General features: G+C 42.9%; 414 protein-coding genes, 1 tRNA gene, 1 pseudogene and 4 other annotated features (2 of these 420 cut by a window edge). Of the genes and pseudogenes, 306 read left to right on the top strand and 110 right to left on the bottom strand.

The window, feature by feature from the left end; translation table 11 throughout:
* The 4 genes from IGI77_RS15635 to IGI77_RS15620 form a co-directional block, all read right to left on the bottom strand.
* On the bottom strand, positions 1-189 hold the 5' end (the start) of the coding sequence (locus IGI77_RS15635) for an alpha-glucoside-specific PTS transporter subunit IIBC (RefSeq protein ID WP_438770325.1). Its footprint begins 1,404 nt before the window's first position; the window shows 189 of its 1,593 coding nt (coding positions 1-189); it begins with the start codon at positions 187-189; its stop codon lies beyond the left edge, outside the window.
* 187 nt (positions 190-376) lie between these two features.
* Complete coding sequence (locus IGI77_RS15630) at positions 377-1,048, bottom strand: type 1 glutamine amidotransferase (protein WP_005227859.1); 672 nt, start codon at positions 1,046-1,048, stop codon at positions 377-379.
* Positions 1,041-2,390 carry a MurT ligase domain-containing protein gene (locus IGI77_RS15625; RefSeq protein ID WP_438770324.1) on the bottom strand — a complete coding sequence of 450 codons (1,350 nt, stop codon included), beginning with the start codon at positions 2,388-2,390 and terminating at the stop codon, positions 1,041-1,043. Before IGI77_RS15625 ends, IGI77_RS15630 begins: the two co-directional genes overlap by 8 nt.
* A 198-nt stretch (positions 2,391-2,588) precedes the next feature.
* Positions 2,589-4,046 (bottom strand): TrkH family potassium uptake protein, encoded by a 1,458-nt coding sequence (locus IGI77_RS15620; RefSeq protein WP_223597487.1) that lies wholly within the window; start codon positions 4,044-4,046, stop codon positions 2,589-2,591.
* 312 nt (positions 4,047-4,358) lie between these two features.
* On the opposite strand from IGI77_RS15620, the gene IGI77_RS15615 reads away from it, so the two are divergent.
* Positions 4,359-5,153, top strand: coding sequence for an HAD family hydrolase (locus IGI77_RS15615; protein ID WP_438770323.1), 795 nt, complete (start codon positions 4,359-4,361; stop codon positions 5,151-5,153).
* 148 nt (positions 5,154-5,301) lie between these two features.
* On the opposite strand, the gene IGI77_RS15610 is transcribed toward IGI77_RS15615, so the two are convergent.
* Positions 5,302-6,366 (bottom strand): iron-containing alcohol dehydrogenase family protein, encoded by a 1,065-nt coding sequence (locus tag IGI77_RS15610; protein WP_016609917.1) that lies wholly within the window; start codon positions 6,364-6,366, stop codon positions 5,302-5,304.
* A gap of 162 nt (positions 6,367-6,528) precedes the next feature.
* Entirely contained in the window at positions 6,529-7,047 is a 519-nt protein-coding gene (gene msrA / locus IGI77_RS15605; RefSeq protein ID WP_438770322.1) for a peptide-methionine (S)-S-oxide reductase MsrA, read from the bottom strand.
* Positions 7,048-7,139: 92 nt separating this feature from the next.
* On the opposite strand from msrA, the gene IGI77_RS15600 reads away from it, so the two are divergent.
* The 9 genes from IGI77_RS15600 (at position 7,140) to upp (ending at position 14,791) form a co-directional block, all read left to right on the top strand.
* Positions 7,140-7,661 carry an AAA family ATPase gene (locus IGI77_RS15600; RefSeq protein WP_438770321.1) on the top strand — a complete coding sequence of 174 codons (522 nt, stop codon included), beginning with the start codon at positions 7,140-7,142 and terminating at the stop codon, positions 7,659-7,661.
* A gap of 2 nt (positions 7,662-7,663) precedes the next feature.
* On the top strand, positions 7,664-8,053 hold the full coding sequence (locus tag IGI77_RS15595) for a GNAT family N-acetyltransferase (RefSeq protein WP_428206781.1): 390 nt from the start codon (positions 7,664-7,666) through the stop codon (positions 8,051-8,053).
* A gap of 100 nt (positions 8,054-8,153) precedes the next feature.
* Positions 8,154-8,735, top strand: a complete 582-nt coding sequence (locus IGI77_RS15590) for a GNAT family N-acetyltransferase (RefSeq protein WP_142968506.1) — start codon at positions 8,154-8,156, stop codon at positions 8,733-8,735.
* 135 nt (positions 8,736-8,870) lie between these two features.
* Entirely contained in the window at positions 8,871-9,455 is a 585-nt protein-coding gene (locus tag IGI77_RS15585) for a thymidine kinase (RefSeq protein WP_005227882.1), read from the top strand.
* A gap of 3 nt (positions 9,456-9,458) precedes the next feature.
* Entirely contained in the window at positions 9,459-10,532 is a 1,074-nt protein-coding gene (gene prfA, locus IGI77_RS15580; RefSeq protein ID WP_005227884.1) for a peptide chain release factor 1, read from the top strand.
* Positions 10,525-11,382: a peptide chain release factor N(5)-glutamine methyltransferase gene (gene prmC, locus IGI77_RS15575; RefSeq protein ID WP_060791560.1), complete on the top strand. Its 858-nt coding sequence runs from the start codon at positions 10,525-10,527 to the stop codon at positions 11,380-11,382. Before prfA ends, prmC begins: the two co-directional genes overlap by 8 nt.
* A 176-nt stretch (positions 11,383-11,558) precedes the next feature.
* Positions 11,559-12,587 carry an L-threonylcarbamoyladenylate synthase gene (locus tag IGI77_RS15570; RefSeq protein WP_016609911.1) on the top strand — a complete coding sequence of 343 codons (1,029 nt, stop codon included), beginning with the start codon at positions 11,559-11,561 and terminating at the stop codon, positions 12,585-12,587.
* An 81-nt stretch (positions 12,588-12,668) separates the two neighbouring features.
* Positions 12,669-13,913 (top strand): serine hydroxymethyltransferase, encoded by a 1,245-nt coding sequence (gene glyA / locus IGI77_RS15565; RefSeq protein WP_005227890.1) that lies wholly within the window; start codon positions 12,669-12,671, stop codon positions 13,911-13,913.
* Positions 13,914-14,161: 248 nt separating this feature from the next.
* On the top strand, positions 14,162-14,791 hold the full coding sequence (upp, locus tag IGI77_RS15560; RefSeq protein WP_005227894.1) for a uracil phosphoribosyltransferase: 630 nt from the start codon (positions 14,162-14,164) through the stop codon (positions 14,789-14,791).
* Positions 14,792-14,965: 174 nt separating this feature from the next.
* On the opposite strand, the gene IGI77_RS15555 is transcribed toward upp, so the two are convergent.
* On the bottom strand, positions 14,966-15,202 hold the full coding sequence (locus IGI77_RS15555) for a hypothetical protein (RefSeq protein WP_005227896.1): 237 nt from the start codon (positions 15,200-15,202) through the stop codon (positions 14,966-14,968).
* Between the two features lie 126 nt (positions 15,203-15,328).
* Here IGI77_RS15555 and IGI77_RS15550 point away from each other — a divergent pair.
* Positions 15,329-15,401, top strand: a tRNA-Thr gene (locus tag IGI77_RS15550).
* Between the two features lie 102 nt (positions 15,402-15,503).
* Here the strand turns inward: IGI77_RS15550 and IGI77_RS15545 are convergent.
* The 7 genes from IGI77_RS15545 to IGI77_RS15515 are packed head-to-tail and all read right to left on the bottom strand — an operon-like array spanning position 15,504 to position 21,631.
* Positions 15,504-16,019 carry a YjbQ family protein gene (locus tag IGI77_RS15545; RefSeq protein ID WP_005227898.1) on the bottom strand — a complete coding sequence of 172 codons (516 nt, stop codon included), beginning with the start codon at positions 16,017-16,019 and terminating at the stop codon, positions 15,504-15,506.
* A 4-nt stretch (positions 16,020-16,023) separates the two neighbouring features.
* Positions 16,024-16,716, bottom strand: a complete 693-nt coding sequence (locus IGI77_RS15540; RefSeq protein WP_438770320.1) for a triose-phosphate isomerase — start codon at positions 16,714-16,716, stop codon at positions 16,024-16,026.
* Entirely contained in the window at positions 16,716-17,564 is an 849-nt protein-coding gene (locus tag IGI77_RS15535; RefSeq protein WP_413129421.1) for a class II fructose-bisphosphate aldolase, read from the bottom strand. The genes IGI77_RS15540 and IGI77_RS15535 overlap by 1 nt, the downstream gene beginning before the upstream one ends.
* Positions 17,565-17,576: 12 nt before the next feature.
* Complete coding sequence (locus IGI77_RS15530; RefSeq protein WP_015510443.1) at positions 17,577-17,861, bottom strand: PTS sugar transporter subunit IIB; 285 nt, start codon at positions 17,859-17,861, stop codon at positions 17,577-17,579.
* Positions 17,862-17,876: 15 nt separating this feature from the next.
* Positions 17,877-19,214 carry a PTS galactitol transporter subunit IIC gene (locus tag IGI77_RS15525; RefSeq protein WP_074536139.1) on the bottom strand — a complete coding sequence of 446 codons (1,338 nt, stop codon included), beginning with the start codon at positions 19,212-19,214 and terminating at the stop codon, positions 17,877-17,879.
* 15 nt (positions 19,215-19,229) lie between these two features.
* On the bottom strand, positions 19,230-19,685 hold the full coding sequence (locus IGI77_RS15520) for a PTS sugar transporter subunit IIA (protein ID WP_005233600.1): 456 nt from the start codon (positions 19,683-19,685) through the stop codon (positions 19,230-19,232).
* A 2-nt stretch (positions 19,686-19,687) separates the two neighbouring features.
* On the bottom strand, positions 19,688-21,631 hold the full coding sequence (locus IGI77_RS15515; protein ID WP_438770319.1) for a BglG family transcription antiterminator: 1,944 nt from the start codon (positions 21,629-21,631) through the stop codon (positions 19,688-19,690).
* Between the two features lie 453 nt (positions 21,632-22,084).
* On the opposite strand from IGI77_RS15515, the gene IGI77_RS15510 reads away from it, so the two are divergent.
* From IGI77_RS15510 to IGI77_RS15485, 6 genes are all read left to right on the top strand, one after another.
* Positions 22,085-23,269, top strand: a complete 1,185-nt coding sequence (locus tag IGI77_RS15510) for an FtsW/RodA/SpoVE family cell cycle protein (protein WP_010749084.1) — start codon at positions 22,085-22,087, stop codon at positions 23,267-23,269.
* A gap of 9 nt (positions 23,270-23,278) precedes the next feature.
* Positions 23,279-23,656, top strand: coding sequence for an arsenate reductase family protein (locus IGI77_RS15505; protein ID WP_010749085.1), 378 nt, complete (start codon positions 23,279-23,281; stop codon positions 23,654-23,656).
* Complete coding sequence (locus tag IGI77_RS15500; RefSeq protein WP_010749086.1) at positions 23,638-23,976, top strand: glycine cleavage system protein H; 339 nt, start codon at positions 23,638-23,640, stop codon at positions 23,974-23,976. Before IGI77_RS15505 ends, IGI77_RS15500 begins: the two co-directional genes overlap by 19 nt.
* A gap of 77 nt (positions 23,977-24,053) precedes the next feature.
* Positions 24,054-24,303: a binding site (T-box leader), on the top strand.
* A gap of 71 nt (positions 24,304-24,374) precedes the next feature.
* Entirely contained in the window at positions 24,375-25,409 is a 1,035-nt protein-coding gene (locus tag IGI77_RS15495; RefSeq protein WP_005227918.1) for a methionine ABC transporter ATP-binding protein, read from the top strand.
* The gene (locus tag IGI77_RS15490; protein ID WP_005227919.1) at positions 25,402-26,088 is read left to right on the top strand and encodes a methionine ABC transporter permease; all 687 of its coding nucleotides are present in this window, start codon (positions 25,402-25,404) and stop codon (positions 26,086-26,088) included. Before IGI77_RS15495 ends, IGI77_RS15490 begins: the two co-directional genes overlap by 8 nt.
* Before the next feature lie 44 nt (positions 26,089-26,132).
* Positions 26,133-26,987, top strand: a complete 855-nt coding sequence (locus IGI77_RS15485; protein ID WP_010749087.1) for a MetQ/NlpA family ABC transporter substrate-binding protein — start codon at positions 26,133-26,135, stop codon at positions 26,985-26,987.
* Between the two features lie 38 nt (positions 26,988-27,025).
* Here IGI77_RS15485 and IGI77_RS15480 read toward each other — a convergent pair whose 3' ends face one another.
* From IGI77_RS15480 to IGI77_RS15470, 3 genes are all read right to left on the bottom strand, one after another.
* Complete coding sequence (locus IGI77_RS15480; RefSeq protein ID WP_438770318.1) at positions 27,026-28,072, bottom strand: helix-turn-helix domain-containing protein; 1,047 nt, start codon at positions 28,070-28,072, stop codon at positions 27,026-27,028.
* Positions 28,073-28,320: 248 nt separating this feature from the next.
* Positions 28,321-28,638, bottom strand: a complete 318-nt coding sequence (locus IGI77_RS15475) for a DUF960 domain-containing protein (protein WP_005227922.1) — start codon at positions 28,636-28,638, stop codon at positions 28,321-28,323.
* 316 nt (positions 28,639-28,954) lie between these two features.
* A complete protein-coding gene (locus IGI77_RS15470) occupies positions 28,955-29,569 on the bottom strand; it encodes a 50S ribosomal protein L25/general stress protein Ctc (RefSeq protein WP_015510436.1) in 615 nt (204 codons plus the stop codon).
* A 300-nt stretch (positions 29,570-29,869) separates the two neighbouring features.
* Here IGI77_RS15470 and IGI77_RS15465 point away from each other — a divergent pair, with 300 nt between their 5' ends.
* The 3 genes from IGI77_RS15465 to udk all read left to right on the top strand — a co-directional run bounded on the left by IGI77_RS15465 (position 29,870) and on the right by udk (position 31,991).
* Positions 29,870-30,586 carry a 16S rRNA pseudouridine(516) synthase gene (locus IGI77_RS15465; RefSeq protein WP_438770317.1) on the top strand — a complete coding sequence of 239 codons (717 nt, stop codon included), beginning with the start codon at positions 29,870-29,872 and terminating at the stop codon, positions 30,584-30,586.
* A 14-nt stretch (positions 30,587-30,600) separates the two neighbouring features.
* Positions 30,601-31,284: a YjjG family noncanonical pyrimidine nucleotidase gene (locus tag IGI77_RS15460; protein ID WP_438770316.1), complete on the top strand. Its 684-nt coding sequence runs from the start codon at positions 30,601-30,603 to the stop codon at positions 31,282-31,284.
* 83 nt (positions 31,285-31,367) lie between these two features.
* Positions 31,368-31,991, top strand: a complete 624-nt coding sequence (gene udk, locus IGI77_RS15455; RefSeq protein WP_005227927.1) for a uridine kinase — start codon at positions 31,368-31,370, stop codon at positions 31,989-31,991.
* A 348-nt stretch (positions 31,992-32,339) separates the two neighbouring features.
* Here udk and IGI77_RS15450 read toward each other — a convergent pair whose 3' ends face one another.
* The 3 genes from IGI77_RS15450 to IGI77_RS15440 are packed head-to-tail and all read right to left on the bottom strand — an operon-like array spanning position 32,340 to position 34,821.
* Positions 32,340-32,813, bottom strand: coding sequence for a GNAT family N-acetyltransferase (locus IGI77_RS15450; protein ID WP_005227930.1), 474 nt, complete (start codon positions 32,811-32,813; stop codon positions 32,340-32,342).
* 13 nt (positions 32,814-32,826) lie between these two features.
* Entirely contained in the window at positions 32,827-34,143 is a 1,317-nt protein-coding gene (locus tag IGI77_RS15445; protein WP_438770315.1) for a sensor histidine kinase, read from the bottom strand.
* Between the two features lie 3 nt (positions 34,144-34,146).
* Positions 34,147-34,821: a response regulator transcription factor gene (locus IGI77_RS15440; RefSeq protein WP_438770314.1), complete on the bottom strand. Its 675-nt coding sequence runs from the start codon at positions 34,819-34,821 to the stop codon at positions 34,147-34,149.
* A 131-nt stretch (positions 34,822-34,952) separates the two neighbouring features.
* Here IGI77_RS15440 and IGI77_RS15435 point away from each other — a divergent pair, with 131 nt between their 5' ends.
* From IGI77_RS15435 to IGI77_RS15410, 6 genes and pseudogenes are all read left to right on the top strand, one after another.
* Positions 34,953-35,675 (top strand): polyphosphate polymerase domain-containing protein, encoded by a 723-nt coding sequence (locus tag IGI77_RS15435; RefSeq protein WP_121260667.1) that lies wholly within the window; start codon positions 34,953-34,955, stop codon positions 35,673-35,675.
* A complete protein-coding gene (locus IGI77_RS15430; protein WP_005227945.1) occupies positions 35,665-36,342 on the top strand; it encodes a DUF4956 domain-containing protein in 678 nt (225 codons plus the stop codon). Before IGI77_RS15435 ends, IGI77_RS15430 begins: the two co-directional genes overlap by 11 nt.
* A gap of 15 nt (positions 36,343-36,357) precedes the next feature.
* Positions 36,358-38,214 (top strand): annotated as a pseudogene (locus tag IGI77_RS15425) (carbohydrate-binding domain-containing protein).
* Between the two features lie 170 nt (positions 38,215-38,384).
* Complete coding sequence (locus IGI77_RS15420; protein WP_438770313.1) at positions 38,385-39,869, top strand: ABC transporter permease; 1,485 nt, start codon at positions 38,385-38,387, stop codon at positions 39,867-39,869.
* Between the two features lie 10 nt (positions 39,870-39,879).
* Entirely contained in the window at positions 39,880-40,545 is a 666-nt protein-coding gene (locus IGI77_RS15415; RefSeq protein WP_121260673.1) for an ABC transporter ATP-binding protein, read from the top strand.
* A gap of 167 nt (positions 40,546-40,712) precedes the next feature.
* The gene (locus IGI77_RS15410) at positions 40,713-41,165 is read left to right on the top strand and encodes a YaiI/YqxD family protein (protein WP_015510428.1); all 453 of its coding nucleotides are present in this window, start codon (positions 40,713-40,715) and stop codon (positions 41,163-41,165) included.
* 52 nt (positions 41,166-41,217) lie between these two features.
* Here IGI77_RS15410 and IGI77_RS15405 read toward each other — a convergent pair whose 3' ends face one another.
* Positions 41,218-42,960 (bottom strand): ABC1 kinase family protein, encoded by a 1,743-nt coding sequence (locus IGI77_RS15405; RefSeq protein ID WP_015510427.1) that lies wholly within the window; start codon positions 42,958-42,960, stop codon positions 41,218-41,220.
* 182 nt (positions 42,961-43,142) lie between these two features.
* Here IGI77_RS15405 and IGI77_RS15400 point away from each other — a divergent pair, with 182 nt between their 5' ends.
* From IGI77_RS15400 to IGI77_RS15300, 21 genes are all read left to right on the top strand, one after another.
* Positions 43,143-44,219, top strand: a complete 1,077-nt coding sequence (locus tag IGI77_RS15400; protein WP_096741775.1) for a D-alanine--D-alanine ligase — start codon at positions 43,143-43,145, stop codon at positions 44,217-44,219.
* A gap of 86 nt (positions 44,220-44,305) precedes the next feature.
* Positions 44,306-45,655 carry a UDP-N-acetylmuramoyl-tripeptide--D-alanyl-D-alanine ligase gene (locus IGI77_RS15395; RefSeq protein WP_438770312.1) on the top strand — a complete coding sequence of 450 codons (1,350 nt, stop codon included), beginning with the start codon at positions 44,306-44,308 and terminating at the stop codon, positions 45,653-45,655.
* A gap of 290 nt (positions 45,656-45,945) precedes the next feature.
* Complete coding sequence (cshA, locus tag IGI77_RS15390) at positions 45,946-47,469, top strand: degradosome RNA helicase CshA (protein WP_284590738.1); 1,524 nt, start codon at positions 45,946-45,948, stop codon at positions 47,467-47,469.
* A 260-nt stretch (positions 47,470-47,729) separates the two neighbouring features.
* On the top strand, positions 47,730-49,073 hold the full coding sequence (locus IGI77_RS15385) for a PTS transporter subunit EIIC (protein ID WP_438770311.1): 1,344 nt from the start codon (positions 47,730-47,732) through the stop codon (positions 49,071-49,073).
* A 26-nt stretch (positions 49,074-49,099) separates the two neighbouring features.
* On the top strand, positions 49,100-50,119 hold the full coding sequence (locus tag IGI77_RS15380) for an ADP-ribosylglycohydrolase family protein (protein ID WP_413129435.1): 1,020 nt from the start codon (positions 49,100-49,102) through the stop codon (positions 50,117-50,119).
* A gap of 18 nt (positions 50,120-50,137) precedes the next feature.
* Positions 50,138-50,851, top strand: a complete 714-nt coding sequence (locus IGI77_RS15375; RefSeq protein WP_096741770.1) for a GntR family transcriptional regulator — start codon at positions 50,138-50,140, stop codon at positions 50,849-50,851.
* A 400-nt stretch (positions 50,852-51,251) separates the two neighbouring features.
* Complete coding sequence (gene acpS, locus IGI77_RS15370; RefSeq protein ID WP_015510424.1) at positions 51,252-51,617, top strand: holo-ACP synthase; 366 nt, start codon at positions 51,252-51,254, stop codon at positions 51,615-51,617.
* Positions 51,618-51,739: 122 nt separating this feature from the next.
* Positions 51,740-52,861 carry an alanine racemase gene (alr, locus tag IGI77_RS15365; RefSeq protein WP_015510423.1) on the top strand — a complete coding sequence of 374 codons (1,122 nt, stop codon included), beginning with the start codon at positions 51,740-51,742 and terminating at the stop codon, positions 52,859-52,861.
* A gap of 9 nt (positions 52,862-52,870) precedes the next feature.
* The gene (locus tag IGI77_RS15360) at positions 52,871-53,242 is read left to right on the top strand and encodes a type II toxin-antitoxin system PemK/MazF family toxin (protein ID WP_005227961.1); all 372 of its coding nucleotides are present in this window, start codon (positions 52,871-52,873) and stop codon (positions 53,240-53,242) included.
* An 8-nt stretch (positions 53,243-53,250) separates the two neighbouring features.
* Complete coding sequence (locus IGI77_RS15355; RefSeq protein ID WP_413129436.1) at positions 53,251-53,544, top strand: hypothetical protein; 294 nt, start codon at positions 53,251-53,253, stop codon at positions 53,542-53,544.
* A gap of 260 nt (positions 53,545-53,804) precedes the next feature.
* Complete coding sequence (locus IGI77_RS15350) at positions 53,805-55,106, top strand: ABC transporter substrate-binding protein (protein WP_413129437.1); 1,302 nt, start codon at positions 53,805-53,807, stop codon at positions 55,104-55,106.
* Between the two features lie 58 nt (positions 55,107-55,164).
* Positions 55,165-56,049, top strand: coding sequence for a carbohydrate ABC transporter permease (locus IGI77_RS15345; RefSeq protein ID WP_413129439.1), 885 nt, complete (start codon positions 55,165-55,167; stop codon positions 56,047-56,049).
* A gap of 1 nt (position 56,050) precedes the next feature.
* A complete protein-coding gene (locus IGI77_RS15340) occupies positions 56,051-56,911 on the top strand; it encodes a carbohydrate ABC transporter permease (protein WP_413129440.1) in 861 nt (286 codons plus the stop codon).
* A complete protein-coding gene (locus tag IGI77_RS15335; RefSeq protein ID WP_438770310.1) occupies positions 56,898-58,586 on the top strand; it encodes a sensor histidine kinase in 1,689 nt (562 codons plus the stop codon). The genes IGI77_RS15340 and IGI77_RS15335 overlap by 14 nt, the downstream gene beginning before the upstream one ends.
* A gap of 1 nt (position 58,587) precedes the next feature.
* A complete protein-coding gene (locus IGI77_RS15330; RefSeq protein WP_413129443.1) occupies positions 58,588-59,316 on the top strand; it encodes a response regulator transcription factor in 729 nt (242 codons plus the stop codon).
* A 4-nt stretch (positions 59,317-59,320) separates the two neighbouring features.
* Complete coding sequence (locus IGI77_RS15325; RefSeq protein ID WP_438770309.1) at positions 59,321-60,976, top strand: family 43 glycosylhydrolase; 1,656 nt, start codon at positions 59,321-59,323, stop codon at positions 60,974-60,976.
* Between the two features lie 271 nt (positions 60,977-61,247).
* Positions 61,248-62,315: a 23S rRNA (adenine(2503)-C(2))-methyltransferase RlmN gene (gene rlmN, locus IGI77_RS15320; RefSeq protein WP_231435901.1), complete on the top strand. Its 1,068-nt coding sequence runs from the start codon at positions 61,248-61,250 to the stop codon at positions 62,313-62,315.
* A gap of 194 nt (positions 62,316-62,509) precedes the next feature.
* Positions 62,510-63,193 carry a DUF969 domain-containing protein gene (locus tag IGI77_RS15315; RefSeq protein ID WP_010749105.1) on the top strand — a complete coding sequence of 228 codons (684 nt, stop codon included), beginning with the start codon at positions 62,510-62,512 and terminating at the stop codon, positions 63,191-63,193.
* Positions 63,194-64,114, top strand: a complete 921-nt coding sequence (locus tag IGI77_RS15310) for a DUF979 domain-containing protein (protein ID WP_005227977.1) — start codon at positions 63,194-63,196, stop codon at positions 64,112-64,114.
* 30 nt (positions 64,115-64,144) lie between these two features.
* Positions 64,145-64,792, top strand: coding sequence for a pyroglutamyl-peptidase I (pcp, locus tag IGI77_RS15305; protein ID WP_005227979.1), 648 nt, complete (start codon positions 64,145-64,147; stop codon positions 64,790-64,792).
* A 443-nt stretch (positions 64,793-65,235) separates the two neighbouring features.
* Positions 65,236-66,897, top strand: a complete 1,662-nt coding sequence (locus IGI77_RS15300) for a peptide ABC transporter substrate-binding protein (RefSeq protein WP_005227982.1) — start codon at positions 65,236-65,238, stop codon at positions 66,895-66,897.
* 100 nt (positions 66,898-66,997) lie between these two features.
* Here the strand turns inward: IGI77_RS15300 and IGI77_RS15295 are convergent, their stop codons facing one another.
* A complete protein-coding gene (locus IGI77_RS15295; RefSeq protein WP_005227990.1) occupies positions 66,998-67,333 on the bottom strand; it encodes a DUF3899 domain-containing protein in 336 nt (111 codons plus the stop codon).
* Between the two features lie 84 nt (positions 67,334-67,417).
* Between IGI77_RS15295 and opp3b the strand changes: the two genes are divergently transcribed.
* From opp3b to IGI77_RS15270, 5 genes are read left to right on the top strand one after another with little or no spacing between them, the layout of a single operon-like run.
* Complete coding sequence (gene opp3b, locus IGI77_RS15290; protein ID WP_005227991.1) at positions 67,418-68,359, top strand: oligopeptide ABC transporter permease; 942 nt, start codon at positions 67,418-67,420, stop codon at positions 68,357-68,359.
* On the top strand, positions 68,359-69,402 hold the full coding sequence (locus tag IGI77_RS15285; RefSeq protein WP_005227994.1) for an ABC transporter permease: 1,044 nt from the start codon (positions 68,359-68,361) through the stop codon (positions 69,400-69,402). The genes opp3b and IGI77_RS15285 overlap by 1 nt, the downstream gene beginning before the upstream one ends.
* Positions 69,402-70,454 carry an ABC transporter ATP-binding protein gene (locus IGI77_RS15280; RefSeq protein WP_216593164.1) on the top strand — a complete coding sequence of 351 codons (1,053 nt, stop codon included), beginning with the start codon at positions 69,402-69,404 and terminating at the stop codon, positions 70,452-70,454. Before IGI77_RS15285 ends, IGI77_RS15280 begins: the two co-directional genes overlap by 1 nt.
* A 14-nt stretch (positions 70,455-70,468) precedes the next feature.
* Positions 70,469-71,407: an ABC transporter ATP-binding protein gene (locus tag IGI77_RS15275; protein WP_438770308.1), complete on the top strand. Its 939-nt coding sequence runs from the start codon at positions 70,469-70,471 to the stop codon at positions 71,405-71,407.
* Between the two features lie 30 nt (positions 71,408-71,437).
* The gene (locus IGI77_RS15270) at positions 71,438-72,436 is read left to right on the top strand and encodes an RNA-guided endonuclease TnpB family protein (RefSeq protein WP_010749109.1); all 999 of its coding nucleotides are present in this window, start codon (positions 71,438-71,440) and stop codon (positions 72,434-72,436) included.
* A 145-nt stretch (positions 72,437-72,581) separates the two neighbouring features.
* On the opposite strand, the gene IGI77_RS15265 is transcribed toward IGI77_RS15270, so the two are convergent.
* Together IGI77_RS15265 and IGI77_RS15260 are read right to left on the bottom strand one after the other, a co-directional pair.
* Positions 72,582-73,412, bottom strand: coding sequence for an NUDIX domain-containing protein (locus tag IGI77_RS15265; RefSeq protein WP_005228002.1), 831 nt, complete (start codon positions 73,410-73,412; stop codon positions 72,582-72,584).
* A gap of 50 nt (positions 73,413-73,462) precedes the next feature.
* Complete coding sequence (locus tag IGI77_RS15260) at positions 73,463-73,738, bottom strand: hypothetical protein (RefSeq protein WP_005228003.1); 276 nt, start codon at positions 73,736-73,738, stop codon at positions 73,463-73,465.
* A 356-nt stretch (positions 73,739-74,094) separates the two neighbouring features.
* On the opposite strand from IGI77_RS15260, the gene metG reads away from it, so the two are divergent.
* The 10 genes from metG (at position 74,095) to IGI77_RS15210 (ending at position 89,184) form a co-directional block, all read left to right on the top strand.
* Entirely contained in the window at positions 74,095-76,101 is a 2,007-nt protein-coding gene (metG, locus tag IGI77_RS15255) for a methionine--tRNA ligase (RefSeq protein WP_438770307.1), read from the top strand.
* Positions 76,102-76,363: 262 nt separating this feature from the next.
* Positions 76,364-79,042, top strand: coding sequence for a cation-translocating P-type ATPase (locus tag IGI77_RS15250; protein ID WP_438770306.1), 2,679 nt, complete (start codon positions 76,364-76,366; stop codon positions 79,040-79,042).
* Between the two features lie 171 nt (positions 79,043-79,213).
* Entirely contained in the window at positions 79,214-79,642 is a 429-nt protein-coding gene (locus tag IGI77_RS15245) for a hypothetical protein (RefSeq protein ID WP_005228008.1), read from the top strand.
* Positions 79,643-80,137: 495 nt separating this feature from the next.
* Positions 80,138-81,631, top strand: a complete 1,494-nt coding sequence (gene abc-f / locus IGI77_RS15240) for a ribosomal protection-like ABC-F family protein (protein ID WP_074934082.1) — start codon at positions 80,138-80,140, stop codon at positions 81,629-81,631.
* A 475-nt stretch (positions 81,632-82,106) separates the two neighbouring features.
* Positions 82,107-83,180 (top strand): ABC transporter ATP-binding protein, encoded by a 1,074-nt coding sequence (locus IGI77_RS15235; RefSeq protein ID WP_413156890.1) that lies wholly within the window; start codon positions 82,107-82,109, stop codon positions 83,178-83,180.
* Positions 83,180-84,061 carry a carbohydrate ABC transporter permease gene (locus tag IGI77_RS15230; RefSeq protein ID WP_005228014.1) on the top strand — a complete coding sequence of 294 codons (882 nt, stop codon included), beginning with the start codon at positions 83,180-83,182 and terminating at the stop codon, positions 84,059-84,061. Before IGI77_RS15235 ends, IGI77_RS15230 begins: the two co-directional genes overlap by 1 nt.
* Positions 84,062-84,065: 4 nt before the next feature.
* Positions 84,066-84,884, top strand: a complete 819-nt coding sequence (locus IGI77_RS15225) for a carbohydrate ABC transporter permease (RefSeq protein WP_005228015.1) — start codon at positions 84,066-84,068, stop codon at positions 84,882-84,884.
* Complete coding sequence (locus IGI77_RS15220) at positions 84,868-86,160, top strand: MBL fold metallo-hydrolase (protein WP_438770305.1); 1,293 nt, start codon at positions 84,868-84,870, stop codon at positions 86,158-86,160. The genes IGI77_RS15225 and IGI77_RS15220 overlap by 17 nt, the downstream gene beginning before the upstream one ends.
* Before the next feature lie 16 nt (positions 86,161-86,176).
* Positions 86,177-87,460 carry an ABC transporter substrate-binding protein gene (locus IGI77_RS15215; protein WP_005228017.1) on the top strand — a complete coding sequence of 428 codons (1,284 nt, stop codon included), beginning with the start codon at positions 86,177-86,179 and terminating at the stop codon, positions 87,458-87,460.
* Positions 87,461-87,636: 176 nt separating this feature from the next.
* Entirely contained in the window at positions 87,637-89,184 is a 1,548-nt protein-coding gene (locus IGI77_RS15210; RefSeq protein WP_438770304.1) for a bifunctional metallophosphatase/5'-nucleotidase, read from the top strand.
* Between the two features lie 43 nt (positions 89,185-89,227).
* Here IGI77_RS15210 and IGI77_RS15205 read toward each other — a convergent pair whose 3' ends face one another.
* From IGI77_RS15205 to IGI77_RS15195, 3 genes are read right to left on the bottom strand one after another with little or no spacing between them, the layout of a single operon-like run.
* Positions 89,228-89,389: a hypothetical protein gene (locus tag IGI77_RS15205; RefSeq protein ID WP_005228019.1), complete on the bottom strand. Its 162-nt coding sequence runs from the start codon at positions 89,387-89,389 to the stop codon at positions 89,228-89,230.
* A gap of 33 nt (positions 89,390-89,422) precedes the next feature.
* Complete coding sequence (locus IGI77_RS15200) at positions 89,423-89,773, bottom strand: hypothetical protein (RefSeq protein ID WP_005233740.1); 351 nt, start codon at positions 89,771-89,773, stop codon at positions 89,423-89,425.
* A gap of 19 nt (positions 89,774-89,792) precedes the next feature.
* The gene (locus IGI77_RS15195) at positions 89,793-90,815 is read right to left on the bottom strand and encodes a lactonase family protein (RefSeq protein WP_438770303.1); all 1,023 of its coding nucleotides are present in this window, start codon (positions 90,813-90,815) and stop codon (positions 89,793-89,795) included.
* Between the two features lie 118 nt (positions 90,816-90,933).
* Between IGI77_RS15195 and IGI77_RS15190 the strand changes: the two genes are divergently transcribed.
* From IGI77_RS15190 to IGI77_RS15155, 8 genes are all read left to right on the top strand, one after another.
* Complete coding sequence (locus IGI77_RS15190; protein ID WP_434236573.1) at positions 90,934-91,287, top strand: PTS glucitol/sorbitol transporter subunit IIA; 354 nt, start codon at positions 90,934-90,936, stop codon at positions 91,285-91,287.
* Between the two features lie 15 nt (positions 91,288-91,302).
* Positions 91,303-92,484: an AI-2E family transporter gene (locus IGI77_RS15185; RefSeq protein WP_015510413.1), complete on the top strand. Its 1,182-nt coding sequence runs from the start codon at positions 91,303-91,305 to the stop codon at positions 92,482-92,484.
* A 281-nt stretch (positions 92,485-92,765) separates the two neighbouring features.
* The gene (locus tag IGI77_RS15180; protein WP_284590751.1) at positions 92,766-93,335 is read left to right on the top strand and encodes a TetR/AcrR family transcriptional regulator; all 570 of its coding nucleotides are present in this window, start codon (positions 92,766-92,768) and stop codon (positions 93,333-93,335) included.
* A gap of 33 nt (positions 93,336-93,368) precedes the next feature.
* Complete coding sequence (locus tag IGI77_RS15175; RefSeq protein WP_060791537.1) at positions 93,369-93,905, top strand: flavodoxin domain-containing protein; 537 nt, start codon at positions 93,369-93,371, stop codon at positions 93,903-93,905.
* Between the two features lie 531 nt (positions 93,906-94,436).
* Positions 94,437-95,363 (top strand): ROK family protein, encoded by a 927-nt coding sequence (locus IGI77_RS15170; protein WP_438770302.1) that lies wholly within the window; start codon positions 94,437-94,439, stop codon positions 95,361-95,363.
* A 129-nt stretch (positions 95,364-95,492) separates the two neighbouring features.
* Entirely contained in the window at positions 95,493-97,760 is a 2,268-nt protein-coding gene (locus tag IGI77_RS15165; protein ID WP_074934089.1) for a helix-turn-helix domain-containing protein, read from the top strand.
* A 33-nt stretch (positions 97,761-97,793) separates the two neighbouring features.
* Positions 97,794-99,095 carry a family 20 glycosylhydrolase gene (locus tag IGI77_RS15160; RefSeq protein ID WP_015510408.1) on the top strand — a complete coding sequence of 434 codons (1,302 nt, stop codon included), beginning with the start codon at positions 97,794-97,796 and terminating at the stop codon, positions 99,093-99,095.
* Positions 99,096-99,246: 151 nt separating this feature from the next.
* Positions 99,247-99,747, top strand: a complete 501-nt coding sequence (locus IGI77_RS15155; protein ID WP_195961323.1) for a GNAT family N-acetyltransferase — start codon at positions 99,247-99,249, stop codon at positions 99,745-99,747.
* A gap of 239 nt (positions 99,748-99,986) precedes the next feature.
* On the opposite strand, the gene IGI77_RS15150 is transcribed toward IGI77_RS15155, so the two are convergent.
* The 4 genes from IGI77_RS15150 to IGI77_RS15135 are packed head-to-tail and all read right to left on the bottom strand — an operon-like array spanning position 99,987 to position 104,336.
* Entirely contained in the window at positions 99,987-101,291 is a 1,305-nt protein-coding gene (locus tag IGI77_RS15150; RefSeq protein ID WP_074536702.1) for an alpha-L-fucosidase, read from the bottom strand.
* Between the two features lie 25 nt (positions 101,292-101,316).
* On the bottom strand, positions 101,317-101,814 hold the full coding sequence (locus tag IGI77_RS15145; RefSeq protein ID WP_438770301.1) for a hypothetical protein: 498 nt from the start codon (positions 101,812-101,814) through the stop codon (positions 101,317-101,319).
* 18 nt (positions 101,815-101,832) lie between these two features.
* Positions 101,833-103,704 (bottom strand): beta-N-acetylhexosaminidase, encoded by a 1,872-nt coding sequence (locus tag IGI77_RS15140; protein ID WP_438770300.1) that lies wholly within the window; start codon positions 103,702-103,704, stop codon positions 101,833-101,835.
* The gene (locus IGI77_RS15135) at positions 103,704-104,336 is read right to left on the bottom strand and encodes a DUF624 domain-containing protein (protein WP_015510403.1); all 633 of its coding nucleotides are present in this window, start codon (positions 104,334-104,336) and stop codon (positions 103,704-103,706) included. Before IGI77_RS15135 ends, IGI77_RS15140 begins: the two co-directional genes overlap by 1 nt.
* Positions 104,337-104,636: 300 nt before the next feature.
* Between IGI77_RS15135 and IGI77_RS15130 the strand changes: the two genes are divergently transcribed.
* From IGI77_RS15130 to IGI77_RS15100, 7 genes are all read left to right on the top strand, one after another.
* Positions 104,637-105,995 (top strand): alpha-L-fucosidase, encoded by a 1,359-nt coding sequence (locus IGI77_RS15130; protein WP_438770299.1) that lies wholly within the window; start codon positions 104,637-104,639, stop codon positions 105,993-105,995.
* 55 nt (positions 105,996-106,050) lie between these two features.
* The gene (locus IGI77_RS15125) at positions 106,051-107,004 is read left to right on the top strand and encodes an ABC transporter permease (RefSeq protein WP_005228058.1); all 954 of its coding nucleotides are present in this window, start codon (positions 106,051-106,053) and stop codon (positions 107,002-107,004) included.
* Between the two features lie 15 nt (positions 107,005-107,019).
* Entirely contained in the window at positions 107,020-107,934 is a 915-nt protein-coding gene (locus IGI77_RS15120; protein WP_015510401.1) for a carbohydrate ABC transporter permease, read from the top strand.
* 21 nt (positions 107,935-107,955) lie between these two features.
* Entirely contained in the window at positions 107,956-109,608 is a 1,653-nt protein-coding gene (locus IGI77_RS15115) for an extracellular solute-binding protein (RefSeq protein ID WP_015510400.1), read from the top strand.
* Positions 109,609-109,692: 84 nt separating this feature from the next.
* Complete coding sequence (locus IGI77_RS15110; RefSeq protein ID WP_275853975.1) at positions 109,693-112,740, top strand: alpha-mannosidase; 3,048 nt, start codon at positions 109,693-109,695, stop codon at positions 112,738-112,740.
* A gap of 18 nt (positions 112,741-112,758) precedes the next feature.
* Complete coding sequence (locus tag IGI77_RS15105) at positions 112,759-115,002, top strand: glycoside hydrolase family 3 N-terminal domain-containing protein (protein WP_275853976.1); 2,244 nt, start codon at positions 112,759-112,761, stop codon at positions 115,000-115,002.
* Positions 114,999-116,384, top strand: coding sequence for a glycoside hydrolase family 1 protein (locus IGI77_RS15100; protein WP_275853977.1), 1,386 nt, complete (start codon positions 114,999-115,001; stop codon positions 116,382-116,384). The genes IGI77_RS15105 and IGI77_RS15100 overlap by 4 nt, the downstream gene beginning before the upstream one ends.
* 72 nt (positions 116,385-116,456) lie before the next feature.
* Here IGI77_RS15100 and IGI77_RS15095 read toward each other — a convergent pair whose 3' ends face one another.
* A complete protein-coding gene (locus IGI77_RS15095) occupies positions 116,457-117,317 on the bottom strand; it encodes a MurR/RpiR family transcriptional regulator (protein ID WP_005228070.1) in 861 nt (286 codons plus the stop codon).
* 216 nt (positions 117,318-117,533) lie between these two features.
* Here IGI77_RS15095 and rpsO point away from each other — a divergent pair, with 216 nt between their 5' ends.
* The 4 genes from rpsO (at position 117,534) to celB (ending at position 123,433) form a co-directional block, all read left to right on the top strand.
* Positions 117,534-117,803, top strand: coding sequence for a 30S ribosomal protein S15 (gene rpsO, locus IGI77_RS15090; protein WP_005228072.1), 270 nt, complete (start codon positions 117,534-117,536; stop codon positions 117,801-117,803).
* Positions 117,804-118,361: 558 nt separating this feature from the next.
* Positions 118,362-120,479: a polyribonucleotide nucleotidyltransferase gene (gene pnp / locus IGI77_RS15085; RefSeq protein ID WP_005231801.1), complete on the top strand. Its 2,118-nt coding sequence runs from the start codon at positions 118,362-118,364 to the stop codon at positions 120,477-120,479.
* Positions 120,480-120,689: 210 nt separating this feature from the next.
* On the top strand, positions 120,690-122,090 hold the full coding sequence (locus IGI77_RS15080) for a glycoside hydrolase family 1 protein (protein WP_438770298.1): 1,401 nt from the start codon (positions 120,690-120,692) through the stop codon (positions 122,088-122,090).
* 2 nt (positions 122,091-122,092) lie between these two features.
* Complete coding sequence (gene celB, locus IGI77_RS15075; protein ID WP_005228080.1) at positions 122,093-123,433, top strand: PTS cellobiose transporter subunit IIC; 1,341 nt, start codon at positions 122,093-122,095, stop codon at positions 123,431-123,433.
* An 81-nt stretch (positions 123,434-123,514) separates the two neighbouring features.
* Here celB and IGI77_RS15070 read toward each other — a convergent pair whose 3' ends face one another.
* The 5 genes from IGI77_RS15070 to mvk all read right to left on the bottom strand — a co-directional run bounded on the left by IGI77_RS15070 (position 123,515) and on the right by mvk (position 129,811).
* Positions 123,515-125,437, bottom strand: a complete 1,923-nt coding sequence (locus tag IGI77_RS15070; RefSeq protein ID WP_438770297.1) for a heavy metal translocating P-type ATPase — start codon at positions 125,435-125,437, stop codon at positions 123,515-123,517.
* A gap of 294 nt (positions 125,438-125,731) precedes the next feature.
* Entirely contained in the window at positions 125,732-126,772 is a 1,041-nt protein-coding gene (fni, locus tag IGI77_RS15065; protein ID WP_332282459.1) for a type 2 isopentenyl-diphosphate Delta-isomerase, read from the bottom strand.
* Positions 126,769-127,851: a phosphomevalonate kinase gene (locus IGI77_RS15060; RefSeq protein WP_438770296.1), complete on the bottom strand. Its 1,083-nt coding sequence runs from the start codon at positions 127,849-127,851 to the stop codon at positions 126,769-126,771. Before IGI77_RS15060 ends, fni begins: the two co-directional genes overlap by 4 nt.
* 36 nt (positions 127,852-127,887) lie before the next feature.
* Positions 127,888-128,886, bottom strand: coding sequence for a diphosphomevalonate decarboxylase (gene mvaD, locus IGI77_RS15055; RefSeq protein ID WP_438770295.1), 999 nt, complete (start codon positions 128,884-128,886; stop codon positions 127,888-127,890).
* On the bottom strand, positions 128,879-129,811 hold the full coding sequence (gene mvk / locus IGI77_RS15050) for a mevalonate kinase (protein ID WP_015510390.1): 933 nt from the start codon (positions 129,809-129,811) through the stop codon (positions 128,879-128,881). The genes mvaD and mvk overlap by 8 nt, the downstream gene beginning before the upstream one ends.
* A 305-nt stretch (positions 129,812-130,116) precedes the next feature.
* Between mvk and IGI77_RS15045 the strand changes: the two genes are divergently transcribed.
* Positions 130,117-130,761 carry a deoxynucleoside kinase gene (locus tag IGI77_RS15045; RefSeq protein ID WP_010749130.1) on the top strand — a complete coding sequence of 215 codons (645 nt, stop codon included), beginning with the start codon at positions 130,117-130,119 and terminating at the stop codon, positions 130,759-130,761.
* A gap of 89 nt (positions 130,762-130,850) precedes the next feature.
* A complete protein-coding gene (locus IGI77_RS15040) occupies positions 130,851-131,756 on the top strand; it encodes a magnesium transporter CorA family protein (protein ID WP_060791518.1) in 906 nt (301 codons plus the stop codon).
* On the opposite strand, the gene IGI77_RS15035 is transcribed toward IGI77_RS15040, so the two are convergent.
* Positions 131,753-132,388: a pentapeptide repeat-containing protein gene (locus tag IGI77_RS15035; protein WP_438770294.1), complete on the bottom strand. Its 636-nt coding sequence runs from the start codon at positions 132,386-132,388 to the stop codon at positions 131,753-131,755. The genes IGI77_RS15040 and IGI77_RS15035 overlap by 4 nt on opposite strands.
* Positions 132,389-132,721: 333 nt before the next feature.
* On the opposite strand from IGI77_RS15035, the gene nox reads away from it, so the two are divergent.
* The 11 genes from nox to IGI77_RS14980 all read left to right on the top strand — a co-directional run bounded on the left by nox (position 132,722) and on the right by IGI77_RS14980 (position 142,904).
* Complete coding sequence (nox, locus tag IGI77_RS15030; RefSeq protein ID WP_005228102.1) at positions 132,722-134,056, top strand: H2O-forming NADH oxidase; 1,335 nt, start codon at positions 132,722-132,724, stop codon at positions 134,054-134,056.
* Between the two features lie 99 nt (positions 134,057-134,155).
* Positions 134,156-134,279: a sequence feature (ribosomal protein L20 leader region), on the top strand.
* Positions 134,280-134,326: 47 nt separating this feature from the next.
* Positions 134,327-134,848, top strand: a complete 522-nt coding sequence (gene infC / locus IGI77_RS15025; protein WP_005228103.1) for a translation initiation factor IF-3 — start codon at positions 134,327-134,329, stop codon at positions 134,846-134,848.
* Positions 134,849-134,908: 60 nt separating this feature from the next.
* On the top strand, positions 134,909-135,109 hold the full coding sequence (gene rpmI, locus IGI77_RS15020; protein WP_003128650.1) for a 50S ribosomal protein L35: 201 nt from the start codon (positions 134,909-134,911) through the stop codon (positions 135,107-135,109).
* Positions 135,110-135,172: 63 nt separating this feature from the next.
* Complete coding sequence (gene rplT / locus IGI77_RS15015; RefSeq protein WP_003128653.1) at positions 135,173-135,532, top strand: 50S ribosomal protein L20; 360 nt, start codon at positions 135,173-135,175, stop codon at positions 135,530-135,532.
* 247 nt (positions 135,533-135,779) lie between these two features.
* Positions 135,780-138,218: a sigma 54-interacting transcriptional regulator gene (locus tag IGI77_RS15010; protein ID WP_438770293.1), complete on the top strand. Its 2,439-nt coding sequence runs from the start codon at positions 135,780-135,782 to the stop codon at positions 138,216-138,218.
* A gap of 156 nt (positions 138,219-138,374) precedes the next feature.
* Complete coding sequence (locus tag IGI77_RS15005; protein WP_428213449.1) at positions 138,375-138,842, top strand: PTS sugar transporter subunit IIA; 468 nt, start codon at positions 138,375-138,377, stop codon at positions 138,840-138,842.
* On the top strand, positions 138,842-139,315 hold the full coding sequence (locus tag IGI77_RS15000) for a PTS sugar transporter subunit IIB (RefSeq protein ID WP_428206729.1): 474 nt from the start codon (positions 138,842-138,844) through the stop codon (positions 139,313-139,315). Before IGI77_RS15005 ends, IGI77_RS15000 begins: the two co-directional genes overlap by 1 nt.
* Before the next feature lie 15 nt (positions 139,316-139,330).
* Positions 139,331-140,089, top strand: coding sequence for a PTS mannose/fructose/sorbose/N-acetylgalactosamine transporter subunit IIC (locus IGI77_RS14995; RefSeq protein ID WP_428206727.1), 759 nt, complete (start codon positions 139,331-139,333; stop codon positions 140,087-140,089).
* Between the two features lie 16 nt (positions 140,090-140,105).
* On the top strand, positions 140,106-140,930 hold the full coding sequence (locus tag IGI77_RS14990) for a PTS system mannose/fructose/sorbose family transporter subunit IID (RefSeq protein ID WP_438770292.1): 825 nt from the start codon (positions 140,106-140,108) through the stop codon (positions 140,928-140,930).
* A gap of 123 nt (positions 140,931-141,053) precedes the next feature.
* The gene (locus tag IGI77_RS14985) at positions 141,054-141,725 is read left to right on the top strand and encodes a ribulose-phosphate 3-epimerase (protein ID WP_428206724.1); all 672 of its coding nucleotides are present in this window, start codon (positions 141,054-141,056) and stop codon (positions 141,723-141,725) included.
* Between the two features lie 21 nt (positions 141,726-141,746).
* The gene (locus IGI77_RS14980; RefSeq protein ID WP_438770291.1) at positions 141,747-142,904 is read left to right on the top strand and encodes a mannitol dehydrogenase; all 1,158 of its coding nucleotides are present in this window, start codon (positions 141,747-141,749) and stop codon (positions 142,902-142,904) included.
* Between the two features lie 187 nt (positions 142,905-143,091).
* Here IGI77_RS14980 and IGI77_RS14975 read toward each other — a convergent pair whose 3' ends face one another.
* Complete coding sequence (locus tag IGI77_RS14975) at positions 143,092-143,355, bottom strand: hypothetical protein (RefSeq protein WP_438770290.1); 264 nt, start codon at positions 143,353-143,355, stop codon at positions 143,092-143,094.
* Positions 143,356-143,550: 195 nt separating this feature from the next.
* Here IGI77_RS14975 and IGI77_RS14970 point away from each other — a divergent pair, with 195 nt between their 5' ends.
* From IGI77_RS14970 to IGI77_RS14930, 9 genes are all read left to right on the top strand, one after another.
* Positions 143,551-145,281 (top strand): SpaH/EbpB family LPXTG-anchored major pilin, encoded by a 1,731-nt coding sequence (locus IGI77_RS14970; RefSeq protein ID WP_438770289.1) that lies wholly within the window; start codon positions 143,551-143,553, stop codon positions 145,279-145,281.
* 37 nt (positions 145,282-145,318) lie between these two features.
* The gene (locus IGI77_RS14965) at positions 145,319-149,479 is read left to right on the top strand and encodes a SpaA isopeptide-forming pilin-related protein (RefSeq protein WP_438770288.1); all 4,161 of its coding nucleotides are present in this window, start codon (positions 145,319-145,321) and stop codon (positions 149,477-149,479) included.
* A gap of 4 nt (positions 149,480-149,483) precedes the next feature.
* A complete protein-coding gene (locus IGI77_RS14960) occupies positions 149,484-150,158 on the top strand; it encodes a pilin N-terminal domain-containing protein (protein ID WP_156236563.1) in 675 nt (224 codons plus the stop codon).
* 133 nt (positions 150,159-150,291) lie between these two features.
* Complete coding sequence (locus IGI77_RS14955) at positions 150,292-152,046, top strand: sortase family protein (RefSeq protein ID WP_128431682.1); 1,755 nt, start codon at positions 150,292-150,294, stop codon at positions 152,044-152,046.
* An 82-nt stretch (positions 152,047-152,128) separates the two neighbouring features.
* Positions 152,129-154,276: a glucosaminidase domain-containing protein gene (locus IGI77_RS14950; RefSeq protein WP_438770287.1), complete on the top strand. Its 2,148-nt coding sequence runs from the start codon at positions 152,129-152,131 to the stop codon at positions 154,274-154,276.
* Positions 154,260-155,582, top strand: coding sequence for a signal peptidase I (lepB, locus tag IGI77_RS14945; protein WP_438770286.1), 1,323 nt, complete (start codon positions 154,260-154,262; stop codon positions 155,580-155,582). The genes IGI77_RS14950 and lepB overlap by 17 nt, the downstream gene beginning before the upstream one ends.
* A 2-nt stretch (positions 155,583-155,584) precedes the next feature.
* Complete coding sequence (locus IGI77_RS14940; RefSeq protein WP_438770285.1) at positions 155,585-157,009, top strand: hypothetical protein; 1,425 nt, start codon at positions 155,585-155,587, stop codon at positions 157,007-157,009.
* A 192-nt stretch (positions 157,010-157,201) separates the two neighbouring features.
* Positions 157,202-157,582: a DUF7006 family protein gene (locus tag IGI77_RS14935; RefSeq protein WP_128487591.1), complete on the top strand. Its 381-nt coding sequence runs from the start codon at positions 157,202-157,204 to the stop codon at positions 157,580-157,582.
* Positions 157,583-158,017: 435 nt separating this feature from the next.
* Entirely contained in the window at positions 158,018-159,526 is a 1,509-nt protein-coding gene (locus IGI77_RS14930; protein WP_438770284.1) for a helix-turn-helix domain-containing protein, read from the top strand.
* A 226-nt stretch (positions 159,527-159,752) separates the two neighbouring features.
* Here the strand turns inward: IGI77_RS14930 and IGI77_RS14925 are convergent, their stop codons facing one another.
* On the bottom strand, positions 159,753-160,328 hold the full coding sequence (locus IGI77_RS14925; protein WP_010750013.1) for a helix-turn-helix transcriptional regulator: 576 nt from the start codon (positions 160,326-160,328) through the stop codon (positions 159,753-159,755).
* Between the two features lie 551 nt (positions 160,329-160,879).
* Between IGI77_RS14925 and IGI77_RS14920 the strand changes: the two genes are divergently transcribed.
* The 6 genes from IGI77_RS14920 (at position 160,880) to IGI77_RS14895 (ending at position 166,553) form a co-directional block, all read left to right on the top strand.
* Positions 160,880-161,479 (top strand): MptD family putative ECF transporter S component, encoded by a 600-nt coding sequence (locus tag IGI77_RS14920; RefSeq protein ID WP_010750012.1) that lies wholly within the window; start codon positions 160,880-160,882, stop codon positions 161,477-161,479.
* A complete protein-coding gene (locus IGI77_RS14915; protein ID WP_142964538.1) occupies positions 161,476-162,177 on the top strand; it encodes an energy-coupling factor transporter transmembrane component T in 702 nt (233 codons plus the stop codon). The genes IGI77_RS14920 and IGI77_RS14915 overlap by 4 nt, the downstream gene beginning before the upstream one ends.
* The gene (locus IGI77_RS14910) at positions 162,174-163,610 is read left to right on the top strand and encodes an ABC transporter ATP-binding protein (protein WP_128487601.1); all 1,437 of its coding nucleotides are present in this window, start codon (positions 162,174-162,176) and stop codon (positions 163,608-163,610) included. Before IGI77_RS14915 ends, IGI77_RS14910 begins: the two co-directional genes overlap by 4 nt.
* 141 nt (positions 163,611-163,751) lie before the next feature.
* A complete protein-coding gene (locus IGI77_RS14905) occupies positions 163,752-164,459 on the top strand; it encodes a response regulator transcription factor (RefSeq protein WP_008379528.1) in 708 nt (235 codons plus the stop codon).
* A complete protein-coding gene (locus IGI77_RS14900; RefSeq protein ID WP_438770283.1) occupies positions 164,449-165,807 on the top strand; it encodes a sensor histidine kinase in 1,359 nt (452 codons plus the stop codon). The genes IGI77_RS14905 and IGI77_RS14900 overlap by 11 nt, the downstream gene beginning before the upstream one ends.
* Positions 165,808-165,914: 107 nt before the next feature.
* Positions 165,915-166,553: a PepSY domain-containing protein gene (locus tag IGI77_RS14895; protein ID WP_010750007.1), complete on the top strand. Its 639-nt coding sequence runs from the start codon at positions 165,915-165,917 to the stop codon at positions 166,551-166,553.
* 68 nt (positions 166,554-166,621) lie between these two features.
* Here the strand turns inward: IGI77_RS14895 and IGI77_RS14890 are convergent, their stop codons facing one another.
* From IGI77_RS14890 to IGI77_RS14880, 3 genes are all read right to left on the bottom strand, one after another.
* Positions 166,622-166,792, bottom strand: a complete 171-nt coding sequence (locus tag IGI77_RS14890; RefSeq protein ID WP_008379536.1) for a hypothetical protein — start codon at positions 166,790-166,792, stop codon at positions 166,622-166,624.
* A 90-nt stretch (positions 166,793-166,882) separates the two neighbouring features.
* Positions 166,883-167,317, bottom strand: a complete 435-nt coding sequence (locus tag IGI77_RS14885) for an acyl-CoA thioesterase (RefSeq protein WP_008379539.1) — start codon at positions 167,315-167,317, stop codon at positions 166,883-166,885.
* A 189-nt stretch (positions 167,318-167,506) separates the two neighbouring features.
* Positions 167,507-167,714, top strand: a binding site (T-box leader).
* A gap of 80 nt (positions 167,715-167,794) precedes the next feature.
* Positions 167,795-167,968, bottom strand: a complete 174-nt coding sequence (locus IGI77_RS14880; protein ID WP_438770282.1) for a hypothetical protein — start codon at positions 167,966-167,968, stop codon at positions 167,795-167,797.
* 109 nt (positions 167,969-168,077) lie between these two features.
* On the opposite strand from IGI77_RS14880, the gene hisS reads away from it, so the two are divergent.
* From hisS to IGI77_RS14860, 4 genes are all read left to right on the top strand, one after another.
* A complete protein-coding gene (gene hisS, locus IGI77_RS14875) occupies positions 168,078-169,376 on the top strand; it encodes a histidine--tRNA ligase (protein WP_438770281.1) in 1,299 nt (432 codons plus the stop codon).
* Between the two features lie 11 nt (positions 169,377-169,387).
* Positions 169,388-171,163: an aspartate--tRNA ligase gene (gene aspS / locus IGI77_RS14870; RefSeq protein WP_438770280.1), complete on the top strand. Its 1,776-nt coding sequence runs from the start codon at positions 169,388-169,390 to the stop codon at positions 171,161-171,163.
* A gap of 155 nt (positions 171,164-171,318) precedes the next feature.
* Positions 171,319-172,194, top strand: coding sequence for a YitT family protein (locus tag IGI77_RS14865; RefSeq protein ID WP_010750004.1), 876 nt, complete (start codon positions 171,319-171,321; stop codon positions 172,192-172,194).
* Between the two features lie 198 nt (positions 172,195-172,392).
* The gene (locus tag IGI77_RS14860) at positions 172,393-174,261 is read left to right on the top strand and encodes an acyltransferase family protein (RefSeq protein ID WP_008379546.1); all 1,869 of its coding nucleotides are present in this window, start codon (positions 172,393-172,395) and stop codon (positions 174,259-174,261) included.
* 77 nt (positions 174,262-174,338) lie between these two features.
* Here the strand turns inward: IGI77_RS14860 and dhaL are convergent, their stop codons facing one another.
* From dhaL to IGI77_RS14840, 4 genes are all read right to left on the bottom strand, one after another.
* Positions 174,339-174,944 carry a dihydroxyacetone kinase subunit DhaL gene (gene dhaL, locus IGI77_RS14855; protein ID WP_016609484.1) on the bottom strand — a complete coding sequence of 202 codons (606 nt, stop codon included), beginning with the start codon at positions 174,942-174,944 and terminating at the stop codon, positions 174,339-174,341.
* A gap of 14 nt (positions 174,945-174,958) precedes the next feature.
* Complete coding sequence (gene dhaK, locus IGI77_RS14850; protein WP_010750002.1) at positions 174,959-175,942, bottom strand: dihydroxyacetone kinase subunit DhaK; 984 nt, start codon at positions 175,940-175,942, stop codon at positions 174,959-174,961.
* Positions 175,939-176,343, bottom strand: a complete 405-nt coding sequence (dhaM, locus tag IGI77_RS14845) for a dihydroxyacetone kinase phosphoryl donor subunit DhaM (protein WP_005228160.1) — start codon at positions 176,341-176,343, stop codon at positions 175,939-175,941. Before dhaM ends, dhaK begins: the two co-directional genes overlap by 4 nt.
* A 204-nt stretch (positions 176,344-176,547) precedes the next feature.
* The gene (locus IGI77_RS14840) at positions 176,548-178,872 is read right to left on the bottom strand and encodes an HAD-IC family P-type ATPase (protein ID WP_061053300.1); all 2,325 of its coding nucleotides are present in this window, start codon (positions 178,870-178,872) and stop codon (positions 176,548-176,550) included.
* Between the two features lie 259 nt (positions 178,873-179,131).
* On the opposite strand from IGI77_RS14840, the gene queG reads away from it, so the two are divergent.
* Positions 179,132-180,307, top strand: a complete 1,176-nt coding sequence (gene queG, locus IGI77_RS14835; RefSeq protein WP_005228165.1) for a tRNA epoxyqueuosine(34) reductase QueG — start codon at positions 179,132-179,134, stop codon at positions 180,305-180,307.
* Positions 180,308-180,346: 39 nt separating this feature from the next.
* On the opposite strand, the gene IGI77_RS14830 is transcribed toward queG, so the two are convergent.
* Positions 180,347-180,703, bottom strand: a complete 357-nt coding sequence (locus IGI77_RS14830; RefSeq protein WP_005228172.1) for a hypothetical protein — start codon at positions 180,701-180,703, stop codon at positions 180,347-180,349.
* Positions 180,704-180,868: 165 nt separating this feature from the next.
* On the opposite strand from IGI77_RS14830, the gene IGI77_RS14825 reads away from it, so the two are divergent.
* The 6 genes from IGI77_RS14825 to IGI77_RS14800 all read left to right on the top strand — a co-directional run bounded on the left by IGI77_RS14825 (position 180,869) and on the right by IGI77_RS14800 (position 186,273).
* Positions 180,869-181,744 (top strand): SPFH domain-containing protein, encoded by an 876-nt coding sequence (locus tag IGI77_RS14825; RefSeq protein ID WP_010750000.1) that lies wholly within the window; start codon positions 180,869-180,871, stop codon positions 181,742-181,744.
* Positions 181,745-181,747: 3 nt separating this feature from the next.
* Complete coding sequence (locus IGI77_RS14820) at positions 181,748-182,245, top strand: LURP-one-related/scramblase family protein (protein ID WP_438770279.1); 498 nt, start codon at positions 181,748-181,750, stop codon at positions 182,243-182,245.
* 19 nt (positions 182,246-182,264) lie between these two features.
* Positions 182,265-183,137, top strand: coding sequence for a fructokinase ScrK (gene scrK / locus IGI77_RS14815; protein ID WP_010749999.1), 873 nt, complete (start codon positions 182,265-182,267; stop codon positions 183,135-183,137).
* Between the two features lie 99 nt (positions 183,138-183,236).
* Positions 183,237-183,986, top strand: coding sequence for an alpha/beta fold hydrolase (locus tag IGI77_RS14810; protein WP_438770278.1), 750 nt, complete (start codon positions 183,237-183,239; stop codon positions 183,984-183,986).
* Between the two features lie 119 nt (positions 183,987-184,105).
* Positions 184,106-185,068, top strand: coding sequence for an oxygen-dependent tRNA uridine(34) hydroxylase TrhO (gene trhO / locus IGI77_RS14805; protein ID WP_010749997.1), 963 nt, complete (start codon positions 184,106-184,108; stop codon positions 185,066-185,068).
* 266 nt (positions 185,069-185,334) lie between these two features.
* Positions 185,335-186,273: a 2-dehydropantoate 2-reductase gene (locus tag IGI77_RS14800; protein WP_005228196.1), complete on the top strand. Its 939-nt coding sequence runs from the start codon at positions 185,335-185,337 to the stop codon at positions 186,271-186,273.
* Between the two features lie 111 nt (positions 186,274-186,384).
* Here IGI77_RS14800 and IGI77_RS14795 read toward each other — a convergent pair whose 3' ends face one another.
* On the bottom strand, positions 186,385-187,173 hold the full coding sequence (locus tag IGI77_RS14795) for a PHP domain-containing protein (protein WP_438770277.1): 789 nt from the start codon (positions 187,171-187,173) through the stop codon (positions 186,385-186,387).
* A gap of 132 nt (positions 187,174-187,305) precedes the next feature.
* Between IGI77_RS14795 and IGI77_RS14790 the strand changes: the two genes are divergently transcribed.
* From IGI77_RS14790 to IGI77_RS14765, 6 genes are all read left to right on the top strand, one after another.
* Entirely contained in the window at positions 187,306-188,172 is an 867-nt protein-coding gene (locus tag IGI77_RS14790; RefSeq protein ID WP_060791484.1) for an AraC family transcriptional regulator, read from the top strand.
* 234 nt (positions 188,173-188,406) lie between these two features.
* On the top strand, positions 188,407-189,480 hold the full coding sequence (locus tag IGI77_RS14785) for a Gfo/Idh/MocA family protein (protein ID WP_005228203.1): 1,074 nt from the start codon (positions 188,407-188,409) through the stop codon (positions 189,478-189,480).
* A 30-nt stretch (positions 189,481-189,510) separates the two neighbouring features.
* On the top strand, positions 189,511-190,263 hold the full coding sequence (locus IGI77_RS14780; protein ID WP_438770276.1) for a sugar phosphate isomerase/epimerase family protein: 753 nt from the start codon (positions 189,511-189,513) through the stop codon (positions 190,261-190,263).
* The gene (locus IGI77_RS14775; RefSeq protein WP_005228207.1) at positions 190,260-190,979 is read left to right on the top strand and encodes a ThuA domain-containing protein; all 720 of its coding nucleotides are present in this window, start codon (positions 190,260-190,262) and stop codon (positions 190,977-190,979) included. Before IGI77_RS14780 ends, IGI77_RS14775 begins: the two co-directional genes overlap by 4 nt.
* Positions 190,976-191,944: a sugar phosphate isomerase/epimerase family protein gene (locus IGI77_RS14770; RefSeq protein ID WP_438770275.1), complete on the top strand. Its 969-nt coding sequence runs from the start codon at positions 190,976-190,978 to the stop codon at positions 191,942-191,944. Before IGI77_RS14775 ends, IGI77_RS14770 begins: the two co-directional genes overlap by 4 nt.
* Before the next feature lie 24 nt (positions 191,945-191,968).
* A complete protein-coding gene (locus IGI77_RS14765; protein ID WP_010749991.1) occupies positions 191,969-192,997 on the top strand; it encodes a Gfo/Idh/MocA family protein in 1,029 nt (342 codons plus the stop codon).
* A gap of 59 nt (positions 192,998-193,056) precedes the next feature.
* Here the strand turns inward: IGI77_RS14765 and IGI77_RS14760 are convergent, their stop codons facing one another.
* The gene (locus IGI77_RS14760; protein WP_438770274.1) at positions 193,057-193,965 is read right to left on the bottom strand and encodes an ArsR/SmtB family transcription factor; all 909 of its coding nucleotides are present in this window, start codon (positions 193,963-193,965) and stop codon (positions 193,057-193,059) included.
* A 353-nt stretch (positions 193,966-194,318) separates the two neighbouring features.
* On the opposite strand from IGI77_RS14760, the gene IGI77_RS14755 reads away from it, so the two are divergent.
* From IGI77_RS14755 to IGI77_RS14735, 5 genes are all read left to right on the top strand, one after another.
* A complete protein-coding gene (locus IGI77_RS14755) occupies positions 194,319-196,112 on the top strand; it encodes a glycoside hydrolase family 2 protein (RefSeq protein WP_213336305.1) in 1,794 nt (597 codons plus the stop codon).
* Between the two features lie 252 nt (positions 196,113-196,364).
* Complete coding sequence (locus tag IGI77_RS14750; protein ID WP_086337885.1) at positions 196,365-197,291, top strand: alpha/beta fold hydrolase; 927 nt, start codon at positions 196,365-196,367, stop codon at positions 197,289-197,291.
* Between the two features lie 125 nt (positions 197,292-197,416).
* Complete coding sequence (gene serC, locus IGI77_RS14745; RefSeq protein ID WP_438770273.1) at positions 197,417-198,496, top strand: 3-phosphoserine/phosphohydroxythreonine transaminase; 1,080 nt, start codon at positions 197,417-197,419, stop codon at positions 198,494-198,496.
* A complete protein-coding gene (locus IGI77_RS14740; protein ID WP_016609459.1) occupies positions 198,497-199,681 on the top strand; it encodes a phosphoglycerate dehydrogenase in 1,185 nt (394 codons plus the stop codon). It begins immediately after the preceding gene.
* Entirely contained in the window at positions 199,681-200,904 is a 1,224-nt protein-coding gene (locus IGI77_RS14735) for a DUF1015 domain-containing protein (RefSeq protein ID WP_115232785.1), read from the top strand. Before IGI77_RS14740 ends, IGI77_RS14735 begins: the two co-directional genes overlap by 1 nt.
* A 42-nt stretch (positions 200,905-200,946) precedes the next feature.
* On the opposite strand, the gene IGI77_RS14730 is transcribed toward IGI77_RS14735, so the two are convergent.
* The gene (locus IGI77_RS14730; protein ID WP_270289764.1) at positions 200,947-202,296 is read right to left on the bottom strand and encodes an Nramp family divalent metal transporter; all 1,350 of its coding nucleotides are present in this window, start codon (positions 202,294-202,296) and stop codon (positions 200,947-200,949) included.
* Positions 202,297-202,452: 156 nt separating this feature from the next.
* On the bottom strand, positions 202,453-204,795 hold the full coding sequence (locus IGI77_RS14725; protein WP_081117862.1) for an ABC transporter ATP-binding protein/permease: 2,343 nt from the start codon (positions 204,793-204,795) through the stop codon (positions 202,453-202,455).
* A gap of 138 nt (positions 204,796-204,933) precedes the next feature.
* On the opposite strand from IGI77_RS14725, the gene IGI77_RS14720 reads away from it, so the two are divergent.
* The 8 genes from IGI77_RS14720 (at position 204,934) to IGI77_RS14685 (ending at position 215,470) form a co-directional block, all read left to right on the top strand.
* Positions 204,934-205,419: a MarR family winged helix-turn-helix transcriptional regulator gene (locus IGI77_RS14720; protein WP_010749984.1), complete on the top strand. Its 486-nt coding sequence runs from the start codon at positions 204,934-204,936 to the stop codon at positions 205,417-205,419.
* A 160-nt stretch (positions 205,420-205,579) separates the two neighbouring features.
* Positions 205,580-207,367 carry a glycoside hydrolase family 13 protein gene (locus IGI77_RS14715; RefSeq protein ID WP_005228237.1) on the top strand — a complete coding sequence of 596 codons (1,788 nt, stop codon included), beginning with the start codon at positions 205,580-205,582 and terminating at the stop codon, positions 207,365-207,367.
* Positions 207,368-207,671: 304 nt separating this feature from the next.
* Entirely contained in the window at positions 207,672-208,724 is a 1,053-nt protein-coding gene (locus tag IGI77_RS14710; RefSeq protein WP_010749982.1) for an aspartate-semialdehyde dehydrogenase, read from the top strand.
* Between the two features lie 122 nt (positions 208,725-208,846).
* Positions 208,847-210,529 (top strand): ribonuclease J, encoded by a 1,683-nt coding sequence (locus IGI77_RS14705; RefSeq protein WP_010749981.1) that lies wholly within the window; start codon positions 208,847-208,849, stop codon positions 210,527-210,529.
* Positions 210,530-210,771: 242 nt separating this feature from the next.
* Entirely contained in the window at positions 210,772-212,211 is a 1,440-nt protein-coding gene (locus IGI77_RS14700; protein WP_015510327.1) for an MFS transporter, read from the top strand.
* Between the two features lie 198 nt (positions 212,212-212,409).
* Positions 212,410-213,093, top strand: coding sequence for a metal-dependent hydrolase (locus IGI77_RS14695; RefSeq protein ID WP_332282425.1), 684 nt, complete (start codon positions 212,410-212,412; stop codon positions 213,091-213,093).
* Between the two features lie 37 nt (positions 213,094-213,130).
* Entirely contained in the window at positions 213,131-214,462 is a 1,332-nt protein-coding gene (locus IGI77_RS14690; RefSeq protein ID WP_005228249.1) for a DRTGG domain-containing protein, read from the top strand.
* 54 nt (positions 214,463-214,516) lie between these two features.
* Positions 214,517-215,470: a DHH family phosphoesterase gene (locus IGI77_RS14685; protein WP_016609391.1), complete on the top strand. Its 954-nt coding sequence runs from the start codon at positions 214,517-214,519 to the stop codon at positions 215,468-215,470.
* Between the two features lie 140 nt (positions 215,471-215,610).
* Here IGI77_RS14685 and dapD read toward each other — a convergent pair whose 3' ends face one another.
* The 3 genes from dapD to dapA are packed head-to-tail and all read right to left on the bottom strand — an operon-like array spanning position 215,611 to position 217,987.
* The gene (gene dapD, locus IGI77_RS14680; RefSeq protein WP_005228253.1) at positions 215,611-216,324 is read right to left on the bottom strand and encodes a 2,3,4,5-tetrahydropyridine-2,6-dicarboxylate N-acetyltransferase; all 714 of its coding nucleotides are present in this window, start codon (positions 216,322-216,324) and stop codon (positions 215,611-215,613) included.
* 12 nt (positions 216,325-216,336) lie between these two features.
* Positions 216,337-217,092, bottom strand: coding sequence for a 4-hydroxy-tetrahydrodipicolinate reductase (gene dapB, locus IGI77_RS14675; RefSeq protein WP_015510324.1), 756 nt, complete (start codon positions 217,090-217,092; stop codon positions 216,337-216,339).
* Between the two features lie 13 nt (positions 217,093-217,105).
* Positions 217,106-217,987 (bottom strand): 4-hydroxy-tetrahydrodipicolinate synthase, encoded by an 882-nt coding sequence (dapA, locus tag IGI77_RS14670; RefSeq protein WP_008380503.1) that lies wholly within the window; start codon positions 217,985-217,987, stop codon positions 217,106-217,108.
* A 222-nt stretch (positions 217,988-218,209) separates the two neighbouring features.
* On the opposite strand from dapA, the gene IGI77_RS14665 reads away from it, so the two are divergent.
* The 8 genes from IGI77_RS14665 to IGI77_RS14630 all read left to right on the top strand — a co-directional run bounded on the left by IGI77_RS14665 (position 218,210) and on the right by IGI77_RS14630 (position 225,802).
* The gene (locus IGI77_RS14665) at positions 218,210-219,379 is read left to right on the top strand and encodes a M20 metallopeptidase family protein (RefSeq protein ID WP_438770272.1); all 1,170 of its coding nucleotides are present in this window, start codon (positions 218,210-218,212) and stop codon (positions 219,377-219,379) included.
* A 4-nt stretch (positions 219,380-219,383) separates the two neighbouring features.
* Positions 219,384-220,700, top strand: a complete 1,317-nt coding sequence (lysA, locus tag IGI77_RS14660; protein ID WP_010749977.1) for a diaminopimelate decarboxylase — start codon at positions 219,384-219,386, stop codon at positions 220,698-220,700.
* Between the two features lie 23 nt (positions 220,701-220,723).
* Complete coding sequence (dapF, locus tag IGI77_RS14655; RefSeq protein ID WP_005228261.1) at positions 220,724-221,557, top strand: diaminopimelate epimerase; 834 nt, start codon at positions 220,724-220,726, stop codon at positions 221,555-221,557.
* 92 nt (positions 221,558-221,649) lie between these two features.
* Positions 221,650-221,884, top strand: a binding site (T-box leader).
* A 50-nt stretch (positions 221,885-221,934) separates the two neighbouring features.
* Positions 221,935-222,792, top strand: a complete 858-nt coding sequence (locus IGI77_RS14650) for a MetQ/NlpA family ABC transporter substrate-binding protein (protein WP_016609385.1) — start codon at positions 221,935-221,937, stop codon at positions 222,790-222,792.
* A 14-nt stretch (positions 222,793-222,806) separates the two neighbouring features.
* Positions 222,807-223,832, top strand: coding sequence for a methionine ABC transporter ATP-binding protein (locus IGI77_RS14645; protein ID WP_060791469.1), 1,026 nt, complete (start codon positions 222,807-222,809; stop codon positions 223,830-223,832).
* On the top strand, positions 223,825-224,484 hold the full coding sequence (locus IGI77_RS14640) for a methionine ABC transporter permease (protein ID WP_016609383.1): 660 nt from the start codon (positions 223,825-223,827) through the stop codon (positions 224,482-224,484). Before IGI77_RS14645 ends, IGI77_RS14640 begins: the two co-directional genes overlap by 8 nt.
* Before the next feature lie 183 nt (positions 224,485-224,667).
* Positions 224,668-225,000 carry a zinc ribbon domain-containing protein YjdM gene (locus IGI77_RS14635; protein ID WP_005228268.1) on the top strand — a complete coding sequence of 111 codons (333 nt, stop codon included), beginning with the start codon at positions 224,668-224,670 and terminating at the stop codon, positions 224,998-225,000.
* Positions 225,001-225,094: 94 nt separating this feature from the next.
* Complete coding sequence (locus IGI77_RS14630; protein ID WP_005228270.1) at positions 225,095-225,802, top strand: zinc metallopeptidase; 708 nt, start codon at positions 225,095-225,097, stop codon at positions 225,800-225,802.
* Positions 225,803-225,874: 72 nt separating this feature from the next.
* Here IGI77_RS14630 and IGI77_RS14625 read toward each other — a convergent pair whose 3' ends face one another.
* Both IGI77_RS14625 and IGI77_RS14620 read right to left on the bottom strand, forming a co-directional pair.
* Positions 225,875-226,567: an HAD family hydrolase gene (locus tag IGI77_RS14625; protein ID WP_159160706.1), complete on the bottom strand. Its 693-nt coding sequence runs from the start codon at positions 226,565-226,567 to the stop codon at positions 225,875-225,877.
* Positions 226,568-226,569: 2 nt separating this feature from the next.
* A complete protein-coding gene (locus IGI77_RS14620) occupies positions 226,570-227,355 on the bottom strand; it encodes a DeoR/GlpR family DNA-binding transcription regulator (protein ID WP_015510319.1) in 786 nt (261 codons plus the stop codon).
* Between the two features lie 237 nt (positions 227,356-227,592).
* On the opposite strand from IGI77_RS14620, the gene lacG reads away from it, so the two are divergent.
* The 5 genes from lacG to IGI77_RS14595 all read left to right on the top strand — a co-directional run bounded on the left by lacG (position 227,593) and on the right by IGI77_RS14595 (position 234,801).
* Entirely contained in the window at positions 227,593-228,993 is a 1,401-nt protein-coding gene (lacG, locus tag IGI77_RS14615; protein WP_438770271.1) for a 6-phospho-beta-galactosidase, read from the top strand.
* A gap of 24 nt (positions 228,994-229,017) precedes the next feature.
* Positions 229,018-229,335, top strand: a complete 318-nt coding sequence (locus IGI77_RS14610) for a PTS lactose/cellobiose transporter subunit IIA (protein ID WP_010749967.1) — start codon at positions 229,018-229,020, stop codon at positions 229,333-229,335.
* Between the two features lie 12 nt (positions 229,336-229,347).
* Entirely contained in the window at positions 229,348-231,021 is a 1,674-nt protein-coding gene (locus IGI77_RS14605) for a PTS lactose transporter subunit IIBC (RefSeq protein ID WP_016608434.1), read from the top strand.
* Between the two features lie 15 nt (positions 231,022-231,036).
* A complete protein-coding gene (locus IGI77_RS14600; protein WP_438770270.1) occupies positions 231,037-232,668 on the top strand; it encodes a glycoside hydrolase family 53 protein in 1,632 nt (543 codons plus the stop codon).
* Positions 232,669-233,193: 525 nt separating this feature from the next.
* Complete coding sequence (locus tag IGI77_RS14595) at positions 233,194-234,801, top strand: CTP synthase (RefSeq protein ID WP_005228290.1); 1,608 nt, start codon at positions 233,194-233,196, stop codon at positions 234,799-234,801.
* Positions 234,802-235,065: 264 nt separating this feature from the next.
* On the opposite strand, the gene IGI77_RS14590 is transcribed toward IGI77_RS14595, so the two are convergent.
* Positions 235,066-235,521, bottom strand: coding sequence for a YehR family lipoprotein (locus tag IGI77_RS14590; RefSeq protein WP_005233973.1), 456 nt, complete (start codon positions 235,519-235,521; stop codon positions 235,066-235,068).
* Positions 235,522-235,889: 368 nt separating this feature from the next.
* Here IGI77_RS14590 and IGI77_RS14585 point away from each other — a divergent pair, with 368 nt between their 5' ends.
* From IGI77_RS14585 to IGI77_RS14565, 5 genes are all read left to right on the top strand, one after another.
* Positions 235,890-236,759, top strand: coding sequence for a class II fructose-bisphosphate aldolase (locus IGI77_RS14585; protein ID WP_005228297.1), 870 nt, complete (start codon positions 235,890-235,892; stop codon positions 236,757-236,759).
* Between the two features lie 173 nt (positions 236,760-236,932).
* Entirely contained in the window at positions 236,933-238,192 is a 1,260-nt protein-coding gene (locus IGI77_RS14580; protein ID WP_074536819.1) for a UDP-N-acetylglucosamine 1-carboxyvinyltransferase, read from the top strand.
* A 2-nt stretch (positions 238,193-238,194) separates the two neighbouring features.
* Complete coding sequence (gene rho, locus IGI77_RS14575; protein ID WP_005228301.1) at positions 238,195-239,490, top strand: transcription termination factor Rho; 1,296 nt, start codon at positions 238,195-238,197, stop codon at positions 239,488-239,490.
* A 99-nt stretch (positions 239,491-239,589) separates the two neighbouring features.
* Positions 239,590-239,853: a type B 50S ribosomal protein L31 gene (locus IGI77_RS14570; RefSeq protein ID WP_005233979.1), complete on the top strand. Its 264-nt coding sequence runs from the start codon at positions 239,590-239,592 to the stop codon at positions 239,851-239,853.
* Between the two features lie 491 nt (positions 239,854-240,344).
* The gene (locus IGI77_RS14565) at positions 240,345-240,971 is read left to right on the top strand and encodes a restriction endonuclease (RefSeq protein WP_269923985.1); all 627 of its coding nucleotides are present in this window, start codon (positions 240,345-240,347) and stop codon (positions 240,969-240,971) included.
* A 140-nt stretch (positions 240,972-241,111) separates the two neighbouring features.
* Here the strand turns inward: IGI77_RS14565 and IGI77_RS14560 are convergent, their stop codons facing one another.
* Positions 241,112-242,011: a LysR family transcriptional regulator gene (locus IGI77_RS14560; RefSeq protein WP_015510314.1), complete on the bottom strand. Its 900-nt coding sequence runs from the start codon at positions 242,009-242,011 to the stop codon at positions 241,112-241,114.
* A 235-nt stretch (positions 242,012-242,246) separates the two neighbouring features.
* On the opposite strand from IGI77_RS14560, the gene IGI77_RS14555 reads away from it, so the two are divergent.
* The 8 genes from IGI77_RS14555 (at position 242,247) to IGI77_RS14520 (ending at position 253,595) form a co-directional block, all read left to right on the top strand.
* Entirely contained in the window at positions 242,247-243,098 is an 852-nt protein-coding gene (locus IGI77_RS14555; protein ID WP_438770269.1) for a sugar phosphate isomerase/epimerase family protein, read from the top strand.
* 29 nt (positions 243,099-243,127) lie between these two features.
* Entirely contained in the window at positions 243,128-243,976 is an 849-nt protein-coding gene (aroE, locus tag IGI77_RS14550; RefSeq protein WP_438770268.1) for a shikimate dehydrogenase, read from the top strand.
* Between the two features lie 87 nt (positions 243,977-244,063).
* The gene (locus IGI77_RS14545; protein ID WP_438754695.1) at positions 244,064-245,347 is read left to right on the top strand and encodes an MFS transporter; all 1,284 of its coding nucleotides are present in this window, start codon (positions 244,064-244,066) and stop codon (positions 245,345-245,347) included.
* 115 nt (positions 245,348-245,462) lie between these two features.
* Positions 245,463-246,791, top strand: a complete 1,329-nt coding sequence (locus IGI77_RS14540) for a citrate transporter (RefSeq protein WP_438770267.1) — start codon at positions 245,463-245,465, stop codon at positions 246,789-246,791.
* Between the two features lie 17 nt (positions 246,792-246,808).
* Positions 246,809-248,929 carry a hydantoinase/oxoprolinase family protein gene (locus tag IGI77_RS14535; protein WP_438770266.1) on the top strand — a complete coding sequence of 707 codons (2,121 nt, stop codon included), beginning with the start codon at positions 246,809-246,811 and terminating at the stop codon, positions 248,927-248,929.
* 24 nt (positions 248,930-248,953) lie between these two features.
* Positions 248,954-249,613, top strand: a complete 660-nt coding sequence (locus IGI77_RS14530; RefSeq protein WP_015510308.1) for a hypothetical protein — start codon at positions 248,954-248,956, stop codon at positions 249,611-249,613.
* 87 nt (positions 249,614-249,700) lie between these two features.
* On the top strand, positions 249,701-250,540 hold the full coding sequence (locus tag IGI77_RS14525) for an SDR family NAD(P)-dependent oxidoreductase (RefSeq protein ID WP_438770265.1): 840 nt from the start codon (positions 249,701-249,703) through the stop codon (positions 250,538-250,540).
* 139 nt (positions 250,541-250,679) lie between these two features.
* The gene (locus tag IGI77_RS14520) at positions 250,680-253,595 is read left to right on the top strand and encodes an FAD-dependent oxidoreductase (protein ID WP_438770264.1); all 2,916 of its coding nucleotides are present in this window, start codon (positions 250,680-250,682) and stop codon (positions 253,593-253,595) included.
* Positions 253,596-254,132: 537 nt separating this feature from the next.
* On the opposite strand, the gene IGI77_RS14515 is transcribed toward IGI77_RS14520, so the two are convergent.
* From IGI77_RS14515 to IGI77_RS14500, 4 genes are all read right to left on the bottom strand, one after another.
* On the bottom strand, positions 254,133-254,300 hold the full coding sequence (locus IGI77_RS14515) for a hypothetical protein (RefSeq protein WP_005234033.1): 168 nt from the start codon (positions 254,298-254,300) through the stop codon (positions 254,133-254,135).
* 220 nt (positions 254,301-254,520) lie between these two features.
* Entirely contained in the window at positions 254,521-255,294 is a 774-nt protein-coding gene (locus IGI77_RS14510; RefSeq protein ID WP_005228413.1) for an ABC transporter permease, read from the bottom strand.
* Between the two features lie 5 nt (positions 255,295-255,299).
* Positions 255,300-256,103, bottom strand: coding sequence for an ABC transporter permease (locus tag IGI77_RS14505; RefSeq protein WP_010749956.1), 804 nt, complete (start codon positions 256,101-256,103; stop codon positions 255,300-255,302).
* A complete protein-coding gene (locus tag IGI77_RS14500) occupies positions 256,100-257,074 on the bottom strand; it encodes an ABC transporter ATP-binding protein (RefSeq protein ID WP_142968676.1) in 975 nt (324 codons plus the stop codon). The genes IGI77_RS14505 and IGI77_RS14500 overlap by 4 nt, the downstream gene beginning before the upstream one ends.
* Before the next feature lie 397 nt (positions 257,075-257,471).
* Here IGI77_RS14500 and IGI77_RS14495 point away from each other — a divergent pair, with 397 nt between their 5' ends.
* The gene (locus IGI77_RS14495) at positions 257,472-258,140 is read left to right on the top strand and encodes a CPBP family intramembrane glutamic endopeptidase (RefSeq protein ID WP_060791459.1); all 669 of its coding nucleotides are present in this window, start codon (positions 257,472-257,474) and stop codon (positions 258,138-258,140) included.
* A gap of 48 nt (positions 258,141-258,188) precedes the next feature.
* Here the strand turns inward: IGI77_RS14495 and IGI77_RS14490 are convergent, their stop codons facing one another.
* Entirely contained in the window at positions 258,189-258,980 is a 792-nt protein-coding gene (locus tag IGI77_RS14490) for a helix-turn-helix domain-containing protein (RefSeq protein ID WP_015510303.1), read from the bottom strand.
* A 233-nt stretch (positions 258,981-259,213) separates the two neighbouring features.
* On the opposite strand from IGI77_RS14490, the gene IGI77_RS14485 reads away from it, so the two are divergent.
* The 3 genes from IGI77_RS14485 to IGI77_RS14475 all read left to right on the top strand — a co-directional run bounded on the left by IGI77_RS14485 (position 259,214) and on the right by IGI77_RS14475 (position 262,004).
* Positions 259,214-260,227, top strand: coding sequence for an acyltransferase family protein (locus IGI77_RS14485; RefSeq protein ID WP_438770263.1), 1,014 nt, complete (start codon positions 259,214-259,216; stop codon positions 260,225-260,227).
* Between the two features lie 178 nt (positions 260,228-260,405).
* On the top strand, positions 260,406-261,470 hold the full coding sequence (locus IGI77_RS14480; protein WP_015510302.1) for a DUF1002 domain-containing protein: 1,065 nt from the start codon (positions 260,406-260,408) through the stop codon (positions 261,468-261,470).
* A gap of 162 nt (positions 261,471-261,632) precedes the next feature.
* A complete protein-coding gene (locus tag IGI77_RS14475; protein WP_010749951.1) occupies positions 261,633-262,004 on the top strand; it encodes a YccF domain-containing protein in 372 nt (123 codons plus the stop codon).
* A 101-nt stretch (positions 262,005-262,105) separates the two neighbouring features.
* Here the strand turns inward: IGI77_RS14475 and IGI77_RS14470 are convergent, their stop codons facing one another.
* Positions 262,106-262,900, bottom strand: a complete 795-nt coding sequence (locus tag IGI77_RS14470) for a helix-turn-helix transcriptional regulator (RefSeq protein WP_005228440.1) — start codon at positions 262,898-262,900, stop codon at positions 262,106-262,108.
* Between the two features lie 266 nt (positions 262,901-263,166).
* Here IGI77_RS14470 and IGI77_RS14465 point away from each other — a divergent pair, with 266 nt between their 5' ends.
* From IGI77_RS14465 to IGI77_RS14450, 4 genes are all read left to right on the top strand, one after another.
* Positions 263,167-264,783 carry a glycoside hydrolase family 43 protein gene (locus IGI77_RS14465; RefSeq protein ID WP_438770262.1) on the top strand — a complete coding sequence of 539 codons (1,617 nt, stop codon included), beginning with the start codon at positions 263,167-263,169 and terminating at the stop codon, positions 264,781-264,783.
* Positions 264,780-266,105 (top strand): ABC transporter substrate-binding protein, encoded by a 1,326-nt coding sequence (locus tag IGI77_RS14460; protein ID WP_213336025.1) that lies wholly within the window; start codon positions 264,780-264,782, stop codon positions 266,103-266,105. Before IGI77_RS14465 ends, IGI77_RS14460 begins: the two co-directional genes overlap by 4 nt.
* A gap of 128 nt (positions 266,106-266,233) precedes the next feature.
* On the top strand, positions 266,234-267,145 hold the full coding sequence (locus IGI77_RS14455) for a carbohydrate ABC transporter permease (protein ID WP_034858631.1): 912 nt from the start codon (positions 266,234-266,236) through the stop codon (positions 267,143-267,145).
* Entirely contained in the window at positions 267,146-267,979 is an 834-nt protein-coding gene (locus tag IGI77_RS14450) for a carbohydrate ABC transporter permease (RefSeq protein ID WP_005228444.1), read from the top strand.
* A 55-nt stretch (positions 267,980-268,034) separates the two neighbouring features.
* Here the strand turns inward: IGI77_RS14450 and IGI77_RS14445 are convergent, their stop codons facing one another.
* On the bottom strand, positions 268,035-269,213 hold the full coding sequence (locus IGI77_RS14445; protein WP_213336027.1) for an ROK family transcriptional regulator: 1,179 nt from the start codon (positions 269,211-269,213) through the stop codon (positions 268,035-268,037).
* 250 nt (positions 269,214-269,463) lie between these two features.
* Here IGI77_RS14445 and xylB point away from each other — a divergent pair, with 250 nt between their 5' ends.
* The 7 genes from xylB (at position 269,464) to IGI77_RS14410 (ending at position 280,207) form a co-directional block, all read left to right on the top strand.
* Positions 269,464-270,960 (top strand): xylulokinase, encoded by a 1,497-nt coding sequence (gene xylB / locus IGI77_RS14440; RefSeq protein WP_167821468.1) that lies wholly within the window; start codon positions 269,464-269,466, stop codon positions 270,958-270,960.
* 117 nt (positions 270,961-271,077) lie between these two features.
* Positions 271,078-272,385, top strand: a complete 1,308-nt coding sequence (xylA, locus tag IGI77_RS14435) for a xylose isomerase (RefSeq protein WP_008380597.1) — start codon at positions 271,078-271,080, stop codon at positions 272,383-272,385.
* A 141-nt stretch (positions 272,386-272,526) separates the two neighbouring features.
* On the top strand, positions 272,527-273,993 hold the full coding sequence (locus tag IGI77_RS14430) for a glycoside hydrolase family 1 protein (RefSeq protein ID WP_142968685.1): 1,467 nt from the start codon (positions 272,527-272,529) through the stop codon (positions 273,991-273,993).
* Between the two features lie 36 nt (positions 273,994-274,029).
* Positions 274,030-275,439: a response regulator transcription factor gene (locus IGI77_RS14425; RefSeq protein WP_438770261.1), complete on the top strand. Its 1,410-nt coding sequence runs from the start codon at positions 274,030-274,032 to the stop codon at positions 275,437-275,439.
* 137 nt (positions 275,440-275,576) lie between these two features.
* A complete protein-coding gene (locus IGI77_RS14420) occupies positions 275,577-276,476 on the top strand; it encodes an ROK family protein (RefSeq protein ID WP_005228453.1) in 900 nt (299 codons plus the stop codon).
* Positions 276,473-278,743: an alpha-xylosidase gene (gene yicI / locus IGI77_RS14415; protein ID WP_213336039.1), complete on the top strand. Its 2,271-nt coding sequence runs from the start codon at positions 276,473-276,475 to the stop codon at positions 278,741-278,743. The genes IGI77_RS14420 and yicI overlap by 4 nt, the downstream gene beginning before the upstream one ends.
* On the top strand, positions 278,744-280,207 hold the full coding sequence (locus IGI77_RS14410) for a family 43 glycosylhydrolase (RefSeq protein WP_438770260.1): 1,464 nt from the start codon (positions 278,744-278,746) through the stop codon (positions 280,205-280,207).
* A 58-nt stretch (positions 280,208-280,265) separates the two neighbouring features.
* Here the strand turns inward: IGI77_RS14410 and IGI77_RS14405 are convergent, their stop codons facing one another.
* Both IGI77_RS14405 and IGI77_RS14400 read right to left on the bottom strand, forming a co-directional pair.
* The gene (locus tag IGI77_RS14405) at positions 280,266-282,050 is read right to left on the bottom strand and encodes a sensor histidine kinase (protein WP_438770259.1); all 1,785 of its coding nucleotides are present in this window, start codon (positions 282,048-282,050) and stop codon (positions 280,266-280,268) included.
* Between the two features lie 10 nt (positions 282,051-282,060).
* Complete coding sequence (locus IGI77_RS14400; protein ID WP_438770258.1) at positions 282,061-282,666, bottom strand: YesL family protein; 606 nt, start codon at positions 282,664-282,666, stop codon at positions 282,061-282,063.
* A gap of 234 nt (positions 282,667-282,900) precedes the next feature.
* On the opposite strand from IGI77_RS14400, the gene IGI77_RS14395 reads away from it, so the two are divergent.
* The 10 genes from IGI77_RS14395 (at position 282,901) to rbsK (ending at position 294,064) form a co-directional block, all read left to right on the top strand.
* Positions 282,901-283,842, top strand: coding sequence for an ABC transporter permease (locus IGI77_RS14395; RefSeq protein WP_015510289.1), 942 nt, complete (start codon positions 282,901-282,903; stop codon positions 283,840-283,842).
* A gap of 12 nt (positions 283,843-283,854) precedes the next feature.
* Positions 283,855-284,802: a carbohydrate ABC transporter permease gene (locus IGI77_RS14390; protein ID WP_086337921.1), complete on the top strand. Its 948-nt coding sequence runs from the start codon at positions 283,855-283,857 to the stop codon at positions 284,800-284,802.
* Between the two features lie 30 nt (positions 284,803-284,832).
* Positions 284,833-286,569 (top strand): ABC transporter substrate-binding protein, encoded by a 1,737-nt coding sequence (locus IGI77_RS14385; RefSeq protein WP_438770257.1) that lies wholly within the window; start codon positions 284,833-284,835, stop codon positions 286,567-286,569.
* A gap of 173 nt (positions 286,570-286,742) precedes the next feature.
* Positions 286,743-288,209, top strand: a complete 1,467-nt coding sequence (locus IGI77_RS14380) for an alpha-L-fucosidase (RefSeq protein ID WP_438770256.1) — start codon at positions 286,743-286,745, stop codon at positions 288,207-288,209.
* Between the two features lie 10 nt (positions 288,210-288,219).
* Complete coding sequence (locus IGI77_RS14375; protein ID WP_438770255.1) at positions 288,220-289,029, top strand: alpha/beta hydrolase; 810 nt, start codon at positions 288,220-288,222, stop codon at positions 289,027-289,029.
* Between the two features lie 151 nt (positions 289,030-289,180).
* Positions 289,181-290,197, top strand: a complete 1,017-nt coding sequence (locus IGI77_RS14370) for a LacI family DNA-binding transcriptional regulator (RefSeq protein ID WP_015510284.1) — start codon at positions 289,181-289,183, stop codon at positions 290,195-290,197.
* Positions 290,198-290,333: 136 nt separating this feature from the next.
* On the top strand, positions 290,334-291,254 hold the full coding sequence (gene rihC / locus IGI77_RS14365; RefSeq protein WP_438770254.1) for a ribonucleoside hydrolase RihC: 921 nt from the start codon (positions 290,334-290,336) through the stop codon (positions 291,252-291,254).
* A 12-nt stretch (positions 291,255-291,266) separates the two neighbouring features.
* Complete coding sequence (gene dcuC, locus IGI77_RS14360) at positions 291,267-292,637, top strand: C4-dicarboxylate transporter DcuC (RefSeq protein ID WP_015510282.1); 1,371 nt, start codon at positions 291,267-291,269, stop codon at positions 292,635-292,637.
* Between the two features lie 79 nt (positions 292,638-292,716).
* Positions 292,717-293,136: a GNAT family N-acetyltransferase gene (locus tag IGI77_RS14355; RefSeq protein WP_249686509.1), complete on the top strand. Its 420-nt coding sequence runs from the start codon at positions 292,717-292,719 to the stop codon at positions 293,134-293,136.
* A 4-nt stretch (positions 293,137-293,140) separates the two neighbouring features.
* A complete protein-coding gene (gene rbsK, locus IGI77_RS14350; protein WP_128488481.1) occupies positions 293,141-294,064 on the top strand; it encodes a ribokinase in 924 nt (307 codons plus the stop codon).
* A gap of 48 nt (positions 294,065-294,112) precedes the next feature.
* Here rbsK and IGI77_RS14345 read toward each other — a convergent pair whose 3' ends face one another.
* The gene (locus IGI77_RS14345) at positions 294,113-295,210 is read right to left on the bottom strand and encodes a GntR family transcriptional regulator (protein ID WP_438770253.1); all 1,098 of its coding nucleotides are present in this window, start codon (positions 295,208-295,210) and stop codon (positions 294,113-294,115) included.
* A gap of 195 nt (positions 295,211-295,405) precedes the next feature.
* Between IGI77_RS14345 and IGI77_RS14340 the strand changes: the two genes are divergently transcribed.
* Genes IGI77_RS14340 through IGI77_RS14320 form a run of 5 tightly spaced genes read left to right on the top strand, consistent with a single transcriptional unit; the run spans position 295,406 to position 300,831 of the window.
* The gene (locus IGI77_RS14340; RefSeq protein ID WP_438770252.1) at positions 295,406-296,296 is read left to right on the top strand and encodes a carbohydrate ABC transporter permease; all 891 of its coding nucleotides are present in this window, start codon (positions 295,406-295,408) and stop codon (positions 296,294-296,296) included.
* Positions 296,297-296,308: 12 nt separating this feature from the next.
* Positions 296,309-297,175, top strand: coding sequence for a carbohydrate ABC transporter permease (locus tag IGI77_RS14335; RefSeq protein WP_015510277.1), 867 nt, complete (start codon positions 296,309-296,311; stop codon positions 297,173-297,175).
* An 18-nt stretch (positions 297,176-297,193) separates the two neighbouring features.
* Positions 297,194-298,450 carry an ABC transporter substrate-binding protein gene (locus IGI77_RS14330; protein ID WP_413126211.1) on the top strand — a complete coding sequence of 419 codons (1,257 nt, stop codon included), beginning with the start codon at positions 297,194-297,196 and terminating at the stop codon, positions 298,448-298,450.
* Positions 298,447-299,499 carry a glycoside hydrolase family 76 protein gene (locus tag IGI77_RS14325; protein WP_015510275.1) on the top strand — a complete coding sequence of 351 codons (1,053 nt, stop codon included), beginning with the start codon at positions 298,447-298,449 and terminating at the stop codon, positions 299,497-299,499. The genes IGI77_RS14330 and IGI77_RS14325 overlap by 4 nt, the downstream gene beginning before the upstream one ends.
* Before the next feature lie 42 nt (positions 299,500-299,541).
* A complete protein-coding gene (locus IGI77_RS14320; protein ID WP_413126213.1) occupies positions 299,542-300,831 on the top strand; it encodes a glycoside hydrolase family 125 protein in 1,290 nt (429 codons plus the stop codon).
* 780 nt (positions 300,832-301,611) lie between these two features.
* Here IGI77_RS14320 and IGI77_RS14315 read toward each other — a convergent pair.
* Positions 301,612-302,826, bottom strand: coding sequence for an amidohydrolase family protein (locus IGI77_RS14315; protein ID WP_438770251.1), 1,215 nt, complete (start codon positions 302,824-302,826; stop codon positions 301,612-301,614).
* Positions 302,827-303,001: 175 nt separating this feature from the next.
* On the opposite strand from IGI77_RS14315, the gene IGI77_RS14310 reads away from it, so the two are divergent.
* The 13 genes from IGI77_RS14310 to IGI77_RS14250 all read left to right on the top strand — a co-directional run bounded on the left by IGI77_RS14310 (position 303,002) and on the right by IGI77_RS14250 (position 319,685).
* The gene (locus IGI77_RS14310; RefSeq protein ID WP_438770250.1) at positions 303,002-305,152 is read left to right on the top strand and encodes a glycoside hydrolase family 65 protein; all 2,151 of its coding nucleotides are present in this window, start codon (positions 303,002-303,004) and stop codon (positions 305,150-305,152) included.
* 163 nt (positions 305,153-305,315) lie between these two features.
* Positions 305,316-307,196 carry a BglG family transcription antiterminator gene (locus IGI77_RS14305; RefSeq protein ID WP_438770249.1) on the top strand — a complete coding sequence of 627 codons (1,881 nt, stop codon included), beginning with the start codon at positions 305,316-305,318 and terminating at the stop codon, positions 307,194-307,196.
* A 3-nt stretch (positions 307,197-307,199) separates the two neighbouring features.
* On the top strand, positions 307,200-307,985 hold the full coding sequence (locus IGI77_RS14300; RefSeq protein ID WP_438770248.1) for a tyrosine-protein phosphatase: 786 nt from the start codon (positions 307,200-307,202) through the stop codon (positions 307,983-307,985).
* Positions 307,986-308,000: 15 nt separating this feature from the next.
* A complete protein-coding gene (locus tag IGI77_RS14295) occupies positions 308,001-309,266 on the top strand; it encodes a PTS sugar transporter subunit IIC (protein ID WP_010749923.1) in 1,266 nt (421 codons plus the stop codon).
* Positions 309,267-309,294: 28 nt separating this feature from the next.
* Positions 309,295-309,594, top strand: coding sequence for a PTS sugar transporter subunit IIB (locus IGI77_RS14290; RefSeq protein WP_438770247.1), 300 nt, complete (start codon positions 309,295-309,297; stop codon positions 309,592-309,594).
* Position 309,595: 1 nt separating this feature from the next.
* Positions 309,596-309,937 carry a PTS lactose/cellobiose transporter subunit IIA gene (locus IGI77_RS14285; RefSeq protein ID WP_010749921.1) on the top strand — a complete coding sequence of 114 codons (342 nt, stop codon included), beginning with the start codon at positions 309,596-309,598 and terminating at the stop codon, positions 309,935-309,937.
* 156 nt (positions 309,938-310,093) lie between these two features.
* Positions 310,094-311,434, top strand: a complete 1,341-nt coding sequence (locus IGI77_RS14280) for a hypothetical protein (protein WP_438770246.1) — start codon at positions 310,094-310,096, stop codon at positions 311,432-311,434.
* 217 nt (positions 311,435-311,651) lie between these two features.
* Positions 311,652-313,007, top strand: a complete 1,356-nt coding sequence (gene guaD / locus IGI77_RS14275; RefSeq protein WP_284590880.1) for a guanine deaminase — start codon at positions 311,652-311,654, stop codon at positions 313,005-313,007.
* Positions 313,008-313,056: 49 nt separating this feature from the next.
* Positions 313,057-314,340: a uracil-xanthine permease family protein gene (locus IGI77_RS14270; RefSeq protein WP_060791579.1), complete on the top strand. Its 1,284-nt coding sequence runs from the start codon at positions 313,057-313,059 to the stop codon at positions 314,338-314,340.
* Positions 314,341-314,668: 328 nt separating this feature from the next.
* Positions 314,669-315,283, top strand: coding sequence for a LysM peptidoglycan-binding domain-containing protein (locus tag IGI77_RS14265; protein WP_005228480.1), 615 nt, complete (start codon positions 314,669-314,671; stop codon positions 315,281-315,283).
* 289 nt (positions 315,284-315,572) lie between these two features.
* Positions 315,573-315,974 carry an MmcQ/YjbR family DNA-binding protein gene (locus IGI77_RS14260; protein WP_010749917.1) on the top strand — a complete coding sequence of 134 codons (402 nt, stop codon included), beginning with the start codon at positions 315,573-315,575 and terminating at the stop codon, positions 315,972-315,974.
* Between the two features lie 229 nt (positions 315,975-316,203).
* A complete protein-coding gene (locus IGI77_RS14255; protein ID WP_060791424.1) occupies positions 316,204-317,913 on the top strand; it encodes an ABC transporter ATP-binding protein in 1,710 nt (569 codons plus the stop codon).
* Positions 317,914-317,915: 2 nt separating this feature from the next.
* The gene (locus tag IGI77_RS14250; RefSeq protein WP_438770245.1) at positions 317,916-319,685 is read left to right on the top strand and encodes an ABC transporter ATP-binding protein; all 1,770 of its coding nucleotides are present in this window, start codon (positions 317,916-317,918) and stop codon (positions 319,683-319,685) included.
* A 208-nt stretch (positions 319,686-319,893) separates the two neighbouring features.
* Here the strand turns inward: IGI77_RS14250 and IGI77_RS14245 are convergent, their stop codons facing one another.
* Entirely contained in the window at positions 319,894-320,211 is a 318-nt protein-coding gene (locus tag IGI77_RS14245; RefSeq protein ID WP_170927546.1) for an RNHCP domain-containing protein, read from the bottom strand.
* Between the two features lie 515 nt (positions 320,212-320,726).
* On the opposite strand from IGI77_RS14245, the gene IGI77_RS14240 reads away from it, so the two are divergent.
* Positions 320,727-321,044 carry a hypothetical protein gene (locus IGI77_RS14240; protein WP_194193385.1) on the top strand — a complete coding sequence of 106 codons (318 nt, stop codon included), beginning with the start codon at positions 320,727-320,729 and terminating at the stop codon, positions 321,042-321,044.
* Positions 321,045-321,150: 106 nt separating this feature from the next.
* Here IGI77_RS14240 and IGI77_RS14235 read toward each other — a convergent pair whose 3' ends face one another.
* Positions 321,151-321,942, bottom strand: coding sequence for an L-threonylcarbamoyladenylate synthase (locus IGI77_RS14235; protein WP_275854040.1), 792 nt, complete (start codon positions 321,940-321,942; stop codon positions 321,151-321,153).
* A 322-nt stretch (positions 321,943-322,264) separates the two neighbouring features.
* On the opposite strand from IGI77_RS14235, the gene IGI77_RS14230 reads away from it, so the two are divergent.
* Together IGI77_RS14230 and IGI77_RS14225 are read left to right on the top strand one after the other, a co-directional pair.
* On the top strand, positions 322,265-323,185 hold the full coding sequence (locus tag IGI77_RS14230; RefSeq protein ID WP_194193383.1) for a cation transporter: 921 nt from the start codon (positions 322,265-322,267) through the stop codon (positions 323,183-323,185).
* A gap of 58 nt (positions 323,186-323,243) precedes the next feature.
* A complete protein-coding gene (locus tag IGI77_RS14225; RefSeq protein WP_005234105.1) occupies positions 323,244-324,080 on the top strand; it encodes a YitT family protein in 837 nt (278 codons plus the stop codon).
* A 97-nt stretch (positions 324,081-324,177) separates the two neighbouring features.
* On the opposite strand, the gene IGI77_RS14220 is transcribed toward IGI77_RS14225, so the two are convergent.
* The gene (locus IGI77_RS14220) at positions 324,178-324,846 is read right to left on the bottom strand and encodes a GntR family transcriptional regulator (RefSeq protein ID WP_151195146.1); all 669 of its coding nucleotides are present in this window, start codon (positions 324,844-324,846) and stop codon (positions 324,178-324,180) included.
* A gap of 188 nt (positions 324,847-325,034) precedes the next feature.
* On the opposite strand from IGI77_RS14220, the gene IGI77_RS14215 reads away from it, so the two are divergent.
* From IGI77_RS14215 to IGI77_RS14195, 5 genes are all read left to right on the top strand, one after another.
* Positions 325,035-326,630 (top strand): mannitol dehydrogenase family protein, encoded by a 1,596-nt coding sequence (locus IGI77_RS14215; RefSeq protein WP_438770244.1) that lies wholly within the window; start codon positions 325,035-325,037, stop codon positions 326,628-326,630.
* A gap of 3 nt (positions 326,631-326,633) precedes the next feature.
* Positions 326,634-327,710 (top strand): mannonate dehydratase, encoded by a 1,077-nt coding sequence (gene uxuA, locus IGI77_RS14210; protein ID WP_438770243.1) that lies wholly within the window; start codon positions 326,634-326,636, stop codon positions 327,708-327,710.
* A gap of 16 nt (positions 327,711-327,726) precedes the next feature.
* Positions 327,727-329,115 carry a glucuronate isomerase gene (gene uxaC / locus IGI77_RS14205; protein WP_438770242.1) on the top strand — a complete coding sequence of 463 codons (1,389 nt, stop codon included), beginning with the start codon at positions 327,727-327,729 and terminating at the stop codon, positions 329,113-329,115.
* Between the two features lie 139 nt (positions 329,116-329,254).
* Positions 329,255-329,581 carry an MGMT family protein gene (locus tag IGI77_RS14200; protein ID WP_008380664.1) on the top strand — a complete coding sequence of 109 codons (327 nt, stop codon included), beginning with the start codon at positions 329,255-329,257 and terminating at the stop codon, positions 329,579-329,581.
* Positions 329,578-330,285 carry a GntR family transcriptional regulator gene (locus IGI77_RS14195; RefSeq protein WP_005234110.1) on the top strand — a complete coding sequence of 236 codons (708 nt, stop codon included), beginning with the start codon at positions 329,578-329,580 and terminating at the stop codon, positions 330,283-330,285. Before IGI77_RS14200 ends, IGI77_RS14195 begins: the two co-directional genes overlap by 4 nt.
* Positions 330,286-330,380: 95 nt before the next feature.
* Here IGI77_RS14195 and IGI77_RS14190 read toward each other — a convergent pair whose 3' ends face one another.
* Complete coding sequence (locus tag IGI77_RS14190) at positions 330,381-331,580, bottom strand: enolase C-terminal domain-like protein (protein ID WP_010749903.1); 1,200 nt, start codon at positions 331,578-331,580, stop codon at positions 330,381-330,383.
* 290 nt (positions 331,581-331,870) lie between these two features.
* On the opposite strand from IGI77_RS14190, the gene IGI77_RS14185 reads away from it, so the two are divergent.
* Positions 331,871-333,700, top strand: a complete 1,830-nt coding sequence (locus tag IGI77_RS14185; protein WP_438770241.1) for a glucose PTS transporter subunit IIA — start codon at positions 331,871-331,873, stop codon at positions 333,698-333,700.
* A 53-nt stretch (positions 333,701-333,753) separates the two neighbouring features.
* On the opposite strand, the gene IGI77_RS14180 is transcribed toward IGI77_RS14185, so the two are convergent.
* The 3 genes from IGI77_RS14180 to IGI77_RS14170 all read right to left on the bottom strand — a co-directional run bounded on the left by IGI77_RS14180 (position 333,754) and on the right by IGI77_RS14170 (position 335,877).
* The gene (locus IGI77_RS14180; protein ID WP_005228499.1) at positions 333,754-334,524 is read right to left on the bottom strand and encodes an ABC transporter permease; all 771 of its coding nucleotides are present in this window, start codon (positions 334,522-334,524) and stop codon (positions 333,754-333,756) included.
* Positions 334,517-335,452, bottom strand: a complete 936-nt coding sequence (locus IGI77_RS14175; protein WP_005228500.1) for an ABC transporter ATP-binding protein — start codon at positions 335,450-335,452, stop codon at positions 334,517-334,519. Before IGI77_RS14175 ends, IGI77_RS14180 begins: the two co-directional genes overlap by 8 nt.
* A gap of 176 nt (positions 335,453-335,628) precedes the next feature.
* The gene (locus IGI77_RS14170) at positions 335,629-335,877 is read right to left on the bottom strand and encodes a helix-turn-helix domain-containing protein (protein ID WP_005234115.1); all 249 of its coding nucleotides are present in this window, start codon (positions 335,875-335,877) and stop codon (positions 335,629-335,631) included.
* A 192-nt stretch (positions 335,878-336,069) separates the two neighbouring features.
* On the opposite strand from IGI77_RS14170, the gene IGI77_RS14165 reads away from it, so the two are divergent.
* Together IGI77_RS14165 and IGI77_RS14160 are read left to right on the top strand one after the other, a co-directional pair.
* Entirely contained in the window at positions 336,070-336,333 is a 264-nt protein-coding gene (locus IGI77_RS14165; RefSeq protein WP_005228502.1) for a hypothetical protein, read from the top strand.
* A 13-nt stretch (positions 336,334-336,346) separates the two neighbouring features.
* A complete protein-coding gene (locus IGI77_RS14160) occupies positions 336,347-337,264 on the top strand; it encodes a LacI family DNA-binding transcriptional regulator (protein ID WP_010749901.1) in 918 nt (305 codons plus the stop codon).
* A gap of 61 nt (positions 337,265-337,325) precedes the next feature.
* Here the strand turns inward: IGI77_RS14160 and IGI77_RS14155 are convergent, their stop codons facing one another.
* The gene (locus IGI77_RS14155; RefSeq protein ID WP_074535470.1) at positions 337,326-338,099 is read right to left on the bottom strand and encodes a MerR family transcriptional regulator; all 774 of its coding nucleotides are present in this window, start codon (positions 338,097-338,099) and stop codon (positions 337,326-337,328) included.
* Positions 338,100-338,213: 114 nt separating this feature from the next.
* On the opposite strand from IGI77_RS14155, the gene IGI77_RS14150 reads away from it, so the two are divergent.
* The 5 genes from IGI77_RS14150 (at position 338,214) to IGI77_RS14130 (ending at position 344,051) form a co-directional block, all read left to right on the top strand.
* The gene (locus IGI77_RS14150; RefSeq protein WP_156235368.1) at positions 338,214-339,095 is read left to right on the top strand and encodes an HAD-IIB family hydrolase; all 882 of its coding nucleotides are present in this window, start codon (positions 338,214-338,216) and stop codon (positions 339,093-339,095) included.
* Positions 339,082-339,435: a DUF1827 family protein gene (locus IGI77_RS14145; protein WP_010749898.1), complete on the top strand. Its 354-nt coding sequence runs from the start codon at positions 339,082-339,084 to the stop codon at positions 339,433-339,435. Before IGI77_RS14150 ends, IGI77_RS14145 begins: the two co-directional genes overlap by 14 nt.
* A gap of 249 nt (positions 339,436-339,684) precedes the next feature.
* Positions 339,685-341,151 carry a nicotinate phosphoribosyltransferase gene (locus IGI77_RS14140; RefSeq protein WP_005228507.1) on the top strand — a complete coding sequence of 489 codons (1,467 nt, stop codon included), beginning with the start codon at positions 339,685-339,687 and terminating at the stop codon, positions 341,149-341,151.
* 62 nt (positions 341,152-341,213) lie between these two features.
* Entirely contained in the window at positions 341,214-342,038 is an 825-nt protein-coding gene (gene nadE, locus IGI77_RS14135; RefSeq protein ID WP_010749896.1) for an ammonia-dependent NAD(+) synthetase, read from the top strand.
* 192 nt (positions 342,039-342,230) lie between these two features.
* On the top strand, positions 342,231-344,051 hold the full coding sequence (locus IGI77_RS14130) for an LTA synthase family protein (protein WP_438770240.1): 1,821 nt from the start codon (positions 342,231-342,233) through the stop codon (positions 344,049-344,051).
* A 67-nt stretch (positions 344,052-344,118) separates the two neighbouring features.
* Here IGI77_RS14130 and IGI77_RS14125 read toward each other — a convergent pair whose 3' ends face one another.
* Positions 344,119-345,768 carry a MutS-related protein gene (locus IGI77_RS14125; protein WP_034869126.1) on the bottom strand — a complete coding sequence of 550 codons (1,650 nt, stop codon included), beginning with the start codon at positions 345,766-345,768 and terminating at the stop codon, positions 344,119-344,121.
* Positions 345,769-345,809: 41 nt separating this feature from the next.
* The gene (gene nrdI / locus IGI77_RS14120) at positions 345,810-346,259 is read right to left on the bottom strand and encodes a class Ib ribonucleoside-diphosphate reductase assembly flavoprotein NrdI (protein ID WP_438770239.1); all 450 of its coding nucleotides are present in this window, start codon (positions 346,257-346,259) and stop codon (positions 345,810-345,812) included.
* Positions 346,260-346,394: 135 nt separating this feature from the next.
* Here nrdI and gloA2 point away from each other — a divergent pair, with 135 nt between their 5' ends.
* Together gloA2 and IGI77_RS14110 are read left to right on the top strand one after the other, a co-directional pair.
* Positions 346,395-346,772 (top strand): SMU1112c/YaeR family gloxylase I-like metalloprotein, encoded by a 378-nt coding sequence (gene gloA2 / locus IGI77_RS14115; protein ID WP_005228512.1) that lies wholly within the window; start codon positions 346,395-346,397, stop codon positions 346,770-346,772.
* Positions 346,773-346,865: 93 nt separating this feature from the next.
* Positions 346,866-347,432, top strand: coding sequence for a GNAT family N-acetyltransferase (locus IGI77_RS14110; protein ID WP_005228513.1), 567 nt, complete (start codon positions 346,866-346,868; stop codon positions 347,430-347,432).
* A 4-nt stretch (positions 347,433-347,436) separates the two neighbouring features.
* Here the strand turns inward: IGI77_RS14110 and IGI77_RS14105 are convergent, their stop codons facing one another.
* Positions 347,437-347,958 carry an LURP-one-related/scramblase family protein gene (locus IGI77_RS14105; RefSeq protein WP_005228514.1) on the bottom strand — a complete coding sequence of 174 codons (522 nt, stop codon included), beginning with the start codon at positions 347,956-347,958 and terminating at the stop codon, positions 347,437-347,439.
* 39 nt (positions 347,959-347,997) lie between these two features.
* Entirely contained in the window at positions 347,998-348,867 is an 870-nt protein-coding gene (locus IGI77_RS14100) for a Cof-type HAD-IIB family hydrolase (protein WP_438770238.1), read from the bottom strand.
* Between the two features lie 132 nt (positions 348,868-348,999).
* Between IGI77_RS14100 and IGI77_RS14095 the strand changes: the two genes are divergently transcribed.
* The 5 genes from IGI77_RS14095 (at position 349,000) to IGI77_RS14075 (ending at position 352,552) form a co-directional block, all read left to right on the top strand.
* Positions 349,000-349,689: a uracil-DNA glycosylase gene (locus IGI77_RS14095; protein ID WP_016608882.1), complete on the top strand. Its 690-nt coding sequence runs from the start codon at positions 349,000-349,002 to the stop codon at positions 349,687-349,689.
* Between the two features lie 141 nt (positions 349,690-349,830).
* On the top strand, positions 349,831-350,814 hold the full coding sequence (gene pta, locus IGI77_RS14090; RefSeq protein ID WP_005228517.1) for a phosphate acetyltransferase: 984 nt from the start codon (positions 349,831-349,833) through the stop codon (positions 350,812-350,814).
* Between the two features lie 215 nt (positions 350,815-351,029).
* A complete protein-coding gene (gene tsaE, locus IGI77_RS14085) occupies positions 351,030-351,503 on the top strand; it encodes a tRNA (adenosine(37)-N6)-threonylcarbamoyltransferase complex ATPase subunit type 1 TsaE (RefSeq protein WP_438770237.1) in 474 nt (157 codons plus the stop codon).
* A complete protein-coding gene (locus tag IGI77_RS14080) occupies positions 351,496-352,020 on the top strand; it encodes a GNAT family N-acetyltransferase (protein WP_438770236.1) in 525 nt (174 codons plus the stop codon). Before tsaE ends, IGI77_RS14080 begins: the two co-directional genes overlap by 8 nt.
* A gap of 16 nt (positions 352,021-352,036) precedes the next feature.
* A complete protein-coding gene (locus tag IGI77_RS14075) occupies positions 352,037-352,552 on the top strand; it encodes a GNAT family N-acetyltransferase (RefSeq protein WP_010749887.1) in 516 nt (171 codons plus the stop codon).
* Positions 352,553-352,627: 75 nt separating this feature from the next.
* Here the strand turns inward: IGI77_RS14075 and IGI77_RS14070 are convergent, their stop codons facing one another.
* Both IGI77_RS14070 and IGI77_RS14065 read right to left on the bottom strand, forming a co-directional pair.
* Positions 352,628-353,161 carry a 3'-5' exonuclease gene (locus IGI77_RS14070; protein ID WP_010749886.1) on the bottom strand — a complete coding sequence of 178 codons (534 nt, stop codon included), beginning with the start codon at positions 353,159-353,161 and terminating at the stop codon, positions 352,628-352,630.
* Positions 353,162-353,245: 84 nt separating this feature from the next.
* Positions 353,246-353,998, bottom strand: a complete 753-nt coding sequence (locus IGI77_RS14065; RefSeq protein WP_005234144.1) for an exodeoxyribonuclease III — start codon at positions 353,996-353,998, stop codon at positions 353,246-353,248.
* Between the two features lie 213 nt (positions 353,999-354,211).
* Between IGI77_RS14065 and IGI77_RS14060 the strand changes: the two genes are divergently transcribed.
* The 4 genes from IGI77_RS14060 (at position 354,212) to IGI77_RS14045 (ending at position 357,188) form a co-directional block, all read left to right on the top strand.
* Positions 354,212-354,487 (top strand): AbrB/MazE/SpoVT family DNA-binding domain-containing protein, encoded by a 276-nt coding sequence (locus IGI77_RS14060; RefSeq protein WP_005228523.1) that lies wholly within the window; start codon positions 354,212-354,214, stop codon positions 354,485-354,487.
* 49 nt (positions 354,488-354,536) lie between these two features.
* On the top strand, positions 354,537-354,704 hold the full coding sequence (locus IGI77_RS14055; RefSeq protein WP_438770539.1) for a type II toxin-antitoxin system PemK/MazF family toxin: 168 nt from the start codon (positions 354,537-354,539) through the stop codon (positions 354,702-354,704).
* A gap of 264 nt (positions 354,705-354,968) precedes the next feature.
* Positions 354,969-355,853, top strand: coding sequence for a UDP-N-acetylmuramate dehydrogenase (gene murB, locus IGI77_RS14050; RefSeq protein WP_438770538.1), 885 nt, complete (start codon positions 354,969-354,971; stop codon positions 355,851-355,853).
* Between the two features lie 117 nt (positions 355,854-355,970).
* A complete protein-coding gene (locus IGI77_RS14045; protein ID WP_438770235.1) occupies positions 355,971-357,188 on the top strand; it encodes a hypothetical protein in 1,218 nt (405 codons plus the stop codon).
* Positions 357,189-357,254: 66 nt separating this feature from the next.
* Here the strand turns inward: IGI77_RS14045 and IGI77_RS14040 are convergent, their stop codons facing one another.
* The 4 genes from IGI77_RS14040 to IGI77_RS14025 are packed head-to-tail and all read right to left on the bottom strand — an operon-like array spanning position 357,255 to position 360,226.
* Positions 357,255-357,899, bottom strand: a complete 645-nt coding sequence (locus tag IGI77_RS14040) for an ECF transporter S component (protein ID WP_005228527.1) — start codon at positions 357,897-357,899, stop codon at positions 357,255-357,257.
* Positions 357,900-357,901: 2 nt separating this feature from the next.
* Positions 357,902-358,459 carry a phosphopantothenoylcysteine decarboxylase gene (gene coaC, locus IGI77_RS14035; RefSeq protein WP_005228528.1) on the bottom strand — a complete coding sequence of 186 codons (558 nt, stop codon included), beginning with the start codon at positions 358,457-358,459 and terminating at the stop codon, positions 357,902-357,904.
* A 31-nt stretch (positions 358,460-358,490) separates the two neighbouring features.
* Positions 358,491-359,240: a phosphopantothenate--cysteine ligase gene (gene coaB / locus IGI77_RS14030; protein WP_074535480.1), complete on the bottom strand. Its 750-nt coding sequence runs from the start codon at positions 359,238-359,240 to the stop codon at positions 358,491-358,493.
* Entirely contained in the window at positions 359,237-360,226 is a 990-nt protein-coding gene (locus IGI77_RS14025) for an acrylyl-CoA reductase family protein (RefSeq protein WP_438770234.1), read from the bottom strand. The genes coaB and IGI77_RS14025 overlap by 4 nt, the downstream gene beginning before the upstream one ends.
* A 386-nt stretch (positions 360,227-360,612) precedes the next feature.
* On the opposite strand from IGI77_RS14025, the gene IGI77_RS14020 reads away from it, so the two are divergent.
* The 17 genes from IGI77_RS14020 (at position 360,613) to IGI77_RS13940 (ending at position 379,417) form a co-directional block, all read left to right on the top strand.
* Positions 360,613-361,155 (top strand): helix-turn-helix domain-containing protein, encoded by a 543-nt coding sequence (locus IGI77_RS14020; RefSeq protein WP_015510239.1) that lies wholly within the window; start codon positions 360,613-360,615, stop codon positions 361,153-361,155.
* Positions 361,156-361,171: 16 nt separating this feature from the next.
* Positions 361,172-362,260, top strand: coding sequence for an ABC transporter ATP-binding protein (locus tag IGI77_RS14015; RefSeq protein ID WP_005228533.1), 1,089 nt, complete (start codon positions 361,172-361,174; stop codon positions 362,258-362,260).
* A 12-nt stretch (positions 362,261-362,272) separates the two neighbouring features.
* Positions 362,273-363,082, top strand: a complete 810-nt coding sequence (locus IGI77_RS14010; protein ID WP_010749878.1) for an ABC transporter permease — start codon at positions 362,273-362,275, stop codon at positions 363,080-363,082.
* Entirely contained in the window at positions 363,079-363,915 is an 837-nt protein-coding gene (locus tag IGI77_RS14005; RefSeq protein WP_005228535.1) for an ABC transporter permease, read from the top strand. The genes IGI77_RS14010 and IGI77_RS14005 overlap by 4 nt, the downstream gene beginning before the upstream one ends.
* A complete protein-coding gene (locus IGI77_RS14000; protein WP_438770233.1) occupies positions 363,912-364,985 on the top strand; it encodes an ABC transporter substrate-binding protein in 1,074 nt (357 codons plus the stop codon). The genes IGI77_RS14005 and IGI77_RS14000 overlap by 4 nt, the downstream gene beginning before the upstream one ends.
* A 476-nt stretch (positions 364,986-365,461) precedes the next feature.
* Positions 365,462-367,390, top strand: coding sequence for a BglG family transcription antiterminator (locus tag IGI77_RS13995; RefSeq protein WP_289229914.1), 1,929 nt, complete (start codon positions 365,462-365,464; stop codon positions 367,388-367,390).
* Entirely contained in the window at positions 367,356-367,865 is a 510-nt protein-coding gene (locus tag IGI77_RS13990) for a PTS sugar transporter subunit IIA (RefSeq protein ID WP_077451911.1), read from the top strand. The genes IGI77_RS13995 and IGI77_RS13990 overlap by 35 nt, the downstream gene beginning before the upstream one ends.
* Positions 367,866-367,878: 13 nt before the next feature.
* Entirely contained in the window at positions 367,879-368,193 is a 315-nt protein-coding gene (locus tag IGI77_RS13985; protein ID WP_142968583.1) for a PTS fructose transporter subunit IIB, read from the top strand.
* A gap of 18 nt (positions 368,194-368,211) precedes the next feature.
* A complete protein-coding gene (locus IGI77_RS13980) occupies positions 368,212-369,303 on the top strand; it encodes a PTS fructose transporter subunit IIC (protein ID WP_142968582.1) in 1,092 nt (363 codons plus the stop codon).
* Between the two features lie 594 nt (positions 369,304-369,897).
* Positions 369,898-371,175: a class II D-tagatose-bisphosphate aldolase non-catalytic subunit gene (locus tag IGI77_RS13975; protein WP_289229912.1), complete on the top strand. Its 1,278-nt coding sequence runs from the start codon at positions 369,898-369,900 to the stop codon at positions 371,173-371,175.
* Between the two features lie 21 nt (positions 371,176-371,196).
* Positions 371,197-371,841 carry a fructose-6-phosphate aldolase gene (fsa, locus tag IGI77_RS13970; protein ID WP_289229911.1) on the top strand — a complete coding sequence of 215 codons (645 nt, stop codon included), beginning with the start codon at positions 371,197-371,199 and terminating at the stop codon, positions 371,839-371,841.
* Positions 371,842-371,900: 59 nt separating this feature from the next.
* Positions 371,901-373,901 carry a transketolase gene (tkt, locus tag IGI77_RS13965; protein ID WP_416135710.1) on the top strand — a complete coding sequence of 667 codons (2,001 nt, stop codon included), beginning with the start codon at positions 371,901-371,903 and terminating at the stop codon, positions 373,899-373,901.
* A gap of 72 nt (positions 373,902-373,973) precedes the next feature.
* Positions 373,974-374,693, top strand: coding sequence for an HAD family hydrolase (locus IGI77_RS13960; RefSeq protein WP_438770232.1), 720 nt, complete (start codon positions 373,974-373,976; stop codon positions 374,691-374,693).
* 236 nt (positions 374,694-374,929) lie between these two features.
* A complete protein-coding gene (locus IGI77_RS13955) occupies positions 374,930-375,604 on the top strand; it encodes a zeta toxin family protein (protein WP_438770231.1) in 675 nt (224 codons plus the stop codon).
* Positions 375,597-375,764, top strand: coding sequence for a hypothetical protein (locus IGI77_RS13950; protein WP_005234163.1), 168 nt, complete (start codon positions 375,597-375,599; stop codon positions 375,762-375,764). The genes IGI77_RS13955 and IGI77_RS13950 overlap by 8 nt, the downstream gene beginning before the upstream one ends.
* A gap of 408 nt (positions 375,765-376,172) precedes the next feature.
* Positions 376,173-377,930, top strand: a complete 1,758-nt coding sequence (locus IGI77_RS13945) for a 1-deoxy-D-xylulose-5-phosphate synthase (protein WP_438770230.1) — start codon at positions 376,173-376,175, stop codon at positions 377,928-377,930.
* A 290-nt stretch (positions 377,931-378,220) separates the two neighbouring features.
* Complete coding sequence (locus IGI77_RS13940) at positions 378,221-379,417, top strand: MFS transporter (RefSeq protein ID WP_438770229.1); 1,197 nt, start codon at positions 378,221-378,223, stop codon at positions 379,415-379,417.
* 87 nt (positions 379,418-379,504) lie between these two features.
* Here IGI77_RS13940 and IGI77_RS13935 read toward each other — a convergent pair whose 3' ends face one another.
* Positions 379,505-380,389, bottom strand: coding sequence for a helix-turn-helix domain-containing protein (locus IGI77_RS13935; protein ID WP_438770228.1), 885 nt, complete (start codon positions 380,387-380,389; stop codon positions 379,505-379,507).
* 132 nt (positions 380,390-380,521) lie between these two features.
* Here IGI77_RS13935 and bglB point away from each other — a divergent pair, with 132 nt between their 5' ends.
* Together bglB and rhaM are read left to right on the top strand one after the other, a co-directional pair.
* Complete coding sequence (bglB, locus tag IGI77_RS13930) at positions 380,522-381,628, top strand: beta-galactosidase BglB (RefSeq protein ID WP_074535485.1); 1,107 nt, start codon at positions 380,522-380,524, stop codon at positions 381,626-381,628.
* Between the two features lie 39 nt (positions 381,629-381,667).
* Entirely contained in the window at positions 381,668-381,979 is a 312-nt protein-coding gene (gene rhaM / locus IGI77_RS13925; RefSeq protein ID WP_060791390.1) for an L-rhamnose mutarotase, read from the top strand.
* A gap of 156 nt (positions 381,980-382,135) precedes the next feature.
* Here the strand turns inward: rhaM and IGI77_RS13920 are convergent, their stop codons facing one another.
* Genes IGI77_RS13920 through IGI77_RS13910 form a run of 3 tightly spaced genes read right to left on the bottom strand, consistent with a single transcriptional unit; the run spans position 382,136 to position 385,978 of the window.
* Entirely contained in the window at positions 382,136-383,587 is a 1,452-nt protein-coding gene (locus tag IGI77_RS13920) for a response regulator (protein WP_005234181.1), read from the bottom strand.
* The gene (locus IGI77_RS13915) at positions 383,584-385,353 is read right to left on the bottom strand and encodes a sensor histidine kinase (protein WP_142965484.1); all 1,770 of its coding nucleotides are present in this window, start codon (positions 385,351-385,353) and stop codon (positions 383,584-383,586) included. The genes IGI77_RS13920 and IGI77_RS13915 overlap by 4 nt, the downstream gene beginning before the upstream one ends.
* Positions 385,322-385,978, bottom strand: coding sequence for a DUF624 domain-containing protein (locus IGI77_RS13910; RefSeq protein ID WP_010749870.1), 657 nt, complete (start codon positions 385,976-385,978; stop codon positions 385,322-385,324). The genes IGI77_RS13915 and IGI77_RS13910 overlap by 32 nt, the downstream gene beginning before the upstream one ends.
* A 264-nt stretch (positions 385,979-386,242) precedes the next feature.
* On the opposite strand from IGI77_RS13910, the gene IGI77_RS13905 reads away from it, so the two are divergent.
* The 15 genes from IGI77_RS13905 (at position 386,243) to IGI77_RS13835 (ending at position 408,254) form a co-directional block, all read left to right on the top strand.
* The gene (locus IGI77_RS13905; RefSeq protein ID WP_438770227.1) at positions 386,243-387,553 is read left to right on the top strand and encodes an ABC transporter substrate-binding protein; all 1,311 of its coding nucleotides are present in this window, start codon (positions 386,243-386,245) and stop codon (positions 387,551-387,553) included.
* Between the two features lie 188 nt (positions 387,554-387,741).
* Entirely contained in the window at positions 387,742-388,701 is a 960-nt protein-coding gene (locus tag IGI77_RS13900; RefSeq protein ID WP_016608843.1) for a carbohydrate ABC transporter permease, read from the top strand.
* Positions 388,702-388,704: 3 nt separating this feature from the next.
* A complete protein-coding gene (locus IGI77_RS13895; protein ID WP_266167225.1) occupies positions 388,705-389,538 on the top strand; it encodes a carbohydrate ABC transporter permease in 834 nt (277 codons plus the stop codon).
* Positions 389,539-389,613: 75 nt separating this feature from the next.
* Positions 389,614-391,227, top strand: coding sequence for a glycosyl hydrolase family 28 protein (locus tag IGI77_RS13890; protein ID WP_438770226.1), 1,614 nt, complete (start codon positions 389,614-389,616; stop codon positions 391,225-391,227).
* A 421-nt stretch (positions 391,228-391,648) separates the two neighbouring features.
* The gene (locus tag IGI77_RS13885; RefSeq protein ID WP_438770225.1) at positions 391,649-392,902 is read left to right on the top strand and encodes a glycoside hydrolase family 28 protein; all 1,254 of its coding nucleotides are present in this window, start codon (positions 391,649-391,651) and stop codon (positions 392,900-392,902) included.
* A 51-nt stretch (positions 392,903-392,953) separates the two neighbouring features.
* Positions 392,954-394,471: an MGH1-like glycoside hydrolase domain-containing protein gene (locus IGI77_RS13880; RefSeq protein WP_438770224.1), complete on the top strand. Its 1,518-nt coding sequence runs from the start codon at positions 392,954-392,956 to the stop codon at positions 394,469-394,471.
* A gap of 374 nt (positions 394,472-394,845) precedes the next feature.
* Positions 394,846-396,360, top strand: a complete 1,515-nt coding sequence (locus IGI77_RS13875; protein WP_010749864.1) for an extracellular solute-binding protein — start codon at positions 394,846-394,848, stop codon at positions 396,358-396,360.
* Between the two features lie 267 nt (positions 396,361-396,627).
* Entirely contained in the window at positions 396,628-397,296 is a 669-nt protein-coding gene (locus IGI77_RS13870) for a DUF1961 family protein (protein ID WP_438770223.1), read from the top strand.
* On the top strand, positions 397,296-397,970 hold the full coding sequence (locus IGI77_RS13865; protein WP_142973354.1) for a YesL family protein: 675 nt from the start codon (positions 397,296-397,298) through the stop codon (positions 397,968-397,970). The genes IGI77_RS13870 and IGI77_RS13865 overlap by 1 nt, the downstream gene beginning before the upstream one ends.
* On the top strand, positions 397,945-400,458 hold the full coding sequence (locus tag IGI77_RS13860; RefSeq protein WP_438770222.1) for a hypothetical protein: 2,514 nt from the start codon (positions 397,945-397,947) through the stop codon (positions 400,456-400,458). Before IGI77_RS13865 ends, IGI77_RS13860 begins: the two co-directional genes overlap by 26 nt.
* Positions 400,443-401,390, top strand: coding sequence for an ABC transporter permease (locus IGI77_RS13855; RefSeq protein ID WP_005234199.1), 948 nt, complete (start codon positions 400,443-400,445; stop codon positions 401,388-401,390). The genes IGI77_RS13860 and IGI77_RS13855 overlap by 16 nt, the downstream gene beginning before the upstream one ends.
* 11 nt (positions 401,391-401,401) lie before the next feature.
* Positions 401,402-402,280 (top strand): carbohydrate ABC transporter permease, encoded by an 879-nt coding sequence (locus IGI77_RS13850; RefSeq protein WP_005234200.1) that lies wholly within the window; start codon positions 401,402-401,404, stop codon positions 402,278-402,280.
* 86 nt (positions 402,281-402,366) lie between these two features.
* Complete coding sequence (locus IGI77_RS13845) at positions 402,367-404,577, top strand: helix-turn-helix transcriptional regulator (RefSeq protein ID WP_438770221.1); 2,211 nt, start codon at positions 402,367-402,369, stop codon at positions 404,575-404,577.
* A gap of 193 nt (positions 404,578-404,770) precedes the next feature.
* Positions 404,771-407,443, top strand: coding sequence for a beta-galactosidase (locus IGI77_RS13840; RefSeq protein WP_438770220.1), 2,673 nt, complete (start codon positions 404,771-404,773; stop codon positions 407,441-407,443).
* A complete protein-coding gene (locus IGI77_RS13835) occupies positions 407,415-408,254 on the top strand; it encodes a sugar phosphate isomerase/epimerase family protein (RefSeq protein ID WP_010749858.1) in 840 nt (279 codons plus the stop codon). The genes IGI77_RS13840 and IGI77_RS13835 overlap by 29 nt, the downstream gene beginning before the upstream one ends.
* A 279-nt stretch (positions 408,255-408,533) precedes the next feature.
* Here IGI77_RS13835 and add read toward each other — a convergent pair whose 3' ends face one another.
* The 4 genes from add to IGI77_RS13815 all read right to left on the bottom strand — a co-directional run bounded on the left by add (position 408,534) and on the right by IGI77_RS13815 (position 413,711).
* Positions 408,534-409,550, bottom strand: coding sequence for an adenosine deaminase (gene add, locus IGI77_RS13830; protein WP_438770219.1), 1,017 nt, complete (start codon positions 409,548-409,550; stop codon positions 408,534-408,536).
* Positions 409,551-409,701: 151 nt separating this feature from the next.
* Positions 409,702-410,808 carry an alanine dehydrogenase gene (gene ald / locus IGI77_RS13825; protein ID WP_081116086.1) on the bottom strand — a complete coding sequence of 369 codons (1,107 nt, stop codon included), beginning with the start codon at positions 410,806-410,808 and terminating at the stop codon, positions 409,702-409,704.
* Between the two features lie 148 nt (positions 410,809-410,956).
* The gene (locus IGI77_RS13820) at positions 410,957-411,679 is read right to left on the bottom strand and encodes a C39 family peptidase (protein ID WP_438770218.1); all 723 of its coding nucleotides are present in this window, start codon (positions 411,677-411,679) and stop codon (positions 410,957-410,959) included.
* 100 nt (positions 411,680-411,779) lie between these two features.
* The gene (locus IGI77_RS13815; RefSeq protein WP_438770217.1) at positions 411,780-413,711 is read right to left on the bottom strand and encodes an ABC-F family ATP-binding cassette domain-containing protein; all 1,932 of its coding nucleotides are present in this window, start codon (positions 413,709-413,711) and stop codon (positions 411,780-411,782) included.
* 217 nt (positions 413,712-413,928) lie between these two features.
* Between IGI77_RS13815 and IGI77_RS13810 the strand changes: the two genes are divergently transcribed.
* Positions 413,929-414,603 carry a redox-sensing transcriptional repressor Rex gene (locus IGI77_RS13810; protein ID WP_005228549.1) on the top strand — a complete coding sequence of 225 codons (675 nt, stop codon included), beginning with the start codon at positions 413,929-413,931 and terminating at the stop codon, positions 414,601-414,603.
* Positions 414,604-414,695: 92 nt separating this feature from the next.
* On the opposite strand, the gene IGI77_RS13805 is transcribed toward IGI77_RS13810, so the two are convergent.
* Positions 414,696-415,058, bottom strand: a complete 363-nt coding sequence (locus IGI77_RS13805; protein WP_015510225.1) for a thioredoxin family protein — start codon at positions 415,056-415,058, stop codon at positions 414,696-414,698.
* Positions 415,059-415,278: 220 nt separating this feature from the next.
* Between IGI77_RS13805 and IGI77_RS13800 the strand changes: the two genes are divergently transcribed.
* The 15 genes from IGI77_RS13800 (at position 415,279) to IGI77_RS13730 (ending at position 427,521) form a co-directional block, all read left to right on the top strand.
* Entirely contained in the window at positions 415,279-416,226 is a 948-nt protein-coding gene (locus tag IGI77_RS13800) for a permease (RefSeq protein ID WP_438770216.1), read from the top strand.
* 3 nt (positions 416,227-416,229) lie between these two features.
* Entirely contained in the window at positions 416,230-417,060 is an 831-nt protein-coding gene (locus tag IGI77_RS13795; protein ID WP_438770215.1) for a TIGR03943 family putative permease subunit, read from the top strand.
* A gap of 145 nt (positions 417,061-417,205) precedes the next feature.
* Positions 417,206-417,472, top strand: coding sequence for an IreB family regulatory phosphoprotein (locus tag IGI77_RS13790; protein ID WP_005228556.1), 267 nt, complete (start codon positions 417,206-417,208; stop codon positions 417,470-417,472).
* Positions 417,472-417,903, top strand: a complete 432-nt coding sequence (ruvX, locus tag IGI77_RS13785; RefSeq protein WP_005234242.1) for a Holliday junction resolvase RuvX — start codon at positions 417,472-417,474, stop codon at positions 417,901-417,903. Before IGI77_RS13790 ends, ruvX begins: the two co-directional genes overlap by 1 nt.
* Before the next feature lie 22 nt (positions 417,904-417,925).
* A complete protein-coding gene (locus tag IGI77_RS13780; RefSeq protein ID WP_005228559.1) occupies positions 417,926-418,243 on the top strand; it encodes a DUF1292 domain-containing protein in 318 nt (105 codons plus the stop codon).
* Between the two features lie 104 nt (positions 418,244-418,347).
* On the top strand, positions 418,348-418,764 hold the full coding sequence (locus IGI77_RS13775) for an NUDIX hydrolase (protein ID WP_074535507.1): 417 nt from the start codon (positions 418,348-418,350) through the stop codon (positions 418,762-418,764).
* 151 nt (positions 418,765-418,915) lie between these two features.
* Entirely contained in the window at positions 418,916-420,019 is a 1,104-nt protein-coding gene (locus IGI77_RS13770; RefSeq protein WP_438770214.1) for an alpha-hydroxy-acid oxidizing protein, read from the top strand.
* Between the two features lie 177 nt (positions 420,020-420,196).
* Complete coding sequence (locus tag IGI77_RS13765; RefSeq protein WP_010749841.1) at positions 420,197-420,823, top strand: glycosyltransferase family 32 protein; 627 nt, start codon at positions 420,197-420,199, stop codon at positions 420,821-420,823.
* Positions 420,824-420,936: 113 nt separating this feature from the next.
* Complete coding sequence (locus tag IGI77_RS13760; RefSeq protein ID WP_015510214.1) at positions 420,937-421,446, top strand: GNAT family N-acetyltransferase; 510 nt, start codon at positions 420,937-420,939, stop codon at positions 421,444-421,446.
* Positions 421,447-421,568: 122 nt separating this feature from the next.
* Positions 421,569-422,411, top strand: a complete 843-nt coding sequence (locus IGI77_RS13755) for a DUF368 domain-containing protein (protein WP_015510213.1) — start codon at positions 421,569-421,571, stop codon at positions 422,409-422,411.
* Positions 422,412-422,669: 258 nt separating this feature from the next.
* Positions 422,670-424,121: an amidase gene (locus tag IGI77_RS13750; RefSeq protein ID WP_438770213.1), complete on the top strand. Its 1,452-nt coding sequence runs from the start codon at positions 422,670-422,672 to the stop codon at positions 424,119-424,121.
* A gap of 12 nt (positions 424,122-424,133) precedes the next feature.
* Entirely contained in the window at positions 424,134-424,985 is an 852-nt protein-coding gene (locus IGI77_RS13745) for a transporter substrate-binding domain-containing protein (RefSeq protein WP_015510211.1), read from the top strand.
* Positions 424,985-425,665, top strand: coding sequence for an amino acid ABC transporter permease (locus IGI77_RS13740; RefSeq protein WP_060792812.1), 681 nt, complete (start codon positions 424,985-424,987; stop codon positions 425,663-425,665). The genes IGI77_RS13745 and IGI77_RS13740 overlap by 1 nt, the downstream gene beginning before the upstream one ends.
* Before the next feature lie 276 nt (positions 425,666-425,941).
* Positions 425,942-426,580: a GyrI-like domain-containing protein gene (locus tag IGI77_RS13735; RefSeq protein WP_438770212.1), complete on the top strand. Its 639-nt coding sequence runs from the start codon at positions 425,942-425,944 to the stop codon at positions 426,578-426,580.
* Positions 426,577-427,521 carry an ROK family protein gene (locus IGI77_RS13730; RefSeq protein ID WP_438770211.1) on the top strand — a complete coding sequence of 315 codons (945 nt, stop codon included), beginning with the start codon at positions 426,577-426,579 and terminating at the stop codon, positions 427,519-427,521. Before IGI77_RS13735 ends, IGI77_RS13730 begins: the two co-directional genes overlap by 4 nt.
* Before the next feature lie 43 nt (positions 427,522-427,564).
* Here IGI77_RS13730 and IGI77_RS13725 read toward each other — a convergent pair whose 3' ends face one another.
* Positions 427,565-428,764, bottom strand: coding sequence for an AI-2E family transporter (locus tag IGI77_RS13725; RefSeq protein ID WP_010749831.1), 1,200 nt, complete (start codon positions 428,762-428,764; stop codon positions 427,565-427,567).
* 202 nt (positions 428,765-428,966) lie between these two features.
* Positions 428,967-429,335, bottom strand: coding sequence for a PaaI family thioesterase (locus tag IGI77_RS13720; RefSeq protein WP_005228593.1), 369 nt, complete (start codon positions 429,333-429,335; stop codon positions 428,967-428,969).
* Between the two features lie 188 nt (positions 429,336-429,523).
* On the opposite strand from IGI77_RS13720, the gene menB reads away from it, so the two are divergent.
* The 6 genes from menB to menC are packed head-to-tail and all read left to right on the top strand — an operon-like array spanning position 429,524 to position 436,864.
* Complete coding sequence (menB, locus tag IGI77_RS13715) at positions 429,524-430,339, top strand: 1,4-dihydroxy-2-naphthoyl-CoA synthase (protein WP_005228595.1); 816 nt, start codon at positions 429,524-429,526, stop codon at positions 430,337-430,339.
* Entirely contained in the window at positions 430,339-431,838 is a 1,500-nt protein-coding gene (gene menE / locus IGI77_RS13710; RefSeq protein ID WP_438770210.1) for an o-succinylbenzoate--CoA ligase, read from the top strand. Before menB ends, menE begins: the two co-directional genes overlap by 1 nt.
* On the top strand, positions 431,816-433,180 hold the full coding sequence (locus IGI77_RS13705; RefSeq protein ID WP_438770209.1) for an isochorismate synthase: 1,365 nt from the start codon (positions 431,816-431,818) through the stop codon (positions 433,178-433,180). Before menE ends, IGI77_RS13705 begins: the two co-directional genes overlap by 23 nt.
* Positions 433,173-434,885: a 2-succinyl-5-enolpyruvyl-6-hydroxy-3-cyclohexene-1-carboxylic-acid synthase gene (menD, locus tag IGI77_RS13700; RefSeq protein WP_428211436.1), complete on the top strand. Its 1,713-nt coding sequence runs from the start codon at positions 433,173-433,175 to the stop codon at positions 434,883-434,885. The genes IGI77_RS13705 and menD overlap by 8 nt, the downstream gene beginning before the upstream one ends.
* Positions 434,882-435,721 (top strand): 2-succinyl-6-hydroxy-2,4-cyclohexadiene-1-carboxylate synthase, encoded by an 840-nt coding sequence (gene menH / locus IGI77_RS13695; RefSeq protein ID WP_074535516.1) that lies wholly within the window; start codon positions 434,882-434,884, stop codon positions 435,719-435,721. Before menD ends, menH begins: the two co-directional genes overlap by 4 nt.
* A gap of 15 nt (positions 435,722-435,736) precedes the next feature.
* Entirely contained in the window at positions 435,737-436,864 is a 1,128-nt protein-coding gene (menC, locus tag IGI77_RS13690) for an o-succinylbenzoate synthase (protein WP_438770208.1), read from the top strand.
* A 72-nt stretch (positions 436,865-436,936) separates the two neighbouring features.
* Here menC and IGI77_RS13685 read toward each other — a convergent pair whose 3' ends face one another.
* On the bottom strand, positions 436,937-438,475 hold the full coding sequence (locus tag IGI77_RS13685) for an AMP-binding protein (RefSeq protein WP_074535517.1): 1,539 nt from the start codon (positions 438,473-438,475) through the stop codon (positions 436,937-436,939).
* Positions 438,476-438,669: 194 nt separating this feature from the next.
* Positions 438,670-439,293 carry a DapH/DapD/GlmU-related protein gene (locus IGI77_RS13680; protein WP_015510201.1) on the bottom strand — a complete coding sequence of 208 codons (624 nt, stop codon included), beginning with the start codon at positions 439,291-439,293 and terminating at the stop codon, positions 438,670-438,672.
* A 94-nt stretch (positions 439,294-439,387) separates the two neighbouring features.
* Here IGI77_RS13680 and IGI77_RS13675 point away from each other — a divergent pair, with 94 nt between their 5' ends.
* From IGI77_RS13675 to IGI77_RS13660, 4 genes are all read left to right on the top strand, one after another.
* The gene (locus IGI77_RS13675; protein WP_115232672.1) at positions 439,388-440,581 is read left to right on the top strand and encodes an NAD(P)-dependent oxidoreductase; all 1,194 of its coding nucleotides are present in this window, start codon (positions 439,388-439,390) and stop codon (positions 440,579-440,581) included.
* Between the two features lie 54 nt (positions 440,582-440,635).
* Complete coding sequence (locus IGI77_RS13670) at positions 440,636-441,289, top strand: GntR family transcriptional regulator (RefSeq protein ID WP_005228608.1); 654 nt, start codon at positions 440,636-440,638, stop codon at positions 441,287-441,289.
* A 135-nt stretch (positions 441,290-441,424) separates the two neighbouring features.
* Positions 441,425-442,639 carry a quaternary amine ABC transporter ATP-binding protein gene (locus IGI77_RS13665; protein ID WP_005228609.1) on the top strand — a complete coding sequence of 405 codons (1,215 nt, stop codon included), beginning with the start codon at positions 441,425-441,427 and terminating at the stop codon, positions 442,637-442,639.
* Positions 442,632-444,356, top strand: coding sequence for an ABC transporter permease/substrate binding protein (locus tag IGI77_RS13660; protein WP_142973379.1), 1,725 nt, complete (start codon positions 442,632-442,634; stop codon positions 444,354-444,356). The genes IGI77_RS13665 and IGI77_RS13660 overlap by 8 nt, the downstream gene beginning before the upstream one ends.
* Positions 444,357-444,475: 119 nt before the next feature.
* Here the strand turns inward: IGI77_RS13660 and IGI77_RS13655 are convergent, their stop codons facing one another.
* Genes IGI77_RS13655 through IGI77_RS13645 form a run of 3 tightly spaced genes read right to left on the bottom strand, consistent with a single transcriptional unit; the run spans position 444,476 to position 446,379 of the window.
* Entirely contained in the window at positions 444,476-445,312 is an 837-nt protein-coding gene (locus IGI77_RS13655) for a histidinol-phosphatase HisJ family protein (protein ID WP_438770207.1), read from the bottom strand.
* Between the two features lie 19 nt (positions 445,313-445,331).
* Positions 445,332-445,973 carry a sugar O-acetyltransferase gene (locus IGI77_RS13650; RefSeq protein WP_060792826.1) on the bottom strand — a complete coding sequence of 214 codons (642 nt, stop codon included), beginning with the start codon at positions 445,971-445,973 and terminating at the stop codon, positions 445,332-445,334.
* 13 nt (positions 445,974-445,986) lie between these two features.
* A complete protein-coding gene (locus tag IGI77_RS13645; RefSeq protein WP_008380837.1) occupies positions 445,987-446,379 on the bottom strand; it encodes a VOC family protein in 393 nt (130 codons plus the stop codon).
* Between the two features lie 159 nt (positions 446,380-446,538).
* On the opposite strand from IGI77_RS13645, the gene IGI77_RS13640 reads away from it, so the two are divergent.
* Positions 446,539-447,519: an ROK family protein gene (locus IGI77_RS13640; RefSeq protein WP_060792827.1), complete on the top strand. Its 981-nt coding sequence runs from the start codon at positions 446,539-446,541 to the stop codon at positions 447,517-447,519.
* A gap of 89 nt (positions 447,520-447,608) precedes the next feature.
* Here the strand turns inward: IGI77_RS13640 and rnhC are convergent, their stop codons facing one another.
* Complete coding sequence (gene rnhC, locus IGI77_RS13635) at positions 447,609-448,535, bottom strand: ribonuclease HIII (RefSeq protein ID WP_074535529.1); 927 nt, start codon at positions 448,533-448,535, stop codon at positions 447,609-447,611.
* A gap of 216 nt (positions 448,536-448,751) precedes the next feature.
* Here rnhC and zapA point away from each other — a divergent pair, with 216 nt between their 5' ends.
* From zapA to IGI77_RS13595, 8 genes are all read left to right on the top strand, one after another.
* On the top strand, positions 448,752-449,192 hold the full coding sequence (gene zapA / locus IGI77_RS13630; RefSeq protein ID WP_005228634.1) for a cell division protein ZapA: 441 nt from the start codon (positions 448,752-448,754) through the stop codon (positions 449,190-449,192).
* A gap of 23 nt (positions 449,193-449,215) precedes the next feature.
* Positions 449,216-449,770, top strand: a complete 555-nt coding sequence (locus IGI77_RS13625) for a CvpA family protein (RefSeq protein WP_005234314.1) — start codon at positions 449,216-449,218, stop codon at positions 449,768-449,770.
* Positions 449,771-449,848: 78 nt separating this feature from the next.
* Positions 449,849-452,212 carry an endonuclease MutS2 gene (locus tag IGI77_RS13620; protein WP_060792829.1) on the top strand — a complete coding sequence of 788 codons (2,364 nt, stop codon included), beginning with the start codon at positions 449,849-449,851 and terminating at the stop codon, positions 452,210-452,212.
* Positions 452,213-452,308: 96 nt separating this feature from the next.
* Positions 452,309-452,623, top strand: coding sequence for a thioredoxin (gene trxA, locus IGI77_RS13615; protein ID WP_005228645.1), 315 nt, complete (start codon positions 452,309-452,311; stop codon positions 452,621-452,623).
* 282 nt (positions 452,624-452,905) lie between these two features.
* Positions 452,906-453,232 carry a PadR family transcriptional regulator gene (locus IGI77_RS13610; RefSeq protein ID WP_015510192.1) on the top strand — a complete coding sequence of 109 codons (327 nt, stop codon included), beginning with the start codon at positions 452,906-452,908 and terminating at the stop codon, positions 453,230-453,232.
* A complete protein-coding gene (locus IGI77_RS13605) occupies positions 453,219-453,899 on the top strand; it encodes a DUF2812 domain-containing protein (protein WP_060792830.1) in 681 nt (226 codons plus the stop codon). The genes IGI77_RS13610 and IGI77_RS13605 overlap by 14 nt, the downstream gene beginning before the upstream one ends.
* 17 nt (positions 453,900-453,916) lie before the next feature.
* Entirely contained in the window at positions 453,917-454,816 is a 900-nt protein-coding gene (locus IGI77_RS13600) for an ABC transporter ATP-binding protein (protein ID WP_060792831.1), read from the top strand.
* The gene (locus IGI77_RS13595) at positions 454,809-456,062 is read left to right on the top strand and encodes an ABC transporter permease (protein ID WP_005228656.1); all 1,254 of its coding nucleotides are present in this window, start codon (positions 454,809-454,811) and stop codon (positions 456,060-456,062) included. The genes IGI77_RS13600 and IGI77_RS13595 overlap by 8 nt, the downstream gene beginning before the upstream one ends.
* Before the next feature lie 71 nt (positions 456,063-456,133).
* On the opposite strand, the gene IGI77_RS13590 is transcribed toward IGI77_RS13595, so the two are convergent.
* Both IGI77_RS13590 and gloA read right to left on the bottom strand, forming a co-directional pair.
* Complete coding sequence (locus IGI77_RS13590; RefSeq protein WP_015510190.1) at positions 456,134-456,847, bottom strand: gamma-glutamyl-gamma-aminobutyrate hydrolase family protein; 714 nt, start codon at positions 456,845-456,847, stop codon at positions 456,134-456,136.
* 77 nt (positions 456,848-456,924) lie between these two features.
* Positions 456,925-457,299 (bottom strand): lactoylglutathione lyase, encoded by a 375-nt coding sequence (gloA, locus tag IGI77_RS13585; RefSeq protein ID WP_005228659.1) that lies wholly within the window; start codon positions 457,297-457,299, stop codon positions 456,925-456,927.
* A 147-nt stretch (positions 457,300-457,446) separates the two neighbouring features.
* On the opposite strand from gloA, the gene IGI77_RS13580 reads away from it, so the two are divergent.
* Entirely contained in the window at positions 457,447-457,890 is a 444-nt protein-coding gene (locus IGI77_RS13580; protein WP_005228661.1) for an NUDIX hydrolase, read from the top strand.
* 44 nt (positions 457,891-457,934) lie between these two features.
* Here the strand turns inward: IGI77_RS13580 and yidA are convergent, their stop codons facing one another.
* The 3 genes from yidA to IGI77_RS13565 are packed head-to-tail and all read right to left on the bottom strand — an operon-like array spanning position 457,935 to position 460,938.
* Complete coding sequence (gene yidA / locus IGI77_RS13575; protein ID WP_005228663.1) at positions 457,935-458,753, bottom strand: sugar-phosphatase; 819 nt, start codon at positions 458,751-458,753, stop codon at positions 457,935-457,937.
* Positions 458,754-458,762: 9 nt separating this feature from the next.
* Positions 458,763-460,133 carry an HD domain-containing protein gene (locus IGI77_RS13570; RefSeq protein WP_010749809.1) on the bottom strand — a complete coding sequence of 457 codons (1,371 nt, stop codon included), beginning with the start codon at positions 460,131-460,133 and terminating at the stop codon, positions 458,763-458,765.
* On the bottom strand, positions 460,117-460,938 hold the full coding sequence (locus tag IGI77_RS13565; RefSeq protein ID WP_413130786.1) for a lipoate--protein ligase family protein: 822 nt from the start codon (positions 460,936-460,938) through the stop codon (positions 460,117-460,119). The genes IGI77_RS13570 and IGI77_RS13565 overlap by 17 nt, the downstream gene beginning before the upstream one ends.
* 223 nt (positions 460,939-461,161) lie before the next feature.
* On the opposite strand from IGI77_RS13565, the gene IGI77_RS13560 reads away from it, so the two are divergent.
* Positions 461,162-461,373, top strand: partial view of a DUF1934 domain-containing protein gene (locus IGI77_RS13560; RefSeq protein WP_005228669.1) — the start only. 226 nt of this gene lie beyond the right edge of the window; 212 of the gene's 438 nt are visible here — the first part of the coding sequence; the start codon lies at positions 461,162-461,164; the stop codon falls past the right edge of the window.

The following is a 461,373-nucleotide window of genomic DNA, read 5'->3' as shown; positions in this document are numbered from 1 at the left end:
GAAGACCGTCCACGCTCCGTTTTCAATGATCGTCCAAATGTTGTACCAAGTAGAGCCTTCAGTGGCGATGCTCCCCACAAGCATCGGATTTTTAAAAATAATACACAGCGCGACCATGATCCCTGAAAAGGAAAACAAGAGGACCGGGGTAAACATCGCACCGCCAAACCGCTGAACTTTTTCCATCATAATTTCTTAACATCTCCTTTCAATTTTTACTACAACCTCAGTATAGAAAAGAAAGATAGCGGTTACAACAAAGCGAGGAAGCATAGGAACGTAGAAGCAAACAAAGAGAAAAAGTGGCAACTGCGGGGAAATTTCCCATAAAAAAACAAACCTGCGAAAAACAGGTTTGTTTGCTACGTACGTGTATTTAAATTTCGACGTTGCCATAACGATTGGCAAGGGCGGTGCGGATCAAGCGCTCTGCCAAATGCTCATTTCTTGCAAGGAGCGGTCCGTGGAAGTAAGAGCCGAACACATTGCGGTAAACCACGCCTTCGGTTTGGTCTTCGCCATTATTTCCTTGTCCTTGGATGACTTTCCCCAATGGTTTTTCCCCTTTACCTAAAAAAGTACGGCCATTATGGTTTTCAAAGCCATAATAGGTCTCATCGAATTCTTCATTGTGGATCACGATGTCACCGATGAATCGGTTGTTTTCTTGGCTTAAGGTGTAATGATCCAAGGCGCCGATCCCATTGATTTTCTCACCGTTGGCACCGATGTAGTAATGACCCAGCAATTGATAGCCGCCGCAGATCGCCAGCATGACGCCATCATTTTCGATATAGCTGGTCAGGGCTTCTTTTTTTGATTGGATATCTTGTGAAACGATCACTTGTTCAAAATCTTGTCCGCCACCGAAGAAGACGAGATCATATTTTTCAGGATCGAAGGGCTCGTGAATGCTGACGACTTCTGCGTTGAAGGTCACGCCTAGTTTTTCGGCCACGTAGCGCAGCATCAAGAGATTGCCGTTGTCGCCATAAGTATTCAAAAGATTTCCATACAAGTGGGCAACATTCAGTTGATACTTAGTCACGACTCATTCCTCCTTTGATATAGCCTTTTTCCGCAAGCTTTTTGCGTAGCTGCAAGACTGCAGTGTAAGTCGCTAAAATATAGACTTTTTCTGTTGGTAAGTCTACGATTTGCTTGATGACGTCATCAAGTTCAGGGGTTTCAATGATTTTTTCTTCAGGGATCCCCGCAACTTTTAGCCGCAACGCCATATCTTTGTGACGATCACCACCAGCGATCACTTGAGGAATCCCCATATCGGCAAACGCTTCATGGTCGCCATCCCAAATCCAGCTGACGTCGATCCCATCTGCGTAGTTGGCATTCAACAAGCTGACTAGCGAGAAAGGATAGGGCGACAGGCCGATCATATCGATGACTTGGTTCAAACCAACAGGGTTTTTAACTAAGACTAACGTACATTCTTTGTCCCCAATGCGGATCACTTCTTGACGACCAAAGACTTTTTCGTCATAGGCCAAACCAGATTTGATTTTTGCAGGTGCTACGCCATAATATTCCGCAACCGCAGTTGCCGCCAGCGCATTGTAGACATTGTACATCCCACCAACTTCGATGCGATAGTCATTGCCATCGATCACAAAATCAGCAGAGGTGTTGTCCATTGCGGTCATTTCCGTCAGTTTATAATCCAATTCTGGTCGATGGAAACCGCAATTTGGGCAGTAGTATTTTCCAAGATTGGCATAGGTGATCATTTTATAGTGTAAAATGTGATGACACTCAGGACACAACACGCCATCCGTATTGTAATGGGCCATCTGCTCTTCATCTGGCAAATGATCAAATCCATAGTATTTCCGCGGATTGACAGTTGCTACCGAATTGAACAGTGGCGAATCCCCATTGCAGAGGATCGTAGCTTCTGGTGAGTTTGCGGCACCTTCAACGATCATTTTATAGGTCGTATAGATCTCGCCATAACGGTCCATTTGATCGCGGAAAATATTGGTGAAAACGAACAATTCCGGTTTGATGTACTTCGTTACTTTGCTGAGACTGGCTTCATCGATTTCTAAAACCGCAAATTTTTTGCCTTTTTTAGGGCGTGCCGATAGAAAGGTTGAAACGATCCCTTGGACCATATTGGCGCCGGTGGGGTTCGTCAATACTTCATCAAATTCTTGGCGCAAAATATTGACAGTCAAGGCAGTCGTCAATGTTTTGCCGTTGGTGCCTGTGATCACGACGACTTGGTAATCTTTCGCCAAATGATCTAATATATGTGGATCAACTTTTAATGCTAATTTACCAGGCAGGCTTGAGCCGCCTTTGAAAAAGTTCTTTAATACCCATTGAGAGGTCTTACCGACTGAAACAGCCAGATGACTTCGTATTCCCATAATGTAACCCTCCATTAGAGCGAATGCTTTCATTGTGCAAATTCAATTTATCATACCATATACCAAGAAAAAGGTTAAATTGCTTTTGCGATTCTTTAAATTTCTGCAAAGACCATTCTGATAAATGGCTCTTTTACTTGCGATGGTCAAAGGCTTGAAAAGCAAAACAGCAAACCTGGCAGAAGGTTTGCTGCTGCTTTAACCGATAATGATTTTTTCCGTTGGGTACTCGTAGCCTAAGTCACGTGTTTCTTTTGGTACGAATAACATCAAGGTGTACAGCATACCGACACGGCCGATAAACATCAAAAGAGCAATCACGAGTTTGCCGATGGTTGATAAATCGCCCGTGATTCCTAAAGAAAGCCCTGTGGTTCCAAATGCCGAGGAAACTTCAACAATGATGGCGATCAAAGGGATATCCTCGATGGCGGTCAAGAATAAGACACAAAAGAAGCACATGCCCATCGAAAGCATGAAGACTACCACTGATTTGCGGACGTCATCTTGATCGATGCGGCGACCGAAGATATTGATATTGTCCTCACTTTTCAAGAAGGCATAGAGGTACAGCCCAATGATGGCAATGGTCGTCGTCCGAATCCCCCCGCCAACAGAGCTGGGACTACAACCAATAAACATCAGCAAGGAGAAAACGATCAACGTCGTGGTTTGAAAGTTGCCTAAGTCATGGATCTGCAGGCCAGCATTCCGCGTTGTCATGGAATAAAACATGCTGTTCATCCACATACCGCTAAAGCTGTAATCTTTGAACAAATAATCTTTCTCAAGGAAAAAGATCGCTAATGTACCGCCGACAAAGAGGATCACGAAAGCCAAAACAGCAATTTTTGTGAATAATGAAAAGCGAAACGGCAAGCGGCGGCGTTGTTTTTTCATTTTAAAAAGGACCCATTCCCGAAAGTCCATAATTACTGGAAATCCGATCCCCCCGATAAAAATCAAAATCATGATACACGTCAGGAAGAAATAATCATGAGAAAACGGCAAGATGGAATTGCCCGTCACATCAAACCCTGAGTTGGTCACAGCAGAGATCGCTTGATAAAATCCATAAAAGATCGCATCTCGCCAATTGTCATAATAGCCGTAAAGATGAAAATAAACAGCAAAGATCGTGCCTGCTACCACCTGACAAAGCAAGATGATTGTAAACGTCGTTCGAATCATCCGAACGATCCCACTAAGCTTTGGCTGATTCATATCCGTCATGATCAACTGGCGCTGCTTTAAACTGATTTTGCGCCGTGAGACGATCGCAAAAAAGGTCGAGATCATCATGATCCCTAAACCGCCGACTTGAAAGAGGACTTCCAATAAGATGACCCCGTGGTCGTTAAACACGTCATTGATCGGAAAAGTAGTCAGCCCAGTGACACTGACCGTGCTGACCGCCATAAAGAACAGATCGATAAACGCGACATGAGAGCCGGGTTCTCGAAAGAAGGGGAGTGAAAAAAGCCCCAAAGAGACCACCGTCATCACGATATAATAAAAAACAATCACTTGGATTGAAGACACGTTCTGGGAAATAAACGTCTTGCTCCTGCGCTGCGTCAAGCGGGCAAAGCGGGTAAAGTTCATTACAAAAAACCCCTCACTAAATAAACTATCCCCAGTATACCAAAGAACCAAGTAGATTTGAAAGAAAGCAGGATAGAATTCATGAGCAGCAGAAATTGTGCAAGGAAAAGCTTTTGGAAAGTGTCGTTGGGTTAGAGGACACGATCAGGCTGTGGTTCTTGCGGCAGCTTGATTGCTTAAGAAACTTAAAAACTCGAAGCAAATCAGTAAGGATTTCACGATTTCAGAAGAAAACGCTGGCAATTTATGAGAAGATAAAAGAAGTAAAAGATAGCAGCGACGATCCGCACGGAACAATAGCGAGAAAGCGGACAAAAAAGCGCATCAAATTTTTTGAAAATCGAGACGGAAATGGGGAGTATCATGAAAGACGTAAAAATTATTTTTTTCGATGTTGATGGCACACTAATCGATATGAGCAAAAAGCAAATCTCTGAAAGAATGTTAGCCACATTAAAAGCCTTGAAGAAGCAAGGGATCCTGTTGTGCATTGCGACTGGCAGAAGTCCCATCGCGTTGCCGCAATTTGAAGGCGTGACCTTCGATGCGTTTTTGACCTTTAACGGGTCGTATTGTTTTAATCAAGCCGAGGGGATCCACCAAAACCCCATTCCTAAAAAAGATGTTCAGCAAATCATTGAAAATGCGACGGCACTCAAGCGTCCAGTAGCGATCGCTACGAAGGACCGAACGGTTGCCAATGGCAAAGATGCTGATTTAGTTGAGTATTTTTCCTTTGCCCACCAAGAAGTGATCGTGGCAGAAGATTTTGATGAGGTGATCCAACAGCAAGACATTTTTCAAGTGATGCTAGGCTCAGGGAAAGAAGACTACGCCAAAGTGATGGCAAATACCACGGAGGCGAAAATCACCGCCTGGTGGGATCGCGCAGTCGATATTATTCCATCCAGCAGTGGGAAAGGAAGCGGCATTGCCAAAATGCTGGCTTACTATGGCTTGGATAAATCTGAAGCCATTGCCTTTGGCGATGGCAACAATGACATTGAGATGCTGGAGGCAGTCGGCTGGGGTCTCGCAATGGACAATGCTTCGGATGAGTTAAAAGCAATCGCCGATGAAGTGATCGGTCACGTAGCCGAGGAAGGCATATATCATTACTGCTTAGAAAACGGGCTGCTGGGTGAAGTCGTGCAGTGATGGGCAATGCTTCAGTTGCTGTTGCCCGTTAAGAACATGGGCAGCCAGGATCGCTACTGCGTGTCTGTTTGATCAAATAAAAAAACTGTTTCCGAAGTGCATTAGAGAAACAGTTTTTTTTATATAGTTGTTTAGCAATGTGTAAGGTTTACAGCGCCTCCACCGCTTCGATCGCCTGATAGACTTTTTCGGGTGTGATCGCAGGATCGATCAAAATAAAGGTTTCTTCTTCTTTGACAGCATAGGTCAGAACCGAGGCGAAGTAATCCCGATCAAGGCGTGTCACGTGGAGATCCTTCAGCTTCATTGGCAAGTGCAAAGCTTCGTAAAATGGCCGTAATTCTTCAATCACATCAAAATCATTGGTATAGGCAAGCTGGACCCAAATGCAGTAGGCGACTTTGTTGCCGTGCAAGACGCTATGGGTCTCACTCAAATAAGACAAGCCGTCATGCAGCGCATGCGCACCAGACGTGCGGCCAAATTCGACTGCAAAACCACCAACTTCGCCTGCCAAAGCAATGATCGCATCGGTGATGCGGGCAAAGGCGGGGGTCAGCTGCCCGACTTCTAGGTCTTTGACGGCTTGGATCGCATCGGCAATCAACAAGTTTTTGATCAAAAGAGCGCTTTGGAAACCTAGCCGTACTAAGGCAGTCTTGTCGTCTTCTGCCATGTTGCGGACGATGGCTTCCATTTCATAATATTTGGCTAACGTATCAGCGATCCCAGCGATAAAGTAATCAACGGGTGTGGCTAGTAAAAAACGGGTGTCGACGATCGTCATGTAGGCACCTTTTTTGGCATAGTCGATTTTACAAATCGTATGATCAGGGTAATAGGCGACGATCACCGGGGTGAAGGGTGCACAGTTGGAAACCAATGTAGGGATCACGATCAATTCTGCGCCAAGGGTTTGGGCGGTGATTTTTGCTGTATCAGCGACCTTGCCGCCGCCGATTGCCACTACGGCATCCGCTTGCTGGATCGCTTCAGCTAAGGCTTGCGCATTTTCATAACTCGATGATCCATCGTAGCGGTAGATCGGGTAGTCAAATGAATGGGGGTAATAGGCTGAAAATACATCGAATGACTGCTCCCCAGTGATCACAGCAACTTCTTGGAACTCACTTAAATACTCTGGCAAATCAGCTAAGACCCCATCGCCAGTAATATACCGATTAGGACCTGGACGGACTTCATTGGCTAACATCAAACAAACACTCCTTTATAATCGTCAGAATTTTCTAATCAGTGTATCGCGAAAATGCCCTGACTGTCAATTTCCTTTTGGCAAAAGAAACAGAAAACAGCCGATCTGCCTTGAGAGCAAATCGGCTGTTAATGATGAATCGGGAGGCATACTCCAAAAATGTTAGGCCCAGTTTTGGCGAATAAAGCCAGCTCGACCGGAGCCTTCGCTATAAGCATTGTAATGGGCTGCATTTTTTTTGTAAAAATCTTGATGGTAGTCTTCTGCAGGATAAAAAGGTTCTGCTGGTTCGATCTTCGTTACGATCGGACGGTCAAAGCGGCCGCTAGCTCGCAACTGCGCCTTTGATTTTTCCGCAACCGCTTTTTGTTCTTCACTATTGTAAAAAATCACTGGACGATAGGAATCACCACGGTCGGCAAACTGACCAAACGCATCCGTGGGGTCTGTCTGCTGCCAATAGATGGCAACCAATTCTTCATAAGAGATGACCTCAGGATCAAAGGTGATCTCAACTGCTTCGGTGTGACCGGTGGTTCCTGTCGTTACTTGTTGGTAGGTTGGGTTAGGCACATGGCCGCCAGTAAAGCCAGAAACCACTTTGAGGATGCCTGGCTGCGAGTCAAAAGGTTTCACCATGCACCAAAAACAACCGCCAGCAAAAATTGCCGTATCTTTCATAGGTATTCCTCCTTTGCTTCTATGGTATGCTTCTAGTAGAGAAAAACAAGAGATATGCTTAGAAAACAGGGCAATGAAGAAAGGAAGTTTGCATGGAAAGTATTTTGATTTTACTTCGAGGTAATTCTGGCAGCGGCAAAACCACTATTGCCAGAGCTGTTCAACACATTTTCGGTGAGAAAGCAGTGTTGATTTCACAAGATGTTTTTCGCAGAGAAATTTTTTGTGTCAAAGATAGCCCCAATAATTTAGCAATCGGTTTGATGAAAGAAGCCGTCTTGTATGCGAAGGGGAAAGTGCCATTGGTACTTGTTGAAGGAATTTATTCTCGTGAAAAATACCAAGACTTTCTCGACTTTCTGATTCAACTCTTTCCCGAAAGTAATCTCGTTTATTATTTTGATCTTTCTTTTGAGGAAACGGTCAAAAGACATCAGACCCGAATGCAGCGAGACCATTTTTCCGAGGAGAACATGCGTGAATGGTGGCTTGAGCGTGACTTGCTTTTCCCGCAGGAGTCTTTAAAGGAAAGTCTGATTAAAGAAGGGCAAACGATAGCAGAAACGGTCAATCAGATCATGGCTGACTATGAAGAAATAAGAAGGCGGGATTGACTGTGGCGCTAGTCATTGAACAAGGAAACGAGCAAGAATTGGCTGCTTTAGAATCAGCGTTAACAGCGTATACAAAGCACCAAAAACCATTTACGCAAACAGAAACCTATCAGAGCTTCAGTTGTGTAATCAAAAAAGAGGGGATGGTGATTGCTGGTGGCATTGGCTATGCCTCGATGTATCACATCGGTTATCTTGACATCCTGTGGGTCAAAGCATCCGAGCGGGGGAAAGGGTATGGTAAGCAGATTCTTACTGCTCTTGAACAGCAGTTGAAAGCATTAGCTGTGAAAATTGTCAGACGGCAACCTTTGATTTTCAAGCGCCTGATTTTTATCAGCGATTGGGCTATGATGAAATTGGGAGAATCGCCCATACGCAAAATCAGCTAACAGAAATTTTTCTAGTAAAGAAATTACATGATTGATTCCAAATTGATTCTCAAATAAACCTTTGAACAAGGAAAAAACCAATGAAAGAGAGGCACAACCAATGTTAGATAAATCAATTCCATATGCAGAAATCTGGATGAAACGAGCGCACAAAAGCACACCGATCCAGCCTGTTCAATCCGATAACTATTCATTACGCAGCTACCAAGCAGGAGACGAAAGGCACTGGGCACGGATTGAAACATCCGTCGGAGAGTTTGACAATGAGGCCGAGGCATTGGCGTATTTTGAAAAGGAATTTATGCCCGAGCAAGCACAGCTAGGCCAACGAATGTTTTTTGCCCTTGATCAATCAGGTACACCGGTCGGTACGGCTACCGCTTGGAAAAAAGCCAAGCAAGACGGCACACCGGTTCCACTAGTCCATTGGGTAGCAGTAATGCCGCAAGCTCAACGTCAAGGAATCGCTCGCGGCTTGGTCACGCAAGTCGTTTCTGTCTTGGAGGCAGCCAACGAGCCGATGTATCTTCATACGCAAACCTGGAGCCATGCAGCAATCACGCTGTATCAGCAGCTCGGATTTGTGATCATTGCAACGGATATCAATGGGAATGAAAATCCAGAATATCCGCTGGCTTGTCAAGTATTGGCAGAAGTTGCTCAAAAAGCCAGAAACGAGTAAGAGATGGCGGCGGCAAAAATCCGTTAATTTTTCGTAAAACTCTTGCGTAAAAGGCGGCAGGTGTCGAATTTAAGTCTGTAAAAATTCTCCTTTTTCAAGTATAATACCAAAGGAGTATGAGGAAGGATGGGCGAGATGGCACAGCTTTTTTTTAAATATGGCGCAATGAATAGTGGGAAAACGATCGAGATATTGAAAGTTGCTCACAACTATGAAGAACAAGACAAACCAGTCGTGATCATGACAAGTGGATTGGACACGAGAAGCGGTGTGGGAAATGTTTCAAGTCGCATCGGCTTAGAACGAGACGCGATCCCGATTTTTGATGAAACGGATCTGTTCCATTTGATCAAAGACCTCGGTTACAAACCTTATTGTATTTTGATCGACGAAGCACAGTTCCTAAAGAAGCATCATGTGCTGGCTTTCACCAAAATCGTGGACGAGTTAGGTATCCCTGTGATGGCCTTTGGTTTGAAAAATGATTTCCGCAATGAATTATTTGAAGGCTCAAAATACTTGTTGCTTTACGCAGATAAAATCGAAGAGATGAAAACCATCTGCTGGTTCTGTCATAAAAAAGCAACCATGAACTTGCACTATATCGACGGAAAACCCGTTTACGAGGGCGACCAAGTACAAATCGGCGGTAACGAAGCGTATTATCCTGTTTGCCGCAAACATTACTTTCACCCGGGAATGAAAAAAGAAGGAGAATAATCAATGTACGATCAGTTACAAGCAATCGAAGACCGTTACGAAGAATTAGGCGAATTACTTAGTGATCCAGCCGTGATCTCTGACACCAAACGCTTCATGCAGCTTTCAAAAGAAGAAGCTAATACACGGGAAACGGTGGAAGTCTACCGTCGTTACAAAGAAGTCGTTGAGGGAATCAAGGATACCGAAGAAATGCTTGGGGAAAACCTTGATGCGGAAATGGCAGAGATGGCCAAAGAAGAACTCTCTGACTTGAAAAAAGAAAAAGACGTTTTAGAAGAACGCATCAAAATCTTGTTATTGCCAAAAGATCCGAATGATGACAAAAACATCATCATGGAGATCCGTGGTGCAGCAGGCGGCGATGAAGCAGCCTTATTTGCTGGCGATCTTTTCAATATGTATCAAAAATATGCGGAAAACCAAGGCTGGAAAGTCGAAGTCATGGATGCCAACGTCACTGGGATCGGTGGGTACAAAGAAGTCATCATGATGATCACTGGCGACAACGTCTTTTCAAAATTGAAATACGAGAGCGGCGCCCACCGAGTGCAGCGGGTACCGTCTACCGAATCACAAGGCCGAATCCATACGTCTACGGCAACGGTCGTGGTTATGCCCGAAGCTGAAGAAGTCGAAATCGATATCGCAGACAAAGATATTCGGACCGATATTTACCATGCCTCTGGTGCTGGTGGTCAGCACGTCAACAAAACAGCTTCTGCTGTTCGTCTGACGCACTTGCCAACAGGGATCGCTGTTGCGATGCAAGATGAGCGTTCACAGCTGAAAAACCGTGAGAAAGCGATGAAAGTCTTGCGGGCACGGGTCTATGACCAAATGCAGCAAGAAGCACAAAGTGAATACGATGCAAACCGTAAATCAGCAGTGGGTACCGGCGATCGTTCTGAACGGATTCGCACCTATAACTTCCCGCAAAACCGCGTAACAGATCACCGTATCGGGTTGACTATTCAAAAATTGGATCAAATTTTAGCTGGAAAACTCGATGAAATTGTTGATGCACTGATCGTTTACGATCAAACATCAAAATTAGATGAGATGCAAAATGGCTAAAACCTATCGAGAAGTCCTTTCACGGGCTTCTTCTTTTTTAGAAACGAAAGGGCTGGACGGGTATGCGATCCAATACCTGTTTTTACAGCGAAAAAACTGGCAGCAACTCGATTGGCTGCTGCAGATGGACCAACCCATCTTAAGGGAAGATGAGGCACAGATCGCAGCAGATCTTGAACAGCTGTTGCAGCATGAACCACCGCAATATTTATTAGGGTATGAAGAATTTTATGGGCATCGCTTAAAAGTGACCCCTGCAACCTTGATCCCGCGTCCAGAAACCGAAGAGCTGGTGGAAAAGTGTTTGGCAAAATTACCAGCAGATCAGCCGCTGCGAGTCGTAGACATCGGCACAGGTACTGGAGCGATCGCCATTGCCTTGAAATTAGCACGTCCCCAGTGGGCCGTGAGTGCCGTGGATCTTTCAGCAGAGGCATTAGCCGTTGCTAAAGAAAATGCGGCAGCCTTAGGCGCGGAGATTCGCTTTTTCCAAGGAGATACCTTAGAGCCCGTGGCAGATCAGCAATGGGATCTGATCGTTTCCAACCCACCGTATATCAGCGCTGAAGAGTGGCCGCTGATGGATATCAGCGTAAGAGAAAAAGAGCCTAAAATGGCGCTTTTTGCACAAGAACAAGGATTGGCGATCTATAAGCAATTGGCACAGCAAGCACCGAATTGTTTGGCGCCTAACGGGCAAATGGCGCTAGAAATCGGCTTTCAGCAAGGATTAGCTGTTCAACAGCTTTTTGCAGCCGCTTTTCCCAACAAAGAAGTCACCGTAGTAAAAGATCTTGCGGGTCAAGACCGGATGGTGTTCGTCAGTCATCCACAAGATGTGGATAAATAAATTTTTTTTGCTACAGAAAAATTGCAAAAACCTTATGAAATGAACGACTTCTAAATAAACCGAGTTATAAACAGGGTTATCCACACTTGACAAACGACTTATCCACAAAATGTGGAAAAGAAACGAGAAAATGTTGATAAGTGTGGAAACTTCTCAAAAAAGGATGTGGATAAATTGTGGAAACAAAAATTTTTGATCAAACACAGTTGAACGAAGCCGCAGCTATTTTAGCTGAGGGGGGATTGGTGGCGTTCCCGACGGAAACCGTCTATGGACTAGGGGCTAGCGCGCTTTTGCCCACGGCTGTTGCGCAAGTATATCAAGTCAAAGGGCGACCTAGTGACAACCCTTTGATCGTTCATATTGCCGAACCAGAGCAGTTGGAACCGTTTGTGGATAACAAGCATCCTTTTGCTGATAAATTGATGGAAACTTTCTGGCCTGGGCCCTTAACCTTGATCTTTTCGATCAAAAAAGACAGTTTACCTAGCATTGTTACTGGCGGCTTATCCACAGCGGCTTTTCGGATGCCAAACAACACCAAGACGTTAGCGTTGATCAAACAAGCCCAACAGCCATTGGTTGGCCCTAGCGCGAATACTTCTGGTAAACCAAGCCCAACATCAGCTGCGCATGTTCAGCATGACCTGGCAGGAAAAATCGCTGGCATCTTGGATGATGGGGTGACGCAGATCGGTGTCGAATCAACGGTCTTAGATTTGAGTGACCCAACGGCGCCGCCGATCATCTTACGTCCTGGTGCGATCTCTAAAGAACAGCTTGAAGCAGTTTTACAAACAAAAGTCCTCGTCGATCAGCACTTAGTAACAGAAAGTGAAGCACCCAAAGCGCCGGGCATGAAATACAAGCACTATGCACCGAATACCAACGTCATGATGGTCAATGACCAAGATTGGCCGGCAGCCATGGCTTGGGCAAAAGAACAGCAGTTTAAGGTAGGGGTTTTAGCTGGACCAACGATCGCCGAGCAAGTCCGCTTTGAAGCTGCAGCCATCTATTTATTTTTTGATGACAGTGTGGAAGCCGCGACAAAAGGGCTGTTTGCTGGTTTACGGGCGTTAGATGAATCGATTGCTGAGTTAGATGTCTTATTTGCACCCACGTTTCCAGAAAGCGGCTTAGGGGCTGCTTATATGAATCGGTTGAAAAAAGCTGCAAATCAAAGTTTCTTTCAAGAAAATTAGCAAAAAACCAGAATTCATTATAGGTAGCTTATGAAGAAATGTGATACAATGCTACCATTAAGGTAAAGGGGTGTTGTAAGCATGGATTATCAAACGTTTGATCCCGAATTGTGGCAAGCGATCGAAAAAGAAACGAATCGTCAACAAAACAATTTGGAATTGATTGCGTCTGAAAATATCGTTTCAGAAGGTGTAATGGCTGCGCAAGGTAGTATTTTGACAAATAAATACGCTGAGGGTTATCCAGGTCGTCGTTACTATGGCGGTTGTGAATTTGTTGATGTGGTAGAAAACTTAGCAATTGAACGGGCGAAAAGTATTTTCGGTGCGGCATATGCCAATGTTCAACCGCATTCTGGTTCTCAAGCCAACACAGCAGCTTATTTAGCGTTGATCGAAACAGGCGATACAGTATTAGGGATGGATCTTTCCGCAGGCGGTCATTTGACTCATGGCTCACCAGTGAATTTCAGCGGCAAGACCTATAATTTTGTTAGTTATGGTGTTGATCCTGCAACAGAAGTCATCGACTACAATGTCGTTCGTATTTTGGCGCGTAAGCATCAACCGAAACTGATCGTTGCTGGTGCCAGTGCTTACTCACGTACGATCGATTTTGCGAAGTTCCGTGAAATCGCTGATGAAGTTGGCGCAAAATTGATGGTGGATATGGCGCATATCGCTGGTTTAGTAGCGGCTGGTCTTCATCCAAACCCAGTTCCTTATGCGGACATCACGACTTCTACGACCCATAAAACATTACGCGGCCCTCGAGGCGGCTTGATTTTAACAAATGATGAAGACTTAGCGAAAAAAATCAATAGTGCCGTTTTCCCTGGTATCCAAGGCGGCCCATTAGAGCACGTGATCGCAGCGAAAGCTGTTGCTTTTAAAGAAGCACAAGATGAGTCGTTCAAAGAGTACTCTGAGCAAGTCATCCGCAATGCACAAGCAATGGCGAAAGTCTTCAACCAAGCACCACAAGCCCGCTTGGTCTCTGGTGCAACAGACAATCACCTATTATTGATCGATGTGCGCGGCTTTGATTTGAACGGCAAAGAAGCAGAAGCTTTGCTGGATCAAGTCAATATCACCGTCAATAAAAACTCGATTCCTTTCGAATCACTAAGTCCTTTCAAAACGAGTGGGATTCGCGTGGGGACACCAGCGATCACTAGTCGTGGCTTTAAAGAAGAAGATTGTGTCGAAGTGGCGAAATTGATCGTCAAAGTTTTAGAAAAACCAAATGATGAAGCCGTTTTGGCAGAAGTCACGGCGCAAGTCAAAGAATTGACGGACAACTATCCACTTTATAAAAATAAATAAAAGGGGACTGTGACAGAAGTTAAGGTCAGACAAGACGTCTCACGCGTTTTTCCTGCGCTATAGCTCTTTGATCACCGAAAGTGAAAAAGGGGCTAGAATGAACGCAGAGGCGCTTCTCATGCCGTCTTGTCTCCTTCCTTCTAACGCAATCCTTTTTTTGAGGAAAAGCAGTATTGCCTGTGGCAGATGGTTGTAACAAGAGCCGATTTGCTTTAAAATAAGAGAAAAACCAAAGGAGATTTTTTTAAATGGGTAAATTTCAAGTAATCGATCACCCGCTGATCCAACACAAATTAACAATGATCCGCGACAAGAACTGTGGAACAAAGGTTTTCCGTGAAGTTGTTAATGAAATCGCAATGTTGATGGCGTATGAAGTGTCTCGCGACATGCCGCTTGAAGATCTAGTGATTGAAACACCAATTGAAGAATCAACACAAAAAACACTATCTGGTAAAAAGGTAGCGATCATTCCGATCCTGCGCGCAGGTCTAGGCATGGTTGATGGTATCCTTGAATTGATCCCAGCCGCAAAAGTTGGTCATATCGGGATGTACCGTGATGAAGAAACGCTAGAACCACACGAATACTTCGTAAAATTACCTGAAGACATCGATGAACGTCAATTATTTATCGTTGACCCAATGTTAGCTACGGGCGGTTCAGCGATCATGGCGATCGACGCACTGAAAAAACGCGGCGCTTCAAACATGAAATTCGTCTGCTTAGTTGCTGCACCAGAAGGCGTGAAAGCATTGCAAGATGCCCATCCAGATGTTGACATCTATACTGCAAATCTTGATGAACGCCTAAATGAACACGGCTATATCGTTCCTGGTTTGGGCGATGCCGGTGACCGTCTATTCGGTACAAAATAAATCAATACAAATAAGACAAAGGCAACTGAAGTTTTGCCTCGTCAATGATGCCATGGAAGAAGATCGACAGCCAAAACGGTTCGATCGGTTATCCATGGCTTTTTTTAGCTTTTCATAAAATCAGACAATGAAAAAAGGAGAAAATCAACTGATTTTCTCCTTGCATTAAACGGGTTATAGTTTGGTTAATTGTTTGTAATTGATGATCAATACACCATTACTTTGCGAAACTAATTTCTGGTTTTCTGGGGTTTCGTTCAGCTCGACCACCGCAGAGTTTTTCAACTGCTTTGTGATGGTACCAGTTTGTTTCTTCCCATGGAACGTGAACATGACAGGAGTAGCGACCTCAAACGTTGAACCTTCTTGTGACGGGACAATTGTTGTTTCGAATTTACCAAATGTTGCCATGTAAAAACCTCCTTGATACTTCTATTATATCACAATTTTCGGAAAATTTCAGTAAGTAGATTTTTTTCAGCAGACCTCTTTACAAAACAACCGTTTTTGCATATAATTTTCTTTGTGCCATACAACGCCAGCTTAGCTCAGTTGGTAGAGCAACGCACTCGTAACGCGTAGGTCACAGGTTCGAATCCTGCAGCTGGCATAAGAAATGAAAAACCATGAATCTTCTTTTAGAGGATTCATGGTTTTTCTTTTGCATGCGATAAGTAATCTCAATTTTTCCTGGTTTACCCGGTAACTGTTTTTATTCGCCCATTAGCATTACATGGCATGTCCTATTTCGCACACGATTTTGATCGAAATCAACAAAATAGATATAGCCTACTGAACCGATCTCTAGCTTGCCGTTACTTAAAATAAAGCTTTCGCTTGCACCGAAAAAACTCGAGCGAATATGTGCATCGCCGTTTAAAATCGTTGCTGGATCTGTTGGGTAGTTTGGATCGTCCAGACTCATCAAAAATTCTAAATGCTTTGGTCCAGGATAACGGTAATCGGTATTTTCTGATAACTCACGAGGAATAATCTTATCGAGAATTCGGTTTAAATCAACTTGAAGAAATTCATCTCCGTTAAAGTCTGTATCATGCATGTATTCTTCAAAGATAACCGAACAGGTCGTATGAGGAGACTGTACGAGACAGATTCCATTTGAAATTCCACTTTTTTCAACCATCGTTTTCACTTCTTCTGTGATGTTGTGGTAAGACACTCGATTCCCGTTAGAAGTTAACGTCAGTTGCTCTTTTAAAAATTTCACAGTGTTAATCCTCCTTTTTATACTTCACCGCTTGTTTGATCATTTCTGTAAGGGTTTGAACTGGATCTTCTGCTTGCACAATGCCGCTTGTCCCACCAGTGCCATCAGCCCCTGACGACAAAGCTTTTTCAACATCGACAGCACTAGATATACCAGCTGCCTGCAGAATTAGGATTTCTGGATCAATTTCACGAACAACACGATTTGTTTCCGTCATGTATTGAAGATCACTGGTTTGTCCTGTTCCAATTAGTTCTGTTGGCTCGCAAACCATCACATCGGGTTTTAGGGAAGCTGCGGCTCTTGCTTCAGTCAATGAATTCGCACAAACAATTGTTAAAAGACCCAATTCATTTGAGCGTTGCATCGCTTTAGTCAGTTCTTGCAATGTCATGGGGTGTTCAGCATGGTTTAAAAAGGTAGCTTCAGCACCGGCTTCTGCCACTGCTTCGGGTAAAACATAACCCATTCCTCGACCGATTTCGATTCCGTCTAAATGTTGAACAGTGATGAATAAATGTGTTGTTGCTTGTTTAATTAGAGAAACGTCTGCTTGCTGCACAGTAAATAGAATGTCGATGTCATATAAAGACGACAACTCATCAGCAGCTTTTGCCAATGCCAATGCTTGTTTTCCATAAAGATAGGCTTTGGGATTGACGACAAAGAATGGTGTTCTTAAAGTTCTTTTTTTCATTAGCTTTCTCCTTCACGATAAGGTTTGGTATGAAAGACTTTAAAATAGTGCTCGAGTGTCTTGGACATTCCATTGCTTGCTGAGTGAAGTAGATCGAAATAGTCATTTGGTTGATTTTTGTGAATTTCATTCATAGCAGCAGTGACGAAGTCCGTAAAAATATTTATTTTACGGATACCTTCTAAGGCACATTTTTCAAGGTTTTCATCGCCAGAAGAGGATCCGCCATGCAGAACAAGAGGAACATTGACGGCATGGTGTATTTCATTTAAAACGTCAAAATTTATTTTGGGTATCCCTTGATAATGTCCGTGAGAGGTGCCAATAGAAACTGCCAACGAATCAACACCGGTTAATTTGGCAAATGCAACAGCCTCAGAAGGTTCTGTGTAAATAGATTGACTATTTAGGGCTGATTCCAGACTGTTTTCCGACCCAACGTGCCCGATTTCCGCTTCAACAACGACACCATTTTTATGAGCGTAATCGGCGATCTCCTTTGACCGACGGACATTTTCTTCGAATGACTCCTCAGAAGCGTCGATCATTACGGAAGTAAAACCTAAATGAATGGCTCTTTTGATGACCTCTTCATCGGTACCGTGATCTAGGTGCAGAGCGATAGGTGTAGTGCTTTTTTTTGCTAAAAATTTTCCAATCATGGCAGCCTCTTCTAAAGTCAATATGTTCATATGGGATTGAGCGAAGGCCAATATCAAAGGTTTGTTCAAACTTTCAGCAGTTTCCGCGTATGTTCTTGCACTAGTTAAGTCGAAAAAATTTGCTGCGGGTAATGCATAGTTGTGTTTTTCTGCATGTGCGAATAGTTCTTTTGTTGTGACCAACATAGGGCATTCTCCTTACTCTTTGATTTTCTTTTCGATTTCCGCGTACATCTCTTCTGTACCAATCCCTGTTAAGAGCGGTAGCCCCATAATTACACGATCTTTGATTGAGTCTGGAACAACCGTTGTACTCACCACGATGTCATAGTTATCAATTTTATTCATCTCATCTGCCACTTTGGATTGATACAGTTTCACTTGATCAGTTAATCCTTTTTCTTTCAGCCATTCTTTTACCTTATTTGTTACAATTGTTGAAGTTGCAACACCTGTACCACACATAATCAGTAATTTTTTCATTATCATTTCCTCCTATTATTTCGATGTTTGTTTCTTGGGACGAATTTTATTTACATAAATCAATCCAAACAAAACAGAGATGCCAATTATGGCTAAACCGCCCCAGCTTAATATTTTGGTTAAGCCGACATAAAGGAATGTGGTCCATAAACCACCTTCAGCCATAGCAGTGATCATAGAGTTTCCTTGTAGATCAAAGTTTGCGGATCGAGCAGCAGTAGTGACAAGCGGTGCTGCCCACGAAGTAATATATAGAATGCTTACCATATAAATCGTTCCAGCAATTACTGTTCGAATGATGTTTCCTCCAAAAACAGCAGCCATCAAGCAAATCAGAAAGGGAATAGTTGCTAAATCACCAAAAGGCAAGGTCGTATTGCCAGGTAGAACTACGGCTAACAAAATAGTGATCGGAACTAAAAGCAATGAGGAAGATAGAACAGCTGGATGACCAACCGATAATGCTGCATCCATACCGATGTAAAGCTCTCTTCCAGGAAACCGTTTTTTGACGAATTCATTTGCAGATTCAGAAATAGGCGTTAGACCTTCCATCAGTAAAGCCACCATTTTGGGCATCAAAACCATCACAGCGCCTGTTTGGACGGCTAATTGGCCGACACCTGCTGTGTCATATCCGGCAAGTATTCCCATGATAAGACCAATCAAAAAGCCCATAACAGTAGAGTCGCCAAAGACACCAAATTTTTTCTGAATGGTTTCTGGATCTGCTTTCCAATCTTTTAGTCCTGGAATACGATCAAAGAGCCAATTCATAGGTAGTGCAAAGATGAATCCTGGTGCGGCGGTACCATGAGGAAAAGTAATATTAGGAAATCCGTAGAACTTATTAATGATCGGACCTAAAATATCTCCCATTAAAAGAATCATCATCAAATAGATGACGGTCGCTGCGATTCCCATTGCAAAATCTCCAGTGAGGGCATAAATCAGAGAAGAGATGAAGGCTGCGTGCCAAATATTCCAAATATCTACATTCAATACTTTAGTCAGCCCTAAAATGATGAGTAGAACATTTAGAACCACACCAATCGGAATCGCAAGACTTCCTAAAATCGTCCCGTAAGAAATTGCCGCTGCGGCAGGCCATCCGACATCAATCGTTGTCAAATTTAATCCTAAACGTTCAACCATATGCTGTGCTGCGGGACCCAAACTGCTGCTTAGAAGGTCAATCACCAAATTCAATCCAACAAACCCAACACCAACAGTTAAGGCTGAAGTAAAGGCTTTGCTAGGTTTTGTCCCCAAAATTATTCCAAAAATAAAAATTAAAATCGGCAAAACAACGATTGAACCTAGATCAACGAACCACTGTAATGCATTTAACATAATTGTTCCTCCTTTTTATTGCAGTCCATTTTTTTCAATAATCGAAAGATACGCTTCTTTAGTCGTTACTGAGGATAGGGCTTCCAAAACCCCGGGTGTTTGAAACATAGAGATAAGATTTTGCAGCATACCCAATTGCTCATGTGGTTCCTTCAGTGCAAGCATGAACAACAGGGATACATCGATTTTCTTTTCTTGTGAACCCATTTCAATAAATGAAAGGGGAGAGGCAAGTGACATAAAAGCGACTTGGGATCGTAAAACAAATTTGCTGTCCGTGTGTGGGATCGCTACCCCAATGCCGTTAATTTTTAAACCTGTAGGAAAGGTTTCTTCTCGCTGTACGATATTTTGATAGAACTGATCATTTACACAATGAGTTTTGATGAGTTCGTCTGCTAATAGTCGAAAAGCTTCCTCTTTGGTTTTAGAATCTTTTTCAAGTAACACGATTTGGTGATCAAAAAACATGATCAATTTCCTCCTCTTAACAATCTTTGATACAGTTCTTCTTGCGTTTGACTATTAACGATCCATTGAATTTCTTCGGCTGAGTTAAACAATCCGTAAATCGAAGCGATCAACTCTTTTGCCTCGATCATGTTTTCTTCAGCAATCGCAAGCAAAACAATTAGTTGGATTTTTGTGTCTCCCCAAGTAATTGGCGCTTCGAGGGTGAGAAAAGCAAGTTTTGTTTCTTTCACTGTATGTGGATCAGCATGTGGAATGGCTACTCCCGTCTTTAAGCCAGTGCTTCCTAGTTCCTCTCGTTCAAATAGAGAATGCTTAAATTTTGTTGTAACAAGCTTTTTTTTCAGATAATCATCTGCTAAAAAATCTAGTACATCTTTTTTTGTTCGAAACTTTTTTTTGACAAAAAGGAAAGTAGGATCTAAATATTTTTGTAATAAAGTCGTTTTCTGGTATTTTTTTGAGTAAAAATTTTTCTCATTCTCATTAAGATTAGATATCTTTGCAGAGATTCTTCCTATTTCTTCGGTAGTAGGAAGCGGCGAAATATAAATAACTGGCGGTGCTGTAATGTCCAATGGAATAGTTGATATGATCAGATCAACAGTCTCAAGAGATGTACTGGCCAGTTTACTTAAAGGAATGATCTCCAATACGGTATCAGCAGCGATCGTCTGTTTGATACGGTTAAAAATCAACTCCGATGTAGCAAAACCTGATTGGCAAACAATTAGTATATGGTTAGTAATTTTTATCTTTTCAAAGGCTAACTGAAAATGGATCGTCAGAAAAGAAACTTCGTCTTCTGTTAATAAGATTTGAAATCGCTCCTCTAAATCTCCAATTGCATATTTGGTCAATGTATACATTGTTGAGTATTGTTTTTTGATACTTTTTATCAGTGGGTTTTTCAATAAAATGCCTGTCTTTGATCGATGGATCATGGGAACGATATGAGCCAATAATGTTTGCAGTAATAATTTATCTTGTGTCAGATCTGCGTTTAACATATGTGACATTTTTTGAATAATTTGTTTCGTACAATTTGTGATAGTAGATTCGTGAGGCTCATCCATTTGTCCAAAAGGTTCGATACCGTGTGCTAATAACAGGGAACATACATATTGAATATCTGTATCACTAAATTGAACAGGTAGTTGCTGTTGGATCATTTCAGAAAAATCAACCGCGATCATATAGAATTTCATTCGTCTAAGTTCGTCAAATACTAGATGCTCTTGTTTTTCAATGTGTTTATCTATAAGAAGTCTTGAAAGAAAAATTCGCAATGAAAGCTTCAAGGATTCAATAGAATAATTATTGACTGGATGGCCGATTGTTTGAGTCATATCTGAGACAAATTTCTTCGTTAAATCGAGTACCTTAGAGTCAAAGAGATTGTTGACCAAAAGATTTTCACTGGCTTTGGCGTCGGTATACTTCTCTAAAAAAGATTTGAATACGTTTTGAGTAGCAGATTCAACTGAGGTTAGTTTGAGTCCGCTTGTAGTCATTTTTGTAGATACGTGATGGAATCGACAGAAAGCAACGATTTCATCAACATCTTTCTTTATTGACTGGTTGCTAATATAAAAATATTCAGAGAATTCCTGATAGTGCATTGGCTTTGCTGAAAACAGATAGTTAGCGAAAATAAAGATTTTACGATAATTAGGTGAAAATAGTTCGAGTTTAGTCTCTTTTTTTGCTAACAATCGATATCCATTCTGTTTCGCTGATTCAGAACCAGATAAAAAGATTCCTTTTCTTGGTACTTTTTTGATAGCTAGTCCCGAATCTTTTAGTTTCTTTTCTAAAGTCGTTAAATTGTTATAAACTGTTTTTTGGGATACATTTAACTGCTTTTGAAAAAAAGAGGCAGGGCGAAACTCCTTTTGTTCTAATAGCAATTGCAACAGTAGCTGTTCTCGATTACTTAAAATCATTGGTTCACCTCCGGAAGCGCTTCCTTAATTGTATTCTAGTGAAATTATATGGTGGCGTAAATAACATTTCATTACCACATTAATGTGGTAAATACGATTGTCGTATATCAATTTATATTTTGTAAAAAGTAGTCATTTGTTGCTATTTATTTGAAACGGAAACTAGGCGGGGATCTATCATGGAGTTAAAGTTGCTTTATTCTGTTACATAGAGCAAAGATTTATCAAAAATAAAAAAGAATACATAGAATAAGGTATTTGATTAATAAGAAGAATGGACGAATTCAGCGATTATTTCGTTGTAATTCTAAACAATTTTGGATTGTTTTTAACCCTCTTTTCCCGAAAATCATTAAAGTTTCTAAATTTTTTGTGAATGCTCATGGACAATCCTTTCTTTTCTCCTCAATTATCACTATAATGGATAAAGATTCTACAGAAGAGAGTGTGGACATGGAAAATTCACGAATAAAAACGAACGATAATCGAATTGACTACGGTGTGATTCTACCCGTATTTTTATTATGTCTGATTGGTTTGGCGTCCCTGTATGTGGCGCTGACACACGATCCGAATAATCCGAATATGCTGCGAATGTTAGGGTTTCAAGCTTTATGGTATGTGTTAGGCGTTGTTGCCGTGATCATTATCATGCAGATCAAATCAAAATGGCTCTGGAAATTGACGCCCTATATTTATGGGGCTGGGCTAGCCGTTATGCTGGCGCTGCTGAAATTTTACAACCGGACGATGGCTGCCTCGACAGGGTCGAAAAACTGGTTTAGTTTTGGTCCCTTTACCTTGCAACCTTCAGAATTGATGAAGATCGCCTATATCATGATGTTGGCGTTAGTCGTCACGCAGCACAATGTCAAGCATCGGGAACGGGATCTGAAAACAGATGGGTTACTGATTGCAAAAATGTTGGCCGTCACGATCCCAGTCCTGATCCTGATCACCTTACAAAATGACTTTGGTACGATGTTGGTCTTTCTAGCGATTTTCGGTGGGGTCTTCTTGATGTCAGGAATCTCATGGCGAATCATCGTGCCAGTGATTGCGGCATTTGTGATTCTCGGCGGTGGAACGATTTTCTTAGTGACTACCGATGTTGGTCGCGAGTTTCTGTACAATACAGGAATCTTTAAAGAATACCAATTCGCCCGTATCGATTCGTGGCTAGATCCTTTTCATGATACCCAAGGGCAATCCTTCCAATTGGCGTATGCTCTGATGGCGATCGCCTCTGGCGGGATGTTCGGGAAAGGATTTAATGTCAGCGATGTGTATGTACCAGTCCGAGAATCCGATATGATTTTTTCGGTGATCGGTGAGAATTTTGGGTTTATTGGCAGCGCGTTTGTCATTTTATTGTATTTTATTTTGATCTATCGAATGATCCGCGTATGTTTCGATACCAACAATGAATTTTATGCCTACTTGGCAACTGGGATCATTATGATGATTCTCTTCCATGTGTTTGAAAACATTGGCGCAAACATCGGTCTCTTACCGTTGACGGGGATTCCACTGCCGTTTATCAGCCAAGGAGGATCTGCCCTATTAAGCAATATGATTGGGATCGGTTTGATTTTATCGATGCGCTATCAAGCTGAGACCGCACCAAAAACACTTTAAGGAGTTCACATGATTACATTTTATTGGTACCCAAAATGCAGTACATGCCGAAATGCGAAGCGTTGGTTAGAAGAGCACGAGATTCCCTTTGAAGCGATCGATATGGTAGCTACACCGCCTCAACCGGAACAATTGCTGGCTTGGATCCAATCAAGCGAAGCACCGTTAACCCGTTTCTTTAACACAAGCGGCATGAAATACCGTGAATTGCAATTAAAAGAAAAAGTGCCGACCATGACTGCCCAAGACGCAGCCGATGTGCTGGCAACCGATGGTATGTTGATCAAGCGCCCACTGCTGGTTAGCGGCGACCGCTTTTTGATTAATGGATTTAAAGAAAATGAATATGAAGGAGTCTTACTAGAATCATGGAAAAGAAATGCTTAAGAAAAAAAGATAATTTGTGGGTTTTGTTTAACGGGAAAGAATATTGTGTCGGTTTAACAAAAGAAGCGCAAGAAGAACTTGGTGCGGTCACGTTTGCTTCGATTCAAAAAGCAGGAACTGCTTTAAAACAAGGAGAGACCCTTGTTGAGCTGGAAGCGGAAAAAGCAGTCAGTGAATTTCCAAGTCCATTGACGGGCGTGATTTCTTCCGTAAATGAAAAAATTGATCAATCGATTGATACCTTAAATGATGAAGACGAAATGAACGCTTGGCTGGTCAGCTTCAAAGAGGTTGACCCAAGTCAATTTGAAGCCTTGTAAGTCAAAGCTGTAAAAACGACTATTTTTTCAAAAAGAATTGACAGTCGGATAAGACGTTGCTATAATTTGCTCAATAAATGAATGCTTTGAAAAGAAGAGTACATGTTCTTAACGTACACAGAGAGCCCTGTTTGGTGCAAATGGGCAACGGAGAGAGGATGGAAGATGGTCTTTGAGCATGATAGGTGAGTGGAAACAAGCCTATCACGGGAGGCACCCGTTACAGTGCAGCAGTATGCGAAGCAATTCAAGTACTGAGCGAGGCTGTTGATGCGAATCGACAGTAAATCAAGGTGGTAACGCGGAAGTTGTGCTTTCGTCCTTTGTAACAGTATAATGTACAGAGGATGAAAGCTTTTTTTGTGTTTAACCAACCAAAGAGGAAAGATGGGAATAACATGGCATTAATCGAATTGTCGCATGTAAAAAAGTCATTCGGCAAAAAGCAAACGGCTGTCCACGCCGTCAATGATGTTTCACTGCAAGTGGAAAAAGGCGATATCTACGGAATCGTCGGTTACTCTGGTGCTGGGAAAAGTACATTAGTACGTTTGTTGAACGGCTTAGAATTGCCGACAGCAGGAGATGTAGTCATTAACGGTCAAAACATTTTGGCATTGAAAAACAAAGAATTGAGAAACTTCCGCAAAAAAATCGGCATGATTTTTCAGCACTTTAATCTCTTATGGTCTCGAACGGTGGCGGAAAACATTGAATTGCCATTGGAGTTGGCTGGCGTTGAAAAAGCAAAACGCCGTCAACGAGCGCAAGAGCTGATTAAATTAGTTGGGTTGGAAGGACGGGAGAATGCCTATCCGGCACAATTGTCTGGCGGACAAAAGCAAAGAGTCGGGATTGCTCGTGCATTAGCGAATGAACCAGAAATTTTGCTGTGTGATGAAGCAACGAGTGCGTTAGATCCACAAACAACAGAAGAAGTGTTGGATCTCTTGCTTTCCATCAATAAAAAATTGCATTTGACAATCGTCCTGATTACCCATGAAATGAACGTCATTCGCAAAATCTGTAATAAGGTCGCGGTGATGGAGCATGGGCAGATCGTGGAAGAAGGGTCAGTACAATCGGTTTTCCGTAACCCACAGCAGGAAGTGACAAAACGTTTTGTTCAGCAAGATTTGGAGCCAGAAGAAGATGCTGAAGAATTACGGCAAGCCTTCCTACGAGAAAATCCGCAAGGGCATTTAGTGACTTTAACATTCACACAAGACAACGCCAATGAACCAGTGATTTCACAAGCAATCCGTCGCTTCCAGATCGATGTCAATGTCGTTTACGGAAAGATCCAACAAACCAATGAGGGATCCTTTGGCGGCTTGACGGTTTTATTGACAGGTGAAGCAAGTGAGATCGAAAAAGCGATCGCCTTTTTCAAAGAGCAGCAAGTAGGCGTGGAGGTGATTGAACGTGGATAAGTCATTTGTAGAAACCTATTTTAATTTTGAAAAGGTCGACTGGGCCAATATGCAGCAAGCAACCCTAGACACCTTGTTTATGACTTTCTTCTCCATGGTTTTAGTGGTTGTGATCGGTTTACTTCTAGGATTGGCGCTTTATTCACTAGGTCGTAAACAAACAGCGGGAGCCAACATTTTCTATAACGTGGTTTCCATCATCAGTAACGCCTTTCGTTCAACGCCATTCATGATTTTGATGGTCTTGATCATTCCGTTTACAACATTATTAGTCGGTTCATTCCTAGGGGCAAAAGCAGCGATCCCAGCATTAGTTTTATCGGCGGCACCGTTTTATGCTCGGATGGTGGAAATTGCTTTTCGTGAAGTCAATCCTGGTGTGATTGAAGCAGCGGAAGCGATGGGTGCTAGTTACTGGGAGATCATCTACAAGATCGTGATTCCCGAAAGTGTTCCAGCATTGATTTCAGGACTGACGGTCACAACGATCTCAATGATTGGTTATACGGCCATGGCAGGCGCGATCGGTGCCGGCGGGCTAGGCGCTTTGGCTTGGCAAGAAGGATTTCAACGTGGAAATTACACTGTTACGCTTGTTGCAACAGTGATTATTTTAATTATCGTTTTCATTATCCAAGGAATCGGCGATTTCCTTGCGAAAGCCACCGATAAACGGTAAATGAAACGAAGAACAAAAAGTGGAAAATATGGGAGGAAATGGATATGAAAAAGATTTTTGGTATTGCAACAACCTTATTGTTAACTGCCGCTTTAGCAGCTTGTGGGACAGGCTCAAATTCAGGAAGCTCTGACTCATCTGCGGCTGAGGGAGAATCAACAAAATTAGTGATCGGTGCATCAGTTACGCCTCATGCGGAAATTTTAGAACAAGCCAAACCTTTACTAGCAGAAGAAGGCATTGATCTTGAAATCAAAACCTTCGATGATTATGTGTTGCCAAACAAAGCATTGGAAAATGGCGATATCGATGCCAATTACTTCCAACACATTCCTTACTTGAACAAACAAATCGCAGACAATGGCTATGATTTTGTCAATGCTGGTGCGATCCATATCGAGCCAATGGGGCTTTACTCAAAACGAATCTCTGATATTTCAGAACTAGAAGATGGTGCAACGGTTCTTACTTCCACTTCTGAATCTGACTGGGGTCGTATCCTAACGATTTTACAAGATGCTGACTTGATCACTTTAAAAGACGGCGTTGATACAGAAACGGCAACCTTTGATGATATTGCTGAAAATCCGAAAAACTTAGAATTTAAACATGACGTCGATCCATCTCTTTTGGCGACTGCTTATCAAAACGACGAAGCAGACCTAATTGCCATCAATGCGAACTTCGCATTCGGGATCGATTTGAACCCAGCGGATGATTCTGTTTTATTAGAAGCGGATAATTCGCCTTATGTCAACGTGATCGCTGTCCGCAGTGGTGACGAAGATAGCGACAAAATCAAGAAATTGATCGAAGTGCTGCATTCAGACGAAATCAAAGACTTTGTGGAAGAACAATGGCAAGGTTCAGTGAAAATCGTTGATGCTGACGCAAAATAATTCACTACCAACTAAATGAACTTCAAAAGAGCGTGTCGCTACTGAAGCGGACGCTCTTTTTTTTGCGGAAAGGCAATGATCGGTTGGAAAAAAGAGAGCTCTTGCCAAATGCATTCATAGAGTAAGGGCAACTCGGGATGCTTTTTTAAGAGTTTTTCGTAATGGGGAAGCTGAGTCAAAAAAGCCTGGACCAAGCGTTGGGAACGTTCAGATAGGCAAGGATTTAGTGGCGGATAGACAAATAAATTGCCTTCCAGTAAGGCGCTCAAAAGATGGGCTTGAAAAATTTTCGACAAAAGCACTTCTAATGGCTGCTGGAGCGGATGCTCCGACAAAATCGGCGTGATGATTCGTCGCAAAAGGAAGGCTTCTTCTGTTGGCACATAAAAAGGCTCCAGTGTTAGCAGCTGTTGCCACAAAAATAAATAGCTGCGTTCACCAACTAAATAAAAACGCGGCACAAAACATGTTGGATAAACTTGCTGAGTAAACGTGGCGGGGGTGTTGGGATAAAAAGCGTTTGCCCGCAACTGATGAATCTGCTTCAGTTCTTGAAACGCTTGATTAGAAGAAAGCGTCGGGCTTGCTAAGAGGGTGAGTCGAAAAATCACATAGCGCAGTTGCCGTTCATTGCCAGTAATCAAAGGAAAACTGCGACGGTCGATCCTTAGATGATAAGGTGCCAAAAAAAAGGAAAAGGACAAAAAGCGCCGATGCAAACTGGAGGGGCTCAGGTAATACCGCTTGTGGAGGTCTGCAAAGGAAATGGTCGGCATTTTTAACAGTAACAAGAGCAACTGATAGTTTGTACTTTTATTAAACAATGCAGCAAGCATTTCTGTATGGGGGAAGTTTTCGCTGGCTAGGGGCTGCTGCAAATCATGAAAGGCACGAATGTGTCCTTGCTGCACATCATAATGGAAGGAAGGGTCCTCGTTTAAACAACTGGACAGTAGCCGACGGATCGTTTTGACGGAAAGATTTTGATCGGCAGCAGCTTTATTCAAAGGAAGGGGATTTTCGCTCAAGAGCATCGTGGACAGACGCAGCATTTGCATAATATCTTTTTCAAGGATATTTTTCAAAACCAGGCACCTCTTTCAGCTGAATTTTGCAACTGTCCTTATTATAAGGGAACTTCACACGTTATTTTAACACACAAAAAATAGTCAATAAAACGTAATAAAAAACGGGGGATTCATTGGTTGCTTCCTCGAACCCTGTATAATATAGAATTAAATGAGAGGAAGGAATCAAAAAAAACCACCTTTTAAAATAAAAAGGGTGGTTTTTTATGTAAGTAACGTTATAAAAAGAGAAACACGAAGCGCTGTTAACGAGTCTCGCTAGGCAATAAAATCGTTTGCCGCTGCCCATCGTCATACACATAGACTTTTTGGGGATAGAGGTCGGAATAACGGTAAGGCAGATCAACGCCGAGTTCGATTTGACTTTGTGCTTGAGAAAAAAGCAGTGTGACACGACCGTGATTGTTTTGGACTTCAAAGGTGAGCAGATTTGTCAACGGAATAAACCCTTTTAAATCGAGATCGATGATTAACCAAATACTATCGATCAGTTCGCCAGGCAGTGTTTGAACAATCCCGCCAGAAGCGTAGCGGCTGCGGTGATCATCAAATGTTTCAAACATAAAAACCCCTCCTTCAAGTAGGCTTGCCAATAACATCAAATTTGTCTATTTATCATAATGAAGAACCGTCAAAAATGCAACTACTTCTGCTTTTCTTTTTGGTCAGCGACGCATTTTAACTATTTTCTTAAAAATTTGATGGGTTGGCTGGACCAAGCTTTCCCATGACGTCTTTTAGTGGAAAATAGTCAGTTGCAGCTCACCAGCCCTTCGTAAGAATGAAAAAGACTCTTAAAGGAAAAGCCCTTCAAGAGTCTTGCATTTCTTAGAAGTGTCTGTTGATTGAAGACGCGATCTTAAGAACGATGTTCTATGATTATTCTTCGTCTTCACCGATAACTGCTGGTTCAGCAGCTTCGCCAGCTTCTTCATCTTCAGTGATTTCTTGTGGTTCAGTAACCGCAACGATTTGTTCTTCTGGATCGGTCACGATCGTGTACTCGTCGTTCTTAGGCAGATCAGCCACTGTTAATGAATCGCCGATCTCTAATGACGTTACATCGATCTCAACACGTTCAGGCAATTTGTCTGGTGTTGCTGATACAACGACTGTATACAAGTTTTGTGCTAGAACACCACCAGCTTTGACACCAGCAGATTCGCCAATTAAGGTTACTTCTGCTTCTACTTCTGTTTCTTCATTCATATCGACAGATAGGAATTCAACGTGGGTTAAATTGCGTGTGAAGGTATCTGATTGATACTCTTTGATCAGTGTATTGACTTTTTTGCCTTCTAAACTGATCGTGATTACGGTATTCAATCCATTTTCACGCAAGATTTTTTCTAATTCTGCTGCATTGACAGCAATCGGTGTGCTTTCTACTTTGTACCCATTGACAATTGCAGGTACTTTTCCTTCGTGGCGCAACTTGTTCCGTAAAGAACGTGGGCGAACTTCTCTTTTCGTAACTTCTAATGATACTGACATAACTCAATTCCTCCTAAAATTTTCTCGTTAATAACGAGATTTTTTAAGCAAATTTTGTTAACTCTGCACATTAAGTGGTACGTGAGTGAAAACACGCAAAAGGGCAGTTGTGTACACAACTGCCCCAGAAAGTTTTGGTTCAACTTTTCTCCACCAGGTCATAACGCTGTGTATGAGAAACTATATTTACTTTACTCTTTAACCTTACGCAAAAAGACAAAGAAAGTCAAATCATTTGAAATCCTGGCAGTTTCCTTTCGCTAGATCCTGAGCTATAATAGCCACTATGGAGAAAAATTTATGCGTTTAGATAAAGTGATCGAGCAACAATTGAATACTTCTCGTAAAGAGATGAAACGGTTGTTTCAGCAAGGAAAAGTCCTCGTGGATCAAAGGATTGAAGGGCGACCTGAGCGCAATGTCGATAGCGCCATCCATCAAATCATGGTTGCGGGTCGTCAGTTGGAGACGCAGGAACGCTATTATATCGTCAACAAGCCCAATGGTGTCGTTACAGCGAATGTTGATCAACAGCACCAGACAGTGATCGATTTGATTGCACCAAAGGACCAGCACCCAGATCTTTATGCCGTCGGTCGATTGGATCGGGACACGGAAGGGTTGGTATTAGTTACGACGAATGGTCAGTTAGGCTATGACTTGCTGCATCCTACGAAAAAGGTGACCAAGCGATATGAAGTGGTGGTCAATGACTTGGTGACTCCTGAAGATGTGGCGGCATTTGCCACAAGGATCACCTTTCATGGTGGTGTCACTTGCAAACCAGCTGCCCTAACGATCATCGATGCCCGAGCGGCTCGTTCCTTTGTTTCGTTAGAAATTGCTGAAGGCAAGTTCCATCAAGTGAAAAAGATGTTTTTAGCCCGAGGGAAAAAAGTCATTCAGCTGAAACGAACAGCGATGGGTTCGCTGGTTCTACCAGATGATTTAGCAGTGGGGAGTTATCGCTCGCTGACGCAAGAAGAATTAAAAGGACTGGCGGCGCATTTCCGCTGAGAAAGAGGGAGAAAATGAAGTATAAAACATTATTATTTGATGTCGATGACACGATCCTCGATTTTCAAGATACCGAAGATCAAGCCTTAAAAGCACTATTTGAAGCTCATGGCTTGGAAATGACCCCAGAGCGCAAACAAAGCTATCAAACGATCAATCATGATTTGTGGCAGCAGTTTGAGCAAGGGAAAATCACGAGAGACCAAGTCATCAATGAGCGTTTCGGTTTGTTTTTTGAAACGCAAGGCATTCAGGTCGATAGTCCATCAGTTGAATTGGCCTATCGGGAATTTCTAAATGAAGGACATAAACTGTTAGACAACAGTGATGAGATCTTAGCGGAGTTGGCGCAGCATTTTGACCTATACGTGGTGACGAACGGGGTTTCTGAAACCCAATATCGCCGCTTGGAAGATGCCAAATTAAAGCCGTATTTCCGTGATATTTTTGTTTCAGAAGATACAGGGTATCAAAAACCAATGAAAGAATATTTTGACTATGTGTTTGCTCGCATACCAAACGTTAAAAAACAAGAAACAGTCATCATTGGCGATTCACTGACTTCAGATATCTTAGGCGGACAACTGGCAGGGATCGATACGATTTGGTTCAATCCAAAGAAAAAAAACAGTGGTGAGATTCAGCCTACTTATGAGATCGAACGTTTGCAGCAATTACTTCCTTTATTGCAGCACTGATTCTACAGAAACAGTAGTAATTTGCCGAATTTTCGCTATAATAGAACCAGTGTGAATTTTTTAAGATGAAAGAGGTTAATTGAATGACGAATGGCAAGCCCATTATTATTGGTGTGACAGGTGGATCAGGTAGTGGAAAAACAAGCGTGAGTCGGGCGATCTTTAATCATTTCCCCAATCATTCTATTATGATGCTTGAACAAGACTCCTACTATAAAGACCAAAGTGATCTGAGCTTTGAAGAACGGTTGAACACCAACTATGACCATCCTTTTGCATTTGATACTGATTTGTTGATCGATCACTTGCAACAGCTGCTTGCATATCAAACGATCGAAAAACCCGTCTATGATTATGTCGCGCATACCCGCAGCGAAGCAACGATCATTCAAGAACCCAAAGAAGTCATTATCTTGGAAGGGATCTTGATTCTAGAAGATGAGCGATTGCGTAATTTAATGGATATTAAACTTTATGTTGATACAGACGATGATATTCGAATCATTCGCCGAATCAAACGTGACATGGAAGAACGTGGCCGGACATTGGATTCTGTGATCGAACAATACTTGACGGTGGTAAAACCGATGTATCATCAATTCATCGAACCGACCAAACGGTATGCCGATGTCATCGTACCAGAAGGCGGCGAAAACCACGTAGCCATCGATTTGATTACGACCAAAGTAGCGACCTTCTTATCCTAAGTTTTTTTATCCATCAATTGGAATGTTTCTATTTGAAAAGTAACAATTGATTCATGAAAAACTGCTGATAGGCACTCTTTCTTGAGAAATGCTTATCAGCAGTTTTAATTTTATAAAAAACAGTAGTATTCCGACTAGTTTTATGGTAAAGTAATCCTCATGCGACGAGTCGAGAAGGTCTAGCATTAGCTGACCAGATTGATAGCAGAGGCACACCGCGTAAGCAACCTACCGGATTTGTAGGGTGTCGGAATATTCCTTTTGTGGAGATAGGGTATTCTACTAGCAATAGTACTGTGAGTGAAGAAAGCTGTGAACATTTTTGTTCACAGCTTTTTTTTTGTTCATTTAGGTGAGAGAACAGCGATAGATGGTGGAAGACTCTCCCCAAGGATGGTAGCCTGTTCCGATCGGTTCAAAAGCAAATTTCTCATAAAAAGTAGAAAGATCCGTACATAGATACAGAGAATCAAAACCAGCTCCAGCAGCACGTTGCTTGGCTGTTTCGATCAAAAGGCGGGCACCGCCTTGGCCACGCCACAAAGGGTCCACATACAAGGCGCAAAGCCAAGGGGTTAAATCCATCCGACTGATGAAGTCGTTGGGGATCAAGCCACCGCAGCCGATGATTTGATAACGTCCGTCTGCTGCGATTTCTTCGTTGACCAGCAGCAGCCATTGCGGCAAAGGATTTGCTGAAAAACTATGGGTCAGGCTATCCTCATAAACCATGAGGGAGTCGGGACCAGCCCACTGTTTTTGGAAGTAACGAATGGCTTCTGCTAAGTAGTCAGGGTGTTCTTTAAGGGTGATGACCTGCATTTGTTTTTCTCCTTTATCCTTCTTTAGGTAAACGAATTTGAAAAATAACCCCTCGTGGCTGCAAATCTTTGACCTGGATTTGTCCCTTGTGCTCTTCAACGATTTGCTTGGCGATCGCTAAGCCTAAACCATAGCCGCCGGTCTCTTTGGAGCGGGAACGATCCTCGCGGTAGAAGCGGTCAAAGATATGGGCTTTTTCTTCATCGGAAATGGCTGGTCCTGTGTTTTTGACCTCGATCAGCCATTGCTTGTTAGAAATCTCCGATAAGAGGGTGATTTTATCACCACTGCTGGTATATTTTAAGGCATTATCTAGGAGGATCACGAGGACTTGATGGATTTTCTTTTGGTCAAAGCAAGCGGTCGTTTTGGCAAAGTTTTCGACAACAAAGTGTTTTTGATCCAATTCGGCAATTTCTTTGAAAGGTTTGACTAAGTCATCGATAAAAGGAGCTAGCTCGATGGTTTCTTTTGTCAAAAGCAATTGATTGGAATCACTGCGGGCGATCGTCAGCAAATCCGCCGTTAATCCAGTCAGTCGCCGAGTTTCCGCTAACGCTTGGGCGATGCTTTCAGATTCTTCAATGATCGTATGATTGGGCTTGGTAAACAGGCGTTCCAGACTGTTTTGAATGATCGTCAATGGTGTGCGCAGCTCATGGGATGCATTTTCGACAAATTCCTGCTGTTTTTTCCAGGAGGCTAAAATGGGGCGCATGTTCAAGCTGGAAAGCAAATAGCTGATCCCGATCGAAAGAATCCAGAAAAAGATCATCGATAAAATCAAAATCGTTTGGAAATTGTTCATCGCATTTTTGATTTGGTTAGTGTTCGCCAAGACTTGGATATAGCCGACACCAGCATCATTTGTTGGTGCTTTGGTGGTGATCGAACGAAACAAAAGGGTCTCTTCTTCCTCTGACAAGGACTGATCCACCACTGAAAAAGATGTGATACTGTCTAAGTGGCTTGTATCTAAAGATAAACTTGCCAGTTGTGAAAAGCGGCCGCCCAAGGTCTGCTTGTTTAATATCTCACCGTCTTCAGACCAGAGAATCAACTGGGTATTGAAGCGATTGGTCCCAGGGATCTTTGGCATGGCACTATCTGGTGGCAATACCTCTAGATTGGATTGCGAAGCGCTGATCTCTGCTTGGATCAAGCGGGTATCTTTGACTGCTTGTTCCAAAGAAATGTCGGTTTGCCGATAAGCCGATTGGTTGAACAATTGGAGGACGATGGTTCCTAAAAGTAAGAAAACCAACGCAAAGGCACTGACATTTAGGAGAAAGGAGTGCAGCCGTTGTCTCTTAGAGCGTTCTTTATTCATAGACTAGGCTCCTTGCATAATATAGCCGACATTTCGCAACGTACGGATCTCTTTGTCGATCCCTGTCTGGCGCAAGTGTTTCCGCAGATTGCTCATATAGACTTCGACGACAGTCAAGGTCGTTTCTGAATCAAATCCCCAGATGCGATCAAAAATCTGTTCCTTAGTCAAAATAATGTTTCTATTTTGTAGAAAATAAAGCAGCAGCTCAAATTCTTTCCCTTGGATCGGCAAAAGCTGCCCTTGGTAACTGACCTCATTGGTGCCAAGGTTGCACAGCAATCCGTTATATTCCAGTGTATTTTCATTGAACAAACCTAAGGAGCGTTTTAGCAACGCTTTGATCCGCATCAATAATTCTTCCCGATAAAAAGGCTTGGTCAAATAATCATCTGCCCCTTTTTGAAAACCAGTCACTTTGTCTTCTAAGCCGTCTTTGGCTGTTAAAATCAGGACGGGTGTTTGGAGTCCTTTTTTTCTTAGGGTAGAAAGCACCTCATAACCGTTCATCTCTGGCATCATCAAGTCGAGAATAATCAAATCATAGATCCCCGTTTCTGCCTCGTATAAGCCTTCGCTGCCATCATAGGCTTGTGTGACGTCACCGATCTCGCTGACGATTTCTTTCATATTATCAGATAATGTTTTGTCATCTTCGATCACTAATAGTTTAATCATGTTCCCACCTCTTTAAGGATAAGAATAGCACGAATAGCATAAAAAATGCTTAAAAAACTGTTTTGCCTTAAGCTGCATTTAAGATAGCTGCCGTAAATTCAGTGCATGGATTTCAAGGGAGGAACATTTTTATGAAATTGAAAAAAGTCTTTCAAAGAAAAGAGACAAAATATTTAATAGCCAAGGAGCAATTTCCTGCATTTCTTGCTGAGCTTCAGCAAAGAATGGCGATCGATGAATATGGGCAGCACACGATTATGTCCTTGTATTACGATACCCACGATTACCGCTTTATTCGTCATTCGATGGACAAACCGAAATACAAAGAAAAATTTCGGGTCCGCAGCTATGGCATACCGACAGAGCAGCAGTTGATTTTTTTAGAGATCAAAAAGAAAGTCAATGGCGTGGTCTACAAACGCCGAATCCCGCTGCCCTATGCTGACTATTGTCGCTGGTTGCAAACAGGGGTCTTGCCGTCAATGGCAGAAGCACCGCAAATCGCTGCAGAGATTCACTGGCTATTTAAGCAAAACCCAGACTTGCTGCCGAAAGTGTTGATTGCCTATGATCGCTTGTCGCTGTTTATTGATGATGATAGTGAATTTCGCGTGACATTCGACCAAAACATTCGCTTTCGCACCTATGATCTTATGTTCGGTTCTGGCAGTGAGGGAGCGCTGGTAGCACCTGAAATCGGGGTGTTGATGGAAGTGAAAGCCCTCGGCGCTTATCCATTATGGTTTGTGGAGCTGTTGAACAAATACAGCGTGCGCAAAGGTAGCTTTTCAAAATATGCCCAAACGTATCAACGGCATTTGTTCAAGAAGGAGGAATGGTTACATGTTATCTAGTCTGTTTTCTGGCGATACGAGCACCTTGGAATGGCGTAGCTTATTGATCTGTATCGCCGCCTCATTGCTTTTAGGAATATTGGTAGCTGCGATCCATATGATCCGCAATGTCTACACAAAAAACTTCGTTATTACCTTGGCGGTCTTACCGATCCTCGTTCAATCCGTGATCATGCTAGTCAACGGCAATCTTGGCACAGGTGTGGCGATCTTAGGCGCCTTCAGTTTGATTCGTTTCCGCTCGGTTCCAGGAGGGTCTAGAGAGATCACCAGCGTCTTTTGGTCGATGGGGATCGGTCTGGCAACTGGGATGGGCTACGTCGGCTATGTCGTGATTTTTTCCATCATCGTGGCGCTTTTCTTGACCCTTTTATACACGGTACCCTTTGGCGATCGACAAGCCACGAGTGAACGAGAACTGAAAGTCACGATTCCAGAAGATTTGGATTATCCGCAACTATTCGATGATCTCTTTGAAAAATATACGCATTCTGCCAAACTGACATCGGTTCGAACGACCACGATGGGGAGCTTATATGAGTTGCGTTATCAGTTGCTGTTAAAAGACCAAGCGCAAGAAAAACAAATCATTGATGAAGTTCGGGTTCGTAATGGCAATTTACCCGTTGTTTTAGGCAAGCTCACCGCTAACCGCGATGAGCTGTAGAAGGAGGAACCTCTTATGAAAAAACTCATTTATCCGCTCTTACTCTCATCGCTGCTCCTAGGCGCTTGTGGGCAAACCGATAGTAGTAGCACGAGCAGCAGCTCCAGTTCTGCAGCGGCTGTTTCAGGTTCTGCCGCAGTGACCAACGTTGCAACGACTCTTGATGATGCTACGGACTATTATGGCAGTTACGAAGAAGAAGACGTGGATGCCTCCTACGATGAGGCGACCGCCACGCAACTTGAATTGAATGACGGCGATACGACGGCTGTTGATGGCGTTGCAGTGGAAGACCAAACGGTGACGATCACGCAAGCTGGTACCTATGTCGTCAGCGGTTCCTTAAGTAATGGTCAACTGGTTGTCAACGTCAATAAAGAAGAAAAAGTCCATCTGATCTTTGCGGGTGTCACGATCACCAATGAAGACGGGGCGGCAGTCGTCATCGAACAAGCAGAAAAAGTCATCACGACCTTAGCCAGTGATACGACAAATACTCTGATAGATGGCAGCAGCTACACCTTGGCGGAAGGTGAGACGGAACCAGATGCCGCTTTTTATAGTAAAGAAGATTTGTCCATCAACGGTGATGGAACGTTGGTGATCACAGGAAATTACAGCAACGGGCTGCGCAGCAAAGATGATTTGGTTTTAGCTGGTGGCACGATTGAGATCACAGCGAAAAACAATGCCATCAAAGGAAAAGATTCCGTGTCGATCTTGGCAGGGAACTACACACTGAACACCACTGAAGGAGATGGCATCCAAGCGAATAATTCGGAAGATGCGGAAAAAGGCTACGTTGCGATCGATGGCGGTACCTTTACGATCCAAAGTGGGCGTGATGGCATCCAAGCAGAAACAAATTTAGGCATCCAATCAGCCGATCTCACAATCAAAACGGCTGACGGGGCACAAAGTCAGTCGCTAGTGACGGATGAAAGCTACAAAGGATTGAAAGCTGGCGGTGTGATGACCATCAGCAGCGGTACCTTTGCGATCGATAGTGCAGATGATAGCCTGCATGCCAACGATACCATCAACATCACAGGTGGTACGATCACTGCCAACAGTGGTGACGACGGCATACATGCGGACAATGAATTGACGATCTCCGATGGGACGATTGCTATCGAAGAATCCTATGAAGGACTAGAAGCAAGTGTGATCACGATTGCTGGTGGTACGACACACGTCGTGGCTAGCGATGACGGGATCAATGCCGGTGGCGGCAGTGATACAGAGGAAACCACTGGCCAATTTGGGCAAGACAGCTTTGGTGGCGGTCCTGTCGGTGGCGATACCGCAGATGACAGCAAACAAATCACAATCACTGGTGGGACGTTGGTGGTCGATGCCGAAGGGGATGGCCTGGACAGTAACGGCAATGTCACTATGAGTGATGGAGTCGTCATCGTAAATGGTCCAACGACCGGTGGCAATGGCGCTTTGGATTATAACGGGACGTTTGAAATCACTGGCGGTGTCTTGTTAGCTGCTGGTACGACCGATATGGCCATGAATGTCAGTGGGGGAAGTCAACAGTCGATCGGGATCAGTTTCGAACAAACCCAAGCAGCAGAGACCCTTGTGACCTTAAAGGATAGTCAAGGACAGACGATCTTGTCCTATGCACCAAGTAAAAGCTACTAACATGTGGTTCTTTCTAGCCCAGATTTGACGGATAGCAGCTATACATTGGTCAGTGGGGGAACGAATGATGCGCAAGCTGTTTCTGGTTATTATGCTGGTGGGACCCTTAGTGATGGGACGGAATTAGGAACGTTGCCCGTCACGGAAACGATCGCCAACTTGACCCAATCAGGAGCGACAGCGACAACCAATCAAATGGGCGGCGGCTTTGGCCGTTAGTTGAAGGTTCCTCGATCATTCCCTGGGGGTCATCAATAAAACGTGCAGATCGCAGAAGACAGCTGCGGTCTGTTCCAACGTTTTGAAAAATCAGGGGAAGATTTAAGTTCAATTTAAGCTAAGGTTCTTATAGTCGAAATACAATAATTTGCCATTCAGGAGGAACAAAGATGAATTTTTTGAAACGAGGGCTCCAAAGTTTATGGGCGAAAAAAGGCCGGAGTCTGCTGCTGATCGCCGTATTTTCTGCAATCTTGATTTTTGTATTGGCGGGTTTGACGATTCGCAGTGCAGCGCTAGTAGCGACTGAAAATGCTCAGAAAAGTGTCGGCGCAACCGTGACGTTGCAAGCCAACCGTGAGCAGGCTTTTCAGCAAAGAAGTTCTTCATCTGACAGCGATGACCAGAGCACACGTCCAGATCCAGGGAGTTTTCAATCGACACCTGTAGCGATCACAGATGCCCAAGCAATCGCTGATTTAGACGGGGTTGCTTCATATAGTTTTGAAGTCAGTACCTCGGCTGATGCCGTCAGCGGGATCGAACCGATCTCTAGCAGTGACTCCTCGACAGAGTCAGAAGCAACCGATAGCAGCGAGTCGGGGCAAATGGGGGGTATGCCAGGAGGTATGCCTGGTGGGAGTATGAGTACAGGTGATTTCCAAATCACTGGCTTATCAACCAGTGCGGCGTATACGACTTTTTCGGAAGGAACAGCGACGATCACGGATGGAGAAGGAATTACTTCTGAGGACGAAGGCACAAACCAAGTCTTGATTGAATCCTCACTAGCTGAAGCGAATGATTTAGCGGTCGGAGATACGTTTTCAATCACTGATGCAGAGGACAATGAAGTAGAAGTGACGGTCAAAGGAATCTATGAAACGAGTGAAGTTGGCAACAGCATGAGCCAAATGTTTAACTTTCTCAACCCAGCCAACACGCTCATTGCCTCTTATACCCTTGCCAATACGTTGAGCGGCAATGAGGACACCATTGATTCAGCAACCTATACCTTGAGTGATCCGTCTGAAATGACGGCATTCGTGGAAGAAGCAGAAGGATTGATCGATACAGAAACCTATAGCATCCAAACCAATGATCAGATGTATCAATCGATGCTGACACCGTTGAATAATGTCGCGAGCTTTGCCAAAAATATTATTGTGTTAGTTGCTGCTGCCGGTATCATTATTTTGACGTTGATCGTGATGATGTCGATTCGGGAACGTCGCTATGAGATTGGCGTATTGCTCTCTTTAGGCGAGTCACGAGCCAAAGTGATCCTACAGTTTTTCACAGAGATTTTTGTCTGTATGGTATTTGCTTTAGGGATCGCGGCCGCTAGCGGTAATCTAGTCGGTAATGCCGTCGGAGAGCAATTATTGGCACAGCAAACCGAAACGACGACGGATCAGGCAGCTGCTGAAAACGCTGGACCTGGAGGCGGAGAAATGCCGCAAATGGGCGGCAACCGTGGCGGTTCTTTCCCATCCTTCACCCAATCAGCAGAAGTGGAGTCCTTAGAGATTACCGTTTCCCCTCAACAAATTGGTCTATTGGCATTACTCGGTCTAGGGATCAGCTTTGGCTCGATCTTACTCTCGTCGGCGGGCATTTTGCGGCTGAACCCGAAAAAAATCTTGGTTTCTTAGGAGGAACGACATGACATTACGAACAGAACAATTAGGCTATTGGTATCAAAGCGAAGCAGAAGCCCTGTTTCGTGGCGTTGACTTGACCTTCGAGCCTGGCAAGATGTATGCGATCTTAGGTTCCAGCGGATCGGGGAAAACGACCTTCCTGTCGCTGATCACAGGCCTAGATACCCCGAAAGAAGGAAAGATTTTCTACAACGAAGAAACGTTAGCAAAAATCGGGCTGCGGGAGTACCGCCGCAAAGATGTGTCCATCGTGTTCCAAGCCTATAATCTATTGCCTTATCTGTCGGCATTGGACAATGTGGTGACAGCGATGGCGATCGCGAAGTCGCAGCAAGCCGATAAAAAGGCCTACGCTTTAGCAAACTTAGCCAAAGTTGGCATCACGGAAGAGCTGGCACTGAAAAAAGTGACCCAATTATCGGGTGGGCAGCAGCAGCGGGTGGCGATCGTTCGCGCATTGTGCTGTGAGCATGAGCTGATCGTAGCGGATGAACCGACTGGAAACTTGGATGAAACGACGTCCAAAGAGATCGTCAAACTGTTTCAAGAAATTGCTCATGAGCAAAAAAAATGTATTATCTTAGTGACCCATGAGCAAGAAGTAGCCAAGGCTTGCGATGTCGTTTATGAGCTAAAAGAGCGAGCCTTTGCTAAAGTTGAAGGATAAGCTTTGCTTAGGGTAGCTGCTAGTTATTAGGGCGGAGGCAGTTGCTCTTCTTGAGGCTTTACATACATCCTCAAGGAAACGGCTGTAAAGTCTGCTTGCATCTTCGCCTTGCTCCTCTTACAATAGAAGTAATTGTAAACGAAGAAACTTGTGAGGGGAGTGTGGAGATGCGACTTTTTATTGACGGCGATGGATCGCCAGTGAAAAACGAAGTGATCGAGCTGGCTCAGCAATATCAGCTGCCGGTGGTGATCGTCACCAGTGTCGATCATTACACGACCAAAGATTATCCTGCCCATGTTCACTTTGTCTATGTCGACAAAGGCTCGGATCGTGCGGATTATGAAATCGTGAAGGAAATAGAGCCGGGTGATTTTCTCGTTACCCAAGATTATGGGTTAGCCTCTTTGGTCTTGCCGAAAAAAGCGCGGGTTTTTCACCATAACGGCACAGAGTATTTGCCAGAAACGATCGATTTTTTACTTGGACAACGCTACTTAGGTGCGCAGATGCGTAAAGCAGGCAAGCGTACAAAAGGACCGAAGCCCTTTACGAAAGAGGATCGGGAAGCCTTCAAACGAATCTTTGAAAACGAATTGCGACAGACCCTTGCAAAATAAGCACCCTCAAGACCCAGCTTCTGCATGAACCACGGGAATTGAAGGTGCTTATTTATTTCTTGCGAAAACGATCATAGAAGTATTTGCTGACTAAAGCCACGATCGCGAAAAATGCTAAGGTATATCCGAAGATCCCCATCTGATGGACGAAGGCTCCTTGTTGCGGGCTGGCGACCACCAATAAGGAAGAGCCAAGGATGACCGCAGCTAGAATAATACCGATCACCAGTCGATTGACCATCTGATCAAAGCGGTCCAATAGCTGTTTTTGTTCGCGGATCTCTAGATTCAATCGGTGTTTACCAGTCGCAAAAGTGTCTAAGACAGCCAAGGTCCGATCGGGAAGATGGCTAAGTGCCCGCAAGCTTTTTGCGGTTGCCAAGGCGCTTTTTTTCACCTCGTCTTCAATACTCAGCTGCTGCAGGAAATATTTTTGTGCAAAAGGCTGAGTGACTTCCATCATTGATAATTCGGGGTCTAAGGCTTTGATCACACCTTCCAAGGTACCAAAAGCCTTGATCAGCAAGGTGATGTCTCGATGCATCTGCAGTTGGTTATCATGGCAGATCGTGATGACTTCCGCCATCACTTTTTGCAAGTCGATATCCTTTAGCGGCATATTATAGTAGTTTTCAACAAATTTTTGCAGGTCTTGGTAGAAGGCGACTTCGTCAAAGGAACTGCCGCTGCTGTTGCACAACCGCAAGACGGCTTTGCCGACTTCTTGGGTGTCTTGGGTATAAAGAGCAATCAACGCATCGGCTAAACGGCTGCGTAAAGACTGGTCCAAATGACCCATCATCCCAAAGTCCAAGAAAATCACTTGGTAAGGCGGCATGACAGCTTCTTCTTGCCATTTCAACGAATAATCGACCCCGCCGAGGACACCGACGCGCTGCTTGACTTGAAATGGTTGTGGGCGGTTGGCTTGATCCGTGAAGACATGCAAGAAAAGATTGCCAGGATGTGGATCAGCGTGAAAGAAGCCATCTTCAAAGACTTGTTTCATAAAGTTTTCGACTAATAGCGTCCCCACTTGTTTTTTCACGGCTTTCACGGACTGATTGTCATAAACGATGTCTTGATTTTTGCGGGTCAGTAAGCAATTCAAGCTTTCACCTGCCATGTAATCCATGACTAATACTTTTTGGGTACACCATTCGGGATAAACTTTTGGCAATGCCAACTGCGGGTCTTGGTGATTGTTGCGGTAGAATTCCTGTGCATTTTTCATCTCTTGCAAAAAATTCGTTTCATTGGCAAGTGATCGTCGGACTTCGCTTAGCACGCTTTTTAAATCCACCACATTGGCTTCTGGAATTGCGCGAACCAACGGCAGGGCTTTTTCAAAAAGATCGAGATCCACTTGAATTGCCGCAATGATCCCTGGATGCTGTACTTTGACGATCACTTCTTTGCCGCTGAGCAAGTTTGCTCGATGAGCTTGTCCGATGGAAGCTGAGGCGACTGGAATTTCATCAAAAGCGGAAAAAACTTCCGTTAGCGGTTGCTGCAGTTCTGCTTCCAGCAGTGCTTTGACCTTGGGAAATGGATCACTTTTGACATTGTCCTGCAGCTGCTTGAATTCATCGACAAAGGTGCTGGAAAGCAGATCATTGCGGACCGAAAGCATCTGCCCGATTTTGATAAATGTTGGTCCTAATTCTTCAAACGCTTGACGCACCATTTCGGGGTGCTGCTGTTTGCTGATATTTTGAACGACTTTGTATTTCAAAAAGACTTGAACGATTTGTTTTAATCGTCCTTTTCTAGAAGGAGCGGTTTGTTCTGTCATAGGTCCCACCTCTTTAAACGTGCCGTGATATATTCATAGTACTGACAAAATGAAAAACATTCAACTAACGACTGTGTAAGCTTAAAGAAATTTCTGCAAGATTTAATGCCGGTTGGTCGATTTTGTGCTAAAATGTGGAAGACTTAGTTTGGTAGAATCAATGAATACAGGAGGAAATTCTTTTGAAAATCATTTTATTATACGGGGGACGCAGTGCAGAACATGAGGTATCACTGTTATCCGCTTTTTCAGTTGTTAATGCTGTATATTATAATTACTACCAAGTTCAATTAGTAATGATCACCAAAGAAGGACGCTGGTTAAAAGGCCCATTATTGACTGAGGCGCCAACGTCTCCAGATACTTTGGCATTGACCAATGAAGAAACCAAAGGGGAAGAAATTTCACCTGGGGCAATCTACGAAGAAGACGCGATCGTCTTTCCTTTACTTCACGGACCAAATGGTGAAGACGGCACGATCCAAGGGTTTTTAGAAACCATCGGAATGCCTTATGTCGGAGCCGGTGTCTTGACTAGTGCCTGTGGGATGGACAAAATCATGACCAAGTATATCTTGCAAGCTGCGGGGATTCCGCAAGTTCCCTATGTACCAGTCTTGAAAAATGCGTGGAAAGAAAATCCGAAAAAGATTTTCGATCAATGTGAAGGCAGTCTGCTTTATCCAATGTTTGTCAAACCTGCCAACATGGGCTCAAGTGTCGGTATCTCGAAAGCCGAGAACCGTGAAGAACTGCAAAATGCGCTACAAGAAGCGTATCGCTACGATACCCGAGCGATCGTTGAACAAGGAATCGAAGCCCGTGAGATCGAAGTAGCCGTTCTTGGAAACGAAGACGTTCGGACCACAATGCCGGGAGAAATCGTAAAAGATGTTGCCTTTTATGATTACAATTCCAAATACATTGACAACCGAATCGAGATGCAGATTCCTGCACAAATTCCAGAAGAAACACAAGCCAAAGCTCAAGAGTTTGCGAAAAAAGCTTATACGATGTTAGGCGGCAGCGGATTGAGCCGTTGTGATTTCTTTTTGACCAATAAAAATGAGCTCTTTTTAAATGAGCTGAACACGATGCCAGGGTTCACTGAATTCAGCATGTACCCACTGCTATGGGAGAAGACCGGCTTGCCTTATGGGGATTTGATCGAAGAATTGATCCAATTAGGGATGAATCGTTTCAATCAAAGACGTTCGTTCTTGACCAATGTAGAAGCAACAGAAAACGAAGCAGAATAAATAGCAGGAAGAAAGCCAGCTCAACTCAAGGAAAATACTTGAAGCGATCTTGTGCTTTCTTTTTTTAGGAAAAAGGAGCGAACCTGATGAATTTTACTGTAAAAGAAGCCGCTGCCGTATTTGGTCAGCAAATTGAAAATGAAACGCCACTTGCCTCTGTGGAATTCGACAGCCGTCTGATCAAAGAAAACAGTCTCTTTGTTCCCTTAGCGGGGACCCGTGACGGCCATGAATTTGCCCAACAAGCCAAAGACAATGGTGCGATCGCCACACTGTGGAGCCACCCTACGATCGAACCGCCGCAAGACATCCTTGTGATTCCTGTCACGGATACCGTCAAAGCGTTCCAACAATTGGCACGAGCGTATAAAGAAAAGCTTGCACCGAAAATCATCGGTATTACTGGAAGTAACGGGAAAACGACCACCAAAGATATGGTGGAAGCGGTCATGGCCCAAAAGTACCAGACCTATAAAACCCAAGGCAACCACAACAATGAACTAGGCGTGCCTTTGACTATCTTGCATGCGCCAGAAGATACCCAAGTGTTGATTTTAGAAATGGGAATGGATCATGCAGGTGAAATCGAAGTCCTTTCGCGCTTAGCAGAACCTGATGCTGCCGCTATCACGTTGATTGGCGAAGCCCACATTGAAAACTTAGGGTCCAGAGAAGGGATCGCCAAAGCCAAAATGGAGATCACCGCAGGATTGAAAAAAGACGGCTTCTTTATGCTGCCAGCTGATGAACCATTGTTAGAGCCCTTTGTTCCCAATTTAACGCAGACCATTGAAACTTTTGGCTTAACTGAGGGAGATCTACAAGGAGACATCGTGGAGGAATCGCAAGATCAGACGATTTTTACGGTTGCAGGTACCACCTTTACCTTACCGGTCTTAGGCGGCTATAATGTCAAAAATGCCTTGATCGCGATTGGGATAGGACGTCATTTTGGTGTAGCAGATGAAGCGATCAAGGAAGGCTTGGCGCATTTTCAATTGACGAAAAATCGGACCCAATGGGTGACTGCTGGTAATGGGGCAGCGATTTTGAGCGATATTTACAATGCCAATCCGACGGCCATGGGTCTGGTATTGGATAGCTTCCGCAAATTGCCTTTAGCAGGACGACGGATCGCCGTATTGGCAGATATGCTTGAATTAGGACCAGATTCTCCACAAATGCATGAGCAGATGGCCGCACACTTAGATGACTCGTTCCAGCTAGTTTTCCTTTATGGCAAAGAAATGCAGGCATTGCAAAAACGACTAGCGAACACTGCCCTTGCTGACAAGGTGCGCTATTTTGCGATCGATGAAAAACCACAGCTGATCGCCTCCTTAATAGAAACTTTAGAACCTTCCGATAGCCTAGTGATCAAAGGCAGCAATGGCATGGGCCTGAGTGAAGTCGTTGATGTACTAAAAGGAATGTAAAAGGGAGTTGAAATCTTGCTGAAATTTTCAAAGCGTGTTATACTTATCTAACGCCGAAAGATGAAGCACAGAATGATTACTGTAAAAAACATTGACGTTTTGAGATAAAATGATGGCTGAGACAAACAACACTTGTTTTAGCCTTTTATAATGCCTTCGTGAAGCGGTTTTTCGGTACCGAGAGAAAGATAAGAGTAAATGGGACTACTCTTGTGTTTCTGAAGAACTAACCTACGCTTCGATGATAGAAAAACAGGCATCGAAAAGATGACCAGCCTAGGAGGATCCATTTGAAATTTAAAGATCTAGAATTATCCAACGAATTATTGACTTCTGTTGAGCGTGCCGGCTTTGAAGAAGCAACACCCATCCAAGAAGCAACGATTCCATTAGCCTTAGCAGGCAAAGACGTGATCGGTCAAGCACAGACCGGTACTGGTAAAACCGCCGCATTTGGTTTGCCAATGTTAGAAAAAATTGACCCAACGAACCATCAACTACAAGGATTAGTGATTGCCCCAACCCGTGAATTAGCGATCCAAACCCAAGAAGAATTGTACCGTCTTGGTAAAGACAAAAAAATTCGTGTACAAGCAGTATACGGTGGAGCCGATATCGGCCGTCAAATCCGTCAACTAAAAGATCGTCCCCACATCGTAGTTGGTACACCAGGTCGTATGTTAGACCATATCAACCGCCACACCTTGAAATTAGGCACCGTTGAAACGCTTGTATTAGATGAAGCGGATGAAATGTTGAACATGGGCTTCTTGGAAGATATTGAAAAAATCATCAGCCAAGTACCAGATGTTCGTCAAACATTGCTATTTTCAGCAACAATGCCGCCAGCAATCAAAAACATTGGCGTGAAATTCATGAAAGAGCCTGAACATGTACAGATAAAAGCCAAAGAAATGACCGCTGATTTGATCGATCAATACTATGTTCGTTCAAAAGACTACGAAAAATTTGATATCATGACTCGCTTATTGGATGTGCAAACGCCAGAATTGACCATCGTTTTCGGTCGTACGAAACGTCGTGTCGATGAATTGGCGCGCGGCTTAGAAGCCCGCGGCTATAAAGCAGAAGGCATTCATGGAGACCTTTCTCAACAAAAACGAATGAGCGTTTTGCGTTCATTCAAGAGTGGTCAACTAGATATCTTAGTTGCCACAGACGTTGCAGCTCGTGGATTAGATATCTCTGGTGTTACACACGTTTACAACTACGATATCCCTCAAGACCCTGAAAGCTATGTTCACCGGATCGGACGTACTGGCCGTGCTGGAAAAGGCGGAATGTCTGTGACTTTCGTTACACCAAACGAAATGAGCTATCTGCACGTCATTGAAAACTTAACGAAAAAACGGATGACACCAATGCGCCCACCGACCGAAAAAGAAGCGTTCAAAGGTCAATTAGGTGCCGCAATCGAATCTGTTGAAACCAAATTGGATGAAAATGGCTTAGATAAATACTTGCAAGCAGCCGACGATCTATTAGAACGTTATTCTGCACAAGATTTAGCAGCATTGCTTCTAAAAACTATGGCAAAAGATCCTGCTGATTTAGCACCAGTGAAGATCACACCAGAGCGTCCATTGCCTCAAGGGAAAAAATCATTCAACAAAAATGGTCGTCGCAACAACAATAGCAACGGCAATCGTAACCGCAAAGAAAACGGCGGGAACCGTGGCGGCGGCAACGGCAATAAAGCCCGCGGCAACTATTCAAAAGATGGTGCCCGTAAAAACAATCGCCGCAGCAACGACAAAAAACGCGGTTTCGTAATCAGAAATAACCAAGACTAATTGCTTTTTTGAATTACAATAAGAATGAGCTTTTTATTAAAAGAACATGAATGGCGAGCTTCGCTCACTTCATGTTCTTTTTTTTGTTAAAAATTACAAGGTTTCTATTAATAGAAATATAGATAAAATAGATAGTTTTTATTTATATTTTTATGTTTGTTTCGTTGATAAAATAGTTGTTGACATAATTATGAAAGCGTTATATATTGTCTTTAATGATATGACGTCATAACATTTAAAAAATTCTTGGAGGAAAACAGATGGATGAATTGGGGATTATGCTTTTAGAGTTGATGGGTGGTTCTGATAATATTTCTAGTCTGACTCATTGTGCCACAAGATTAAGACCAACATTCAAAGATAGAAGTAAAGTTGGTGCTGAGGGAATCAAGAATTTAGCTGAAGTCATAGGGATCGTAGACAACGATAAAAGTTTTCAAATTATTATAGGAACAAATGTAGGGGAAGTTTATGAAGCAGTACGAGCACATATGAGTGATCATTCAGAATTGGAAAGTGGAGAAACAGGGAATGAAAGTTTGATCAACCGATTTGTTTCGTTAGTAGTCAGCATTTTTTCTCCGTTATTGCCACTTCTCGCTGGTGCGGGTCTTTTAAGAGGATTTACTATCTTAGCAAATGAACTGGGAATATTGAGTGTAGAGAGTGACACGAATACTTTGCTAACTCTAGCTGCAACATCTGTATTTTATTTTTTCCCATTGCTAGTAGCTATCACTTCTGCTAAGAAATTCAAAACCAGTGCATATATCGCTATTGCTGTTTTAGGGGTGCTGATTATGCCAGATTTTGTAGCGATGATGAATGATCAACCAGGAACAATCATCCAATTCATGGGTATGCCGATTCGATTATTTAGCTATACAGGACAAGTGATTCCATCAATTATTCTTGTTTGGCTTCAATCAAAAATGGAGTTCTTTCTAAAGAAAGTAATTCCTCAAAGTTTGCATATGGTTGTTATACCGACCATACTTTTGTTTTTATTAGTGCCGATTGCAGCCGGTGTTATTGGACCAATTGGAAATTATGCTAGTCTATTTATTGCCGATGTTGTTGGGAGACTAACAGCGATAAACAGCATTGTTACTGGAGCAATTATTGGAGGCATTTGGAATATTTTGATTATGTTTGGATTTCATTGGGCACCTAATACGATGATCATTATTCCTGAAATTGCTGCGACAGGTACTTCTGCTCTTATTGCTTATGGCGCCAACGCAAATTTTGGGATGGCAGGTGCTGCGTTAGCTATTTTTCTTATGACTAAGAATAAAGATTTAAAGAATTTTTCTGTGTCGGCTATTACTTCTGTTTTTCTATCTGGAATAGTCGAACCAGCAATCTATGGTATTGGAGTGAAGTATAAGACACCATTAGTGGCAGGATGTATCGGTGCAGCGATTGGTGGTGCTTTTATGGGTGCTTTTGATGTTATTGGGAATGCATTTGTATTTGGGGGACTGACAACGATCCCTGCATTTGCTGGACCTACCTTATGGGCATACTTAGTTGGTTTACTGCTATCGTTTATTGGTGGACTTGTCTTAACTTTTGTATTTGGGGTCAAAGGACTTGAATAAGTAAAATGGATGGGAGAATTGATTACATGATTGAGAGAATTTTAGGATCTTTAACAATGGCAGCAATTGGTGACGCAATGGGGGCTGCGACAGAAAATCTGCCTTTCGATGAAATTCGGTTAAAATTTGCTGGACCATTGGAAAAACTAGTTGAACCTGGTAAAACAGCATTCGCATATGGAAACAAGGCAGGTGAAGTCACTGATGATTTTTCCCAAATATATTTAATCTGTCAAAATATTCTTAAGAACCAAGGAATGATTGACCGAGATATTATAAAGAAAAGTATTATTGAATGGTCTGATATTCCACATTATTTTAATCGTTTTGCTGGACCTACAACAAGAAGTGCGATTGAAATGTACAAAAATAATTTATCGGAAATAAAAGCACTTCCTGGGGCAGTAACAGTAGATTATGCTTCTAAAGCTACAAATGGTTCCGCAATGAAGATTTCTCCGGCGGGACTATTTCACCCAGGTGACTATGAAAAGGCTTTAGAAGATGCTATTATAATTACAAAAGTCACCCATGATAATTCATTGTCGATCTCAGGTGCTTGTGCGGTTGCTCTAAGTGTGTCGGAATCATTGAAGGAAAGTGCTACAATGGATAGTGTGATTGAAGCTGGCTTATTAGGCGCAAAACTCGGAGAAGAACAAGGAAAAAAATATTCTAAGCATGTTCCAGGACCAAGTGTTTATCGAAGAATACAGCTTGCTTTAGATATAGCGAATGGCAGTGGTGAAAAAATTGATAAGTTGTTGAAACTTTATGAGGTTGTTGGAAGTGGACTTCATGTTTCAGAAGCGGTTCCCTGTGCGTATGGAATCGTAGCTCTAAATAAAGAAACGCCCTATCAAGCAACGATCGATGCTGTAAATATCGGCTATGACACCGATACGATTGCTACAATCGTCGGTTCTATGACAGGTGCGCTTGTATCAGTAGATGAGACGGTCAAGAGTAAATTATCATTGATAGAAAAAGCGAATGAAATGGACATAAGAGGGTTAGCCTCTAATATTGCAGAAATAGTGAAATGAGAGTAGGTCAGGGATAATTTGAGTAATAATAGTAATTCTAAATATTATCAAATCTATGAAGAATTGAAAAAAAGCATTATTGCAAAGAAATATGTGGAAAATGATTTTTTTCCAACTGAAGTTGATTTGCAAAAAAAATATGGTGTCAGCAGAATAACGATTCGTTCCGCACTGCAACTGTTAGAATCGGATGGATATATCAAAAAGGTTCCTGGATTGGGAACAATCGTCAACAGCAATAAGCGAACATTACAATTGAATCGCTTGATAAGTTTTAATGATGAGCATAGTGAGCATATTACTTCATCTAAGCTAGTTGATTTTAGAAGAGAACCTGCACCTGAAAAAGTAAGGTTGCAGTTAAAATTATCTCCAATGGAAGAAGTTTATGTGAATGAACGGATACGAATCATTGATGATGAGAATATCGGTTTTCAGCGTGTATATGTGCCGAAAAATTATATAGAGTTGAATGAAGAGGACTTTAATTCTCCAGAAGCTTCACTCTATAAAATTTTTGAAGATAAATCTATTCTGATCGAAAGTGCTACCGAAATTATTGAGTCTATCGTAGCAGATGATGTATTGGCTGATCATTTAAAGATCAAAACGGGAGAACCATTGTTGTATATAACTAGAAATACAATCGATGATAAAAATAGAAATATCGAATATGCGGAAATTTATTATCGGGCTGATAGATATAGATATGAAATTCAATTGAATAGATAGAGTAATATTTATAATATGAATGCTTAGCATTATCCCCGTCTTTCTTTTCTATGATTTTATTTTGAAAATAGAGAACGAATGATTAGGCCCAATTCAATCAAATGTTCCATTTGATTGAATTGGCTTTTTTGAGTTCTTTTAGCTAAAGCAACTTAATTAAATAGTAGTAGAAGGGATAATAATGCGGTAAGGATTTTTTTAATGTTCATTTATTACAAAGATTTTCGAATCGTCGTAAAATATGATTTAACTGAATCTTTCTTTTTTTAAATCTTAATCTCCGTATAAACTCGTCAGATTTGAATGGTAATTCGCCATTTTTTTGGTAGAATGGTAACTAGCTGAACAAGGGGTATTTCCAATTTGGAAAACCCTATCTTAGGTGAAGGTAGAGAAAAGAATGATCAAAGGAATCGGGATCGATGCAGTCGAGCTGCCTCGAATGAAAGAATTAATTGAAAAAAAACCTCAGTTTATAACGCGTATTTTAACAGAGAAGGAAGCAAAATTATTTGCACGCTTGCCGCTGAAACGTCAGGTAGAGTTCCTTGGCGGGCGCTATGCCTGCAAAGAAGCGTTCTCGAAAGCTTGGGGGACAGGGATCGGCAAAGTTTCTTTTCATGATATTGAAGTCTTGACCAATGAATTCGGTGCCCCGATCGTTACTAAAGCACCGCATCCTTTAGAAAAAACGTTTGTCAGTATCACCCATACAAATGATACTGCTTTTGCACAAATTATTTTAGAAGTACTAGATAGTGAATAAACCAAGTTGAAGTAGTCTGTCAGTCAAGAAGACTTTGATACTTCATGGACGAACAGCCGACTACATAAAACCAACTTAATTTGTTCGTCTGATCAAGCACTAGTAGAAAGAAGGAACTGGAAATGGTGGTTGCTTACCATAGACCAACGAAAGCGATAATTGATACAACTGCGATTACCGAAAACATCAAACATGAGATTGCTCACTTACCAAGCGAGACATTTCTTTTTGCGGTGGTCAAAGCGAATGGTTACGGACACGGAGCGGTTCAAACCGCTCTTGCAGCCAAAGAAGGCGGCGCAGATGGTTTTTGCGTTGCGACGATCGATGAAGCGATCGAATTGAGAGAAGCAGGGATTACTGACCCGATTTTGATCTTAGGTGTCGTGAATGTGTGTGATATTGCCTTGCTGACGACCTATGATTTGTCATTTCCAGTCGCTTCGATGGACTGGCTGATAGAAGCAGGCGCTTATTTAGAGGAGAACCCTCTAAATAAGCCGCTTAAAGTGCATATCAAGGTGGATACTGGTATGGGGAGAATCGGCTTTTTGACTGTCGAAGAAGTGCGCCAAGCCGTTCTTTGGTTAGAAGATCACCCCTCTTTTGAGTGGGAAGGGATCTTTACCCATTTCTCCACAGCGGATCAAGCAGACACGAGCTATTGGGAAACCCAGCACCAACGTTTTAAAGAAGTCTTAACTGTTTTGCCCTATTTGCCGACATATATACATACAGGCAATAGCGCAACCTCTTTATGGCACAAAGAAGCAGTAGGAAATATGGTCCGTTTTGGGATCGCAATGTATGGGTTGAACCCATCAGGTCATGCGCTGAGCGAACCATTTTCCTTAAAACCTGCGCTTTCGCTCGTTTCTGAACTGATACAAGTGAAATTACTTGAAAAAGGAGCGGGGATTGGCTATGGTGAAACATATATCACTCCACGTCAGGAATGGATCGGCACCGTGCCTATCGGTTATGCTGACGGCTGGTTACGAAAAATGCAAGGCTTCTCGATCTTAGTAGAAGGCGAGCGTTGTGAGATCGTCGGTCGAGTGTGTATGGATCAATTGATGATTCGTTTGCCGCGGGCATTTGCTGTCGGTACACCAGTCACCTTGATCGGTGAGAATCATGGGGAACAAATTACGATGCAGGATGTTGCAGACCAGTTAGAAACGATTCACTATGAAGTAGCGTGTACCCTTTCAGCAAGGGTTCCGCGAGAATATAAAAGTTAGGGTGGTCCTATGGTAAAAAGGGGAGATATTTATTTTGCCGATCTTTCACCAGTGGTTGGATCGGAGCAAGGCGGGATACGTCCGGTCTTGATCATTCAAAATGACTTGGGGAATCACTTCAGTCCCACTGTGATCATTGCGGCGATCACGGCAAAAATGGCGAAGCCGAAATTACCAACGCATATTGGGATTTCCGCTTCTTGCACAGGGATTGGCAAAGACTCCGTCATTTTGATGGAACAGATTCGCACGATCGACAAAAGCCGTTTGAAAGAAAAGGTTTGTCACTTAGATGATAAAGTGATGTGTGAAGTCGATGCTGCCTTGATGATCAGTATTGGTGTTGAGCCGACTTTTGCTACATCAACGATCGAGGTGTAAATCTGTCAATGGGGTATGTAGTATTAATAGCAGTTGTCATTTTATTGAGTTTCTTTACGTATAAACATATTCGCCGTTTTCTTTCAGAAACAAAAAAGCGCAACGAAACCATGGAACAAGGATATTATCTTGTGAGTCATACATATGAAGAAAAGCGGGAACAGACACATTATTACGGCGTTTTTCAGCAGGGAGACAAAGAGCTGATACTAGAAATGTCGCTACAACTTTATTTGCAACTGCAGCCGCCGCAACGGGGCATGTTGACCGCCAAAGAAGGAAATGTCATCGAATTTCTATGATACAAGAAACTGTATAAGATAATAAAATTTTATATTGTGCAGTAGATGAGTGAAGTGTTTGATGTGCAATTTGTTAATAGGCATCATTTAAACCATTATTTCTCCCTGTGGAGTATAATGGTTTTTTTGTGGTTTTTAACCAAAAAAAATAAAAAAAATTAAATTATGTTAGAAATGTACAAAACTATGTCATGAATTCACATTATAAAGTAAGCGTTTTTTTGATAATGTTTGGATAGAATAATAAAGGAGGAATTAAAATGAAAAACAAATGGCTATATTTATTGACTGGATTAACGCTCTTATTGTTAGGTGCCTGCGGTACATCACCAAATGAATCAGGGAACCGCGAAGCCAACCCAATTGAACTCAAGCTGTTTTCTAATGTTCCTGATCGAAACACTGGCAGAGGGAAAATCGAAGAGGATTTGATTCGGAAATTTGAAGAAGAAAATCCAAATGTTAAAATTGTTGTAGAAGCATTGCCTGACGAACAATACAAACAAAAGTTGAGTGCCTATGCAAATTCTTCAGAAATGCCTGATATAATGAATCATTGGAGTACACACCCGGCATATGAAGTTATGGCTCAAAATGGGCAATTAGCAGAATTGAATGAGAGCGATTACAACGATCATGAATATTTCGCTGGTGCGCTGAAAAGTTTCGAGGTTGATGATAAGCTCTATGGTTTACCTTATACCAATGATTATATGGTTCTTTACTATAATGCAGAAATTTTTTCTGAGAATAACATCGATATTCCCACAAACTATAAAGAATTTTCAGATGCTGTCACACTTTTTAGAGAAAACGGTGTAGCTCCTGTCGCAGTCTCTGGTTTATCGCCATATCTCTTTGCAATGTTTTACAATGAACTTTACTTAAAAAATGGCGGAACACAAGAAACACTTTACCAAGTTCTCAATGGCGAGCGTCTTGTACAAGAGGACCAGCATGCGATTGATGCTGCAGTCAAAATGAAGGATTTGACTGATTTAGGTATCTTCCAAGATGGTTTTTTATCTGCTGAATATGGTGCAGCACAAAACTTATTTATTCAAGGTCAAACAGCTATGTACTACACAGGATCTTGGGACGCTTCAATGGACGGCGAGTCGTCCGATGCATCAGATGAATTTAAAGAAAATGTCCATGCGCTTTCACTTCCTGTAGGAGATAGCGGTGATCAAAGCTATCTGACAGGCTGGTATGGTGGCGGTTATGTTGTTAACAATGATTCTGAGAACAGAGAAATGGCATTAGAATTTTTGAACTTCATGATGAAACCTGAAAACTATACAAAATTAGCATGGGAAAGCAATTCGTTTATACCAGCTATGGCATATGAACAGTACTTTACTGGGAATGAAACAAATCTGCAAAAAGATTTGACGACTATTTTGTCAGAGGCTTCAGATATCAGCGGCACGCCAGTAAACGATTATCTATCTTCTAAGTTTAAGGATAGTTTTGAAACACTTGCGCAAAATTTTGTGAGCGGGAACATGGCTGTAGATGATTTTTTAGAGCAATTTCAGCGAGCAATCGACGAACAATAAGAAACAGGTATTTATATAATAGATGATTTACTACTATTTTATCTGAAGGGTGACGTAAATGGAAAAAATGAGAAAAGACAAACGAATCATCAGTCTTTTGATATTCCCTGGTTTCTGCGTTTTTATGATTGCAGTATTTGTCCCGATTATTTTGAGCCTTTATTTTGGAACAACTGAATGGGATGGAATATCAGCACCGGTATTTATTGGAATAGAAAATTTTCGCAGAATTTTATTTGAGGACAGTCTTTTTTGGAAATCACTTGGCAATTCATTATTCATTTCAGCCTGTCTGATTGTCTTACAGCATCCCATTTGTATGGTAACTGCATTATTTATCGATAAAGTCGGAGGAAAAGCGGAAAAAATATTTCGAGCAATTTTTTTCTTGCCCGCCATCATTTCAATCATGGTGACTTCAAAAATGTGGGTAAATATTTTGGATCCTAATCATGGTATGTTAAATAAAGTCTTGCACAGCGTCGGATTGGGGCAATATGCTCTTTCTTGGTTGAGTGATCCGCGGTTTTCATTGATTGCTATTACACTAATTGTGATGTGGCAAGGATTTGGATGGGGAATGCTGATTTATTATACAGGAATCAAAAATCTTCCAGAAGATGTATTCGAAGCAGCGAAAATTGATGGAGCAAACAAAGTACAGCAGTTTTTGAAAGTAACCTTGCCATTATTAAAGCCGGTAATTAAAGTGAATGTTACATTGGCACTCATTTCCGGTTTGAAGCAAATGGAAACAGTTTATTTAACGACGAATGGAGGACCAATGGATTCAAGCCAGGTTATTGCAAACTATCTTTATAGACAGGCGTTTTCTGCTTTTCAGTATGGCTATTCCAATGCAATATCGATTCTATTCGTTATTGCCTGTTTAATTGCTACGGTTGCTGTCCAAACGATATTTAAAGAGGAAGAGGTGAGATGATATGGAAAATGTGTATACGATAAAAGAAAAGTTTTTTACTGCAGAAAGAGTCAAGCGCGCGTTCTTCTTACTTCCTGGGATCGTTTTTGCTTTGTTTCAACTATTTCCTTTGATCTGGTTGTTTAATTTTTCTCTGGTTAGCAGTTCGGAACTGTTTGGTTCATCGATATTGGTTTGGCCTAGTGAATTCAGATGGGAGAACTATCAAATTGCATGGGTAGATGGAAAAATAATACAGTATTTGATGAACAGTTTAATTGTAAATATTGTAACAGTGCTTTTAACGATCTTTCTGAGTTTTATGATGGCTTATGCATTTACTCGTATGAAGTGGAAATTAAAAAATAAATTTCTGCTGTTTATCATGTTAGGTATCATGATTCCGATTCATGCGACATTAGTGCCTAATTTTATTTCTTTTGATTATTTAGGGATTAAAGATTCATATTTGGCTTTGATTTTACCATACACTGCCTTTTCTATTCCGCAAGCAGTTTTCATTTATACAGGTTACCTTTCATCAGTCCCCTTAGCTTTGGAAGAAGCAGCTGTTTTAGATGGCTGTTCATTGCCCCAGGCGATTTTTAGAATTGTTTTCCCGATAGTCAAAGCACCAACAATGACTGTTGCTATCATGACGTTCTTGAGTACTTGGAATGAATATATTATGGCAGCTACGTACCTTTCTAGTGATAGCTACCGGACACTTCCGTTTTCTGTTCAAAATTTTGTTGGGCAATATTCATCGAATTATTCTGCGCAGTTTGCAGTAATGTTCTTGTCCTCATTGCCTGCAATCATTGTTTATATTGTGTTAAACGATAAAATTACAAAAGGAGCTGCGATGGGTGCGGTTAAATAGAAGCAAAGAAAAAGAACAGGAATTAAAACAACTGCTGACAAGAGAGTATCTGCATTTATTTGGTGGTTTCTTTCTTGTTCTCTTTCTAGGTTTCTTTTTTACGATTTTACTTTATTTGGATTTTGATTTTCACAATCGCTCGGAACGAATGGCAGAAAATTACCAAGAACTCTTACAAGAAAAAACGACTGTTTTTGAAACAAGTTCATTAAATTTCTTATATCCTATCTCTCATACAAGGGTGATTGATACGTTTGCTGATCCTGCTTCATTTGAGATGCTGGAGGTAAGAGAGGTAATGGATGCATTAAAAGCAATCGCGGGACCTTTCATTCAATATGCGAACATTTCTATCTATAATTTGGACGGAAGGCAGATATCAGTTGGAAAATACAACGGTCTGATTGATAACAACTTTATTGAAGACCCGCAACTCAGTAGTGGTTTTCAGAAAGAACGAGAATCAACGATTTTTTTTAATCAAGAGGCAAAAAATGTTGTCTACTTAAGACCCTATTACACGAACTTTAAGAAAACTGGTCTAGTTTCAATAGAAATGGATGCAGAGGTTTTCTTTCAAGACTTTTTAACTGATGAAAATACAATCAAGATGGTGATTTATGATGGAATGGATAATGTTATTTTTGAGAACGAAACAGCATTCAAAAGCAAATTTATCTGGGAAAGAACCATTAAAGAAGATAGGCTGAATGAATGGAAAATTGCGTATTCTGTTAATAGGTTTCAATTATTACCAGTCCTGATTCATGTAACATTATTCTGCTTTTTGCTTTTCATTTTCTTTTTTGGGGTTCTCTACCGTTTGACAGATAATCTTTCAAAGAGGGTATCCTTTCCGATTAAACAAGTTAGTGAATTATTGGAAACAAGCAACTTTAAAAATCCAAAGGAAATCGAGCTTGTATCTTTTACTAAAAAACATCAAGTAAAAGAACTTGATCTTTTGAATGAGTCCGTTGTTACAATGATAAATCAGTTGGCAATCAATTTAGAAGAACTTCTTATCGCTAAAGAGGTCGAAAAGAAAGTCAGCATTTCCAACATAACTTCTCAAACAAATCCTCATTTTTTATACAACATTTTAACAAATATCGTTTCTCTTTCAGAATTAGAGATGACAGAAGAAATCATACAGTTGGCAGAGAGTTCTGCAGAGATTTTGCGCTATTCCAGCAAAGGATACGATGAGATCGTTTCTTTACAAAAAGAAATTGAAGTCTTAGAAAATTATACGAAAATGATGGTGATACGTTACGGCGAACGAGTAAATGTGAACTATGAGATTCCTGAAAAGATGCGTCAAATTAAAGTTCCTAAGATGATTCTACTTTCAATTCTAGAAAATGCATTTAAACACGGCGCAGATGAAGAGGGGAACTGGATAGTAGCAATTACCGGAATATACTATCATGATACATCATGGGAGATTAGAATAAGTGATCAAGGAAAAGGAATGTCATTGCAACAGATTGAAACATTCAACAGCTATAGTCAATATACCTTTTCTGACGTTTATGAATTGTTTAGAAATATGGAACATACAGGTATGCTGAATGCGTATTTGCGAGTCCGGTATTACTTCGAAGAAAAAGCGCTGCTTTTTTTACTGCCTGCTGAGAAAGGAACTACGATCATTTTTAATAGGTGGGATTAGAATGAAAAAGATGATTATTTTGGAAGACGAACGATTTATCAGAAAAAATATTGTTGCGAAGTTTCAGCGTTTAACCGATTACGAGATTGTGTTAGAAACCGACAATGGAAAAGCAGTTGTTGAATATGCACAAAAGCATCTTGCAGATCTTCTTATTACAGATATCAATATGCCTATTATGAATGGATTTGATGTGATTGAAAACGTACGTAAGTTCTCACCTAAGACAAAGATCGTTATTATTACTGGATATGATGACTTTTACTACGTTCAGCGCGGTTTGCGTCTAGCAATCGAAGATTATTTGTTAAAACCAATCAAAGAGACAGATATTAAGCATTTGATGACAAGAATCGATAAAGGTGTAAATGCTGGAGTATCAGAGCAGATTGGGGAACAGATTGATTTATTTATTCAGAAGTATTACTTAGAAAATATCACTGTTGAATCATTGGCAGAGGCACTTGGATACAGCAAAGAATATCTTTCTCGTAAATATAAAGAAAGTTTTGGGGGTTCAATCTATCAAAAAATCGTTTCTTTACGAATTAACAAAGCAAAAGAATTATTAATTGAACAACCTGCTTTAGATATTCAAAAAGTTGGAGAAAAAGTCGGTTATCATGATCGATATCATTTTAGTAAATTGTTCAAACAAAAGACAATGGTTACACCATCAGAGTATCGAGCAGAAATTATAAAAAAACAACAATCTTCAAAGGAGGAGTAACTCAATGAGTGAAATCACCAACCCTGTAATTCCTGGAATGGCACCTGATCCTTCAATCATACGAGTAAAAAACAAATATTATATTGCAACATCGACGTTTCATTGGCATCCGGCGATTCAACTTTTTGAATCTGATGATTTAGTAAATTGGAAGCTGATTGGCTCCCCATTAAAAAATGAAGCAATCACCTTGAGAGGAACCAACACTCCCGCAGGGGTTTGGGCTCCGCATCTTTCTTTTGATGATGCATCTAAGACTTATTGGCTTGTTTATTCTCATATGAAGAATATGGCAGGTCGTGAATTCAACGCAGATTCTTATGCTATATGGGCTGAAGATATTCGCGGACCATGGTCCAATCCTGTTTATATGACATCGATCGGATTTGATCCAGCACTTTTTCATGATGATGACGGGAAGCATTATTTAACCATTCTTGAATGGGAAACTCGGGAAGGATATCAAACACCTGGACATATCGTCATTGCAGAATATGACTTGATCGTTGGGGAAGTCATTGGTTCGTGGCATAGAGTGACGCAAGGTTTTACGACACGAGGTTGTGCAGAAGCACCACAAATTTATAAACACAATGAGTATTATTATCTGCTGATTGCTTCTGGCGGCACTGGTTATGCCCATGGGGTAGAAATTGGCAGGGCGAGAAGTATTTATGGACCTTATGAGCCTCATCCTTCAAAAGAGCCGATCGTTACTTCATCTCCGCGTCATTTATTCTCTTTAGGCAATCCAGATGCAGGACAATTTCAGATGTTTAATCCACTTTCAGTTATTCAAAAAGCAGGACATGGATCACTTGTACATACACATACAGATGAATGGTATTTGGCACATTTAATGTCACGACCGCTTACTGGGAGATTGCAGAATCCATTAGGACGCGAAACTGGGTTTCAAAAGATGACGTGGACAAAAGAAGGCTGGCTAGAGATGGAAGAAGGAACGAATATAGCGCAAGCATCTTTTACTGGTTTAGAAGGAGTATCTTCCGTTCAATTACAGCAAGATCTCTATGATGACTTTACTAAAGTAGATTACCTATTAGATTTTTCTACTCCTTATCAAGCACAGTGTGACGAATGGGTCAATACTGCAGATAATCCGGGACATCTTAGAATTTATGGGCAAAATTCACTGTTTTCACAATGGGCACCAGCTATAATGGCAACCAGAGCGGTGTCCTTCAACCATACAGTTCAGACGAAGGTGATTTTTAAACCCAAACACTATTCAGAAACAGCTGGGATTGGATTGTATTATGATTCCAATAATTGGCTCTACTTGCATTTAACTTACTCAGAAGAAAAAGATGATACGATTTTGACTATTTTACAAGCTAAGTTAGGAGAGAGAATCGAGTTTCCATATCACCGAGTTGATGCAAAAGGGGACGAAGCCGAGCTCAAGGTTCTCTATCGAAATGGCTTTGCCTCACTTTATTATCGGTTTGATGCGGAGAATGATTGGGAGAAGTTTTTAGAGGAGCTTGACGTTTGTTATCTTTCTGATGAAGGCGTAAACGGTGAGTCCGGAGAAATTGGCGGATTTTCGGGTCTGTTTGATTTTATAGGTGCCGTTGATTCACACCAGCATAAATCATATGCTGATTTTGTATATTATCAGGTTCAAAATCTCTAAGGAGTCAGACATTGAGTTCTGAAGCCATTATCAACCAATTAGAAAAGAGATAAGCCAAGGAGATGAATCTGGCTTGTCTCTTTAAATTTTTTATTTTAAGAAAAAGATAAGGAAGCAAGCAACACAATAAGAACGTTATTGCTTTCATTCTAAATGACAATGAGAAAAAATAAAAACCATGAGCATTATTTTGTGAATGCTAAAACATGATTGATTTTGAAAAAGAATTCAGTTATAGTATGTAGCGACTAGTTTGAAAAGAGGGAAAAAAGTGAACCCATCGATTTATGGACTTACCAAATCAGATCTATCTTTGTGGATAACTGAACAAAAAGAAAAGAAATTCCGTGCCAACCAAGTGTGGGAGTGGCTCTATGAAAAACGAGTAACCAGCTTTGAAGAAATGACCAACCTACCGAAACCTTTGATTGAGAAACTGTCGGCAGCCTTTGTGATCAATCCCCTGAAACAGATGGTGGTACAAGAAGCCAGTGACGGAACCGTCAAGTATTTATTCCAATTGCCAGACAATCACATGATTGAAACGGTCTTGATGCGTCAAGAATATGGCATGTCCGTTTGTGTGACGACCCAAGTCGGCTGCAACATCGGCTGTACGTTTTGTGCCAGTGGGTTATTAAAGAAGCAACGAGACTTAACGGCAGGCGAGATCGTGGCTCAAATCATGTTAGTACAACACTATTTTGATGAACGCAATGAGGGGGAACGAGTCTCTCACGTGGTGGTCATGGGGATCGGCGAACCCTTTGATAACTATGACAATGTGATGCATTTCTTACAGATCATCAATGACCCGAAAGGCTTAGCGATCGGCGCGCGGCATATTACTGTGTCAACCAGCGGCTTAGCGCATAAAATTAGAGAGTTTGCGGAGAACGGCTTGCAAGTGAACCTAGCGATTTCGCTGCATGCCCCAAATAACGAAGTCAGAACCTCCATGATGCGGATCAATCGGAGTTTCCCGATTGAAAAGCTGATGGCAGCGGTCGACTATTATTTAGAAAAAACCAATCGTCGGATCACATTTGAGTACATCATGCTGGATCATGTCAATGACCGGCCAGAACATGCCCGTCAGTTGGCAGCTTTATTGAAGGATAAAAAGAAATTGTCATACGTCAACTTGATCCCATATAACCCAGTGAGTGAGCATGACCAATACGCTCGAAGTAAAAAAGCCGATGTGCTAGCCTTTTATGACATTTTAAAGAAAAACGGCATCAATTGCGTGATCCGTAAAGAACACGGGACAGATATCGACGCAGCTTGCGGACAGCTGCGAAGCAAACAAATGAAAAAAGAAGCCTCCGCTTCTTAAACGTAAAAAGCAAAAGAAGGACTGCACAAGCGCAGTTCTTCTTTTTTTATTTACTATCAAAGTAATTAAAAAACACATTAAAGAAAGCGTATTCCTCGAAAGAAAATTCAAAAAACATTGTTTTACAAGAAAAAAATAGATTATACTAAAAGCTGGTATCCATTAAAAATAACTTATCGTGAAAGGATGATTTGATGGAATGGATTAAATTAATTGGTATTCTAGTTATTTTAGTCGGCTTTTTGCTGAAGCTAGATACTATTGCTGTCGTAATCGTTGCTGGTTTTGTCACCGCGCTTGTGTCGGGGATTTCTGTTGTTGATTTTTTAACAATGTTAGGAGAAGCGTTTGTCAATAATCGACTCGTTACGCTGTTCTTACTGACACTACCGATGGTCGGATTGTCAGAACGTTTTGGCTTGAAGCAGCAGGCAGTCATATTGATTGAAAAGATCAAAGGCTTAACACCAGGGAAGTTCTTGAGCTTGTACTTGTTTATTCGAGAACTTGCTGGCTTTTTCTCTATTCGGATCCAAGGACATACACAATTTATCCGCCCGATCGTTAACCCGATGGCGCAAGCTGCTGGGGAAAACAAATTTGGGGAACTGGATGAAAAAGATCAGGAAAAAATCAAAGCTCGGGCTGCCGCTAACGAAAACTTCGGGAATTTCTTTGCCCAAAATACCTTTGTGGCTGCTTCTGGTGTGCTATTGATCGTAGGAACATTGCAATCTCTTGGCTACGATGTGGCAGCTAGTTCGATCGCGCAAGCCTCATTGCCGATCGCATTGATCGTCTTAGTCATTGCTACGTTGTCGAACTTGCTCTTTGATCGTAAATTAGCAAAAAAATATGGCAAGAAGGAGGACAAATAGATGGAAGGAATCGTTAACGGATTACTGGAATTCTTTTATATCTTGATCGGATTGCTGTCGATCATGACGGCTGTACGGGTTTTTCGCGAAGCGGATCATCCCACCCGATTAGGCACCTCTGCTTTTTGGTTACTGCTAGGGATCGTCTTTGCTTTCGGGAATTTCTTGCCGTATCTTGTGGACGGGATTTTGATCGTTTTGATGGGCTGTTTGACCTTCTTCAAACAAGTGCAGATTGGTAAAATCGTGGACGTGGATGATGAAAAAGCAGAAGCATCGGCTAAACGGATCGGTAGTACGATCTTCGTGCCATGTATCAGCTTAGCATTGATCGCTGTGGTGATTTCTTATACACCATTAGGAGGCCAAGTTGGAATCGGGATCGCATCGATCTTAGCGCTCTTGTTGGCAGTCGTGTTGACTTCCGCTAAACCGAAAACAGTGCTGGACGATTCCGACCGGATGCTTCGTCAAGTCGGAACTGCCGGTATCTTGCCGCAGTTATTAGCAGCACTAGGTGTCATTTTTAACGCTGCTGGTGTCGGTGATGTGATTTCTCAAGGAATCTCTGGTGTCGTGCCAGAAGGCAATCGTTTTATCGGTGTCGTGGCTTACTGTTTAGGAATGATGATCTTTACTATGATCATGGGAAATGGCTTTGCGGCATTTACCGTTATTACCGCAGGCATCGGTGTACCTTTTGTGATGGCGCAAGGCGGCGACCCAGTCGTTGCTGGTGCGTTGGCAATGACCGCTGGTTTTTGTGGCACATTGCTGACTCCGATGGCAGCCAATTTCAATGCACTGCCAGTGGCCTTGTTAGAGATGAAAGACCCCAATGGCGTCATTAAAGCACAAGCCCCAATTGCTTTATTATTGTTAGTGATCCACATCGCTTTAATGTACTTTTGGGCATTTTAGTGGTAAAACAAAGAGGGAAGGATGATGGAAATGAAACTACTAATTACCGGATTTGATCCATTTGGCGGAGAAGCAATCAATCCTGCCTTAGAAGCAGTGAAATTGTTGCCAGATACAATTCATGGTGCACAGATCGTGAAAGCAGAGATCCCCACTGTATTTGGGAAATCAGCAGCGATCGTCGCAGAGAAAATTGAAGAGATCCACCCAGATGTCGTTTTAAACATTGGCCAAGCGGGTGGACGGTTTGCCATCTCACCAGAACGAGTGGCGATCAATGTGGATGATGCCCGGATTCCTGATAACGAAGGCAATCAACCCGTCGATGAAGCGATCCAAACAGAAGGGAAGCCTGCTTACTTCACACAACTGCCGATCAAAGCAATGGTAGAAAACATGAAAAAAGCAGGAATACCTGCAGCCGTTTCTAATACTGCTGGAACCTTCGTCTGCAACCACATCATGTATCAAGTACAATACATGATCGATACAAAATACCCTGAAATGAAGGGCGGTTTTATCCACGTGCCGTTTATTCCTCAGCAAGTCGTCGATAAAGCAGGACAGCCTGCAATGAGCATCGAAGACATCGCCAAAGGATTGACTGCAGCGGTGGAAGCCATCGTTGATTATGCCGACAAAGAAGATCTAAAAGCAATTGGCGGCGCGATCCATTAATCATTAAAGAGGACATCCTTTCGGGGATGAAACAAATGTCTTTAAGGCGAGAAGACCTGATCAGCAAGCATGCGATCAGGTCTTTTTTTGGACTATTTTGATAAAAATCATTGGCGATTTCTGTATGTTTACCCTTCTATCAGACATTTCTCATTTTGACGGATCAAATGAAAAAGAAAGACGGAAAACGAATGTAAGTTACATTTAACCATGTTTTTTTATTATTTTTTTTGCTTTATTTCTTATAAATAAAGAAAGGAAAAATAGCATTTAACGAATGTTTGATGAGAGTAAGGTAAGTAAATACCAAGAAAACTTTCTGTCAGAGGTGTTTTTTATCGAAAAAAGGATTGCTTTTTTAATAATTATTAATTAAAATCTTATCTAACTTCAGAAATCGCATGATTATTCTGAAAATTAATTCAATTAAGGGGTAGGACAGGATGAAGAATAAATGGGCCTATGGTTTAGTGGCTGTGTGTGGCGTGGCGTTAGCCGGTTGTACAACGGGCGGAACAAATAGTTCAAGCAATGACACAGCAGCAAGCGGCGACAGCAGTGCAGAACAAGTGTTTAACGTAGTGGTTTCACAAGAAATGCCAAGTGCGGATCTCTCATTAGCAACCGATACGATCAGCTTCAGTGCATTGAACAATGTATATGAAGGACTTTATCGTTTGGATGCTGACAGTACACCACAACCTGCTGGTGCAGCTGAAGCAGCTGAAGTCAGCGAGGATGGACTGACTTACAAGATCAAATTACGTGAAGATGCGAAATGGTCAAATGGTGACCCTGTTACAGCAGCAGATTACGTCTATGGTTGGCAACGGACAGTCAAACCTGAAACAGCATCAGAATACGCGTATCTATTTTCACCAGTTAAGAACGCAGATGCCATCACAGCAGGCGATACGGATCCATCAGAGCTAGGCATCAAAGCAGTGGGGGATTATGAATTAGAAATCACCCTAGCAAAAGCAACACCTTACTTTGATTACTTATTAGCATTCCCATCCTTCTTCCCACAAAATCAAAAAGTGGTAGAAGAAAATGGCGATCAATATGCGTCAACTAGCGACAATGCTGTCTATAATGGACCGTTTGTCTTGACTGGGTTTGATGGACCAGGAACGGATACGGAATGGGCTTATGAAAAGAACGACCAATATTGGGACAAAGATACTGTTAAATTACAAACGATCAACGTAAGCGTCGTGAAGGAATCCTCAACTGCCTTGAACCTTTTCCAAGATGGACAAGCAGATGATGTCATCCTAACAGGTGAATTAGCGCAACAAATGGCTAACGATGAAGCCTTCGTTTCTCAACCAGAAGCAACGACTTCTTACCTAGAATTGAACCAACGTGATGAAGATTCACCTTTCCGTAACGAAAACTTACGTAAAGCGATCTCTTATGCGATCGATCGTGATGCCTTAGTGACATCGATCTTAGGGGATGGTTCGATTGCTTCAACTGGGTTGGTACCAGAAGGTATGACCTTCAGCCCTGGCGATCATACGGACTTCACGGAAGCAGCTGGCAGCGTCATTGAATACAATGAAGAGCAAGCCAAAGAACATTGGGAAAAAGCCAAAGAAGAATTAGGGATCGATTCATTAGAATTTGATATCTTAGCTTCTGATACAGACTCAACGAAGAAAATCATTGAGTACTTGCAAGATACGATCGAAAAAACATTGGACGGTGTGAAAGTCACGTTAAGTCCAGTACCATTCTCTGTTCGTTTGGATCGTTCAAACGCTGGTGATTTTGATACAGTAATGGGCGGTTGGGGTGCTGACTATGCCGATGCAAGTAGCTTTACTGACTTGTTTACGACAGGCAACTCATACAACCGTGGACAATGGAGCAACGAAGAATACGATGCAGCCGTTGAAGCAGCGGGTACAACCAATGCCAATGACCCTGACAAACGTTGGGAAGACCTAGTCAATGCAGAAAAAATCATTATGAATGAACAAGGTGTCATTCCAGTTTATCAAAAAGCGGAAGCACACTTACGTGCAACAAAAGTCAAAGGTGTTGTTGCTCACGCAGCGGGCGCACAATACGACTACAAGTGGACATCAATCGAATAATCACGAGTAGTTGACTTGAAATGCCGAAGAAAAGGCTGGGACAATTTCTTGTCTCAGCCTTTTGCTTCTCATTTCAATGAGTAAAACTATAAGAATGAAATTAACTAGTAGCAATCATTAAAAAGAGCAATGAAAGGAATAACAAGAAGACACCAGGCCATAACCAAAAGGCGTAGCTCTGTTTGCCGACTTGGGATAATTTCAGATAATCTGTTTTATTTTTGGAAAAAGCTTTCTTCATAGAGTATTGAAAATGGTCAAAGAAACCAGAAGCAAATACCCATAAAAAACCGCCAATGATCAAAAAGAACAGCGCCCACAAGAAAAGGGCATCTGAAAGAGCTGCTATGGAAAATTCATTTTTTATGGCTAACCATCCGCCAGAAATTGCGAGGCATAGGAGGGGTATGAGCCCACTACTTTTTTTTATTTTCATGATCTGACTCCTTTTTAATGATTCGTACTATGTTAATTTACATAATTATTGAATAGAAGTCAAAATACTTAAGGGGGAAACTGCGTGAACAGCTTTTTGAAATATTTATTGAAACGAGTGTTCTACATGGTCTTAACATTATGGCTGATTGCCACGATCACCTTTTTCTTGATGCAATTTTTGCCAGGAACACCATATACGAATGCTGAAAAATTAAGTCCAGAACAAATTGCCTTGCTAAATGAGCAAGCAGGATTGGACAAACCGATCATTACCCAATATTGGCTTTATTTGACCAATTTACTAAAAGGTGACTTTGGGATCTCTTTCCAATTTAAAAACCAGCCAGTAGCGAATTTATTATCAGGAAGAATCGGACCTTCACTGCAACTAGGGCTACAAGCGATCATCTTTGGTACGTTCTTTGGGATCATTTTAGGAACGATCTCTGCGATGAAACAAAATACTTGGATCGATACAACGTCTACCTTAGTGGCGATCTTAGGACGTTCGATCCCTAACTTTGTCTTTGCCGTGTTGCTGCAATACATTTTTGCCATCAAACTAGGGATCTTACCGATTGCTAAGTGGGAGACTTTTGCCAGCACGATCCTACCGACCGTCGCCTTGGCGATGTCGCCATTAGCGGATTCCGCCAGGTTTATTCGAACCGAGATGGTGGAAGTGCTGCATAGTGATTATGTCGAGTTGGCACGAGCAAAAGGGTTAAGCCGCTGGGAAATTGCCTTCAAGCATGGTTTGCGGAATAGTTTGATTCCGTTATTGACGCTGTTAGGACCGCTAGCTGTCGGTTTGATGACGGGTTCTCTTGTCGTAGAAAATATTTTTGCGATCCCAGGTATCGGTGAACAGTTCGTAAAATCAATCATGACCAATGACTATCCAACGATCATGGCGGTAACAATTCTTTATTCCGCGATGTTGGTCTTTGTTATTCTTGTTGTTGATATTTTATATGGAATCGTTGATCCGCGGATCCGAGTTTCAGAAGGGAGTCGTGGCTAATGGCAGAGAAACCTTACACAGCAAATGATGTTGCTGCCATCGATGCAGCCAAATTTCAACCGTTACAAAAAAATACCAATGAAGAGCGTGAAGCGATCGCAACCCCTTCATTAACGTTTTTCCAAGATTCATGGCGTCGTCTGAAAAAGAACAAAGCCGCGGTCTTCTCAATCATTTTGCTGCTGATCATTATCGCGATCTCAATCATTACGATTTTTGTCTCGCCACATGATCCAACTGCACAAAATGTGACCTTTACAAATCTGCCGCCGAAAATTCCTGGTATCAACATCAATGGCTTAAACGGCTATGCGATGGTGGGAGGCGAGCTAGTAGATAAGTATGCAGCTGCCAATGTTCCTGACGGGACGTATTTCCTTTTAGGAACGGATGGCTTGGGTCGTGACCTATTGAGTCGTCTATTTGTAGGGACACGTATTTCCTTGTTGATCGCGTTTATCGCGGCAATGCTTGACATCATCTTTGGTGTAACCTATGGCCTGATCTCTGGTCTTTTAGGTGGACGGATCGATAATGTGATGCAACGTTTTCTAGAAATCTTATCTGGTATTCCCAACTTAGTGGTAATGATCTTGATGTTGGTGGTTTTTGAACCTGGGATCTTCTCGATCGTGGCAGCAATGGCGATCACTAACTGGATTCCAATGGCGCGGATCGTACGGGCCCAAACGATGAAACTAAAAGATCAAGAATTCGTTTTAGCCGCAACGACGCTGGGGGAAAGTCGCCTCAAGATTGCGATGAAACACGTATTACCGAATATTTCCAGCGTGATCATCGTACAAATGATGTTCAGTATCCCCTCGGCGATTTTCTTCGAGGCCTTCCTAAGCTTTATTGGGCTAGGATTAAAACCACCTTCAGCATCTTTAGGGATGTTACTAAGCGATGGCTACAAAACCTTCTTGTTCCTGCCTTACCAAATGTGGGTACCAGCTGTGACCTTGTCTGTGATTATGATTGGGTTCAACTTGCTGGCAGACGGTTTGCGTGATGCCTTTGATCCGAAAATGAAAGAGTGATTGCTATGAAAAAAGTCTTAGAAGTGAAAAACTTAGAAATTTCTTTTGACACCTTTGCTGGGAAAGTCCAAGCGATCCGCGATGTCAGTTTCGATCTATACAAAGGAGAAACCTTGGCGATCGTGGGCGAATCTGGGAGCGGCAAGTCCGTGACGACCCGCAGTATCATGGGGTTGTTAGCCAGCAATGCCAATGTCGATAATGGCCAGATCCTCTTCAATGGGACGGACATTTTGAAAAAATCCGAAAAAGAACTGCAAAAAATCCGTGGCAAGGAAATCGCCATGATTTTCCAAGATCCAATGACTTCATTGGACCCAACGATGCCGATTGGCAAGCAAGTGGCAGAATCATTGATGAAGCACAACAAAATCAGTAAAAAAGAAGGCTTGCGACAAGCGTTGGAACTATTGAACCTTGTCGGCATCCCGAATGCTGAGAAACGCTTGAAAAATTATCCGCATCAATTTTCTGGTGGTCAGCGGCAGCGGATCGTCATTGCGATCGCGTTGATCTGTTACCCGCAGATCTTGATTGCAGATGAACCAACGACTGCATTGGATGTAACGATCCAAGCACAAATCTTAGAGTTATTAAAAGATATCCAGAAGAAAATCAATTCGTCCATCGTCTTCATTACCCATGACTTAGGGGTCGTTGCCAATGTGGCGGATCGGGTGGCCGTGATGTACGGTGGGAAAATCGTCGAAGTGGGGACCGCAGAAGAGATCTTCTATAACCCACAACATCCATACACTTGGGGCTTGTTAGGTTCGATGCCGACGTTAGAAGGAACAGGCGATCGCTTGTACGCGATTCCTGGTTCACCTCCAGATTTGTTAGATCCGCCAACAGGTGATGCTTTTTATCCACGGAACGAGTTTGCCTTGCAGATCGATGCTGAACAGCAACCGCCATTCTTTGACGTCTCACCGACGCACAAAGCGGCCACTTGGCTGTTAGCGCCACAAGCACCGAAAGTGACTCCGCCGGATGAGATCTTGATTCGCTGGAAAAAATTCCAAGAAAAAAATACTCAGGCATCTGTCTAAAGGAGGAGAAACGGTTGGAAAAAGTTTTACTTGAAGTAAAGAATCTCAAACAATATTTTAACGTTAGCCGCAAAGACGAAGTCAAAGCCGTCGATGATATCTCCTTCCAAATCTATGAAGGAGAAACCTTTGGTCTAGTCGGTGAATCCGGAAGCGGAAAATCGACGACTGGACGGACAGTGATTCGTTTGAATAACCCTACCGGAGGCGAAGTTCTTTTTGATGGACAAGATGTTATGAAAATCAAAGGCAAGAAACCACTGGCTGATTTTCGTCGAGAAGTTCAAATGGTCTTCCAAGATCCTTATGCTTCCTTGAATCCACGGATGAAAGTTCGGGACATTATTGCCGAAGGGATCGATATCAACGGATTAGCCAAAAATGAAAAAGAACGCAATGATCGGGTGGATGAACTTTTGCGAACCGTCGGACTAAACCCAAGTCACGGGACCCGTTATCCTCATGAATTTTCAGGTGGACAACGTCAGCGTATCGGGATCGCCCGCGCGTTAGCCGTCGATCCAAAATTCATCATCTGTGATGAACCAATCTCGGCATTGGATGTTTCGATCCAAGCCCAAGTCGTCAACTTGCTGCAAGATCTGCAAGAAGAACATAAATTGACGTACTTGTTTATCGCCCATGATTTATCGATGGTCAAACACATCAGCGATCGGATCGGCGTGATGCACAACGGCAAACTGCTAGAAGTAGGCACCAGCGATGAAATCTATCATTACGGGGTCCATCCGTATACTGAAAGTCTTTTATCAGCGATTCCGCTGCCAGATCCTGACCATGAGCGTCAACGCAAACGGATCAAATACGTCAGCGAACCAAACGATAACCAAGAACGAGCAATGGAAGAGATCGCACCAGGACATTTCGTTTATGCCACGAAAAAAGAAGCCAAGATCTATCAAGAAAAGTTAGCACAAAAAAAGGGGAACTAGCGTCAAAGGTATAGGGAGTGTTAGGAGGAGATGAAACTGGGTGTTTTAAAAGCATACAAATTTCGGATCTATCCTAATGGACAGCAAAAACAGTTTTTCATCGAAACCTTCGGCTGTGTACGTTTTACGTACAATCAACTGCTGGAGGCAAAGATGGAGGAGCTGGCCAACAATGAAGCAAAGCAAGGGTTGACGCCAGCCAAACTAAAAAAAGAGTATCCTTTTTTGAAGGAGACCGATAGTTTGGCATTGGCGAATGCACAACGGAATCTGGACCGAGCGTTTCGAAATTACTTTCAAAAGCGGGCTGGCTTTCCAAAAATGAAAACCAAAAAAAGTATCTGGCAATCGTATACCACCAATAATCAGCAGCACACCATTTATTTTGAAGACGATCAAATCAAGCTGCCAAAGCTTAAAACATTGGTTCCCGTAAAAAAGCATCGGGCGATCAAAGGGAAGATCAAATCGGCAACGATCTCAGCAAAAAACAACGAAGAGTTTTACATCTCGATCCTTTGTTTGGAAGAGATCCCGCCATTGCCGAAGCAGCAAGCCTCTGTCGCTGTTGTTTATGATCCGCAGCAGTTGGTCAAAGCCAACCAGCCGATACCCATCACCTGTGAGCATGCCATCCAAACGAAGCAAAAGCTGACGCGAGCAGAACGCAAACTTCAGGTAAAAGCGACGGCGGTCAAACGGAAGAAAATCCTTTTGACCCAGGCGCGAAATTATCAGAAGCTAAAAGGAAAGGTCGCTCGCCTTTATCGTTTTCACTGCTGTCAAAAGCGGGAATTCATCGATCAAGTCAGCTACCATCTCGTAAAACAGTACGATACGATCTATTTGGAACAAATCGCAGAAGATACGGTTTTAAAAGCTGGTCATTACAGCATCAGTGATTGGCATCAATTCGTTCGCAAAATCCAGTACAAAGCGCAGTGGTACGGCAAAGAACTGCGTTTTGTCACGTTGGATACGCAGGACCAACAGAAGCTAGAACGGCTCTCAGGCGAAATGAGCAGCTGAGCCGCTTGAACTGGAAGGAACGCCAGGGATCGCCTAGGGTATAGAAAAAATCTTTCTGATTTTTGTTTCTAGGAACCACGTTCACTAATTATGATTAACCAGCAACCCCCTGCCAAACTACGGTCTGACAGGGGGTTGTATTTTTTTACATTTTGTCACCTAAAAATGCGTCATTTAAGCGATAGATCTTTGAGGGACGCCCGATGCCGACGGGCTTTTCGCCAACTTCCGTAAAATATTGGAGCATGGATTTTTTGAAGTTGGAATGATCGATCATTTTAAAATCGATCCCTAAAAACTTGGCGAATACTTTACGGGCTTCCGTGATCGTAAAGTCTTTGCCTAACACGAGCAGCACTTGTGGCTCGTGTTCCATCTTGTTGGCAACCCGTTTGAAAGCTTTGAGGATGATCGCGCTGTGGTCAAAAGCCAACGTATCTTTTCCAACAGAGGCGCCAGTCACTAGGTCAAGAATGATCTCGATCTCGCCGCTGGTCAAATAAATTTGATTGGCTTTTCTTTCTAAAGAGAACCAGCGTACTTGGTTCGCATCGTCACCGGCACTTAAGGGTTCTTCACCGATAAAAGCCAAATAGCTGACGGTGATCACCCAACCGCGAGGATCGCGATCTGGGGTGCTGAAGGTATGCAGCTGTTCGATGTTTTGCTTGGAGATGGTGACCCCGATCTCTTCTTGCGTCTCACGGATCACACTTTGCCCCGTCGATTCATTGGGATTGACGAAGCCTCCCGGCAATGCCCAAGAATTACGGAAAGGGTGGCCTTTTCTTTGGATCAGCGCAATTTTTAATTGTTCTTCTTCTTTGTTGTAACACATCAAAACCATATCGACGGTTACGGAAGGTTTCTCGTATTTCGGCTGATCTTGCGCCTGATACCATGTAAGAAACTCTGCTTCTGACGCTTCTTTTTCATAGTAGTGTTTTTCAGCTGATTTTGAGGTAAATTCTTTCATTGGTTTCTCCTGCCTTAGATAAAGTAAGTAGCTGAACGCGACGGTTTTCCTTAACGGAAAAAATAAGGAACGATCAAATTAAGGAAAAATAATGCGAGATAAAGCCAAGAAGACGGCGGGTGTTCTTTGAGTGCTGAATAGCCCCAAAGAGCGATCCAGAGCAAAAAAAGCACACGGAGGACTGCCATCGCTGTTGCAAAGAGCGCAGCATAATCATGGCTATTGAAGTACGCAAACAAAAAGGGGTAACTTGTGGTTGAAAAAAGCAAGTGTCCCACAGAAAGCACAGTTAAAAGCAAAAAATGCTGTTTGTTTTTTCGAGTCATAGCGTTCCTTTCTATAAGTGAAGTCTTCCTCATTATAGCAAAAGAAGCACCCGTTAATCAAAGAGAGATAAAACACCTTTATTTCCTAAGAGATTCGTTGTCAGGATCAGATTCTTCCCCTAGAACATTGAAGTGAACGGCTATCTGCGCTATGATAACTAGTAGAAAAGAAATGCTCAAATCTGCTGGTTTATTTGCTGCGTGTTAAGGACCAAAACGATTCCTTTGTTCCTTGTAGACCATGGAAAAAGGTCTTAGGTTATCCGCTTTTTTGATTAAAATTATAGCATTTTTGGGTTGCGAACTGTATACTACCTAAGTATACACTTTACTAGTGAAAAGGAGGACTTGCGTCCATGGCTGAAAAAGAAACATTCTATATTACGACGCCAATTTATTATCCAAGCGGCAAGCTGCATATCGGGAATTCTTACACGACGATCGCTTGTGATGCGGTAGCACGATACAAACGATTGATGGGCTTTGATGTCTTTTATTTGACGGGTGTCGATGAGCACGGTCAAAAAATCGAGAAAAAAGCAGAAGAACTTGGCGTAGATTCGCAAGAATACGTCGACAAAATGGCAGCTGACGTCAAGAAACTATGGAACACACTAGACATCAGTTACGATAAATTTATCCGCACAACGGATGATTACCATAAAAAAGCCGTTCAAAAAATCTTCCAGCAATTGCTTGATCAAGGAGATATCTATCTGGGTGAATATGAAGGGTGGTATTCCGTTTCTGATGAAGAATACTTTACTGAAACGCAATTAGCAGAAGTTTACCGAGATGAAGAGGGCAAAGTCATCGGCGGTAAAGCGCCAAGCGGTCATGAGGTAGAATTGGTGAAGGAATCTTCTTATTTCTTCCGCATGAGCAAATATGCCGATCGTTTGGTTGAATACTATGATGAGCACCCAGAGTTCATTCAACCAGAATCACGTAAAAATGAAATGCTGAATAATTTCATCAAACCAGGGTTAGAAGACCTGGCTGTTTCCAGAACGACCTTTAAATGGGGCATCCCAGTCACTGCTAGCCCTGAACACGTGGTGTATGTGTGGATCGATGCGTTATCCAACTATATTACGGCATTGGGCTATGGCTCAGACGACGATTCCTTGTTCCAAAAATACTGGCCAGCTGACGTGCATATGGTTGGGAAAGAAATCGTGCGTTTCCATACGATCTATTGGCCAATCATGCTGATGGCATTAGACTTGCCATTACCGAAAAAAATCTTTGGTCATGGCTGGTTGATGATGAAAGACGGCAAGATGTCGAAATCTAAAGGCAATGTCGTTTATCCAGAAATGTTAGTGGAGCGCTACAGCTTAGATGCGTTGCGTTATTACCTCTTACGGGCGGTTCCTTTTGGCAGCGATGGTGTATTTACACCAGAAGATTTCGTTTCTCGTTTGAACTACGATCTAGCCAATGACTTAGGCAACCTGTTGAATCGGACGATCGCTATGATCAATAAATATTGTGATGGCTTAGTCCCAGATTATGCCTCAAAAGTGACGCCTTTTGATAGCGAGCTGTCAACGACTGCTGCCAATGTGGTTGGTCGTTACCATGAAGCCATGGATAAAATGGAATTCAGTACGGCATTGTCAGAAGTATGGACGTTGATCTCCCGTGCCAACAAATACATTGACGAAACTCAACCATGGGTATTAGCCAAAGAAGAAGAAAAGCGTGCTGAATTAAACAGTGTAATGGTTCATTTAGCGGAAAGCTTACGCATCGTTGCGATCTTATTGCAACCGGTGATGACAGAAACACCAGCCAATATTTTCCAACAATTAGGACTGGCTTCTGTTGCCATGGATCTGAAAGATTTACGCTTTGGTGAATTTCCAAGCGGCACGAAAGTCGTTGCCAAAGGCACACCGATTTTCCCTCGTTTGGAACTTGAAACAGAAGTAGCCTACATCCAAAAGAAAATGGCTGAAGGGACGCAAAGTCCAGAAGAAACAGTCAAATGGAATCCAGAAGAAACCACATTGCAATCCGAAAAAGCCGAGATCAAATACGAAGACTTCGACAAGATCGAATTAAAAGTGGCAGAAGTCGTTGACTGTCAAAAAGTCAAAGGCGCCGACAAGTTGCTGCAATTCCGCTTAGCTGCGGGAGATGATCAAGATCGTCAAATTTTATCGGGGATCGCTGAATTTTATCCAGAACCGCAAGATTTGATCGGTAAAAAAGTCGTGATCGTTGCTAACTTGAAACCGCGGAAAATGCGGGGACAAGTCAGCCAAGGAATGATCCTTTCAGCAGAAGACAATGACGGTCGTCTGCAAATCGTGGAAGCACCAAAAGGCATGCCAAACGGCTCGATCATCGCCTGATTCTTAGGAGAAATCCTTCTGCTAGTTTCAGCAAAAATAAAATTGCCAGACCTGAAAAGTTTTTGTATAATGTAGGTTATTGACATGAACATGAGGGAGTAATTGGCGGATTTCATCTGCGGCAGTATCACCATCCTGAAAGAAATTTCTGGTGCTGTCTTAAACAGTGAGACTTATGTATGCTTAGACAGTGCATACATAAGTCTATTTTTTTTCATATCATGTACAATAAAGGAAGAGTAAATATAAAAGGAGGAGAAACATGTCAGAAGAAAACAAAAAGGAACAGCTATCGCAGGCGTTTTATGCGCAAGAAGCGCAGCGTGTTCTGGAAGAAATGCAAACAGATGCCAATGGATTAACGAACGATGAAGCACAAAAACGCTTATCTGAGTACGGTCCCAACGAATTAGAAGAAGGCAAAAAGAAATCGATGGTACAAAAATTCTTTGAACAATTCAAAGATTTAATGATCATCGTTTTGCTAGCGGCGGCGATTATCTCAGCAGTCGTTTCCCATGAAGTCGTGGACTCAATTATTATTTTAGCAGTTGTCATTATCAACGCGATCATGGGTGTCGTTCAAGAGGCGAAGGCGGAGCAGGCGATCGAAGCACTAAGAGAAATGTCTACACCAAATGCCAATGTGTTGCGTAATGGTCATACCGTCACCATCAAGAGCGATGAATTGGTTCCAGGGGATATTGTTCTATTAGAAGCTGGCGATGTCGTACCAGCAGATTTACGCCTTTTAGAAGCAAGCTCGTTAAAAATTGAAGAAGCTGCTTTGACAGGTGAGTCCGTACCAGTCGAAAAAGAATTGACCGTCATCGAAGGGACGGATGTCGGGATCGGCGATCGCGTCAATATGGCGTATTCAAACAGTAATGTGACCTATGGCCGCGGCAAAGGGGTCGTGGTCAATACAGGGATGGGAACTGAAGTTGGGAAAATCGCTGGCATGCTGGCTAGCGCCCAAGAAACCGAAACACCGTTGAAGCGTAACTTAAATGAACTAGGAAAATTCCTGACGATCGCCATCATTATCATTGCAGTGATCATGTTCTTTGTTGGAACGATCTTTAACAATACGTCATGGGTCGACATGCTATTGACTTCGATCTCATTAGCAGTAGCGGCGATCCCAGAAGGGCTGCCAGCGATCGTAACGATCATCTTAGCCTTAGGTACGCAAGTAATGGCGAAACGAAATGCAGTGATCCGTAAATTGCCAGCGGTTGAAACCCTTGGGGCAACCGATATTATCGCTTCTGATAAAACTGGTACGTTGACGTTGAATCAAATGACCGTGGAAAAATTGTATGTCAATGATAAGCAACATGCTGCTTCAGAAGATATTCCGTTAGACAACATGGCATTAAAAGTCATGAACTTTGCCAATGATACAAAATTTGGTGAAGAAGGCAACTTGATCGGTGATCCGACCGAGACCGCATTGGTGCAATTCGGGATGGATCAAGGATTCCATGTGCGGGATCTTGTCAATCAAGAACCGCGGGTAGCAGATCTGCCATTTGATTCTGACCGAAAACTTATGAGTACGATCCACCAACAAGAAGACGGTCGCTATTTAGTTGCTGTCAAAGGCGCACCCGATGTCTTGCTAGGCAGAACCTCAAAAGTATTATTGGACGGCCAAGAGCTGCCGATGACCAATGAAGAAAAAGAAAAAATCTTATTCAACAATACCGATATGGCAAAACAAGCACTGCGGGTATTGGGGATGGCCTACAAATATGTAGACCAAGTACCAGAAAACTTAGAATCAGAAATCGTCGAAAATGATTTGGTCTTTGCTGGCTTAGTCGGAATGATCGACCCAGAACGGGCAGAAGCAGCCGATGCGGTACGTTTAGCCAAAGAAGCTGGGATTCGTCCAATCATGATCACCGGAGACCACCGCGATACAGCTGAAGCCATTGCGGGACGTTTAGGGATCATCAAACCGGGCGATGATGATGCCGTCTTGACTGGCGCTGAACTCAATAAAATGAGCGAAGAAGAGTTTGCCCAAAAGGTAGCGAACTACTCAGTCTATGCACGGGTATCACCTGAACATAAAGTTCGGATCGTCAAAGCTTGGCAACAAGAAGGCAAAGTCGTTGCCATGACTGGTGACGGGGTCAACGATGCTCCGTCACTGAAGCAAGCCGATATTGGTGTCGGCATGGGGATCACAGGTACCGAAGTTTCTAAAGGTGCTTCCGATATGGTCCTAGCAGATGACAACTTCGCTACGATCGTCGTAGCAGTGGAAGAAGGACGAAAAGTCTTCTCCAATATTCAAAAAGCGATTCAATACTTGCTAGCCGCTAACCTAGGGGAAGTTTTGACCTTGTTCTTAGCAACCTTGTGGGGTTGGGACTCGCTATTGCCGATCCACTTGCTTTGGATCAACCTAGTAACGGATACCTTCCCAGCAATTGCTTTAGGAATGGAGCCTGCTGAAAAAGATCTAATGAAACATGCACCGCGGGGACGCAGTTCCAACTTCTTCTCTGGTGGTGTGATGAGCAGTATCATCTACCAAGGGATCTTAGAAGCGGCAACCGTGCTGTTCGTTTATTGGTCAGCGATCCAATGGCCCGTTCACAATACGTACGATGCGATCCATGCCGATGCCTTAACGATGGCGTTTGCCACGTTAGGATTGATGCAGTTGTTCCATGCCTTCAACGTCAAATCGATCCATCAGTCGCTCTTTAAAGTAGGGGCATTTAGAAACAAAGCCTTCAACTGGGCGATCCTGTTGTCCTTTGCGTTGATGCTGGTGATCTTCATCGTGCCAGGATTAAATGATATCTTCCGTGTTGCACACCTTGACTTGTATCAATGGGGCATCGTTTTAGGGGCCTCCTTTGCGATCATTCCAGTCGTTGAGATCGTCAAAGCGATCCAACGAGCAATGGGACGCAAATAAGCCAAAATTAAACGGAAAAACAATCAATGGTCTGCTGTCCTTCTCCCTGGGCAGCAGGTCTTTTTTTGCTGGCTTATTTTCGATAAACCCTACGGCTGTTACTTGACCTTTTCATTTGCAGTAAGAAACGGTAAAATAGGAGATAATAACAAAGAAAGTAGGGGACCCACTGTGCGACCAAACTTAGGTTTTTATGTACAAACAATCAACGATCTTGTCAAAGAAACAGAAGCGATCGGGGAGAAAATGAATCCCAATTATGAAGAGATCCGCAAAGCGATCGACGAGAAGAAAGAAGCCGAGGTAACACCTGAGCGGCTAGCTGAGATTACTAGAATTTTTAAAGAAGGCACGGACAAATACCGCTTGATGCTGGAAAAAATCAGCAAATTGCGTCCCCCAGCGAATGTGATGGGGATCCATAAAAAATTCGAACGGGCGTATATGAAATATGTTGCTGGCTGTGATGAGATGATTTTGAGTCTCGATAACAAAATCGACCAAGAAGCCTTTGATGCGGCAGAAGCCAAGCAAGATGAAGCAACCGACGAAATTTCTTTTGCCATTCAACGGATGACGGCTTTATTGTTAAAAAAATGATAAACATTCAAGTTAAACAAGAGTTATTTAATTTAACTGTTATGTTTTTCACATGTAAAGTTTTTTTATCGGAGGTATAATGAATTCACAACCAACAACCTTTTTATTTTTCATTTTACTCCTTTTGCCATCAGGACTAACCAACCTGATGGTTTTTTTGTGTTTCAAGTGTTTTTTAATGAAACGTTTCTAGCAATAACGGGTTTAGTTTGTGAATAAAATATAAAGATAAAGCAGCAGGGGGTACTGAACTTGCGCTTTTTTGCCGATCAATGCTATACTTAGGGCACTATTAAACGAAATGAGGGATCCTCCATTGAAAAATTAACCAATTTGTTGAAAGCTGCATGAAACTGTTCCTCCAAGGGGATAGTCTGCAGATTTTCAGGATTGGTTGACTTTTTCGATGGGGGATCTTTTTGTGTACCTCTAAAAACTGATTCTGAAAATAGCTTTAGGTCTACTCTATTCCGTGAATAGAGACGAGGTATATTTATGTCGAATATCAGTATTAATCATTTAACTTTTGGCTTTGACAGCCAAGAACGGTTGCTTTTTGAGGATGCCAACTTGAACCTTGATACACAATGGAAATTAGGGTTGATTGGCAGAAATGGTCGCGGCAAAACGACCTTGCTGCGTCTGCTGCTCAATGAATTGCCTTATAGCGGCTCGATCACCCATGAGCAGCAATTCGTTTATTTTCCCTTACCCGTCGCTGACGATCAGCAACTGACGCTTTTTGTTTTACAAGAATCTGGCGAATTTGAGCAGTGGCGTTTGGAACGGGAATTGAACCTGCTGCAGCTTGATCCAGAAGTTCTTTGGCGGCCCTTTGCCACTTTATCTGGCGGCGAGCAAACGAAAGTCCTGTTGGCGCGGTTGTTCGTTGATGAAGAGAATTTTCCTTTGATCGATGAACCAACCAACCATTTGGATGTGACCGCTCGCGAACATGTTGCCCGCTATTTGCAGCAAAAAACCGGGTTTATCGTTGTGAGCCATGATCGACAGTTTGTCGATGACGTCGTCGATCATGTATTGGCGATCGAAAAAAGCCGCTTGGTGCTGTACAAAGGGAATTATTCAGTCTATGAGCTGCAAAAGCAGCAAAAAGATGCGTATGAGCAAGAACAAAACAGCAAGTTGAAAAAAGAAATCGGTCGTTTGAAGCAGACGGCAGCCGAGAAAGCGGAGTGGTCCCGAGGACGCGAACGGGACAAATTAGGGTCGCCGACCAAAAAAGGCAGCGGGGCAATCTATGATACGGGGGCGATCGGTGCCCGAGCGGCACGGACCATGAAGCGCTCGAAAGCGATCGTTAAACGGATGGAAGATCAAATTCAAGACAAGTCTGCGTTGTTAAAAGACATTGAGTGGATTGATCCTCTGAAAATGACGCCGCTTGTTAGCCATCATGATGTGTTGCTGGAAGCAGAGCATTTTCAGCTCGGCTATGAGCAGCCTTTGTTTAAACCGCTGACGTTTGCGATCCGGCAAAAAGAGCGCTTGGGGATTCAAGGGGCCAACGGATCTGGCAAGTCCAGTTTGATTGCGAGTATTTTAGGTACTTTCGATGGACAGCAGACAGGGACGATCAAAACAGCCCATGGGATCACCATCAGTTATGTCCGACAAAACTACGAGGACAACTGTGGGATGCTGACAGAATTTGCCCAAGAGCATGGCTTGAATTATCAAGATCTGCTAAATAATTTAAAAAAGCTTGGCTTGGAAAGAGCTGTCTTTCAAACGCCGATCCAGCAAATGAGCATGGGGCAACGTAAACGCGTGGAACTAGCCAAATCATTAGCGACACCAGCAGAATTGTTTATCTGGGATGAACCGCTAAATTATTTGGACGTCTTCAATCAGAAGCAATTAGAGGAAGTGATCCATTTGGTGGAGCCTTCTATGCTGATCATTGAACACGACCGTTATTTTCTTGAGCAAGTCTCTACGAAATTGCTGACGTTGACGGGTGACTGAGGCGAAGGATAGAATGAAAAAAGGACGATTGTTTTTTTAATAATCATCCTTTTTTTGTTATTTTAAAAGAAGAAATACTGATGGTCTTAGTAAACAATTACTAAAGGCGCTTTTGGTCAAAAAGCCGCGTAAAAATAGTGTTAACATCAATGGATACTAAAGGATTGATAATTTTTACCCGTTTTTCATGAAAATTTTCTAAAAACGTTAAAATGTTCGTGTTTACTGGCTAGAAACTGCGTTGTTTGGCTCATTGTTTTCTCATTAAAAGGTAAATTAATTAAAAATTCTTTCATAATTCCCAATGATTTTTACAAAACATTTACAATAATGGTATCGAATAAAAACATTCGTTTGTTATGATTAAAATCGAATTTCTTTGAGCGTTTGACCGAAACATCAAGAGTTCGTTTTTTTTGTGACTTGAAATGCCAGTCAACTATTCGGAGGAAAAAGAGAAAATGGAGGGGCAGTTTTGATAGAAGTAGTCGGGTTGAAGAAGGTTTTCGATAATAAGTTTGAAGCCTTGAAAGCAGTAGATTTTACAATAGAAAAAGGCGATTTGGTTTGTTTGTTGGGACCAAGTGGTTGTGGGAAATCGACGATATTGAATTTGATCGCGGGGTTGTTGAGTCCCACCGATGGCGATATCCGCTTTAACGGTTCTTCCGTTGTTAAGACCGAGCCAAAAGACCGCAATATCGGGTTTGTTTTTCAGAATTATGCCCTTTATCCCCATATGACTGTTTTAGAAAATGTCATGTTTCCACTGACAGTCGGAGAGAAAAAGATCAAGAAAAACGAAGCACAGAAAATTGCTGAAAAGTTCATGAAACTGACCAATATTGAAGAGTTAAGTCAGAAAAAACCAGGAACCCTTTCTGGCGGACAGCAGCAACGGGTAGCGATCACGCGTGCCTTGGTGCAAAGTCCAGAAGTCTTACTACTGGATGAACCATTAAGTAACTTAGATGCCCGTTTGCGCTTGAAGATCCGTGAAGAGATCCGTCGGTTAGTCAAAGAAGTGGGCATCACCACGATCTTCGTGACCCATGACCAAGAAGAAGCTCTTTCTATCAGTGATAAGATCATCTTGATGAACGAGGGGATCATTCAACAAAATGATGATCCGCAAAACCTTTACTTAGAACCAAACAATCTTTTCGTAGCGAAATTTATTGGTAATCCAATCATCAACATCTTGCCAGTAGAAGTCAAAGAGGGCCAAATGATCCATCCTGCCTTCACTGTACCAGTTGACCGTTTTACCGACCTTCGCTTCAAGAAACCATTAACAGACGGCCAATACACGTTAGGCATTCGTCCAGAAGATGTGCTGACCACCTTGCAAGCAGGTTTGTTCCAAGCGGAAGTCAAGAGTGTGGAGCTGATCGGACGAGAACGAATCTTGAACTTTGATCTGGCTGACAAACATATGAAATCGATCGTTAGTATTGAAGAAATCATTGAAGAAGGCGCGCAAGTGTCATTTGATTTTCATTACAAAAAAGCCTTTATCTTTGATGAAAAAGGAGAGCGGGTCTACTAATGTTCAAAAAAAATTATAACCCTGAGAACCAACCGAAAGCATGGCTGTTTTTACTGCCTTCATTGGTCATTATTTTCTTATTCAGTGTATATCCGCTGTTTCGTTCCTTCATCATGAGTTTCCAAAAAGGAACCTTGATTAACCAACAGTATGCTGGGCTTGAGAACTATCAAAGGGTTTTAACGGACCCAGTCTTCTTTCGAGCACTGCAAAATACGGCGCTCTTTGCTTTTGCGGTCGTACCGATCGCGTTGATCCTTTCTTTAGCGATTGCGTGGATCATTTTTGAAAAAGTCAAATACAAAAGTTTTTTTGAAACGATCTTCTTTATGCCTTATGTCACGAGTACGATTGCCATCGGGATCGTGTTTCGCTACTTTTTCAATGGCTCTTACGGGATCATCAACTATTTGTTGAGTCTTGTCGGCATTCCACCAGTCAACTGGCTGGATAATGTCAATATGAGTATGACGACCTTGATCATCTTTGGTGTTTGGACGAGCCTCGCCTTCAACATTATTATCTTGTTGGCAGGAATGCGCAACATCGACAAAGAACACTACAAAATCGCAAAAATGTTTGGCGCCACCGATGGCGAGATTTTTCGGAAAATCACCTTTCCGCAGTTGATCCCGACTTTTGCCTTCTTGTTAACGGTCAATCTGATCAGTGCCTTTAAAGTCTATACTCAAGTATATGCCTTGTTTGGCGGACAGCCAGGGATCGCCCGCAGTGCAACCACGGCAGTCTTTTATATTTATGACAAATTCCATATCGCCGGACGTCCGGGGATTGCAATGGCGGCAACCGTGATCTTGTTCATCATTATTTTGCTCGTCACCTTTATCCAAAATAAACTTTTGAAGAAAGTGGGCGAATAAACGAATGAAAAAAATTGTCACGATTGTTTCGATGCTGTTTTTAGCAATTTTAGCAGTGATCACGCTGTTTCCCTTTGTCTATATGATTTTAGCTGGTCTAATGACCTACAGTGAAGCAACCAGTATTCCACCGACGATCATGCCAGAGTCTTTCCAGTGGAGCAACTACGGGGAAGTCTTTACCCGAGCACCGTTTTTACGCTACTTCTTTAATACGGTCTTCGTTTCCGCGGTGACGACTATCGCGACGCTGATCACTGCGATTCTAGCTGCCTTTGCATTGACTAGTCTTGAATTCAAATACAAACGGTTAGTTATCGGATTGATGATCTCGTTATTGATGGTTCCTTATGAATCGATCATTTTCACCAATTACAATACGATTGCGCGAATGGGCTTATTGAATACGTATAGTGCGTTGATCATTCCCTTTCTGACCAGTATTTTTTACATCTATTATTTAAACGGTTATTTACAAAGTATTTCTAATACCTTTTATAAGGCAGCCAAAATTGACGGAGCCAGCGACCTAGCTTATATCCGCCGAATTTTGATCCCCATGTCTAAACCAGCCTTGGTGACAGTCGGGATTCTGACGTTCATCTCTAGCTGGAATTCTTTCTTATGGCCGTTGTTAGTGACGAATGAGAAAAAATACCGTCTCTTAAATAATGGATTGGCTGCCTTTACCACAGAAAGCGGCAGTGACGTTCATTTACAGATGGCGGCAGCGACCTTGACCGTCATTCCAATTCTGATCATTTACTTGATCTTTAGAAAAGAAATTATCAAAGGAGTGGCTAAAGATGGCATCAAAGGATAAAACGACGATCACCTTTCATAGCGGGATCTTAACGATTGGAGGGACCGTCATCGAAGTTGCGTACAAAGATGCCCATATCTTTTTTGATTTCGGTTCGGAGTATCATCCAGAAACACCCTTACCAGATGAAGAATTACAAACGTTAGTTGCGCATCGCTGGATACCAGAACTGAAAAATGTCTACGATCCACGCTTAGACTACACGTACCAAGGAAGCGAAACGAAAGAATACCAAGAAACAGCAGTTTTTCTTTCCCACGCCCATCTGGATCATTCCAAGATGATCAACTTTTTAGACCCAAATATTCCTATGTACACCTTGAAGGAAACCAAAGCGATCCTCGAAGTGTTGAATCAAAAAGGGGACTTCTTGCTGCCCGTTCCTCATGAAGAAAAAAGATTTGTCCGTGAATTGATCGGCTTAGAACCTCATGATGTGATTCGGGTCGGGGAAATCGAAGTCGAGATCATTCCAGTCGATCATGATGCGTACGGTGCGGCAGCTTTGTTGATTCGCACGCCAGATCATTTTATCGCTTATACCGGTGATTTGCGTTTGCATGGCTATCATCCAGAGCGTACCAAAGAATTCTGTCAGTTAGCCAAACACACGGATCTATTGATGATGGAAGGGGTCAGCATCAGCTTTCCAGAAAGAGAACCGGACCCCAAAGCGATCACAGTGGAAAGTGAAACAGAATTGATCGAGACCTTCGTGCGTTTGGTCAAAGAAAATCCCCAACGACAAATTACTTTCAATGGCTATCCAGCCAATGTCGAGCGCTTTATGGCGCTTGTTGAAGCCGCGCCGCGGACGGTTGTTTTAGAGGCGACGCAAGCTGCTTTGTTGAAAGAAATTTTCAATAAAGATGTACCGTTCTATACGATCGATGATCAAGTACCAGCGACTCTCGATCCAGCCTTCGCCATTTCTTATCAGGCATTATGTGCCGACACGAGCCAGTACCTTTGGCAAGCAGTCGCGCATTTTGAAAACTTGCAGACGGGTGGTTTGTATATTCACAGTGATGCGCAGCCGTTAGGCGATTTTGATCCAGCTTATCAAGTCTTTTTGGATCAATTGGCAGCACTGGAGATCGAATTTGTCCGTTTGCCAAACTCGGGACATGCGAAACCAGCTGATTTAGATCAGATCATTGCATGGATCGAGCCCCAACGATTGGTTCCAATCCATACGCTGAAACCAGAAAATCTGGTGAATCCGTATGGTGAAAGAATATTGCCGCAACGCGGTGAAAAAATTATTTTAGAGTGATAGAGGAGAGGAAAAAATGAAAACAAAGAAACTTGCATTTGCAGCAGCTGCAGCCGCGACATTGGTATTAGGGGCTTGTGGAAACAACAACGATTCATCTGGTTCTACGGAAAGTGATGAAATCGTTACAGAACTAAGCGAAGATACGACTGTCACCTTTTGGCATGCAATGAATGGTGCGCAAGAAGAATCATTGACGAAATTGACCGAGCAATTCATGGACGAAAATCCAAACATCAAGATCGAATTGCAAAATCAATCAAGCTACTCTGATCTGCAAGCAAAGGTAAATTCAACCTTGCCTTCACCAAAAGATCTGCCAACTATCACCCAAGCATATCCTGGTTGGTTATGGAATGCTGCCCAAGATGACATGCTAGTTGACCTTGGCGAATACATCAACGATGATACTATCGGTTGGGGTGACCAAGAAGAGATCCGCAGTGCCCTTTTAGATGGTGCACAAATCGACGGCGTGCAATACGGGATTCCTTTCAACAAATCTACAGAAATGCTGTTTTACAATGCAGACATGTTAGACGAGTATGGTATTGACGTACCAACAAATCTGGAAGAATTAAAAGAAGCTTCTCAAGAAATCTATGAAAAATCAAACGGTGAAGTCGTAGGTGCTGGTTTTGACTCATTAAACAACTACTATGCCATCGCAATGAAAAATCAAGGCGTTGATTTTGACAAAGACTTGCAATTAGACAGCGATGAATCAAAAGAAGTCATCAACTACTACCTAGATGGTGTTAAAGACGGCTACTTCCGAATCGCTGGTTCTGACAAATACTTGTCTGGTCCATTTGCCAATGAGCAAATCGCAATGTATGTCGGCTCAATCGCAGGGGAAGGCTTTGTTAAAAAAGATACCGAAGGCAAATTTGAATATGACGTAGCAGCTCGTCCAGAACCAATCAACTTGCAACAAGGAACTGACTTGTATATGTTCAACAGCGCAACACCAGAGCAACGCACCGCTGCTTTTGAATACATGAAATACTTAACTTCGCCAGAAGCGCAAAAAACATGGGCGATCGATACCGGCTACATGCCAGTTGTTGAATCTGTTTTGGAAAGCGATGAATACAAAAACAATCCTGAAACAAAAGTGGCTGCCAAATTAGAAGATGCGACCAAAGAATTGTTCTCGATCCCAGTGATTGAAAATGCTGATCCTGCTTACAATGAAATGCGTTCAATCATGGAAAACATTTTGTCTAATACAGATCAAGATGTCGATCAATTGATTGAAAACGCAAAACCACAATTAGAAGATGCTTGGAACCAATAATTCTGAATTTCTTCGTCAAAATAGGGTATAATCAGGGAAACACCTGAGAATGAAAGACAAAAGGGTTTGTGCCATAAGGTTTGAAGACACAAGGAAGCAGAAAATGCTGGCTTTCGAGGGTTTTCGACTTATGCGCATGCCCTTTTGGTCTATTGAGGGGAAAAGGAGTCTTTTGAATGAAAATCACGTTTTTAGAAACGAGCGATATGCATGGCTATGTCTATCCAACCAATTTTGCCGATGACACGGAACAAGGATTCGGCGTGGCAAAAATTGCTACCAAAATGAAAGAGCTACGTCAAGCAGCCACCGGACCGGTCGTAACGATCGAAAATGGCGACTTTATCCAAGGCTCGCCCTTAAGCTATTACATCGCCAAAAGCCAGCACTCCGTTGCCGCATTGACCGCTGTCGTCAACCACCTAGACGTTGATGTCCATGTCTTAGGCAATCATGAGTTCAACTACGGTCTGCCTTATTTGCAAGAAGCGATCGCCAGCTACCAAACACCAGTACTCGCAGCGAATATTTTAAATGAAGCGGGAGAACCATTCTTTGGCCAAGCTTACACCATCATTGAAAAAGAAGGGGTAAAGATCGCGATCTTAGGAATGGTGACGCCATATATTCCTCATTGGGAACAGCCTGCGACGATTCGCGGGATGCAGTTTGTCAGCATCGTTGAGACAGCGAAAAACTATGTGCCTTACTTAAGAGAACAAGCCGATATCGTTGTCGTCAGCTACCATGGCGGCTTCGAGCGTGATTTAGTCACTGGAGGACCGACCGAATTATTGACTGGTGAAAATGAGGGCTATCAATTATTGCAGGAAGTCTCAGGAATCGATGCGTTCTTCACAGGACACCAGCACCGTGAGATCGCCACAAAAATCAATGGTGTCCCCGTTGTACAGCCCGGTTATCGTGGAAGCTTTATCGGCGCCATCGAATTGACGGTTGAAAAAAATCAGACAGGGGTTCATGTCACAAACAGTACGGCTGCGTTGATCCCTGTTGCAGATGCTGTCCCAGATCAAGAGACGTTGGCTTTGTTAGCACCCATCGAAGAAGAATTACAAACCTGGCTAGATCAGCCGTTAGGCAAAGTCAGTGGGGATATGCGAATCACCGATCCGATGGGGGCACGCTTGAAAGAGCATCCTTATATTGAATTCATCAATCGTGTTCAGATGGCTGCCAGCGGCGCCAAAATTTCTGGTACTGCTCTTTTCAACAATGAGGGCAAAGGCTTTGGCGCAACCATCACGATGCGAGATGTGATCACTAATTATATTTACCCAAATACGTTAGCCGTAGTCAAAATAACAGGTGCCGAATTAAAAGCCGCTTTAGAACAAACGGCGGATTATTTAGCCGTTGTTGACGGTCAGATCGTCTTCAATCCTGCTTTTATTGAGCCAAAACCGCAATATTATAACTACGATATGTATGAAGGCATCGAGTATACGATCGATCTTAGTCAACCCGTCGGTCAGCGAATCACCCGCTTGGACTTTGAAGAAAAAGCCATTGCGATGGATCAAGAATTAGAGATCGTCATTAACCAATACCGTGCAGTAGGTGGCGGCAACTACGCCATGTTTTCTGCCGAAAAAATCGTTCGTGAGATTCAAGTCGATATGACGGAACTGATTGCTGACTATTTAAAACAGCATCCTCAAATCGAAGCTACGACGAATCAAAACTTTCTAGTGACGTTATAACAGTAAAACAGCCTGCGATGAAGGAATCATCGCAGGCTGTTTCTTAATTTTCTACATTGCGTACATAGTCATCAAAGTATTTTACCAAATCCGCTTTGACTTGTTGATAGTCTTCTTCGGAATACTCTTTGTCTTCTAGTTTTGCTTCGAAAAACGGCATGGCCAATTCTTCTCGTAAACGATCCAACACTTGTTCTTGATTCATAACGTCACCTTTTTCACATTTGATTTGATTTCATCATAACAAATGAAATGAGGCTGTCAATGCTTCGTAAGTGTCTTTCATTTTTTCTAAACGATTTTTTAAAGAAACAAAATCATCGTCATCATGAAAAAGGACTTGTTTTAATTCAAAATAATAGATCTCAAAAGCATCAAAGAAAGCAATGACTTCCGCTGTTTGCAGCTCTTTGGCAGTATCGCAGCGAATATAGGCTTTTTCAGCGATCGCATACGTTTCTGCAGTCGTTAATAGGACCAATGATTCATTGTATTTGCGGCTCGTCACTAGTTCAAAGGTTGATTGACATTTATTGTAGATATTAGAAAAATCTTTGAGCACAAGTTCCTTTGGTGTTTTATCAAACATGGGGGAATCCTCCAAAACTTTATTTTTTGAATAAGACGCAGACACATTCTGGTGCGTAGATGTCTTTTTCTAAGACAGTCAATTTGCCAGTGGCTTCATCGCGTTTGTATAACGTTAGGTTATCAGAATTTTGGTTGGCACAAACGAGATAAACGTTTGTCGGGTCCAAATCGAAATCGCGAGGGAAGTCGCCTTCAGTCGAGATTGATTGAACAAAAGTCAGGCCAGCGCCTTCATCGGTTACTTCAAAAACAGCGATTGAATTATGGCCGCGATTTGAGCTGTAAACAAAACGGCCATCGTTCGAGATACGTACCGCAGCGCCACTGTTGAAATCCGTAAAGTCCGCAGGGATCGTTGGCACCTTTTGGATTTTCTCAAAACTGCCATCTGCTTCATTGTAGCGTAAAACAGTCAATGAGCTGTCTAATTCGCCCACTAAGTAAGCGTATTGGTTATTTGGATGGAAGACCAAATGACGTGGACCAGTTCCGTCTTCTGCCACGTAAACGGAAACTTCTGTCAGTTTGCCATCTTCTGAAATATCATAAGTATATACCCGGTCTGTTCCAAGGTCACAAACTGCTAAACGTTGGTCTGGTGTTAAGTCAGTATAGTGGACATGAGGTTTGTCTTGGTTTTCATGAGAGCCGACGGGTTCATCATGGTAGATGCTGTCCGTTGCTTCGATGCTGCCATCCTCTAGAATTTTATAAACATTCACTTCACCTTTATGGTAGTTGGCACCATATAAAAGCTGACGGGTTTCATCAACTGCTACATAGCAAAGTGGTGCGCCTTCTTCCGTTGCGGTATTCAGCAAGGTAAAGTCTGGGGTATAAGCAGCTGCGCCGCCGTTGCCATCTACTTCTGTGACGCTGTAAACTGCTTCTTTTTTACTGCGGGCAAGATAAGTCGGACTTTTTTCTTCCGCGCATAAGGTCAAATCGGTCAGTGTTCCTTTTTCCGTATCTAAAGCGATCGAATAGATCCCTTTACTTTCGCGACGAGTGTACGTACCTAAATAAATCGTTTGCAACATAAAAAAACCTCCTAATAGTTTCATTCCTATTTAATTCTACCATAGAATGCGGTTTTGGGCGGGTAGAAAAACTCTTTATGTTATAATAAACAAGAAGATAGAAAGGGGAGTTTGTCATATGAAAAAAGGGACGATCAAAGGAATCGGTCCACAAGCGATCGATTCGCAAGAAAGAATGATCATCTTTTTTGGGGAAGAAGCGACCGACACACTGCGAGAATATTCAGTCATTCAAACGATTCCTGATTCGCAAGCGTTAGTCGTCACAAAAGGGGACCAGATCACTTTTGGTGATCAGACCTATCAAGTCCAATATGTAGGGACGGTCGTAAACCAAATCCTGCAAACGATCCAGCATGTGACCTTTGTCTTTGACGAAGTGCCGGCTGAAGATCAGCTTTCAAGTGCGATTTATTTAACGCCAACTGTTCTGCCGAAACTAGAAGTCGGCATGCAGGTGACGTACGACTAGGAGGCAAAGAATGTCATGAAAGAAACGCAGAAAAAGCCGCATTCCTGGTTTTGGAAATGGTTTTTAAACAATCAAGCAGTGACCAGCTTGCTGGTCATTTTATTGATTCTCTTGATTTTGCTGCTCTTTACGAAAGTGTCGTATTTGTTTGAACCCGTCTGGCAATTTTTAGCCATCGTCGGATTGCCAATCATTTTGGCGGGGATCTTGTATTACTTGATGAACCCCACCGTCGACTACTTAGAACGCAAGGGAATCAAACGAATCTACAGTATTTTTGGTCTCTTTATTTTAGTGGTTGGTCTGATCGTCTGGGGTGTGGTGGTGATCATCCCTAAGATCCAAGAGCAATCCATGAGCTTTGCGGATAATTTGCCAAGCTACTTGACGATCATCGAGAATAAGGTGAATGAGATTCTCTCTGATCCAATCTTCTCGCAAGTCCAAGAGCAGATCGAAGCCTCCAATGAGAAGCTGATTTCTTCTTTGACGGATATCGTCCAAAACCTTTCCCGCAGCACGATTCAAAATCTAGGCAGTTTCTTCGGCGCCGTTGCAACGATCGTTTTAGCGGTCATTACCATGCCATTTATTTTGTTCTACCTACTGAAAGATGGCCGTAAACTAGCCCCTTATTTTGTTAAATTTCTGCCAACCAAAATGCGCCAGCCATCACTGGTCGTCTTAAAAGAGATGAACGATCAAGTATCCTCCTATATTCGGGGACAACTGACGGTGGCGTTTGCGGTCGCAGTGATGTTTATGATCGGGTTTAGTATCATTGGCTTAGATTATGCCATCACACTGGGGATTGCAGCGGGATTTCTAAATTTGATCCCTTACTTAGGATCTTTTTTGGCCATGATCCCTGCGGTCTTTTTAGGAATCGTCGGTGGACCCGTGTTACTGATCCAAGTGCTGATCGTCTTTGTCATTGAGCAGACCATTGAAGGCCGCTTGATTTCTCCATTAGTTCTAGGAAACGAGTTGTCGATTCATCCTGTCACGATCCTGTTAGTCCTCTTGACTTCAGGAAAACTGTTTGGCCTTGTTGGGGTCATTTTAGGGATTCCTGTGTATGCGGCAGCTAAAGTGGTCATTACCCATGTGTTTGAATGGTATACGCGGGTTTCCTCCTTGTATGAAGAGGAAGAACCGATCCCCGAAGCGCCACCAGAGGACACCCCAGAAGTGTAGCAGCTTCGAGTGTAAAAGAGTCCATACGTATTATCTACGGTACAGCCTTTTTCTGTGGGCTGTACCTTTTTTGTGCGGATAAAAGAGCCAGCAATCATTGGAAAGTAACGGAAGATTTACAACCTATGAACGATGATTTTTGAGAAATAGACAACCCTTTATTCAATAGAAAGAGCGAGGGATAGTGGCCTGGACCCAATTGACTTCGAAGGAGTAAAAGAATATAATCGATTTATATAAAGAGTTTATATAACGCAACTTGTGCTTAGGGAGGGCAATGAATGCCGAAACAACGAATAACAAAGGAAATGGTGGTTGATGCCGCCTTTGAGATTGCACGAAAAGGCGGTATGGAGCAAGTGATCGTCAAGAACATTGCCGAGAAGTTAGGCTGTTCAGTCCAGCCCATTTATAGTTACTGCACCAATATGGAGGGCCTGCGAACAGAGGTAGAGCAGAAAGCACGGCAATTTTTACAAGCGTATCTAGAAGCCCATAGCGACCCCCAGGATCTGTTTCGCAGTACCGGACACGCGTATTTGCAATTGGCGAAAGAAGAACCCCATATTTTGAGTATTTTTGTCTTACAAAAAAGAGCGAATGTTTCGTCATTAGAAGATCTGTATCAGTTGGAGACGAATCCTGAAGTAGCCCAAAGGATTGCCGCCGATTTGACTATCAGTATAGAAACCGCCAAACAGCTACACATGCATATGCTCATTTACACGATCGGAATCGGTACGATTTTCTCAGTAACGACACCTGGTATTCCACTAGATGAAATCTATGCACAACAGGAAAAAGCGTACGAAACGTTTTTAGAACAAGCAATAGCTGGAACAAAACCATAAGGTGCAGTCCTAACTGCAGAGAGGAGTTCCCCCATGAAAAACGGCATGATTGTTTATCAATCGAAATACGGCGCTGTCAAAAAGTATGTCCACTGGCTTCAAGATGCAACAGGTTTTTCCAGCCTAGAAACCCCAAAAGCGAAAATAGCTGAAGTAATGGATTATGACACAATTATCTTCTGTGGGGGAATCTATGCATCGGGTATTGCTGGACTGTCCTTTTTAAAAAAGAATACCAACCAGCTAAAAGACAAAGAGATACTTATCTTTTGTGTGGGAGCCTCTGCTCCTGAAGAAGATGTTGTGAAAAAACTCAGAGAACAGAATCTCACGGGTCCAATAAAGGACATCCCCCTTTTTTACGGCAGAGGACAATGGCAGGAAAGCAAAATGAATTTCTTTGATCGAAACTTAGTGAAAATGTTAAGAAAAGCTGCGGCTAAGAAAGCGCCGCACACCTATGACCCACAGACGAAGGCACTCATGGAAGCCAACGGACAAGATTGTGATTGGACAGATAAAAAGTACTTGGGTCCGTTGGTGGATTATTTGGAGCAGGGACTGTATTGAACGAGCACAAGCGTTTATTGAGGTTTTATGACTCAAATGAGCAATGAGTGACCAGAGTGTAAGAACAGAACAAAGTTAGTTTATTGCTAATAGATTTTCTGTTGTGACACCCAGAGTCAGCAACTAAGTTCTAAAAAATCGTTCGATCTATTTCTAAAAAGCAATGACTAAGTAGAATGCCGATCACGCATGAGAGGATGTCTTATGCGTGACGGTTTTTTGTTTTATAAACTAGATAGCTTATCTCAAAAAAAGGGTAGCTGTTTCCTTTGCTGACAAAATTCTCAGGCACCGTATCTAATGGATTTCTTTTTTGCTTTGCAGGATGAACAGTTTTGTGAAGCTGAGCGTTAAACCTGATCTTTTTAGTGTTTTAAAAATAAGCAGATAAGCTATCACTTTCTGTACAACGTATATTCTTTCTAAATGCAAGATATCTTTCGTTGCGGGGTTTTTTATGGCTTGGGCGGATTTGACACACTGTTGCAAGAAATACATATGGTCGCCGAAAACATTGGTTGCGTATACTAAATGCAAGATAAAAGAAAGCCTTGTGAGGTTAAGAAAATGTGGATTTTAGCAATTGATATTGGCGGTACTGCTATTAAATGTGGGTTAGTGAATAGTCAAGGGGAACGCAGACAATTGACTCAATTTCCTATGAACAAGGAATATGCCACAGTCACGCAACGCATATGTCGACACATCGATGCATTCTATGCTGCAACATTTGATGGTATTGCTATTAGCTCAACGGGACTGGTTGATCCACGAAGCCAAGAAATCGGGATGACATCACCTTTGTATGAAGAATTTGGCAAAAGACTGGTTAGGCATTTGCGAAGCACATACCAATGTCCAGTGGCTGCCGAAAATGATGGCAACTGTGCGTTATTGGCAGAAAAGTGGTTAGGTCACGCTCAAAATTGTGCGTCCTTTGCGACAATTGTCCTAGGTACATCCGTTGGCGGTGGCTTAATGATTAACCATCAATTGGTTCGCGGCAAACACTTACTAGCAGGAGAGTTTGGCTATATGCTTTTTCCGACCGAAACGAAGGATTGGGAACTTTGGAGCATCGCAGGGTCAACCAGAACTCTTGTGGAAGAAACAGCAGAGCGTATCGGAGATCCCACAATCAATGGGCAGCGCATTGATACACTGGTTCAAGAACAAGATCCGCGATGTCTGCCAATGGTCGCTGATTTTGTCGATAAGCTGGCGGCAGCTTGCTATAGCCTACAGTACATGATTGATCCGGAAATTATCTTGATTGGTGGTGGAATCAGTGCTAGCCGTTTCTTGATCCCTCAAGTAAACGCACGATTGGCTGTGATTGCTGAACAGATTCCAAGTACTGTTATCGTGCCAAACATTTGTGCCTGTCGTTTTGGCAATGAATCAAATTTATTAGGCGCTTGTTATAACTGGTTAAGAAAATACAAGCCTGATAGCTAACTTGTAAAAAAGCATTGTTTTTTATTAAAATAAAGCGTATTTTATTAGAGTATCATACATTCTTTTCTCCTAAATAAGTACCGATAAATGAAAGCGTTTTTGAGCTTTTGAAATAACAGAGAATAGGTGATGCAAGTGAGAAAGTACACGGAACAGAATCGTCAAAAACTATTTAGGGGAATCATTCGTGCCATCAGCTCTTATTTAATCGTGTTTTTAGTGCCTTTTTTAGCCGTGTCATGGATTTGGTATGATACCTCTGTCAAAAGTATCAATGAACAAGTACTGCTGACGGCCAGAAATCAATTGATCCAATTGAAATATTCATTAGAAAATACATTTATTCAATTGAATTATCTGACTCAAAAAATGACCAATGATCATGTTGTTTCATTGAAATACCTACAGCATCCTTACTTGACTAAAGAAGCAAAAGAAGCGATGCAGACATATAAAATCACTAACGATCTAGTCGAAGAAGTCTATTTATATTATAAAGAAGCTCCGGCGACCCTTTATTCAACCGTTGGCTCACTGTCAGTCGACACATTCTTGAATAAGGTACTGCCAAAAAACGATATGGACCAAGTTCAATTGGTCGCACAATTGGACTCTCCAGCGCCGACGTTACTGACATTGGAAGGTGCTGGTGGAGAACAGCGATATTCGCGTTTCTTTTATATCGTTCCAATTCAAAGTGAAGAAATGACCGTTTACGGCGCAGCAATCTACGAAATTAAAGAAAACAATTTGAAGAGAATCCTTGATTTAAGCAATAGTGATGGGCTCAGCAATACCTATATCATCAATGATGAGTATCAGTTATTAGCCAGTACCACCAATGATGAGTTAGCACGCTTTTTAAATCATCCTGAGCGAATGAAAAAAGGCATTCAAACAGGACGAATGCGGTTTGAACAATCGACGTATTTTGTTCAAGCAATTGCCAACAAAGAATTGAATATTTCGGTCGTAGCTGTCGCCAATCCGAATCAAGCATTGGCTTCAGTCAACCGTGTGCAAGAACAGTTCGTCCTAGTATTTATCGCCATATTGTTTACGGGTATCACCGCAGTCGTGATGCTTGGTTTACGCAGTTATCGGCCGATTCGCAAAATAGAAAATCTGGTTCAGGAGTTTCATCGTGATCCAAAAATGACTCTTCATTCGATGGATGATGTCCATAATACGCTAGCGGCATTTTTGGTAGAGCACCAAGAACTGCATCAGGAAGTTCGTTTACAAACACCCCATGCGAGAGAACAAGTATTGCGCAAATTAATGAGTGGACGTTTCCGTTCAGAACAAGAATTGGCTCTGCTTTTGGAAGCTGTCCATGTTTGTTTTCCTAAGTCGAATTATTTTGTGATCGCCATTGATACGAAAACTGTTGATACCAAAGCCAAGCAAGGGGATAAGAAATTTTTAATTGATTATATCGAAGAAATCAAAGAAGCTGATTATACGGCATATGCCACTGAAATTTTGTCCACAGAAATGCTGGCATTGACCGTTGGCTTTGTTGATGGCAAAGAACAAAAAGAAATTGTAGATGCTATCGCGGAAAAAATTACCCAAGCGATCTCCCTAACACCCGCAATGGGTGTCGGGATGACGGTGGATCAACTAACGGCTATTAATGAATCGTATATCGAAGGATTGGCGGCACTGGAAAATCAAGGAAGTCAAGGGAAGCAAATCAGCTACTATGCGGAGCTTTCCCAAGAGACCAAACATTTACCGATCAATTATCCAGACAATCAAAAATTAAAATTGATCCAAGCCTTGAATCAAGGAAATATTGAAATTGCCAGTGAAACGATCCAACGTTTGATTGAAGAAGGCGAGAGCAAACAGACTTCTCCTCGTGTCCAAAAAATGTACGGCTACTACTTGTTGAATACGATCGCGCAAGTCGGCGGTGAATTGGTGGGGGCAGAGGTACTGCATACTGCTTCTGAAAGTGCCGATTTCAACAGCTTGAACCAATTGCAGACGGCCTTGTTAACGATTGCCCAGCAGATTTGTACAAAGGTGCAGAAACAGCCGCTGGATGACGAGTCGGAAATGAATGAGAAAATCTTCAGTTTTATTCAAGAAAATTATCATTCCTCTCAGCTATCGCTAGAATCGGTGGCAGAGGAAGTAGGTGTATCTGTCTCTTATGTCAGCCGTTTTGTAAAAAAAGAAAGTGGCAAAACCTTCTCCAAATATATTCAAGAATTACGGCTGAAAAAAATCAAAGAAGAACTGATTGAAACAGATTTGCCGATCAAAGAAATTATTCGTAACAATGGGTATTATGATGTTTCCAACTATACGAGAAAGTTCCGAAAAATAGTGGGTGTGACTCCAGGGCAATACCGTGAAATGAACCAAAAAATGAGAAATTATTGAAAGTAAATTATTGAAAGTAAGAGGAAGAATGAGATGAATAAACCAGTTGATTTGAAAGAAGCTCAGCAACGAGCTGCCGTCTTTTTTGAGGAGATAGGTTGGCAGTCGGCGAAGGAACCGCTCCCGCAAATAGTGGTCGATCCGCAGCTGGATGCTGATTTTCGATTTGAAACCCAAACAATCAGTGTGTCCTCGCCAGAACACGTCTTTTACGCGTTAACCAAATATGGCCGAGATCAAGCGACAGGTCAATTAGCACAGAAAAGCTATCTAGCAGCGCTTAAAGAACGCTGTCTGATGATCGATATCGGGCGTAAATTTTATTCTCTAACTGATTTGAAAGCAATCGTCCGCAGTATGGCTTGCTTCCAATTTACGCATCTGCAGCTTCATTTTTCGGAAAACGAAGGCTTTCGGATTGAATCCCAGCAATTTCCAGAAATCGTTTCGGAAGAATATTTGACCAAGCAGGAAATTCGTGAATTGATTGCGTATGCTCAAAACCATTCAATTGCCATTATCCCTGATTTTGATTCTCCTGGTCATTTGCGGCAAGTATTGGCTCAAAAGCCCGAGTGGCAATTACCGACAGCCGATGGCACGCGTGATGAACGAGCACTGAACATTTTGGATTCAGAAGCGGTAGCTTTTATTCAGGAAGTTTATCGGGAATATGCGCAACTGTTTGAAGACAGCACCTATTTTCATATTGGTGCCGATGAGTTTATTGATTTTGATCATTTAGAAAACTTTCCGCAAATGATCGAAGCAGCCCGCGAGCGCTATGGGGAAAAAGCTAGCGGAATCGAAGTCTTTATTGATTACGTCAATGAGCTGGCGGCCTTTGTTGAAAGTCTCGGCTTTGTTGTGCGGGTCTGGAATGATGGGTTTTACCGCTTGAATCGCCAAGAGCAGACAACGTTGACGGAGAATTGCCAAATCTCCTATTGGACCCGTTGGAACCAGAATATGGCGCCGGCAGATGTCTTTTTTGAAAAAGGCTATACCATGATCAATCACAATGATAATTTTTTCTATTATGTCTTAGGAGAAGCGGCAGGCTATACTTATCCAACCTACGAAAAAATCAGCAATGAATTCCAGTTGACGACGTTTGCCAATGGACAACAAGTTGCACAGGAACAGCTTGCCCAAACACAGGCGATCGCTTTATCCGTCTGGGCGGATGTACCTGAGGCCCAGACCAGTCGTGAAGTGATCCAAGCGATTTTTTGGCTCCAAGCGGCCATTAGCCAAAAAGTTTATAATGAACCCAATCGGCCAAAAGAGACAGTTCAAAAGCTCTATGATGGGTGGGAAGCGACATTCAGCTGATTGCTAGAGGAATTGGGTGAAGCAGCAATCCCTGATAATCCCTATTATTTTTTTATGATGAATAAGTTTAACGATAAGGCAAATCAATGCCAGCGGCACACTGTATAGAATGAACATAGCCCCGAGTGAGGGGGAGAAAGGGAGCAAATAAGTGGTCTTAGACATTCAACCGTTGAAGAGAAAAGATATCCTTGAAATGGATCAAATGTTTTTAAAGCAAGGGTGGCCTTCTCGCCAGCAGCTCTTGATTGATTATTTAAACGAGCAAGAAGCGGGGGAGAGATGCGTTTTGCTTGCCAAAATAAACAACAAAACTGCCGGGTATTTGACCTTGGTCCCTCTAGCAAAGCACGGACCATTTAAAGGCTTGTATCCAGAAATTGTGGATTTTAATATTTTTGAATCCTATCAAAATCAAGGGGTAGGCAGTCAGCTTTTAAAAGCAGCCGAAGAAAAGGCACGAGAAATAGCTGCCGTGGTGACATTGGGGGTAGGCCTGCATAATGGTTATGGATCGGCCCAGAGACTGTATGTAAAACAAGGCTATATTCCAGATGGATCTGGTGTTTGGTTCAATAATCAGAATTGTGCGATGAATGCGCCTTGCTGCAACAATGACGATCTTGTTCTTTATTTGTCTAAGGAACTTTGAACCTCCTGTGGTAAGTACCGTTAAGGATGGATTAAGCACTCAACTCGTCTGCATGTTCTCATCACCTGTTCAACAAGCTGGTTGGCTACTTTCGTATAGGCAAATTTGCGGGAGTTCTTGAACAAATAGCCATAAAAAATGACTAAAAGCGATCCGCTTCTAGTCATTTTTTTGTAAAGAAAGTAAGGGCAACGTCTTCATATAAATAAATTCTTCATTTAGGACAGTGCAACGGGTGCTTACATTTCTCTTAAAGTGATCTCGACCACTGGTACCAACACATCTGGTGGGCAGACGGGTAAGCTGAGAACAAGGTCCTCTTTGTTGATGATGGCTTCCGTTGAAGTGAGAACTTCCTCGGGATCAAATCCTCGATAAAACAATTCGGAGCCATCATGTAAGAAACGGATATGCTTTACGCGTCCTGCAAGCCCTGGAAGATGCAAGGATTTGTATGGATAAGAAAAGAGGTGCAAGTAAAGTTTGTTCCCGTTTTGGGTGTAACGACTGTCAATAGGCGGTTGAAAAGAGCTGGCACCACAGCCGATAATCGCTTGTTGATGATAATGCATCCATGAACCGATGGCTTCTAAATGGCTGCGAGTTGGTAAGCTGATTTCTCCACGAGCATTTGGGCCGATATTTAAAAGAAAGTTCCCATCTTTTGCCACTGTGTCAATCAGCATTTTGGTCATCATTTCACTGGATTTCCAGTGCTGAGCATCACGATCATAGCCCCACGTTTCGTACATCGTTTGGCACGCTTCCCATATCAAAGGCAATCCATCCGCTTCTAATGGTTTGTCTGGTTGGAATTGCTCAGGGGTGGTAATCCCTCGGCCCAAATCCAGACGGTCATTCAGCAGCATGTTCGGCTGCAGGTTTCGACAAATTTCTTCGATCCGCTTACTATCCCAATCGGCGGCACCTTTGCCTTTAGACCATCCCCAATCTCGATGACTATATGGAAAATCAAACCACATATAATCGATGGTTCCATAGTTAGTCAGTAGTTCAGTGACTTGACCAGCTAAAAAATCTTGATAGCGGCGCATGTCACGCTGGTTATTCGTCTGACGGGCTTGAATAGTCTCTCGTTGCGGATGCAGGCCGTCGAGCGTGAAATCTGGATGATACCAATCGATCAGCGAATGATACAGCCCAATCTTAATGCCGACCTTACGAAATGCCGGCAGCAGTTCTGCTAAGAGGTCACGCTTGAAGGGGGTATTGGTCACTTTGTATTCGCTGAGAGCGGTATCCCAAAGGGCAAAGCCTTCATGATGTTTCGTCGTGAAGACCATGTATTGAAAACCGGCCTTCTTTGCGGTTTGAGCCCATTCCTCTGCATTGAAAAGATCAGGATCAAACTGAGAAAAATAGTTCTCGCGATAGGTGGTGGGTTCAATTTTTTCTGTCGTCATAAACCATTCGTGTCGAGCGCCAATACTGAATAGGCCGAAATGGATGAATAAGCCAAACCGATCATGGAGGAACCAGTTTGGGTCAGGGTAGTCGGCAGGCCAATTTTTATACGTTCTCATTAAAAATAACTCCTTTTTCAATCACTTAAAGAAATTCTGTATTCGCCATGACTGTTTCTTGAATTTTCCAGCCATCTGCTTCCTTGACAAAGGTATGGTAAGCCTCTGTGATGTGGTCACGGTAAGAAGAGTCTTTTGGGCTGATCGTTTTCTGTTGAGCCGCGACCAGCATGGATCCTGTCTCTTGTTTAACGACTTCAAAAGAAAGCAGCGTGTGCTGCAGCTGTTCTTCTGCAAAAAAGTCAGCTAATTCTTGGGTCGTCTCTGCTCGCGCTGCTGCCACTAGCGTTGCGGCATAGGCTGTCGCGTCTTGGTCAGAGGCTGCTTGTAAATTTTCTTTCAGCACTGCCAAACACGCCTTCGCCGCTGCTTGATTTGTAATATTACCTGTCATCTCCAGTTTTTCTGAAGGTTGGGCATGAACTGGAGCAGAAGAACCGGTTGTTAGAAAATAGAGAAAGAATAGGCTAACAATAGTCAGCAGACTCACGATGACGGTTCGGCGCAGCAAGGATGTTTTCATAAGTTCTCACTCCTTCTTTTAAACATCAGAAATTTTCCCCGCACTATAGATTCCATGAAATAAATTGCGACCCACAGAAGTACTGCCGCTGAAAGGGGTCACCATTGGTAAGGACGGTTGAGTCAATTCTTCCAACGTATCGAGCTCCCCGTCCAAGAAGGCAGTAAGCCGCCAGAGTGTCGTATCGCAGCGCATCAGCAAGGCGCCGTATCGCAGATCGATAATTTCAAAACCGAAAGGTCGATTCCAGTCAAACCAGACTTGACGATGGGCTTCATAAAGGGATTGCAAGGCGGATTTATAGACACTGATCGCATCTACTGCTTGGTGCAGTCCGGTGCGATCCTTGCTTTTATAGGCACTGGTGATCTGGTTGGTAATACAGGCTTTTTGTGCCAAAACATCAGCCAGCTGCTGATAAAAGGCAAACATCGTTTGTGTGTCCCGTGTTGCTTTCACAGCAGCCAACTCTTGAGCCAATGTTTGATAGTGGGATGCTAAAGAAAGATCAGTTAAATTTTCTTGATACAAGCCATACAGCAAGTCTTGGTAGAGCAACAGCTTGCTGGGGTTTTCTCCGTGAGGATTGTTTTTTTGCACACCTGCAGTTTGATCAAAGCGATCAAGCAGTAAAAAGTCGTTGGCTATTGACTGGTGAAAAAGCTGAAATTTTTTAGTTAAATTCTCTAACGAAAGGTCGTTTCCAAACTGCGCTTCACTGAAATATTGCAAACCTAGTAGCGCAGCAATCACTGGTGTTTCAGCTCCGTCGTCGCCCCAAAGTGTGGCATAGACTTCTTGGACATCGTTTTCTTTGGCGGCTTGCAAGGCGTGACGCATAGTGGCGAAACTTTTGCCGTAGTTCGGCGCCAAACCGTTCCACGTCCAGATACCTCCAGCAAAGACGATCGGCTGTTTTAATTCCCGGTGTTTCGCAAACATTCGCTGATAAGAGGCATGATCATGATGATAATAATCCCAGTAAACCATTTTGACCGCAGGGAGGTCAGCAAATAATTCTGTCGGAAAACACACGTCTGAATCGTAGTAATCACCCGTAGGCGCACCGATTCTAAAAAACATATCGCTCCACATCATCGGCTCAAAACCTATGTTTTGACAAAGCGCAGCTACCTGCTTTAGGTGTGCGGCCATAATCGTGAACCGGTCTTGTAACCCGTTTATTTCTAAATACTTTCCTTTCCCCAATTGGTGTGCTTCATCCATACCGATGTGCAGTTGATCAGTTGCAAAACACGAACGGATCGAACGGATCGCTGCTTCCAAAAAAGTATACGTTTCTTCTTCTCCCACCAGTAGAATATCTTCTGTGTCCCGAATACTTCCAGCGAACTGCCACTTTAAAGGATTCGTCAAATGTGCCAATGTTTGAATCGCTGGAATCAAAGTTACTCCTACGGCTTGGGCATAGGTATCTAGAGCCTTTAATTCTACTTGGGTATAACGACCGCGCAAATGTCCGAAATAAGGGTACTCAGGAATTTCATAAGTATCTTCCATATAGAGCATGAGGCGATTGAGGCCCATCTTACTTGTTAATAAAATGAACCGTTCCAGCTTTTTGACGGTCATCACCGCATTGCGGGACAGATCGATCATTGGTCCAATTGCTTCAAAATGCGGCTGTTCTTCTAAGACATAGACTGGGCGATCTTCATGCACCCATAAAGTTAATGCCCGAAACAAATGCGCTTTTTCTTGATAGTAAATGATCGTTTCTAGTGGGCCGTGGCAAATTTTCAGGGAACCGGGTCGATGAATCAAGCGCAAGGGATGACCATTCGGCGTTTCCCTCAATTCTAGTTCTTGCAGTGCGTGACTAAAAAAATCATCGAGGTTTTCATTACTTTGGATAAAAATGTCCTTCATCACGAGCGTCCTTCTTTCATCAGTGATTCCGAGCGCTGAATCGCTTGAAAAGAGAACCAGCTACTGGGGAATAGGAAAAAGGGAACAAAGCCGATGACTAATAAGATTGGCAAAAAAGTCAAAATGATAGTAGTCACTAAGATTCCCAAAATCATCGCAATTGTTTGGGGAACACTGATAACCATTAGTAATATTGCTTGTTTAAAATAGTGAAGAAGCGTCAAATCATAACGCAAATAGACCGGCAGAAGGTACAAGCTTATCAAAAGGGCACTGATAAATAGCAGCAGCAAAAAAAAGTGAATCAAGCTATTTTGGATAAAAGTACTAGAGATACGTAATTCCAACCATAAGAACAACAACAAACCCGCTTGCATGGCGCCTAATTGATTGGCACGACGGAAATTTTTTTTCACGATAGTTTTGAACCAAGTCTTCAAAGACGCTGGTCGTTCCTTTTTTTGGAAGCTATCGAAAAAAGCTTGGATAATCGTAGCGGTGGCAGGAAAAATACCTAAAAATATCCCGTATCGAAATACCCAATAAAACCAAAGTAACTGCAACTTCAGGCAATGAAGTAACCAATCGCCGACTTGATAGGAAACATGATAAATACCATTCGTTTGTTTCATAAGCCCCTCACTTTCTTACGGATACAAGTTTTGTTGTATCCGCTTTATTTGTTGTTCTAATCGTATCATTGATATATAGCCAGTGGGAGTAAATGGAAAAATCACACATCGAAAACAAGAAAAACACAGCAAATGTATTTGAAACGCTACATTTCTCCAAAAACGTTCATCGAGATCAAGCTTTATTCCTTGCACCTTTTATAGACGAAGTTGTTCGTTTTAACATAGCGAAAAAACTTACATATTGTTATAGGACATTTTTTTCGCTTACATTTAGAACAAAGAAAGGAGTGCAAATGAATGACAAATATTCGCGGTGATATTGAAGAAGCCAAAGGGAACATTCAAGAAGAACTAGTCCCAGAAACAGAAATGCTCAAGCAACGTCTGGAATGGTTTCAAGACTTGAAATTCGGAGTGATCTTCCATTATGGGCTGTATGCCGAAGCGGGGATCGTTGAGTCTTGGCAATTATCTGAAAAAGATGAATGGGCTAGAGAAAACCACCCTTATCGAGAAACCATCGAAGCACTGCGTTTGGATTATTGGCAGTTGATCAATCGGTTTGAACCGAAGAAGCTGGATACCCGCAAATGGGCAAAAATCTGTAAGGATGCAGGGTTTAAGTACTGTTTATTCACAACAAAGCATCATGATGGGTTTTCGATGTTCAATACAATGGAATCAGAGTTTAAAATCGGCGGGAAATTAAGTCCCTTTAAACGCGACATATTGCAAGAAGTGTTTACGGCATTTCGAGAAGCAGGGATCGCCACAGGAGCCTATTATTCTAAAGCTGACTGGTATTCTCCTTTTTACTGGTTGGATGATGATACCGTCAAAGGCCGTCATGCCAGTTACGATACCCATCTTCATCCAGAAATTTGGGCACGCTATGTGTCGTTTGTGCATCGCCAGATTGCGGAGATTACCTCCAATTACGGAAAAGTCGATTTTCTTTGGTTAGATGCCGGTTGGTGCGGACAAGGCAAAGAAGACCTACAAATGGATCGTTTAGCTGAGATTGCGCGTGAGAAACAGCCGGAATTGATCATCGTTGATCGGATGATGGGGGGCCGTCATGAAAATTATGTGACACCAGAACGCAAAATTCCTGCATTAGCAGAAATTCCTAAAAAAGTTTGGGAAAGCAATATCCCGATTGGAAATGATTGGGGCTATGTGCCGAATGATACTTTTAAGAGCAGCCAAGAACTGCTGGAAACCTTGATTGATGTAGTCAGTAAAGGGGGGAATTTGATTTTAGGCGTCGGACCAACACCTGATGGCGAATTTACATTCGAAGAGACCCAACGCTTAGAAGAAATCGGCCATTGGTTGGCGCTATATGGTGAAGGCATCTATGAAACGCGGGCAAGACCAACAGCTTGGAAAAATGAATGGTATTTGACCTATCAAAAAGACGGCAAGGCTCATTTTGCATTTCGCAGTATCGCTGCAGTCGCTTGCGAACAGATTCCTTTAACAGAGATCGGAGCAACTGAAGAAGACGAGCTAATTGATCTAGCCACTAAAAAACCGTTACCAGTCTATAAAAATGCGGATGAACCGTATCTCTTATGGTCGGATATCAGTCACCCGAACGTTGGGGCAGTTGGGATTCGCGTTTCGACACATAGGGAAAAAAATACACATTGATTTGAAAGCGAATACAATTCATGATAAGGCTAACACCAAGCAAGGAGGAGGAAGAATGGAAACAGCGCCAATCAGACAAACCGTTTCAGTACCTAAAACAAAGAAACAAGATATAAAAATGAAGATCAAGAAAAATCGGCAATTGTACTTGTTTGTGTTGCCAGCGTTTTTGATTATTTTGATTTTCTCGTATGGACCGATGTATGGAATCATTATTGCATTCAAGGATTATATGCCTTCATTAGGGATTATGGGCAGTCCTTGGGTTGGGTTTAAACATTTTCAACGTTTCTTCGATTCCTATTATTTTTGGGAACTCATCAAAAATACTTTAGGAATCAGTATCTATTCATTGGTTGTCGGTTTTCCGCTGCCGATCATCCTGGCATTGGCTTTGAATGAGATCAAAGACGGCCCGTTTAAAAAAATTACCCAAACAGTCACGTATGCTCCAAACTTTATTGCTGTGGTGGTCATGGTTGGTATGGTCATTGCTTTTTTATCTCCCTCAACAGGGATCATCAATCACCTATTAGAATTTTTGGGTTTCGAGCGGATCAGCTTTATGACCAATCCCCGCTGGTTTAAAACGATTTATGTACTGTCGGGCGTTTGGCAAGGAACGGGATGGGGGTCTGTGATTTATCTGGCAGCCCTATCTGGAGTTGATACGCAACTGCACGAAGCGGCAACGATCGATGGCGCTTCTCGTCTGCAACGCGTTTGGTATATCAATATTCCAACGATCATGCCCACGATGGTGATCTTATTGATCATGAGCTTCGGCAGCTTGATGTCAGTTGGGTTTGAAAAAATCATCTTGATGCAGAATCCTTTGAATATGCAATCCTCGAATGTGATTGCGACCTTTGTTTACCAGCAAGGGCTGTTAGATGCGCAGTACAGTTTTGCTGCGGCAGTCGGCTTATTTAACTCATTGATCAATTCAGTCTTGTTGATCGTAGTCAATCATATCGCCAAACGTTTAAGCAACTCTAGTTTATTGTAGAAGGGAGGACCAAAAGTGAAAACAACGTCTTTAATAAAAGATACCCGTGCTGATAAAATCTTTTTGATCTTTGTTTATGTGTTTTTAGCAATTTCTTTGCTGATCGTTTTGTATCCACTGATTTATATCATCAGTGCTTCAATCTCAAATCCGCATCTGGTAAACTCTGGTGAAATGTGGCTTTTGCCAAAAGGGATCACCTTTGAAGGCTATCGAACACTACTAGGCAATAGCAGTATCTGGCGTGGCTATTTGAACACGATTTATTATACGGTTTTAGGGACATCGATCAATCTCTTAGTGACCTTACCTTGCGCCTACGCCTTATCACGAGAGGATTTTTATGGGCGACGCGCCTTCACTAATTTTATGCTGGTCACCATGTTCTTGTCCGGTGGCTTGATTCCCAGCTACTTGTTGATTCGCAGCTTAGGCATGCTGAATACTGTCTGGGCACTAGTGATTCCAGGAGCCGTCTCGGTTTACAATGTTGTTGTCACGCGAACATTTTTTCAATCCACGATTCCACGGGAGATGGAAGAAGCAGCAATTGTGGATGGTTGTTCTGATTTTCGGCTATTCATGCAGATCGTTTTACCACTATCAACGCCGATCATTGCGGTAATGGCTTTGTTCTATGGCGTCGGACATTGGAACAGCTTTTTTAGCGCATTGATCTATCTTTCTGATCGATCAATGTATCCGTTACAAATGATTTTAAGAGAAATATTGATTCTTCAAGATATGTCATCAAATACCGTCAATAATGTGACTTCAGAAATGGCGAATATGCTATATAGCAAACAACAACTTGCTCAAGTCATCAAGTACGGTGTCATGATCGTTTCTTCATTACCGGTAATTATCGTCTATCCGTTCTTACAAAAGTATTTTGTCAAGGGCATGATGGTTGGTTCAATTAAAGGATAAAAAACTTAAAGGAGGAAGAAAATGAGAGTAAAAAAGAAACTTTTAGGAATAGCAGGTGTTGCTTTGTGCAGTATGCTCGTCTTAGGTGCGTGCGGTAATTCTTCAGATGAAGGTACTGGGGAAAAGAAAGAAGTGGCCATCAATCATGACAGTCAGTTTCCGATCATCAAAGAAGGGGAAGAACTGACACTGAATATCATGGCACCTGGTGTAGGGTTGGCGGAATGGGAAGACATGCCGACATTACAGGATTATCAGGAAAAAACTGGCATCAAACTGACCTATACGACACCGCCATCCGCTGACTTTAGTACGAAACTGAACTTAGCCTTTGCTTCTGGAGATTTACCGGATATCGTTTACGGTGCTGGTTCGCAAGCATTGACTGCTTCGATGGAGATCGATTACGGTTCACAAGGGATCTTGCTTCCCTTAGAGGAGTATATCACGCCGGAAATCATGCCAAACCTGTATGCACTGACGCAAGAAGATCCCTCAATCTTGAAGTCGATCACAACGCCGGATGGGCACATCTACTCTCTGCCGATGATCTCACGGAATGCGACATCGATTTGGTGGCAAGGTCCGATGTGGTACAACGGCACGTGGCTCGATAATTTAGGTGTATCTGAACTGCCAAAAACCACAGACGAATTGCAAGAGCTTCTGACACGTTTTAAAAACGAAGACCCTAACGGCAATGGTCAAGCAGACGAGATCCCATTGACGGATGTTGATATGAACTCGACAAGAGTTTGGTTGATGGCTGCCTTTGGCTTACGGACCCGCGGCATCCAAGTGGATGATGATGTGGTCTCCTACACACCGACTTCAGAAAACTACAAAGCATTCTTGGAATATATGAATACATTGTACGATGAAGGCTTGCTGGATAAAGAAGTTTATGGACAGTCAGATGAACAGAAAAAAGCGAAGGGTGAAAACAATCAACTTGGGCTTTTTGCCGACTATTTCAGCTTCTTTACTACTGGTCGCAGTGAGGAAGAGGCTATGAATGATCCAATGTTCCAACCAGTGACTTCTGAATGGGCTCCAGAAGCTAAGATTCCCGGTAGTCCAAGAATTTCACGAGGGACCTTTGCTTTGACCAATGTCAATCCTTCTCCAGAAGCTTCTATGCGCTGGGTGGATTACTTCTATTCAGAAGAAGGCTCAAAATATATCGAACAAGGACCAGAAGGGTTTTTATGGGAGTACCAAGAAAATGCGGACGGTGAAAAAGTTCGTGTCTATGCAGACGGCATCGATACCAACAATACCGAAGACGAACGTGGCAAGATCACACCAGCATACGGATTGACAACGCCAAACCTTGTTATCGATACAACCGGCGAATACCATATCCGTAAAACGGCGAATGAAGAACCGGATACTCGTTTCAACGATTGGGTTGCCAAAGAAACAGCTGAGAAGATGGAAGACATCGCTGAAGTACCATTTCCGCTACTGTATTTAACGATTGAAGAAAACGATAAGGTAGCAGCAACTGCCACTGATTTGACAACTTATGTAGAACAAATGGAAGCCAAGTTTATCACAGGTGTCGAACCGTTAGATAATTGGGACGACTATGTGAAAACGATCGAAGCAATGGGCATTGACGAATACGTCGAAGTCTACCAAGCGGCTTATGACCGTTGGAAAGCAAACTAAATAAAGTGATAAGTGGAAAACGGGCCGAGATGATCAATCTCAACCCGTTTTTTTCAAAAATCTTCTAGAGGAGTCCAAAGAAAAATGAGAGTTATGCAGCCTTATGAGTTTGAACGCATTCGAAAAATTTTATACAAATTAAAACAATACCGCGTACGCCATCAGCAACCGGTAGCCCCACTTTTTTTAAAACGAGAGACTTGGGTACCGTATGAGCAAGGGACCTATTTTGGAGAAAAAAATTCCTATTACCAATTGCAAGGTAGCCTTCAAGTTCCCGCTGACTGGGTGGAAAATCTTTGTGTCCTGCAAGTGTACTCAAGCCTTTCAGAGTGGGACAACACCACCAATCCCCAAATAAAAATCTATTTGGACGATACCTATGTCCAAGCCATCGATGTCAATCATCGAGAAATTACATTGACAAAACAATTTCTACAAAAAGAAGTCAAACTGAAGATCGATTTGTTCTCCGGCCGATCTGACAAACCATTCCCGCTGCAGGTCAATTTATTGGCGTTGGATCCTGCAGTTAATGATGTCTGGTATGATTTTTATACGCTGTTTGATAGTTGGCGTGCCATTCGTGCGTTTGGCGGTGACGAAGCATTTTATCAACAAGTCCTTGGTCAAGTCGCCAATGTCTTGGATTTTCGTACCCCCTACTCAACGGCATTCTATGAAAGTCTCACAAAAGCAAAGCAGCTGCTTTCATCGTGTTACTTACCAGCGCATACACCAAAACAAAAGGTGACGGCTGTCGGCCATACCCACATCGATCTGGCGTGGCTTTGGACGGCGCAGCAAGCAATTGAAAAAGGCGAGCGCAGTTTCCAGACGGTCTTGAAATTGATGGAGGAGTATCCAGATTACACGTTTTTTCAAAGCCAACCACAACTGTATCTCTCCATGAAAACCCATTATCCTGAACTTTACGCTGCAATCAAAGAAAAAGTTCGAGAAGGAAGATGGGAAGTTGACGGGGCGATGTGGGTGGAAGCCGATTGCAATTTGACTTCAGGAGAATCACTGGTTCGTCAGATCCTTTATGGCAAACGGTTTATGAAAGAGGAATTTCAAGTCGATAGCCGCATCTTATGGCTACCGGATGTCTTCGGTTATTCAGCCGCCTTGCCGCAAATTTTACGCAAAACAAATACGCCATACTTTATGACGACGAAGCTGTCATGGAACCAGTTTAATCAAATTCCTTATGATTCCTTCTATTGGCAAGGAATTGATGGAAGCCGCGTTTTGACGCATTTTATTACAACCATCAGTGAAGGATACAGTCCAAGAGATTATTATACGACGTATAATGGATTGCTAGATCCTTATACGATCAAGGGGAGTTTTGAACGTTATCAGCAAAAAGATCAGCACGACGAAATTTTGATTGCCTATGGGTATGGTGACGGTGGCGGAGGCCCGACGAAAGAGATGTTGGAAGTTCAAAAACGGCTGCAAAAGACATTGCCAGATATGCCGACGATCACTGGCAATCATGTGGGGGGCTTTTTTGATCGACTGGCAAATTCTTTTGCTGAAAAACCAGGACCGGTCTGGTACGGCGAATTGTACTTTGAATACCATCGTGGGACCCTGACTTCCATCGGAAAAAACAAAAAGGCCAATCGTCAAGGAGAATTCTTCTTACAGACGATCGAAAAACTTTATAGTATCTGTGGGATGAATCGCTATCCACAAGCTGAATTAGAACAACTTTGGAAACAGCTGCTGTTCAATCAATTCCACGATATTCTGCCGGGAAGCTCGATCAAAGAAGTCTATGATCAGACGGATCAAGAGTATCGGCAGCTCTTTGATAAAGGCTGCGAACTGATCCACGCTTTGCTTCCAGAAACACAAGCACCCAAAGCTACTACTTGCCATGTCTTTAATCCGCTAGGGCAAGAGCGGACGGGTCTGGTCTATTTAGACGATCAGACAGGGGTCAAAGAAGCTTACTCGACTCAGCGGACCCATGATGACCGGCTATTAGTCAAAATTCCTGCCATGGCTGGCTTGAGCTGCAAAACATTGACCCCTGTCTCAGCTGTGCCTCAATCAAAGCAAGTGGCAATGCGGCTGGAGGAATCGTTTGAAACGGCGGATTTTAAAGTGATTTTTGACGAACACTTTGACATCATCTCTTTAATTGACAAACGGCATCAACGAGAGATCGTACCAAAAGGCGAGCGGTTGAATCAGTTAGTGGCTTATGAAGATCTGCCGATGGATTATGATGCGTGGGATATTGATATTTATTACCAGAAGAAGCCTTATCCTGTGAAGCAAGTTCTCTCAGCTGAGGTCGTTGAGCAAGGTGAGATTCGTGATACCTTGAAAATCAAACGTCAGTTTGAAGATTCTTTTATTACCCAATGGCTACATTTTTATCATGGCACCGGAAGAATCGATTTTGAAACAGCGGTTGATTGGCAGCAACATCAATTGCTGCTGAAGGCATTGCTGCCGATTGATGTCAACACATTGGAAGCGACATTTGATATTCAGTTTGGGCAGGTAAAACGACCTGTGCATCAAAATACGACATGGGACCAAGCGCGTTTTGAGAGCTGTGGTCAAAAATGGGTTGATCTCTCAGAAGGAAATTATGGGGTTAGTATTTTGACAGATTCGAAATATGGGTTCAATACGGATTATCAAAAGATCGGGCTTTCTTTGATCAAATCGCCGATCGATCCGTATCCAGAAGCGGATCAAGGCTTTCATGAGTTTACCTACTCCTTGTACGCCCACGAAGGGACTTGGCAAGACGCGCAAACGATGGAAGAAGCTTTGGCATTGAATGTTCCCGTTCTAACCGTTCCAGGTGTGCCGCAACTATCAGCAGAAGCTTTTCTAGCAGTCGATCAAAAGAATGTCTTGCTGGATACGGTGAAAAAAGCCGAAGATGAAGAGGCACTGATCGTGCGGTTGTATGAATATCACAATCAAACAACCGCCTGTCAATTGCGTTGCCAAAAAAGAATCAAAAAAGCGGTTTTAACGAATCTTTTGGAAGAAACCGTCGCTGAACTGCCGATCGAGCCGCTGGATGCCCAAAGCATCACAATCCATTTCCAGCCATTTGAAATCCAGACCATCATGCTTTATTTAGAAGACTAAATAGAAATGGAGAAGCATATGATTGAGACACTTTTACGGCAAATGACGTTGAAAGAAAAAATCGGCCAGCTGAATCAGCGTCTGTATGGTTGGGAAGTCTATGAAAAAACTAACGGAAAAATTATGTTGACTGAAACCTTTAAAAAAGAAGTAGCTCGTTTTGGCAGTCTTGGCTGGATCTACGGCGTGTTTCGGGCTGATCCTTGGTCAGGGAGAAATCAGCAAACTGGCCTGACGACCGCGGAGTCCTATGAGCTATCCCTTATGATTCAAACTTATTTGCAGGAGCACACTCGGTTGGGGATTCCAGCCTTTCTCAGTGAAGAGTGTCCCCACGGGCACCAAGGTTTGGAAGCCACGACATTTCCGGTCAATTTTAGTGTCGGTTCTAGTTGGAATCCCGACCTGTATCAAGCGGCCCAAACTATCACTGCTCAAGAGATTCGAGCAAAAGGGGCCCATGTCGGCTTAGTTTCCGCATTGGACATTGCTAGAGATCCGCGTTGGGGACGAACTGAAGAATGTTTCAGTGAAGATCCATTTTTAACCAGCAGCTTTACCAAAGCGGCCGTCAGAGGATTGCAAGGATCAAAAACAACGATAGAAAAACAGAACGTTTTAGCGGTGTTGAAACATTTTGCTGCCCAAGGTGCAGGAATGGGGGGGCACAATGCAGGACCAGTGGCGATCGGTGATCGGGAATTCCGTGAAATTCATCTGCCACCAATGAAAGCGGGGATTGCTGCTGGGGCTTTGGGGTGTATGGCTGCATACAATGATCTAGATGGCGTTCCTTGCCATGCCAATACGTATTTGCTGCAAGAGGTTTTAAGAGAAGAAAGTGGCTTTGCGGGAATCGTTATGGCTGATGGGTGTGGGTTGGATCGGATTGCTGACTGGCTGGGAAGTCGCTCGCAAGCAGCCGCCAAATCCTTGACCAGCGGTGTAGATGTTAGTTTATGGGACGAAGTTTTCCCTGTATTGGAAGAAGCTGTCCTTGACGGATTGATTGCGGAAACGGTTATCGACGAGGCGGTCCGGCGTGTGCTTCTTTTGAAAGAAAAACTTGGCTTGTTTAAAGAAGCAACGCCCCACGTTTCATTGCCAGACCAAGAAAAGGCCCGACAAGCTTCCTTAAAATTAGCAGAAGAATCCGTCGTCTTACTAGAAAACAATGGCATTTTGCCTTTGAAGAAAACGCGACAAAAAATTGCTGTCATTGGTCCTCACGTTAAACAGCTGTATCATCAGCTGGGGGATTATACCCCATTTAAGGAGGAAGCAATGTGTATGACTCTTTGGGAAGGGTTGACCAAATTAAATACGCATCAAGTGGATTTCGCCTACGAAAAAGGCTGCGAAATCGCCAATGGAACAACGGCGCAACGACGGCGGGCTTGTCAGATCGCAGAAGACGCTGATGTCATCTTAGTGACGATTGGTGGCTCCAGTGCCCGTGATTTCACAACGGATTTTGACAAGAACGGCGCCGCCTTAAGGGGATCTCAGGAAATGACCAGCGGAGAAAACATCGACTTAGCTACCCTCGATTTGCCGCAATGCCAGTTGGATTTACTGTTTGCGTTGAAGAAGAGGAAAAAGCCGCTGATTGGGATCGTGATTTCTGGTCGACCGCATTGCTTAGCCCCTTTGAAAGAAGTATTCGATGGACTGCTTTACGCTGGCTATCCCGGCCAATATGGAGGGGAAGCGATTGCTCGGATTCTTTTTGGCGAAACGGTTCCTAGTGGGAAATTAGCAGTTTCTATTCCTGATACGGTTGGACAGCTGCCAGTCTGTTATAATTATCGCAACACAGCGTTTCAAAAAGACTACCTCGATCAAAACGGCACACCAGTATATTCTTTTGGTTATGGTCTTAGTTATGCCTCTTTTACTTGCAGCGCGGTTTCGGCTGAATATGCAGGTGAAGGCATTATCGTTAGCGGCACACTCGAAAATCATTCTGCAGTTTCTGGCAAAGAAGTCATTCAATGTTATCTAAAAGAGTACACGAAAGCATATGTGCCGAGAAAAAAAGTCCTGTGTGGCTTTCAAAAAGTATGGGTGCCTAATCAAGGGCAAGTAGCTTTTCAACTCGTGATCGATGAAGCATCATTGCAGCAGCTGGCAATTTCTTTGAAAGATACTGCATCGTTTTGTCTGGAAGTCGAAACAGCAGGTCAGCAGTATCGATTTTTATTTCAACGATCCAACCCTGACCGTACGTGGCAGGTAACTCAGAAAGGAGCAAAAGAATGATTCACTTTCCAAAAAACTTTTTATGGGGAGCGGCCGCGTCAGCACCGCAAACCGAGGGGGCTGCGGCTGTTGACGGCAAAAGTCCCTCTACATGGGACAAATGGTTTGAGTTAGAGCCGTCACGCTTTTACGATGGTGTCGGACCAAGCGACACTTCAAATACCTACTATCAATACCGTGAAGACGTGGCAAACATGAAGGCCATGAACTTAAATTCCTATCGGACATCGATTGCATGGACCCGCTTATTACCAGACGGAAAAACATTGAATCAGACGGCAGTAAAGTTTTATCGGGCATATTTTCAGGAAATGCTGGATCAAGGCATCGAACCGATCATTAATTTGTTTCATTTTGACATGCCTTGGTGGCTGATGGAGAAAGGAGGCTGGGAAGCCAGGGAATCCGTTGACCATTTTGCATTTTATGCAAAAACTGCTTTTGAACAATTCGGCGATTTAGTGAAAAAATGGGCGACCTTTAATGAACCATTGGTGCATATTGAATGTGGGTATTACGGAGATGCTCATTGGCCGCAAGTGCGTGATTTCAAGCGGGCGATCCAAGTGGGTTATCATACTTTGCTAGCTCATGCGAAGGCGGTTGCTGAGTTTCGTAAACTCGCACTTCCTGATGGAGAAATCTGTATCATCTTGAATTTGTCACCTGTTTATCCAAAAAGCCAAGAAGCGGCTGATCGAGAAGCCGCTGAATGGGCGGACCTCTTGTATATTCGCAGTTTTTTGGACTGTGTCGTTTATGGACAATTTCCTGAAAAACTAACGAGCTTGTTCAAGGAGCATCAATTGACCCCTGAATATGAGGCAGCAGATGCGGAAATTTTTCGTGAAAATACCGTAGATTTTATCGGTTGCAATTATTATCAACCGTTGCGGATCCAAGCGCCCCTTCCGCAGAATGGAGCATCCAATCTCTTTGAGCCGCGTCAGTTGTTTCGTGGGTACGATTGGCCAGAGAAAAAAATCAATCCTCATCGTGGCTGGGAAATCTATCCAGAAGGGATCTACGATATTGCGATGCGTCTGAAGAATGACTATCAAAACATGCCATGGTTTATTTCCGAAAATGGCATGGGGGTGTCAGAGGAAGAACGGTTCATGGATGCCACGGGGCAAGTCAATGATACGTATCGGATTACCTTTGTTGAAGACCATTTGTGTCAGCTGCATCGCGCGATCGAAGATGGGTCACCTTGTTTCGGCTACCATATGTGGACCTTTATGGATTGCTGGAGCTGGTTGAACGCTTATAAAAACCGCTATGGTTTTTATCGAGTAGATTTGAAGAATAACTTCGAGCGTTATCCTAAAGCGTCCAGTTTTTGGTTGGCAGAAGTAGCTGCTAGAAATGCCATTGATTGATCAAAGTGTCCGATTAGAAGCAAAAATACCGCAGGAACATATTCCTGCGGATTTCTTTTGGGTATGAACATTTTACAAATACTTCTCACGAAAATCAGCGATGGCTTGGCGTGACGCGTAGATATTGCGTGCCAGCTTTTCATTTTTACTTAAAAAGACATAGAAAAGGACATCGACCGCTAATAGGTGGGCGATGATTGAATTGGTAGCGGCACTCCGCTGGTTGGCTTCTTTGGAACGGGACACTTGCAGGGGAACATCCGCCAACTTCGTCAACGGATTGCTACCAAAGCGGGTGAGCGACAGGATCGGAACGCCAAGATTTTTAGCGATTTCGGCTAAGTGAACCATCTCAGGCGTGTGTCCACTGTTGGAAATGACCCAGACCAGACTTTTTTTCTCGTTTTTGACAAGTTGCGGCAACAAGAGATTGTAGTCATTTTCAAACACGACGATCTTGCCTAAACGAGTCCATTTTTGTTGGATATCTTGTGCGATCAATGAGGAAGCACCGATTCCGCAGACAAAAATGCGTTCACGAGTCGCGATCAGTTCAGCGGCAGCCAACATCAGCTGTTCTTCTAATAATTGGGCCGTCTCATTCATGGTCACCTGGGCATTGTGGCTCAATTTTGAGGTGATGGCATGAAAGGGCTCGTTTAATTCAACATCGGCATAGCCTAAATGCTCATTGGCATTGTGGCGCAAGCCGGATTCGGCAGATAATTGTATTTTTAAATCTGTCAAACTAGCAAAGCCGGTTTTTTTCGCAAAACGTACAACGGTTGGTGCACTGATCCCAGTGGCTTCTGCTAATTGACTCGCAGTCATCGACGGCACTTTTTCAGGATTGGCCTCCATGAATGCGAAGAGTTTCTTCTCAGAAAGCGATAATTCATTTTTCATGCTCTCGATTCGGGAAAGAACGCTCATCCTTACACTTCCTTTAGATAGAGTAGTATCCTAAGTATAACATAAGTTTTGGAGGAGCTTTCAAAAGAAACGAAAAGAATAGGTAGATAAACTTGCTTTTTTACTTAGAATCAAGTAAAGTAATTACGTGTGAAAAGCACAGTACCTGTTACTTGGTTTAACGAATCACCAACGTTTTACTCAGTCGCAGGGGAAAAAGAAAAAGAGGTGAAAAACATGGCAATTTCAAAAGAACGCAAAAACGAAATCATCAACAAATTTGCACGTCATGAAGGAGATACTGGTTCTCCAGAAGTTCAAATCGCTGTTTTAACAGAAGAAATCAACCATTTGAACGAACATGCACGTATGCACAAAAAAGACCACCATTCATACCGTGGGTTGATGAAAAAAGTTGGACATCGTCGTAACTTATTAGCTTACCTACGTCAAAAAGACGTACAACGTTACCGCGAATTAATCCAAGCTTTAGGATTACGTCGTTAATCAAACAAAGAAAAGTGAGGTTCAACCCGAATCTCACTTTTTTGCTATGAATCACTGCGACTGGGCGGCGCAAGCCGCACAGAGCAGATGATGAATAGTACTAGGCGAGAGCAGCGAGCGTAGTGACCAAGCAGCGGAATCACTGCGACTGGGCGGCGCAAGCCGCACAGAGCAGATGATGAATAGTACTAGGCGAGAGCAACGAGCGTAGTGACCAAGCAGTGGAATCACTGCGACTGGGCGGCGCAAGCCGCACAGAGCAGATGATGAAACCTACTAGGCGAGAGCAGCGAGGGTAGTAACCAAGCAGCGGAATCACTGCGACTGCATTGTCGGCTAAAACAGCTGATGCTGTCTGACAGGTAAGCTCGAGCCATCTAAAAAGTGAAACACCGAAATAGCGGCCTTTTGACTGGTGAATCAAAAAGCGCAGCCAAAAAGAATTTTGGGTCCTTGTAAGCAGCATCCTACTAACCAAATGAAAGCAGCGGAACGACATTCCGATTTTTTCATTTGTTTAGTAGTGACTTGCTGGGATCCGATGAAAAGGAGCAAAACATGACAGAAAAACAAGTATTCAAAACAACTTGGGGCGGCCGCCCATTAGAAGTAGAAGTTGGCCAATTAGCCAAGCAAGCAAACGGAGCTGTATTGGTTCGTTATGGCGATACGGTTGTCCTAAGTGCAGCGGTTGCATCTAAGGAAGCAAAAGATACCGACTTTTTCCCATTAACGATCAATTACGAAGAAAAAATGTATGCCGTAGGGAAAGTACCTGGTGGCTTTATCAAACGTGAAGGACGTCCAAGTACGGAAGCAACCTTGACTGCCCGTTTGATCGACCGTCCGATCCGTCCAATGTTTGCGGAAGGCTTCCGTAACGAAGTACAAGTTACAAACATCGTAATGAGTGTTGAACAAGATTGTACGCCAGCAATGGCGGCAATGTTAGGTTCTTCTTTAGCGTTATCTATTTCAGATATCCCGTTTGACGGACCGATCGCTGGTGTCGATGTCGGTCGGGTCAATGGCGAATACGTCTTGAATCCAACAGTAGAACAAGCAGAACAAACCGATATCGAATTGACAGTAGCTGGAACGAAAAAAGCCATCAACATGGTTGAATCAGGAGCGAAAGAAGTTTCTGAAGAAGACATGTTAGGTGCGTTATTATTCGGTTTTGATGCTATCAAAGAATTGGTTGCCTTCCAAGAAGAAGTTGTCGCAGCTGTGGGCAAACCAAAAATGGAAGTCAAATTGTTACAAGTAGATGCTGACTTGAAAAAAGAAATTTTCGACGGCTACTACCAAACAATGAAAACTGCTGTTATGACGGAAGAAAAATTGGCTCGTGAAGACGAGATCGATAAAGTCAAAGACACAGTGAAAGAAGTATATGCAGAAAAATTTGCTGGACATGAAGAGGAAGCACAATTCTTGAAAGAAGTGAAACAAATCGCAGAAGATCTTGAAAAAGATGTGGTTCGCGAATTGATCACCATCGACAAGATTCGTCCGGATGGCCGTCAATTAGACGAAATCCGTCCATTGGCATCAGAAGTTGGCTTATTGCCACGTGTTCATGGTTCTGGTCTATTTACTCGGGGACAAACTCAAGCATTGTCTGCTTGTACGTTAGCACCTTTAGGTGAACACCAAATCATTGATGGATTAGGGGTTGAAGAATCAAAACGATTCATCCACCATTACAACTTCCCTCAATTTTCTGTTGGTTCGACTGGTCGTGCTGGCTCACCAGGACGTCGTGAAATCGGTCATGGTGCATTAGGCGAACGTGCTTTAGCACAAGTGATTCCTGATGAAACAGACTTCCCTTACACAATCCGTCTAGTTGCAGAAGTATTAGAATCAAATGGTTCTTCTTCTCAAGCAAGTATTTGTGCAGGAACCTTAGCGTTGATGGATGCAGGGGTGCCAATCAAAGCACCAGTTGCAGGTATCGCAATGGGACTTGTATCTGATGGTGAAAACTACACGATCTTAACGGATATCCAAGGCTTAGAAGATCACCTTGGCGATATGGACTTTAAAGTTGCTGGAACCAAAGATGGGATCACTGCGTTACAAATGGATATCAAGATCCAAGGAATCACTGAACAAATCTTGACAGAAGCATTAGATCAAGCGAAAAAAGCGCGGATGGAAATCTTAAATGAATTGACATCAACATTGGCTGCTCCTCGTGAAGAGTTAAGCCAATACGCACCGAAGATCGAAATGATCCAAATCGATCCTGCGAAGATCAAAGATGTAATCGGTAAAGGCGGCGACACCATCAATGGCATCATTGATGAAACTGGCGTGAAAATCGATATCGATCAAGACGGAAAAGTTTCGATTGCTTCTGCTGATGCAGAAATGATCCAAAAAGCCATCAAGATCATTGAAGAATTGACGAAAGAAGTAAAAGTTGGCGAAGTGTACCTTGGGAAAGTTGTCCGTATTGAAAAATTCGGTGCGTTTGTCAACTTGATCAAAGGCAAAGACGGCTTAGTTCATATTTCACAACTTGCGAACGAACGGGTCAACAAAGTGGAAGACGTTGTCAAAGAAGGCGACGAAATCTTAGTGAAGGTTACAGAAATCGACAAACAAGGTCGTGTGAACCTTTCAAGAAAAGCACTATTGAACGAAGACAAAGCAGAGAAAAAATAAGCTGCTACTTCTAAATCATAAGCAAAGTCTAGGAAACTGGACTTTGCTTTTTTTGTGTCTAAGTAGCAGCTCTTCAAGAGGGTCTTACTTGACAGGAGTTATTTTTTGCGTTACCGCGAAAAATAAGAGATAATTCAGAATATTGTCTTTGCCATGCAAGCAATAATTCTAAGATGTCAAACGCATCTTATTTAGGATAAGGAGTACGATATGAAACAAACATTTCCAACCGATTTTTTGTGGGGAGCATCGATTTCCGCGCACCAAACCGAAGGGGCGTATCAAACCGACGGTAAGGGGCTGAGTGTCCAAGATACTCGTCCAAGAGACAACCATGAGATCGCAGATTTTACAGTGGCTGTCGACCATTACCACCAGTACAAAGAGGATATCGCCTTGTTAGCAGAAATGGGGATCAAAATTTTCCGCTTTTCGATCGCTTGGTCGCGAATTTTTCCAGAAGGGCGCGGTACCGTCAATCAAAAAGGATTGGATCATTACAGCGATGTCATTGATGAATTGCTGAAACACGGGATTCAGCCCTTTGTGACGTTGAACCATTTTGACTTGCCGCAAGCATTGGAAGACGAAGGCGGCTGGACAAAACGCAGCACCGTTGAGGCATTTGCCGCATATGCCAAAACGCTGTTTACCGCCTATGGGGATCGAGTGACGCACTGGCTGACGATCAATGAACCAAATATCATGCTGCTGGTGGATCAAAAAATATTAGGGAAAAAGATTCCATTATCAGAAAAATACCAGCAATTTCATCACCTGATGATCGCTGAAAAATATGCCTTCGAAGCGTGTCATGAAATCGTTCCAAATGGCAAAATCGGACCGGTGCCGAATATTTCGTTGGTCTATGCGGCGACTAGTCGACCAGAAGACAACCAAGCAGCGTTGTACTTCAACAGTGTCCGGAACTGGGCTTACCTTGATTTTGCCTGCTTCGGTCGTTACAACACGGTCTTTCAAGATTATTTGAACCAAAATGGGCTCACGATTGACTTTGGGCCTGAGGATGAGGCGTTGATGAAACGGGCTCTGCCTGACTTTGTCGCGATGAACTTCTACACCACAGTGACAGTGGAGCAGCCAACGGAAGCTGGGGATATGAAAAACGGTATCAGCGATCAGCAAAGTGAAGACATTATGGAGCGTGGTTTTTACAAAGGGTTCACCAATACGTTCTTGAAGAAAAATGCCTTCAATTGGACCATCGATCCCTTGGGGCTGAAAACGACGTTGCAGACTCTTTATGATCGTTACCACTTGCCGATCATCATTACCGAAAACGGCTTAGGGGCAGAAGATCATCTAGAAGCAGATGGCACGGTTCATGATCCGTACCGTATCGATTATTTGTCGCAGCATATCAGCCAATGCTTAGCCGCGATCAATGCTGGGGTGGATCTGATCGGATACAGTCCGTGGTCTGCCATTGATTTGATCAGTGTACATGAGGGGATTCGAAAACGGTATGGCTTCATTTACGTGGATCGCAATGATGCACAGGAAAAAGAACAAAAACGAGTGAGAAAAGACAGCTTTTATTGGTATCAAAAGCTGATTGAAGTAGGGGCGATCCCTTCGTTGGAGGAGTAACGATGACAAGTGTTTTTACCTTTTTAGAAACGCGTTTGATGCCGCCTTTGAATAAGTTGGCGAATTTACGCTTTATTCGCGCAATCATGCAAGCAGGGATCATTACGGTCCCTTTTACGATCGTCGGATCGATCTTTTTGATCATCAATAATTTACCGCAGATCATTCCACCACTGGCTGGCTTTTTCGAACAAACGATTTTACGATTTTCACCGCTCTATAGTGTCGTGACCACGATGTCTGTCGGCTCGATTGCTGTTTTTTATTGTTTAGCAACAGGGTATTATTTAACTGAGATTTATCATAAAGAAGATCATTTGACTATGAGCAGTTTTGTAGGGGCGTTATTAAGTTTGTTTGCCTTTTTAATGACGATCATTCAAGTCGACATTACCGATGGGGCAGCTCAATTGCTGCAGTCAGAAAGCGAAACTGCCATTGTTTACAATGGGATCGCCATAGGCGGTTGGATCACACGCTTTAGCGGGGTAGGCATCTTTATTGGGATCATCACCGCAGTGCTTGCTACGTCGGTCTATCGTTTTTGTGTAAGAAGAAAGATTACCATCCAGATGCCTGAAGGAGTTCCTGATGGAGTCAGCAAAGCATTTGCGTCATTGATCCCAGCGATTTTGATCGCCTTTTTGATGGTGGCGATCAACGGGGTACTGGCGGTTTTCCACACGGATCTTCACGGATTGCTGTCCAAACCATTTGAATTCGTGAAAGAGTTGACGGGTTCTTGGTTAGGAATCATCGTGATTATGCTCCTTATCCATCTCTTATGGGCAGTGGGGGTTCATGGGACGGCTGTTATTAAAAATAGTTTCATCAATCCCATCCTTTTGGTGGCTCTAACGGAAAATATCGATGGTGCCAATAATATTTTTGCTGGGGATTTCGTGAACATGTATATTTTTATGGGCGGCGCAGGCAGTACGCTTGGTTTGGTTTTATTGATGCTGTTTGTGGCAAAATCACAACAGCTCAAAGTCTTAGGAAAAGCAGCGATCTTACCAGGGCTTTTTAATATCAATGAACCAGTGATCTTCGGGGCACCGATCGTCTACAATCCGTATTTGATCATCCCCTTTATCATAACCCCTTTGATCAACGTCACGATTGCTTACTTTGCTAGCTCATTTGGCTTTGTCGATAAAGTCATTACTGGCATTCCCTGGATCTCGCCAGTCGGAATTGGGGCGTTTTTAGGAACCGGTGGTGATTTCCGAGCCATCCTGATCGCTTTGATCAACTTAGGGGTTTCCATTCTCTGCTATTATCCATTCTTTAAAATGTACGATGGCAAACTCTACACGGAACAACTTGCCAATCACGCATAAATAGGAAAAAACAGCAAAACGCCCGTTGATGGACTTCTAGTGAAGTGCCAACAACGGGCGTTTTTCTAATGCAAGTAGTGATCACGTATGCAAAGACTGTTGATACAAGACGCAATCATCACAATCTTTGCGAGTTGGTTTGGCTTGATGGGGTGTTTCTTTGTGTAATGGCAAAAGCATACGCAACCCGTTTAAGATAACTAAGATCGTGCTTCCTTCATGACCCACGACCCCTAGAGGCAGCGTGAGAAATTCAAGGAAGTTTGAAGCAATCAGCAACAAGATGACACTGATAGAAAAGACGATGTTTTGTTTGATGATCCGCTGTAATTTTTTAGCCAAACGGTGACTGTCGACCAAGCGCAGCAAATCATTTTTCATCAAGACGATGTCCGCCACATCCATTGCGACGTCGGTTCCTTCGCCCATCGCGATCCCCACACTTGCGGTCGCTAAGGCGGGGGCATCATTGATCCCATCACCGACCATCGCATTGATTTTGTAGGTTTCTTTCATTTCTTTGATCCGAGTGGTTTTCTCGTCAGGCAGGCAATCACTTTCATAGTCAGACAAGCCGATTTCTGCTGCGATCACTTTAGCAGTACCTAAATGATCACCCGTCAGCATCGTCGTGTGAATCCCCTGCTCATTGAAGTAGGCAAGACTTTCACGAGCTTCAGGACGGGGCTGATCCAATAGTGCTAAATATCCTGCTAATACACGGTCACGATTGATATAAATCAAGGTTTTTCCAGCTGCTTTCAATTCGTGGATGCGGGTTTGCTCATTGGCAGCAACAGAGGTTAAATCGACTTCTTTTCCAATCGTCCAATGGGCAGCTTGGTAAGCGGCGGCTAGACCGACCCCCGCTTGTTCTTCCACGGCTAATTCCAATGGCTTTTCATCGTGAAAATACGCCAAGATCGCTTCAGCCAATGGGTGATTTGATTGTTTTTCCATCCCGACGATCAGTTGGGGAATAAAGGGTTCATCCAGCAACAGTTGGACATCAGTGACAGCAGGTTTGCCACGAGTCAGCGTTCCGGTTTTGTCAAAAGCGATCGCTTTGACATTGGCAAAGGCATCCAAGGCTTGTCCGCCTTTGCATAAAACGCCCAAACGAGCAGCGTGAGAAATGGCTGCTAAGGTCGCAGGAGTAGCAGAGGCGACTAAGGCACAAGGAGATGCCACCACCAGTAAGACCATGCCGCGATAAAAGCTTTCTTGGAACCCCCAATTCGTGAAAAACGTACACAAAACGATCATTAGCGGGACGGCGATCAAGACGATCGGCACATAGATCCGTTCGATTTTTTCAATCAGGGTCGCCGTTTGACTTGGCATTTGCTGTGCTTCTTCCACCAATTGAATGATTTTTGCAAAGCGGGTGTTTTCACTCGTTTGAGTAACTTCAATGTACAATGGCTGCCCGAGGTTGATGGTTCCGCCAAAGACTTCACTGCCTAAACGTTTCTCGACAGGAATGGATTCGCCACTGATGGCCGCCTCATCAACGCTGCTGTTTCCTTGGATCACGATACCGTCGATCGGGATCGCACTGCCTTTTGCCACCATAATCGTATCTTTTAACTGAAGGGCTTCCACTGGTACTTCGACGAGCTCGCCACTTTCAATCATTTTTAAGGCAGTCGTTGGTTGCAGTGCCATTAATGAACTAATTTCTCGCGTACTTTTGTTGGTCGTATATTCCTCAAGGGCACCGCTCAAACAAAAGATAAAGGTCAGCATCGCCCCTTCAAACCAATGACCAATGATACAGGCACCAATGGCGGCTAATGCCATCAATAGATCGACGTTCAACCGTTTGTCGTGCACCAATTCTTGCGTGCCTTCCCAGGTTTGTTTCCAACCACCAGCAAGAATCGCTAACAGATAAGGGACAAAGCTATAAGGAATGGAAAAAGATGCCATAAGAAAGCCAGTTGCCATCAATAGCAAACAAGCGATCGTTGAAAAAACAGCCGACGATTCTGATTTACTCATAAGAAACGCCTCCTTTTGAATGTAGTCTAGGAATGAAAAACCGATCCTTTTCTCAAGAAATAATCGATTGTTCCTCCCTCAACTTGAGCATAGCATATTCGAAAACAAGATGGTAAAAAAACAACGTACCTGATAATGAAAGTGATTATCAAGTAGCGATTAAATAACATTAATATCCAAATGATAAATGGAAAATTACTATTATAGAAAAAAGAACACAAAAAAAAGCAGTACAATAAAAAACGAATTATACTGCTTTTACTTATTTGATGTGGTAGTCAGCGATTGGATCGCTTAACGCAAACTATACTTTGCTAAGGGAATCTGACGTGCTTCACACCACTCTTTGACAGCACCAGAAAAAATCAGCTGAACCTTGGTAAGGTCTTTGGTGCTTGTCTGTCCTGCCATTGTGTAGAGCAGCTGCAGCTGTTCCTTCCATGATTGTAAGGTGGCGATGGTTTCTTCTTTGCCTTTTGACAAAAGCAGCACGAGGATCGTGGCGGATAGTCCTACGCTATCGGCACCAAGGCAAAGTGCTTTGAAGATATCGTAAGCATCCCGAACTCCGCCTGAAGCGATGCGGGTAAAGGGCTGTTGGAGCTCATTTGCTTCCAGCAAGGAAATCACGGTGGATTGACCAAAGGTGTCTAAATACGCCAATTCACGTTTTTTTCGACGAGCATTTTCGATTTGCGTAAAACTTGTGCCGCCGCTGCCCGCAACATCAATCGTTTGTACGCCAATCGCCAGTAACTGCTGGATCGTTTCACGGGACATCCCAAAGCCGACCTCTTTTACGACAACCGGAACGGCAACAGAAGCCATCGTTTTTTCCAATAAGGACAGCCATTGGCTGAATTGACGATCGCCTTCTGGCATCACTAATTCTTGCGGTGCATTCAGATGGATCTGCAAGGCATCGGCACCAAAGAGCTCCACTGCCCGTTGTGCATTTTCAATGGGACTGCCCGCGCCAATATTGGCTAATAAGAAGCCGTCAGGATTGGCTTTGCGGACGATACGGAAAGAATCGGCGACACCTGGGTCTTTTAAGGCAGCCGAAACGGAGCCGGTTGCCATCATCAACTCACAGGCTTGTGCGATCTCTGCTAACTCTTGATTGATTTTTAAGGTTTTTTCACTGCCGCCGGTCATGGCATTGATGAAAAAAGGGCTGGAAAATGAGCGGTCAAAGACAGTCGTCGCAATTGACACATCAGCCACGTCAATTTGTGGAAACGACTGGTGAACCAAGCGAACTGCATCAAAATCGTTGCTGTGTTCTTTATGGAACGCTTTTGCTAAGGAAACATGTTCATCTTTTCGATTCATGATAGGTCCTCCCGGTAATGGTAAACATGCAGCGGCAAGGGGGTGATCTCGGCTTTTTCCCACGCACTCATCAATGGTAAAATACCGGTTTTCTGGTCAACGATCACGATGCCGCAATCGCCGCCGCCGGCACCGGAAGATTTGGCTGCACCACAATAATTTTCTGCTAGATCACAAAGCTTTTTAAGTGCTGGAGTTTCAATCGGCACACCAGTCAGTGCGGACAACTCCCGCAGGAGCTTTCGATTTTCCGTGATCATTTTTTTGATCGTGCGACTGTCTTCATTTAAGAAGCCGTCGATCAATCGATTGACGCAGTCTTTGCTGGCTGCTAAAAAGGCCGCATAGGCGTTTTCTTTTTCTTCTTTGGATTGATAGACTTGATCCACTAAATCAGAAGTAGAGGCAGGAGAGCCTGTCCAGCCAATCAGCAGTCGAAGAGATTTCGGAACCGTCAAGGGACGGATCGATAATCCTGGCCAATCGAAAGCGATCAATTCTGTTAAGGTATGGTCTTTTTGTTTGGCTAAGACCCAGTCGTGATCGAAGGTTGAAAAAGCGATCCAGCCGCCATAGCAAGAGGCCGCAATATCACCGCACGACCCATTGCCTTGAACAGCGAGATGGGCAAGAGCCGCAATTTTGAATTGGGTCAACCGATTCATTTCCATTTGATAGTACAGATTCAATGCTTTGACCGTGGCAACAGTCACGGCACCGCTGGAACCGAGGCCGTATTTGCGACCATTCGAGTTATCCAGTTCACTGGTCACTTTTAAATCGTAAAAGGAAAGGGGGATGCCTTTTTCTTGGGCATATTTTTCCGTCAGACGAATGGCTGCCAAAATATAGTGGAACGGGTTATCCCGGTGGTCTAAGACTAATTCGCCTTTGCGACGCGTCCAGCGAATCGGCAGGTCGCTGTATTGGGCAGACTGGATGCTGCCGTTTTTACGGGCCTCTTCAACAGTGACCGTGATAAATTGGTCAACGGCAACGATGATTGCAGGATGACCTGGTTCGACAACGGCGTATTCACCAGCAATAAATAGTTTTCCAGGAACGGATAGTTCAATCATTTCGACACTCCTAATCGATGGCTTCTTAATGGCTTCTTAGTTGATGGGGGAAGATTCTTCCACCGGTAAAAAGGCTAATCCTTTGCCCGCATGAGCAGTTACTAATTGATCTGAGGCAAAGTGAGCACTTAATTCACGTAAAATCGTTTGTTCTTCTTGTTTTTGGCATAAAACTTTGACATTGGGACCAGCATCCATCGTGAAATAGCAAGCCAATCCTTTTTTTCGCAGCATTCGGACACATTCCATAGCTCGCAAAGATTCAGAAGACCAATAAGTAAAAGGTGGTTCGGCGGCTAAGGTCGTTCCATGCATTTTCAAGGCGTTGGCCTCGGTCGTTTCACCTAAAGCAGTAAAGTCTTTTTCGGCAATCGCTTGTTTCATTTTCACGAGATCGGTGGCAGTGGCAGAAAGCCAGCCTGGATAAAAGCTCGAGGTTTCAACGGTTCGGCGCATCCCCTCACGACTGGAGACTTCTTTGGCTTGTGCGTTGATCAAAATAAAGATCATACTTAATTCTTCTTCCCAGCCATTCGACGGCACTTGGGTGGCAAAAGAAGTCTCATCGGTGCCTTGATGCCATTCAGCAAAGCCACCGTAGATACTCCGACAAGCCGAACCAGAACCGCGACGGGCCAAACGGGATAACTCTTGCTCCGACAAGTTTAAGTCCAGTGCTTCACTACAGGCACCCGCCAATGCCGCTAATCCGCTGGCAGAAGAGGCAAGTCCAGCAGCGGTTGGGACGAAGTTTTGACTTTCCACCGTGGCATACCACGGGCAGTCCGCTTTTTTTCGTACCAGATCCAAAAAGTCCGCAACTTTTTTTGTGGCAGCGTCTGTTTGCACCACGCCATCCAATGTAAAGCGATCCTGTGTAAAATCGGGTGAAAAAGCCACCGTTGTTTCTGTGTAAAAAGCATCGAGGGTCAGGGACAAACTATTGTTCATCGGTAAAATGAAGGTTTCGTCTTGTTTTCCCCAATACTTGATCAATGCGATATTCGTGTAGGCACGAGCCTTTCCCTTATACATGTTCATAAACTCCTAATCCTTGTATCCATGCCGCACGAGCGCCATCGGACAATAAAATACGGCTGATATTCTCAGCCTGTTCCTTCGTTTTGGTTAGTGCGATCATACAGCCGCCTCGGCCCCCGCCGGTCAGCTTCGCCCCATAAGCCCCGTGTGCCAATGCTGAGGAAACCAACTGATCCAGTTGCTGATTGCTGACCCCTAACTGCTGCAGTGCCTGATGGGCATTGTTCATGCTTTCGCCTAATATTTCTAATTGATTGGCTATAATTGCCTCTTTGGCTCTTTTGGTTTCGATCCCTAAACGCTGGATCGCTTGACTAGCCAGCTGCTTGCTGGTTTCAAAAAGATGGGCGACACTTTTGACAGCTTCTCTCGTTTGCCCTTTGATACCAGTATCAGCGACGAGCAAATAACCGTCGATCGTGAGGGGAAACGAAGTGATGGGATGCCCTTTGATAAAGTAAATGGCATCCGTCCCACTAGCTGCTGCAGCATCGATCCCGCTAGGATTACCGTGAGCGATTTTTTCAGAAAAGTTGACATAGGTCATCAATTCTTCTTTTGTAAAATCTTTTTTGATCCAATCAAAAAAAGCGCGAGTCAATGCAACAGCGACCGCCGCGCTAGAACCCATTCCCCGTTCAGAAGGGATGGTGCTGACGATGGAGGTTGCAAAAGGACCCGTGTGGAAATCTTGTTGCAGACGATGCAGCAAGTCTTTGACATTTTTTAAGTGGCTGGGGACTTCTTCAAGCAGACCGTGATAGTAACTTGAAATCAAGGTGTTTGTTTCATTTGCTGTGATCTCGACTTGTACTTTTGCTCCCGCAAAAGGGAAAGCAATTGCTGGTTCACCGTAAACAACTGAATGTTCACCCATTAAGATGATTTTTCCTGTAGCTATGCCAGTACCAATTGACATTATTTTCCTCATTTCTCTAGGGAGCTTACCCCACATGATTCATTTATCGTTTGTCAGTCAATTGTAACTATCTCCTGACAAAAACACAATTTAATTAAAGATCCTTTCCTATTTTACTAGAAGAAGGCTCTTTCGTTAAGCATTCCGTATGAGATTTCAAAAAAAAGCAAAAATCTTTAAACTTTTATTGAAAAACTTCTTGATCTGTGCTTCAAAAGTTTCAGTTGACGGCACAAGATATAGTATTGTATAGTTGGTATCGCAAATGCAACATACAATATTTAGTGATGAGTGAGTTGGGGGATATGAGCGTGATCGTATTAGCAGGAACGATTGGTGCCGGTAAATCAAGTTTGACCGCATTGATCGCCAATCATTTTGGCAGTCAAGCCTTTTATGAATCGATCGATGACAATGAAGTGTTACCATTATTTTATGCAGATCCAAATAAATATGCGTTTTTACTGCAAATCTATTTCTTAAATAAACGATTTGAAAGTATCAAGCAAGCTATGAAAGACGACAATAACGTCTTGGACCGTTCCATTTATGAGGATTCACTGTTGTTCCATTTAAATGCGGACCTTGGGCGAGCAACCGATACCGAAGTCAAAGTCTATGATGAATTGTTAGCCAATATGTTGGAAGAGCTGCCGTATGCAGCCCACAAAAAGCATCCAGATCTTTTGGTGCATATTCGCGTTTCTTTTGAAACGATGCTAGAGCGTATTGAAAAACGTGGGCGGGAATATGAGCAGTTGACCTTTGATCCTTCGTTATACGACTACTACAAAGAGTTGAACAAACGCTACGATCAATGGTACGAAGAATACAATGAGAGTCCAAAGATCCAGATCGATGGCGATCAATTCAATTTTGTCGAAGACCCGCAAGCGGCACAGGCCGTTTTAACAATGGTGGAAGATGCTTTGAAAGACGCCCGTAAATAGCAATAGCCGATACAGCCAGAAAAGTCCTTTGATTGGGCTTCTGGCTGTTTTCTTTTATAATAGAAGAAAGCAAGAGTGGAGGATGGACTGTGGAAAACAAACATGTCTTTTATGATGGAAACTATGAATGGATTCAAGTCGACCAGCAAGACGCAAAAAGCGTGATGGCACTACAAAAACAATATCATCTGTCGGATGAGATGCTTACGTATTCTCTAGATAAAAACGAACGCGCACGAGTCGAATACGATGCCGAAGAAGAAGCATTGCTGCTGGTTTTCAACGTACCTCAGCAAGAAAAGCGAGACAATCATTTTGAGACCAGCCCAATGACGTTTATTTTAAAAAAGAAGCAGATCTTTACTTTTGCCTCCCATGATACCCGTTATGTGATTCCGATGATGGAGCGCTTGATCCTGCAAAAGCCGCAGCAAACACCGCTGCACTTTTTGTTTCAAAGCTTATTCTTGATTTCAGGCACGTTTTTTCCGCTAGTCGAAGAAGTCAATAGTGAACGGATTCGCTTGAATCAGCGACTACGGGAAAAAACCACCAATAAAAACCTGCTGCAAATGTCCGATTTGGAAGTCGGTTTAGTCTTTTTAGTGTCTGCTACGAAACAAAATGCGGTCCTCTTGGAGCAGATCAAAGCGTTATCCATTTATCGCTTGATGGATGATGACGAGCGGGAACAGCTGGATGATGCCCTGATCGAAGCCAAACAGGCAGTGGAAATGACGTTGCTGGCTTTTCAAATTTTAGAGCAACTATCTGGAACCTACAATAATCTGTTAAACAATAACTTGAATGATACCATGAAGTTTTTGACCGTTTGGTCCCTCTTATTGACTGTGCCTTCCATCGTCACCAGTTTCTTTGGCATGAATGTTCCACTGCCTTTTACCAATAGTATTTTCGGTTGGGGGATTGCCTTATTGATCAGTTTAGTGTTATCCATCTGGATGTTGATTGCTTTATGGCGCAGAATTCGTTAATCGATCACCAAACCTAGACCGGCGGCGATGACCAAGGCTTGTTCTTGATCGACCGTTAGCCCCCGCAATTGTTCAAAGGACAACGCGATCTTTTGAAATTGATTGGTCCGAAAATCTAAAGTTGCTAATTTTGTGTGAAACCAGTTGCTATTGTTCAACTGGTTTTCTTGTAGCGTCAAGTGTTTCCAATCCATTTCATAAAACTCACTGTCGTTTAGTTGGCACTGACGAAACAGCATCGTCCGTAAATTGGTGTTGCTAAAAGAAGCAAAGTTCGCCACGCAATCTTCAAAGGTGCAGTCACGGAAATAGCTTTCCGCAAAATTGGTGCCAGTCAATTTGCATTGTTTAAAGTGAACCCGATGAAAGCTGGCGCCAAAACATTCCAGATTAGAAAAATCGCAATTCTCAAAAAGAATGTTTTGGCATTCCCATTGACTCAAGCGTGTTTTTTGCATCGTCACTTTCTTGAAATGACATTGCTTCAAGATGAGATTTTTGCAAGCATCATAGCTATAGTCACCGCCTTCGAAGAAAGCACCTTCGAAAAGCAGTTCTTCTTCTAAATAAAAATCCTGTGGCTCTAATGCCGACAATAAGGGCGGTAGTGGCAATACGATTTTTTTCTTCATCAAGATCCCATCCTATCTGTTTTTCTCTTCAGTATAACACGGCGAATCGCTGCCGCAATAGGTACGAAAAAGCGGTAGAATATTGTGAAATTTATTCAATCGGTTTGCAGAATGCTTTTATAACAAGGAAAATCCTTAGGTTTAAATACATAATTTTTCACAATCTTTTTACTTGCAAGACGAAAATAATTTTGATATAGAAACTTAACCCGCTGAAAGTGACGTATATCAACGAAAAACTGTCATAAATTTTTAAAATCGCGAAAAAGTTGATAGTTTTCAAATTCACAAGCAAGCTATAATGACAATGTAAACAAAAGGAGGAAATTTTCCATGACAAAAACAGTTATTATCGGTGCAAACCACGCGGGGATTGCTGCTGCCAATACACTATTAGATAACTACAAAGACCAAGAGGTCGTAATGATCGACCGTAATACAAACTTAAGCTACCTAGGTTGTGGGACTGCTTTATGGGTTGGACGTCAAATCGATTCATACGAAGGCTTGTTCTATACAAAACGTGAAGATTTTGAAGCAAAAGGTGCAAAAATCCATATGGAAACAGTGGTTGACCATATCGATTTTGAGAAAAAAGAAGTGCACGCTGTAACCAATGACGGTGAAACGATCGTTGAATCTTATGATAAAGTTGTCATCGCAACTGGTTCTGTACCGATTTCACCAAAAGTACCTGGACGTGACTTGAAAAACATCCATTTCTTGAAAAAATTCCAAGACGGACAAACGGTTGATAAAGAGTTAGCATCAGAAGACGTGAAAAACGTTGCCGTTATCGGTGCTGGTTACATCGGTGTTGAAATTGCTGAAGCAGCAAAACGCCGTGGCAAAAATGTGTTGCTTTTTGATGCAGCGACACGGGCATTGCCAAACTACTACGACAAATGGTTTACAGAAGATATGGACAAAAACTTAGCTGACAATGGCATTGAATTGCATTTCGGTGAATTAGCACGTGAATACAAAGGAACAGAGAAAGTAGAAGCAGTTGTAACAGACAACGGCGAATACCCAGTTGATCTAGTGATCAACGCGATCGGTTTCTTACCAAACAACGAGCTAGGCAAAGATCATTTGGAGTTGTTTGCTAACGGCGCGTACTTAGTGGATCGCCATCAACGGACAAGCGATGCAGATGTTTACGCAGTCGGTGACTGTGCAACGGTGTACTCAAATGCTTTGCAACAAACAACGTATATCGCATTAGCAACGAATGCCGTACGTTCAGGGATCGTCGCTGCCCATAATATCGGCGGAACGTCTCTAGAATCAACAGGTGTTCAAGGATCAAACGGGATTTCGATCTTCGGCTACAACATGGTTTCAACTGGCTTGTCAGTCGAAGCTGCCGAACGTAATGGCATGAAAGTGAAATACTCTGATTACGAAGATACCCAAAAACCAGGCTTCATGAAAGAAAATGCGACAGTTAAGATCCGCATCGTCTATGAAGAAGAAACACGCCGCATCGTTGGTGCACAAATGGCGTCACGTACATCTGAAATCGCAATGGGCATCCACATGTTCTCACTAGCGATCGAAGAAGGCGTAACGATCGACAAGATGAAGCTATTAGATATCTTCTTCTTGCCTCACTTCAACCAACCATACAACTACATCACGATGGCTGCATTGAAAGCAGAATAAGCAACACGAAAGTCGGAGCGTATGCTCCGGCTTTTTTTTGAAACAATCATGAAAACTGTTGACAATAAGAGAAAAAAGCAGTATACTATAAAAGTTGAGAAATAAAAGCAGAAGCACCCGCTTCTCGCCTGAGTGAAGATATCGCTGGGCAGAATAGGATTCCTACCATTTATTTGTGTGGAGTACGTGCGGGTTCGTGAAGAACTCGTTTTTTTATTGTCTGATTTCGAATCGACAAGCTTTTCTTTCTCTCAAAAAACTCGGAGGTGAATGACCATAGCAAAGGATATGATGGTAAACGACGGCATTCGTGCACGTGAATTGCGTTTGATTGATCAAAACGGCGAACAACTTGGTGTAAAGAGTAAAGCTGAAGCATTGCAAATTGCAGAACGAGCAAACCTTGATGTGGTATTGGTGGCACCAAATGCGAAGCCGCCAGTAGCAAGAATTATGGATTACGGGAAATTCCGCTTTGAGCAACAGAAAAAAGACCGTGAAGCTCGTAAGAAACAAAAAGTAATCAACATTAAAGAGGTTCGTTTAAGTCCAACGATCGACGTCAATGATTTCAACACAAAATTGCGTAATGCACGTAAATTCCTTGAAAAAGGGGACAAAGTGAAAGCTTCGATCCGTTTCAAAGGCCGTGCCATTACCCATAAAGAAATTGGTCAGAAAGTGTTAGATCGTTTGGCGGAAGAAACTGCTGATTTGGCAACTGTTGAGCAAAAGCCAAAAATGGATGGCCGCAGTATGTTCTTAGTATTAGCACCAAAAAACGATAAATAATGACTCACTGAGTTTCAGTTTAAAGTCAGATAACGAAAGATTTTGAGGAGGAAATTAGTTATGCCAAAACAAAAAACACACCGCGGATTAGCAAAACGCGTAAAACGCACTGGCGGCGGCGGATTGAAACGCTTCCGTGCCTTTACCAGTCACCGTTTCCACGGCAAAACAAAAAAACAACGTCGTCAATTGCGTAAAGCTTCAATGGTTTCAGCTGGCGATTACAAACGTATCCGTCAACAACTAGCACGCATGAAATAATTGCGTAACCCAAGCTTCACGTATACAAACAATTATCGATTTTCATATTAGGAGGAATTATACATGGCACGTGTTAAAGGTGGAACAGTAACTCGTAAACGTCGTAAAAAAGTGCTTAAATTAGCAAAAGGTTACTACGGTTCTAAACACACTCTATTTAAAACAGCAAAAGAACAAGTAATGAATTCATACAACTACGCATACCGCGATCGTCGTCAAAAGAAACGCGACTTCCGCAAATTGTGGATCGCTCGTATCAACGCAGCGGCTCGTATGAATGGCTTAAGCTACTCAAAATTGATGCACGGCTTGAAATTAGCTGAAATCGACATCAACCGCAAAATGTTAGCTGACTTGGCTGTAAACGATGCAACAGCATTTACTGCATTAGCTGACCAAGCAAAAGACGCTTTAAACAAATAATCAATCGTTGGCAACAACGTTAGCCCCGCTCTTTGAGCGGGTTTTTTTTTGGTTCTACAATATTCATCAGTGTTAAACAAACTACGAATAAATATGTTTAGATTATTTGGGTAGTGTTTTGAGGGAAATAATTCAGTGTATCCTCGGCTTTGATTTTTAATTTTTATCAATGAAAACTTGATTCTTTCTCTCATTTATTTATAATCTATAGACAAGTCATGAATGAGTGTTTAGGAGAGGTGTTTTAATGGGGAGACGTGAAGAAGTACTATCTTTTATTAGTGAGTGTGGAGGTGCCAAAGTTACAACAGCGGATGTATCTAAGCAGTTACTAATTAGTCGTACAGCAGCAAGTAGAGAATTGAATAATTTGGTTAGAGAAGGTCAAGTAAGAAAAGAAAAGGGAAAGCCGGTACAGTATTTTTTAAACAGTGAATATCAGACAAACCATTTAAAAGGTTCTGAGTCTCCGAGAAGAGTGCATTCTCCAAATATATTAATAAAAAAATCAGAAAAAATGAATGCGTTTTCTAGGTTTATCGGTGCTGAAGGAAGTCTAAGTACACACATTAATTCTGCCAAAGCAGCGATAATGTACCCCCCGAATGGATTACATACGATCATTCTGGGGTCTACAGGTGTCGGGAAAAGTACCTTTGCCCAAATAATGTTTCAATATGGTCAAGAAATTGGTAGGTTCACTAATAAAAGTCTCTTTGTCCATTTTAATTGTGCGGACTATTCTAATAATCCGCAGCTCCTCTTATCGATCTTATTCGGATATGTTAAAGGTGCATTCACGGGAGCGGATACGGAAAAAGCGGGTATTATCGAAAAATCGAATCATGGCGTATTGTTTTTAGATGAAATTCACCGTCTCCCACCTGAGGGGCAAGAAATGCTTTTCACAATTATTGATACTCAAAAATTTCGCAGGTTAGGGGAATCTGACACTGCAGCCAGAAAAGTTAATATACTGATATTGTGTGCCACAACAGAGAGTATTGATAGCTCATTATTACAAACATTTAAACGACGGTTTCCTATGGTGCTAACATTGCCTGATCTCAAGGATCGAACTTTTAAGGAACGTTTGCAATTGATTGATTACTTCTTTTGTATTGAATCCAAAAAAATTGAGCGAGAAATCAAAGTTGAAAAATCAGTTATCAACTATTTAGCATCCTATTCATGTTCAGGCAATATTGGCCAATTAAAAAATGACATTCAAATTTTATGCGCTAAGGAATTTGCTCAAGCTATGATCCAGGAAAAAAATACCATTTGTATCACACTCGAACGCATAGAAGTTTGCGAAGTGATTCAGCCTATAGAAAATAGTAGTATTCAAGACACTGTGTATTTTCAAGGTGAGAAGATGCGTTCTGAGCAATCATTTCCGATAACAGTTCCAGATGCAATCGGAAATGAAACCTCCTTTTATCAATCGGTCTTAGAAAGGTACTCAACTCTGTTAAAAGAGGGTCGTTCAATCAAAGAAATTCAACAAAAAATCACGTCATTTATTGATGATTTTTTTAAAGTTGACTTAAAGCCTGACCATGTGGATGTCCAAGCGAATAAGGGAATCGAAAAACTTGTTTCCAAAGAAATATTGGACATTGTTGAAGAAACAATCCAAGAAATATCAGTTGCTTTGGAGGTTAAAAGCGATCCGCATATCACTTATAATCTAGCTTTACATATTGAAGCCTTAGTATTAAAGCTTCAAACAAGTAATAGCCCTTATCGATCGAAAAAAATTGTTGAGCCAGGTTCAGAGACACACTTCAAGAAATACGCGGATAAGCTGATTAGCGAAATCAATCGAAAAATGGGTATACAAATTCCAATCGAAGAACAGGAAATCATCGAGTTGTTTTTGGACACCATTTATCAAAATGTCAGACAAAATCCTATTGGAATTTTGATACTTATGCATGGTGTCGGTGTAGCCACCAATTTAGCCAAAATGGTTAATGATTTATTAGGGATAAGTCACGCAGTCGGAGTTGACATGCCACTTGAGGAGAGTATTGAGAATGTGTATCATAAAGCCTTGCAAACCGTTAAGCGAATTGATCGAGGTTCTGGAGTGCTCCTGTTAGCTGATATGGGTTCATTTTCATCTTTTCCAAGTAAAATTGCAAAAGAAACTGGAATAGAAATCATGATTATTGATAATGTTACATCTCCAATCATCATTGAAGCTACTAGAAAAGCTTTGTTTGCCAATATGGGTATGAAAAAACTCGTTCATGAATTGTTAGAAGAAAGTACTTATTTCATGGGGAATAAGCGTGATTCGAATATTTTTGATTATTCGAGTCGTCGACTTATAAAAAATAAAGATCATCTTTTTTATAATTCATTAGAGAAAAGTGTGATATTTTTGAATGTCTATAAGGCAACCGAAGCTCTGGATGAAATATTGATTTCGCTAGCTAAACGAATGAATTTCGAAATTATTGATACACTTGTCATAAAATTCTATTTTCATTGTCTTGGAATGTTGGAGCGAGCGATTCGTAAAGAAAGCCTTGATTTTGAAGTAAAGGAATTGGATAAAGATGTTGAATTTAGAGAAGTAAAAAGAGAAGTAGCTATATTAGAAAGAATGTATGGAACAACTATTTCTGATAGCGAGATTTTATATGTGACAAAAATTATTAAAGGATTTTTATAAAAGATCATCTGTTACAGTCAAAGTGTAACAGACGATCTTTTTTAGCGTTGCACACATTGAAAAATGAAAAAGTGTGATAAAAAGATGTTACACATAGAAAATTATTGATAGAAATTCCTATTCTAAAGCGGTTTTCATGTGTGTGGAAAAACTGGCATGCTAATTGCTTTATATAAAGTTGAAAGGAAGGATGAGTGTATGATTGGAATTTTAGTTTTGAGTCACGGTAATCTTGCGCAAGGAATTGTAGAAAGTGGAAAAATGATTGTCGGGTCGAATGAAAAAGTCGATTATCTAGGGCTCTATGAAGGGAACAATATTGATGAGTTTTATGATAAGACTGCTGAAAAAATTCAAGAAATGGATGACGGAGAAGGCGTACTGGTATTTTCAGACCTTTACGGGGCGAGCCCATTTAAGGCAACAGCTTATTGTGTGAAAAAATTGCCAAACACGAAGTATCGTTCTATTTCTGGAGTCAATTTTTCGATGTTTATTGAGGGCGTTTTAATGAGAAGCTCGATGGAACTGGATGAATTAGTAACCCATATCATGCATACGGGAAAAGCTGGTATCAAGGAATTATTTACTGAAGCGCAAACATTTGCAAAGGAGGAAGAATAATGAGAAATATTGTCTTTGCTCGAATTGATGATCGCCTAATTCATGGTCAAGTAATGACCGCATGGGTTCATGAAACGAAGGCAAACGAAATTGTAATTATTGATAACGAAGTTGCACAGGATGAATTTCTAAAAATGATCATGACTTCATCAGCCCCTTCAGGTATCAAAGTGCTGATTATGTCTGAGAAGCAGTCGATCGATTATCTGTCACAAGATTCAGATGGAAATAAGCTGATTGTTTTAGCAAAGAACCCAACAGTGATCAAAAATATTATGGATGGTGGTGTGAAAATCGAAGAACTAAATGTCGGTGGAATGGGTGCACGAAAAGATCGCACGCAATTGTATCGAAATATTTCTATTAGTGATGAAGAGCGTAATTGCTTCAAGCAAATCATCGCAGATGGGACGTCTGTCTATGTTCAAGTAATCCCAGAAGAAAAAAGCACAAATATCGAACAATACTTATAAAAGGGAGAGAAGAAAATGGAGATTAATGTCTTTCAAGCTTTATTGATTGGGCTGATATATTATCTGAGTATAAATGGCACACCTTGGCTTACACTATTGGGAAGTACCGTACTAGCACGTCCGCTGATTTGTGGAACCTTGGTAGGTTTGGTACTCGGTGATATTGTTCAGGGATGTGTGATTGGAGCGGCAATCAGCTTGCCTTATTTAGCCTATATTTCTGCAGGTGGTACCGTGCCAATGGACCCAGGATTGGCTGGAACACTAGGAACAGCTTTAGCCATGGCTGCGAATGCTTCGCCCGAAGTAGCAGTCTCGATGGCAGTACCAATTGGTTTATTGGGAACAGTGATTTGGATTGCTCATATGACAGTCGATATTTCGTTTTTACACATGATTGATAAAGCAGCAGATGAATTAAATTCCAAAAAAATCGATCGTATTCAAATGTTTATACCACAGCTTTTTTTGGTGTTGATTTCAGTGATTCCAGTGTTTCTTGTTGCCTATTTTGGATCTGGCGTTGTGAAGGATATTCTGGATGCCTTAGAAGGTAAGCCGCTACACGTACTTGAAGTAATTGGGGGTGTTCTTCCTGCACTGGGGATTGCGATGATTTTGAAATCAATCATGAGCAAAGACACTGCGGCATTTTATTTCTTAGGGTTTGTTTTGGCAGTGTATTTGGAATTACCTATTATTGCTGTTTCGATTTTGGCCTTTATTACGGCATTTATTTATACGCAATTATTTTTTAAATCAAGTTTAAGCTAGGGAGTGTGACCAATTAATGGAAAAGACAGTAGAAAAGAAACTAACTAAAAAGGAAGTAAAAAAAAGCTTTTGGCGTTGGACATGTTTTTCTCATTCAAATTATAACTATGAACGCATGCAATCATCTGGTTTTTTACATGCAATGCTACCAGTTTTAGATAAACTTTATGGCGATGATGAGGAAGCTCTGCGAAAAAGCTATCATCGTCATCTGGAATTTTTTAATACAGAGCCTCACTTTGGAGGAATCATTGGAGGTTTAACAATTGCATTAGAAGAGGAAAAAGCGGAAGGTGCCCCAATTACTGGAGATGCAATCAACTCAATTAAAACAGGATTGATGGGGCCATTAGCTGGAATTGGTGATACATTGTGGCAAGGTACACTGGTGCCAATTCTTCTCTCAATCGCCATTAGTATCGGTTCAGAAGGGAATATCTTTGGTCCTATTTTCTATATTGTGTCAATGTTCGTCATTATGCTGGGACTTGCATATTACTTATGGATGCAAGGCTATAGCTACGGGAAAGAAGGAATCCAGAAATTGATGGGGGGCGACCTTCTGAAAAAAGTGATGCTAGGTGCGAAAGTAATGGGCGGTGTTGTTATTGGTGCGTTGACAGCAAACTATGTCAGCTTGAGTACGAGTTTAGTGTTTAAGTTTAATGATTTAAGTTTGAATGTACAAACTGATATTTTAGATAAATTATTAAAAGGTATGCTACCACTAGCAGTAACGATGATTGCTTTGATTTGTCTGAATAAAAAAATGAAATCTACTTCCGTATTGCTGATCTTAGTATTGCTCTCAGCTATCGGTGCGATCATCGGAATTTTCTAAGGAATAAAATTAGTAAACAGTTTAACTCGAAGTTACAAAATTAAGCGATATAAAGAAAGTTGAAGTAGTAACTTAAAAAGTGGTTATTTACACTTATAAAATAATAAAGGATGTGTGCAATATATGGGGTTGAATACATTTATTTCTCCATCAATAATGGTTCCAAAAATATACGAATATGAAGAGTATTTGAATCAATTTGATCAGTATAAACTCTCTGTCATCCATTTCGACGTAATGGATGGTCATTTTGTACCAAATATCATGTTAGGTACATCTGTTTTTAGTGATTTAAGAGAGATGACCGACATACCAATAGATATACATTTGATGGTCAATGAACCAGAGAAATACCTTTCTATGTTTCGAACAAGGAAAGACGACTGGATAAGTTTTCATCCAGAAACGACGAATCAACCGTATCAATTGCTTCAAAAAATCAAAGATATGGATTGTAGAGCTGGTTTAGTTCTTAGTCCTGGGACACCCATTTCCTATTTAGAAGAATCTCTTGACCAACTTGATTATGTGACTTTAATGACAGTTAACCCAGGATTTGCAGGACAAAAATTAGTCCCTAATTCTTTTACTAAATTAAAAAGAATTAGGCAACTGCTAGATTCATTTAATCCTCAAATTGATCTCTTAGTTGATGGTAATACGACACCAGAGAACAGTAAAAAAATGTATGAAAGTGGTGCAAACGGGTTTGTAGTTGGTAGTGCCTCTAAAATCCTTAAACACCCAAGTACATTTGGGAAATATCACGATGAATTTATGGCTGTACTAGGATAAAGTGAAGGGGGCTAGTTGAGTATGAAAAAAGCATTAATCTTTGGAGCAGGAAAGATTGGTCAGGGCTTTATTGGAGAACTTCTCCATGACGATGGATACGAAATTATTTTTGCGGATGTTTCTGATACCTTGATCGAAGATATCAATAGAAATAATTGTTATAGTCTATTCTTAACGAACCATAATTATGAGGAAAAAATTATTGACAACGTTTCTGCCTTGTCTCTAAAAAAAAATCAAGAAGAAATAATTGAAGTGATTACGCAAGTAGACATCATCACAACATCTGTCATGCAAACAAATTTAATCAGTGTAGCACCTATCTTAGCTAAGGGGCTAAAAAAAAGGTTAGCTAAGGGTGGAAGAAGAGTTCTCGTAATGGCATGCGAGAATGCTATTATGGGCACAGATATGCTAGTAAATCTTATGAGTGAAACTGGAATCATTACGATAAATCAGTTATCCGAAATTGGAGCATATCCCAACACTGGCGTTGATAGATTTGTATTTGGGGGAGTTTACAACGGTAAAGAAGGAACAGCAATTAGTGATTCTCATGAACTAGCGATTGAACGACAGAAGTTAGATGATCCAGATAGTCGACCCATTAAAGGAGCAGAGTACGTAGATGATTTAGAAGCGGTACTCAAAAGAAAAATTTATTTAGTGAATTGTTGGCTCGCAATAACTAGCTATATTGGTTATACCAAAGGCTATACAATGGTTGATGAAGCATTACGTGATGCAGAGATTCAAAGCATAGTAAAAAAGGCGATAGTTGAATCTGCAGCGGGATTAGAAAAGAAATTTGGCTTTTCTAATGAGGAAATGAATAAGTATATCAATAATATGATTATAAAAAGATATGATGATTATAATCAAGAGGGAATCAACGACCCTATTGTTAGGGTGGCACGTCAGCCAATTCGAAAATTATCTCCAGATGACAGAATAATGGGACCAGCATATATTGCTTCTGAATATGGATTATCCAATGATCATTTGCTATACGGTGCGGCATATGCCTTTAAGTATGATGATGCTGGTGATGAGGAAGCAGTGGAATTACAAGAGTATATTAAAAATAACGGGATAGAAAATACTATCGAAAAAATTTCCGGGCTTCAGAAAGACTCGAACATGTTTAATAAAGTTTTAGAATATTATAAGACGATCTAAGATTACCCAAGGCTTTATTAACCTATAAACTGTCTAAGTTTGTATATCCAATTTGTAGCAATTGAAGCAGCAAATGCTTAATGCAACTTATTGACAAGAACAATTTATGGTGGAGAATGAGGAAATAATTAATCAGCTAGAACACTTAGTTCCGAAAACTAAAAACCCTTCTTTTCCCTAAAATCCTTCAATCTTTTTTTATCCAAATCAAAAGAAATTTCTGTTTAAAACCGCTAATTTTAGCGGTTTTTTTTGTTTGCTCAGAAGAAAGCGACAGGAGATAAGCATTTTTATCAGAATTTTGTCCTTTTCTTTTAAAGACCCAATGGAGAACCCAGTTTCTTTTAAAAAGCTGAGCCAGTTTTTTTGGAATTTGAGAGCCAAAATGCCAACATTTTGGAGAAAATCTACTATCACTGACTATTGAATCCGCTCTCATCGTCGAATTCACACAAATAATCAGAATTTTTCAATGCCAAATAAGACCGAAATAAAAATTTTCTAGGCTGATTTTGTCAGTTACTCAGAGCTGATTTATTTCATAATCATAGTAAATCAAGAGGCACTTTAGGAGTGATTATTATGTAGATTGAAAAAATGTTGGATTGTTTTGTTGCTAGATAAGAATAAGAAAGAAGGTTCAATAATGAAACCAAAGAAAAAAATGATAACCAAATTTGTTATTGCCACGTCACTTTTCACTGCAGGAAGCATCGTTGTGCCCGTTGTGGGATCTGTTTCTGCTTATGCTGCAACGACCGGACCTGTTGCAGATAACACAACTGATCGTTCCATTACCCTTTGGAAATATGAAGTGAAAGATTTATCTGAACTTGGCGACCGTGGCGACGGGGAAAAAGAAGATGTTACGAAGACACCGCTAGCAGGGATCAAATTCTTTATTCAACGTGTAAAACCAGTTGGCAATGCGGCGTTAACGAATCCACTTGTTCAAAAAGAAGGAACAGATTACACGATTGATACTACATTTACTGCTCAAACAGTGACGACCGGCGCAGATGGGTCTGTTGTAGCTGACTTGGGAACTGGTAATGCAGCAGACGGTATCTATCTAGTTACCGAATTAGAAGATGACCGTGACGTTTCTCCTGCTGTCGCAAAACCAGCAGATCCATTCTTTGTGCAAGTACCACAAACGGATCGTGATGATCTAGGCTCATTGATTTATAACGTAGAAGTACAACCGAAAAACTTGATGGAGTCCCTACTTGAACCAGATAAGACCGTTGAAGAAGGAAAAGGATTCTCAAACAAAGCGGGCAATCACTTTACATGGGAAGCCAACGCATCTCTTCCAAGCGGATTGTATCAAATTGCATCACAAGACATGGTCATTACACCAGTCTATGACAAAGATGGTACTCAAATTGCGGATATTCCAGTAAAAGCAGGCGATGAAATTTACGCTGATTACTATACGATTCGCGATACGCTGAACGAAAAGATTTTATTGGATGGCTTAACAGTTAATACGAAGACCGATACTGGTGACTGGGTAGCGCTTCAACCAGGAACGGATTACACCGTTACATTGAACGGTACTGATGTGACTGCAGGGCCAATCACTGACCAATCTGAAAATGCAAAAGCTGTTGCTGTTAGCTTGACAGAAGCTGGAATGAAGAAAGTTGCAACTAACGGTGATACTAAGATCCAAGTTGTTTTTGAAACCCATACCGATAAAGACTTTAATGGAACCATCATCAACCACATGGATGTTGACTATTTGAGTCCAGGTCTTAAACCAGTTGAAGTTCCTTCTCCACCAGAAGAAGACCCAGAATACTACACAGGTGGGTTCGATCTTAAGAAAACAGCAGAAGATGAAGCAAAATTATTGGCAGGTGCGGAATTCCATCTTGCAACCAGTGAAGAAGATGCCAAAGCCAACAAATTCTTAGCTTCTGATGGCAAAACGTACACCTTGAATAATGACGGAACAACAACTCCTGCATTACCAACTGGCGTCACATTATTAAAAGCAACGTCAAACGATCAAGGACTTGCAGAATTTAACGGTCTTGAATTGAACTGGTATACCGATACAGACGGTGACGGACAACAAGACATTGGTACTGAGCCAACATTTGCTAAAGAAGACATCAAACGCGATTACTGGGTCGTTGAAACAAAAGCCCCAGAAGGCTATGAATTGTTGAAAGCACCACAACAGATCACAGTGAATTTAGCAAGTGAAACCAACGATATCATTGAAGCAACCATCGTCAATGAAACGAAGACTGATTTACCATTCACCGGGGGCGCTGGAACGACCTTGTTGATCGCCATTGCAATTGGCGCCATCACGATTGGTACAGCAGCAGTAGTGATTGATAAAAAACGTCAAACAAACTAAAAGGAGTTCAAATGGAAAGAATGAGGTGACTTAAGTCATGAACAAACTTAAATTAAATACACTTGTCGCCGTTCTGTTTCCGGTTGTACTCGCTTTGTTGTTTATCTGGGCTATCCCATCTGCAACTACGCTAAAGGCAGATGATGGCAAAGCTGCTTCAGCTAATGAGAATTCCAATGCGGAGGTGATCGTTGTTCCGACAACTGTGACGGATAAAAGCTTACAAGAGCTAACGAATGAGGATTATTCTGCTGAAGATTCCTTGAATAAGCCCATTTATTTTAGTGAAGCTACGTCAAAGGAAGTAGGAACTACTGCTACTTCTCCAATTAAAATGGGAGAAGGAAAAGTTAGTGTGAAAACAGGAACAGCATCTTTTGACACGAATGATAACCCTGGTTACGACTCAAACGAGACAAATACGATTGTTCGTTCCCATGATCAAGTGATTTATCTTGTATCTTTTACAATTCAAAATGATACGAAAGATCAAAATTATACAAACATTCGTTATCGTTTAAAAGCCACCCTACCGAATGCCATCACAAAAGATGCCAATGGAGTCCCTCAAGTCAATGGCGAAATCGCTAATGGGAACTACTATGACAATGCTTCAAATGATGGAACTCAATATTCTGAAGGGATCATGGAATCAGTTATCAGTGATACCGGACAAGTCTTTGTTCCAGTTGTCGTGAATGTTTTTGATGCCAAACATGGAACTACGATTGAACCAACCTTTGAATTGACCATTCTTGATGCTGAAAATCTGGATGGTGGTGTAACGGAAATAGTCAACAATGTGTATGATACTGAATTTAGCGTACCTCAAACATCTGTATCTGCTAAGCCATCCGTACAAGTTCAATTGGTTGCGGGGGATAGGAAAAAAGGAACTGAAGTATTTGGTGGAACCAATACGAACTTAGATGCTTATGATGTAGGCGCAGTAACAGTTTTACAACCGATAGAAGGTAGAGCTGCTGGTGACTATCGAGGAGCCTCTTTCCCAAGCGGGCCAATCACCTACACGATTAAGCAAAAAGGAACCTATCAAGTCAATGGGAGCTCGACAACGAACAACCTAAGTACTGGTCAATATGCCAATTACTCGATAGGTGCTTATGCACCAGCGACTTATCAGCGGACGCAACCATTTACCAAAAACGTTGGGACGGTAAATACGAATGTATTTACTACACCATTAGCGACTCCCAATGCTAGCACTGGCGAGATTTATTCCACGCAACCTAAAGGCTTGCTTGAAGAGATTGGTGTCTATGAGTCAGGTAACTTCAATGTCACCACAAATGGCAATGTCACTAACTCCGACTATGCAGGTGTTGTCAATCCATATACGTACCTCATGACTGGAAATAGAACCACTAGTGGTTCATCCAAAGCGTTTTCAAGTTTAGAGCTGATTATGTCTTGGGATCGCAGCCAGACAGAAACCCTTGCACGAACGAATAACTGGAATCGATATGATATGACCTTTTATATTGATTCTGTCTCGTATGATGGCGTAACAACAGCGAACAATAGCAGTATTAGTTATCCAAACATCATTACGCCAGCTGGCGCCTATACTGGCGGTCCTGTATTAGCCAAAGCAAGTGATCCAGAAGACATTACAAGTAATTTAACAAACTTAGATTTGAATGAAGCTTCTATCGCTGTCAATACAGGAAATGCGCGTCTAAATTCTGGCGATTCAATTGTTGCTTTTAACTTTGTGGGAACGACGAATGAGGCAGTGTATGAAATAGACACCATTTTGATGTGGGACCCCAGTGCCTTGCAATATGATACCTCTAGAGAGTCGTGGGCGAGTACCGAAGCTGGTGTTCCTAAATTTAAGTACGGGGTAGCTAAAAATTTCGCAAACTCACCGCCAACGACAATGCAAGTATATGCTTTTACTAATACAGAAGCACTGTACAATTGGTATTCAACACCCCAAGAAGCAATAGCAAGCGGTGGCGAAATCTCTGCAGTAGCTTGTTATGCAAAAACTTCCGTTCCAACTGGTTGGAAAGGCATGCCGAAGATACCTTTAAAAGTGATTCAAAAGCAGCCAGGGAATAAAACGCCAGCTGGAAATCCATTAGTATTATTGACTGTACAGCAGTTTAAAGACAATAATGGCAACGTTTTGTATGATCCTGTCAAGGATGAACCATTTTGGCCGAATGTCAATAATGGAAAGTATTTACCAACCCAATATGACTCTAGTGGGAAAGCCACCTCTTATCCGATGCTTTACGTTTGTTGGATTGGTGAATCAGCGTATGTCAATCCGTTCAGTATTTTAACAAAAACAGAAGTTGAAAAAGAGCTTTATGATACGACTGAAACGATTTCTATGAAAGTATCTGGAACGCTGACTGGCACAAGTACGGTCGACTATGACGGTGCACTGACGACCACCTTACCAAAAGGTATCCATTACGAAGCAAATTCTAGTAAGGATGCAACAGGAAATAGTCTTCCAGAACCGACTATTACGAATAACGCCGACGGAACGACAAAACTTCGCTGGTCCTTCTCAGACATGCCATTGACCACTGGAATAGAAGTCAATTTCAAAGCAACCTCTGAGTTTCCAAAACTAAGTTTCGATTCAAGTGGCTTTACCGGTAATTTGACTGTTTCTACTGTAGGTGAGATGTGGCGCAAGGATGATCCGACAGTGAAAGATGAAGCAACTGCAGCGATTCGTTCTTCATCGGATACCTTCAAAGAAAACTTGATCCAACAAGTGATCGTTAGCAAAACTGGTGACAAAAAGCTTATTGAAGTAGGCGATGATACACCAGTTGGGGTAACCGATGCTATCAAGTATACGATGACGACGAAAAACGAATCTGCACAACCGATTAAAGATGCTCGAATCAGCGATGTCCTTCCATATGATGGTGACTCAAGAGGCACGATCTTCCACGGAAGTTACAAGGTGACAGAAGTAACGGTTGATGATCCAAATGCAAAAATCTATTTCACAAACGAGACAGTGAGTGAAACAACTGATCCTAATGATATTAACGATTGGACACTGTATTCAAGTAATTCTGACATCTCAAAAGCCAAAGGATTTTTAGTGACGACAGAGTCACTACCAGTTGGTGACACGATCACCCTGACAGTCACCATTGATCCAAGTGGGCAAGAACCAGGAGATGTTTTGGTCAATAATATTCGGTTCAATTCTTATTTGGACATGGATGTTCGCTCGCAGAATTTTGAAACCACCGTCTACGGTCGTGATCTTACCGGTGTGGCTTGGTATGACGATAACTTAGATGGCTTGATCGGCAATTTGGCAAATGGCACCAAGGAATTGGCTGCCCAAGACATTCCAGTCAAGCTTTATCGCACAAGCTTTGTAGAGGAAACGTACCAAAACGAGTTAGTCAAGGAAAGCTTATCGGGGGAAAAGTTCGTTGATGACTCGGGGAATTCATTGATCAAGACCGATGCAGCTGGGAAATATATTTTCCAAAACTTGCCAGAAGGCGAGTACATTGCTGAATTTGTGGTTGGTGATCAAGTGGTTCAAAAGAAATTTGCAGTAACGACTCCTTTGGTTGGGGATGATCCTACACTAAACTCCAAAGCGGATCAAGATACATTTAAAACAGCAGCGTATGATTTACCAGAATTAACAGATTTAGCGGCAGATGAAAATCTGAAAGAGCATGTTCACCATGTGACAGATGTCAACATTGGCTTGATCCGCCTGTCTACTATTCGGTTATTTAAATACGAAACAGGAACTGCCGTTGATGCAAATGGAGATGGAAAGTTAAGTGATGTCGAAAAAGCTTCAGGAAAAGCGTTAGCTGATGCCACCTTTGATCTATACAAAGGCAATGATCAAACGGAAAAAGTCGGTAGTGCAACCACCGATGCAAGCGGCTATTTGAACTTCACGGGTATCCAACCAGGCGAATACAATCTTGTAGAGACAAAAGCACCTGCCGGATACGAATTGATCAAAAAACCAATCAAAGTCACGATTGGTGAGGGAAATCAAACCATCATGGTTTATCAAGAAAACGATAAAACGACTGAATTGCCTCAAGCAGGGGGTAACGGACCGATGGTTTGGCTCGTAGGAATTGCCTGTGCATTTGGTTTGGCAGGTATCTGGGCGTTGTATTACTACTATGATCAGCTTAGAAAGAAAGGAGCGTAAGTAGATGAAAAAAATATCGGTTTTCTTTCTCGCGTTCCTCTTTCTATTAGGGCTAGGGGTATCTTCGATTCCAGCACATGCTGCTGAAGCAAGCAATGAATCCTATGCGATTTCAATTTTGAAATATAAGTTAAGTGATTCTACGGTTCTTTCTTCGGAGTTGCCTATGGATGGAACGAAAGTCGATCAAGTCGTAGATGAAAACGGCAATGTTCTTGCTCCTTTACCAGGAATCTCTTATGAGATCACGAGGGTATCACCTGTCCAAGGACAATCGACCTTTGAACCAGTCGTCGGAGAAGATGCTTTTTCGATAACCGTCACCACCGATCAAAATGGATTGGCACGGGTTGCTGATTTAGCTAGTGGGACCTATCAAGTCATTGAAAAAGACAATCAATTGTTGAAGTCAGTGATGGACCCAGTCATTGTGGAGGTTCCTTTGCCACAACGGGAAGGGGAGGCGTTAAAAGAAGTCTTTCTCTATCCTAAATCAAGTGTGGTGGATGCAACAGGAACGACCCCTCCAGGAACCACTCCTGATGGGGGCACGCAACGGCTGCCGCAAACGAGTGGAAATATCGGAAATGCGCAACCATTGTACCTTATTCTAGTGTTTATCATTAGTATGGGCGCGATTGGGATAAGGGCTCTGAAGACGAAACACAACAAGTTTTAATGGCTCGTTAGGCAGGGCAGTCCTAAAAAAACTGTCCTGCTTTTTTCAATAAAAGTACTTAGTTATAAAAAACAGATACATACAAATTGACCGAAATATAAACAGTCGGGTCAAAGATGGGAAAGGAGAAAAAATGAGGCAACGTCAACCAAGAAAAAAGCACTCATTCTTAATGATTTTTGCCATTACTATGATAACGGTTGGGTTCCTCGTACTTCTTTATCCAATCATCGGCAATTATTTATCCAATCGAGAACGAAGTCAAGCAGAGGTCGCTTATGACCAAACCATGGAAAAAATGAGTGAGCAGGAAAAAAAAGCACAATACGAGTTAGCACAAAAGTATAACGAGTATATTTTTGCGAAGCAGCAAGGAGAAAATCCTGAACCGGTCGTTTATGAAAGTGCCTTGAAAAATCAATCTGGTGTCATGGGAACCATTGATATTCCAGCAATTGATATTAAAGAGATGCCCTTTTATCATGGTACCTCTTATAAAACCCTTGATAAGGGCTTAGGGCATTTCGAACCAACGTCGATCCCAATCGGCGGAGAAAATACCCGCTCTGTGATAACTGGACACAGCGGGGTGAAAAATCAGGTCCTATTTACGGATGTACGCAATCTAGTAGAAGGCGATTTGTTTTTTATCAATATTTTAGGAGAACGGTTGGCCTATCAGATCACTTCATTTGAAGAAATCTTACCAAGTGAAGTGGAGAAAGTAAAAATCAACTCGGGGAAAGATGAAGTGACTTTACTCACGTGTACCCCACCTGGAATCAACACTTACCGCTTGCTGGTTACAGGAAAAAGAGTGCCATATAGCTATGCGATACAAAAGAAGGTAACCAAGCGTAACGTGTGGAGCTACCAAAATATCGTTTTAGGGACACTTGCGATCAACCTGGTTCTTTTCTTGATCCTGATCATGGTATACCGCTATTGGTTACGCTATTTTCGTTCGCCAGATCCGAAACGATCCGAGCGAGGACGCAAAAATCTGAAACGACTCTTCTTTGTGACGAAAACGTATTTTGCACTCGTCTTTCTTAGCATGTTGGCGATTTTAGCGGTTGCCTTTTATGGGTATTTACAAATGCAGCAAGAAACCGCAACAGCTGCCGTTGATGTAGGGGTTGAAGAGACGTTGAGTGACTACAATTTGAGTAAGATACAACGTGCTGATTATGAAGAAAAACAAATTGCCAGTGTGAATGTGGCGGATTATGCAAGTGCCAAGAGTGCATTGCAGCTTTCAACAAACAACTGGGGAATCGGGAAGCTCGTGATCCCAGAGCAATCGATTGATTTGCCGATACTCGCTGGATTAGCCAACCAAAATTTATTAACGGGGGCTGCAACATTTCGCCAAGAACAGCAATTAGGAAAAGACAACTACGTTTTGCTCGCCCATAACATTTATGAACAAGATGTACTGATGCATCGCATCAAGTTTTTAGAAGAAGGGGACAAGATCTATACGACCGATTTTAAAGATGTCTATATCTATACGGTCTCTCTCAATAAAGTGGTCGAAGAAACAGAGGTTTCTTATATTGAAAAAAACAAACCAGGTGCCTCGCCGATCCTCACGCTGTTGCGATGTGAGGGGAATATAGGAACGCCCTATCGACGAGTCGTTCAAGGAGAATTGCAGGCGGTGGAATCGATACAGGGCATGACGAAAGCAGAAATGGCTACCATGGGTCTGAAGCAATCGACCGAAAAGTCCACTGGGAAAATCGTTGAAGAAAATCCAATTTCATTTTTTCAAAGCTTTGCCATGATCGTTGCTGCACGGTTCGTCAAAGATCCGCTTCAGACGATGTTACCGATGTTTTTGTTCTTTATGCTCCCGATCTTATTCTTTAGTATTATCCGTTGATCGTTCAGCGGCAAGAAAAATGTGAAAAGTTCCCTCTGTCAGAAAAGTGTTAATCAAAGAAAGGAAAAAAGAAGGTGCAACCATGAAAAAAAAGACCATTGCTGTTTGTACAGCTTTATTCGGATTACTAGTGATCCAAAATGGGATCGGTCAGCCGTTACATGCGGAAGACCAATCCGCTGCTGAAGCAACTGATGTCAGTGTTCTGGAGCTTCCCGAAGAAACGGTGCCATCTAGTACGGAAAGTATGGAAGTTCCGATGAGCTCAGAAGAAGTGACCGTGCCAAGTACCGTGCCAAGTGAAGAAGTTCCCGCTACTTCTTCAGAAGATAGTCAGGAGACCGTCAGCTCAGCGCCAGTTGAATCAGAAACAACTCCTACTAGCTCTGAAAGTTCCACCAGTCAATCGACTGAAGCAAGTACTGCTCCTAGCGAAACGTCAACACCGACGGAAACAAGTGAATCAACGACACCGAGCTCGGAACCAACTTCTTCCAGTACGAGTAATGTTTCGTCTTCTTCAAAAGAACCAACGGCAACTACACCAAGTTCTACGGAAACGTCTACCGAAGCTGTTGCCGATGAAGAACCAGAAAAAGACAAGAAACCAGCGGCGTCTAGTTCACCAGCAAAACAAGAGCAAAGCGTTGCCCTTCCTGCTAATACCCAATCAGAGACATTCAATAAAGAGCGTTTGCCTGAGTCAGCCGTTTCACAACTCTTGTCTGAGATCAATGGGACCACGCTAGATGATTCCCTCCGAGTAAGTGAGGTTGCTGAAACGGATCTAAAAGGCTTTGAACTGCCGCTTTTAAAGACATTCACAGATAAGAGTAAAGCCATTTTGATTTATGAAGGTATCAAGCAAGTGGGACTTTTCGAACTCAGTAACGAAAAAAATGAGGATGGAAAAAAGATCCCTCTAGAAAGCACGGAAGTTCTCATCAATACCCTGTTGGAGAATCTCTTTGATCAATCACTGAAAACGAGCCATAAAGAAGAAATTCCTCGTGAAGAAAAACAAGCGGGAGACTTGTTGTACCATCAGGGAAAACTGCTGGGCTTGTATTTAGGCGGTGACCATTACGTAACGGTTGGAGAACCGACAACCAAAGAAATCGAAGAACACTCAGAGTTGGCTAACCAGAAGGTTGCTAAGATTGGTCTTCTTTCAAAAGGGAAATTGGCGGATGAATCATTAACTGTTCAACGGCTTGCTGAGAACAAGCTGACAACCTATGGCAAAGAAGTGGAAAAAGCGTACCCTGCTTCAATGGATTTCTCCGAAAACGCTCAAACACAAACATTCATTCAAGCCATTGCAAAATCGGCACAAAAGTTAGGTCTTGATTACGATGTCTTTGCTTCGGTAATGATTGCGCAAGCGATTTTAGAAAGCGGCTCGGGAACCAGCGCATTATCAAGTGCACCAAACTATAATTTATTCGGAGTAAAGGGAAGCTATCAAGGATCATCAGTGAGTTTTGCTACCCAAGAAGACCGTGGAAATGGGGAGTTGTATACAATTCAAGCTGCTTTTCGCAAATACCCTAGTTATGCACAATCCCTTGGTGACTATGTCAGCTTGCTTCGAGGAGGCATTCAGGGCAATGAACTGTTTTATCAAGACACGTGGCGTTCCACTGCCAAAAACTATTTGCGAGCGGCAGATGCCCTCACCGGGAAGTATGCGACGGACACGACCTATAATCAAAAAATCAGTTCTTTGATCGCTGCGTACCACTTAACCCAATATGATCAACCCTTGAGTGCAAGTACGACATCAACCAGTAGCATCATGGTAGGAAAAGAGAAAATTCCAGAAACCTATCGAAAGGAAATGACGTATCCCGACTATGATGGGAAAAATTACAATGTATCGGGATCCTATCCCGTGGGGCAATGTACCTGGTATGCCTACAATCGTGTGGCGCAATTAGGGAAATCAGTTGATGACTATATGGGAAATGGTGGCGAGTGGGGGGCAACTGCGAAGCGTCTAGGCTACGAAACAAGCCAAGTACCTAAAGCAGGATGGCTTATTTCATTTACCCCTGGAACAGCCGGATCTGATCCGAATTACGGACACGTTGCTTTTGTTGAAGCGGTGACCGATGAAGGAATCTTGATCTCCGAAGGAAATGTCGTCGGCGGCACAAAAATCTCTTATCGGGTCATTGGCAATGATTTAGCCTATTCGGAGTTAGTGACCTATGTGGAACCTAAGTAAAACAGAAAAAGAAAAGGTTGCCGCCAATCACAAAATGACCTTCGCTTATGTTTTACTCTTACTCATCGGCGTCGTCAGTGTGAGCCTTATTGCTTTCTTTTTTACGCAGTATAGTATTCATCCAGTGGCTGGCAGCTCGATGGAACCGACTATTAAAGATGGTCAACAGGTAGCTATCAAAAAAACACAAACCTTACAACGTTATGCAACCGTTGCGTTTTCCGCTTCCAGTGAGGATGGAATGTTTATCAAGCGAATCATTGGGGTGCCAGGAGATAAACTTATTGTTCAAAACGATGTGCTGATTCTTGACTTTGAAACAGAGTCAGCTTTTGCTTCTACGATTCAAGTAAAACTACAAGCCAACGTTGCTGAGCAATTAAAAGAATTGCATGAAATTCCTGCAGGCTATTATTTTGTTCTGGGGGATCATATGGCTGTCTCAAAAGACAGTCGCAGCTTTGGCTTAATCAAAAAAACGCAAGTGGAAGGCATCTTAACTGCTATTCTGCCAAGCGTAAAAGGAGGTCGTCAAGTGTTGATTATAAAAGGAATCGCGATAGGAGTAATCCTTTTGGTATTTGGAATTTTAGCTAGTCGCTTCCTGATTCATTATCGGATGGAACAAGCAAAAAAACTGACAGGTCATCCAGCTGTTTTTTACAAGAAACTACAAATATTAAAGCAACTGGAAACGCAGAAAACGACCCTGTTTTTAATGATAACCACCCTCTTAATGGGCGTCGTCGTTTTTTTACTGATGGTTTCTTTGTTCCAAGTTGAAAATCAGTTTCTTCAACGAAACGAGCAAGTAACACAATTGGAAAAAGAGGTTCAGAAAATAAAAACTCAACAAAATGAAGTGCTGTCCAAGGTTACTGTTCGCTCGTATCCAGAAGAAGGCATTGGACTTACTGACATCTCTTGGGAAGCACTAACGAAAAGTCAAGAGCAAGAAGCCCTGCAACCGAAAATTGAAACGGAGCTGACACAAAAGCTCGTCCCTTATTTTGGCTTAACACAAGCAATTATTTCATTAGATGTTCCTTCCCAAACATTGTCGATCGCCATGACAGGAGCGACTGAGAATGAAGAAAACCGCAAAAAAATCGAGGACAATATCACCGCTTTTGTAGCAGAATCCAAAGAAATTCCGAAGCTCATGCAGATTACGATCGAAATTCCAATGACCACTGAGAAAGAAACTGAAACAATCTATGAAGAGATTTTTCTTCGTGAGAAGGATACCGATGCATTTTCTAAAGTAGAAAAAAATGAAGTGAACGAACAGAAAGGAAAAGGATAATTATGGCAAAAAATAAAGACAGCTGGTTTTTTACAAAAAATATCATTGATGAAATCAACAATGTGCCAGATGAACTGCTTTCACTGGATCAAGAAGAAACGGCGGATTTCCCAATATTAGGGGACAACCGAATCGCGCAGGAGCTTGTTCATGAACGCTTACTCGCAGAAAAACACTTGGATGATCAACAAACAACGACTGACGAAATGCCAGATCTTGAAGAGGGGGGAGCTGTGGATAAGACCAGCCAAGCATTAGAGGCAAAAGAAGATTCCGTTGTCATGGAAGAAGCCAATGACGAAACCGAATCCGTACCACAGAAAGACCTAAAATCAGAGATTCAAGCATTCGAACAACAACTTGCCGACTTACAAGCAGCGCTTGAAAAAGCGGAAGAAGAAAAACAAACGGCGATAGAAGAACAACACTTGCTCGAAAGGCAAAATCAAGAATTACAAAAAGAAATGATGCTAAAAGTTGTGAAAATGGATGAGCTACAAGGGCATGTTGACTTGATGAAACAACAAGCAACGACGTTTCATGAGACAAATACACAGTTAGAACAAACCATGAACATTCAGCAGGCAGAAATATTTGAAGGAGTAAAACAAATGGAGGAGATGCGTATGAAACTTGAAACGACAAAAGAAGAGCTACAACGAGTACTTGAAGAAAAAACAGCCTTATCAAATGAGTTGCTTCATGCTCTTGGAGAAAACCAACAGTTACGAACGCAATTAAAGGAAAGTGAACAACAAGCGGAACAATTGATCGAAACCAGTCAGCTGCTGCAAGCAGCCACAAAAGAAAATCAAAAGCTGCAAAAAGAAATCAGTCAACTGGAAGAACCCTTGGAACAAATCGCACAATTAAGTGCTGAAAAAAATGCGCTAACGATTCAATTAGTCAAAGCTACTGAAGAAGCCGCTTCTTATCAATCGCAATACGAAGAAAAAGAACGGGTATTTAATGAGCAGTTTTCCCAATTAGAACAAAGCAATGCTGAATTAGCAGCGCTGCAAAGTCGTATCGAGTCGGGAGAATTTTTACAAGGAAGTGAGTACGACTTGTATGTAGAGGCACAGGAAAAAATCAATCAACTCATTCAACAAAACGAGCAGCTGACAAAGGAGATCGAGTATTCGCAAAAAGAAATCGGCGAGGTTTTGTTGACCGCCAAAAAACAAGCGAGTCGGACCTTAGAAGAAGCGCAAACAGAAGCCGATCATTTGATCAAAGCGGCCAAACTAGAATTAGAAGGTATGGAAAACAAAGCGCGTAAAATTTTGATTGAAATTGATGAATCCAAAGAGACCGTGTCATCCATGTATAGCGATCTTCAAGAGAAAGTTCGGCAATTGGCCTCAGGCAACTTGCAAGTGGACTTTGATAAAAGTGATCCGCAAGCAGAGCAGATGGAAAGCTAGTGTAGAAAAAGTGAAGTGATAAATGATCATTTTGGAAAAACTACTTCATCAGGCGCAGCAGATTGCGGGGATGAAATCAAAGGAATACCGATGGGCAGGGGGAAGCGAGGATAACGCTTAATCAAGAAGAGAGGAAAAAATGGGAAGAGGAAAAGATGAATCGTTGTTTTTAACGGTAGGGGAGGATATCAAATGAGCCAGCTATTTCAAATAAATAATATGAATGATTATTTAAATTACTATAGGGACAAAGTGAATGATCCTCGTTTTTCAGATAATTTGCCTCATGTGAAAGAACGGATTCTTCAGATTTGTGGTGAGCTGGAAGAACAGATCGATCAAATCAATAGTGGAAATTTTTTTCAACAATGGGCAAATATCAATAGCTTAGAGGCACAAATTTTGATTCTGCTTGAATTGAGTGAGATCACAACCAAAAAAGAGAAGCGGGTCTTCACTGAAGAAGAAGTGGTGAAAACGGCGAAAAAGGACTGTCAAACGTATTTTAAAGAGAAATGTGGGATGACGTTGGTTGATACTACGCCGCATTCTCTCCATTTTTCCATAAGCTAGAGGGCGTACTACTGAGATATGATTGTTGGACATCGAAAGAAAGGTGAAGGGGAAAATAACATAAATATTCTTTGGGAAAGCAACAAGTCAGAAGAAAGTGTGCTTGTTCATACGGATCGGGTGTTAAAAAAGCACGTTATTTTTTATGGATAATAGGCTCAAAGATGATTGGCTTTGGTTTTCAGACAATTATTAAGTAATTATTAAGTCTGGTTTATAAGGAAAAATGTATCGAAAGTAAAATGAGTTATTTATTTTTTTTAAATAGTAATTTCTTAGCCTTCATCTATTTGTAAAAAAGCAGTTTGAACTTTTGTCCTCAGATCATTCAAAAGTTTAACCTGTTTTTTTTTCATTTTCCTTAAAGCAAATAGGTTGAATTGCTATAGGTATGCTGCTATATACTAATTCCTACTAAATTAAGGGGGCTTCTATGTGCTAGATTCTTTTTTAAGAGGACAGGATCGCTTAGTGCAAAAGTTTTTTTTATTCTATTATCGCTCATACCAAGACACCTATACCTATAAAGATGTTGTTGATGAATTAAATATCTCATATCCTGTGTTAAATAACGTGCTAGAGCAAGTGGATACCATTCAAAAGGGGTATCCTGAATTTACTATGTCTAGAGATAACAAAGTAATCAAAGTCACTTTTTCCGAAAAATTTTTATACAATAAAATTCGTGTCAATTTAACCAAATCTACGCTGCTTTTCATCATTTGGGATGCTATTTTTTATCAAAAGTTCAAGACACTGGAAGCCTTTAGTCAAAGTCAATATGTGAGTGGACGGACCGTGCAACGGCAGATCGGGACCTTTGCACCAATTTTGGAACATTACAAATTGGATTTGAATTTAAAAAGGTCAGAATACTTGGGTGGGGAAGAGTACCGCATTCGCTATTTCTTCCACAGCTTTTATTGGCATGTGTATGATGAGATCGAAAGCAACCGACCGCCAATCGTTGAGCAAAGTGCGACAGACCTGTACCAAGCTTTATCCATCTATTTTCCTTTTCTACGGCATGCAGCAAAGGAACGCTTCATTAATCTGTTAGCTGTTTCTGTCACGAGAATAAAACAAGGAAATCTCATCAAAGAGATACCAGAAAGTGTCAAGAAGTTTTATAACCCTTTTATGGATCAGATCACCTTTGATAAAGAGCTTTTGCTGCCTTTTTTCGAAGCAAATCGCATTTATGAAAAAGATTTGCCAAAGGAGGAGCTGATCTATCATTTCTATATGTTTACGGTAGGGCAAAGCTATTCCCAAGAGTCTTTGAGTCAGCTTCGTCTGCAATCACCAATGTATATGAATGATTATCGTGTGTTTATAGATGACTGGATCACCTTGATTGAAAAACAAATCCATTTTTCTTTTGGTTCAAATGAGCGAAAGCTGCTTTTTATTAATGCTACCTATATTTTTTCTTTTCTTTTGACGTTTGGTTTAGGGAATAAAATTGATTCCTTTGGGGATTACATCACCCTTTCAGAAGTCGAAAGGCAATACCATTATTGGTTTACTGTATTAGAAAAAATCTCTCGCAAGCATGAAGTGGAAAATAAAGCATGGCTAAATATTCTCAATTCCAATTCCTTTAAATATTATGCTTCGCAGATTCTTTACTATATTTTATCTGATTACGATACTCCAGTCAGGGTAACGATCGAATCAAAGAGTCGGGGGATTGAAGAAGAAGTCCAAAAGCAAAAGCTGGTGCGGATGAGTCCCCGTCCAATCAACATAGTAAGGATCAAAGATTTTCCAGATGTCATCATTTCGGATTACGCAATCGATATCTCGAAGTACTATACGAAAAATCAACCCCATCTTTACCAATGGGGAGAAAAGCAATACCTTTCTGATTGGATTCGCGTGATCAATTATATCGATAAAGTAAGGGATGAAAAATACTATCGTTTATTAAGTGATGATTAGGGGAAATAGAAGAAACAGTTTTCTATTTCATTGAGCAAGACCAGCGGTTTGATTCGTCTTGCTCAATTTTTTGTGAAGTAAGGAAACATTTAATGGGCTTTTTGTTCTAACCGCATCTATCTTAGGAATAGAAATGTTCGTGTCAGGAGTTTGTGAGGACCATTGAATTGAAAAAAAAGGGTGCAGCTGCTCATTTATGAAAAGCAGTTGCACCCTGTATTTTTTGTCAGCGCATCAGTAAATGCGGCAGTGTACTAAGCCATGCGATGATACCGACGATCAAGGTAAAGACCACGACGATGACTGCTGTTGAAAGGAAATCTTTTTTGACGTCGCGCTTTTTTCTAATGGCATCGAGGTCTTGATTTTCCATGAAGGCAACGATCTCTTTATACGTTTTGATATTTTGGGTTTTCTTGATTTTTTCGATCTTTAATGCGGCATACATGGAGACGAGCCAAAAACATAGAGGCGGGACAATCCACCAGTATCCGGGTAAATAAAGAGCAGGCCCAACAGAGAGTGCGGTCAATAGTATAAAAAGCAGCATCATTTTTGTGTAACGATCCATTTCTGTTTTCTCAATCGTTTCTTTCATTTGTTCAACATCCCCTTTGACTAATTCATCTAAAGAAACATCAAATAGAACACTGAGCAATAATAAATTGTGAACATCAGGATAGCTTTTTTCATTCTCCCAATTGGAGATCGTTTGTCGGGAGACATAGAGTTTTTCTGCCAGCCCTTCCTGAGAGAGACTTAATCGTTCCCGATGTTTTTTTATTTGTTTGCTTAAGTTCATTTTATCCGCTCCTTCTACCATTAGTTTAGGCCAATGTCTGCATTCTAACGATCAAATGTCTTTGACAATGCCTTGAAATCAAGTGTCAAAATGTTTTTACAGTTGGGTTTGGGGTGTTTACATAGCAGTACAGCGTTGATTTTCTTCCGTTACCAAGCGACGGTCAACTTGGTTATTATTTTTTATAGACATACCTGGTGGTTTCTAAAAAAAAGAAAAAAGATGGCGAGTCTTTGCTGATTTTAAGTGTTTGTCCTTGTCTATTATTCATTAATTTCGCAAAGATGGGAAGAGGAGAAAACAACTAAGCGTGTGAAAGATTCATTTTTCCATTAGTGGATCTTTAAAGGTACCTGTGTGTTGAAATGGAGCCATTCAGAAGACACCTCTATTTGTTGGTTCTGTTTTAGAAGAAAATCGACTGTTGGTAAGCATATCACCCCATAAAAACGTCTGCTTTGTGCTATACTGAGGCTTTGTAAAAATAAGTTTGTACAAGCAAGCAGCAACGGTTTTTTCATTGATTGCTTGCAAGAAGGAGCGAATACGCAGTGAAAAAACTAAAGGTTCAAGATTTAATTGCAGTAGGGATCTATACAGCGATCTATTTTCTTTTAATGAGCGTCTGTCTATTGATTTTGCGTTTTGTGATCCCAGGTTTTCATAATTTATTTATTCCAGCAGTCACCGCTTTGTTTTCTGGCATTATCTATCTGATTTTATTGAATAAAGTACCGAAATTTGGCGCAATCACCATTATGGGTACCGTGGTAGGGCTCTTTTTTTTGATTTCAGGACATTTTCCATTGGCCTTTTTGCCCAATATGATTTGTGCCTTAGCAGCTGATTTGATCCAATACAAAACAAAGCTCAAAGGAAACGTTCGCGTACTGGCGAGTTATATCGTCTTTAGTTTTGGCTTGATGGGTCCGATCTTACCCCTGTGGTTTATGAAAAATGCCTACATCGATTCATTAGTGGCTCGCGGAAAAGATGAAACCTACATTGCCGGCGTGTTTGCTCATACCTCCAATTTGATGTTAGGGCTTTGTGCATTGGCGGTTTTGATTGGTGCGGTGGCTGGTTTAGGTATCGGCAGTCGCTTGATGGAAAAACATTTTCAACCAACGATCCAATCGCATAAAGGGTGAGGAATGTGTCGAAAACAAGGTTTGATCCCCGCAGCAAATTGGCGGTGATTCTCTTTGCTAGTTTTACTATGATGGTGACCATCAGCTGGATCGATGAGTTTGCCTTTGTCACTTTCTTGCTGCTGCTATTTATAGTCAGCGGCTTTTGGAAAAAAGGCTTGCTGCTCTATGGCGTGTTTGTCTTGCTGACAATGGCAGATAGTTTTTTGTTTCGCCAAGGCAACCACGTACTAATCGTGTTGCTGGATTTCTTTTCCGTCGGTTATCGCCGCTTATTGCCAACGATCATGGCGGCGGCTTTTGCCATTAGCGGGACGAAAAACAGTGAGTGGATGGCTGCGCTGCAAAAAATGCACGTGCCCAACGTATTATTAGTCCCGCTGGCAGTCTTATTTCGTTTTTTTCCCACATTGGTACAAGATTTCAAAAGTATTCGCCAAGCGATGCGCTTTCGCGGCATCTCGCTGTCGGCAGGATCGATCTTGCTTCATCCACTGCAAAGTGCGGAGTATTTTTTGATCCCATTACTGATGTCGGCTGAAAAGACCGCAACCGAACTGTCGGCTACGGCGCTGGTTCGCGGGTTAGCATCAGAAACTCCCCATACCACCGTCCACGAACTGAAGCTGCGCTGGTGGGATGGCTTGGTCTTTTTAGCATTAGGCGGCTTTATCGTGAAAAGGATGTGGCTTGGATGATCACATTAGAACAAGTGTCAGTGAAGCGAGAAAATCGGACCGTATTATCTGAGCTCTCTTTGACGGTCGCAGCTGGGGAAGTCATCGTTTTGTGCGGCGCTAGCGGCAGCGGCAAATCGACCCTGCTCAATGTTTTGAATGGCTTGATCCCTGAGCTGTATCCCGCCGAAGTGCAAGGAAAGATCCGTGTCGGAGAAACAGACTTGCCAGTTGCCGATTTCTCCCATTATGCCCAGACGATTGGCGTCGTCTTTCAAAACCCCAAGACGCAATTTTTCACCACGGATGTCTATTCGGAGTTGGCTTTTTCGATGGAAAATGCGGGCGTCGCACCAGAAAACATTCGGCAGCGAATCACCGAAGTAGCCCAGCAGTTTTCCCTGACCCCGTTGCTTGATGCTAGTGTCTTTGACCTATCTGGTGGGGAGAAGCAGCTGATTGCTCTCGCTGCAGCCACGATGTTGCCCCATGATGTGTTCTTATTGGATGAGCCTTCCAGTAATTTGGATCAAGAAGCGATCCAAAAGTTGACTCAAGGATTGGCTTCTTTAAAACAACAAGGGAAAACCATTGTGATCGCCGAACACCGCTTGGCGTATTTGGCGCCACTGGCAGATCGCTTCTGTCTATTAGAAGCAGGACGATTGCGGGCGTCTTATCCAGCAGCTCAGCTTTTGTCACTGCCCGAGGAGGCAATTCACGAGTTGGGATTGCGAAAAGTAGGCGAGGCGGCATTGGAAACTCAGCACTGCCGAGAATCTTTGCCAGAAAAGTCTGGATTAAGGGCAACGCATCTGCAGATCAAGCAATCGAAACGCTCAGCAAACAGCAGAAATTGGGCGCTTAACTTGCCTGAACTACAATTGCCGACGAAGCAAGCTGTGGGGATCGTTGGACCAAATGGTGCTGGCAAAAGTACGTTGGTGCAAGTCCTGTCAGGATTGAAAAAATGCCCAGAAGCAGTATTTGCCATCAATGGACAAAAGCGGACCCAAAAGCAGCTGCTGCAGGAAAGCTTTCTTGTGATGCAGGATGTCAACTTGCAGCTGTTTTTTGAAACGGTGGAAAAAGAGCTGCTGATCAAAGCCCAAAACCCAGCTCGTTTTGAAGAAATTGTCTCATTGTTGCACTTAACACCACTCCTTGCCCGACATCCGCAAAGCTTGTCAGGAGGGGAAAAACAACGAGTTGCCATCGGCAGTGCCCTGCTTTCTGGTAAACGCTTGTTGTTTTTCGATGAACCAACGAGTGGGTTAGATTTGCAGCAAATGGAAGAAGTCGCAAAACTGTTGCGAACAGTCGCTAAGGAAGTTGATTTATTAGCGGTGATCAGTCATGATCGTGAGTTTTTAGCTGAAACATGTCCTTACGTGCTTCAACTCCAACAAGGGGAACTCGTTGGCACGTATCAGCTAGCAAAAAATATGGAATAAATGAAAGACGGAGTGGACCTTGGTTCATGCCGTCTTTTTTTGTTGAACATGAAAAAATCTTCATGATTTTTTTCTTTCAATCAGTTAGGAAGTTTCGAAAAAATCCGTTATGATAGAAGCAAAACAGGAGGAGGAGTGCATATGGCCTTGAAGATCTTGCTAGTAGAAGACGAAGAAAGTTTAGCCAGTTTTATTCAGACCGAATTGACTTTTGAGGGATATGACACGGTCTGGGCCAAAGATGGGCAAGAGGCATTGACCTTGTTCAATCAGCAAGCAAATGCCTTTGATCTGATTTTATTGGATTGGATGCTGCCAATCTATGACGGCATCACAGTGGCGCGGCGGATACGCAAAGAAAGCGACATCCCGATTTTGATGATGACCGCCAGAAATCAAACCGCCGATGTGGTGACGGGGCTTGATGTCGGATTAGATGATTATTTAACGAAACCTTTTGAAATCGAAGAACTGTTTGCCAGAATTCGGGTGATCGAGCGGCGGTTGCAACGAGAAGCCAAACAACAAAAGAACCAGCAAAACCAATTAGTGGCGGGGGAGCTGATGATGGACATCGCCAAGCACTTGGTTCAGGTTGCCGGTGAAACCATTGAGTTGACGCCCAAAGAGTTTGGGATTTTATATGAATTGATGAAAGAACCCGAGGTCGTCAAAACGAGAGATGACCTGTTGAATGAGATTTGGGGCTATGAATACGACGGCCAAACGAATGTTGTAGATGTCTATATCCGCACACTGAGGAACAAGCTGGATGTTTGCGGCAAAGGCAAAATGATCGCAACCGTTCGTGGATTAGGCTATGTCTTGAGGACCGATCATGAAGAATAAGTCAGCCAACCAACGTAGAAAAACAGCCCAGTTTCAATTGACGAGCCGCTTTTCCTTGATTCTCTTTGGTCTGCTGATTCTCTTCAATCTGCTGTTTATTTTATTATCCGTAGGTTATTTGTTTGAACATATCGAAAATCGTGCCAGCAACATTCTCGAAGCCATCGAAAAAGGCGAGGCATCAGGGGATGCCTGGGACTTTCTCGTCAATGCCTATGTCTCGGCAGATGAAGAAGACGCCCTGCAAGTGATCTTAGCCGATGGCAGTGTCGTTTCATCAGAAGATGCGGAAGAGATTTTTGCCGATATCAATCAAGGGCGAGTGATTCCTTTTCTCGAAGACATCGTTTTTACAGAGGAGGGCATCTATTACACGAAAACCCAAGAAGTCGACGGGGATCAGGTGACGATCGCTATCAATGGGGAGGATAGTGTGGAATTAGCCTATGGCCTCTTTATGATCAGCAGTTTCTTGAATCTGATCGCTGTTGTCGTGGGCAGTCTGCTGATTTATTGGAGTGTCGGGAAATGGAGTCAGAAGCTTACTGGTATGGCGCAAGAAATTGCTGCCATTGAACAAAGTCGAACAGGAGAACTGACGGTTTCTGAAGAGCCCATCGAGATTCGTTCAGTGGCATTGGCCTTTAATAAATTATTGAAAGAACAGCGAGAGACAATCGAGCGGGAAAAACGGTTCGTTGCCGATGCTTCCCATGAGCTGCGAACACCTTTAGCTGCGATTCGCGGACATGTCCAATTGATCCAGCGGCGTGGAACCAAACATCCCGAAGTCATTCCTTCCTCAATGGCGTTTATCGACAAAGAGTCGAAGCGTTTGGAAACATTGAGCAATCAATTGTTGGACCTAGAAAAAAATCAATCCCCAGATGAAATGACCCTTGTTGATGTTTCCCAGATCGTCCGAGAAGAGTGTGAAAAACAAGCGACGATCGTTCCGCAATCGATTGAATATTTTGTGGAGAACCAATGTATGAAACGTGGGCATAAGCGTGACTTCCAGCAAATCATCCAAAACCTATTAGAAAATGCCGCGAAGTATTCACCTGCCGATCAGCCGATTCATGTGACCTTGACGCAAGAGCAGAGACAGATGTCTTTGACCGTCGCCGATTTTGGCATTGGGATTCCCGATGATAAGAAAGCCTTGATTTTCGAACGGTTCTATCGAGTAGAAGATTCTCGTTCCAGCCAGATTGCTGGTTCAGGCATCGGGCTTTCACTGGTAAAACAGCTGGCAGACAAGTATCATGCCAAAATTACCGTGACAGACAATCAACCGCAAGGCAGTATCTTTAAACTTGCCTTTCCAAATGAAAGAGAAAGATGAAGATTTTTTTAGATTTTCTTCAAGCATTTTTGATTCTTTTTCATGAGGAACTTGTTATTCTAAATATATAGAAAAAAGGAATACACAAACAATTGGAGGAATGAAACATGAAAAAAACAACTATTTTATTCGGAATTGCCGCATTAGGATTATTGGCAGGATGTACACAAAACAACACTGGAAATTCAGAACCTGCGCAAAACAGCAGCTCAAGCACAGCAGTTGCCTCATCAAGTGAAACAACGTCGTCACAAGCAACAGACAGCTCTTCAAGCAGTGCAGCGATCGCCAACGGCGGCTTACCTACAGTGACCGTAGAAGAAGCGATCCAAATATTCCAAGACAAATACCCAGATGCAGCGATCACTTCGATTGATTTGGATACTTCTTTTGGCAATTACTTCTACCAAGTAGAAGGCGTGGATGACACGAATGAGTTTGAATTAAAGATTGATGCAGAAACCAAAGAAACTTCTGAAGAAAGAACGGAAAAATTGGATGCCGATGAACAAAACGGTGTCAAAAAAGATGCCGATCAATTGGACCTAACCAACTTGCTTTCATTGGAAGAAATTTCTGATATCGCCGTGAAAGAAGCTGGCGGTGGTCAAGCAACAGATTGGTCATTAGACAAAGAAATGAATGTAACCTATTGGGAAGTCAAGGTAGAAGATGGCAACAAACAAACAGATGTGAAAATCAATGCCCAAACAGGTGAAGTACTAGAAACCGAATTGGATGACTAATCCTGTTTCGCAGTAAAAAAGATAAGCCGCTATCGTCTATGCGCAAAAGACGATAACGGCTTATTTTTTTACGTATGCTGTTTGACTTCAGTTAACGGTTTGACGCGACCACCAATTTTATCTGCAAATGCTTCGGACTGCTTCCGATCTTCAAAGACCCATAACTTGTCTGGAATTTTTTCACGAGTGCGACGACCATCTTTGCCAATGTAACCATGCAAAACTTTAATCACGTACATCGCCATCATCCTTCCCTGAAATTACTTTTGATTATACGAAAGCCGTTTCAAAAAGCAAGGATTTTGACTTAAATGAGTGATCAGAATTGATTATTCCCCTGACAGGGCAGCATAATCAGCAAATCGTTGATGGATTTCAGGAAAACTACGCTTCAGCTGCACGATGCGATTGGTCTCTTTTGCTAAAAAACAATGCTTTGAAGTCCCCGTCGTTGCCAACTGACCATCGCTAGTTTTGTAGATCTCATAGCGAAAATCCAAACGCGTGCCAGTATATTTGTCGACCAAAACATCGATTCGCACCTCATCTTCGTAGCGAATCATCGTTTTGTATTGCGCACTGACTTCCAGCACGGGAACGATCAAGCCCGCTTCTTCGATGGTATGATACGGTAAATCCAAAAACGCGAGTAATTCCACGCGGGCCTCTTCAAACCAGCGGATATAATTGGCATGATGGATGATCGCCATTTGATCGGTCTCATAGTAGTGTGGTTGACGGATATAGCCTGAATATAAAGACATAAAAACAGCTCCTTTCATAGAAACAAAACCTTCGTTATTCAGCATAACGCAAAAAGGAAGAAAAGCAAACAGAAGGAGAGCTTCTTTGTGTTGACCACTAGAGAAAATGCTACTAGAGAGCAGCGGAGTGAAAAAGACAGTGAAACACCTTGACTTTTTCATAGCTTTCTTGTAGTTTATAGATAATATCAAAAATCAGTGAAGGATCGAGTACTTTATTCTACTCCTTAAAAGAGAAAACTGCCCCGGCTGAAAGCAGTTTAGGACGTGTAAAGGAAAGACAATCTGGAGATGAACAGAAGAAAAGCTGTTCCGTGACCGAGCGTTAATCGAGCGAAGGAGAAGAACATTTCTCGAATTTAGGTGGTACCGCGTGTAATCAAAACTCGCCCTTGTATAAAAAAACAAGGGCGAGTTTTTTGCTGTGAATCACTGCGACTGGTCCGCAAAGCGGAACAGAGCAGATGATGAACAGTACTAGGCGACCACAGGGAGCGTAGTAACCAAACTAGGAATCACAATGACTGGCGTAAGAAGTGAGACATGAAAGCTGTACTTGGCATTTTTTGCTTCGTTCAATTGCAGTCGAAGCCAACGAAATGATGACCAGCAACCAACGGCAAAGAGCGCAATAACCCAAAAGTCAAACACGAGAACAACCCACCCACATCAATGAGCAACAAGCAATAGGTGAATAAGCAAACAAGCAATGAAAGCAAAGAACATGGGCAACCATGAAACAAATAGGAGGATGCATACGATGAGTTACCAACGTCCAAAAGGAACCAACGATATTTTGCCAGGAGAATCCGAAAAATGGCAATTTGTGGAAGAAACAGCACGCTTAGTGTTTCGCGATTATCAATTCAACGAAATTCGGACACCGATTTTTGAGCACTTTGAAGTGATCGCCCGCAGTGTCGGGGACACAACGGATATCGTTTCAAAAGAAATGTATGATTTCTACGATAAAGGAGAGCGTCATGTGACGTTGCGTCCAGAAGGCACCGCACCGATCGCTCGTTCTTTTGTCGAAAACAAACTATTCGGACCAGAACATACGAAGCCTTATAAAGTGTTTTACATGGGACCAATGTTCCGTTATGAACGTCCGCAAAAAGGCCGTTTGCGTCAATTCCACCAAATCGGTGTCGAAGTTTTCGGTTCAGCAAATCCAGCGACCGATGTTGAGACAATGGCGATGGCAATGGATTTTTATCGTCAATTAGGACTGAGTCAATTGCGCTTGGTCATCAATTCATTAGGCGACAAAGAAACACGCCAAAACTATCGCCAAGCGTTGATCGACTATCTAGCGCCCCATGAAGCGGAGCTTAGTGAGGATTCAAAACGCCGCTTGCATGAAAATCCTTTGCGGGTCCTTGACAGCAAGGACAAGCGAGACCAAAAATTCGTGGCGGATGCACCATCGATCCTAGACTACTTAACACCAGATGCCAAGGCACATTTTGAAACCGTAACGAGTATGCTGGATGCGTTGGAGATCCCTTATGAGATCGATTCAAACATGGTGCGCGGTCTGGATTATTATACCCACACGATTTTTGAGATCATGAGTGAGGCACCAAAAATGGGGGCGCAAGCCACCATCTGTGCCGGCGGTCGTTACAATCATTTAGTGGAAGAGCTAGGCGGACCAGAAACACCTGGTTTTGGTTTTGCTTTAGGGATCGAACGTTTATTGATCACTATGGAAGCCGAAGAAGTTGTGATTCCTGCTTTGAATGAGTTAGATGCGTATGTGGTTGGTTTGGGACAAGAAACCAATTTAGAAGCGCTGAAAGTCGTGCAAGCGATTCGTAATTTCGGTTTTTCTGCCGATCGTGATTTCATGGATCGTAAAGCCAAAGCCCAGTTTAAATCTGCTGATAAACAAGGAGCACGGTTGGTTCTGACTCTAGGCGAAACAGAATTAGCAGAACAAGTGATCAATATCAAATCCATGGCAAGCCGTGAAGAAAAACAATTTCCGTTAGCGGATCTTTATGCCCGCTTCGATGAGATCTACGATGAAATGACAACCAAAATGTTTGAGTGAGGAGAAAAAGAATGACAAAACGTACAGTATATTGCGGGTTAGTAAATGAGACCCATTTAAACCAGACAGTAACTCTAAAAGGCTGGGTGCAAAAGCGCCGTGACTTAGGGGGCGTGATCTTTATTGACTTGCGCGACCGAGAAGGGATCGTGCAAATCGTCTTCAATCCTGAGGTTTCGAAAGAAGCCTGGGAAATCGCGGACAAATGCCGCAGTGAATATGTGTTAGAAGTAACAGGTCAAGTCATCAATCGTGCACCAGAAGCCATCAATCCGAAAATGGTGACAGGTGCCTATGAAGTGATGATCAGCGAAATCACGATTTTAAACACTGCAAAAACACCAGCCTTTTTGATTGAAGATGATCAAACCGTTGGCGATGAGATTCGCATGAAATACCGTTATTTAGACTTGCGTCGTCCAAAAATGACGAACAACATCGTGATGCGGGCGAAAACGACGCAAGCGATCCGCAATTTCTTAGATACGAACGACTTCTTGGATATCGAAACACCTTATCTAGGAAAATCAACACCAGAGGGTGCGCGGGATTATTTGGTTCCTTCACGGATCTATCCAGGTCATTTCTATGCGTTGCCGCAATCACCACAAATTTTTAAACAGTTATTGATGGGTGCTGGCTTCGATCGCTACTATCAAATCGTACGTTGCTTCCGTGACGAAGATTTGCGGGGCGACCGTCAACCAGAATTTACCCAAGTCGATATCGAAACCTCTTTCTTGACGGCAGAAGAAATCCAAACCTATACGGAAGAGCTGTTGGCAAAAGTGATGCGAGAAGTCAAAGGCATCGAAGTTACCTTGCCATTCCCACGGATGACCTATGATGAGGCAATGGGACGCTACGGCAGTGACAAACCAGATACTCGGTTTGTCATGGAGCTTATCGACTTATCAGAAGTTGTGAAAGACGTTGATTTTAAAGTCTTCCAAATGGCTCTTGAAAAAGGCGGCGTTGTGAAAGTCTTGAACGCCAAAGGGGCTGCAGACAAATACTCCAGAAAAGACATGGACAATCTAGGCCATTACGCTGGTCAATTTGGTGCCAAAGGATTGGCATGGGTCAAAGTTGAAGAAGATGGATTGAAAGGACCAATCGCTAAATTCTTGACAGAAGCGACCGACGCGATCATTGCAGCAGCTAATGCGGAAGTTGGCGATATTCTGATGTTTGGTGCCGATTCCTTTGCGATCGTTTCAGCAACATTGGGGGCGATCCGTAATAAATTAGGAAAAGAATTAGGCTTGATCGACGAGAGCAAATTCAACTTCTTATGGGTCACTGATTGGCCGCAATTTGAATACGATGAAGAAGCAGGCCGCTACGTTTCTGCTCACCATCCATTCACATTGCCAAAAGAAAGCGATCTGCCGTTGTTAACGACAGACCCTTCAAAAGTCTATGCGCAAGCCTACGATATCGTGCTAAACGGTTACGAGCTAGGTGGCGGATCATTGCGTATCCATACACGGGAAGTGCAAGAGCAAATGTTTGAAGCGCTAGGCTTCTCACGTCGCGAGATGCAAAATCAATTTGGCTTCTTATTGGATGCTTTGGATTATGGGTTCCCACCACATGGCGGCATCGCCCTTGGGTTAGACCGGTTAGTGATGCTCTTGGCTGGTGAAGAAAACATTCGCGAAGTCATTGCTTTCCCTAAAAATGGGAAAGCAGCTGATCCAATGTCTCAAGCGCCAAGTACCGTTTCGCCAATGCAATTGTTTGACTTGAACCTCGATGTAACAACGGTTGAAGAAAACGAATAAGCGTTAAACCATGATGAAATGAGTGATGAAATAGAAATTGGTGAATGAATGAAAAAAGTTCATGAGAATTCACCCATTTCTTTCATTGCTCGTTTCTTTTTTTATGAGCTGAAGTATAATAAAGGCAAATCAAAAAAGTGAGGCTATGAAATGCAATGACTCCTCTGTTTAAATGGCTCCCTCATCCAGAATACGCCAACAAACTTTCGTTTTCGATCGTATATGCGCTGCTGGCATCGATTGCGGTCAATTTCTTCTATCAACCAGGTAATATTTATTCCAGCGGCATTACGGGTGTCGCTCAGATCATCACCACGATCTCAAGAGAAGGGCTCGGGTTTTATATCCCCTTATCCCTTGCGCTATTATTGTTGAATGTGCCATTATTTTTTCTAGGTTGGTTTAAGATCGGCCACAAGTTTACGATTTTTACTGGAATTACTGTTTTACTCACCTCCTTATTCGTGCAAATTTTACCCGAAGAAACCGTTACGACGGACCCGATGATCTGTGCGATTTTCGGTGGTGCCATCAACGGGGTGGGGATCGGCTATGCTTTGAAGAATGGTCTTTCTTCAGGAGGGCTGGATTTTGTCAGCATTGCCATCCGCAAACGGACAGGGAAGACGATCGGCTCGATATCGATTTTCTTTAACATTGTTATTTTGTTCGCCGCAGGGATCTTGTTTGGCTGGCAATATGCGTTGTATAGTGCGATCGCGATTTTTGTCAGTGGAAAAGTGACGGATGCGGTCTTTACGAAGCAAAAGAAAATGCAGGTGACGATCATCACCCGCAACCCAGAAGAAGTCATTCAAACGATCCAAAAACATATGCGGCGAGGGATTACCATCATCAATGAAGCCGAAGGGGCGTACAAGCATGACAAACAAACGGTTTTGCTGACGGTAGTGACACGCTTTGAACTGCCGATGCTGCGCAGTGCCATGAAAGAAGCCGATCCAAAAGCCTTTGTCAGTATTGCAGAAAATGTCCAGATTTTGGGTCGCTTTTATGAAGAAGAACTGTGAAAAAGGAGTTGAAAAAAGTATTTCTTTATAGAAGTACTTTTTTTTCGCCAAAAATTAATTTTTTTGAAATATAGCAGATGTTGCTAGCTTTATATGGGGGATTTCTGGTAAATTATGAGAGTATGGAATCAATAGCGTTCATGCTGAAATTGTTTTTTTATGAAACAATTGGATCAATTAGAGAAAAGTGGTTGAAAAATGAATAAACGTTTAAGCACAAGCCGCTATATTACCGGGTTTGACGGCATTCGAACCTTGGCAGTCATCGGCGTTATTTTATATCATTTACTACCTACTCATATGCGAGGCGGGTATTTAGGAGTTCCAGTATTCTTTGTCGTATCAGGTTATTTAATCACTGACTTGCTGAGGCAAGAGTGGGATCAAAACGGCAAAATCAAAGTCAAAGATTTTTATGTTCGGCGGATGAAACGGCTCTATCCAGGAATGGTGGTGATGCTGCTTATCTCAGCAGCGTATATCACGTTGTTCCAGCGAAACCTGTTGAATAATTTGCGCGGGGTTTTTGTTAGCTCGTTGCTGTATTACAACAACTGGTGGCAGATCAATCATGGGTTATCCTATTTTGATCGGTTCGGTAATGAATCCCCCTTTACCCATCTGTGGTCGCTGGCTGTGGAGGGACAGAACTATCTGATTTGGCCTTTAGTATTTATTTTGCTGATGAAAATCGGCAAGCAGAGGCATCGCGCCTTTAAATTTACTGCCGCAGTCACGATTTTGTCGGCAATTCTGTTAGCAGTCCTTTACACACCAGGCGCTGATCCGACACGGGTCTATTATGGAACGGATACGCGGCTCTTTTCGATCTGGATGGGGAGTGCCTTAGCATTCATTTGGCCAAGTACCCATTTGAAGAAAGAGATACCGCAAAAAGCCAAACGGGTCTTGAATATCTCTGGCTTTGCTTCCTTGGCTGGTCTGATCGCAGCGTTCTTTTTCTTAGATGATCATTTGACCTTTGTCTATTATGGCGGCATGTTCTTGATCAGTATCCTATGTACGATTCTTGTGGCAGTCACCGCTCATCCCGGAGCCAGCTTGAATCGGGTATTGAGTAATCCGATTTTCAGTTATATCGGCAAGCGCAGTTATGGGATCTATTTGTATCAATTTCCAGTGATGATTTTTTACGAAGCAAAAGTGGGGAATATCGGGGAGAACGTGCTGATGCACACGTTAGTGGAACTATTCTTGATCTTGTTTATCAGTGAATTGTCCTATCGGTTTATCGAAAACCCAATGCGTAAATTCCAGTACAAAGATACATTCAGAACGGTCCGCGGTTGGTTCAGTAAACCAATTTTTAGTTGGAAAAAACCATGGTTAGTGCCCAGCTTACTGATTACCCTTGTTGCTTTGTTTGGCGTCGTGACCGCACCGACGAATTATGTCGATGCCCAGCAGCAGCAGTTGAAAGACAACATTGCGGCCAATAAAAAAGCGGCAGAGCAATCGCAAAAAAATGCGAATGCTGAAGGCAATGAAGCAGACGATGAGGCGAACACAAGTGAAGATGAAAAAAATATCATGGAAAAATATGATTTAACAGCAGCCCAAGTGAAAAAAGCAGAATCTCTTGAAATCACGGCTTTTGGTGATTCCGTGATGCTGGATGCAACGGCTGACTTGAAAGAAGTCTTTACCCAAGCGGTAGTTGATGGGGATGTTGGGCGCCAGCTGTATGCGAGTCCTGAATTGATCAAAGACTTGAAAGAAAAAAATCTTTTGCGGGATACCGTCCTTGTGGGGCTAGGGACGAATGGTTCCTTTACAGAAGCCCAATTTGACAGCTTTATGAATGAGATCGGTGATCGCAAAGTCTACTGGATCAATGTGCGGGTACCGACACAGCGTTGGCAAAATGAAGTCAATCGGATGTTGGAGCGCATGGCGGAAAAATACGACAATATGACCTTGATCGATTGGTATGATTTGAGTAATGACCAAGAGTCATGGTTCTATGAAGATCGGGTCCATCCAAATCCAGATGGCATGGATCAATACGTGAAGCTAGTTGCCCAAACGATTTTACAAGAGGAATAAACAAGAAAAAGACAAACCTTACGCAATCATAAGGTTTGTCTTTTGTCTTAAACGGTGCTTTGTAAGAGCATCGTTTTTTAATTCTTTTCTATCACCGTTAATAGTGAGTCAAACAAAATCGCACTAGAAGCCGATCCGGGATCGATATGACCGATGGCACGTTCACCAACATAAGAGGCGCGGCCTTTTTTAGCAACGAGTTCTTTGGTATGTTCTTTCGCTGCTTCGATCGTGTCTTTGGTCAATTCACCTTTTTTCAAGGCTTCTGCGACAGGTTGCCAGACATCGATCATGGTCTTATCCTCAAACTCAGCTTTTCCCCGCATTTTGATGCCCGTCAAGCCTTCTTCAACGATCGTACCTAATTGTTCAAAGGAGTCGATCGTTTCTAGTTCCTTCGTTGCTTTAGTCATATTCATAAACGCCGAACCATAAAGGGGACCTGAAGCGCCGCCGACTTTTGAGATCATTGCCATCGAGAAGACTTTAAAGGTATCACTGATCGTCGTTGGCTGTTGTTTGGCATAAGCTTCTTGATAAGCAGCTACGCCGCGTGCCATATTGTTGCCATGGTCTCCGTCGCCGATCGGTGTATCTAAATCGCTCAAATAGGCTTTGTTTGCTTCGATTTCTTTTGTGAAGGTATCTAACCATGCTTGCACCGTTTCTGTTGTCAATTGCATCTCTATTCGCTCCTTTACCAGGCTATTGTTGTGACGGCTTCATTTAACGCATCGGTGTGATCCGTTTCGCTGAAGTCGATCAAGGTCAGTGAAAGTCCCTGCATATCGATGGAAGTCATGAAATTGCCGACTTTATGGAAGGAGACAGGGATGTCTTTTTCTGCGAGTAATTTCGCGACATCATTGGCAAAAACGAACAGCTCCATTTGCGGCGTACCACCCATACCGTTGATCAAGACACCGACTTTTTCTGGGGTCTTTTCATAATCCGCTAAGATTTTTTCCACCAACTCTTGTGCTAGTTCACGTGAGGGTTTCAGTTTTTCACGACGGTAACCAGGTTCGCCGTGGATGCCCACGCCATACTCGATCTCATCATCGGCTAAGTCAAAACCTGGTTTCCCAACTTCAGGAACTGTTGCCGCTTTTAATGCGACCCCGATGGTTTTGATCGATGCAACCAAGGCATCGCCCAGTGTTTTTAATTCGCTTAAGCTGGCACCATTACGAGCAGCTGCGCCTAAAATCTTGTGGACTAAGACCGTACCGGCAACTCCTCGTTTGCCAGCAGTATAGGTGCTATTTTCAACAGCGATATCATCATCCACGACCACGATCTCCGTCGTGATCTCTTCCATTTCTGCCATATCTTTGGCCATCTCAAAGTTCAAGATATCGCCAGTATAGTTTTTGACGATCAGCAAGACGCCTTGTCCTTGATCAGAATCTTGGATAGCCGTCAAAATCTGGTCGGGGGTCGGGGAGGTGAAGACATCGCCTAAAACGGCGGCGCTAAGCATCCCATCACCGACAAAGCCAGCATGGGCCGGCTCATGTCCGCTCCCACCACCAGAAACAAGACCGACTTGTTCTTTTTGATTATTTTTAGCAATCACCCGTGAGTCTGCGACTTGATGGACCAGTTCAGGATAACTGCCTACGATACCAGCCAACATTTCTTCTACGATCATTGAGGGATCATTAATGATTTTTTTCATGCTTCATGCCATCCTTTCTCGGCTGCTTTTTTTGCTTCTGCAACGATTTGTGCCAAATCATCACTGAAACCAGCGGTGATCGCTGCAGCAAAGGCACCTTCCACCAGCGGCGCGTCGATCAGGTGATAGCGTTCTTGTTGCTGAGGTTCCAGCATGTCGTATGCAAGTTCGGCATTCAAAACGGCACTGCCTAGATCGGCAAAGACTAAGATCAGTTCAGCATCTGCGGATTCGTTGACGGCATCCACGATTTTCGTGGCGTCAGAACCCAGCTCTCCTTCTGCTGTCCCGCCTAAAGAATAGATCGTGACTGACTCGCCGTCAGCCATTTCTTCGATCATCTGTTTTAATCCTTCGGTGAGTTGCTGACTGTGAGAAACGAGTAAAATACTTTTTTTCATCCAATTTCACCAACACTTTCTGATTAAATTTGGCTGTTTGACAAGGTGGTTGCCTTTTCCAAAGAAACACCGTCCTTGTTGAAACCGCCTACAGATTCAGTATACCAAATTTCTTTCTTCTTGTATGGTTGCACCTATGGAGAGGACAAAAAAACAGCATCGTCTTTCTGGACAAAGCAAGAAAGAGCGATGCTGCAAAATCAATTAGGATTGTTTAACGAGCACTTTGGCTGAAAAGCGCTTCGTTAGGAAAGAAAGCCCCACGTACAGGCAGATGTTCAATGCCATCATGCCAAGGAAGTAAGGCAAGGTTACGGCGGTCAAGAAACCGACTTCCAGCAATCCGTGGAAAAGCATTGCTGCGACATAGATCCCCACGGTAGTGGTAATCGCTAAGAACAATCGCAATGGATTTAATGGCAAGCAAGCGCGAATCACAGCGATACAGCTGATCCCGATCAACAAATAGTACAATAAGGTCGTCGTATCAAATTGCGACCAACCGTAGTCGGTTTGTAAAAAGCGGATCGCAAAGTAATTGACTAACACCAACAAGGCGTTTGGCAACGCATTGAGCAAGACCGTCGGCAAGTAGCGCCCCTTGATCGGTGCTTTGTTTTCTTCAAAGGAAAGGAAGAAAGAAGGATAGCCTTCAATTGCTAAGTCGATCAATGTGATTTGGATTGGCAAGAACGGAAAGGCGCTGGATGTCAGGATACAAACCAAAGAGAGCAAGAAGCTGTAAATCGTCTTGATAAAGAAGATCCCCGACGCTTTGGTGACGTTATTGACGACGCGGCGTCCTTCAAATAAAACATCTGGCAACGTAGTAAAGTCAGAATCCAATAAGACAAAGTTAGCGATTTGACGAGCCGCACTGTCGCCAGCAGCCATCGCAATACTAACGTCGGCTTCCCGCAGCGCCAACACGTCATTGACGCCATCGCCCGTCATAGCAACGGTCCGTTGATTGGCTTTTAATTCTTGGACAAGCAGTTTCTTTTGTTCAGGGGTCACACGACCAAAGACCGTATAGCGTGTCGCAGCTTCTCGGACTTCTGCTTCGGTCGTTAAGGTAGAAAGATCGATGGCTTGATCGGCATTCGCAAGACCTGCACGATGGGCGATCGCTGCGACAGCTATTGGATTATCGCCAGAGATCACCTTTAGATCGATGCCTTGATCGGCTAAGTAAGCCAAGGTTTCTTCAGCGTTTTGGCGGATGATATCAGATAAAATCAAGACTGCCACCGCTTGTGCATTGCTTGGGTCAAAGGATGCTGGCGCTTTTGGATCGGTCTCTACAGCTAAAATCAACACCCGCAGACCTGCTTCTTGCGCTTCTTTGACTTGCGGCAAGGCAGCAGAGCCAGCGACTTTTTCAGGTGCGCCAAGATAGACATTTCCTAGATGTTCAAAAGCTACAGCACCCCATTTGCGCTGTGAAGAAAAGGCAGCGACTTCGATCGGCTGATGATCCGTTAGCTCAGGGCAGCCTTGACGCAATGCTTGCATCGTCAAATTGTTATCTGTGCTGGCTGCCAAATAATTCCCTAAGAGCATGTTAGGGTCGCTGTCGGCTTGGAGAGGAACGATCGATTCGAGAACCATATGGCCTTCCGTCAACGTCCCCGTCTTATCCAGACAAAGGGTATCGACATGCGCCAGGGTTTCAACGGCATACATGTCTTGGACCAAAATCCGTTTTTTGGCCAATTTAATGACACCTGTCGTCAAGGCGATACTGATCAGCAGGACAAGTCCTTTTGGTAACATTCCTAATAAGGCAGCGGCAGAAACGACGACGGATTCCTTGATCCCAGCATCTCGCATCATAAAGGCTTGGAAGAACAAAATCACCCCTAAAGGAACGATCACATAGCTAGTGAATTTGGACACACTACGGATCGAAGCAAGCAGCTCAGAGCGGATCGGTTTGTGGACCTTCGCCTCATTGCTTAGTTTCGCTGCGTAGTTTTCAGCACCGACATGAATGACTTTTCCTGTCACTTCACCGCTGACGATGAAACTTCCTGAGAGTAAGGAAGCACCTGCTTCTTTGACAACCAGATCGGCTTCACCAGTCAGCATCGCTTCATTGACTTCGACTAGTCCAGAAAGCACCGTCATATCAGCGGGGATTTGGTCCCCAGCACCAAGAATGACTGAGTCTTCTAAGACCAATTCTTTGGCTGAAATCTCATGGGTTTGACCATCTCGAATCACTCGTACCGTTTGCGGTGAAACAAGTGAGAGTTTTTTTACTAAATTACGTGCGTGCAATTCTTGGCTGATCCCAATGGTGATATTCACAAAAATAATCGCTAAGTAGAACATGTTGGAATAGGCGCCTACGGCAAATAAAAAAACGCCAATCAATAGGTTGAGAAAATTGAATAACGTCAGTAAATTGTCCTTGATGATCGCAGCAGTTGATTTACTGGTTTTGGTTTCATAATCATTGTGCAGCCCTTCTTGGGTTTTCTTGGCGACTTCTGCTGCAGTCAAGCCGGTGGGTAATTGAGTCATAAGCATCTCCATTTCATTTGTTCATTTCTTTCTGATTCCTTTATCTAGTCTAGCATTCGAAAAAGGCAATGCAATCGTTGCGAGGAAAATAGCGATAAAATTAATTAAAATCTTAAACAATCAACACGTGTTCTTTTAAAGAAAGAAAAAAACTGGGGGAACAAACCGCACCATCGACTTTTTTCTGGTGCTTACGTATAATAGGGGAAGAGAAAAAGCCGAGAAGCAGATGCTTAGCGGACAAAAGAGGGTAGCGAGTATGTCTTTAAAAGAAAAAATTATTGCAGAAAGCAAGCGGCTTGGCATCGACAAGATCGGGTTTGCTTCAGCGGAGCCGTTTTTAGCATTGGAGCCTTCCTTGCGGGAACAAAAAGCCAAAGGCCATACCTCTGGTTTTGAGCATCCCGTGATCGAAGAGCGGATCTATCCTGAACGGACATTTGAAAATCCGCAAACGATCATTGCGATCGCTTTAGCTTATCCGACAAAAATCAAAGAGAAAGTCCCGCGGGATGAAAAACGTGGGATGTTTGCCCGTGCCTCGTGGGGCATCGATTACCATGATATTTTGCGAGAACGGTTGGATCGCTTGATCGCCTTTATCAAAGAACAAGCGCAAACGATGGAAGAACAAGTTGAATGGCGTTTCGCACCGCAAGTCGATACAGGGGAATTGGTGGATGTGGCGGCAGCGCAGCGGGCGGGTCTTGGCTTTATCGGTCGTAATGGCTTGCTGATCACAGAAGAATTTGGTTCGTTTGTTTATCTCGGGGAGATCGTCACTAATATCTCTCTTGAACCAGATGAAGAAGTCCCGTTTGGTTGTGGGGATTGCATGCGTTGTGTGACGGCTTGCCCCACCAAAGCGTTATTGGGCGATGGTCGGATGAATGCCCAGCGCTGTTTGTCCTATCAAACCCAGACGAAGGGCATGATGCCAGAAGAGTACCGCAAAAAGATGCATAACGTGATTTACGGTTGCGATATTTGTCAGCTGGTCTGCCCTTATAATCGGGGGAAGGACTTCCATTTTCATCAAGAGATGGAGCCTGAAGTCGATACCGTTTATCCAAAACTGCAACCGATGCTGTCTTTATCAAACAAAGCCTTCAAAGAACAATTTGGCCATCTATCTGGCTCTTGGCGGGGGAAAAAACCGCTGCAGCGTAATGCCATCATCGCCTTAGCCAATGTGGGAGACCGCAGTGCCTTGCCAGCGATTTGGCGCTGTGCGACAGAAGACGTGCGCCCAGTGATTCGAGGAACGGCTTATTGGGCCATTGGTCAGTTGGGCGTCAAAGAACCAGAGATGTGGTTAGAGCGACTGCAACGGTGCGCAGAGTTAGAACCCGAAGAAGAAGCACAGCAAGAATTGCAGCCTGCTATCGAACGATTGCAAGCAGTCATTACCAAAAAGCAGGAAAAAGAGCTATAAAAAAAGCAAAACGTGCCCGTGGCCGTTTTGCTTTTTTGTTTAATCTAGTACGTCATCACTTTCAACGATTTCTTCTGAATCCAGTTCAAAATCAGGTGCTGGATGCACACGCTCAGGCAGCTCCATTTCTAACTCGCCTTCTTCGGTGTATTGGTTGTCGGTATCGGCAACGTCAACTAAAATTTCTTCAGGAAGCTCTTGTTCCAACCGATAGCCTTCTGCATGACGTGCATCGAGTAATTCCAAAAGATGTTGCCACTCGTCTTTCGAGATCACTACAACATCAATGCCATCTTTGTTTTGTACCTCTACAACAGAGGAAAGATCGGTGCCGACCGTTTTAATGATCGATTCCAACGACCATTTACTCGTTTCTAAGTCAATTTTTTGTGCCATAAGAATTACCCCTTTTTTGAGAAAAATTTTGTCCTACCTTAATTGTAACGGGAAAGTTGCAGAAAACAAAATAGCTTGATTGGGAATCGTCCCTGATATGCGCAAGAACATTTGCACAGCGGCTTTAACCAAGGTAAGATAAGAGCAAGAAGGGAAGGAATAAAAATGACAGAAAAACAGACATTTCATGTGAATGGGTATTTAGCACTGGTTGTGCTGATCGGGTTATTAGTTGGCGGCGGTTATTTGTTTTATCATGGGTTCGTAAATGAGAGCGTTCTCGAAATCGTTCTCAGTATTCTTTTATGGATCGTTTCGTTTCTTTTCCTTAGTTCGTTAACGATCGTACAGCCCAACCAAGCCAAAGCGATCCTCTTTTTTGGGCAATATTTAGGGACCATTAAAGACAACGGCTTGTTCGTGACAACCCCCTTAACCCAAAAAATCAATGTTTCATTGAAAGTCCGTAACTTTAACAGTTCGCTGTTGAAGGTCAATGATTCAGACGGAAACCCGATCGAGATCTCGGCGGTGGTGGTTTTTAAAGTCGTAGATACGGCGAAAGCATTGTTTGATGTCGATTATTACCAAGATTTCATTGAGATCCAAAGTGAAACAGCGATTCGTCATATTGCGACGCAATACCCGTATGACACGTTCAATGACGATGATCTGACGTTGCGAGGCAATACCAATGAAGTTTCTGAAGAACTGGCAAAAGAATTGCAAGAACGATTGGCTGTTGCTGGGGTCGAAGTCATAGAGACCCGCTTAAATCACCTCGCGTATGCGACTGAGATCGCTAGTGCGATGTTGCAGCGCCAACAAGCCAAAGCAATTTTATCAGCACGGCAAATCATTGTTGAAGGGGCCGTCTCCATGACACAAATGGCGTTAGAACAAATCGAAGACGGACAGGACATCAATTTCACAGATGACCGCAAAGTCCAACTGATCAATAATTTATTGGTATCGATCATTACCGATAAAGGCACGCAGCCGGTGATCAATACGGGCGATGTCAAAGAGAAAGGAGTGTAGCATTTGAAGAAACTTTACATCAAACAGAAGGTTTTCAGCATCGGTGAAAAATTTACCGTCACTGATGATTTACAAAACCCTCGCTATTATGTCGAAGGCAGTTTTTTTAAGATCCCGAAAAGTTTTACGATCTTCAATGAGCAGCAGCGACCGATCGCGGAGATCACCAAAAAAGTGTTCAGTTTATTACCGAAATTTTATGTGGAAGTCCACGGCCAAGAAGCGATCGTTTTAGAAAAACATTTCACATTTTTTAAAGCCCGCTATTCCATCAGTGCAGAAGGCATCGATGTGGATGGCAATTGGTGGGATATGGATTTTGTGGTCAACCGCAACGGCAAACGGATCGCAGAGATCCACAAAAAATGGATCTCTTGGGGCGATACCTATGAAGTTGTGATCTATGAAGAAGATCTAGATGACCTGATCATTGCATTAGTGGTAGCCATCGATCGCGTCAAAGCAGATGATGCCGCAGCGTCAAGTTCAGCAAGTAGTTAGAAAAAAAGGAGCGATGTGCATGTTATACGGTTCGATTGAAGCAGGCGGCACAAAATTTGTGTGCGCCATTGGCGATGAAGAAATGACAATCAAGGAAAGAGTGAGCTTTCCGACAACGACACCTGAGGAAACAATGCCTTTAGTCATTGGTTTCTTCAAACAATACCAAGCAGATTTAGCAGGGATTGGGATTGGCTCATTTGGGCCCATCGATATCCATCGCGATTCTGCCACTTATGGGTACATTACCTCGACCCCGAAATTGGCATGGCAAAATTTTGATTTCATCGGTACCATGAAAAAAGAATTTCCGATCCCGATTTCTTGGACAACAGATGTCAATGCGGCTGCCTATGGTGAGTATGTCTTCGGCAGTGGCAAAGGATTGAGTAGTGTCGTTTATTACACGATCGGTACAGGTGTTGGCGGCGGTGCCTTACAAGAAGGGCGCTTTATCGAAGGCTTTAGTCATCCAGAAATGGGGCATATGCTGGTCGTCCCTCATCCAAAAGATGACTTTGCTGGCAGCTGTCCATTTCATGGCAACTGTTTAGAAGGGATGGCTGCTGGACCCGCCATCGAAAAACGCTTAGGGAAAAAAGGTCAAGAGGTTGCAGAAGATGATCCTTATTGGGAAATCGAAGCCTCCTATATTGCTCAATGTGCCTACAATACAACCTTGATGTTTTCTCCAGATGTGATCATTTTTGGCGGTGGTGTGATGAAACAACGCCATATGCTGCAAAACGTCCACGACGCATTTGCAAAATTGGTCAATGGGTATGTCGAAACACCTGAGTTAAGCAAATATATCGTGACCCCAGCATTGGAAGACAACGCTGGAACGCTCGGTTGTTTGGCATTGGCTCGAGAAGCGGTCTTACATTCATAAATAAAAAAAAGATCATACTCTTCGGGTATGGTCTTTTTTTACAGCGTATCAGTGGCACTTTTGGCGACTTTTTGTATACTTAAGCTGAGGTGGAAAAGAATGAAATTAGCTGTTCGAAAAAGAAAAATCGGGAATATTCCGGTCTTAGAAGTCGTACCAGAAGAAATGATTTATGAGCCGCTGCCATTGATTATTTACTACCATGGCTGGCAGACGAGTAAAGAATTAGTGTTGACACAAGGCAGAAAGTTGGCTAGAGAAGGTTTCCGGGTGGTCTTGCCAGATGCAGCCAATCATGGGGAGCGCAAGACCCAACTATCGGAGATTCCTTCTCTAACTTTTTGGCAAAGTATCCAAACCAATCTATTTGAGTTTTCTTACTTAGTCGATTTTTTTGAAAACCTTGGTTTGGTCAACGGTCAGATCGCAGTTGGCGGAGTCTCCATGGGAGGGATGACCACGTGCGGTTTATTGTGCCAGCATCCAGAAATTACAGCGGCAGCTTGTATCATGGGTTCTCCTTCCATGTTGAAATACCGTGACCGCATCCAAATGCACGCTGGCGCTGCTGGGTTCTTTGTACCCGAGGATTATGGTCAGCTTTTAAGCTGGATGGATGCTTACGCCCTGTCTTCTCAACCAGAGAAATTAGGACAGCGTCCTCTTTTGTTTTGGCATGGTACCCAAGACGAGAAAATTCCTTATGGTGATGTGGAAGCCTTTGTGGCAGAAAATCCAGAAGCAAATTTGCAGTTTATCTCGCGAGAAGAACGCCATCTGGTACGTGGAGAAACGATGGATCAAGTCACAGCTTTTTTCGTGGCAGAGCTCAATAAAACCAATCAATAAAACCAATCAATGAAACTGTTTATAAAAGAAAAAGATTGTGTGAAAAGGTACAAGCATAAAACTCGTTTTTTGTCACGTGATAACCTATACTGTAGGGTGCAAAAAAAGGAGGAATTGGTTTGACATACCGCGTTTTATTATTTTATAAATACACAACGATTGAAGATCCGGAAAGCTTCGCCAAGGAGCATTTAGCATTTGGAAAAGAAATTGGCATCAAGGGCCGTATTTTAGTAGCCAATGAAGGGATCAATGGCACACTTTCTGGAACGGTTGAAGCAACGGATCGCTATATGGAAAAAATGGAAGCTGATCCCCGTTTTAAAGGGATTTTTTATAAGATCGACGAAGTAGAAGAACATGCGTTTAAAAAGCTATTCGTTCGTCCGCGTAAAGAATTGGTTTCATTGAACCTTGAAGACGACATCGATCCATTAGAAATGACTGGAAAATATTTAGATCCTAAAGCGTTCAAAGAAGCGTTGTTAGATGAAGATACCGTGGTGATCGATGCCCGTAACGATTATGAATATGATTTAGGCCATTTCCGAGGAGCCGTTCGTCCCGATATCCGCAGCTTCCGTGAGTTGCCGCAATGGATCATCGATAATAAAGAAAAATTCATGGATAAAAAAGTCGTTACTTATTGTACTGGTGGTATCCGTTGTGAAAAATTCTCAGGCTGGCTGCTGCGAGAAGGCTTTGAAGATGTGGCCCAACTCCATGGTGGTATCTTTGCTTATGGGAATGACCCAGAAGTTCAAGGTGAGCTTTGGGATGGGAAAATGTACGTCTTTGATGAACGCATCAGTGTGGAAATCAATCATGTAGATAAAAAAGTCATCGGCCGCGACTGGTTTGATGGGACACCTTGCGAGCGCTATGTAAACTGCGCCAACCCAGAATGCAATCGCCAATTCTTAACTTCTGAGGAAAATCAGGCTGCCCATTTAGGTGCCTGCAGCTATGATTGTGCCATCCACGAACACAACCGTTACGTGGAGCAACATGGGATCACAGAAGCAGAAAAAGCTGAACGGTTAAAAAACTTTGCAACAAAAAATGAAACAGTCACTGCATAAACCGACAACTGTTTCACAGGAAATGAAGAATTAAAAGAGTCGCACGTGAGTCCGAAAACTGGCTTAGCTCAGTCAGTTTTTCCACCTTCCGTGCGGCTTTTTTGAATGGACAGAGTTGGAAACGATTGTTTTTTAATTATCTGAAAAATCTAACTATTCCAATTGTTCTTTTTTCTTTCCTATCGAGAAAAAACGCAAGGCTCTCGCATATTTCACGATTTTAGAGTAAACTATACCTAATTGTGGAAGAGGAAAGAGGAATTCAGATGAAAATTGTTATTGCTGGTGCAGGTGCTATGGGCAGCCGTTTTGCTATTATGCTAAAAAGAGGCGGAAATGACGTCACGTTGATCGACGGCTGGCCTGCGCATATCGAAGCGATCCGTGAACACGGATTACGAGCAAACTTAAACGGTGAAGAGATCGCAGTCCCTTTTTCGATCTATTCGCAAAATGAGATCCCAACGACTGTACAAGCAGACTTGATCCTAGTCTTTACTAAAGCGATGCAACTGGATCAAATGATGCAAACGATCAAACCGATGATCGGAGAGCAAACGAAAGTCTTATGCTTATTAAACGGGATCGGTCATGAGGACACGATTGAAAAATATGTCAGCACGGATAAAATCTTTTTAGGAAATACCATTTGGACGGCGGACTTGATTGGTCCTGGTAATGTTCGCTTGTTTGGGGATGGTTCTGTAGAACTGCAAAACATCGAACCGGGGAAAGAAGAAGATGCCCGTCAATTGGCGGCAGTCTTGGCTGATGCTGGGTTGAATGCGTCTTATTCTGAGAACATCCGTTACTCCATCTATCGTAAAGCCTGTGTCAACGGCACCCTAAATGGCTTGTGTTCGATTTTAAATGTGAATATTGCCCAATTCGGACAAACCTCAACGGCGCGTGCGATGGTCCAAACGATCGTGGAAGAATTTGCGGCAGTTGCTGCCCATGAATCTGTTGAACTGGATGTATCCGAAGTAGTCCACCATATTGAAGAAACCTATGATCCAGAAGGCATCGGAATGCACTATCCATCCATGTATCAAGATTTGATCAATAATCATCGCAAAACCGAGATCGATTATATCAATGGCGCAATCTCGCGAAAAGGCCGCAAGTACCAAGTGCCAACGCCTTATTGTGACTTTTTGACTCAAATGATCCATGCTAAGGAAGATATTTTAGCAGCAGAATAACCTAAGTAAATCTATTCTAAACATGCAAAAACGGCGTATCCTTTTAGGGTTCGCCGTTTTTTTGTCCATTTATTGAAAATGTGTTGTTGTAGAGTGCATTCAAAGGTGACGCTATTGAGCAGGCAGATCCGCCATAAACCGTTCGCTACCTTGAAAGACCGCTAATTGATTGACACCAAAGGAACGCAATAGATCGCTCATCGCTGCAAAATCTAACCGATAGTCACTGGCTTTATGGGCATCAGAGCCGAGGGTGAACAATTTACCACCGACACTTTGATACAGCGGGATTGCATATTGATAAAGGTGGGCATTTTGATAGGGGCCAAAGCTCTTCGCGTTGATTTCCATCGCTAAGTCACGGGCAACGATTTTTTTGAAGATCGTCGTTAACTCTGTTTCAAAATGGGCGGCCAATTCCTCAGATGTAAATTGGAAACGACGCAAGCCATAATCAAAGTGGGTCACGATGTGCCCGTCAGAAAACGAGTCCAACACGTGGGCCATTTGGTCAAAGTATTGTTTGGCGACTGCAAATTTGTCCTTGTTCAACACGGCATCGTCCATATAATCAAAGGTACCGTTTTGATGGATACTGATCAATTTCAAGTCATAGGGATGGCTTTCAAGATAGCGCAAGATTTCTTGTTCTTGACCAGGCACGACACCAATCTCGATGCCTTTTAAGAGTTTCGTCGCTGTGGTCTCTTGCAGCTTCTGGTGGGTATTTACTAGTAATTCATAGTCAGGAATATCATCACGGAATCCCGAATAGGGGTTCTTCAAATCGAAATGATCTGTCGCAACGAAGTAGGCAGGCTGGTAAGCAAGATAATTCTCAAACTGTTCATCTGAATCAAAAGACAAAAATGTATGCAGATGTTGATCATAATAATTCATAAACAAGACTCCTTTTCTTGAATACGATACCACAAAAAAGCAGAAGAAACTATGATTGGCTGAGAAAAGGTTTTCTCTTGTACAAATTTTCGCTTATAATAAATAAGAATAGAGCGAAGGAGTCGGTCAGCCATGAGTATGTACCTTGAAATTCCTGAATTTGAAAGTGAATTTCGTTTTCGAACGTTTCTAAATGATGGTTTGACCATCGTTTACCCCCATGTGCATAAAGAAATCGAGATCATTTACGCTAAGCGCGGCACGGTCAATATTGGTGTTGACGATACGATCATTGAGTTGGAGGAAGGGGATCTGTATCTTTTTTCCAGCGGGCAACCCCACTATTTTCTAGCATCGCCTGAGAGTGAACGCTATGTCTATCAATTTGATATGAAGCTTTTTGAAGAGCCGTTGCTTCGAGAAAATGAAGTATCCTTGATGACACTCTTTGAAGAAGGGGAGCCCCACAGCAAAAATTGGCCAACGAGTTTTACGGAAAAAATAACAGGTCTCTTGATCGAGTTGTATCAGTTGGAAGAGGAAAATGTTGTTGGGAAGCGTTATTTGACTCTCGGGCTGCTTTACCAGTTGATTGGGGAGTGCTATCAAAGTTTGCCTAAGCGCAAACAAGCCGTCAATCCGCTAAAACGAACGGCCGCACAATACAAAGAAACCTTGCAGCGTCTGAATGATGTCTTTGAGTACATCGAATCTCATTACCAAGAAGTCTTGACGATGGAGGACACCGCAAGACATGTAGGGTTTAGTCCCCATTATTTCACGCGTTTCTTTAAAACCAATACTGGCAAGACCTTCATGCAGTTTTTGACGGAATACCGCATCAATCAAGCCAAATTTATCTTGGCCAATGAAAAGATCCCCATGGCAGAAGTCGCTGAAAAAGCAGGTTTTGCCAGTGTCAAAACATTTCACCATGTCTTTAAGGAAGCCGTTGGTCAATCACCGTTGCAGTACCAGAAACAACTGAATCAAAATTGATAGAAACAGCCGATGAGCCTTTGCTTGTCGACTGTTTTTTTGTCAATTTGGCACTATTTTTTTCTCGATAGTGTTTTTTTAAGCGCTTTGCATAAATTGTGGAGTGGTTCTTTTTGTTAAAGTTTCATAAGATAATTTTCGGGAATTTTTTCAATGGAAACTGGGAAGAACTGCTTTCGATGTTTCGCTATAATGAGGGGGTAGAAAATAATAAGCGTTTTCAGGAGGAAAGATATGACAGTTAAAGTTGGAATCATTGGGTGCGGTGGGATCGCAAACGGCAAGCACATGCCTGCCTTGTCTCAAGTAGAAGAAGTAGAAATGGTTGCCTTTTGTGATCTGCTGGTTGAACGTGCAGTTGAAGCGAAATCAGCATTTGGGACCGAAGATGCCCAAGTATTCAGCGATTATCAAGAAATGTTGGCACAAGCTGATCTAGATGTGATCCATGTGTGTACACCAAACGCCTCACATGCTGAGTTGACGATTGCCGCACTAGAAGCGGATTGTCATGTCATGTGTGAAAAACCAATGGCAAAAACAGCGGCAGAAGCCAAAGCAATGATCGAAGCAGCTAACCGAACAGGGAAAAAACTCACGATCGGCTACCAAAACCGTTTTAGAAAAGATTCTCGTTATCTTCATGAAGTGTGCGCCGAAGGACAATTAGGAAACATTTATTTTGGGAAAGCTCATGCGATCCGTCGTCGGGCCGTGCCAACTTGGGGTGTTTTCCTTGATGAAGAAGCGCAAGGCGGCGGTCCGTTGATCGATATCGGTACCCACGCATTGGATCTGACCTTATGGATGATGAACAATTACAAACCAAAATTTGTTGTCGGAAAAGCGTATCATGAGTTGTCGCAAACCAAAAATGCCGCAAATGCTTGGGGCCCTTGGGATCCAGAGAAATTCTCAGTAGAAGATTCGGCCTTTGGTTTTGTGGTCATGGAAGATGGCGCAACGATTTTCTTAGAAGCTAGCTGGGCGCTCAACAGCTTGGATGTGAAAGAAGCCAAAACGACACTGATGGGCAGCAAAGCGGGTGCGGATATGAACAACGGTTTGACCATCAACGGAGAAGACCACAGCTTGCTGTATGAAAAAAATATCGAACTTGAAACAGGCGGCGTTGATTTTTATGAAGGAAACGGCGAAACGCCAGAAATTTTAGAAGCACAATCGTGGATCCATGCGATCATCAACGATACCGAACCAGTGGTCAAACCTGAAGAAGCAATGGTCGTGACGGAGATTTTAGAAGCGATCTACAAATCATCGCAAACCGGTGAGCCAGTCTACCTATAAGAACTGCTGGAAGAAAAGGAGCGAGCATAAATGACAAAACCGAAAATCGCTTTACAGCTTTGGAGTATTCAAGAGGACTGCAAGACAGATCTTTTTGAAGCGTTGAAAACAGTTAAACAAAACGGCTATGACGGTGTTGAATTTGCCGGTTATCATGGACACAGTGCTGCCCAGATCAAAGAAATACTGGAGCAATTGGATTTGGCGGTCGCGGCTTCCCATATCCCGTTTGAAGCATTGCGAGATCGTTTTGAAGAAACCGTCGCTTTTGAAAAAACGATTGGCAATCAACGGATCGTGATTCCGTATGCCAGTTTTGATTCTTTGGAAAAATGGCAAGCCTTTGCTGCGGAGCTGACCCAGATCACCCAAAAGTTGCAAGCAGAAGGGCTGACTTGCTACTACCACAACCATGCCCATGAATTTACTGAAGTTGCTGGAGAATCTATGATCGATGAACTGATCAAAGACAATCCGCAACTGCGTTTGGAAGCCGACCTTTACTGGTTAGCCTTTGCAAACGTGGCTGTTTTACCTTGGCTAAAGGAACGCGAAACGAAGGTTGGCTTGGTTCATATCAAAGATATGCAAGAGCAGCCGCAGGAAAGCACCGAGATCGGCAATGGGATTTTACCAATCAAGTCGTATGTAGAAGCAGCTAAAGCATTAGAACTACCATGGTTGATCGTCGAGCAGGAAGCGTTTCAAAAATTCGCTCCTTTAGAAGCCAGCGGGATTGATTATCTGCAATTAAAAAACATCGTAGAGGAGGTCTACCAATGATCCACGTTACGGTATGGAACGAGTTTCGTCATGAAAAAACGAATGAGACCGTCCAAAAAATGTATCCAGAAGGAATCCATGGTCAAATTGCCAAGTTTTTAGAAGAGGATGATTTCCAAGTGCGAACGGCGACCCTTGATGAACCAGAACACGGGTTGACGGAGCAAGTATTGGCTGACACGGATGTGTTGGTTTGGTGGGGCCATATGGCGCACGAAGAAGTCGATGATGCTATCGTTGCTCGTGTGCAGCAGCGTGTATGGGAAGGAATGGGACTGATCGTCTTGCATTCTGGTCATTTTTCGAAAATCTTTAAAACCTTGATGGGAACGTCGTGCGATTTGAAATGGCGAGTAGACGATCAGCATGCGCGGATCTGGAATGTCAATCCAAGCCACCCAATTGTTGAAGGAGTCGGCGAATGGATCGAACTAGAGCAAGAGGAAATGTATGGCGAGCACTTTGATATTCCAGCGCCGGATGAATTGATCTTTGTCAGCTGGTTCCCTGGTGGTGAAGTTTTCCGCAGCGGCTGTACATTCCGCCGTGGGAATGGCAAGATCTTCTATTTCCAGCCTGGTCATGAGACATTCCCAAGCTATTACAATCCCAAAGTGCAAAAAGTGATCCAAAATGCGGCTCGCTGGTGTGCACCAACAGAAAATCGTTACCCAACATATGGGCATTTTCAAGCAATTGAGGAGGAAAGAAAATGAAATTAGGTGTTTTTACCCCGTTATTCAATCAACTTAGCTTCGAAGAAATGATCGATGAAGTAGCGAAAAAAGGGCTGCAAACCGTCGAGATCGGTACCGGTGGTTCTCCAGGCAATGCCCACTTAGACATTGACCGTTTACTAGCAAGTGAAGCAGAGCGAAAAGAATACTTAGCGAAATTAGCTGATAAAGGATTGGAAATCTCAGCTTTGAGCTGTCACAACAACCCAATCTCTCCATTAAAAGCAGAAGCGCAAGAAGCCGATGAACTTTTGCGCAAAACCATCAAATTAGCCAGCTTAATGAATGTACCTGTTGTGAATGGATTTTCAGGCGTTTCAGGCGGAAATGCAACAGATACACAAGTCAACTGGCCAGTATTGCCATGGCCAACGGAATACGATGACAATTATAATTATCAATGGGAACAAAAACTGATTCCTTATTGGAAAGGCATCAACACGGAAGCGGAAGCGGCTGGTGTTAAAATTGGGATCGAACTTCATGGTGGCTTTTTGGCACATACCCCTTATACGATGTTGAAACTGCGGGATGCTGCGGGTAAAGCCATCGGCTGTAACTTGGATCCAAGTCATTTATGGTGGCAAGGGATCGACCCAGTGGCAGCGGTCAAAATCTTAGGGGAAGCCGATGCGATCCATCACTTCCATGCCAAAGATACGTATTTGGACCAAGACAATATCAACATGCATGGCTTGACGGACATGCAACCATATAGCAATGTCAAAAACCGAGCTTGGACCTTCCGTTCAGTCGGTTGCGGCCACAGCTTACAAGTCTGGTCAGATATTATTTCTGCGCTTAGAATTTATGGGTATGATTATGTCTTGAGTATTGAACATGAAGATCCAATCATGTCCATTGATGAAGGACTGACTCGTGCCATCAGTAACTTGAAGACGATTATGATCCGTGAAGAAGCTTCATCCATGTGGTGGGCATAAGAAGAAAACCGAGGAGTGTCAGACATGAGTGCAATCAATTTTGCAGTAATCGGATATGGCGGCATGGGTGCGTACCATGTCCACAATATCTTACCAAATGAAAACGAACGAATCCACATCGTAGGAACTTACGATATCAATGAAGAACGTCAAGCGATCTCCCAAGAAAAAGGCCATAAGATCTTTAAAAGCTATGATGAAGTCTTAGCCGATGAGACGATCGAAGCAGTATTGATCGCCACACCTAATGACTTGCACAAAGAGTTATCGATCGCTGCGTTGAAAGCCGGCAAACATGTTGTTTGCGAGAAGCCTGTTGCGCTGAATACTGCGGAACTAGATGAGATCGTGGCGGTTGCCCAAGAAACTGGCAATACCTTTATGGTTCACCAAAACCGCCGTTGGGATCCTGATTTTCTACTTGTACGCGAACTGTACCGTAATGGACAGATCGGTGATTTGTTCCAATTAGAGTCACGGGTCCAAGGGGCAAACGGCATCCCAGGAGACTGGCGCCATGTGAAAAAACAAGGTGGGGGAATGCTTTTAGACTGGGGCGTTCACTTGCTGGATCAAATGCTATGGCTGATCGACAGTCCAGTGAAAGATGTTAAAGCGGATCTTAGCTTTGTGTTGGGGGAAGAAGTCGATGATGGGTTCTTCGCTTTGATTACCTTTGAAAATGGGGTCAAAGCAATCGTGGAAGTTGGAACCTCCAATTACACGCAATTGCCTCGCTGGTACATCAAAGGAACAGAAGGAACAGCCACCATCACCGATTGGGATTTAAATGGGGAAATGGTGCAAGCAACAGGTCGCGAAGATGTGGCAGCACCAAAACCAGTCCAAGCAGGCGTCGGCTTGACGAAAACGATGGCACCCCCATCGGAATTGGCAGCCAAAGAAATTCCTTTCCCGAAAGCCGAAGCGGATTTTGAACCTTTCTACAAGAATTTTTACAACGTTGTACGCAACGGTGCCGAACCTATCGTTAAAAACGAAGAAGTCCGAGCAGTGATGCAGTTGATCGAACGCATTTTTGCCACAGCGTAATCCTATGTAAAGACCAAGTACCTGCTGATCGAGGTGCTTGGTCTTTTTTTTGTGAATCATTATTCTGAATAATACAGATCGACTTGAATGTTTTGATTATGGTTGCCGAACCCTTTGCCGAATAAAGTCAACCCGCCTTGATTTTTTGCGTCTTTTTCGATGGCTAAACGCAGTTTGATAAATGGGGAGTCGAACAAATGAAGTGCGTCAATAGTGACGTTTGAACAAACTTCGCCATCGATTGTCGCAGCTTGTTTATTGATCCGCAGGTGTTTCAGTAAACCATACTGACTAAAGCGGTCGTTCCACCATAGCGGTGTGTAGCGTCCCCTTGTATCAGAAAAGTTTCCTGGAACAGTATAAACAGCGACTTTTACATCATTGATGAAAATCGAAATATCGCTGGGCCACAGATTGTTTGAGAGGGGAAATTCAGAGGCGAGTTCCAGACTGATCTCCAACAATTCTGGAGTCTCAGATTCTTGCAAAAGATTGGGGATTTTGTATTCAACAAATCCTTTGCTGAACCAGAGCAAACCAGCATTTACGCGTTCAGAATCCAGAAAATATTTGGGGTCATCCGGTTTGCCGACAACGTCTCTGACAGTTGCAAGACCGCAAGTTGGCTTTACCGAAAAATCTGTAAAATGACCGATATTCAAATCGATAGCATGTGCTTTATATGGTTGATTGATCCTAGCCGGAAAACGGATATAGATATCATCAGTTTTCAAAAAAACGAGCTTCTTGTTGCGGTTGGTTCCCGTTCCCCGTTCGGAATCGAGTAGACCAGCATCCTCCATCTGCTGTACATGCCGTGTGGTGATTGCATTGCTGATCTGCAATGCTTGAGCAATTTCACTGATGCTTTTTTTCTCATTGCCGATATAACGGAGCATGCTTAATCTTGTTTGACTAGCCAACGCTTCATAGATCGGCAGAGCTTCTTTGCTTAAATCAAGTTCCATCTGACACCTCTTTAACTTTTAAGTTAATTTAATTGCGGAAAATTCTCCTTATATTTACTTAAGGATTAACTACATAGTTGTTTTTACAAAAGTAGTATAGCATGATGTTGACAGCGTTTGCAACGAGTGTTACGTTAAATTTAAAGGATAACAACAATTGAATTGATTTAACTAATTAGTTAAATAGTTGGCGGGTTAAATATCCTAGTACCAATTGATGAACAGTGACTGGTACCTACTAAAAAAACTACAAAAAGAAGCAAGCGTTTTTTTATCAGCATATTGCTGTCTGCGCCGTCTTCGGTCAACCGCAACTGCTTCTGTTATAAAAAAGCAAACAAGGAGTGAAAGGTATGAAACGAAATGAATATCCTCGTCCGCAATTTGTGCGTAAAGAGTGGACAAACTTGAATGGGGAATGGCTGTTTATGTATGATGATGACAATGTAGGGATCCAGGCCCGTTGGTTCGAGAATCAAACGGCTTTTCAAAAAAAAATTACGGTCCCCTTTGTCTATCAAAGCCAAGAGAGTGGCATAGGTGAACGGAAGGTACATGACATCGTTTGGTACTCTCGTAAATTTGAAGTAAACTGGCAGTCGGAAGAACGAGTGCTCCTGCATTTTGGGGCCATCGATTATGAATCAGATATCTATATCAATGGGCAGCATGTCAAACATCACATCGGCGGACACACTTCTTTTCATGTAGATATCACCGATCAATTACACGCTGACACTTACCAAAACGTGACGGTTCGGGCCTATGATCCTCACGATGATGAGAGTATTCCCCGTGGAAAGCAGTTTTGGGAAGAAGAGTCTCAGGCGATCTGGTACACGAATTCAACCGGTATCTGGCAGACTGTATGGTTGGAGGTTGTTCCACTCGTCCATTTGGAATCGGTAAAATTTATGCCAAAATTTGATGAAGGAAAAGTGGAAATAACCGCCAACGCCAGCCAACTCTTGGATAACTTGAATTTGTCTTATGAGATTACCTTTGGCGAAACACGTGTTGTCGCAGGGACTATTGAAATGAATGAACGCAAAGTTGTGTTTGAGTCGGAATTGATCCAAGAGTATATTTTTCGCACGAACTTTCATAATAATGGCTGGTCATGGACACCAGAAACACCGAATCTTTTTTCTGTAAAGCTGATTCTAACTGGCAAAAATGCCCAAGCAGATATCGTTGAAAGTTACTTTGGGATGCGTAAGATTCATACGGAAAACGGCATGATTTATTTGAATAATCGTCCTTACTATCAAAAACTAGTTTTAGATCAAGGGTACTGGCCTAATGGGTTGCTCACAGCGCCAACGGACGAGGCGTTAAAGAAAGATATTGTACTCGCGAAAGAAATGGGGTTCAACGGTTGTCGGAAGCATCAAAAAACCGAGGATCCGCGCTTCTTATATTGGGCAGATAGATTGGGTTTTCTAGTTTGGGGAGAATGTGCTGCTCCGACGATCTACAATGAGCATTCAGTATCGCGATTGATGCAGGAGTGGACGGAGATCATTGCTCGTGATTTTAATCATCCTTCGATCGTAACTTGGGTTCCCATCAATGAAAGCTGGGGAGTGCCGTCTATTGCTTGGAACCGGCAGCAACAGCATTTTTCACAAGCCATATATCATTATATCCATTCATTGGATGAGACGCGTTTGGTGATTTCTAATGATGGTTGGGCGATGACGGAAACTGACATCTGTGGCATCCATAACTATGCTCATGGCAATGAGCATGAAACGAAAAAGTATGCCTATTTCAAGCAAAGTTTGCGAACGCGAGAAGATCTGCTCCACCGAATCTCAAATGCATGGCCGATTTTTGCTAAAGGTTTCAGTTATGCGGGACAACCCATTTTGCTGACAGAGTTTGGCGGCATCGGATTTGATGTCTCGGGAAGACCAGGTTGGGGCTATACTTCTGTCAGCAATGAGGTCGCATTTTTAAAAGACTACCAGCGGATTATGGATGCGGTATATGAATCAGTTGGTTTATGGGGATTCTGTTATACCCAATTAACAGATGTCGAGCAGGAAATCAATGGACTACTGACCTATGAGCGAAAACCCAAAGCTTCTTTGGATGAGATCAAAGCTATCAACGATCAATTTCATGTTCCCCAGATCGATTAATTTTAGGAATTGAAAAACTCACAGTCATTCTACGGACTGGTTTGATAAGAAAACGCGTCAACAGAGTTTTTGCTCTGAGAGAAGGCAAGTGCCGCTTTGTTCAAGATTTTTTCTTGGACAAAGCGCTGCATTTGTCTTTATTAGCTTGCTTTTTCGAAGGTGTATCTACGAACCGATGATTTCCATGTATAATAAAGAAAACGACCGTTTTATTTGGCGAAGGGAAAAGAAAAAGCAAAAGAGGTGCGAACTATGAGGATGAATCAAGAAAAGCTGACTTCATCAAATGGGAAGGATCAGCTTTTTGTCAAAACGTGGCTGCCAGAAGAACAGCCGAAAGCAGTCGTGCAAATCGTTCACGGAATGATCGAACACATTGAACGTTACCACGAGTTTGCGGAATGTTTGACTGCGCAAGGCTATGCGGTGGTCGGTCATGATCACTTAGGGCATGGGCAATCCGTGAAAGAAACACAGGCCTATGGGCATTTTGGTGAAAAAGAGGGCGCCAACTATTTAGTGGCAGATGTGGGAGTGGTCCATCAGTACGCAGCTGCTTGCTACCCAGACCGACCATACTTTATCTTAGGGCACAGTATGGGGTCGCTGGTGTTGCGAAATTATTTGTTTAGTCAGCCACATCCATTGTCAGGAGCGATCATCATGGGCACCACGATGGAAAAAGCCGTGCTGATGCAAGGAGGCAAACTCGTTACGAGCTTGTTGCGCCCGTTTGCCGCTCAGCAATGGCCTTATCACGTAATGGAACAGCTGGTTTTTGGCCAGCACAACCGGCGTTTTCGTCCCAATCGGACCGCCAAGGATTGGTTGACCAGTGATCCGCAACAAGTGGATCGCTACTTGAAGGACCCTTACACGCAATTTCATTTTTCCTTAGCGGCTTACAAGGATCTCTTTACATTGACGCAAGCTGCCAGTGATCCGGATCAACTGCGCAGGATTGATCCAGAATTGCCGCTGCTCTTGATTTCAGGTGCAGATGATCCTGTGGGTCACTATGGCAAAAGCGTCCGCCAATTGGCTCAGCAGCTGAAGCAAAATGCTGACGTGACGATGTATTTGCTTGAACAGGGCCGTCATGAGATTTTGAATGAGCGCAACCGCGAGATCGTTTACAATGAAATTTCTCGCTGGCTGTTTGAAAAAATGCCGAAATGACGAACGTTAAGAAATTGGTAGTCTTTTCTGAAAATTCAAAATTATTTTCTCTTTTAAGGCTTTTTTCATTTTCGGCTATCTGTTATAATGATTTTCACATCTAACATAAAGGAGAGATTTTTTGTATGACAGTTTATAACTTTTCAGCTGGTCCTGCCGTATTGCCCCGTCCCGTATTGGAGAAAGCACAATCCGAACTTTTGAATTACCGCGGAAGTGGGATGTCCGTTATGGAGCTGAGTCATCGGTCCTCCTTGTTTGAAGCGATCATTAAAGATGCAGAAGCACTTTTACGAAAATTGATGGGAATTCCTGAAAACTATCAGGTACTGTTTTTACAAGGCGGCGCGAGTCTCCAATTCAGTATGATCCCTTTAAATCTTGCACAAAACAAAAAAGCCTTATACGTAAATACCGGTTCTTGGTCGAAGAAAGCTATTGAAGCAGCAAAAGCGCTTGGAAACGTGACGGTGGAAGTCGTTGCCTCTAGTGAGGATCAAAACTTTACCTATATTCCAGAAATTTCAGAAGATGCGATCGATCAAGAAGCGGCTTATTTGCATATCACCACGAACAATACCATTGAAGGGACGGCCTTTCAAACGATTCCGCAGGCTGGCAACGTGCCGATCGTAGCGGATATGTCCTCAAATATTTTATCCAATGACTATCGCGTAGAAGACTTCGGTGTGATTTATGCTGGGGCCCAAAAGAATATTGGTCCTGCAGGGTTGACGGTAGTGATTATCCGAGAAGATTTACTCAATGATGATGCTGTCTTCGCTCCAATGCTGGATTATCGTCTACAGGCTAAAAATGACTCATTGTACAATACACCACCAACGTATGCTATCTATATTGCTAAATTGGTGTTTGAATGGTTGGAAGAATTAGGCGGCATTCCTGCCATTTTAGAACAAGACCGCCAAAAAGCGGCGCTTTTATACAAAACGATCGAAGCCTCTGCTCTTTACAGTAGTCCTGTGGCTGTTGATAGCCGTTCACTAACGAATATTCCTTTTGTGACAGGGGATAAAGCATTAGATCAGCGCTTCAATGAAGAAGCTGTCAAAGCTGGCTTTGAGAACTTGAAAGGGCATCGTTCCGTTGGAGGAATGCGAGCAAGCTTGTACAATGCCTTTCCATTAGCTGGCGTTCAAGCGTTAGTCGACTTTATGAAATCATTTGAAGCGGAGGTCAAATAAATGTTCCAAATCAAAACATTCAATGCGATCGCACCAGAAGGATTACAGCGTTTAGAAAAAGAAAAGTATGCCATCAACGAAAGCGACCAACCGCAAGGGATTTTGCTGCGCAGCCAGAAATTGCACGATTACGCTTTTCCTGAAAGTGTCTTAGGTATTGCCCGTGCAGGGGCTGGGACCAACAACATTCCCGTCAAAGCATGTACTGAAAAAGGGATCGTCGTCTTTAATACGCCAGGCGCCAATGCCAATGCGGTCAAAGAATTAGTGATCGCTAGTCTGCTCTTAAGTGTCCGTCCGATTTTACGAGGTGCCCAATGGGTCCAAACCTTGAGCGGTGATAATGTGGAAGAACAAGCAGAAGCGCAAAAAAGTCAATTTGCTGGAACAGAGTTAGAAGGCAAAAAGTTAGGAATCATCGGCCTTGGTTCTATTGGAGCGATGGTCGCCAACGATGCTTATCGTCTAGGGATGGAAGTAGTCGGTTATGATCCTTACGTGTCAGTGGATACTGCTTGGACGATCTCTCGTCGGGTCAAGCGTGCCAATGATATTGCGGAAGTCTTTTCAACCTGTGATTTTATCACGGTTCATGTGCCGCTAATGGAAAACACGCATCATCTCGTCGGGGAAGCCGAACTTGCGAAAATGAAACCAACAACGAAGCTATTCAACTTTTCTCGTAAAGAAATCGTCGATACAGATGCGGTTTTACGTGCATTAAAAGCTGACCGTTTAGCGGGCTATACGACTGATTTTGCGGATGAACAATTGCTGCACAATGAAAAAGTCCTCGTCTTGCCGCATTTAGGTGCATCAACAGAAGAAGCCGAAGTCAACTGTGCCAAAATGGCAGCCCGAACATTGAAAAAATTCTTGGAATTTGGAACCATCAAGCGCTCAGTGAATTTTCCAACTGTTGAGATGGCTTTTCATTCGCCTTATCGTCTGACGATCATCAATCGCAATGTACCGAATATGTTAGGTCAGATTTCATCGATCATTGCGGAATCTGGGATCAATATCGACAATATGCTGAATCGTGGACGGGAAGACTTTGCTTACACCCTAGCCGATGTCGCTTCTGAAGATGAAGCCTTATTGAATCAATTAGCCGATAAACTGCGGGAGAACGAAAACATCGTTCGTGTACGGGTCATCAAGAATCAGGAGGTTGGGTATTAATGGTTCAAGTATTTCCGTTTAAAGCCATTCGTCCAGAAGCCTCATTGGCAGAAAAAGTGGCCGAGCTACCGTATGACGTGGTCAATTCACAAGAAGCCGCAGCGTTTGCGCAAGGCAATCCTTACAGCTATTTCCACATCGACCGTTCGGAGATCGACTTGCCAGGAATCGATCCTTATGATCCACAGGTGTATCAAAAAGCGGCGGAAAATCTTGCATCTTTTCAAGAAGCAGGCTGGTTGATTCAAGAAACGGCGCCCGCATATTATTTGTATGAATTGACGATGGCTGGTAGAAGCCAAACGGGGCTTGTCGCCTGTACCTCGATCGATGATTATGTCGCTGGGAAAATCAAGAAACACGAGTTTACCCGTCCAGAAAAAGAAATCGATCGGATCAATCATATTCTGGCATGTGATGCCAATACAAGTCCGATTTTCTTGAGCTATCGCCAACCAGCAGCAGTCAAAGAAGCGATCGATGCGTGGCAAGCAGAGCATGCGCCAATCTATGATTTTGTCAGCTATCATGAGGTGCAACATCGTGTTTGGCTGATCGATGATCCAGCGCTAGTCGCCTCTTTTGCCCAGCAGTTTCAAGCTGTAGATGCCCTTTATATTGCGGATGGGCATCACCGCACAGAGTCAGCAGTCAAAGTCGGCTTGCAAAAGCGAGCCGATGGTCAAAACAGCCAAGAAAGCGACCGCTTTTTAGCGATCTTATTCCCAGAAAATGAATTGGCGATTTGGGAATACAATCGGGTTTTGCGGGTACCAGTGCCAGATACCTTTTTTGAGCAGGCAGCCCAGCATTTTACGATTCGAGAAACTACAAGGAAGAAACCAGCGCAACGTGGTTCGATTCATCTGTATCTAAACCATGCGTGGTGGGAGTTGACCATCAAGCCGGAAGCTGTGCCGCAAGATGCGGTAGGACAGCTGGATGTGTCACTTTTACAACAATATGTGCTGGCTGATATTTTCGCGATCCAAGATGTGCGGACAGACAAACGCATTGATTTTGTCGGCGGAATTCGTGGTCCAGAAGAATTGGAACGTTTGGTAGATAGCGGAGAATGGACATTGGCCTTTTCCATGTATCCAACGCAAATGGCCGATCTTTTGGCAGTCGCCGATGCGGGAGAAATTATGCCGCCAAAATCAACTTGGTTTGAACCAAAACTGTTGAGCGGTCTGTTTTTACATGATTTAGAAACGAATTAACCAAAAAAAGCTTACGAGGCTAGCTCGTAAGCTTTTTTTCTATTAGAAGTTGCCGAGTGTTTCGATGATCAAGCGGACATTCAAGACCGTCAGTGCAATGGCACAGATCCAGCCTAAGATAGAGACCCATAGCGGATTCTTGAAGCGTTCCCCCATGATTTTTTTTGAGCTGGTAAAAAGAACCAACGGAATCATCGAAACGGGTAAGGCGATGCTTAAAAAGACTTGCGAATAGATCAGCAGATCGTCCAAGGCTTGTTCGTTGCCGCCAAAGTAAATCGTACAAAGCAAAACGGGGATCACCGATAAGCCACGGGTGATCAGACGTCGCGCCCAAGTAGGGATCTTCATATGGATAAATCCTTCCATCACGACTTGCCCCGTCAGTGTCCCAGTGATCGTTGAATTTTGACCAGATGCCAAGAGCGCCACGGCAAACAGAACGCTCAAGACTGGACTGGCGACAGCACCAGCAATGGAGGAATCTTGCAAAGCATCAAACAGCGCGGAGAAGGTGCCGACTTCTTCACTATGACCAAAGAACAAGGCGCTTCCTAAGATCAAAAGCAGGCAATTGACCAAAAACGCAGCGGATAATTGGATGTTGGAATCCCAAGTAGCGAACCGCACGGCCGTTGCCACTTCTTGGGTATCGCTGCGATCGATTTTTCGTGACTGGGAGATCGAAGAATGCAGATAGAGATTATGCGGCATCACAGTCGCACCAACGATCCCCAACGCCATTGTCAGCTGCCCATGGTTCAAGACTTGCTTTTGGGGAATAAAGCCTTGCAAGACAGCAGGCAAATTTGGTTGAGCAATAATGACTTCGTAACAAAAGACCAGCATAATGACCAAAATCAGTGTCATGACGATCGCTTCAATTTTTCGGAAACCCAATTTCATTAAAAAGAGCAGAAGCAGTACATCGAAAATCGTTAAGATGACTCCAACTAATAAAGGTAAGCCGAATAGTAGATTGAGAGCGATCGCTCCTCCGATCACTTCCGCGATATCCGTTGCCATGATAGCCAATTCGGTGACGATCCACAAAACAAAGCCTAAGCCTTTGCTGGTGTGTTTACGAGTTGCTTGCGCAAGGTCCATCTGGGTCACGATCCCTAGCTTGGCTGCCATGTATTGCAGCAGCATAGCAATCAAACTGGAAATCAAGATCACAGAAAGTAAGAGATAGCCATATTCAGCACCGCCACCGATCGAGGTGATCCAGTTTCCTGGGTCCATATAGCCCACGGCTACCAATGCCCCAGGACCAGAAAACGCTAAGAGATTGCGCCAAAAGCTGCCGTTTTTTGGAATGGCAACTGTATTATTTATTTCTTCCAAGCTAGGACCGTTGGCCGCTTGGATCAATTTTTTTTCATCATTCATCGTTTCACGTCCTATCTTTTTAGGTATACCTAAAAACAAATCTATTGTATTCCTCATTTATGAATTTTTCAAGAGAAACCTTTTGGAAGTCAGAAGGAAGGACAAAAAAACAGCAGCCAAAGGAATGGCTGCTGTCTGCTGGGTTTTCTTATAAAATTAGTCGGCGCGTAAAGCGATCGCTGCATCTTTTTTCGCTGCCATTCGAGCTGGAATGTGGCCGCCGATCATCGTTAGGACGGTGCTGACAGCAATCAAGATCAGGCCGTGGACCGGATTTAATTGAGCAACATTTTCCAGATCAGTCATACTATATAAGATTGCGTTGATCGGGAATGTGGCTAACCAAGCAATCAGGACACCTAAAGCTCCTGAAGCGATCCCTAAAATACAGGTTTCGGCATCAAAGACGCGGGTGATGTCTTTCTTACGAGCACCTAATGCTTTTAAGACCCCAATTTCTTTCGTACGTTCTAGCACAGAGGTGTAGGTGATGATACCGATCATGATCATGCTAGTTACCAAGGAGATCCCTGCAAAAGCGATCAAGACGTAGGTGATGGCATCCATCAAGCCACCAGTCAATTGAGTCATCGTACCCGCTAAATCGGAATAAACGATTTGGTCTTCTTTGTCTTTGCCTTTGTTGAAGTCATCCAAGTAATCAAGGATTTTTTCTTTGGCACTGAAATCATTCGGATAGATCATAATGCTGTTTGGTAAATCACTGCCGCCAAGATAAGCGATCAATGAATCTTTAGCACTTTCGTCAACGGGTTCATTCGTCATCACGTTGGTGTCGCTGTCTTTTTGTGCTTGGACGATCGCTGAGTCTTGGTTTTCTTTGATGACTTCTTGCGCGAGGGCATCACTGTAGGCAATGCCAGTTGACAGCAAGTTCATCGTAGAGTTTTGCTTGATACGTAAGATTCCGCTGATCGTTAATTCTTTGTTGTTACTGTTATCGAAAACGTCATTTAAATCTTGATTTGGAATGAAGTTTCCAGTTGGTAATTCGGTGTAAAAGGCATCATTAGACGCCAATGTGATTTTTGTTCCCACGATATCGTCGAAGGACACCTTGTCGCCATCTTCAATGTCAAAACCGAGATTGATCAATGCATTGACATTCGTTACGTTGTTTTCATCGACGATCAAAACGACATCTGTGCTAGCACTTGGGTAGCTGCCTTCTAAAAGGTCGTAGTTGTCTTTTAAGAAATTGCCGTTATCCTCTGATAACTGCTCGGGGAAAGTCGAAACCCCAATCCCGGTGGAGGCACTCATGGCAGACATCATGGCATTGGTCTGTTCATTGTCAGGTGATGCATTGGAGAAGCTGACTTGTTCCACAGTATCATCGATCTTACGGAAAAGGTTCAAGGAAGTGGAACGAGTGTAGCCGATATTGTTGCTTAATTCAGGATCAATGTCGTTGATGTAATCGAGAAACTCTTGATCGATTTTATTGATATGGGTTGCACGATCCGCATCACTTAATTTGGCAGTGACCTCTTTATCTGAAGGGAAATCTTCCGATTTATCCCGCGTTCCCATGGCTGATGGATCTTGTTCAGTGGCTACTTGCGAGATCGTGATCGGAAAACGAGCTAATGTTTCTGACTGGGTATTGTCGATTTGTTTTTGGAATCCCGTTGACAGTGACAAAACAATGGCGATTCCGATGATCCCGATACTAGAAGCAAAGGCTGTCAAGAAGGTGCGCCCTTTTTTGGTGCGGATATTGTTAAACGACAAACGTAAGGCAGTCATGAAACTCATTTTTGTGTGCTTTAATTCGAATTGGTCTTTCTTTTGTCCTTCGACATGAGGGTTCGAATCTTTAATGATTCGTCCGTCTTTGAACTCAATGATCCGTCCAGCGTATTTGTGCGCCAATTCAGGATTATGAGTAACCATGATGACCAATTTTTCTTTTGATAGTTCTTGGATCAGTTCCATGATTTGGACACTGGTCTCTGAATCCAAGGCACCTGTTGGTTCATCACAAAGAAGGATATCAGGATCATTTGCTAAGGCACGAGCGATCGCTACCCGCTGCATTTGACCACCAGAAAGCTGATTTGGTTTTTTGTGCATATGCTCAGCTAAGCCCACACGCGTCAAAGCATCGGTTGCTTTTGCGCGTTTTTCTTCTTTTGACACACCGCTCAAGGTCATCCCAAGCTCGACGTTGTCGATGATGCCTAAATGACTGATCAAATTGTAGCTTTGGAAGACAAAGCCGATCGAATTGTTCCGATACGCATCCCAGTCACGATCTTTAAAGGATTTCGTTGATTTGCCGTTGATGATCATATCACCAGAATCGTAATTATCTAAGCCGCCGATCACGTTCAACATGGTTGTTTTCCCAGAGCCGCTTGGCCCTAAAATGGCAACAAACTCTTGTTTACGAAAGGCGACGGAGACACCATCGAGGGCTTTTGTAGTACTGGCGCCAACCGTATAATACTTCTTGATATCTTTTAATTCTAACATGCTGTCACTCTTTTCTTGCCGTTTTCACGATTATTTTCATTATGTAACCACGCTATCATAATGGTTAACAAAAATCAACGATTATCATTGTTTAAACAAATAATTTATACTAAACTAAAGACAGAAAAGAGGGAGAGTATGGAAAAAGCGTTAGGAACATTCAATATGGCGGTATTTGCGGAGATCTTTTCGCTGATGGGAAACATATTGTTTGAAGAAATCGGTCTCGAAGATTTAAAATTGACCAAAATGGAAATCTTGGAACTCGTGGTGATCTCTAGTAATGAAGGGATCACGATGTCCGAGTTGGCCCAGCAAATCGGTACGTCAAAAGTCCAAATCAGTCGTTCGATCTCGGGGTTAGAAAAGGCTGGCTTTGTGGTCCGCAAAACCAACGGCGTCAATCGCCGCAACGTCAATGTTTATTTGGAAGAAGCTGGGAAGCAGTTGTTTGTCCAAAAGAAAAAACAAGTGGAAGACCGCTTGAATGCCAAAACCGCTCAAATGGCTGCAGAAGATATCCAGCAGTTGAGTCAGTCGTTGACGGAGGCAGTGGGGATCTTGCGGAAATATGACATTTTACGGACTGGCAATCAATGTGAGAAAAATACGCCGTTTGATTAAAAAAGGGCGAAGCAATCGTTTGCTTTTTAATTACTGAATTAATTTCATATTAACTTATATTATCGATTTTTTAGATAAAGCAACCGATTGCGTTTTTCTCTTGTTTTGACTTCTGATTTGTGCGACAATGAGTATATCAAACAAGTCAAAGGAGTCTGCTATGAATACTACTGCCATTTATCATCGTCCCGAAAGTGAATTTGCGTATTTGTACGAGAAGGATAAAATGCATATCCGTTTGCGTACCGCCCGTCAAGACGTCCGCCATGTCCAGCTGCTTTGCGGTGATCCTTACACACTGTATAAAGAAGCTTGGTACCAGCAAAGAATTGAAATGAAAAAAATTCTTTCCACGGACTTGCATGATTATTGGCAAGTATCGGTCGGAGCAGAATTCCGCCGTTTGTCTTACGGCTTTTCCATCGAAAGTTACGATGGGTTGCATGTCTTTTATGGAGACCACGGGGTCTATCCTTTTGAGCAGCAATATTTAGAAATGAACAACAATTATTTTCGGATGCCTTACTTCCAAGAAGCCGATCGTTTCAAAATTCCCGAGTGGGCAAAAGAAACCGTTTGGTATCAAATCTTCCCTGAACGCTTTGCAAATGGGGACCCATCAAATGATCCAGAAGGTGTATTGCCTTGGGGCTCAAAAAATCCCGATCGCCAAGACTTTTTCGGCGGGGATCTGCAAGGGGTCATCGATCATTTGGATTATCTCGTCGATCTAGGCATCAATGGGATCTACTTCTGTCCGATTTTTGAGGCCTATTCGAATCACAAGTATGATACCATCGATTATTTAGCCATCGATCCAGCGTTTGGGGATAATGACACCTTTAAACGCTTAGTGGAGGAATGCCACAAACGCGGCATCAAAGTCATGCTAGATGCTGTGTTCAATCATATGGGGGATACTTCGCACCAATGGCTAGATGTCATCAAAAACGGCAAAGATTCGCCCTTTGCTGATTGGTTCCACATCAATGAGTTTCCTGTCAACTACAAAGAAGGGGAAAACTTTGAAGATGCTTATGACATCACCTATGATGTGTTTGCCTTTACGCCGCATATGCCAAAACTCAATACGGAAAATCCTGACGTGCAAGATTATTTGTTGAAGATCGCTCGTTATTGGATCGAAGAGTTTGATATCGATGCTTGGCGCTTGGACGTTGCCAATGAAGTCAGTCATCACTTCTGGAAAAAATTCCGCCAAGTGTGTGATGATGCCAAAGATGATTTTTATATCCTTGGGGAAATTTGGCACTCTTCTCAACGGTGGTTACAAGGCGACGAGTTTCATGCAGTAATGAACTACGCCTTTACGGATGCAATCATTGAATATTTTGTCAAAGACGAGATCTCTATGACGAAAATGGTCTCGGAATTAAATAACCAGCTGATGTTGTATCGGGAGCAAACCAACCAAGTACAGTTCAATATCTTGGATTCCCATGATACCCCGCGCTTGTTAACTTTGGCTCGAGGAGACAAAGACTTGATGCGCCAAGTGATGGCCTTTACGTATCTGCAACAAGGCGTTCCTTGCCTGTATTACGGTGATGAGATCGGTTTGACCGGCGATATGGACCCGGATTGCCGTAAATGTATGATTTGGGAAGAAGAAAAGCAAGATCGTGATCTCCTGCATTTCACTCGCTCATTGATCAGCATTCGCAAAGACAACCAGAAAGTCTTATCAGAAGGTTCCTTGAGTTGGAACTGGGTTTCGGAAGAGGATGGACTGATCATTTTCGAACGAGAGTTAGGGGCACAGCGGATCATCGGTATTTTCAATACGGGCGATGACCAAATCACCCTTTCTCGTCCTGATTCGATCCTGATGGAACAGTTTGTCCAATTGGAAGATGAAACGATGATTATTGATAACAAAGGCTTTGCTATCGTGAAAGTAAACAACGAAGAATCGAATGAAGCATAAAAATGAGGCAAGAATTGCATATGCAATTCTTGCCTCATTCAATGTTTTGGGTATTTTTAATTTCCCCATGCACGTTGGAAAGAATCTTCCCCAAAATTCCTTCTGTCGGTATTATATCCTATAACACCTGAATGTGACAAATGATAACCCTTAAATATAGGTAGATTTTTTCTGTAAAGGGGGAAAAGATTGAAAATTTAGACAGTATTGCCTTCTTTTTGCGCTTCTTTCCACGAAAGGTCTTTTCTTTTTTACAAGATATGATAAACTAGTAAAAATGTATTTTTATTCGAGGAGTGATTTGATGAGTACAGGGTATCACGTAGCAGTTGTCGGGGCTACCGGCGCAGTAGGAACAAAAATGATTGAGATGTTGGAGAAGACCACGTTGCCGATCAAAAAAATAACGTTGTTGGCATCCAAACGTTCTGCTGGGAAGACCCTTGTGTTCAAAAATGAACCGCTCGTTATTCAAGAGCTGACCACAGATTCCTTTGCAGGCGTCGATATTGCATTGTTCAGTGCCGGTGGTGGCATTTCAAAACAATTTGCTCCAGAAGCAGTCAAACACGGTGCAGTCGTGATCGACAATACCAGTCATTTTCGGATGGACCCGAATGTTCCTCTAGTCGTTCCTGAGGTGAATCCTCATGCATTAGCGCAACATAAAGGAATCATTGCCAATCCGAATTGTTCAACGATTCAAATGATGGTGGCATTAGAACCGATTCGTCAAAAAGTCGGTTTATCGAGGGTCTTGGTTTCAACGTATCAAGCAGTTTCAGGTGCTGGCGCCCAAGCCTTGGCTGAATTGACTCGTGAATCTCAAGAATTATTAGCTGGCAAAGCCGCTGATGAACTAAACCCTGAGATTTTACCAGCAGGCAGCGACAAGAAGCACTACCCGATCGCGTTTAATGCCTTGCCGCAAATCGATGTTTTCGCCGAAGAGGATTATACTTACGAAGAGTGGAAAATGATCAATGAAACGAAGAAGATCATGGAAGATACGCAGATCAAAGTAGCAGCTACGTGTGTGCGGATCCCTGTTTTTAGCGGTCATTCAGAGTCGATTTATATCGAGACCAAAGACCATGCTAGTGTTGAGGAAGTCAGACAGTGGATCAGCGAAGCGCCAGGAGCTGTCTTGCAAGATGATCCGAGTCAACAAGTGTACCCGCAAGCTTTGACCAGTGTGGACAAAACAGAAACCTTTGTTGGTCGGATTCGCAAAGATTTGGATGTCGAAAACGGCTTGCATTTATGGGTCGTTTCTGATAATTTGCTGAAAGGTGCGGCATGGAACTCCGTTCAAATCGCCGAAAGCCTGCATCAGCAAGGATTAGTTCATGTGTAAACCATAAGTTTTTCAGAAAAGTGTGGTGAATGCCACGCTTTTCTTTTTTTTGTTGTATAATAATAGGGACGGCTTATGCTTGGGAAATAATACAGTAGAAAAAAATTAAGAGGTGAATAAAAGTGGAAACGATAAAAATCATTCCTCTTGGCGGTGTACGCGAAAACGGAAAGAACATGTACATTGCTGAAGTTGGCGAGGATATATTTGTGCTGGATTGCGGTGTCCGTTATCCAGAAAATGAATTATTAGGGATCGATACAGTGATTCCAGACTTCACATATTTAGAAGAAAATGCCGACCGTGTGGCGGGTGTCTTCTTGACCCATGGGCATGCAGATGCGATTGGTGCATTGCCTTATTTCTTGGAGAATATCCAAGTACCGGTCTTTGGGACCGAGTTAACGATCGAACTAGCAAAATTGACCGTGAATAAAAATGAAGCTACCAAGCGCTTCAAAGATTTTCATGTGATCGATGAACATTCGGAGATCGACTTTGGTCATGCGACCATCAGCTTTTTCCGTACGACCCACTCCATCCCTGATTCTGTTGGGATCAGCGTCAAAACAGAAGCTGGCAATATCGTTTATACAGGAGATTTCAAGTTTGACCAAACAGCGATCCCTATGTATCAAACCGATTTTGGCCGCTTAGCGGAAATTGGAAAAGAAGGCGTCTTAGCATTGCTAAGCACGTCTTCAAATGCCGAAAATCCAACGCCGATCGCTTCTGAATTGACGATCCAAGATGAAGTTTACGACAATATCCGTTATTGGGAAGGTCGAATCATCGTCGCTAGTGTTGCCAGCAATTTGCAACGGGTGCAACAAGTATTAGATGCGGCGTTTCGTTCTGATCGCAAAGTCGTTTTGACCGGGCAAGATTTTGGTCGGATCATCAAAACGGCCATGAAGTTAGGGAAATTAAAATTACCTGCCGAAGACTTGCTGATCACCCAAAAAGAAATGAAAAAATACTCAGACGAACAGTTGCTGATTTTAGAAACAGGTCGTATGGGTGAACCAATCAAAGCGTTGCAAAAAATGGCCAACGGCTCTCACCGGACGCTGCGCATCAAAGAAGGAGATCTTGTTTACATCACAACGACGCCGACAACGGCAATGGAAACTGTGGTTGCGAAAACGGAAGATATCATCTATCGCGCTGGCGGTACCGTGAAACAGATCTCGGATAATTTCCGTGTTTCTGGTCATGCCAACCCGAATGATCTGCAGCTGATGTTGAATATGATGAAACCGAAGTACTTTATCCCTATTCAAGGCGAGTACCGCCAATTAGCCGCCCATGTGGACTTGGCGCAAGAAGTCGGGATTCCGATGAAAAATATCTTCATTACTGCTCGTGGAGATGTGTTAGAGTACAAAAAAGGCGAAATGCTTGCCGCAGGTGCGGTTCCAGCTGAAAACGTCATGATCGATGGGATCGGTGTCGGTGACATTGGGAATATCGTCCTGCGAGACCGCAAAGTCTTATCTGAAGACGGAATCTTCGTTGCGGTAGTGACGATCAATCGTCGCGAAAAGAAAATTATTTCTGCACCACAAATCACTTCTCGCGGGTTTGTCTATGTGAAAGCCAGCCGCGATCTGATTCGTGAAAGTGGCGAGATCGTGGAAGAAATCGTAGAAAAACACCTTCATGATGAAGAGTTTGAATGGAGCAAATTGAAACAAGATATCCGTGATCGTTTGAGTCGTTTCTTGTTTGAACAAACCAAACGCCGTCCAGTCATCTTGCCGGTCATCATGGAATCCAGCCAAAGAAATCGCAACCGTAAATAATTCGTTTTGACCTACTGACAAAAGCAGGTGAAAGAATAGCCGTTTGACGGCCGATTTCTTTTCACCGAAGCTTTTGTCTTTTTTTATGTAAGAAAACAGGTGGCGTTTTTTTTACAAAATGCCCCTTATTTTGGTCGTGATGAGCAGATAAGGATTGACGGCGAATGGATTTCGATCAATAATACAAAGTTGTCCCCCTAAGACTAGAGGAACAAAACAAGCAAAGAGAGGATGGTCGATTTGTGAATAGTTATCAAGAAAATCCCGTAGTACAACAGAGAAAGTGGTGGATTCTCATTGCTGTTTCGATGTTTACCTTTATGTCAACACTGGATGGGAGTATCGTAAATATCGCTTTGCCCACGATCTCGGCAGATATGGGTGTCCCTATGAATCAAGCGGAGTGGGTCGTATCCGTCTACTTGATGATCGTTTGTGCCTGCCTTTTGTTATTCGGTAAGGTAGGGGATAGTTGGGGCAAGATCAAAGTATTCCGCTTGGGGATGCTGATCTTTATTATCGGTTCGCTGTTATGCGGGTTTAATCATTCCTTAGCATTTCTGCTATTTGCCCGAGTCGTGCAAGCGATCGGAGCCAGCATGACGATGGCGACGAATACCGGAATCATTACTGAAGTCTTTCCTATGAGTGAACGAGGACGCGCCTTAGGGATGATTGGTGCCTTTGTTTCGTTAGGCTCCATCGCCGGTCCTGGATTGGGCGGAGTGATTTTGGCGCATTTTTCTTGGCCGTTTATTTTTTGGATCAATGTTCCAGTCGGTATTCTGACAATGATTGCTGGAGAAAAGGTGTTGCCAAAAGATATCACCATGAGTCATGATTCCATCGATAAAACCGGGTTTGTGCTGTTTTCAATTGCAATTATCAGCTTCTTCGGCGGCATTTTTCTTGGACAAGAGCGTGGCTTTCTAACGTGGCTGCCGCTGCTGTTGGTGGGGATCGCCTTAGTGGCATTCATCGTCTTTTTGCGAGTAGAAGCGCGTGTGAGCAAACCGCTGATTACCTTTGGGATCTTTCGTAATAAAATTTTCACCATGAGCCTGATCACGGCGTTGCTGATCTTTTCTGCAAACTTTTTTGTCAATGTCGTGATTCCCTTTTACTTGCAAAGTGCCCGAGGCTTAACGCCGAGTGTGGCAGGAATGCTGATGATGGTCTTTCCTTTGATGATGGTCATCGGTTCACCACTTAGCGGCTATTTGACGGACCGTGTAGGACCGGAGATCTTGGTCTTAGCTGGCTTAGCGTTGCTGTCCATCACTCAGCTGATGTATATGTTTATGAATCAGCATACGCCGATTTGGTACTATGTCGTCGCTACTGCCATCATGGGGTTAGGCAATTCGTTGTTCCAATCCCCCAACAATACGATGGTGATGAGCAGCGTCACCAAAGAAAATCTTGGGGTGGCAGGTAGTCTAAATTCCTTTGCCCGTAACTTGGGCATGGTCTTAGGGATATCCTTAGCAACGACGATTCTTTATGCCGCAATGAGTCAAGCCTATGGGAAGCATGTGACGACCTATATCGCAGGTCGGGCAGATATTTTTGCCTATGGCATGAAAATCACCTTCTTTGGGGCGTTCCTTCTTTGTATCACAGCGTTATTCTTAACAGTCTGGCGCATCTATAAACAAGGCGGACGTAAGAAAACGCTATGATCGCTTGAAGTCATCAGGTCGAACTGTTCTATTCCTTATTCAGAAAGGGTAGAACAGTTTTTTTATTTTTCTTGACAAGAACCAGAAAAAGGACGGATGTAATAAAGCTGCCAGAATTTGTGCTTTTGGATTTCTGGCGTTATCTGTTATAATGAAAAATATTAGACTGTATTACTTAGATGGAAAGGGGAATGTTGTATGAAACTTACGTATCACGGACACTCGGTGCTTGCTATCCAATTAGCGGATGGCCAAAAATTGTTGTTTGACCCTTTTATTACTGGAAATGCTCTGACTGATTTGGATGCAGACACAGTGGAAACCGATTGGCTTTTGATCACGCATGGTCATAGCGATCATATTGGGGACATGGTGCCGATCGCCAAAAGAAATGAAGCACCAGTGATCAGTGTCGTTGAAATTTGCCGCTATGCAGCCCGCAAAGGCGTTGCTGAGACGCATGGCATGAATATGGGAGGCTCTTTTGAGTTCCCGTTTGGCAAAATCTCAATGGTGGAAGCGAAACACAGCTCTGGTCTTGAAGAAGACGGAATGATGATCTATATGGGCAACCCAGTGGGGATCATTTTAGAAGCAGAAGGCAAAACCATCTACCACGCTGGCGATACTGCCCTCTTTAGCGATATGGCGATGATCGGTGAACGTTTCGACATCGATGTGGCGTTTTTACCGATCGGGGATAATTTTACGATGGGCGTTCAAGATGCTGCAACAGCAGCGGCGCTTTTAAACGCGAGCAAAGTAGTACCGATCCATTACAATACGTTTCCAATGATCAAGCAAGATCCGCAAACCTTCGTGAATTTATTGCCGGCAGGTGTGGGCCAGATCCTTGCAGTCGGTGAGACATTAGAAGTTTAAGCAACAGGAAGATTCGTAGTAGGAATAGGGGATAATTATGGCGACAAAACACGACTTGATTTTAGCGCATATCGAGAATCTGCCTGTAGGCGATCGCATCTCGGTGCGGGGAATCGCAAAAGACTTGAATGTCAGTGAAGGAACAGCCTATCGGGCGATCAAAGATGCGGAAAATATCGGCTTGGTTTCAACGATCCAACGTGTGGGAACCATTCGGATTGAACGGAAACTAAAGAAACACATTGAAAAACTAACTTTCGGCGAAGTCGTCCAAATCATTGAAGGCGATGTTTTGGGCGGCGCAGCCGGTTTAGACAAAGACTTGAACAAATTTGTTATCGGCGCCATGAAGGAATCGGCAATGGAACGCTACATCACGCCTGGTTCCTTAGTGATCGTCGGAAACCGTAACGAAGTCCACAAGTTGGCACTGGAAGATGGCGCAGCCGTCTTGATCACGGGGGGCTTTGAAACCTCAGAGGAAATCTGTCGCTTAGCAGACGAATTGGAGCTGCCGATTTTACAAACGACCTATGACACCTTTACCGTGGCAACGATGATCAACCGTGCCTTGAGCGACCAGCTGATCAAAAAGGACATCATGCTGGTGAGTGACATTTATATGCCATTGGAAAAAACCAAGTATCTGCACACCTTTGATACGGTCAAGGATTACAAACTGCTTTCGGAGTCTACCAACCACTCCCGCTATCCAGTTGTCAACAAGAATATGCGGGTCGTTGGGATCATCACAGCCAAAGATGTCCTAGAAAAGCCTGACACGCAGATCATCGAACGAATCATGACCCGGGAACCCCGGGTCGTAAAAAAAGAGATGAGTGTGGCCTCTGCCAGCCATCAGATGATTTGGGATGGCTTAGAAGTGATGCCCGTCGTAGCAGATGACCTTTCTTTGATTGGGATCGTTACACGCCAAGACATCATGAAAGCGATGCAGATGGTCCAACGACAAACACAAATTTCAGATACGATTTCAGACCAAATCTCGGGACAGATGCAAGTCATCGAACAAGATTTTGAAGGGAACAAATTGCCGCAGCCACATTTCAGCTTTGCGGTGACGCCTCAAATGGTCAATGAAGTCGGAACGATCTCTTTTGGTGTCTTGAGTGAAGTGATCGCTAATACGGCGAAACGAACGATGCAGTTGAATCAACGGCGCAATAGTTGGATCGAGCAAGTCAATCTGCATTACTTCCGTTTGATCCAATTAGAAAGCGAGATCATCATTCAACCGAAGATTCTAGAACTGGGGCGACGTTCGGCGAAAATCGATATCGAAGTATCGATCGAAAATTCCTTAGTGGCAAAAGCGATCGTGGTATGCCAAGTAATGGAACGCCCATAAATCATCGAAAACGGCACTTATGGAAAAATTTTAGAGAGAAAGTTGAGACCATTCATGAAGGTACAAGAAGAAATACTTGCAACAATCAAAGCATTCGACCGAATCATTATCCATCGGCACCAACGCCCTGATCCAGATGCATTAGGATCACAAGTGGGCTTGGCAGAAATTTTACGAGCTAGTTTTCCCAAAAAAGAAATCTATCAAGTCGGCGGACCTGTTGAAGGATTGGATTACTTGGCGCTGATGCAGACGATCCCTGATGATTTGTATAAAGGAGCGTTGGTGATCGTTACAGATACGGCCAATGCACCACGGGTCAGTGACCAACGCTATGATCAAGGGGCGAAATTGATCAAAATCGATCATCACCCTAATGATGAGCCTTACGGAGAGCTGGTCTGGGTCAATACGAAAGCCAGCAGCTGTAGTGAGATGATCGTTTCATTTTGGCAAATGTTTCAAAACGAGCTGACGATGACGCAAGAAGCGGCTCGTCTGCTGTATGCGGGCATCGTTGGTGATACTGGACGGTTTTTATATCCGGCAACGACAGCGACAACGCTGCGCTTAGCGGCTGAACTATTGGATTACGGTTTTGATGCACCGAAGATCAATCGGCAATTGGATCAAGTCTCTCGCAGTGTTGCTCGCCTTTCAGGGTATGTCTACGAAAACATCGAGATCGATGAGATTGGTGCTGGCAAAGTGATCCTATCACAAGAATTGCAGCAGCGTTTTGGCGTAGTGGATTCGGAAACCTCAGCAGTCGTTTCCTTACCAGGGAAAATCGACGAAGTGATGGCTTGGGCGATCTTTGTCGAACAACCAGAAGGCTATTATCGGGTGCGGATGCGTTCGAAAGGTCCAGTGATCAATGAGATCGCCAAACGCCATCATGGCGGCGGACATCCCCTTGCCAGTGGAGCAAACGCAAAAGACCTTGAAGAAGTTGCCGTGATCTATCAAGAGATCCAAGCAGCGATCAAAGAATTTCAAGCAGAATAAACACTTTTACAAGAACATTTACCAATAGAAAAAGGGCGTGCCAAAAGCTTTCGGCACGCCCTTTTTTAGACAAAACGCAGCGCAGGCTCATCACTGAACCCGCACTGCGTTTTTTTGTTTATTTTTGAGAAAAGCGCGGTTTAGCCCCGTAGATCGTCTAAAAATTCGGTTTTGCTTTTCGTTTTCTCGTCTTTCATTTTGATGACTTTGGCTGGTGAGCCAGCAACGACTGCGCCAGCAGGGACATCTTCAGTCACCACAGAACCGGCAGCGACGACTGCACCTTCGCCGACACGGACGCCTTCAAGGACGACGGCATTTGCACCGATCAAAACATTGTCTTCAATGATGACTGGGCTTGCTGAAGGTGGCTCAAGAACGCCAGCCAAGACAGCACCAGCGCCAATATGGGCTTTTTTCCCAACGGTTGCTCGGGCGCCTAAAATCGCACCCATGTCGATCATGGTTTCTTCACCAACGACGGCACCAATGTTGATCACGGCCCCCATCATGATAACGGCATTTTTTTCAATGATGGCTTGGTCACGGATAAAGGCACCTGGTTCGATACGGGCATCGACTTTCGTCAAGTCCAATAAAGGGATCGCTGAGTTGCGGCGATCATTTTCCAGATAGTGATCGGTGATTTTGTCTTGGTGCGCGGTTAAAAACTCAGCCACTTTTTGACTGTCACCAACCACGAAATAGAAGGTGCCGTTACCAAACAATTGGATACCATCTGCTTGGACGTTACTAAGATCTCCATTGATATAGACTTTTACAGGTGTTTGTTTATTTGCTTCTTTGATGTATTTTGCTAATTGATAAGGATCGGAAAATTGTAATTCTGTCATGAGAGACCACCTTTACTTGTCGATTAGATTTTGCATGGAATAAAAACCAGCTGGTTGGTTGGCTAAAAATTCCGCTGCTTTTAGCGCACCATTGGCGAAGATTTCGCGGGAGAGCGCTGTGTGTTTTAATTCAATGATTTCATCCTGCCCAGCGTAGATGACAATGTGTTCTCCAGGAATCGTTCCGCCGCGAACGGCATGGATGCCCATCTGCTTGCGGTCATTTACTAGATCACTGCCTTCACGCCCGTAGAGATACTCTTTTTTCGTTTCGCAGCTGTCATTGATACTATCTGCCAACAGCAAAGCTGTACCACTTGGTGCATCGAGTTTTTGATTATGATGCTTTTCGATGATCTCAATGTCAAAGTCAGCTTCTAATGCGGGGGTGATACTTTGTAGTGCTTTGATCAGTACATTGATCCCCAACGACATATTGGCAGAATAGAAAACTGGGATCACTTTAGCAGCCAACGGCAGCATCATCTGCGTGTCTTCCGTCAAACCAGTTGTAGCAACCACGATAGGCAGCTGCTGTTCGACACAATAGTTCAATAAGGCAGGGACATTGCTATAATGAGAAAAATCAATCACCAAATCGATCGGCTGCGTGATTTTTTCTGGACGATCATAGATTGGAAAGGGACCATCTAATTGCTCGGTACGATCCAATCCGGCGGCCACTTCTAACTGAGGGTGCTTTGCGATCAGGCTTTGCAACACTTTGCCCATACGACCGTTTGCACCGCTTAATAAAATCTGTTTCACCAAAAACTCCTCCTTACAGCAATCCGTAATTGGTCATTTCTTCTTCTAAATGAACGAGGGTCGCATCTTCTGGGACACCCAAAGGCAAACGATAATGCAATTCGCATTTGCCTAGCAAGGAGACCGCTGCTTTGATCGGCACAGGATTTACTTCACTGAAAATCGCATCGATCAACGGTTTTTGTCGCAATTGCTCTTTGATGGCGGCTTTTACATCACCATTTAAGAAATCAGCAACGAGTTGTGCCGTTTGTTTCGGAGCGATATTGCCGATCGTTGAAATCACGCCAGAGCCACCTAAAGCTAGAATTGGGGTTACTTGATCGTCATTTCCTGAGTAGATCGCAAAGTCATCATCCGCAAGACGAGCGATTTCTGCGATTTGCGAAATGTCGCCGCTGGCTTCTTTGATGCCTTTGATATTAGGGATTTTTTTCAGTTCTGCCACAGCTTCAGGTGTTAAATTTAAGCCGGTTCTTGAGCTGACGGAGTATAAGATCACTGGCAGTTCAACGCTTTGACAGATTGCTTCATAGTGAGCGACTAAACTTTTCTTGGTCGCTTTGTTGTAGTAGGGTGTTACAACCAATAATGCGTCAGCACCAACGCGCTGTGCTTCTTTTGAAAGATGGATCCCATGTTGGGTGTTGTTGGAGCCTGTTCCGCCGATGACGGGGATTCGACCAGCAACTTGTTTTACCACCGCTTCGATCACCGCGATATGTTCTTCATCGTCTAACGTGGATGCTTCACCGGTCGTACCGCATGCAATGATTGCATTCGTTCCTTGCTGCACATGCCACTCCGCTAACTCCTTCAGCTTATCGAAATCCACCGAACCATCTTGAAGCATAGGGGTGATCAACGCAACGCCAGAACCTTTGAATATTGTCAAACTACGACACATCCTTTCAACCAATTTATTTTTCGTAACTCTACGTATAAGTGTACCAAAACGAGGGGTAAATTTTTCAATAAAAATCGAAACATTTCGACAATTTATACTATAGATTATTCGAATTATATACTATAATATTAAACAATATCAATGAAAAACTGAATATTCGTTGGTTTTTATGGATATTTTTAAAAGGAATGAATAGAAAGGTGTTTTAACATGCAAGTATCGCAAGCAGTCAAAGAATTAACCGAAGACGTGGTTCGTTTTCGTCGTGAATTACATACAATCCCTGAATTAGGGTTAACTGAGTTCAAAACAAAGGAATACTTGCTGCGTCAGTTGCAATCCTTTGGAATCAAAGAAATCTATCCAGTGATTGAAACCGGCTTGATTGCTGTCTTTCGCAGCGATCGTCCAGGAAAGACGCTGGCCTTTCGAACGGATATCGATGCACTGCCGATCAAAGAAGAGACAGGTGTTTCCTTTGTTTCCAAACATGAAGGGAAAATGCATGCCTGCGGTCATGACGGCCATATGGCAACGATGCTAGGGTTTGCTAAATATTTAGCAACACATCCTGAAGTGATTCGTGGAACGATCGTTTTGATTTTCCAACCAGCCGAGGAAAGCCCCGGTGGCGCTCAATTGATGATCGATGAAGGCATCTTACGAGATTTTGGCGTGGAAAAAATCGTGGGGCTGCATGTCTTCCCAGACTTTCCCGAAGGAGTCATTGCGAGCCGGAAAGGTCCGATGATGGCCCGTAACGGCGAGATCAATCTAACGATCAACGGCACGAGTGCCCATGGTGCCCAGCCTCATCAAGGACATGATGCCATTTTAGCCGCGGCTGCGATTATTCAAGGATTGCATTCGATCATTTCACGCAATATCAGCCCGCTTTCTGCTGGGGTCATCACTTTTGGGAAGATCCGTGGGGGAGATGCGGAAAATATCATTCCCGGTAAGGTCGTTTTAAAAGGAACGATGCGGGCGTTTGAAGATGAAGTCTATGAAACGATGACGCGCAGAATCACCACCGTCGCACAAGAAATCGCCAAAGGATATGATTGCACGGCGGATGTCGAATTCGAACATCTTTATCGTGTCGTGGACAATGATCCTGAGATGGTGGAAGTGTTGGAAAAAGTGGTCGGGGAGAGCTACCGAGAAACACCGCCATATATGTTGGCAGAGGATTTTTCGATGTACCAAAAGGAGATCCCAGGCGTCTTTTTCTTTGTGGGTACCCGAAATGAAGAAAAAGGCTATGTCCACCCTTTACACAGCAGCAAAATGAATTTTGACGAAAAAAATCTATTGCAAGGCATCGAATGCTACGTTCGTTTGATCGAGGCGTTGAACGAGCCAACAGACAAGGAGTAAAGCGATGGCAAAAGAAATCAAGAACAATCACTTATACATTGACGGTTGTGATACCGTTGAGCTGGCAAAAACCTTCGGAACCCCCCTTTACGTGTATTCCGTTTCGGAGATTCGCGAAGAATGCCAAAAGATTCAGGCGCAGTTTTTGACGCGCTACAGCAAGACACGGGCAGCCTATGCCGCTAAAGCTTTCTGCACCACAGCAATGCTGCAAGTGATCAAGTCAGAAGGACTCTCATTAGACGTGGTTAGCGGTGGAGAGCTGTATACAGCAATCCAAGCTGATTTTCCAGCAGAACACATCGAGTTTAACGGGAATAATAAATCGATTGAAGAATTAGCAGCTGCCCTTGATTATGGCGTAGGACGGATCATCGTTGATGGCATTCAAGAAGTCGGCTTGATCCGCGCGTTATGTCAAGAAAAGCAAGTCGTTGCTAAAATTTTGTTGCGCATCACACCCGAGGTTTCGGTCAGTACTCATCAATTTATCTCGACCGGACAAAAAGATTCGAAATTCGGGATTCCTTTAGATGAAGAAATCTTATTTCCGTTAGTGGAAGAAGTGATTCAAGCACCTGAATTGGATTTCTATGGCCTGCATTTTCATGTCGGCAGTCAATTGTCGGACAATCGCTCACATCTAGCGGCAGTTGATGCGGCTTTGGCCCTTGTCCAAACCATTCATGAACGCTTTGATTATTGGATCAAAGAACTAAATGTTGGCGGCGGCTTTGGCGTTCGATACACAGATGCAGATATTCGCCAACCCTACAGCTACTTTTTAGATCCTGTGATGGAAAAAATCGACGCCTTTTATGCGCAGCACCAGAGCGAACGCCCGACCATCGTTATTGAACCTGGGCGCAGTATCGTCGCAGAAGCAGGTATCAGTTTGCACACCATCGGCAGTATCAAGACATTGCCGGGAATCAGAACATACGCCAGCATTGACGGTGGCATGACAGACAATATTCGTCCTGGTCTTTATCAGGCAACTTACACTGGGATCTTAGCCAACCGCGCTTCCGAAGCAGCGACACAGAAAATCACTATTTCTGGTAAAGCTTGTGAGAGCACGGACATCTTAGTAAAAGACCTTGCATTACCGCCCGTTGAAACTGGGGATCTGTTTGCTACGTTCGCAACAGGAGCTTATGGCTATTCGATGGCCAGCAGCTACAATAATTTACAGATTCCCGCAGTCGTCTTTGTGGAAAACGGCCAAGCGGAATTAGCCGTTAAACGCCAGTCCTACGAGCAAATGCTGCAAAATGAAGTGGTTCCTTCGTTTCTAAAAGAGGGAGCTTCCAGCAAGTAAAATTTTGAAAAGCAGGTGACAACATGACGATTCCTTATACAAAAATGCAAGGTGCAGGAAATGATTTTATCGTAATCGATAACCGCACATTGAAATTCTCCCATGAACAACTGTCGCAATTTGCTGCTCAGGTTTGCCATCGGAAATTTTCTGTTGGCGCGGATGCAGTCATGGCAGTGGATTTTCCCACAGGAACCGCTGATTTTCGGATGCGGTTTTACAATGCTGATGGGACCGAAGCAGAAATGTGCGGCAACGGCGCTCGCTGTATTGCCCGTTATGCCTTTGAGAAGGGAATTGCTGGCGAGCAGATGACCATCGAAACAGTTGCTGGCGATGTCCCCGCATGGCGCTTGTCGGCAAAACACTACAAAGTAACCTTGAATCCACCGACCGTGACTACATTTGATCAAGCGTACCCGAATCCAATGGTTTCTTTCGTGGACTATGTGGAATTGGGTGATCCAGGAATCCCTCATGCGGTGGTTCACTATCCTGGTCTGGCAGAAACTGAGTTGGAACAGCTGGCTGAACTTGCCAAAGAGATACGCTATTGGGAAGTTTTCCCCAAAGGGGCGAATGTCAATTTCTATGAAGAAGATGACAAGGGTGATCTGATCGTTCGAACGTATGAACGAGGGGTGGAAGGTTTTACCTATGCGTGCGGCACAGGTTCTGGTGCCACTGCGTATGTCGTGACCAAACGTCACCAGCAAGCGGCAGCGAATGTCTTGCTGCACGTGTTAGGTGGCGAGTTAACGGTAGAAGTTGATGTTGATCAGGGCGCATTAGAATTGATCGGCGATGCGGTTATGGTATCTGAAGGCTTGATTTTAGATGAGAATTTGACTGTGTAAACGCTGTGAAAATCATTGTAAAAAGATGGTGTTTTCGTGAAAAAAAGAATTGACATTCATTTGAGGCTATCGTATAGTTAAACACAACTTAAAAACACGCGATGATAAGAAGAGTAAGTCAGTTTCGATTGGATCAGAGAGCTCGGATTGGTGAGAAAGAGCACAGCCGTTTGACTGAAGATGGCCTTGGAGCGTTTGGACGTGAGCAAAAGCAAGCGTGCAGCGGGATTGCCCGTTACAGCAAAGCAGTTGATAAACTGATAAGGTTGGCAGCTTGTGCCAATGAATTAAAGGTGGTACCACGAACATGGTTGTTTCGTCCTTTCTCTATGATGGAGAAAGGACGTTTTTTTATTATAAAAAGGGGGAACTAAAAAATGAAACAGTTGAAAAAGGGAATCGTTGGGTTAGTTGCTGCTGCTGTCTTAATTACATTGGCAGCTTGTGGCAATACTAGCAGCACAGAGGATACACAGTCTGGTGAAAACAGTGTAGATGCAGTGGAAGAAAAAGTCGTTGGAGTGGCACCTGGACCATATGGGGATATGGTGACAGAGGTGATCTCTCCATTACTGGAAGAAAAAGGGTATCAACTAACGACCAAAGTGTTTAATGATTATATTCAGCCGAACAATGCCTTGGCGAATGGCCAAATCGATGCCAATTTGTTTCAGCATACGGCCTATCTAGAAAAATTTTCGGCAGATAACCAGTTATCTCTTACGGCATTACAAAAAGTGCCAACATTGGGAATGGGCATCTATTCGAAGCAACTGTCCAGCTTGGATGAGTTAGCAGACGGGGCGACTGTTTCGATTGCCAATGATGCCTCAAATTTAGCTCGGACCTTGCAACTGTTAGCTGCCAATGAGTTGATCACCATCGCAGACAATATCGACGAAACGAAGGCAACGGTGAATGATATCGAAGAAAATCCGAAGAATCTGACATTTAAAGAATTAGACGCAGCCCAATTGGCTCGTTCGTTAGATACAGTCGATTTAGCTTTAGTACCAGGAAACTTCGCTTGGGCGGCTTCTCTTGATCCTGCAGATGCTTTGGCGTTGGAGTCGTTGAAAGAAGAATATAAAAATGTCTTTGTGGTGTCCACCGAAGAAGAAGACAGTGATTTTGCTAAGGCAGTTACGGAAGTATTAGAAAGTGACGCATTTAAAGAAGCGATTGCCGAATCACCGTTCAGCAACTTTGATCAACCGAAATTTTGGGCTGAGTAAGAAGGGCATATCTTATGGCAAAAATAGAAGTAAAACAAGTATCAGTGACATTCACTCATAAAAAACAAATCAAAAAAGCAGTGGATTCCGTTGATTTTTCCGTTCAAGCTGGAGAAGTATACGGGATCGTCGGATTGAGCGGGGCTGGGAAAAGTACCTTGGTTCGTACGTTGAATCTACTGCAGGTGCCCTCTAGCGGTCAAATTCTGATTGATGGTCAAGACATCACGCAAGCCAAAGGCAAACACTTGCGTGAAGTACGACAAAAAATCGGGATGATCTTTCAGCATTTCAATCTGATCCATAATCGAACCATCAAGGAAAATTTAGCCTTTGCTTTGCGCGCTGGTGATTATCCGAAAGATCAGCAAGAAGCGAGGATCAAGGAACTGTTGGAAATGGTGGATCTGCCTCACAAAATTCACGAGTATCCGAATAATTTGTCTGGGGGAGAAAAGCAACGGATCGGCATTGCACGAGCGATTGCCAACGAACCTGAGATTTTGTTGTGTGACGAAGCTACCAGTGCGTTAGATGTTGAAACGACCGAAGAAATTTTGAAATTGTTGATCCGAATCAAGGAACAGACAGGCATCACCATCGTCTTTATCACTCATGAATTGGATGTTGCCCGTAAGTTTTTTGATCGGGTGGCAGTGATGGAAAAGGGGCGCATCGTTGAAGAACAAACGACCTATGGCTTGTTCAGTCAGCCTAAACAGCCTATTACGAAAAAACTGGTAGGCCGCTACTTGGATCTGACGCTTCCTGAAGAGATTCTAGCATCTTTCACGCAAGGCGACTTGCTGGAATTGCGCTACCAAGGTGAGTATACGTTAGAACCGCTGATTTCGACTGTAGCGAAAGCCTACGATGTGTCGATCAATATCATCCATGGGAAAATTGAGTATATCAAAAAAGATGTGATCGGTATTTTGTATATCTATTTGACGGGACCCGACGAAGAAGCAGCAAAAGCCCGAGAACACTTAGCTGCGAACGTCTTTTCTCTAAGAAAGATAGGTGAGAAAAATGGCTGAAACGATTGAGATTTTAAAAACAAACCTGCCTCAAGCACTATGGGAAACATTCTTTATGGTGGGGACCTCAGCAATTATAGGAGTAGTTTTCGGCTTATTGATTGGATTAGTCCTGTTTTTAGTCGGCAGTAACCTTTTTCATAAAAATATTTTCTTGCATCATCTGGCCGATTTTGTCGTCAATGCAATCCGTTCGCTGCCATTTTTGATCTTATTGATTACGCTGATTCCGTTATCAGCGATGCTGATCGGTGATCCTTATACCCCAGCGGGTGGTGCGATTGCTTTATCGATTGCCGCGATTCCTTTTTACGCCCGAATCGCTGAATCCGCATTTGCCGAAATCGACTATGGCGTCCTTGAAGCCAGCGTCGCTTCTGGAGCATCGACGAGACAGATCGTTCGCGAAGTGATTTTACCAGAAAGTCTGCCAGCTTTGATTCGCGGATTTGTGCTAACTTTGATCAGTCTTTTAGGCTACTCAGCGATGGTGGGAACAATTGGCGCAGGCGGCATTGGCGATTTAGCAATTCAGTATGGTTATTATCGCTATGAAACGGCGATTTTGATTGTGGTGATTCTCCTGCTGATTCTTCTGGTACAAATCATCCAGTGGGTCGGCGATGCTTGTGCGAATCATTTCTCAAAATAAAAACCAACGCTTTGTAGTTCCTTTGCGAATACACTTGAGTTATCGCTTCTGTTATTACTCTACAGAAGCGATTTTTTTTACTTACAGGTCACTGATTTTTGGTTGCACCGCTAATGGTTTTTCGGTATGCTGATGGTGAGTTGTTTTTTTACAGCGAAAATTATATTTTAAAGGAGCAACACTATGACTCAAATTCCTAACTGTCCAAATTGCCAATCTGAATACGCTTATGAAGACCGCGGGCTGTTTGTTTGTCCTGAATGCGGAAACGAATGGCAAGAGCAACAAGCGGCGGAAGAAGCACCCGTATATAAAGATGCCAACGGCAATATTTTAGTCGATGGTGATACAGTAACGGTCATCAAAGACTTGAAAGTCAAAGGCGCATCTGGCGCCATCAAACAAGGAACGAAAGTGAAAAACATCAAATTAGTCGAAGGCGACCACAACATTGATTGCAAGATCGATGGCTTCGGCGCAATGAAACTAAAATCAGAATTTGTAAAAAAAGGTTAAAAACAAAATCTTCCAGTCATCTTCATAATTTTTTCACCACTTTAATGGTAAAATAAGGTCAAAGATTAAAAGGGGGAATTTTATCGTGTATGGTATGGGCGGATACGGGTTCGGCTTTTTTTATGACCCGACTTTCATTCTTGTAATTATCGGTATGGTGATTTCGCTAGCAGCGTCAGCGTACGTCAAAAGTACCTTTAACAAATATGACAAAGTCAGAAGTAAAAATAATATTACCGGCACAAAAGCGGCGCAGTACATCTTGCAAAGCCAAGGAATCAATAATGTGGGTGTGCAAGCGATCGCTGGTGATTTGACGGATAATTACAATTCTGGCAACAAAATGCTGAGTTTATCGCAATCCACTGCACAATCAACTTCGGTAGCAGCAATCGGTGTTGCGGCCCATGAGTGTGGACACGCAGTTCAAGATGCCAAAGGTTATTTTCCTTTGCGTTTGCGTCATGCGATCGTACCGATCGCTAATATCGGAACCAGCATCTCGATCCCATTGATTTTGATTGGGGTCCTGTTACGAGGATCGTTTCTGATCAACTTAGGCTTGTTGGCTTTCTCATTGGCGTTTATTTTCCAATTAGTGACCTTGCCAGTCGAGTTCGATGCCTCAAAACGGGCGATCCGTATTTTGGCAGATGGTGGCTTGTTAACAGAAGATGAAGTACCACAAGCAAGAAGAGTGCTCTTTGCCGCAGCGTTGACGTATGTCGCAGCTGCCGTAGCAACCTTATTGCAGCTCTTACGTTTGATTATTTTATTCGGTAATAACAACCGTCGGAATTAGAAAAATGGAAACAAATAATAACAAAGCGGCTCAATCAAGATTTCTTGGTTGAGCCGCTTTTTGTATGGAATATTATGATTTAACGAAAACTTTTGACAGGTGCTCTGTCCAAAAATCAGTAAAATCTTTGATGGTTCCATCTTTATTTAGCTGTGCCTGTTCAAATACTGATTTATTCTTACCGAATGGATCAATTGCGATAATTGTTCCGATCCCAGCACGCTTGGCAGCAAGCAAACCTGAATAAGCATCTTCGATAACAAGACAATCAGCAGGAGCTAAGCCCAATTTGCCAGCCGCTTTAAGAAAAATATCCGGTTGCGGTTTTCCAGGAAAAGAGCCATCGTCATAGACGATCTTATCCCAATCAAACCAGCGAGCTAAATCGAAAGTATCAAAATAAAAAGCAACATTCTCTTTAACAGTAGCTGTGGCGATCGTTAATGGAATCTGCTGGTCAGTCAGCTGATCAAGAGTCGCTTCAAGCCCCTTTGTCAATTGGAGATCGTTCTTATTTTGTAAGCAAAGCATACGATAATAGCTTTCTTTTTCATCTGACAATACGGCGATCTCAGAGACGGTCAAATATTCTGAAATGAAATGTTTTAAAATCTCCGTATTCGTTCGACCATGGATATTTTTTAAAATATCCTCATCTGATAAACCATCTTTTGTATGATCATGAATCATGTGCAGCCAAGCAGCTTCATGTAGATGAGAGTCCAAAAACATAGTTCCGTTGAAATCAAAAATAATCCCTTTCATAGTTACGCTCCTATAGTGGTATTTTCGGTTGGATCAGCAATTTGCAGATCGACATATTGTGCATAGTGCTCTTGCAGCTCAGGTGATATTTGACGATCCGTAATGAGTAGGTCGAAGTCATGCAAATTATAAAATACATAAAAATCATCTCGGTTGAACTTTTTGTTATCAACGAGCAGATATTTCTTACGGGAATTATTTAATGCGATCTGTTGTGCTTCTCCTTCTTCTGTACTATAAGTAGAAATGGCTTCGTTGTGTACCCCGTTTGAACTGATAAATGCTTTCGTAAACTTTAATCTTCTTAAATTGTCGTTAGTGATCGGTCCAACAAATGCACCGGTATTTTTACGGAAATCACCACCAATTAGCAAAATTTCTGGTCCATCTGCTTGCGCAAGAATATCAAAAACTGGGTAATTATTAGTAATGATCCGGATTTTCTTGTTGAGTAAATGAGTCGCCAAAAGTTCGATTGTTGTACCAGGCCCTAAGAAAATCGTTTCACCTTCTTGAATCAAGGAGGCTGCTGCGGCAGCAATTTCTTTTTTTTCTTGAATCTGCAAAGTGGCTTTTTCGGTGTGAGAAAGTTCTTGATCTAAAGTGTAGGAAAGACTTTGCGCCCCTCCATGGACACGTAGCAGCTTGCCCGATTTTTCTAATTCATCTAAATCTCTGCGAACGGTCATATCAGAAACATCTAATTGATTGATGATTTCATTAACGGTAAGGATTCCTTTTTTATTGACCATTTCTACGATAGTAAACAATCTTTCTTTTTTCAGCATCGTCTTCACCTCTAATTTAAGGATAATCTACCATATAATCGGATAACAGTCAATCTGTTTCAAACAAAAACAAACAATTGTTTGCGTGATATATGTTTGTTTCAATGGGTTTTATCATTTTTTTTCGATTTTTGTGATTATTTATGTTTGTTTTTGTTGACAAATGTTTTGGATGCGATTACAATTCAATCAGTTAGAAAGTGCGGAAACTGATTATAGATTTGAGGAGAGATGTACATGCTTAAATTACCAGAAGATTTTATTTTTGGTGGAGCCACAGCAGCCTATCAGGTTGAAGGAGCCACTAAGGAAGGCGGCAAAGGCGCTGTTGCTTGGGATGATTTTTTAGAGGAACAGGGTAGATTTAGTCCCGATCCGGCAAGTGATTTTTATCATCAATATGCAAAGGATATTGAATTGTGTGAACGATTTGGTGTGAATGGGCTAAGATTATCCATTGCATGGAGTCGAATTTTTCCTGATGGTGATGGGGAACCGAACCCAGAAGGAATCGCTTTTTATCATCGTGTGTTCGAAGAATGTGCGAAAAGAAACGTAACGCCGTTTGTGACATTGCATCATTTTGATACCCCTAAACGTTTGTTTGATCAGGGAGATTTTTTGAATCGAGAAACAATAGAAGCATTCGTTTCCTATGCCATTTTTTGTTTTCATGAATTCAAAGAAGTGAAAGTGTGGAGTACCTTTAATGAAATCTATCCTGTTGCGACCAATCAATATTTGTTAGGCGTTTTCCCACCAGGAATCAAATATGATTTTACAAAAATCATCGCCTGTCTTCATAATATGATGGTTGCCCATGCACGTGTTGTGAACTATTTCAAAGAAAACGAACTTCCAGGCGAAATCGGTGTCGTTCACTCATTGGAGACGAAATATGCGGCAACAGATGCTCCAGAAGATAAGCATGCAGCCTTTTTAGACGATGCATTGTCGATCCGCTTCTTATTAGATGCTACTTATTTAGGCTATTATTCAACTGAAACCTTGACGGCTCTTGATGAGATATGTGAAGCAAATCAGGCCAGCTATCATTTTCCTGAAGAAGATTTCGTTGAATTGAAAAATGCCTCCACGCGTAATGACTATTTAGGGATCAATCACTACCAATGCCATTTTGTCAAAGCTTACGATGGAGAAAACGCGATCCATCATAATGGCACGGGTGAAAAAGGGACCTCTGTTTATAAAGTGAAGGGGATCGGAGAACGCATTTATAAAGAAGGAATTCCTCGAACAGATTGGGACTGGCTGATTTATCCAGAAGGTCTTTATGACTTGTTGTTGCGAATTAAAAGCGATTACCCGCATTACAACAAAATCTATATCACTGAAAACGGCATGGGGTATAAAGACCAGTTTGAAGATGGCATCATTATGGATCAGCCGAGAATCGACTATTTGAGAGTCTATTTGGAATCCTTAAGCAAGGCGATAACAGCTGGGGTAAATGTGAAGGGATATTTTTTGTGGTCGCTTATGGATCTTTTCTCATGGACAAATGGGTATAACAAAAGGTATGGCTTGTTTTATGTTGATTTTGAAACCCAGAAGCGTTACCCGAAAGAGTCAGCATACTGGTACAAATTAGTTAGTGAAACCAAAACGATTATTTAATAAGTAATAATGGAGGAAGAAAAGATGAATAAAGAGGAATTACAAATGCTTGGTTTTGAGATCGTTGCTTATTCAGGGGACGCTCGCAGTACATTATTAAAATTATTGAAAGAAGTAAGACAAGGGAACTTTGAGCATGTTGATTCAGCACTGAAAGAAGCCGACGAAAATTTAACCCTTGCACACAATTCGCAAACGAAAATTTTAGCGGAAGAAGCATCGGGAAAAGAGATGGAGATGGGATTCATTTTTATCCATGGACAGGACCATTTAATGACCACTTTGTTGCTGAGGGATCTGATTCAAGACTTTATTGCACTGTACAAGCAGAATCAAGGATAGGAGAAGAACGCTATGGATGGAATCATTAAACAAATCGAAAAAGGGAAACCGTTTTTTGAAAAAATCTCACGCAATAGTTATCTGGGAGCCGTTCGTGACGGATTTTTAACAGCGATGCCGGCTATTTTATTCTCAAGCATATTCATTTTGATTGCTGCGGTTCCTGAGATTTTTGGTTACCAATGGCCTGAAGCTGTCTCCACTTGGTTGTGGAAAGTCTATAATTATTCGATGGGGGTTGTAGGGTTACTTGTTTCAGCAACCACTGCTCGCTGCTTGGCTGATTCGATGAATCGCCGCTTACCGAAAAACAAAGTGATCAACACGACTTCTGTGATGCTGGCTTCTGTGGTAAGTTTCCTGTTGTTAAGCGTCTCTCCGATCGAAGGCGGATTTTCAACGGAATACATGGGGACAAAGGGGCTATTGGCGTCCTTTGTCGCTGCATTTTTAACAGTTAATTTATATAAGTTTTGTGTGCTGAAAGATATTACCATTAAGATGCCTAAAGAAGTTCCTGGTACGATTTCGCAAACCTTCCGAGATATTTTTCCTTTCTCTTTTTCAGTATTTGCGGCCGTTTTAATTGATTTAGGTATTCGGCAAATTTTCCAAATCTCATTTGCAGAAGCAATCATTACTGTGCTGCAGCCATTATTCACAGCAGCCGACGGTTATTTAGGAATCGCTATCATCTGGGGAGCGATGGCGCTATTTTGGTTTGTCGGTGTTCATGGACCGTCGATCGTGGAACCAGCAATTGCAGCAATTATCTATGCCAATGTGGAAACCAATCTGCAATTGTTCAATTCCGGTGAGCAAGCTTCAAAAGTACTGACAGTCGGTTTAGGAAATTTTGTAGGAACTATGGGAGGAACTGGGGCCACATTGGTCGTTCCTTTTATCTTCTTACTCTTTGCTAAGTCTAAACAATTGAAGGCAGTCGGGAAAGCTTCCTTTATTCCAGTAAGTTTTGCTGTCAATGAACCATTGTTGTTTGCAGCACCCATGATTTTGAATCCTTATTTTTTCATTCCGTTTTTGTTAACACCAGTTGTAAACGTTTGCTTGTTTAAGTTTTTTGTCGATGTGCTAGGCATGAACAGTTTTATGTACGTTTTACCTTGGGCAACTCCGGCACCGATCGGTCTGGTTCTAGGAACGGGCATGGGGGTGTTAGCCTTTGTTTTAGCAGCGGTTCTAATCGTCGTTGACTTCCTGATCTATCTACCATTTTGTAAAGCATACGATGCTGTTTTAGTAGAGCAAGAAGCACAAAAAGCGGAAGTGATCGCAACCGAAGAAGGTGCTTCTGCTGCTATACGTGAGGAAGTACCTGTGGCAGCGAGCCAAATTATCAGCGATACAAATAAAGAAATCAATGTGTTGGTGCTTTGTGCTGGAGCAGGGACAAGTGCGATGTTAGCTAATGCTTTAAAAGAAGGCGCATCTGAATCGAAAGCACCGATCAGTGCAATGGCGGGTGCTTATGGTTCTCATTACGAAATGCTGCAGGATTTTGATATGGTGGTCTTAGCACCGCAAGTCAATTCTTATTATGATGATATCAAAGAAGATACCGATCGCTTAGGAATCAAGCTGGTTGCGACAAAAGGAGCAGAATATATCGGATTAACGAGAGATCCTGAAAAAGCCGTTCAATTTATTCTGAACCAATTTCAATAAAGGAGGAGCAAATGAATGAAAAAGGGAGCTTGGTTACGTAAAGTCGCTTTATTTGCAGCTGTGATAGGGACTTTGGGGGCTGTTTCAAAAACAGTTGAAGCATCTGCCAGCGAGTTTATTCGCGGAGCAGATATTTCGATCTTGTCAGATATGGAAAAATCTGGTGCAAAATATTATGAAGATGGTATTTCAAAAGATGCCTTAGAGATTCTAAAAAATAATGGTGTCAACTATGTTCGACTGCGTTTGTGGCAGGATCCTTATAATAGTAACGGAGAAAGTTATGGGGCAGGGACAAATGATCTGGAAACGACGATTGCCCTTGCAAAACGAGCAAAAAGTCTTGGACTCAACGTGTTGCTAGATTTTCATTACAGTGATTTTTGGGTTGATCCTGGGAAACAGAATGTTCCTAAAGCGTGGCAAGATCTGACCTTTGAAGAAATGAATACGGCATTGTATGACTATACAAAGAACGTTCTGTCGGAAATGAAGCAGCTAGACGTTTATCCTGATATGGTTCAGATCGGCAATGAACTGAATAGTGGCATGCTCTGGCCTTATGGCAAGTCTTGGGGAGAAGACGGGGGAGAGTTTGATCGATTGGCTACTTTTTTGAAGTCTGGTGTCCAAGCTGTTCGAGACACTCAACCTAAAACAACTCCAGTAATGCTCCACTTAGCTGATGGTGGCGATACAGGAGCATTTACTTGGTGGTTTGATGAAATCACCAGTCGGGGTGTGTCATTTGATTTAATTGGAGTATCGTATTATCCGTATTGGCACGGTTCAATGAATGAACTTCAAACCAATATGAATACGATCAGTCAACGGTATGGCAAAGAAGTGATCGTAGTTGAAACAGCTTATGGGCATACAACAGCGAATGCAGATACTATGCCAAATGCCTTTGGCGAAGCCGAAGCAGCGGCGGGGGGATATGAACCAACACCGTCAGGACAAGCAGAGTATTTGCTGGATCTAGCCGATCGTATTCAAGCGGTGCCGAATGATCGCGGGGCGGGCTTCTTTTACTGGGAACCTCTTTGGTACAACGGAAACGTGAGTTGGGCAACACAAGCAGGTATGAATTATCTCGGTGTTCAATCCACTATGGGAAACGAATGGGACAACCAGGCGATGTTTGATTTTGCTGGAAACGCCTTGCCAAGCTTGCGTGCGTTTAAACAAGCAGGGACGCAAACAAATCTGGTTAAAAATGCAAGTTTCGAGAGCGATGGACCAACGACTAGTCCTTCCGATTGGCAAACGTGGTTTCAACAAGGAACAGCTGAAGGTACGATCAAAACGGAAGCAGGGACTTTTTTTGGAGACTACAAATTAACTTTTTGGCAGGACCAAGCTTACGAGGCATCAGCTTATCAAAATGTTAGTGGCATCAGCGATGGAACTTACACATTGAGTGCTTATGTAATGTCTGGGGGAGAGTTTGATACCAATCAGTTATATATCAAAAATTATGGTGGAGCGGAACTAAATACTGCGGTTGTTAAAACAAGTGAATGGACAAAAATTACAATCAAAGACATTCCAATTACAACAGGTGCTTGTGAAATCGGGGTTTACAGCAAGGCTTCAGAAAATGCTTGGACGAACGTTGATTTTGTTTCATTGGTGAAACAATAGTCTAAGGATTGCTGCGATTGATCCTCAGAGCTCCCTTTCAACCGCATCACTAGCGTAGAAGGCAGGAATCGAACCTGCACCTCGTCTTTGCCAAAAATAACCAGAAATACGTTCCGATCATTTTTACCAAAACGAGTAAAGCGCCAGACTTCATCTACACTTTGTATTATGCCAAAGAGAGTTCACCGATTTCGTAAGAAGCAATGAAAAATTTGCAAAAAGTTGTGCAGAAAACATGAAGGTTGTTTAAGAAAGAATAACCATAGAACTTAGTCGTGAAAAAGAAGGAACCAGCTGTATCGATAAGTAAAGCGCTTTGTCTGGAAACTTTGTTTTTTTCTGAAAAAATCAAATAAAGTTTTCTTGACATTTGCTAGGTGAGAATGTATCATTCTGTTTGGGCACTCTTTACAAGAGTCAGAAAGTGATTTAGAATTTTCGCTCCCTATTCATTTATGGATAGGGAGCTTTTATTATTTTCTAAATGCTTTTCCTGTAAAATAGATTAAAGGAGTTTTTCAGTTTATGACAAAATATATTTTTGTAACCGGCGGTGTGGTTTCTTCTATTGGTAAAGGGATCGTAGCAGCATCATTAGGACGTCTGTTGAAAAATCGCGGCTTGAAAGTAACGATTCAAAAATTCGATCCGTACATCAACGTCGATCCAGGAACGATGAGCCCATACCAACATGGTGAAGTATTCGTAACCGATGATGGAGCAGAGACCGACTTAGACTTAGGTCACTATGAACGCTTTATCGATATCAATTTGAACAAATACTCAAATGTAACAACTGGAAAAATCTATTCAGAAGTTTTGCGGAAAGAGCGTAAAGGAGAATACTTAGGCGCGACTGTTCAAGTGATCCCGCATATCACCAACGAGATCAAAGAAAAAATCATGCGGGCAGCCAAAATGACTGATTCAGATGTGATCATTACAGAAGTCGGCGGTACAGTAGGGGATATTGAATCATTGCCATTTCTAGAAGCTTTGCGTCAAATGAAAGCAGACGTAGGTTCAGACAATGTGATGTACATCCACACCACGCTGATTCCTTATTTGAAAGCAGCGGGCGAAATGAAAACCAAACCGACTCAACACAGTGTGAAGGAACTGCGCGGCTTGGGGATTCAACCAAATATCTTGGTCGTTCGTACAGAACAACCCGTAGGACAATCAACGAAAAACAAATTGGCCCAATTCTGTGACGTGGCACCAGAAGCCGTGATCGAATCTCGTGACGTTGAGACCCTTTATTCGATCCCATTGGCACTGCAAGCACAAGGCATGGATCAAATCGTGTGTGATCATTTGAAACTGACTGCACCAGCTGCTGACATGACTGAATGGCAAGCATTGGAAGAAAAGGTACTGAATTTGAAGAAAAAAGTACGTATCGCATTAGTCGGAAAATACGTGGAATTGCCAGATGCTTATCTATCAGTTGTCGAAGCCTTGAAACATTCTGGTTTTGCCTTTGATGCAGACATCGAGATCGATTGGATCAAAGCCCAAGAAATCACACGAGAAAACGTGGATTCTTACTTAGGTGAAGTAGACGGTATTCTTGTTCCTGGTGGATTCGGTGATCGCGGGATTGAAGGAAAAATCGAAGCGATCCGATATGCTCGGGAAAACGATGTACCATTCTTAGGGATTTGTCTAGGGATGCAAATGGCTTGTGTGGAATATGCCCGCAATGTCGTTGGCTTGGAAAATGCCAATTCCGCAGAAACCGATCCTGAAACAGCCAACAACATCATTGATTTGATGGCTGACCAAGAAAACATCGAAAACTTAGGTGGGACATTGCGCTTAGGCTTGTACCCATGTAAAGTGAAGAAAGGCACCAAAACAGCTGCAGCTTATGACGGAGAAGAAGTTGTTCAAGAACGTCACCGTCATCGTTATGAATTCAACAACAAATACCGTGAAATCTTTGAAGCAAACGGGATGGTTTTCTCAGGTGTGTCACCAGACAATCGTTTGGTGGAGATCGTTGAGATCCCAGAAAACAAATTCTTCGTGGGTTGCCAATTCCACCCAGAATTGATTTCTCGTCCAACTCGCCCACAACGCTTGATCAAAGCCTTTGTTGGAGCTTCATTAGACAACCGCCAAGCATAATAATCGCTAGCGGCAAACCAAGGAATGAATGTGCGAAACTCCTCATCTCAAGATGGGGAGTTTTTTTTGAGTTGCGCCATCCCAATAATCCGTAAAAGGTTGAAACTTGCGAGAGCGTTGGTAGAAGGTATCTGTTTCTGCACACAAAAAACTTCCGTCAAAACGACCGGAAGTTTCTGGCTGATGCATTATTTTTTTCGCTAACAGTTTGAATGAAATCCGCCAGCGGGAAACCCACGTTGATTTGCTGGTGCCTAGAGAGGATTATTCTTTTAGCTTATACCCTTGGTCTAAGAGCATTTCCTCTGTACGTTCCATGCTGATCCCATTTTCGGTGTTTCCTTCGAAACTAACCCCAGGTAATTGTTTCGCTGAATCATAATCCAACTCATCATAATTGATGGTCAATGATTCAGTCGCTTCACTATCTGTATAGTCGAGGGAATAGTCCAACCCTTTGACTTGCTGATACTGTTCTGCGATCGGATCAAGCACGGTTTGTGCTTCTTCTTTAGTCGTTACCCCGATCGCTGAATAAGGCATGACATTGTTCGCAGTCTGAGTTTTTACTTTATCGCCTTCATAAGTGAAGACCAGTTCCATTGAAACCCCATTTTGATCCATTGTGAATGTTTTGGTTTCTTCCTTGGCCCCCGAGCTACAGCTTGCCAAGAAAAGAACTCCGATGACTGCCAAAAATCCAATAAGCGCTTTTTTCATTTTATCCCTCCTTTTTTACATAATAATATAGCCGCTTTCACAAGGCTATTCTTATGCTCAAAAGAGAAGAAGAAAGGATTTGCTGGAAGATTATGATAAAATAACGAAAAAATATGTGAAATTTTTCTCGAATTTTCACATGCCGATTTGTTATCTAACGACCACAGACAGAAGAGCAAAACCTTACAGAATCCTAGACTTTCAGAAAAGATGATGAAAATGCTGGATTTTTATATTTGTGCAATCTTTTTTTGAAAAGAGAAATTCCTCTTTTTAGTAGCAAATACCGCAAATCTTTGCTAAAATAGCATTGTCGGTTAAGCATTGCTTAACAAATAAAGTTTTTCAAAACTTAGGAGGAATTTTTTATGCCAGTAGTATCAGGAGCTGAATTCTTAAAAGCTGCTCGTCAAGGCGGATATGCAGTCGGCGGATTCAACACAAACAACTTAGAATGGACACAAGCGATTTTAAAAGCTGCTGAAGCGAAAAAAGCGCCAGTTCTAATCCAAACTTCAATGGGTGCTGCCAAATATATGGGCGGATACAAAGTTGCTAAAGACATCGTTACAAACTTGGTTGATTCAATGAACATCACTGTTCCAGTTGCAATCCACTTAGACCACGGTGATTATGATGCAGCAATGGAATGTATCGAAGTTGGTTACACCTCTGTTATGTTTGATGGCTCTCACTTACCATTTGAAGAAAACTTGAAATTGGCTAAAGAAGTTGTCGAAAAAGCACACGCAAAAGGCGTTTCTGTTGAGTGTGAAGTTGGTTCAATCGGCGGAGAAGAAGATGGAATCATCGGTTCTGGCGAATTAGCTGACATCGAAGAATGTAAACAAATGGTTGCAACTGGTATTGATTACCTAGCTTGCGGAATTGGTAACATTCACGGTCAATACCCTGAAAACTGGAAAGGCCTTGCTTTTGACCACTTACAAGCAATCGCTGATGCAGTAGGTTCTGATGTACCATTAGTATTACACGGTGGTTCTGGTATTCCTCAAGACCAAATCGAAAAAGCAATCTCAATGGGTGTTTCTAAAGTAAACGTAAATACTGAATTCCAATTATCATTTGCTAAAGCAACTCGTGAATACATCGAAGCTGGCAAAGATAAAGAAGGTAAAGGATTCGACCCTCGTAAATTATTAGCACCAGGTGTTGCTGCAATCGTTAAAGATGCAGAAGAACACATCGACTGGTTCGGTTCAGCTGGTAAAGCTTAATCTTAATCAAAGATCAAAACTCTTAGAATCACTGATTCTAAGAGTTTTTTTGTTTTCCAAGAAAATATTCTTGATGCGGGAATCAAAAATATCCTGCATCTTTTTTCTTTGAGTGATCTGTGCTAAAATTGGAATGATACACATAAATTAAAAAAGAGTATAGGTGGAATTCCATGAAAAAAATTGTCATCAACGGCAATCGTCCCTTAAAAGGTGAAGTCACCATTAGCGGCGCAAAAAACAGTGCAGTCGCATTGATCCCGGCAGCGATCTTAGCTGATTCACCGGTCATTTTAGAAGGAGTGCCTGACATCCAAGATGTGCACTCATTAATTGAGATTATCGAAATCATGGGTGTGAAGACCCATTTTGAAAACAATACGCTAGAGATCGATCCGACAAACATCGTTTCGATCCCGATGCCTAACGGAAAAATCAACAGTCTACGAGCTTCTTACTATTTCATGGGGGCATTGTTGGCGAAGTTTGGTGAAGGCGTCGTTGGATTGCCTGGCGGCTGCTTCTTAGGCCCGCGACCAATCGATTTGCATATTAAAGGCTTCGAAGCACTTGGCGCAAAAGTCACCAACGAACATGGTGCCATGTACTTGCGTACCGAAGAAGAAGGCTTGGCTGGCGAACGGATCTTCCTAGATATGGTCTCCATCGGAGCAACCATCAATGTGATGCTGGCAGCAGTAAAAGCCAAAGGCAAAACGATCATTGAAAATGCCGCACGGGAACCTGAGATCATTGATGTTGCGACCCTTTTAAATAATATGGGAGCGAAAATCAGAGGTGCAGGTACCAATGAAATTCGTATCGAAGGCGTGGAAGAATTGCACGGTTGTCGTCATTCCATCATTCCAGACCGGATCGAAGCAGGAACCTACCTTTCTTTAGCCGCAGCAGCGGGGGAAGGCATTACTGTCAAAAATGTGATTTATGAGCATTTAGAAAGCTACATTGCGAAATTGGAAGAAATTGGCGTACGAATGGATATCAGCGAAGATGAAATCTATGTGCATCCCTCAAAAGACTTGAAACCAGCGACTGTGAAAACCTATCCTTATCCAGGATTTGCCACAGACCTGCAACAGCCGATCACACCATTATTGCTAAAAGCAAATGGAACATCGGAGATCATGGACACGATTTACGCCAAACGGGTCAACCATATTCCTGAATTAGCACGAATGGGCGCACAAGCAACGACAGAAGGCAACATGATTTTTGTCAGCGGACCGAGCCAATTGCACGGAGCAGAAGTTGTCGCTTCTGATTTAAGAGCAGGAGCTTGCCTTGTCATTGCCGGATTGATGGCGACTGGCACGACCAGCGTCTTTAATGTCGAGTATATTTTGCGCGGCTATGATCATATCATCGAAAAACTAACGGCTCTTGGAGCTGATATTCAAATGATAGAGGAGTAATTATGAGCGATTATCTTACGATGGCAGAGTTGGAAAACAAAACCTTAAAAGAAATCTACACCTTTGCCAAAGAGTTTCGAATTCCTTATTACAGCCAGATGAATAAAAAAGAATTGTCATTGGCTGTGATACGGGCGCAGGCGGAAAAACAAGGCTTCTTTTATATGGAAGGAATCTTGGATATCGTAGGCCAAGAAGGCTACGGTTTTTTACGCCCAATCAACTACGGACCGAGTGCAGAAGATATCTATATTTCTTCGTCACAGATTCGTCGGTTTAGTTTGCGTAATGGTGATAAAGTCGCCGGTAAGGCGCGCCCGCCCAAGGAATCTGAGCGCTATTATGGATTGATGCACGTTGAGTCTGTTAATGGCAAAGATCCAGAAGATGCCAAAGAGCGTCCGCATTTTCCAGCGCTGACGCCGCTTTATCCGAATCGTCATTTAAAATTAGAAACAACGTCAGGACGCCTTTCTACGCGGATGATCGACATGCTGTCGCCAGTGGGTTTTGGACAACGGGGACTGATCGTTGCTCCGCCTAAAGCTGGGAAAACTAGTATCTTGAAAGAAATTGCCAATGGGATCACTGACAACTATCCTGAGGTGGAATTGATTGTTCTTTTGATCGACGAGCGCCCAGAAGAAGTGACTGATCTGGAACGCAGTGTCAAAGGCGATGTTGTTTCTTCAACCTTTGACCTGCAGCCTAGCAACCATACCCGTGTTTCTGAATTGGTACTAGAACGGGCGATGCGTTTGGTAGAAGACAAGCGTGATGTCGTGATTCTGATGGATAGTATCACTCGTTTGGCAAGAGCCTACAACTTAGTGGTACCTCCAAGCGGACGTACACTAAGCGGCGGGATCGATCCAGCTGCTTTGTACAAACCAAAGAAATTTTTTGGTGCTGCCCGTAATATTGAAGAAGGCGGCAGTTTGACGATTCTTGCCACCGCACTGGTGGATACCGGCAGCCGCATGGATGATGTCATCTATGAAGAGTTTAAAGGAACCGGCAATATGGAGCTGCAGCTTTCTCGCAGCTTAGCAGAACGTCGGATCTTCCCAGCGATCGACATCAAGAAATCTGGTACCCGTAAAGAGGAATTGCTGATGAGCAGCGAGCAATTGGAAGAAACCTGGCGCTTACGCAACAACATGCTGGGGGATTCCTTGGAGTTCACAGAACAATTCATTCAATTCTTGCGTAAAACAAAGAACAATGAAGAGTTTTTAGCGGCTTTTCATGATGTCCATTTCGGAGACAAACGGCAAAAAAGAAATATAAAAAGATAATTGCATCTAAAAACCAAACATGGTAAGATAGTCATGTTGTAAAATCGACAAATCAACTCTGGTGAAGCAAATGAGCCAGGGCAAAGGAGAGAAGAAGAAATGAAACAAGATATCCATCCAGATTATCATCCAGTTGTATTCATGGACTCAACTACTGGTTTCAAATTCTTATCAGGTTCTACAAAGAATTCTCAAGAAACTGTTGAGTGGGAAGACGGCAACACGTATCCATTGATCCGTGTCGAAGTAACTTCTGATTCACATCCATTCTACACTGGACGTCAAAAATTCACACAAGCAGACGGACGTGTGGACCGTTTCAACAAAAAATACGGTCTCAAAGACACAAATGCTGCAGAATAAGACAAATAACTGCAAATGTTGTTTCGGCAACATTTCTGAGGTTTCCCTTTTACGAGGGAAACCTTTTTTTATTTTTATAGGTAATAGACACTCAACTGCTAAAGCGAAAGAAACCATTCAGAATCTGTTACAAGTAAAGTAAGAGGACTCAATAGATCAGTAAGACAAGAATGTGGAAATTAGCACTATAACGAATCCTATCTAAAAATTTTCTTAAATGAAGCAGTGATCAAGAGTGATTTGATTTAACCTTCGATTGTTATTGAATATTCAAGCTTCAATTGACTTTTAGCTTAAATAAAATTATCATTAAATCGATAATACCTCTTTATAAGTTTATTATTTTGACTTATTCAACCGAATTCAAACGATTTTTTGAGAAAAGTAGATTTTTCCTCTCTTAAGAACCAATTTTATTCTACATAATCAAAGACCACTTACTAGCTAAGCTTTAACTAATCACATCCAAAACAATCAAGAAAGGAAGAGACATGTTTTCATTTAAGAAAAAAAAGGAAGTTATTAATTTACCAGAACTAAGCAACTTTAATGAACGTACATACCCGAAAAAATTGAAAAAGATTGTGGCTCAATTAGAAACCTGTAAATCGGAGGATTTGAATTATATTGCTGAATGTATTTTACAAAAGATGGGATATACCGTCCAAAACATCGATGGTTACAAAGATGGTGGTATTGATGTGTATGCTTTTTCTAATAATAAAAAGGCAATAGCGGTCCAATGTAAAGCTTGGAATCCGCAAAAGACAACGGAGCGGATCAGTAAGCCACTTGTTGCCGCATTTAAAGGGATTTTTCCAGACAAAGGGTTTCCCAATGGGCTTTTCATCACAACACATTTTTTTACAGATCAAGCTTTAGAAATAGCCGGTGATAATTTACTGTTAATTGACAGAAAAAAACTGATTGAGCTGCTTGCGCATTTTTATCCAGAAATGATCAGTGAGTTATTTTATTATAAAACCTTGACTGAATTAGAAGAATGCAAGAGTTGTAAAAATGGGAAGAAGTTGAAACTTTACAATAAGAAGAAACGCAACTATTACTATATCTGTGAAACATGTGGAGAGTATAGCTCGTTTAATTATTCATCATGAGAAAAAGGGATAATAGAATAAGCAATAAAAAACAGACATTCCATTAATGAATGTCTGTTTTTTATTAAGTGAAAACGCCAAAAGAAGGTGGGAACGTAGTTTTATTCATATTTCTAAAGCTTTGTTTTTCACCCAGCCACTCAATAAACGATCTGTTTAGGATCTGCATGGGCCAAAATAAAGTCTTTGAAATTACTGACAACAGGAGGCAGGTAGGTTTCTTTGTTATAGGCTAAATAAAAGTATCGTTCCCAGCCGATGTCTTTGAGTTTGATTCGCTTAAGAGGCAAAGAGTCGAGCATCGTCATATTGGGAATGATAGCGATTCCTAAATTTTGGCTGACTAGACCTGCGATCACTTGATCGATCTTGACTTCATAGGCAACTTGATAGCTGACGTTGTTGCGCTGATAAAGGTCATCGATGATTTCACGTAAGGCACTTTTTTTGCTGAAAATAATCTGAGGATATTCTGCTAAGTCTTCCAAAGAGACTTCATCAAATTGTGCCAGAGGATGGTTCAACGCCGTTATCACGACAAGTTCTTGACTCGCGATCGGGACGAATTCAATGGTTGGTTCATTGGTGATATAAGAACAAATACCGAGGTCGTAGCGCAAGGTTTTTAGTCCCTGAACTGTTTCGGTACTGACGCTATCTGAATGAAATTCAAATTGAATCTTTTTTCCAGGATTTGCTTCAAGGAACTGTTTAGTGACTTTTGGTACGTAAGATGTACCGAGGACTTGTAAAAAAGCAAAGCTGATGTGACCGAATCCTTTACTGATTTTTGTTACTGTATCAATGCCGGAATCTAAATTTTCTAATGTTCGTATAACATGCTCATGAAAAATTTTTCCTGGTTTGGTTAGGGCGACGTTTCGTCCGTTTTTTTCAAAGAGTTGGACACCTAACTCATCTTCCAAGAGGGAAATTGCATTACTGAGGCTTGGCTGTGTAATGTTGAGCAATTTGCTCGAACGAGTGTAATGTTCTTCTCTAGCAAGGACATCAAAATACTTCAAATGTTGAAGATTCATAGAAACCTCCTCTAAAAGCCTTCTTTTTTTCCAGTATATCATAAGACTTATATCTTTTATCTATAGATTCATAAAGAAAAAACAATTAGAAGTGCTGAAACGAAAAAGCTATAATAACGGTAACAAACATTGTGAATAAAAACACAATTACTGCGGCCGCTTTTTAGTTCGTGTTTTTATTTCCAGCTGTAAACCAAGTAGTAGTTGTTTACAGACTTTTAAAGGGGGAAATAACATGAGAAACGTTCCATTGACGATCAGTTCATACACATTAGGGACAGAGATCAATTTTGAAGACAGAGTGAAGATTGCGAAAGAAGCAGGATATGACGGGATCGGTTTACGTGCGGAGACCTATATGCTTGCTGTGAAACAAGGGTATTCTGATGAGCGGATGCTTGAGATCCTTGCAGAACATGACATGAAAGTAACCGAGGTTGAATACATCACCTTATGGGCAGATCCGAATAAAACGATCGAAACGCCGGAAACACTGCTTCAGCAATTTAAAGAGCAAACGATCTATCATATGGCACGATTGTTTGGCGTGGGGCACATCAACTGTGGCTTGATGGAAAAATACCCAGCAGAGGTTCATATCCAAGCCTTTAAAGAACTGTGTACACGAGCAAAGGAGTTGGTCATCGGGTTAGAATTCATGCCTTATAGTGGCGTTCCTGATTTGGCGAGTGCATGGAATATTGTCAAAGAGGCAGATTGTGAAAATGGGATGCTGATCCTAGATACATGGCACTGGGCGAGAGCCAACATGACAGCAGCTGACTTGGAAGGGGTTCCAGCGGAGAAAGTTGTGTCGATCCAAATTTGTGATGTTTTAGAAAGACGATATCCTGATACGATCTTACGCGATGAGTCGATGCACGATCGCTTATGTCCAGGAACAGGATGGGGTGATACCGAAGGCTTCTTACGGGCGCTAAAAGCACACGGCATCAAGCCTCGTGTTGTAGGCACGGAAGTGATTTCTGATCCGATTTTAAGTCAAGGCTATCAAAAAGCAGCAGAACAAAATTACACAACGAGTATTGAAGTGATCCAAAACGCATGGCCAGAATTGCTTGCATAAGGAAAAACAAATAGAAAAGAGGAAACAAGATGAGCGAAAAAATTTCGGGAAAAACGAAGCTCTTAGGATTGATTGGTACACCTGTTGGACATTCTGGTTCACCAGCCATGTATAATTATGGCTTTGATCAGCTTGACATCGATGCGGTCTATTTGGCCTTTGACATCAAAGAAGACCAAGTTGCCCAAGCGATCGAGGCGTTCCGAACCTTCAAAATGAGTGGGAATGTCACGATGCCATGCAAAACGGCAGCCGCAGAATATATGGATGAATTAACACCTGCTGCAAAAATGGTGGGTGCGATCAATACCATCGTCAATGTTGAAGGCAAGCTCGTCGGTCACATTACCGATGGTGTCGGCTTTGTTGATAATCTGCAAGCCCACGATGTAAAAATGAAGGATCAAAAATTTGTTGTAATTGGAGCTGGAGGAGCTGCCACGGCGATTCAAGTCCAGTTGGCGATCGAAGGCGCAGCCTCTATTGCGATTTTTAACATCAAAGATGCTTTTTATGAGAAAGGCAAAGAGACCGTTGCTCGCATCAAAGAGTATTACCCTGACCTAGCAATTGAGATCTATGATTTGGCGGACCAAGCGTTATTAGCTGAAAAAATCAACGAAGCCGATTGTCTGGTGAATGCAACGACTGTTGGAATGGGTGAAGGAAATACAGCGACACCGATTGCAGACACCGATTTACTGCATGCAGATTTGACGGTGGCTGATGCGATCTATAACCCACCAATGACCCAGTTATTGAAAGATGCTAGCGCGAAGGGATGTAAGACTGTAGGTGGAAAAGGCATGCTTATCGGACAAGGAAAAGCCGCCTTTAAACTATTTACTGGAAAAGAATTGCCTATCAAAGCAAACTAACTAGGGACCGAGTATCCGTTTCCTACGAAATACCTTGAGGGGAACTTTCGTAGGAAAGTTGGATGTTCTTTTATAAGGAGCGTACAAATGAGAGCAAAAAAGTATATTTTGTCACTGGCAACTGTCTATATGTGTTATTTCACTCATGGAATTCAAGCCATTATTTTAAGCCAAAATGCGACTTATTTTTCGGATAAATGGGGCTATACCGATGCTTCTGCTGGAGCAGCGGCAGTATCGTTGGCAATCACTGCGACCGGATTAGGAAAATTTTTGACCGTCTGGATCGGTGGAGAAATTTCGGATAAAGTAGGACGCAAAAAAATGGCGGTCATGGGTGCTATTTTGTATACGCTATGCTTTTTAGGGTTATTACTGACGACGAACATGGTGATCGCATCTGTCTGTGCCTTTATCGCAGGGGTGGCGACTTCTGGATTTTGGGACGCTGCGTTATATCCTGCTTCTCAAGAAGCTGCACCGAAATATGCGGCCTCAGCGATGATTGGGATCAAGTTTTTTGTTTCTCTGTCAGGAGTCATTTATCCATTACTTGTGGTGAATTTCATTGGTTCTGGAAATCAATCAATGGGGATCGTCATTCCATTAGTCCTATCGATCGTCTGCACGATTTTAGCAGCAATCGCGCCCTTCGCTTATGATGACATGATAAAAGAAAAGACTGCTACCGTCGATGGAAAAGAAACGAATGCAGTTCAAGAAGAAATCGCGGCAATGAAAGCCAAGATGCTTGTTAAGCCGAATGTTATCGTTAATTTCTTCACAATGTTCTTTGGTTTTATCTGTATGTTTATTATGTACGGTGCCCAACAGTATACCAAAGCGTTTGGGTTGACGAATGCTGGTTTGACTGAGATGCAGTCAGCAGGGCTAACATCGATCTATACTTTTGGCTCAATGGTGGCAGTTTTGTTTTGGGCAGTGATGATGGGGAAATTGCGTTGGAATCCACTGAAAGTCTTGTTTATTGATACGGTGTTCATCGCTCTTGCATTGGGGATGGTCCTAGTGATCCAACACGTGGTAGTGATTTATATCAGTATCGCATTCCTGGGCTTCTTTGCTGCCGGAGGGGCGTTGCAAACTGGGCTAGGGGTACGACAAATGTTTTGCCCTGGACCAAAAGGTCGAAATACCGGGATCTACTATACTTGGATGGGCTTAGCAAGTACCTTTTTGCCTTACATCGTTGCTTCCATGACTCGGTCTGTAGGAGAAACGCAAGCGATTTTTCTGATGATGGGCTTATTACTTGCAGCTGCTGTATTAGCGATCATCATGATGGTTTATTTGTTACTGCAACACAAAAGAGTTTTTGGCTATAGCGCATTTGATAAGTTAAAGGACTAAACGTCCTGGAGGATAGTGGCCAACCACTTCCTCCTTTTTCGCTTTTGTTAAACAGGTGACTTAGCGTATCTGGTTGCAGGTTTAAACGGCGTAAATTGTATGAAGGAGAAGAAGTATGGATAGCTTGATTGGCTTATTACTAGTAGTGTCATTTGGTGGCATGGTTTTTTATTGTATCAAAGGGTATAACCTGATGATTGGTTTTATTGTTATGGCAACGTTATGGGTGTTGTTGCCACTTATAGGGAATGTTATTTCACCCAATCCGGCTTTTGAAAACCTACCATTTACCGAGATGCTGGCACAGGTTTATCAACAGGCGCCAGAACGCTGGGGAGCTTCACAAATGAATATTTTTGTAGGAGCCTTCTTTGGTCGGATCTTGTTGGAAACTGGAATTGCGACAACCATCATTCGCAAGAGTGTGGAACTTGGCGGGGATAGTCCAGCGATTATTCTAGTAATTGTCAATTTGATTACCGGCTTTATCTTTTCGTCAATGTCAGGTGCCGGATCTGTCATCGCGATCGCCGTGATCGTATTACCGATTTTGTTTTCGATTGGTATTCCTAAAGTTGTGGCATTCTTTAGTTTTTCCGCTTCAGTGGCAGCAGGTGTTTTCTTAAATCCAATCAACTTCACACAGTATCAAGCATTTTTTGGCAATGTGAATGGTGGGATCGATTACACCTATAATGATTATTTTTCGTTTGGATTATTGGCATTCTTTGTGATGATTTTGGTTTCTTCGATTTTTGCTATTGGGTATTTGAGAGTAGAAAGTTTGACTTATGCTTGGGCGGTTGGAGAAGAACCTAAAGTCCATGACGTGCCTAGTTCGGCATTGCTCACGCCCTTTATTCCGGTTGTAGGAGTCATCATCTTTCAATTTCCAGTGATCTTTTGTTTTATTGGTGCGAGTCTGTATGCCTTGTGGATTTGTGGCGTTTTAAAGGATGGGTTCAGAAAAGATTCTCAGATTTTGACCCGTATTTTTGCAGATGGGGTCAAAGATACTGCGACCTTAGTTGCCTTTTGGATGACTCTTGCGATGTTCAATGCAGCTGCTACGTTTGCAGCACCGTATTTTGAATCATTGCTAGGAGGAATGATTCCGACGCATCCCTTAGCGCTTTGTCTACTTTTTGGCTTTTTAGCTCCCTTGACTTGGTTTCGCGGACCCCTTTCTTTGATTGGTTGTGGCGCAGCATTGCTAGCAGTGATCAGCAATCAAACCAATTATCCAGTGACCTTTTTGTATCCGTTATTCATTTCCAACATGATCGGCATGGGACATTTTGATTTGACCATTTCTTGGAACGCTTGGGGATTAGGCTTCAATAATATCAACACGAGAGACTATATGAAAGTCGCTTTTTTACCAGGAATCGTTATTTCGCTTATTCTGGAGGTTGCGACGTTTCTGTTATATAGCCCGATTTAAAAAAGTAGGTGAAGAAAATGAGAAGAAGTGTCCGAATTGGCATCGATGTAGGCGGGACCCATACGAAAGCTGTCGCAATCAACAATGATACCCAAGAGGTGATTGGAAAATCATCTGTAAAAACGACCCACAAAAGTGAACAAGGGGTTGCAGAAGGCGTGGTTGCCTCATTTATCAAGTGTTTAGCCGAAAATCAGATCCAGCCTGAGGAAGTAGTTTTTGTCGCTCATAGTACTACTCAAGCCACCAATGCACTCTTAGAAGGTGATGTAGCAAAGGTCGGCATTATCAGTACGGCGAAAGGCGGCGTCGAAGGATGGCTAGCAAAGTGGCAAACGGCATTAAAAGATATTGATTTAGGTACGGGAAGAAGTATTGAAGTCGTGGCGCGGTTTATTCCTCAAAAAGAGCTTTCAAAGGCAACGATCGAAACGGCGTTAGCAGAACTGCAACAAGCACAGGCGCAAGTCATTGTGACTTCAGCAGCTTTTGGTGTAGATGATTTAAAAACAGAAGAAAGAATCGCTGAAGTGGCGAAACAAAAGGGTATCGAAGTGACCTTGGCGTCGGAAATGACCAAACTATATGGGTTATCCCGTAGAACCCGTACTGCTGCAATCAATGCATCGATCTTGCCAACGATGCTGGAAACGGCAAATTCAACAGAAAATAGTGTTCGCCAAGCAGGTGTGGATGTACCACTGATGATCATGCGTGGCGATGGCGGATTGATGGACATCGTTGAAATGAAAAAACGTCCGGTACTGACCATGCTTTCTGGACCAGCAGCTAGTGTGATGGGGGCATTGATGTATCTGCGAACATCAAATGGGATCTATTTTGAAGTAGGGGGAACTTCCACAAATCTTGGCGTGATCAAAAATGGTCGGCCAGTCATTGATTACTCAGAGATTGCAGGACATAAGACGTATGTCAATTCATTAGATGTTCGCGTCTTAGGTGTGGCTGGCGGCAGTATGGTTCGAGTGAACAAAAAAGGCGTGGTAGACGTCGGACCAAGAAGTGCTCATATCGCTGGTTTAGAATATAGCACGTATCTGCCAGAAGAAGAGATCGTTGCGCCAGAACTGGAGCTTTATGCGCCCAAAGAAGGTGACCCAGCGGATTATGTTGCAATCAAGCTCGCTAGCGGAAAACGAATCACGATCACGAATTCATGCGCTGCGAATGTCTTAGGGTATGTGACAAAGGATGATTTTTCTTATGGCAATGCCCATTCAGCCAGAAAAGCTATGCAACCTTTAGCGGAATACTTAGAAACGACAGTGGAGGATGTTGCACAACAAATTTTGGATCAAGCGGTTCAAAAAATAGCACCGGTGATTCATTCATTTGCCCGCAAGTATCAATTAGAACCAAATCAAATGACCTTAGTAGGAGTTGGAGGTGGTGTTTCTTCTCTGATCAAACATGCGGCGAAACAATTGTCATTAAATTATAAAATACCTGAAAACGCCGAAGTGATTTCATCAATTGGGGTGGCATTATCGGTGGTTCAAGATGTGGTGGAACGAATCGTTCCCAATCCAACAAAAGCCGATATTGCAGCAATCAAGCAAGAAGCCGCTACTTTAGCGATCGAGAGTGGGGCAACACCCGATAGTATTGAAGTCCATATTGAGATCGATCCTCAGACGCAAAAAATCACTGCGCGAGCTTCCGGTGCCACAGCTGCTCAGGCTGCTGAGCGTCAGAATCAAATCACTCGTGAAGAAGCGCAAGAGATTGCTGTTACTGAGCTGCAAGTTGCTAGAGAAAACGTGGTTTCTTGTGCTGCAAGTGAACATTTTTATGTCTATGGCGCAGCGACAAAAAAAGGCGATCGTGTTTGTGTCATTGATCATCGAGGGTTTATTCGCGTGCAAAGAGACCATGCAGCCGTCGTGAAAACGACGATCCAAAGTTATAGTGAACAAATCGCGCGTCTTTGGGAAAGTATGGCGAACTACCAAAGTGATCTAGTGATCCGACCAGATTTTTATATTTGTGCTGGTCCTCGTCTCTTTGATTTTAGTTCGACAGACTATACCCAATTGATGATGTTGATCGATATTGAATTAAGTCAGTTGATTGGTACAGAAGAAATTATTATTATTGCGGCGAATCGATTGCAATAGTGTAGGAAGGGAGGATCTTACTCCATGAGCGCAGCAGAATTTTGTCGACAGTTTTTACAACTGTGGTCTCAAGCAACCAATCCTCATTTGCAATTGCTAAAGCAAGACCCGCTGTATGCCAAAATCGATCCTGCACAGGCAGAGTATTTTATTGAAACTGCCGTGAGCATAGGCAAGCAAGAAGCCCACTGGTATCGAGAGCATCCTCAAGAATTGCAGGGAATCATTGATTCATTAAAGATCAACACGCTACCTGAAGCGCAAGCACAGCAGGAACGCTATACCTTTGCTTTGTATAAAAAAGTGGATCAAATCATGATCGATCACACGTTCTTGGCACAAGCACAGCAGTTTATCGAAGCGCAACAATTAAGTCGACTCCTGCCAACGACTACACTAACGGAAGTGGTATTGATGCATGAAATATTCCATGTGCTCGAATACCGCAAAAATCTGTGGACCGTCAAAAAGCAACTGCACTATCATATTGGATTTTTGAAAAAACAAGCACGTCTTTATTCGCTGAGTGAGATTGCAGCTGCATCCTTTGTACAAGAATTTTATCAACTTGAAAATTCGCCGATGCTGCTGGCAAGCTGTATGATTTACTGTAAAAATCCTTTGTTGGCACAAGCGATCGTCACTGCCTCTTTAGAGAATCAAACTATTCACAGAAGCTATTGATCAATGGAAAAAAAGAATTAGTTTCTCTATCAATATCAAGGTATATTGTTAGTGAAGAATATAACAATATTAGAGGTGGGACAAATAATGGAGCAATCTTGGTTGAATCTTAAGAATGAGGTCGTAGTCATTACTGGTGCTTTAGGTGGTATGGGGAAAAAAATCGCACAGGACTTTGCTGAGCAAGGCGCGCAACTTGCATTAGTTGATTTACATGAGGAAAACCTTGCCAACTATGCAGCGAAACTAGCGGATGAGTTCGGTGTAAAAGTAAACAGTTATGTCTGCAATTCGACGATCGAAGCGCAGGTAGATGCATTGGCAGAAAAGGTCAAAGAAGATTTTGGTCGCATTGATGTTTTGGTAAACACAGCTGCTATTTTGAAATTTTCATTGCTTGAGGATCTACCATTTGAAGAATGGAAACAGGTGATCGACGTTAACTTGAATGGTTACTTCTTGGTTTCACAAAGAATCGGACGAGTGATGATCGCACAAAAATCTGGGCGGATGGTTCATGTATCAACGATCGCTTCAATCAGCCCTGAAACATATTCTGGTTCATATAGCCCAAGCAAAGCAGGAGTCAACATGATGTCGAAACAAATGGCAGCAGAATGGGGACAATATGGGATTCGCAGCAATTGTGTTTTGCCATGTTTTGTGAAGACGCCTTTATCCGCAAGCTTCTATGCAGATCCAGAAGTTGAAGAAGGGCGCAAACGCTTGACTGCCAACAAACGAATCGGTGATGTGCAAGACATTGCCAATGCGGTCCTTTACCTAGCTAGCGAACGTTCTGATTACACGAATGGTCATGAACTTCGGGTAGAAGGTGGTTTTGGAATCATGATGGGGGATCAAGTACCAAAACCTGGTGGACGGAAACAATATGCCATCAATTCTCGCCCGGAAAATCAAAACTAACAGGGAATGAAATAGAAAATAATTGAATAAGAAGTACACGCATCCTTTCCTGATATTTAGAAAAAGATGGGTGTATTTCGTGATGCCTTAATGCCTAAAAATCTGATGAAGCAAGCTTATTTGAAAGGAACTGATTTTGATGAAAAAAGAACTATTTGAACCAATCAACCTATCTTCAGGCGTTGCCCTAAAAAATCGATTAGTAATGGCACCTATGACGACCCAATCTGCTTTTTACGATGGTGAGATAACGGAAGAGATCATTGAATACTATCGCTGTCGTGCCGGTGGAGCTGCGGCAGTGATCGTAGAAAGCTGTTTTATCGAAGAACATGGGCGTGGGTTTCCCGGAGCACTCGGGGTAGATACGGACAAGAAAATTGCTGGGCTCACTAGATTAGCAAAAGCCATCAAAGAAAAAGGATCGAAAGCGATCCTGCAAATTTATCATGCTGGACGAATGGCATGGCCTGAGTACAATGGTGGAGCACACCCGATTTGCGCAAGTCCCGTCGCAGCTTTACGACCGAATGCACCTGTGCCGAAAGAAATGAGTGATGATGAGATCCTAACGATGATCCAACGATTTGGAGACGCGACTAGGCGTGCGATCAAAGCTGGTTACGATGGTGTGGAGATACATGGTGCGAATACTTTTTTGATCCAACAATTCTTCTCGCCCCACTCAAATCGCAGAAACGACCATTGGGGAGGCAGTCTGGAAAAAAGAGCGCACTTTCCACTAGCCGTATTAGAAGAAGTTCAGCGGGTCCGTCAAGAAGAAGCTGCTGAGGGCTTTATTATCGGCTATCGTTTTTCGCCAGAAGAAATGGAAAAGCCTGGGATTTGTTTTGAAGAAACGATGTACTTGTTGAATCAACTAGCGAAAAGCAAGCCAGAGTACCTTCATTTTTCAATGGGAACGTACCAACGAAGCTCTATTATCGATAACGAGAGCAGCGAGCCATTAATTGTGAAATTTTTAACAATGCGTTCGCCTGAACTTTCTACTATTCCGATTATAGGAGTGGGCTCTATCTTGCAACGAGAAGACGCAGAAGCAGCACTGGAAATTGGCTACGATTTGCTTGCCATCGGGAAAGGGTTTTTAGTCGAGCCTAATTGGGTCCAGATGATCGCCGAGAAGAAAGTTGTTCGTCATTTTGCTCTTAGTCATGCGCAAAGTGAGTTGAAAATCCCAACACCATTGTGGCAGTTTATGGAAGAAATGGTCATTGATCCTGAAGAGGAGAAACAAAAGCATGAACGCTTAAAAGAACTCCAAAAGCGGAAAGTTGCTTACCAACCAGGGACATATCTCGTACAAGCCCAAGGGCATAATAGTCCAATCGAAATGCAAGTGACGTTTTCAAAAGAAAAGATTGAAGAGATCATCATTGATAAAGGCAATGAATCTGAAGGCTTATCAGATTTAGTCTTTACGCGAATCCCAGAACAGATCATTGAAGGACAAACGTTGAATGTCGATGCTGTTTCTGGTGCTTCTGCTTCGAGTCAAGGGGTGATCGCAGGCGTGGAAGAAGCGGTAAAACTTGCGGGCGCCGATGTAGAGGTCCTAAAAGCACGGCCAAAGCCAGTCGTTGCTTGGTCAGAAGAAGTGGTTGAAGAATCAGTTGATGTAGTGATCATTGGTTCAGGGGCTGCTGGGATTTCAGCTGCACTGCGGGCGGATCAATTAGGCTTAAAAGTCATTTTACTGGAAAAATTGAGTTTTGTTGGCGGAGCGATCTCTATTAGTGGTGGAAACCAAGTCGTAACTGGTTCGAAACTACAACAAGTCGCTGGTGTAAAAGATGATACGCCGGCAGCCATGGTGGCTGATTTTCTAGAAAACGGAAATGGGCTGAACGATAAAAAACTTTTGACTCTTTTCGCTGAGAATATAGGAGAAACCACAGATTGGGTCCATGAGTACTTAGGTGTGGCGTACGATATAAAACAAGGGCTGCACGTTTTAGCAGAATATCGAAAAAAACGTGAACTTGCCTATCAAGGGGGCGGTGCTGGATTTGCCCAAACCGTCCGTAAAACATTACAAAATAGTGGGGTTCAGGTCTTACTACAAACGAAAGCCCAACAGCTATTAGTAGATGATCAAAATAATGTCATAGGCGTCAAAGCCCTTGAAGAATCAGGGAAAACGTATATGATCTACGCCTCAACTGTCATTGTGACAACCGGCGGCTATGGGAATAATGCCGCTTTACTCAAGGAAAGATTCAAGCAAATTTTGTATTATGGACCAAAATCTGCCACCGGCGATGGTGTTTTGATGGCAACGATCCCTGCTTTAAAAGCACAAACGCGAGCGATGGATCAAGGGAAGATCTATCCGAATGGATTAGAAGTTTCTCAAGGTGTGGCGAAATCAACGATTGGCGGCAATCTGATCGTGCTGAAAGAAAATGGTATTCTAGTGAATCAACTTGGAAAGCGGGTGGTCAACGAACGAGCTAGTAACAAGAAAGTATTAGAAGCATTATTAAAACAAACCCCACCAATGCTGTATTTATTGTTAGACGGCAAACACTTTGAGCATTTCAGCCAAGGCGTAGCAGAAGGAGGAATCACCAGTGAAGAGTTGGCTTGCTGGATTGCTCAAGAGGGGAAGGCCACGCCTCGCATCCTTAAAGCAGCCACATTAGAACAATTAGCTAACAAAGCGCAGATGCCTGTAGAACAATTGATCGAAACAGTGGATAATTTTAACTACTGGGTAGCGCAAGGTAGAGATGAAGAATTTCACCGTGCACCTGAATACTTGCAAGAACCGATTGGTGCAGGACCTTATTATCTTATTGAACAAAAACCCCGGTTTGCAACTACTTTGGGTGGACTAGCGGTCAATCGTTCGTTACAAGTTTTGAATCAGCAAAACCAGCCCATTAAAGGGCTCTATGCTGCAGGTGAAGTAGTGGGAGGCGTCATGGGATCAGACTCTCCATCTGGTGCCAATAATGCCTGGGCATTGACTTCTGGTAAATTAGCAGCAGAAGCTGTTTGGGAAGTGACGAAAGGACCAAAAAAAGCGTAGGATCCGCTTTTTAGCTTTATTACTAAATTGAGAAAACAGCGCGATGACTGATCATCTAGGAGAATCCTTCTATATCCTCTTCCAGAAATTTGGCTAGAATCAGAGCGATTTAGGTCGTTTCTCTGGACAATCAAATCAGCAAAAAAACCAGAACGATCCTTTGGGAGGTTCTGGTTTTTGTTTTTTTATGTGATTTTAACAAACTTGTCGTATACGACTGATTGATCGCCTGTAGCCACTGTCTATCTACTTTGCAAAAAAACATAAGTGGTACATCGTTCCCCCTCGGTCTCGGAAGAGTGATCGGCGAACACACGGGCATCCACAAAGGTTGGTGCGAAGACAGGGACGGTATCACCGACATCAAAGGTGCATATGTTGCTTTCGCTAGACTTGTTAAAGAGCAAAAGAACAGCGACTTGTTTGAAGGTGGACATAAATTGGGTGTGTCAAATAGCTTCTAAATCGGGTGTAATGACTAAAACAGCCCCGGTTGTTTCGGTAGGTTCGTAGCCAGCTTCCCGTGTTTTTGACGACTTAAAGTGTATTTGAATAGAAGAAAACGTAAGAAATGGCAATCAAGCAAACCAACAATAAACCAGAGAGTGACAGAAAAAGCAGCATGATTCGTTTCTTCTTCAATCCAAGTACAAGTATCACTACATTCAATAGAAAGAAAACAAGTAAAATCGCTAAATATTCCATAACTGGTCCTCTTTTACGTTTTTATTTATCTTACCAGAGATTGGCGGCTTTTCCTAGCCAGTTTTTGTCTTTATAACAATAATTATTTACTGCATAAGACATGTGTAGTTATGCAATCAAAAAAGCGAATAAGCAATTTCACAACTATTAGAAAGTAAAAAAAGAGAATCACCCATAAAGTGACGCTCTTTTCCCACAAGATGTTTAATAAGGGGGAGGCTTACGAACCCGTAGAAATATAGTTCTTCAAACCTACTCGCCAAAAGAAGAAGGCGGGAAAGGCAAAGAGTAGACAAACCAAGGGTGATAAGATCCACCAAGGATTAGTTACGCGACCAATGACATACAGAAACGGATAATACTGAAACCAAGCCATCGGCACGACGTAGGTCAATAAACGCAAGACGTGTTTTCCGTAGATACTGAAGGGGTAGCGGCCGAACTCGCGGGCACCATCGGTAAAAATATTCATAAATTCAAGTCCTTGGATCGTAAAGAAGGAAATGGCGGCATACACTAAGAACAATAGGGCGAAAAAGAGGGCGCCGCAGACGATCATCAGAAAAAGAGTAAGGACATTTCCAAAATGCCAAGCAATTCCACTATTAGGAATCGCATAAGCAAACAACAGCAAGGCTTGAATAAAACGGCCGAGACGCGAGAATTCCATTTTGGAAGCTAAGACTTGAAAAATCAAGGAGCGAGGGCGCACGAGTGCTCGATCGAACTCGCCATTACTGATCATTTGCGGAAAAAGATCGAACCCGCGAAAGAAGCATTCCGCAATCGAAAAGGCAAACAAAACCGTTGCAAAGGAAAGCAGGACTTCCTCAAAGGTAAAGCCATCCACTTGATGAAACCGGGTAAACATAAACCAAATGCCTAAAAAAGCAGTAAAGGAACCTAGAAATTGTCCCAAAGCGGTTAACACAAAGGAAACTTTATACTGCATCTGACTTTTGAGATGAATACAAAAATAATGCCAATAAACCATATTCCTTAACCTCCTTGCACAACGACACGTTTGAGCGCCTGCTGCAGCCAAATTTTTCCGATCACGATCAAAAGTACGAGCCAAAAGGCTTGTAAGAGTAATGCTGAAACCAGCGCCAAGTCAGTCAGATCCCCGTTGTAAATTCGCAGCGGGACGTTTTGCATGGAAGCAAAAGGCAGTAGTTCCACGAATTGGCGAAAAGGCTGCGGAAAGAAAGGCAGAGGAATGACCCCACCAGCTAAAAATTCACCGATGGAGCTGATGACGACCCGCACCCCGATGGAGGATAATGTATAAAAAGTCGAGATGTAGACCAGCTGCGACATAGCGATCACTACACCTAAACTCAGCGCCATAGACAAAAGAAACAAGAACAGGGCAACGATGTTTGCTGGCAGAATTAAACGATAAGGTGCTGGCAGTAAAAAGGCAATCACAAAAATCGGTCCGCAACGCAAGACGGCTTTTGCTAAGCGATTGGCAGCCGATTGGCAAAACCAGCGATTGTATAGATCCATCGGCCGCACAAGTTCATAGGCGATCGACCCTGTGGTGATGGTATTGAAAATTTCTGCCTCAAAGAACCACAACATAAATAAAGACAAGAAGGCTTGCTGGAGCCAAACATAGGAGACGGTTTGTTGAAAGGTCATGGGAAAGGCACTAGGATCTGCTTGGTAAAAGGCGTGGAATGCCAGAATTTCCATCAAGCCCCAAGCTAGTTGTGTAGCCATCCCGGCAATTGCCGCCGAGCGGTATTGCAAGGTATTGATAAAGCGGATGCGGAAAAATGCCTGATACTTCCTCATATCTGATACTCCTGATACAGCTTGGCGACCATTTCTTCGGCGGTGATACTGGCAACGGCCAAATCAGTGATCTCGACTTGATTGCTGAGCAGACTGAGCAGCTGAGCGACCGACACTTCCTTGGGATCAAGCTTCAGAACCAGATGACCGACGTCTTTTTGAAGAAGTTGGACATTTTCTGGCAGATGGGGCTCATTCCCTTGATAGTCGATCTCCAGCGTTTTGACATCAGAAAAACGGTGCTTTAGTTCATCGAGGCGACCATCTAGCAAAATTTGCCCTTTGCCGATCAACAGAATTCGTTGTGTCAGCGCCTCGATATCTTGCATATCGTGGGTCGTCAGGATGACTGTGGTACCTTTTTCTTGGTTTCTTTTTTTGATGAACTGACGCACGGCGATTTTTGATACAGCATCTAAACCGATGGTGGGTTCATCAAGAAATAAGATTTTGGGGTCATGGAGTAAGGAGGCTGCGATCTCACAGCGCATACGCTGACCGAGACTCAAGGAACGAGCAGGGGTTTTTAAGATCTCACCTAAATCTAGTAAGGTGACTAATTCTTCTAGGTTGCGTTGATAACTAGCAGCGTCGACTTTGTAGATATCACGAATCAAATCAAAGCTGTCATTGACGGGGACATCCCACCAGAGTTGACTGCGCTGCCCGAAGACGACGCCGATGTCTTTGACATGTTGGATACGTTCTTGCCAAGGCGTACGACCATTGATGTGACAAACGCCTTGATCAGGGGTCAAAATCCCGCACATGATTTTGATGGTGGTACTTTTTCCAGCACCATTAGGGCCGATGTAGCCAACCATTTCGCCTTCATTGATGGTAAAGCTGATGTCTTGCAACGCATGGACGGTGGTGGTTTCACGAGAAAGAAAGGCTTTGGCTGCTTGGCGAAAGCCGCTTTTTCGCTTGGATACTTGGAAGGTCTTGCTGAGGTGTTCTACTTGGATCATTTGGATTCACTCACTTTCTTTTGACAAACGCGACAAAAAGAGCATTCGAAATCGAATACTCGCAACGAGTTGGTCCAAACGAACATGGTTGGGGCAGCGGTTCGTCAGCCAAACAAAAGTAGGAACAGTGTAGCATAAGAGAGCGCTTTTTTCAAACATTACTTATATTTTTTTGAAAAGAATGGGAATGAAAAAGCGTGGTTTATTCGATAAAATGAGCAAAATAACTATTTTTATTTTTTATTAGTTGTAAATAATGAGGAAACTAAGTATCATTATAAGCAGCCGATAGTGGCTAAGCATTTTCTGGAAACATGGTGAACCAAATGATGGGCTGTGTCATGATCTGTCGTAACCTGATCCTGAAAAATGCAATGAGCAAACAATGGAGGAGAGCATGAAAGCAGTAAAGAATGTCTTTATTTTGATTGGCTTATTCTTACTTAGTCAAGTAGGGATGACCGCATTTAGCGTGGTAAAAATCTATTATTTGGAAGCAGGAGAACCGACGATTCCTGCGATGATCAGCTATGGGTTGATTGCCTTGCTTTTGGCAAACATTGGTCTACTGATGTTTTTGGCTAAAAAGTTAGGACTTGCCACCTTTGACTTTGGCTGGTCAACGAAGAAAAATTGGCTATGGATCGTCGGAGGGTTTGTTTTAGGTCGAGTCGTTGCAGTTGGCGGAACGCTCTATCTGCAGCATATATCCGATCAAGAGGCGACCGCCAATGATGCATTGTTAGGGGAACTGTTTACAGGCGAAAATCCGCTTTTGATCTTTTTATTGATCGCTGTTGCTGCGCCAATTATGGAAGAGATCGTTTTCCGTGGTGGGTTTATTGGCCTTTTATTCGAGAAATACCCAATAGTCGGGATCATTTCAAGTGTAGCGGTTTTTAGTATCATCCATTCCGTCACCAATCTGGTCGAGTTTTTGATTTATGGTGCTATGGGACTGATCATGGCGTTGATTTATGTAAAAACTAAGCGTCTAGAAACAGCCATCGCCATGCATTTTCTCAACAACGCCTTGGCGGCGATCGCAATGATCTTGCTAGGATAAGAAAGTCAGCAAAAAACCACCAAATCAAAACGATTCGGTGGTTTTTGTTTACTCTGGCAGCTGTCCTTGTTCAAAGGGCAATTGCGCCAGTTCTTCTGCAGTAAAGAGGAGGTCGCCTTCATCTTCGATAGAAAATGCGACACCAGCTGCAGATTTTTGATAGACGCGCGCTTTATTCATATTACGAAGATAAAGATCCTTGCCTGCATTTAATTCTGGTGCAGCTAAATTGTCTTCGCGATTGCTGCGAATGACGATTTTGCTTGTTTGCGCGCCAAAATGAAAACCGCGATGACCCAAAGCCGTTAATTGGCTGGCATTTTCGCTGCTGTATTCTTTATAACCCGACAGACGATCCGTTTTTACCAGCGGCCGATCGATCGTATAAGTGATCAAGTATTCCGTATCTTCAGGCAGTTGAATCACTTGTCCGGTTGCCTCATTCGTTATCTCAGTGGCAGGCAAGCGATACTTTTTTATAGAAGTGATCGTTAGGTCTTCTTTTGTAAAAAAGACTGGATCGATCCAAAATGCTGCCAACAAAATCGTACTTAAGCTAATACTGAGAATAGTCAAAAGGGCGATCAATACGAGGCCAATTCGTTTGCGGTGGGTGGTCAGATTAAGTTCTTGGACCATCTGCTGATCTTCTTTTAATAAATAGTCCAAGGTCAATTCAAAATAGCTGCTCAGCTTGACTACTTGGTCTAGATCAGGATAGCTCTTGCCGTTTTCCCATTTTGAAATCAGTTGCCGAGTGACAAAAAATTCCTGCGCCAATTGTTCTTGTGTGAGATTTCGTTTGGTGCGTTCTTCTTTGATAATTTTCCCAATATCCATGTGTCTGTTTTGCCTCCATCATTCTTCTTATATTATAGCAAACTCTTTTCTATGCGAACGAGGATCTATGAAATTAGCGATGCAACAAAGGGTAACATCCTTTATTTATCAATGTTTCTACTTGTTGCGCTGCCTTTCTATATTGGAAGCTTTCCGTGCTGGTCACAAAAAGAAAGGACCAGTAGAGTGAAGTATGTTTGATCAAATTTGACGGAGAAAGGAGAAACGATCGAATGAAGACAAAACAACCTATGGTTCCAATTGGCTACATCCAATTCATCGCTTCCTTATTGGTGATTCTCGTTCATTGTGGCCGACTGGCAGAAAACAACGGGCTTCATTTTTTGTTAAAGAGTCTCTTATGTCGTTTGGCGGTTCCTTTTTTTCTGCTGCTGAATGGCTATTTTTTTCAAAAGAGTACCTGTTCATGGCAGCAATGGTGCAAACGACAACTCAAGCTTTATTTGCGTTGGTCGATCGTGTATCTTCCCTTAGGCTGGTTTTACTTAGGGCAGCAAAATCTTGCTGATTCATTACGGGTCATCGGTTTGGCTACTGGCTTTTTTACAGTAGGGGTCTGGTACCATCTTTGGTATTTTCCAGCGTTGCTCTTTAGTATGTGGTTAGTACGAAAAACTCGCTTTCTTGGCTATCGGCGGCAGTTTTTACTGGCGATCAGTTTGTATGTGATTGGCTGTCTTGAAACGTACAGCAGTTATTTAAGTGGACCTTTATTGGTATGCTATCAAAGCTATCGGACACTATTTTTTACAACGAGAAACGGACTCTTTTATGGGTTTTTATTTTTACTGTGTGGGGTTTGTTTAAGAGAACACCAAAAACACCCTTTTTTTACGAAGCATCTTGGTAGAAAACTCGCGGTCTCTCTTTGCTTATTAGGCATTGAAGGTCGACTGGTGTATCTCAATCAGGGGGACGATAAGAATTTCATGCTGTTTTTTGTGCCGACGACTCTTTTTTTCCTTGCTTGGCTGATCAAGCAGCAACCCCCAAAGCGGACTTGGCAAGCAAAACAAGCAGCTGAGGCTAGTCGATTGATCTTTCTGAGTCACCCGCTGTTTCTAGAAACCGGGAAGGTCTTTTTTTCACTCGCAGGGTTTCTGTTGTTCTTTTATACGATAGCTTTAACGGGAGCCTTTCTTGGTTTGAGGAAAGTGGGCAGCCGTTTAAAATCCTATACTGTTGGTTTTGCTAAAAAAACAGTTGATGAAAAGAAAAGCGTCTAAAGTATTGCTGCACCAAGGATAAAACCAAGTTACGCCTTTTTTAAATTGCAGCAGAGTTCTAAGTTTTTCTTCATTTCAGACCCTAGACGTAGGCTTTGCAAGAAAACCTATAGTACAATAACAGCAGTAAGAGGGAAAAAATCCCTGAAAAAGAGATCAACACTTGGAGGATATAGTGATGAAAAAACAGACTCGAAAACCAGCGATGATTTTAGCGACTCTCTTGGTATCTAGCCAAGTTTTATTAGCAGCACCACAAGTTTTTGCTGACGAAACCAATTCAACGACCAGCAGTTCCACTGCAACGAGCAATTCTACCGCAACGACAGCCACTACCGATAGTCAAACAAGTACTTCTGACAGCAGTTCAGATCGTTTGCAAGTCAATGCCGTGGCGATCGGAAATGCCTTGACGAAAGCACAAGAAGACTACACACTGGAACGCTTAGGCATCCAAGGCGAAACACCGATTTATACGACAAACGGTAATGACTTGATGAAATACATTCCCGATGGCGGCTTTACTGCAGATTGGGCGGTCTATAGCTCGGTCAGAATGCAGACGCTAGAAAGCGGGGCAGGAATCACTGTCGATATCGCGACACCAGATAACATTACCCGCATCACTGCAGCCCAGTACCAAAATGCAGCGCTGACGGCAGGGATCACTGATGCGAAGCTAACGGTCGCTTCTGCCGTACCGATCGACGGTTCCGGAGCTTTAGCTGGGGTATACAAAATCGTTGAAGAATCAGGCGGTGTCATCAATCAGAATCGAGTAGCCGTAGCTCAAGATGAGATGGATGTGCTGTCTACGATCACCGAAGAGAATAAAGACAAAGAAGGCTATTCCGATGAAGCTTTGAATGCAGCGCAAGAACAAGCGAAAACCGATTTGGCTGCTCAAACTGCAGATGGTACGGAATTAACCCAAGCCGATATTCAAGAGACAGTAGAAAAAGCCTTGAAAGACAACGGACTTGAAGGAATCGTTACGGAAAATCAAATTTCTGAATTGACCTCTTTGATGAGCGACATGCGAGACAATAATATCTTCGATGACTTCATCAAAGAATTGGATCTGTCAGAAGCCCGCAAGCAAATCGAAGAAACCTCTAAGGGACTTTGGGAAAATATCAAGAGCTTCTTTAGCGGCATCTGGTCTTCGATCACCGGTGTCTTCGGTAATGACTCAAATGAGTCCAACAATAGCAGCGAATCAACGGTTGATTCTGGGCAATAAGCATTTTACAAAATAACACATTTTGCTTGTATTAAGAAAAAAGAGAAGCGCGCAGGGGAAGGAGCACCAGACGATAGCGCACGTCTGAGTGCTAACGATGTCCTCTGCTTTCTTTGCTAAAACAGGAGCAGTCTTTATTAAAAAAAGAAGGAGGGCAATCAGATGAATTTTTTAGGCAACGTGATTTGGTTTGTCTTTGGCGGCTTGATCGGTGCGATCTCATGGTTTTTGGCTGGGTGTTTATGGTGTATCACCATCATCGGCATTCCCATTGGTCTGCAATGTTTTAAGTTTGCGACATTGTCACTCGCACCATTTGGGAAAGACATCGTTTACCGTGGCGGTGGCGTGTCCGTGATTCTAAATATTTTATGGTTGATTTTTTCTGGTATACCACTGGCTTTAGGCCATTTAGCTAGCGCAGTCATTCTAGCCATCACGATCATCGGCATTCCATTTGCGGCGCAATCATTGAAAATGGCGCGCTTAGCGTTGATGCCCTTTGGAGCAGAGATCGTTTCTAGTCGTTATTGATTCCTGTATATCAAAAATTGGATTGCATCAGAAAGCTTTTTGCTTTCTGATGCTTTTTTTTGTGGGAGCAAAGGAAAACGATGAAATGTCTTTGAGGAGGGCTATTCCTTCAGCAACGAAAAATGAGCATTGTGTTTTAAACGGTATTCTTTTGGCGTCAGTGAGGTCAATGCTTTGAAATTTCGATTGAAGGTCCGCACGTTTTGAAAGCCTGCTTGTTCTGCTACTTCCGTAATCGGCAAGAGACTATGGGTCAGCAAAAAAGAGGCATGGCGTATTCTTGCTTGATTCAAAAGCCGAGGAAAGGTGCTTTTCAATTTATCGGTGATCATTCTGGAAACGTAGACGCTGCTATAACCGATACTGCTGCTTAGTTTTTCGAGCGTCAGTTCTTCTTTGAAGTGGGATTCGATGTAAACAAGTAGCTGGATCAGGATATCCTCTTGATTTTTGGCTGGTAATAAAGTCGTTTGGTGTTCAAAAAGGTAAAGGACTTGATACAGTGCCGATTTTCGTAAATAGAGGGAATCCGTTTCAAATAAAGGATAGTAGAGCTGCTTGGCAACAGAGGAATCAATGGTGATCACCGGATCTGACAAAGCGAAATCTTTCGTTTTGGCGTAAAAATCTGGAATATACTCAGGTGAAAACACAAGAATATGCAATTGTGATTCCTTAGGGGTTTCAATCGCATGAGTCTGATAAGGCATGACTAATAACACTTGGCCTGTCGTAAGGACATAGGGACTTTCTTCGATTTTGACAACCGCTTCGCCGTCACTACAAAAAAGCAATTCAAAGGAACGATGAAAATGTTCCATGTAATTAAGCGAGTAGGGATGGTAACTGGAAACACCTAGGTATTCGCCGAAATGGTATTCTTCTAAAATGGTCACGCGATCTATCCTCCATTTTTTGTCTATCGATGTGTGGAAATCGTCCTGTGAATGATAGCGATTTCATTCTATAATTATGACAGTTCAGCTGAAGAAAGTAAATAGAACAATGATTAGTGAATATTTTTAAAATGAGCTGCAGCAGCAATTTTCTTTTTTTTGTTAGGTATATTAGTAAAGAAAACTTACTAACTGAATGAAGCTCATTCCTACTGACACTCAGTTGAATCACAAAATGCCAAAAAGGGAAAGAGGAGGAAATTTTTTTGATTACCAATCCAATACTAACAGGCTTTCATCCAGACCCGAGTATTTGTCGTGCAGGAGAAGATTATTACATTGCTACGTCGACCTTTGAATGGTTTCCAGGTGTGCGCATCTTCCATTCGAAGGATTTGAAGAACTGGCGCTTGATCAGTACACCAGTCAATCGTGTCAGTCAGTTGAATATGCTAGGAAACCCAGATTCTGGGGGCGTTTGGGCGCCAAACTTAAGTTACAGTGATGGTCGTTTTTGGTTGATTTATTCAGATGTCAAAACACAATCTAATAGTTGGAAAGATGTGAACAATTATTTGATCACCTGTGAAACCATTGATGGGGATTGGTCAGAACCAATCTATATGAACTCTTCTGGTTTCGATCCCTCGTTATTTCATGACGACGACGGCAAAAAATATTTTCTGAACATGGTTTGGGATTATCGCCTGACAAACCATTCCTTTTATGGGATCGCTCTCCAAGAGTTTGATTGGCAAGCCAAGAAATTGGTGGGGCAGCCCAAAATAATCTTCAAAGGAACAGAGCGCAAATTGACGGAAGCACCGGTTATGTATAAAGTGAACGGCTATTATTATTTATTGACGGCAGAAGGCGGCACTAAGTTTGAACATGCAAGTACCATCGCTCGTGGGACGCACATCGAAGGGCCTTATGAAGTTCATCCTCAAAACCCTCTGATCAGTTCCTGGGGACAGCCAGAGATCCTGCTACAAAAAGCTGGCCATGGTTCATTTGTGAAAACGCAGACCGATGAATGGTATTTTGTTCACTTAACAGGGCGAGCGCTGAAGTATCCCGAAACGCCCCTCTTAGAAAATCGCGGCTATTGCCCGCTCGGACGAGAAACAGCGATCCAGTCTGTTTATTGGGAAAATGATTGGCCGTATATCACAGGTGGGAACTTTCCAAAAGAGGAAGTCCCACAGCCACATCTGCCCGAACATCCGTGGGAAATAGAATCAGGCTTTGATGATTTTGAAGAGGCGTCGTTGGCACCAGTGTTTCAAACCTTGCGGATTCCTTTTTCTGAGGAAATCGGTAGTTTGACCGCACGACCAGGGTACTTGCGCTTGTATGGGCGAGAGTCGTTCAATTCCTTGTTCCATCAAGCACTGGTGGCAAGAAGATGGAGCGATTTTCGTTTCGAAGCAACGACTGCCGTCGAATTTTCACCGACCTCGTTTCTACAGTTAGCAGGCATGACGAATTACTACAATACACAAAACTGGTCGGCGATCTACATCACTCATGATGAGACGAAAGGCAGAATCATCACTGTATTGACAAGCGAAAAGGGCCAACTGAAGAGTCAAAAAGCACCAGAAGTTGTGATACCAGCCGATGTACAAACAGTCTACTTCAAAACGATCGTTCATTATGCCCACTATCAATACGCGTACTCGTTTGATCAAAAAGAGTGGCAGGTCATCGATCAGCTATTTGACAGCTTGCAATTGTCTGACGACTATGTAGCAGAACATTACGGTGGATTCTTTACAGGGGCTTTTGTAGGGATGTTTGCGATCGATACGACCGGAAATCGTTTGGCGGCTGATTTTGATTCATTTGACTATCAAAAAATCGAGGAGGAAGAAAGATGAAAAATTGGAAACGGGTCTTACAAACAGCGTCAGTAGCGGGCTTAGCAGCTTTTATGCTTAGTGGCTGCGGGAATGGTTCTGGAAACAGCAGCTCAGATAATAGCGCAACGGGAAGTAGTGGCAAGGATGAACTTGTGGTTTGGACCTTTACTTCAGAATTATCAACGATGATCAATGATTACTATTTGCCGGCGCATGACGACTTGGCCTATGACATTCGAATCGTGGAGATTCCTTCTGACCAATTCGAGACCAAGCTCGATCCGATTCTCGGTTCCAAAGATGCACCAGATGTGATTGCTTTAGAATCTGCCTTTGTCAAAAAGTATGTGGAATCAGGCATGATGGCAGACCTTGGTTCACTGGGGCTTGATGAAGCCTCAGCAGATACGTATCAATATGTCAAAGACGTAGGGACTTCAAAAGACGGGGTTCTTCATGCCTTGGCTTGGCAAGCTGCTCCTGGCGGGTTTTATTACCGGGCATCGATGGCAGAAGAGCTGCTAGGAATCGATGATCCAGCGGCTGCGCAAGCGGCATTGTCAGACTATGACAAGTTCTATGAGCAAGCCAAAGCAGTCAAAGAAAAAAGTGGTGGAACTACCTATATGATCTCTAGTGTCCAAGATTTGGCGAAGCCTTTTTATGGTCAACGCGAACATGGCTGGGTTGAAGACGGCAAATTAGTGATCGACGACAGTTTGTATGACTTGTTGGATGTATCACGAAAATTTGTAGAAGAAGGCCTGACACAAGATACAGAAGGACAATCAGAAGCTTGGTTTGCTGGAATGAATGGCGACAATGTATTCGGTTATAGTTTGCCGACATGGGGACTGCACTATTGGTTAAAACCAAATGCGACAGCTGCCGATAACTCCAGCTCAACAGAAGGCGACTGGCGCATGATCCAAGGACCTTCATCGTGGTTCTGGGGCGGCACATGGATCGGTGCTACGGCAAATTCTGAGATGCAAGAAGAAGCTGCGCAATTGGTGGCTTACTTGACCACAGATCAAGCATTTTTAAAACAATGGGCCGAAGATACCGGTGATTTTGTATCAAATGAGCGAGTCGTTGAAGAAATTAAAGGCGAATATGAAGAGGAATTTTTAGGCGGTCAAAACCACTATGCAGAATTTGCCGATATGGTTCAAGACATCAACGCGAAAATTCTGACCGAGTATGACCAGACGATTGAAACCCTCTTTACGGATAGTTGTTTGACACCATATTCAAAAGGTGAAGTGGATCAGGAAACGGCGATCCAAAACTTTAAAGATGCGGTCGTCAATGCTTATCCAGATGTTCAAGTAGATTAGGTGTTGTTGAAACCGGCACCGAAGACGGGGTCGGTTTCAACCTTTTCTAGGTACTATGCGCTGCTTAAATGGCTTGTCTTTACAGGCAGAAGTTGGCAGTAGAAGAAATAAATATCAGGGGGATTACGATGCAGAATAAGAGAAGATTTGAACAGTATCATCGCTATGGGCTATTATTTATCGCACCATTTTTTCTAGCATTCTTGGTTTTTCAGCTTTATCCAATTCTCTATACGATTTACCTAAGCTTTACGGATCTAAAAGGGTGGAATCCAGCTGCCAATCTTGTCGGACTGGATAACTATTTTGCGATTTTTCGCAACCCGTTATTTTTAAAATCGATCAGCAATACCTTTATTTTGTGGGGCGTAAACTTTGTTCCTCAAATTGGCTTGGCTCTGTTGCTGGCGGCATGGTTTACCAATATCAAGTTGCGCTTGCGGGGGAAAGGCTTCTTCAAAGTCGTTTTTTACTTACCCAACATCATTACTGCCGCTTCAGTAGCAATCTTATTTTTCGTTTTGTTCAGTTTTCCGTTAGGTCCGATCAACCTAGTCTTGCAGCATTTCGGTGTTTTGGACCAGCCCTATGACTTTTTCCGTAGTGAAACGGGCACTCGGCTGATCGTTTCCTTTATCCAATTTTGGATGTGGTATGGTCAGACAACGATCGTTTTGGTTTCGGGCATTTTGAGCATTGATGATGCTCTTTTTGAATCAGCAATGGTCGATGGAGCCAATGATGGTCAAATTTTCCGCAAGATCACGCTGCCTTTGTTAAAACCAATCTTGCTTTATACATTGGTGACGTCTTTGATTGGCGGCTTGCAAATGTTCGATATTCCTTTTTTGCTGACAAACGGCAATCCCAACAATAGTGTCTTAACGATCACGATGTTTATCTACAACCAAGCCTTTACCGGGAGTCGGAATTTCAACGTTGCCGCAACCGCGTCGGTGCTATTACTGGTACTCTCGATCGTATTAAGCACGTTATTGTTTCAATTTTTCAAAGAAAATAGCAAAGTGGGGCGAAAATAAATGGAAAATAGCTATCGAGCAAAACGATTGTTGATCTATGTCTTTTTGGTGTTGCTGACCATCTTAAGTATTCTGCCCTTTTGGGTCGTCTTAGTCAATGCGACCCGTTCAGCAGAACAGATCCAGCAAGGGCTGTCCTTGTGGCCAGGCGGTAATCTCCAATACAACTGGTCCGTCTTAATGGGCAGAGGCTTCAATGTTTTCAATGGGTTTAAAAATAGTTTCTTGATTGCGGCTGGCGCTACCGTTCTCAATGTATATTTTTCGGCATTGACAGCATATGGCGTGATCGCCTATGAGTTTCGTGGCAAGAAAGTCCTGTTTGCTGTCATTCTTGGGCTGATCATGATTCCTCAGCAAATCAGCATGATCGGTTTTTATCAATTTATGAATCGCTTAGGGCTCTTAAATAATTTTCTGCCATTGATTTTACCAGCGATCGCATCACCTGCTACCGTTTTTTTCTTAAAGCAATACTTAGAAACGATCTATCATCCTGATTTGGCAGATTCTGCTCGTTTGGACGGAGCCGGCGAAATCAAAATTTTCCATCGCATCATGTTGCCCTTGATGAAACCGGGCTTAGCCACCATGGCGATTTTCTCGTTCGTGACCTCGTGGAATAATTTCTTGATGCCCTTGATCTTGATCAACGATACGGAAAAGTATACGTTGCCGATGCTGGTCCAATTGCTGAAAACCGATGTTTACCGTACTGAATTTGGCAGTATGTATCTAGGGATCTCATTAAGTATTATTCCTTTACTGCTGATTTACCTGTTTCTATCGAAATACATCGTGGGCGGTGTGACGGCTGGCGGAATCAAAGGATAGCGAGACCTTTTTACCAAAAGAAAACGCTGGACTGAGTCTTCAGTCCAGCATTCATTTAACGGATCACACGGGAGAGATCAAGTGCTGCAAAGCGCAAATCGTTGATATTCAAGAAATGTTTCGCCACTAAAACATTGCCGCCAAACAGCGGGGCTTGATCGCCTAATCGACTGTTTTTGATCTTCGTGTTTTTGGTGAACTGGCTGGTCAATTTTTGTTGCAGCGCCAGTAATAAATCAGGAATTTTGCGATAGACCGAGCTGTTGATATAGACTTCTTCGGGATCAGAAAAAGTGATGACATTGTTTAGCCCAATACTAAGAAACTCAACATTTTGTTGCGCCAATTCGACTGCTGATTTTTCTCCGGCATGATAGGCTTGTGCAAAGGTATCCGAATTAACGAACGCAGTTTTTGTATAGTGACTGTAGGTGTCAAACAAAACTTTGTTCGACGCGTATTGCTCTAAGCAGCCTCGATTGCCACAAGGGCACAAGTTGCCGTGAGGAAAGAGGGTAGAATGGCCAACTTCCCCCGCCATGCCGTGAGTACCGGTTTGCAGCTGCCCATCAACGATGATTCCGACACCGATCCCACTATGGACGCTGACGCTCAGTAAATTCGTGGAATCAGAAGAAAAACAGTACTCGCCTAAAGCCGTCAGATTGGCTTCGTTTTCTATATAGACCGCCGTATTGTATTTTTGGCTCAAAGGGGCGATCAAATCAAAGTATTCCAAGTCGTAGTAGGGGGCAAAGGTGACCGTCTGATTGTGAACGATGCCGTGGATCGCCAAACAGATTCCTACTAATCCATGAGTGGTTTGCGGCATTTGCGGCCAAAACTCTTTCATCATGGAATCGATCGTCGCTAGTACATTTTCTTTGGTGATCAATTCATGGGAATGGTCGGCAGAGGCGATCATCTCGCCATTGATATAAGAGAGCATCCCTCGAACATAGTTATAGCCGATGTCAAAGGTAACAGCTAAGCTGCTACGGTGATTGAATTGCAATTGAATCGGTTTGCGACCACCGATCGAAGTGGAATCACCAATGCCGACTTCGCGCACGAAGTCCGTGTCGATCAGTTTTTTGGTTATTTGAGAAACAGACGCTTTATTGAGATGGGTCAAATTTGACACTTCCGCTCGTGACACATTTTCATTGTCAATGATCGTCTTCAATACAGCCGCTTCATTTTGTTCGCGTATGCCCATTTTATTGATAATCATGTGTTCTCCTCTTCGTAGATGTGATTAGTGTTAGTTTACCGTGCAAATTAATATTGTGCAAGCTGAAGAATAAAGAAAAGACGCAGAATGTAGGAGCAGCAGTTTGAGAAGGAAAAACCATGAAAGATTCGTTGAAAGCGCTTGACAGGAATGCGAGAATCGTTTACTATCCAATTAGTTAGTTTCGAATGCTAATTAACCGTTTGAGAGTCAATGGTTAACTGCTTCAAACAGAGGAAGGAGAGAAGAGATGGCTTATTTTTTAGGGTTGGATCTAGGAACAAGTGCGTTAAAAGGCTTAGTTTTTGATCAAACCGGGGAACTCCAAGGAACAGCAAGTGCTGACTATCCATTGTCATCCCCAAGACCGGGGTTCAGTGAGCAAGAGCCGGTGCATTGGCAAGAGGCGGCAGATAAGGTGATCAAAACCTTGATCCAGCAGCTTCCAACGTTGCAGAAGGAATTGATCGGCATCAGCTTTTCTGGGCAAATGCATAGTCTTGTTTTATTGGATGAAGAAAACCGAGTCATTCGTCCGGCAATATTATGGAATGACGTTCGAACCACCAAACAATGCCAAGCAATCATGGCATCCTTTGGAGAGGAAATAAAAGCAATCACCAAGAATGTTGCTTTGGAAGGGTTCACTTTACCAAAAATTTTATGGGTCCAAGAACACGAGCCTGAACATTGGCAACAAGTTCGTCACATGATGCTGCCAAAAGATTACTTGGCTTTTTGGCTGACTGGGAACTATTCGATGGATTATTCCGATGCAGCGGGTACGTTACTGCTGGATATCGAAAAGAAGTGCTGGTCTGAAGCCATTTTAGAAAAATTTGCAATCGCATCGGATTTACTGCCGCCGCTTTTTGAATCAGCAGCGCCTGTGGGGCAAATGCGAAAAGAACTGCAAGAAGCCTTTGGCTTTGAACAAGAGGTGACGATCTATGCAGGTGGCGCAGACAATGCCTGTGCTGCATTAGGTTCAGGGATCATCGCCGAAGGTGTCGGCATGGTGTCGATTGGCACGAGCGGTGTGTTCTTATCCTTTGAAGAAGCGCAAGAGGTTGATTATCAAGGAGATCTACACCTTTTCCGTCATGCGATCAAAGACAAGTTGTATTCAATGGGGGTCACGTTAGCCGCTGGAAATTCCTTAAGCTGGTATCGTGATACGTTTGCCCCCAACCAATCGTTTCAGGAATTGCTTTCAGCGATCAGTGAGGTAAACCCAGGGGCAGAAGGCCTGCTGTTTACGCCTTATATCGTGGGCGAACGCACACCGCATACCGACAGCCAAATCAGGGGTAGTTTTATCGGCATCGACACACGGCATCGCGAAAAGCATTTCAGTCGTGCCGTCTTAGAAGGGATCACCTTCTCTTTAAAAGATTCCCAAATGATCATGGAAGAACGGGCACAGCGGAAATTCACCCAGATCGTTTCTGTGGGGGGCGGTGCGAAAAATGCCGAATGGCTGCAAATGCAAGCCGATATTTTTAATGCAGAAATGCTGACTTTGTCTACTGAGCAAGGTCCAGGTATGGGCGCAGCAATGCTGGCAGCAATCGGCAGTGGCATTTATCCAGATGCAGCTGCTTGTGTTAACGCCTTTGTCAAATACGGCAAGGCCATTGCACCGATTCCTGAAAATGTCGCCAAATACCAAGAAATCTATGCAATCTACCGCACCGTCTACCAACAAACCGCACCTATCTGCCATGCATTGGCGCAAATCGAGTAGCGTAAAGGCAGCAGGCAATCTACATGATCAAAGCGAGGAATCGTTTTTGGTTCTAAATGATTGGAAACAAGTAAGTTAGTTTATTACACTAAAAAACATAAAATGGAGGCAACAACAATGACTTATTTTCCAGAGATCGAAAAAATCCGCTACGAAGGTCCTAAAACAGACAATATGTTTGCATTTCGCCACTACGATGCCGAAGAAGTTGTATTAGGCAAGAAAATGAAAGATCATCTACGTTTTGCAATCGCCTATTGGCATACGATGACGCAAGACGGTTCTGATCCTTTTGGCGCACCTGTCAACAAACGGACGTGGATCGGTGACACCGAAATGGAAACGGCGAAAAATCGAGTAGAAGCCTTCTTCGAGATTTGCGAAAAATTAGGGGCAGAGTTCTTCTGTTTCCATGATGTTGACGTGGCACCTGCAGGAGAAACGTTAGAAGAATTTTTCCAAAACTTAGACGAAATCACCGATTTGATCAAAGAAAAAATGGAACAAACGGGAATCAAACTATTATGGAATACAGCAAATATGTTCTCACATCCTCGTTTCAATAACGGCGCTGCTTCCACCAATAATGCGGAAGTTTATGCGTATGCGGCAGCCCAAGTCAAAAAAGGCTTAGACATCTCGAAAAAATTAGGCGGCGAAAACTATGTCTTCTGGGGTGGCCGTGAAGGCTATGAAACCTTGTTGAATACAGACATGAAATTTGAACAAGACAACATCGCCCGTCTATTCAAAATGGCGATCGCTTATGGCGAAAAAATCGGTCATAAACCGCAGTTCTTATTAGAGCCGAAACCAAAAGAACCATCAAAACATCAATATGATTTTGATGCAGCGACAACGATGGCCTTCATTCAGCACTACGGCTTAGAAGGAGATTTCAAATTAAACCTAGAAGCCAATCATGCAACATTAGCTGGCCATACCTTTGAACATGAAATCGCCGTTGCCCGTAGCTATAACGCATTAGGCTCACTGGATGCCAACCAAGGAGATATGCTGTTAGGGTGGGATACGGATGAATTCCCAACCAACGTCTTTGACTCGACACTTGCTTTATACGAAGTCTTAGAAAACGGCGGCATCGCGCCGGGAGGAATCAATTTCGATTCTAAAGTCCGTCGTTCGTCATTTGAAATGGAAGATCTGTTGTTAGCCCACATCGCTGGTATGGATACGTATGCCCGAGCGTTGAAAGCAGCAGCGAAACTAAAAGAAGATCGCTTCTTAGACGAGTTGAAGGAAAAACGGTATGCCTCTTTCCAAGAAGGCATCGGAGCGAAGATCGTTGCTGATGAGGAAAACTTAGAAACACTGACAGATTACGCATTGGCGCATGATCAAATCGAATTAGAATCCAGCCACATTGAATATGTGAAATCTCGTTTGAATGATTACCTGTTTTAATAAGAAACGACTGTCGTTCTGAGGAGCGGCAGTTTTTTCACCTAAAAAATATCTTTTGGCAATTGTTACGAATCAACCAACTTATGATACGATAAAATGTAACCGATTTATTTCGGTTTAGGAAATGAAGGAGGCAACTTGATGTTTCACACAAACTTAGATCCTTTCCCAGAAAACTTCTTATGGGGGGCAGCTTCGGCGGCCTATCAAATTGAAGGAGCATGGGCAGAAGACGGCAAAGGTCCGTCGATTTGGGACACCTATGCCCAAATTCCTGGCAATACTTTTGAGGAAACCAACGGCAAAGTGGCGATCGATCATTACCATCGATACAAAGAAGATATTGCCTTGATGAAGCAAATGGGCTTGAAAGCCTATCGCTTCAGCGTGGCGTGGTCGCGAATCTTGCCTGATGGCGAAGGCGCGGTCAATGAAGCGGGTGTGGCGTTTTACGAAAAGCTGGTGGATGAATTGCTTCGGCAAGGAGTAGAGCCGATTTTGACGCTGTATCATTGGGACCTTCCCCAGGCTTTGCAAGACAAATACTTAGGGTGGGAAGGTCGAGAAACAGCAGAAGCATTTGAACGGTATTGCCGGATCCTTTTTGAACGCCTAGGAAAGAAAGTCACCTATTGGGTCACCATGAATGAACAAAATGTCTTCACTTCTCTTGGGTACCGTTGGGCGGCACATCCGCCGGGCTTGAAGGACTTAAAACGGATGTATGCAGCCAATCATATCATCAACCTTGCCAATGCTAAGGCGATCAATTTGTTCCATGAGCTGGTTCCTCAGGGCAAGATCGGTCCAAGTTTTGGCTATGGACCGATGTATCCGTTTAGCTGTGACCCAGAAGATGTGCTGGCAGCAGAAAATGGCGAAGCCTTCAACAACGCATGGTTTTTAGATGTCTATTGCAAAGGTGAATACCCGAAATTTGTGTACAAGCAATTAGCCAAAGTTGGCTTGGCTCCTGAAGTCACTCCAGAAGATCAAGCACTATTAAAACAGGCAAAACCTGATTTCTTAGGAATCAATTACTATCACGGTGGGACGGCCCAGCAAAACAATTTGCAAAAGCAGTCAGCTGAAAAGAAAGAATTTTCTAAAGTCGATCCGTATTTGATGCAAGCGGCAGCTGGTGAGTTCTCACCCGAAGAAACCATGTTTGCGACAGCAGAAAATCCTCACTTGAAAAAAACGGATTGGGGCTGGGAGATCGATCCCGTTGGTTTCCGTGTAGCCTTGCGGCGCATCCAAGCCAATTATGACTTGCCGATTTTTATTACTGAAAATGGGTTAGGCGCTATCGATCAATTGACAGAAGACAAACAGATCCATGACCCCTACCGCATTACCTATTTGCAGGAACATCTGGTGGAACTGCAAAAGGCCATCACGGATGGGGTTGAGTTGATCGGCTATTGTGCTTGGTCCTTTACAGATCTACTGAGTTGGTTGAATGGATACAAAAAACGCTATGGGTTTGTTTATGTCGATCGCGACAATCAAAGCGAACGTCAGTTGGCGCGCATCCCGAAAGATAGTTTTTATTGGTATCAAGAGGTGATTCGCACCAACGGGGCAAGTTTGACAAGTGAAACATGATGTAACGAAGGAGTAGCTGAAAATGGAGGTTGGAAAATGCGTAAAGTGTTGATCGTTGACGATGAAGCATCGATCCGAAATGGGCTACCTCTGATCATCGATTGGGAACGTCTGGGGTATCAAATCGTCGGGTCGGCGGAAAACGGCGAAGCTGGCTTGGCAATGATCCGCGAATTGAAGCCAGATGTTGTGATCGCTGATATCCGTATGCCGGGAAAAAATGGTCTTGAGATGGTGCAAGCAGCATCGGAGGAAGGGCTTTTGTTTTTTGCCATTATTTTATCCGGCTACTCAGATTTTGACTATGCCAAGCAAGCGTTGCAACTGGGCGCTGTGACCTATTTGCTGAAACCAGTTGATGAAGAAGAGCTGATCGGTATTTTGACGAAAATCGATCAAAAAGCCAAGACCGATCAGCAGAAAAATCAGAAGAGTCAGTTGATGGAGAAATTGTTTGGCGGGGATCAAACGGGAATCAAAGACGCACAAGCCATCAAGCTATTGCGTCTTTCCGAGGAGGCAGATGCCCAAAAGCTGGTTGAGAAATTGCAGGAGCAAGTGGCGCAAGTCGTCACCTTGATCCATCGACATCATCGGTATTTGGTTCTGTTGAACGAGGAACGCTTTCCTGACGAGGCGATCGATGCGTGGTGCCGTAAAAAAATGGCTCACCATGAAATCTTGATCTCCCGCTGGTTTGCGGCGCAAGATAACTTGAAGCCATTGATGATCGATATCCAGACATTGAGTAAATTGATTTTCTTATTTCCCAATCAAGTCATTTCTCACCATGTTTTGGATACGACGCAAGAAGCAGAAGAACGAAGCGATTTGCGTGAAGAATTAGTTAAGGCGATTTTGGCAAACGATCCGTTAGAACAGCCGTTATCCCGCTATTATCAAACCTTTTATCATTCATTGGCATTGGAAGAAGAGATCAAATGGCAAATCAATGGTGATATCGAATGGCTGCAGCATCAAATCAGTGAAAAAGTAGCCTTAGCAATCAAATGGTCGACAGACGAAGTGCATCAGCAGATTTTTCTCGCCCAGACGTTTCCAATGCTGCAAGAGGTGATCACCGCAAAACTAACAGACTTGCAAGCAACAGTCGCCAGCAGTTTGAACCAAATCGATATCATTGCAGAATTGATCCAATACACGAAAAAGCATTATCAAGAAGATTTGACCTTGAAAAAAATCGGGGAACGTTTCAATTACAATAGTGCCTATCTAGGCAAGAAGTTTCGCAAAGAAACTGGGAAAAATTATTTGGCGTTCTTGGATGAAGTTCGAATGGAAAAAGCGGTGGAAATCTTGCGTCATTCCAATCTAATGGTCTACGAAGTTGCTGAATTGGTGGGCTACAGCAATGTTGATTATTTCTACAAAAAGTTCAAACAATACCATCAGGTTTCACCGAATGAGTTTCGGAAAAATGAATAACCACAAAGATGTCCGTGATTTTCTACGGACATCTATTTTTTAGGGTAACGATGACTAAATTGCTTGGTAGGCTTTCTTTTTTTTCTTTTATATAATTTAAATGAAACTGTAAGCGCTTTTCGAACGGAGGAGGAGAAATGACAGATGTACGCCTGTGCTTTGATGTAGGGGGGACCTATATCAAATTCGGGGTTTTTACCGAGAAGAATCAATGGCTGGACCGAGGCAAAATCAAAACCCCGAGTAATACGCGGGATGAATTTTTTGCTGCCTTAGCTGCCAAAATAAAAGAAGTCGAGCAAGTGCATGTCATCGAAGGGATCGGGCTGAGTTTTCCTGGTTTCATTGATTCAGTCAATGGCCGAGCGATCATGGCGGGGGCGTTGGCTCCTTTACACGGCTGTGCTGTTGTACAAGAGCTGCAGCAGCGTTTAAACAAGTCCTATCCGATCTGGATCGAAAATGATGCGAAATGTGCTGCTTTAGCAGAACTTTCTACCGGCAATGCTGCTGACGTACAAGATTTTGTCATGATCACATTAGGCACCGGTATTGGTGGCGCGCTCGTTCATCAGCGCCAGTTGATTCACGGACATGGGTTTCGGGCAGGAGAATTCGGAATGATGATCACTGATTTTCAAGCATCTTCTTTTGCGACCCTCCATGATCTAGCTTCAACGAGAGGACTGATTGCTGCCTATCGGCGGGCAAAAGCGATTCCTGAATCAGAGGAGATTTTAGGCGAAACCATCATGCAACAGCGGTCGAGTGATCCTGAAACGCAGGAGATCCTGAAACAGTGGGCACGTTATGTCGCACTTGCGATTTACAACCTAGCTGTCACGATGAATCCCGAAAAAATACTGATCGGCGGCGGCATCAGCCAACACCCTGATCTATTAGCTATAATCAAACAAGCAATCAATGAGAACCCCCATTGGCCAGATTTCCAAGTGCCGATCGAGACTTGTCGTTACTATAATGATTCTGGTCTGTTAGGGGCGTTGACATTGATCCAACAAGGAGGAAAAAAATGAAATTTTCAGATGGCGGTTGGTTATTTCGTGAAGGATTTGATGTGAAATTTGCGGTGCATGTCTACGATGCCCGTAAAGAAGAAAACAAATTGGTTTTATATCTGCCTTATAGCTATGTCGGACATAAAGGGGCAACGCTGGATGGCGGATTGTTAACGATGGAAGTCACTACCCCTAGAAGCAATATCATTGGGATCACCCTCTATAACTATAAAGGGGTCCAAGCCAAAGCCCCCGATTTTGAATTGATGACAGAAGCGATCACTCCTGATATTTCAGAAGACGAGCAATCCTATGTTTTTCGCTCGGGAGACTTGCAAGTCGTAATCACCAAAGAGGAAAATGTGACAGCTTCGTTTTATTACAAAGAACAGCTGATTACCCAAAGCAAGCCTCGCAGCAAAGCCTTAGTGATCGATCCGCAAGCAAATACCCATATCAGCGAACAGTTGACCCTGGATGTGGGAGAAACGATTTATGGTTTAGGGGAACGCTTTACAAATTTCGTGAAGAACGGCCAGAGTGTTGATATCTGGAATGCCGACGGGGGCACTGGTACAGAGCAAGCTTATAAAAATATTCCTTTTTATGTAAGTAATAAAGGGTATGGCGTCTTTGTCAATTCACCAGATCGTGTGCAATTCGAAGTGGGGAGTGAAAAAGTTTCGCGTGTTCAATTCAGCAATCCAGGACAATCGCTACAATACTTTGTGATTGCTGGTGATGAGCTGAAACAAGTGATTCAGCGCTACACTGATTTGACGGGGAAACCGTCGTTGCCGCCTGCGTGGTCCTTTGGTTTGTGGCTAAGTACCTCGTTCTTGACGGATTATGATGAACAAACCGTGACGTCTTTTGTAGACGGTATGGCAGAACGTGATATCCCTCTTGAGGTCTTTCATTTTGACTGCTTATGGATGAAAGAATATGAGTGGTGCAACTTCACGTGGGACGAACGAACTTTCCCAGAACCTGAAAAAATGCTGCAGCGCTTGAAAGCCAAAGGATTGAAAATCTGTGTCTGGATCAATCCTTACATTGGGCAAAAATCACCCTTGTTTGATGAAGGGATGGCGAATGGCTACTTTTTGAAACGCGCCAATGGAGATGTCTGGCAATGGGACAAATGGCAAGCTGGTTTGGCGATCGTCGACTTCACCAACCCTGAAGCGGTCGCTTGGTACAACAGCAAGCTGCGTGCCTTATTAGACATGGGGGTGGATTGCTTCAAAACGGATTTTGGTGAACGGATTCCCACCGATGCGGTGTACTATGATGGCTCTGATCCAGAAAAAATGCACAATTATTACGCCTATCTATACAATAAGGTCGTCTTTGACTTGCTGAAAGAAGTCAAGGGAGCAGAAGAAGCCATCGTTTTTGCGCGGGCAGCTTCGGTTGGTTCGCAACGTTTGCCTGTACACTGGGGCGGCGACAGTACCTCAGATTATCCATCGATGGCAGAGTCGCTGCGGGCAGGTCTGTCCTTTGGGTTAGGCGGCTTTGGGTATTGGAGCCACGATATCTCAGGGTTTGAAGCTGGCTCAACTCCAGACCTCTACAAGCGCTGGACACAATTTGGTCTGCTGTCTTCCCATAGCCGTTACCATGGCAGCTGGGAATACAAAGTGCCATGGGTCTATGACGACGAAGCCGTGGCGGTAGCTAAAGCCTTTACCAAGTTAAAACTGTCCTTGATGCCTTACTTGCAAGCCCAATCGGTGCTAACCGCTCAAACGGGGATTCCGATGATGCGGGCAATGGTCTTAGAGTTTCCTGAAGACGAGATGACCCATCATTTGGATCGCCAATACATGCTGGGGGAACACCTTTTAGTGGCGCCCATTTTTAATGATCAAGGAACAGTCTCCTTTTACGTACCGAAAACGAAGGGGCATTGGATCGACTATTTATCTGGCAAAGCATACGAGGGCGGACGCTGGTACCAAGAAACCTATGACTATTTCCACTTGCCACTGTTAGTCCGACCAAATCAAGTCATTATCGAAGGCCATGAACAAACCAAAGCAGTCTATGACTATGCCCAACAGCCAACGATCCATCTTTTTGATCCGCAAGACAAGACCGCTGCCGCTATCTATGATCACCACGGTGAGTGGCTTGGCGAGGTGGCTGTCGAAAGAGTCGATCAAGAACTGATCGTCAAGCTGACTGGCATCCAGCAAGCATCCTTGCAGATACACACGACTGCTGGAAAAACGAGCCATGAGCTGACGGCTGACCAAACCACGATAAAGGAGTTTTAGATGCCCATGCGAACCATCACGAATCCAATTTTACCTGGATTTCATCCAGATCCCAGTATTTGCCGTGTCGGTGAAGACTTTTATCTGGTGACGAGTACCTTTGAATATTTTCCTGGATTACCAATCTATCACAGTAAAAACTTGGCAGACTGGCAGCTGATTGGCCATGGACTTTCGCGACCTGAGCAGTTGCAGCTACCGACGAAAAACCCCAATGCTTTTGGTCTGTATGCCCCAACCTTGCGTTTCATCAAGGACCGCTTTTACCTAGTTTGTACTAACGTTGGCGCAAACGAAGGAGGAGAAGGCAATTTTCTGATTTGGACGGATGACATCGCTGGTGAATGGTCTGACCCGATTTGGCTGGACACCCCTGGGATCGACCCGACGATTTTCGTAGATGACGATGGGCAGACCTATTACTTAGGCACCCATAAGGAGATCTATCTGCGGACGATCGATTTGGCTTCTGGAGAACTAGGCCCGCGGCAAAATATTTGGACGGGCAGCGGAGCGGCTGATCCAGAAGGCCCCCACTTGTATAAAAAAGACGGTTATTACTACCTGTTGATCTCCGAAGGCGGAACGTCCTATGGGCATATGCTGACCATGGCCCGCAGCCGTTCCTTGACGGGACCCTATGAAGCATGCCCCAACAATCCAGTGATGACCAATCGCAGTACGAATCTGCCACTGCAAGCCGCAGGGCATGCGGATCTCGTGCAAGATACTAAAGGCAACTGGTGGGCAGTCTGTCTAGCAGTACGCCCCATCAGCTATCCTTTGAGGCATTTGTTAGGGCGGGAAACATGTCTACTGCCAGTAGACTGGTCAAACCCATGGCCGGTGTTTGGCGCGGAAGGTCATTTGCCAGAAACCATTCAGGTAGACACAGCGGCGGCACCAAAGGAAACACAAAAGAAGAGCAGCAAGCCTGATTACGTGACTTTATTCGAATGGGACCCGACGTTGATTGAAGAAGAGCCGCATGGCTTCTTGCTGCATCCTAATCAGACGGGTCTGTCTGATCAAGGCAAACTCGCGGCTGTGTTCCAACGGCAAACCGCCTTTGATCAACAATTTCAAGCAACCTTTGATTGTCGGCAACTAACGGATGGACAAGCGGGATTGACGGTTTTCTTAAATGCCACCCATCACTATGAGGGCTACTTGGAAAAAACGGCGTCCAGTCAGCAGCTAGTTTTCCGTCGACAAATCGGTTCCCTATGGAAAGTGGAAAAGAAACTGCCTTATGCAGCAGATACAGTCACCTTGCAGCTGAGCGCGGATAAAGAAACTTATCGTTTTTCTGTTGTTGATGAGCAAGGACAAGCACAACCTTTAGGTAGTGGAGAAACAAAATATCTGACTACTGAAGTTGGCGGTGTCTTTACTGGGATCATGGTAGGCTGCTATGCCAGCGCCTCTTCACCACAACAAACCCTTCGTGTGCGGGATTTCTAATCAATCAAAAGCCCCTCTTCGATTCCTGTTTCAGAAATCGAAGGGGGGCTTTACTGTTTTAGTGAGGAGAAAATGAATCTTGGCTTAGATCGTGGATCCGCAAGGTGACTTGTGTGCCGCTGCCCAACACACTCTCGATCGTCAAGCCGTATTCAGGTCCATAAAACATTTTGACCCGATGATTGACGTTGGCTAGCCCAATGTTCTTTTTGGCATGGGTGGAGGGCGTCTTGATTTTTTGCTGCAAGCGTTCGAGTTTTTCTGGCGGTATCCCGCTGCCGTTGTCTTGTACCACGATCACCAGATCATGGCCGTCTTTGGTGATCGTCAAACGGACAAACCCTGGATAGGTGATGCCTTCCAAGCCATGGGAGATGGCGTTTTCCACCAATGGTTGAATCAGGAGGGGCAATATTTGGACTTCTTTTTGGTCGATCTCATTGGAGACTGAATAGGAAAAGTTGACTCGATCGCCAAAGCGCATCCGCTGGATCTTGACATACACGTGAACCGCGTCTAAGGACTCTTCTAAGCTCGTTCGCTTGGTTCCGTGGGCTTCTAGCGTATAGCGCATCGATTTTGCCAGTAACTTGATGGCATAAACGACGTCAGAATTGCCAGAAGTCAGCGCCATCATACGAATCGTTTCTAATGTATTGAACAAGAAGTGGGGGTTGATCTGCCCCGCTAAGATATTAAATTCCATTTGCTGCTGCTGAGTCAACAGCTCTTGCTGTGCCAAACGTGAACGGTAGATCACTTCTTCTTTTTTCTTGATTCGTTGAATGATCTTGTGGAAATCAAGAGAGATCTGTGAAATCTCGTCTTCACCGCTGATATTTTGAAAGAAATCATAATCCTCGATCGAGGCAAAGTAGACCGCCTGCTGCAGTTGAGAGATTCGTTTGGTAAAGAATCGAGCAAAGAGAAAGACAATGATGAAAGTAGTGATCAAAATCACCAAAACGATCGTGCTCCACCGGATCAGATTAGTGCGTAGATTGCGATAGGCATTGGTATCCGCACTATAAATCGTGATGATATCTTCTTTGTTACTCATGGGTAAGGTGCTTTTTGCAATCAGAAAACGATCATCATTTTTTTTGAGGAAGGTATCTGCTGTACTTAGTTCAGAATCACTTGAAAAACGAATTGGTTCTCCGACTTGATTGATCGTATCACTGTAAAAGTTGGCATCATCGTTCAGTTGCAATTCTAATTTATAGGAAGAATTACGAAGTCGGTTACTTAAATAATTGTAATCCACTTGAATGGCTAAAACAGCACTTTCCTCAGAGAGCGGCAGGGGAAGATTTTTATATAAGGTGAGCCGATTCATTTCCCCCTCTTGTTCAGAGGTCATTAAAAAAGCATCCGGCTGTTTCATTGCTCGTTGGTACCAGAGGCTTTCTTTGATCGCATCATCCGCTTGGCGAAAGAACTTGTAATCTGGAATGGTCTCATTTGTAGTATAGATGGTCAAATCAGCAATCGAAGTTTGTAAACTTCGTATTTCATCGATACGTTCATACTCACTGATCGTATCAGCTGCTTCTTGTTCTTCTGAGAAAGAAGTTGTCAAAATCGTGCGTAAATGCGTATCATTAGAAAGCGTGCTGGCTGAGTTAGTCAAGGTATTAGTGGTATCAAACAAAATAGATTTGACACGCTGAGCATTCAGCTCTGTAAGATGCTGATAATTGCCAGTCAATTGTTTGGTAGAGTCCCAAACCAACATCAAACCGATAGTGACGGTCGAAAGAATAATAATCGGCAGATAGATAATAAACAACTGCCGACGAATAGAGAACTGGTTGAGGTGTTTTACAAAGGAATGTTTCATTCAATCATCCTCACGCTTGATATCTGGTGAAAATCTTTAATAAGAGAAAACAACTGCAGTAGATAACAAAAGCAATTCCGAAGAACAGAAAGAGTATTCTAAAAAACGGTACGAATAACCATAATGCACTGGTGATCACTAGTATTAATAGCAGCATCATTGAACGCAGTGGTTCAACCAGCGGCAGCAGCATCGCATTTTTAATGGTTTGTTTGATCGACGTGTCATATCGACCGACCAATGCCAAGCTATAAATGAGCACGATCAAGAAATAACTGCCTAAAATCAAAGCAACTACGCCAACGATACCGCCAAAGAGTGTCTTGAGGGAAAACCAGAAGCTAATACTAAAAATCAAGATTACCAATGGTAGAAGCAAGACAAAAAATACGACAGTTGCTGGTTTCCAATTGCTTTTTAAGGCTCGGAAATAGTCAGGTATCAATTCGCCTCTTTCACCATCAGCATAGTTGAGACAGACTTCATATAAAGCGGATGTGGCCCAGCCAATGGTAATGACGGGCAAACATAATAAAAGATAAACAATATTTAAAAAAATGAAATGGATGAGTGTCGTCGTTACTTGATGAAACGTACTGTCTGGTTTGAACTTCATTAAGTGTTCCTCCTCGTTGATGTTATTTGTAGTTTACATGTAAATCAGTTATTTTGAAAGCCTTATCAAAATTGTTTTTTCATGTTAAATGCTGGTTTGATAAGGTTTCTGGACAAACAGTTGTTTAGAATGTCTAAAATGTACGTATCAAAGTCCATTTTTGTCAGATGGCAAATAGAAGATGAGATGATAGGATAATTAAAGTAAAGCGTTTACAATGCGAGGGGGATGAAAATGGAGATTGGAAGAAATAAAGAACCGGTTATCAGCAAGAGAGCAAATCGAGAAGGAAAGATCATGTTCCTTTGCGTCTTGCCTTTTCTTTGCTTAGTATTTTTATTTGCTTATTTTCCTTTACACGGATGGATTTATTCATTGTTTGATTACAAGCCGGCGTTAGGATTATCAGGAAGTGAGTTTGTCGGATTAAAGTGGTTCCGCATGCTGATTTCAAGTGAAACGCAAGTCGCACAGATCGTGCAAGTCATGAAAAATACTTTTGCGATGAGCTTTTTGGGTATTGCTACATCGATTTTCCCTGTGGCTTTTGCAATTCTCTTAAATGAAGTCAAATGGAAGTGGTTTAAAAGTTTGGTGCAGACGTTGACTACATTGCCCAACTTTATTAGCTGGGTGTTGGTTTATACCATTGCTTTCAGTCTCTTTTCTACGACGGGCCTATTGAACACACTACTTGAAGAGTGGGGACTGATCACAGATCCAATCAAATTCTTAGACAGCGGCAATCATACGTGGCTGATGATGTGTTTATGGAACATCTGGAAAGGTTTGGGCTGGGGAGCAATTATGTACTTAGCGGCGATTGCTGGGATCGATCCTGAATTGTATGAAGCCGGGCGAATTGATGGCGCCAGCCGCTTCCAATTGATGCGTCATATCACGCTGCCAGCGTTGATGCCTACGTTTTTAGTCATGTTGATGTTGTCGATTGCTAATTTGCTTAATAACGGGATGGATCAGTACTTTGTATTCCAAAATGCCTTTAACAAAGAAACGATCCAGGTGCTGGACCTCTATGTCTATAATATCGGTCTCGGCGGCAATAGTTTGTCATTAGCAACTGCCATCAGTATGTTGAAAAGCTTAGTCAGCGTCGCTCTTTTGGCAATCGTTAATATTGCATCAAAGAAAATCAGAGGGTCATCGATCATCTAAGGAGGGATAGTCATGGAATTATCAGAAAATCTCAATCGAAAACGAACCAAAAAGAAAACAAAAGAAGCGCGCAGCAAAGGCGATGCTGCATTTACGATTTTAAACTATACATTTTTTGTTTTGATCACGTTGATTTGCGCTTATCCCTTTTATTATCTAATCATTAATTCAATCAGCAACAACGAATTAAGTGCATTAGGCGATGTTCGGTTTGTACCAAAAGGGATTCATTTTGAAAATTATCGGCAAGTGTTTCAATTAAGCGGATTGACCGCTGCGGCCATCGTATCGGTTGCCCGAACAGTCATTGGTACGGCTTGTACAGTACTAGCTTCTGCTTTTCTCGGCTTCATGTTCACGCAAGAAAAAATGTGGAAAAGAAAATTTTGGTATCGCTTTATCATTATCAGCATGTACTTTAATGCAGGACTGATCCCAATGTTCATCACCATGAAAACCCTTGGCTTAACAAATAACTTTTGGGTCTATATTTTGCCGGCGATCGTTCAACCGTTTAATATCATTTTGGTGAAAACCTATATTGAATCGATTCCCAAATCGTTACAGGAAGCAGCTGAAATCGATGGAGCGAACATTCTGCAAGTTTTCTTCAAAGTCATTTTGCCGAACTGTATGCCGATCTTAGCAACTGTGGCCATTTTTTCGGCAGTCGCCCAGTGGAATTCATTCCAAGATACATTGATCTATATCACCGATCAAAGCCTTTATTCACTGCAATATCTGCTGTATACCTATATCAATCAAGCTAATTCACTAGCCCAAATGGTCAAAAATTCTGGCGGTGCGTTATCTAGTGTGGCCTCAGCAGCCACGACACAAACACCGACATCGATTCGGATGACCGTGTCAGTGATCGTAGTGTTACCAATTATGTTTATTTATCCGCTTTTCCAACGATACTTCGTAAAAGGAATCATGCTAGGAGCGGTCAAAGGGTAGATAATAACAAAACAGGAAGGGGAAAAACAAATGAAAAGCAAAAAATGGTTGAAAAAAACAGCAATGGGTCTCGTATGCGGGGGAGTCTTGCTCGGGTTAGCTGCCTGCGGCTCATCGAATGAATCATCGAATGAGAGTTCTAGTGATAACAGTGAAACACTAACGATCGATGTCTACAATAGCGTTGCTAATTATATGGGCATCCAAGGCGGATGGTTTGGTGAATTAGTTAAGGATAAGTTCAATATTGAGTTAAATATCATTGCGCCTAATGTCGCAGGTAATGGTGATACCTTGTATCAAACTCGTACCGCAGCTGGTGATTTAGGTGATTTGATCATCATCAATAATGGAAAAGAGTACAATGAATTGGTACAAGGCGGCTTACTGTATGAATCATCCGAACTGTATGAATCGATGGAGAATTTAAAGCAGTATGACGGTGCTGTCCAATTTTTGAATGAAGGACAAGACGGAATTTACGGTTTTCCAACGGAAGTTTCCAATTCTTCTCCAGATACTTCTTCTGAAGGTCTTGACTTGAACGTAGGAGCATACTTGCGCTGGGATCTGTACAAAGAAGTGGGGTATCCGGAAATGAATACCTTAGAAGATTTGCTTCCGATCCTTCAACAAATGCAAGAAGCCAAGGGGACAACCGAAGATGGTAAACGCGTCTATAGTTTCTCTTTATTCAGCGATTGGGATGGTGATTCCATGTCAAATGCCGTCCAGTTAGCTCAAATGTACGGTTACAATACAGTAGGATATGCCTTAGCGAGAGCCGATGGCAGCGACATTCAAGGACTGCTGGACGATGATTCAGAATATATGCGTGCGTTGAAGTTTTATTATGAAGCAAATCAACTGGGACTTGTTGATCCTGAATCAACGACACAAAACTATGACACTCTTTATTCAAAATTCCAAGGTGGGCAAGTCTTGTATTCTTGGTTCCCTTGGTTAGGACAATCTGCCTACAATACGACCCAAAATATGGATGAAGGTGTTGGCTTTATGCTGGCACCAATCAAGGATCAAAAAAATTATTCCGATGGTGCGAAAGTCAATGGTGGAAATCTTTTCATTGGTATCGGTTCGAATGCAGATGATCCGCAAAGAATTTCCGAATTTATCGATTGGCTGTATTCCCCAGAAGGAATCATGGCAAACTCATCTCAAACCGTCGGTGGTTCCGGTCCAGAAGGATTGACTTGGGAAGTCGGCGAAGATGGTGCGCCCGTATTGACAGATTTCGGGAAAGAAGCATTGATCGACGGTGATGCAGATGTACCAGAAGAATTTGGCGGCGGCAGCTATAAAGACGGCGGTTCAGCATTGAATTTCAACTCCGTTCTGCTGATCGATGAAAATCCAAATACCGGTTATCCTTATAATTTCAATCAATGGGATTCCTATGCAGAAGCTACTTCTAATGCATTGAAAGAAGACTGGTCAGCTCAAATGGGCGGTGTCTCAAGTGCCATTGAGTTTTTACAAGAAAACAATCAAATCATGGTAGCACCAGGCGCTACATTTATTACACCAGAAGATAGTTCTGAAATTTCTACGCTGCGCAGCCAGATCGGATCAACGATCAAAGAATTCTCATGGAAAATGGTTTTTGCATCTAATGAAGAACAATTTGAACAGTTAAAAGACGAAATGCAGAAAACCGCAATTGGTTTAGGTTATGACGATGTGTTGGCAGTAGATATTGAAAATGCTGAGAATCAAAATAAAGCAAGAGAAGAGATTATGAAATAAATGACAGCGAATCTGTACGAATCTGTTGTTTAAATTGCATAAGAAGAAAGTCTGGCAGAAAACGAGTTGACGTTTTTTGCCTCTCTTTCTTTTTTAGGTAAAACTAGATAACGATACTAGCTGTCTGAAAAAAAAGAGCGGTGATCCGCTGCTTTTCACAAGGAGGATGATCCATGATCACGATCGAAAAAATCAAACAAGTTGCAAACCAAGGCCCCTTTTTTCCAAATTGGCAGTCATTGGGCGCTTTTGTTCTACCGGAATGGTTCTCCAAAGCAAAATTTGGGGTCTTCATTCATTGGGGATTGTATAGTGTTCCCGCATTTAACAACGAGTGGTACTCCAGAAATATGTACATCAAAGGCCATCCAGAATACGATCACCATATCGATACCTATGGACCGCAAAAAAACTTCGGCTACAAAAACTTTATTCCGATGTTTACCGCAGAAAAATTTGATGCAAATGAATGGATTCGCTTGATCAAACAAGCCGGTGCCAACTATCTTTTTCCCGTTGCAGAACATCACGATGGATTTCAGATGTATAAAAGCGAGCTGTCTGAATGGAATGCGGCAGTTATGGGGCCGAAAAAAGATATTCTTAGGGAACTAAAAAAAGCCGCAGAGGAGCAAGGCCTGCATTTTTGTACTTCTTCTCATCGTGCCGAACATTGGTTTTTCATGGGACATGGTAAGGAATTTGACAGCGACATCAAGGAACCTCTAGAAAAAGGCGACTTTTATTGGCCTGCTATGCCAGAACCTGATAATCAAGATTTGTATAGCGAGCCATACCCCTCAAAAGAGTTTTTAGATGATTGGTTGCTTAGAACCTGTGAACTCGTCGACAACTATCAACCAGAGCTGCTGTATTTTGATTGGTGGATCCAACACGAAGCCTTCAAGGAGCATCTGCAACTTTTCGCTGCTTACTATTACAATCGTGGGGCTGAATGGGGCAAAAAAGTTGGTATCTGCTACAAACACGATGCCATGATGTTTGGTAGTGGTATCGTGGAGATCGAACGGGGGAAATTTGCCGAACCACAACCTTTTTACTGGCAAACAGACACAGCGATCGCTCGTAATTCATGGTGCTATACCACGACATTGGATTATAAAACAACACGTGAGATTTTACAGGATTTGATCGAAGTCGTCAGTAAAAACGGCAATCTCCTTTTGAATATCGGGCCGAAAGGGGATGGTTCGATCCCAGAAAAAGATCAAGCGATCTTAAAAGAAATCGGCACGTGGCTTGATGTAAACGGTGAAGCCATTTATGAAGCGAAACCATGGCGCAAAGCCGGTGAAGGACCTACGACTGTTGTATCGGGGCAATTCCAAGAAGCACAGGCTGCTATTTACACGAGTCGGGATTTTCGCTTTACGGTTCAGGGGGATTCGTTGTATGCTATTGGCATGGCAAGTCCTGACAATGGATACGCAACGATTCAGGCACTTGCCCATTCTAAAGATCAAAATCTACCAGAATTTCACGGTATCATCCAAACCGTTACGATTCTAGGATACGAAGAACAGCCTGTTGATTGGCAAGTGACCGATGAAGGCTTGCAACTAACTTTTGAACCAATTGAAACCGACCAACCAATTGTCTATAAAATTACAATGAAATGAGGCGCAACCCGTGATACATGAACAAAGATCTGCACTTTTACCAGAAAGCCAAGCAAGTTTAACTACCTATGTCATCGAAAATTCTCCTGAAATGGAACCAGATCGTGTCCGACCGGCGGTCATCATCTGTCCTGGCGGCGGCTATGAAATGTTATCGGATCGTGAAGCGGAACCCATCGCCATCAAAATGATGAGCTTTGGTTTCCAAGCCTTTGTGTTGCATTATAGTATCAAACCGGCTGTCTATCCGTTAGCCTTAAAGGAATTGGCTGCTGCCGTTCGTCTTGTCCGCACCAATCATGACACCTGGCACGTCGATCCTGAAAAAATCATCGTTGCTGGTTTTTCAGCTGGTGGCCATTTAGCTGCTAACTTGGGTGTGTCTTGGCAGCAACCTTTTCTAGCAGAGGCTTTGCAAGGGAGAAATGAAGAGTGGCGACCTAATGGCCTCTTACTGAGTTACCCTGTATTATCTAGTGGAGAAATTGGGCATCAAGATTCCTTCCGTTCATTATTAGCAGATCGCTATGATACGGATAAAGCCGCTTTGTCATTGGAAACCTTAGTCAGCGTGCACACACCGCCGACGTTTCTGTGGCATACGTTAGAAGATGGATTAGTCTTAGCAGAAAACAGCCTTGTTTTTGCCGAACAGCTGCGAAAAGCCAACGTACCTTATGAATTGCATATTTTTCCTAGAGGTGGACATGGTTTGAGCCTAGGAACGCCGGAAACGGCCAACAGTGATCGGCATGGAGTAGAAGCTTCTGTTGTTCGCTGGCCGGAGCTGTTTGCCGACTGGGTAAAGTGGAATATCTAAAAGAGAGCCAAAAGAACGGTCTATTCTTCAATCGATCATATTCCTGATTTTTAAATCTGTTTTGTTGAGCAACAGAAAAAAGATTTGCTGAAAACGATCAGGTTGAGTGCTTGTTTCATTTACAAAAGCAGGAAAGAGAAAGGGGTATATAGTGAAGGTCAGATTAAAAGACATTGCAAAAGAAGTGGGTGTATCGATCGCAGCCGTTTCACAAGTGTTGAACGACAAACCGATTCGGATCACGGAAGAAAAAAAACAGCAGATCAAGCGCTTGGCAGCTGAAAACAATTATACGCCGAATGCTGCCGCCAAAAGCTTGGTATTGAAAAAAACCAACACGATCGGACTGATCATCCCTGATATCAACAATCCTTTTTTTGCCAACTTGGCCAAAGTCTTGGAAGATTTGCTGCGAAAACAGGGGTACTTGCTGATTTTGGTAAACTCTGATGATAAAGCTGACGTTGAGAAGGAATTGATGCAGCTCCTGATTGACCGCAACGTTGATGCGTTGATCATCGCCCTTTCAACCGAATCCTACGCGGATGAGGTACAAACCAAAGAACGATTGAAGAAACTTTCGGTTCCAATCGTTTTGGTTGATAGAGGAATAGATAACTTTGAAGTCGATCAAGTCTTTTATAATAATCGGCATGGGGGGTATATTGCTGCCTGTGAACTGATAAAAAAAGGACACAAAAAGATCGGTACCATGATGAACCCGGATAAAAATATCAATTGTGTGTATCGGTACCAAGGATACTTAGATGCGTTGAAAGAATTTGGTCTCCAGCGAAAAGACAGTTGGCATGTGGTAACAAAATTTCAATTTGAGGATGCTTATGAAAAAGCGGATATTCTCTTGAAAAACCGAGAAGTCACTGGTATTGTTGCCGGCAACGATTTGATTGCGTTAGGAATCATGAAGCGTGCCAAAGAATTAGGAATCAAGGTTCCAGAAGATGTCTCGATCGTCGGATACGACAATCTTGTTTTAAATGATCTTTTAGAGGTGTCCCTAACGTCTGTGGAACAAGATGTAAATGATTTAGGTGAGAAAACGGTTTTTGCTTTGATGAATGCGATCAGCGGGCAGAAGCCGCGCTATGTCCAACTGACACCAAGATTGATAAAAAAGAACAGTGTATCTAAAAGAGTTTCTCAGTGAAACTCTTTTTTTACTGTTGACAGCGTTTTAAAACAATGCTATTCTTTGTGTGAACATTAGATAAAACGCTTTATCAAATGTTCGCTTTTTTTAAAAGTTTGATAAAACGTTTTATCAAAATGAGAGGGGAATATGCATGGAAAAAAGAAAAGTCATTATTGATACGGATCCGGGGATCGATGATGCAGTTGCGTTAGGAATTGCTTTGTTTAGTGAAGTGTTGGACGTTAAGTTGATCACAACAGTGGCTGGAAACGTCGGTATTGAACATGTCACCAATAATTTGTTGAAACTGCTCTCCTTCTGGGATTTATCGATTCCAGCAGCTCAAGGTGCATCTCAGCCGTTAACGCGAGCAGTCAAAGATGCCAGCGATGTGCATGGGGTAACAGGGATGGCCGGCTATTCATTTCCGGAACCGGATCGTTCATTGCTGCTGGAAACTTCAGCTGTTGAAGCGATGTATCAAACGATCAAAACGAATGAAGGAAAAATTACGATCGCCGCATTAGGTCCATTAACGAATATTGCTCTTTTATTTAAGATTTATCCAGAAGTCAAAGAAAAAATCGAAGAGATCGTTTTGATGGGTGGAGCCTTAGGCAGAGGAAATTTCGGTGTGTTGTCAGAGTTTAATATTGCGATTGATCCCGAGGCTGCTGCAATTGCTTTTGAAAGCGGTTTGCCGATCGCTGTAGCCCCGTTAGATGTGGGGGCCAAAGCGCTTGTATATCCGGAGGACAGTGCAAAAATCAAGAAAATGAACCAAACTGGAGACATGATGGTGCAGTTATTCAAAAAATACCGCGGCGGTAGTTTTGGAACAGGTTTAAAAATGTATGACAGCTGCGCGATCGCTTATCTTTTGTGTCCAGAGATATTCGATATTCAGGAGACGTTTGTTGCAATTGAAACACAAGGAGCCTATACAGCAGGTGCGACAATTGTCGATCTCAACAATCGTCTGAAACAGAAAAACAATTGCCGTGTTTGTATCGATATCGATGAAGCGCTCTTTAAAGATTGGTTTTTACAGGCGATCAGCAAATGTAAATAGGAGGGAAAAGAAATGATAGAAGCGATTTTAGTACTCGTTGTTTTGGGAATTGTCGGCTATTTTATTATTAAGAGTTATAACCCAGCATTGATTCTGATTATTGGGGCACTTGTTTTGCTTTGCGCATCCGTCGTATTAGGAAATCCGCTTTACCCAGAAGGCGAAGGGACCGGCTTGGCCTTGTTCGATATTTTCCTGAAACTCAAAGATACAATTATCTCTCAAGTAAGTTCTGCTGGTTTAGTGATCATGATCTTATTCGGGTATTCAGGTTATATGAATCTCATTGGTGCCAATCAAAAAGCCGTCAATATTTTGGTTCAGCCAATGACAAAAATCAAGTCCAAGGCATTATTTATTCCGATCGTTTTCTTATTAGGTAATTTGATGTCGTTAGTCGTGCCGAGTGCATCTAGTTTGGCGATAATTTTGATGGCAATTCTTTATCCGCTGCTTCAAGGGATCGGAATCTCTTCTTTGACCGCGGCCGGAGTAATCGCAATGACTGCTACTATCATGCCGACACCTTTAGGTGCAGATAATGTGATCGCGGCTCAAACATTGAACTACAACATTTTAACTTATGTTCTTTACCATGCGAAAATTTCTATCCCGGCATTGCTGATCATGGCCGTTGTTCATTACTTTTGGCAAACGTATTGTGATAAAAAAGAAGGTAAAGATGCCTTTGTAGAACTAAAAGAAATTGAAAGTAAGTCAGAAGAAACGACTGTTCCTGGGTTTTATGCGATTTTACCACTCCTTCCTTTGGTGTTGATCATTATCGTTGGTATAATCGGGATATTTAAAGAAGGTGTGACAATGGATATCTTTGTCTTAACGATGATCTCCTTTTTTGTCGCATTATTGATTGAATGTTTGAGAAAGAAATCTTTCAAAATCGCACAAGAAAGCGCGGTCGAACTTTTTAAAGGGATGGGACAAGGGTTCAGCCAAGTAGTTATGCTGGTTGTGGGTGGTTCATTGTTTACCACAGCTATCCAAAGCTTAGGGGTGATCGATTCATTAATGAGTGCGGTAGAAAATTCTCAATCTGCTGGGGTGTTAACTGCATTGATATTCAGCGGCGCTACCGCATTGTTCGGTATTTTGAGCGGCGGCGGATTGGCGATGTTTTACGCTGTGATTGAATTGATTCCTGATATTGCCGCTAAAGCGGGAATTGACGGGATTTTGATTGCATTGCCGATGCAGATGATCGCCAATCTTGGCAGAACGATCTCACCAGTTGCCGCTGTCATTATGATTGTATCTTCTTCAATCGACGTCAGCCCTGTTCGGTTACTGAAACGAACCAGCGTTCCAACGATCGTTGGGATCATAGCAGTGGTCATTTTGTCGCTGGTATTGCTCCCTTACTAGAGTCATGAATGAACTTCAGAGGGCGTCAAGGCAAGAATTAGCAGAGATTTTTCAAATTTTCATCGAAGCAAAGCAGCAGATGGATAGAAGAAAAATCTACCAGTGGACCGATACCTATCCTTCGCTAGAAATCTTGGCGAAGGATATCGAGAAAAAAGAGCTGCTGGTGTTGAAGGATAACACAGAAAAAATTGTAAGTGCCGGTGTTTTGTCAAATGAATCGCAGTCAAACGTCAGCAAAGAATATCAAGGAATAAGAACGATTCAGAGGCTTGTTGCGAGGCCGTCTCAAGCGGGGCAAGGATTTGGCCGTCAGTGGATCAATAGCTGCTTGGAACAGCAGTGTGATGAAGGGGAAACAGTGCTTTCAATCACAAATCATACCAATTTGCCCATGCAGCGATTATTTGCAAAAACAGGGTTTTTAAAGGTTGGTGAAACGACCATTGAAGGTCGAGAAGCCTTTGGTCCTTTTTATATATTCAAGAGAAATAGGTGATTTTTTGAGTAAGATAACGATTTTAGGTAGTGTGAATATGGATATCGTGATCACGACGACACGAATGCCGAAGATCGGCGAAACGATCATTGGGGAGCAAATTGATTATTTTGTCGGAGGCAAAGGAGCAAATCAAGCAGTGGCAGCTTCTCGTTACGGTGCATCAGCAAGATTTTTAGGCAAAATCGGGGAAGATACTTTTGGGGAAAAGGTTCTTCAGCACCTCAGCAGAGAAGCTCTCGATTTGTCGGCTGTTTCCCGTGAAAAAAATATGTTCACAGGAATTGCGAGTATTTTTAAATTAGCAGAGGATAATTGTATCACTGTCGTTCCTGGTGCGAATGGACTGATCGATGAAGTGTATGTTCAGCAAACGATCAGTGAACTTTCACAGGGGGATATCTTACTTACTCAACTGGAAATTCCTGTGGAAGCAATCAAACAAGCATTGATTCTTGCTAAGAAAAAAGGAGTTCTGACGATTTTGAATCCTGCTCCTTACAATGAGATCGTACCGGAACTCCTGCCATATATTGATATTTTGACACCAAATGAAACGGAATTTGCCGCTTTGATCGGTAAAGAGACCATTTTGGAAGACGAAATTGAGCAAGTCATTGCTGATTGGCAAAAAAACTACGCTACGCGAATCGTTGTCACACGAGGAAGCAAAGGGGTAACATTTGTAGAAAAGTCACAAGTTGTGACGATTCCATCGAACAAAGTTTCAGTTATAGATACTACCGGTGCGGGGGATACCTTTAATGGCATCTTGGCAGCAGCTTTAGGGGAAGGAGCGGATTTTTATGAAGCCGTTTCTATGGCGAATAACGGAGCCAGTCTGTCCGTTCAAAAGCTGGGGGCTCAGACAGGGATGCCGCTGAAAAGCGAAATAGAAGAGTTTATGAAGCAGAAAGCGGAGAATTAGAAAAAACTTCTGATCAAGTGTGATTCTTGATCAGAAGTTTTTTTGAAGTTAATGTGTTTTGGACACCACTGAGTCTCCTTCAATTAAACGGTACCCTAAATTGATTTTTTCAATTGCTTCAGGATCAGCAATTTTTTGCAACAAGACTTCAACCGCCTTCTGACCAATGGCTGTCTGGTTTTGTTTGATATGGGTAAAAACGAAAGCATTCAGATCAAAAATATTTACTGTTGGGTGATCAAAGCAGACGACGGAGTAGTCTTGGGGCACTCGTTTGCCGATTTTTTCGATCGCACTTTTTGCAAGGAGTGCAATATTATATTCAGTGGTAAAAAGGGCAGTGATTTGGGTGTTTTCTTCCAAAAAACTGATAATTAGCTTTACATCGTCTTCAATACTGCGAGAAGAATTTGGAACGACAGAATCGATCATTGATAAAATTTGATTTTGACTGACTGCCCGATTCTCATCTACATGCGCCGCTAAAAAACCATTGACACGTTCGTCAATCGTTGAGACGCTGCTGTCAGAAGTAATCAATCCGAGTTTTTCATGTCCCTTGGCAAATAAATAACTAGTCAGTTCTTTGGCGGCTGAAAAACTGTCGGTTTGAACGCTACATATCGGTAAGTTCGCCATCAAACGATCAATAACCACAATTGGAAAATTCTTCGAAATTAGTTCAAGAATCTTAGGAGAAGTATATTCTGAGGAAGTAGGCAATAAGACGAGCCCTTGAATTCCCATCTCAACGAGTTCTTGAATCAATCTGTTTTCTGTTTCAGGATCGCCATAACTTATTTTTACAATAAAATGTATTGCTTCTTCATTCGTTTTTAAGATAGAACGTAGAATTTGTGCGCCAAAAAAGTCAGTGAAATTTGTGATGATCAATCCAACGATCAGCTTTTTAGGCGAAATATCTGTTTTTTTGTTATTGATAACAACTGAGCCCTTTCGAGGCTTTCGAAGAATGTAGCCCTCTTCCTTTAGAAGATCAAGGGCTTTTTTTACGGTGATGGTACTTACTTTGTAGGATTTTGATAGTTCTTTTTCTGTTGGTAATGTCTCGTTCAAGGAGACGACTCCTGATTCAATTTGCTGTTTTAATTCTTCATAAATGACCTGGTACAATGGCTTACTCATTTTCACGCCTCCATTTCATTAGTAATCGTATTTATCTATATATTAAATATATTATATTGATAAAGCAAGCGATTTATTCAATTAAATGCTTATGAAACCGTTGACATTACAAAAACTATTATATATAATTCGATTGTAAAGTTAATGAATATATTAAATCTTTTTAATGTTATATTGAATAAGGGGGGTTGCTTGATGGAAATCGTGAAGAAGAACAAACGCGGGATAAATGAACAGCAAAATATTGCTTATTGGTTTATATTGGTGCCGGTTTTCTTACTTGTTGTGTTTGCAATTGTTCCAATTATTATGGCGCTTTATTACAGCTTTACGGATTACAATATTATAGAGAGTCCCAATTGGGTTGGATTTAGAAATTTTACTAGAATTTTTCAAGATGAATTTTTCTTTATTTCCTTAAAAAATACAATTGTATATACCTTTCTATATGTTCCGTTAGGATTGATCGTTTCTTTAGGATCCGCAATGCTTCTCAATCGAAAAATGAGAACTACAAGCTTGTTTCGAACGTTTTTCTATCTTCCGGTTTTGTGTTCCTCAGTCGCTACCGCAACCATCTGGTATTGGTTATTGAATCCTCAGGTTGGATTATTAAATCAACTGCTCGGATTGATTGGAATCAATGGTCCCGCTTGGTTATACAGCTCAAACTGGGCGATGACTGCAATCGTAATTATGAGTGTATGGATGAGTTTCGGTGGAAATATGATGATTTTCTTGGCAGGACTGCAAGGAATCAATCCTGCGTTATATGAAGCAGCTGACATTGAAGGAGCAAACTCATGGCAAAAATTTCTCGGAATTACTTGGCCACAATTGTCTAAAACTACTTTTTTAGTTAGTACACAGTTGATCATTGGTGCATTTCAAGTTTTTGATCAAGCATACATGCTGACAAAAGGTGGTCCGGGAAATTCTACCATCACGATCGTTTACTATATCTATAATAAAGGGTTTGGTGGTCTGGAGATGGGCTATGCCTCTGCATTGTCATTTTTACTTTTTATGATTATTTTCGTTTTCTCTTTGATCAACATGCGTCTGACAAATAAAGAAACAAATTAAAGGAGAAAAGTTATGACAAAAATAAAATCTTTTCGAACAGTTTCATGGTATTTCATGGTGATTATAGTCAGTTTAACAACAGTGCTTCCATTTGTATGGACGATATCAACTTCCTTCAAATCAGATAGTGAGATTCTCAGCGGTTCAATGAATATCATACCAAGTCAGTTTACCTTTGATCACTATCGGGAAGTTTTTAAGACGATGCCGTTTCTGACTTATCTAAAAAATTCGCTGATTTTAGCGCTTGGAGGTGTCGCAACGAATCTGTTTTTTGGTTCATTGGCTGGGTATTCTTTTGGACAACTGAGATTCAAAGGAAAAAAACCAATCTTTTTAGTCTTTTTAGCTTCGATGATGGTGCCAGGAATCGTCACGATGATTCCCACATTTATCGTCTTACGGGGATTTCCTTTAGCTGGTGGAAATAATCTTGTCGGCTCCGGCGGACTGGGTTTGATCAATTCTTATTGGGCGATTTTACTTCCTGGGGCTGCAGGTGCTTTTTCAATTTTCTTCATGAAGCAGTTTTTTGAACAGCTGCCTAGAGAGCTTGGTGAAAGTGCACGGATGGATGGAGCCACTGAGTTCAAAATTTTTTGGGATGTTTATTTTCCTCTAGCCAAGCCTGCCTTAACAACATTAGGTATCATGACTTTTCAAGCAGGATGGAATGCCTTTATGTGGCCAATGATCGTTTTGAATGCTGAAGAAATGAAAACTGTTCAAGTGGGACTGGCTGCTTTTCAATACAATTACAATACTAATTATGGACCATTGATGGCAGGTACCATTTTAGCAACATTGCCTGTACTTATCCTATTTATTTTTGCACAACGCAACTATGTTCAAGGAATGGCCGATGCTGGAATTAAATAAAAAAGAGGAGGAAATGAAATGAAAAAAGTTTTAAAAGGATTGCTGTTAGCAGGGACGATCACATTGTTAGGTGCTTGCGGCAGCAACAATGGGCAGACTGACCAAGCAGACGGTGGGAAGCAAACGATTACCTTTTGGGGATCGTGGAGCGGTGATCAAGTTGATCAGCTGAATCAATTGATCGATCAATACAATGATAGTCAGGATAAATATGAGGTTGCTTATAAAGTACAAGACAATGTAGAAGAAAAGCTGCTGACTGGTATGGCTGGCGGCGAGATTCCAGATGTCATTTTATGGGATCGGGTGAATACGGCGATGTATGCTCAAAAAAATGCGCTGTTGGATTTAGATGATTTAATTGCGGAAGACAATATCGATATGACTTCTTTTTATGAAGAGACAGTGAAAGAGATGCAGTATGAAGAGAAACAATACGGGATCCCCCTTTTAGTAGATAATCGCTCGCTTTTTTATAATAAAACTTTATTAGACGAAGCGGGCGTCGAACCGCCAACAACCTGGGATGAATTGTTAGATGTCGCAGAAAAAACGACGAAATGGGACGGAAATACGCTTGTCCAAGCTGGTTTTTCATTAGATGATGTCGGTTTGTTCAACATGTGGCTTCAACAAGCAGGCGGCAGCATGTTGAATACCGATAATACTGCAACAGCGTTTAACTCTGAAGCAGGTATGGAAGTTTTGGACTTTTGGGATAAGCTGATGAATGAAGCAAAAGTTTATCAACAAGGGTTTAACGACGGGTCTGATGCCTTTGCCGCAGGAAAAGTAGCTTTGGCATATAATGGCCCTTGGGCATTGGCTGACTATGATAAAGTAGATGGATTGGAATACGGTATCGTACCGCCGATGACAGGTCCAAATGGTGATAAAGGCGCATTGACTGGAGGATTCGGATTAGTGATTCCGAAAACTGCTAAAAATCAAGATGCTGCATGGGACTTTATTAAGTGGTGGACTACAAATCCAGATGTGGGTGTTGAATTTGCTAAAATCTCAACGTGGCTGCCAGCAAATATCGAGGCAGCACAAGATCCTTACTTTACGGAAAATGAAAAATATAAAGCTTTTGTTGAAACGATGGATTTTGCTAAAATCCGACCAACTGTTACTGGTTACTCTGATGTTGAAAGACTCGCATTGATTCCACAATTAGAAAATGTATTTTCTGGTAAAATCAATGCACAAAAAGCCCTTGAAAATGCCCAACAGCAAGGTGATAAAATTTTGAAAGAAGGATCAGGAGAATGACCGATTTTAACAACTATGCGGAGCTTGCTCAGGAAAGTATTGACTATTTCTACAAAGCAGAAACACCAGAGCAATTTGTAAACAATGTGTATCCATTAAGAAATGTGGAAGAAAACACTGTTTTCAACTATTGGTGGATCGCTCATTTAGTCGATGTCCGCATTGATGCTTATTTGAGAACAAAGAAAGAACAGTACTTGCAAGTTGCGGAAGAGACTTACCGCTATAATAAACAGCGAAATCAGGGAACACTGCTTCACGAATACTACGACGACATGCTTTGGAACGCTTTAGCCGGCCTACGCTTGTATGAATTGACTCAAAAACAGGAATATTTAGAAGATGCGCGAGAAGTCTGTCTCGATATTTTTGATACGGCCTGGAATGATCACATGAACGGCGGTTTTGCGTGGAAAAGAACACAGCTTGATTATAAAAATACTCCGGTAAACGCACCAATTATGATTTTAGCCCTAAGACTATATCAAATAGAAGCAGATGAACGCTATTTGAACACTAGTCATGAGACGCTCAAGTGGATGAGAGAGCACTTAGTGAATCCTGAAACAAAATTTGTAGAAGATGGTATCAATCGAAATGGTGATGGAAAAGTCGATGTTCAATGGCAATTTACCTATAATCAAGGAGTGTATATTGGCGCTTTGATCGAGTTTTTTCATGTAACGAAGGATCCCGCTTATTTAGAAGAAGCACTGCATTGTGCAAAAACGTCCATTGAAACAATTGGGGCAAGTGGTGTGTTCGATGACCAAGGAGATGGAGGAGATATCGGATTATTTAAGGGAATCGAATACCGATACTTAAAAGTATTGTTTGAAAAAGCACAACAATTTGGATTGGATGCTTCCTTCATTAAATACTTTGTTATTTCCAGCTGTGAACTGCTCTTACAGCATAGTACAAAGGAACATCATTTGCTGACTTACCGAGATTGGCTTGTGGAGGAATTGCCTGAAAGTGTTTACTTATCAGATCAATTGTCGGGAGTTATGGCATTGGAAGCAGCCGCGGCAATAGAAAAATTTTAGAAAAACTGGGAAACCAGTTTTTCTTTTCAAGAGGTGGAAAGAATGCCCTATCAAAAAGTACCAACTGTTGTGAAAGAATTTATGGAAGAAATCACCGAGCTATGCGGAGTAGAGCACTCCAAGTGGGCAGAAAATTTTCAGGCAGCGTTTGCCAATACCGTCCTTACGACAGTAAAAGAGCAGAGTGATGGCAGTACCTTTGTGTTGACTGGAGATATACCAGCGATGTGGCTGCGGGACTCAACAGCTCAAGTCCGTCCTTATCTTTACCTTGCAAAAAAGGACCAGGAGTTGGCTGATATGATCGCGGGTCTAGTAAAAAAACAATTTACGTTTATTGCCATTGATCCTTACGCCAATGCTTTTAATGAAACGGAAAACTTTGCCGGGCATCAAGAGGATGATACGAGGATGAATGGATGGATCTGGGAACGAAAATACGAAGTTGATTCTCTGTGCTATCCTGTGCAATTGGCATATTTGCTTTATAAAAATACGGGGCGTACCGATCATTTTGATGCTGTCTTTGTCAAAGGAGCTAAGATGATCATCGATGTATTTCGCATTGAACAAGATCATGGGCAATCTACCTATCGTTTTACACGTGACACTGTGAGACAAGAAGATACACTAACAAATGGGGGCAAAGGAACGCCAGTTGCTAAGACGGGAATGACTTGGTCGGGGTTTAGACCTAGTGATGATGCATGCCGGTATGGTTATCTGATTCCTTCCAATATGTTTGCTGTTGTGATTCTTGATTACTTGAAGTTCATTTTTACCACTATTTTAGAAGAACCTGAAATCGCAGATTCTGCTTCAACTCTTCGTAAGGAGATCCAAGCAGGGATTGACGAATACGCCTACACGACAAATAAAAAAGGAGAGACAGTTTATGCTTATGAAGTAGACGGATTTGGCAATGCAGTGATCATGGATGACAGCAATGTACCAAATTTGATTTCAGCACCTTATCTGGGGTACTGCTCAATGGAAGATCCAATCTATTTAGCAACTAGAAGAACACTCCTTAGTCGAGAAAATCCTTATTTTTATGAAGGAAAGTATGCAAGCGGCATTGGTTCATCTCATACACCTGAGAACTTCGTATGGCCGATCGCAATGGCTATGACCGGATTAACATCGAAAGACAAAACAGAAAAAGCCAGTATCCTTGATCAATTAACGGCTATTGACGCTGGTACAAAGTTGATGCATGAAGGAATCAATGTTGATGATCCAAGTGATTACACCCGAGAATGGTTTTCTTGGGCAAATATGATGTATTGTGAATTAGTAATGGACTATTTTGATTTTAAGGTGGAAAAATAAATGAGTTTTGGAATCAATCTAGGTCATACACAAGACAATTGTAATCTTGCTGGATAACTAGAAAATAATTGTTTCAAAAGAGTAAAGATAATCGACCCATAAAAATCAAGAAAGAAAATTGTTTGCTTTATTAATCACTATTCATTGGTCACTCTGAGAGTGCACAGTTTTATACCCGGTAGTGCGAATAAAGCGGCTGATGATTAGAAGCATATTTTATCATTACCAAAGCCAGGTTGATACAATATTGATTTTGGCAGACATTAATGCGATGTTATAAGCTCCCTGTTTTTTGGACAACAGATACGAATACTGGAACATATGGGGAAATGAAGGAAGACGCTGAAAAAAGGCGATGCGTTTATTTACCTATAGCTGTACCTAAAAGATACCTATGAGTTGACATAAAGACTGCTTGGCGGTTTTGCTGGACCGACTATCGAAGTATGTACGGAAGAAAAGGGGAAGTTTCTCTCGGAAAACAACTCGGTCTGGCAGTTTATAACTCACTAAGTTGCACAGGCATAGGTCAGCTACTTACACTAAATCGCATCATCTTCGGGAGAAAGGTAATGAATCCCAAGCATCTGATCGCAAAATATCGCGTATATTTTCATAGGCAAATTGTTGAGGACATGTAGATGGTGAGAATTGAAGAATGATCGTCTTTTCTTGACGCAAGAGGTTTGAAAGACTATATACAACTAGCAAAGGACTATTCCTGAAAAAGGCATCTGCGCCTCTAAAAAGAAGCGCAGATGCCTTTTATACATATACGATTTATGCTGTGAAAACAACCGCTCCTTGATAAAAACTTTTGCTGACGAAGCCTTTGCGGGCAACGAATTCTGCCGTACAAGCAGCTGGTGTCAGCAAGAAATCAGCCGAATCACCAACCTTAGGCCATTGCTGCGCACCGTTTTTATCTAAGGGCACTTTGCCATCAGTAACCAGACCTAGGGCTTGCGTCAAGTCTTCCTGACTTTTGACGGCAAAAATCTCTAAATAGCGCGCCAGCTTTTCTTGTAAAGAACCGTCGCCAAGAGAAGACCAAGAATCATAGACATTGTCGCAACCGATATGAACAGCCACGCCATAGCTTTGCAATTCCTTCAGTGGCGGGATCGTTCCTGGGCTGATGGGAATACTTGAAATGATATGGATCTCTAAGTCTGCTAAGGCTTGAAAGACTTCTTTGCGTTCTTCTCCCTCAAAGTCATTTAGACCAAAGGCGTGACTGATCGCTACTTTTCCTTGCATATTGAATTCCTTCGTCAAACGAATCATTTCTTTGACGGTCGCTCTGCCAGCTTCTTGCCGATCATGAAGATGGAGGTCAATACCGACATGCCCTTTTTGAGCAAGTTCAAAAGTTGTCCGTAAGGAAGTTTTATAATCTTGATCGAGTGTATAAGGATCAACACCGCCAATATAAGAAGCTTTGCCCGTTGCTAAGGCTTCTTCAATCAAAGAAGCTGCATTTGAGCGCAATAAGCCATGTTGTGGGAATAAGACCAACTCCGAGCCAAAAGGTTGTTCGGCGACTAATTCAGTGATCGCATCAAAATAACGCAGCTGAGTCATTGGTTCAATATCGATATGTGAGCGGAACATCACCGCACCGTGAGGTAGTTCTAAATCAATCAGCGCTTGTCCGCGTTCTTTGATCGATAACGGTAAGGCATCTAATTGGGGAATCTCAGTTTCAAATCGTTCCACCAAGCTAGCTGCGGGCGTTACTGGACGCCAAGGAGTACCTAATTTACTTTTGTCCAAATGACAATGTTTTTCGATCAATCCTGGCAACAATAACTGATTTTCCCCATCAATGATCGTCGCCTCACTTGCTGCCTGCCATTCAGTCATCGGCACGATCTCCGCTATTTTTCCATCATTGATCCCGATTGCTGTATTTTCTGTTTTGGTTCCATAAGACCAGTCGCCTTCTTTTAAATAACTCGTCTCAAGTTGAACATTTGTAAGCCATAAATCCAAGAAATCGCCTTCTTTCGTGTTTGCTTCATGGTATCATACATTCGCTGCTCGGCTCTAAAGAGATGCTTGTGGCAAAAGGACTAAGAGCTGAGCCTTGCAATCATTGGCTAGAAGTGTAGGATAGAAACTAAGTGAAGATAACGAGGAATAAACCAAAAGACTTGGAGGATAAAGGATGAAGAAAAACGACTTTCTATTGACAGCTGATGAGCTGTCCCATCAAAAAATGGAGTATCTAGAAACATTGTTCGCTTTAGGAAATGGGCAAATCGGCGTCCGTGCAGGGCATCCTTTGAAGGTCAATCAACTGTATCCAGGAAATCCTGGGGCGTTTGTCAACGGCTTTTTTGACAGCGAGCCGATTCAGTATGGCGAATGGGCTTATGGGTATGCAAAAGAACATCAAACGATTTGCAAATTGCCAAACTTGCGTGGAGTTATTTTGAAAATCGGCGAGGAGGATTCTTCGGTTGAGGAATGGCAAGTCGAACGAACGCAAATGAGTCTTGCATTAGCTGACGGGATTCTGACGGAAAGTTATCGGATCACTACTCCGACCGGAAAGTCTTTTGAGTTGGGGTTAACTTCGTTTGCGTCAATGACGCGTAGTGAACTCTATGTTTGCCGCTATGAAGTGATAACAGCCGATTTTTCAGAACCGATCGAACTATCCCACAAATTAAATCAGCAATTCTCTGTCAATAAAACAGATGATCCTCGAGTTGCCAGTAAGAATCATCAATTGGAAAAAGAACAAATGGGCGCATACCAAGTATGGACAGCACCAAATAGTCAAAAGCAAATCGCTATTCGGCTGCATCAAGAAAAGCAGTATTTGACAGTTGGAGAACCGTCAACTTCGATTTTTCAGGTCAAATTGCTGCAAAGGTTTGGTGAGACACCATTTGAGCAGAAAGTCGACGAGTTTTCTGTCTTATTAAAAGAACAAGCGGATTACTATCGATCTTTCTGGCAAGCCAGCGATATTCAAATCGTGGGGGATGACTATTTGCAAAAAGGGATCCGTTTCAATTTGTTTCATTTGAACCAAGGTGCAGGGCGTGATGGGAAAACGAATTTCGCCGCAAAAGGGCTGACGGGTGAAGGATATGAAGGACATTATTTTTGGGATACAGAAATGTATCTACTGCCTTTCTTCATTTATACGAACCCCGAGATAGCCAAAAGCTTGCTTTCCTATCGTGCAAGTATTTTGCCGCAAGCCAAAAAACGAGCAAAAGAATTGAATCAAGCTGGGGCATTGTTTGCTTGGCGTACGATTGACGGTAATGAAACGAGTGCCTATTATCCAGCAGGTACAGCACAACTGCATATCAATGCCGATATCGTTTATGGTTTTCAATTATATGAACGTATCACGGGTGATCAACCCTTTATTGAAGAAATTGGTAAAGAAGTCGTTTTTGAAACAGCGAAATTCTGGTTTCATTATGGCACGTTTGTTGTAAAAGAAGGACAAGAGCGGTTTTGTATTCATGGAGTGACAGGACCAGACGAATACAGCGCTTTGGTAAACAACAATTTTTATACAAACAAAATGGTACAAAATAACTTACGCTATGCGGTCGAATTGGCCAAACGATACCATGTCTATCAAGAATTGATTGCCGATTGGGAAAAAGCAGCTGACTTGATGTACTTCGGTTACGATGAAGAGCGGCAGCTAACGAAACAAAATGATTCCTTCTTAGATCAAGCGCTGTGGCCATTTGAGGAAACACCTGCTGAGAATTATCCGCTTCTGCTTCACTATCATCCAATGATCATTTATAAGTATCAAGTATGCAAGCAAGCAGATACTGTTTTAGCAGAGATGCTGTTTACCCATGAATTTTCAGCAGATCAATTAACAAGAGACTATGACTATTACGAGCAGGTGACGACCCATGACTCCTCGTTGTCTCGTTCCATCTTTAGTGTGATGGCTAGCCGAATCGGCGACACTGAAAAAGCGTATCGCTACTTCATGGATACCGCACTGATGGATCTCAATGATTTGCAAAAGAATGTTGTAGACGGTGTTCATGCTGCCAATATGGGCGGCAGCTGGTTGAGTTTGATTTATGGTTTTGCTGGTCTGACCTATGATCGCGGACTTCACTTGGCGAATCATTTGCCACAGAAAATCGAATCACTGACATTTACGATCACTTATCAGCAAGAAGCAATCAGAGTGAAGCTTCAAGGGGGAGAAATCGAATGCCAGTTGCTGCCTGACAGCAAGTTGCGTATTGTCAAAGAGGGGCATGGACTTTGGATTCAGCAACACACCACGACTATCGATGCCTATCCGCAAGAAGACTGATCAATCGGATAGAACCAGAACCGCCGCAAGGATTTTCGCCTGCGGCGGTTTTTTTGACTCGTTCCATAAATCTTCTTGTAGAAATTTCCCTTAATGAAAGGGAAGATATACCTATGGAGGTTGCTTGAGTTTGACTCTAAACTAGTAAGCGAGGGAGAGAGAGATGGAAAAATTAAGCCTATTGTTGTTAAGAACACTTTCGAAGCATGACGGTTTTATGACGAGTAAAGCGGCTGCTGCCGAGTTGGGGGTTAGCAGGAAAACCGTTCGCCGTTATGCAGAAGAAATCAACCAGCATCAAGAACGATACGGTTGTATGATCCAAGCGAAAAAAGGGAGTGGGTTGTATTTACAAATAACGAACGAAGAAGCTTTTCAGCGAAGGAAAGAACAAGCGTCACACAATGACGACTTTGTTTCTAGAATTATTGAATTCTTTATTCAAGAAGAAACGTATATTAAGTCCGAAATGCTTTGCGAACGCTTATTCATTTCTCAGAGTAAGCTATCTCAAGAATTGAAAAAGCTGCGACGTATACTAAGCCATTACCAGCTCTCCATTCAAACGAAGCCGTATTACGGAATGAAACTTAGCGGCAGCGAATTTGACTTGAGACGGTTTATGGCTAGTAATTATTTGCAAAGAACCCATATCAAGCAGTTAGAAGAGGGCACAATCAGCGAAGATACACCGTCGCTTCTTCATCAGCAGATAAAAGCGATCGTTTCGTCGGAGTTTTCGCAAAAAGCCTACCCCATGTCGGAGGCTATTTTGAACAATCTGGTGAATCATTTAGCGATCGCTGTCTTACGCATGCAAAGCGGCCGCTACTTGGATCGAAATCTGCCAATCAGCGGCAGGACCAATGATGAACAGACGTTACTAGGAGAGCGAATCATAGCCAGAATTGAAAAAGAATGTGCTGTACACTTTACCGAATACGAGCGAAATTATGTTTTAGGGCAAATCGTTGGTAAACGAGTAGTCCCTAGAAATGAAAAGATGACTGTTTCAGATGAAGCAGCAGAATTGGTCAGCAAAATTTTAAAAGCGATCAAGGAAAGCCGCCAAATCGATTTCAGCAAAGACTTGGATCTGCAAACGATGTTGATGTTGCACTTTGCTCCGCTGATCGATCGGATCGAATTGGGGATCGAGCTGAAAAATCCTTTGTTGAATGAGGTGAAGGTACACTGTAATGTCGCTTATGATTTAGCCATCATTGCCGGTCAAGTCATTGCAAAGCAATTTGAAAAGACCATCAGTGATCATGAACTCAGCTATTTGGCGATGCACTTTGATGTGGCTTTAAATAAGAAAAATTCGCAAACACAGCGCAAGTATATTTTAGTGGTCAATGACCTAGGCCGAGCGGCCAATACCTTCCTTAAAGAGAAATTTGAGTTTTATTTTCGCAATTATATCAAGAAAGTCACGGTATGCAATCAATATGAATTTTTGCAAATGATCGAAGAGCAGGAGTTCGATTTCATCTTTTCTTCGATTCCGCTTCCTTACGAAGGAACGATTCCTGTTATGAATGTTGATTATTTTATGCAACCGGATATGATCAAAAAGATCGAAGCCGCATTGGCCGCTGTCTTCACAGAAGAAGTGCTTTTGAACTACTTTAAGGAATCATTATTCATCTGTGAACAAGAATTTGAAACAAAAGAAGCGGTATTGCATTTTTTATGCCAACAAATCAAAGAACAGTATTCAATGCCTGAGAATTTTGAAGCATTAGTTTTTGAACGAGAAGCCTTTTTTGGAACCGATTTCTTACCGTCGGTCGCTTTCCCTCATCCCAATGCACTGATTGGTTCAGAAACGGTGATTGCTGTTGCAAACTTGAAAAAGCCAGTGTTCTGGTACAAACAGTCGGTTCGTCTCGTTTTCTTATTAGTGATTGCTGAACAAGATCACTTAAAAGTGAAACCGCTGAATGATCATTTGATCAAACAATGTTCTTCGTTGGATAAAGTTAACAAACTAGCTGCAACAACGGACTTTATGTCGTTCATTAATTATTTAAAGGAGTAGTATATGACAAATGAAAAAGTAACCTTAGAAGGTGCATATAATTTTCGCGATTTTGGCGGCTATCGGTCCAAAGAGGGAAAATATGTGGTGACTGGAAAACTATACCGCTCAGACGAATTGAGCAAATTGACAGAAGCCGATCAGAAAAAATTAGCAGCTCTGGGAATCGAGAAAATTATTGACTACCGTAATGCCCAAGAAAGAGTAGACAATGAAGACAAACCCATTGGGAATGCTCAGGTGCTTTATTTGACACCGATTGCTGATATTGCTGCTTTAGCTTCTTCAGAAGAAGGGGAGCCAATGGCGCTTTCTGCAGAAGAAATCACCGCCGAAGTTGCAAAAGAATTGATGATTCGGCAAAATCATGAATTTGTTGAAAACAGTCAATGCAAGACCGTTTTTAAAGAAGTATTGGACATTCATTTGGAAGCTGAAGGTGCAGTGGTTCAGCACTGCCGTGGTGGCAAAGACCGCACCGGTTATGGGGTTGCCCTGATTCAGTTACTGTTGGGTGTCAGTTATGAAGAGGTCATGGAAGATTATCTGCTGACCAACGAGTACAAAAGAGAGAAAAATACCAAGAGTCTCAAGCAGATACAAGAAGAAACGAACAACCCCGATTTTGTGGCAGCAATGCGATACTTCAAAGAAGCTGATCGGTGTTTTTTACAAACCGCTTTGGATTTGATTGAGGCTCATGGGGGGATTGAAACGTATGTAAAAGAAGAACTGGGTTTTTCACAGCAGAAAATCCAGCTGCTTAAAGATAAATACTTGCGGGATTAAGTGAAGGAGGACCTTATGAATACACTGAAAGATAAAATACTAGCTGCAGCCGTTCAAGTACAAAACAATATTTATATGAAAGCCATTGCCAATGCAATGATGGGCTTAATGCCCGTCATGATGATCAGTTCCATTGCTTCCTTGATCAATGCGATCGACATTGGGGCAACGCAACAGATAATGGAACAAATTGGTTTGAAAGCATTATTAACACAAGTCAACGCGATGACGATCGATGTCGTTTCCGTTTATGTCGCCTTTCTAGTTGGCTATAAATTAGCCGAACATTTAAATGCGGATCAACTAAATGCCGGTATCATGAGTTTGGTCTCATTTTTGATCTTGAGTCCGATTTCGACTTTAGAAGAAACTCGTACGATGGAGTTGTCGACCCTTGGCTCCGGTGGGATGTTTGTCGCCATGTTTGGTGGATTGTTGGGTGCCAGAATTTACATTTTATGTGTACAGAAGAATCTGATGATCAAAATGCCGGATTCGGTACCGCCGATCGTCAACAAATCCTTTGCAGCGATCGTGCCAGCAATTATTGTTTCAGCCATTATGGGCATCATCTACGTGGGCATGGCGGCAACCCCTTATGGCACGCTGACAGATATGATCTATACTTGGGTACAAGCTCCACTGACCTTGCTAGGAGCGAATATTCTTGCCTGCATGATCATTGTGGCTTTTATCGAATTTCTTTGGTTCTTTGGCATTCACGGAGTGTTGGCTGTTTATCCGATCTTGATGCTGGTCTTTTACCAACCAGGACTTGATAATCTGGCGGCGTACAGTGCCGGTCAAGCATTACCACATTTGTTTACGATTGGTTTTATTTTGAACAATCGCGGGGCTCGTTCATTTGCAGTCGCTTTACTGGCTATTTTTGGCTGCAAATCAGAGCAACTAAAAGCTGTTGGTAAAATTGGTTTGATCCCTTCCATGTTTGGTATTTCTGAGCCAATCAAATTTGGGATTCCTCAGGTGATGAATATCAGAATGCTGCTTCCCTTGATGTTAACACCGGCTGTTTCCGTGTTGTCAGCATATCTCTTAACAATTGTGGGTTTTTTGCCTTATCACAATGGAGTCAATATCCCAACTGGATTTCCGATTATTTTCGGTGGCTTCTTAGTGAATGGCTGGCAAGGGATCATTGCACAATTGATTCAATTTGTCTTATGTGTCCTCATCTATATCCCTTTTATGCGTCTGCAAGACAAAGCAGCATTAGCTGAAGAAAAGAATCTGCAAACCCAAGCGACAGTCGTTGAGTAACAAATAACGAGAAAATGGAGGAACAATGATGAAAAAAATAGTATTAGTTTGCGCTGGCGGCATGTCTACTGGTGTCTTAGTAAATAATATGAAAAAAGCAGCGCAAGAAAAAGGAGAAACGGTGGCGATCGATGCGTTCTCCATTGAATCAGTAACGACTGCAGCAAAAGATGCTGATTGCGTACTGTTAGGACCGCAAGTTTCATACCGATTAAATGAAGTCCAAGGTTTAGTTGCTTGTCCAGCAGCCGGTATCGACATGCGCACCTATGGCATGATGGATGGAAAAAAAGCATTGGAACAAGCACTTGAACTAATAGGAGAGTAGAATGGAAGAAAAAGAACAAATTTGTTTTCAGATTATTTCGCAAGCGGGTATGGCAAGAAGTTGCTTTTTTGAAAGTATTCAAAAAGGAAGAGAAGCCCAGAATCTGGCTGCACTGCAAGCAATCGAAAAAGGAAAAGAACATTATCATGAAGCCCATTTGGCACATCGGAAGTTAGTTCAACAAGAAGCCCAAGGGGAAAAAGTCTGGATGTCCTTACTATTAAGTCATGCGGAAGATCTTTTGATGAGCGCAGACATCATGAGTGAGCTTGCAAAAGAGTTTCAAGGGTTGTATGAAGAAATTCAGGCAATTAAGCAAACGATTCAGTCTACTGGCTCCTAACCGAAAATCGCAATAAGAAAAAGAAACGAAGTGTCAGTCCTTTAACAAAACACTTGGTTTCTTTTTGCTTAAATTTGATACGCACGTTGACAGGATTGCTTGAAGGTGTAGGATAGAAGAAAGATGGAACCTTAAATCAAACCAAGGAGTCGGACGATGAAAGCTTTCAAATCCCATACCGCACTTTTGATCATCAGCAATACGATCACGATCATCCCGTATCTTTATTTTTTATCTTTGAGCAAAGAGCAGTCGCTAAGTGCAGCATTAGCCTTTGCGCTCTTTTATACCTTTCGCATGACAGGGGTCTTTTTCTTACAGACGCTTACGGCGCTTTTCGCACCATCGCTGTTAGCAGCAAGTGTCTTGATCGGCGGTGCCGGCGCATTGGTGGGTATCTTGAGCACTTGGTGGAGCGTGGCACTCTTGCCAGCTGCTGGTTTGTTGGGGATCAGTGCTTCTTGGCTGCCGCCAGCTGATCTGATGGTACGCCAAAAAGCCAAGCTCACTGAACAGCCGCTGAAAAATGATTGGAAGGAGGCGCTGTTCTATCTTTTGGTTTTACTCTTTGCCTTACGGTTGCCTGATGACCTTCAAGGCATTGGCCTATTTGGCAGTTATTTTGCACTCTTTGTGCTGGCAGCTAAGAGTAGTCAAACCTTCAACAACCTCCCGAAAAGACCGTTGATGCAGCGCAACCAGTTATTCAACAAGCAGTTTTTGTTGTATTCCTTTTTCTTTCTCTTACTGTTTGGCTTGCGAGCAGCAAGGCTGATCAAGTCGAATGCCCTATTTGAGTGGGCGATTACTGGCTTCTTGTTTCTCTTTGCTTTGCTGCTGATCACTTTAACGAAACGCAGCCGCTCGTGGAAACAGCCACTTCATCTAAATGTGCTCACCTTCATTCGTGGGGTGATCGGAAACTTTTTTTTTCTTTTCGGCTCGGTGTATGTTACCGGTCGACTTGGAGCACAAGCGCTAAGCACGCACGTTTACTTACCATATGCACTGGGCCTTTTTGGTGCCATGTTTCTCGGAGGAAAACTCGCTCATCGTTTAGAAAAACAGCTGGTACCAACATATTTACTTGGGCTGATGGCAGGTGTTCTTCTGTTCAGCAGCGACACACTGATTCCAATAAGTTTATTCGTCATTAGCTTCTTTAATGCGGGATTGAATCAATGGCTCACGAAACAGTATTTGGCGGCAAAACCCGAAGCAATCGAGCAGCAGAGTTTAGCCAAGTATGCCACACAAAGCAAAGGGAGTCTGGTACATCAATTTCTTTTGATGACACTCCTATTTGTCATTCTTCGTTTTGAACATCAGCCGCTGGCTTTCTTGTTTCAGCTATCAGGAACGACGGCAACGAATCAGACCTCAAGGATCCAAAGCTTTTTAGAGCCAGCAAAATGGGGCTCGATTGCAGGAGTACTCTGTTTGCTAGTAGGTGGATTGGTGGTATTTTATCGGCAACTAAAGAAAACAAAAGTATAAGCGTCGTTAACTGACACTGTCTTATTTCTAGACGGTGTCTTTTTTTGAAATCGCATAAAAACCGAACGTTCAGCGTTTTATCTTCCTTTATGATAGTGAATTTTATTGCACTATTTTCGAATAGCGTTAAAATAAGAACATCGTGTTAGTGAAAAAGGAACATTAAACGAACGGCTTTTTCCTGACAATGTCTTAGAGAACGGGGGAAATCAAACAAATGGCAACCATTCGCTATTTTAAAGGAGATGTTTTCCATACACCAAGTGATGGAAAATTGGAGTATATAGAAGAAGCTTTGATTCAAGTCGATGACGCAGGGATCATCACGAAAGTTACTGCCAAAACAGATCAAGGGTATGAGGTAGAGCTGGCAAAAGCATCAGAGAATCTTCAGGCTTTATCCGAAGGCCAGTGCTTTTTACCAGGATTTGTCGATCTGCATGTCCATGCACCACAATGGCCGCAAGCAGGGATCGCGTTAGATGAACCGTTAAATGTCTGGTTAGATGAATGCACGTTTCCGCTGGAGGCAAAATATGCCGATCCAGCATTTGCCAAAGCTGTCTATCAAGATTTGGTGGCACAGCTATTGGCAAGAGGAACGACAACGGTTCTTTATTTTGCAACGATCCATCTAGAAGCGAGCCTTCAATTGGCGAAGACTTGTGCCGCTCTTGGTCAACGGGGATTAGTCGGAAAAGTCGTCATGGACGATCCCCAAGCCAATCCTGCTTTTTATCGAGACGCATCAACAGAAGAGGCATTAGCGGATACAGAACGTTTTATTCAAGAAGTACAAGCAATCGCAAAGACCGCACCACAAGGCGTTTATCCTGTGGTCACTCCGCGATTTGTCCCCAGCTGTACCGATGAAGGCTTGGCAGGGTTAGGCGCATTGGCTGAAAAATATGATGTTCATGTTCAGACCCACTGCAGTGAAGGGCAATGGGAACATGACTTTGTTCAAGAACGATTTGGTAAAACGGATACCGAAGTGCTGCAAGATTTTGGCTTGTTGCGTGAAAAAGCAGTGATGGCTCATGGCAATTTCATCAGCCCAGCTGACGGCGCCCGTTTTGTCGAAACCGGCGCCGCAGTTGCGCACTGTCCCATCTCAAATGCCTACTTTGCCAATGGCGTGATCCCAATCAAGCGCTTGAAAGAACAAGGGGTCACGATTGGTTTAGGAACGGATATCTCCGGCGGTTTTTCACCGAGTTTGTATGACAACATCAAACAAGCTGTGATGTCTTCGAGAATGTTAGAAGATGGCGTGGATGTCACGCTTCCTCAAAACACACGAGGAGTAGCTGATTCTCGTATATCCGTGATCGATGCGTTCTCATTGGCGACAAAAGGCGGCGGTGAGGCACTGAGATTACCAGTAGGTGTCATCAAAGAAGGGTATGCGTTTGATGTGCAAGTGATCGATACGCGACAAAAAGAAAATCCTTTGCCTGACTTCGGTGTGTTTACTTCACCCGAAGCAAGATTACAAAAAATCCTGTACTTAGCAACGATGCAAAATATTCGCCAAGTCTGGGTCCAAGGAAAAAAAGTACACGAAAAATGAGGAGAATGAGACAGTGGAATCAACGAAAAACAAACATTTAACGATCGGAATGAACGAAGACATTCCCTTTGGTCAAGCAGTACTTTTAGGATTACAGCATGTGTTGGCAATGGACGTGTATGTGCCGCCATTTATTATCGCAACCGCGGTGGCGATGTCCTCTTCAGACGCATCAGGTTTGATCCAATCGACCTTTTTAGGAGCAGGGATCGCTTCTTTGATCCAAGTCCTCTTTTTCTTGAAATTACCCGTATGTCAAGGACCATCCTTTGTACCCGTTGGAGCGATCATCGGTATTTATTTTGGTGCCAACGGCATGGACACGGTGTTAGGTGCCAGCATTGTTGGTGCCGCAGCAGTCATTTTACTAGGTTTTACTGGCATCTATAAGTATATCGTTCGTCATTTTATTCCTACGATCGTCAGTGGAACGATCATCATGATCGTTGGTTTGACGCTGCTGCCAACGGCATTTACTAGCAATATCTATCCTGCCACTGAAACACTAAGTGCCAATCAAAACATGTTGCTAGCTGCGATTACTGCGGCGATTTTGATCTTGTTTTCCATGTTAGGCGATTATTTTCCAGGAATGGGAAAATACTTCCGAATCAGTTCGGTCATTATTGCTTTGGTTATCGGTACCGTGATTGCTTCCTTTATGGGAGGCGTTGATTTTCAGTCGGTGGCGGATGCTTCTTTCTTTAGTCTGCCAAAACTGGTATTTCTAAACTATGGCCTGCATTTTGATGTTTCAGCGATCTTAACGATGCTAGTGATCTATATGGTTCTCCTAGCAGAAACAACAGGAACTTGGTACGCGGTCAGTTCTGTGACAGAAGAACCTGTTACGGATGAACAGATCAATAAAGGCGTGATCGGTGAAGGGTTAGGCTGCTTGGTTGCCGCCTTAGTTGGAACGACACCTGTAACTGGTTATTCTACCAATGCAGGGATCATTTCGATCACAGGGGTTGCTAGTAAAAAAGTCTTTGTGATGGCGTCCGTCTGGTTTATCCTATTGTCCTTCATGGGAAAACTTTCAGCCTTGATTCACGCAGTACCTTCTGCTGTCATCGGCGGCGTGTTCGCGGTCGTCTGCGTCATTATTTTGTTGAGCGGCTTTCGGGTCATTAAGAATGAAGAGTTTTCCGAGCGGGAGTTGTATATTATCGGGGTACCGTTGATTATTGCCATCGGCTTGTTGTTTATGCCAGCAGAAATCAAAGAATCCGCGCCTCAATTCTTACAATATTTATTAGATTCACCGATTGCTTTAAGCGCTATTGCGGCGATCATCATGAATAAATTGATCCCAGTGAAGAAAAAATAGAAAGTAAATGAGGAATGAGACCTTGTCTCGTTCCTTCTTTTGTTACAATCCTGTGTAAAAAGAGGGTTTTTTGTAATATAGGAAAGGTTTTCTAAGGTTAACTGGTTTACCTGAAAACAAAATAACTGTAATGTTAAAAATTACAGCAGAGCAAAGCTTGATATGATAGGATTCTCAAATTCTTACGAAACGTAAGGCAACTGTCGTTTTCGTAATCATCTGTAATGAATTCTTTACCTATGAAATATTCTTCGATGTTAGACTTGTTTATGCGCTTGAGTCATCTCAAATGACGCAAAATGAGTTTCAAAGAAGGAGATTTAATTATATGAAGTCTTTAAAAACTGTTTTACTTAGTACAGCTGTCCTTGCCGGTTTCGGCCTTTTCTTAGGTGGGAAAGACGCCTTTGCAGACGAACAATACACTGTTCAATCTGGTGATACATTATCAACAATCGCTACTAACTTTTACGGTTATAGCTCTGATGATACGATCAATGCGATCGTTGAAGCAAACGAGATTGCTGATAAAAACTTGATTTTTGTTGGGGAAGCATTGATCATCCCTACAGATGGCACTGCAACTTATACAGAATCTGCAAGCACGACTGCTGCAGCAAGTGTACAACAACCAAGTGAACCAGCAGCTTCACAATCAAGCAACACACAATCTGCTGCAAGCACACAAAGCAGCTCAAGCTACAGCTCTTCAGCTAGCGGCTCAGAAGCTTCAGCAAAAGAATGGATCGCAAACAAAGAATCTGGTGGTTCTTACACAGCGACAAACGGACAATATTATGGCCGTTACCAATTAACCAACTCTTACTTAAATGGTGACTATTCAGCTGCTAACCAAGAAAAGGTTGCCGATGAATATGTTGCATCACGTTATGGTTCTTGGTCTGCTGCCAAAGCATTCTGGGAAGCAAATGGTTGGTACTAAGATTCTCAAATGAATCTTGTCCATGACATCTAGTAATCAATTGCCCTTATTGGCGAGTACAACTTACTCGCTGATGAGGGCTTTTTTGTGTCCTCTGAGAAAGGTGAATGAATGTAACGCCGCTTACAGCTGCATGTAACGTCATTATCAGTCGACATGCCACTGATAAAAAATCCCTTTTTCCACGACAACCATGTATAATAGTAGGAAATAGAGCAGCAAGCGATTCAATCTGTCAAAATTGAGACAGAAAATGGCGATTTTGATAGCAGAAAGTGGGGGACACACAATGAGTACATCGATTGAAGAAAAAATTGCACAAAAAATGCAGCGATTTCAAGCATTTGGGGAAGGCTTGCCGGGAGCCAAAGTCTATTATCGCGAAGATTGGGATGCAATCTACTTTGATTTAGTAGGAAAGCAGTTTGGAATCATGAGTCCACAACCAGAAGAAACAGCGTTTTTGACTTTGAAAAATCTGCCCGAGGTCAACGAAACGCTGCGAGAGCAATTTCCTGACGTCATCATTCCAGGGTATTATGCCAATAAGACCCATTGGAATACCATCAAGTTGGCATCTGATGCCTTGATGGAAGAAAACATCGAACAAATGATTTTGGTTTCCTACGATTTAGTCAAACAAAAACTGACAAAAAAACAAAAAAGTGAGCTGGAAAACAGCGAATCGTAAGTCAAAGATTTAGCGACAAAAAATAATCAAACCAATATCGAGGATCATCATAATCCCTTTACTATTCGTTATTTTCGACAACATTTATGCAATATTTTCAAAGAGCTTTCATGAAAGCTCTTTTTGTTTTATTTGTTCGCTTGTTTCCCGTCGTGATCCATGGTAAATTGTTGTGCAACCGAAATTTTTTGGCAGTCTTTTCTGCTAAACACAAAGGAGTGGTACGTATATGGATCTGGTCTTACGCCATGTCAAAAAGTACAAAGCGGCAACCGGCATTGCCTTATTATCGGTCATTTTAATGGTCGTTGCTGCATTATGGCAGCCGAAGCTCTTGCAGCAAGTGCTAGAATCAATTATTACCGAAAACAATGATGAAATGAAAAAAATTGGTGTGCAGCTGATTGGGCTAGCATTGCTGGGCCTTGTTGCAGGGATTATCAACACGATTTTTTCTGCGAAAGTGGCGCAAGGCGTTAGTGCCGATATTCGGGAAGAGATGTTTCGGAAAATCCAGACATTCTCATTTGGTAATATCGAAACCTTCTCGGCAGGAAACCTAGTAGTGCGCTTGACCAATGACATCACGCAAATTCAAAACTTAGTGATGATCTCGCTGCAATCGTTGTTTCGCATCCCGTTCTTATTTATCGGTGCCTTCATTTTGGCGATGACAACCATGCCGCAACTTTGGTGGATCATCGTCTTACTAATTATCGCTGTCCTAGTGATTACGGCACTCTCCTTTACACGGATGGGCAAACACTTTATGATCATCCAGAACTTGATCGACAAAATCAATGGGATTGCCAAAGAAAATTTGATGGGGATTCGTGTGGTGAAATCTTTTGTTCAAGAAGAAAACCAGCTACAAGGCTTTTCCAAAGTCAGTGAAACGTTAACGAAGCATAATATTATCGTAGGAACCTTGTTCTCTGTCATGATCCCCTCCTTTATGCTGGCAGCCAACTTAGCCGTCGTCGGCGCGATTTTCTTTGTCAGTGATCTAGCGAAAGATGATCCAACCTTGATTGGGGGAATTGCCTCATTCATGAATTATTTGATGCAAATTATGATGGCGATCATTATCGGCGGCATGATGATGATGATGACATCGCGGGCTGCAGTTTCGCTAAAACGGATCAAAGAGATTCTAGATACCGAACCGGATCTGCAATACCAAGATGTCCCAGAACAAGAGTTGTCTGGAAGTGTCGCTTTTGAAAACGTCAGTTTCCGTTACCCTGGGGATGAAAAAAATGCCCTAACGGCTATCAGTTTTACCATCAAACCTGGCGAAATGATTGGGATCGTAGGGGCGACTGGTGCCGGCAAATCAACACTGGCGCAGCTGATTCCCCGTTTGTTTGACCCAACGGAAGGTGTCGTGCGAGTTGGCGGCGTTGACTTGAAAGAAGTCAATGAACAAAGCTTGCGTAAAACGGTCGCTTTTGTCTTGCAAAAAGCGATCCTCTTTTCAGGAACGATTGCCCAAAACTTGCGGCAAGGGAAAAAAGACGCCTCAGAATCTGAGATGTCTCGCGCAACGGAAATCGCCCAAGCCAGTGAATTTATTCAAAAATTGACCGCTGGGTTTGAAGCACCGGTCTCCGAGCGCAGCAGCAATTTTTCTGGAGGACAAAAGCAACGCTTATCGATTTCTCGAGGGGTGATCGGTGAACCGAAAATTTTGATTTTGGATGATAGTACGAGTGCATTAGATGCTCGTTCGGAAAAATTGGTTCGCGAAGCGTTTGAAAAACAATTAAAAGACACGACAACGATCATCATCGCGCAAAAGATTGCCTCTGTTGTGAAAGCCGACCGCATCTTCGTTTTAGATAATGGACGTCTGGTTGGTGAAGGAAGCCATGAATTTTTAGCCAATAACAATGCTATTTATCAAGAAATCTTCGCAACACAGAAAGGAGAGGAGTAACCATGACAGATTTGTTCAAAGCGAGTAAATTTTTCTACCATTACTTAAAACAATACAAGTGGTCGTTTCTATTCATTTTTGTGACGGTGATTCTGGCAACGTATCTGCAAGTGCAAGCGCCAGTCTTTGTCGGAGAAGCGTTCCAAGAGTTGGCGAATTATGTTGGCGGTTTGATGCAAGGGGTCGATGATAAATCAGCTTTTCTATCGATCATTTGGAAATTGTTGATTTTTTATGTCTTAGCCAGTGCAGCCAATTTTGTTTATAGTATCTTGTTCACGCAAGTGGTGGGGAAATCAACCAACAGAATGCGGATCGGTTTATTTAATAAACTGGAAAAATTGACGATCAAATTCTTTGATTCTCATCAAGACGGTGATATTTTGAGCCGTTTTACCAGTGACTTGGATAACATCCAAAACAGTCTGAACCAAGCATTGTTGCAAGTGCTGACCAATGTAGTCTTAATGGCGGGAATCTTGATCATGATGTTCCGTCAAAACGTTGAATTGGCATGGGCAACGATTGCTTCTACCCCGATTGCGGTGTTGATCGCGGTGATCGTGATCCAAAAAGCCCGCAAATATGTCGATCTGCAACAAGATGAAGTCGGAAAATTAAACGGCTATATCGATGAAAAAATCAGTGGTCAACGAATCATCATCACCAATGGACTGCAAGAAGAAACCATCGATGGTTTTCTGGTCCACAACCAACAAGTCCGCGAAGCTACCTACAAAGGGCAAGTCTACTCTGGGCTGCTTTTCCCCTTGATGCAAGGAATGTCTTTGTTGAACACGGCAATCGTGATTTTCTTTGGTGGCTGGTTAGCATTAAACGGTGACTTAGAACGTTCCGTTGCTTTAGGATTAGTTGTGACCTTTGTCCAGTATTCGCAGCAGTATTATCAACCATTGATGCAGATCTCTTCTGGTTACAGCATGATTCAATTGGCGATCACCGGTGCGCGCAGAATCAATGAAATGTTTGATGAACCTGATGAAGTCAAACCAAAAGACGGGATCAAAGTGAAGGGCATCAAAGAGGCGGTTGCTTTGAATCATGTGGACTTTGGGTATGACAGTCAAAAATTGGTCCTAAAAGATGTCTCGATCACAGTCAACAAAGGCGAAATGGTCGCATTAGTCGGACCGACGGGTTCAGGAAAAACGACCATCATGAACCTGTTGAATCGCTTCTATGATGTGAATGGTGGTTCTGTGACCTTTGACGGCATCGACATCCGGGAGCTAGACTTGGATCTGCTGCGTTCTCAAGTGGGAATCGTTTTGCAAGAATCCGTGTTGTTCTCAGGGACGATTCGCGAAAACATTGCTTTTGGGAAACCAGAAGCGACTGAAGCCGAAGTCATTGCAGCAGCGAAACAAGCCAATATCCATGAGTTTGTTATGACGTTGGAAAAAGGCTATGACACGGAGATCACCGAAGAGAACAATCTTTTCAGTACTGGTCAAAAACAATTGATGAGTATTGCCCGAACGATTTTGACCAATCCAGAATTGTTGATTTTGGATGAAGCCACCAGTAACGTTGATACCGTGACTGAAGCGAAAATTCAACGAGCAATGGATGAAGCGATCAAAGGACGAACCAGTTTTGTGATCGCCCATCGCTTGAAGACGATTTTGAATGCCGATCGCATCGTTGTCTTGAAGGACGGCGAAGTCATTGAAGAAGGCAATCACCATCAATTGGTGGCGGCTGACGGCTTTTATGCAGAACTGTATCACAATCAATTCGTTTTTGAATAAGCGCAAACCAACGTAAAATCATCAAGAAGACACTAGCAGGACAGCCCGCAATTTCGTCAACCAATCGACGAAACAGCGGGCTGTTTTTTTTTAGGTTAAAGCAAGCGCTTCTTATGACGACAATGTCTATGAGCAGTTAGTGGTATAAGAGATCCGTTGATCTGATAAACAAAAAAGACCAGCCTTAAGCATGGTCTTCTTTGGTTTTTTAGTGATACGCAGCGGTTTGAGTCAACCACTCAATAAAATGGTCTGGCTGTTGCGTATCCTGTGCCACGATATTCCACTGCTGGTTTTTGCAGCGGGTGCATTCATGCAGCAGCTGATAGCCTTTTTTGGAATGTTGGCGATAGTCAATCGGTCGCATCAAGCCATGACAAGTATTTTGACGATCACCCGGGCGAATATCCACGTGTAACGAATACAGACACTGGGGACAATGGTTGCGGTAAGAACCATTGGTCAAGGGTGCCACAGGCGTACTGCAGTTTTTACAAACAAAGGTCGTATTTTCATCTTTTCTCATTTTGCTTTCCTCCAAAAGAATGATTTCTTTTGAGAGAAAAGGGTTCCGTTCGTTCTTCATCAGGCTTCTTTGGCTAGGGACACATTCACCGTCCGTAACGATTACTTCTGCTTCCAGCTTCATGCGATTTCGCAATCCGTACCACGCTTAGTTTTTTCGTTTTGTGCTAAGCACTGTGTTGCGGCAGCCCACAACCCAGCAGTAAGTGTAGTCCAAAGTCACTGTCATTGGCGTCGTCCCCTAGAAAGCAATTGAGGAATGCTTTTTCATCGAGTACCTCCTATGTGTTTATGAGGGTATTATAGCAGAAATAGAGTTGGAATTCTAAGACAGATAAAACCAGATCGTAATTCATCCTTCTTTTTTATCGTTAAAAACAATAATATGTAGATAATAATGCTGTTTTATGACAAAATATTTACATGTAAGTTTCGCTCGATTTTATTTTGGTCACTGAAGAAGAGATACGGAATCACAAAATGAAGGAAGGATGACCTAACGAAAGGAGAACAAAAATGTTTGGTACGAACAAGAAATCCGAAAATTCGAATGGCACAAAAGGCAAGAAACGAAAAAAGCGTTTGACTGTAGAAAATCTGATCAACCAATATCTTGAAGAAAAAGAGATCCATGAATTGAGTGATGGTCTGTCTGTCCAGATCTTTAATGACTTATCTGCACACCGAATACATTTCATGGAGATCCCCAACCTTAGTTACAAAAATCTCGGAGCAGCTATCCAAATCGATCAAAACTGGATTAAAATCAAGCAACAAGATACGATCATCAAACAGCAGGCAGAGATCATTCAGCTTTTGAAAGAAAAACGATAGAAGAAAAGTATTTTTTCAATTAAAAAAACGAAGAACGAGCTGAGTGGTTCTCCTTGAAAAGGAGGGCAGCTAGCTGGTTCTTCGGTTCCTTGTTGACAATGAAAGATCAATAGTACTCCCCGTGGCGATAGTCCCATGAGTTGAAGTGATCAGAAAGGTACATTTGGATTTTTTCAACATCGAGTCCTTTACGGATCAAGACAGGTGCGGGTGTGATGGAGCGTTGGTCTCCTTGCTCAGGAATCAAGTTGCCGTCTTTATCAACGAAAGAAACCATGACTCCTTGCTCATAGCGGGTTTCCAGCGTTTTGTCTGGTTGGATCGATGCAACATAGTCGTTGCCTTCAATGATTAGATCGGCTTCTTGCGCGATTTGTTCGCCGATCCCTTCAACAAGTCCGCGGTTTCCTTTGCCTGAAGGGTTCGCTGAGCTGGCGAAAAGCAATTTCTTTTGCTGATCCCAAAGTTCTTTTGAGATCTGCTCACCAGGGACACCGAATTTGATCACAAAACAGCTGGTTCCCCGAACGTCCGTCATCAATTCTTCTGAACCATCGTTTGGGATATAGGCTTTTCCTGATTCTTTCCAAGGCAAAATCGCACCGAATAACACGTCATTGTTCCAGCAAGTTTCGTAAACGGCGGCGGTTTCCGCATTTAGTTCGGCTAATTCATGTAGCTGTTCCAATGAGCTGCAAAGAACGACGCCTGGTTTGTTACGCTTGCGATTCTTCGCTGAAAACTTGCGTTCCAGCCCTTTTTTATCAGAGACGGCAATGATATAGCCGACTTTAGTTGGGCAAACGATCACTTTGCCTTCTTCATTCAAATAGTTGATCGCACGTTGATTTGGTTCTCCTGTCCATGGGACTTGTTTTGTTTCTTTCACTCTCTTCATCCTCCCTGTCTTCCAATGAATCGCCGTCATGAAAAATATAACGGAATATTCTGAAAATTCTGATTGAATATGGTTACCCTTGATGATAAGGGAATCAATCTGTGTAGTCAAGGGGATTTACACCAGAATGTAAAAAGAGAGGAAGAGGAAAACCGTATATACGTCATTAGAGAATAGAGTGAATGATTGACAGCAACACTATTTTTTTCCGCTTTGTATGAAAAAATTGACTGTTTTTCATGTTATTTATATGGGAAGATAGGCTTATAGATAGAAGAACGCAATCAAAAGAATAGTTTTTTTGTGAAAGATGAGGAATATCATGAGTGAAAAGAAAAAAATACGCAAGCTTTTGTTGGCATCGATTGTCGCTGGGAGTATCTATGGTGGCGGGGCCTTGCTTTTTGGGTTGCTGGTCAGTTATAACGTCCTCTTGTTAGATGGGGTCTATACATTGATTGGTGCAGTGATGTCACTGATTGCTTTGTACGTGGCAAAATATATCCAAGCCCAAGATTTTGAACGTTTCCCATTCGGTAAAGAGGCATTGATGCCATTAGTGGTATTTATTCAATATAGTATCATCCTGCTGATCTCAATTTATGGGATCATTGAGTCTGCTTTTAGTTTATTACACGTCAGTGATGGCATGATTGATCCAATCGGTTTGTATTTCTCGCTGGTTGGTACGATCTACTGTTTCTCTTTTTACTTGTACTTAAAAAAGAAACCACTGACCCATCCCTTTTATTGGGTGGAACTAGAACAATGGCGTTTCGGCTTTTTCTTTAGTCTGGGTGTCGTCGGTTCATTTCTTGTGTCCTGGCTGATCCAAGGCAGTCCCTATGGGAATTTTGCGATGTATGTCGACCCAATCATCTCCATCGGGATCACCTTGTTCTTTATCCAGCTTTCGATAAAAGAGTTGAAAGCAGCGATTTTAGAATTGACTTCCTCTACCCCAAAAGAAGAACTGCGGGAGACCATCATGACGATCGTTGAAAAAGAATTGCGCGCAGAAGAAGTGGTGGACTTTGTGTTACGTACCGCCAAAGTCGGTAATCAAGTCATTGTGGAATTAGATGTAGTGATTTTACCTGCAACTCCTCTCGATACAGTAGGTCAGCAAGATCCCTTGCGAGAACGATTGAATCAGGCAATCAGCCAACAGATTTCCGGTTATTCCCTCTGGCTAAACATAAATTTTGTCGGTGACATCAAATGGGCGTATAGTGAGGAGTAAGAATGGCTGCAAAGCAACTTGAATAAACCGTGAAAATGACAGAGAAAAGAGGAAACAAATGACAATTCTGAAAACCTATGGAAAAATCACCGCAGCACTTTTCTTGTTAGCGGCAAGCATCAATTTATTTTTAGGACCGCATCATGTGGCAGCTGGCGGTGTCAGCGGAATCGGTATTTTATTAGAGTCAGCACTCGGTTGGGATCGAGCGGCTGTGATCATGGTCTTGAATATTCTCATGCTTATTCTTGCCTATGCCTTTTTAGGGAAGGGGCCTTTTTTGAAAGTCCTCTATGGTAGTTTTGCTTTTCCAGTAGCAATTGCTTTAGTTCCGGAATATATGGTGGCTGAAGACCGGTTGCTTTCCGTGATTTTTGGCAGTGCGATTTTTGCTTTAGGAGTAGCGATTTTGTACAAAAATCAGTCTTCCAGCGGCGGCACAACGATTCCACCGCTGATTTTCAAGAAATACTTTAATTTGAATCCAGCGATTGGCTTGCTGGCGACTGATGCGATCGTTGTTTCCATGAACTTGTTCGTTTTCGGGTTTGAAGAGTTCTTGTTTGCGATCTTATCGATCGTGATCACCTCTGGTGTGATGACCTACATTGAAACCGGCTTTAACCGAAAGAAATCTATCATGATCTTAAGTGAGAACCACGTGAATGAGATTCGAGAAGCGGTCTTTGATAAAACAGCTCGGGGTGCAACCCTGTTGGCTGCCCAAGGCGGTTACCAGCAAGCCGACAAGCAAGTGCTGCTGATCGTTGCCAGCGACCAAGAGTTTATGCAGATCAGACAAATCATTGAGACTATTGACCCAAAAGCGTTTGTGATCGTCAATAATGTCTCAGAAGTACTGGGTCAAGGCTTTAGTTATCACCCAATCGAATGAGCGTATTCTCGCTTGTTCAGCGTATGAAACCACCCTCGTCAAGTAGGCTATCTACTCGACGAGGGTGGTTTTTAAGGTCCATGATTTTCAAATAGCTTTACTCCGTAAAGTAATCGGGAAAGGCCTTTTCCACAAAAATCAAATCGTTATCAATGACATCAATGTGTTGTCCGACCAAGGGAGCAATTTTGGCTTGGTCTTTTTCTTTTAAGGTTGCTAAGATTTCTTCATGATCTCGCAAAATAATTTCCCAAGACAATTCCTCCACCTCTAAACGTAAGAAGCGGAAGCGATTTAATGGCAGATTGATCGTTTGTAGCCAATTCCAGACATTTTCTTTGTCGGCGATTTTATAAATCAACTGATGGAAGGCCTCATCGAGTTGGAAAAACTCGATTTCATCCTTCAATTGGGCATAGGTCCGCTGCAAAATAACGAGTTTTTCTAGTTCTTTCAGCTGTTCTTCTGTAACGGCTTGGCAGGCAGCTACGAATACTTCTTTTTCAAGCGTCTCTCTGACAAAACGAGCTTCTTCAATTTGTTTGATGCTGATTTTAGAAATATAGGTACCGCTTTGGGGAACGACATGGATCAATGCTTCACGGCGCAGACGAATAATTGCTTCACGGATCGGCGTCCTACCGATGGTTAGCCGTTGCTCCAATTCCTTTTCAGATATTTTTTGACCGGGAATCAGCTTGGCGGTTAAGATCAACTCTTTGATTGATTCATAAGCTTGTGATTGAAAATTTGTAGGGTTCAACATAAACGCTTCTTTCTGTATCAGGCATTCAATTACCTTCGAAAGAATAACTCTGAAGAAATATGCCTAGGGATAGTTTTGAGTAATAAAACTAGTATATAAGGTGAATAACCTTTTGTAAAGGCTTGCAATTCAGTATGGAATGAACTAGAATACTAATATATCAGTTTTACGAAAAAGGAGGAAGTAGGATGTTTGATTTTGCTGCCTTGAAGCAGGCAGGAGTTACGATGCCGGTCGTTCCCAAAGAAGTGAGGGATCAATCAGATACTCAGTTTCAATGGCTACACTTTGGTGGGGGGAATTTGTATCGGGCTTTTCACGCAGAAGTAGCCCAAATGTTGATTGATCAACAAGCGTTGTCAAAAGGAATCGTAGTGTGTGAAACCTTTGATGAACAGGTGATCGATCAAGTGTACGCGCCTTACGAGAATGACATTTTAGAAGTGATCATGCACGAAGGGGGACGGTTGGAGAAAAAATTGCTCCAGTCAACGGCGGCTAGTTATTATTGCCATCCTTCCCGCACTGCGAGTTATGAGCATATACGCAAAGTATTTCGTGAGCCGTCACTACAGCTGGTCACCGTAACAATCACAGAAAAAGGCTATGGCTTAAAAGACAGTCAGGGGAATTTTTTGCCTGTCGTCCAAGCGGATCTCGCTGCGGGTCCTCATCAGGTCAACCATACAATGAGCATTTTGGCTAGCTTTTTATGGGATCGTTTTCAATCAGGGGCTCTTCCGATCGCTATGGTCTCCACCGATAATTTTTCGCAAAATGGGCTCCGTTTCCAAGCGGCGATTGTCACCATCGCAAAAGAGTGGCAAAAGCTGGGGCATGTTTCAGAAGCGTTTGTTCGATACTTAGAAAACAACGCGCAAGTGACGTTTCCGTGGTCAATGATCGATCGGATCACGCCAAATCCTTCAACAGCAGTTGCAGAAGAATTAGCAGCAGCTGGCATTCAGCAGCTGCCAGTCATCCGGACCGATAAAGGAACGACGATCGCTCCGTTTGCTAACACAGAGGCGACTCATTACTTGGTGATTGAAGATGATTTCCCGAACGGTCGCCCGAATTTAGATAAAGCAGGGGTGATCTTGACGAGTCGAGAGATCGTAGACAAAACCGATAGTATGAAAGTCACAACTTGTTTGAATCCACTGCATACGGCAATGAGTTTGTTCGGCTGTTTACTCGGCTATACATCCATTGCTGCGGAAATGACCGATCCAGATATTGTCGCTTTGATCAAAGGAATCGGCTATCGTGAAGGCTTGCCGGTAGTGGAAGATCCTGAGATCATTCAGCCAAAGAAATTTATCGATGAGGTGGTCGGTCTTCGTTTACCGAATCCGCTGATTCCTGACACCCCACAGCGCATCGCCGCAGACACCTCACAGAAAATCGCCATCCGTTTTGGCGAAACCATCAAAAAGTATGTGGAGAAAGAAGGCTCGGCTTCTGAGCTGACTTTCATTCCCTTAGCGATTGCTGGCTGGTTGCGTTATCTCTTAGCGATCGATGATGAAGGCCATCCATTTGTCCCAAGTCCTGATCCCCTCTTAGCAGAATTGCAAGAGATTTTACATGAGTGTCAGTTGGGGTCAGCCGCCGATGTTCAAGAGATCATTCGACCAATCTTAGCAAATCCGCAGATTTTTGGTTTGGATCTCTATCAAGCAGGAATCGCTGAAAACGTGGGTCACTTGTTCGCTAAGATGCTAACAGGAACCGGCGCAGTTCGTAAAACATTACATGAAACAGTAGAAGGGATCGAATAAAAAATGGAAATGACATTTCGTTGGTATGGAAAAGAATACGATAAAATCAAGTTAGCAGATATCCGTCAAATTCCTGGGATGAAAGGCATCGTCGGCACACTTTTTGATTTGCCTGCTGGGGCAGTTTGGCCCAAAGAACGGATCAAGGCGCTCGTGGAAGAAGTCGAAGCAGCTGGACTTTCTCTGAAGGTGATCGAAAGTGTCAATATTCATGATGACATCAAGATTGGCTTGCCTTCGAGAGACCTGTATATCGAAAACTACAAAGAAACGATTCGTAATTTGGCAGCATACGGGATCGAAGTGATCTGCTATAATTTTATGCCGATTTTTGATTGGATCAAAACGGATCTCGATTATCGCTTAGCCGATGGTTCTTCTACGATGGCATTTGAAAAAGCAGGGATCGACAAAGACCCAGAAGACATCGTCAAAGAAGTTGAGGAGTCAAGCTCTGGCTATACCTTGCCAGGCTGGGAACCAGAACGTTTGGCACATGTCAAAGAATTGTTTGCTGCGTATAAGGATGTCGATGATGACAAATTAAGAGAAAACTTTGCTTATTTCCTAAAAGCCATCATTCCCACCTGCGAAGAGGTCGGCATCAAGATGGCTGTTCATCCAGATGATCCTCCCTATTCGATTTTTGGTCTGCCGCGTATCGTTAAAAACCGTGATGATCTGGATTGGGTCTGTAACGTGGTCGACAGTCCGTCAAATGGCATCACACTTTGTACTGGCAGTATCGCCGAAGACCCAGCCAATAATGTCTATGAGATTTTGGCTGAGTTTTGTCGCCGGGATCGGATTCCTTTTGCCCATGTTCGTAACATTCAATACTTGGGCAATGACAAAGACTTTTATGAAGCACCGCATCTCTCCTCTGAAGGCTCGTTAGACATGTATCAGATCTTAGAAGCGATGTACAAAAATGGCTTTGACGGCTATATTCGACCAGATCATGGGCGAATGATCTGGGGAGAAACGGGACGTCCAGGCTATGGCTTATATGATCGGGCGATCGGCGCTTCCTACTTATTAGGGTTGTGGGAAGCCATCGACAAGAGCGTGGGGCGTTAAGAAAAGGAGCGAAGAAATGTTTTTAACTGACGATTTTATTTTGAAAAACAGCTTTGCCAAAGAGTTATACCATGGGTATGCAAAAAAGCAGCCGATCATTGATTACCATTGTCATTTAGATCCGAAAGAGATTTTCGAAGACCAAAACTTCACCAATCTGACCCAAGCGTGGCTGGCGGGGGACCATTACAAATGGCGCTTGATGCGAGCCAATGGTGTTGCAGAATCTTTGATCACTGGCGATGCTGATGACTACGAAAAATTCTGTGCATGGGCGCAGACCTTGGAGGCTTGCATTGGCAATCCATTATATGTCTGGACCAATTTGGAATTGAAGCGAATCTTTGGTATTGATGAGCGGTTGACACTAGCCAATGCAGCAAGCATTTGGGAAAAAGCCAATCAACAGTTGCAGACGAAGGAATTTTCACCACGAGGGCTGATCAAAAAGATGGCCGTTGAGGTGATCTGTACGACGGATGATCCCATTGATTCGTTGACGTATCATCAAAAGCTGGCAGAAGAATCCTTTGCTGTGTATCCTACCTTTCGTCCTGACAAAGCAATCAATCTGCAGAATTCAGAATTTCCAGCATACCTTAAGCAATTGGCTGCAGCTGCGAACAAAGAAATCACTAGCTATCAAACGCTGGTTGAAGCATTGGCCGTACGTATTTTTTACTTCCAGCAACGGGGCTGTCGTTTAGCAGATCACAGTCTATCACGTCTTGGAGAGGAAGCCTACGATACCGCTGCACTTGAAGCGATTTTTCAGAAGCGTTTGACCACTGGGATACTGACTAATGAAGAAATCAGACAGTTTCAAACCGGCTTGCTGATTGACTTGATGCGCCAATACGCGAAGCAAGGCTGGACCGCGCAATTGCATCTGATGGCGACTCGCAACAACAGTCAAAAACTTTTCCAACAACTAGGACCTGATAGCGGCGGTGATGCGATGGGGGACGATCGTCTAGCGCGCGGCTTAAGTCGGACATTGGCGCAGCTTCAGGCGGAAAGCTTATTGCCGAAGACGATTTTGTATTCACTGAACCCCAAAGATTATCCAGTGTTGACTGCGCTGATGGGGGCGTTCCAAGAAGAGAGCAAAGGCAAGCTGCAATTAGGCTCTGCTTGGTGGTTCAATGATACGTATTCTGGTATGCGACATCAGTTGACGACCCTAGCAGAAGGCGGGATTCTTGGAAACTTCGTCGGCATGCTGACGGATTCTCGCAGCTTTTTGTCTTATCCACGCCACGAGTATTTCCGGCGGATTTTGTGTCAGGTGATCAGTGAATGGGTAGAAGACGGACAACTGCCAGCAGATGAAATATATTTAGGGCAGATCGTCGCAGATATCTCTTATCACAATGCGAAAACCTACTTTGATTTTCCAAACTAATGACTACTCGATTCGTTCTTGGCTTGCTAGAGAAGGAATCGAGTGTTTGTATGGCTATTGCTAAAGTTGCGTCTGTTCATTTACTATTGGCAGGGAATCCAGTACTATGATAGAAAGAATCAAAGAAGGAGCGAACAGTATGAATCCATTCTATGAAGAAGTCTATGCGCTGGCGCGGCAGATCCCTTTTGGTAAAGTCGTCTCCTATAGTCAGATTGCGTGGAAATTGGGACAAATCAACGGCGCGCGAGCAGTCGGTCGAGCGATGCGCTTGAGCCCTCAGGATGTCCCTGCCCATCGAGTCGTGCGGGCAGATGGCGTCTTAGTTGGTCCCACCGCCAATGTGCGAAAAGCAGCACTCGTCGATGAAGGGGTGGTCTTCAAAGCCAGTGGTCGTATCGATATGAAGGCTTGCAGTTGGTCCATGAGCGAGATCGCTCCCGCTCAAATGAAGGAGCCATTATGAAAAAACGTGAATTTATCGTGCAAGATCTGTTGAGTAAAATCTATCAGGAAGAATTTTCTGCCGGCAAATTACCCAACCAAAGAACCCTTGCGCAAACCTATGGCGTTTCGCGGTTTACGATCCAGCAAGCAATCAAAAACCTTGAAGAGATCGGGATCGTCAAAGTAGTACAAGGTTCAGGGATTTTTATCCATGAAAAATGGGTCAAAAACCCAATGATCTTTAATTCCTTGACCCGCACCCCTTATGACCGCATCCATTCCAAAATGATTTCCTTGAATAAGGCGGCAGCAACGTTGGATGAACAGCAGATTTTCCAAATAGGCCCAGACGAGGAAGTCTGGACCTTTGAACGAGTGCGGATCGTCAATTACAAAATCGAACAGCTGGAAACCTCTAAATTGCCCGTCAGCCTATTTCCTGAATTGACACAAGAAATCGTGGAGCACTCGATCCAACGCTATGTCGAAAGCTGCGGATACCGCATTTCCCACTACATCACAAGCTATACCCCCATCACCACATCGACCGCGCAATCGGGTATTTTATTGTGCAAGCGGGGAACACCGGCAATGCAGATCAGCAATCGGGCGATTTTAGAAGACGGCCGCGTGTATGAGTTCAGCAATATCGTTGCCATTGATTATGCCGTGACCTACATCCGTCCCTTTGACCGTGAGATCCATCGCTCACGCATCGATTGATTTTTAGGAAAGCAAATGTGCCAGTTGCGTCGTCTTTACCCAGAGAGAACAAAGACATCCCCTGTCGATTGGACAGGGGATGTCTTTTGTTGTGTTTAAGGAGTGATCAAAGTGCCGTCTGGTGTACGGCTCTGGGTCCATTCATGAGGACGGTAAACCACGGGAAATTCCGAAGCTGCTGCTTCATCGAACGTGATTCCGATCCCACTTTTCTCGATGGGATAAAAATAGCCGTTTTCAGGTTGTGGACTACCACCAAAGACCGACTGGGTATTTGCTGGGATCGCAATCGTTTCTTGGATCGCGGCATTGTGGAGATGGATATTTAGATGGGTGTTGACGGCTAAGCCGACAGGGCTGATATCAGACGGCGTATGCCAAGCGATCCGAATGCCCATCGCATCGCAGAAGTGAGCCAATTTCAATGCTGGCGTGATCCCACCGATTTGTGAGACATGGGCACGCATAAAGTCAATCTGTTGATTTTTGACTAGCTCTTGCCATTCCATCGGATTATTGAACAATTCGCCGGTCGCGATCGGGGTCGCCGACTGGCTGCGGAGTTGCTGCAACCACTTGTTTTGATCCGGCGGCAAAATATCTTCTAGGAAAAAGAGATTGAAAGGCTCAGCGGCTTTTGCAAATTGAATCGCTTGGTTTGGATGCAGCCGTTCATGCACGTCATGCAGCATTTGAAATTGATTGCCGTATCGTTCTTGGATCGCAGCAAACATTTTCAGTGTTGTGTCCATGTAGTCTGTTTGATCAAAATAGGAACCAGCGATGGGCTGATCGGGTGTTTGCAGTTGGCTAGGATTTCCACCATAAAAGCCTAATTGGCAACGGATATAGCGATACCCCTCAGCCAAGAAGCGATCGATTTCTTGATAAAGGTCTTCGAGATTATCTGCCACGGCATGGGTATAGGCGGGAATCGCCGTACGCGCTTTTCCACCTAGCAGTTGATACAATGGCATATCGGCTAATTGTCCCTTGATGTCCCATAAAGCCATGTCGACTCCTGAGATGGCATTGTTGGTGATCGGACCATTCCGCCAGTAAGAATTGACATTCATCACTTGCCAAAGATCTTCGATTTGATTGGCATCGCGGCCAAGTAAGAGGGGGCGTAAATACTCGTCAACGACGGTTTTTACGGCTAGTGGGCGAAACTGGAAGGTTGCACAACCTAACCCAGATACGCCTTTGTTCGTTTCTACTTTAACGACAACAAGGTTATGACGATCAGGTTTGATCGCAAAGGCTTTGACGTCGGTGATGATCGTTGGTGTCATTTCATTCACTCCAATTTTTGTCTCTAGTTGCTATAGCCATTGAAACATGCTTGGCAACCGCTGTCAATTTGGTCTAATAAAAACTGGATATACACCATAAAACCAGTCCAATTTCTGCCTATTTTATAATAAAACGTTGATATATAGCGTTTTTATTCTGGTTTTATCAAAAAAGGACTGGTTTTACAAGTCTGTGTGAGCATGCTACTATGTGTGTGAAAACGGAAACACCTGAAAGGGCGCCCGTCAAAAGGATCAGGACCGTTAGCAAACAACAGGGGGAAAAAAAGATGACCAAAGAAGACATCGTAAAACAGATCATTAAAGATGTTGGCGGATCAGACAATATCAACAATGCGTGGCACTGTATGACTCGCTTGCGTTTTGATTTAAAGGATGAGAAAAAAGTCGACTATGCGGCGTTAGAAAAAACACCCAAAGTCGTAGGAACAAAATATCAAAGCAATCAGCTGCAAGTAGTGATAGGAACGGATGTTGCTGATTATTATGCACCTTTAGCAAAAGAATTAGGACTTGATGAAGCGAACCAAGGGGAAACATCAGAGAAAAAAGGAGCCGTTTCCTTATTTATGGATACCGTTTCTGGCGTATTTGGTCCGATCGTTCCAGCTATCGCTGGCGCAGGAATGATCAAAGGATTGATGGCTGGATTGGTGGCATTGAATGTCATCTCTAATCAAACAGATACCTATTTAGTGATCGACATGATTGCGAGCGGCGTATTCACATTCTTGCCATTTTTTGTTGCTGCTTCTGCCGCTCGGATTTTTAAAACCAATCAATATTTAGCGATCGCAATCGCGGCAACGCTGCAATTTCCAACGATGACCAATGCGGTAGCCGAAGGGAGCATTTCCGCCTTTCGTTTGTTCGGCGTATTGCCAGTACCCGTCTTTAACTATGCAGGGACAGTGATTCCCATTATCTTTGCCGTGCTGGCGCTCAGTTATATTTACCGTTGGGTCGATAAACTCTTACCACAAGTGCTGCGTACCGTTTTTACACCGACGATTTCGTTGTTTGTCGCTGGTATCTTGACATTAACGGTCATTGGCCCAATCAGTATCCATCTAGGAAACTTATTGGCTGCTGGCGTGGCTGGATTATTCACTATCTCGCCTGTCTTAGCAGGAATCGTGGTAGGGGCGATTCGACCAATCGCAATCTTCACGGGACTGCATCATGCCATGACCCCGATCGCTTTGCAAAACTTTGCCAATCAAGGATATGATATGCTGATGCCAATGATGTTTATGGCAAATATGGCAATCACCGGCGCAACAGCAGCTATTTATTTCAAAGTCAAAACCAAAGAAGAAAAATCGATCATTCTATCGTCGGCGGTTTCAGGCTTGTTAGGGATCACAGAACCTGCGTTATTCGGGATTTTGTCGAAGTATAAAAAAGCCTTTATCGCAGCAACAGTTGGTAGTTCTGTAGCTTCTGCCTTCATCAGTTTCTTCGGTGTTCGTATTTATGGGTACATTCTTTCAAGTATCTTTAGTTTGCCAGCCTATATCGGGGAATACTTTATCTACGCCGTTCTAGGGATCATCTTGGCGATCGGCTTATCTTTTGCCATGAGCTGGTTCTTGGTACCAAATCAAGCAGCAGAAGGCGATCGTTACACCAACGAAGTGGATCTGCATGCCGTGACCCATGGTGAATACGTCCCATTAGAAGATGTACCAGATGAAGTTTTTTCAACGAAAATGATGGGAGAAGGCTATGCCATCGAGTCACAAGATGGCCAAATCTTTGCACCAGTCAGTGGCGAAGTCACCACTGTGTTCCCTTCAAAACATGCCGTCGGGATCAAAACCCAAAACGGCGTTGAAGTTCTTGTGCATATGGGGATCGATACAGTTTCCCTTGGCGGTCAAGGCTTTGAAGTCTTTGTCAAAGCTGGGGAGCAAGTCACTCCGCAAACCAAACTGGCACAAATGGATCTGCCGTTTATCAAGAAGCAAGGCAAAGAAACCATGGTGATCGTTTTGATCACCAACATGGATCGCGTGCAACAATTTTCTGGAAGTACTGATTTAGAAGGCAGACACCAAGCCGGTGCATTACTGGAAAAAGTCGTTTTGAATGCCTAATAAAAGAAAAAAGATGAGCTTCGTTAACGAAGTTCATCTTTTTTTCTTTGTAATTAACTACGCAGCCCGCGGCCTTTTTGGATCAAGTACCAGCATACGCTGTATAAGACGACAATGAACAAGACTAAAATACCGATGGATAGGAAAATCGGGACATCGATGGTGCCCAAAAAGCCGTAACGGAAACCAGAAATCATATACACGATCGGGTTGACTTTGGAGATCGTTTGCCAAATTGGCGGCAGCATGCTGATGGAGTAAAAGACGCCTCCAAGATAGGTCAATGGTTGTAAAACAAAGGTTGGCACGATGGAAACATCGTCAAAGGATTGGGCGAAGATCCCATTTAGCAACCCTGCTAATGAAAATAAGATGGCGGTCATGACAAGGGTTAAGACAACGATGACCCAAGAATAAACATGTAATGGGACGAAGAAAAGGGAAATGATGGTCACCAATGTGCCCACCAAGATACTACGGCCAAGTCCGCCAAAGACAAAGCCCCAAATGATGACGTGGGTAGGGACCGGCGCCACTAAGAGTTCCTCAATGTTTTTTTGAAACTTCTGTGAAAAGAAGGAAGAAGACACATTGGAGTATGAACTAGTGATCGTCGACATCATGATCAGCCCAGGAACGATAAATTCCATATAAGAAAAGCCGCCCATTTCGCCGATGCGGCTGCCGATCATTTTCCCAAAGATAATAAAGTATAAGGAAGTAGTGATGACGGGTGGGACGAGGGTCTGCACCCAAATCCGTAAATAGCGGTTGGTCTCTTTGACCGCTAAACTTTTTAAGGCTGTAAAATAAAGACTAAACATGGTTTTCCTCCGCTTCGTGTGATTCTTCGGTGATTTTCAAAAATAGTTCTTCCAAGCGATTGGATTTGTTGCGCATGGAGAGGACATTGATCCCTTGCTGACTGAATTGGGCAAAAAGATCGTTGACGCCTTGATCTCGAGCGACTTCAACAGCGATGGTCTGTTCATCTTCCATTTGGATCGGATACCCAGTGATCGTTGGTGCTTGCTTGATCGGTGCGATATCAAAAAGAAAGGTTTCAAATTGCAGTTTTGCCAATAAGGACTTCATGCTGGTGTTTTCGATCAGTTCACCAGATTGGATGATCCCGATGTTGCGGCAAAGCATTTCCGCCTCTTCTAAATAATGGGTCGTCAAAATGATCGTTGTGCCCTTTTGGTTCAATTCCCGCAAAAAGCTCCACATTTCCCGCCGTAATTCGATATCGACACCTGCCGTCGGTTCATCCAAAATCAATAGCCGTGGTTCATGCATCAGGGCACGAGCAATCATCAAACGGCGTTTCATCCCGCCCGACAGCATCCGCGCACGAACATTGCGTTTTTCCCACAAATTCGACTGCTTCAAGTATTTTTCGCTGCGCTTGATGGCTTCGTTGCGAGGGACACCATAATACCCAGCTTGATTGACAACGATCTGCTGGACCGTTTCAAAGGGATTGAAATTGAATTCTTGGGGAACCAGACCAATCTGTTGTTTGACTTGGACCAATTCTTTGTCTAAATCGTAGCCGAAGACTTTGACGCTTCCCGAAGATTTATTGACAAGAGAGGTGATAATGCCGATGGTGGTGGACTTTCCAGCGCCGTTTGGGCCTAACAAGGCATAAAAGTCGCCTTCTTCCACCGTCAAATTTATGCCCCGCAACGCTTCAACGCCGGTAGCATAGACTTTGCGTAAATCGGTTAGTTCTAGTGCATAGGTCATGTTTGTTTGAACTCCTTCTATGTATGATGGTTTATTCTATCATTTTTTTTCAAGAAGAACCGCATGATTTGATTTTTTTCATTTGATTAGATAACAATTGTTGCTAATCGATGAAAAGTGGGAAAGAGGCAAAAGAAAAAACGACCATTTGATCGTTTTTTCGATAAAGTCGATTGTTAGCATAAATACCGTTCTGGTCGTTCTGTCTGTCCTAATAAGTAATCGACAGAAACATTATAGAGGGAAGCTGCGTGTAGCAGCGTCAATACATCGGGTAAGCGATCGCCTGCTTCGTATAAGGTGTAATCGGGGTAAGACACATCGAGATGCTGGCATACTTCTTTTGGGCTCAATCCGCGTTCTTCTCTTAAAAATTTGAAGCGGCAACGCAAGGTGTCTAATAAAAAAGCTTCTTCTAATGTCACTTTGCGGTCCTCCTTAAAAATAGCGCTTTTTTTCGCACTGTTCTCTTTTTATTGTACCAACAAAAGCAAAATATGCGAAGTGATTCACATGAAGGGCGATCGGTTTTTGTCAAAAAGTGAAACAAATGACTTGCTCTGAGACGCGTTTCATACAGTATGCTTGATTTATAAAAAGGAAGGCGGGATGGAAACATGAATACATACATGAAGAAAAATGGTGCGGAATGTTGTTATGTGACGTTGGCATTTGATGGACAACAACTGGTATTGACGAAGCCAAAAGGGTTCTTTCAAGAACGGTTAGTAGAAATTCCTGTGGATGAGATCAGTCACTTGACGTGTGATGAACACTTCGGGTCTCAGCGCATCGGATTTATCCATCACAACGATTACTATGAATTTTATACATGTGGGCTAAGTGTGATAGACTATATGAAAGAACAATTATTCGTTTAAGGAGCAGTGAGTCATGGCAAACATTCGGGATATTGCACGCTTGACCGGCTATTCGGTCTCAACGGTTTCACGAGTCATTAATAACAATCCTTATGTCAGTGAAGAAAAGCGTCGTAAGATCCTGGCTGTCATGGAAGAGGTCAACTATATTCCGAATTACACGGCGCGGGCATTAAGTGTCGGCAAAACCAAAAACATCGGCGTGATCCTGCCGTTTGTCAATCATCCCTATTTTGATCGATTATTGAGCGGCATCACGACAGCAGCGTTTGCTCGTGGCTATAAGGTGACGCTTTTAGCCACGAACTATGATCCGCAAGTAGAGGAAGCATATTTGCAAGAATTTGCGGCGAAAAGCTTTGATGCTTTGATCATTACTTCGCGGGCGAATCCGATCGAAACCTTATTGCCTTATCGTTCATACGGGCGCATCGTCTTTTGTGAAAATATCTCGTATTTGACTGACGGCTGCACTTATATCGATCGAGAGGAATCGATCAAGGAGGTCTTCACGTATTTTAAGGAACAAGGCATCCAGAAAATCGGCGTGACATTGGGACGTAGCCGCAAGCTCAGCAGCAATTCAAAAATCACGGTCCGTTTGGCTCATGACTATTTTTCGACCTTTTCCGAAGACTTGATTTTTTGGGATTGTTTGACGGAAGAAGATGGCAAAGAAGCGGCTGCTTATTTTGCAGATAAAGGAGTCGAAGCGATTTTCACCAATGGGGATCATGTTGCTGCTGGGATCCAGTCGCAGGCGCCGGGAGAATGGCTCGTGATTGGACGGGACAATCTATACATCAGCGAGCTGCTGCAGCTTTCAACGATCGATCATCACTTGCAAGCTTGCGGGGAGACCGCCGTCCAATTGGCGGTAATGGAAAAAAGCGGCAACTATCGCATGCCCTATGAGTTCATCAAACGATAGCTACAGACGAAACGATGCGCAAACAGTGCCCCTGAGCGGGCAGTGCTTGCGCATCGTTTTTTTAATGGGATTTGGTGTAATGGTCAATGATCTGTTTCAACAGCTGCGCGCTGCCGACGCCTGCTTTTTGATCGTAATAGGCGGTAAAACGCTCGTCTTGAACGTACATTTCCCCTAAAGATCGGTGATATTCTGCTGAGTAAAAGGGCGCTGCTTGTTTAAGCCATGCTTGATGCGCAGCAAAAGCCTTTTCGGCTTTGTCAGAAGGGATTCGTTTCCCTTCCTTTTCATTCAATAGCTCTTTTATCAGCTGCAACAAGCGGTTTTCGTTGTCGGTCAGTGCTTGATAATCGACTTGGGTCATCTGCTGCCACTTTTGGTTGCTTTGTTCGATGATTTCCTCACCGTAGGCTTCTCGTAATTCGGCACCGTAGTTCGCTTCGTTTTCACGAATTTTTTGTTCCTTAAAATAACGGAATTTCTCTTGATCGGTCATCGTCTTTTCTCCTTCATAATAATCAATTGTTTGCGCTAAGGTGGTCAAAAGACTGTCCAGGGCTGCTCGCTCTTGTAAAAGCTGTTGGTAATGCTGCAACAAGACCGTTTGGATCGATTCCTGTGGCTCATCCAAGATTCCGCGGATCGTTTCTAATGACAGCCCAAAAGACTTAAAATATAAAATCTGCTGTAGGCGATCGACTTCCTGTCTCCCGTAGATACGGTAACCAGCTGAGTTGGTGCGTTGCGGTTGTAACAACTTGATCTGATCATAATACCGCAGGGTACGGCTGCTGACTCCTGACAGTTTAGCTAAGGCACTGATCGTATATTCCATCGGCTTTTCCCTCCTTACACCTGTATCCTAAAGGTTGACGTAACGACAAAGTCAAGAAAATTTTTTTGCGTTTTTTAAAATGTGCTATAATTATAACAAAGAAAGGAAGATAAGATGCAAATAGTTTTTTCTGATATTGATGGGACGTTCCAAGAAATGGGGCACCCGATTCATGAGATCAATAAAGAAGCCATCCGTTGTTTGCAAGACCAAGGGGATCACTTTGTGTTTGTCACAGGGCGAGGATTTGAGCTTGTTCAAGATATGATGGCGGAAGAAGGCCTTTCCTGCGATGTGATTTTTGGAAACGGCGCTGGTCTGATGGTAAAAGGAGAAGCGCCTGTTTTGACGCATACTTTGCCCTATAAGACATTGGCGCAAGTGATTGGTATCTTAGAAACAGAAGAGGTTTTTTATTTCTTACATACTGACCATGGCATCATTTCCCCACAAGCGCATTTGTATGAAGCGCAGTTTCAAGAAAGCCGCAAGCAGTTACTCGCGGAGTTAGGGGAGCGAGGACAAATCATCGCTGACTACAAATATGAGTTCTTTTACAACGAATGTCTTCATAAAGACGACGTGCTGCAGTTTATGAAGGAACATCCAGAGATAAAGGTCATCAAAATCGAACTGATGGAAGCGTCAGACGAAAAAAGAGAACGGCTGCGGGCGATGATCCAATCAGAAACGGCTGCGATTTTTCAATCCTTTGTCCAAACACTGGAGATCGTTGATCCATTGGCGACCAAAGGTGCCGCGATCCGTTCCTTTTTAGAAGCTTTTCCCGCTGCCAAAAGCTACGGGATCGGTGATGGTGAAAATGACCTTGCCATGTTTGAAGCGGTGGATGTTTCTTTGGCTGTAGCAAATGCCAGCCCAGCGATCAAAGCAGTTTGTGATCGAACCATTGAGCGCGCGGAAGACGGCGGTGTTGGCCGCTTTATTTTAACAGAATTAGTTTCGAGAGAGGATGTTGTGCATGAAGTTGATTGAAACCCCAGTAAACCAAAATCTAAATATGGAAACTTTTTACCCGAACATCTCCAAGTATCTATTCGACAAAATAGCGATCAAATACTATAAATTGTACTCGCTTGATCGGACGCAGATTCTCTATGTGGATAGTTTTGATACGATTTCTTTAGTATTGATCAACAATAAAAAGAAAATCAGTCGGGAAGAAGTCGACACAGCGATTCATCGTTTGCTGAAGGTCGATCGCAAAGACGTGACCGTCAATGTTAATATTCGTAAAGAAATGGAAGCAAGAGGCATCACCTTTTCTAAACCGAGGAAAGATGTCATTCTTGTTCAATTGCCTGTGAAAGAATAGTAGTTGAAAGAAGTTGGGACATGCACGTTGCAAGAGCAATCAAACGTTGAACAAAGGGGCGACCTTATACGCGCGCAGGAATGATGCGCCAATAAGTAGGAGGCTGACCCATGCTTTTGAGCAATTTGTTCTCAGATGGATTGCCTTGTACTAGCAAAAACCCAACTTTTTTTTGAAAAAAACAAGATTTTCTGTCTTTTGTGTTTTTTTTGCTATAATGAGAAGAAGTAAGCTAGAGGGAGTAAGAACATGCAGAAATTATTTAAAGATGACAGCTTGACGCTGCACACCGATCTCTACCAAATCAACATGATGCAAACCTATTGGGAGTTAGGCAGAGCCGATCGTAATGCGGTGTTTGAATGCTATTTCCGTGACATGCCTTTTGAAAACGGCTATGCGATCTTTGCCGGTCTGGAACGATTGATCGACTATTTGAACGATTTATCCTTTTCAGAAACGGATATTGCCTACTTGCGAGAAATCGGCGGCTATCCAGAAGCCTTTTTAGAGTATCTAAAGGAGTTCAAGTTTGCTTGTACCGTTCGTTCTGCGTTAGAAGGCGATTTAGTCTTCAACAATGAACCGATCATTCAAGTAGAAGGGCCGTTGGCACAAGCACAGTTGATCGAAACGGCGTTACTGAATATGGTCAATTTCCAAACACTGATCGCCACGAAAGCGGCCCGCATCAAATCCGTGATCGGCACGGATCCCTTGTTGGAATTTGGTTCACGACGGGCACAAGAATTGGATGCAGCCATTTGGGGGACTCGAGCGGCTTATATTGGCGGAGCAGATGCGACGAGTAATGTGCGGGCAGGGAAGATTTTTGGCATCCCAGCCAGCGGAACCCACGCCCATTCCCTCGTGCAATCCTACGGCAATGACTATGATGCATTTATGGCGTATGCCCAAACCCACAAAGATTGCGTATTCTTAGTCGATACCTATGATACATTGCGCTTAGGTGTGCCAAATGCGATTCGTGTGGCCAAAGAGATGGGGGATAAGATCAATTTCTTAGGTGTGCGGATCGACAGCGGCGATATGGCGTATATCTCGAAAAAAGTCCGTGAACAGCTGGATGAAGCGGGATTCACGGAAGCCAAAGTCTATGCTTCCAATGATCTAGACGAAAATACGATTCTAAGCTTGAAAATGCAAAAGGCGAAAATCGATGTGTGGGGTGTCGGCACCAAGCTGATCACCGCTTACGATCAACCGGCATTAGGCGCGGTTTATAAACTGGTGGCCATCGAAAATGAGCAGGGAGAAATGATCGACACCATCAAATTATCCAGCAATGCTGAAAAGGTTTCGACTCCTGGGAAAAAACAAGTTTGGCGGATCACCCGTAAATCTGACGGCAAGTCAGAAGGCGATTATGTCACGCTATGGGAAGAAAATCCACAAGCAGAAGACGAACTGTTCATGTTCCATCCTGTTCATACCTTTATCAACAAAACAGTGACGAACTTTGATGCGCGACCATTATTGCAAGACATCTTTGTGGATGGCCAGCAAGTGTATCAAGTGCCTGACTTAGAACACATCAAAGCCTATGCGACGAATTGCTTGGATTCCCTTTGGGACGAGTACAAACGTGACTTGAATCCACAGAAATACCCAGTCGATCTTTCGCAAGAATGCTGGGATCATAAAATGCGCACGATTGAAAAAGTACGCAAACAAACCAATGGCGCGATTTTGTAATCCGCAACTGCGCTGGTCCTAGGATCGGTCAGCTGCTTCAAAAAATAAGAGGAGGCGTTTCTATGACCATGCAACAAGAAATTATCAAAGAATTAGGAGTCTTACCGACCATCGACCCGAAAGAAGAAGTTCGTAAGAGTATTGATTTTTTAAAGGCGTATCTGCAAAAGAATCCGTTCTTGCATACGTTTGTCTTGGGGATCAGTGGTGGACAAGATTCGACGTTAGCTGGACGGCTTGCGCAATTGACGATGGAGGAAATGCGCAGCGAAACTGGGAATCCTAACTATCAGTTCATAGGGGTACGCTTACCTTATGGGGAACAAGCAGACGAAGAAGATGCCAAAAAAGCGCTAGCGTTTATCCAACCAGACATTGAGCTGCGGGTAAACATCAAAGCCGCCGTCGATGCGCAAGTACAAGCGGTGGAAGAAGCAGGGTTAGCGGTTTCCGACTTTAACAAAGGCAATATCAAAGCCCGTCAACGGATGATCACGCAATATGCCATTGCGGGTGAAAAAGCAGGGGCTGTTCTGGGAACAGATCATGCTGCGGAAAACATCACCGGCTTCTTTACGAAGTATGGGGATGGCGGAGCCGATATTTTACCACTGTTTCGTTTGAATAAACGCCAAGGCCGTCAACTCTTGCAATACTTAGGCGCGCCAGAAGCGTTGTATACAAAAGTCCCAACTGCGGACTTGGAAGATGGCAAACCTTTAGTGGCAGATGAAGCAGCTTTAGGAGTGACCTACAACGACATCGATGACTATTTAGAAGGCAAGGAAATTTCGGCTGAAGCCCAACAAACCATTGAAAACTGGTGGAACAAAACGCAACACAAACGCCACTTGCCAGTCACGATTTTTGATGATTTTTGGAAATAAACGAAACCAATGATTGAGTTCCATTCGGATAGAAAGAAGAGTCTAGGGGGCAAGAAACCTTAGACTCTTTTTTTATGAGGCTTGCTTTCTTTAAAAATAACAAAAGCTTCTTACCTCGGCTTTACTTTCTTGCCTCGAAAGCATAAAATACGAGGGTACCTAGAATGTGTAGAAAAGGAGGAATGTTCCTTCGTGAAAATAAATAGCCATCCTTATCTGAAGATCGCATTAAAAGGCATCGTCATCGTCCTGTTGATCATTTTCAGTAATTTATATTTGCAATGGTGTCAAAACAATCTTTCCGTTGAATTAGCTCTGAAATTTGCCTTTTCGTGGCATACAGCAAAGTTTTTCTTGGCTTGTGGGGTGCTACTGCTGGTGTATGGGGTGTTTGCCAGCTTGGCAGGTTCGGTACTGATCGGAGGCGTCTTTTATAGTGTCGTCATCGGAATCTTAGGATATGCCAACCACACAAAGATGGTCTATCGCCAAGAACCAATCTATCCCGATGATTTAAAGATGGTCACTCAATTCGATCTTCTTCGAACCATGATCGGCAATGGCGCCTTTTTCTTAGCCATCCTCTTCGCTCTGGCGGCGATCGGAGCGATCGGCTGGAGTATCTATCGCAGCCGCAAATTAAACCTGCGTTTGCAAGTGATGCGAGGAGCGGTGCTGGTCGTATGCTCGCTGGGCTTAGTCTATGTTTCTCACTTCAATGACAGCAACAACCTTTTACGCAAAGCCTACAATCAGACGGCGCTCTGGATTCCGTATTCACAAAAAATGAACTACTACAATACGGGATTCATCGGTGGGTTTTTGTACAACCTGCGGGTAGATGCCATGACGAAGCCTGAGGGGTATTCAAAAGAAGCGATCCAAGCGATTGCGGACACCTACAATGCACAGGCTGCGGAGAAAAATCAAGACCGTGAAAGTGAAGCACCAAATATCGTCTATGTGATGAGCGAGAGCTTTTCCGACCCGAGCCATTTAAATGGCTTGTCGATCACCGGCGATCCGTTGAAAGACTATTACCACGTCGCCGATCAAACCATCAGTGGAAAAATGCTTTCGCAAAATTATGGAGGCGGTACGGCAAACATCGAGTTTGAAGCGCTGACTGGTTTTGCCATGGGCCTATTGAATCCGCAAATGACGACGCCTTACACGATGCTGGTGCCGAAATTGACGCAACTGCCATCCTTGGTTTCTTTCTTGGAACAATCAGGGTATACGGCAACGGCGATCCATCCTTACGATACATCGATGTACAAACGCAAGGATGTCTATGGCGTGATGGGGTTTGAACAGTTTATCGATCAAGAGACGATGACCTATACCGACAAAATCGAAAATAATCCTTATATTTCTGATGAGGCGGCCTACAAAGAAGTGCTGGCATTGTTGGAAAACGATCAGCAACCGCAATTTGTCCATTTAGTGACGATGCAGACCCATATGCCGTATGCTGGTAAATACGATACCTTGAATTACCAAGCAAGCGGTCCGGGCAATATGGCTTCTTTGGAAAACTACCTGCAGGATATCTCCTACAGCAGTACAGCATTGAAAAACTTTGTAGCTGAATTAGAGCAGCTGGATCGGCGAACGCTGGTCGTCTTTTGGGGGGATCATTTACCAGGCATTTATGCCGATGAGATCAAGGAGCAAAATGAAACGGCTGCCCTGCATGAAACGGAGTTTTTGATGGTCGATTCGCAAGGAAATTTTGCCCCAGAAGATGTACCTGTAACAAGTCCCTTTTACTTTGCGCCGAACCTATTAGAAGCCAGTGACCAACCAACGAGCGGGTTTTACCAGTTGTTATTGGCCTTGCAAGATGAGCTGCCAGCTTTTGAAATGGGTCAATACTATCAAGGCGGGCAATGGCAGACGACCCTTGCATTGGATCAAGAAGCCCAAGAAATCTATGATGCCTACAATTTGATCCAATACGATGTGTTACAAGGAGAGCAATACAGTTTAACGACTGGTTTGTTTGACTAACTGAAACGTAAAATAGCGCCTTATCCCAGTGTTAGTCACAGGATAAGGCGCTTTTGTTTGTATGAAGTTATAAATCCTGCCATTTACGGTTTTGATCAAAATCATTGGCGGCGGTATAGGCGTCTTGAACGATCGTTTCAGGGTAGCCCATGACTTTTAAGAGGGCGATTGCATTGCGGCTCAAGGCAGGACCGGATTTGACCTTGTAATCAAAGGAGATGCCGTCATCTTCCGTGACTTGTTCAGAAAAATGAATGTTGCAGCAGTCATTTTTCAATATTTCAGTCAGCTCAATATCATGAGTGGCGACAAATGCCAATGATGGGTAGGCTCGCAGCCAATGGATGATGCTGGCAGAAGCAGCGATCCGTTCCACCGTATTGGTTCCTTTTAAAATCTCATCAACAAAACAATAGCAGCGCTGGTTCGTGGCAACGGTGTCTAGCAGGCGTTTGATGGATTTGATCTCTGCTACGAAATAGCTGTCGCCTTCAAATAAATCATCTTCGACAGCCATCGAGGTAATGACGTGACCGGGAACCATCGTAAAGGTTTCGGCAACTGCTGTCTGGATCGTCTGTGCCAAGATGCAATTGATGGCGATGCTTTTGACATACGTCGATTTACCCGAGGCATTGGAGCCAGTCACGAGGGTATTGTGGGTCCAAGCAACATCATTCATGACTGCTTCACTTAGAAGCGGGTGATACGTACCCGTTGCTTGTACACCTCCGCTTGTTTGGAAGGTCGGTAGGCAAGTGATGGGCATATACGTGCGAAAATTTAAAATGGCGGCTGCGACTTCCAATTTTCCCAGCAAATTCCACAGATCGATGGCTGCTTGTTGGTGCTTTGCCAGGGTAGTAGTGACCGTTTGATAGGAAATAAACGGCAGCATAAAAATGATATTGATGTATTCAAACAACATGTCTCCTTCGCTGCCGTTTTTGGCACGAAACGAAAAGGCGAAACGAGTGATCTTTTTTAATGGTGCCAAGGATTGTTTGATCTCATCTTGGAGGGGCGTGTTGATTTTAGCGATCTGACTGCCACAGGCAATCGTTTGAACCAAATAGCGCATGCTGTTCAGTTCTGTTTCCAGCTTGGCTTTTTTGATGGAGTAATAGATCGTATTGAAAACGACACTAACCAACGTCAACAGGATGCCTTGGACAAACCCCAGCAGGAGCAGCAAGATGCCGACTAACGGCAGCACACCTAAAAAGACAAAGAACGGCAGAGAGCCGATCGATTGCGCAGCTTCATTGGCCAAGTAGGCTTTTGAGAAATTATCATCTTGTTTTCCTAAACGAGCAAACGTATATTGGGATTGTTCGCGTGCGGCACTGTCAGCAGCAAAAAAGTCGATCAATTTGGTCAGCTGTTTGTCCGTCTTGAAGCGAAAATTGCGTAATTGCTGGTACAATGCTTCTGAACCAACACTGGAAAACGTCAGATTAATGGACTCAAACAACGAAAAGCCATCCAAGTCATACCAAGTGATGTCATCGACCTCGCTATCAAAATCGTGAAACTTCTTCTCAGTCAGCCAAGCCTTTTTCAAACTCGCTTCTTTATCAAAGCGGGGCTGACGGGGAAGCTTTCCCCAAGCAAGCCGAACGTAACGGCGTACTTTGTATCGATTCCAGATATCTAATGCGGTCAAGATGAGAATGCTGGCGAGTATGATCAAAATGACCATCGTTTGTGGTTCCATATGCAAAAGTCCTCCTAATGGCTAATGAATGCTGGCTAAAGTTAAGTGTTGCTGTGGGCAGGATCAATTTCTTTCAAACAATCATAGATCCGTTCAATATCTTGGGTCGTTCCTCGCAGCTCGAAATCCGCTAAGAACGGGATCGAAAATTGCTCCGCATATTGCATTGCGGTCAAGCAATATTGATAATTGAAGTTTTTGTTGCCACTGCCGATCACGCCTAAGCAAAGAGCTGCGTTGTTTTCATAGTCAATGTATTCCCGCATGGTTTCTGTGAGGATCTCCTGATCGCCGTTATCGACGCCATTTCCACCTTCTAAATAGGTAGGAACAAAAACCACATAAGGTTCGTCTTCTTGTTCAAACACACTGTTGTCATGAATTTCTTTGGCTTCCCAAGTACTCGGAGTGTCTTGCTGATCCGCATAGGCCAACAAGCGGTTGACGAATGCACGGGTATTTCCAGAGATTGAAATATAAAGTAGTTTCATTTTTTCATCACCTTCCGCTTTCTAGTATAACAGAAACCATTTATGAAAAGAGGAGAACTTCGGCAGTCTTTTCTAGTAAAATGCAGCCAAAGGCTTTAAACTGAGAGAGGAGTCCAATACAAAGGAGTGGCAATAATGTTTTCAAAAATGCATCATGTGGCGATCATCGCCAGTGATTACCAGCAGACCAAAGAATTTTATGTAGAGAAATTAGGCTTTGAAGTGATTCGTGAACATGCGCGCCCAGAAAAGAAAGATGTAAAAATCGACCTGCGCTTTGGGGAATCAGAAATAGAACTGTTTGTGGTGGAAAACCCACCAGCAAGACCAAGTTTCCCCGAAGCAGCTGGCTTGCGGCATTTGGCATTTGCGGTGGAAAATATTGAAGCAGTCGTGGCAAAGTTAGCCGCCAAAGGAATTGCGTGTGAACCGATTCGTTTCGATACCTTTACGAATAAGAAAATGACCTTTTTCCAAGATCCAGACGGCTTGCCGTTGGAATTGCATGAATAAATAAGGAAAACTTTGTGTGGATCCTTTGTCGATTCAACTTGGTTTTTCTTGAGAGAATTGTTATTCTATGTATAGAAGTAAGGAGGAGAAAACGTGATAAGATTTGCAAAAAAAGAAGATCGCTTTGTCATGGCTGAACTCGTTTTAGTCATTTTAAAGGATATGGAATTGCCGTTTGTCAAAGAGATCGGTGAAGCAAAGACCTTAGAGATCTTGGCAGATGCCATGCTAGAACCCGACTATCGTTACGGCTTTCGCCGTGCGTTGGTCAATGAGATCGACGGGGAGGTTGCTGGGGTCGCCTTTGGATACCCAGACAAAGAAGAGGCGACGATCGATCAGCCTCTAGATAAAGTGCTGGAACAGTACGGTTTGAGTAAAGACATGAAGCTGTTTATCGATGAAGAAACCTTACCAAATGAATGGTACTTAGATACCATCTGTGTGGCTGAGAAATTTCGCGGTAAAGGTGTCGGCTCAGCCTTATTAGAAGCGTTGCCGAAAATTGCTTCTAGAGATGGCTATGAGGTGATCGGCTTGAGTGTTGATCGAGCAAATCCCCATGCGAAGCGGCTCTATGAAAAGCATGGCTTTGAAGTCGTGGCCCAAAGAGAGATCAGTGGCCACCTATACGACCATATGCAAAAAAGAACCAGCTGATTTTTCAGCTGGTTCCATTTGTTAGTCGAAGCTCAAGAGGATGGTCTTTCTTGCGGTGCCGATTGTACAGCCAGTAATCCATGACGGCAGCGATACAGATGCAGACTGGTGCATCCCGATCATCAACGACATCCAGTACATAATAATCCCCCGTCAATAAGGTCGCCTTATCCATTTCCATGATCTTTTTATTGAAATGATGGATCCCATAGCGATGATTGTAGATATCGCCGTGGACCGCCCAGTGAAGTTGCTGGATATAGTAGAAATCACCCGGCCAGTTAAAGATTTTTTGCAGTGTACCGACTTTCTCAAAGTCTTTGTAGATCTCAAAGCGCGTACCAAAAGTAAAGCTGATTTGTTTGATACTAGCAACCATTTGCCCATTCAAGCGGTAAAGGGAAAGAGCATCGCCCTTAGTTCCCCAACGGCCCACCATTAAAAACAGTGATTTGCCTGTTTCATCTTTGACAATGGTGCGTGTGACTCTGCTAAGTTGTCTGTCTTGGATGAAAAATTCTGACATACTTACGCCTCCTCATGTATCCCCAAAAAGCTGCGTGATTTAAAGATTTTCATCAATTGCCCGAACGATCGCTTTGCCGACACCAGACTCAATATTGGTGTCCGTCAAATACCTCGCGGCTTCTTTTACCTCTAACTCGCCATTTCCCATTGCAAAACTAACGCCTGCCAGTTGCAGCATACTTACGTCATTTAAGTTGTCACCGATCGTCATCACTTCCTCCAGTGAGATCATCCGATCCTTAGCGACATGCGCCACTGCGATTCCTTTTTGCGCGTTTCGGTGGTTGATCTCAATATTGTTTTGTCCAGAAGAAGTCACCACTAGATCGCCGTACCCATCGATGATTTTCGTGATAGGACCCAATACCCGCGCACCATCTTGATGGAAGCAGATCACTTTCAAAAATTCTAATTCTTCGATCGAAAACAACTCACTGAAATCATCGACATAATTGATCGGTAAAAATTCCAAACGGGCTGCTGTCATAGCAATCGCCATCTTATGGGTTAAATGGGGCATTGCTTCTGCCGTGTGGATCGCAAAATTTTCGATCCGACGTGTTTGGCTTTCCGAATAGATCCCGTTGCTCGTGGAGATCTCAAAATAGATGTCGTTTTCTTTTAGTAGGTCGATCAACGAACGAGTTTGTTCATGGCTGATCGGCACAGTAAATAATGAATTACCCGCTTCGTCGTAGACTTGGGCACCATTCAAGGTGATCATTGCACAGTCGATCCCGGCTTCTTGCAGCGGCGGCAATGCCTCTTTGCGGTTACGGCCAGTTGCGACCATAAATTCGATTCCTTTGGATTGGGCATATTTGATTGCTTGGATATTTTCTTCTGAAATCTGCATACTAGCATTTAAAAGCGTACCATCCATATCAGAAGCAATTAATTTGATCATTGTCAGCGTCCTTTCTTAATCGTTTCTACAAATAGTGTACCATAAATCGCGCATTTTTTTTCTTTCGAAGAGTAATTCTTGTTTCTAAGGGGAGGGATTTGTTATCCTAGAAGAAAACAAAGGAGATTCGCCATGAAACGACTATTGGACAATGATTGGCAAGAACAATTGCAGGAATCATTTGAGCAGCCGTACTACCAACAACTGCGGGCTTTCTTAAAACAAGAATATGCCCAGCAAACGATCCATCCAGCAATGGATCATATTTATGAAGCCTTAAAACTGACACCATACCATGACGTAAAAGTTGTCATCTTAGGTCAAGATCCTTATCATGGCCCTCACCAAGCCCACGGACTGTCGTTTTCCGTACAGCCGGGGGTCAAAATACCGCCTTCGTTGCGGAATATTTACAAAGAATTAGCTGATGACTTAGGGATTCCACCTGTGTCCCACGGTTATCTCGTACCTTGGGCGCAACAAGGGGTCTTATTGTTGAATACCGTGTTGACAGTACGTGAAGGGCAAGCCTATTCACATCACGGGCATGGCTGGGAGCAGCTGACTGATACGATCATCGAAAAATTGAATCAACGAGAAGAACCAGTCATTTTTGTTCTTTGGGGCAAACCCGCCCAAAAGAAAGCCGCTTTGCTAGATACTAGCAAGCATATTATTATAACAGCGCCTCATCCAAGTCCGTTATCAGCGCATCGAGGATTCTTTGGTTCGAAGCCTTTTTCTAAGATCAATCAAGCATTGCTGGCGTTAGGGGAAGAACCGATTTCCTGGGCGTTGCCAGAAAAAATAACACAGTTGTAAAACTGTGTTATTTAGAATGAGTGAATTTGTGAAAAAGGTAACGATATTTAAAATAATCGACTAATACAGGATTTTTATCTGTTCTTTTTTTCGCAATTATTGTACAATGGAAGGGTATAAAAAAACTGGAGGTCTTTACCCGTGGAATTATTCGAAAGTTTAAAATTTAAAATCGTGCGTCGTCATATCAAAATCGTTTTTCCTGAAGCAACAGATCCTCGTATCCTAGGTGCTGCTAGCCGTTTACGTTCAGAAGAATTGATTGAACCTGTTTTGATCGGTAACCCGGTTGAAATCGAAAAAGCAGCGGAAGCTCGCGGAATCAACGTATCAAACTTTGAAATTTTAGATCCTGAAAATTATGATCGTTGGGATGAAATGGTTGAAGCTTTTGTGGAACGCCGCAACGGCAAAGCAACGAAAGAACAAGCAGAAGAAATCTTAAAAGATGTCAACTATTTCGGTACAATGTTGACTTACATGGGCATTACTGAAGGAATGGTTTCAGGAGCGATCCATTCTACGGGTGATACAGTAAGACCCGCTTTACAAATCATCAAAACAAAACCAGGTGTGAGCCGTACAAGTGGTGCTTTCTTAATGGTTCGTGGTCGTGACCAAGAAAAATACTTGTTCTCAGACTGTGCCATCAATGTAAACCCAACTGCACAAGAATTGGCAGAAATCGCTGTTGACTCAGCGAAAACCGCTGAATTATTTGAAATCGATCCAAAAGTTGCTATGTTAAGCTTCTCAACGAAAGGGTCTGCGAAAGCACCAGAAGTAGATAAAGTCGTTGAAGCAACAAAAATCGCTAAAGAATTGGCACCAGAATACCAAATCGATGGAGAATTGCAATTCGATGCTGCGTATATCTCAGCAGTTGCGCAATTGAAAGCTCCTGAATCTGAAGTAGCAGGTAAAGCAACCGTCTTTGTTTTCCCAGATTTACAATCAGGAAACATTGGCTACAAGATCGCCCAACGTTTCGGTAACTTTGAAGCGATTGGACCAATCTTACAAGGATTGAACAAACCAATCTCTGATTTGTCTCGTGGTTCAAATGAAGAAGATGTCTACAAATTATCAATCATTACTGCGGCACAAACACTAATGGAAAAATAAGCAGCTAATCGCTGCACTTATGAAAAACTGATCCCTTGAGGGTCAGTTTTTTGTTTTGCTCTTGGAAAGTTGAGGGCAGCAAAGCAGGGGGCGTCGGCAAAAAGCAACGATCCAGTGATCGTCGGGGAATTTTCCCTAAGCTCCTTCTTTACAATTCCTTGAAAAACAAGCTATACTAGCAACTAGTAAATTAGATTGATCAAAGGATGGGGACTATGTTTACCATTAACGACTTAGAAGCAACTGCAGCATTTGCAAAAATCATTGGAGAGGCAGCCGAGCCAGGGGATAATCTGGTATTGACGGGCGATTTAGGTGCTGGCAAAACAACCTTGACGAAAGGCATCGCCTTGGGGCTAGAGATCGAGCAACTGATCAAAAGTCCGACCTATACGATCATTCGTGAATATACCAATGGGCGGCTACCTCTGTACCATATGGATGTCTATCGGGTGGAATACGGTGCAGATGATTTAGGACTGGATGATTATTTCGAAGGGGATGGCTTGTGTGTGATCGAGTGGGGCAATCTCTTAGAAGCCTCCCTGCCAGAGGATTATTTAGAACTGATTTTGGAAAAAGATGATACAGATGAACAAAAACGTCTTGTGAAATGTCATGCATATGGCACCAAAGCAACCGCCTTTTTGCAACGGATCACAAAAAAATGGCAGGCAGCCCATGAGTGAGATCCAATTACAGATCAAAGAAGCCACGGGTGCTGATGCCAAAGCTGTGTTAGCAGTCAGTCAACAGCTAGGAGAAGAAACGGATTTTCTCGTGATGGACGAAAGCGGCTTGGCGTTGCCAGAAGCCCTATTGGCAGAACAACTGGACGCTATCTATGAACGGGACGACTATTTGCTGTTGTTGGCATTTGATCAAGAACAATTGATCGCCATGGCATCAGTCAAAGGCCATGAAGAGTGGCAATTAGCCCATGTCGGGGAGATCGGTATCTCGATTTTAAAAGACTATTGGGGCTTAGGCTTAGGTTCGCTCCTGATTGAAGAATTACTGGACTGGGTAGTAGAAGTTGGCGAATTGACCCGCATCGAGTTGACCGTCCAAGCGAGAAATCTACGGGCGATCCATCTGTATCAAAAATTTGGTTTTTTAACAGAAGGCTGTATGAAAGAAGCGGTGCAAACCCGCGAGGGGCAAAAAGTTGACGTCTTGATGATGGCACGTCTTTTTGAATCATAAAAAAGGAGTGAAGGAAATGGAGTTTCGGGAACCGACGATCGCAGACTGCGATCAAATCGAAGCGTATCGGCAAGCCTTCGAGAAGAATCAAGAAGTCATCCATGGTGGGGCAGGACTTGTAGAAAGTCCGACAGCCAAAGACTGGCTAGAGGGATTGGTGGATTTTAAAACAGCAGAAACGGTACCAGAAGGATTCGTTCCCGCCCGTACCTATCTGGCTATCCAAGATCAAAAAGTGGTCGGTCTCTTGAATCTGCGTCTGACACTTAATGCGTATTTGCGCCAAATTGGCGGACACATCGGGTATTCAGTGCACCCAGACCATCGAAAGCAAGGCATCGGCTCGGCAATGTTGGCACAGTCATTGGTAAAGGCCAAACAATTTGGCTTGAACAACGTGTTAGTAACCTGTGAAGAAGCCAATCGCGCCTCCGCCAAAGTCATTGAAAACAACGGTGGTAAATTGACAGAAAAAGTCATTGATCCTGAAGATGGCGCTATAATCTGTCATTATTGGATCGATCTGACTTAAAATGAATCCTTCCTTAAATGAAAACGTGCGTCCTAAAGGCTAGCGCAATGCTGACTTTAGGACGCACGTTCTTATTTATTTGACTAAAACCAATTTTTTTAATGGATCGATACCAAATTCTTCTTCTTGACGCAATAAGATTTGGGCACATGCCCGACTATCTTCTAGTGCATCATGGTGGTTTAGTAAAGGAATCTGTAATTGCTCACAAACCGTGTTTAATTTGTGGTTCGTAAATTCTGGATACAGCTTGCGGCTCGTTCGCACCGTGCATAAGGAAAGATAATTTGGTTGTGACAACCCATAATAATCAAGACATCCCGCCAAAACTCCAGTATCAAAACCAGCGTTATGCGCAACGATCAAACTGTTCAGTTGATAATATTGTTGGATTTGTTTCCATACGTCAGGAAACTTAGGCGCTTCTTGTACATCTTCTGGACGGATGCCATGAATTTGAATGTTTTTCCAAAAAAATTCCGTTTCCGGTTGGATCAATGTGTAATATTCGCCCACGATTTTGCTATCTTGTACCATGACTAGTGCAAGGGAACAGGCACTATGCTTTTGATAATTTGCTGTTTCAAAGTCCATTGCGATAAAATTCATCAGACTCACCTCATTGCCATTCTAGCACAAAATCAAAGAATGAAAAGCGAACAAACGTTAAGAAAAACTGAAGTTTTCTTACGGTTAGTTGAGATCCAGTTCCACCGGACAATGGTCACTACCAATGATATCTGTATGGATCTTGGCGTCTAGCAAGCGCTCATTTAAGTCATCCGAAACGACAAAGTAATCGATGCGCCAGCCAGCATTGTTTTTGCGAGCGTTGAAACGGTAGCTCCACCAAGAATAAATACCTTCTGCATCTGGATAGAAATAGCGGAACGTATCGGTAAAGCCAGCAGCCAAAAGAGTCGAAAACTTTTCCCGTTCTTCAGGTGTAAACCCAGCACTTTTTTGATTGGTTTTCCAATTTTTGATGTCGATATTTTTATGGGCAACATTCAAATCACCGCAGAGAATCACTGGCTTTTGTTGTTTCAATTCAGTCAAGTAAGCCAAAAAGGCATCTTCCCAAGTCATGCGATAATCCAAGCGGCGCAATTCATTTTGGGAATTCGGTGTGTAGCAAGTAATCAAGAAAAATTCAGGATACTCCAGCGTGATGACGCGACCTTCCGTATCATGTTCTTCGATTCCTAATCCATAACGGACCGATAGTGCAGGTTCTTTTGCGAAAATTGCTGTGCCAGAATAGCCTTTCTTCTCCGCATAATTCCAGTATTGATGATAGCCTGGTAAATCCAATTCGATCTGACCTTCTTGCAGCTTTGTTTCTTGTAAACAAAAGAAATCAGCATCGAGGGCTTCAAACACTTCAGAAAAATTTTTTTTAACGATGGCCCGTAAACCATTCACATTCCAAGAAATAAATTTCATTGAGACTCCTCCTTATTTTCCACTACGCCTCCCATTTTACCTAAAAAAGCCAGAAGCGCAAAGCAAGTGAGCGGAATGAGGAAAACAAGGAGGAAGAATGAGGATTAAATTTGGATGCTAGAGAAAATTCGTTTGTAGTACGGAAAAGGAACGATGGCTCCTTACGCTTACTTCCATTTTATGATACAGTCATTTTGAAAAGGGGGCAGTTTCATGACGATCAAAGCGCAAGTTTCAGCGAAAATGACTTCGAAAAATCAAATAACTATTCCAAAAAGTGTGCGGCAAATACTAGGCTTAAAAGAGAATCACTGGGTAATTTTTGAATTTACCCCAGAAGGTGAGATCAAGGTAAGAGGCGAAAAAGCAGCACCTTCTTTTGAAGCTTTTTGGAAACAAGAATTAGCGATCATAGAAGAAATGGGGAAATTTGACACAGGTGAGATGTTTTTTGAAAAAGATTTAGGTGAGGAGAACATTGAATGGTAAGGCAAGGAGATATTCTTTTATTGACTTAAATCCCACCAAAGGAAATGAAATGGCAAAAAAAAGACCGTGTGTAGTGGTTAGTAATGATTATTATAACAAGAGTTTCAATACCGTCTTAGTGATGCCACTCAGTAGCTCAAAAAAATATGTAGAAGAAAAATTTGCTCGATCGAATGCGTTTCAAACAGTTACCGAAACACAAAAGAGTAAAGTTTAAGGGACGATTCTTTGTCAGCATATTCGCAGTGTGGACTTCTTGCATCGCAGCAACTTAGAAGTAGTCGATAAAGTCACTACCGTGATGAAAGAACGATTATCTGAAATAACAAAACACTTTTTTTGAAGCTTACTCTTTATTAATCAGGTCATTCGATTATTAAGCTTTTCTTTGATTCACCAGAGGTAGCAACTTTTCCTTGAACATGCTAAAATAAGTGAGATGTTTATTGTGAAAGGAAACCTTCTCGTGAATAAAGACTTGATGATTGCGCAATTCCCTGAAATTGCCTTATTAAAAGATGAACCCTTATTGAACTATACGTATACAAAAACTGGTGGACCGGCAGACATTTTGGCTTTTCCCAAAACAGCAGATGAAGCCAAACAGCTGCTTGATTATTGCCGAGAACAAGCGATTCCTTGGATCGTCTTAGGAAATGCCAGCAACTTGATCGTCCGTGATGGTGGTATTCGCGGCGTGGTGATCATGCCATCAGAAATGAACCAAATCGTGGTGGACGGCACTTCTTTGATCGTCGATGCTGGAGCAAAGTTGATCGATACCACCTATGTCGCTTTGCATGAATCGTTGACTGGTTTTGAATTTGCCTGCGGGATTCCTGGCAGTGTCGGCGGTGCCGTCTTTATGAATGCTGGCGCCTATGATGGCGAAATCCAAGATGTCTTTGCGTCCTGCGACGTTTTGCTGGCTAATGGTCAAATCGTGACTTATACCAAGGATGAAATGGAATTTGCTTATCGTCATAGCAAATTACAAGAGCAAAAGATGATCATTTTGAGCAGTCGCTTTGATCTAGCAAAAGGCGATCAAGAGCAAATCAAAAAGCGGATGGATGAACTGACAGAATTGCGGCAATTGAAGCAACCGCTAGAATACCCCTCTTGTGGGAGTGTCTTTAAACGTCCAGTCGGTCATTTTACCGGCAAGCTGATCCAAGATGCAGGCTTACAAGGATTGAAATGGGGCGGAGCCCAAATTTCGGAAAAACATGCGGGCTTTATCGTGAATGTCGATCAAGCCACTGCAACGGATTACGTTGAACTGATCGCTCATATCCAACAAGTCATCAAAGAAACCTTTGATGTCACCTTAGAAACAGAAGTCCGAATCATCGGCGAAGAATAGATTAGCGAGAAGATTGTCCCGAGGGGCAGTCTTTTTTTTATGAGAGCTGATAAAAAAGAGCTTAGGTTTGTAAGCTTTCTCAGTCTTCGGTACAATAAACGAAAAGGAGTGAGCAGGATGAAAAAGTGGGGACGCGTCATTTTGTTTGTTGGGTTCGCCTTTCTTTTCGGCGGTTGTACGAAATTACCGCAAGAACAGTTTGCCGAACAGTTGACGAATCAGCAAGCAGCGAATGCTGGTGAATTCCAAGCGACGATCGATACCTTTGAGATGGGCAGCAGCGAATACGGTCAAGAAGCCGATAGGTATGCCTCTATGTTGATGTCACAGTTAGTCGGCTCGTCATTTAAAGGGGAATTCGTCCAGGACAAAGAAACCAAAGCGATTTTACTCAATCTGGCAGTCGCTTTTGGGGAGCAGGAGCTGCCGATCAAGCTGATCGTCGATCCAGAAAAACAAGAAGCGTATGTGTCAGCTGAAATCTATGAAACACTGCAAGGGTATATCAGCGCATTTGGTAGTGACAGTTATGGGACAAAACCAGACGCTGCGGAATATGAAGGCAAATACCTGCGCATCGATCAAGAAACCTTAGATTCTTACTTTGGCGAAGGAACTTTTGCAGAGGACGGCGAGGGGACAACCGAAGCAGAAAAAGAGCCTGAAAACCTCTTTACCATGAACAGTCTTTTTCATAATGAGACATTTGCAGACTATTTGAAAACCTTTGAACCGGATGCTTTCAAAAGAGATGGAGATACGATCAGCCATACGTTTACCAAAGAAGAATTGGCAGATTATGCAGATTATGCCCAAGAACACGGCGCCGATCAAAAGCAAGTCGCCGAATTAGAAACGATGCTGCAAGAAGTTGAGCAGTTTGACTTAACCATGACCGTCAATACGAAAACAAATCAGCAGAAAATGGCTTTTCACTTCGTGCAAGCGGATGAGCTGCAAACCACTATCGGAGCCACGGTGACTTTTACAGGGAAGAAAAGTGATACTGCTGTTGCGATCCCTACAGCGGAAGAATTGATTGACCCAGAAGAATTGTTTTCTCCCTATGATTATGGTTGGGATGACAGCTATGACGATGGGGATGAAAATGATAATGATGATGAGTACTGGGATAGCTATGATGAAACCGATGATTGGTCTTCTTATATGCTGACGGATGAGGAGTTTGAAGAACTGCTGCTGCAAATCAAGCAAGAGCTGCCTTATTTGACCCAAGCAGATATCGATGATTATCTGACATTTTATGAAGAGTATTTGACTCAAGAGCAGTATCAAGAGCTTGTCGAAGCACTCCAAGTGACACAAAGTCTATGAGTCACTCAAAAGGGAAGCGACCGCCTAAGTTAGCCAAAAAGCTAACTTTGGGCGGTCGCTATTTTTTTAGATACGATTTTTTTTGCGGTTCATGACTAAGCGTAAAAGCACGGTTCCAACTGCCATCGTGGCGATTCCCGCTACAATGGCTTCAGGTACACCTTGGGCGAAGATCACGCCCAAAATCGCTGCATAGACAGCATTGCCGGCTTTCCCCACAACCTCCGCATATTCTTGCTGGAACAAGAAGTAGATCAGGTTCATTACCAGGATCGTATTCGTCAAGCCTCCAGCAACACCAGCAATCAGTAACGAAAGACTTTGCTGTTTGTTTTTCCAGATTTTTTGACAGCCTTTGTAAACAAAGTAAGGAACGACACCAATCAAAATACGAGGAATCAACGCTACGAGGATCGCTTTCCAGCTTCCTTGATCACTCCCATAAATCGGTACGAAAGGGGAGAAGACAAAAGAAAGCGGGGTGATGATCCAGGTCGAACGCACCATACTGATGATCCCAAAGGCGCCGCCTAAAAATCCGCCGATCCGAGGGCCTAATACAATGGAAGCGATGATCACAGGAATATGCATCGTTGTCGCATTGATTGGTCCTAAGGGAATAAACCCAAGAAAGGGAACCGATGCTAAAAGAATCAAGATTCCCAAAAAGAAAGCTGTTAAGACAAGTTCAAAAGTTGATATTTTTTTCATTGTTAGACACTCCGTACTTCCAAAGCAGTCAATGCTTTTTCAAGAATCGTTTCTGTTGCTGCTAATGCGCCTCTGCCGAAATCACCGCAAGCCAGTAACGCTTCACGGGGTTCAATCTCTTGGAAGCCGACTTCTTTCAAAATCCCCAAATTTCTTTGAACAATCGGGTTTTCGTACATGACGGTATTCATGGCTGGCGCAATCAAGCGGGGCACGGATAACGGCAACGCTAAGGCAACTGTTGAGATCAAATCATCGGCTATCCCATGCGCCAGCTTGCCAATACTGTTGGCACTGGCTGGGGCGAGCAAGAAAAGATCGGCTTGTTTGGCTAGTTCAATATGATTGATCCGATCTGGTTGACGTTCTTGCATAACATCGACATGGATCGGGCGTTTGGATAATGACTGTAACGTCAAAGGCGTAATAAATTGTGTGCTGTTTTGAGTCATTAAGACATCCACTGCATAGCCCTTTTTGGTTAATTCATTGGTTAGGTCGGCTGCTTTGTATGCAGAGATACTGCCGCTGACGCCAAGCAGAACGTGTTTTTGTTTCATGTTTCTTTCTCCTTTTCTAAAAAACATCTAGCTAAGCACGCAGGTCATTGCGTAATGTGTCAACGATCAAGGTTGCGATCTCAGCTTTTGTGCGGCCAGTCCCGATTTGTCCTTCTTGTGTCAAAAGGTGTCCGACATGCTGGTTTCCAGAAATTTGCGTCAAGTCGTTGGCCAACACATAATCCGCTTGGCTAGCCAGCAGACTTTTTCGTGCGACCGCAAACAACTCGGCTTCCGCTACGTCTACTAATAATTTGAATCCGACTAATAAGGTTGTCGGCTGTAATGCTTTGATGGTTTGGATCACTTTCGGGGTTTTCTTCAACACTAAAAACAAATGATCAGTATTGGAAGAAACTTTGCCTGCCGTTGTTTCAGATTGTGTGAGCACGTGTGCCATCAATGCCGGAGTGACCTGGTTGTCATAAGCTGGTAGGGCATCGTTGATTGCTTCATAAAACGCTGCTTCTGAAAAATGAGCAGCAGGGGTGAAATCACTGACTGCCATACTGTGGATCACAGCAGCATACGAATGGGTCGTCAATAAATCGGTCAACTGCGTCAACAAGTCCGTGGTCCCTTCAATGAAATGACAAGTAACGCGTGGATCGGTCGGCGGTTGTTTGGCAGTTTTCGTCGTAACGTAATCGATGGCCACCTCAGGGTATTGCAGCCATTCCTTGGCAATGGCTTGACCAAGTGAGCCCGTGGAATGATTCGTGATTGCACGGACATCATCGATTTTTTCGGAAGTACCGCCAGCCGTAATCAAAATTCTCATTGCGCTTGTGACACCTCAACGATCGTCCGTCCTTGGTGCGTACCAGCTAATAAAGCTGCCAATGTTTCTGGCAAGTCTTCCAAAGTGATGGCTTTCGTGTAAAGCTGATCGATCACATTCCACTCACCCGCTAATTTCTCCCATAATGCCGAGCGGATCTCATGGGAAACATTGACCGAATCGATCCCAATTACGCGAATCCCACGCAAAATAAATGGTAAGACAGTCGTTTCGATTTTGATTCCACCAGCATTGCCGCATAAGAAGGCACCGCCCCCATACGCGATTTGCGGAAGCACTGCCGCAAGCAATGGACCGCCAACTGTATCGATGACCGCTGCAAACGTTTGTTTTGCTAATGGTTTGACCTTTTCTGGTACCACGTCATCAGGACTGACGATTTTCGCTGCGCCTAGGTTCAACAACCATTGCGCATCGGTTTTCCGAGATAGCGCCACTATATTTGTATAGCCCAGTTTTTTCAATAAAGCAATGCTGACACTGCCGACGCCACCGCTAGCACCTGTCACCAAAATAGCAGCGTCTTTTGCTAAGTGCAGCTGTTCTAATTCTTGCACCGCTAAAGCTGCTGTGAACCCAGCAGTGCCATAGGTCATACTGTCTTTTGCTGAAAAACCAGCAGAACGTTTCACGAGCCACTCGGCTGGGACCCGTTGAAATTGACTGTAACCGCCTGGGTGAGAAACCCCTAAGCCATAACCTGTCACTAAGACTTGGTCGCCTGGGGCAAAATCAGCAGACTGACTGTCCACGACTTCCCCTGCTAAATCGATTCCCGGCGTCATCGGATACGTGCGGATCACGCCGCCATTTTCTTTTGCTGCCAAGGCATCTTTGTAATTGACATCTGAGTAATCAACGCGGACAAGCACATCGCCTGCTGGCAGCTCGTCAAGGGTTGCAGTTGTGAGTGAAGCAGTAAAATTTGGTTCATTCATGACACGAAAGGTAGAGAAATTCGTCATTTCAGACACTCCTTTGATGGTTTGTACTCATAATACCATAAGTTTTATTTTTTTAACCAGTGAAGCAAGAAAAGGCAGGTCTTCTTATCAAAAAATCAGCAAAAACAGATCATTATTAAATCTACCTTTTCTTCGTTAAAATAGAAGTTGTTCTTTTAAACCTTTAAAAAGCGAAAATGCCGGGACCACCAATCGTTTCCTTTATAACACAAGCGTTTAGCGTCACTCCTTTTTTTGATCAGGGAGAAAAGAATTCAAAAAAATGAAGAAAAAAGGCTTGTGTTTTTTGCAATTATTTGTATACTAGAAAAAGTGAAATTAAACATGAAGTTTACTTATAGCAAACTTTTTTATTTGAAGTTGTGTCAATCAAAGGGGGAATGAACATGGAGATTGGCGAGAAGCTGCGCAATTTGCGCGTTCAAAAGAATTTGACCCAAGAAGAATTAGGCGAGCGGACCGATTTGACGAAAGGCTATATCTCACAGTTGGAACGTGATTTGAGTTCGCCTTCTATGGAAACTTTTTTTACGATCTTAGAAGTTTTAGGCGTGACACCAGAGGAATTTTTCCGAGAAGAAAATGCGCAGCATCAAGTGGTTTATCGCGAAGAAGACAGCACGCTTTATTATGATGAAGAAAATGGCTATGAATTGAAGTGGCTGATTCCCGATTCCAATGAAAAAGAAATGGAGCCAGTCTTGCTGACCTTTGATAAAGCGGGCGAATACAAGACCTTTGAACCATCGTTAGCAGAAACATTTATCTATGTCTTAGAGGGCAGTGTGGCCTTGACACTAGGAGAAACGCAGTACAAGGCTCGTAAAGGCCAATCGATTTATTATCAGGCGACTGAGCCGCATCAATTAAAAAATATTGCGGGCAAAAAAAGCCGTGTGCTTGTAGTCGTGACAGATTCTTATTTATAGTACAGGAGGAAAGAGTGTGGGAAAAACAATAATTTCATTCAACAATGTGGTGAAGCGATTTGATGATGATGAAACAGTTTTGAAAAAAGTGAGTTTTGATATTGAAGAAGGTCGCTTTTATACATTGTTAGGTCCTTCAGGTTGTGGAAAAACAACCATCTTACGCATCATTGCGGGTTTTTCGGACGCAACAGAAGGCGACGTTTATTTTGATGGACAAAGAATCAATGACGTTCCTGCCAATCAACGGCAAGTGAATACTGTCTTTCAAGATTACGCCTTATTCCCACATATGAACGTTTTTGAAAATGTGGCATTTGGTCTGCGAATCAAAAAATTACCAAAAGATGAAGTGAATAAAAAAGTCTTAGAAGCGTTGCGGCTAGTACAACTTCCTGGTTATGAGAATCGTGAAATCAGCGAAATGTCTGGAGGTCAACGCCAACGGGTCGCAATCGCACGAGCGATCGTCAATGAACCCAAAGTATTGCTCCTGGATGAACCATTGTCCGCATTGGATTTGAAATTGCGAACCGACATGCAATACGAGCTGCGGGAATTGCAGCAGCGACTAGGCATCACCTTTATTTTTGTCACCCATGACCAAGAAGAAGCGTTGGCGATGAGTGATGAGATTTTCGTTATGAATAAAGGGAAGATCGTCCAAAGCGGCACACCGGTGGATATTTACGATGAACCAATCAACCATTTTGTGGCGGATTTTGTCGGTGAAAGCAACATCGTCACAGGTACGATGATCGAAGACAACTTAGTGGAATTTGTCGGCAAGCAATTTGAATGTGTCGATGGCGGGATGCGGCCGAATGAAGCTGTTGAGATCGTGATCCGTCCAGAAGATTTGAATTTGACGACGGCGGAAAAAGGCAAGCTGGTCGTTGAAGTAGACACGCAATTGTTCCGTGGCGTGCATTACGAGATCATTTGTTACGACGAACAAGGCAACGAGTGGATGGTTCACTCTACAAGAAAAGCCACTGAAGGAAGCAAGATCGGTCTTTCCTTTGAACCAGAAGATATCCACGTCATGCGTTTCAATGAGTCCGAAGAAGATTTTGATGCTCGTTTAGAGAGCTACGAAGATTAGGAGGGAAAGCTAATGACGAAAATGCGTCGTTTTTATGCGATACCCTATGTCTTTTGGTTATTGCTATTTGTTATTGCACCAGTCTTATTGATCATCTACCAATCCTTTTTTGATATGAACGGCAACTTTTCGCTGGTCAATTATCAAAGCTACTTAGGTTCTGGCAAATATTTGATCATGACCTTAAACTCGGTTTGGTATGCCTTTTTGATCACCGTGATTACCTTAGTGATCAGCTACCCGACAGCCTATTTCTTAACTAAGCTGCGTCACAAAGATTTGTGGCTGCTGTTGATCATCTTACCAACGTGGGTCAACTTATTGTTAAAAGCCTATGCGTTTATTGGGATCTTCGGCATTCATGGCAGTGTCAACAACTTCCTAGAAATCATGGGTGTTGGACCAAAGCAGATTTTGTTTACCGACTTTAGCTTTTTGACGGTTGCCGTCTATATCGAACTGCCCTTTATGATCATGCCGATTTTTAATGCCTTAGAAGAAATGAATCCCTCTTTGATCAGTGCCAGCCGCGATTTAGGGGCAAACAGCTATGATACTTTCCGACGAGTGATTTTCCCTCTGTCGTTAAACGGTGTGAAAAGCGGCGTCCAAGCCGTCTTCATTCCGTCGCTCTCCCTCTTCATGTTGACCCGTTTGATTGGGGGCAATCGCGTGATCACGCTTGGTACGGCGATCGAGCAGCACTTTCTCGTTACCCAAAACTGGGGCATGGGTTCGACCATCGGCGTCATTTTGATCATCGCTATGTTCCTCGTGATGCTGTTTACGGGAGAAAAGAAAAAAGGAGGGCAACGTAAATGAAAAAATTTCGCTGGTCGAATCTTTATCTGATCGTCGTCTTTATTCTTTTGTACGTGCCGATCTTTTATTTGATTTTCTATTCCTTCAATGAAGGAGGCACCATGAATGCTTTTACGGGTTTCACTTTTGAACATTACCAATCCGTCTTTCAAGATACCCGCTTGATGATCATCGTGTTGAACACCTTTATGCTGGCATTTTTATCAGCATTACTGGCAACGATCATCGGCACATTTGGTGCGATGGGCATCTACTATACCCGCAAACGCCGAACGAGAACGGCATTGTTGAGTTTGAATAATATTTTGTTGGTTTCACCAGATGTCATCATTGGTGCCAGCTTCTTGATTTTCTTTACGATGATCGGCAACTTGTTCCGTGGGTTTAGCTTAGGCTTTTTCAGCGTATTGCTTTCGCATATCGCCTTTAGTATCCCGATCGTGGTGTTGATGGTCTTGCCGAAACTGCAAGAGATGAACGATTCAATGATCGATGCTGCCCGTGATTTAGGCGCGAATAATTTTCAAGTCATTAAAAATATCATTTTGCCTTTCTTGACACCGGGCATCATCGCCGGCTATTTCATGGCCTTTACTTATTCACTCGATGATTTTGCCGTGACATTCTTTGTGACAGGCAATGGCTTTAGTACCTTATCGGTAGAGATCTATTCTAGAGCACGTCAAGGAATCAGTTTAGAAATCAATGCATTAAGTACACTTGTCTTCTTATTCTCCATGATCCTGGTGGTAGGTTATTACTTTATCAGTAAAGAAAACGGCGCGAAGAAATTGCGTAAAAACCGCCGTGTGGAGGTGGCAAATCTGCGATGAAACGACTACAATCTCTGATTATCGGTATTGTTGCGATCGTCCTGATCTTGCTCTTTGGTGTCCGTGAATTGGAACGCTCCTCTGGTATGGCAGGCGCTGAGGTTGTCAACATCTACAACTGGGGCGACTACATTGACCCTGATTTGATCAGTAAGTTTGAAGAAGAGACTGGCTACAAAGTCAATTATGAAACCTTTGACTCAAATGAAGCGATGTTCACGAAGATCCAACAAGGCGGTACGTCCTATGACATCGCCATACCGAGTGAATACATGATTGAGAAAATGATGGAACAAAATCTTTTAAAGCCATTGGATCACAGTAAAATCAAAGGGTTAGACAATATCGACCTTCGCTTTTTGGACTTGAGTTTTGATCCAGGCAATCAATATTCCATCCCTTATTTCTGGGGAACACTGGGGATCGTCTATAACGATAAGTTCTTTGATGAAGGTGAGATCACCCAATGGGACGATCTTTGGAAACCCGAATTAGCAAACAGCATCATGCTGATCGATGGCGCGCGTGAAGTGATGGGATTAGGTTTGGACAGCTTAGGCTATTCTCTTAACAGCAAAGACGATGATCAGCTGCAAGAGGCATTCAATAAGCTGCGGACTATGACTCCAAACATCAAAGCCATCGTCGCTGATGAAATCAAGATGTACATGGCCAATGAAGAAGCATCGGTTGCGGTCACATTTTCTGGGGAAGCAGCCGACATGATGTACGAAAACGAGCACATTCATTACGTGATCCCTTCGGAAGGTTCCAACCTGTGGTTTGATAATATGGTCATTCCTAAGACCTCACAAAACGAAGCCGGTGCTTACGCCTTCTTGAACTTTATGCTGGAACCCGAGAACGCTGCACAAAACGCAGAATACATCGGCTATTCCACACCTAACCAAGCAGCCATGGCATTACTGCCGGACGAGATCACCGAAGACGAACAATTCTATCCATCCGATGAATTAATGGAACACCTCGAAGTCTATGAAAACTTAGGTGCTGAGTATCTGGGCATCTATAATGATTTGTTCTTGGAATTGAAGATGTATCGGAAATAAACAAACTGCCATTAAGCAGGGAATGGATCCTGTTTAATGGCAGTTTTTTTATTATTTATTACCTGATGTACGAAGGGAGTCTATGGATAATAGTTCTTTATCAAGTAGGAATGATGAGTTTTGATAAGCAAATAAGGCAAGGTAATTTATATATGAATGTTTTCCTTTTTTTTAAGTAATAATAGATGAGACATCAAAATAAATTGATCTTTTTGAGGTTATGATATGATTATAAGTTCTATAGGAAATCAAGTTGTTTTATAAACGTAATTTCAATGTGATTGATATTATTTTCGAGAATTTAAAGGAATACTTATATTTATTTAAGTGCCTTTTCTGCAACAAGTAAGTGAGATGTTGTATCGACTTGTTGCAATGAATTGTAATATGCTTTTTTCTAAAGCACATCTATAATAAGGTTACGATCCTGATAACGCTATCAAAAGATTAAGGCCTTTATTTTGGATAGTAAGGAAGTGGTTATCATCATGCTTACAAAAAGACAAAAAAAATTATTAGAGTTATTAGTGCGACAAAGTGACTTTAAAACAGTCGATTATTTTGCAAGCAAATTGGGTGTTTCAAAAAGAACGACGCACAGCGAATTAGGGATCATTGAAGAATATCTCCAGAGCTCGGGAGAATATCTTGAGAAAAAGCGCGGAGTTGGTATTGCGCTAAAACGTTTCAAGGAAGTTGAGGGAATCGAGAATAAGAAAGAGGAAAGTGATCTTTACAATACATTCAACCGAAGAATTGAGATCATGAGTACCTTGTTATTCGATGAAAAGGTGGTTAGCTTCAACCATTTATCGGAAAGATTTATGGTGAGTAAAACTTCAATTATTAAAGATTTTGAATTCATTATGAAAATATTGAATGTTGGATCAAGTATCAAGCTGTGCAGCGATGTTCATGGCACGTCATTATTGGGGACAGAGGAAGACGTTCAAAAAGCATTGCTGCAGTTTAATCGCTATTTACTTAATAATTCAGAACTATACGATGAGGATTTTGCCGAAAAAATTAAATTATTAAGTCCATACTATGGCGAAAATTTGATCAGTGCTTGCTCGAATATTTTGTATACCTATATTCGAGAAAATGTAAACGCTATTTCTGACTATTATGTGCAAAACATCTTGAACATTTTTATTATTCTAGTTTTTCGGGTTTTCAAAGGTCATCACATCGAGGAAATAAAAAAATCTGAGGCCAATGTGGCAACAGTTTTCTTTGAGGAAAGTGCTGTTCGTTTGTTGCATAAATCAGCTTTACGTTTGGGGTTTTCTTATACGAACGAAGATGTTCAATACTTATCATTGCAACTGATCTCTAATCGTTTTGAACCTTTGCCAGAGGAAGAAATAGATAGTGTGATTGTTGAACAATTACTTTCGAGAGTTTCAACTGCACTGAATATCAACTTTGCCAGTGATCAAAAGTTGGAGGAACAGTTAAAAAATCATATTCCCCCAATGATTTATCGTTTAAGGACGAACAACAAAACGGAGAACCCATTTACCCTACAAATAAAAAACGAATTCTCTTTAACCTTCAATGTTATTTGGGTGGTACTAAGTGAATATGAACGGGAATTAGGGCTTAGTTTTAATGAGGATGAAATTGCCTTTTTGACAATGTATTTCCAAGCTGCAATCGAACGCGCACGATTAAATCGAAAAATCTTGATTGTTTGTCAAATGGGGATTGCAACTTCGGAACTGCTGATAAATCGAATCAAAAATGTTTTACCATCATTGGACTCATTTGAAGTAGCCTCTGTGCCGGAATTGGAACAGATGACTCTTGAAGACTATGACATGATTATCTCAACCATTAAGATAGATATTCCTAAAAAGGAAGTTATTTTGGTTTCACCATTTTTAACGAAAGAAGATATAGAACGAATTAAGTATTCAAACTCGCTTCCAGAGTCTGAGAATAAGGTTCTAGAATTTGTGCGAGCGCATCATCTGATGAAATTTGTTACGAAAGATCTTATTTATGTGAATACCAACTTTTCTTCTAAAGAAGAGCTGATCGATCAAGTCGGTGAAAGACTGATACAGAGGAATTACGTAAGCTCATCATTTAGACAAACAGTCCTAGAGCGTGAAGAGTTGGGCGGTACTGATTTACCTTCTGGCACCGCTGTCCCTCACGGGAATTCGACATACGTCAATAAAACGATCATTGTTGTAGTCAAAAACAAAAAGAAATTTAAATGGAATAAATATTATGTCGATTTGATTTTTTTAATTTGTATTGCGAAACAGGATACCTTTCAGACACGGAATATTTTGTCAGATATCTATAACATCATTGATAACAATGAGCACTTAAAGCAATTGCGAGATTCAACGACAAATGAAATGTTATATAGAAGAATTGGGAGTGATTAAAGTGGAGAATGTTCAGAAAAGTGATAAAGGAGTTATTACTCCGGATTTGATTTTATTAAATAGTGATTTAGCTGATCAAGATGAAGTGATCCGACATATCGTCGAGGCAGCTGAATTTGTTGGCTATGTCGAAGATGCAGATGAACTGTATCAAGCAGTAAGAAAACGTGAGTCTGAAGTTCCGACTGCGATCGGGTATGACATCGCGATTCCCCATGGGAAAACCGAAGCGGTATTGCATCCATTCATCGCCTTTTTACGAGTAAATAAAGCTTTTCAATGGACAAAAGAAAATGAAGAAATGGTTCGCCTCGTCTTTTTGATTGGTGTTCCACAAAACAGCGAAGGCAAGATGCATCTAAAATTTATCTCGCAATTAAGCAAGAAATTACTAGATGATGATTTTAGAGATAAGTTATTGAGTGAAACAGATAAAAATAAAATATATGAACAGCTGAGTTCAATTGAAATTTAAGGAGGAATTTAGAATGAAAATAGTAGCAGTTACAGCATGTCCAACAGGGATCGCTCATACGTATATGGCACAAGAAGCGATCGAAAAAGAATGCCGAAAACGCGGACATGAAGTCCAAGTCGAAACTCAAGGTAGCATGGGAATTGAAAATCAGCTAGAACAAGAAGACATTGATCAAGCAGACGTCTTAATTTTAGCAGTTGCTATCGATGTAGAGGATAGCGAACGTTTTGAAGAAAAAATAGAGATGGGGAAAACCTTAAACGTAGAGCCTGGTGATATGATCAAATACCCTGCCAAATATATTGATGAAGCAGAAAAATTATAAAGAAGGAGACTCAAAAAAATGAAAAAAGAGAATAAAATTTTTAAAGACTTACAAAAAGCCTTTAATACAGGGGTTTCTTTTATGTTGCCATCAGTTGTTGTCGGGGGGATCTTTCTGGCAGTCGCTTTAGCTACCGGGAAAGCAACTGATACCGGAATGGAGATCACTAATCCTTTTATGCAAAACTTAAATGATTTAGGTGCTGCAGGTTTTGCGATGATGATTCCTTTACTTTCTGGGTATATTGCAAATTCATTAGCAGGGAAACCTGGTCTAGTTCCGGGAATGATTTTAGGGTTTGTAGCAAATAATCCAATCGGTGAAGGTCAAGTCAAGACCGGTTTTCTTGGAGCCATGATTATGGGTGTTGCTGCAGGTTATTTTGTTCGCTGGTGCAAAACTTGGAAAGTTCCGTCTACCATCAAAACGATCATGCCTATCTTGATCGTACCAGTAGTTACGACTTTTGTACTTGGAATGTTCTATATTTATGTAATTTCTGTACCAATTGGTTTAGCAATGGATTGGTTGGTTAAAGTTCTTGGTCAAATGCAGGGTGGTAGTGCTCTTATTTTAGGATTGATTCTAGGTGCAATGACAGCAGTTGATATGGGGGGACCAATTAACAAGACAGCGACTGCCTTTACATTAGCATTGATGGCTGAAGGTGTGTATGGACCAAATGGCGCCCACCGAATTGCCTGTGCAATCCCACCATTGGCTATGGCAATTTCGACATTTATTGACCGGAAAAAATATACTGCTGAAGATAAAGATTTAGGAATTTCAGCATTCTTTATGTCATTAATTGGTATTACAGAAGGCGCAATTCCGTTTGCGGCAAAAGATATCAAACGAGTTCTGCCAGCAATTATTATCGGAAGTGCTGTAGGTGGTGCAATGGGGATGGCAACAGGAGTAGAAGCATTAGTGCCTCACGGAGGATTTATTATCTTACCGGTTGTGAATGGTAAATTGTGGTACGCTCTTTCCATCATTGTCGGAGCAGCTATTTCAGCGGGTATCCTTCATTTTACAAAACCAAGCTTAGTTGATGAAAAAAGAAAGAAAAAAGAAGAGAACACAGAACAAGTAGAAGTAGCAAAATAGAAATAACAAAATAAAAATAGCTAGCGAGAGCGTGGGACAAAAGCAAAAAACACTTTTGTCCCACGCTCTAAACACGTCTAAACGGCGGGAAAAGCAACCCCGAGAAATAAGTCGAAATACCCAAAATTTGAAAAGTAATTTCCTTGTATTCCTCCTTATTTCTCGAAGGTTAACACTTCTGTCCCCGTCTCTTTTTTTGAGAAATGGGTCTAAACATTTAAACACTGACTTTTTAATACAGCTCAATAGCTCCTTTTCATAAAAATGCAGAAGACCTCACAAAGGCAGACAAGCGCCACTATATAGTGTGAATGAACTCTCCGCTGATTTTTCGTTCCCTTATTTAAAGATTCGATGCTCAAGCGTTCTTTTTGTCACTCATAATTTAAAGATCTTTCAGTATCCATAATAATCATAAATAATGCGTGCTGGGAATTCAACAACACCTCTTTTGGATAAACTGCAACAAGTCGGAGGATTCATGCATTCACTTGTTGCAGAAAAATGTAATATTCAGAAAGAATAATAGATTCTATACTTTACTTGTAAAAGGTAGACAAACAAATTAACAGTAGAAATGGAGATGTAACTGAAATGGAAAAGTTACCGATCAAAACAGTCGTAGAAGGGTTATTAGATTTGCAAGCAACTGGTGAGAGCGCTACATTGCTTGGGATTGGACCAATGTCAAAAAATTGTGTCCAAGCCACCCTTGAGTTATCTAAAGAAGACGATTATCCTGTCATGTTTATTGCTAGTCGTAATCAAGTAGATGCTGATGAGCTAGGGGGCGGATATGTAAATGGCTGGAATCAATTTACTTTTGCGAAAGCTGTTGAAGAAGTAGCCGAAGACATCGGATATGACAATCTTTATTACTTATGTCGAGATCATGGCGGACCTTGGCAACGTGACAAAGAGCGTAATGATCATCTACCAACTGAAAAAGCGATGGAACTAGGTAAGAAATCTTATGTAGCAGATATAGAAGCTGGTTTTGATCTGCTAATGATTGATCCTACAAAAGATCCCTTTGAAGTCGGTAAAGTAATCCCATTAGACACGGTACTCGAACGTACAGTTGATTTGATTGACTTCTGTGAAAAGGAACGTAAAGCCCATAAGTTACCAGAAATTGGTTATGAAGTAGGGACAGAGGAAACAAATGGTGGGTTAACATCCACTGAAACCTATGAAACATTTATTTTAAAATTGAAAGAAGAGTTAGAAAAACGGGACTTACCAATGCCAACTTTTATTGTTGGACAAACGGGAACATTGACGCGTAAGACAGAACAAGTAGGTACTTTCCATTTCAAAAATGCTTATGATTTAGCTCAAATGGCTAAAAAATACGGGGTAGGTTTGAAAGAACATAATGGAGATTATTTAGATGATGTCACTTTATTAGAACACATTCCTTCATCCATCACTGCGACTAATGTGGCGCCACAGTACGGCACCGAAGAAACACGTGCTTATTTAAATCTTGCTGCTGTCGAAGCAAAGTTAGTGGAATATGGGTTGGTTAAAGATGCTTCTAATACGCGTGATGTATTGCTTGAACATGCCATTAAGAGTGAGCGTTGGAGAAAATGGATGGTTGGCGAACAAAAAGAATTGACGGTTAGTCAAATCATGGATCAAAATGATGCACAACTCCAAGCAGAAATTTTAGATATTGCTGGTCACTATACTTTCAACGATGACGAAGTAAAAGCTGAAATCGAAAAAATGTATGCAAACCTTAAAATGCACAATATTGATGGTCAGCGTTATGTAGTCGATCATATCAAACGCCCAATTCGGGATTATGCAGAATGTTACAATTTGAAGGGTGTTACAACACGTATCAAAAATAATGCCAAATAGGTAGGCAACTAGGAGAGCAAGATGAAATTTTTTCTAGATACTGCAAATGTAGATGAGATTAAAAAAATTAATTCATTAGGTTTAGTTGATGGTGTTACCACGAACCCGACAATTATTTCTAAAGAAGGTCGAGACTTTGAAGAGGTAATTAAAGAGATATGTTCGATTGTCACTGGTCCTGTCAGCGCTGAAGTAATCGGTTTAACAGCTGAAGAAATGATCACTGAAGCAAGAGAACTTGCAAAGTGGGCGGATAATGTCGTTGTGAAGATTCCTATGACAGAAGAAGGCTTAAAAGCAGTCAATGTCTTGTCAAAAGAAGGTATTAAGACAAATGTGACACTGATTTTTACTTTTTCTCAAGGACTATTAGCGATGAAGTCTGGTGCAACCTTCATCAGTCCATTTATTGGCAGACTTGAAGATATTGGCACAGATGCATACGAGCTGATTGCAAAGCTAAGACAAGCAATCGATTTTTATGGCTTCGATACTGAGATTATTTCGGCCAGTATTAGAAATTTGCATCATGTGGAATCGGTAGCTCATTTAGGATCTCACATTGCAACTATCCCGAGTAGTCTTTTTCTTAGTCTTTGGTCACATCCTCTTACGGATAAAGGCATTGCCACCTTCTTAAAAGATTGGGAAGCATTTAAAAAATAATGAATGAACAAGAATGGCTAATCATATGATTAGCTATTCTTGTCTAAGGAAGAGGAAAAATGTTTAATAATCATGATGTAGAAGCAATCAACACGATAAGAACTTTAAGCATTGATGCTATTGAAGCAGCAAATTCAGGACATCCAGGATTACCTATGGGTGCCGCCCCAATGGCCTATGTTTTATGGAGCAGATTTTTGAAAATCAATCCAGCAACAGCAAAAAAATGGACAAATCGAGATCGATTCGTGCTTTCTGCTGGCCATGGATCAGCAATGCTATATAGCTTATTGCATTTAGCAGGATACAATGTTTCTATGGATGACTTGAAACAGTTTCGTCAGTGGGACTCCAAAACTCCTGGACACCCTGAAGTGAACCATACAGATGGGGTGGAAGCTACCACAGGACCTCTGGGGCAAGGAATTGCGATGGCTGTCGGAATGGCAATGGCTGAAAAACATTTAGCCGCTACCTACAATAAAGAAGGTTTCCCCATTGTCGATCATTATACGTATGCTTTGTGTGGCGATGGCGATTTGATGGAAGGCGTATCACAAGAAGCATGTTCTATGGCTGGTCACATGAAATTAGGGAAATTAATTGTATTGTACGATTCAAATGATATCTCACTAGATGGTCCAACAGATCACTCATTTACAGAAAATGTAGGAAAAAGATTTCAAGCCTATGGTTGGCAGCATATTTTGGTTGAAGACGGGAATGACCTTGAGATGATTTATCATGCCATTGAAAAAGGCAAATCTGAAGTAGAGCGACCAACATTAATTGAAGTTAAAACGATAATCGGGTATGGTTCAGCGAATCAAGGGACATCAAAAGTTCATGGATCTCCTCTTGGAGAAGAAGATGCTAAAAATGTTAAAAAATTCTATGGCGTCGATGAAAGAAACAGTTTTGTTGTATCAAAAGAAACGAGAGCACAATTTGATCACCATATCTTATCCAGGGGGAAAAAGGCGGAAAAAGAGTGGGATACTCTCTTTTCAGAGTACAGAAAAAGTTATCCTGATTTAGCGAAACACTATCAGTTTGCTCATGAAAGTAGATTACCTGAAAGCTGGGACGATACGCTTCCTAAATATGAGTTAGGAACAAGTGCGGCGAGTCGGGTTACAAGTAAGGAAACGATTCAGGAATTAGCAAAAGGGATCCCGTATTTATGGGGAGGCTCAGCAGATCTATCAGCATCCAACAATACTATGATTGCCAGTGCTGATGAGTTTACACCTGAAAATCCTAGTGGAAGAAATATTTGGTTTGGTGTGAGGGAATTCGCTATGGCAGCAGCAATGAATGGGATTCAATTACATGGCGGGACAAGAGTATATGGTGGCACATTTTTCGTGTTTGTTGATTATTTGAGAGCAGCGATAAGACTGAGTGCATTACAAAATGTTCCAGTAATCTATGTGTTAACCCATGATTCTATAGCAGTTGGAGAAGATGGACCAACCCATGAACCTGTTGAACAATTAGCTAGCCTCAGATGTATGCCTAACGTTCATGTTATTAGACCAGCTGATGGCAATGAAACTGTAGCTGCTTGGAAAGTTGCTATGAGGTCACAGGAAACACCAACGGTATTAGTTTTAAGTAGACAAAATTTACCGGTTCTTGAAGGAACATTAAAAATGGCCGAAGAAGGGGTAGCCAGAGGCGGTTATGTTCTTTCAAAGCATGCTTCTAAAGGAGCGCCAGATGGTGTATTGATTGCTACAGGATCTGAAGTAAGCCTAGCAATTAAAGCTCAAAAAGAATTACTGAAACAAGGAAGAGATGTTTCAGTTGTTTCCCTTCCAAGTTTTGATTTATTTGAAAAGCAATCTAAAGAGTATCGGGAATCAGTATTACCAAGCTCTTTGACAAAACGAGTTTCAATAGAAATGGGTTCGAGCTTTGGTTGGGAACGCTATGTTGGTCTACATGGGAAATCAATTTCAGTTGATCGGTTTGGTGCGAGTGCACCGGGAGACACAGTAATAACCAATTACGGGTTTACTGTTGAGAATATCATTGATACCTACAATTCACTATAATTTGTTAACTAACCGGGAAAACACAATCTATGAGTGTTTTCTTCCGGTTTTTTAGTTAAGGAGGAATTTAAAATGGCGACAGTCATTTTTGATGTTGATGACACACTGTATGATCAGTTAGTTCCATTTAAACAAGCGTATGAGAAAAATTTTTCGTTTAGGAATATTCTGATTGAAGAGCTCTTTTCTTTGAGTCGGAGGTACAGTGATCAAGTTTTTGATAAGACAACCAAAGGCTTGCTATCCCTTAGCGACATGCAAATTTATCGCATTCGCAATGCCTTCAAACATTTTGGGGTAGCGATTACGGATGAGCAGGGAAGAAATTTTCAAATCGATTATCAAATGAATCAAGAAAGAATTCGATTATTACCTGAAATGAAAGATGCACTTAATAGCTGTTCAAAGAATGGTATTCAGTTAGGGATTATTACTAATGGACCTGCCAATCATCAAATGAAAAAGATAAAAGCGTTAGGACTAAACAAATGGATACCAGACACAAACATCTTTGTATCTGGAAAGCTCGGCTTTTCAAAACCGGATTTGAAAATATTTCAATATGCTGAAAAGGCCATGAGGCTAAATAGAGAGACTACTTATTATGTAGGAGACTCCTTTGTGAATGACATTATTGGTGCCAAAAAAGCTGGTTGGAAAGCTGTATGGGTCAATCGTAGAAATTCTACTAAAACTGATTGTGATATAATCCCAGATTATATCGTTAATAATCATGAAACTATGAACCGTTTTATTGATTCTCTTATATGCATAGAAAAACAATCTTTCTGAAAACACTGGGAAAAACACTAAAAAAAGAAAAAGTTGGAAAACAGACTGCATGACAAATGTAGTCTGTTTTTTTTTGCGTATAGTTCATTAACAGAAATTTTTGCCATCTTACTTCTCGCAATAAATGATTCTTGTTTCACCACAATAAAAGAAGCCACTTTATCAAGCATTGGTAGAGAAGTTGTTTTTTTGGTAAGACGTTAGTTAATAAATGTTAGTGAGGGAGTGTACTTAGAGTGGTGAATGATATTTCTTTAATCTATGCAAAACAAAATAAAAAAAGATTGATTACATCAGTTATTGATGGAAAACAGGTAGAAACTGATAAAACAGCTATTTTTATGGCTGGTAGTCCAGGATCAGGGAAAACGGAGACTGCACAAACGCTGACTATGTTAAATAGCAATCTATGTGTGATCGATGCGGATCAATTTAGAAAGGAATTTCCAGGATATCTAGGAAATAATTCGTACCGATTTCAAAGAGGGTACGCACTGCTTGTTGATGCTGCTTTGGATTTAGTCTTAAAAAAAGGGTATAGTTTTATTCTTGATGGGACATTTGCCACTAAAAAAGCTGATCAAAATATTGCGCGATGCTTAAAAAAGAATTATGATGTACTTATCTATTCTATCTATCAAGATCCTTTTATTGCTTGGAATTATACGAAGCAACGTGAAAAAATAGAAGGACGCTTTGTTCCTAAAGAACATTTTATAAATGCTTTTTTTCAATCAAGATATAACTTGATTAAAATGAAGGAATTGTATAAAGAAAATGTGACCGTTAATATTTTTATAAAAGATTTTCAAAATCGCCATTCTCATACGTTGATGGTAGTTGACAATGGATCGTTCGCTTTGCCATTAACATACACAAAGGAAGAATTGGAGGAGAAGCTCAATGACTGAGAAAGAAAAAGTAGAAACAATCATGATAAAATATCATCGAAACTTCTCGATCTTACAGAAAAAGGCAACGCCTAGCGAATTGAAAACAGTTTTAAACTTTGTTGCAGAAGAATCGAACCGTAAACAGCGAGTGCTTGTTGGTTTAGAGAAAGAAGAATAAGCGGATAATGAAAAAATTTAGGTTTCTTAAGAATGATCATTGAACAAGTAAACCCGAGATAAGAAGCAAGCGCTTCTTATCTTTTTTTGTATCATTATGGTGGGCGTGCTGTAACGTTAGGATCAAAATAGAAAAAATTCACAAAAAGTGCTTGACCTAAAGTCAACTCTAGGTGGTATCTTTTTAGATAGAAGAAATGAGCAGCGATGGTTAGAACTAAGAAAAATCACGATATCCCTTTAGGATAACTTGATATTTCTTGGTTTGACAGGAATTTAAAAAAGAGCGTCCATCTCCGATTGCCGCTTTTTTTCATTTTAGAGAACGATCTACTCATTTCTACTTCGTGTCTTTTTACTTGTGAGTAAATACACGAAACATTCAAACATTTCTACAGGAGGTACGTACATGTTATTAGAAAAAATCAAAAGCCCCAAAGAGTTAAAAGAATTGACCAGTGGGCAACTTCAAGAACTGGTAGTAGAAGCACGTACTGCTTTATTGGAAAAAATCAGTCACCATGGGGGGCACAATGGCCCCAATCTGGGGATGGTTGAGATGACGATCGCGTTGCATAAGGTCTTTGATTCCCCCACCGATAAGCTGATTTTTGATGTGTCTCATCAGACCTATATCCATAAAATGTTGACGGGACGCGCCCATGCCTTTCTTGATGCTGCTCAGTATGATGCGGTTTCTGGTTACACGAATCCGAAAGAAAGCGAGCACGATCTCTTTACGGTCGGTCATACCTCCACCTCAGTTTCGTTGGCAAATGGTGTGGCGAAAGCCCGTGACCTAAAAAATGAAACGTATAACGTCGTTGCCGTGATTGGCGATGGTTCTCTATCAGGCGGCTTAGCGTTTGAAGGCTTGAACAATATCGTGGAATTAGGCACCAATACCATCGTGATCCTCAACGACAATGACCAATCGATTGCAGAAAACCATGGGGGGATGTACCAGAATTTGCGGGCATTGCGGGAAACTAAGGGGCAAGCAGCAGACAATCTGTTCAAAGCGATTGGTTTTGAGTACCACTATTTGGACGAAGGAAATGATCTCGCTGCCTTGATCGCTTTATTTGAAAAAGTGAAAGACATTGATCATCCTGTTTTATTACACATTCATACGATCAAAGGCAAAGGCTTCAAGTTTGCGGAAGAAAATCGTGAAAAATTTCATGCAGGTGGTCCCTTTCGTTTAGAAACAGGCGAATATATTTCTGCTGGGGGCAATCAAGTAACCTACAACAGCTTAACGACGGATTATTTATTAGAAAAAATGGCGACAGATCCTAAAGTTGTGGCAGTAAATGCTGGTACACCGATGCTGCTTTTTTCTCCAGAACAACGAGAAAAAGCAGGTAAACAATTTGTAGATGTGGGTATTGCAGAAGAACATGCGGTATCGATGGTTGCTGGGTTAGCAAAAAATGGAGCGAAACCTGTCTGGGCCGTTTTTTCTACCTTTATGCAACGTAGTTTTGATCAAATTTCCCATGATTTGGCCTTAAATCATCTGCCTGGAACGATTCTGGTATACGGTGCATCGATTCATGGAATGAATGACGAGAGCCATTTGGGAATTTTTGATATTCCATTTTTGGCACATATTCCCAACCTTGTTTATCTTGCGCCAACCTCTAAAGAAGAATATCTAGCAATGTTGGATTGGTCGCTGGAACAAACCAACGCTCCAGTTGCGATCCGAGTACCGGTTGGACCTGTCAACGAAACGGCAGTGGAAGCCTCTACTGACTACAGCGATCAAAAAAATGAGGTGACTCAAGCTGGCACGCAGGTAGCCATCGTCGGTGTCGGAAACTTTTATGCGCTAGCAGAAGAGATCGCTGAACAATTGGAAATGCAACATGGAATTACCCCAACGGTGATCAATCCTAAGTTTATTTCAGGGGTCGACAAAGAGTTGCTGGATGCTGTGGCACGAGCGCATAAACTCGTTGTCACGTTGGAAGACGGCATACGAGAGGGCGGCTATGGACAAATGATTGCCAGCTATCTTGGTGATCGTGAGATTGCCGTCAAGAACTATGGCTTAGAAAAGAAATTTTATGATAACTACCGAGCAGCAGACGTTTTATCCGAACTTGGTATCACTGCTGAGGCAATTACGAAAGATGTCATAGAACAGCTGCAGAAATAAGTTCTCTTAGGGTGTCTTGTGTAGCTGATAGGATTGTTAAAAAATGAATGATCGAAGGAAACCTTGCAGAACAACAGACTGCAAGGTTTTTTCGCAGACTATCGGTGACGATCTCCAGCAAATGCAGAAGACCAATGCTTTTCAAGCATAAAGCCTCAGCGTAGGAAGCATTGGTCAAAAGCTGGCGATCCAGCAAATAATAAAGAGGTAGGAAAAGATTGCTTTGGTGTCTTATCCGGTTGAGCTCAGAGAAACAAAAAAAGTATTTTGTAAAAAGAAAAGGGGTAACTATGAAATTTTTTTCAATGAAGTTGCTGGCACTGTTGTCGGTGGCAATGGTCGTCTATTCGGCACCGGCGATTTCTGCCAATGTTCCAGCGATTGCGGCAAGCTTTCCAGAAGTAGATGCGGTCTACGTCGGGTTACTGACCACGATTCCGTCATTGTTTCTTTTGCTAGGGATTTTTACTACCAGCATGATCGAAAAAAGGATCGGCAAAAAATACACGATGGTCACCGGCTTGGTCATTGTGGCAGTTTTTGGCACGCTGCCGGCATGGTATCAGGGGAGCTTTCCCGTCTTGTTTCTTTCGCGCGCGATTCTTGGCTTTGGGATCGGCTTATTCAATCGTTTGGCGATTCAAATGATTAGTTTGTTGTTTCAAAATGAGCCGCAAAAGAAAGCCAAGGCCCTTGGGTTAGAAAGTGCCGTCGGTGGTTTAGGTGGTATCTTTATGACTTTGCTGGTAGGGCAGCTAGTGAAGATCAGTTGGGAGATCTCTTTCTTCGTTTATGGCTTTGCCTTGATCAGTCTCTTTTTTGTTCAGGTGTTTATTCCCAATGAAACAAAAGCGACCACCGATGCGGCTCTGATAGCGAACGTCACGGTTTCAAAAGAACGGAAACAAAAGTCATTTGTTTTGGGGGTGCTCTTGTTTCTGATCGTTGTCTTGTTTATCAACTACAATCTGCAGATCACCCCGTTGTTGTTGGAAAAAGGAATTGGTGATGCGACCGATGGCAGTAACATGATCGCCGCCATTGCGACGGGGGCATTTATCGCCGGCAATGCCTTTGGCTTGATATATAGCTGCCTACATCGCTGGTTGCTGCCCGTTGCGGCATTGCTTGCAGGAAGCAGCATCTATTTGACTTATCCTTTGCAGACGGTGGGGCTGCTCTTGGGTTGTTCTTTACTATTAGGCTTTGCCTTTCGCAGCATCATGCCTTTTTTCACCCACTTGCTGACGACTGGTGGTGAAGCGGAAGCTAAGTTTGGCACGATCGTCTCGATCGTTGCTTACAATTTAGGGGTCACGTTAGCACCTTATGCATCACGCTTGCTGATACTAGTCAGCGGCAATGAAACAGCAGGGATGCAGATGATCCTGTCAGGGGGCTTGTTGGTTATGATTGGGATTGTGTCAGTGATCAGCAATCGCTATTTTCTTTATTTCGAGCGAGGAACTTCTGAGGAACTTGGGTAGCTGTTTTTAAAAGATTGAATGAAAAACTCTCTTACGATCGTCAATGTAAGAGAGTCGTTTTTGTCAGCAAATCTTTTCATCGGCTTGCTATTTTTTCCCTGCAAAATGCGTAAAACGAACAAATTGATTTTGGGCTTCTTCTTGTAAAAATTCTTTTGGTGTCAACTGAAATTCTTGTTTGAAGCAGCGTAAAAAATGGGTATAGGAGTTGAAGCCGCAAGCTTCGTAGGTGGCGGTGGCGCTTCTGGTTTTACGTAAAATTTCTTTGCTCTTTAAGAGTCGTTTCTTGACGACATAGGCATGAAAGGCGACGCCAGTTTCTTTTTTGAAGGTCCTTGAAAGCGAGTATGGGCTCATGAAAAGGGCTTTGGCGACGGTCTCTAAGGAGAGATCAGCGGTCAAATGCTGATTGACATAGGTAATGGCAGCCAAAATGTCTTTATTTTTATAGAGTGAGTCGGATAAAAACAGCGGTTCTTTTTCCTGATAGGCAATCGTATTGATGGAAATCAAAAACGCGATCAAATGATTTTGATAAAGTAAGTCGGTGCCATAATTGCTATCCGTTTTTTTGCGCAAAGGTCGCAATAGCTGGTCTAGTTGGTCGGCATCGATCGATAAAATACGACTGTTGATGCCGCCGTTGCTACGAAAACAGGCAGTAAGATCTGTTTGGGTAGTGGAGAGGGCAGCGAGATAACTAGGATTGATATACAGGTAGGTTCGCTCGAAAAAATCAGAAGTTTGATGGACGATTCGATGCAAGACATTCGGAGGAATCAAGATGATCGTACCAGGTTCTAGAGGGAATTCTCCGCCATCGATAAAGAAGACCGCTGATCCTTTTAAGGTACAGTGAATCTCATAAAAACTATGGTAATGATAAAGGGTATTGTTTTCTTCTACGATGTCTTTGATATGAAAGGCCTCAAAGCGATCGTTGATCATCGTGTCCGCACTTTGATTCTCCATGATTGGCTCCTTTCGTACTCGTTTGTTTTTATCATACAAGAATAGATAGTAAAGTGTCAATAACTGCTATTTTTGTGTAAATGTAAGCGTGTTACGATCAATCTATCAAAGAGAAATGAGAGGATGAACCCAATGGTGATTTTAGAACAGTTATTTGTGGAAAAACGTGTCGTGGAAGAAAAAATTGATCGCATGATCGAAAATTTAACGACGATCAAGGATGATAATGGTGAATTTCTATTAGACTTTGACGGCTTGATCGTTGATGATAAAAGCTGGGGGATTTGGAACTGGCCGCAAGGGGTGGGACTATATGGCATTTATAAAAACTACCAAATCACCAAAAATCCTAAAGCGCTCCAAGTTGTGGAAGAATGGTTTGAGCAGCGGATGTTAGAAGGCGCGCCACCTAAAAATGTCAACACGATGGCGCCGCTTTTGGCAATGGCGTATCTTTATGAAGACACCAAAGATTCTCGTTACTTGCCTTACCTTGAACAATGGGCGGAATGGGTCATGCATGATATGCCGCGAACCGATGAAAATGGTCTGCAGCATGCGACCTATGGACCAGAAAATCGCAACCAGCTTTGGGACGATACCTTGATGATGACTGCTTTGCCTTTGGCGAAAATTGGCATGTTGCTGAATCGTCCGGCTTATATCGAAGAAGCAAAACAACAATTTATGATCCATATCAAATACTTAGTGGATAAAAAAACTGGGCTTTGGTTCCACGGCTGGACCTTTGAAGAACGCCACAATTATGCACAAGCGCTTTGGGCAAGAGGCAACTGCTGGATCACCATTGCGATTCCTGAGATCATTGAAATTCTCGACTTGCAAGAAGGAGATGCGTTACGTAGCTTCTTGATCAATACCCTCTTAGACCAACTAACTGCCTTGCAAGAAATGCAAGATGAAAGTGGCCTGTGGCACACCTTGTTAGACGATCCTAGCTCGTATGTGGAGGCTTCCGCGACGGCTGGTTTTGCCTATGGGATTTTAAAAGCCGTTCATAAGCGTTACATTGACAAAGCTTGGGAAGATGTTGCCTATAAAGCGTTAGCCGGTTTGATCGAACAAGTCGCAGAAGATGGAGAAGTCCAAAATGTTTCCATCGGTACTGGAATGGGAGAAGACTTGGCGTACTACAAAAACATTGCGATTACGGCGATGCCTTACGGGCAATCACTGACAGTCTTAGCATTTACTGAACTATTGGTTTCATTTTGTTAAGTTAAACACCTTACGCAATAAAGAGAGGAGCAGACAAAGATGATCAAAAAAGCGATTCGGATGAAGCTACATCCTGGATATGAAGCAGAATATGAAAAACGGCATCGCGAGCTATGGCCAGAACTAAAAGAGCAGCTCATAGCACACGGAGCGAAAAGCTACCAGATTTTCTTAGATCCAGAAACCCTTGCGTTGTTTGGCTACCTTGAGATTGAAGATGAAACCCGCTGGCAGCAGTTAGCGGCAACCGAGATCAACCAAAAATGGTGGCATTACATGGCAGAACTCATGGAAACAAATCCTGACGATTCGCCAGTGACACAGGAGTTAAAGGAAGTCTTTACGCTGTAAGCTAGACAAAAACGCTGATTCCTTAAACCGAACACGGTCGCATCAGTTGTTTGACATCAATCACTGGTTAGTCAAAGAGGTAGTTCACTCACATCCGTGAGCGAACTACCTCTTTTGTTGAAATAGCAAAACAATGCTTTCGTTATAGAAGAAACGTTAAGAGAGAAGGGCTTTTTCTTGCTGCTTCAAAAATTTCTTTGGTGTCATACCAGTAATCTTTTTGAACGTTTGAACAAAATATTCGGGCGCATTGCTAAAGCCCGTCATCGCTGCCACTTCGTAGACTTTGTAGTTTTTCTTCAGCAGTTCTTGTGCTTTTTGGATGCGGTATTCGGCTAATTTTTGATTGAAGCGAATCCCGGTTTCTTTGTAATAGGTTTTTCCTAAGTATTCAGGATTTAAGTACAAAAGATGGGCTGCGATCCATTTCAATGACAATGCTTCATGGTCATAATATTCTTCGATGATCAGGTTGACCTTTTGGGACAGCTGCATGTTCTCGCTATCATCTAAGCTGCCCCGCATCAAATCGATACAGTGAAGCAGCATAAACTGGAGTTCGTGCCAATTATTCAAGAGCATGATCTTTGGGGAATAGTCATCAAAGTAAATGTCTTTTTTGATGCGATGGTTTTCAAAAATTGCCGATAACAAATCGTTGACCTGCAGCCGCAATAGTTGGACAGGGTAAAGCTCCATGCGACAGGTAGAAAAAAAGTTTTCCGTAAGAACTTGGGCTAAAGTCAGTTCGCCTTTGTCGATCAATGCCAAAAGTTTTTCACGGTATTCCATATAGAGACTATTTTCATAGACATTTTCTTGTGAGATTTGGGCTTCTTGGATGACTTCAAAGGTATCAAAATAAAACTCCTTATCCAAGTTCCGCTTGCCTAAATGATAACTGAGTAAAAATTTTTCGGGAGTTTCGACCCAGCAATTGATGGCGATCCCTTTTCCTAGATGCGCAGCCTGTACCTTCGTTTTAAAAAAGAGATTAAAGGTATTTTCCGTACTGAAGTTCAGGATATAGCCAACTTTGTTTTGATGACCGATCACCAACTCGTGATGGTTCTCATAGCTTTCGATCCGCTTAGCGATGGCGTGATAGAATTTCGAATCAAATAAGTACATACAAAATGGAAAAACGAACGATTCAGGCAGCGGTTCTTCTCCGCAGCTATTGATGTATTGTTCAATTTGTTGTTTTAAATAGAGGGTAGATTCCATTTGGCGACGTTCAGAGCGTTCGATCGTCTCAGCCAACGCTTCTGAAAGCTTGCTCGGAAAAACAGGTTTTTCAAGGAAAAATTTGACCCCTAAAGCCATCGCTTCTTTGGCAAAGGAGAAGCTGCCAAAGCCTGTCAAAATAATGATTTGAATCGCAGGATTGATGGCTTTTAATTTTTTGATCAAGGCAAGTCCGTTGACTTTAGGCATATTGATGTCGGTAATCACGATGTCGATGGTGTTTTGCTGACAAAATGCCAAGGCTTCTTCACTGTCTGTGTAAATTCCTTTGACCACTAATGGGAAATCAAAAGAAGCAACGAGGTTAGCCACACCATTTGCTATCAAGGGTTCATCGTCAACAACGAGGATATTTTTCATGTTTCACTCACTCCTTTTAAGGGGATCACAAAGCGCACCGTCGTCTTTTTGAAGGGAATCGAGGAGACGATGGCTAACGACGCTTGATCACCATAATGCAGTTGCAATCGTTTTTGAATATTGGTCAATCCGATGCCGCCTTCTTTTTCAATCGAGAAGTTGGCTTTAAAACCAGGGCCATTGTCAGAGACACTGACTTGGAGAAAGGTTGCTTGTTGTTCAATCGTAAGGACGAGGCGACACGTCTCCTTCATATCATTGACGGCGTATTTAAAGACATTTTCAATCAATGGTTGAATCAGTAACTTAGGAACCTTAAAGGACAGGTCATTCACCAAAATTACTTCGATATACTCGATCCGTTTCCCGAAGCGAACGTTTTGAATATTGATATAGGCATGCACGATATCTAACTCATCTTGCAGCGTCGTGAAGTCAGACTTGGTATCGATTTTTTTACGAAACAAATAGGCAAGGGAGGTGACCATCTCTGAGATCTGCCACTGCTGATTTTCAATGGCGATCCAGTTGATCGAGTCTAACGTATTGTAGAGAAAATGTGGATCTAATTGCGCTTGCAATCCCTTAAATTCGATTTCTTGGGACAAAATACGCATTTCATAATTGTCCTTGATCAAGGCATTTAATTCATCGATCATCGTATTGTAGCTTTCGTAAAGGACCATGATCTCTTCTTGACTATTTTCTGGGACAGCGAGGGTCTTTAAAGAGGCCAGTTTTTTCGTTTTCCGCAGAACGGCCATTTGCGAAGCCAAGTCAGCTAAAGGACGGGTCAGCTGATTGCTTATTTTCCGAATCACAACAATAATCAAACATAAAAAAGGCAAACTCACAGCGATGGAAAGGCCTTGTAGTTTATAAAGATCCGCTAAGACTTGGTTTTCAGGCAGTAAATAAATGAAGGTCATATTCGGCATCGTCTTCCGATCCATTGCATAGTAGTACTGGCGATTATCAAACGTCATGGAGCCGATCGATCGCTGGAAGGTTCCCATTTTCTGCTGCAAGGTATTTTGATCCGCAGCGAGGGTTTGCTCGTCATTTGCGGTACTATAAAATTGGTTCTGATACGCCATGAAAAATTGGTTTTGTTCAGAGACAATAGGAAGACTTTCGATCTCGTTACGAAAGAAGGACGTATTGACTAGAAATATCACCGTACCAATATAGGTTAAAGAAAGATCGGCTGTTGAATAGATTTTTCGCAGGTAGACACCTTGAGAAAGGTCTTTTGCAAAAAACCAACTCCCTTTGGCAGGCTTATCGGGCAAAGTCTCGATCATATCTTTGATGGTTTGGCCATTAAAGATATGGTCGGTCTCGGCTAGAAAGTTGATCATGTTTTCGTTCGTTGGGGTAAAGAGATAGACGTTTTGAATCGTTGATTCATTGCGTACGAGGGCGTTGATTTCTGCACTTAAGGCATTCTTTTGGTCGATCGCCTCTAAGGATTGCAAGGAATCTTGTGCCAAGATCCTTTGTAGGCCATTTTGGATCGGTGCACTATCGATAATGCGAAAAGAGAGGGTTTCGACGGCAGTTAAACGTTTGGCGATATTTGTTGAAATGATCGAGACATCTTTATACGCGGCTTCTTTCAGCTGCGCCATGTAGACTTGTCGCCAAACTAAGGTCAGGAGAACAGCCAATGAGACGATAATTGCCACCGTCGCAAAAAAGACAAAATGTAACTGTCGCTCAAAAGGCTGCTTTTTAAAGTGATTGATCAGCTTCTGGGACTTCATGGACACTGCCTCGCTTTGCTTGCAATTGTTTGGTTTTTTCAATCATCTGACCATGAAAAAATTCAGCGAAAAACAAGAAAATCACCAGTCCAAAGACGAGTAACAAGGAGGTTTTGGCAGTCAATAAGAGAAACAATAAATACCAGGTAAACAACAAGGCAAGGCCTTGCAGTGGGTAGCGAAAGACTAGAAAGATACTGACGTACAAGGTCTGTTTCCAAGCGTGTTGTTCGGCTTTGGCATAAGTCATAAAGCTGATGAATGCAGTGTAAAGGAGGAGAATCGTTAAAAGTAAATAGACAGGGCGCAGCCAAGCCATTTCAGTCGGGAAAAAATGAGTAATCCGTAAGTTAAACAACAACAGGAGTACTGTACTTAATAATCCGATGCCAAAAAGGGAAAAGGTGCGAAAGGCTTGCTTGTAGGCTTGCCAGAAGGCAACAGCTGAATAGTCATGACCAGTTTTACGAAAATCATGTAAACATTTGATCGTGACAGCGGTGGCAGGACCGAAGCCAAAAATCCCCAACCCTAAAAGGGTAAAGAAAAGCCATAAAAGGTTTAATTTAGCAAAATAAGCTGTTACCGTAAAAAGACGAAACAGTCCGGTTTGTATTTTTTTCATTGTTTCCACCTACCTTATTTTTTGAAAAGTAAGCCTTTTCAACGCTAGTATAGCATAGTATATTGGAAAAAATAGAGCATGTCTGTTTTTTTACATTTTTCATCTGTTTTTCTATTTTTTTCTAGCTATTGCCGGTGAAGGCTTAGCCTTCAGCAAAAACGACAGTCTAGTTTTTCACATATTTGCTCTTGTTTTTTCATTTTTATTAACGAGGATTTCCATTACAATCACCTTGTAAGCGCAAACAAAAAGGAGTGTAGAAGAATGAAGAAAACTTTTTTAAAAGCAGCGAGCTTGTTGTTTCTTGGTGCGACCTTAGCAGCTTGTGGCAACAACGGCAATAGTAGCGGAAGCTCAGAAGCTGATGCAGATGGGAAAACGACGATTTCCTTTACCTGGTGGGGCTCAGAAGTCAGACACGAGAAGTATATCGAATCGATCAAAGAATTTGAGAAACAAAATCCTGACATCAAAGTTGAATATGAATATGGTTCTTGGGATGACCATTGGAAAAAACTAGCAACAAAAGCGGCTTCTGGAGAATTACCTGATGTGATCCAGATGGATGTGCAGTACATTGCGCAATATGGAACGAAAAATCAATTAGCAGATATGTCGGAATTTATCGGCAATGAGATTCAAACCGATGATATCAAAGAATCGATTTTAGCAACTGGCGAGTTAGATGGAAAAGTTTTTGGCATACCAACTTCTGTCAATACGATGGCGATGCTCTACAATCCATCATTGGTAGAACAAGGGGGCACTGGGATCGACTTTAGCAATTATACCTTCGATGACCTTGTAGAAAGTACGGCAGCGATCGCTGAAGCAACCGGTGATTATGGTTGGAATGATAACAATGACAACAGTACGATTTTGCAATACTTTTTACGTACTAAAGGCGAAGATCTATACCAATACGATGCAGACGGCAAACCAGAGATCGGTTTTACCAAAGAAAACTGGATTGAATTTATGGGGGCTATCGCGGACCTTACGGAAGCCAAAGCAATGCCAACCGCAGAAGTGACTAGCAATGCCAACAGTATGGATCAATATCCGTTTTCACAAGGAAAAGCAGCCTATATGATGACTTGGTCCAATCAATACTTGACCTATAAGGCCTCCGCCGCAGAAGATGTCGAAATCAACTTGGCTCGTCCATTCGACTCAGAAAACGGGGCGATGGCGTATCGACCAGGGTTCTTTTATTCGATCGCGAATGCTTCTGAATCAAAAGAAGCAGCTGCAAAGTTTGTTGACTTTTTAGTGAATAGTGAAGAAGCCAATAAGATCATCGGTACTGAGCGGGGGATTCCTTCCAATGATGCCATCAAAGAATTGCTTTATGACGACATGACACCAGAAGAACAAGAGTCGTCTGATTTCTTAGATGATATTGCAGACATCGTCGGTGATCCATCCCCAATCCCACCAATTGGGTTTGCTGAAATCAACACGTACTTTAAAGAGCTGTACGCAGAGATCACTTATGGCACGATGACACCAGAAGAAACTTATGATGCCTTTACGCAACGCTGCGAAGAAATTTTTGCAGAAAACTATCAATAAGCATAGATGCGGCGCCTTTACTGACTTTTTCAGTAAAGGCGTTTTTTTAGGAGAAGCAATGGAGGAAAAAATATAGGTCCTCTAGTTTTTCACATTTCTGTGCTTTTTTTTCTATTCATTCTTAAGAAGCACTTCGTTAAAATCAACTTGTAAGCGTAATCAACTATAGGAGGTAGGAAGTGAAAATTATGGAACTACAATCAAAATCACCCACGGCAAAAGAGCCTGGGAAACTCAAAAGCTGGTTTAATCGATTACCAGAATCAAAACAGAATATGGTTACAGGCTACTTATTTATCTCACCCTTCATCATTGGCTTTTTTGCTTTTATTATCGTCCCGATGGGGATTTCTCTTTTTATGTCTTTTCATGACTATGATTTATTGACAGAGGCGCAATTTGTTGGCTGGAATAACTTTAAGACGATTTTTACGAATGATCCCAAGTTTGTTCAGTCACTGACTGTTACGCTGAAATATGTTGTGTTGGCAGTCCCTTTACGGCTGATCGTCGCATTAGCAGTGGCGATGCTGATCAACCGCCCATCGAAATTAAGCGGCGCTTATCGGGTATTATTTTATATCCCTTCGATTTTAGGTGGGAGCGTGGCGGTCTCGATCATGTGGCGGAATCTTTTTGGCGATTCAGGGTTGATCAATGGCGTGCTAGCGGCGATCGGCTTAGACCCGATCTACTTCTTTAAAAGTCCTGGCTTAGCGTTGATGACCTTGATTTTATTAGCAGCGTGGCAATTTGGCTCGTCGATGTTGATTTTCTTATCCGGTTTGAAAAATATTCCGAAAGATTATTACGAAGCGGCAGAAATTGATGGGGCAGGAAAAATCAGACAGTTTTTCAATATCACGGTTCCAGTCCTGACGCCAATCATCTTTTTCAATCTGATCTATCAAACGATCATGGCCTTTTTGACGTTTACACCTGCGTTTATCATTTCGAATGGGACGGGTTCACCCCGTAACGGCACGTTAGTCTATTCCTTGTACATGTATCAACGAGCCTTTACCGATTTCAAAATGGGCTATGCTTCAGCCTTAGCGTGGATTTTACTGGTCATCGTTGGGTTGATTACGATTCTGTTGTTCGCAACATCGAAATTTTGGGTGTTTAAAGAAAACGAGGAGGTTTGATTGATGCGTGAACAAAAACAAAATTATTTCTTTGATGCCGTGATCTTAGTTGCTGCATTACTGATGCTTTATCCGATTTTCTGGCTGCTGTTTAGTGCCTTTAAACCTAGTAGTGACATTTTTCGAACGGCAACGGAGTTGATCCCCCGAAGCTGGACGTTAGAAAACTTTACCAAGGGGTTTGAAGGGATCGCAGGGATTCCCTTCATTCGCTATATTTTCAACTCGTTGCAAATCGCGTTGATTTCAATGGTAGGGGCGGTCTGTTCTTCGGCTGTCATTTCTTATGGATTTGGTCGAATTCCTTTCAAAGGAAAAGGCTTTTGGTTTGCTTGTATCTTGGTCACGATGATGCTGCCGCAAGAGATCATCATGGTACCTCAGTATCTTTGGTTCAATCAATTAGGCTGGCTTAACTCGATTCGTCCGGTAACCGTTCCTTCATACTTCGGACAAGCTTTCTTTATTTTCATGATGGTTCAATTCGTCTCTGCGATCCCGACAGATTTAGATGAAGCAGCAAAAATGGACGGCTGTGGACGGGTCGGTATTTTCTTCCGCGTGATTCTACCGTTGATGAAGCCTTCCTTGGCAAACGCTGCGATCTTCTCTTTCTATTGGAAATGGGAAGAACTGATCGGACCGATGCTGTACCTTACACGTCCGCAAAACTACACAGTATCGATTGCCTTAAAGCAGTTCCTAGATGCTAGCAGCACCTCCAATTGGGGAGCGATGTTCGCGATGTCTGTCATCTCCTTGCTGCCTGTGTTGATCATCTTCTTTATTTTCCAAAAATACATTGTTGAAGGCATCAGCACGACGGGTCTTAAATAAGTGTGGAAAAAGATATTCGCTGTTTTGGAATATCTTTTTTCTATTGAATGAATTCGTTGAAGAAAGGACAAACCGATGCAACCATTTCAAGTAATTGATTTTCATGTCGTACCAAGCACGATCGGCGCTCATCAAGCGACCCTTATTTGGGAGAAGCCGCTACACGCTCAAGCTATTTTTGGTTATCAATTGTTTTTAGACAACGATTTGATCCAAACCAGACCAACAAACAAGACGCATTGGACGTTGACAAACTTATCTGCCGATCAAACGTATCAAGTAACGATCATCTGCCTCGATCATCAGGGGTGCCTGCTTACAAATACCGCAGTCACGACGACCTTTCGTACAAAGAAAAAAAGTGTTTTGTTAGATGTTACGCAAGCACCCTACCATTCTGATAGCGCAGGCAAAGAAGATAGTACCGCCATTCTCCAGCAAGCGATCAACGATTGCCCTAGCAATGGTACTGTCTGGATCCCAACAGGGGCGGTGATCCTTTCTGGTGCTTTGGAGCTAAAAAGCAATATGATTTTTCAGGTAGATGGTACATTGCAAGCAAGCCTCGACATAGAAATGTATCGGGTTGCCCCTCACGAGTATTTAGGAAGCGTGAATCAAGAGGGCTTACCATTAAGCCGTTATGAAGGCTGGGAATTGTTTTGCTTCCGTTCATTGATCAACATTGGGTATATCGATCAAGGCGATCGAGGGCGTATCGTTTGTGAAAATGTCCGTCTTTGTGGCAAAGGGACGATCATTGGTGGCGGGAATCCATTAGGACTGGCGATGCGAAACCCTTATGCAGACCGTGAACAGTATCCAGAATATGTTTCTGATGGAAAACCTGGAAGACGAGTAAGGGGACGTTTGATCTGTATGATGCAGGCCAAAAACATCCATTTGACAGAGCTGACGTTGATTGATCCACCATGCTGGACTGTCCATATGATTTACTGTGACACCGTTGTGACCCATGGGGTGAATATTCAGTCCAAAGGCATCGACAATGGCGATGGATGGGATCCAGATTCTTCGCAAAACTTGCTGATTTTTGACACCGTTTTTGATACGGGTGATGATTGTATCGCAATCAAATCTGGCAAAAATCCAGAAGGAAATCAGATCAATAGACCAGCGAAAAATATTCGGCTGTTTGATTTGGCTATTCGTGGGGGACATGGCATCGCGATTGGTAGTGAGCAATCTGGTGGTGTCGAAAATATCACTTTTCGAGATTGTCAACTGACCAATACGCTTTATGGGCTAGAATTGAAAGCGCAGAATGATCGTGGTGGCTATATTCGTCAAGTGACGATCATCGATTGCCTGTTGGATCGTTTCATGGCTCATCCTGTTGCTTACAATGCCGATGGTCAGGCAGCCCAACAGTTACCGATCATTTCGGATATTTTGGTCAAGAATACCCGTATCGTAGGGCAGAACCCTTTGGTCGAGCTAAAAGGGTTTGTCGATGAACAAACACAGCAGGTTTCACCGATCCAACGCGTTGCTTTTGAGTCAGTTGCCTTTGAATCAGCTAAAGGGCAAAAGAAAATGATTTTTGAACAGTGTCAGGAGGTCAGCTTTAAAGAGGCAGCGATCATTGATCGAGCGGCCATAAGTGACGCAATAAGTTGCCAAGAAACAGTCGAACTATCCATGGTGGGACAAAAGAAACTCACGTAGAACAAGCTTTTGAAAATGATCTGCGTTGGTTCTCCCAATGAGAAACAGTTAGTTAAGCACCTTATTTCCTCCCTTGACAGGTTGCGCCTTTTTGCTTTTGTAGACAAAAAGGCGCATTTTTCTAACAAGAAAGGACGATGCAAAAAAAGACGATCCCCAGAAATCAAAAAGGACTTTCATTTACCGATAAGGGGACTATAGTAAAGAATGTAGGGAAAAGGACGCCAGAAAGCACATGGGAAAAGACAACGAGATGTGCCAAGAGGAACGCTTTACTTGATGGACAGCGCCAGTAAGAAGCACTCAGTTCTATCCAACGAAATGATAGATGAAAAAAAGTTGGCGATGCGCAATTTTTACAATCATGGGTATCGACAAACCTATCAACAGCTTAAAACAAAAACGTAGGAGGCAAGCAAGAATGGAAGACATCACGCAATTATTGCAACGAGAAATTGACCAAGCATCAACTGTGCAGGGAACAGTGATTACACCACCCGGCGCCTATCAAATCGGCGCATTGTTTTTAAAAAGCAATGTGCACTTGATTGTCTCAGAGGATACGATTCTGTATGGTAGTCAAGAACTGGCCGATTATCCCGAAGTAGATAATCGGGTCGCAGGGATCAATATGAAGTGGCCTGCAGCGATGATCAATGTTTTTCACGCAGAAAATGTCATGATCTCTGGAAAAGGAAAACTTGATGGTCGTGGAGAAACATGGTGGCAAACGTTTTGGGGAACAGATGAAGCCAGCGGGATGATGGCGGATTATGCAAAGAAAGGCTTACGCTGGGCAGCAGATTATGATTGCAAGCGCCCACGAAATATCCTTGTTTATGAAAGTCAGCAAGTAACCATCAAAGATATTTCGTCGGTACAGTCGGGTTTTTGGAATACCCAAATCACGTATTCTCACCACATATTGATCGACGGCATCACGATAGACAATGGAAAAGGGCCTAGTACTGATGGCATCGATATTGATTCCTGTGAAGAAGTCACGATTCAAAATGCCTACATTTCCTGCAACGATGACAATATCTCGATCAAGGCGGGACGTGGGGCAGAAGCCTTAGCCCAGCAAAGAAGCTGTCGGAAAATCACGATCAAAGACTGTCAGTTAGGGTATGGTTCAGGAATTGCCATTGGTAGTGAAACTTCGGGTGGGATCGAAGAGATCAAAATCCAAAAAGTCGTCTTTGAGCAAACTGGCGCAGGGTTTCGGATCAAATCCGCCAACAATCGAGGTGGATTTATACGCAAGGTCACTGCTTCGGATTTAACGATGAAGGATGTTGGCTTTCCTTTTCTCTTACAAACAAATTGGTACCCAGATTATAGTTATCCAGAACTGCCAGCTGATTATGAGGAAGAGATTCCCGACTATTGGCACAAATTGATGGTACAACCAGCTATTCCAGTAGGTCCAGCAAAGGTCTGCGACATTACTATTGAAAACGTGCAAGCCACCAAAACAGGACAACAAAGCGTGCGTGCTTTTTTCATCGAGGCCAGCCCAGCAGAACCGATCCGCAATCTAACATTAAAAAATCTTTCCATCCATGCCGACGAGTTCGGCAAGATTGCAGGGGTTGAGAACTTAAAGATGGTGGAAACGATCGTCACTGCGTTAGCGCCGACCTTGGATCAAAATGATGAGTATGAGCGGTAGTAGAGAGACAACGAGAACGTACATCGCTAAGTAGGAAAAGAGAGGGGCACAATGAGGGAAAATCTTATAAAGAAATATATTGATACATTTAATCACAATGATGAAGAACTTTATTCTCAATGTATATCAAATGCTGACGCAGAAACCTGGATGATGCAAAACGTCCCAGTATTTACATGTAATCAACCATTATTTGAAGAAGCATATTATTTTCGATGGTGGGTATTTCGGAAGCATCTGAAAGCCACACCAGAGGGAACGATCATAACTGAGTTTTTACCACCCGTTCGTTGGTCAGGACCATACAATTCCATCAATTGTGCTGTTGGACATCATCTTTCCGAAGCTCGTTGGTTAAAATGTGGTCGCGAACTCATTCACGAATATGTTGATTTTTGGTTTAAAGGCAGTGGAAATCAGTATGCCTATTCGTCTTGGATCATTGATGCGATCAAAAATTATGCGATTCTTTGGTCAGATGCTGAGTATGGTGTTCAGTTATTACCTCATTTGGTAACCTTTTATCAAGAGATCGAAACGCATCATCTGACTCGTTATGGTTTGTTTTGGTCAAATGATGACCGGGATGCCATGGAGTGTTCTATTAGTGGTAGCGGATTGAGGCCAACATTAAATAGTTACATGTATGCCAATGCCTTAGGAATTGCCTATTTTGCCGAGCAAGCAGGTGATTCTTCACTTGCTAAAGACTATCGAAATAAAGCGTCACTTTTAAAACAAAATATAATAAAGTATTTATGGGATTCTGAAGAAGAATTTTTTAAAGTGATTCCCTTAGAGGATAAAGATGCGCAAATTGCAACATTTGATTTTAAACAAATACCAAAGCAACACAATGTAAAAGAATTGATTGGCTATCTCCCTTGGCTCTTTGGTATTGCCGAAGATACTCATGCGAGGGCTTGGCGCTATTTGAGTGATCCCATGTGTTTTCACGGTGAGTATGGTCTGACTACAGCAGCCAGAGATCATCTGTGTTATAACTTACCCAGTGAGAAAAATCATGAGTGCCTTTGGAATGGACCATCTTGGCCGTTTGCCACAACCCAAACGATCGATGCAATGATAGCCTCACGGCAAAACAAAAATAGTTCACTTAAAGCAACAGACATTTCACGAGAATTGCTGACCTATGCGAATAGTTTTTATCGAAACAAAGCAGAGGGGACAAAAGTCAATTGGCTTGATGAAAATATTGATCCAGATACAGGAGAATGGCTTTCCAGAAAAATTTTAAAAGACCAGAACTGGCCCATAGGAAAAGGTGGCTATGAACGTGGAAAAGATTACAATCATTCTGCTTACAGTGATTTATTCATTCGTGGATATTGTGGTATTCATCTTTCTGATGAGGGACTGCTGACGATCGATCCAATTAAAGATACGACGCTTGAGTATTTTTCTTTTGAGGATTTGCCGATGAAAGGTGATTTTATTTCTGTCTGGTATGATCGATCAGGAGAACATTTTGGCAAGGGCGTAGGCATTACGGTATTGATCGATGGCAAACACTATCAGAGTAAAAATAAGATTGAAATCAGTTTGTAAAGGACCAAGAAATTGGTCTTTTTTAATTTGAAAAATTTACAGCCTAATTGGTTTGGTCACAAGTAACTTCTTAAGAGAATGTGCTACTTGAGTAAGAAAGATCTGTCCATCTATTTAGAAGCATAGCATGAAATTAGAGACGGATAGAGAAGAGAGAGCGAAGATTTTAAGCAAAGAGCCAGTGCTTCAGATGTTCTTACTTTTTTTGGAAAGGGAAGACTCATCAGATCGTTGTCAACAAACCCCTACCTAGTCATATATCAACGATTAACAAAAAATGTCAATTGCTGGAAATCGAGCTTTTCGTTATGCTTTTGGTATTGAAAGCGGTTTATTTAATCGGGCTCAACAACAAAATCTAAGGAGGAAAAGTAGTGAAAAAATTAAGTACGATTCTTGGTTTGGGGTTACTATCAGTCGCCTTTTTGTCGGCATGTGGGAAGGAGGAAGCAGGTTCCACAACAGATTATGATACGATTTCGATTTTATCGCCGTACATTGAAACTGAACCACCTGCAAGTGACAACGAGATTTTGAAGCAATTAGAAGCTTACACTGGCAAAAACATTGATATTACCTGGGCACCCAATACATCCTACGAGGATAAAATGAATATTACGTTAGCTTCAGATGATATTCCAGAAGTGATGGTCATTCAAGGAAAATCAGGAGGATTTATCAAGTCAGCAGAAAATGGCGCTTTTTGGGATTTGACCGACTATTTAGCTGATTATCCTAATCTCTCTCAATCTAACGAGGATGTTTTGCGTAATTCTTCTGTGAATGGCAAAGTGTACGGAATTTATCGGAAACGTGATGCGATGCGGACGGCGGTGATCATCCGAAAAGATTGGTTAGAAAACTTAAACTTAGATGTGCCAGAAACGATCGATGATCTTTATGAGGTTGCCAAAGCATTTACTGAGAACGATCCCGATGGGAATGGTGAAAATGATACGTTTGGTTTGATTATTCCCCAATGGCCTGGCTCGATCAATTCAAATAGTCCTTACGATGTGTTAGCTACTTGGTTTGGGGCAGGAAATGCTTGGAAAGAAATAGACGGCACTTTAGAGCCATCCTTTATGCAACCAGAATACCTAGAATCAATGCAATTTGTTAAAGATATGGTGGAACAAGGCTATGTCAATCGTGATTTTGCAACCATGGCAGCAGATAAATGGGATGAACCGTTTATCAATGGACGTGGTGGGATCATTATTGATACGTATTCACGAGCAGCACAAATCAGTAATAAATTATTGCAAGCTGGAGAAGAAGACCTCGTCGTCTTTACAGGGAATTTAAAAGATAATAGCGGTACGATGAATGCGTTACCGACAGATGGCTATTCTGGTTTCTTGGCGATTCCTAAGTCGAGTGTCCAGACAGAGGAACATCTAAAAGAGGTGTTGACGTTCCTTGATAAATTAAATGATAAAGAAGCACAGGTATTGCTGAACAACGGAATCGAAGGAATCAATTTTGAAGTAGTGGATGGAATGTCCGTCGCACTAGAAGGATCAGAAGCTGAAGCGTTAGCCAATGCGGTCAAAGGGTACTCACAAATTGGGATGAATGTAACGGAAGATACCCTGTACTATATTGCTAAGCCTGATACAGAAGCGGCTACTGAAAGCTATGAAAAACGATTGTCATTGATGGAAGCTGATTTAGAGCACGCTGTCTTTAACCCAGCAGCCTCCTATAATACAGATACGTATGTAACAAAAGGGGCACAGCTTGATCAGATCATTAGTGATGCGCGGGTTCAATTTATTGCAGGACAAATCGATGAAGCGGGTTGGGAAGCTGCGATCGAACTTTGGAAGAATCAAGGAGGCACGCAGCTGATGGAAGAAACGAATGCCCTTCATCAAGCACAATAACGACAGTCGAAGAAGGTTGAGTGGATCTTGCTCTCAACCTTTTTCTTTTTCAATAATTTTTTTCAGCTAATAGATTGGATTACTATTCATGTGAGATGAGACAGGTAGTAAGAAATCAGAAAAGAAAAAATGGAAAAAAACAAGTGAAAACCCTAATCTAACGCTTGATATCAAGGAATTCAAAAAAAGTCAATTGTTAGAAATGTAGGTCAAGTTTACTATGAAAAGAGAAAAGTAGCTCATATACGCATAAAAGGAGAAGAAGAAATGTTAGCGAAATTGATCTATGAAAATCCGCTGAATCAAGCAGCAGATATTCAACACTTTATTGCTGAAGGAGAGCCCAAAATTACTTTCCAAGACGGGATGATTCTGGCGAATACGTATTCTGAAGAATCAAACAAACAACCACATTTTGTTTTATGGCTGCCTCAACAATTTCCAGCGGACCTACGAATCACCTGGCAGTTTCAACCACTGGCTGAACCAGGCTTATGTATGCTCTTTTTTGCAGCAGCCAATCGCAAGGGTGGCTCGATCTTCGATTCTGGAGTACCCAAACGAACAGGGGCATATCCCGAGTATCATTCTGGAGGGATCGATGCTTACCACCTTTCTTGTTTTCGAAGAAAGTATGAGGAGGAACGGGCGTTTGAAACGTGTAATTTGCGCAAAAGCCATGGGTTTCATCTGGTCGCCCAAGGCGCAGATCCACTTCCGAGTGTAGCAGATGCCCGAGGGTTTTATCACCTAAAAATCGATAAGGTAGGTGCAACGATTTCCTTTTGGATCAACGACTTATTGGTGTTAAGGTACCTTGATGAAGAACAGTTTGGTCCCGTATTAACCAAAGGAGCGATCGGATTTCGGCAAATGGCGCCAATGAAGGCCCGCTATAAAGACTTAAAGGTATATTCCTTAGAGGAGGAACGGTGATGAATTGGCAGAAAGCATATCAAGCAGCAGATTTTGTCTTTTATTGTTTGCTGATAAATGTAACCGTTATTATAGGTGCACTAGTAGGTGGGATCATCTTTGGACTGGCGCCTAGCGTACAAGCAGGATTCCACGTAGCAAAGAAAACCCTTAAACAGGAATCGCCGCCTTTTTTTCAAACGTTCTTTGGGTATTACCGCAGGAACTTTTGGCGATCGAATCGCTTGGGCTTACCGATCATTCTCTTTTATTTGTGCCCCATGGTGGTGATCCAGCAAGGATTTTTAGCGGCATTGACTCAAACTGGCTTGATCCTATTGATCGTTAGCCAATGCGTCGCGATCGCTGTGATCAATACATTGCTTAGCATGTACGAATATTATGTGCTCCCAACGAAGAAGTACCTAGGCGCTTCGCTACGCTTTCTTTTTTTTCAACCTATTGGCACCTTTTTAGGCGTCCTTTGGTTTGGGATTTGTAGTACGATCAGCTTTTTTCTCCCCGGTCTCCTTCCATTTTTAAGTATTGGGATGTGGATCATTGGCACAATGGGGATTTACTTGAAATTATTTGATGAAAATGAACAAAAGCTAAAGCAACAAAACGATGCAGTTCAACCTGCAGAGAGAGAAGGGGAGGAAATCGAACATGGCATTGAAATGGCTCAAAAATAAACCTAAGGGAAAACGTGGGCTGAGTTTTGGGTATCCATGGGAAAAAGGAGCTTTACAACCTGAGGTTCTAAGTGAGGAACTGTTTTTGCTGGGGGAGGAGCCGCTGCAAACGAAAGTACTGGCTTACTGGCCAGATGGCAGTGTGAAATGGACAGGACACAGTGGTCTGGTGGCAGAAACGACGCAGTTACTTTTTCAAAGAAAACAGCGTGTCCAGAAGAAACAGGCGATTGCTAGGGAAGCTTACAACGGTATTTATTTTGACAACGGTACGATCAAAGGCTTCTTCCCGAAACATGGGGAAGGGAAAAATGTTTTGGACTGGGTAGCGGTCAAGGGGCAGAAAAAATTGCAAGATCTTCACGCAATCCTGCAATACCAAAACAAAAAGGTGCAGTCCAAAGTAACGGACTTGATGTTGGAAGAAAATGGTTCAGAAAAAGCCGTTATCAAAGTATCGGGCGTCATCGAGATCGATCAAGAAGTGGTGCAAGAGTTTATTTTACGGTTCCGCATCTTTCGCGAAATCAGCAAATTGGAAATCATTCATACGGTCATTATCATCAAACCACTTGCTTATGAAGGCATGGGGATAGCATTTGATTATGCGTTGACAGGTGAAAATTGGAATCGACAAGTCAAATTTATTGCAGATGCTGTGTATCATGAAGCGGCACAATTGTTACTTTCACGGCGACACTATCAGCAAAACATTCCCTATCAAGAACAAGCCAGTGGACAGCTCGTTTCATTGACCTCAGCGGACGAGCCGATGCTGTCTCATGCGGTGGAAAATGCTATTTGGGACAATTTTCGGGTCAATCAAATCAATCATCGGTCATTTGAATTAGAAAAACAGACCGAAGCTGGGTACTGTTGGTTGCCCATTGGGGATGGCGAGCATTATTCAGGTACCTTTTACGCTGGGGGAGAAACCGGCGGCGTTGCTTGCAGCATGGAGAAATTTTGGGAAAAAGCACCATCTGCGATCGAGGTGACAGGCATCACCCAAAAAGCAACCCAAATCACGATGTGGCAGTGGTCACCGAATGCCAAGCCAATGGATTTTCAGCACTATTCCAAACGTGATCATATGCTTAGCGGATACGAAGGAATGGAAGAGATTCGTTCGACGGCAGTTGGCGTAGCAAATACGACGCGTTGTTGGTTGGATCTTTATGAAGAAGCCCCGTCAGAAGAAGTGTTGCTGGGCTTAGCTCAAGAAAACCAAGAACCTGCCCAGATCGTTTCATTGCCAGAGCGTTATCAAGAGACGAAGGTTTTTGGCAGGATCAGTTTACCAGACGAATCAACGAAAACGAAACAGTTGCTGGAACAACAATTGGCTAAGATGCGTCAATTCTATTTAGCAGAAGTCCAACAAAGAAGTTGGTATGGCTATTGGAACTATGGTGATGTCATGCATACCTATGATCAGTTTCGACACCAATGGCGCTACGATCTTGGTGGGTACGCTTGGCAAAACACTGAATTGGTCCCTAACATGTGGCTTTGGCTAGATTTCCTACGGACTGGTGATCCAAGCGTCTACTATCTGGCTGAAAGCATGACGAGACATACTTCAGAAGTCGATCAGTATCATGCTGGTGAATACAAAGGATTAGGGTCACGGCATAATGTCGTTCATTGGGGCTGCCAAGCAAAAGAAGTTCGAATTTCAATGGCGGGTCTCCATCGCTACTACTACTATTTGACAGCGGATGAACGCATTGGGGAGATTATGGAACAAGTCAAAGACAATGAAACCTATGCTTTTGATGCGTTACCACCGATGCGCGAGTTTTATGAACGAGAAACGAATAGGATACCGATTCGCATCGGACCAGATTGGGCTGCGCTAGTCTCGAACTGGTTTACCCAGTGGGAACGGACGAATGATCCTGTTTACCTTGAAAAAATTCGCACGGGCATCACCTGCATCAAAGCCATGCCCCAGCGCCTATTGTCTGGTCCCACAGTGTTATTTGATCCACAAGACAAAACCTTATCTTATATGGGAACTGGGAATTTTGGCGGCTATCACATGGTCATCTCCTTTGGGGCGCCGCAAGTTTGGTTAGAACTTGCTCAAGTGCTGGAAGACCCCGAGTGGACAGAGATGTTAGGGGAGTTTGGCTGGTTTTATAGCTTGAGTCCTGAGAGAAAAGCAGAAGAATCAAACGGAGTACTGACGGAACCTCATTTTGCCTGGCCAATGTTTGCGTCGACGATGATGGCCTTTGCTGGGCGAGTGCGTAACGATCAAGCAATCAGCCAAAGGGCTTGGCAGTTATTGCTTGATAATGACAAATCGGGTGTTCCGTTGCCGATCGAAGCGACCATTGAAGCAGCGACAACGTGGAAAAAAATAAAAGAAATGCCGTGGGTATCGACCAATGTGTTGGCACAGTGGGGTCTAAATACGATTTGTTGTTTAGCATTGATCGGAGCGGAGTTAGAGGAGGAGAATGAATGGAAACAACAATAAAAAAAGTGCCGAAAACGAAAGAGCAATGGGGGAGTTTTCTCAACCATTTTAAACAAAATAAATGGCTCTATATTTTGACGATTCCCGGGATCATCTATTTTGCAGTATTTCGTTATGCACCGATGTATGGGTTGATCATTGCTTTCAAAGATTATGTGCCTTTTTTAGGAATCGCAGATAGTCCATGGGTCGGAACACAAAATTTTATGGATTTCTTCAATAATCCTGATTTCTTTCGGATCTTGTGGAACACGTTGATGATTGCCTTTTTAAACATCTTCTTTTCGTTTCCAGCACCCATCTTTTTGGCACTGTTACTGAATGAATTGCGCAACAAGCTGTTTCAGCGGACCATTCAAACCTTCGTCTATGTACCACATTTTCTTTCATGGACGATCGTCGTTAGTCTTTGGCATATCTTATTCAACATCGATCATGGAGCGATCACTCAATTTATCGCTTCGTTGACAGGCGTTGAAATCGACTTTCTCTCAGACCCGCAATGGTTCCGCCCCATGATCGTAATGCAATCGATTTGGAAAGAGATCGGTTGGGGGACCATTATTTATTTAGCTGCCTTATCAGGTGTGGATCAGGAACAATACGAAGCCGCGATCATGGATGGTGCAGGACGTTTTCGTCGTGTGTGGCATATCACTTTGCCTGCGATTCGTTCGACGATCATCATTATGCTGATCATGCGGATCGGGTCGATTTTGTCTACGGGGTTTGATCAGATTTTCTTGATGACCAATCAGTTGAACCGAACAGTAGCAGATGTTTTTGATACGTATGTGTATATGATGGGGATCACCAATGGCGCTTACAGTTACTCAACAGCCGTCGGATTATTTAAATCGATCGTTGGGATCATCCTCGTACTTTGTACCAATAAATTAGCGAAACGCTTTGGCGAAAGCGGCTTATACTAAGGAGGAAAAAGATGGATACTTTACACAATACGAAGGCAGGGAAAATATTTGACATTTTTAATGCGCTATTTTTGGCATTGATTGGGTTATTTATGGTGATTCCTTTTATTTATGTGATCGCAGGTTCATTTGCTACGGAGTTAGAATTGACCACACGTTCGTTTTTCTTATGGCCAAATGAGATCAGTCTCGACTCCTATCGCTTTATTTTTTCAACCAACACCTTTATCCGTAGTTTGCTTGTAACGGTCGGCGTTACCATCGTTGGCACGCTGGTGCAGCTTTTCTGTACCTTCACCTTTGCCTATCCTTTATCACGCAAGCACCTAAAAGGACGGAACACCTTGTTGAATCTCGTGATTTTTGCAATGCTCTTTTCAGGTGGGATGATCCCAACGTTTATCGTGGTGAAAAATTTAGGACTGATCAATTCTTATTGGGCATTGATTTTGCCAATCGCGATCAATCCGTTCAACTTGATGATCATCAAAAACTTTTTCCAAGAAATGCCGATCGAATTGGAAGAATCCGCCAAGATGGATGGCTGTACGGAACTAGGGATCTTATGGAAAATCATTTTGCCTTTATCAAAACCAGTGATCGCGACCTTCACCCTTTTTTACGCCGTTGGTATCTGGAACGACTTCATGAGTGGATTGCTCTATATCAACGATTCAGCAAAATGGCCGATTCAGTTATTGTTAAGACAGATCACGATGGCCTCCAGTGGTGCCAATGCGTTAGCAAGTATGGACCCCAACTATGTGCCGCCTGAACAAGGAATCAAATTTGCAGTCATCATTGTGGCGACTTTGCCAATTTTGATCTTCTATCCGTTTTTGCAAAAACATTTTGCCAAAGGAATGCTGATTGGATCCGTCAAAGGATGATACACTTCAATAGTTGTGGATAGGTTGTCATGCGTTTTTTCGCATGACAATTTGTTACATAAAATCTATTACAAGGGTGTTTGGGAATGAAGTACTTTAAAACAGGCGGTTTTCATCGAAAACTGCAGCTAGCCAGTCTATGGATCGTCGTGCCGCTATTAGCCGTTGCAATCTTTTTGCATGCCTATTTGATCGGACCATTACAACGATCGTATCAAGAACTAAACAATCGCCAAGTCGAAGGAATCGTTAGTAACATCAACCAACAGTTCTCGCAGCTGGAAGTGACTTTAAGCGTTTGGGGGCAATCGTTTCAAAGGCGCTACCAAGAAGATTTATTGGAAACGACGAATTATCAGACGTTGATCCAGCTGTCGGAAGAATTGTTTTACTTAACCAATAGCTCCAATTATGTCAATCGAATCGGTATTTATTCGCTCGGAGAGGCGCCCTTTGGGATTGAAAGTGGCGGCACGTATGAATTAACGCTCGAGCAAACCAAAACAGCATTTGAACGCTATCGGATCGATAATGGTAGGCAGTATCAGTGGAAGATCATTGAAGAAGAGGATGAATTGTTTTTTGTACAAAACATTGATAGCCAAGGTGAAGATCAGCCTAAAATTTTTTTAGTTGCAACGATCGACGAGCAATCATTGTTAAAGTATTTTTATGATACTCAAATTGAAAATGGACTCGCAGCGATTTCCTTTAATCATGAGAGTTTTCGTTTTATTGGCGATCAGAACTTAGCGAATGTTATCCAACCGCTGAGTGAGGAGCATCAAGGAACCTGGGTCGAATCGATCAATGGCAATGATTATAGCATGATCGCCGTAAACAGTACGCGACTCAACCAAATATGGACATTTTATACCGTCGTTCCCTTAGCATTGATTACCGAACCAGTCACTCATTTGGCTAGAGTGCTGATCGTCGTAAGTATTCTTTTTATTGCTTGTGTGGCAGTCATGAGTCTCTTTTTGGCAAAAAAACAATACCAACCTTTTGAAAAAACGATGGATCAGCTCTTTGGCAATACCCAATGGAAAAAAGAAAACGATCTGGAGTTTTTGGTGGACCGTTGGCAACAATTAAGTCGGGAAAAAGGATTGCTACAAAATCAGGCGGAACGCTTTCAAGATTCGCTGAAGCGGCAAGTGATCCAACATTTGATGGAAGGGTATTATGGCTATTTGTCAGAGGAAGAATCGCAACAATTACTGCAGCAAAAAAACTGGCGCTTAAGTGACCAAGGGTATCGCCTGTTTTATTTCCAACTCAATGATCTATTAAGCAATCAAGCAAATTCACAAGATGAAACCCACATTTTGTTTGCGCTAGAAAACATTATAACGGATGTCACAGCCATGTTTTTCCCAGAATCAACCATCGTTTCGTCAAATGAAGGGCGGATTTTGGTTTTTGTGGTCAATCAAGAGCAGCAACTGACAGATTACTTCACGATGGTCACCAAGCAAATCAATTTGATCGTCTGCCGTTATGTCACCATCGTTAGTTCGCAACAAGAAACTGAGATTCGCAAGTTGCCTGAAGTTGCCCAACGTCTCAAAAAGCAAATCCATCTGCAACGGTTGATTCCCGAAAATCAAGTGCTTCAAGGAGAGAAAATGCGTCCGCTGCCGAAGTATTCTCTTTCGCAAGAAAACTTGATTTTAACAGCGCTGAAAAGTGGCTATCATGAAGAATTGCAACGAAGTGTCCAGCGGTTTTTGGAACAGGTCGTGGCAGAAAACAATCAACAGGCTGCGGTGATCTATGTGGTCAATCGACTGTACGATCAAGTCGATTACCTTTTAAATGAAAATGGTGTCTCACGAACGGATTATGTATCGAAAACGGTTGTTTTAGAACGAATCGAACGACTTTTGGACATCAATCAGATTCAAGCCTTTTTGTACCATCATTTCTTAAAGCCCGTCTCCATCCTCTGGCAAGAAAATGTCGCTAATTCTTATAGTGAAATGATCCAAAAAGTAGCGGAGTACATCCAATCTGATTTTCGCAATGAACAAATTTCGTTAGAATATGTTGCGGATCGTTTCGAAGTAGACCCAATCTTTTTGAGTAAGGAGTTCAAGCGTGCCAAGCAGGTCAACTTTATTGATTATTTAACCAACGTTCGCATCGTAGAAGCGAAACGGCAGTTGCTAGAAACCGATCATCAAATCAATGAAATCGCAGAAAACCTTGGGTATAATCCCAGTTACTTCAATCGTTTATTTAAAAAGTGCACGGGAATGACCCCAGGACAATATCGAAAAGGTCAGAGCTGATCACTGTTGGTTGCTGCGGAAAAGCTCGTATTTTCGCAGCTTTTGCTCTGATTTTTCTATGTTTTCGTCAGCCAATGTTTTGTATAATAGAAAAGAAAGCGATTTCTAATACAGCTTAAGTTCAGCAAGAAAACCAGCAGACTTGTCAAAGCTGTTGGAAATCTGATAGTAAATAGATGGAGGAAGAAAAGAAATGAAAATCGTTCTAGGCGGAGATTCAACCATGGCGGATTATCCCCTTGATCAACAGCCAATGATGGGCTGGGGACAAGCCTTACCAAGCTATCTACCCCCAGAAGTAAACGTACGCAATTTTGCAAAAAACGGCAGTACGACTCGTTCGTTTATCGAAGAAGGGTTGTTTGAGCAACTCCTGCAAGAAGTCGAACCGAATACAGTCGTCCTACTGCAATTTGGACATAATGACCAAAAAGAGAAAAATCATGTCACGATGGAGGCGTACATTGCTCATTTGACAGACATGATCCGTCAAATCAAAGAAAAAGCAGGAATCCCGATCCTGTGTACACCTGTTGAACGGCGGGTAGGAGAAGAGGGACGACTGGCGCATACGTTGTCAGCATTTTTACCTGTCTTAAGAGACCTTAGTCGAACGGAAGAAGTAGTTTTGTTTGATTTAAATCGCTATACCTATCATTATTATGACACATTAGGACTAGAAGCTTCCAAAGCACTCTTTGTTTGGTTAGCACCGAATGAGCACCCCAATTATCCTGCAGGTCTTGCAGATGATACCCACTTTTCAAAGCTCGGGGCGCATATGATCGCTCGCTATGTAGCGATTCGTCTACAGGCGTTTTTCCATGAGCAACCACTGTTTCCTGATATTTATTACGGCGCCTGCATGTATCCAGAAGTCTGGTCGGAAGAAATCATGCAAAGTGATAGTCACACGATGAAAACGTTGGGCATGAATTTTGCTAGAATTGGGGAATTCATGTGGCGCGACTTGGAGTCTCAACCTGGAGAATATGATTTTTCGTTGTTGGAACGTGCGCTAGAACAGTACCAAGCAAATGGCATCGATGTTTGCTTATGTATTCCAACTCCGACCCCACCCCGCTGGTTTACAAAACAGTACCCAGAAGCATTGGTCACTAACCAAGATGGAACGAAGATGCATCACGGCTCAAGACAGCATGTCTGTACCAACAACGAGGACTTTCGCCGTTATGCCTATCGTTTGACGAGAAAAATCGCTGAGATTGCCGAAAAACATGAAAATGTCGTTATGTTGCAATTGGACAATGAGTTTAAATGTCATGTCGATCTATGTTATTGTACGACGTGCCAAACGCGTTGGCATACGTATTTAAAAGACAGCTATCAATCCGTGACTAACCTCAATGAGTGTTGGGGAACGAAGGTGTGGAGTGAGTGGTATGACGCATTTGAGGATGTCGTCTTGCCGCTAACGACCCCATTTTTGCATAATTCTTCCTTGATAAATGCCTTTCGCCGTTTTACCACCGATACGTTGAATGAGTTTGCGCATGATCTTTGTCATTTTATCCGAATGGAGACCGCGTTGCCCATTACCCATAACTCCGCTTTTGGGTTTAACTTGCAAAATGATGAGCTATTTGCTGATTTAGATATTGCTGGGTTTGATACGTATGCACCGGCAGACAACTATCCAGCGTATACGATGAACTTGGATCGTTGGCGGAATGTCAAACCGCGCAACAAGGAAATGTTATTGTTAGAAACTTGTACTGCCAATGCAGGTCATATTGAAAATTATGCGGCACCTCGTCCTCATGGGTTTGTCACAAGTGAAGCGTTCATTGGCTATGCTGGTAATTTGAAATCCTTCTGCTTTTGGCATTTTCGTGGACATCGCTATGGTGTGGAGCAACCCCATAGTGCCGTGTTAACTGCTTGGGGAGAGCCAGATCGTGGGTATGAAGAGGTAGTTCGGATTGGCGAACTAAGACAACAGATCGCACCACTTTTAGCGGAAACGAAGTATGTATCGGCAAAAATAGCCATTATCTACTCGGATTACTCGAAACGTTTTTACACGATCGATCATGGGGGTGTTTATGATTATCGCAGCCTGTTTACCGAATTTTACGGCAGTCTGATTCGCCAAGGGATTCGTGTAGAAATCATTCAAGAAAATAGTCCGTTAGAAGAGTATGATGTTGTTCTTGCCCCATTTGTTCGTTGGATCAGTCCTACCTTGTTGAAAAAATTTGCCGCCTTTACTGAAGCAGGAGGCAAGCTGATTTTAGGCCCGATGACGGGGGATCGGACAAAAGAGCTGGCGTGGCCAGCGACGAATGGCTTAGATCGTTTAGGAGAATGGCTCGGGTTTGACCAAATCCAGCAGTTTACGGTGAAAGGACTGACTTATCAGCTAACCTATGACGGCCTAAAAGAACCTTTGGATCATTTGGTCACAGTTTTTCACTGCCCAGAAGATTGGGAAACAATCGGACGAGGGAATGACCAAACGCTACTAGCTAAGAAACAACTGGCTCAAGGAGAGATCATCTATTTAGGTGCGCTACCTAGCAATTTACCAGACAGTTTGATATGGCAGTCGTTTTGTCGCAAAGAACTTTTCCCTTATGAATCAGAGCGCCAGTTGATCAAATGTTCGGAAGGTGTGATGAAGTATCGTCGAGAGTCAGCGACCCATGTCCAACTCTGGATCAGTAACTTAGGGCTGACGACAGCTGATTTTACCTTACATCTACCCGGTTTCGAACGCTTATCAGGTGAAGCGCTGGCGCGCGGTAACCATAGGCTAGAACCTTATGAAAATTTGATTATTGAATGGGAAAAAATAGTAGAAAGCGAGGAGTCAGATGATTCATTTAGCCATCCGAGGGCATGACCTTTCAGGAGAATATACACCAAAGCAGTTAGCACAAGCGGTAGGTGCAAAGAAAATAAAAAACGTTCAGTTTGCCTTGAATGCGTCTTTTCCAGATCTAAGTGCTCCTGAAAAGATGAATCCAGGTATGGGGACCTTCTTCAAGAATGAATTCCAAGAACAAGGCGTTCAAATCGCTTTGTTAAGTTGTTATAGTAACTTGATTCATCCCGAACCAGAGGAACGAGAAAAAATCTTACAGAAATTTGAGCGCTATTTATTCCATGCCCGTTATTTTGGTGCCAGCATGGTGGCTTCAGAAACAGGCTCAGTCATTGCCGCGCTGGGATATAGCGAAGAGAATTTTTCGGATGAGGTTTTTGAAGACTTGATCCATGTGATCCAGCGACTCGTTCGAGTGGGAGAAAAATATCAAATCATGGTAGGGATCGAAGCCGGACTGAATCATCCGCTGTATTCGAATCAGCGCATCGCCGAGCTGATTGAACGTGTTCCTTCTGATTATTTAGGGATCATTTACGATCCAACGAATTTGATCACCGCAAAAACGGCTGCTGATCAAGTCGCATTGGTAGAAGAAGCATTTACTCTTTTCGGAGAGAAAATCGTCTGCTTGCACCTAAAGGATTTTCAACTCTCGGGAGAAGAAGTGATCCCTGTCCCATTAGGCGAAGGACAAATACGGTATCCAGAAATTTTACAGCTTCTGATCAAACACAAGCCATACTGTTACGTGGTGCTAGAAGAAACAAAAGATGCTGGGATCGATCGTGCGGTGGCGTTGATTGAAGGCTTAGATTTAAAAAATTAGCTGGGGGCTTGTGTAGATGATTGTGTAAGAGAACACGGGAGTAGTTTTCTTGTTTTCTTAAAAAACGCTGGCATTGAATGCAAATTTTATCTAGCATAGAAAAGTTGTTTATGATGAGATTTCATCTAAACAACTTTTTTATTTTTATAAAAATAGAAAATGTGAGGTAAGGTGGGGTTAACACGGATCGATCGGCTCTTCTTTGCGTGAAGGAAAGAAAGTTGAACGTTTTGGAAATAAAACATGGACGCCAGTGGGGATCACTAGCGTCCATGTTTATTAGAATTGCCATTCTTGAATTTTTTTCAAGAGTACCGCTTTGTCGGCAGCTTCCGCAAAGGAATGCTGAGCGGCAGTTTCGTTTAAGAAGCGCATCTCTGATTCGGACATGTCGCAATGATGAGCCATTTGCAGGTATTCATTGGTCAATGTCGTGTTTGAGACCGTTCGGTTATCGGTGTTCAAACAAAAAGGGACCTTGGCCTCCAGCCATTCTCTTAATGGGTATGCCGAGTATGTGGGAATCGCACGCGTATGAACATTGCTGGTAGGACAGCCTTCGATACAGCGATTTTGTTCTCGAACAAACGCTTGGGCAGTGTGATCTCCTTTTAAGGCGATGCCGTGGCCAATCCGTTGCGCACCGCTTTCGATGGCTTGATAAATGTTTTGCACACAGCCGCATTCGCCTGCATGTAAGGTCAGCTGGACACTTTGGTTCTTGAGGAACACTTGATAGCTGGCAGCTAAATCAGGGACGTACCCGTCTTCTTCTGGACCTGCCAGATCAATGCCGACGACTTTTTCATCGGTAAGAGCGATCGCTTCATCAAAAATCGCCGTAATAGCTGGTAGGTCTTCTTGACGCATCCCAATGATCAAAACATTGCCTTTGATTGGGTAGCGCTCTTCTGCTCGTGCGATGCCTTCGATCACGGCTTGGATGGTCTGGCTGCAAGTGAGTCCTTTGTCCATCGATAAGCTGGGGGCAAAGCGGATCTCAATATAAGCGACCCCATCTTGAGCGGCTTGTTCCATCACGTCATAGGCGGCAGCTGCTAACGCTTCTTGTGTTTGCAAATACGGCCGAACGAAATCAAAGCAGCGAAGATAATCCCTCAGGTCATGACAATCTTTGGGGGCTTGCATCTGTGCTTTCACAGCTTCTATGTCTTGCTCGATCGGTAGTTCTTGCTGATTGGCGATGGCGATCAATGTTTCTGGACGAATGGAACCGTCGAGGTGGCAGTGAAGTTCTACTTTGGGAAATGCTTGGATTTGTTGTTGAGTAAGCACAGTGTTCCTCCTGTCTAGGTCGAATTTTTTTAAGTATGAATATAGCATACTTCCAAAGCCCATGCTACCCAAAAAAGGAAATTCTCATAGAAAGCAAAACAGCAGCCGCGAATTACTTGTGCGGCTGCTGGTTTTATTGTGGGAGAGTGGCTCAAATCAATTCCGATAGATCGGTAAAAGGCAATGACAGATCGTGAGCGGCTTCTTTTGAAGTAAATGCGCCCTCATAAGCGATGACCCCTTTGGCAAGTGCCTGATTTTCTCGCAACGCTGCTAAAGGATCGTTCGCTAGCTGCTGGGCATACGGTAAGGTGGCAATGCTCAATGCGATGGTTGCCGTTTGCGGCACAGCACCTGGCATATTCGCCACTGCATAGTGAATAACTTCTTCCCGGATATAGGTTGGCTCGTCGTGGGTGGTGACTTTGTCTTCGGTCTCAAAAATTCCGCCTTGGTCAATGGCAATATCGACGATCACGGATTTTTCAGGCATCTGTTTCACCATGTCGCGGGTCACTAAGCACGGAGCTTTTTGTCCTGGCAATAAGACGGCTCCTACCACCAAGTCTGCGGATTGGATCGTTCGTTCGATATTCAAGCGATTGGAATACAAGGTTTGGACTTGACCAGAAAACTGTCGATCCAGCTCTTGTAAGCGTGGGATCGAAACGTCTAAAATCGTTACTTGTGCGCCCAGACCTACGGCGACTCTCGCGGCATTCTCACCGGCAACGCCACCACCAATGATCGTTACCCGACCTTGACGGACGCCGGGAACACCTGAAAGCAGGATCCCTTTTCCGCCATATATTTTTTCGAGAAATTGTGCGCCGATTTGAACAGACATTCTTCCAGCGATCTCACTCATAGGCGATAGCAGAGGCAGGGTGCCGTTCGCCAGCTGGACGTTTTCATAAGCAACAGCGATCACTTTGCTGTCGATCAACGCTTGAGCAAGCTGTTGATTGGCGGCTACGTGGAAATAGGTGAATAAAACCAGTCCCTCATGCAAAAAGGGGTATTCTTCTGGTAAAGGTTCTTTGACTTTCATAACCAATTCAGAGGCCCAAACCTCTTCAACGGTAGTAATCGTAGCGCCGACTTCCTGATACGCTTGATCAGAAAAGGTTGATCCTGCACCAGCGCCTTGTTCAACGAAGACTTCGTGTCCGTCTTGGACTAACTCATAGACTCCCGAGGGCGGCAATGCCACACGATTTTCATTGTTCTTGATTTCTTTTGGGATACCGATTTTCATAGACTTCACACCTTTCTTTCTTCCATTATAATAGAAAGCGGATTCCCAAGGGGAGATAAAATGGTTTTTTTATTAAAAAAGTAAGATCCAGTTGCTGCCTACGCCACGACAAAGAAAAAAGCCCCGAAAGGGGACTTTTTTCGATCAATCAGCTGAAGGTCCAAAAACGTAAGCTTTGATTAGCGATTTCATCTAGTGTGTAATAGATAGCGTAATGGGATTTTTCTGGATCATCATTGGGATCTAAGACAAACACTTGATCGTCCATCATTCCACCTAAGACCATAATATGGCCGCCATCTGTAAATTCCCCTGGAGTCACAGAAACGATGACCGGATGATTTTGTTGCAAGTAAGCTTCAACGCTGGCTAGATCTGTGCCAAGATCATAATAGTTGTAGCCGTTTGCATCGGCAAAATCAGAAAAAATCCGCCAGTCCGTTCCTTGGCCGTCAACGTAATAATGATCTCCTGCCCAATCGAGGACTTCCAGTGGCGAAATGGGATAGCCTTCAAGATAGGATTGAACCATCGCAAGAGAAGCAATCGCACAGCCGTTTTCTGCTAAGGTTTGGCTGCCGTCATTGCCATAGGATCTATCGGCCCAATCTTCGTTCGTCTGCAAGAAAATCGGTGTCGTGATGTCCATTTCCCATAAATAAGCATTGATGTCATCACTAAAGATAGCCTGAGAATAAACATATTCGTCGTCATAACTCTCATCATAGGCAACGACGGTATGCACGTGTTCGGACACCTCTCCGTACAACACGTGATGAGAGATTCGATTGAACCCTATCCAAATCAACACCAATCCTGCCAAAACAACCATTGGCCGACGCTTTCGATAAACATCTGTCTGTTTTTGCATTTTTCCCTCCTTGTTTTACGAATCGTACGTATTCATCCTGTTCTTTTAAGTAAAACAAAGGAGGGGGCGCTTGTCATCGGCCTACAGACCGATTCCTCGATCAGCTGTCAAATGCTTCTAGTTCTAAGCTAGTATTTTCCCATGCTTCTAGTAGAGCTTCTTGTTCAGTGCGGGCTTGTTCTAACGCTTGATTCAACGCGGTCAATTTGACATGATCATTCAACGCATCTGGTGCGGTCATGTCTTGTTCCAGTTGTTGGATCGTTTCTTCTATTGCGGCAAGTTCTTCTTCGATTTGGGTGACTTTTCGCTGTAAGGTTCTAACGGCTTTTTGCTGTTCCTTGCTTTGGACAAAGTTTTGCTTGCCCGCTGAGAGGGTGGTTTCGGTTGTTTTTGCTTCCAACATCGCTGCGATCTCAGCTTCTTCTTGTTTCTTTTCTAAATAATAATCGTAATCGCCGAGATAGAGCTTGCTGCCGTTTTCAGACAGTTCCACGACCTTGGTGGCGATTCGATTGATAAAGTAGCGGTCATGAGATACGAAGAACAAAGTGCCTTCATAATCGATCAGGGCATTTTCTAAGACTTCTTTGCTGTCGATGTCTAAATGGTTGGTTGGCTCATCCAAAATCAAGAAATTGTCATGGTCCATGGCTAATTTTGCCAAAGCGACACGGGCTTTTTCGCCACCGCTTAACAGCGTGATCGGCTTTTCAACATCTTCTCCCGAAAATAAGAAGCTGCCTAATATATTGCGAATCTCGACTTCAGGTGTGGTACTGTGGTCATCCCAAAGCTCATTAAGGATCGTTTTGGTTGAATGCAGATCGGATTGGGTTTGGTCATAGTACCCGATTGAGACATTGGCGCCAAAATGGACCTTTCCTTGAATAAAGGGGATTTTATGAATCAGCGATTTCAGTAAGGTTGATTTGCCGATCCCATTCGGTCCTACTAAAGCGATCGCATCTTTGCGCCGAACATCTAAGTCGATGGGCGCCGATAAGACTTCTTCTTCAGAATAACCGATAGCGGCATTTTCTACTTGCATCACAACATTTCCTGAAGGCTTTTCAATAGAAAAAAGGAAGTGAGCGGATTTTTCATCTCCTTGCGGGCGATCCAGCCGGTCCATTTTCTCTAATTGCTTACGGCGACTTTGCGCGCGTTTGGTGGTAGACGCACGGACAAGGTTGCGGGCAACAAAGTCTTCCAGTTTATTGATTTCTTCTTGCTGCTTTTCAAAGGCTTTCCATTCACTTTGCAGCTGTTCCGCTTTCAGGGTCAAATAGCGGCTGTAATTGCCTTTGTAGTGGCGCATTTTTTGGCGACTCAGTTCGTAGACTTCGTTGACGACTTTGTCTAAGAAGTAACGGTCATGGGAAACGATCAGCAACGCACCGGCATATCCTTGCAGATAGTTTTCCAACCAAGATAACGTTTCGATGTCTAAATGGTTGGTCGGTTCATCGAGGATCAAGATATCAGGTTTTTGCAGTAGCATTTTTGCTAATGCCAAGCGGGTTTTTTGACCACCAGAAAGGGTATTGATGGCTTGCGTGTAAAAAGAAGGATCAAACTGAAAACCGTGCAAGACGGAGCGAATCTCATTTTCATAGCCATAGCCGTTTTTTTCTGCAAATTCATGTTGCAATTGGTCGTATTCTTTCAGGAGATTGCCAGAGTCAGCAGCAGGATCTGCTTCGGAGATGGCGATCTCTAAGGCACGCATGCGCTGCTCCATCTCACGAACCGTTGCAAAAGCTCCCAGCATTTCTTCCCAAACAGTGGCCTGACTATCAAGTCCGGTATCTTGAGCTAAGTAGCCCATCGTAGCGGTCTTGTTTTTAGCGATCGTTCCTTTATCAGGACTTTCGAGTCCAGCAATAATTTTCAGTAGCGTTGATTTACCAGCACCGTTGCGCCCAACAAGCGCGATTCGGGAATTGCTGGCAATCTCTAATTGGATATTTTCAAATAAAACCTCGGCTCCGAAAAGACGGGCGATTTGGTTGGCTTGTAATAAAATCATGTGTATGTCATTCCTATCTTTAAGAAACTTGTCTGTATCAAGGTTGCAATACTACAAGTCTATCATATTTTAGGGGAAACGGCGATTGGGAAAAAGTTTGATTTTACCATTATAAAATTTATATTTCAAATTATGAGCATTCAAATTGATTTTTGAACAATGTATTTGTTATGATAGCTTCATCACAAGTGAATTTTTCACAATGGGGGAGTATTCTTTGAAAGATCATCAAATTCCAAAGGCAACAGCGAAGCGATTGCCTTTATATTATCGTTACTTGCGTATTTTGCACCAAGCTGGCAAATTAAAAGTTTCTTCGACCGAACTAAGTGAAGCTGTTCAAGTTGATAGTGCGACGATCCGCCGCGACTTTTCCTACTTTGGTGAATTAGGAAAACGCGGCTATGGCTATGACGTTGAAAGCTTGATGCAGTTCTTTGCGAAGACATTGAACGAAGACCACATGACGAATGTAGCTTTAGTCGGTGTCGGAAACTTGGGGAGCGCCTTGTTGAAATACAAATTTCACCAAAGCAACAGCATTCGGATCAGTGCCGCATTTGATGTCAACGAAGATCTAGTTGGTCGAATCGTAGATGGTGTGCCGGTCTATCCAATGGATGACATGAAGGAACAAGTGAAGATCCAGCAGATCGATGTGGCTATTTTGACGGTTCCCGCACAACATTCACAAGATTTAGTGAACGAGCTTGTGAAAGCTGGCATTAAAGGAATCTTGAACTTTACACCTGCACGGATCACTGCACCAAAAGGCGTGCTGATTCAAAACGTTGACTTAACCAATGAATTGCAAACATTGATTTATTTCTTGCATTCAGGCAACGTCTTGTCCCATGAAGAACCAGTAGAAGAACCATCACTAAGCGAATAATCGCATCACATAAATAGGAATCAGCAAAACAGCTGCCAGGTCGTAGTATATACAAGGATCTGACAGCTGTTTTTTGCTTTCATTCACTGAACTTACTCGTCTAACTGGTCAAAAAGTGATTCGTAGGAATCTTGCTCTTCAACGCTTGTGAGCGCTTCTTGATACCGCAAGATTTGTTGAGTCAAACGTGTGAAATCGATGATGCGGGCTTCACGATGCACTTCTTTCCCATTCGCGAACAAGAGGACGACGGGAACCGTCAAGACCGAAAATAAACTGGCTGCTTCTGGCTCTGCCAGCGTGTTGATGGTAAATAGGGGGAGTTGCTGGGTTTGTGCCAGTTTTTGGATGCGTGGTTTGTCTGCAACACAAATACTGCAATTCGGTTGAGAGAGATAGAGTAGTGCCAACGGTTGTTGGGCGAGCTGCTCTTGGATCGGTTGATTTTTTTGCATAAGTCATTCCTCCATGGAAAATGTACGCTGTTCTTGAGGAAAAGTCAAAATATCTGCTAGCAGCTGATCGCTTAGGTGAGTAAGAAGGATTCAAAGATAAGGGAAATCTAAAGCAACGATTAAAAAAATAGGCTGCTTTAAAAAAAACGTTGTATAAAAAAAGGAAAAAACGTATAGTAATTCCAGCGTTTCGAATTTATTGATAAAGAAGGTTAAAGTTATGTTTCAGGCATTACCGAATTCTGTCCTGCAAATGAGTGTTATTTTTTTATCTATCGTCATTGAAGCCTTGCCGTTTGTCCTATTGGGCTGCTTGATCTCAGGCGCCTTACAAGTCTTCTTGACGCCAGAAAGAGTCACGAGACTCTTACCAAAAAACAAATTGGCATCGATCACAGTTGGTTGTGGTCTGGGGGTCTTTTTTCCTTCCTGCGAATGTGGGATCGTACCGATCGTTAATCAGTTCGTAAAAAAAGAGGTGCCAGTGTATACGGCGTTTGCCTTTATGCTGACTGCACCGATCATCAATCCTATCGTGATTTTTTCTACATTCATTGCCTTTGGAAATTCCGCGAAGTTCGCCTTTTTGCGTGTACTGGGCAGCTTATTGGTCGCGATGGTCGTGGGGATCTGGCTGGCGTATTTTAACAAACAAGAGATCTTAAAAACACGGCTTGCCAATCAATTAAGTGGTGGGAATGAGCAAGTAGCTCACCCACACCTTCAGGGGCATGATCACGCCCACCATCAAACGGAAAAGAGCAGTCATCCGCTTCTTCGGCAGATTCGTCATTTGCTGCAGCATAGTTTGGATGAGTTTTTCGATACTGGGCGTTATTTGATCATTGGTGCGTTGATCGCCTCAGCGATGCAGACCTATCTGCCAACTGGTTTGATGCTGACATTAGGCTCCACGAAGCTGTTAGCGGTCTTCGTCATGCTGCTGTTAGCATTAACGTTATCCCTATGTTCCGAAGCAGATGCCTTTATCGGCTCTTCGTTGTTGAGTTTATTCGGCACTGGACCAGTCGTCGGTTTCCTGGTTTTTGGTCCAATGGTAGATATTAAAAACCTGTTGATGATGAAGCGGTACTTTTCGGGGCGTTTTATCGCTTCTTTAGTTGGTTTAGTCGCAATCGTCGTTTCAATTTATGCATGGGTGGTGTAAAGAATGGTTCGTTTTTTGATCTTATCAGGCTATTTTGAATTGATGATGTATTTGCAAGTGACGGGTAAACTCAATCAGTTTATCAACATTCATTATCGCTATCTCGCTATTTTATCCATGATCATTTCTTTATTATTGGCTTTGGTCCAGCAGTATTTTTGGGTCAAACAAGAGCCCGAGCATCATCATGACGATGAGCACCAGCATGGATTAGAGAAAAAACACCAACGAGTGATTGCGTATTTTCTATTAGCCTTACCGATCATCGTGGGTCTCTTTTTCCCCACCGTTAGCTTGGATACGACGATCGTTGAAGCAAAAGGGTTTAATTTCCCCCTAAGTGAAGAATCTGTGGGGGATCCAGAAATGACGACCCAATATCTGAAACCCGATACAAGTCTTTATTTTAACAAAGAAGATTATGACACTCAGATGGATGCAGCGTTGGCACGTTACGCCAAAGATGAGACGATTGCGGTAACGGAAGAAAATTACTTGGAAGTCATGGAGTTGATCTATACGTACCCGAGCGAATTTATTGGCAAGAAAATCACCTATGATGGATTTGTGTACCATGCAGATCAAGATGATGCCAATGAAATCTTTTTGTTTCGTTTTGGCATTATCCATTGTGTGGCTGATTCAGGCGTTTTTGGCTTGCGAGTGGAATTACCGCAACAAACAACGGCAGAAAATAACCAGTGGCTCCACGTGGAAGGGACGATCCAATCGAAGTACTATCAACCCTTCAAACGGGACTTGCCGATGGTGGTAGCAGACCAAGAGAAGACGATTGAAGCACCAGAAAACCAGTATGTCTATCGCGCTTTCTAGCTTTTTTTAAGAAAGTTCATAAAAACATCATAAACCTTTGTTATAATGGAGAAAATCTAAGCATATGTTTGTAGTTTTATCAAACGTTTAGTACAATATAGTAGGAACATATGCTAAAATCTATACAAAAGAGAGGTGTCGTGAAATGGGTTTTACAGATGAAACAGTTCGCTTTGATTTTGATGATAGCCGTAAAAAAGAAGTCAGCGAAACATTAGCTATCGTCTACCGAGCATTAGAGGAAAAAGGATACAATCCGATCAATCAAATCGTCGGTTATCTCCTTTCTGGCGACCCGGCTTACATTCCTCGTTATCGGGATGCCCGGAATTTGATTCGTCGTCACGAACGGGATGAGATCATGGAAGTTCTGATCCGTTATTATTTAGGCAATCACGGGATCAACCTATAATGAGAATCATGGGATTGGATGTTGGTTCGCGGACAGTCGGCGTGGCGGTCAGTGACCCAATGGGCTGGACAGCACAAGGGATCGAGATCATTCGCATCAATGAAGATGAAGGCAATTTCGGTTATGATCGACTTGCTGAATTGGTGAAAGAATATGAAGTCTCACGTTTTGTGGTAGGACTACCTAAAAATATGAATAATACGATCGGACCTAGAGCGGAAGCTTCTATGGCTTACGGCGCAGCGATCGAACAGCAATTCGGTTTGCCGGTCGTTTACCAAGACGAACGTCTGACGACCGTTCAAGCAGAACGAATGCTGGTAGAACAGGCGAATACATCGCGTGCCAAACGAAAAAAAGTGATTGATAAATTAGCAGCAGTCATGATTTTGCAGAATTATTTAGATGGTGCTGGGAAACAGCTGTTTTAATTTACAGAAAAGAGGAAAATAAATGTCAGAACATACACACGATCATAACCACGATCACGATCATGAAGGACATGAACACATTACTTTAATCGATGATCAAGGAAATGAAACCTTATACGAAATTCTATTAACGGTTGACGGTACGGAAGAATTCGGCCGCAACTACGTCTTGCTTTATCCAGCAGGCGTACCAGAAGAAGAAGACGTTGAATTACAAGCGTACGCTTATATTGAAAACGAAGACGGTTCTGAAGGTGAATTAGAACAGATCGAAACAGAAGCAGAATGGGATATGATTGAAGAAGTCTTCAACACATTCATGGCGGAAGAAGAAGAGTAATAAGTTGCAAGTGCTGACCCTTTCCATAAGGGATCAGCACTTTTTTTGATTTAACGACTGTTTATTTTAGAAGCATGTCTGCTTTTTTGAAAGGAATGAGAAAAATGAGTAACGTAACGATATTCGAGCTTGAAAAGATCGCAGAAGAGCAGCTAGTTTTTGCCGTGATCATCAGCAAGTACCAAGAAAAGTTCGTCTATGTCAAACACAAAGAACGAGACACATTGGAGATCCCTGGAGGCAAGCGAGAACTAGGAGAAAGCATCACAGAGTGTGCTGCCCGTGAATTAAAAGAAGAAACAGGCGCTAAGCACTTTACCCTAGAGCCGTTATTTATCTATGGGGTAGAAAAAGACGGGGAGACCGATTACGGCTTGGTGTTCGAAGCCCAGATCACGGACTTGCAGGATGAATTGACCTCAGAGATCGAAGCAATCTATGTAATGGCAGAGCCGCCTGCCAACTGGACATATCCAACGATTCAGCCGTTGTTGTTGGCAGAATATTTCTCACGAACATAAAAATAATTCAGCCAGCTCAAATGGATGGCTGTCTTAAGTTGAAAAGTAAAAGCAGCGTGTTGAGTAGGAGTGAGCGAATGAGTTGCGTGATCCTGCAATCAGGCGTAGGATAAAAATGTAAACGTTATCTTATTGGAGAGTAGGGAAAGGCATGGAAAAAATTTATCAAGCAAGTACCGCAGAAGGAGCAATCGATTTTATCAATATGCGCGATTTGGAGATCGCGGCAGAGGAAGTGATTCCTAAAGGTGGGTATGGCTATATCAGCAGTGGTGCGGGGGATACTTTTACCTATCAAGAAAATGAACGCGCCTTCAATCACAAATTGATCATTCCTCATGTCTTAAAGGACATTGAATTACCGGACACAACGTTGTCCTTTGGCGGTGATACGTTGTCAGCGCCAATCATTATGGCGCCTGTTGCCGCCCACGGCTTAGCAAATGTTGCGGCAGAACAAGCGTCAGCCAAAGGGGTTTCACGTTTTGGCACGATCTATACGGCGAGTTCGTATGCCTCTTGTACGTTGGAAGAAATCCGAGCAGCTGGTGGTCAAGAAGCGCCGCAGTGGTTCCAATTTTATATGAGTAAAGACGATGGCATCAATAAAGACATCTTGGCGATGGCAAAACGCAATGGCGCCAAAGCGATCGTTTTGACCGCAGATGCAACTGTGGGGGGCAATCGAGAAACGGATCGCCGCAATGGCTTCACCTTTCCGTTGGCAATGCCGATCGTTCAGGCCTATCAATCAGGGATCGGACAAACGATGGATGCCGTTTACGGCTCCTCAAAACAAAAATTAAGTCCCCAGGATGTCGCTTTTATCGCCAAAGAATCTGACTTGCCAGTTTATGTCAAAGGGGTGCAATCAGAAGAAGATGTGGAACGAGCTTTAGGGGCAGGTGCACAAGGGATTTGGGTCTCAAATCACGGGGGACGCCAATTGGATGGTGGTCCAGCTTCCTTTGATTCCTTACAGATCGTGGCTGAAGCAGTGGCAGGTCGGGCGCCGATCGTCTTTGATAGCGGGGTACGGCGAGGACAGCATGTCTTTAAAGCGATTGCTTGCGGAGCAGATCTAGTGGCGATCGGCCGCCCAGTGATCTATGGGTTGGCTCTAGGTGGTGCTACCGGTGTTCAACAAGTCTTTGATTTCTTCAAAAAAGAATTGGAGATGGTCATGCAGCTTGCAGGGACGCAAACGGTGGCAGATATTAAAAAAGCCGTTTTACGGGACAATCGCTATTTATAAGTAATCCCTCAAAAAGGCGCTAGAATCGCTGATTCTGGTGCTTTTTTTAATGGATTTTTCTGATCATGCCCAGGAGCAGGAGCAACTGCTTTCTCTGAAAAAAGTGTATATGATTTTGAAACAATTGCAAAATCAGCTACACTTAAAAGAGACCAATAAACTAAAGGAGAGAGATTGATGATTCCAAAAATTATTCATTATTGCTGGTTTGGCGGCAATCCATTAGGTGAACAAGAAAAGAAATACATGGATACCTGGAAAAAATATTGTCCGGATTATGAGATCAAACGTTGGGATGAATCAACGATCGACCTTTCAAAATTCGGTCCTTATCTAAAAGAGGCCTATGACCAAGAAGAATGGGCCTTTGTGTCAGATGTGGTTCGTTTGTATGCGTTAGTGACAGAAGGCGGTATTTATATGGATACCGATATCGAGGTGGTCAAACCTTTAGATGAGCTCTTGACACTGGAGGCATTTATGGGCTTTGAGATCGAAACCAAGATTTCTACTGGGATCATTGGAGCGGTGCCGCATCATCCCTTTATGGAAGAATGGTACCACGATTACGATGACCGAAAATTTGTCCGGGCAGAAAAAACGGAAGATGTCGTCACCAATGTGATCCGAGTGACGGAACTGTTGCAAAACCACGGATTAGAATTGAATAATCAACGACAAACCGTTAAGGGTGTAGAAATCTTCCCGCAAATGACGTTTTCACCAAAAAGCTATATCACTGGTGAGGTCGAGGAAGATCCGAGTACGATGGTGATCCATCAGTTTTCTGGCTCTTGGTTATAAAAGAGTAAGTCTATGAAAGGACGGACAGTGGGGAAAGCTGTCCGTCCTTTTTGCTTTTGCAAGGGATGATGGAGATGTGATAGAATAGCTTGAAAAAATGAGGAGGCGTTTTGATGGCTATCAAACGATGTACTTTGGCAGATTTAGAAGAATTGGGAGAAATCAGCGTATCCACCTATTACGATACATTTGCTCCTTTCAATACGGAGGAAAATACTCGTATCTATCTAGAAGAAGCCTACAATCTGCCGAAACTGACCCGAGAGTTAGAAAATCCGCAATCGGCGTTTTATTTTTTACAAGAAAATGATCAAACCGTAGGATATATCAAACTTAACTGGGGTGAGGCGCAAACGGAAGCGATTGCCCCAGAGGGGTTGGAAATTGAACGAATCTATATCAAAAAAGAACATAAGCGCAGAGGCTATGGCAAAACACTGCTGCTGTTTGCTCAAGAGACCGCTAAAGAGCTGCAGAAAAAGTCGATCTGGTTAGGCGTTTGGGAATTTAACGACAATGCGTTGGCTTTTTATCATACGATGGGCTTTGAAAGAGTTGGCAGTCACTCCTTTTTTATGGGGGATGATGAGCAGACGGATTTCTTGATGCTGAAAGAACTTTGAATTCTGCCTTTGTATGAGGAATTAGAAATTACTTTCCATTTTTTTGGCAATCAAGTATAGTTAAAGGGATTGATGAAAAAAGAACGATTGGTGAAAACCATCGCTAAGGAGAGCAATTGTAAATGGAAAAACAGAGAAACGAAAGTATTTTGTCACGTTTTCTTAAAGGCGTGGTGATTGCCTTGGGCTTTATCTTGCCTGGTGTTTCAGGTGGCGTATTGGCAGCCATCTTAGGCATTTATGAGCGGATGCTGCGCTTTATGGCACATCTGACGAAGAATTTTAAAGAGAATCTCCTCTTTTTCCTGCCAGTAGGGATCGGGGGAATCGTAGGGATCGGGCTTTTATCAAAGCCATTAGAGTGGCTGCTGCAAAACTATCAAATCATCGTTTTGTGGGGCTTTGCGGGGGCAATTATTGGGACGTTACCAGCACTTGCTAAAGAATCGACCTTGAAAAGCAAACGGACAACCGGCGACCTGCTTTGGTTCTTCGGCAGTATGGTCATCGGCTTCTTGTTCCTCTATTTTATGGGCGATATCTTAGGAACGATCCCTGCCAATTTCATAGGTTTCGTGATCGCCGGCGGTCTGATCGCGTTAGGTGTTTTGGTTCCTGGCTTGAGTCCTTCAAACCTTTTGCTCGTTTTGGGACTTTATGATCCGATGTTGAAAGGCTTTAAGAGCTTTGACATCATGGGGGTCTTTCTACCGATCGCCATTGGCGGCTTGGCAGTGATGCTGCTGTTTTCGAAATTGATGGAGTGGCTATTGACCCATTATCATTCAAAAGTCTATCACTTCATTTTAGGGATCGTTATTGCCTCAACGATATTGATCGTGATTCCTCCGGTGGCAAACTATAGCGGCTTTACTTGGGTAACGGCTGTCATCGGAATTATCTTGTTTGTCTTGGGGGCTTGGTTAGGTCTTTGGATGAGCAAGCTGGAAGAAAAATACAAGTAAATCAAAACGGCACATCGTTTGGCGATGTGCCGTTTTTGTTAGGTAATGATTCGGGCAGCTAAGAAGAAGCGTTGGTCGACAGCTGGTAGTAAAAAGATGGGAACGTTTGATAACGATATGATACAGGTTTAAAAACTGTTCTATTTTTGTTGAAAGATTTCTTAGTGTTTGGTATATTGTAGTCTATATAAAGAAGAATTTTTCATGTGTTACAGTTTAGATAATTGTTTGAGGGTTTGAGGAAAAGGAGGGGCAAGCATGCAAGATGCGACCTATTGGGCGGAACAATTGCGGCAAGGAAAAATCAGTTTTGCAGAGCGGGTGGCGATGATCGAAGAAAAAGTCAATCAACAAAATCCGCTTTTGAATGCGCTTGTAACATTTGATCCGCAAGCAGCGATCCAGCATTACGAGCAGCATCTTCAAAAAACGGTTTTTGGGGGACAACCCATGCCGTTAAAAATACTCGGCCAAACCAAAGCAGGGTGGCCAGCAACGTCAGGAGCCAAACTGTTTGCTAAAGCACGAGCCAGCCGCACGGCACATTTTGTCTCTCGTTTAGAAGAGGCAGGCTTTGTGCCGTTAGGGCAAACCAATGCACCAGAATTTGGATTCAAAAATATCACTGATCCAACATTGTATGGGCCTACACGTAATCCGTGGAATCCTGCCTATTCAGCTGGTGGTTCCAGTGGTGGTGCGGCAGCGGCAGTGGCTTCGGGGATGTTTCCGATTGCGGGTGCCAGTGATGGCGGCGGATCGATCCGCATTCCAGCATCCTTTAGCGGATTGATCGGTTTGAAGCCAACCCGTGGCACGATGCCAGTGGGTCCTAGTGAATGGCGCAGCTGGCAAGGCGCTTCTATCAACTTTGCGTTGACGCTTTCCATGCGTGATACGGAACAGTTGTTTTATGCGTTGCGGACGTCACAGCCGACAGCCCCTTACCAGGCACCGCAAATAGAATGGCATCATCAGCAAGCGAGTCAAAAACCGCGGTTGAAGGTTGCTTTTACTACCGCATCGCCGACCGGTGGCCAAGTGTCTGAAACTGCCATCCAAGCAGTCCGAAGTGCAGCCGCATTTTTAGAAAAGCAGGGGCATGAAGTCGTTGAAGTGGGCTATCCAGTGGATGGTCAGCAAATGATGACCACCTATTACGCCATGAATGGCGGCGAAACAGCTGCGATGTTTGCTGAGATCAATGCTGCTCGTCAAGTACCGGTCAGACGGGAAGAGATGGAATTGATGACCTGGGCACTTTACCAATATGGCAAAAAACTGCCTGCCGCCGATTACGTTCTTGCCTTGCAGTGGTGGGATCAATTGGCAGAAAAAATGGAAGAAGTCTTTTCAACCTATGATCTCTTTTTGACCCCGACGACGGCTTATCCAGCCCCTTTGATTGAGGAAGACTTACAAAGCGATAGCATTCGCCAAAGACTGCATGAGATCGAATCGCTTGGAAAAAGTGCTGCGGGTGAGTTGATCGAAGAAATGTTTGCCAAGAGCTATGCTCTGACACCTTACACTCAATTAGCCAATTTAACGGGGCAGCCAGCCATCAGCTTGCCAACTGCTCTTAGCGAGGAAGGGTTGCCGCTAGGGGTCCAATTTATGGCGTCTAAAGGCAGAGAAGACCTACTTTTCCAAGTCGGCTATTTATTTGAAACACAGCAACGATTTCTGTTGCCAAAACAAGGAAACTAAGAGGAGGATATTATGAAACAAGTTAGAAAAGGGAAAATCGTTGCAATGGTTGGCTTTTTAGGTTTATTTGCGGGGGTCCTGTTAAGTGCCTGCAGCAAACCAACGGAAGAAGACACCAGTCTAAGTAAGGTAGAAGAAGCCAAAACATTGGTTGTTGCTACTTCGGGAACCTTGTATCCATCGTCTTACTATAACGATGAAAATGAATTAGTGGGCTATGATGTCGATGTGGCAAAAGAAGTCGCCAAACGATTAGGCGTAGAGATCACATTTAAAGAGTACAATGTCGATGGACAAGTTTCTTCTTTAACACGTGGAGAAGCCGATTTTGCTGCTAACGATTTTGGTTTGACGGATGAACGGGCGGAAAAATTCAGTCTCTCAACGCCTATCAAATACTCGTTCGATAGTATGATCGTGCGAAAAAGTGATGACTCTGGGATTGCTTCTTTAGAAGATTTGGATGGCAAAAAAGCTGCTGGTGAACCGAATACCAGCTACATGCGCTTAGCGGAATCCTATGGGGCAGAATTAGTGACTTACGACAACGCAACGAATGATCAGTATTTGACAGATGTTGCGAATGGTCGAACGGATGTGATCTTGAATGATTACTATTTGCAAAAAATGGCAGTCGCTGCTTTGCCAGATATCCCTGTAAAAATTTTGGAAGATGTCTACTTTAATCCGAATGAAACGGGCTTCTTATTCGTGAAAGATCATCAAGCATTACAGGAAAAAGTGGATGCTGTTTTAGCAGAAATGAAAGAAGACGGCCGTTTAAAAGAACTTGCGGAAACGTATTTTCAAACCGATATTTCAGTAAAATCTGATCAAGCGATCCAAACGGTTGAAACAGACTAATGTATATTCCAACCCTTGATTTGCCGTTGATGTGGGAGTCATTGCCCTATTTGCTGTCGGGCTTGTCCTATACGGTCGGCATTGCTGTCGTTTCGTTTCTAGGAGGCAACGTATTAGGGATCACACTCACCTTCTTAGGGATGTTGGAAAATCCATTCATTAGAGGGTTCGTGCGGGGCTACCTCTCATTTCTAAGAGGCGTCCCAGCGTTGGTCTTGTTGTTCCTACTGTATTTTGGCTTGCCTTATCAATTGTCGGCGCTCAGTGCTGCGATCATCTGTTTTACATTGACCAGCAGCGCATTTATCGGGGAAATCTACCGAGGATCAATTGCTGGTGTGGATCGTGGGCAATTTGATGCTGCCTATGCGTTAGGGTTATCCTTTACGAAAACGATGCGTCTGATTATTTTGCCGCAAGCCTTTCGTATTTCTGTACCGGCATTGAGTAATGTGGCAATGGATTTGTTGAAAGGAACCTCCTTGGCAGCAATGATCACGATTCCTGATATTTTTCAAAAAGCTAAGATCGTTGGCGGACGAACCTTTGATTATATGTCCATGTATGTGCTAGTTGCCATCATCTATTGGCTGTTGTGCATTTTGATTGAAGCCGGGCAAAAGCGATTAGAACAACATTTTTCAAAACGCTTTGCCGCTAATGAGGCTGTAAGACAATAAAAAAAGAGCCGAGGCTCGATCACTGCAGAAATCACTCTCTTCTTGAATTGATTTCTGCAGTTTTTGTATTTGAAAAGATAGAAGAAAGGAGATTGCCATAGTAAAACAATGAGCAAAGGCAAGGAAGATAGAGAAATTTCTGTAATGTCAAACTAGTTTCAGTATGAAAATGGTGCTGACCAAGTTATTTTCCTTCACTTAAACAGCCTATATTTCATTCGGTCGGCTCAAGTGATTCATGGTAAAATAAAGAAAAGCAAATCGAGGAGGGTCCTTATGAAGTATGAATGGCGCAAACTAGAAAAAGAGCTCTATCTTCCCAAAAAACCAACAGTGATCGAGGTGCCAACGTATCAATTTATCAGTTTAAGCGGCAGCGGCAATCCGAATCGACCTGAATTCAGCGAAGAGATCGCCACTTTATATACGATTTCTTATTCACTCAGGATGGGATTAAAAAAAGGGGCTTTTGGCAATGAACCCTTTGAATACACGGTCTTTCCTTTAGAAGGTGTGTGGACCTCTCTGACAAAGCCAGACGGTGCCGTCAACAAAGAAGAATTGATCTACAAAATCATGATTCGCCAACCAGAACCAGTCACGGAAACACTGTTTCAAGAACAGCTCTTGGCCGTCAAAGAGAAGAAAGACAATCCAAATCTAGAAAAGCTCATCTTTGAGCGCTATGAAGAAGGATTGTGCCTGCAAGCGATGCATACAGGCTCTTTTGACACTGAAGCGGAAACCTTTGCGAAAATGAAGGAGCTGTTAAAACAAGAACAGTTAGTGATCCGTCCAACGATGGACACGTTCCAGCATCGAGAAATCTATTTGTCTGATCCGCGAAAAGTTTCACCAGATAAAGCCAAAACCGTCCTGCGATGGGCAGTAGAAGCAGAGGGTGGGATTCAGTGAATAAAAACTATTTAAGCATCGACATCGGCGGCACGAAAATCAAATCGGCTGTCATTGATCGCTCGGGGAATATTCTGACACGAGGACGGATGGATACGCCGAAAAATCTTACGGAATTTCTGACAGGGATTGAAACGATCGTTGAAGACGTTCATGGGAGCATTCGGGGCATTGCTGTTAGTACTCCAGGAAAAGTCAACCCAGAGACAGGGACGATCTCGTTTGGCGGGGCATTGCCTTTTTTAGATGGAGTCTCCTTAAAACAGCTGCTGGCAAAGTACCAAGTGCCGCTGGCTGTGACCAACGATGGCAAGGCAGCCGCATTAGCTGAATGGTGGCTAGGAAACCTTAAAGGGATTCAAAATGGGGCTGCCATAACATTAGGTACTGGTTTGGGTGGTGGTGTGATCGTTGAAGGAAAACTGATCCAAGGTGCACATTTTCAAGCAGGGGAATTAAGTTTTCTACTAAATGCCACTAAGAGAAGCGGTGCTCCAGAAAACGCTGAGCAACCAAATAATCAGGGATTGACCCTGCAGCAATTGGCAGGTTTTAGCGGTTCAGCGGTCGCCATGATCCGTCGCAGCGCCCAACTGCTAGGCTTAGCTGATCTTGCGGATGGCGAAGCAGTTTTTGGCGCTATCAATCAAAAAGAGCCACGGGTCTGGGCGCTGTTTACAGCGTATTGCCGAGAAATTGCGTGTGTCATACTCAATGTTCAAGCCGTGATCGACTTAGAGCGCTTCGTGATTGGTGGTGGCATCAGTGCCCAAGCGATCGTGGTGGAAGAAATCGACCGTCAGTATCAGCAACTGCTGGCTAGTTTACCGATTTTGCAGCAGACCTTGACGAAGCCGGAGATCCAAGCCTGCAAATTTCAAAATGACGCCAATTTATTAGGGGCGCTCTATCATTTCTTTTTGGAACATGAGATGAAATAAAATAGAAAAAAACTGCCGCGAACCAACGATTCGCGACAGTTTTTTAGGCTTTTTTCTTGGTGCCTTTGTCTTCATCACCTAGGTAATCTTTGCTAGTGAAGGCACTGTGGAAGTATTTGCCGTCTTGACCGTAATAGCGGTTGTAGCGCTGCTTGAATTTGCGGAACACGTAAACGACAAGAACTTTTAGCAGACAATAAATCGGGATTCCGAAAATCACCCCAACGATCCCCATCAAATCACCCATCACTAATAAAACAACCAGAATCGTAATAGGATGGATTTTCAATCGGTCACCCATCACACGGGGCACGACTAAATCGCCATGAAGCAGCTGTACAGCAAACCAAGCAATCAAAAACTTAACCAACATCCCCGTAGAGTCTTGTGCGGCAATGAAAAGCCCTGGGAAAAAGACGATAAAAGGTCCAATATAGGGGATGATGCAAAGCAGACCAGCAGCGATCGCCAGAATACTGGCATACTCTAGGCCGATCAAGAGGAAAACGACCCAATAGATCGCCCCTAAAATCAGGGATGAAATGATTTGTCCTTTCAAAAAAGCACCGACTTGTAAGTCAGAGATCTTGACGATTTCATTAAAGTCTTTGCGAAAACGCGGTGGTACTAATGAGAGGACCGAAAAATAAAACTTGTTTGGGTTACGCAATAAGAAAAAGGCAATGATCGGTCCAGTAAACAAAGCAATGAACAAGGTCGAAATGGTTGAAAACAAACTGCTGAGCCCAGCGGCACCAGTTTGCCAATAGTCTCCAATAAAACTCATGATATTACTGGTGATATTTTGTAGTGTGTCTGTAATTTGTGCCATCTCATCTTGAAATGGGGTATTTTCTAAAAAGGCGGTCGCGTTTTTCTCAAAGTCACTGACCAAACTTGGTAAGCTATTGATCAGATCGGTGGTTTGCTGCTCCAAAATCGGATAAAGCTGGAAACCAGCAAAGACGATCAACAAAAGAATCAACAGATAGATCCCAGCAATCGAAGCACTGCGGGGAATTTTTTTCGTTTCCAATTTATCGACCACCGGATTAAACAGATAGTAAAGGATCAGCCCAAATAAAAAGGGTGGGATAATAGCTGTAAGAATGGCTGAAAAGGGTGTAAATAAAAAAGAAATCTGATTTAGCAAAAAGACAGCAACTGCCGACAAGATAATCAGTCCTAAGACATAATAGCTTGTTTTGCCGCCTAAAAAGTGGATCAATCGGTTATTTTTCATAATAAGCCTCGCTTTCTTAGCTACATTATAACGAAAGACCCCTATTCTGTAAAAAAACAACGTACCTTTCGAAAAAACCGCGCTCACATTCTCAATATCTTTATAATGAAAGAATATCTTTAATAAGGCGTTGACTGGTGACCTCTTTCTTCAAAACAGACCAAAAAACGCTCCCGTGAGCACAATGCAGGAGCGTAAAGGATTATTTGCGCACAGTCGTTAAGGTGCAGCGCCCAACGGCAGTTTTTAACCCGCTAGCTAACCAAATAGTGGCTTGCCAAGTTTGGATACGAGCGCCGATACGATCAGGACTAGCTTCTACAATCAGGGTTCCTTCTTGGGCGGCGGCTAGATGGTTGACTTGCAGGTCAACGCCGGCGGCAAAGGCTTCTTCTTGAGCCAAAGCTTGATTGGCACCGATGCTGCAGGCGGTCTCGATCAAAACACCGTTAATGCCACCGTGAACGAGACCAAAAGGCTGTTTGTGCTGCGCTTTGATCGGCATCCGTAAACGAACAAAATCGGCTGTTGCTGCTTCTACTTCGATTTCTAAGGCTTCCAGTAAATTCATTTTTTGCTCCTTTTTCTAAGAAAGTTATCATGATTATAGCACGAGTTTTGGTAGAAATAGCCGAAGATCTCAGAAAGTCGGCAACAGGGGGAGAAGTCTTAAGAAATTCCCTTAACCAAAGCAATTTCTAACGAAAAGCGACTAGATATGTGTATAATAGAGCTATGTGAATTGAGGAGGAACAAGTAATGAGAGAATGGAAAACCTTAAAAGAGTACGATGAAATTTTGTTTGAACAACATGGAAAAGTGGCGAAAATCACGATTAACCGCCCAGAAGTCCACAATGCGTTTACACCAAAAACGGTGTTTGAAATGATTGATGCATTTTCGATCAGTCGCGATGAACCAGGCATCGGCGTGATTATCTTGACAGGCGCCGGCGATAAAGCCTTTTGTTCAGGCGGAGACCAAAAAGTCCGTGGTCACGGTGGCTATGTTGGGGAAGATCAGGTTCCTCGCTTAAATGTATTGGATCTGCAGCGCTTGATTCGCACGTTACCAAAACCGGTGATCGCCATGGTCAAAGGCTGGTCGATCGGTGGCGGAAATGTTTTACAATTGGTTTGTGATTTAACGATCGCCGCTGATAACGCTAAATTTGGTCAAACAGGACCAAATGTCGGTAGTTTTGATGGTGGCTATGGTTCGGGCTATCTTGCACGGACGATCGGTCATAAAAAAGCCAAGGAAGTTTGGTTCATGACAAAACAATATACCGCCGAAGAAGCATTGGCGATGAACTGGATCAATACAGTCGTTCCTCTTGATCGAGTAGAAGATGAAACGATGGAATGGGCAGAAACGATGCTGCAAAAGAGCCCGTTGGCGTTACGCATGATCAAAGCATCAATGAACGCCGATACGGACGGATTAGCTGGCATTCAGCAATTAGCTGGCGATGCGACCTTATTGTATTACACGATGGATGAAGCCAAAGAAGGTCGTGACGCGTTTAAAGAAAAACGTCAACCAGACTTCGACCAATTCCCTAAATTCCCATAATGACTGGGAGTTGGCTGCAAAGGCAAGCACAACTTCATCCAGAACGACCAGCTTTTTATTGGCATGAAAAAAGCTGGTCGTTTGCTGCCTTGCAAAAAGAGGTTTATGCTTACGCTGCTTATTATCAAGCCCAATTCGTTGATCAGCCAAACCGGGTAGCTCTTTTTAGCAATAACGCCCCTGAAATGGTCTTTACGATCCTTGCGTTATGGGAGTTGGGGATCGAAGTCCAGCTGCTGAATACGCGATTGACAGCCGCTGAAATCTCCTTCCAATTGCAAGATGCCCACTGCGACTGGGTGATCACGGCGGATCAGGCTGCGGTTTCGGATGTTCGCAGCTTGACCTTTGGACAAGCGATCAAACAGGCGGAGGCTTTTGTTGGTTCTGTTGTTCCTTCGTTTGTTCCTAATGAAGCAATCTATCAAGCAGAGCAAGTGGCTTCAATCATGTATACCTCTGGTACGACTGGCAATCCCAAGGGTGTGCCCCAAACCTTTGGGAATCATCTAGCAAGTGCCGAAGCGACTCAAAAAAACTTAGCCATCACTAGCGAGGATTGTTGGCTTTGTGCAGTTCCGCTGTATCATATCAGTGGGTTATCAATTCTCTTACGGTCCTTGCGACTTGGGATGAGCGTTCGTTTGTATGAGCGCTTTGATGCTGGAGAAATGGCAAAAGACCTTGAAGCAGGGAAAGGGACGATCGTTTCTTTGGTGGCAAAAATGTTGACAGATTTGCTGCCCTTGGTGCCCCAACAAGGCTTTGATTCGTTGCGTTATATCCTGCTAGGCGGCGGTCCGATTGCCAAAAGTGTATTGGAAAAATGCCAGCAAAAACAGCTTTCTGTGATTCAATCCTATGGGATGACAGAAACCTGTTCACAAGTGGTGGCATTGCCGCCAGAAAAAGCTTCTGAAAAAATCGGCGCCTCTGGGGTTCCCCTGCAAGGTGTTCATTTACGAATTGCGACTGATGGGAAAATGGCAGACCACCAGACTGCTGAAAATACCCAGCCGATCGGAGAGATCCAACTGCAAGGACCTGCGATCACGACTCGTTACTTGAACGATCGCAGTCCACAGCAGTGGGACCAAGAGGGCTGGTTTGCCACAGGAGATCTAGGTTATCTTGATCAAGAGGGCTTTTTGTATGTAGTCAGTCGTGCAAGCGAACTGATCATATCTGGTGGAGAAAACATCTATCCCGCAGAAGTGGAGCAAGCCTTGTTGCAGCATCCAGCGGTCAAAGAGGCAGCTGTGGTGGGGGAACCAGACGAGGAGTGGGGACAATCTGTCGCGGCTTATTTAACGTTAAATCAACCGATCCACTTCCAAGCTTTATTGGATACGTTAGAAGGGCAGATCGCCCACTATAAATTTCCGCGCCGTTTTTATCACGTGCGAGAAATGCCGCGCACAGCAAGCGGTAAAGTTTTAAAAAGGCTATTGCTGAGTGAAGAAAGAGTGAACTACATTGAACAGCAAATCAACAAGTAATTATGAGGCAGCGATCGCTGCCGGGAAAACCTATTTGAGTGAGTATCAACCTATAGAAAAGTGTGACTTACTGGCTCTTTATGCAGCGGCACAAGAATATCGAGGGGAACGCTACTTCTGGCGTACCCCTGATGAAACGACCAGTATAGTAGGGTTGGGTTGGTTAGCCACTTTTTCGCAACCCAAACTTGCAGACTTTTCAGAAGTCCGCTCTCTCTTAAAGCAAGCCCACTATCAACCAGAGGCACCTTTTCAGGCGCAGTTAGTTGGCGGCTTTGCTTTTGATGAACAGGCAGAAGTCAGTCAGGATTGGGCTGAGCTAGGTGCTGGTCTCTTTGCGTTGCCAGAAATACTGGTCAGCAAAACTGGCGATCAGTGTGGCGTCGTTTATACAGTAGCCGCTTCTTCCGAGGAACAACGACAACAAAAAGTCGCTGCCTTACAGGAAAAAGTCGCAAGCTGGTTGCAGGCCAATTCGGACAAGAGTCTTGTAGCAGAAACGCCTGCTTTTCAGGCACAAGAGGAACTAGATGTGCCCCAATGGCTGCAAGCGGTCGAAGAGACAGTGGCAGCCATTCGCTCAACTGAAATACCGTTGAAAAAAGTGGTTCTGGCAAGACGAATGAAGGTAGAAACGAAGCAGTCGATCATTAGTGCTGCGGTGTTGCAACGGTTGGCGCAACAGCAGCCGAATACCTATCTTTTTGCCATCGAACATGGGGGCCATGTTTTTGCTGGTGCGACGCCAGAACGCTTGCTAAAAGCGACTGTCGATCAGTTTGAAACGGTAAGTATCGCAGGTTCCGCACCAAGAGGCAAAACCAAAGAAGAAGATGAGGCACTGGCACAAGCCCTCTTAGCGGACGCAAAAAATACCCATGAACATCAAGTAGTTGTCGATCGCTTAGAAACGGCATTGGCCACTTTGTTAGCTGACGGCTTTCAATCAGAAGCCCGTTCCGTGATCAAAAATCGTGACATTCAGCATTTGTTTGTTCCTTTAGCAGGGCAAAGAAAGGCAGGAGTCAACTTTCTGACCGCCGTGCAAAAACTACACCCGACCCCAGCATTGGGGGGAGAACCGAAAGAAGCAGCCGTCTCATGGATTCGTACCCATGAACCAGCCAGCAGAGGGATGTACGGTGGACCGATCGGTTGGTTGGGTATTCAAGAAGATATTGGCGAGTTTGCTGTGGCGATCCGCTCAGGATTCTTTAGCGGCAATCAAGCAACGCTGTATGCGGGCTGTGGGATCGTTGCCGATTCAGATGCGGAATCCGAACGTCAAGAAACACGGTTAAAATTTCAACCGATGAGGAGAGGGATCTTAGGAGATGAATAACCAGACAGTCATGACAGACTATTTACTAGCGGCGATCCAAGGACTAAAAGCAGCGGGTGCGAAGCGAGCAGTCATTAGTCCCGGTTCACGCTCCACGCCATTGGCGCTACTATTGCATCGTGATCCTGAGATCACCTGTACGGTGGCTGTCGATGAACGTTCGGCTGCTTTTTTTGCTTTAGGGATGGCCAAAGTTGATCTCCAGCCAACGATCTTACTGTGTACTTCTGGAACTGCAGCAGCCAATTATTATCCAGCTGTTTGTGAAGCAGAAGCTACCAACTTGCCACTGATCGTCTTAACGGCTGATCGCCCACCAGAACTGCGGGGCGTTGGGGCGCCACAGGCAATGGATCAACAGAATTTGTATGCCTCTCATGTCAAAAAGATGGTAGAGATGACGGTGCCAGAAAACGATCCTGCTTTGTTGCGTTATAGTTTTTGGCAAGCTGCAACTTGCACGATCGAAGCGCAAAAACAGCCGAAAGGCCCTGTCCAAATCAACTTTCCATTACGGGAGCCGCTGTTGCCTGACTTTAGTCGCCAATGCAGTATGCAGCAAGACGTGAGCTATCTGGCACCACAACAAGAGCTGTCAGCAGAGATGATCACCCAGCTAGCCCCTTACTTTGATAAAAAAGGTATTCTGATTGCTGGAGAAAGCCTTACGATCGAAGAAGCGCAGCAGTTGCTGGCTTTTTCGGAGAAATTAGGCTGGCCGATCGTCGGCGATCCATTGACCAATCTGGCGACAGCCGGTACCAAAGTAGGAACATTTATCAGTCAAGCCGATCTTGTTTTCCCACAATTGACTTCTGCCTTCCAACCAGAAGTGGTCGTGCGTTTTGGTCGCTTACCAGTCACCAAAAATGTCCTATTATGGTTGAACAAAGCAGCCGATACGACGACGTGGCTCTTTGTTGATCCATCAGGGCAGTGGCAAGACCAGCTGCATCGGGCAAACTATTTGATCGAAGCAGCGATCAGCGCCTTCGTGGCGGCCATCACCCAGTTGCCGATCGTCAAACATACGGCGTGGCAACAACAATGGCAAGCACTTCAAGCGCGGGCAGATCAGGTGATTGCTGCAAGTCCCCAGTTGCAACAATGGGATGAGAGCAGCGCTGTGCGCATGCTCCAACAATGTTTGCCTGAAGAAGCGCAAATTCTTTTGGCAAACAGCAATGCGATCCGTTTTTTTGATCGCTACGGCAGCAAAACTACCTCCACTTATCGCGTGTATGGAAACCGGGGCGTCAATGGAATCGACGGCCTTGTCTCGACCGTGGCTGGGATTGCTTCCGCCAGTCAAAAGCCTACCTACTTGTTGATTGGTGATTTAGCGTTGTACCATGATATGAACGGCCTACAACTACTGCGCCAGTATCAATTGCCAGTAACGATCATTTTACTGAATAATAACGGTGGTGGGATCTTTTCCTTTCTGTCACAAAATACCTTAGAACCAAACGACTTTGTCCCGCTCTTTGGTACTCCGTTAGATCTTGAGTTTCAAAAAGTGGCGGCCTTATATGAGGCAGATTGGCACACACCGACCTCTTTGCTAGAGTTTCAAACGATTTTAGCGGAAACAAGTCAACAGCCGCGCTTTCAAATAATCGAAGTGAAGGGTGAGCAAAAAGATCCGGTCAACACTTGGCAAGTACTCCAACAGCAGTTTAGCGAGGCAGGAGCGCAGCAATGAAGGACACGATAAATGGCGTCAGTTATTTTTATCAGTGGCTGCAGCCGTATCGATCATCCTTACCAACCCTTGTGGCATTGCATGGCTTCACGGGTTCTTCGGAAAGCTTTCGACCGGTTTTTGCAGAGGAAGGTTCTTACAATGTATTGGCAATCGATTTGATTGGACATGGACGCTCATCGATTTATGTCCATCCCATGCGTTATGAACTTCCTTTACTGGTGGAGGATCTCGCACACCTTTTAGCGAAGTTAGGGATTGAACGTTATGGCCTGTATGGCTACTCGATGGGGGCGCGAATCGCACTTGTCTGGGCGGTCATGGAACCAACGGCAGTGACCCATCTTTTGCTTGAGAGTGGTTCACCCGGGTTAGCTGATCCAGCAGAACGACTCGCTCGTCAGCGGCACGATCGTCGCTTAGCGTTGCGCTTACTAAGGGAGCCTTTGGTCGATTTTGTCGATTACTGGCAAGAACTGCCGTTGTTTGCTAGTCAAAAGGAGCTACCTTTAGCGCAGCAGGCTGCTGTACGGCAAGGACGCTTGCAGCAAAACAAATTTGGCTTGGCAGTAAGCTTGGTTTACGGTGGTACTGGCAAACAGCCAAGCTGTTGGTCGGCACTTCCGCAGCTAGCTTGTGAAATTCTTTATTTAGCGGGGGAAAAAGATGTAAAGTTTCGTAAAATCGCCCACCAAATGAAGCAGCTGCAACCAGAGATGACCATCAAAGTCGTTGCTAATGCTGGACATTGTATCCATTTAGAACAGCCGACACAGGTTCGTCATGAAATCGATCAATGGTTTGTAAAAGGATCGGGGCCACAGTCAGCTGATTGACAAGGAGAGAACGCAATGAAGATTGAAAAAATTGAACGCATCGCCTGTCGCTTGCCCCTCAAACAACCCTTTGTGACAAGTTATGGACAATTAACAGAAAAAGCTTTTGATCTTTATTTGGTGACGACAGAGGATAAAACGATGGGCATCGGTGAATTGGTCGCTTTTGAGCAGCCAGATTACATTGAAGAAACCCTCTTTTCTGCTCGACAAGTGATTGAAACAGCACTGATCCCATTATTGATTGACCAAGAGATCGAGCATCCGCAAGAAGTTTGGCAGCTGTTTCAAACGGTCCAAGGAAACTACATGGCAAAATCGGCTTTGGAAACAGCGATTTGGGATCTATATGGCAAGCAAACGCATCAAAGTGTGAAAGAGCTTTATACCGCAACCCGACCGAGTGTCGCTGTTGGCGTTAGTCTTGGCATACAAGACTCTGTCGAAAAACTAGTGGCTCTTGTTGCCGATTATGTCGCCCAAGGGTATCAACGAATCAAATTAAAAATCAAGCCTGGGCAAGATCTGGTACCCTTGCGAGCGATTCGACAAGCCTTTCCAGAATTGCTTTTGATGGCAGATGCAAACGGAGCCTATCAGAGAGAGCCAGAACGCATTTTGGCACTTGATGACTTAGGCTTGGTGATGATCGAGCAACCACTTAAGGTACGAGATCTGGTGGGGCACAGTCAGCTACAGCGGCAGATGAAGACGCCTCTATGTTTGGATGAAGATATTCGAACGGCAGAAGACGTCGATACCGTCGCAGCCCTGGACAGCTGCCGTGCGATCAACCTGAAAATCCCCCGTGTCGGTGGGATCACCGAAGCCTTGCGAATCCTTGATCGATGTCAAACCCATGGACTACTCGTTTGGTTAGGCGGCATGTTTGAGTCTGGTGTGGGACGAGCCATGAATTTGCAATTTGCGAGTCAAGATATTTTCCATTTTCCTGGGGATCTTTCCGCTTCTGATCGTTACTTTTATGATGATGTCATTACACAGCCTGCAACTTTGCATGAAGGCAAGCTGCTGGTACCTGATGGAAAGGGCTTTGGCATCACGCTAGCAGAAACAAAGCTAAGTCAGTATGGGCAACCTAAAGAATGTATCTACTCAAGAAAACGATCAGCGAAAGAATAACATCAGCAAAGAAAAAACAGTAAAAATAAAAGAAATGGCCAGCAGGGAAATCTGCTGGCCGTTTCTTTTGCTTTATTCTGCGTTTTTGAATTCTTTTTCAATTTGTAGTCGTTGGACTTTCATGGTTGCTGTTCGTGGGATATCTTCGTAGTCGCGTAAAATTGGCTGATTGAGGTGAGGGAGATCTTCCACCATTTTCCACCAAGCATCCCAATCCATTTGACGATTTGGTGCTAAAGCAATGATTGGTTGCGGTGAGTTTTCTTTGTCGCGAACGATCACGACTTCGGCAAGGAAGTCTAAATGATCCAGCAAAAGGTCTTCCAAGGCAAGATTGCTTTCAATATTTTTGATCAAGTCCACTTGACGGTCTTTTAAGTAAAGATGTCCCTGATCATCCATCATGCCGTAATCACCACTGTCCCACCAAGCGCCATAGACATTGTCAGCAAAACGCTGATCTTCTTTATAATAGGTCAACGCGCGTCCTTTTGAAAGGAAATGGATGTGCCCATCGGTATTGGCTGGCAGCTCGTTGCCCTCGGCATCGGCGATCCGCGCTCTCGTTAAGTCCTCCAGACCGACACCCATATCACGGGCATCGTTGGTAGTGATGCTTTCTAAGGTATGTGCTTTTAGAATCATTGGCCCGCACTCACTTTGGCCATAGACTTGTAAAAAGAGTGCTTCTTTTGTTGCTGAAGTATTTAAAAAAGTCGCCATTGTTTGATTGTTGATAGCATCAAAGGTTGAGTGATAGTAACGAATATTAGCAAAAGCATCTGGTTGTTCTTTTGCCACAAAGCTCCATTGGACAAAATTGTTTGGATGAGTTTCCAAAGCGATCGGTGGGTATTCTTTTAACATGCCTACGACATGAGCACCGTTGGCATTGGCTAATGGCATCATCGGAAAGCCCATCGCCATCAAGGAGGAGATACCGATATTGAAGCGGGAGTGCACCGGTGAAATATGGAACGCAATTAAATCAGAGTCAGCTTTGGTGCGATCGATCTTGGTGAAGATCGTTTTTTGCCATTTTGTCCGCCAGCCCATGGAGTTTGCTGAATGACAAATCAATTTTGGAATACCCGTCGTTCCAGAAGTATGGGTCATATAGGAAATTTGATCCACCGGTAATTCAGTTTGTTCCACTGGTTCCGCTGGCTGCTGCAGCAAATGGCGAACAGCGATCTGTTTGTCAGTACTGCTATTTTTCACTTGTGCGACGCGGCCTTCGGTTTCTTCATCAAATAAGATGTAAGGATCTTCTAAGCGATCCACAAACACTTCGATGGTTTCAGCAGGAAAATGATAGGAGATCATAGCAGGAACGGCACCAAGGTAAGAAGCAGCCGTTGCTAACAAATACGTATCGAATTTTGAAGATTTATACAGAATGATTTTATCTCCTGCTTGCACGCCAAGTGAGGCAAGTTGATAAGCACGCTTTAAAATCATTTCATGGCTCGAACGGTAGGTACTACGATAGCCAAGCTCAGGAAATGCTGGCAACACTTCATCATGGATGATGGGGGTGTCAGGAAACGTCTCAGCAGCTTCGCGATAATTGGTGTATAGATTCAATGGACGATAGTCTAAAATGGACAAATAGAACACTCCTTTAAAAGTTCGTGAAAAACTTCATTTGATTTCTCCATTTTAGCACAGGAATTCCTCGATACAATAGATATTTTGTGTTTTTTATTTATTTCTAAAAAATCATCCGGGCAAAGACTTTCGAAGAATGAATGACTGTGATGTGTTATCATTCATTCCTCGTACTAAGCGGAAAAAGTGCATAATCAACGGGTGTATTTTGCTACAAAATCTTCGATTGGGAGGCGAAAGTCTAAATAGCGTGCTTTTAATTCTGCACGATTCCAATTCCACCAAGCGATTTCTTGCAAAGCAGTGATCGTTTCTGGATCAAAGCGGTATTTGATCACTTTTGCTGGAACCCCGCCGACGATCGCATAAGGCGGCACATCTTTGGTTACGACTGCGTTTGAGGCGATCACGGCACCATCACCGACGGTCAAACCAGATTGGATCACGGCACCGTGGCCGATCCAGACATCATTGCCAATGACGGTCGTTTTTGCTTTGCGTTTTTCTAAGAAGGACTCGTCCTTTGGCGCAAATCCATAGCCTTCGCCATTATAGGCAAAAAGATGCTGACTAGGGCGTTCATAGGGATGATTGGTAGGGCCGATGCGGACCATCGCTGCGATACTGATAAAACGTCCTAATTGGCTGTTCTGAATAAAGCAATATTGCCCCGTATAGGTATAATTGCCGATGGAAGAATGATCAATGTGATTGGCTTCGCCAATTTCGACATAGTCTCCTAAAGTTGTGTCTTGAAGCTGCGAGTCTTTGCCAACGATAGGCTGTTCATCTGGAAAATTTGTGATCGATAGGTGCATAGAAATCATCCTCTCTTGCGTATTGCTATCATTTTACCGCACTTTTTTGTACTATTTGACTAATACGCACTAAAGACAAAAGGAGGTCTGCTTTATGGAGACGATTTATCAGTTAGATAAGATGACCGAAACGATAGCTAAGCGAGCAATCAAAAAAGGATACTCGTTAAAAGATCAAGCGGCCCCAGAGGCGCTGTTTGTGCGCAGTTCAACGGTTCCTAACGAATTGATCACACCAGAATTAGCTGTGATCGCTCGCTCAGGAACAGGCACCAATACGATCGATTTGGCACGGTGTACTCAAAATGGCACAGTAGTTTTCAATAGTCCTGGTGTCAATGCCAATGCAGTCAAAGAGTTGGTGCTATCCAATTTATTTCTCAGCGTCCGCCCCTTATTCAAAGCGATCCAGACGGTAGCCGATTTACAAGAAGAACTAACGTCCGGTCAAATTGAAGCAGAAGAGGTGTTGAAGGTAGCTGAAGAACGGCGAAAAGAAGTGATTGGCGAAGAATTAGCTGGAAAAACCATCGGTATTTTAGGGTTAGGAGAGATCGGTGAACGGGTGGCAAAAGCCTGTCATCAGCTAGGGATGGAGGTTTTGGGCTATGCCCGAACGAAGAAAGCAGCACACGATTACGAGCAAGTCAGTGACCTGCAAATGCTGTTGACCGAATCAGATTTTGTGGTGGTCTTGCTCCCTTTAAGTCAAGAGACCAAAGGCATGCTGAATCGACAAACGATTCAGCAGATGAAAAAAAATGCAGTGTTGATGAATTTTGGTCGCGGGGAAATCGTGGAAGAAGCAGCCGTCTTAGAAGCATTAGCCAAAAATCAGCTCAAACAATACATCACTGATTTTCCTAGTGCGGGCTTGATCGGACAACCGAAAGTGTTGTGTTATCCGCATATCGGCGGCAGTACTACCAATGCCTTGGAAAAGGGGGACCACGTAGTTTTTGATCGCATGCATGCCTATTTACGCGCTGGGACGATTCAAGAATCGGTCAATTTCCCCCATGCAGAGTTGCCTTTTTTGGCACCGTATCGCTTAGCGCTGTTTTATCACGACAAGCCTGGTGCTTTTGCCCCATTATTGCGGATCATTTCTGAAGCAGGCGTGGATATCGATAATTTGGCGAGTGAGAGAAAAGCCGGAGTTGCCTATACTTTGATTGATCTTGATGAGACAAATGAAACACTGCTGCAAGATCTACAGCAGCAGATACAGCAAGAAACAGCGATCATTCGTGCCCGCTTGATCAAAAATTCGCGAACCAGTGAATAGTTGCCACCAACAATGTTTCTTGTTATGATGAAAAAAAAGTAAAGGAAGTTCATCATGACGAATAAGTTTCAAGATAAAAAGAAGGTCGCTTTGCCTCGTTATCAGCAGATTGCCGTAGCGATCGCGGAACGAATCGTTGAAAATCGCTACCAAGTTGGGCAAAAGATCCATGCACGCTCAACGTTAGCCAGCAATTTCAATGTCTCTCCTGAAACAGCCCGCAAAGCGATCAATGTATTAGTTGATTTAGAAATCATGGACGTCCGTCATGGCAGCGGCGCCTATATTGCTTCAAAGGAAAAAGCACAGGCCTTTGTGGAACAATACCAAGATGTGCAGTCGATCCAAGAAATTAGACAAGATATTTTAGACAGTGTGGAGCGGCAGCAGCAAGAGCTGGATAATTTTTCTGACTTGTTGAACACGCTAGTGCAGCAAACCAAAAAGGTACATCACATGAGTCCGTTTGTGCCCTTTGAGCTTCAGCTGACGGAACAGGCGCAGCATTTGGAAAAAAGTATCAACGAATTGAATGTTTGGCAGGCAACAGGGGCGACGATCATCGCGATCCAAACAACCGAAGAATTGTTGTTGTCACCGGGACCTTATGCGAAATTCAGTGCAGGCAATACGATTTATTTTGTCGGGAATGAATTGGCGTTGCAGCGCATGACCAATTTCTTCTATCCAACGGACCATTCAGCGTAATTCTTTTTCCTGATTCCCATGCTTTTTTTGCAAAAGAAAAAGCATTGGGAAATTTTTTTTGACAAAGTGACCACATCTTGTTAAGATAGTATGGTCACTTTCGTGAAATTTTTCAGAAAAAGGAGTATTAATCATTTGAGTAAAGTTAAAGTGGAACACTTAACCAAAATCTTCGGTAAGAAAAAGCAGCAAGCTCTTGCCATGGTCAAAGAACAACGCAGCAAAAACGAGATTTTAGAAAAAACGGGTGCCACCGTTGGGGTCTATGATGTGAACTTTGAAGTCAACGAAGGCGAGATTTTCGTCATCATGGGCCTTTCTGGAAGCGGGAAGTCAACATTGATTCGACTATTGAATCGATTGATCGAGCCGTCTGGCGGAGATATTTACATAGATGGCGTGGATGTTGCCAAAATGAGTAAAGAGGAACTACGAGAAGTTCGCCGTCACAAAATCAACATGGTTTTCCAAAGCTTTGGCCTTTTCCCTCATCGGACAATTTTAGAGAACACAGAATACGGACTAGAAGTCCGTGGGGTCTCGAAAGAAGAACGAACAGCGAAAGCGGAAAAAGCGTTAGAAAACTCAGGATTGCTTTCTTTTAAAGACCAATACCCTGACCAGCTGTCTGGAGGGATGCAACAGCGTGTGGGACTTGCCCGTGCGTTAGCCAATGATCCAGAGATCCTCTTGATGGATGAGGCCTTTTCAGCATTAGATCCGCTGATTCGCCGTGAAATGCAAGATGAACTTTTAGAATTGCAAGCCAATGTTCAAAAAACGATTATCTTTATCACCCATGATTTGAACGAGGCCTTGCGGATCGGTGACCGGATCGCTTTAATGAAAGATGGTCAGATCATGCAGATCGGTACAGGAGAAGATATTTTGACGAATCCTGCCAACCAATACGTGCGTGATTTCGTGGAAGATGTCGATCGTTCCAAAGTCTTGACTGCGCAAAACATCATGGTCCCAGCATTGACGACGAACATCGAGATCGATGGACCAAGCGTAGCATTGAACCGGATGCGGAAAGAAGAAGTCAGCATGCTGTTAGCCGTCGACAAACGTCGTCACCTAAAAGGAAGCCTGACAGCCGAGTCTGCTCGTGAGGCACGGAAAAACAATCTGACCTTGAAGGAAGTTATTGATAAAAATGTTAAAAAGATCGATAAAGATATGCTGGTAACGGATATCTTTAATTTGATCTATGATTCGCCTACACCTTTAGCTGTGGTAGAAAACGATCGTTTGATCGGAGTCGTGATCCGCGGAAGTGTGATTGAAGCATTGGCTGAGACTGATTCAGCCGCTCAAGCAGAGGAAGGGGTAGTGACAAATGGATAATTTCTTACAACATACGATTCCGGTGGCTGATTGGGTCGAAAACTTTACTGATTGGCTAACAGGAACTTTCAGTGGATTGTTTTCAGCCTTACAGTCTTTCGGACAATTTATCATGGACGCTATTACAAATGTATTACTGTTTGTACCACCGTTATTAATGATCGTCTTATTGACGGCTGCTGCCTTTTTCGTTTCACGCAAAAAATTCGGCTTGCCAGCTTTTACTTTTGTCGGGTTGCTGTTCATCTATAACCAAGGGTTATGGACAGACTTGATGAACACCGTGACGTTGGTCTTATTGTCGAGTTTGGTTTCGATCATCATTGGGATTCCACTAGGGATCTTAATGGCGAAAAGCGAAAAAGCGCAAAGTATCGTGACGCCGATCTTAGACTTTATGCAAACGATGCCTGGTTTCGTTTATTTGATTCCTGCGGTTGCTTTCTTTGGGATCGGGATGGTTCCTGGGGTCTTCGCCTCAGTGATCTTTGCTCTACCACCAACCGTTCGGATGACGAACTTAGGGATTCGCCAAATTTCTCGTGAATTGGTGGAAGCCTCTGATTCCTTCGGTGGGACTGGCTGGCAAAAACTGATCAAATTAGAATTGCCACTAGCCAAAAGCACTATTTTGGCTGGGGTCAACCAAACCACGATGCTGGCATTATCAATGGTCGTGATCGCGTCAATGATCGGTGCTCCTGGGTTAGGGCGCGGCGTCTTGTCCGCCTTGCAACGAGCACAAGTCGGTAACGGATTTGTCAGTGGGGTATCTTTAGTTATTTTGGCGATCATCATGGATCGCTTTACCCAGAATTTGAATCGTTCGGCACATCAAAAAGCAGCCAACAAGACAAGTCGCAAACAAAAACGTCTTTTTGGCGGGATTGCTGCAGCGGCAGTCGTTGCTTTGATTGGAGCATCGTTTGCCTTTGGAAATGTTTCTGACAGCAAAGGCACGGTGAACTTGGCGTATGTCGAATGGGATACGGAAGTTGCATCTACCCATGTAGTGGCAGAAGTTTTGTCGCAAATGGGCTACGAAGTCAATACGACGCCTTTGGATAATGCCATCATGTGGGAATCGGTGGCAAAAGGGGAAGTTGACGGGATGGTCGCTGCTTGGCTGCCATCTACGCATCAATCCCAGTATGAACAGTACCAAGACCAAGTTGAAAACTTAGGTCCTAACTTAGAGGGGGCAAAACTGGGGATCGTTGTACCAAGTTATATGGATGTAGATTCCATCGCAGACCTTTCTGACGAAGCTGGAAAAACCATCACTGGTATCGAACCAGGCGCTGGTGTTGTAAATGCAGCGGAAAATACAGTTGCAACGTATGACAACCTTTCAGATTGGAATGTCGCTACCTCTTCTTCAGGAGCGATGACAGTGGCATTAGGCCAAGCCATCAAGAACCAAGATGAGATCGTTATTACTGGCTGGTCTCCACATTGGATGTTTGCGAAATATGATCTGAAATATCTGGATGATCCAGAAGGAACAATGGGTGAAGCAGAAAGCATCAACACTGTTGTACGCCAAGGATTAGCAGATGACATGCCAGAAGTCTACGAAGTACTTGATCGTTTCAACTGGACACAAGAAGACATGGAAGAAGTCATGTTAGCAATCAATGACGGAACGTCAGCCGAAGATGCAGCCAAAGATTGGGTAGCCAATCACCCAGAAGAAGTTGCTGCTTGGACGAACTAATTTCTAAAAAAAGAACGACCGCAGATTGAAGCGGTCGTTCTTTTTGTTATTAAAAATACTTAGGTTCATAACGAAAGACGAGGGGATGATTTTTGCAAAAGATCGAGCTTTTGTGCAGGTTAAGCAAAACGATGAAAAATCGGTTGCATCTGTTCAAACGTACAGAGTTCAGTAAATCCTAATGATCGTAAAAGATCTTGTCCCTCTTTGATTTGAAACCCGAGCTGCTCTGGTTTATGACTGTCGCTGCCGATGGTTAGCACGCTTCCCCCAAAGTCACGATAAAGCTTGAGGATCTCGATCGATGGCGTATACCCGTTGATTCCGTAACGGTGGGAAGAGGTATTCAGTTCAATGCCTTTGCCATTTCTGATCACGACTTTCAAGATCTCTGCGATTTGTTCTTTCGTTTGTTCAAAAGCGTCCTTCTCTTTATCTACATAACGACGAATCAAATCCATATGGGCTAAGACGGAATACTCTTTATATGTCGTGACTAGCTGATACATTTCATCATAATAGCGCTCGTAGCATTCCTGTTGGCTGCGTCCTTTTTGAAATTCTCCAGTCCAAAATTCTTGATCGTCTACCTGATGAACGGAAAGTAAAATGAAGTCAAAGGGATGCGAATGATAAAGACGGGTAAATTGTGGGATCGTGTGCATTTGCATCCCAAATTCCAGCCCAGTTTTTAGCTTGATTTGGTCACTGTATGTTTCCTTTAATCGTGCCAGTTCGTTAAAATACAAGTCGTAGTAGACATTTTTTACGACTTTATTGGCTCCGACGAGGTACGTATCCGTCGCTTGCCAGTCTTCTTTGACTCCATAATCCACATGATCGGTAAAGCAGATTTCTGCTAAGCCTAGTTTAATGGCGTCTTTGACTACATCTTCCATCAAATACCAAGAATCATCGCTGTAATCACTATGAACGTGATAGTCTGTAAAAATCATGGCGTCTCCTTTTGTTTCGTTATTTTTGCTGCTTCTGCCAGTCTGCTCGTTTTTGATGATAGAGCTGGGCGGCAGTTTCCCAATGCTCTTTGTCAGCCGGCTGAATCTCACGGATCACACTGGCTGGATTGCCGCCGACGATCGTATTCGGCGGCACATCTTTTGTGACGACGGAACCAGCAGCGACGATGGCATGTTTGCCGATCGTGACACCTGGTAAAATCGTACTATTGCCCCCGATCCAAACGTAATCTTCGACGGTGATCGGTAGGCCAAATTCCAAATCTTGACTGCGGACCACAGAATCGATTGGATGACCGGCGGTATAGAAGCTGACCCGTGGTCCCACCATCACATGATCACCAATCAGAATCTTATTGACATCTAAAAAAATGCAATCCATATTGGCATAAAAGTGATCACCAATCTCAACATGGCGACCATAATCAACAAAAAGGGGTGGTTGGACAAAGCAATGCTGCCCAAATTTGCCAAAGAGTGCTTTTTCTTTGGCGATGATTCCTTCTCGGTCATCGACTGGTAAATGGTTGATTTCCTGGGCACGTTTTTTTCCCTCTGCTGAGCCATTCTCAGGGAGAATGCCAGCAGCTTGATACAATTGACCAGCCAACATCGCTTGATAATCAAAGTCTTCTTTCATTGCAAAATCCTTTCTAAGACGGTAAATCGTCGGTGGTTAATTCAATCAAATTGCCTTCGGGGTCTTGGACAACTGCTTCATAATAGCCGTCGCCTGTTGTACGAGGACCATTTAAAAGAGGGTAGCCATCTTCAACAAACCGTTGAGCATATCGATCGACGTCAGCTTGATCACCAACTGCAATCGCAAGGTGAGTGTAGCCTAAGCTCTCGCTGACACGAGGGCTTAAAAATTTCTTGGTCGTTAATTCTAACCGACTTCCAGAATCAAAGGTCAAAAAATAGGACTGAAAGCCTGTTTTCGGATTATGGTATTTTTGGTTGCTGACCGCCTGAAAGTAGGTTTCATAAAATGTCCTCATTTTTTCCAAATCATTGACATATAGTGCGATGTGTTCAATTTTCATTATCGACAACTCCTTTAATAAGCAACATAAATCGTTTTTTTTTGAACTTAGTAAACTTTGTTTAATAAGTTGCTTCTATTATACCTTTGTTAACAAAATTAATAAAGGTATATTCCCAGCTTTTTATCTGTTAAAATAGGAGCGTTGAGGGGGAGAAAAATGAAAGCTTATCAGCCAACAACCATTAAATTACATAATCAGGCAGTATTGCTGGATTTGCTAAAACAGCAGCAAGCGCCTATGACCAAGCGCCAACTGGCAGATGCCTCTCAATTAAGCGTGGTAACGATCAACAAGCTGCTTCCTGAATTGATTGAAAAGCAGTTGCTTTTGACGACGGATCAACCGCAACGAACGGGAGGACGTCAAGCTGCGGCTTACCAGTACAATGCGCAACGGACACTGTTGTTGATCATTCAATTTATCGAAGAAGACCAGCAGATCGTGATTCGTTTTTCAGTCGTCGATCTCATCGGGAACATTTTGCATCATGAGCAGTCAGCAGAGGGCCGATTGCCGCAGTTCTTGCAAGTGATTCGTCAGATAAAACAGGAATACCCGAAAATCAGCTTGGCAGTCGTGGGAATTCCTGGTGTGGAAATTGCTGGAAGACTGAAGATCATGGATGCTCCAGCATTTAAGGACATGGCGCTAGGGGAATTGATTGAAAAGGAGATCGCGGTAAAAACGCTTATTGAGAATGACGTGAATGCAGCGGTATTCCATTTCAAAGAAGAGAAAAAAATCGTGGCTGGCATTTATTTTCCGAAAAATTATCCGCCAGGTGCGGGACTGGTCATCGACCAACAGCTCTTTAAAGGAGCCAACCATTTAAGTGGCGAAATCAAGCATTTGCCGCATCTCTACACGGCTTCTTACCCTTTGGCAACAGAGGCGATCCCAGAACAAGTGACTGCCACTCTTCAAGCGATCGTGGCAGTGACGGACCCGCATCAAGTCATTTTGTTTTTGCCCTCTGAATGGCAGGCGCTCGTGTCGCGCTCCTTTTTGGAAAAGCAGCTGGCAGCAGTGTTTCAATATGGCGTCTTGCCAAAATTACACTTTTCCGATCGGTTTTCAGAAAATTATTTGGCTGGGTTGATCACGATGGGAATCGAAGCAGCGGGCTTAGGGCTTTGATTCCCAGCATTCAACTGGTACTGAGGACAAAAACTGCCGCTGCTTCCTTTATTCAGAAGTAGCGGCAGTTTTTTTGAAAATACGATAACTCACAGCTTGGCGAGTTTCTGTGCTTTTTCGGTATTCGCAAAATGCAGTTTGGCATATTGGCCTAATAGTGCTATGCCACCTTGCTGCAGTAATTTTGCTGCAACTTGGTCAGCAGCTGCGTGGGCGCCAGAAGGCAAACGCATACCGACTTCTTTGGAGGCTGCATCTAATTCATCCAAAAAGACTGTACGGCATAAAATAGAGGCTGCCGCTACTGCTAGATGATATTGTTCCCCTTTCGTCGCAAAATAGAGCTTTTCAGTGACCGCTGCTTGTTCCGACTTTAAATAGGTGCGATAATTTTTTTCGCTCGTGAACTGATCGATCAAAATGGCATCTGGTGTCTCAGGAGCAATTTTTTGCAAAAGCAAACGAATGGCTTGATTATGCAAAGCAACTTTCATTCGGACCGTGTTGTATTTTGGTTGGATCTCGTTGTATTTTCTGGGCGTGACAGTGAGCAATTGGTAAGGAACCAATTCTTTGATTTTCGGCGCCATCTTACGGATCTCTGGATCTGTCAGCATTTTTGAGTCCTTGACTCCTAAAGCTTTCAGCTGTGGTAATTGCTCTTTTTTTGCATAGACGGCACAGACCACCAAAGGACCGAAATAACTGCCATTACCGACCTCGTCACTGCCGACGACGCTTTTTTCGCTAAATCCTGCTGGCAACGCAGTGGATGAAACAGTCGCTTTTTTCTTATCTGGTACAGCACTTGCCGTATCGCCCCATAAGGAAGCTTCTTTTTCAGCAGTCGCTCCTTGGAACATGACTTTTCCTGACGTATAAGCAGTGATCGTCGTTGGCCCTTTTTTGGCGACAAACACGGTATAAGGAACTTTCTTAGCTAGTAAATCTCGTTGGTAAAATTGCTGCATCTTTTGGATAGTTGAAGTTGGTACTTTGATAACGATCGTACTCATTTGATTCCTCCTGATTTTTTGTCTTTTTTTAGGTAGACAAAAGGATACTTTAAGATTTTACCATACTTCTTATTCTTTTTTACTAAGACGATCAGCAAACAAACGATTGGCATGGAAATTCATAAGAAAATCACGTATAATAGTTAAGAGTTTGCGACACATGTTCAATAAGTGATAGAATAGAGCAGAATGTAAGCAATGGGAGGAAATATTCCTATGACGGAGCAAAAGAAACGCTATAAAGCAGTTATCGCGAATCAAAGTTACACGATTATTGGACGCGAAAGCAAAGAACACATGGATATGGTGACAAGATTGGTCAATGACCAACTGCTTGAGATCATGCAATTATCGCCACAAACCGATCAAGAACAAGCGTCGATCTTATTAGCGATCAACGCTGTTTCCGACCAGCTGAAAAAACAAGAACAGCTGTTGGTCCTACAAAAAAAAGTGGACGAGTTGCGGGGACAAGCCATTAAAGCAACGGAGCTTGAGAATCGCATCAAGCGGATCGAAGCGATCGAATCCGAAGCACGGAAAGTTCTCGATGAGACAGGTCGCAGTGATGTGGAGATCCATAATCATGTGGAAGCACAACAGATCTTAAATGAACAAAGGAAACGAAAAATTCAAGAAAAGACAGCCCATGGGTAGTGCGGCGTAGAAAGGATTCCTAAATGATTGGATTATTTGTCTTGGTTTTGTTGTTGGCAGCCTTTTATGGCGGCGCGCGGCGCGGAACCAGTTTACAATTGGTCTCAGTTTTGGGCTATTTGATCTCTTTTTTCTTTGCAGTTGCGAATTACCAAGAAATTGCGAAAAAAATTGAGCTCTATGTTCCTTATATGTCAGTAACGGCGGATTCAAAGTTAAAATACTACGATATGGAACTGGCTTTAGATTTAGACAAAGCCTATTATGCGGCCATCGCTTTTGTGATGGTGCTCTTTGCTGGTTGGCTGATCACCAAACTATTAGTGATTTTTGCAGACAGTTTGCGTTACAAACGCCTACGTTTTTTAGGTGGTTATGACTGGGCAGTTGCGGGTGTTTTGAATGTTATCTTGATGTATATCAATTTGTACATGTTTTTCATGATTCTCTCAATGATCCCGTTTGCCACGATTCAAAATCTGTTTGAAACGAGCGGAACTGCGAATTTCATCGTTGATCGGTCGCCGATTCTCTCAGATTACTTCTATCGATTGTGGATCACAGATGTGATTGGGTAAAAAGCAGGCAGATGGTTGCAGAGCCATTCTGCCTTTTTCTTAGGAACAAAAAGTTAAAACAAAGCAGGTGAGAAAAGAATGAATACTAAGATCCTTGATGTTTTAGGATTTGAACAAGTAAAGAGTCAAATCGGTCAGTATATTGTAACAGCCCAAGGAAAAGAAGCCTTAGCAAAGCTTGCGCCATCAAGTGATGCGCAAGTCATTTCCTCTTGGCTAGCAGAAACAGAAGACGCGATCAAGATCCAACGTTTAAGAGGCGGAATCCCTGTACCAAAGATTGAGAATATTCGTCCCCAAATGAAACGGATCGAAATTGGCGCCGATTTAAATGGCATTGAGTTGGCACAAGTTGCCCGTGTCTTATCAACTACGCAGGAATTGAAACGCTTTTTTGCTGATTTGTCTGAAAGCGAGATTGAATTTTCCCGCTTGTATCACTGGGAAGAACAGTTGGTGTCTTTGCCAACCTTGAATCGACGCTTGAAAGAAGCTATCGATGAGGATGGCCGAGTCACAGATGATGCCTCTCCAGCACTACGTGGAATTCGCCAATCGATCCGACGAGCAGAACGGACGATTCGCGAGACATTGGATGGCATCGTCCGAGGTGGCAATGCAAAGTATCTAAGTGATACGATCGTAACCATGCGAAATGAGCGTTATGTGATTCCAGTCAAACAAGAGTACCGAGGTGTTTTCGGCGGGGTAGTCCACGACCAAAGTTCCTCTGGTCAAACCTTGTTTATCGAACCGAAACAAGTAGTGGAACAAAATAACCGTTTGCGCCAGCATCAAATTGCGGAACGGGATGAAATTACACGTATTCTAGCAGAATTGTCAGCAGAGTTAGCCCCATATCAAAGAGAGATTCTCCATAATGCGTATGTGATCGGGATCATGGATTTCATGAATGCCAAGGCTCGTTTTGGAAAAGAGATGAAGGCAATCGTACCAGCGATCAATCAAGACAACCATGTCTTTTTTAAGCAAGCACGTCATCCATTGATCGATCAAGAAAAAGTCGTTCCTAACGATATTACGATTGGAAAAGACTATCAAGCCGTTGTCATTACTGGGCCGAATACCGGTGGGAAAACCATCACCTTAAAAACATTAGGGCTATTGCAGATCATGGGCCAAGCTGGTTTACCAATTTTGGCAGAAGAAGAAAGCCAAATGGGTGTCTTCAATGAGATTTTTGCGGACATTGGGGATGAACAATCCATTGAGCAAAGTCTATCGACTTTTTCTTCTCATATGACAACGATCGTTGAAGTGTTGAAAAAAGTCGACGAGACAAGCTTAGTTCTCTTTGATGAATTAGGCGCAGGAACCGATCCTCAAGAAGGGGCGGCACTAGCGATTGCGATTTTGGACGAACTTGGGGCTAAGTCGGCTTATGTCATGGCGACGACCCATTATCCTGAATTGAAGGTTTATGGCTATAACCGATCCAATACGATCAATGCCTCTATGGAATTTGATGTTGATACCTTAAGTCCGACCTATCGCTTGTTGATCGGGGTTCCAGGACGAAGCAATGCGTTTGAAATTTCGAAAAGACTTGGCTTGCCAGAGACGATCATTGATCAAGCCAAAGAGATCATGGATGGAGAAAGCCAAGACCTGAATGAAATGATCGCTGATTTAGAAAATCGAAGAAAAATGACGGAAACCGAGTATCTTGAAGTCCGTCATCATGTAAAAGAAGCGGCCCGCTTGCACCAAGAGCTAGAAGCAGCCTATAGTTATTTCTTTGAAGAACGTGAAAAAGAATTGGCGAAAGCTCGTCAAAAAGCCAATCAGATCGTTGAAGAAGCCAAAGAAGAATCTGAAAAAATCATTGCCGATATTCGTAAAATGCAGTTAGCCGGCGGTCAAACGAAGGTCAAAGAACACGAGCTGATCGACGCGCGCACCAAATTATCAGGTCTACAGCAAGAAGAACATCTGCAAAAAAACAAGGTTCTGCAAAAAGCCAAGGCAGCCAAGACGCTGAAAGAAGGAGACGAAGTGCTCGTAACTTCTTATGGGCAGCGAGGAGTCTTGTTGAAAAAAGCAGGCAAAAATCAATGGCAAGTCCAAATCGGTATTTTGAAAATGAATTTGCCAGAAACAGATCTCCAACCAGCAGCGCCAGTGAAGGAGCCTACACAGCGTATCGTCAATACGATTCGTTCTGCTGACAGCAGTCCAGTGGTCAATCAGTTGGATTTACGAGGCAAGCGGTACGAAGAAGCCCTCAATGAAGTGGATCAATATTTGGATGCGGCGATTTTGGCAGGTTATCCGCAAGTGACGATCGTCCACGGAAAAGGAACCGGTGCGCTGCGTCAAGGGATTACCGATTATTTGAAAAACCATCGCTCGGTGAAAAGTTTTGAATTTGCGCCAGCAAATCAAGGGGGCAATGGGGCGACCATTGTGAAGTTTAACTAACCTTTAAGAACCCTTACCTTTTGTAAGCAGACGATTTTAAAAAACTTCCGATACGTGGTATACTTTTTTTAGTTTTAAAAATGGAGGGGAAGTACGATGGCAAAAGAAATTACTGATAAAACTTTTTCAGAAGAAACCGATAAAGGCTTAGTCCTTATTGATTTTTGGGCAACTTGGTGTGGTCCATGTCGGATGCAAGCGCCGATCTTGGAACAATTAGCGAATGAATATGAGGAAGACGAATTGAAGATCGTGAAAATGGATGTGGATGAAAATCCTGAAACACCAGCTTCATTCGGGATCATGTCTATTCCAACTTTGTTGTTGAAAAAAGACGGCCAAGTCGTTGATAAAGCAATTGGGGTGCATACAAAAGATCAATTGAAAGCTTTAGTTGCGGAACATATGTAATAGAAGAAACGTTTTTGAAGCAATAGCCGAAAGTGGCTATTGCTTTTTTTATTTTGGGGACAAAGTCTTTGAAGAATGCCTTTGACGTTTCTAACTTCTACTCTTTGTTCCATGCACTGCTGTTGGGGTTCACTCAATTGCTAACGAGAAAAGTTAGAATGAACATTAAGAAAGCAGTCATTCTCCAGCAATGTTAGCAGATCAGAAAAAAAAGATTGACGCTGGTTATATCATTCGATAATATATCATTAAGTGATATAGCTAGTGGGACGGAGGAATCAAATGGATGAGGCATTGACAGATTCAACCTATTTGATTTTATTAGCGCTTTTAAAGCCGAAACATGGGTATCTCATCATGAAACAGATCCATGAGCTAAGCCAAGGGACGTTTGAGATTGGTCCCGCAACGATGTATACGATTTTAAAGAAGCTGACGAAAAAGGGGTGGATCGATTTAGAGGAGAGCGTTGACCGAAAAAAAATCTATCAGATTACACCAGAAGGAAGACAAGTTCTGGAGAAAGATATTCAACGGCGCAAATTATTTTACCAAATCGGAGAACAGGTTTTCGAAGCGTTAGGGGGAGAGCAAGATGGGCATCAATAAGAAATACCTTCTTTCACTTGGTGTAGCCTATTACCCAGAAAAGGAAATGGTTCGTCTGCAAAAACAAGCGTCGTCAGGGTGGCACTTTGTGAAGATGAATCGGTTAGGGTTTTTGAAGTTTATCAAAGGAGACCCAGAAACGACCAAATATGCAGTAGACTTTTTCGAAGGAGAGCCCTCTGAGATCGTTGATTACTTAGCGATGTATCAAGCAGGAGGCTGGACTTATATCAGCAACTATAAAGATCGCTATTTTTATTTTAAAGCGTCTCCTGACACACCTGCGATTTTCAGTGACCAAGAAAGCTATCAAGAACGGATCGATAATGAAACTCGGTATTTAATGAAAAAATCGATTCTACTTTCGGTGATCAGTTTAGTGATATTAGCAGCAATTTATTTTCTAATCCGTTATTTCAATATTCGCACAAATCCATTTTGGTCCTTTGGACTAGGTTTGATTACGGGGCTGGTGTTTATCCCGATTGGGGTAGGATTAACCACGATCCTGATGAAATTCTTATATAAAAATCGAGCAAGTTATTACAATGAACCAGAGAAACTGGCGAAGCGTCAACGAGTGATCCGCGATACCGTCATCTTGATGTTTGTCGGAGCGATCATTGGCGCCGGTATCGGCTTTTTCTTTAGTGATATATTTTATTAGACAGGGAAGGTGAGCATGTGTTAGAAGCAAAACAATTAGTAAAAACATTTGGCGATTATACAGCAGTCGATCAATTGTCCTTTACCATCAATGATGGACAGATCATGGGCTTGATTGGTCAAAATGGTGCTGGTAAAACGACGACATTCCGATTGATCTTGGATTTCTTGAAAGCTGATCAAGGGGAAGTATTGTGGGATGGCCACAAAATTAGTGAAAAAGAATACAATCTTATTGGTTATCTGCCAGAAGAACGCGGCTTGTTTCCAAAAGTAACGATTGAAGATCAATTGATCTATTTCGCGCGGTTACGAGGCAAGAAGAAAGAAGACATCGTACCAAAAATCGACTATTGGATGGACAAATTTAAAGTCAAAGGCAAGAAAACCGATAAAGTCAAATCGCTATCAAAAGGAAATCAGCAAAAAGTTCAGCTGATCTCAACGTTGATCCATGAACCAAAATTGGTGATTTTAGATGAACCATTTAGTGGGTTAGACCCCGTCAATGCAGAACTGTTGAAAAATGGGATCATTGAACTGAAAAAAAATGGCTCATGTGTCATTTTCTCCAGTCATAATATGGATAATGTGGAAAAAATCTGCGATCACTTGATTATGCTGCGGGATGGTCAAACCGTCTTAAACGGAAAAGTTCATGAAATTCGTGAATCCTTTGGGCGGACGAAAGTCTATTTAGAATCCAACTTGACGAAAGAACAGCTCTTGGCAGTGGCAGGTGTCGAGGAAGTTCTTGCCAGAGAAGATGGCAGCTATGATATTACGATTGCTGATCCTGCAGTAGGAAAAACCTTATTTGATTTAGCAACGGCGGATGGTTATATCCCTATGTTCAATCAACAACCGCCAACGTTAGAAGAAATCTTTAAGCGGAAGGCGGGAAAAATAAATGAGTAAGTTTTGGGTAATCGCATTAGATGTTTATAAAAAAAATATCAAATCAATTTCGTTTTTGATTATGATTCTCGTGCCATTTATTGCAACGGGGGCATTTTATCTCATTGGTTATTTTGCTGATGGTATGAACAGTGTCGACAAAATTGCCGTTTATGCGAATGAACCAGCCATTGCGCAGACCTTTGTGGACCAAAGCGGCGATGATTTTGAATTTGAAATTGTTGACAGCGAAGAACAAGGGCAGCAACAGATGGCAGACAAAGATGCTGATGCTTTGTTACTTATTACTGCTTCTGGGGATACGCTGCAAGGGGAATTATTAAGCGAGTCCTCGATGGGGCAAGCTTTAGAGCTGACGATCCAACAGTTATTGACGGGGTTGCAGTCTTCCTATAGAGCTAGTGAGCTTGGCTTGACTGCTGAGCAAGTGGCAGTCCTTAGTGAAGTCGCACCGCTTGATCGTCAAAAAGTTTCCTTCGGTGAAGATGGCGAAATGACTTATGGGGAAGACAATACCGCGATGCAATCACTAGTAAGTATGATCGCAACAATCATCCTCTTTTTCTTTATCATTACTTACGCACAGATCATTGCACAAGAGATCGCTTCTGAAAAAGGCACACGCATCATGGAAGTCATTTTGTCTAGTACACGGGCGCAAATCCATTACTATGCCAAATTGACGGGTGTAATCATGGTTGCAGCGACCCAGCTAGTTGCTTATGTTGCGATTTTTGGCGGGAGCTATTTCTGGATCAAGGATAACCCAATGGTAAAAGACTTGTTGGCAAACTTTTCGACAGATGGCATTTTTGGTCCCTTCCTGGTGTTTGCGATCGTTTTCGTCTTCTTAGGAATTTTGATCTACTCGGTCTTGTCAGCCCTTTGCGGGTCGTTAGTGAACAAAGCAGAAGATACGGCGAAAGCCATCATTCCAGTGACGTATCTTTCATTGGGCGGGTATATGCTTGGAATCGTGCTAGGCGGTATGGATCCTCATAACGTGGTCTTACGAGTAACTTCCTATGTACCATTTTTATCTTCCTTCATTATGCCAGTACGGCTTGCTAATGATACAGTGGGTATCGGCGGTGCATTGATTTCAGTAGGGATCCTTGCTGTTACCACGATCGTCCTGATGCTGGTTTCTGCAAAAATGTACAAATCAAATGTCTTGATCTATAACGACAATGGTATCTTGGCAACGTTGAAACAATCATTAGTGTTAATGAAAAACGAAAAATAAGCAAAACGCCCGATCCTTTTCGTGATCGGGCGTTTTTTATTCGCTAAAATCTAGAAACAAGATGCAAGCCTTTAGAATTCCTGCACAAAAAAGTTGAAGATCGATTGCTCAGAAGGCAGCTTGTGAGCGGCTAGCTCAGGATGCCACTGAATGCCTAAGATCGGTGCGCCATAGGCAGTGGATTCAATGGCTTCAACGACACCATCAGGAGCGGTGGCAATCACGTTGAAATCATCCGCAACGGTTTTGACCGCTTGGTGATGAAAAGAATTGACGTGATAGGTTGTGCCTAAAAGAGCAGCCAAACGACTGTCTGCCTTGATTTTTACCCGATGTGTAGGGAATTGAAAGAACGTCGGCAATTGCACGTGTTTGATCGTTGGGTGATCGATCAAAGAGAGATCTTGGTACAAACTCCCACCAAATGCGACATTGAGTAACTGCATGCCGCGGCAGATTCCAAAGATCGGTTTGTTTTGAGCCACTGCTTCTTTGATCAATGCCAATTCAAAGACATCACGATCAGGATGAATGCCTTGAATCAATGGATGAGGATCTTCGCCATAGTGAACAGGGGAGACATCGTGACCACCGGCTAACAAGAGTTTATCGATTTTGCTGATGTAAGTCGCAGCATCTTCCACGACACCCATTGGTAATAATAGGGGAATGCCTTGGGCTTGTTGGATATGGGTCACAAAATTTTTGGGTGTATAGGACAACCAATGTTCTGCTTCTTCAATCATTGGTCGTTCATTAGCAGCGATGCCGATAATGGGTTTCATTTGATCAAACCTTTCTACTAGTAAATGAATCGAAAAAGAAAAAAGGACACGAGGTCCTTTTTTCGATCACCTTCGCTTTATTTTTCGCGAATAACTTCGATTTTGTAGCCATCAGGATCTTTCACAAAATAGTAAGAAGGAGAAGTTCCTGGGAGTCCTTTCAGATCAGTGACATCAAATCCAGCCGCTTGGTGCTTCTCATGAAGCGCTTCTAGATCATCGGTACTGATGGCGATATGGCCATAGCCGTCGCCTAACTCATAGCCAGGATGGTCATAGTTATAGGTCAACTCTAGCTCGTAATCATCACCAGGCAAAGTTAAGTAAACCAAAGTAAATTTATGTTCAGGAAAATCACGACGGCGAGATTCTTCAAAACCAAAGGCAGTTTGATAAAAATCTAGAGAAGCCGTTAAGTCTTTGACGCGGACACATGTGTGAGCCATTTTCATGGGTAAATCATCCTTTCGATCTTGATAGTTGTATGATAACATATTTTCTCTTTTTGTAACGAATAAAAGACAACCGAGCGTTATTTCCAGCTTGTCCAGACTATTGGCATAGGGTAAAATGGAAAGAAAGTGTTGGTGGAGGGAATCATGCCAGAAAAGGAAATTGTGTTCGGGGAAAAAGAAGCGGGGAAACCATACAAATCAAGATATGGGGCGTATGTCGTTCTTCCAAACGAAAAAAATGAAGTGATCTTGGTGCAAGCACCCAACGGCGCATACTTTTTGCCCGGTGGTGAAATTGAGCCAAATGAGAGCAAAGAAGAAGCGATCCAACGAGAATTGATTGAAGAACTTGGATTTGAAGGGGAGATTGCTGAGTATCTAGGGGAAGCAGTTGAATACTTCTATTCGCGCCATCGCGATACATTTTACCATCATCCGGGCTATTTCTATTTAATGACACAGTGGAAAAAAGTTTGTGAACCGACAGAAGAAACCAATCAATTGTCTTGGCACACGCCAGAAGAAGCGATCCAACGATTGAAACGCGGCAGCCATAAATGGGCAGTTGAACAGTGGTTGGCAAAATAAAAAAGTCAGGTTTCCGATAAAAAGGAAACCTGACTTTTTTGCACTTAGTTATTTGTTAAAACATACTTGTTGATCACTTCTGCTACACCGTCTTCTTCATTTGAAGCGGTTAGGACATCTGCGGCATTTTTCACGTTTTCAGTAGCATTGGCCATCGCCACACCGATACCAGCATATTCCACCATGGTTAAATCATTTTCATTATCGCCGATCGCCATGACTTCTTCTTGTTTGATGCCTAAGTGCTCCGCCAATTTTTTGACAGCAGCTCCTTTATGGGCTTGTTTATTTAGGACTTCCAAGAAGTAAGGAGCACTTTTAACCACATTGTAGTTGTCGGTCAAACTACTCGGCAATTGTGGGATGATCTGATCCAGTATTGCGGGATCATCGATCATCATCATTTTGATGATATTCAAGTCAGCAGTCATTTCTTCTGGTGTCCGATATTTCAATGGCATGTTGACTAAGAAGGCTTCATAAATCGTGTAAGGACTGATATCGCGGTTAGCGGTATACATGGTATCTTCAGTTTCTACATGAAGGTGAACCCCTAATTTTCTCGCAGTCATCTCAACAAAGAGATAGTCATCTTGGGACAAGCCGAATTCAGAGATGATCTCTTGATTTTTGGTTTTTTGAACCAAAGAGCCATTGTAGGTAATCACGAAATCATTGTCCGTAAATAAGTCTAGTTCCTTCAATAAATCTTGGACACCAGTTAAGGGGCGTCCCGTACACAAAACGATGCGCACGCCTTGTGCTTCTGCGTCTTTTAATGCTTTGTAAACTGCTGGAGTGATCTTGCGGTCGTTGTTCAGCAGGGTGCCATCGATATCGATGGCGATCAGTTTGATACTCATAAGTTCCTCCTAGTGGCTTGGTTTGATCAAAGCACCATTGCGAATGTGCTTGGCAAACTCTTGATACGTCTCTCCAAATAAATCATAGTGATTTTGGATGTTGGGGTCAATCATTTCTTTTGGAAAATAAAAGCGTTGGTCACCTTGGGTTTGTCCTGCTAAGGCTGCAACAAGTTGACTGGCTTGGGATAATTCTACAAGGGAACCATCTTTTTCCTGTAATTCGATCTGTGTCCGATGCTTACCAGAAGTTGGTCGATAAAAATCATAAGGCAGATCGAAGCTTGAATTGATGGCAGTATAGTAGCGGGGATTGAAGCCGACTTTTTCCACCAGTCCCTGCATTTCTTCAATCATCGGCAACTGCGTCTCATCGTCAAAGCGAGCGGATTTTAGCGGTTTACGATTTAAGAACCGCTTGGCTAAATCGCTGAGGATCGGATCATTCTCTTCCGTCCATTGGGTAAAGTAGGTATTCAACACGCCATCGTCGAGTTTCAAGTATTCATCTAAAGTGAATTCTTGTTTTAAAAACGGGAGAAGCAGTTGCGAATGGCTTTGAAACATTTCCTGATCCACTTGATAAAGTTCTGCAGCACGATCCAGCAAATGGGCTAAGATCACTTCCATCCCTCGAGAACTCGCATGGAAATAAACTTGCACATACATTTGGTAACGACTGACGATGTAGTCCTCCACAGCGTGCATGCCATTCATAGAAAAAGCAATACCGCCTTCGTACGGACGAATCACTCGTAAAATTCTGGTCAGATCAAACGTGCCGTATTCAGTGCCGGTAAAATAAGCATCGCGCAGCAAGTAGTCCATCCGATCAGCATCGATTTGACTGGAAATCATTTGAACGACTTGGGGATTTGGATAGGTTTTAGTGATGACACTTGCCACTTTCTCAGGAAATCCAGCTTCCACTCGGTTCAATATCTGATGAACTTCCGTTTCAGGAGAAGTGATGATCGCCACTGTGATGGCTTCATGGTCTGTATGGAAAATATGCTCGAAGGTGTGGGAGTATGGACCATGGCCCACATCATGAAGCAATGCTGCACACAAGGTCACTAAACGCTCCTTATCATCCCAGCCGTTCGGTCCAACTTTTTCAATCGAATAATTGCGTTGGAAAATATCGCAAATGCGGCGGCTGATTTCATAAACCCCCAAGGAGTGAGAAAAGCGGCTGTGTTCTGCTCCGTGAAAGGTGAAAGAAGCAGTCCCTAGTTGTTTGATTCGTCGCAAACGCTGCACTTCTTTGGAATTGATCAAGTCTAAAATCACTTGGTGCTGCACATGGACATAGTTGTGAACAGGGTCACGAAACACTTTTTCTATCGCTAAGGTTTGATATTTATATGGTAGGCTCATCGCTAAACTCCTTTATTGGGTGATTTCGCTTTTCCATGCCAGCTAAGCGTTGCTGCATTTGTTCGCTAAGGTCATTTTCTGAAAGCCATTGATCCAGTGACTCAAGCGGATATAGGGATTGGTCTGTGATCAAGAAAAGCAGGGCTTTTTGCAAGCGGTCAATCACCTCTTGTGTGGTAAACTTACGGCCGAGAGCCGCTTCTAAAGTGGTCATGCTCGCAGGATTGACGGCTGGATAGCCATCCGTACCAAAGCGCTCTTTTAAACCTGCTTGGTAAAAACGACGAACGAGAGAGCCGCGGGCTGGTTGGTCGCCATTGATGCTCAGATACATCATGACAGCCACGCCGTCTTTGATCCGTCGTTGTGCTGTGCCAGCAATTTTTTTTCCGTCAATACTCAGGTCATAGGTGCCTGGGCAGTACGAGTCAGCAATTTCATAAGCCAAAATTGTCCGCTCAGGAAAGGCTGTTTGCAACAATGTCGCCATCATTTCATAGGCTGCATCCGTAGTGGCAGCCAAATGTTTAGGGAAAATGAGGGAGACATTCAAAATACCGGCATCATTGATGACCCCAAGCCCGCCTGAGTTGCGGATGATCGAGGCATAGCCAGCTTCTTTCAAAACCTGCAGACCATCTATCAAAAAAGGCAGCCGGGTATCTTTCATTCCTAAAATCATCGTATCGGACAACTGCCAAAAATGACAATAAACTTGTTCCAGTTTGCCAGCAGCTTCGGTGGCAACATCGGTAAAAGCAAACGGCTCATAAGGATTGTGGATACGTGGTAAGGTTTGATCCATTATATAGATAGTCAAATCGGTTAAACTCCTTTAAAAATACTTGTTATCCTTATTATATACGATTCTTGGAAAATTACTTGGAGAAAAGAATGAAAACTTGCTTTTGTTTTCGCTTTTTTATTTTCAATGAAGAAATAGACCAAGGAGAATCAACTGAAATGATTGACAAACGAATGAAAAAAAGCAAGAATGAAACTGAAATCTTCAAAGGAGGCACACGTACATGCAAGAATTATCAAAAGGAATCCCAATCTCGATTCATTTAACAACCAATGTACGTCAAGCAGGGGAAACAGAGAACTTTCTGTTTGATCTGCAAGGACAAGCAGTCAAGATCGGTGATACCTTATATATCCGTTACAAAGAGATCCAGCCAGACGGTACCGACGTTCCCGTCACGATGAAAATCATGCCAGACGGATTGATTCAATTGAT

It is taken from the genome of Enterococcus sp. DIV0213h (assembly GCF_051711285.1).
GTDB classification, from domain to species: domain Bacteria; phylum Bacillota; class Bacilli; order Lactobacillales; family Enterococcaceae; genus Enterococcus_D; species Enterococcus_D casseliflavus.
This window is presented reverse-complemented; position numbering and strand designations above follow the sequence as displayed.

What these genes read in the sequence shown, in the direction of transcription:
- IGI77_RS15625 (WP_438770324.1), bottom strand. Translation starts at nt 2,390, where the DNA reads ATGGGAATACGAAGTCATCTGGCTGTTTCAGTCGGTAAGACCTCTCAA.
- IGI77_RS15615 (WP_438770323.1), top strand. Translation starts at nt 4,359, where the DNA reads ATGAAAGACGTAAAAATTATTTTTTTCGATGTTGATGGCACACTAATC.
- IGI77_RS15610 (WP_016609917.1), bottom strand. Translation starts at nt 6,366, where the DNA reads ATGTTAGCCAATGAAGTCCGTCCAGGTCCTAATCGGTATATTACTGGC.
- msrA (WP_438770322.1), bottom strand. Translation starts at nt 7,047, where the DNA reads ATGAAAGATACGGCAATTTTTGCTGGCGGTTGTTTTTGGTGCATGGTG.
- IGI77_RS15600 (WP_438770321.1), top strand. Translation starts at nt 7,140, where the DNA reads ATGGAAAGTATTTTGATTTTACTTCGAGGTAATTCTGGCAGCGGCAAA.
- IGI77_RS15590 (WP_142968506.1), top strand. Translation starts at nt 8,154, where the DNA reads ATGTTAGATAAATCAATTCCATATGCAGAAATCTGGATGAAACGAGCG.
- IGI77_RS15585 (WP_005227882.1), top strand. Translation starts at nt 8,871, where the DNA reads ATGGCACAGCTTTTTTTTAAATATGGCGCAATGAATAGTGGGAAAACG.
- prfA (WP_005227884.1), top strand. Translation starts at nt 9,459, where the DNA reads ATGTACGATCAGTTACAAGCAATCGAAGACCGTTACGAAGAATTAGGC.
- prmC (WP_060791560.1), top strand. Translation starts at nt 10,525, where the DNA reads ATGGCTAAAACCTATCGAGAAGTCCTTTCACGGGCTTCTTCTTTTTTA.
- glyA (WP_005227890.1), top strand. Translation starts at nt 12,669, where the DNA reads ATGGATTATCAAACGTTTGATCCCGAATTGTGGCAAGCGATCGAAAAA.
- upp (WP_005227894.1), top strand. Translation starts at nt 14,162, where the DNA reads ATGGGTAAATTTCAAGTAATCGATCACCCGCTGATCCAACACAAATTA.
- IGI77_RS15555 (WP_005227896.1), bottom strand. Translation starts at nt 15,202, where the DNA reads ATGGCAACATTTGGTAAATTCGAAACAACAATTGTCCCGTCACAAGAA.
- IGI77_RS15540 (WP_438770320.1), bottom strand. Translation starts at nt 16,716, where the DNA reads ATGAAAAAAAGAACTTTAAGAACACCATTCTTTGTCGTCAATCCCAAA.
- IGI77_RS15535 (WP_413129421.1), bottom strand. Translation starts at nt 17,564, where the DNA reads ATGTTGGTCACAACAAAAGAACTATTCGCACATGCAGAAAAACACAAC.
- IGI77_RS15530 (WP_015510443.1), bottom strand. Translation starts at nt 17,861, where the DNA reads ATGAAAAAATTACTGATTATGTGTGGTACAGGTGTTGCAACTTCAACA.
- IGI77_RS15525 (WP_074536139.1), bottom strand. Translation starts at nt 19,214, where the DNA reads ATGTTAAATGCATTACAGTGGTTCGTTGATCTAGGTTCAATCGTTGTT.
- IGI77_RS15520 (WP_005233600.1), bottom strand. Translation starts at nt 19,685, where the DNA reads ATGTTTTTTGATCACCAAATCGTGTTACTTGAAAAAGATTCTAAAACC.
- IGI77_RS15515 (WP_438770319.1), bottom strand. Translation starts at nt 21,631, where the DNA reads ATGATTTTAAGTAATCGAGAACAGCTACTGTTGCAATTGCTATTAGAA.
- IGI77_RS15510 (WP_010749084.1), top strand. Translation starts at nt 22,085, where the DNA reads ATGGAAAATTCACGAATAAAAACGAACGATAATCGAATTGACTACGGT.
- IGI77_RS15505 (WP_010749085.1), top strand. Translation starts at nt 23,279, where the DNA reads ATGATTACATTTTATTGGTACCCAAAATGCAGTACATGCCGAAATGCG.
- IGI77_RS15500 (WP_010749086.1), top strand. Translation starts at nt 23,638, where the DNA reads ATGGAAAAGAAATGCTTAAGAAAAAAAGATAATTTGTGGGTTTTGTTT.
- IGI77_RS15495 (WP_005227918.1), top strand. Translation starts at nt 24,375, where the DNA reads ATGGCATTAATCGAATTGTCGCATGTAAAAAAGTCATTCGGCAAAAAG.
- IGI77_RS15485 (WP_010749087.1), top strand. Translation starts at nt 26,133, where the DNA reads ATGAAAAAGATTTTTGGTATTGCAACAACCTTATTGTTAACTGCCGCT.
- IGI77_RS15475 (WP_005227922.1), bottom strand. Translation starts at nt 28,638, where the DNA reads ATGTTTGAAACATTTGATGATCACCGCAGCCGCTACGCTTCTGGCGGG.
- IGI77_RS15470 (WP_015510436.1), bottom strand. Translation starts at nt 29,569, where the DNA reads ATGTCAGTATCATTAGAAGTTACGAAAAGAGAAGTTCGCCCACGTTCT.
- IGI77_RS15465 (WP_438770317.1), top strand. Translation starts at nt 29,870, where the DNA reads ATGCGTTTAGATAAAGTGATCGAGCAACAATTGAATACTTCTCGTAAA.
- IGI77_RS15460 (WP_438770316.1), top strand. Translation starts at nt 30,601, where the DNA reads ATGAAGTATAAAACATTATTATTTGATGTCGATGACACGATCCTCGAT.
- udk (WP_005227927.1), top strand. Translation starts at nt 31,368, where the DNA reads ATGACGAATGGCAAGCCCATTATTATTGGTGTGACAGGTGGATCAGGT.
- IGI77_RS15450 (WP_005227930.1), bottom strand. Translation starts at nt 32,813, where the DNA reads ATGCAGGTCATCACCCTTAAAGAACACCCTGACTACTTAGCAGAAGCC.
- IGI77_RS15445 (WP_438770315.1), bottom strand. Translation starts at nt 34,143, where the DNA reads ATGAATAAAGAACGCTCTAAGAGACAACGGCTGCACTCCTTTCTCCTA.
- IGI77_RS15440 (WP_438770314.1), bottom strand. Translation starts at nt 34,821, where the DNA reads ATGATTAAACTATTAGTGATCGAAGATGACAAAACATTATCTGATAAT.
- IGI77_RS15435 (WP_121260667.1), top strand. Translation starts at nt 34,953, where the DNA reads ATGAAATTGAAAAAAGTCTTTCAAAGAAAAGAGACAAAATATTTAATA.
- IGI77_RS15430 (WP_005227945.1), top strand. Translation starts at nt 35,665, where the DNA reads ATGTTATCTAGTCTGTTTTCTGGCGATACGAGCACCTTGGAATGGCGT.
- IGI77_RS15420 (WP_438770313.1), top strand. Translation starts at nt 38,385, where the DNA reads ATGAATTTTTTGAAACGAGGGCTCCAAAGTTTATGGGCGAAAAAAGGC.
- IGI77_RS15415 (WP_121260673.1), top strand. Translation starts at nt 39,880, where the DNA reads ATGACATTACGAACAGAACAATTAGGCTATTGGTATCAAAGCGAAGCA.
- IGI77_RS15410 (WP_015510428.1), top strand. Translation starts at nt 40,713, where the DNA reads ATGCGACTTTTTATTGACGGCGATGGATCGCCAGTGAAAAACGAAGTG.
- IGI77_RS15405 (WP_015510427.1), bottom strand. Translation starts at nt 42,960, where the DNA reads ATGACAGAACAAACCGCTCCTTCTAGAAAAGGACGATTAAAACAAATC.
- IGI77_RS15395 (WP_438770312.1), top strand. Translation starts at nt 44,306, where the DNA reads ATGAATTTTACTGTAAAAGAAGCCGCTGCCGTATTTGGTCAGCAAATT.
- IGI77_RS15385 (WP_438770311.1), top strand. Translation starts at nt 47,730, where the DNA reads ATGGATGAATTGGGGATTATGCTTTTAGAGTTGATGGGTGGTTCTGAT.
- IGI77_RS15380 (WP_413129435.1), top strand. Translation starts at nt 49,100, where the DNA reads ATGATTGAGAGAATTTTAGGATCTTTAACAATGGCAGCAATTGGTGAC.
- acpS (WP_015510424.1), top strand. Translation starts at nt 51,252, where the DNA reads ATGATCAAAGGAATCGGGATCGATGCAGTCGAGCTGCCTCGAATGAAA.
- alr (WP_015510423.1), top strand. Translation starts at nt 51,740, where the DNA reads ATGGTGGTTGCTTACCATAGACCAACGAAAGCGATAATTGATACAACT.
- IGI77_RS15360 (WP_005227961.1), top strand. Translation starts at nt 52,871, where the DNA reads ATGGTAAAAAGGGGAGATATTTATTTTGCCGATCTTTCACCAGTGGTT.
- IGI77_RS15355 (WP_413129436.1), top strand. Translation starts at nt 53,251, where the DNA reads ATGGGGTATGTAGTATTAATAGCAGTTGTCATTTTATTGAGTTTCTTT.
- IGI77_RS15350 (WP_413129437.1), top strand. Translation starts at nt 53,805, where the DNA reads ATGAAAAACAAATGGCTATATTTATTGACTGGATTAACGCTCTTATTG.
- IGI77_RS15345 (WP_413129439.1), top strand. Translation starts at nt 55,165, where the DNA reads ATGGAAAAAATGAGAAAAGACAAACGAATCATCAGTCTTTTGATATTC.
- IGI77_RS15340 (WP_413129440.1), top strand. Translation starts at nt 56,051, where the DNA reads ATGGAAAATGTGTATACGATAAAAGAAAAGTTTTTTACTGCAGAAAGA.
- IGI77_RS15330 (WP_413129443.1), top strand. Translation starts at nt 58,588, where the DNA reads ATGAAAAAGATGATTATTTTGGAAGACGAACGATTTATCAGAAAAAAT.
- IGI77_RS15325 (WP_438770309.1), top strand. Translation starts at nt 59,321, where the DNA reads ATGAGTGAAATCACCAACCCTGTAATTCCTGGAATGGCACCTGATCCT.
- IGI77_RS15315 (WP_010749105.1), top strand. Translation starts at nt 62,510, where the DNA reads ATGGAATGGATTAAATTAATTGGTATTCTAGTTATTTTAGTCGGCTTT.
- IGI77_RS15310 (WP_005227977.1), top strand. Translation starts at nt 63,194, where the DNA reads ATGGAAGGAATCGTTAACGGATTACTGGAATTCTTTTATATCTTGATC.
- pcp (WP_005227979.1), top strand. Translation starts at nt 64,145, where the DNA reads ATGAAACTACTAATTACCGGATTTGATCCATTTGGCGGAGAAGCAATC.
- IGI77_RS15300 (WP_005227982.1), top strand. Translation starts at nt 65,236, where the DNA reads ATGAAGAATAAATGGGCCTATGGTTTAGTGGCTGTGTGTGGCGTGGCG.
- IGI77_RS15295 (WP_005227990.1), bottom strand. Translation starts at nt 67,333, where the DNA reads ATGAAAATAAAAAAAAGTAGTGGGCTCATACCCCTCCTATGCCTCGCA.
- IGI77_RS15285 (WP_005227994.1), top strand. Translation starts at nt 68,359, where the DNA reads ATGGCAGAGAAACCTTACACAGCAAATGATGTTGCTGCCATCGATGCA.
- IGI77_RS15270 (WP_010749109.1), top strand. Translation starts at nt 71,438, where the DNA reads ATGAAACTGGGTGTTTTAAAAGCATACAAATTTCGGATCTATCCTAAT.
- IGI77_RS15265 (WP_005228002.1), bottom strand. Translation starts at nt 73,412, where the DNA reads ATGAAAGAATTTACCTCAAAATCAGCTGAAAAACACTACTATGAAAAA.
- IGI77_RS15260 (WP_005228003.1), bottom strand. Translation starts at nt 73,738, where the DNA reads ATGACTCGAAAAAACAAACAGCATTTTTTGCTTTTAACTGTGCTTTCT.
- metG (WP_438770307.1), top strand. Translation starts at nt 74,095, where the DNA reads ATGGCTGAAAAAGAAACATTCTATATTACGACGCCAATTTATTATCCA.
- IGI77_RS15250 (WP_438770306.1), top strand. Translation starts at nt 76,364, where the DNA reads ATGTCAGAAGAAAACAAAAAGGAACAGCTATCGCAGGCGTTTTATGCG.
- abc-f (WP_074934082.1), top strand. Translation starts at nt 80,138, where the DNA reads ATGTCGAATATCAGTATTAATCATTTAACTTTTGGCTTTGACAGCCAA.
- IGI77_RS15230 (WP_005228014.1), top strand. Translation starts at nt 83,180, where the DNA reads ATGTTCAAAAAAAATTATAACCCTGAGAACCAACCGAAAGCATGGCTG.
- IGI77_RS15225 (WP_005228015.1), top strand. Translation starts at nt 84,066, where the DNA reads ATGAAAAAAATTGTCACGATTGTTTCGATGCTGTTTTTAGCAATTTTA.
- IGI77_RS15220 (WP_438770305.1), top strand. Translation starts at nt 84,868, where the DNA reads ATGGCATCAAAGGATAAAACGACGATCACCTTTCATAGCGGGATCTTA.
- IGI77_RS15215 (WP_005228017.1), top strand. Translation starts at nt 86,177, where the DNA reads ATGAAAACAAAGAAACTTGCATTTGCAGCAGCTGCAGCCGCGACATTG.
- IGI77_RS15210 (WP_438770304.1), top strand. Translation starts at nt 87,637, where the DNA reads ATGAAAATCACGTTTTTAGAAACGAGCGATATGCATGGCTATGTCTAT.
- IGI77_RS15205 (WP_005228019.1), bottom strand. Translation starts at nt 89,389, where the DNA reads ATGAATCAAGAACAAGTGTTGGATCGTTTACGAGAAGAATTGGCCATG.
- IGI77_RS15200 (WP_005233740.1), bottom strand. Translation starts at nt 89,773, where the DNA reads ATGTTTGATAAAACACCAAAGGAACTTGTGCTCAAAGATTTTTCTAAT.
- IGI77_RS15195 (WP_438770303.1), bottom strand. Translation starts at nt 90,815, where the DNA reads ATGTTGCAAACGATTTATTTAGGTACGTACACTCGTCGCGAAAGTAAA.
- IGI77_RS15190 (WP_434236573.1), top strand. Translation starts at nt 90,934, where the DNA reads ATGAAAAAAGGGACGATCAAAGGAATCGGTCCACAAGCGATCGATTCG.
- IGI77_RS15185 (WP_015510413.1), top strand. Translation starts at nt 91,303, where the DNA reads ATGAAAGAAACGCAGAAAAAGCCGCATTCCTGGTTTTGGAAATGGTTT.
- IGI77_RS15180 (WP_284590751.1), top strand. Translation starts at nt 92,766, where the DNA reads ATGCCGAAACAACGAATAACAAAGGAAATGGTGGTTGATGCCGCCTTT.
- IGI77_RS15175 (WP_060791537.1), top strand. Translation starts at nt 93,369, where the DNA reads ATGAAAAACGGCATGATTGTTTATCAATCGAAATACGGCGCTGTCAAA.
- IGI77_RS15170 (WP_438770302.1), top strand. Translation starts at nt 94,437, where the DNA reads ATGCAAGATAAAAGAAAGCCTTGTGAGGTTAAGAAAATGTGGATTTTA.
- IGI77_RS15165 (WP_074934089.1), top strand. Translation starts at nt 95,493, where the DNA reads ATGCAAGTGAGAAAGTACACGGAACAGAATCGTCAAAAACTATTTAGG.
- IGI77_RS15160 (WP_015510408.1), top strand. Translation starts at nt 97,794, where the DNA reads ATGAATAAACCAGTTGATTTGAAAGAAGCTCAGCAACGAGCTGCCGTC.
- IGI77_RS15150 (WP_074536702.1), bottom strand. Translation starts at nt 101,291, where the DNA reads ATGAGAACGTATAAAAATTGGCCTGCCGACTACCCTGACCCAAACTGG.
- IGI77_RS15145 (WP_438770301.1), bottom strand. Translation starts at nt 101,814, where the DNA reads ATGAAAACATCCTTGCTGCGCCGAACCGTCATCGTGAGTCTGCTGACT.
- IGI77_RS15140 (WP_438770300.1), bottom strand. Translation starts at nt 103,704, where the DNA reads ATGAAGGACATTTTTATCCAAAGTAATGAAAACCTCGATGATTTTTTT.
- IGI77_RS15135 (WP_015510403.1), bottom strand. Translation starts at nt 104,336, where the DNA reads ATGAAACAAACGAATGGTATTTATCATGTTTCCTATCAAGTCGGCGAT.
- IGI77_RS15130 (WP_438770299.1), top strand. Translation starts at nt 104,637, where the DNA reads ATGACAAATATTCGCGGTGATATTGAAGAAGCCAAAGGGAACATTCAA.
- IGI77_RS15125 (WP_005228058.1), top strand. Translation starts at nt 106,051, where the DNA reads ATGGAAACAGCGCCAATCAGACAAACCGTTTCAGTACCTAAAACAAAG.
- IGI77_RS15115 (WP_015510400.1), top strand. Translation starts at nt 107,956, where the DNA reads ATGAGAGTAAAAAAGAAACTTTTAGGAATAGCAGGTGTTGCTTTGTGC.
- IGI77_RS15110 (WP_275853975.1), top strand. Translation starts at nt 109,693, where the DNA reads ATGAGAGTTATGCAGCCTTATGAGTTTGAACGCATTCGAAAAATTTTA.
- IGI77_RS15105 (WP_275853976.1), top strand. Translation starts at nt 112,759, where the DNA reads ATGATTGAGACACTTTTACGGCAAATGACGTTGAAAGAAAAAATCGGC.
- IGI77_RS15100 (WP_275853977.1), top strand. Translation starts at nt 114,999, where the DNA reads ATGATTCACTTTCCAAAAAACTTTTTATGGGGAGCGGCCGCGTCAGCA.
- IGI77_RS15095 (WP_005228070.1), bottom strand. Translation starts at nt 117,317, where the DNA reads ATGAGCGTTCTTTCCCGAATCGAGAGCATGAAAAATGAATTATCGCTT.
- rpsO (WP_005228072.1), top strand. Translation starts at nt 117,534, where the DNA reads ATGGCAATTTCAAAAGAACGCAAAAACGAAATCATCAACAAATTTGCA.
- pnp (WP_005231801.1), top strand. Translation starts at nt 118,362, where the DNA reads ATGACAGAAAAACAAGTATTCAAAACAACTTGGGGCGGCCGCCCATTA.
- IGI77_RS15080 (WP_438770298.1), top strand. Translation starts at nt 120,690, where the DNA reads ATGAAACAAACATTTCCAACCGATTTTTTGTGGGGAGCATCGATTTCC.
- celB (WP_005228080.1), top strand. Translation starts at nt 122,093, where the DNA reads ATGACAAGTGTTTTTACCTTTTTAGAAACGCGTTTGATGCCGCCTTTG.
- IGI77_RS15070 (WP_438770297.1), bottom strand. Translation starts at nt 125,437, where the DNA reads ATGAGTAAATCAGAATCGTCGGCTGTTTTTTCAACGATCGCTTGTTTG.
- fni (WP_332282459.1), bottom strand. Translation starts at nt 126,772, where the DNA reads ATGAATCGAAAAGATGAACATGTTTCCTTAGCAAAAGCGTTCCATAAA.
- IGI77_RS15060 (WP_438770296.1), bottom strand. Translation starts at nt 127,851, where the DNA reads ATGATTGAACTATCCGTTCCTGGAAAACTATTTATTGCTGGTGAATAC.
- mvaD (WP_438770295.1), bottom strand. Translation starts at nt 128,886, where the DNA reads ATGTATAAGGGAAAGGCTCGTGCCTACACGAATATCGCATTGATCAAG.
- mvk (WP_015510390.1), bottom strand. Translation starts at nt 129,811, where the DNA reads ATGTCAATTGGTACTGGCATAGCTACAGGAAAAATCATCTTAATGGGT.
- IGI77_RS15045 (WP_010749130.1), top strand. Translation starts at nt 130,117, where the DNA reads ATGAGCGTGATCGTATTAGCAGGAACGATTGGTGCCGGTAAATCAAGT.
- IGI77_RS15035 (WP_438770294.1), bottom strand. Translation starts at nt 132,388, where the DNA reads ATGAAGAAAAAAATCGTATTGCCACTACCGCCCTTATTGTCGGCATTA.
- nox (WP_005228102.1), top strand. Translation starts at nt 132,722, where the DNA reads ATGACAAAAACAGTTATTATCGGTGCAAACCACGCGGGGATTGCTGCT.
- infC (WP_005228103.1), top strand. Translation starts at nt 134,327, where the DNA reads ATGACCATAGCAAAGGATATGATGGTAAACGACGGCATTCGTGCACGT.
- rpmI (WP_003128650.1), top strand. Translation starts at nt 134,909, where the DNA reads ATGCCAAAACAAAAAACACACCGCGGATTAGCAAAACGCGTAAAACGC.
- rplT (WP_003128653.1), top strand. Translation starts at nt 135,173, where the DNA reads ATGGCACGTGTTAAAGGTGGAACAGTAACTCGTAAACGTCGTAAAAAA.
- IGI77_RS15010 (WP_438770293.1), top strand. Translation starts at nt 135,780, where the DNA reads ATGGGGAGACGTGAAGAAGTACTATCTTTTATTAGTGAGTGTGGAGGT.
- IGI77_RS15005 (WP_428213449.1), top strand. Translation starts at nt 138,375, where the DNA reads ATGCTAATTGCTTTATATAAAGTTGAAAGGAAGGATGAGTGTATGATT.
- IGI77_RS15000 (WP_428206729.1), top strand. Translation starts at nt 138,842, where the DNA reads ATGAGAAATATTGTCTTTGCTCGAATTGATGATCGCCTAATTCATGGT.
- IGI77_RS14995 (WP_428206727.1), top strand. Translation starts at nt 139,331, where the DNA reads ATGGAGATTAATGTCTTTCAAGCTTTATTGATTGGGCTGATATATTAT.
- IGI77_RS14990 (WP_438770292.1), top strand. Translation starts at nt 140,106, where the DNA reads ATGGAAAAGACAGTAGAAAAGAAACTAACTAAAAAGGAAGTAAAAAAA.
- IGI77_RS14985 (WP_428206724.1), top strand. Translation starts at nt 141,054, where the DNA reads ATGGGGTTGAATACATTTATTTCTCCATCAATAATGGTTCCAAAAATA.
- IGI77_RS14980 (WP_438770291.1), top strand. Translation starts at nt 141,747, where the DNA reads ATGAAAAAAGCATTAATCTTTGGAGCAGGAAAGATTGGTCAGGGCTTT.
- IGI77_RS14970 (WP_438770289.1), top strand. Translation starts at nt 143,551, where the DNA reads ATGAAACCAAAGAAAAAAATGATAACCAAATTTGTTATTGCCACGTCA.
- IGI77_RS14965 (WP_438770288.1), top strand. Translation starts at nt 145,319, where the DNA reads ATGAACAAACTTAAATTAAATACACTTGTCGCCGTTCTGTTTCCGGTT.
- IGI77_RS14960 (WP_156236563.1), top strand. Translation starts at nt 149,484, where the DNA reads ATGAAAAAAATATCGGTTTTCTTTCTCGCGTTCCTCTTTCTATTAGGG.
- IGI77_RS14955 (WP_128431682.1), top strand. Translation starts at nt 150,292, where the DNA reads ATGAGGCAACGTCAACCAAGAAAAAAGCACTCATTCTTAATGATTTTT.
- IGI77_RS14950 (WP_438770287.1), top strand. Translation starts at nt 152,129, where the DNA reads ATGAAAAAAAAGACCATTGCTGTTTGTACAGCTTTATTCGGATTACTA.
- lepB (WP_438770286.1), top strand. Translation starts at nt 154,260, where the DNA reads ATGTGGAACCTAAGTAAAACAGAAAAAGAAAAGGTTGCCGCCAATCAC.
- IGI77_RS14940 (WP_438770285.1), top strand. Translation starts at nt 155,585, where the DNA reads ATGGCAAAAAATAAAGACAGCTGGTTTTTTACAAAAAATATCATTGAT.
- IGI77_RS14935 (WP_128487591.1), top strand. Translation starts at nt 157,202, where the DNA reads ATGAGCCAGCTATTTCAAATAAATAATATGAATGATTATTTAAATTAC.
- IGI77_RS14925 (WP_010750013.1), bottom strand. Translation starts at nt 160,328, where the DNA reads ATGAACTTAAGCAAACAAATAAAAAAACATCGGGAACGATTAAGTCTC.
- IGI77_RS14910 (WP_128487601.1), top strand. Translation starts at nt 162,174, where the DNA reads ATGATCACATTAGAACAAGTGTCAGTGAAGCGAGAAAATCGGACCGTA.
- IGI77_RS14905 (WP_008379528.1), top strand. Translation starts at nt 163,752, where the DNA reads ATGGCCTTGAAGATCTTGCTAGTAGAAGACGAAGAAAGTTTAGCCAGT.
- IGI77_RS14900 (WP_438770283.1), top strand. Translation starts at nt 164,449, where the DNA reads ATGAAGAATAAGTCAGCCAACCAACGTAGAAAAACAGCCCAGTTTCAA.
- IGI77_RS14895 (WP_010750007.1), top strand. Translation starts at nt 165,915, where the DNA reads ATGAAAAAAACAACTATTTTATTCGGAATTGCCGCATTAGGATTATTG.
- IGI77_RS14890 (WP_008379536.1), bottom strand. Translation starts at nt 166,792, where the DNA reads ATGTACGTGATTAAAGTTTTGCATGGTTACATTGGCAAAGATGGTCGT.
- IGI77_RS14885 (WP_008379539.1), bottom strand. Translation starts at nt 167,317, where the DNA reads ATGTCTTTATATTCAGGCTATATCCGTCAACCACACTACTATGAGACC.
- hisS (WP_438770281.1), top strand. Translation starts at nt 168,078, where the DNA reads ATGAGTTACCAACGTCCAAAAGGAACCAACGATATTTTGCCAGGAGAA.
- aspS (WP_438770280.1), top strand. Translation starts at nt 169,388, where the DNA reads ATGACAAAACGTACAGTATATTGCGGGTTAGTAAATGAGACCCATTTA.
- IGI77_RS14865 (WP_010750004.1), top strand. Translation starts at nt 171,319, where the DNA reads ATGACTCCTCTGTTTAAATGGCTCCCTCATCCAGAATACGCCAACAAA.
- IGI77_RS14860 (WP_008379546.1), top strand. Translation starts at nt 172,393, where the DNA reads ATGAATAAACGTTTAAGCACAAGCCGCTATATTACCGGGTTTGACGGC.
- dhaL (WP_016609484.1), bottom strand. Translation starts at nt 174,944, where the DNA reads ATGCAATTGACAACAGAAACGGTGCAAGCATGGTTAGATACCTTCACA.
- dhaK (WP_010750002.1), bottom strand. Translation starts at nt 175,942, where the DNA reads ATGAAAAAAATCATTAATGATCCCTCAATGATCGTAGAAGAAATGTTG.
- dhaM (WP_005228160.1), bottom strand. Translation starts at nt 176,343, where the DNA reads ATGAAAAAAAGTATTTTACTCGTTTCTCACAGTCAGCAACTCACCGAA.
- IGI77_RS14840 (WP_061053300.1), bottom strand. Translation starts at nt 178,872, where the DNA reads ATGACTCAATTACCCACCGGCTTGACTGCAGCAGAAGTCGCCAAGAAA.
- queG (WP_005228165.1), top strand. Translation starts at nt 179,132, where the DNA reads ATGTCTTTAAAAGAAAAAATTATTGCAGAAAGCAAGCGGCTTGGCATC.
- IGI77_RS14830 (WP_005228172.1), bottom strand. Translation starts at nt 180,703, where the DNA reads ATGGCACAAAAAATTGACTTAGAAACGAGTAAATGGTCGTTGGAATCG.
- IGI77_RS14825 (WP_010750000.1), top strand. Translation starts at nt 180,869, where the DNA reads ATGACAGAAAAACAGACATTTCATGTGAATGGGTATTTAGCACTGGTT.
- scrK (WP_010749999.1), top strand. Translation starts at nt 182,265, where the DNA reads ATGTTATACGGTTCGATTGAAGCAGGCGGCACAAAATTTGTGTGCGCC.
- IGI77_RS14810 (WP_438770278.1), top strand. Translation starts at nt 183,237, where the DNA reads ATGAAATTAGCTGTTCGAAAAAGAAAAATCGGGAATATTCCGGTCTTA.
- IGI77_RS14800 (WP_005228196.1), top strand. Translation starts at nt 185,335, where the DNA reads ATGAAAATTGTTATTGCTGGTGCAGGTGCTATGGGCAGCCGTTTTGCT.
- IGI77_RS14795 (WP_438770277.1), bottom strand. Translation starts at nt 187,173, where the DNA reads ATGAATTATTATGATCAACATCTGCATACATTTTTGTCTTTTGATTCA.
- IGI77_RS14790 (WP_060791484.1), top strand. Translation starts at nt 187,306, where the DNA reads ATGAGTATGTACCTTGAAATTCCTGAATTTGAAAGTGAATTTCGTTTT.
- IGI77_RS14785 (WP_005228203.1), top strand. Translation starts at nt 188,407, where the DNA reads ATGACAGTTAAAGTTGGAATCATTGGGTGCGGTGGGATCGCAAACGGC.
- IGI77_RS14780 (WP_438770276.1), top strand. Translation starts at nt 189,511, where the DNA reads ATGACAAAACCGAAAATCGCTTTACAGCTTTGGAGTATTCAAGAGGAC.
- IGI77_RS14775 (WP_005228207.1), top strand. Translation starts at nt 190,260, where the DNA reads ATGATCCACGTTACGGTATGGAACGAGTTTCGTCATGAAAAAACGAAT.
- IGI77_RS14770 (WP_438770275.1), top strand. Translation starts at nt 190,976, where the DNA reads ATGAAATTAGGTGTTTTTACCCCGTTATTCAATCAACTTAGCTTCGAA.
- IGI77_RS14765 (WP_010749991.1), top strand. Translation starts at nt 191,969, where the DNA reads ATGAGTGCAATCAATTTTGCAGTAATCGGATATGGCGGCATGGGTGCG.
- IGI77_RS14760 (WP_438770274.1), bottom strand. Translation starts at nt 193,965, where the DNA reads ATGGAACTTGATTTAAGCAAAGAAGCTCTGCCGATCTATGAAGCGTTG.
- IGI77_RS14755 (WP_213336305.1), top strand. Translation starts at nt 194,319, where the DNA reads ATGAAACGAAATGAATATCCTCGTCCGCAATTTGTGCGTAAAGAGTGG.
- IGI77_RS14750 (WP_086337885.1), top strand. Translation starts at nt 196,365, where the DNA reads ATGAGGATGAATCAAGAAAAGCTGACTTCATCAAATGGGAAGGATCAG.
- serC (WP_438770273.1), top strand. Translation starts at nt 197,417, where the DNA reads ATGACAGTTTATAACTTTTCAGCTGGTCCTGCCGTATTGCCCCGTCCC.
- IGI77_RS14740 (WP_016609459.1), top strand. Translation starts at nt 198,497, where the DNA reads ATGTTCCAAATCAAAACATTCAATGCGATCGCACCAGAAGGATTACAG.
- IGI77_RS14735 (WP_115232785.1), top strand. Translation starts at nt 199,681, where the DNA reads ATGGTTCAAGTATTTCCGTTTAAAGCCATTCGTCCAGAAGCCTCATTG.
- IGI77_RS14730 (WP_270289764.1), bottom strand. Translation starts at nt 202,296, where the DNA reads ATGAATGATGAAAAAAAATTGATCCAAGCGGCCAACGGTCCTAGCTTG.
- IGI77_RS14725 (WP_081117862.1), bottom strand. Translation starts at nt 204,795, where the DNA reads ATGTTAGAATTAAAAGATATCAAGAAGTATTATACGGTTGGCGCCAGT.
- IGI77_RS14720 (WP_010749984.1), top strand. Translation starts at nt 204,934, where the DNA reads ATGGAAAAAGCGTTAGGAACATTCAATATGGCGGTATTTGCGGAGATC.
- IGI77_RS14715 (WP_005228237.1), top strand. Translation starts at nt 205,580, where the DNA reads ATGAATACTACTGCCATTTATCATCGTCCCGAAAGTGAATTTGCGTAT.
- IGI77_RS14710 (WP_010749982.1), top strand. Translation starts at nt 207,672, where the DNA reads ATGAGTACAGGGTATCACGTAGCAGTTGTCGGGGCTACCGGCGCAGTA.
- IGI77_RS14695 (WP_332282425.1), top strand. Translation starts at nt 212,410, where the DNA reads ATGAAACTTACGTATCACGGACACTCGGTGCTTGCTATCCAATTAGCG.
- IGI77_RS14690 (WP_005228249.1), top strand. Translation starts at nt 213,131, where the DNA reads ATGGCGACAAAACACGACTTGATTTTAGCGCATATCGAGAATCTGCCT.
- IGI77_RS14685 (WP_016609391.1), top strand. Translation starts at nt 214,517, where the DNA reads ATGAAGGTACAAGAAGAAATACTTGCAACAATCAAAGCATTCGACCGA.
- dapD (WP_005228253.1), bottom strand. Translation starts at nt 216,324, where the DNA reads ATGACAGAATTACAATTTTCCGATCCTTATCAATTAGCAAAATACATC.
- IGI77_RS14665 (WP_438770272.1), top strand. Translation starts at nt 218,210, where the DNA reads ATGCAAGTATCGCAAGCAGTCAAAGAATTAACCGAAGACGTGGTTCGT.
- lysA (WP_010749977.1), top strand. Translation starts at nt 219,384, where the DNA reads ATGGCAAAAGAAATCAAGAACAATCACTTATACATTGACGGTTGTGAT.
- dapF (WP_005228261.1), top strand. Translation starts at nt 220,724, where the DNA reads ATGACGATTCCTTATACAAAAATGCAAGGTGCAGGAAATGATTTTATC.
- IGI77_RS14650 (WP_016609385.1), top strand. Translation starts at nt 221,935, where the DNA reads ATGAAACAGTTGAAAAAGGGAATCGTTGGGTTAGTTGCTGCTGCTGTC.
- IGI77_RS14645 (WP_060791469.1), top strand. Translation starts at nt 222,807, where the DNA reads ATGGCAAAAATAGAAGTAAAACAAGTATCAGTGACATTCACTCATAAA.
- IGI77_RS14640 (WP_016609383.1), top strand. Translation starts at nt 223,825, where the DNA reads ATGGCTGAAACGATTGAGATTTTAAAAACAAACCTGCCTCAAGCACTA.
- IGI77_RS14635 (WP_005228268.1), top strand. Translation starts at nt 224,668, where the DNA reads ATGACTCAAATTCCTAACTGTCCAAATTGCCAATCTGAATACGCTTAT.
- IGI77_RS14630 (WP_005228270.1), top strand. Translation starts at nt 225,095, where the DNA reads ATGGGCGGATACGGGTTCGGCTTTTTTTATGACCCGACTTTCATTCTT.
- IGI77_RS14625 (WP_159160706.1), bottom strand. Translation starts at nt 226,567, where the DNA reads ATGAAAGGGATTATTTTTGATTTCAACGGAACTATGTTTTTGGACTCT.
- IGI77_RS14620 (WP_015510319.1), bottom strand. Translation starts at nt 227,355, where the DNA reads ATGCTGAAAAAAGAAAGATTGTTTACTATCGTAGAAATGGTCAATAAA.
- lacG (WP_438770271.1), top strand. Translation starts at nt 227,593, where the DNA reads ATGCTTAAATTACCAGAAGATTTTATTTTTGGTGGAGCCACAGCAGCC.
- IGI77_RS14610 (WP_010749967.1), top strand. Translation starts at nt 229,018, where the DNA reads ATGAATAAAGAGGAATTACAAATGCTTGGTTTTGAGATCGTTGCTTAT.
- IGI77_RS14605 (WP_016608434.1), top strand. Translation starts at nt 229,348, where the DNA reads ATGGATGGAATCATTAAACAAATCGAAAAAGGGAAACCGTTTTTTGAA.
- IGI77_RS14600 (WP_438770270.1), top strand. Translation starts at nt 231,037, where the DNA reads ATGAAAAAGGGAGCTTGGTTACGTAAAGTCGCTTTATTTGCAGCTGTG.
- IGI77_RS14595 (WP_005228290.1), top strand. Translation starts at nt 233,194, where the DNA reads ATGACAAAATATATTTTTGTAACCGGCGGTGTGGTTTCTTCTATTGGT.
- IGI77_RS14590 (WP_005233973.1), bottom strand. Translation starts at nt 235,521, where the DNA reads ATGAAAAAAGCGCTTATTGGATTTTTGGCAGTCATCGGAGTTCTTTTC.
- IGI77_RS14585 (WP_005228297.1), top strand. Translation starts at nt 235,890, where the DNA reads ATGCCAGTAGTATCAGGAGCTGAATTCTTAAAAGCTGCTCGTCAAGGC.
- IGI77_RS14580 (WP_074536819.1), top strand. Translation starts at nt 236,933, where the DNA reads ATGAAAAAAATTGTCATCAACGGCAATCGTCCCTTAAAAGGTGAAGTC.
- rho (WP_005228301.1), top strand. Translation starts at nt 238,195, where the DNA reads ATGAGCGATTATCTTACGATGGCAGAGTTGGAAAACAAAACCTTAAAA.
- IGI77_RS14570 (WP_005233979.1), top strand. Translation starts at nt 239,590, where the DNA reads ATGAAACAAGATATCCATCCAGATTATCATCCAGTTGTATTCATGGAC.
- IGI77_RS14565 (WP_269923985.1), top strand. Translation starts at nt 240,345, where the DNA reads ATGTTTTCATTTAAGAAAAAAAAGGAAGTTATTAATTTACCAGAACTA.
- IGI77_RS14560 (WP_015510314.1), bottom strand. Translation starts at nt 242,011, where the DNA reads ATGAATCTTCAACATTTGAAGTATTTTGATGTCCTTGCTAGAGAAGAA.
- IGI77_RS14555 (WP_438770269.1), top strand. Translation starts at nt 242,247, where the DNA reads ATGAGAAACGTTCCATTGACGATCAGTTCATACACATTAGGGACAGAG.
- aroE (WP_438770268.1), top strand. Translation starts at nt 243,128, where the DNA reads ATGAGCGAAAAAATTTCGGGAAAAACGAAGCTCTTAGGATTGATTGGT.
- IGI77_RS14545 (WP_438754695.1), top strand. Translation starts at nt 244,064, where the DNA reads ATGAGAGCAAAAAAGTATATTTTGTCACTGGCAACTGTCTATATGTGT.
- IGI77_RS14540 (WP_438770267.1), top strand. Translation starts at nt 245,463, where the DNA reads ATGGATAGCTTGATTGGCTTATTACTAGTAGTGTCATTTGGTGGCATG.
- IGI77_RS14535 (WP_438770266.1), top strand. Translation starts at nt 246,809, where the DNA reads ATGAGAAGAAGTGTCCGAATTGGCATCGATGTAGGCGGGACCCATACG.
- IGI77_RS14530 (WP_015510308.1), top strand. Translation starts at nt 248,954, where the DNA reads ATGAGCGCAGCAGAATTTTGTCGACAGTTTTTACAACTGTGGTCTCAA.
- IGI77_RS14525 (WP_438770265.1), top strand. Translation starts at nt 249,701, where the DNA reads ATGGAGCAATCTTGGTTGAATCTTAAGAATGAGGTCGTAGTCATTACT.
- IGI77_RS14520 (WP_438770264.1), top strand. Translation starts at nt 250,680, where the DNA reads ATGAAAAAAGAACTATTTGAACCAATCAACCTATCTTCAGGCGTTGCC.
- IGI77_RS14515 (WP_005234033.1), bottom strand. Translation starts at nt 254,300, where the DNA reads ATGGAATATTTAGCGATTTTACTTGTTTTCTTTCTATTGAATGTAGTG.
- IGI77_RS14510 (WP_005228413.1), bottom strand. Translation starts at nt 255,294, where the DNA reads ATGGTTTATTGGCATTATTTTTGTATTCATCTCAAAAGTCAGATGCAG.
- IGI77_RS14505 (WP_010749956.1), bottom strand. Translation starts at nt 256,103, where the DNA reads ATGAGGAAGTATCAGGCATTTTTCCGCATCCGCTTTATCAATACCTTG.
- IGI77_RS14500 (WP_142968676.1), bottom strand. Translation starts at nt 257,074, where the DNA reads ATGATCCAAGTAGAACACCTCAGCAAGACCTTCCAAGTATCCAAGCGA.
- IGI77_RS14495 (WP_060791459.1), top strand. Translation starts at nt 257,472, where the DNA reads ATGAAAGCAGTAAAGAATGTCTTTATTTTGATTGGCTTATTCTTACTT.
- IGI77_RS14490 (WP_015510303.1), bottom strand. Translation starts at nt 258,980, where the DNA reads ATGGATATTGGGAAAATTATCAAAGAAGAACGCACCAAACGAAATCTC.
- IGI77_RS14485 (WP_438770263.1), top strand. Translation starts at nt 259,214, where the DNA reads ATGAAGACAAAACAACCTATGGTTCCAATTGGCTACATCCAATTCATC.
- IGI77_RS14480 (WP_015510302.1), top strand. Translation starts at nt 260,406, where the DNA reads ATGAAAAAACAGACTCGAAAACCAGCGATGATTTTAGCGACTCTCTTG.
- IGI77_RS14475 (WP_010749951.1), top strand. Translation starts at nt 261,633, where the DNA reads ATGAATTTTTTAGGCAACGTGATTTGGTTTGTCTTTGGCGGCTTGATC.
- IGI77_RS14460 (WP_213336025.1), top strand. Translation starts at nt 264,780, where the DNA reads ATGAAAAATTGGAAACGGGTCTTACAAACAGCGTCAGTAGCGGGCTTA.
- IGI77_RS14455 (WP_034858631.1), top strand. Translation starts at nt 266,234, where the DNA reads ATGCAGAATAAGAGAAGATTTGAACAGTATCATCGCTATGGGCTATTA.
- IGI77_RS14450 (WP_005228444.1), top strand. Translation starts at nt 267,146, where the DNA reads ATGGAAAATAGCTATCGAGCAAAACGATTGTTGATCTATGTCTTTTTG.
- IGI77_RS14445 (WP_213336027.1), bottom strand. Translation starts at nt 269,213, where the DNA reads ATGATTATCAATAAAATGGGCATACGCGAACAAAATGAAGCGGCTGTA.
- xylB (WP_167821468.1), top strand. Translation starts at nt 269,464, where the DNA reads ATGGCTTATTTTTTAGGGTTGGATCTAGGAACAAGTGCGTTAAAAGGC.
- xylA (WP_008380597.1), top strand. Translation starts at nt 271,078, where the DNA reads ATGACTTATTTTCCAGAGATCGAAAAAATCCGCTACGAAGGTCCTAAA.
- IGI77_RS14430 (WP_142968685.1), top strand. Translation starts at nt 272,527, where the DNA reads ATGTTTCACACAAACTTAGATCCTTTCCCAGAAAACTTCTTATGGGGG.
- IGI77_RS14425 (WP_438770261.1), top strand. Translation starts at nt 274,030, where the DNA reads ATGCGTAAAGTGTTGATCGTTGACGATGAAGCATCGATCCGAAATGGG.
- IGI77_RS14420 (WP_005228453.1), top strand. Translation starts at nt 275,577, where the DNA reads ATGACAGATGTACGCCTGTGCTTTGATGTAGGGGGGACCTATATCAAA.
- yicI (WP_213336039.1), top strand. Translation starts at nt 276,473, where the DNA reads ATGAAATTTTCAGATGGCGGTTGGTTATTTCGTGAAGGATTTGATGTG.
- IGI77_RS14410 (WP_438770260.1), top strand. Translation starts at nt 278,744, where the DNA reads ATGCCCATGCGAACCATCACGAATCCAATTTTACCTGGATTTCATCCA.
- IGI77_RS14405 (WP_438770259.1), bottom strand. Translation starts at nt 282,050, where the DNA reads ATGAAACATTCCTTTGTAAAACACCTCAACCAGTTCTCTATTCGTCGG.
- IGI77_RS14400 (WP_438770258.1), bottom strand. Translation starts at nt 282,666, where the DNA reads ATGAAGTTCAAACCAGACAGTACGTTTCATCAAGTAACGACGACACTC.
- IGI77_RS14395 (WP_015510289.1), top strand. Translation starts at nt 282,901, where the DNA reads ATGGAGATTGGAAGAAATAAAGAACCGGTTATCAGCAAGAGAGCAAAT.
- IGI77_RS14390 (WP_086337921.1), top strand. Translation starts at nt 283,855, where the DNA reads ATGGAATTATCAGAAAATCTCAATCGAAAACGAACCAAAAAGAAAACA.
- IGI77_RS14385 (WP_438770257.1), top strand. Translation starts at nt 284,833, where the DNA reads ATGAAAAGCAAAAAATGGTTGAAAAAAACAGCAATGGGTCTCGTATGC.
- IGI77_RS14380 (WP_438770256.1), top strand. Translation starts at nt 286,743, where the DNA reads ATGATCACGATCGAAAAAATCAAACAAGTTGCAAACCAAGGCCCCTTT.
- rihC (WP_438770254.1), top strand. Translation starts at nt 290,334, where the DNA reads ATGGAAAAAAGAAAAGTCATTATTGATACGGATCCGGGGATCGATGAT.
- dcuC (WP_015510282.1), top strand. Translation starts at nt 291,267, where the DNA reads ATGATAGAAGCGATTTTAGTACTCGTTGTTTTGGGAATTGTCGGCTAT.
- IGI77_RS14355 (WP_249686509.1), top strand. Translation starts at nt 292,717, where the DNA reads ATGGATAGAAGAAAAATCTACCAGTGGACCGATACCTATCCTTCGCTA.
- IGI77_RS14345 (WP_438770253.1), bottom strand. Translation starts at nt 295,210, where the DNA reads ATGAGTAAGCCATTGTACCAGGTCATTTATGAAGAATTAAAACAGCAA.
- IGI77_RS14340 (WP_438770252.1), top strand. Translation starts at nt 295,406, where the DNA reads ATGGAAATCGTGAAGAAGAACAAACGCGGGATAAATGAACAGCAAAAT.
- IGI77_RS14335 (WP_015510277.1), top strand. Translation starts at nt 296,309, where the DNA reads ATGACAAAAATAAAATCTTTTCGAACAGTTTCATGGTATTTCATGGTG.
- IGI77_RS14330 (WP_413126211.1), top strand. Translation starts at nt 297,194, where the DNA reads ATGAAAAAAGTTTTAAAAGGATTGCTGTTAGCAGGGACGATCACATTG.
- IGI77_RS14325 (WP_015510275.1), top strand. Translation starts at nt 298,447, where the DNA reads ATGACCGATTTTAACAACTATGCGGAGCTTGCTCAGGAAAGTATTGAC.
- IGI77_RS14320 (WP_413126213.1), top strand. Translation starts at nt 299,542, where the DNA reads ATGCCCTATCAAAAAGTACCAACTGTTGTGAAAGAATTTATGGAAGAA.
- IGI77_RS14310 (WP_438770250.1), top strand. Translation starts at nt 303,002, where the DNA reads ATGAAGAAAAACGACTTTCTATTGACAGCTGATGAGCTGTCCCATCAA.
- IGI77_RS14305 (WP_438770249.1), top strand. Translation starts at nt 305,316, where the DNA reads ATGGAAAAATTAAGCCTATTGTTGTTAAGAACACTTTCGAAGCATGAC.
- IGI77_RS14300 (WP_438770248.1), top strand. Translation starts at nt 307,200, where the DNA reads ATGACAAATGAAAAAGTAACCTTAGAAGGTGCATATAATTTTCGCGAT.
- IGI77_RS14295 (WP_010749923.1), top strand. Translation starts at nt 308,001, where the DNA reads ATGAATACACTGAAAGATAAAATACTAGCTGCAGCCGTTCAAGTACAA.
- IGI77_RS14290 (WP_438770247.1), top strand. Translation starts at nt 309,295, where the DNA reads ATGAAAAAAATAGTATTAGTTTGCGCTGGCGGCATGTCTACTGGTGTC.
- IGI77_RS14285 (WP_010749921.1), top strand. Translation starts at nt 309,596, where the DNA reads ATGGAAGAAAAAGAACAAATTTGTTTTCAGATTATTTCGCAAGCGGGT.
- IGI77_RS14280 (WP_438770246.1), top strand. Translation starts at nt 310,094, where the DNA reads ATGAAAGCTTTCAAATCCCATACCGCACTTTTGATCATCAGCAATACG.
- guaD (WP_284590880.1), top strand. Translation starts at nt 311,652, where the DNA reads ATGGCAACCATTCGCTATTTTAAAGGAGATGTTTTCCATACACCAAGT.
- IGI77_RS14270 (WP_060791579.1), top strand. Translation starts at nt 313,057, where the DNA reads ATGAACGAAGACATTCCCTTTGGTCAAGCAGTACTTTTAGGATTACAG.
- IGI77_RS14265 (WP_005228480.1), top strand. Translation starts at nt 314,669, where the DNA reads ATGAAGTCTTTAAAAACTGTTTTACTTAGTACAGCTGTCCTTGCCGGT.
- IGI77_RS14260 (WP_010749917.1), top strand. Translation starts at nt 315,573, where the DNA reads ATGAGTACATCGATTGAAGAAAAAATTGCACAAAAAATGCAGCGATTT.
- IGI77_RS14255 (WP_060791424.1), top strand. Translation starts at nt 316,204, where the DNA reads ATGGATCTGGTCTTACGCCATGTCAAAAAGTACAAAGCGGCAACCGGC.
- IGI77_RS14250 (WP_438770245.1), top strand. Translation starts at nt 317,916, where the DNA reads ATGACAGATTTGTTCAAAGCGAGTAAATTTTTCTACCATTACTTAAAA.
- IGI77_RS14245 (WP_170927546.1), bottom strand. Translation starts at nt 320,211, where the DNA reads ATGAGAAAAGATGAAAATACGACCTTTGTTTGTAAAAACTGCAGTACG.
- IGI77_RS14240 (WP_194193385.1), top strand. Translation starts at nt 320,727, where the DNA reads ATGTTTGGTACGAACAAGAAATCCGAAAATTCGAATGGCACAAAAGGC.
- IGI77_RS14235 (WP_275854040.1), bottom strand. Translation starts at nt 321,942, where the DNA reads ATGAAGAGAGTGAAAGAAACAAAACAAGTCCCATGGACAGGAGAACCA.
- IGI77_RS14230 (WP_194193383.1), top strand. Translation starts at nt 322,265, where the DNA reads ATGAGTGAAAAGAAAAAAATACGCAAGCTTTTGTTGGCATCGATTGTC.
- IGI77_RS14225 (WP_005234105.1), top strand. Translation starts at nt 323,244, where the DNA reads ATGACAATTCTGAAAACCTATGGAAAAATCACCGCAGCACTTTTCTTG.
- IGI77_RS14220 (WP_151195146.1), bottom strand. Translation starts at nt 324,846, where the DNA reads ATGTTGAACCCTACAAATTTTCAATCACAAGCTTATGAATCAATCAAA.
- IGI77_RS14215 (WP_438770244.1), top strand. Translation starts at nt 325,035, where the DNA reads ATGTTTGATTTTGCTGCCTTGAAGCAGGCAGGAGTTACGATGCCGGTC.
- uxuA (WP_438770243.1), top strand. Translation starts at nt 326,634, where the DNA reads ATGGAAATGACATTTCGTTGGTATGGAAAAGAATACGATAAAATCAAG.
- uxaC (WP_438770242.1), top strand. Translation starts at nt 327,727, where the DNA reads ATGTTTTTAACTGACGATTTTATTTTGAAAAACAGCTTTGCCAAAGAG.
- IGI77_RS14200 (WP_008380664.1), top strand. Translation starts at nt 329,255, where the DNA reads ATGAATCCATTCTATGAAGAAGTCTATGCGCTGGCGCGGCAGATCCCT.
- IGI77_RS14195 (WP_005234110.1), top strand. Translation starts at nt 329,578, where the DNA reads ATGAAAAAACGTGAATTTATCGTGCAAGATCTGTTGAGTAAAATCTAT.
- IGI77_RS14190 (WP_010749903.1), bottom strand. Translation starts at nt 331,580, where the DNA reads ATGACACCAACGATCATCACCGACGTCAAAGCCTTTGCGATCAAACCT.
- IGI77_RS14185 (WP_438770241.1), top strand. Translation starts at nt 331,871, where the DNA reads ATGACCAAAGAAGACATCGTAAAACAGATCATTAAAGATGTTGGCGGA.
- IGI77_RS14180 (WP_005228499.1), bottom strand. Translation starts at nt 334,524, where the DNA reads ATGTTTAGTCTTTATTTTACAGCCTTAAAAAGTTTAGCGGTCAAAGAG.
- IGI77_RS14175 (WP_005228500.1), bottom strand. Translation starts at nt 335,452, where the DNA reads ATGACCTATGCACTAGAACTAACCGATTTACGCAAAGTCTATGCTACC.
- IGI77_RS14165 (WP_005228502.1), top strand. Translation starts at nt 336,070, where the DNA reads ATGAATACATACATGAAGAAAAATGGTGCGGAATGTTGTTATGTGACG.
- IGI77_RS14160 (WP_010749901.1), top strand. Translation starts at nt 336,347, where the DNA reads ATGGCAAACATTCGGGATATTGCACGCTTGACCGGCTATTCGGTCTCA.
- IGI77_RS14155 (WP_074535470.1), bottom strand. Translation starts at nt 338,099, where the DNA reads ATGGAATATACGATCAGTGCCTTAGCTAAACTGTCAGGAGTCAGCAGC.
- IGI77_RS14150 (WP_156235368.1), top strand. Translation starts at nt 338,214, where the DNA reads ATGCAAATAGTTTTTTCTGATATTGATGGGACGTTCCAAGAAATGGGG.
- IGI77_RS14145 (WP_010749898.1), top strand. Translation starts at nt 339,082, where the DNA reads ATGAAGTTGATTGAAACCCCAGTAAACCAAAATCTAAATATGGAAACT.
- IGI77_RS14140 (WP_005228507.1), top strand. Translation starts at nt 339,685, where the DNA reads ATGCAGAAATTATTTAAAGATGACAGCTTGACGCTGCACACCGATCTC.
- nadE (WP_010749896.1), top strand. Translation starts at nt 341,214, where the DNA reads ATGACCATGCAACAAGAAATTATCAAAGAATTAGGAGTCTTACCGACC.
- IGI77_RS14125 (WP_034869126.1), bottom strand. Translation starts at nt 345,768, where the DNA reads ATGGAACCACAAACGATGGTCATTTTGATCATACTCGCCAGCATTCTC.
- nrdI (WP_438770239.1), bottom strand. Translation starts at nt 346,259, where the DNA reads ATGAAACTACTTTATATTTCAATCTCTGGAAATACCCGTGCATTCGTC.
- gloA2 (WP_005228512.1), top strand. Translation starts at nt 346,395, where the DNA reads ATGTTTTCAAAAATGCATCATGTGGCGATCATCGCCAGTGATTACCAG.
- IGI77_RS14105 (WP_005228514.1), bottom strand. Translation starts at nt 347,958, where the DNA reads ATGTCAGAATTTTTCATCCAAGACAGACAACTTAGCAGAGTCACACGC.
- IGI77_RS14100 (WP_438770238.1), bottom strand. Translation starts at nt 348,867, where the DNA reads ATGATCAAATTAATTGCTTCTGATATGGATGGTACGCTTTTAAATGCT.
- IGI77_RS14095 (WP_016608882.1), top strand. Translation starts at nt 349,000, where the DNA reads ATGAAACGACTATTGGACAATGATTGGCAAGAACAATTGCAGGAATCA.
- tsaE (WP_438770237.1), top strand. Translation starts at nt 351,030, where the DNA reads ATGTTTACCATTAACGACTTAGAAGCAACTGCAGCATTTGCAAAAATC.
- IGI77_RS14080 (WP_438770236.1), top strand. Translation starts at nt 351,496, where the DNA reads ATGAGTGAGATCCAATTACAGATCAAAGAAGCCACGGGTGCTGATGCC.
- IGI77_RS14075 (WP_010749887.1), top strand. Translation starts at nt 352,037, where the DNA reads ATGGAGTTTCGGGAACCGACGATCGCAGACTGCGATCAAATCGAAGCG.
- IGI77_RS14070 (WP_010749886.1), bottom strand. Translation starts at nt 353,161, where the DNA reads ATGAATTTTATCGCAATGGACTTTGAAACAGCAAATTATCAAAAGCAT.
- IGI77_RS14065 (WP_005234144.1), bottom strand. Translation starts at nt 353,998, where the DNA reads ATGAAATTTATTTCTTGGAATGTGAATGGTTTACGGGCCATCGTTAAA.
- IGI77_RS14060 (WP_005228523.1), top strand. Translation starts at nt 354,212, where the DNA reads ATGACGATCAAAGCGCAAGTTTCAGCGAAAATGACTTCGAAAAATCAA.
- IGI77_RS14055 (WP_438770539.1), top strand. Translation starts at nt 354,537, where the DNA reads ATGGCAAAAAAAAGACCGTGTGTAGTGGTTAGTAATGATTATTATAAC.
- murB (WP_438770538.1), top strand. Translation starts at nt 354,969, where the DNA reads ATGATTGCGCAATTCCCTGAAATTGCCTTATTAAAAGATGAACCCTTA.
- IGI77_RS14045 (WP_438770235.1), top strand. Translation starts at nt 355,971, where the DNA reads ATGAAAAAGTGGGGACGCGTCATTTTGTTTGTTGGGTTCGCCTTTCTT.
- IGI77_RS14040 (WP_005228527.1), bottom strand. Translation starts at nt 357,899, where the DNA reads ATGAAAAAAATATCAACTTTTGAACTTGTCTTAACAGCTTTCTTTTTG.
- coaC (WP_005228528.1), bottom strand. Translation starts at nt 358,459, where the DNA reads ATGAAACAAAAACACGTTCTGCTTGGCGTCAGCGGCAGTATCTCTGCA.
- coaB (WP_074535480.1), bottom strand. Translation starts at nt 359,240, where the DNA reads ATGAGAATTTTGATTACGGCTGGCGGTACTTCCGAAAAAATCGATGAT.
- IGI77_RS14025 (WP_438770234.1), bottom strand. Translation starts at nt 360,226, where the DNA reads ATGACGAATTTCTCTACCTTTCGTGTCATGAATGAACCAAATTTTACT.
- IGI77_RS14020 (WP_015510239.1), top strand. Translation starts at nt 360,613, where the DNA reads ATGGAGATTGGCGAGAAGCTGCGCAATTTGCGCGTTCAAAAGAATTTG.
- IGI77_RS14010 (WP_010749878.1), top strand. Translation starts at nt 362,273, where the DNA reads ATGACGAAAATGCGTCGTTTTTATGCGATACCCTATGTCTTTTGGTTA.
- IGI77_RS14005 (WP_005228535.1), top strand. Translation starts at nt 363,079, where the DNA reads ATGAAAAAATTTCGCTGGTCGAATCTTTATCTGATCGTCGTCTTTATT.
- IGI77_RS14000 (WP_438770233.1), top strand. Translation starts at nt 363,912, where the DNA reads ATGAAACGACTACAATCTCTGATTATCGGTATTGTTGCGATCGTCCTG.
- IGI77_RS13990 (WP_077451911.1), top strand. Translation starts at nt 367,356, where the DNA reads ATGAAATGTTATATAGAAGAATTGGGAGTGATTAAAGTGGAGAATGTT.
- IGI77_RS13985 (WP_142968583.1), top strand. Translation starts at nt 367,879, where the DNA reads ATGAAAATAGTAGCAGTTACAGCATGTCCAACAGGGATCGCTCATACG.
- IGI77_RS13980 (WP_142968582.1), top strand. Translation starts at nt 368,212, where the DNA reads ATGAAAAAAGAGAATAAAATTTTTAAAGACTTACAAAAAGCCTTTAAT.
- IGI77_RS13975 (WP_289229912.1), top strand. Translation starts at nt 369,898, where the DNA reads ATGGAAAAGTTACCGATCAAAACAGTCGTAGAAGGGTTATTAGATTTG.
- fsa (WP_289229911.1), top strand. Translation starts at nt 371,197, where the DNA reads ATGAAATTTTTTCTAGATACTGCAAATGTAGATGAGATTAAAAAAATT.
- tkt (WP_416135710.1), top strand. Translation starts at nt 371,901, where the DNA reads ATGTTTAATAATCATGATGTAGAAGCAATCAACACGATAAGAACTTTA.
- IGI77_RS13960 (WP_438770232.1), top strand. Translation starts at nt 373,974, where the DNA reads ATGGCGACAGTCATTTTTGATGTTGATGACACACTGTATGATCAGTTA.
- IGI77_RS13950 (WP_005234163.1), top strand. Translation starts at nt 375,597, where the DNA reads ATGACTGAGAAAGAAAAAGTAGAAACAATCATGATAAAATATCATCGA.
- IGI77_RS13945 (WP_438770230.1), top strand. Translation starts at nt 376,173, where the DNA reads ATGTTATTAGAAAAAATCAAAAGCCCCAAAGAGTTAAAAGAATTGACC.
- IGI77_RS13940 (WP_438770229.1), top strand. Translation starts at nt 378,221, where the DNA reads ATGAAATTTTTTTCAATGAAGTTGCTGGCACTGTTGTCGGTGGCAATG.
- IGI77_RS13935 (WP_438770228.1), bottom strand. Translation starts at nt 380,389, where the DNA reads ATGGAGAATCAAAGTGCGGACACGATGATCAACGATCGCTTTGAGGCC.
- bglB (WP_074535485.1), top strand. Translation starts at nt 380,522, where the DNA reads ATGGTGATTTTAGAACAGTTATTTGTGGAAAAACGTGTCGTGGAAGAA.
- rhaM (WP_060791390.1), top strand. Translation starts at nt 381,668, where the DNA reads ATGATCAAAAAAGCGATTCGGATGAAGCTACATCCTGGATATGAAGCA.
- IGI77_RS13920 (WP_005234181.1), bottom strand. Translation starts at nt 383,587, where the DNA reads ATGAAAAATATCCTCGTTGTTGACGATGAACCCTTGATAGCAAATGGT.
- IGI77_RS13915 (WP_142965484.1), bottom strand. Translation starts at nt 385,353, where the DNA reads ATGAAGTCCCAGAAGCTGATCAATCACTTTAAAAAGCAGCCTTTTGAG.
- IGI77_RS13910 (WP_010749870.1), bottom strand. Translation starts at nt 385,978, where the DNA reads ATGAAAAAAATACAAACCGGACTGTTTCGTCTTTTTACGGTAACAGCT.
- IGI77_RS13905 (WP_438770227.1), top strand. Translation starts at nt 386,243, where the DNA reads ATGAAGAAAACTTTTTTAAAAGCAGCGAGCTTGTTGTTTCTTGGTGCG.
- IGI77_RS13900 (WP_016608843.1), top strand. Translation starts at nt 387,742, where the DNA reads ATGGAACTACAATCAAAATCACCCACGGCAAAAGAGCCTGGGAAACTC.
- IGI77_RS13895 (WP_266167225.1), top strand. Translation starts at nt 388,705, where the DNA reads ATGCGTGAACAAAAACAAAATTATTTCTTTGATGCCGTGATCTTAGTT.
- IGI77_RS13890 (WP_438770226.1), top strand. Translation starts at nt 389,614, where the DNA reads ATGCAACCATTTCAAGTAATTGATTTTCATGTCGTACCAAGCACGATC.
- IGI77_RS13885 (WP_438770225.1), top strand. Translation starts at nt 391,649, where the DNA reads ATGGAAGACATCACGCAATTATTGCAACGAGAAATTGACCAAGCATCA.
- IGI77_RS13880 (WP_438770224.1), top strand. Translation starts at nt 392,954, where the DNA reads ATGAGGGAAAATCTTATAAAGAAATATATTGATACATTTAATCACAAT.
- IGI77_RS13870 (WP_438770223.1), top strand. Translation starts at nt 396,628, where the DNA reads ATGTTAGCGAAATTGATCTATGAAAATCCGCTGAATCAAGCAGCAGAT.
- IGI77_RS13865 (WP_142973354.1), top strand. Translation starts at nt 397,296, where the DNA reads ATGAATTGGCAGAAAGCATATCAAGCAGCAGATTTTGTCTTTTATTGT.
- IGI77_RS13860 (WP_438770222.1), top strand. Translation starts at nt 397,945, where the DNA reads ATGGCATTGAAATGGCTCAAAAATAAACCTAAGGGAAAACGTGGGCTG.
- IGI77_RS13855 (WP_005234199.1), top strand. Translation starts at nt 400,443, where the DNA reads ATGGAAACAACAATAAAAAAAGTGCCGAAAACGAAAGAGCAATGGGGG.
- IGI77_RS13850 (WP_005234200.1), top strand. Translation starts at nt 401,402, where the DNA reads ATGGATACTTTACACAATACGAAGGCAGGGAAAATATTTGACATTTTT.
- IGI77_RS13845 (WP_438770221.1), top strand. Translation starts at nt 402,367, where the DNA reads ATGAAGTACTTTAAAACAGGCGGTTTTCATCGAAAACTGCAGCTAGCC.
- IGI77_RS13840 (WP_438770220.1), top strand. Translation starts at nt 404,771, where the DNA reads ATGAAAATCGTTCTAGGCGGAGATTCAACCATGGCGGATTATCCCCTT.
- IGI77_RS13835 (WP_010749858.1), top strand. Translation starts at nt 407,415, where the DNA reads ATGATTCATTTAGCCATCCGAGGGCATGACCTTTCAGGAGAATATACA.
- ald (WP_081116086.1), bottom strand. Translation starts at nt 410,808, where the DNA reads ATGAAAATCGGTATCCCAAAAGAAATCAAGAACAATGAAAATCGTGTG.
- IGI77_RS13820 (WP_438770218.1), bottom strand. Translation starts at nt 411,679, where the DNA reads ATGCAAAAACAGACAGATGTTTATCGAAAGCGTCGGCCAATGGTTGTT.
- IGI77_RS13815 (WP_438770217.1), bottom strand. Translation starts at nt 413,711, where the DNA reads ATGATTTTATTACAAGCCAACCAAATCGCCCGTCTTTTCGGAGCCGAG.
- IGI77_RS13805 (WP_015510225.1), bottom strand. Translation starts at nt 415,058, where the DNA reads ATGCAAAAAAATCAACCGATCCAAGAGCAGCTCGCCCAACAACCGTTG.
- IGI77_RS13800 (WP_438770216.1), top strand. Translation starts at nt 415,279, where the DNA reads ATGTTTCAGGCATTACCGAATTCTGTCCTGCAAATGAGTGTTATTTTT.
- IGI77_RS13795 (WP_438770215.1), top strand. Translation starts at nt 416,230, where the DNA reads ATGGTTCGTTTTTTGATCTTATCAGGCTATTTTGAATTGATGATGTAT.
- IGI77_RS13790 (WP_005228556.1), top strand. Translation starts at nt 417,206, where the DNA reads ATGGGTTTTACAGATGAAACAGTTCGCTTTGATTTTGATGATAGCCGT.
- ruvX (WP_005234242.1), top strand. Translation starts at nt 417,472, where the DNA reads ATGAGAATCATGGGATTGGATGTTGGTTCGCGGACAGTCGGCGTGGCG.
- IGI77_RS13780 (WP_005228559.1), top strand. Translation starts at nt 417,926, where the DNA reads ATGTCAGAACATACACACGATCATAACCACGATCACGATCATGAAGGA.
- IGI77_RS13775 (WP_074535507.1), top strand. Translation starts at nt 418,348, where the DNA reads ATGAGTAACGTAACGATATTCGAGCTTGAAAAGATCGCAGAAGAGCAG.
- IGI77_RS13770 (WP_438770214.1), top strand. Translation starts at nt 418,916, where the DNA reads ATGGAAAAAATTTATCAAGCAAGTACCGCAGAAGGAGCAATCGATTTT.
- IGI77_RS13765 (WP_010749841.1), top strand. Translation starts at nt 420,197, where the DNA reads ATGATTCCAAAAATTATTCATTATTGCTGGTTTGGCGGCAATCCATTA.
- IGI77_RS13760 (WP_015510214.1), top strand. Translation starts at nt 420,937, where the DNA reads ATGGCTATCAAACGATGTACTTTGGCAGATTTAGAAGAATTGGGAGAA.
- IGI77_RS13755 (WP_015510213.1), top strand. Translation starts at nt 421,569, where the DNA reads ATGGAAAAACAGAGAAACGAAAGTATTTTGTCACGTTTTCTTAAAGGC.
- IGI77_RS13750 (WP_438770213.1), top strand. Translation starts at nt 422,670, where the DNA reads ATGCAAGATGCGACCTATTGGGCGGAACAATTGCGGCAAGGAAAAATC.
- IGI77_RS13745 (WP_015510211.1), top strand. Translation starts at nt 424,134, where the DNA reads ATGAAACAAGTTAGAAAAGGGAAAATCGTTGCAATGGTTGGCTTTTTA.
- IGI77_RS13740 (WP_060792812.1), top strand. Translation starts at nt 424,985, where the DNA reads ATGTATATTCCAACCCTTGATTTGCCGTTGATGTGGGAGTCATTGCCC.
- IGI77_RS13735 (WP_438770212.1), top strand. Translation starts at nt 425,942, where the DNA reads ATGAAGTATGAATGGCGCAAACTAGAAAAAGAGCTCTATCTTCCCAAA.
- IGI77_RS13725 (WP_010749831.1), bottom strand. Translation starts at nt 428,764, where the DNA reads ATGAAAAATAACCGATTGATCCACTTTTTAGGCGGCAAAACAAGCTAT.
- IGI77_RS13720 (WP_005228593.1), bottom strand. Translation starts at nt 429,335, where the DNA reads ATGAATTTACTGGAAGCCTTAGAAATCGAAGTAGAAGCAGCAACAGCC.
- menB (WP_005228595.1), top strand. Translation starts at nt 429,524, where the DNA reads ATGAGAGAATGGAAAACCTTAAAAGAGTACGATGAAATTTTGTTTGAA.
- menE (WP_438770210.1), top strand. Translation starts at nt 430,339, where the DNA reads ATGACTGGGAGTTGGCTGCAAAGGCAAGCACAACTTCATCCAGAACGA.
- menD (WP_428211436.1), top strand. Translation starts at nt 433,173, where the DNA reads ATGAATAACCAGACAGTCATGACAGACTATTTACTAGCGGCGATCCAA.
- menH (WP_074535516.1), top strand. Translation starts at nt 434,882, where the DNA reads ATGAAGGACACGATAAATGGCGTCAGTTATTTTTATCAGTGGCTGCAG.
- menC (WP_438770208.1), top strand. Translation starts at nt 435,737, where the DNA reads ATGAAGATTGAAAAAATTGAACGCATCGCCTGTCGCTTGCCCCTCAAA.
- IGI77_RS13680 (WP_015510201.1), bottom strand. Translation starts at nt 439,293, where the DNA reads ATGCACCTATCGATCACAAATTTTCCAGATGAACAGCCTATCGTTGGC.
- IGI77_RS13675 (WP_115232672.1), top strand. Translation starts at nt 439,388, where the DNA reads ATGGAGACGATTTATCAGTTAGATAAGATGACCGAAACGATAGCTAAG.
- IGI77_RS13670 (WP_005228608.1), top strand. Translation starts at nt 440,636, where the DNA reads ATGACGAATAAGTTTCAAGATAAAAAGAAGGTCGCTTTGCCTCGTTAT.
- IGI77_RS13660 (WP_142973379.1), top strand. Translation starts at nt 442,632, where the DNA reads ATGGATAATTTCTTACAACATACGATTCCGGTGGCTGATTGGGTCGAA.
- IGI77_RS13655 (WP_438770207.1), bottom strand. Translation starts at nt 445,312, where the DNA reads ATGATTTTTACAGACTATCACGTTCATAGTGATTACAGCGATGATTCT.
- IGI77_RS13650 (WP_060792826.1), bottom strand. Translation starts at nt 445,973, where the DNA reads ATGAAAGAAGACTTTGATTATCAAGCGATGTTGGCTGGTCAATTGTAT.
- IGI77_RS13645 (WP_008380837.1), bottom strand. Translation starts at nt 446,379, where the DNA reads ATGAAAATTGAACACATCGCACTATATGTCAATGATTTGGAAAAAATG.
- IGI77_RS13640 (WP_060792827.1), top strand. Translation starts at nt 446,539, where the DNA reads ATGAAAGCTTATCAGCCAACAACCATTAAATTACATAATCAGGCAGTA.
- rnhC (WP_074535529.1), bottom strand. Translation starts at nt 448,535, where the DNA reads ATGAGTACGATCGTTATCAAAGTACCAACTTCAACTATCCAAAAGATG.
- zapA (WP_005228634.1), top strand. Translation starts at nt 448,752, where the DNA reads ATGACGGAGCAAAAGAAACGCTATAAAGCAGTTATCGCGAATCAAAGT.
- IGI77_RS13625 (WP_005234314.1), top strand. Translation starts at nt 449,216, where the DNA reads ATGATTGGATTATTTGTCTTGGTTTTGTTGTTGGCAGCCTTTTATGGC.
- IGI77_RS13620 (WP_060792829.1), top strand. Translation starts at nt 449,849, where the DNA reads ATGAATACTAAGATCCTTGATGTTTTAGGATTTGAACAAGTAAAGAGT.
- trxA (WP_005228645.1), top strand. Translation starts at nt 452,309, where the DNA reads ATGGCAAAAGAAATTACTGATAAAACTTTTTCAGAAGAAACCGATAAA.
- IGI77_RS13610 (WP_015510192.1), top strand. Translation starts at nt 452,906, where the DNA reads ATGGATGAGGCATTGACAGATTCAACCTATTTGATTTTATTAGCGCTT.
- IGI77_RS13605 (WP_060792830.1), top strand. Translation starts at nt 453,219, where the DNA reads ATGGGCATCAATAAGAAATACCTTCTTTCACTTGGTGTAGCCTATTAC.
- IGI77_RS13595 (WP_005228656.1), top strand. Translation starts at nt 454,809, where the DNA reads ATGAGTAAGTTTTGGGTAATCGCATTAGATGTTTATAAAAAAAATATC.
- IGI77_RS13590 (WP_015510190.1), bottom strand. Translation starts at nt 456,847, where the DNA reads ATGAAACCCATTATCGGCATCGCTGCTAATGAACGACCAATGATTGAA.
- gloA (WP_005228659.1), bottom strand. Translation starts at nt 457,299, where the DNA reads ATGAAAATGGCTCACACATGTGTCCGCGTCAAAGACTTAACGGCTTCT.
- IGI77_RS13580 (WP_005228661.1), top strand. Translation starts at nt 457,447, where the DNA reads ATGCCAGAAAAGGAAATTGTGTTCGGGGAAAAAGAAGCGGGGAAACCA.
- yidA (WP_005228663.1), bottom strand. Translation starts at nt 458,753, where the DNA reads ATGAGTATCAAACTGATCGCCATCGATATCGATGGCACCCTGCTGAAC.
- IGI77_RS13570 (WP_010749809.1), bottom strand. Translation starts at nt 460,133, where the DNA reads ATGAGCCTACCATATAAATATCAAACCTTAGCGATAGAAAAAGTGTTT.
- IGI77_RS13565 (WP_413130786.1), bottom strand. Translation starts at nt 460,938, where the DNA reads ATGGATCAAACCTTACCACGTATCCACAATCCTTATGAGCCGTTTGCT.